Annotated in this window: 432 protein-coding genes and 5 tRNA genes (2 of these 437 only partly in view); 220 read left to right on the top strand and 217 right to left on the bottom strand. The window is 39.6% G+C overall.

The window, feature by feature from the left end; translation table 11 throughout:
• Positions 1-1,717, top strand: partial view of a cytochrome c biogenesis protein gene (locus M3P19_RS10965; protein WP_249657711.1) — the 3' portion only. Its footprint begins 1,385 nt before the window's first position; only the last 1,717 of its 3,102 coding nucleotides appear in the window; its start codon lies off the left edge, out of view; the stop codon is at positions 1,715-1,717.
• Between the two features lie 5 nt (positions 1,718-1,722).
• Here the strand turns inward: M3P19_RS10965 and M3P19_RS10960 are convergent.
• From M3P19_RS10960 to M3P19_RS10950, 3 genes are all read right to left on the bottom strand, one after another.
• Positions 1,723-1,794: transfer RNA gene (locus M3P19_RS10960), tRNA-Arg, on the bottom strand.
• Between the two features lie 48 nt (positions 1,795-1,842).
• The gene (locus M3P19_RS10955) at positions 1,843-2,256 is read right to left on the bottom strand and encodes a DUF6691 family protein (RefSeq protein ID WP_249657710.1); all 414 of its coding nucleotides are present in this window, start codon (positions 2,254-2,256) and stop codon (positions 1,843-1,845) included.
• Positions 2,253-2,810, bottom strand: coding sequence for a YeeE/YedE family protein (locus tag M3P19_RS10950; protein WP_249657709.1), 558 nt, complete (start codon positions 2,808-2,810; stop codon positions 2,253-2,255). Before M3P19_RS10950 ends, M3P19_RS10955 begins: the two co-directional genes overlap by 4 nt.
• Positions 2,811-3,253: 443 nt before the next feature.
• Here M3P19_RS10950 and M3P19_RS10945 point away from each other — a divergent pair, with 443 nt between their 5' ends.
• The 3 genes from M3P19_RS10945 to M3P19_RS10935 are packed head-to-tail and all read left to right on the top strand — an operon-like array spanning position 3,254 to position 5,809.
• Positions 3,254-4,474 (top strand): sulfite oxidase, encoded by a 1,221-nt coding sequence (locus tag M3P19_RS10945; RefSeq protein ID WP_249657708.1) that lies wholly within the window; start codon positions 3,254-3,256, stop codon positions 4,472-4,474.
• On the top strand, positions 4,475-4,924 hold the full coding sequence (locus M3P19_RS10940; protein WP_249657707.1) for a monoheme cytochrome C: 450 nt from the start codon (positions 4,475-4,477) through the stop codon (positions 4,922-4,924).
• Positions 4,925-4,933: 9 nt separating this feature from the next.
• On the top strand, positions 4,934-5,809 hold the full coding sequence (locus M3P19_RS10935) for a sterol desaturase family protein (protein ID WP_249657706.1): 876 nt from the start codon (positions 4,934-4,936) through the stop codon (positions 5,807-5,809).
• A 3-nt stretch (positions 5,810-5,812) separates the two neighbouring features.
• On the opposite strand, the gene M3P19_RS10930 is transcribed toward M3P19_RS10935, so the two are convergent.
• The 12 genes from M3P19_RS10930 to M3P19_RS10875 all read right to left on the bottom strand — a co-directional run bounded on the left by M3P19_RS10930 (position 5,813) and on the right by M3P19_RS10875 (position 19,015).
• The gene (locus tag M3P19_RS10930) at positions 5,813-6,082 is read right to left on the bottom strand and encodes a heavy-metal-associated domain-containing protein (protein ID WP_249657705.1); all 270 of its coding nucleotides are present in this window, start codon (positions 6,080-6,082) and stop codon (positions 5,813-5,815) included.
• A 6-nt stretch (positions 6,083-6,088) separates the two neighbouring features.
• Positions 6,089-6,463 (bottom strand): rhodanese-like domain-containing protein, encoded by a 375-nt coding sequence (locus M3P19_RS10925; protein ID WP_249657704.1) that lies wholly within the window; start codon positions 6,461-6,463, stop codon positions 6,089-6,091.
• 10 nt (positions 6,464-6,473) lie between these two features.
• On the bottom strand, positions 6,474-7,883 hold the full coding sequence (locus M3P19_RS10920) for an MBL fold metallo-hydrolase (protein ID WP_249657703.1): 1,410 nt from the start codon (positions 7,881-7,883) through the stop codon (positions 6,474-6,476).
• A gap of 56 nt (positions 7,884-7,939) precedes the next feature.
• Positions 7,940-9,673: a SulP family inorganic anion transporter gene (locus M3P19_RS10915; protein ID WP_249657702.1), complete on the bottom strand. Its 1,734-nt coding sequence runs from the start codon at positions 9,671-9,673 to the stop codon at positions 7,940-7,942.
• A 64-nt stretch (positions 9,674-9,737) separates the two neighbouring features.
• Positions 9,738-10,367 carry a Crp/Fnr family transcriptional regulator gene (locus tag M3P19_RS10910; RefSeq protein ID WP_249657701.1) on the bottom strand — a complete coding sequence of 210 codons (630 nt, stop codon included), beginning with the start codon at positions 10,365-10,367 and terminating at the stop codon, positions 9,738-9,740.
• Between the two features lie 135 nt (positions 10,368-10,502).
• Positions 10,503-11,591 carry a sulfatase-like hydrolase/transferase gene (locus tag M3P19_RS10905; protein ID WP_249657700.1) on the bottom strand — a complete coding sequence of 363 codons (1,089 nt, stop codon included), beginning with the start codon at positions 11,589-11,591 and terminating at the stop codon, positions 10,503-10,505.
• A gap of 13 nt (positions 11,592-11,604) precedes the next feature.
• The gene (locus tag M3P19_RS10900; RefSeq protein WP_249657699.1) at positions 11,605-12,783 is read right to left on the bottom strand and encodes a Gfo/Idh/MocA family protein; all 1,179 of its coding nucleotides are present in this window, start codon (positions 12,781-12,783) and stop codon (positions 11,605-11,607) included.
• A gap of 13 nt (positions 12,784-12,796) precedes the next feature.
• A complete protein-coding gene (locus tag M3P19_RS10895) occupies positions 12,797-14,125 on the bottom strand; it encodes a Gfo/Idh/MocA family oxidoreductase (protein ID WP_249657698.1) in 1,329 nt (442 codons plus the stop codon).
• Between the two features lie 3 nt (positions 14,126-14,128).
• Positions 14,129-15,511 (bottom strand): 3-keto-disaccharide hydrolase, encoded by a 1,383-nt coding sequence (locus M3P19_RS10890; RefSeq protein WP_249657697.1) that lies wholly within the window; start codon positions 15,509-15,511, stop codon positions 14,129-14,131.
• 7 nt (positions 15,512-15,518) lie between these two features.
• The gene (gene uxaC / locus M3P19_RS10885) at positions 15,519-16,967 is read right to left on the bottom strand and encodes a glucuronate isomerase (protein WP_249657696.1); all 1,449 of its coding nucleotides are present in this window, start codon (positions 16,965-16,967) and stop codon (positions 15,519-15,521) included.
• Positions 16,964-18,151, bottom strand: a complete 1,188-nt coding sequence (gene uxuA / locus M3P19_RS10880; RefSeq protein ID WP_249657695.1) for a mannonate dehydratase — start codon at positions 18,149-18,151, stop codon at positions 16,964-16,966. The genes uxaC and uxuA overlap by 4 nt, the downstream gene beginning before the upstream one ends.
• A gap of 12 nt (positions 18,152-18,163) precedes the next feature.
• Positions 18,164-19,015 (bottom strand): SDR family oxidoreductase, encoded by an 852-nt coding sequence (locus M3P19_RS10875; protein WP_249657694.1) that lies wholly within the window; start codon positions 19,013-19,015, stop codon positions 18,164-18,166.
• An 87-nt stretch (positions 19,016-19,102) separates the two neighbouring features.
• On the opposite strand from M3P19_RS10875, the gene M3P19_RS10870 reads away from it, so the two are divergent.
• Together M3P19_RS10870 and M3P19_RS10865 are read left to right on the top strand one after the other, a co-directional pair.
• Positions 19,103-19,777, top strand: coding sequence for an NUDIX hydrolase (locus M3P19_RS10870; RefSeq protein WP_249657693.1), 675 nt, complete (start codon positions 19,103-19,105; stop codon positions 19,775-19,777).
• 80 nt (positions 19,778-19,857) lie between these two features.
• Positions 19,858-20,070 (top strand): hypothetical protein, encoded by a 213-nt coding sequence (locus M3P19_RS10865; protein WP_249657692.1) that lies wholly within the window; start codon positions 19,858-19,860, stop codon positions 20,068-20,070.
• 45 nt (positions 20,071-20,115) lie between these two features.
• Here the strand turns inward: M3P19_RS10865 and M3P19_RS10860 are convergent, their stop codons facing one another.
• Complete coding sequence (locus M3P19_RS10860; RefSeq protein WP_249657691.1) at positions 20,116-21,363, bottom strand: cation:proton antiporter; 1,248 nt, start codon at positions 21,361-21,363, stop codon at positions 20,116-20,118.
• A 150-nt stretch (positions 21,364-21,513) separates the two neighbouring features.
• On the bottom strand, positions 21,514-22,110 hold the full coding sequence (locus M3P19_RS10855) for a Crp/Fnr family transcriptional regulator (protein WP_249657690.1): 597 nt from the start codon (positions 22,108-22,110) through the stop codon (positions 21,514-21,516).
• Positions 22,111-22,199: 89 nt separating this feature from the next.
• Between M3P19_RS10855 and M3P19_RS10850 the strand changes: the two genes are divergently transcribed.
• Entirely contained in the window at positions 22,200-23,759 is a 1,560-nt protein-coding gene (locus M3P19_RS10850) for an alpha/beta fold hydrolase (protein WP_249657689.1), read from the top strand.
• A gap of 17 nt (positions 23,760-23,776) precedes the next feature.
• Here the strand turns inward: M3P19_RS10850 and M3P19_RS10845 are convergent, their stop codons facing one another.
• The 3 genes from M3P19_RS10845 to M3P19_RS10835 all read right to left on the bottom strand — a co-directional run bounded on the left by M3P19_RS10845 (position 23,777) and on the right by M3P19_RS10835 (position 27,729).
• On the bottom strand, positions 23,777-24,931 hold the full coding sequence (locus M3P19_RS10845) for a serine hydrolase domain-containing protein (RefSeq protein WP_249657688.1): 1,155 nt from the start codon (positions 24,929-24,931) through the stop codon (positions 23,777-23,779).
• Positions 24,932-25,086: 155 nt separating this feature from the next.
• Complete coding sequence (gene ggt, locus M3P19_RS10840) at positions 25,087-26,784, bottom strand: gamma-glutamyltransferase (protein ID WP_249657687.1); 1,698 nt, start codon at positions 26,782-26,784, stop codon at positions 25,087-25,089.
• A 129-nt stretch (positions 26,785-26,913) separates the two neighbouring features.
• Positions 26,914-27,729, bottom strand: coding sequence for a hypothetical protein (locus tag M3P19_RS10835; protein WP_249657686.1), 816 nt, complete (start codon positions 27,727-27,729; stop codon positions 26,914-26,916).
• A gap of 370 nt (positions 27,730-28,099) precedes the next feature.
• On the opposite strand from M3P19_RS10835, the gene M3P19_RS10830 reads away from it, so the two are divergent.
• The 3 genes from M3P19_RS10830 to M3P19_RS10820 all read left to right on the top strand — a co-directional run bounded on the left by M3P19_RS10830 (position 28,100) and on the right by M3P19_RS10820 (position 30,375).
• Positions 28,100-28,657, top strand: coding sequence for a hypothetical protein (locus M3P19_RS10830; protein WP_249657685.1), 558 nt, complete (start codon positions 28,100-28,102; stop codon positions 28,655-28,657).
• A 157-nt stretch (positions 28,658-28,814) separates the two neighbouring features.
• Positions 28,815-29,843, top strand: coding sequence for an amidohydrolase family protein (locus tag M3P19_RS10825; RefSeq protein WP_249657684.1), 1,029 nt, complete (start codon positions 28,815-28,817; stop codon positions 29,841-29,843).
• Between the two features lie 76 nt (positions 29,844-29,919).
• Positions 29,920-30,375: a hypothetical protein gene (locus tag M3P19_RS10820; protein ID WP_249657683.1), complete on the top strand. Its 456-nt coding sequence runs from the start codon at positions 29,920-29,922 to the stop codon at positions 30,373-30,375.
• 62 nt (positions 30,376-30,437) lie between these two features.
• On the opposite strand, the gene M3P19_RS10815 is transcribed toward M3P19_RS10820, so the two are convergent.
• Complete coding sequence (locus M3P19_RS10815) at positions 30,438-30,617, bottom strand: hypothetical protein (RefSeq protein WP_249657682.1); 180 nt, start codon at positions 30,615-30,617, stop codon at positions 30,438-30,440.
• A 66-nt stretch (positions 30,618-30,683) separates the two neighbouring features.
• Between M3P19_RS10815 and M3P19_RS10810 the strand changes: the two genes are divergently transcribed.
• The gene (locus M3P19_RS10810; protein ID WP_249657681.1) at positions 30,684-30,905 is read left to right on the top strand and encodes a helix-turn-helix domain-containing protein; all 222 of its coding nucleotides are present in this window, start codon (positions 30,684-30,686) and stop codon (positions 30,903-30,905) included.
• A gap of 139 nt (positions 30,906-31,044) precedes the next feature.
• Positions 31,045-32,556 carry a S41 family peptidase gene (locus tag M3P19_RS10805; protein ID WP_249657680.1) on the top strand — a complete coding sequence of 504 codons (1,512 nt, stop codon included), beginning with the start codon at positions 31,045-31,047 and terminating at the stop codon, positions 32,554-32,556.
• Between the two features lie 165 nt (positions 32,557-32,721).
• On the opposite strand, the gene M3P19_RS10800 is transcribed toward M3P19_RS10805, so the two are convergent.
• Both M3P19_RS10800 and rseP read right to left on the bottom strand, forming a co-directional pair.
• Positions 32,722-32,795, bottom strand: a tRNA-Asn gene (locus M3P19_RS10800).
• A 63-nt stretch (positions 32,796-32,858) separates the two neighbouring features.
• On the bottom strand, positions 32,859-34,193 hold the full coding sequence (gene rseP, locus M3P19_RS10795) for an RIP metalloprotease RseP (protein WP_249657679.1): 1,335 nt from the start codon (positions 34,191-34,193) through the stop codon (positions 32,859-32,861).
• Positions 34,194-34,345: 152 nt separating this feature from the next.
• Between rseP and M3P19_RS10790 the strand changes: the two genes are divergently transcribed.
• From M3P19_RS10790 to M3P19_RS10750, 9 genes are all read left to right on the top strand, one after another.
• Entirely contained in the window at positions 34,346-35,020 is a 675-nt protein-coding gene (locus tag M3P19_RS10790; protein WP_249657678.1) for an SCO family protein, read from the top strand.
• Positions 35,021-35,108: 88 nt separating this feature from the next.
• Positions 35,109-35,351 carry a FeoA family protein gene (locus M3P19_RS10785; RefSeq protein ID WP_249657677.1) on the top strand — a complete coding sequence of 81 codons (243 nt, stop codon included), beginning with the start codon at positions 35,109-35,111 and terminating at the stop codon, positions 35,349-35,351.
• Positions 35,348-37,561 carry a ferrous iron transport protein B gene (feoB, locus tag M3P19_RS10780; protein WP_249657676.1) on the top strand — a complete coding sequence of 738 codons (2,214 nt, stop codon included), beginning with the start codon at positions 35,348-35,350 and terminating at the stop codon, positions 37,559-37,561. The genes M3P19_RS10785 and feoB overlap by 4 nt, the downstream gene beginning before the upstream one ends.
• Positions 37,561-37,710, top strand: a complete 150-nt coding sequence (locus M3P19_RS10775) for a hypothetical protein (protein WP_249657675.1) — start codon at positions 37,561-37,563, stop codon at positions 37,708-37,710. The genes feoB and M3P19_RS10775 overlap by 1 nt, the downstream gene beginning before the upstream one ends.
• A 117-nt stretch (positions 37,711-37,827) precedes the next feature.
• A complete protein-coding gene (locus M3P19_RS10770; RefSeq protein WP_249657674.1) occupies positions 37,828-38,325 on the top strand; it encodes an RNA polymerase sigma factor in 498 nt (165 codons plus the stop codon).
• 6 nt (positions 38,326-38,331) lie between these two features.
• A complete protein-coding gene (locus tag M3P19_RS10765) occupies positions 38,332-39,123 on the top strand; it encodes a HEAT repeat domain-containing protein (RefSeq protein WP_249657673.1) in 792 nt (263 codons plus the stop codon).
• Between the two features lie 20 nt (positions 39,124-39,143).
• Positions 39,144-39,896 carry a DUF4097 family beta strand repeat-containing protein gene (locus tag M3P19_RS10760; RefSeq protein ID WP_249657672.1) on the top strand — a complete coding sequence of 251 codons (753 nt, stop codon included), beginning with the start codon at positions 39,144-39,146 and terminating at the stop codon, positions 39,894-39,896.
• 29 nt (positions 39,897-39,925) lie between these two features.
• Positions 39,926-40,633 (top strand): DUF4097 family beta strand repeat-containing protein, encoded by a 708-nt coding sequence (locus tag M3P19_RS10755; RefSeq protein ID WP_249657671.1) that lies wholly within the window; start codon positions 39,926-39,928, stop codon positions 40,631-40,633.
• 3 nt (positions 40,634-40,636) lie between these two features.
• Entirely contained in the window at positions 40,637-41,152 is a 516-nt protein-coding gene (locus tag M3P19_RS10750; protein WP_249657670.1) for a nuclear transport factor 2 family protein, read from the top strand.
• A gap of 2 nt (positions 41,153-41,154) precedes the next feature.
• On the opposite strand, the gene M3P19_RS10745 is transcribed toward M3P19_RS10750, so the two are convergent.
• From M3P19_RS10745 to M3P19_RS10730, 4 genes are read right to left on the bottom strand one after another with little or no spacing between them, the layout of a single operon-like run.
• Positions 41,155-41,547 (bottom strand): DUF423 domain-containing protein, encoded by a 393-nt coding sequence (locus M3P19_RS10745; protein WP_249657669.1) that lies wholly within the window; start codon positions 41,545-41,547, stop codon positions 41,155-41,157.
• Between the two features lies 1 nt (position 41,548).
• Positions 41,549-41,956: a DUF2141 domain-containing protein gene (locus M3P19_RS10740; protein ID WP_249657668.1), complete on the bottom strand. Its 408-nt coding sequence runs from the start codon at positions 41,954-41,956 to the stop codon at positions 41,549-41,551.
• A gap of 19 nt (positions 41,957-41,975) precedes the next feature.
• Complete coding sequence (locus M3P19_RS10735; protein WP_249657667.1) at positions 41,976-42,410, bottom strand: hypothetical protein; 435 nt, start codon at positions 42,408-42,410, stop codon at positions 41,976-41,978.
• Complete coding sequence (locus M3P19_RS10730) at positions 42,403-44,442, bottom strand: S9 family peptidase (protein WP_249657666.1); 2,040 nt, start codon at positions 44,440-44,442, stop codon at positions 42,403-42,405. The genes M3P19_RS10735 and M3P19_RS10730 overlap by 8 nt, the downstream gene beginning before the upstream one ends.
• 844 nt (positions 44,443-45,286) lie before the next feature.
• On the opposite strand from M3P19_RS10730, the gene M3P19_RS10725 reads away from it, so the two are divergent.
• The 12 genes from M3P19_RS10725 (at position 45,287) to M3P19_RS10670 (ending at position 54,301) form a co-directional block, all read left to right on the top strand.
• The gene (locus tag M3P19_RS10725) at positions 45,287-45,682 is read left to right on the top strand and encodes a helix-turn-helix domain-containing protein (protein WP_249657665.1); all 396 of its coding nucleotides are present in this window, start codon (positions 45,287-45,289) and stop codon (positions 45,680-45,682) included.
• 227 nt (positions 45,683-45,909) lie between these two features.
• Positions 45,910-46,824 carry a S41 family peptidase gene (locus M3P19_RS10720; protein ID WP_249657664.1) on the top strand — a complete coding sequence of 305 codons (915 nt, stop codon included), beginning with the start codon at positions 45,910-45,912 and terminating at the stop codon, positions 46,822-46,824.
• 179 nt (positions 46,825-47,003) lie between these two features.
• Positions 47,004-47,351, top strand: a complete 348-nt coding sequence (locus M3P19_RS10715; protein ID WP_249657663.1) for a hypothetical protein — start codon at positions 47,004-47,006, stop codon at positions 47,349-47,351.
• 41 nt (positions 47,352-47,392) lie between these two features.
• On the top strand, positions 47,393-48,532 hold the full coding sequence (locus M3P19_RS10710) for a helix-turn-helix domain-containing protein (protein ID WP_249657662.1): 1,140 nt from the start codon (positions 47,393-47,395) through the stop codon (positions 48,530-48,532).
• A gap of 49 nt (positions 48,533-48,581) precedes the next feature.
• Positions 48,582-49,100 (top strand): hypothetical protein, encoded by a 519-nt coding sequence (locus tag M3P19_RS10705; RefSeq protein WP_249657661.1) that lies wholly within the window; start codon positions 48,582-48,584, stop codon positions 49,098-49,100.
• A 94-nt stretch (positions 49,101-49,194) separates the two neighbouring features.
• A complete protein-coding gene (locus M3P19_RS10700) occupies positions 49,195-49,953 on the top strand; it encodes an SDR family NAD(P)-dependent oxidoreductase (RefSeq protein WP_249657660.1) in 759 nt (252 codons plus the stop codon).
• A gap of 1 nt (position 49,954) precedes the next feature.
• A complete protein-coding gene (locus M3P19_RS10695; protein WP_249657659.1) occupies positions 49,955-50,428 on the top strand; it encodes a hypothetical protein in 474 nt (157 codons plus the stop codon).
• Positions 50,429-50,489: 61 nt separating this feature from the next.
• Positions 50,490-51,176, top strand: coding sequence for a DUF4386 domain-containing protein (locus M3P19_RS10690; RefSeq protein WP_249657658.1), 687 nt, complete (start codon positions 50,490-50,492; stop codon positions 51,174-51,176).
• A gap of 62 nt (positions 51,177-51,238) precedes the next feature.
• On the top strand, positions 51,239-52,156 hold the full coding sequence (locus M3P19_RS10685; protein WP_249657657.1) for a helix-turn-helix domain-containing protein: 918 nt from the start codon (positions 51,239-51,241) through the stop codon (positions 52,154-52,156).
• Between the two features lie 77 nt (positions 52,157-52,233).
• Complete coding sequence (locus M3P19_RS10680; protein ID WP_249657656.1) at positions 52,234-52,743, top strand: nuclear transport factor 2 family protein; 510 nt, start codon at positions 52,234-52,236, stop codon at positions 52,741-52,743.
• Complete coding sequence (locus tag M3P19_RS10675) at positions 52,727-53,260, top strand: nuclear transport factor 2 family protein (RefSeq protein ID WP_249657655.1); 534 nt, start codon at positions 52,727-52,729, stop codon at positions 53,258-53,260. The genes M3P19_RS10680 and M3P19_RS10675 overlap by 17 nt, the downstream gene beginning before the upstream one ends.
• A 6-nt stretch (positions 53,261-53,266) precedes the next feature.
• On the top strand, positions 53,267-54,301 hold the full coding sequence (locus tag M3P19_RS10670; protein ID WP_249657654.1) for an alpha/beta hydrolase: 1,035 nt from the start codon (positions 53,267-53,269) through the stop codon (positions 54,299-54,301).
• A gap of 2 nt (positions 54,302-54,303) precedes the next feature.
• Here M3P19_RS10670 and M3P19_RS10665 read toward each other — a convergent pair whose 3' ends face one another.
• Positions 54,304-55,125 (bottom strand): ZIP family metal transporter, encoded by an 822-nt coding sequence (locus M3P19_RS10665; protein ID WP_249657653.1) that lies wholly within the window; start codon positions 55,123-55,125, stop codon positions 54,304-54,306.
• Positions 55,125-55,781, bottom strand: coding sequence for a metal-dependent transcriptional regulator (locus M3P19_RS10660; protein ID WP_249657838.1), 657 nt, complete (start codon positions 55,779-55,781; stop codon positions 55,125-55,127). Before M3P19_RS10660 ends, M3P19_RS10665 begins: the two co-directional genes overlap by 1 nt.
• Before the next feature lie 79 nt (positions 55,782-55,860).
• Between M3P19_RS10660 and M3P19_RS10655 the strand changes: the two genes are divergently transcribed.
• Positions 55,861-58,131: a TonB-dependent receptor gene (locus tag M3P19_RS10655; protein ID WP_417953796.1), complete on the top strand. Its 2,271-nt coding sequence runs from the start codon at positions 55,861-55,863 to the stop codon at positions 58,129-58,131.
• A 1-nt stretch (position 58,132) separates the two neighbouring features.
• Here the strand turns inward: M3P19_RS10655 and M3P19_RS10650 are convergent, their stop codons facing one another.
• Positions 58,133-59,686: an aryl-sulfate sulfotransferase gene (locus M3P19_RS10650; protein ID WP_249657652.1), complete on the bottom strand. Its 1,554-nt coding sequence runs from the start codon at positions 59,684-59,686 to the stop codon at positions 58,133-58,135.
• Between the two features lie 119 nt (positions 59,687-59,805).
• Between M3P19_RS10650 and M3P19_RS10645 the strand changes: the two genes are divergently transcribed.
• Positions 59,806-60,948, top strand: a complete 1,143-nt coding sequence (locus M3P19_RS10645) for a lycopene cyclase family protein (protein WP_249657651.1) — start codon at positions 59,806-59,808, stop codon at positions 60,946-60,948.
• Here M3P19_RS10645 and M3P19_RS10640 read toward each other — a convergent pair.
• On the bottom strand, positions 60,945-61,928 hold the full coding sequence (locus M3P19_RS10640) for a polyprenyl synthetase family protein (protein ID WP_249657650.1): 984 nt from the start codon (positions 61,926-61,928) through the stop codon (positions 60,945-60,947). The genes M3P19_RS10645 and M3P19_RS10640 overlap by 4 nt on opposite strands.
• A gap of 146 nt (positions 61,929-62,074) precedes the next feature.
• Here M3P19_RS10640 and M3P19_RS10635 point away from each other — a divergent pair, with 146 nt between their 5' ends.
• From M3P19_RS10635 to M3P19_RS10610, 6 genes are all read left to right on the top strand, one after another.
• Positions 62,075-62,617 (top strand): RNA polymerase sigma factor, encoded by a 543-nt coding sequence (locus M3P19_RS10635; protein WP_249657649.1) that lies wholly within the window; start codon positions 62,075-62,077, stop codon positions 62,615-62,617.
• Between the two features lie 10 nt (positions 62,618-62,627).
• Complete coding sequence (locus M3P19_RS10630) at positions 62,628-63,050, top strand: hypothetical protein (protein WP_249657648.1); 423 nt, start codon at positions 62,628-62,630, stop codon at positions 63,048-63,050.
• 215 nt (positions 63,051-63,265) lie between these two features.
• Positions 63,266-63,868 (top strand): TetR/AcrR family transcriptional regulator, encoded by a 603-nt coding sequence (locus M3P19_RS10625; RefSeq protein WP_249657647.1) that lies wholly within the window; start codon positions 63,266-63,268, stop codon positions 63,866-63,868.
• 3 nt (positions 63,869-63,871) lie between these two features.
• Positions 63,872-65,206 (top strand): TolC family protein, encoded by a 1,335-nt coding sequence (locus M3P19_RS10620; RefSeq protein ID WP_249657646.1) that lies wholly within the window; start codon positions 63,872-63,874, stop codon positions 65,204-65,206.
• A 20-nt stretch (positions 65,207-65,226) separates the two neighbouring features.
• Positions 65,227-66,414, top strand: coding sequence for an efflux RND transporter periplasmic adaptor subunit (locus M3P19_RS10615; protein ID WP_249657645.1), 1,188 nt, complete (start codon positions 65,227-65,229; stop codon positions 66,412-66,414).
• Between the two features lie 3 nt (positions 66,415-66,417).
• Positions 66,418-69,921 carry an efflux RND transporter permease subunit gene (locus tag M3P19_RS10610; RefSeq protein WP_249657644.1) on the top strand — a complete coding sequence of 1,168 codons (3,504 nt, stop codon included), beginning with the start codon at positions 66,418-66,420 and terminating at the stop codon, positions 69,919-69,921.
• 70 nt (positions 69,922-69,991) lie between these two features.
• Here M3P19_RS10610 and M3P19_RS10605 read toward each other — a convergent pair whose 3' ends face one another.
• On the bottom strand, positions 69,992-70,342 hold the full coding sequence (locus M3P19_RS10605; RefSeq protein ID WP_249657643.1) for a toxin-antitoxin system YwqK family antitoxin: 351 nt from the start codon (positions 70,340-70,342) through the stop codon (positions 69,992-69,994).
• Positions 70,343-70,703: 361 nt separating this feature from the next.
• On the opposite strand from M3P19_RS10605, the gene aspS reads away from it, so the two are divergent.
• The 4 genes from aspS (at position 70,704) to M3P19_RS10585 (ending at position 74,830) form a co-directional block, all read left to right on the top strand.
• Entirely contained in the window at positions 70,704-72,455 is a 1,752-nt protein-coding gene (gene aspS, locus M3P19_RS10600; RefSeq protein WP_249657642.1) for an aspartate--tRNA ligase, read from the top strand.
• A 56-nt stretch (positions 72,456-72,511) separates the two neighbouring features.
• Positions 72,512-74,296 carry a chloride channel protein gene (locus M3P19_RS10595; RefSeq protein WP_249657641.1) on the top strand — a complete coding sequence of 595 codons (1,785 nt, stop codon included), beginning with the start codon at positions 72,512-72,514 and terminating at the stop codon, positions 74,294-74,296.
• On the top strand, positions 74,293-74,556 hold the full coding sequence (locus M3P19_RS10590) for a hypothetical protein (RefSeq protein WP_249657640.1): 264 nt from the start codon (positions 74,293-74,295) through the stop codon (positions 74,554-74,556). The genes M3P19_RS10595 and M3P19_RS10590 overlap by 4 nt, the downstream gene beginning before the upstream one ends.
• A gap of 79 nt (positions 74,557-74,635) precedes the next feature.
• Positions 74,636-74,830 carry a cold-shock protein gene (locus tag M3P19_RS10585; protein ID WP_249657639.1) on the top strand — a complete coding sequence of 65 codons (195 nt, stop codon included), beginning with the start codon at positions 74,636-74,638 and terminating at the stop codon, positions 74,828-74,830.
• Between the two features lie 51 nt (positions 74,831-74,881).
• Here M3P19_RS10585 and M3P19_RS10580 read toward each other — a convergent pair whose 3' ends face one another.
• Complete coding sequence (locus tag M3P19_RS10580; protein WP_249657638.1) at positions 74,882-75,334, bottom strand: nucleoside deaminase; 453 nt, start codon at positions 75,332-75,334, stop codon at positions 74,882-74,884.
• 82 nt (positions 75,335-75,416) lie between these two features.
• On the opposite strand from M3P19_RS10580, the gene M3P19_RS10575 reads away from it, so the two are divergent.
• On the top strand, positions 75,417-77,180 hold the full coding sequence (locus M3P19_RS10575; RefSeq protein WP_249657637.1) for a 1-deoxy-D-xylulose-5-phosphate synthase: 1,764 nt from the start codon (positions 75,417-75,419) through the stop codon (positions 77,178-77,180).
• 8 nt (positions 77,181-77,188) lie between these two features.
• Positions 77,189-78,247 carry a DUF3078 domain-containing protein gene (locus M3P19_RS10570; RefSeq protein WP_249657636.1) on the top strand — a complete coding sequence of 353 codons (1,059 nt, stop codon included), beginning with the start codon at positions 77,189-77,191 and terminating at the stop codon, positions 78,245-78,247.
• Here M3P19_RS10570 and dgt read toward each other — a convergent pair.
• Positions 78,244-79,599, bottom strand: a complete 1,356-nt coding sequence (gene dgt, locus M3P19_RS10565) for a dGTP triphosphohydrolase (RefSeq protein WP_249657635.1) — start codon at positions 79,597-79,599, stop codon at positions 78,244-78,246. The two genes, M3P19_RS10570 and dgt, sit on opposite strands and share 4 nt — an antisense overlap.
• A gap of 150 nt (positions 79,600-79,749) precedes the next feature.
• Here dgt and M3P19_RS10560 point away from each other — a divergent pair, with 150 nt between their 5' ends.
• Genes M3P19_RS10560 through M3P19_RS10550 form a run of 3 tightly spaced genes read left to right on the top strand, consistent with a single transcriptional unit; the run spans position 79,750 to position 83,861 of the window.
• On the top strand, positions 79,750-82,029 hold the full coding sequence (locus M3P19_RS10560) for an inorganic phosphate transporter (RefSeq protein ID WP_249657634.1): 2,280 nt from the start codon (positions 79,750-79,752) through the stop codon (positions 82,027-82,029).
• Between the two features lie 12 nt (positions 82,030-82,041).
• Positions 82,042-82,752 carry a DUF6503 family protein gene (locus M3P19_RS10555; protein ID WP_249657633.1) on the top strand — a complete coding sequence of 237 codons (711 nt, stop codon included), beginning with the start codon at positions 82,042-82,044 and terminating at the stop codon, positions 82,750-82,752.
• Positions 82,752-83,861 (top strand): glycoside hydrolase family 130 protein, encoded by a 1,110-nt coding sequence (locus M3P19_RS10550; RefSeq protein WP_249657632.1) that lies wholly within the window; start codon positions 82,752-82,754, stop codon positions 83,859-83,861. Before M3P19_RS10555 ends, M3P19_RS10550 begins: the two co-directional genes overlap by 1 nt.
• Before the next feature lie 7 nt (positions 83,862-83,868).
• On the opposite strand, the gene nadD is transcribed toward M3P19_RS10550, so the two are convergent.
• The 6 genes from nadD to M3P19_RS10520 all read right to left on the bottom strand — a co-directional run bounded on the left by nadD (position 83,869) and on the right by M3P19_RS10520 (position 88,560).
• On the bottom strand, positions 83,869-84,453 hold the full coding sequence (nadD, locus tag M3P19_RS10545) for a nicotinate (nicotinamide) nucleotide adenylyltransferase (RefSeq protein WP_249657631.1): 585 nt from the start codon (positions 84,451-84,453) through the stop codon (positions 83,869-83,871).
• A 1-nt stretch (position 84,454) separates the two neighbouring features.
• Complete coding sequence (gene gmk / locus M3P19_RS10540) at positions 84,455-85,057, bottom strand: guanylate kinase (protein WP_249657630.1); 603 nt, start codon at positions 85,055-85,057, stop codon at positions 84,455-84,457.
• Entirely contained in the window at positions 85,054-85,911 is an 858-nt protein-coding gene (locus M3P19_RS10535; protein ID WP_249657629.1) for a YicC/YloC family endoribonuclease, read from the bottom strand. Before M3P19_RS10535 ends, gmk begins: the two co-directional genes overlap by 4 nt.
• An 87-nt stretch (positions 85,912-85,998) precedes the next feature.
• On the bottom strand, positions 85,999-86,694 hold the full coding sequence (locus tag M3P19_RS10530; RefSeq protein WP_417953867.1) for a 3-keto-disaccharide hydrolase: 696 nt from the start codon (positions 86,692-86,694) through the stop codon (positions 85,999-86,001).
• A 67-nt stretch (positions 86,695-86,761) separates the two neighbouring features.
• A complete protein-coding gene (locus M3P19_RS10525; RefSeq protein ID WP_249657627.1) occupies positions 86,762-87,511 on the bottom strand; it encodes a 3-keto-disaccharide hydrolase in 750 nt (249 codons plus the stop codon).
• Entirely contained in the window at positions 87,508-88,560 is a 1,053-nt protein-coding gene (locus M3P19_RS10520; RefSeq protein ID WP_249657626.1) for a sugar phosphate isomerase/epimerase family protein, read from the bottom strand. The genes M3P19_RS10525 and M3P19_RS10520 overlap by 4 nt, the downstream gene beginning before the upstream one ends.
• A 245-nt stretch (positions 88,561-88,805) precedes the next feature.
• Here M3P19_RS10520 and M3P19_RS10515 point away from each other — a divergent pair, with 245 nt between their 5' ends.
• The gene (locus tag M3P19_RS10515) at positions 88,806-89,270 is read left to right on the top strand and encodes an ASCH domain-containing protein (RefSeq protein ID WP_249657625.1); all 465 of its coding nucleotides are present in this window, start codon (positions 88,806-88,808) and stop codon (positions 89,268-89,270) included.
• A gap of 44 nt (positions 89,271-89,314) precedes the next feature.
• Here the strand turns inward: M3P19_RS10515 and M3P19_RS10510 are convergent, their stop codons facing one another.
• From M3P19_RS10510 to M3P19_RS10490, 5 genes are all read right to left on the bottom strand, one after another.
• Complete coding sequence (locus tag M3P19_RS10510; protein ID WP_249657624.1) at positions 89,315-90,454, bottom strand: Gfo/Idh/MocA family protein; 1,140 nt, start codon at positions 90,452-90,454, stop codon at positions 89,315-89,317.
• A 20-nt stretch (positions 90,455-90,474) separates the two neighbouring features.
• Positions 90,475-91,641, bottom strand: a complete 1,167-nt coding sequence (locus tag M3P19_RS10505) for an MFS transporter (RefSeq protein WP_249657623.1) — start codon at positions 91,639-91,641, stop codon at positions 90,475-90,477.
• Positions 91,642-91,702: 61 nt separating this feature from the next.
• A complete protein-coding gene (locus tag M3P19_RS10500) occupies positions 91,703-92,932 on the bottom strand; it encodes a nucleoside permease (RefSeq protein WP_249657622.1) in 1,230 nt (409 codons plus the stop codon).
• 12 nt (positions 92,933-92,944) lie between these two features.
• Positions 92,945-93,388 (bottom strand): DinB family protein, encoded by a 444-nt coding sequence (locus tag M3P19_RS10495; protein ID WP_249657621.1) that lies wholly within the window; start codon positions 93,386-93,388, stop codon positions 92,945-92,947.
• A 24-nt stretch (positions 93,389-93,412) separates the two neighbouring features.
• Positions 93,413-94,393 carry a sugar phosphate isomerase/epimerase family protein gene (locus M3P19_RS10490; RefSeq protein ID WP_249657620.1) on the bottom strand — a complete coding sequence of 327 codons (981 nt, stop codon included), beginning with the start codon at positions 94,391-94,393 and terminating at the stop codon, positions 93,413-93,415.
• A gap of 136 nt (positions 94,394-94,529) precedes the next feature.
• Between M3P19_RS10490 and M3P19_RS10485 the strand changes: the two genes are divergently transcribed.
• Positions 94,530-96,248: a GMC oxidoreductase gene (locus M3P19_RS10485; RefSeq protein WP_249657619.1), complete on the top strand. Its 1,719-nt coding sequence runs from the start codon at positions 94,530-94,532 to the stop codon at positions 96,246-96,248.
• Entirely contained in the window at positions 96,248-96,898 is a 651-nt protein-coding gene (locus M3P19_RS10480; protein ID WP_249657618.1) for a gluconate 2-dehydrogenase subunit 3 family protein, read from the top strand. Before M3P19_RS10485 ends, M3P19_RS10480 begins: the two co-directional genes overlap by 1 nt.
• 163 nt (positions 96,899-97,061) lie before the next feature.
• Here M3P19_RS10480 and M3P19_RS10475 read toward each other — a convergent pair whose 3' ends face one another.
• The 3 genes from M3P19_RS10475 to M3P19_RS16905 all read right to left on the bottom strand — a co-directional run bounded on the left by M3P19_RS10475 (position 97,062) and on the right by M3P19_RS16905 (position 101,279).
• On the bottom strand, positions 97,062-99,539 hold the full coding sequence (locus M3P19_RS10475) for a ribonucleoside-diphosphate reductase subunit alpha (RefSeq protein WP_249657617.1): 2,478 nt from the start codon (positions 99,537-99,539) through the stop codon (positions 97,062-97,064).
• A gap of 139 nt (positions 99,540-99,678) precedes the next feature.
• Positions 99,679-100,665, bottom strand: coding sequence for a ribonucleotide-diphosphate reductase subunit beta (locus M3P19_RS10470; protein WP_249657616.1), 987 nt, complete (start codon positions 100,663-100,665; stop codon positions 99,679-99,681).
• 491 nt (positions 100,666-101,156) lie between these two features.
• On the bottom strand, positions 101,157-101,279 hold the full coding sequence (locus M3P19_RS16905; RefSeq protein ID WP_283777931.1) for a hypothetical protein: 123 nt from the start codon (positions 101,277-101,279) through the stop codon (positions 101,157-101,159).
• A 269-nt stretch (positions 101,280-101,548) separates the two neighbouring features.
• On the opposite strand from M3P19_RS16905, the gene M3P19_RS10465 reads away from it, so the two are divergent.
• Positions 101,549-102,283, top strand: a complete 735-nt coding sequence (locus M3P19_RS10465) for a LytR/AlgR family response regulator transcription factor (RefSeq protein ID WP_249657615.1) — start codon at positions 101,549-101,551, stop codon at positions 102,281-102,283.
• Positions 102,284-102,448: 165 nt separating this feature from the next.
• Positions 102,449-104,266 (top strand): tetratricopeptide repeat protein, encoded by a 1,818-nt coding sequence (locus M3P19_RS10460; protein ID WP_249657614.1) that lies wholly within the window; start codon positions 102,449-102,451, stop codon positions 104,264-104,266.
• On the opposite strand, the gene M3P19_RS10455 is transcribed toward M3P19_RS10460, so the two are convergent.
• Positions 104,256-104,828 carry a DUF3109 family protein gene (locus M3P19_RS10455; RefSeq protein WP_249657613.1) on the bottom strand — a complete coding sequence of 191 codons (573 nt, stop codon included), beginning with the start codon at positions 104,826-104,828 and terminating at the stop codon, positions 104,256-104,258. The genes M3P19_RS10460 and M3P19_RS10455 overlap by 11 nt on opposite strands.
• A gap of 117 nt (positions 104,829-104,945) precedes the next feature.
• Here M3P19_RS10455 and M3P19_RS10450 point away from each other — a divergent pair, with 117 nt between their 5' ends.
• Together M3P19_RS10450 and M3P19_RS10445 are read left to right on the top strand one after the other, a co-directional pair.
• A complete protein-coding gene (locus tag M3P19_RS10450; RefSeq protein WP_249657612.1) occupies positions 104,946-105,524 on the top strand; it encodes a MarC family protein in 579 nt (192 codons plus the stop codon).
• Between the two features lie 15 nt (positions 105,525-105,539).
• A complete protein-coding gene (locus tag M3P19_RS10445; protein WP_249657611.1) occupies positions 105,540-105,743 on the top strand; it encodes a hypothetical protein in 204 nt (67 codons plus the stop codon).
• On the opposite strand, the gene M3P19_RS10440 is transcribed toward M3P19_RS10445, so the two are convergent.
• The 4 genes from M3P19_RS10440 to M3P19_RS10425 form a co-directional block, all read right to left on the bottom strand.
• A complete protein-coding gene (locus tag M3P19_RS10440) occupies positions 105,740-107,365 on the bottom strand; it encodes a S41 family peptidase (RefSeq protein WP_249657610.1) in 1,626 nt (541 codons plus the stop codon). The two genes, M3P19_RS10445 and M3P19_RS10440, sit on opposite strands and share 4 nt — an antisense overlap.
• 15 nt (positions 107,366-107,380) lie before the next feature.
• Entirely contained in the window at positions 107,381-107,818 is a 438-nt protein-coding gene (locus M3P19_RS10435; RefSeq protein WP_249657609.1) for a deoxycytidylate deaminase, read from the bottom strand.
• Between the two features lie 71 nt (positions 107,819-107,889).
• A complete protein-coding gene (locus M3P19_RS10430; protein ID WP_249657608.1) occupies positions 107,890-108,474 on the bottom strand; it encodes a HupE/UreJ family protein in 585 nt (194 codons plus the stop codon).
• A 25-nt stretch (positions 108,475-108,499) separates the two neighbouring features.
• Positions 108,500-109,243: a tellurite resistance TerB family protein gene (locus M3P19_RS10425; RefSeq protein WP_249657607.1), complete on the bottom strand. Its 744-nt coding sequence runs from the start codon at positions 109,241-109,243 to the stop codon at positions 108,500-108,502.
• A 123-nt stretch (positions 109,244-109,366) separates the two neighbouring features.
• Between M3P19_RS10425 and M3P19_RS10420 the strand changes: the two genes are divergently transcribed.
• The 5 genes from M3P19_RS10420 (at position 109,367) to M3P19_RS10400 (ending at position 113,430) form a co-directional block, all read left to right on the top strand.
• Positions 109,367-109,777 carry a BrxA/BrxB family bacilliredoxin gene (locus M3P19_RS10420; RefSeq protein WP_249657606.1) on the top strand — a complete coding sequence of 137 codons (411 nt, stop codon included), beginning with the start codon at positions 109,367-109,369 and terminating at the stop codon, positions 109,775-109,777.
• Between the two features lie 61 nt (positions 109,778-109,838).
• On the top strand, positions 109,839-110,555 hold the full coding sequence (locus tag M3P19_RS10415; protein WP_249657605.1) for an SDR family NAD(P)-dependent oxidoreductase: 717 nt from the start codon (positions 109,839-109,841) through the stop codon (positions 110,553-110,555).
• A gap of 2 nt (positions 110,556-110,557) precedes the next feature.
• Positions 110,558-111,298, top strand: a complete 741-nt coding sequence (locus M3P19_RS10410; protein WP_249657604.1) for a lysophospholipid acyltransferase family protein — start codon at positions 110,558-110,560, stop codon at positions 111,296-111,298.
• Complete coding sequence (locus tag M3P19_RS10405; protein ID WP_249657603.1) at positions 111,295-111,951, top strand: HD domain-containing protein; 657 nt, start codon at positions 111,295-111,297, stop codon at positions 111,949-111,951. The genes M3P19_RS10410 and M3P19_RS10405 overlap by 4 nt, the downstream gene beginning before the upstream one ends.
• Positions 111,952-112,005: 54 nt before the next feature.
• Positions 112,006-113,430, top strand: a complete 1,425-nt coding sequence (locus tag M3P19_RS10400; protein WP_249657602.1) for a Gfo/Idh/MocA family protein — start codon at positions 112,006-112,008, stop codon at positions 113,428-113,430.
• 48 nt (positions 113,431-113,478) lie between these two features.
• On the opposite strand, the gene M3P19_RS10395 is transcribed toward M3P19_RS10400, so the two are convergent.
• On the bottom strand, positions 113,479-114,723 hold the full coding sequence (locus M3P19_RS10395; protein ID WP_249657601.1) for an RNA polymerase sigma factor: 1,245 nt from the start codon (positions 114,721-114,723) through the stop codon (positions 113,479-113,481).
• Positions 114,724-114,780: 57 nt separating this feature from the next.
• Positions 114,781-115,134, bottom strand: coding sequence for a YciI family protein (locus tag M3P19_RS10390; RefSeq protein ID WP_249657600.1), 354 nt, complete (start codon positions 115,132-115,134; stop codon positions 114,781-114,783).
• Between the two features lie 158 nt (positions 115,135-115,292).
• Between M3P19_RS10390 and M3P19_RS10385 the strand changes: the two genes are divergently transcribed.
• Positions 115,293-115,943: a hypothetical protein gene (locus M3P19_RS10385; protein ID WP_249657599.1), complete on the top strand. Its 651-nt coding sequence runs from the start codon at positions 115,293-115,295 to the stop codon at positions 115,941-115,943.
• Between the two features lies 1 nt (position 115,944).
• Here M3P19_RS10385 and M3P19_RS10380 read toward each other — a convergent pair whose 3' ends face one another.
• The 7 genes from M3P19_RS10380 to M3P19_RS10350 form a co-directional block, all read right to left on the bottom strand.
• Positions 115,945-117,018, bottom strand: a complete 1,074-nt coding sequence (locus M3P19_RS10380; protein ID WP_249657598.1) for a PA0069 family radical SAM protein — start codon at positions 117,016-117,018, stop codon at positions 115,945-115,947.
• A 94-nt stretch (positions 117,019-117,112) separates the two neighbouring features.
• The gene (locus M3P19_RS10375; protein WP_249657597.1) at positions 117,113-118,663 is read right to left on the bottom strand and encodes a hypothetical protein; all 1,551 of its coding nucleotides are present in this window, start codon (positions 118,661-118,663) and stop codon (positions 117,113-117,115) included.
• Between the two features lie 26 nt (positions 118,664-118,689).
• Positions 118,690-119,472 carry an enoyl-CoA hydratase/isomerase family protein gene (locus tag M3P19_RS10370; protein WP_249657596.1) on the bottom strand — a complete coding sequence of 261 codons (783 nt, stop codon included), beginning with the start codon at positions 119,470-119,472 and terminating at the stop codon, positions 118,690-118,692.
• 27 nt (positions 119,473-119,499) lie between these two features.
• The gene (locus M3P19_RS10365; protein WP_249657836.1) at positions 119,500-120,906 is read right to left on the bottom strand and encodes a HAMP domain-containing sensor histidine kinase; all 1,407 of its coding nucleotides are present in this window, start codon (positions 120,904-120,906) and stop codon (positions 119,500-119,502) included.
• 140 nt (positions 120,907-121,046) lie between these two features.
• Positions 121,047-121,595, bottom strand: a complete 549-nt coding sequence (locus M3P19_RS10360; RefSeq protein WP_249657595.1) for a CopD family protein — start codon at positions 121,593-121,595, stop codon at positions 121,047-121,049.
• Positions 121,596-121,686: 91 nt separating this feature from the next.
• Positions 121,687-124,815: a VPS10 domain-containing protein gene (locus tag M3P19_RS10355; protein ID WP_249657594.1), complete on the bottom strand. Its 3,129-nt coding sequence runs from the start codon at positions 124,813-124,815 to the stop codon at positions 121,687-121,689.
• Between the two features lie 4 nt (positions 124,816-124,819).
• Positions 124,820-127,954 carry a VPS10 domain-containing protein gene (locus tag M3P19_RS10350; RefSeq protein WP_249657593.1) on the bottom strand — a complete coding sequence of 1,045 codons (3,135 nt, stop codon included), beginning with the start codon at positions 127,952-127,954 and terminating at the stop codon, positions 124,820-124,822.
• Positions 127,955-127,984: 30 nt separating this feature from the next.
• Between M3P19_RS10350 and M3P19_RS10345 the strand changes: the two genes are divergently transcribed.
• The 5 genes from M3P19_RS10345 to M3P19_RS10325 all read left to right on the top strand — a co-directional run bounded on the left by M3P19_RS10345 (position 127,985) and on the right by M3P19_RS10325 (position 132,787).
• Positions 127,985-128,959 carry a DUF4328 domain-containing protein gene (locus tag M3P19_RS10345; RefSeq protein WP_249657592.1) on the top strand — a complete coding sequence of 325 codons (975 nt, stop codon included), beginning with the start codon at positions 127,985-127,987 and terminating at the stop codon, positions 128,957-128,959.
• A gap of 124 nt (positions 128,960-129,083) precedes the next feature.
• On the top strand, positions 129,084-130,217 hold the full coding sequence (locus M3P19_RS10340) for an SPFH domain-containing protein (RefSeq protein ID WP_249657591.1): 1,134 nt from the start codon (positions 129,084-129,086) through the stop codon (positions 130,215-130,217).
• A 3-nt stretch (positions 130,218-130,220) separates the two neighbouring features.
• Positions 130,221-131,312 carry a TFIIB-type zinc ribbon-containing protein gene (locus tag M3P19_RS10335; protein WP_249657590.1) on the top strand — a complete coding sequence of 364 codons (1,092 nt, stop codon included), beginning with the start codon at positions 130,221-130,223 and terminating at the stop codon, positions 131,310-131,312.
• A gap of 113 nt (positions 131,313-131,425) precedes the next feature.
• Positions 131,426-132,370 carry an SMP-30/gluconolactonase/LRE family protein gene (locus M3P19_RS10330; protein WP_249657589.1) on the top strand — a complete coding sequence of 315 codons (945 nt, stop codon included), beginning with the start codon at positions 131,426-131,428 and terminating at the stop codon, positions 132,368-132,370.
• 3 nt (positions 132,371-132,373) lie between these two features.
• A complete protein-coding gene (locus M3P19_RS10325; protein ID WP_249657588.1) occupies positions 132,374-132,787 on the top strand; it encodes a hypothetical protein in 414 nt (137 codons plus the stop codon).
• A gap of 7 nt (positions 132,788-132,794) precedes the next feature.
• On the opposite strand, the gene M3P19_RS10320 is transcribed toward M3P19_RS10325, so the two are convergent.
• Positions 132,795-133,829 carry a lactonase family protein gene (locus M3P19_RS10320; protein WP_249657587.1) on the bottom strand — a complete coding sequence of 345 codons (1,035 nt, stop codon included), beginning with the start codon at positions 133,827-133,829 and terminating at the stop codon, positions 132,795-132,797.
• A 151-nt stretch (positions 133,830-133,980) separates the two neighbouring features.
• Between M3P19_RS10320 and M3P19_RS10315 the strand changes: the two genes are divergently transcribed.
• The 3 genes from M3P19_RS10315 to M3P19_RS10305 all read left to right on the top strand — a co-directional run bounded on the left by M3P19_RS10315 (position 133,981) and on the right by M3P19_RS10305 (position 136,683).
• A complete protein-coding gene (locus M3P19_RS10315) occupies positions 133,981-135,000 on the top strand; it encodes an AraC family transcriptional regulator (RefSeq protein WP_249657586.1) in 1,020 nt (339 codons plus the stop codon).
• A gap of 74 nt (positions 135,001-135,074) precedes the next feature.
• A complete protein-coding gene (locus tag M3P19_RS10310; RefSeq protein WP_249657585.1) occupies positions 135,075-136,250 on the top strand; it encodes a PQQ-dependent sugar dehydrogenase in 1,176 nt (391 codons plus the stop codon).
• A gap of 4 nt (positions 136,251-136,254) precedes the next feature.
• Positions 136,255-136,683: a nuclear transport factor 2 family protein gene (locus tag M3P19_RS10305; RefSeq protein WP_249657584.1), complete on the top strand. Its 429-nt coding sequence runs from the start codon at positions 136,255-136,257 to the stop codon at positions 136,681-136,683.
• Positions 136,684-136,689: 6 nt separating this feature from the next.
• Here the strand turns inward: M3P19_RS10305 and M3P19_RS10300 are convergent, their stop codons facing one another.
• Together M3P19_RS10300 and hemH are read right to left on the bottom strand one after the other, a co-directional pair.
• Positions 136,690-138,075, bottom strand: a complete 1,386-nt coding sequence (locus M3P19_RS10300; RefSeq protein WP_249657583.1) for an MATE family efflux transporter — start codon at positions 138,073-138,075, stop codon at positions 136,690-136,692.
• Entirely contained in the window at positions 138,076-139,107 is a 1,032-nt protein-coding gene (gene hemH, locus M3P19_RS10295; RefSeq protein ID WP_249657582.1) for a ferrochelatase, read from the bottom strand.
• A gap of 123 nt (positions 139,108-139,230) precedes the next feature.
• Here hemH and M3P19_RS10290 point away from each other — a divergent pair, with 123 nt between their 5' ends.
• Complete coding sequence (locus M3P19_RS10290; RefSeq protein ID WP_249657581.1) at positions 139,231-140,076, top strand: N-acetylmuramoyl-L-alanine amidase-like domain-containing protein; 846 nt, start codon at positions 139,231-139,233, stop codon at positions 140,074-140,076.
• On the opposite strand, the gene M3P19_RS10285 is transcribed toward M3P19_RS10290, so the two are convergent.
• Both M3P19_RS10285 and M3P19_RS10280 read right to left on the bottom strand, forming a co-directional pair.
• Positions 140,062-140,808: a ThuA domain-containing protein gene (locus tag M3P19_RS10285; protein WP_249657580.1), complete on the bottom strand. Its 747-nt coding sequence runs from the start codon at positions 140,806-140,808 to the stop codon at positions 140,062-140,064. The genes M3P19_RS10290 and M3P19_RS10285 overlap by 15 nt on opposite strands.
• A gap of 9 nt (positions 140,809-140,817) precedes the next feature.
• The gene (locus M3P19_RS10280; protein ID WP_249657579.1) at positions 140,818-141,696 is read right to left on the bottom strand and encodes an AraC family transcriptional regulator; all 879 of its coding nucleotides are present in this window, start codon (positions 141,694-141,696) and stop codon (positions 140,818-140,820) included.
• A 209-nt stretch (positions 141,697-141,905) separates the two neighbouring features.
• Here M3P19_RS10280 and hemA point away from each other — a divergent pair, with 209 nt between their 5' ends.
• From hemA to M3P19_RS10210, 14 genes are read left to right on the top strand one after another with little or no spacing between them, the layout of a single operon-like run.
• Complete coding sequence (gene hemA / locus M3P19_RS10275; protein WP_249657578.1) at positions 141,906-143,162, top strand: glutamyl-tRNA reductase; 1,257 nt, start codon at positions 141,906-141,908, stop codon at positions 143,160-143,162.
• Positions 143,159-144,085, top strand: a complete 927-nt coding sequence (gene hemC / locus M3P19_RS10270; protein ID WP_249657577.1) for a hydroxymethylbilane synthase — start codon at positions 143,159-143,161, stop codon at positions 144,083-144,085. The genes hemA and hemC overlap by 4 nt, the downstream gene beginning before the upstream one ends.
• On the top strand, positions 144,063-144,728 hold the full coding sequence (locus tag M3P19_RS10265; RefSeq protein ID WP_249657576.1) for a uroporphyrinogen-III synthase: 666 nt from the start codon (positions 144,063-144,065) through the stop codon (positions 144,726-144,728). The genes hemC and M3P19_RS10265 overlap by 23 nt, the downstream gene beginning before the upstream one ends.
• Positions 144,721-145,740, top strand: coding sequence for a uroporphyrinogen decarboxylase (hemE, locus tag M3P19_RS10260; protein ID WP_249657575.1), 1,020 nt, complete (start codon positions 144,721-144,723; stop codon positions 145,738-145,740). Before M3P19_RS10265 ends, hemE begins: the two co-directional genes overlap by 8 nt.
• A 16-nt stretch (positions 145,741-145,756) precedes the next feature.
• On the top strand, positions 145,757-146,308 hold the full coding sequence (locus tag M3P19_RS10255) for a GNAT family N-acetyltransferase (protein ID WP_249657574.1): 552 nt from the start codon (positions 145,757-145,759) through the stop codon (positions 146,306-146,308).
• A gap of 12 nt (positions 146,309-146,320) precedes the next feature.
• Entirely contained in the window at positions 146,321-146,815 is a 495-nt protein-coding gene (locus tag M3P19_RS10250) for a DUF6973 domain-containing protein (protein WP_249657573.1), read from the top strand.
• Positions 146,812-147,714: an oxygen-dependent coproporphyrinogen oxidase gene (gene hemF, locus M3P19_RS10245; RefSeq protein ID WP_249657572.1), complete on the top strand. Its 903-nt coding sequence runs from the start codon at positions 146,812-146,814 to the stop codon at positions 147,712-147,714. Before M3P19_RS10250 ends, hemF begins: the two co-directional genes overlap by 4 nt.
• A 16-nt stretch (positions 147,715-147,730) precedes the next feature.
• Positions 147,731-148,519 (top strand): PhzF family phenazine biosynthesis protein, encoded by a 789-nt coding sequence (locus M3P19_RS10240; protein ID WP_249657571.1) that lies wholly within the window; start codon positions 147,731-147,733, stop codon positions 148,517-148,519.
• Positions 148,520-148,534: 15 nt separating this feature from the next.
• A complete protein-coding gene (gene hemB, locus M3P19_RS10235) occupies positions 148,535-149,524 on the top strand; it encodes a porphobilinogen synthase (RefSeq protein WP_249657570.1) in 990 nt (329 codons plus the stop codon).
• A gap of 23 nt (positions 149,525-149,547) precedes the next feature.
• Positions 149,548-150,837 carry a serine hydrolase domain-containing protein gene (locus M3P19_RS10230; protein WP_249657569.1) on the top strand — a complete coding sequence of 430 codons (1,290 nt, stop codon included), beginning with the start codon at positions 149,548-149,550 and terminating at the stop codon, positions 150,835-150,837.
• Positions 150,838-150,888: 51 nt separating this feature from the next.
• Positions 150,889-152,010 (top strand): CNNM domain-containing protein, encoded by a 1,122-nt coding sequence (locus M3P19_RS10225; protein WP_249657568.1) that lies wholly within the window; start codon positions 150,889-150,891, stop codon positions 152,008-152,010.
• On the top strand, positions 152,010-152,480 hold the full coding sequence (locus tag M3P19_RS10220) for a methylated-DNA--[protein]-cysteine S-methyltransferase (RefSeq protein ID WP_249657567.1): 471 nt from the start codon (positions 152,010-152,012) through the stop codon (positions 152,478-152,480). The genes M3P19_RS10225 and M3P19_RS10220 overlap by 1 nt, the downstream gene beginning before the upstream one ends.
• Positions 152,481-152,489: 9 nt before the next feature.
• Positions 152,490-153,203 (top strand): 3'-5' exonuclease, encoded by a 714-nt coding sequence (locus M3P19_RS10215; protein WP_249657566.1) that lies wholly within the window; start codon positions 152,490-152,492, stop codon positions 153,201-153,203.
• A complete protein-coding gene (locus M3P19_RS10210; protein WP_249657565.1) occupies positions 153,200-153,568 on the top strand; it encodes a VOC family protein in 369 nt (122 codons plus the stop codon). The genes M3P19_RS10215 and M3P19_RS10210 overlap by 4 nt, the downstream gene beginning before the upstream one ends.
• Positions 153,569-153,665: 97 nt before the next feature.
• Here the strand turns inward: M3P19_RS10210 and M3P19_RS10205 are convergent, their stop codons facing one another.
• A complete protein-coding gene (locus tag M3P19_RS10205) occupies positions 153,666-155,861 on the bottom strand; it encodes a S8 family serine peptidase (protein ID WP_249657564.1) in 2,196 nt (731 codons plus the stop codon).
• Between the two features lie 157 nt (positions 155,862-156,018).
• Positions 156,019-156,966: an endonuclease/exonuclease/phosphatase family protein gene (locus M3P19_RS10200; protein ID WP_249657563.1), complete on the bottom strand. Its 948-nt coding sequence runs from the start codon at positions 156,964-156,966 to the stop codon at positions 156,019-156,021.
• A 91-nt stretch (positions 156,967-157,057) separates the two neighbouring features.
• Between M3P19_RS10200 and hflX the strand changes: the two genes are divergently transcribed.
• The gene (hflX, locus tag M3P19_RS10195) at positions 157,058-158,269 is read left to right on the top strand and encodes a GTPase HflX (RefSeq protein WP_249657562.1); all 1,212 of its coding nucleotides are present in this window, start codon (positions 157,058-157,060) and stop codon (positions 158,267-158,269) included.
• 272 nt (positions 158,270-158,541) lie between these two features.
• On the opposite strand, the gene M3P19_RS10190 is transcribed toward hflX, so the two are convergent.
• The 11 genes from M3P19_RS10190 to M3P19_RS10140 all read right to left on the bottom strand — a co-directional run bounded on the left by M3P19_RS10190 (position 158,542) and on the right by M3P19_RS10140 (position 168,913).
• Positions 158,542-159,471, bottom strand: coding sequence for a DUF3078 domain-containing protein (locus M3P19_RS10190; RefSeq protein WP_249657561.1), 930 nt, complete (start codon positions 159,469-159,471; stop codon positions 158,542-158,544).
• A 76-nt stretch (positions 159,472-159,547) separates the two neighbouring features.
• The gene (locus M3P19_RS10185) at positions 159,548-160,051 is read right to left on the bottom strand and encodes a DUF2480 family protein (RefSeq protein WP_249657560.1); all 504 of its coding nucleotides are present in this window, start codon (positions 160,049-160,051) and stop codon (positions 159,548-159,550) included.
• A gap of 9 nt (positions 160,052-160,060) precedes the next feature.
• Positions 160,061-160,390, bottom strand: coding sequence for a DUF59 domain-containing protein (locus M3P19_RS10180; RefSeq protein ID WP_249657559.1), 330 nt, complete (start codon positions 160,388-160,390; stop codon positions 160,061-160,063).
• Between the two features lie 6 nt (positions 160,391-160,396).
• A complete protein-coding gene (locus tag M3P19_RS10175) occupies positions 160,397-160,819 on the bottom strand; it encodes a SufE family protein (RefSeq protein ID WP_249657558.1) in 423 nt (140 codons plus the stop codon).
• Positions 160,820-160,891: 72 nt separating this feature from the next.
• Entirely contained in the window at positions 160,892-162,118 is a 1,227-nt protein-coding gene (locus tag M3P19_RS10170; RefSeq protein WP_283777930.1) for an aminotransferase class V-fold PLP-dependent enzyme, read from the bottom strand.
• A 3-nt stretch (positions 162,119-162,121) separates the two neighbouring features.
• On the bottom strand, positions 162,122-163,438 hold the full coding sequence (gene sufD, locus M3P19_RS10165) for a Fe-S cluster assembly protein SufD (RefSeq protein ID WP_249657557.1): 1,317 nt from the start codon (positions 163,436-163,438) through the stop codon (positions 162,122-162,124).
• A gap of 79 nt (positions 163,439-163,517) precedes the next feature.
• Positions 163,518-164,270, bottom strand: a complete 753-nt coding sequence (gene sufC / locus M3P19_RS10160) for a Fe-S cluster assembly ATPase SufC (protein ID WP_249657556.1) — start codon at positions 164,268-164,270, stop codon at positions 163,518-163,520.
• A 64-nt stretch (positions 164,271-164,334) separates the two neighbouring features.
• Positions 164,335-165,780 (bottom strand): Fe-S cluster assembly protein SufB, encoded by a 1,446-nt coding sequence (gene sufB / locus M3P19_RS10155; protein ID WP_249657555.1) that lies wholly within the window; start codon positions 165,778-165,780, stop codon positions 164,335-164,337.
• Between the two features lie 43 nt (positions 165,781-165,823).
• Positions 165,824-166,153 carry a HesB/IscA family protein gene (locus M3P19_RS10150; RefSeq protein ID WP_249657554.1) on the bottom strand — a complete coding sequence of 110 codons (330 nt, stop codon included), beginning with the start codon at positions 166,151-166,153 and terminating at the stop codon, positions 165,824-165,826.
• 115 nt (positions 166,154-166,268) lie between these two features.
• Complete coding sequence (locus M3P19_RS10145; RefSeq protein ID WP_249657553.1) at positions 166,269-167,609, bottom strand: hypothetical protein; 1,341 nt, start codon at positions 167,607-167,609, stop codon at positions 166,269-166,271.
• Between the two features lie 8 nt (positions 167,610-167,617).
• On the bottom strand, positions 167,618-168,913 hold the full coding sequence (locus M3P19_RS10140) for a choice-of-anchor B family protein (RefSeq protein WP_249657552.1): 1,296 nt from the start codon (positions 168,911-168,913) through the stop codon (positions 167,618-167,620).
• 68 nt (positions 168,914-168,981) lie between these two features.
• Between M3P19_RS10140 and thiL the strand changes: the two genes are divergently transcribed.
• Complete coding sequence (thiL, locus tag M3P19_RS10135; protein WP_249657551.1) at positions 168,982-170,031, top strand: thiamine-phosphate kinase; 1,050 nt, start codon at positions 168,982-168,984, stop codon at positions 170,029-170,031.
• A gap of 123 nt (positions 170,032-170,154) precedes the next feature.
• Here the strand turns inward: thiL and M3P19_RS10130 are convergent, their stop codons facing one another.
• Positions 170,155-170,409 (bottom strand): hypothetical protein, encoded by a 255-nt coding sequence (locus M3P19_RS10130; protein WP_249657550.1) that lies wholly within the window; start codon positions 170,407-170,409, stop codon positions 170,155-170,157.
• A gap of 271 nt (positions 170,410-170,680) precedes the next feature.
• Between M3P19_RS10130 and brnQ the strand changes: the two genes are divergently transcribed.
• Complete coding sequence (brnQ, locus tag M3P19_RS10125; protein WP_249657549.1) at positions 170,681-171,943, top strand: branched-chain amino acid transport system II carrier protein; 1,263 nt, start codon at positions 170,681-170,683, stop codon at positions 171,941-171,943.
• 54 nt (positions 171,944-171,997) lie between these two features.
• Here the strand turns inward: brnQ and M3P19_RS10120 are convergent, their stop codons facing one another.
• The 4 genes from M3P19_RS10120 to M3P19_RS10105 all read right to left on the bottom strand — a co-directional run bounded on the left by M3P19_RS10120 (position 171,998) and on the right by M3P19_RS10105 (position 175,190).
• Positions 171,998-172,870, bottom strand: a complete 873-nt coding sequence (locus tag M3P19_RS10120; RefSeq protein ID WP_249657548.1) for a hypothetical protein — start codon at positions 172,868-172,870, stop codon at positions 171,998-172,000.
• 13 nt (positions 172,871-172,883) lie between these two features.
• Entirely contained in the window at positions 172,884-173,585 is a 702-nt protein-coding gene (locus M3P19_RS10115) for a hypothetical protein (protein WP_249657547.1), read from the bottom strand.
• Between the two features lie 134 nt (positions 173,586-173,719).
• Positions 173,720-173,905, bottom strand: coding sequence for a hypothetical protein (locus tag M3P19_RS10110; RefSeq protein WP_249657546.1), 186 nt, complete (start codon positions 173,903-173,905; stop codon positions 173,720-173,722).
• A complete protein-coding gene (locus M3P19_RS10105) occupies positions 173,898-175,190 on the bottom strand; it encodes an aminopeptidase P N-terminal domain-containing protein (RefSeq protein WP_249657834.1) in 1,293 nt (430 codons plus the stop codon). Before M3P19_RS10105 ends, M3P19_RS10110 begins: the two co-directional genes overlap by 8 nt.
• An 87-nt stretch (positions 175,191-175,277) precedes the next feature.
• On the opposite strand from M3P19_RS10105, the gene M3P19_RS10100 reads away from it, so the two are divergent.
• From M3P19_RS10100 to M3P19_RS10090, 3 genes are all read left to right on the top strand, one after another.
• A complete protein-coding gene (locus M3P19_RS10100; protein ID WP_249657545.1) occupies positions 175,278-178,121 on the top strand; it encodes a beta propeller repeat protein in 2,844 nt (947 codons plus the stop codon).
• Positions 178,122-178,511, top strand: coding sequence for a DUF2721 domain-containing protein (locus tag M3P19_RS10095; RefSeq protein ID WP_249657544.1), 390 nt, complete (start codon positions 178,122-178,124; stop codon positions 178,509-178,511).
• A gap of 243 nt (positions 178,512-178,754) precedes the next feature.
• Entirely contained in the window at positions 178,755-179,189 is a 435-nt protein-coding gene (locus M3P19_RS10090; protein WP_249657543.1) for a hypothetical protein, read from the top strand.
• Here M3P19_RS10090 and M3P19_RS10085 read toward each other — a convergent pair.
• Positions 179,183-180,142, bottom strand: coding sequence for a succinylglutamate desuccinylase/aspartoacylase family protein (locus M3P19_RS10085; protein ID WP_249657542.1), 960 nt, complete (start codon positions 180,140-180,142; stop codon positions 179,183-179,185). The genes M3P19_RS10090 and M3P19_RS10085 overlap by 7 nt on opposite strands.
• Positions 180,120-181,010: a RimK family alpha-L-glutamate ligase gene (locus M3P19_RS10080; RefSeq protein ID WP_249657541.1), complete on the bottom strand. Its 891-nt coding sequence runs from the start codon at positions 181,008-181,010 to the stop codon at positions 180,120-180,122. Before M3P19_RS10080 ends, M3P19_RS10085 begins: the two co-directional genes overlap by 23 nt.
• A 195-nt stretch (positions 181,011-181,205) precedes the next feature.
• On the opposite strand from M3P19_RS10080, the gene M3P19_RS10075 reads away from it, so the two are divergent.
• From M3P19_RS10075 to M3P19_RS10065, 3 genes are read left to right on the top strand one after another with little or no spacing between them, the layout of a single operon-like run.
• Positions 181,206-181,874, top strand: a complete 669-nt coding sequence (locus M3P19_RS10075) for a succinate dehydrogenase cytochrome b subunit (protein ID WP_249657540.1) — start codon at positions 181,206-181,208, stop codon at positions 181,872-181,874.
• A 2-nt stretch (positions 181,875-181,876) separates the two neighbouring features.
• Positions 181,877-183,880, top strand: coding sequence for a fumarate reductase/succinate dehydrogenase flavoprotein subunit (locus M3P19_RS10070; protein ID WP_249657539.1), 2,004 nt, complete (start codon positions 181,877-181,879; stop codon positions 183,878-183,880).
• Positions 183,881-183,917: 37 nt separating this feature from the next.
• Positions 183,918-184,664 carry a succinate dehydrogenase/fumarate reductase iron-sulfur subunit gene (locus tag M3P19_RS10065; protein ID WP_249657538.1) on the top strand — a complete coding sequence of 249 codons (747 nt, stop codon included), beginning with the start codon at positions 183,918-183,920 and terminating at the stop codon, positions 184,662-184,664.
• Between the two features lie 94 nt (positions 184,665-184,758).
• Here M3P19_RS10065 and M3P19_RS10060 read toward each other — a convergent pair whose 3' ends face one another.
• Positions 184,759-185,343, bottom strand: a complete 585-nt coding sequence (locus M3P19_RS10060) for a YceI family protein (RefSeq protein ID WP_249657537.1) — start codon at positions 185,341-185,343, stop codon at positions 184,759-184,761.
• Between the two features lie 104 nt (positions 185,344-185,447).
• Between M3P19_RS10060 and M3P19_RS10055 the strand changes: the two genes are divergently transcribed.
• From M3P19_RS10055 to M3P19_RS10045, 3 genes are read left to right on the top strand one after another with little or no spacing between them, the layout of a single operon-like run.
• Positions 185,448-186,329, top strand: a complete 882-nt coding sequence (locus M3P19_RS10055; RefSeq protein ID WP_249657536.1) for a helix-turn-helix domain-containing protein — start codon at positions 185,448-185,450, stop codon at positions 186,327-186,329.
• Positions 186,330-186,337: 8 nt separating this feature from the next.
• Entirely contained in the window at positions 186,338-186,817 is a 480-nt protein-coding gene (locus M3P19_RS10050) for a very short patch repair endonuclease (protein ID WP_249657535.1), read from the top strand.
• Entirely contained in the window at positions 186,810-187,958 is a 1,149-nt protein-coding gene (locus M3P19_RS10045) for a methionine aminotransferase (RefSeq protein ID WP_249657534.1), read from the top strand. Before M3P19_RS10050 ends, M3P19_RS10045 begins: the two co-directional genes overlap by 8 nt.
• On the opposite strand, the gene M3P19_RS10040 is transcribed toward M3P19_RS10045, so the two are convergent.
• Positions 187,959-188,666 carry an XRE family transcriptional regulator gene (locus M3P19_RS10040; protein ID WP_249657533.1) on the bottom strand — a complete coding sequence of 236 codons (708 nt, stop codon included), beginning with the start codon at positions 188,664-188,666 and terminating at the stop codon, positions 187,959-187,961.
• A gap of 144 nt (positions 188,667-188,810) precedes the next feature.
• Here M3P19_RS10040 and M3P19_RS10035 point away from each other — a divergent pair, with 144 nt between their 5' ends.
• Positions 188,811-189,131: a hypothetical protein gene (locus M3P19_RS10035; RefSeq protein WP_249657532.1), complete on the top strand. Its 321-nt coding sequence runs from the start codon at positions 188,811-188,813 to the stop codon at positions 189,129-189,131.
• Here the strand turns inward: M3P19_RS10035 and M3P19_RS10030 are convergent.
• From M3P19_RS10030 to M3P19_RS10000, 7 genes are all read right to left on the bottom strand, one after another.
• Positions 189,120-189,650 (bottom strand): GNAT family N-acetyltransferase, encoded by a 531-nt coding sequence (locus M3P19_RS10030; protein ID WP_249657531.1) that lies wholly within the window; start codon positions 189,648-189,650, stop codon positions 189,120-189,122. The genes M3P19_RS10035 and M3P19_RS10030 overlap by 12 nt on opposite strands.
• A 314-nt stretch (positions 189,651-189,964) precedes the next feature.
• Positions 189,965-190,618 carry a 3-oxoacid CoA-transferase subunit B gene (locus tag M3P19_RS10025; protein ID WP_249657530.1) on the bottom strand — a complete coding sequence of 218 codons (654 nt, stop codon included), beginning with the start codon at positions 190,616-190,618 and terminating at the stop codon, positions 189,965-189,967.
• A gap of 54 nt (positions 190,619-190,672) precedes the next feature.
• Positions 190,673-191,035 (bottom strand): four helix bundle protein, encoded by a 363-nt coding sequence (locus M3P19_RS10020; protein WP_249657529.1) that lies wholly within the window; start codon positions 191,033-191,035, stop codon positions 190,673-190,675.
• Between the two features lie 23 nt (positions 191,036-191,058).
• Positions 191,059-191,760: a CoA transferase subunit A gene (locus M3P19_RS10015; protein ID WP_249657528.1), complete on the bottom strand. Its 702-nt coding sequence runs from the start codon at positions 191,758-191,760 to the stop codon at positions 191,059-191,061.
• Between the two features lie 101 nt (positions 191,761-191,861).
• The gene (locus M3P19_RS10010) at positions 191,862-194,192 is read right to left on the bottom strand and encodes a penicillin-binding protein 1A (RefSeq protein WP_249657527.1); all 2,331 of its coding nucleotides are present in this window, start codon (positions 194,190-194,192) and stop codon (positions 191,862-191,864) included.
• Between the two features lie 3 nt (positions 194,193-194,195).
• Entirely contained in the window at positions 194,196-194,684 is a 489-nt protein-coding gene (locus M3P19_RS10005) for a gliding motility lipoprotein GldH (protein WP_249657526.1), read from the bottom strand.
• Positions 194,674-195,831: a PSP1 domain-containing protein gene (locus tag M3P19_RS10000; protein WP_249657525.1), complete on the bottom strand. Its 1,158-nt coding sequence runs from the start codon at positions 195,829-195,831 to the stop codon at positions 194,674-194,676. Before M3P19_RS10000 ends, M3P19_RS10005 begins: the two co-directional genes overlap by 11 nt.
• A gap of 216 nt (positions 195,832-196,047) precedes the next feature.
• Here M3P19_RS10000 and M3P19_RS09995 point away from each other — a divergent pair, with 216 nt between their 5' ends.
• Positions 196,048-197,409 (top strand): BspA family leucine-rich repeat surface protein, encoded by a 1,362-nt coding sequence (locus M3P19_RS09995; protein WP_249657524.1) that lies wholly within the window; start codon positions 196,048-196,050, stop codon positions 197,407-197,409.
• Between the two features lie 41 nt (positions 197,410-197,450).
• Here the strand turns inward: M3P19_RS09995 and trhO are convergent, their stop codons facing one another.
• Complete coding sequence (trhO, locus tag M3P19_RS09990; RefSeq protein WP_249657523.1) at positions 197,451-198,482, bottom strand: oxygen-dependent tRNA uridine(34) hydroxylase TrhO; 1,032 nt, start codon at positions 198,480-198,482, stop codon at positions 197,451-197,453.
• A gap of 283 nt (positions 198,483-198,765) precedes the next feature.
• On the opposite strand from trhO, the gene recA reads away from it, so the two are divergent.
• The 5 genes from recA to M3P19_RS09965 all read left to right on the top strand — a co-directional run bounded on the left by recA (position 198,766) and on the right by M3P19_RS09965 (position 203,719).
• Positions 198,766-199,773, top strand: a complete 1,008-nt coding sequence (gene recA / locus M3P19_RS09985; RefSeq protein ID WP_249657522.1) for a recombinase RecA — start codon at positions 198,766-198,768, stop codon at positions 199,771-199,773.
• A gap of 85 nt (positions 199,774-199,858) precedes the next feature.
• Entirely contained in the window at positions 199,859-200,296 is a 438-nt protein-coding gene (locus M3P19_RS09980) for a hypothetical protein (protein WP_249657521.1), read from the top strand.
• Between the two features lie 29 nt (positions 200,297-200,325).
• Entirely contained in the window at positions 200,326-200,856 is a 531-nt protein-coding gene (locus tag M3P19_RS09975) for an RNA polymerase sigma factor (RefSeq protein ID WP_249657520.1), read from the top strand.
• On the top strand, positions 200,857-202,380 hold the full coding sequence (locus M3P19_RS09970; protein ID WP_249657519.1) for an outer membrane beta-barrel protein: 1,524 nt from the start codon (positions 200,857-200,859) through the stop codon (positions 202,378-202,380).
• Between the two features lie 181 nt (positions 202,381-202,561).
• Positions 202,562-203,719 (top strand): histidine kinase, encoded by a 1,158-nt coding sequence (locus M3P19_RS09965; protein WP_249657518.1) that lies wholly within the window; start codon positions 202,562-202,564, stop codon positions 203,717-203,719.
• 63 nt (positions 203,720-203,782) lie between these two features.
• Here the strand turns inward: M3P19_RS09965 and M3P19_RS09960 are convergent, their stop codons facing one another.
• Positions 203,783-204,154, bottom strand: a complete 372-nt coding sequence (locus tag M3P19_RS09960; RefSeq protein WP_249657517.1) for a nuclear transport factor 2 family protein — start codon at positions 204,152-204,154, stop codon at positions 203,783-203,785.
• 193 nt (positions 204,155-204,347) lie between these two features.
• Here M3P19_RS09960 and M3P19_RS09955 point away from each other — a divergent pair, with 193 nt between their 5' ends.
• The 10 genes from M3P19_RS09955 to atpG all read left to right on the top strand — a co-directional run bounded on the left by M3P19_RS09955 (position 204,348) and on the right by atpG (position 214,083).
• Positions 204,348-205,361, top strand: a complete 1,014-nt coding sequence (locus tag M3P19_RS09955) for a GlxA family transcriptional regulator (RefSeq protein WP_249657516.1) — start codon at positions 204,348-204,350, stop codon at positions 205,359-205,361.
• A gap of 115 nt (positions 205,362-205,476) precedes the next feature.
• Entirely contained in the window at positions 205,477-208,032 is a 2,556-nt protein-coding gene (gene porW, locus M3P19_RS09950; protein WP_470299681.1) for a type IX secretion system periplasmic lipoprotein PorW/SprE, read from the top strand.
• Positions 208,033-208,038: 6 nt separating this feature from the next.
• Positions 208,039-208,467, top strand: a complete 429-nt coding sequence (locus M3P19_RS09945) for a bactofilin family protein (protein WP_249657515.1) — start codon at positions 208,039-208,041, stop codon at positions 208,465-208,467.
• A complete protein-coding gene (locus tag M3P19_RS09940) occupies positions 208,445-208,681 on the top strand; it encodes an AtpZ/AtpI family protein (protein ID WP_249657514.1) in 237 nt (78 codons plus the stop codon). The genes M3P19_RS09945 and M3P19_RS09940 overlap by 23 nt, the downstream gene beginning before the upstream one ends.
• 493 nt (positions 208,682-209,174) lie before the next feature.
• Positions 209,175-210,257: a F0F1 ATP synthase subunit A gene (gene atpB, locus M3P19_RS09935; RefSeq protein WP_249657513.1), complete on the top strand. Its 1,083-nt coding sequence runs from the start codon at positions 209,175-209,177 to the stop codon at positions 210,255-210,257.
• A 15-nt stretch (positions 210,258-210,272) separates the two neighbouring features.
• On the top strand, positions 210,273-210,494 hold the full coding sequence (gene atpE / locus M3P19_RS09930; RefSeq protein WP_054559962.1) for an ATP synthase F0 subunit C: 222 nt from the start codon (positions 210,273-210,275) through the stop codon (positions 210,492-210,494).
• Positions 210,495-210,585: 91 nt separating this feature from the next.
• A complete protein-coding gene (locus M3P19_RS09925) occupies positions 210,586-211,080 on the top strand; it encodes a F0F1 ATP synthase subunit B (RefSeq protein WP_249657512.1) in 495 nt (164 codons plus the stop codon).
• Between the two features lie 6 nt (positions 211,081-211,086).
• The gene (gene atpH / locus M3P19_RS09920; RefSeq protein WP_249657511.1) at positions 211,087-211,626 is read left to right on the top strand and encodes an ATP synthase F1 subunit delta; all 540 of its coding nucleotides are present in this window, start codon (positions 211,087-211,089) and stop codon (positions 211,624-211,626) included.
• A gap of 2 nt (positions 211,627-211,628) precedes the next feature.
• Positions 211,629-213,209 (top strand): F0F1 ATP synthase subunit alpha, encoded by a 1,581-nt coding sequence (atpA, locus tag M3P19_RS09915; protein ID WP_249657510.1) that lies wholly within the window; start codon positions 211,629-211,631, stop codon positions 213,207-213,209.
• 13 nt (positions 213,210-213,222) lie between these two features.
• On the top strand, positions 213,223-214,083 hold the full coding sequence (gene atpG / locus M3P19_RS09910; RefSeq protein WP_249657509.1) for an ATP synthase F1 subunit gamma: 861 nt from the start codon (positions 213,223-213,225) through the stop codon (positions 214,081-214,083).
• Positions 214,084-214,150: 67 nt separating this feature from the next.
• Here the strand turns inward: atpG and M3P19_RS09905 are convergent, their stop codons facing one another.
• Positions 214,151-215,788, bottom strand: coding sequence for a sulfatase family protein (locus M3P19_RS09905; protein ID WP_249657508.1), 1,638 nt, complete (start codon positions 215,786-215,788; stop codon positions 214,151-214,153).
• A 114-nt stretch (positions 215,789-215,902) separates the two neighbouring features.
• On the opposite strand from M3P19_RS09905, the gene M3P19_RS09900 reads away from it, so the two are divergent.
• The 10 genes from M3P19_RS09900 (at position 215,903) to M3P19_RS09855 (ending at position 224,996) form a co-directional block, all read left to right on the top strand.
• Positions 215,903-217,372 carry a lipopolysaccharide biosynthesis protein gene (locus tag M3P19_RS09900; protein ID WP_249657507.1) on the top strand — a complete coding sequence of 490 codons (1,470 nt, stop codon included), beginning with the start codon at positions 215,903-215,905 and terminating at the stop codon, positions 217,370-217,372.
• Positions 217,362-217,796 (top strand): dUTP diphosphatase, encoded by a 435-nt coding sequence (dut, locus tag M3P19_RS09895; RefSeq protein ID WP_249657506.1) that lies wholly within the window; start codon positions 217,362-217,364, stop codon positions 217,794-217,796. The genes M3P19_RS09900 and dut overlap by 11 nt, the downstream gene beginning before the upstream one ends.
• 3 nt (positions 217,797-217,799) lie before the next feature.
• Positions 217,800-218,753 (top strand): tetratricopeptide repeat protein, encoded by a 954-nt coding sequence (locus tag M3P19_RS09890; RefSeq protein ID WP_249657505.1) that lies wholly within the window; start codon positions 217,800-217,802, stop codon positions 218,751-218,753.
• Positions 218,754-219,770 carry a sugar phosphate nucleotidyltransferase gene (locus M3P19_RS09885; protein ID WP_249657504.1) on the top strand — a complete coding sequence of 339 codons (1,017 nt, stop codon included), beginning with the start codon at positions 218,754-218,756 and terminating at the stop codon, positions 219,768-219,770.
• A gap of 8 nt (positions 219,771-219,778) precedes the next feature.
• Entirely contained in the window at positions 219,779-220,696 is a 918-nt protein-coding gene (locus tag M3P19_RS09880) for a tetratricopeptide repeat protein (RefSeq protein ID WP_249657503.1), read from the top strand.
• Entirely contained in the window at positions 220,696-221,463 is a 768-nt protein-coding gene (gene lolB1 / locus M3P19_RS09875; protein WP_249657502.1) for a lipoprotein insertase outer membrane protein LolB1, read from the top strand. Before M3P19_RS09880 ends, lolB1 begins: the two co-directional genes overlap by 1 nt.
• A 1-nt stretch (position 221,464) precedes the next feature.
• Positions 221,465-222,691 (top strand): murein hydrolase activator EnvC family protein, encoded by a 1,227-nt coding sequence (locus tag M3P19_RS09870; RefSeq protein ID WP_249657501.1) that lies wholly within the window; start codon positions 221,465-221,467, stop codon positions 222,689-222,691.
• Position 222,692: 1 nt separating this feature from the next.
• Complete coding sequence (locus M3P19_RS09865; RefSeq protein WP_249657500.1) at positions 222,693-223,529, top strand: aldo/keto reductase; 837 nt, start codon at positions 222,693-222,695, stop codon at positions 223,527-223,529.
• Positions 223,530-223,669: 140 nt separating this feature from the next.
• Positions 223,670-224,389, top strand: a complete 720-nt coding sequence (locus M3P19_RS09860; protein WP_249657499.1) for a hypothetical protein — start codon at positions 223,670-223,672, stop codon at positions 224,387-224,389.
• A complete protein-coding gene (locus tag M3P19_RS09855; RefSeq protein ID WP_249657498.1) occupies positions 224,373-224,996 on the top strand; it encodes a hypothetical protein in 624 nt (207 codons plus the stop codon). The genes M3P19_RS09860 and M3P19_RS09855 overlap by 17 nt, the downstream gene beginning before the upstream one ends.
• Here the strand turns inward: M3P19_RS09855 and M3P19_RS09850 are convergent.
• Together M3P19_RS09850 and M3P19_RS09845 are read right to left on the bottom strand one after the other, a co-directional pair.
• Positions 224,993-225,508 (bottom strand): acyl-CoA thioesterase, encoded by a 516-nt coding sequence (locus M3P19_RS09850; RefSeq protein ID WP_249657497.1) that lies wholly within the window; start codon positions 225,506-225,508, stop codon positions 224,993-224,995. The two genes, M3P19_RS09855 and M3P19_RS09850, sit on opposite strands and share 4 nt — an antisense overlap.
• A gap of 61 nt (positions 225,509-225,569) precedes the next feature.
• Positions 225,570-226,517 (bottom strand): HU domain-containing protein, encoded by a 948-nt coding sequence (locus tag M3P19_RS09845; protein WP_249657496.1) that lies wholly within the window; start codon positions 226,515-226,517, stop codon positions 225,570-225,572.
• 104 nt (positions 226,518-226,621) lie between these two features.
• Here M3P19_RS09845 and dprA point away from each other — a divergent pair, with 104 nt between their 5' ends.
• Positions 226,622-227,734 (top strand): DNA-processing protein DprA, encoded by a 1,113-nt coding sequence (dprA, locus tag M3P19_RS09840; RefSeq protein WP_249657495.1) that lies wholly within the window; start codon positions 226,622-226,624, stop codon positions 227,732-227,734.
• Here the strand turns inward: dprA and trpS are convergent, their stop codons facing one another.
• Together trpS and M3P19_RS16975 are read right to left on the bottom strand one after the other, a co-directional pair.
• The gene (gene trpS, locus M3P19_RS09835; RefSeq protein WP_249657494.1) at positions 227,735-228,703 is read right to left on the bottom strand and encodes a tryptophan--tRNA ligase; all 969 of its coding nucleotides are present in this window, start codon (positions 228,701-228,703) and stop codon (positions 227,735-227,737) included.
• A gap of 181 nt (positions 228,704-228,884) precedes the next feature.
• A complete protein-coding gene (locus M3P19_RS16975) occupies positions 228,885-229,031 on the bottom strand; it encodes a GlsB/YeaQ/YmgE family stress response membrane protein (protein ID WP_417953743.1) in 147 nt (48 codons plus the stop codon).
• Between the two features lie 57 nt (positions 229,032-229,088).
• Between M3P19_RS16975 and M3P19_RS09825 the strand changes: the two genes are divergently transcribed.
• Positions 229,089-229,829: a lysophospholipid acyltransferase family protein gene (locus M3P19_RS09825; RefSeq protein WP_249657493.1), complete on the top strand. Its 741-nt coding sequence runs from the start codon at positions 229,089-229,091 to the stop codon at positions 229,827-229,829.
• Positions 229,830-229,841: 12 nt separating this feature from the next.
• On the opposite strand, the gene M3P19_RS09820 is transcribed toward M3P19_RS09825, so the two are convergent.
• A complete protein-coding gene (locus M3P19_RS09820; protein ID WP_249657492.1) occupies positions 229,842-230,537 on the bottom strand; it encodes an ABC transporter ATP-binding protein in 696 nt (231 codons plus the stop codon).
• Positions 230,538-230,567: 30 nt separating this feature from the next.
• Positions 230,568-232,037 carry a DUF5687 family protein gene (locus M3P19_RS09815; protein WP_249657491.1) on the bottom strand — a complete coding sequence of 490 codons (1,470 nt, stop codon included), beginning with the start codon at positions 232,035-232,037 and terminating at the stop codon, positions 230,568-230,570.
• Positions 232,038-232,161: 124 nt separating this feature from the next.
• On the opposite strand from M3P19_RS09815, the gene M3P19_RS09810 reads away from it, so the two are divergent.
• Positions 232,162-233,211 (top strand): ferredoxin--NADP reductase, encoded by a 1,050-nt coding sequence (locus M3P19_RS09810; protein WP_249657490.1) that lies wholly within the window; start codon positions 232,162-232,164, stop codon positions 233,209-233,211.
• Between the two features lie 5 nt (positions 233,212-233,216).
• Here the strand turns inward: M3P19_RS09810 and M3P19_RS09805 are convergent, their stop codons facing one another.
• Positions 233,217-233,999, bottom strand: coding sequence for a patatin-like phospholipase family protein (locus tag M3P19_RS09805; RefSeq protein ID WP_249657489.1), 783 nt, complete (start codon positions 233,997-233,999; stop codon positions 233,217-233,219).
• Between the two features lie 310 nt (positions 234,000-234,309).
• Between M3P19_RS09805 and M3P19_RS09800 the strand changes: the two genes are divergently transcribed.
• The 4 genes from M3P19_RS09800 to M3P19_RS09785 all read left to right on the top strand — a co-directional run bounded on the left by M3P19_RS09800 (position 234,310) and on the right by M3P19_RS09785 (position 239,728).
• On the top strand, positions 234,310-235,002 hold the full coding sequence (locus M3P19_RS09800) for a TIGR04282 family arsenosugar biosynthesis glycosyltransferase (protein ID WP_249657488.1): 693 nt from the start codon (positions 234,310-234,312) through the stop codon (positions 235,000-235,002).
• A gap of 97 nt (positions 235,003-235,099) precedes the next feature.
• A complete protein-coding gene (locus M3P19_RS09795; RefSeq protein WP_158776344.1) occupies positions 235,100-235,435 on the top strand; it encodes an arsenosugar biosynthesis-associated peroxidase-like protein in 336 nt (111 codons plus the stop codon).
• 36 nt (positions 235,436-235,471) lie between these two features.
• Positions 235,472-236,560 (top strand): arsenosugar biosynthesis radical SAM (seleno)protein ArsS, encoded by a 1,089-nt coding sequence (gene arsS, locus M3P19_RS09790; protein ID WP_249657487.1) that lies wholly within the window; start codon positions 235,472-235,474, stop codon positions 236,558-236,560.
• A gap of 48 nt (positions 236,561-236,608) precedes the next feature.
• A complete protein-coding gene (locus M3P19_RS09785) occupies positions 236,609-239,728 on the top strand; it encodes a TonB-dependent receptor (protein ID WP_249657486.1) in 3,120 nt (1,039 codons plus the stop codon).
• A gap of 24 nt (positions 239,729-239,752) precedes the next feature.
• Here the strand turns inward: M3P19_RS09785 and M3P19_RS09780 are convergent, their stop codons facing one another.
• The 3 genes from M3P19_RS09780 to M3P19_RS09770 form a co-directional block, all read right to left on the bottom strand.
• On the bottom strand, positions 239,753-240,301 hold the full coding sequence (locus M3P19_RS09780) for a hypothetical protein (protein WP_249657485.1): 549 nt from the start codon (positions 240,299-240,301) through the stop codon (positions 239,753-239,755).
• Positions 240,302-240,502: 201 nt separating this feature from the next.
• Complete coding sequence (locus tag M3P19_RS09775) at positions 240,503-240,979, bottom strand: cupin domain-containing protein (RefSeq protein ID WP_249657484.1); 477 nt, start codon at positions 240,977-240,979, stop codon at positions 240,503-240,505.
• A gap of 124 nt (positions 240,980-241,103) precedes the next feature.
• On the bottom strand, positions 241,104-242,216 hold the full coding sequence (locus tag M3P19_RS09770) for a hypothetical protein (RefSeq protein ID WP_249657483.1): 1,113 nt from the start codon (positions 242,214-242,216) through the stop codon (positions 241,104-241,106).
• A gap of 265 nt (positions 242,217-242,481) precedes the next feature.
• Between M3P19_RS09770 and M3P19_RS09765 the strand changes: the two genes are divergently transcribed.
• On the top strand, positions 242,482-243,099 hold the full coding sequence (locus M3P19_RS09765) for a TetR/AcrR family transcriptional regulator (protein ID WP_249657482.1): 618 nt from the start codon (positions 242,482-242,484) through the stop codon (positions 243,097-243,099).
• Here the strand turns inward: M3P19_RS09765 and M3P19_RS09760 are convergent.
• Genes M3P19_RS09760 through M3P19_RS09750 form a run of 3 tightly spaced genes read right to left on the bottom strand, consistent with a single transcriptional unit; the run spans position 243,096 to position 245,703 of the window.
• On the bottom strand, positions 243,096-244,145 hold the full coding sequence (locus tag M3P19_RS09760; protein ID WP_249657481.1) for a glycosyltransferase family 9 protein: 1,050 nt from the start codon (positions 244,143-244,145) through the stop codon (positions 243,096-243,098). The two genes, M3P19_RS09765 and M3P19_RS09760, sit on opposite strands and share 4 nt — an antisense overlap.
• The gene (locus M3P19_RS09755; RefSeq protein ID WP_249657480.1) at positions 244,129-244,734 is read right to left on the bottom strand and encodes a DUF4254 domain-containing protein; all 606 of its coding nucleotides are present in this window, start codon (positions 244,732-244,734) and stop codon (positions 244,129-244,131) included. The genes M3P19_RS09760 and M3P19_RS09755 overlap by 17 nt, the downstream gene beginning before the upstream one ends.
• 36 nt (positions 244,735-244,770) lie before the next feature.
• Positions 244,771-245,703 carry a DUF6427 family protein gene (locus tag M3P19_RS09750; RefSeq protein ID WP_249657479.1) on the bottom strand — a complete coding sequence of 311 codons (933 nt, stop codon included), beginning with the start codon at positions 245,701-245,703 and terminating at the stop codon, positions 244,771-244,773.
• A gap of 39 nt (positions 245,704-245,742) precedes the next feature.
• On the opposite strand from M3P19_RS09750, the gene M3P19_RS09745 reads away from it, so the two are divergent.
• The gene (locus tag M3P19_RS09745) at positions 245,743-245,964 is read left to right on the top strand and encodes a DUF6341 family protein (RefSeq protein ID WP_249657478.1); all 222 of its coding nucleotides are present in this window, start codon (positions 245,743-245,745) and stop codon (positions 245,962-245,964) included.
• 49 nt (positions 245,965-246,013) lie between these two features.
• On the opposite strand, the gene purD is transcribed toward M3P19_RS09745, so the two are convergent.
• The 25 genes from purD to M3P19_RS09625 all read right to left on the bottom strand — a co-directional run bounded on the left by purD (position 246,014) and on the right by M3P19_RS09625 (position 274,877).
• Positions 246,014-247,285: a phosphoribosylamine--glycine ligase gene (gene purD, locus M3P19_RS09740; protein ID WP_249657477.1), complete on the bottom strand. Its 1,272-nt coding sequence runs from the start codon at positions 247,283-247,285 to the stop codon at positions 246,014-246,016.
• 25 nt (positions 247,286-247,310) lie between these two features.
• Positions 247,311-248,297, bottom strand: a complete 987-nt coding sequence (locus M3P19_RS09735; protein WP_249657476.1) for a UDP-glucuronic acid decarboxylase family protein — start codon at positions 248,295-248,297, stop codon at positions 247,311-247,313.
• A 5-nt stretch (positions 248,298-248,302) separates the two neighbouring features.
• Positions 248,303-249,673, bottom strand: coding sequence for a sugar transferase (locus M3P19_RS09730; RefSeq protein WP_249657475.1), 1,371 nt, complete (start codon positions 249,671-249,673; stop codon positions 248,303-248,305).
• A 24-nt stretch (positions 249,674-249,697) separates the two neighbouring features.
• Positions 249,698-250,441, bottom strand: a complete 744-nt coding sequence (locus M3P19_RS09725) for a glycosyltransferase family 2 protein (protein ID WP_249657474.1) — start codon at positions 250,439-250,441, stop codon at positions 249,698-249,700.
• 43 nt (positions 250,442-250,484) lie between these two features.
• The gene (locus M3P19_RS09720; protein ID WP_249657473.1) at positions 250,485-252,539 is read right to left on the bottom strand and encodes a hypothetical protein; all 2,055 of its coding nucleotides are present in this window, start codon (positions 252,537-252,539) and stop codon (positions 250,485-250,487) included.
• A complete protein-coding gene (locus M3P19_RS09715; protein ID WP_249657472.1) occupies positions 252,540-254,633 on the bottom strand; it encodes a hypothetical protein in 2,094 nt (697 codons plus the stop codon). It lies immediately after the preceding gene.
• Positions 254,630-255,220 carry a PI-PLC domain-containing protein gene (locus M3P19_RS09710; protein ID WP_249657471.1) on the bottom strand — a complete coding sequence of 197 codons (591 nt, stop codon included), beginning with the start codon at positions 255,218-255,220 and terminating at the stop codon, positions 254,630-254,632. The genes M3P19_RS09715 and M3P19_RS09710 overlap by 4 nt, the downstream gene beginning before the upstream one ends.
• A 1-nt stretch (position 255,221) precedes the next feature.
• The gene (locus M3P19_RS09705; protein WP_249657470.1) at positions 255,222-255,923 is read right to left on the bottom strand and encodes a glycosyltransferase family 2 protein; all 702 of its coding nucleotides are present in this window, start codon (positions 255,921-255,923) and stop codon (positions 255,222-255,224) included.
• 11 nt (positions 255,924-255,934) lie between these two features.
• Positions 255,935-256,315: a GtrA family protein gene (locus tag M3P19_RS09700; RefSeq protein WP_249657469.1), complete on the bottom strand. Its 381-nt coding sequence runs from the start codon at positions 256,313-256,315 to the stop codon at positions 255,935-255,937.
• A complete protein-coding gene (locus M3P19_RS09695) occupies positions 256,306-257,955 on the bottom strand; it encodes an NTP transferase domain-containing protein (protein WP_249657468.1) in 1,650 nt (549 codons plus the stop codon). Before M3P19_RS09695 ends, M3P19_RS09700 begins: the two co-directional genes overlap by 10 nt.
• Entirely contained in the window at positions 257,952-259,490 is a 1,539-nt protein-coding gene (locus M3P19_RS09690) for a hypothetical protein (RefSeq protein WP_249657467.1), read from the bottom strand. Before M3P19_RS09690 ends, M3P19_RS09695 begins: the two co-directional genes overlap by 4 nt.
• An 83-nt stretch (positions 259,491-259,573) precedes the next feature.
• Positions 259,574-260,650 carry a class II aldolase/adducin family protein gene (locus M3P19_RS09685; RefSeq protein ID WP_249657466.1) on the bottom strand — a complete coding sequence of 359 codons (1,077 nt, stop codon included), beginning with the start codon at positions 260,648-260,650 and terminating at the stop codon, positions 259,574-259,576.
• A gap of 3 nt (positions 260,651-260,653) precedes the next feature.
• Positions 260,654-261,325 (bottom strand): HAD family hydrolase, encoded by a 672-nt coding sequence (locus M3P19_RS09680; RefSeq protein WP_249657465.1) that lies wholly within the window; start codon positions 261,323-261,325, stop codon positions 260,654-260,656.
• A 65-nt stretch (positions 261,326-261,390) separates the two neighbouring features.
• Entirely contained in the window at positions 261,391-262,374 is a 984-nt protein-coding gene (locus tag M3P19_RS09675; protein ID WP_249657464.1) for a methionyl-tRNA formyltransferase, read from the bottom strand.
• A complete protein-coding gene (locus tag M3P19_RS09670; RefSeq protein WP_249657463.1) occupies positions 262,361-263,077 on the bottom strand; it encodes a polysaccharide deacetylase family protein in 717 nt (238 codons plus the stop codon). The genes M3P19_RS09675 and M3P19_RS09670 overlap by 14 nt, the downstream gene beginning before the upstream one ends.
• 4 nt (positions 263,078-263,081) lie before the next feature.
• Positions 263,082-264,197 (bottom strand): glycosyltransferase family 4 protein, encoded by a 1,116-nt coding sequence (locus M3P19_RS09665; RefSeq protein ID WP_249657462.1) that lies wholly within the window; start codon positions 264,195-264,197, stop codon positions 263,082-263,084.
• An 88-nt stretch (positions 264,198-264,285) separates the two neighbouring features.
• Entirely contained in the window at positions 264,286-265,041 is a 756-nt protein-coding gene (locus tag M3P19_RS09660) for a hypothetical protein (RefSeq protein WP_249657461.1), read from the bottom strand.
• 508 nt (positions 265,042-265,549) lie between these two features.
• Entirely contained in the window at positions 265,550-266,569 is a 1,020-nt protein-coding gene (locus M3P19_RS16970) for an O-antigen ligase family protein (protein ID WP_417953864.1), read from the bottom strand.
• Positions 266,570-266,805: 236 nt separating this feature from the next.
• On the bottom strand, positions 266,806-268,074 hold the full coding sequence (locus M3P19_RS09655) for an oligosaccharide flippase family protein (RefSeq protein ID WP_249657460.1): 1,269 nt from the start codon (positions 268,072-268,074) through the stop codon (positions 266,806-266,808).
• A gap of 42 nt (positions 268,075-268,116) precedes the next feature.
• Positions 268,117-269,058: a Gfo/Idh/MocA family protein gene (locus tag M3P19_RS09650; protein ID WP_249657459.1), complete on the bottom strand. Its 942-nt coding sequence runs from the start codon at positions 269,056-269,058 to the stop codon at positions 268,117-268,119.
• A 22-nt stretch (positions 269,059-269,080) separates the two neighbouring features.
• Positions 269,081-269,659 (bottom strand): acyltransferase, encoded by a 579-nt coding sequence (locus M3P19_RS09645; RefSeq protein ID WP_249657458.1) that lies wholly within the window; start codon positions 269,657-269,659, stop codon positions 269,081-269,083.
• Positions 269,660-269,716: 57 nt separating this feature from the next.
• Positions 269,717-270,769, bottom strand: coding sequence for a hypothetical protein (locus tag M3P19_RS09640; protein ID WP_249657457.1), 1,053 nt, complete (start codon positions 270,767-270,769; stop codon positions 269,717-269,719).
• A 1-nt stretch (position 270,770) separates the two neighbouring features.
• A complete protein-coding gene (locus M3P19_RS09635) occupies positions 270,771-272,456 on the bottom strand; it encodes a DUF6909 family protein (protein WP_249657456.1) in 1,686 nt (561 codons plus the stop codon).
• Between the two features lie 55 nt (positions 272,457-272,511).
• Positions 272,512-274,008 (bottom strand): GH3 auxin-responsive promoter family protein, encoded by a 1,497-nt coding sequence (locus M3P19_RS09630; protein ID WP_249657455.1) that lies wholly within the window; start codon positions 274,006-274,008, stop codon positions 272,512-272,514.
• Positions 274,008-274,877: a M23 family metallopeptidase gene (locus M3P19_RS09625; protein ID WP_249657454.1), complete on the bottom strand. Its 870-nt coding sequence runs from the start codon at positions 274,875-274,877 to the stop codon at positions 274,008-274,010. The genes M3P19_RS09630 and M3P19_RS09625 overlap by 1 nt, the downstream gene beginning before the upstream one ends.
• Before the next feature lie 169 nt (positions 274,878-275,046).
• On the opposite strand from M3P19_RS09625, the gene tatA reads away from it, so the two are divergent.
• The 3 genes from tatA to M3P19_RS09610 all read left to right on the top strand — a co-directional run bounded on the left by tatA (position 275,047) and on the right by M3P19_RS09610 (position 277,960).
• Positions 275,047-275,241, top strand: a complete 195-nt coding sequence (gene tatA, locus M3P19_RS09620; RefSeq protein ID WP_283777929.1) for a twin-arginine translocase TatA/TatE family subunit — start codon at positions 275,047-275,049, stop codon at positions 275,239-275,241.
• Between the two features lie 227 nt (positions 275,242-275,468).
• Complete coding sequence (locus M3P19_RS09615; protein ID WP_249657452.1) at positions 275,469-277,529, top strand: OmpA family protein; 2,061 nt, start codon at positions 275,469-275,471, stop codon at positions 277,527-277,529.
• Between the two features lie 260 nt (positions 277,530-277,789).
• Positions 277,790-277,960: a DUF6747 family protein gene (locus M3P19_RS09610; RefSeq protein WP_249657451.1), complete on the top strand. Its 171-nt coding sequence runs from the start codon at positions 277,790-277,792 to the stop codon at positions 277,958-277,960.
• An 84-nt stretch (positions 277,961-278,044) separates the two neighbouring features.
• On the opposite strand, the gene M3P19_RS09605 is transcribed toward M3P19_RS09610, so the two are convergent.
• The 3 genes from M3P19_RS09605 to M3P19_RS09595 form a co-directional block, all read right to left on the bottom strand.
• Positions 278,045-279,037: a DUF4837 family protein gene (locus tag M3P19_RS09605; protein ID WP_249657450.1), complete on the bottom strand. Its 993-nt coding sequence runs from the start codon at positions 279,035-279,037 to the stop codon at positions 278,045-278,047.
• Between the two features lie 12 nt (positions 279,038-279,049).
• Positions 279,050-280,669, bottom strand: coding sequence for a lytic transglycosylase domain-containing protein (locus tag M3P19_RS09600; protein WP_249657449.1), 1,620 nt, complete (start codon positions 280,667-280,669; stop codon positions 279,050-279,052).
• A gap of 119 nt (positions 280,670-280,788) precedes the next feature.
• Entirely contained in the window at positions 280,789-281,979 is a 1,191-nt protein-coding gene (locus M3P19_RS09595; protein ID WP_249657448.1) for a phosphoglycerate kinase, read from the bottom strand.
• A 132-nt stretch (positions 281,980-282,111) separates the two neighbouring features.
• Here M3P19_RS09595 and M3P19_RS09590 point away from each other — a divergent pair, with 132 nt between their 5' ends.
• From M3P19_RS09590 to M3P19_RS09580, 3 genes are read left to right on the top strand one after another with little or no spacing between them, the layout of a single operon-like run.
• On the top strand, positions 282,112-283,263 hold the full coding sequence (locus M3P19_RS09590; protein WP_249657447.1) for a DNA polymerase III subunit: 1,152 nt from the start codon (positions 282,112-282,114) through the stop codon (positions 283,261-283,263).
• A gap of 10 nt (positions 283,264-283,273) precedes the next feature.
• Positions 283,274-283,669 (top strand): DoxX family protein, encoded by a 396-nt coding sequence (locus M3P19_RS09585; protein WP_249657446.1) that lies wholly within the window; start codon positions 283,274-283,276, stop codon positions 283,667-283,669.
• 20 nt (positions 283,670-283,689) lie between these two features.
• Complete coding sequence (locus M3P19_RS09580; RefSeq protein ID WP_249657445.1) at positions 283,690-285,681, top strand: amidohydrolase family protein; 1,992 nt, start codon at positions 283,690-283,692, stop codon at positions 285,679-285,681.
• A gap of 50 nt (positions 285,682-285,731) precedes the next feature.
• Here M3P19_RS09580 and M3P19_RS09575 read toward each other — a convergent pair whose 3' ends face one another.
• From M3P19_RS09575 to M3P19_RS09555, 5 genes are all read right to left on the bottom strand, one after another.
• Positions 285,732-286,238 (bottom strand): OmpH/Skp family outer membrane protein, encoded by a 507-nt coding sequence (locus tag M3P19_RS09575; protein ID WP_249657444.1) that lies wholly within the window; start codon positions 286,236-286,238, stop codon positions 285,732-285,734.
• A gap of 236 nt (positions 286,239-286,474) precedes the next feature.
• Positions 286,475-287,308 carry a class I SAM-dependent methyltransferase gene (locus M3P19_RS09570; RefSeq protein ID WP_313791622.1) on the bottom strand — a complete coding sequence of 278 codons (834 nt, stop codon included), beginning with the start codon at positions 287,306-287,308 and terminating at the stop codon, positions 286,475-286,477.
• Positions 287,309-287,414: 106 nt separating this feature from the next.
• Positions 287,415-289,283, bottom strand: coding sequence for a tRNA uridine-5-carboxymethylaminomethyl(34) synthesis enzyme MnmG (mnmG, locus tag M3P19_RS09565; protein WP_249657443.1), 1,869 nt, complete (start codon positions 289,281-289,283; stop codon positions 287,415-287,417).
• A 2-nt stretch (positions 289,284-289,285) separates the two neighbouring features.
• On the bottom strand, positions 289,286-289,705 hold the full coding sequence (gene ybeY, locus M3P19_RS09560; RefSeq protein ID WP_249657442.1) for an rRNA maturation RNase YbeY: 420 nt from the start codon (positions 289,703-289,705) through the stop codon (positions 289,286-289,288).
• On the bottom strand, positions 289,698-292,949 hold the full coding sequence (locus M3P19_RS09555) for a DUF4175 family protein (protein ID WP_249657441.1): 3,252 nt from the start codon (positions 292,947-292,949) through the stop codon (positions 289,698-289,700). The genes ybeY and M3P19_RS09555 overlap by 8 nt, the downstream gene beginning before the upstream one ends.
• 316 nt (positions 292,950-293,265) lie before the next feature.
• Here M3P19_RS09555 and gltX point away from each other — a divergent pair, with 316 nt between their 5' ends.
• From gltX to M3P19_RS09540, 3 genes are all read left to right on the top strand, one after another.
• The gene (gene gltX / locus M3P19_RS09550; RefSeq protein ID WP_249657440.1) at positions 293,266-294,768 is read left to right on the top strand and encodes a glutamate--tRNA ligase; all 1,503 of its coding nucleotides are present in this window, start codon (positions 293,266-293,268) and stop codon (positions 294,766-294,768) included.
• A gap of 58 nt (positions 294,769-294,826) precedes the next feature.
• Positions 294,827-296,053, top strand: coding sequence for a hypothetical protein (locus M3P19_RS09545; RefSeq protein ID WP_249657439.1), 1,227 nt, complete (start codon positions 294,827-294,829; stop codon positions 296,051-296,053).
• 99 nt (positions 296,054-296,152) lie between these two features.
• On the top strand, positions 296,153-297,082 hold the full coding sequence (locus tag M3P19_RS09540) for an SPFH domain-containing protein (protein ID WP_249657438.1): 930 nt from the start codon (positions 296,153-296,155) through the stop codon (positions 297,080-297,082).
• A 229-nt stretch (positions 297,083-297,311) separates the two neighbouring features.
• On the opposite strand, the gene M3P19_RS09535 is transcribed toward M3P19_RS09540, so the two are convergent.
• A complete protein-coding gene (locus tag M3P19_RS09535; protein WP_249657437.1) occupies positions 297,312-298,997 on the bottom strand; it encodes a glutamine--tRNA ligase/YqeY domain fusion protein in 1,686 nt (561 codons plus the stop codon).
• Between the two features lie 257 nt (positions 298,998-299,254).
• On the opposite strand from M3P19_RS09535, the gene M3P19_RS09530 reads away from it, so the two are divergent.
• The 6 genes from M3P19_RS09530 (at position 299,255) to M3P19_RS09505 (ending at position 319,436) form a co-directional block, all read left to right on the top strand.
• Positions 299,255-301,516, top strand: coding sequence for a T9SS type B sorting domain-containing protein (locus M3P19_RS09530; protein WP_249657436.1), 2,262 nt, complete (start codon positions 299,255-299,257; stop codon positions 301,514-301,516).
• 5 nt (positions 301,517-301,521) lie between these two features.
• Positions 301,522-303,585: a PorP/SprF family type IX secretion system membrane protein gene (locus tag M3P19_RS09525; RefSeq protein WP_249657435.1), complete on the top strand. Its 2,064-nt coding sequence runs from the start codon at positions 301,522-301,524 to the stop codon at positions 303,583-303,585.
• 1 nt (position 303,586) lies between these two features.
• Positions 303,587-317,944, top strand: coding sequence for a T9SS type B sorting domain-containing protein (locus tag M3P19_RS09520; protein ID WP_249657434.1), 14,358 nt, complete (start codon positions 303,587-303,589; stop codon positions 317,942-317,944).
• A 19-nt stretch (positions 317,945-317,963) separates the two neighbouring features.
• Positions 317,964-318,914 (top strand): PorP/SprF family type IX secretion system membrane protein, encoded by a 951-nt coding sequence (locus M3P19_RS09515; protein ID WP_249657433.1) that lies wholly within the window; start codon positions 317,964-317,966, stop codon positions 318,912-318,914.
• 43 nt (positions 318,915-318,957) lie between these two features.
• Positions 318,958-319,320 carry a dihydroneopterin aldolase gene (gene folB / locus M3P19_RS09510; RefSeq protein ID WP_249657432.1) on the top strand — a complete coding sequence of 121 codons (363 nt, stop codon included), beginning with the start codon at positions 318,958-318,960 and terminating at the stop codon, positions 319,318-319,320.
• Positions 319,321-319,365: 45 nt separating this feature from the next.
• Positions 319,366-319,436 (top strand) — tRNA-Cys (locus M3P19_RS09505).
• Positions 319,437-319,465: 29 nt separating this feature from the next.
• Here the strand turns inward: M3P19_RS09505 and M3P19_RS09500 are convergent.
• From M3P19_RS09500 to rnr, 3 genes are read right to left on the bottom strand one after another with little or no spacing between them, the layout of a single operon-like run.
• The gene (locus M3P19_RS09500; protein ID WP_249657431.1) at positions 319,466-320,125 is read right to left on the bottom strand and encodes a LysE family translocator; all 660 of its coding nucleotides are present in this window, start codon (positions 320,123-320,125) and stop codon (positions 319,466-319,468) included.
• Position 320,126: 1 nt separating this feature from the next.
• Positions 320,127-320,807, bottom strand: a complete 681-nt coding sequence (locus M3P19_RS09495; protein WP_249657430.1) for a head GIN domain-containing protein — start codon at positions 320,805-320,807, stop codon at positions 320,127-320,129.
• Between the two features lie 34 nt (positions 320,808-320,841).
• Positions 320,842-323,031, bottom strand: a complete 2,190-nt coding sequence (gene rnr / locus M3P19_RS09490) for a ribonuclease R (protein ID WP_249657429.1) — start codon at positions 323,029-323,031, stop codon at positions 320,842-320,844.
• Positions 323,032-323,624: 593 nt separating this feature from the next.
• Between rnr and M3P19_RS09485 the strand changes: the two genes are divergently transcribed.
• The 16 genes from M3P19_RS09485 (at position 323,625) to M3P19_RS09410 (ending at position 333,962) form a co-directional block, all read left to right on the top strand.
• Entirely contained in the window at positions 323,625-324,056 is a 432-nt protein-coding gene (locus M3P19_RS09485; RefSeq protein WP_249657428.1) for an RpiB/LacA/LacB family sugar-phosphate isomerase, read from the top strand.
• A gap of 15 nt (positions 324,057-324,071) precedes the next feature.
• Complete coding sequence (locus M3P19_RS09480) at positions 324,072-324,992, top strand: cation diffusion facilitator family transporter (RefSeq protein ID WP_249657427.1); 921 nt, start codon at positions 324,072-324,074, stop codon at positions 324,990-324,992.
• Positions 324,992-325,429 (top strand): GNAT family N-acetyltransferase, encoded by a 438-nt coding sequence (locus M3P19_RS09475; RefSeq protein ID WP_249657426.1) that lies wholly within the window; start codon positions 324,992-324,994, stop codon positions 325,427-325,429. Before M3P19_RS09480 ends, M3P19_RS09475 begins: the two co-directional genes overlap by 1 nt.
• Positions 325,426-326,241, top strand: coding sequence for an AraC family transcriptional regulator (locus M3P19_RS09470; RefSeq protein ID WP_249657425.1), 816 nt, complete (start codon positions 325,426-325,428; stop codon positions 326,239-326,241). Before M3P19_RS09475 ends, M3P19_RS09470 begins: the two co-directional genes overlap by 4 nt.
• Positions 326,242-326,314: 73 nt before the next feature.
• Entirely contained in the window at positions 326,315-326,797 is a 483-nt protein-coding gene (locus M3P19_RS09465; RefSeq protein ID WP_249657424.1) for a VOC family protein, read from the top strand.
• 110 nt (positions 326,798-326,907) lie between these two features.
• Positions 326,908-327,453, top strand: a complete 546-nt coding sequence (locus M3P19_RS09460) for a GNAT family N-acetyltransferase (protein ID WP_283777928.1) — start codon at positions 326,908-326,910, stop codon at positions 327,451-327,453.
• Between the two features lie 494 nt (positions 327,454-327,947).
• The gene (locus tag M3P19_RS09455) at positions 327,948-328,295 is read left to right on the top strand and encodes a hypothetical protein (protein WP_249657423.1); all 348 of its coding nucleotides are present in this window, start codon (positions 327,948-327,950) and stop codon (positions 328,293-328,295) included.
• A 115-nt stretch (positions 328,296-328,410) separates the two neighbouring features.
• On the top strand, positions 328,411-328,935 hold the full coding sequence (locus M3P19_RS09450; RefSeq protein ID WP_249657422.1) for a hypothetical protein: 525 nt from the start codon (positions 328,411-328,413) through the stop codon (positions 328,933-328,935).
• 9 nt (positions 328,936-328,944) lie between these two features.
• Positions 328,945-329,409, top strand: a complete 465-nt coding sequence (locus tag M3P19_RS09445; RefSeq protein WP_249657421.1) for a hypothetical protein — start codon at positions 328,945-328,947, stop codon at positions 329,407-329,409.
• 7 nt (positions 329,410-329,416) lie between these two features.
• Positions 329,417-329,827 (top strand): hypothetical protein, encoded by a 411-nt coding sequence (locus tag M3P19_RS09440; protein ID WP_249657420.1) that lies wholly within the window; start codon positions 329,417-329,419, stop codon positions 329,825-329,827.
• Between the two features lie 68 nt (positions 329,828-329,895).
• Positions 329,896-330,255: a hypothetical protein gene (locus M3P19_RS09435; protein WP_249657419.1), complete on the top strand. Its 360-nt coding sequence runs from the start codon at positions 329,896-329,898 to the stop codon at positions 330,253-330,255.
• A 38-nt stretch (positions 330,256-330,293) separates the two neighbouring features.
• Positions 330,294-331,163: a HEPN domain-containing protein gene (locus tag M3P19_RS09430; RefSeq protein WP_249657418.1), complete on the top strand. Its 870-nt coding sequence runs from the start codon at positions 330,294-330,296 to the stop codon at positions 331,161-331,163.
• Between the two features lies 1 nt (position 331,164).
• On the top strand, positions 331,165-331,662 hold the full coding sequence (locus tag M3P19_RS09425) for an RDD family protein (RefSeq protein WP_313791621.1): 498 nt from the start codon (positions 331,165-331,167) through the stop codon (positions 331,660-331,662).
• A gap of 14 nt (positions 331,663-331,676) precedes the next feature.
• Positions 331,677-332,141 carry an HAD domain-containing protein gene (locus M3P19_RS09420; protein ID WP_249657416.1) on the top strand — a complete coding sequence of 155 codons (465 nt, stop codon included), beginning with the start codon at positions 331,677-331,679 and terminating at the stop codon, positions 332,139-332,141.
• Positions 332,142-332,262: 121 nt separating this feature from the next.
• Positions 332,263-333,240, top strand: coding sequence for a TolB family protein (locus tag M3P19_RS09415; protein WP_249657415.1), 978 nt, complete (start codon positions 332,263-332,265; stop codon positions 333,238-333,240).
• A 29-nt stretch (positions 333,241-333,269) separates the two neighbouring features.
• Positions 333,270-333,962, top strand: a complete 693-nt coding sequence (locus M3P19_RS09410) for a nitroreductase family protein (RefSeq protein ID WP_249657414.1) — start codon at positions 333,270-333,272, stop codon at positions 333,960-333,962.
• Here M3P19_RS09410 and M3P19_RS09405 read toward each other — a convergent pair.
• From M3P19_RS09405 to M3P19_RS09330, 16 genes are all read right to left on the bottom strand, one after another.
• Positions 333,959-334,567 carry a hypothetical protein gene (locus M3P19_RS09405; RefSeq protein ID WP_249657413.1) on the bottom strand — a complete coding sequence of 203 codons (609 nt, stop codon included), beginning with the start codon at positions 334,565-334,567 and terminating at the stop codon, positions 333,959-333,961. The genes M3P19_RS09410 and M3P19_RS09405 overlap by 4 nt on opposite strands.
• Entirely contained in the window at positions 334,557-335,792 is a 1,236-nt protein-coding gene (gene dcm, locus M3P19_RS09400) for a DNA (cytosine-5-)-methyltransferase (protein WP_249657412.1), read from the bottom strand. The genes M3P19_RS09405 and dcm overlap by 11 nt, the downstream gene beginning before the upstream one ends.
• Positions 335,793-335,811: 19 nt before the next feature.
• Complete coding sequence (locus M3P19_RS09395) at positions 335,812-336,339, bottom strand: DinB family protein (RefSeq protein WP_249657411.1); 528 nt, start codon at positions 336,337-336,339, stop codon at positions 335,812-335,814.
• The gene (locus M3P19_RS09390) at positions 336,336-337,739 is read right to left on the bottom strand and encodes a pyridoxal phosphate-dependent decarboxylase family protein (RefSeq protein ID WP_249657410.1); all 1,404 of its coding nucleotides are present in this window, start codon (positions 337,737-337,739) and stop codon (positions 336,336-336,338) included. Before M3P19_RS09390 ends, M3P19_RS09395 begins: the two co-directional genes overlap by 4 nt.
• 41 nt (positions 337,740-337,780) lie before the next feature.
• The gene (locus M3P19_RS09385; protein ID WP_249657409.1) at positions 337,781-338,083 is read right to left on the bottom strand and encodes an ArsR/SmtB family transcription factor; all 303 of its coding nucleotides are present in this window, start codon (positions 338,081-338,083) and stop codon (positions 337,781-337,783) included.
• Positions 338,084-338,136: 53 nt separating this feature from the next.
• Positions 338,137-338,625 (bottom strand): GDYXXLXY domain-containing protein, encoded by a 489-nt coding sequence (locus M3P19_RS09380; protein ID WP_249657408.1) that lies wholly within the window; start codon positions 338,623-338,625, stop codon positions 338,137-338,139.
• Positions 338,618-339,679: a DUF4401 domain-containing protein gene (locus M3P19_RS09375; RefSeq protein WP_249657407.1), complete on the bottom strand. Its 1,062-nt coding sequence runs from the start codon at positions 339,677-339,679 to the stop codon at positions 338,618-338,620. Before M3P19_RS09375 ends, M3P19_RS09380 begins: the two co-directional genes overlap by 8 nt.
• Complete coding sequence (locus M3P19_RS09370) at positions 339,658-340,617, bottom strand: DUF2157 domain-containing protein (protein WP_249657406.1); 960 nt, start codon at positions 340,615-340,617, stop codon at positions 339,658-339,660. Before M3P19_RS09370 ends, M3P19_RS09375 begins: the two co-directional genes overlap by 22 nt.
• A gap of 93 nt (positions 340,618-340,710) precedes the next feature.
• Positions 340,711-341,256 carry a DUF7010 family protein gene (locus M3P19_RS09365; protein ID WP_249657405.1) on the bottom strand — a complete coding sequence of 182 codons (546 nt, stop codon included), beginning with the start codon at positions 341,254-341,256 and terminating at the stop codon, positions 340,711-340,713.
• 92 nt (positions 341,257-341,348) lie between these two features.
• Complete coding sequence (locus M3P19_RS09360; RefSeq protein ID WP_249657404.1) at positions 341,349-341,687, bottom strand: 7(1) septoil knot domain-containing protein; 339 nt, start codon at positions 341,685-341,687, stop codon at positions 341,349-341,351.
• A gap of 39 nt (positions 341,688-341,726) precedes the next feature.
• Positions 341,727-342,908 carry a hypothetical protein gene (locus M3P19_RS09355; protein ID WP_249657403.1) on the bottom strand — a complete coding sequence of 394 codons (1,182 nt, stop codon included), beginning with the start codon at positions 342,906-342,908 and terminating at the stop codon, positions 341,727-341,729.
• 9 nt (positions 342,909-342,917) lie between these two features.
• Entirely contained in the window at positions 342,918-344,543 is a 1,626-nt protein-coding gene (locus tag M3P19_RS09350) for a S41 family peptidase (protein ID WP_249657402.1), read from the bottom strand.
• A complete protein-coding gene (locus M3P19_RS09345; protein ID WP_249657401.1) occupies positions 344,524-344,910 on the bottom strand; it encodes a ribonuclease P protein component in 387 nt (128 codons plus the stop codon). Before M3P19_RS09345 ends, M3P19_RS09350 begins: the two co-directional genes overlap by 20 nt.
• Before the next feature lie 59 nt (positions 344,911-344,969).
• Positions 344,970-346,814, bottom strand: a complete 1,845-nt coding sequence (locus M3P19_RS09340) for a M1 family metallopeptidase (RefSeq protein WP_249657400.1) — start codon at positions 346,812-346,814, stop codon at positions 344,970-344,972.
• A 3-nt stretch (positions 346,815-346,817) separates the two neighbouring features.
• On the bottom strand, positions 346,818-348,467 hold the full coding sequence (locus tag M3P19_RS09335) for a S8 family peptidase (protein ID WP_249657399.1): 1,650 nt from the start codon (positions 348,465-348,467) through the stop codon (positions 346,818-346,820).
• Positions 348,468-348,496: 29 nt separating this feature from the next.
• A complete protein-coding gene (locus M3P19_RS09330) occupies positions 348,497-349,363 on the bottom strand; it encodes an MBL fold metallo-hydrolase (protein ID WP_249657398.1) in 867 nt (288 codons plus the stop codon).
• 256 nt (positions 349,364-349,619) lie between these two features.
• Between M3P19_RS09330 and M3P19_RS09325 the strand changes: the two genes are divergently transcribed.
• Positions 349,620-351,443, top strand: coding sequence for a cation:proton antiporter (locus tag M3P19_RS09325; RefSeq protein ID WP_249657397.1), 1,824 nt, complete (start codon positions 349,620-349,622; stop codon positions 351,441-351,443).
• A gap of 117 nt (positions 351,444-351,560) precedes the next feature.
• Positions 351,561-351,884 (top strand): hypothetical protein, encoded by a 324-nt coding sequence (locus tag M3P19_RS09320; protein ID WP_249657396.1) that lies wholly within the window; start codon positions 351,561-351,563, stop codon positions 351,882-351,884.
• Here the strand turns inward: M3P19_RS09320 and lepA are convergent.
• Complete coding sequence (gene lepA / locus M3P19_RS09315) at positions 351,881-353,677, bottom strand: translation elongation factor 4 (protein WP_249657395.1); 1,797 nt, start codon at positions 353,675-353,677, stop codon at positions 351,881-351,883. The two genes, M3P19_RS09320 and lepA, sit on opposite strands and share 4 nt — an antisense overlap.
• 154 nt (positions 353,678-353,831) lie before the next feature.
• Here lepA and M3P19_RS09310 point away from each other — a divergent pair, with 154 nt between their 5' ends.
• A complete protein-coding gene (locus tag M3P19_RS09310) occupies positions 353,832-356,249 on the top strand; it encodes an outer membrane beta-barrel family protein (RefSeq protein WP_249657394.1) in 2,418 nt (805 codons plus the stop codon).
• A gap of 51 nt (positions 356,250-356,300) precedes the next feature.
• Positions 356,301-357,293 (top strand): tRNA dihydrouridine synthase DusB, encoded by a 993-nt coding sequence (dusB, locus tag M3P19_RS09305; RefSeq protein ID WP_249657393.1) that lies wholly within the window; start codon positions 356,301-356,303, stop codon positions 357,291-357,293.
• Here dusB and M3P19_RS09300 read toward each other — a convergent pair.
• Together M3P19_RS09300 and rbfA are read right to left on the bottom strand one after the other, a co-directional pair.
• The gene (locus M3P19_RS09300; protein ID WP_249657392.1) at positions 357,290-358,498 is read right to left on the bottom strand and encodes an ABC transporter permease; all 1,209 of its coding nucleotides are present in this window, start codon (positions 358,496-358,498) and stop codon (positions 357,290-357,292) included. The genes dusB and M3P19_RS09300 overlap by 4 nt on opposite strands.
• A gap of 2 nt (positions 358,499-358,500) precedes the next feature.
• Positions 358,501-358,893: a 30S ribosome-binding factor RbfA gene (gene rbfA / locus M3P19_RS09295; protein WP_249657391.1), complete on the bottom strand. Its 393-nt coding sequence runs from the start codon at positions 358,891-358,893 to the stop codon at positions 358,501-358,503.
• 103 nt (positions 358,894-358,996) lie between these two features.
• On the opposite strand from rbfA, the gene mce reads away from it, so the two are divergent.
• From mce to M3P19_RS09255, 8 genes are all read left to right on the top strand, one after another.
• Positions 358,997-359,404 (top strand): methylmalonyl-CoA epimerase, encoded by a 408-nt coding sequence (gene mce / locus M3P19_RS09290; RefSeq protein WP_249657390.1) that lies wholly within the window; start codon positions 358,997-358,999, stop codon positions 359,402-359,404.
• A 61-nt stretch (positions 359,405-359,465) separates the two neighbouring features.
• Positions 359,466-359,539, top strand: a tRNA-Ile gene (locus M3P19_RS09285).
• A gap of 108 nt (positions 359,540-359,647) precedes the next feature.
• Complete coding sequence (locus M3P19_RS09280) at positions 359,648-360,727, top strand: helix-turn-helix domain-containing protein (protein ID WP_249657389.1); 1,080 nt, start codon at positions 359,648-359,650, stop codon at positions 360,725-360,727.
• A gap of 83 nt (positions 360,728-360,810) precedes the next feature.
• Positions 360,811-362,892, top strand: a complete 2,082-nt coding sequence (locus M3P19_RS09275) for a penicillin acylase family protein (protein ID WP_249657388.1) — start codon at positions 360,811-360,813, stop codon at positions 362,890-362,892.
• Positions 362,893-363,107: 215 nt separating this feature from the next.
• The gene (locus tag M3P19_RS09270) at positions 363,108-363,959 is read left to right on the top strand and encodes a TolB family protein (protein WP_249657387.1); all 852 of its coding nucleotides are present in this window, start codon (positions 363,108-363,110) and stop codon (positions 363,957-363,959) included.
• A 9-nt stretch (positions 363,960-363,968) separates the two neighbouring features.
• Complete coding sequence (locus tag M3P19_RS09265) at positions 363,969-364,526, top strand: hypothetical protein (protein ID WP_249657386.1); 558 nt, start codon at positions 363,969-363,971, stop codon at positions 364,524-364,526.
• Positions 364,527-364,587: 61 nt separating this feature from the next.
• Positions 364,588-366,408, top strand: coding sequence for a sensor histidine kinase (locus tag M3P19_RS09260; RefSeq protein WP_249657385.1), 1,821 nt, complete (start codon positions 364,588-364,590; stop codon positions 366,406-366,408).
• A complete protein-coding gene (locus M3P19_RS09255; RefSeq protein ID WP_249657384.1) occupies positions 366,408-366,803 on the top strand; it encodes a response regulator in 396 nt (131 codons plus the stop codon). Before M3P19_RS09260 ends, M3P19_RS09255 begins: the two co-directional genes overlap by 1 nt.
• Before the next feature lie 6 nt (positions 366,804-366,809).
• On the opposite strand, the gene M3P19_RS09250 is transcribed toward M3P19_RS09255, so the two are convergent.
• Both M3P19_RS09250 and M3P19_RS09245 read right to left on the bottom strand, forming a co-directional pair.
• Positions 366,810-367,985, bottom strand: a complete 1,176-nt coding sequence (locus tag M3P19_RS09250; RefSeq protein ID WP_249657383.1) for a DUF5009 domain-containing protein — start codon at positions 367,983-367,985, stop codon at positions 366,810-366,812.
• Positions 367,986-368,053: 68 nt separating this feature from the next.
• Entirely contained in the window at positions 368,054-368,740 is a 687-nt protein-coding gene (locus M3P19_RS09245; RefSeq protein ID WP_417953862.1) for a sulfite exporter TauE/SafE family protein, read from the bottom strand.
• A 144-nt stretch (positions 368,741-368,884) separates the two neighbouring features.
• Here M3P19_RS09245 and M3P19_RS09240 point away from each other — a divergent pair, with 144 nt between their 5' ends.
• Positions 368,885-370,696 carry a sodium:solute symporter family protein gene (locus tag M3P19_RS09240; protein WP_249657381.1) on the top strand — a complete coding sequence of 604 codons (1,812 nt, stop codon included), beginning with the start codon at positions 368,885-368,887 and terminating at the stop codon, positions 370,694-370,696.
• 5 nt (positions 370,697-370,701) lie between these two features.
• A complete protein-coding gene (locus M3P19_RS09235; protein ID WP_249657380.1) occupies positions 370,702-371,790 on the top strand; it encodes an acyltransferase family protein in 1,089 nt (362 codons plus the stop codon).
• A gap of 4 nt (positions 371,791-371,794) precedes the next feature.
• On the opposite strand, the gene M3P19_RS09230 is transcribed toward M3P19_RS09235, so the two are convergent.
• Entirely contained in the window at positions 371,795-372,385 is a 591-nt protein-coding gene (locus M3P19_RS09230; protein WP_249657379.1) for a riboflavin synthase, read from the bottom strand.
• Positions 372,386-372,443: 58 nt separating this feature from the next.
• On the opposite strand from M3P19_RS09230, the gene pdxA reads away from it, so the two are divergent.
• The 7 genes from pdxA (at position 372,444) to M3P19_RS09195 (ending at position 378,649) form a co-directional block, all read left to right on the top strand.
• Positions 372,444-373,496, top strand: coding sequence for a 4-hydroxythreonine-4-phosphate dehydrogenase PdxA (pdxA, locus tag M3P19_RS09225; protein WP_249657378.1), 1,053 nt, complete (start codon positions 372,444-372,446; stop codon positions 373,494-373,496).
• A gap of 108 nt (positions 373,497-373,604) precedes the next feature.
• Positions 373,605-374,135 carry a YceD family protein gene (locus tag M3P19_RS09220; RefSeq protein ID WP_249657377.1) on the top strand — a complete coding sequence of 177 codons (531 nt, stop codon included), beginning with the start codon at positions 373,605-373,607 and terminating at the stop codon, positions 374,133-374,135.
• 8 nt (positions 374,136-374,143) lie between these two features.
• Positions 374,144-374,344 carry a 50S ribosomal protein L32 gene (rpmF, locus tag M3P19_RS09215; RefSeq protein WP_138837132.1) on the top strand — a complete coding sequence of 67 codons (201 nt, stop codon included), beginning with the start codon at positions 374,144-374,146 and terminating at the stop codon, positions 374,342-374,344.
• Positions 374,345-374,518: 174 nt separating this feature from the next.
• A complete protein-coding gene (locus M3P19_RS09210; protein ID WP_249657376.1) occupies positions 374,519-375,514 on the top strand; it encodes a beta-ketoacyl-ACP synthase III in 996 nt (331 codons plus the stop codon).
• A 27-nt stretch (positions 375,515-375,541) separates the two neighbouring features.
• The gene (gene accB, locus M3P19_RS09205; protein WP_249657375.1) at positions 375,542-376,039 is read left to right on the top strand and encodes an acetyl-CoA carboxylase biotin carboxyl carrier protein; all 498 of its coding nucleotides are present in this window, start codon (positions 375,542-375,544) and stop codon (positions 376,037-376,039) included.
• Positions 376,040-376,117: 78 nt separating this feature from the next.
• Positions 376,118-377,470 (top strand): acetyl-CoA carboxylase biotin carboxylase subunit, encoded by a 1,353-nt coding sequence (accC, locus tag M3P19_RS09200; RefSeq protein ID WP_249657374.1) that lies wholly within the window; start codon positions 376,118-376,120, stop codon positions 377,468-377,470.
• A gap of 63 nt (positions 377,471-377,533) precedes the next feature.
• On the top strand, positions 377,534-378,649 hold the full coding sequence (locus M3P19_RS09195; RefSeq protein WP_249657373.1) for an NAD(P)/FAD-dependent oxidoreductase: 1,116 nt from the start codon (positions 377,534-377,536) through the stop codon (positions 378,647-378,649).
• On the opposite strand, the gene M3P19_RS09190 is transcribed toward M3P19_RS09195, so the two are convergent.
• From M3P19_RS09190 to M3P19_RS09155, 8 genes are all read right to left on the bottom strand, one after another.
• Positions 378,646-379,308 carry an ABC transporter ATP-binding protein gene (locus M3P19_RS09190; RefSeq protein WP_249657372.1) on the bottom strand — a complete coding sequence of 221 codons (663 nt, stop codon included), beginning with the start codon at positions 379,306-379,308 and terminating at the stop codon, positions 378,646-378,648. The two genes, M3P19_RS09195 and M3P19_RS09190, sit on opposite strands and share 4 nt — an antisense overlap.
• 11 nt (positions 379,309-379,319) lie before the next feature.
• Positions 379,320-381,719 (bottom strand): ABC transporter permease, encoded by a 2,400-nt coding sequence (locus tag M3P19_RS09185; protein ID WP_249657371.1) that lies wholly within the window; start codon positions 381,717-381,719, stop codon positions 379,320-379,322.
• Between the two features lie 20 nt (positions 381,720-381,739).
• The gene (locus M3P19_RS09180) at positions 381,740-384,112 is read right to left on the bottom strand and encodes an FtsX-like permease family protein (protein WP_249657370.1); all 2,373 of its coding nucleotides are present in this window, start codon (positions 384,110-384,112) and stop codon (positions 381,740-381,742) included.
• Positions 384,113-384,131: 19 nt separating this feature from the next.
• Entirely contained in the window at positions 384,132-386,570 is a 2,439-nt protein-coding gene (locus M3P19_RS09175) for an ABC transporter permease (RefSeq protein ID WP_249657369.1), read from the bottom strand.
• Between the two features lie 24 nt (positions 386,571-386,594).
• A complete protein-coding gene (locus tag M3P19_RS09170) occupies positions 386,595-388,979 on the bottom strand; it encodes an ABC transporter permease (protein WP_249657368.1) in 2,385 nt (794 codons plus the stop codon).
• A gap of 45 nt (positions 388,980-389,024) precedes the next feature.
• Positions 389,025-389,720, bottom strand: a complete 696-nt coding sequence (locus M3P19_RS09165) for an ABC transporter ATP-binding protein (RefSeq protein WP_249657367.1) — start codon at positions 389,718-389,720, stop codon at positions 389,025-389,027.
• Between the two features lie 68 nt (positions 389,721-389,788).
• Positions 389,789-391,039: an efflux RND transporter periplasmic adaptor subunit gene (locus tag M3P19_RS09160; RefSeq protein WP_249657366.1), complete on the bottom strand. Its 1,251-nt coding sequence runs from the start codon at positions 391,037-391,039 to the stop codon at positions 389,789-389,791.
• 8 nt (positions 391,040-391,047) lie between these two features.
• Complete coding sequence (locus tag M3P19_RS09155) at positions 391,048-392,391, bottom strand: TolC family protein (protein WP_249657365.1); 1,344 nt, start codon at positions 392,389-392,391, stop codon at positions 391,048-391,050.
• Between the two features lie 202 nt (positions 392,392-392,593).
• On the opposite strand from M3P19_RS09155, the gene M3P19_RS09150 reads away from it, so the two are divergent.
• The 3 genes from M3P19_RS09150 to M3P19_RS09140 are packed head-to-tail and all read left to right on the top strand — an operon-like array spanning position 392,594 to position 395,769.
• The gene (locus tag M3P19_RS09150; protein ID WP_249657364.1) at positions 392,594-393,958 is read left to right on the top strand and encodes a sigma-54-dependent transcriptional regulator; all 1,365 of its coding nucleotides are present in this window, start codon (positions 392,594-392,596) and stop codon (positions 393,956-393,958) included.
• The gene (locus M3P19_RS09145) at positions 393,958-395,307 is read left to right on the top strand and encodes a sensor histidine kinase (protein WP_249657363.1); all 1,350 of its coding nucleotides are present in this window, start codon (positions 393,958-393,960) and stop codon (positions 395,305-395,307) included. The genes M3P19_RS09150 and M3P19_RS09145 overlap by 1 nt, the downstream gene beginning before the upstream one ends.
• 9 nt (positions 395,308-395,316) lie before the next feature.
• A complete protein-coding gene (locus M3P19_RS09140; protein ID WP_249657362.1) occupies positions 395,317-395,769 on the top strand; it encodes a 3-oxoacyl-ACP synthase in 453 nt (150 codons plus the stop codon).
• A gap of 29 nt (positions 395,770-395,798) precedes the next feature.
• Here the strand turns inward: M3P19_RS09140 and M3P19_RS09135 are convergent, their stop codons facing one another.
• The 6 genes from M3P19_RS09135 to M3P19_RS09110 form a co-directional block, all read right to left on the bottom strand.
• Positions 395,799-396,791 (bottom strand): sulfate/molybdate ABC transporter ATP-binding protein, encoded by a 993-nt coding sequence (locus tag M3P19_RS09135; protein WP_249657361.1) that lies wholly within the window; start codon positions 396,789-396,791, stop codon positions 395,799-395,801.
• A gap of 57 nt (positions 396,792-396,848) precedes the next feature.
• A complete protein-coding gene (locus M3P19_RS09130; protein WP_249657360.1) occupies positions 396,849-399,002 on the bottom strand; it encodes a prolyl oligopeptidase family serine peptidase in 2,154 nt (717 codons plus the stop codon).
• 75 nt (positions 399,003-399,077) lie between these two features.
• Entirely contained in the window at positions 399,078-400,091 is a 1,014-nt protein-coding gene (locus M3P19_RS09125; protein ID WP_249657359.1) for an aspartate-semialdehyde dehydrogenase, read from the bottom strand.
• Between the two features lie 188 nt (positions 400,092-400,279).
• On the bottom strand, positions 400,280-400,687 hold the full coding sequence (gene mscL, locus M3P19_RS09120; protein ID WP_249657358.1) for a large-conductance mechanosensitive channel protein MscL: 408 nt from the start codon (positions 400,685-400,687) through the stop codon (positions 400,280-400,282).
• A 77-nt stretch (positions 400,688-400,764) separates the two neighbouring features.
• Positions 400,765-401,874: an alanine racemase gene (gene alr, locus M3P19_RS09115; protein ID WP_249657357.1), complete on the bottom strand. Its 1,110-nt coding sequence runs from the start codon at positions 401,872-401,874 to the stop codon at positions 400,765-400,767.
• Entirely contained in the window at positions 401,867-402,511 is a 645-nt protein-coding gene (locus M3P19_RS09110; RefSeq protein ID WP_249657356.1) for a thymidine kinase, read from the bottom strand. Before M3P19_RS09110 ends, alr begins: the two co-directional genes overlap by 8 nt.
• 159 nt (positions 402,512-402,670) lie before the next feature.
• On the opposite strand from M3P19_RS09110, the gene M3P19_RS09105 reads away from it, so the two are divergent.
• The 8 genes from M3P19_RS09105 to M3P19_RS09070 all read left to right on the top strand — a co-directional run bounded on the left by M3P19_RS09105 (position 402,671) and on the right by M3P19_RS09070 (position 407,502).
• Positions 402,671-403,345 carry a hypothetical protein gene (locus M3P19_RS09105; RefSeq protein WP_249657355.1) on the top strand — a complete coding sequence of 225 codons (675 nt, stop codon included), beginning with the start codon at positions 402,671-402,673 and terminating at the stop codon, positions 403,343-403,345.
• A 57-nt stretch (positions 403,346-403,402) separates the two neighbouring features.
• Positions 403,403-403,759 carry a DoxX family protein gene (locus M3P19_RS09100; RefSeq protein WP_249657354.1) on the top strand — a complete coding sequence of 119 codons (357 nt, stop codon included), beginning with the start codon at positions 403,403-403,405 and terminating at the stop codon, positions 403,757-403,759.
• Positions 403,760-403,768: 9 nt separating this feature from the next.
• Complete coding sequence (rsmI, locus tag M3P19_RS09095; RefSeq protein ID WP_249657353.1) at positions 403,769-404,440, top strand: 16S rRNA (cytidine(1402)-2'-O)-methyltransferase; 672 nt, start codon at positions 403,769-403,771, stop codon at positions 404,438-404,440.
• A 51-nt stretch (positions 404,441-404,491) separates the two neighbouring features.
• On the top strand, positions 404,492-405,529 hold the full coding sequence (locus M3P19_RS09090; protein WP_249657352.1) for a helix-turn-helix domain-containing protein: 1,038 nt from the start codon (positions 404,492-404,494) through the stop codon (positions 405,527-405,529).
• Positions 405,530-405,636: 107 nt separating this feature from the next.
• Positions 405,637-405,987 carry a hypothetical protein gene (locus M3P19_RS09085; RefSeq protein ID WP_249657351.1) on the top strand — a complete coding sequence of 117 codons (351 nt, stop codon included), beginning with the start codon at positions 405,637-405,639 and terminating at the stop codon, positions 405,985-405,987.
• A 9-nt stretch (positions 405,988-405,996) separates the two neighbouring features.
• The gene (locus M3P19_RS09080; RefSeq protein WP_249657350.1) at positions 405,997-406,347 is read left to right on the top strand and encodes an SPW repeat domain-containing protein; all 351 of its coding nucleotides are present in this window, start codon (positions 405,997-405,999) and stop codon (positions 406,345-406,347) included.
• 24 nt (positions 406,348-406,371) lie between these two features.
• A complete protein-coding gene (locus M3P19_RS09075) occupies positions 406,372-406,845 on the top strand; it encodes a YHS domain-containing (seleno)protein (protein ID WP_249657349.1) in 474 nt (157 codons plus the stop codon).
• Between the two features lie 78 nt (positions 406,846-406,923).
• Positions 406,924-407,502, top strand: a complete 579-nt coding sequence (locus M3P19_RS09070) for a uracil-DNA glycosylase family protein (protein ID WP_249657348.1) — start codon at positions 406,924-406,926, stop codon at positions 407,500-407,502.
• Here M3P19_RS09070 and M3P19_RS09065 read toward each other — a convergent pair.
• From M3P19_RS09065 to M3P19_RS09055, 3 genes are all read right to left on the bottom strand, one after another.
• A complete protein-coding gene (locus tag M3P19_RS09065; protein ID WP_249657347.1) occupies positions 407,496-408,080 on the bottom strand; it encodes a Crp/Fnr family transcriptional regulator in 585 nt (194 codons plus the stop codon). The two genes, M3P19_RS09070 and M3P19_RS09065, sit on opposite strands and share 7 nt — an antisense overlap.
• Before the next feature lie 50 nt (positions 408,081-408,130).
• Positions 408,131-408,712, bottom strand: a complete 582-nt coding sequence (locus M3P19_RS09060; protein ID WP_249657346.1) for a DinB family protein — start codon at positions 408,710-408,712, stop codon at positions 408,131-408,133.
• Positions 408,713-408,813: 101 nt separating this feature from the next.
• A complete protein-coding gene (locus M3P19_RS09055; protein ID WP_249657345.1) occupies positions 408,814-409,416 on the bottom strand; it encodes a carboxymuconolactone decarboxylase family protein in 603 nt (200 codons plus the stop codon).
• 55 nt (positions 409,417-409,471) lie between these two features.
• Here M3P19_RS09055 and M3P19_RS09050 point away from each other — a divergent pair, with 55 nt between their 5' ends.
• The 5 genes from M3P19_RS09050 to M3P19_RS09030 all read left to right on the top strand — a co-directional run bounded on the left by M3P19_RS09050 (position 409,472) and on the right by M3P19_RS09030 (position 413,751).
• Positions 409,472-409,894, top strand: coding sequence for an OsmC family protein (locus M3P19_RS09050; RefSeq protein ID WP_249657344.1), 423 nt, complete (start codon positions 409,472-409,474; stop codon positions 409,892-409,894).
• Positions 409,895-410,017: 123 nt separating this feature from the next.
• Entirely contained in the window at positions 410,018-410,371 is a 354-nt protein-coding gene (locus M3P19_RS09045; RefSeq protein WP_249657343.1) for a four helix bundle protein, read from the top strand.
• A 34-nt stretch (positions 410,372-410,405) separates the two neighbouring features.
• A complete protein-coding gene (gene recJ, locus M3P19_RS09040) occupies positions 410,406-412,094 on the top strand; it encodes a single-stranded-DNA-specific exonuclease RecJ (protein WP_249657342.1) in 1,689 nt (562 codons plus the stop codon).
• Positions 412,091-412,477 carry a VOC family protein gene (locus M3P19_RS09035; protein ID WP_249657341.1) on the top strand — a complete coding sequence of 129 codons (387 nt, stop codon included), beginning with the start codon at positions 412,091-412,093 and terminating at the stop codon, positions 412,475-412,477. The genes recJ and M3P19_RS09035 overlap by 4 nt, the downstream gene beginning before the upstream one ends.
• A 2-nt stretch (positions 412,478-412,479) precedes the next feature.
• Positions 412,480-413,751 (top strand): MFS transporter, encoded by a 1,272-nt coding sequence (locus tag M3P19_RS09030; protein WP_249657340.1) that lies wholly within the window; start codon positions 412,480-412,482, stop codon positions 413,749-413,751.
• Positions 413,752-413,770: 19 nt separating this feature from the next.
• Here the strand turns inward: M3P19_RS09030 and M3P19_RS09025 are convergent, their stop codons facing one another.
• The 6 genes from M3P19_RS09025 to M3P19_RS09000 form a co-directional block, all read right to left on the bottom strand.
• Complete coding sequence (locus tag M3P19_RS09025; protein ID WP_249657339.1) at positions 413,771-414,118, bottom strand: cupin domain-containing protein; 348 nt, start codon at positions 414,116-414,118, stop codon at positions 413,771-413,773.
• Complete coding sequence (locus tag M3P19_RS09020; protein ID WP_249657338.1) at positions 414,115-414,882, bottom strand: UDP-2,3-diacylglucosamine diphosphatase; 768 nt, start codon at positions 414,880-414,882, stop codon at positions 414,115-414,117. The genes M3P19_RS09025 and M3P19_RS09020 overlap by 4 nt, the downstream gene beginning before the upstream one ends.
• Before the next feature lie 48 nt (positions 414,883-414,930).
• Positions 414,931-415,359 carry a DUF3592 domain-containing protein gene (locus M3P19_RS09015; protein ID WP_249657337.1) on the bottom strand — a complete coding sequence of 143 codons (429 nt, stop codon included), beginning with the start codon at positions 415,357-415,359 and terminating at the stop codon, positions 414,931-414,933.
• Positions 415,360-415,479: 120 nt separating this feature from the next.
• Positions 415,480-416,247, bottom strand: a complete 768-nt coding sequence (locus M3P19_RS09010) for an enoyl-CoA hydratase/isomerase family protein (protein WP_249657336.1) — start codon at positions 416,245-416,247, stop codon at positions 415,480-415,482.
• A 47-nt stretch (positions 416,248-416,294) separates the two neighbouring features.
• The gene (locus tag M3P19_RS09005) at positions 416,295-417,629 is read right to left on the bottom strand and encodes an MATE family efflux transporter (RefSeq protein ID WP_249657335.1); all 1,335 of its coding nucleotides are present in this window, start codon (positions 417,627-417,629) and stop codon (positions 416,295-416,297) included.
• Positions 417,630-417,641: 12 nt separating this feature from the next.
• Positions 417,642-418,142: a GNAT family N-acetyltransferase gene (locus M3P19_RS09000; RefSeq protein WP_249657334.1), complete on the bottom strand. Its 501-nt coding sequence runs from the start codon at positions 418,140-418,142 to the stop codon at positions 417,642-417,644.
• Between the two features lie 53 nt (positions 418,143-418,195).
• Between M3P19_RS09000 and M3P19_RS08995 the strand changes: the two genes are divergently transcribed.
• The 3 genes from M3P19_RS08995 to M3P19_RS08985 all read left to right on the top strand — a co-directional run bounded on the left by M3P19_RS08995 (position 418,196) and on the right by M3P19_RS08985 (position 420,025).
• Entirely contained in the window at positions 418,196-418,993 is a 798-nt protein-coding gene (locus M3P19_RS08995) for a universal stress protein (RefSeq protein ID WP_249657333.1), read from the top strand.
• A 56-nt stretch (positions 418,994-419,049) separates the two neighbouring features.
• A tRNA-Ala gene (locus M3P19_RS08990) sits at positions 419,050-419,123 on the top strand.
• A 191-nt stretch (positions 419,124-419,314) separates the two neighbouring features.
• The gene (locus M3P19_RS08985) at positions 419,315-420,025 is read left to right on the top strand and encodes an SDR family oxidoreductase (RefSeq protein ID WP_249657332.1); all 711 of its coding nucleotides are present in this window, start codon (positions 419,315-419,317) and stop codon (positions 420,023-420,025) included.
• On the opposite strand, the gene M3P19_RS08980 is transcribed toward M3P19_RS08985, so the two are convergent.
• From M3P19_RS08980 to M3P19_RS08965, 4 genes are all read right to left on the bottom strand, one after another.
• A complete protein-coding gene (locus M3P19_RS08980) occupies positions 420,026-422,752 on the bottom strand; it encodes a PD-(D/E)XK nuclease family protein (protein WP_249657331.1) in 2,727 nt (908 codons plus the stop codon).
• Between the two features lie 64 nt (positions 422,753-422,816).
• The gene (locus M3P19_RS08975) at positions 422,817-424,175 is read right to left on the bottom strand and encodes an OmpA family protein (RefSeq protein WP_249657330.1); all 1,359 of its coding nucleotides are present in this window, start codon (positions 424,173-424,175) and stop codon (positions 422,817-422,819) included.
• 104 nt (positions 424,176-424,279) lie between these two features.
• Positions 424,280-425,482, bottom strand: coding sequence for a glycine C-acetyltransferase (gene kbl / locus M3P19_RS08970; RefSeq protein ID WP_249657329.1), 1,203 nt, complete (start codon positions 425,480-425,482; stop codon positions 424,280-424,282).
• Positions 425,483-425,492: 10 nt separating this feature from the next.
• Positions 425,493-428,603: a UvrD-helicase domain-containing protein gene (locus M3P19_RS08965; RefSeq protein ID WP_249657328.1), complete on the bottom strand. Its 3,111-nt coding sequence runs from the start codon at positions 428,601-428,603 to the stop codon at positions 425,493-425,495.
• Positions 428,604-428,721: 118 nt separating this feature from the next.
• Between M3P19_RS08965 and M3P19_RS08960 the strand changes: the two genes are divergently transcribed.
• From M3P19_RS08960 to M3P19_RS08945, 4 genes are all read left to right on the top strand, one after another.
• Entirely contained in the window at positions 428,722-429,330 is a 609-nt protein-coding gene (locus M3P19_RS08960; RefSeq protein WP_249657327.1) for a superoxide dismutase, read from the top strand.
• 165 nt (positions 429,331-429,495) lie between these two features.
• Entirely contained in the window at positions 429,496-431,049 is a 1,554-nt protein-coding gene (locus M3P19_RS08955; protein ID WP_249657326.1) for an Ig-like domain-containing protein, read from the top strand.
• 174 nt (positions 431,050-431,223) lie between these two features.
• A complete protein-coding gene (locus tag M3P19_RS08950; protein WP_249657325.1) occupies positions 431,224-432,444 on the top strand; it encodes an IPT/TIG domain-containing protein in 1,221 nt (406 codons plus the stop codon).
• Between the two features lie 189 nt (positions 432,445-432,633).
• Positions 432,634-433,023: an IPT/TIG domain-containing protein gene (locus M3P19_RS08945; RefSeq protein ID WP_249657324.1), complete on the top strand. Its 390-nt coding sequence runs from the start codon at positions 432,634-432,636 to the stop codon at positions 433,021-433,023.
• Between the two features lie 790 nt (positions 433,024-433,813).
• Here M3P19_RS08945 and M3P19_RS08940 read toward each other — a convergent pair.
• The 4 genes from M3P19_RS08940 to purN form a co-directional block, all read right to left on the bottom strand.
• Positions 433,814-435,712: an amidophosphoribosyltransferase gene (locus tag M3P19_RS08940; RefSeq protein ID WP_249657323.1), complete on the bottom strand. Its 1,899-nt coding sequence runs from the start codon at positions 435,710-435,712 to the stop codon at positions 433,814-433,816.
• A 46-nt stretch (positions 435,713-435,758) separates the two neighbouring features.
• Positions 435,759-436,685: a PfkB family carbohydrate kinase gene (locus M3P19_RS08935; RefSeq protein ID WP_249657322.1), complete on the bottom strand. Its 927-nt coding sequence runs from the start codon at positions 436,683-436,685 to the stop codon at positions 435,759-435,761.
• Positions 436,686-436,782: 97 nt separating this feature from the next.
• On the bottom strand, positions 436,783-437,418 hold the full coding sequence (locus M3P19_RS08930) for a ribonuclease H1 domain-containing protein (protein WP_249657321.1): 636 nt from the start codon (positions 437,416-437,418) through the stop codon (positions 436,783-436,785).
• A 1-nt stretch (position 437,419) separates the two neighbouring features.
• Positions 437,420-437,980, bottom strand: coding sequence for a phosphoribosylglycinamide formyltransferase (gene purN / locus M3P19_RS08925; RefSeq protein WP_249657320.1), 561 nt, complete (start codon positions 437,978-437,980; stop codon positions 437,420-437,422).
• 162 nt (positions 437,981-438,142) lie between these two features.
• On the opposite strand from purN, the gene M3P19_RS08920 reads away from it, so the two are divergent.
• From M3P19_RS08920 to pyk, 5 genes are all read left to right on the top strand, one after another.
• Entirely contained in the window at positions 438,143-438,376 is a 234-nt protein-coding gene (locus tag M3P19_RS08920) for an acyl carrier protein (RefSeq protein ID WP_009778413.1), read from the top strand.
• A 100-nt stretch (positions 438,377-438,476) separates the two neighbouring features.
• Positions 438,477-439,727 carry a beta-ketoacyl-ACP synthase II gene (gene fabF, locus M3P19_RS08915; protein WP_249657319.1) on the top strand — a complete coding sequence of 417 codons (1,251 nt, stop codon included), beginning with the start codon at positions 438,477-438,479 and terminating at the stop codon, positions 439,725-439,727.
• A gap of 12 nt (positions 439,728-439,739) precedes the next feature.
• Positions 439,740-440,477, top strand: coding sequence for a ribonuclease III (gene rnc, locus M3P19_RS08910; RefSeq protein ID WP_249657318.1), 738 nt, complete (start codon positions 439,740-439,742; stop codon positions 440,475-440,477).
• A gap of 112 nt (positions 440,478-440,589) precedes the next feature.
• Entirely contained in the window at positions 440,590-441,054 is a 465-nt protein-coding gene (locus M3P19_RS08905) for an IPExxxVDY family protein (RefSeq protein ID WP_249657317.1), read from the top strand.
• A gap of 2 nt (positions 441,055-441,056) precedes the next feature.
• Entirely contained in the window at positions 441,057-442,499 is a 1,443-nt protein-coding gene (gene pyk / locus M3P19_RS08900) for a pyruvate kinase (protein WP_249657316.1), read from the top strand.
• Here pyk and M3P19_RS08895 read toward each other — a convergent pair.
• Positions 442,496-443,017, bottom strand: a complete 522-nt coding sequence (locus M3P19_RS08895; RefSeq protein ID WP_249657315.1) for a PAS domain-containing protein — start codon at positions 443,015-443,017, stop codon at positions 442,496-442,498. The genes pyk and M3P19_RS08895 overlap by 4 nt on opposite strands.
• Before the next feature lie 174 nt (positions 443,018-443,191).
• Here M3P19_RS08895 and M3P19_RS08890 point away from each other — a divergent pair, with 174 nt between their 5' ends.
• From M3P19_RS08890 to M3P19_RS08875, 4 genes are all read left to right on the top strand, one after another.
• On the top strand, positions 443,192-444,040 hold the full coding sequence (locus M3P19_RS08890) for a helix-turn-helix domain-containing protein (protein ID WP_249657314.1): 849 nt from the start codon (positions 443,192-443,194) through the stop codon (positions 444,038-444,040).
• A gap of 91 nt (positions 444,041-444,131) precedes the next feature.
• The gene (locus tag M3P19_RS08885) at positions 444,132-444,290 is read left to right on the top strand and encodes a hypothetical protein (protein ID WP_249657313.1); all 159 of its coding nucleotides are present in this window, start codon (positions 444,132-444,134) and stop codon (positions 444,288-444,290) included.
• Positions 444,291-444,321: 31 nt separating this feature from the next.
• Positions 444,322-444,870: a carboxymuconolactone decarboxylase family protein gene (locus M3P19_RS08880; RefSeq protein ID WP_249657312.1), complete on the top strand. Its 549-nt coding sequence runs from the start codon at positions 444,322-444,324 to the stop codon at positions 444,868-444,870.
• Between the two features lie 33 nt (positions 444,871-444,903).
• The gene (locus M3P19_RS08875) at positions 444,904-445,296 is read left to right on the top strand and encodes a plastocyanin/azurin family copper-binding protein (protein WP_249657311.1); all 393 of its coding nucleotides are present in this window, start codon (positions 444,904-444,906) and stop codon (positions 445,294-445,296) included.
• A 46-nt stretch (positions 445,297-445,342) separates the two neighbouring features.
• Here M3P19_RS08875 and M3P19_RS08870 read toward each other — a convergent pair whose 3' ends face one another.
• A complete protein-coding gene (locus tag M3P19_RS08870; protein WP_249657310.1) occupies positions 445,343-445,921 on the bottom strand; it encodes a TetR/AcrR family transcriptional regulator in 579 nt (192 codons plus the stop codon).
• 38 nt (positions 445,922-445,959) lie between these two features.
• Complete coding sequence (gene dinB, locus M3P19_RS08865; protein ID WP_249657309.1) at positions 445,960-447,057, bottom strand: DNA polymerase IV; 1,098 nt, start codon at positions 447,055-447,057, stop codon at positions 445,960-445,962.
• 27 nt (positions 447,058-447,084) lie between these two features.
• Here dinB and M3P19_RS08860 point away from each other — a divergent pair, with 27 nt between their 5' ends.
• Positions 447,085-447,558 (top strand): CYTH domain-containing protein, encoded by a 474-nt coding sequence (locus tag M3P19_RS08860; RefSeq protein ID WP_249657308.1) that lies wholly within the window; start codon positions 447,085-447,087, stop codon positions 447,556-447,558.
• A gap of 14 nt (positions 447,559-447,572) precedes the next feature.
• Entirely contained in the window at positions 447,573-448,226 is a 654-nt protein-coding gene (locus M3P19_RS08855; RefSeq protein ID WP_249657307.1) for a lysoplasmalogenase, read from the top strand.
• A 12-nt stretch (positions 448,227-448,238) separates the two neighbouring features.
• On the opposite strand, the gene M3P19_RS08850 is transcribed toward M3P19_RS08855, so the two are convergent.
• From M3P19_RS08850 to M3P19_RS08795, 12 genes are all read right to left on the bottom strand, one after another.
• Positions 448,239-449,531 (bottom strand): Zn-dependent hydrolase, encoded by a 1,293-nt coding sequence (locus tag M3P19_RS08850; RefSeq protein WP_283777927.1) that lies wholly within the window; start codon positions 449,529-449,531, stop codon positions 448,239-448,241.
• Between the two features lie 104 nt (positions 449,532-449,635).
• Positions 449,636-450,655: a phenylalanine--tRNA ligase subunit alpha gene (pheS, locus tag M3P19_RS08845; RefSeq protein WP_249657305.1), complete on the bottom strand. Its 1,020-nt coding sequence runs from the start codon at positions 450,653-450,655 to the stop codon at positions 449,636-449,638.
• A 139-nt stretch (positions 450,656-450,794) separates the two neighbouring features.
• A complete protein-coding gene (locus tag M3P19_RS08840) occupies positions 450,795-452,648 on the bottom strand; it encodes a SulP family inorganic anion transporter (RefSeq protein WP_417953682.1) in 1,854 nt (617 codons plus the stop codon).
• Positions 452,649-452,757: 109 nt separating this feature from the next.
• The gene (locus tag M3P19_RS08835) at positions 452,758-453,384 is read right to left on the bottom strand and encodes a carbonic anhydrase family protein (protein ID WP_249657303.1); all 627 of its coding nucleotides are present in this window, start codon (positions 453,382-453,384) and stop codon (positions 452,758-452,760) included.
• Between the two features lie 24 nt (positions 453,385-453,408).
• The gene (locus M3P19_RS08830; RefSeq protein ID WP_249657302.1) at positions 453,409-454,224 is read right to left on the bottom strand and encodes a universal stress protein; all 816 of its coding nucleotides are present in this window, start codon (positions 454,222-454,224) and stop codon (positions 453,409-453,411) included.
• A gap of 6 nt (positions 454,225-454,230) precedes the next feature.
• Positions 454,231-455,823 (bottom strand): SulP family inorganic anion transporter, encoded by a 1,593-nt coding sequence (locus M3P19_RS08825; RefSeq protein WP_249657301.1) that lies wholly within the window; start codon positions 455,821-455,823, stop codon positions 454,231-454,233.
• A 78-nt stretch (positions 455,824-455,901) separates the two neighbouring features.
• Entirely contained in the window at positions 455,902-456,210 is a 309-nt protein-coding gene (locus M3P19_RS08820) for a hypothetical protein (RefSeq protein ID WP_249657300.1), read from the bottom strand.
• A 59-nt stretch (positions 456,211-456,269) separates the two neighbouring features.
• Entirely contained in the window at positions 456,270-457,031 is a 762-nt protein-coding gene (locus M3P19_RS08815; RefSeq protein ID WP_249657299.1) for an SH3 domain-containing protein, read from the bottom strand.
• On the bottom strand, positions 457,028-458,815 hold the full coding sequence (locus M3P19_RS08810; RefSeq protein ID WP_249657298.1) for a BatD family protein: 1,788 nt from the start codon (positions 458,813-458,815) through the stop codon (positions 457,028-457,030). Before M3P19_RS08810 ends, M3P19_RS08815 begins: the two co-directional genes overlap by 4 nt.
• Positions 458,815-459,708 (bottom strand): tetratricopeptide repeat protein, encoded by an 894-nt coding sequence (locus M3P19_RS08805; protein ID WP_249657297.1) that lies wholly within the window; start codon positions 459,706-459,708, stop codon positions 458,815-458,817. Before M3P19_RS08805 ends, M3P19_RS08810 begins: the two co-directional genes overlap by 1 nt.
• On the bottom strand, positions 459,689-460,735 hold the full coding sequence (locus M3P19_RS08800) for a VWA domain-containing protein (RefSeq protein ID WP_249657296.1): 1,047 nt from the start codon (positions 460,733-460,735) through the stop codon (positions 459,689-459,691). Before M3P19_RS08800 ends, M3P19_RS08805 begins: the two co-directional genes overlap by 20 nt.
• A 3-nt stretch (positions 460,736-460,738) precedes the next feature.
• Positions 460,739-461,373, bottom strand: partial view of a vWA domain-containing protein gene (locus M3P19_RS08795; RefSeq protein ID WP_249657295.1) — the 3' portion only. 364 nt of this gene lie beyond the right edge of the window; the window shows 635 of its 999 coding nt (coding positions 365-999); its start codon lies off the right edge, out of view; the stop codon is at positions 460,739-460,741.

Raw genomic sequence — 461,373 nt, 5'->3', positions numbered from 1 at the left:
GAAGAAATTGAAAAAGAATGCAGTTTTAGGTATTCTATTTCTTGCATCTTTTTCAGCATACGCGCAAGTAGAAAATCAAAATGAGATAGTTCTGATTGACCAAGGGCATGCTGAGGCATTCGGTCAACTTTTTGTGCAAGACTTGGATGGACGTATAAAACCAATCAACACCCTGGCTTCTGAGTTCTTAAGAAAACTATCGGGCAAGCCCTATTTGATGGTACAGAACCAAAAATGGACCGCAGATCAGGCCTTCCTGGCCATGCACACTGCCCCAAATGATTGGCGTGATTTACCAATTATCAAAATGGACAAGGATAAACTGGCTGAACATTTACCAAAGCTATCAGAGACCAAATCAAAACTGTATGCCTTCGGTGATTTTTTAGATTCTGATGGCAATTATCTATTATCACGTGAAGTGGAATTGGCCAATCAAAAGAAACCAGCGGAACGAAACGAGACGGATAAAGAATTGATCAAAGTAGATGAACGTTTCAACATCCTGTTCAATGTACTTTCTGGAAACTATCTAAAGCTGTTTCCCAATAAAAACGACCCAAACAACACTTGGTTTACACATACGTATCATTTTAATGATTTCCCAACTGAAGATGCACAATTCGCACGAGGTATTATGCCCTTGTATTTTAGTGATATCATCAACCAAAATTATACATCGGCGGCAGAAAAACTATCCTATATCCATGTATATCAGAACACGCTGGCCGAAGCCATTGTACCTTCAGAACAAAAACTGAACGCAGAGCTATGGTACAATAAACTCAATATCAATTTTTGGATGTTTCAGGCCTTCTTTAGTCTTGGCGGAATCCTTTTATTGTTGTCAGTTGTTAAGGTCCTGACCTCCAAAAAATGGATATCCTTGGTTTGGAATCTATTTTTCTTGCTCGTTCTTGTTGCATTCTTAGTATTGAGTGGCAATCTCATTTTAAGATGGTACATAGCTGGACATGCACCTTGGAGTAACGGATATGAAATGCTCGTTTTTGTATCATGGGCCCTCCTCTTTTCCGGTTTGTTGAGTTTTAGGAAATCAATATTTGCATTGCCTTTGGCTACTTTGTTTTCTGGAGCATTACTTTTTGTTTCCTACTTGGATTGGTTGAATCCGGAGATCACCAATTTAATGCCTGTATTGAAATCTTATTGGTTGAAAATACATGTTGCGACCATAGTTAGTAGTTATGCACCACTTGCACTTGGTGCCGTATTGGGTATGATGGCTTTAATACTGTTCCTTTTTAAGAACAAACAAAACCATGTAAAAATTGAAAAGCATATTTTGGAATTGACCTATATGAACGAATTGCTTTTGACAATCGGATTGTTCTTGCTAGCCGTTGGGACTTTTTTGGGTGGGGTTTGGGCCAATGAATCATGGGGACGTTATTGGGCTTGGGACCCAAAGGAAACCTGGGCTTTGATAAGCATCATAGTTTATGCCATTGTACTACACTTAAGATTTGTACCAAAGCTCAATAATTATTTGGTTTTCAATAGTGCAAGTATGTTCGCATTCTGGTCCATTATCATGACTTCTTTTGGAGTCAACTACTATCTTACCGGGCTACACAGTTATGCCACAGGAGATCCTATTCCAATTCCCACATTCATTTATGTACTGGTGGCAATCATGTTGATGCTAAGTATTGGCGTATCACTGAAAAAACATTGGGAAAAAATAGTTGACTAAAAAAGTAGCCCCGGCAAGAATCGAACTTGCATCTAAAGTTTAGGAAACTTCTATTCTATCCATTGAACTACGGGGCCAGATTCCAAAAGTGGATAGCAAAAATATGATTTTTTGTGATTCTCGTGCTAATGCGGCAGCTTGCTTTTTGTAAGTCCATAGCTCAATGCACCAATCAAGGCTCCAAACAATACAATCAATATGGGAATAAATCCTGCACCGGCCAAAGCATACATTGGCCCGGGACAAGCACCTGCCAAAGCCCATCCTAAACCAAACATGAGTCCACCTATTGCATTTGCCTTAAACGTCTTCTTTTTGGGAGCTACGGAAATCTCTTCTCCTGAGATGGATTTTACTTTTCCCCTTTGGATAATTTGCATTAAAAGTATACCCAAGGTAACCGCAGAGCCAATTATCCCATACATGTGAAACGACTCAAATTGGAACATTTCATAAATGCGGAACCAAGATGCCGCTTCGGACTTAATCAGTACGATACCAAAAAAAGTTCCTACAAAAAAGAATGCTATATTTTTCATGAGCCAAAGAGTAAAGGAAAAAAGAAATGAACCATCAATAATCCGCCTGCAAAAAAGCCGATTACGGCAATCAACGAGGGTAATTGCAAACTGCTTAACCCAGAAATGGCATGTCCGGAAGTACAACCACCCGCATATCTAGCTCCAAATCCAACCAAAAAACCGGCAACCAAAAGAAGCAATACTGTAAACGGATCAGACAAACTTGAAGTTGAGAAAAGTTCGGATGGAAGATAGGCCTTTCCTGCGCTGGAGAACCCCAAATCATTTAACATGGAAATGGTCATTTCCGAGATGGCGACTCCTTTGTTATTCGTTAACACATTTGACCCCAAATAGCCTCCAAAAACAACTCCTAAAACCACTAATAAGCTCCAGCTTTTGGATTTTACATTGGTTTTAAAATAATCGGAAATCTTTCCGGCACCACCTATGGTACACATTGTTTCCAAATTGGAGGACATGCCAAAACGCTTGCCCATCAACAATAAGATTGCCATTACCAGAACAATTAATGGTCCTGATACATACCATGGCCATGGTTCATATATCATGATGTATTGGAATTTGAAGAGCGCCTACGCGTCTTATTTTTTCCCGCTGTTCATTAAAGCTAAAACGGAAACTATAAGAACGATGACTACAAGGACAAATAATCCTATCATCCAAATACCGTTTTCCCAAGCAACCAATGGAATTGAAGTAAACATATGTATCTATTTTGGATATTATTGTCAAATGTAACGGAGCCCCTTGTTATATTTTATGATTTATCTCAAGTTACAATTTTTGGCAAGAACATACCCTGGCCACAGAGACCAGGGCATATGACCTATAACCAATCAAAAAACGAAATCATGTTCAAGCATTTGGCGCTTTAAACCTGATTATCATTCAACCTTAGACAAAACTAAATCATGTCAACATCCAAATTGGTAACATGGGTTACATTGGCATGCATTTATTTATACTATTTTTAGTTTTGAATATTTCTGGAATGAAACGACGTGATTTTGCAGCAAGGGTTAGCCTTGGAACGCTAGGAACCATTTTGGGGACACCCATAGTGTATGGTCATTTAATGCCTAAGGATTATGTGCCATTGGCATTACAAAACACCGACCCCTTCAAATTGTTCAACAAGGATAAGGAGATGGTGGTACTGAATGACAAGCCTTGGAATATGGAGGCCCGGGCCCATTTACTGAATGATGCAATCACACCGAACAGATACATGTTCATTCGGAATAATGGGAAAATCCCTGAAAATATAGATGCAGAAAACTGGACTTTGACCTTTGATGGAGAAGCGGTGGCAAATCCTAAAACCTATTCATTAGCTGAACTAAAGAGTAAATTCAAACACTATACCTATCAATTAACGCTTGAGTGTGGTGGCAATGGGCGTAGCGAATTCAATCCCCCCGCAAAAGGAAACCAATGGACTGTTGGTGCGGTATCTTGCGCCAATTGGACCGGTGTACGCCTTAGAGATGTTCTTAATGATTTGGGCATTTCATCAAATGCAGTATATATTGGCTATCATGCAGCTGATACCCATTTGAGTGGTGACCCGACAAAAGAACCAATTTCCAGAGGTGTTCCGCTGACAAAAGCGATGCAAGAGGAAACTTTATTGGCTTTTCAAATGAACGGAAATGACATTCCTTTGGCACATGGTTATCCTTTACGCTTGGTATGTGGTGGATGGCCTGCTTCAGCTTCAGGTAAATGGATCAACAAAATAAGCATTCGTAACAAAGTGCATGATGGGGCTAAAATGGGAGGATCTTCATACCGGGTTCCTTGTGAAACTGTTGCACCAGGTACCGAAGTGGATAAATCAAACATGTGCATAATTGAGTCAATGCCTGTAAAATCATTGATTACTTATCCAAAAAGCGGCGCATTGCTAAAGTTAGGACAACGAATAAACATCAATGGACATGCCTGGGCGGGAGAACTTGAGGTTTCCCGCATGGAGTATTCTTTGGATTTTGGTAGCACGTGGAATGTTTGTGAACTAAAAAAACCTGCAAATAGACTTGCATGGCAGCATTTTAATGCTGCAATTTCCTTCTCAAAAAAGGGCTATTATGAAATTTGGGCTAGAGCCACCGACCAAAATGGTAAAAGCCAACCCATGGTATTACCTGGATGGAATCCAAAAGGATACCTCAATAACGCGTGTCATCGAATTGCTGTAAAGGTGGTATAAATGGAGCAATTTGACCAACAAGTAAAATCACTTACCGGAATACTATTCCTGTTTTTGCTTTTGATCGTGTTTTTCTTTGGTGGATTGTTCTATTTAGCCAATAATCCAGAAACTGCAACATCCATTGTTGAGCAGGAACAAGAATCCGAGGGCACTTATAAAGCCATTGAAAATGGGATTCATTTGGATACAGGTTTTGTTGTGGATGAAGGAATGGAGGCGACGATTCAAAATTGCACCAACTGCCATTCTGCAAAATTAGTTACCCAAAACAGGATGAGCAGGGAAGGTTGGGAAGCGACTATTCGTTGGATGCAGGATACCCAAAACCTTTGGGATTTGGGCAACAATGAAGAACTGATTTTATCCTACTTGGCCAAAAACTATGCGCCAACTGCAAAAGGACGACGACAAAATCTCGACCAAACAGAATGGTACACATTGGAATAACTATTGGATATGGAATTTATTGAAGCATTTGTAAATAGTTTTATAGGTACGGCCCAATGGACCTGGAAATCCATCTTGTTTCAAGTCCCTTGGTACAACAATTACTTTTGGGGGTTGATTCTGATATCAATTGCCGTTTGGTTAATGGAAATCGCTTTTCCATGGCGTAAGGATCAGTCTACTTTTAGGAAGGACTTTTGGTTGGATGGGTTTTATATGTTCTTCAACTTTTTTGTTTTTGCCATTGTAATAAGCGGCGTTTACAAGGTATTGGAATTGTTATTTGGTAAAATTGGGATTACTGCCAAAAGTCTTGCACTAATAGACATTTCCTCTTGGTCTTTAGCACTACAATTGATTGTATTCTTTATTGTACTTGATTTTGTACAGTGGTTCACCCACGTAATGCTGCATCGGTTTCCGGTACTATGGCGATTTCATCAAGTACATCACAGTGTAAAGGAAATGGGATTTGCCGCGCACTTGCGTTATCATTGGATGGAGAACATCCTATATAAACCTCTGAAGACATTTGGAGTTATGCTGCTTGGTGGATTTGAACCAGAGCAGGCGTTTATTGTTCATTTTATTGCTATTGCCATTGGCCATCTTAACCACGCCAATATCAAAATAACTTATGGCCCTTTAAAGTATGTGTTCAACAATCCAGTTATGCATTTATACCACCATTCATACATACTCCCCAAAAATAGTTTTGGAGTGAATTTTGGCATAAGCCTTAGTGTTTGGGATTATCTTTTTAGCACAAACCACATTCCTGAAGATAGTGGCACTATTAGATTGGGATATCCAGGTGACGAGACCATGCCAAAAGGATTTTGGCGACAATTGTTCCATGGATTCAGAAAATCCAAAACGGATTGAAAATCAGCTACCAAACCGTCCTACAGCACAACTAACAAATGATTTTGCCTTGGTCAAAACACCATTTTCTTCATCGTTGATTGGATAGCCGAGTGTTTTTAATTTAGCTATGACCAATGCCATGTCTTGCTCCTCTGAATAACCCAATTCAACTTCAGATAGTTCTGAATCAACTTCAACATGAGTTATTCCTGGCAATTCCAACAAACGTGTTTTGATGGTATGTGCACATCCTCCACATTTTAAATTCTGCACCTGAATTTTTGTTGTCATTTTTTTCTATTTCCCTGATTTGACCCAATCATCGTAACCGCCGGAATAATCATAGATATTCGTGAAACCGTTTTCTTTGAAGATTTGTGCTGCACGATTACTTCGTCCTCCTTTTTTGCAAAATAGATATACCGGTTTCTCTTTGTCCAAATCCAATATCAACTCCGAAAAATTGGCGTCGTTGACATTCAAATTTATGGCTTGTCCTATGCTGCCAGCTGCAAATTCTTGTGGCGTCCGTACATCTATCAATTGCACATCCTTGTCCAAAGCGTTTTCAATCAACGTCTGTTTGTCAATTTTGGTAATTGTGCTTTTCTCTTTGGGTTGACAAGAAAGCATCAACAAACCACAAACTAAGGACAAACAATATTTCAACATCTGAAATCTCCTATTTTAAGGTGGTTGGACATACAAAATCAGTCACTGGAATTCCGGCTTCTTTAATGGCTTTGAAACCTCCCGCGATATCTACTAGATTATGAATCCCCCTGCTTTTAAGGATAGAAGCCGCTATCATACTGCGATATCCTCCAGCACAGTGGATATAAAAAGTTTCATCGGAAGGGAACTCGGCCAAATGATCGTTTAGGAAATCCAAGGGTGTTAAATGCGCATCTTCAACATGTTCCGCTGAAAACTCTGTCTCTTTTCGAACATCGAACACTGGAATCTTCGCCTCAAGTTCCTTTTTAAAGGTATCTGCATTGATACTTTTTACCGTATCCAAATCCTTACCTGCTGCCTTCCAAGCAGCAACACCTCCTTTTAGATACCCAAGAGTACCATCAAACCCAACACGGGATAATCGCGTAATGGTTTCCTCTTCCTTTCCTTCAGGGGTTATAAGTAAGATGGGTTGTTTTACATCTGCAATCAAAGCACCTACCCATGGCGCAAAACTTCCTCCAAGTCCAATGAAGATGGATCTAGGAACATGACCTTCGGCAAAATCTTGTTGATGTCGTACATCCAAGACCACCGCACCCGTATCATTGGCGACAGCTTCAAATGCTTCAGGACTTAAGGCTTGCGTTCCTCTTTCCAGTACCACGTCAATATCTTCGTATCCTTCCTTGTTCATTTTCACGTTCAAGGGGAAGTATTGTGGTGGTGGCAATAGACCATCTGTAACCTCGTTTATAAATTCTTCTCGGGTCATATTGGCCCTTAGGGCATAGTTCATTTTTTTCTGATTCCCCAAAGTATCCACAGTCTCTTTCATCATGTTCTTACCACATGCAGAACCTGCACCGTGTGCCGGATATACAATGATTTCATCAGCTAATGGCATAATTTTATTTCGAAGACTATCAAACAAAGTTCCTGCTAACTCTTCTTGCGTCATATCTGCAGCCTTCTGAGCTAAATCAGGTCGACCTACATCACCTAAGAATAGTGTGTCACCACTAAAAATGGCATGGTCCTCTCCTGCTTCATCTTTTAATAAATAGGTGGTACTTTCCATAGTATGACCAGGGGTGTGCAATACCTCAATGGTAAGTTTTCCGAGCTTAAACTCCTGACCATCTGTTGCGATAATCGCATCAAAGGATGGATTGGCCAATGGCCCATAAACAATAGGCGCTCCAGTTTCTTTGGAAAGGGTTACGTGGCCGCTTACAAAATCCGCGTGAAAATGTGTTTCAAAAATATACTTGATGGTGGCTCCATCTTCCTTTGCCCTTTTGATATAGGGTTCCACCTCACGAAGGGGATCTACAATCGCAACTTCTCCTTCACTTTCAATATAGTAGGCACCTTGCGCCAAGCATCCGGTATATATTTGTTCTATTTTCATCTTTTAAAATTTTAGTCAAAAATACGCTAGTTTTCCCGTTCCCATTGTTACTCATGTTACAAAGGGGTGTTTTTGGACTGGAACGTTAAGCGTTCTTGAATTTTGTCCTGGACTTTATGGTTGGTACAATAGGCAATAGCCTCAGGCATGCGCACAAACATATTCTCTTTTCCAATACTGTGAATCAATCCACTACTGTAAAAGATATCCCGCGCGGGACCTATAGCACCTGTTACCAAAAATTCTATTTCTTTACTCTTTAAATCCTTTACTATTCGCTCCAACATTGCCACCCCGCTGCTATCAATATAATTGATAGGTTCAGCACTCAAAATCACATATTTAAGCTGGGGGCCCTTTGCATCGATGTGATAGTAAAGTTGTTTTTTAAAATAATCTCTATTCCCAAAATAAAGTTGCGCATCAAAACGTATGATCAGTTTATCCTCATCCACTTCAACTTCCTCTGAAAATCGGTCTATATTTTTGAAATAGTCGGTTCCTTTGATTCTCCCTAAAACTGCTATATGGGGGAGGGATGTGCGATAAACCAACAGCAATAGCGAAAACAATACCCCCAATAGAATCCCCTCGATCAAGCCCACAAAAAGTGTTAGGAAAAAAGTAGCTTGAAGTAGAACAAACTCGTCTTTTCTATGCTTCCACAAGGTCAATGGATATTTAAAATCTACCAAACCAAACACCGAAACCATAATAATGGCACCGAGCACTGCAGTTGGTAGGTTATAAAACAATGGCGTTAAAAAGAGTAAGGTTACCGCAATAAACAGTGCCGCAAAAATCAATGACATTCCAGTCTTGGCTCCGGATTGATCGTTAACTGCGGTTCTGGAGAAACTACCAGATACAGGTAAAGATTGAAACAATGACCCTAACAAATTGGACATCCCCAACGCACGAAGTTCCTGGTTGGGCTCAATTTCATATTCCGGATGTTTTTCCTCTATGGTCTTGGCTATGGAAATGGCTTCCATGAACCCATAAAGTGCTACGGTAATGGCAATGGGCATAATTTTACCAATTTCCACAATTTGAAAATCTGGAAGCTGAAAGAAAGGCAATCCTTTGGGTACTTCGCCAACAAGTGGAACACCTTGATCTTCCAGACCAAAAAAGGTAACCGCTACGATTCCCAATAGCACGATCAATAGTGCTACGGGTATTCGTTTGCTCAATTTACCCATAAGCACAATGATTGCAATCGCCAATAGTCCCACAAGCAATGCATAGCCATTAAGTTGGAAAATGCTCTCCCAAATATTTGCCAACAGCACATGAATCTTGCTGGATTGAGGGAATTCCGTTCCCAATATATGTTTTAATTGACCCAACCCGATTAGAATTGCGGCGGCAGAGGTAAAACCACTAATAATGGGTTTAGAGAGGAAATTGACAAAGAATCCCATTCGAAAGATTCCCAACAACAATTGAATTGCGCCGACAATAAAACTCAATAAGAGAACTGCAGCAATATACGCCTCAATCGATATCAAATTCAATGCCCCAATCCCAACCGCAACTAAAAGAGAATCCATGGCTACGGGTCCAACTGCCAATTGTCTGGACGTACCCGTTAGTGCATAGACCAACTGAGGTGCCAAAGCGGCGTAAAGCCCATAAATAGGAGGCAATCCTGCAATCATTGCATAAGCCATTCCCTGAGGCACCAACATTATTCCCAAGGTGATTCCTGCTGATACATCGCTCAGAAGTATGCCACGATTGTATGTCCGAATCCATTTTAAGATGGGAAAATAACGAGCCAACATTGTTTATGGTTTAGTGCAAAAGTAGTTAGTCCATTGCTGAATTTATGTAACCAAGGACACAATCTTATAATTCCAAGAGTTGAATATGGTTTCGATGTAGCTTCAACTTCTTCAGCTTTTCAAGTTTTTTAAGCAAACGGGAAACCACCACTCTAGAGGTATGTAGGTCATGTGCAATTTCTTGATGTGTACTATGAATGCTATTGTCCTTGGTGACCTCTGATTTTTTTCTAAGATATTCCACTAATCGTTGGTCCAACTTCTTGAACGCAATGCTGTCCACTGTATGTAATAACTCGTTTAAACGATTGTGGTAACTTTCAAAAACGTAGCTTCTCCATCCGTTATATTTAGCCATCCACTCCTCCATTTTTTGAACGGGCACCATCACCATTCGTGCATCAGTTTCGGTAATGGCCCGGATTTCACTTTTGGTCTGGCCCATACAACAAGCCATAGTTACAGAGCAAGTTTCGCCTCGCTCTAAATAATACAATAGTAGTTCTTCACCTTCTTCATCGTCACGCAGGATTTTGATGGCTCCAGATAGTAAAAGTGGCATGCTTCGTATATAATTGCCAATTTCCATCAATGTTTCGCCTGCTTTATACTCTTTCAATTGACCCACTTCCCTAATTTCTTCAAGAAGTTGTGGTTCAAAAATGTTTCTGTAAGTTTCGTTAAGTGCGTCCACTACCCTAGTTTAAGGTGTAACATAATGTATATCAATTCCAATGGAATATTATGTCCAATTTAATGAAAAACCCCGCAAAACTATGCGGGGTCCTAACAAACTAACTCAAACTAATTTGACTTCAAATCGAATATTTTAATCGTCCAATTCCAAAGTTGATCCCGTTTCATTTTTAGCATCAAGTTTAAAATCCATCCACTTGGCTATTGTTGGAGCGATTTGGTTTGTAAAAAGTTGTTTTTCCGATGCTATTTCCCCCTTTGGTAAAATATTCTTTCCAAAGACCACTAACCAAACTTGATCTGCGCCTTCAACTTGGGATCCGTGATCTCTCCATGACCTTATTGGTTCAGTTCCTCTTCCATGATCTGTAGTGATAATAAAAACAGTTTCATTTTTATAGTAATCATCAGTCTGTGTAAACTCCCATAGCTCTTTAATGAAATTATCAGTTGTATTTGTTGACTTCAGATAGGCCTGATAATCCCCTTCATGAGCAAAATCATCAGTTTCACCATAAGCTATATAAACAAGGTTTGGGTGATTTTTTTTCATGTATTCCAATGCGTAATGATGCGTGAATGCATCCAATCTGACAGAACTCCAAGGACTCGGAATCTGTTTCTGTAATACATTCAGAAAAAGCTCGCGATCATTTGGCCTTTCCTTGGCCATCTCGAATCCTGCGTTAACTGGAACTTTTGACCTTTCTTCATTTACGATATAGGGAAAAACATCCCAACTTCCGAAAGCCGCGACCTTACCATTTCCTTCAACAAAGTTGTTATAGGATTCAAGTATCGTGGTGTTTGGGTTATTGATTTTATCATTACTGACTATTCTCTTATCATCTGCTTGTCCTGTCAAAATCTCATTGTAACCAGGGTAAGAAAACCACATGGAATTGGTCAGATTCATTTTACTCCCTAAGTTTCGGTTCCCATGAATTTGGCCCATATTAACAACAGTACCCCATAAAAAGGGCATGAGCAACTTACGCCTAACATTTGGGTCATTGTTCCAAAAAAGCTGTTTTAACAGCAATGTGTCATGAACATAATCTTTGTTTGAAATCAAAGCAGGGTCAGCACCAGAGAACATTTCTTGCCACCTTAGGCCATCAAGGGTAATGAGTACTACTTTGGTCTTATTTGGTTGTTGCGCATTGGCAACAACGGCAAAAAAGCAAAACAGCAGTGCAATTGTTTTACTGAATTTTGGCATGATTATCTAGTTTTCAATTAAAATCCCATTCCACTATTCGTTCATCAATCATGGCATCAAGACCCATTTGTACACAAACGGCTGCATTGGCTCCAGTTGTAATATCTGAAGTGGGTTTGGTATTGTTCCTGATGCTATCTCTAAAGTCCATTAAGGCCTGTTTGCTAGGATCCAAATGTTCCACTTCTAGCGGAATCCCCTTTCCTTTTACCCAGTTTACCGTAGCTCCTGAAACACCATCTACTTCACCAAGTTCTTTTTCTTCAGCTCCTTCTGGGTAAAACCAAGCATTGACATAATCTAAAATAATGGTTCCTTTATCACCCATGACCTTGATTTTATAATCGTCCATGGCATTTCCTGTAAGGCAGGTAAATGTAGCCTTCACCCCATTTTCATAGCTGTAGATCAGTTGGACATTATCGAAGGTTTCGCGACCATCTTTCCAATAATCGATTCCGCCAATACCTACCACTTTTTGTGGTGTTGCTTTTAGGACCCAATTCACAAAATCCAACTGGTGCGAACATAACTCCGCAACTAAACCTCCTGAGTATTCACGATACATTCTCCAATTGATCATACGTTCCCATTTTGGGTCTGGTACGGGACGTCTCCAATTTCCATTTCGATTCCATTGACAATCAAAGGCCACTATCTTTCCGATTTTCCCCTGATTGATCAACTCTACCACATGGGTATACAATCGTGAACTGTGATATTGATGACCGGTTTGGAATATGTTTTTGGAAGTTTTGACTTTAGCTACCAATTCCTGAATGCCTTGATATCCTTTGGCCAAGGTTTTCTCACAATAAACATGCTTGGTGGCATCCAAGGCATCTGTGGCAACTTTTGCATGTTCGCTAAAAGGAACCGTGACTAATATTGCATCAACATTTTTATCGTCCAGTAGACTTCTATAATCTGAATAACCTTTGGCTTTGCCCCCTGCTTTTTGTAGACCACTTTCCAAACGGAATGGCAATATGTCGCAGCAGGCGGTAACAGACATGCCTGGAATTTCATTGATGATTGGCGCCAAACCTCCTCCACGATCTCCGGTCCCCACTATGCCAATCCTGACATCGCTGTTCTTATCAAAAACCGTATTCATACCCCACATAGGGCCTGATGCGGACAATGCCGCAGCGGCAATTCCACTTTTTGCTACAAATTCTCTTCGCTTCATTTAGTCTATCATTCTATATTTTAGGCTCCCAACCATTGGCATATTCCCTACCCCAATTTTCCATGGCCTTGGCGTTATTTAGAACTTTTCCTGTTGCCGTGTCTATTTTTAGGGTTTCTCCTGCATCTTGAGCCATATTACCCAAATGACAAAGCATTGTTGATATGCTTGCATCTGCTATTGGTGCATTCATTGCTTTATCTTCCCTAATGGCATCAAAGAAATTACCCACATGGTATACATCCAAACCACCAATACCCTGGGTGTTGGTAGTTGCACTTTGGGATTGTTCAAATTCAAATTTGATAGGATTTCCGCCTAAATCGTAAAGCTTGTAAAAATTACGACTTAACTCAATACTTCCTTTACTACCATAAATAGTAACACCTCTTCCTGGTCTTGAAGGTTTCATAATTCCTCTACTGTGGCCAGTCCAAGTGATGAATTTATCGCCTTCAAATGCATAAGTCACTTCCTGATTATCCACAAATTCCCAATCATCATCGTAGGTATATTTACCTCCAAATGAGGTTACTGTTTCTGGTAAATCTACACCCAATGCCCATCTACAGATATCGATTTCATGGGTTCCATTGTTATGGATTTCACCTGTACCCCAGTTTCGGAACCAGTGCCAGTTATATGGGTGTATATTGTCTTTGTAATTTACACGGGGCGCTGGACCTTGCCATAAATCCCAGTCCAAGGTTTTTGGCACCTCAATACTATTGCCTTTACCAATGGAGCCCCTATTGTTTGAATAAAAGGCTTCACCTTTGTAAACATCCCCGATAATTCCTTCTCGAATCTCCTTGATGGCCATTTGGGAGGTACTCGCAGATCGCTGTTGATTCCCCATTTGGACCTTCTTGTTATATTTCTTTTGTGCTTCAACGAGCAATGTATTTTCATGTGCATTATGACTACATGGCTTTTCTACATACACATGTTTTCCTGCTTCCATGGCCATAATGGACATCGGTGCATGCCAATGTTCAGGTGTCGCAATAAAAACGGCATCAACATCTTTGTCCTCAAGTATCTTTCGAAAATCCTTCTCAACCTTTGGGACATAACCGATATTGTTTTGGCACCATGTATTGTGTTCTTCAATAATCAAGTCATCTACATCACAATTGTACAATATCTTGGCATTGGCAAAAGCATTGATGGCAATAATATGTGCCTTTGCCCTGCTTCGCACCCCAATAACAGCACAATTTATAGTTTCATTTGAACCGAGAATGTTCCTATAACCCATCTTTGGAAAGACAACGCTCCCCATGGTCATTGCAGCTGTTCCTGCAGTTGTTTTTTTAATAAAATCCCTTCTTGTTCCCATGACTTAATCTTCTATTATTGGTTTGATTTTGATATTCTTGAAGCTCACTAAATCGCCATGATCTTGGAGCAGTATATGACCCGCATCTGCTTCACCGAAATCTGGCCACTTTAAATATTTACTTTCACTTACGAGTTTGCGATATGCATCACTTTTACGCTCATATTCCAACACTTTCACCCCATTCAATCGATGTTCAACATGATTGTTCTTGGAAATGATATGTGCCGTATTCCATTCACCAATTGTATTTACTGGTTTATCCAAATCGGCTTGAATCAAATCATATAGGGACGCTAACGTACGACTCCCCTCATGATTCCCTAATTTGGCATCTGGATGCCTTTTGTCATCCAAAATTTGATATTCCAATCCAATGGATGATCCAGGTCCTTTGTTCAAATCGGTATTTACATAATATTTAATACCACTATTGGCTCCTTCGCTGATTTTAAAATCCACTTTAAGTTCAAAATCACCATAAAGTTCAGTGGTAACTATGTCACCACCTGCCGCTGATTCTGCACCCCCTGACGACAGTACCGTTAACACACCGTCTTCCATTTGCCAGCCCTGTTCTGGAAAATCATCCAATCTTGCTCCTCGCCAACCTTTTGTCGTTTCACCGTCCCACAGCATTTGCCAACCGCTTCTACCTTCTTGATAGGTTAATTGGTTTTTTGTGCTAATGGGCTCCAATTCCATTTTTTTGGTATAGGTAGATAAGTCTTCCGTAAGTATTCTCACGTTTTTCCAAATCACTTCTGTTCCTTCCTTTTGTTCCTTGCTAATACCATGCACTTGCAGCGCTATAAATCCCTTTGCTGTTTTGTCGTCAATCAAATAAGCTGCCGGCACACCATTAATCCAAGTTTTTAAGGTATCGCCAATAGCTTCAATTCTGTAATGGTTCCAATCGTTTTGTTTGAAGGCAGCACCTGCTGTTGGATTATCTACCAGCGGATTAAGCCAACCTCTTCGGCTTTCATCGTAAATCCCAGCGCTCCATGCACGTTCTGAAGGGTCAATTTCCACTTGATATCCGTGAACGGCGCCATTCATATAGTAAGGGTAACTATTACTTCTAATCTGTATTCCGGAGTTCATTGAAGGGTCCACCAAATACTCCAGTTCCAAAATAAAATCGGTGTAAAGACTATCCGTTGTTAGAAAAGAGTTTGGCGTGTCATACACCGTTTTACCAACAATTGCCCCGTCACGCACTTCGTACGTTGCGTTACCGCCTTTTTGATGCCATCCTTTTAGCGTTTCGCCATCAAATAGATACACCCAAGGTGTAGTATCCTTTTCCTTTTCTGAACATCCCACGAAAATTAGTCCCATAAGTAATGTTCCCAATAAGATGTTGCATTTTAACTTTGCCATTGTTGATTTAATTTTGGTTGTACTTTAGATTCTCTTGTTTTTTTAAACCTTCTATTTGTTCCGATAAATCGAAATAATCTTTAGCGTTGTTGTAGCAGATATCTTGGATCATTTTACCCACAAACCCTATATCATTTGGTATCAGGCCTTTTTTAATATCATTGCCAAACATATTGCACAGTAATCTCCTGAAATATTCATGGCGTGGGAAGGACAAAAAACTACGGGAGTCTGTTAGCATGCCTACAAAACAGCTCAATAATCCCATATTGGAAAGTGTGTTGATCTGCCTTTCCATGCCATCCAATTGGTCTAGATACCACCATGCTGCCCCAAATTGCACCTTTCCTTTTACCGTTCCATCATTAAAATTGCCTGCCATGGTAGCAAAAACTTCATTCTGGGACGGATTGAGATTGTACAAAATCGTCTTTGCCAATTGTTCACTTTGGTCCAGTTTCCCCAAAAAGCCAGATAAGGTTCGTGCCTGGGTAAATTCCCCAATAGAATCGAATCCTGCATCTGGACCTATATGATCCAGCATACGTTTGTTGTTATTTCGCAATGCCCCTAGATGAAATTGTTGAACCCATCCATGTTTATGGTACTCCTTGCACAATTCCAAAAGGGTGCAAAACTTGAAAAATTGGATTTCTTCAATCGCTAGCTGCTCAGCACCCAAAGCTTTTTTAAATACTTGCTCAACATCAAAAGCATCTTGGTTAAAAAAGTAAAGCTGATCCAATCCGTGATCGGACAATCTACAGCCAACCGTATTAAAAAATACAATTCGCTTGCGTAGGGCATCTATATAATCCTGAAACGATTTAATGGAATGCGTCAGTTCACTTAATCGCTCCAAATACTCCAAAAAGGACTGTCCATTTTCCACAGCCATTGCTTTATCGGGTCGGAAAGCCGGGAGCAATACAATACCGAGTTGCTTTTGTTTGGCCTCTATATGTTCATGTAATGAATCCAAAGGATCATCTGTGGTACATACTACTTGGACATGGCGCTGTTGAAGCAATCCCAATGTGCTATGACTATCTTGTTGAAGCATTGCGGTGGTCTCCTCATAAATGGAATCCGCATTAGATGCGATCAACAAGTCAGGAATATCAAAATACCGTTGCAATTCCAAATGCGTCCAATGGTACAGTGGATTTCGAAGTGTATATGGAACTGTTTTGGCCCAGTTACGGAATTTATCCTTGTCTGATGCCGAACCAGTAATGTATCGTTCATCAATACCAAAGGTTCGCATAGCACGCCATTTGTAATGGTCTTCTGAAAGCCAAACTTCTGTGATATTCTCGAAACGATGATTGTTGTTTATGTGACTTGGAGCTAAGTGATTATGATAATCGATAATGGGCATATGTTTAGCATACCCATGATAGAGTTCATGTGAATAGGAGGTTTCCAACAAAAAGTTATCCGAAATAAAACTCATAATCCCATTGCTTTTTGAATCCCCATCATTAATCCCCTTAATTCTGCCAATCCACGTAGCCTACCGATAGCGGAGTACCCGGGATTGGTTTTTTTTGATAGATCATCCAACATTTGATGCCCATGATCAGGTCGCATTGGCATTCGGTTGTCCGTACGTCCTTCGTCAATTCGTTTTTTACGCTCTGCTAGTAGTGATTTCATCACCTCAAACATGGGTACATCTCCAGTTAAATGATCTGCTTCATAAAAATTGCCCGCTGAATCCCTAGTAGTACTTCTTAAATGAATAAAATTGATTCGATGACCTAAACGTTCGATCATACCTGGTAAATCGTTATCCTCGCGAACGCCAAAAGATCCTGTACAGAAGCAAAGTCCATTGGCGGGACTATTAAATGCCTCCAATAACATTTTTGCATCCGCCTCCGTACTCAATACACGAGGCAAACCAAAGATTGGAAAGGGCGGGTCATCTGGGTGAATAGCCAAGGAAACCCCTGCTTCTTTGGCCACAGATGCTATTGCCTTGACAAAAGCATAAAGATTTTCCCGTAGCTCCCTATCTCCAATTCCTTTATATGTATCCAATACCTCTTGGAATTGTTCAAGGGTATAACCCTCTTCAGCTCCTGGAAGTCCCGCAATAATATTTCGAATCAATTTGGATTTTTGGTCTTCGCTCATTGCATCAAAAGCTTGTTTTGCATTTTGCTTTTGATTTTCAGAATAGGCATATTCTGCTCCAGGCCTTTTTAAAATGAACAATTCAAATGCTGCCAATTCTACCGCATCAAACCGTAATGCCTTGGAACCATCGGGCATCTCATATTCCAAATCTGTGCGTGTCCAGTCCAGAACCGGCATAAAATTGTAACATACCGTATCAATTCCACATTTGCCTAGATTTCGTATACTTTCCTGATAGTTTGTGATGTAACTTTCAAAATTTCCAGTGCGTTTTTTTATGTCTTCATGCACCGGAATACTTTCCACAACGGACCAAGTAAGACCGCCAGTTTCAATTTCTTTCTTTCGTTTTAGGATTTCATCAATGGTCCAAATTTCCCCATTTGGGATATGGTGCAATGCTGATACAATACCGGTGGCACCCGCCATTGCTATATCTGCCAATGTAACCGGGTCATTGGGGCCGTACCATCGCCATGTTTGTTCTAATCCCATTTTATTGTCTCATTATACACCACTGAATGCACTAAATCCGCCATCAATTGGAACGGTAATACCAGTAACAAACTTGGACTGATCACTTGTCAACCACAAGGTTGTTCCCACTAAATCCTCAGGTTCACCAAAACGATTCATGGGGGTATGCTCCAAAATGGTTTCTCCTCTGGACGTAAGGCTACCATCCGATTCAGTGAGCAAGGCTCTATTCTGTTCTGTCAAGAAAAAACCAGGTGCCAATGCGTTGACCCGAATCCCTACTGGTGCAAAATGAACAGCAAGCCATTGGGTAAAATTGCTGACCGCAGCTTTGGCGCCACTATAGGCGGGAATCTTCGTAAGAGGTCTATAGGCATTCATGGAAGAAATATTCAAAATGGAACAGCCTTCCTTACCAACCATATCCTCAGCGAAAACCTGTGTTGGTAACAGCGTACCTATAAAATTCAAGTTGAAAACAAATTGAATCCCTTCTGGATCCAAATTGAAAAATGTCATCAAATCACTTTGGGCATCTTTATCTTCAGCAAAAAAATGCGTTTTAGATGTTGTTCCCTTTGGATGGTTTCCGCCAGCCCCATTGATTAAGATGTCGCAGATCCCTAATTTCTCATGAAGGGTTCTACGCGCTTGCAACAAACTTTCCTTTTCGAGCACATTGGCTTCAATTCCAATTGCAGTTCCTCCTTGATTTGTAATATCAGCAGCAACTTGTTCAGCAGCCTTTAAATTGACATCCAAAATTGCCACTTTCGCTTGTTGCTGACTCAAAAACATTGCTAGCGTACTGCAAAGCACTCCACCACCACCAGTTACAACAACTACTTTATCCGTTAAATCCTTATGGTCTGGGAACTGCATGTGATTAGTTTTATTCTGTGTACTTTTTACACAGATAAATATATGGATTTTTTTTGTAGTTCAAAAATTCTACTTTAGTATCCTACTATGGCCTCACATGAAAAGCTTCAACATATACAGGTAAAACCCGATTCCTTTGAGTGCTCTATCACTGCAGATATAACCGTATTCGGTTATGTGGACAATAAACTAAAAGTGCTGTTATTGGAAAAAACCGTTGGTGATTACCATGATCACTGGATGGTACCAGGAGGTGTCATGGAAGCCCACGAAACTGTTGAAGACTGTGCCGCCAAAGTACTCCATGTATTAACTGGTTTTAAGGATATACATTTTGAACAAGTTAAAACCTACAGCACCTTAAACCGACATCCTTTAAAAAGGGTGATCACCGTTTGTTTTTATGCTCTGGTAAAACCTGAAAACCACCCACTGACCTTGCATAGCGGTGTTCAACGCATTCAATGGTTTGACGTAGATGAACTGCCGGAATTGATGGGTTTTGACCATAAACAACTGGTGAATGACGCATATTTATTCGTTAGAAGCAACCTTAGGGATCGCTTGGTAGTAGGGGAACTTCTTCCCAAGCAATTTACCTTGCCAGAGCTGCAAAACCTTTACGAACACATTTTGAATGTGAAGTTGGATAAACGAAACTTCCGAAAGAAAATGTTCCAAATGGACATTTTACAGAGTACCGGCAAAAAGAAAATCGGTATTAAAGGGGGGCCGCTTTTGTATGAAGTAAAGCAGGATTAATTCTCTCTTGTTGTCCTACTTCCCATTTTTGTGACGTATGCAAAAAAACCTGTGTCCTATAGTTAAAGCTTTACTTTAATATGGAAATACGCAAAGTAAAAAAGTACCGAGTCATAAATCGGTTTAGCATAGGTATGAAAATGTGCGATAAACAAGAGATATTGTACATAGAAGAACCTAGCCCAGAAATGGAGGATGTTCAAAAGGTATTTGGAAAAGACAAAGGCTACCTCAACGATATCTCATCGGAAATGTTTGATGCGCTTAAAAAAGGGTTTATCAAAAAGGTCTAGGACTTTATAGGATTAATTTAATAAATGGCTGAAACCAGCTATTTTTCAGCCTTCTTTTAAACTGAGTTTTTTTATCAGTTTTTCGACGGTGAGTCCCTGCACCAAAATTGAGAAAATTACAATGATGTAGGTAATCACAAGAAACAGGTCCCGTTCCATTGAATCCGTAAGACCTAACGCCAAAGCGATGGAAATTGCCCCACGTAGGCCACCCCAAGTCATTATCAAGGTTGTATTCGGTACAAAATCCAATCTTTTTTGAAAGAGTTTTACAGGGATAATCAATGAAATATATCTGCAAAGTAACGCAATGGGTATTGCCATTAAGCCCGCATAAATATATGTGGAATTCAATTCCAGCACCAACATTTCCATACCTATCAATACAAACAAGATGGTGTTCAAAAGAATGTCTATCAATTCCCAGAATTTATCTACATAACTTTCCGTGAGTTTTGACATCGCTTGTTCGCGCGTTTTGTTCCCACCAATCATTAAACCAGCAACAACCATAGCCAAAGGAGCAGAAATATGCAGATGTGTTGCCACTATGGTTCCGGTCATTACTGTTGCCAAGGTTATTATCACCTCAATGTTGTAATCATCAATACGCTTCATAAAATAGTAGGTCAACCACCCGAGAAAAAGACCCCACAAAATGCCTCCAAATACCTCAACAACAAAAAGCTCCAAAACACTTGATAAGGAAAACCCAGGTTCAGAACCACTGGCCAACCCAAAAATGGTCAAGAATACTACCACACCTACACCATCATTGAAAAGAGACTCGCCAACGATCTTAATTTCAAGTTTTTTAGGAGCGCCAGCTTTTTTTAAGATCCCTAGAACCGCTATTGGATCGGTTGGAGAAATGAGTGCCCCAAATAATAAGCAATAAATGAAATTGACATTCAATCCTAGTAGTTGCAGCAGATAAAACACGGCTGTCCCAACCAAAAAAGTAGAGACCAAAACACCAAAGGTTGCAAAAACCAAAACTGGCCAACGTTGTTCTTTAAGTTTTTGTAGATCTGTATGAAGTGCACCTGCAAAAAGCAGAAAACTCAACATGATATCCAATAAGACCACTTTGAAATCGATTTTGGATATGATGAATCTTTCTGCTTCCAATAGCGTATCATCAAAATAACTTAATGCAAATACTGCGAGTGTAAACAGAATCGTAATCAAGGTAAGCCCTATGGTATTGGGCAATTTGAAAAAACGAAGATTGAGATAACCAAAGACTGCCGATAAAAAAACAAGAATACTGGTAATGACAAAATAGTCCATGCAGAATCTAACTTAAGGTTGGTAATTACTTGCTATGTCAAAGTAAGAAAAAATTAGGTAAGGATAGCCTTTACGAGTAGTAAAGCTGCCATTAAAGTTACCCTTGAAATCCACATTTTTTGAGTTTTTGAAATGTCCAGGGAACTGAGTTTATCGCGTTGATTCTTTCTTGTGGTTACTTTTCCGAATCCTACTCAACGAAACCGGGTCAACTCCAAGATAAGAAGCAATATGTTTTTGCTGAACTCTACGTTCCATTCCCTTATAGGCATATTGAAAATATGCATATAACTCCTTCAAGTTTCCTGTAGCAAGTTTCAATTCCTTGGTAGACTTATGCTGCAATTCTTGCTGCACCACTACCCCTGCAAGTCGCTCTAATTCTTTATTGGCATGCCTTAATTTTGTGAAGTCCTGTTCCGGGAACAAAAGCAACTCACTCGTTTCTAGTACTTCAATTGACACGGTGCTACTGCCATGGACAGACCTAGAAAAGAAAGGTGTAACAAAGTTACCTTCACGATAGAAAGCCGTTGTATATTCTTTTCCTTCTGTTGTGAGCACATAACATCGTAGAAGGCCATTAACTACAAAGACTTCTTTGTTAACTATAGACCCCGCACCAATCAATAATGCGTTCTTATCCATGTGCCGAACTTCAGCCATCTCCTTCAATCTAGACCAAGTATCTTCTGAAATTGGCGATATATCACATAGTAGTTCTTTGTATAAACCTGAATTTTTCATTTTCAACATAAATTAACAACGGTTAATTTTTATTCGATCCAACAACTGTAATATTGAAGTGTCGAAATCCTACCATTTGCAACCAAAACATGCCCATCAAACGTAAAATAAATCGAACCCCATGTTATTCTAGTTCTAAGCTGCTCTTTTGGTTTGGACTCTTTTCTCTTTCAATCATCTTTTCGGTTGAAGGCAATGCGCAAAAATCACTAAAAGTTTCGACTGGCAAAAGTGAAACGGATAGCATCATTGATTTGGAATTTCAATTTCCTGAAAACTGGCAAATTGCCGATAGCCGGAAAATTACTGTTCCATTACGAATTTATAAATCTCCAAATAATAGTATTTTCTCAACGCCAATCTTTTGGCTTTCCGGTGGACCTGGAATGACCAATATGGACTATAAACCCTCCAAAGAATTGCTAGAAAACCATGATGTCTTTCTGGTTGGTTATAGAGGAGTTGATGGCGAAATACAGTTGAACTGTCCTGAAATCAGTAATGCTTTAAGGGGGAACACCAACAATTTGCTTTCTAAAAAATCAGTTCGAAACGTTCAGCATGCTGCAACCATTTGTTCTGAAAGACTTTTAAAAAAAGGAATTGATCTAAACGGTTACACTATTGAACAAACCTTGATGGATATCGACGCTGTTCGTCAGCATTATGGATTCCATACTATAAATCTTCTGAGTGGAAGTTACGGTACCCGATTGGCTCAATTTTATATGAAACAGTATGGCGAACATGTAGAGCACACCATCATGATTGGTGCCAGCCCTCCAGGCCGATTTGTTTGGGAGCCAAAAATAATTGAACAAAAACTAGCAGATTATGATCGCCTTTGTCAAAGCAATCCTTATTGCAGTGCCCAAACTGGCAATTTAAGTGCAACCTTTGATCAGGTCTTAAATAACCTTCCTAAAAGATGGCTGTTTTTTGAAATCGACCCAGGAAAAGTAAAGGTGGCTACTTTTGGTATGTTGTACCATACCCATTCCGCAACTCAAGTAATTGATGCCTATTTGGCTGCGGCAAAGGGGGATTATAGCGGGATTGCCTTATTAAGCATGGCACATGATTATATTATTCCTGAAATGATGAATTGGGGTGATTTTCTTTCCAAAGGGATGATAGACTACGACCCAACTAGAAGCTACCACAATGAATTTAGCACTTCAAAAACTGCCTTAGGCTCTCCTATTTCTGCATTGTTAATGGACATCGGTAAATCTTGGCCAACCGACCAACCAAAGGATACCTACACCGAATTGGACACCCTATATACCAGAATCTTAGTCATCAATGGCGCATTGGATTTCTCCACACCACATCAAGTTGTACAAGAGGAGTTAATGCCATTCTTGAAAAACGGTGAGTTAAAAGTTATTGCGCATAAAGGTCATGTGGCCGATTTACTCTACAAAAAAGAAGTGATTGGATTAATGGCAGATTTTTATGCCGATAAAAATGTGATCAATACAACACTGAACTACCCTGGTCCTAGTTTTGAATTGAGTATGGGGTTTCCAAAACTGATGAAGTTGGGAATCGCACTAATGCTTTTTTTAGTTTTCCTGCTGCTCTTCTTATTGTATCGCTTTGTTTGGAAAAAGAACGTTATTAAAAGACCTCTTAAACGCTCATGAAAGAACAGACGCGCATGCTAATTAAATAGTAGTTCTTCCATTAATGGCAATAGCTCACGAATTAGGTCAGTTCCCCTGGCACCATTTGTAAAAATGACGATTCCGTTTTTGTTAGTCAAACTACCGATAAAATGAGCTCTATAGGAATCATTGGCACCACCATGAGAAAACTGGATTTGATTGTTTTCCTCCTTGATCCGGGGACCCATTCCATAATCACTTGGCTCTACAGGAGTCATCATATCTTTTACCGTAGTTTGAGCAAGGAATTTACTGTTTCCGTCATAGGCTTTCATCAACTCCGCCATCAATTTGGAAAAATCCGCTGGAGTTGTCCATAAACCCGATGCCCCTGCTTCTGGCATAGCTTGATATCCTCTCGGTAATGCTTCTGGCCTTCCGTTTCGATTATGGGCCTTGGCAATATTTCCATAACGTTTAGGCAGCGGATTCTGATAACTACTCCTCTTCATGCCCAACTCTTGAAACAGTAGTTTATGGGCGATGTTGTATTGCGAGCCCTCCATGCAATCCTCAATAACCAATTGCGCAATTGTGGTGCCTCCGCCAGAATACCGAAAACGGTCCCCTACTGGAATATCCACATATACAGGTCTATTTTTCGCAGGAGATTTCCCTTCTAGAATCTGAACTGTTGTGGGTAATTCTTCGCCAGGATAAAAATCAGCGAACCCATGCACGGTCAATCCTGCAGTATGGGACAAAATATGACGCAGTGTTACAGGTTTTTTACGCGTGTACATATTTTCAGGTACTTTCCATGAGGTAAGATATTTGTTCACGTCTTGGTTCACATCAATCAATCCTAGTTCTTGCAGTTTCATGATCAGCACCGCAGTGCCTACCTTACTTACTGACCCAACGGAGAACATGGTTTCGGTATTGACCTTTTCCGATCCACCTTTTTGCAATACCCCGTAACCTTTGGTCCAGTCCAATTCTCCATTTTTTAGAATTGCAAAACTAATGCCCGCTACCCCAAAATCCTCCATTCTTGAATCCAAGCCATAATTGGAAAGCACTTCTTCATATTCGTTTACAACAAACGAATTGGCAATGGTATCCGGTATTACAGCAGTTGTTGACCATGATAAACTACCTAGGATAAAAAAGCCAACAACAAACGAAAGCAGAATTCTATAAGAGTTCATATGCAATGGTATTTTATTCTTTTAAGGAAATAAAAGTGAATTTTGGATTTCAGTCATCAAAAGGAAGAATTATAATTATTCAAGTACATGAAAAGTATAGATTCTTGGTGTTTCAATACCTTATACGCACCTTGGTAAACCTTCAATTTTCTATCCTAATAACCAGCCGCCTGCCCATCCTTGCGACTCTCAGAGGCACCATGATAGACTTTGTTCTCATCGTCCCACAGTATAGCTTGGTAGCCGCCATAAATTCCTCTTGCCGTGCCCATTCTATGGCCTTTGTCCATCAATCCACGAATGGTGGAATACGGAATTCCAGATTCTGTGCGAATCAAGCCCGTATCCTCGGTGGTAGCTCCCATTGGACTTGCTCCACCTGTATGATCCCATCTTGGTGCATCGCCGGCCTCTTGTATGTTCATTCCAAAATCAACCAAATTCATCACAATTTGTGTGTGTCCCATAGGTTGGAAGTCACCCCCCATAACCCCAAAACTTAGGTAAGGTTTACCATCCTTGGTTACGAAGGCCGGAATTATGGTGTGAAAGGGTCGTTTGCGCGGTTCATATGTGTTTGCCTGTCCTCGTTTAAGACTAAAAAGCTCTCCGCGGTCCTGAAGCATAAATCCTAATTTTGGAGGTGCCATACCTGAACCCATTCCACGATAGTTGCTTTGGATCAAAGAAATCATTGTGCCTTCATTGTCTGCAACCGTCATATAAATAGTCTCACCTGCGGAGATTTCACCGGCACTATACGTGCCAGCCCTATCGCCAATTAATGCCCTTCTGTCCTTTGCGTAATTCTCGGAGAGTAATTCGTCTACTGGGACATCAAAAAAGTCCATGTCCGCATAGTATTTTGCGCGATCTTCAAAGGCCAGTTTTTTAGCTTCCGTAAACAAATGAAGATGTTCAGCACTTCCGAATTCAATAGTTGAAAAATCATAGCCTTCCAAAATCTTCAGCATTTGAAGCGCAGCAATTCCCTGACCGTTGGGTGGCAATTCCCAAACATCATAGCCGCGGTAATTGATTGAAACTGGTTCTACCCATTCCGATTTATGTGCTGCAAAATCCTTGGCAGACAGAAAGCCCCCTTGTTCCTTGATGAACTTTCCAACAGTTTTGGCGATATCCCCTTTATAAAAAGCGTCTCTTCCACCTTCTGCGATTTTGCGATAGGTATTGGCCAAATAGGGATTTTTATAGATTTCGCCTTCGTCGGGTAATTTTCCGCCGTTTTGTGCTTTATAGGTATCCTCAATATTGGGGAAACCTTTGGATTCAAAAAATGGTACCGTACGTTGGATGTACCATGCGATAAGCTCAGTAAGCGGAAATCCTTTTTCAGCATAGTCAATGGCCGGAGCAAGGATTTCTGTCATTGGTCTGGAACCAAACTTTTGATGCAATTCAAACCAACCATCTACTGCACCAGGGACACTTACAGGAAGTGGTCCGTGGGATGGAATCTTCGCCATGCCCTGTTCTTGAAAATAGTCCAAAGTCAACTTTTGAGGGGAACGTCCACTGGCATTAAGTCCGTATAACTTTTTGGTCTTGCCATCCCAAACAATGGCAAACAAATCCCCACCTATTCCGCATCCAGTAGGTTCCATAAGACCAAGGGCCGCATTGGCCGCAATGGCAGCATCAATGGCATTCCCTCCATTTTTTAGCATTTCTAAACCTATTTGGGTGGCTAGGGGGTGACTGGTAGCCACCATTCCATTTTGTCCCAATACTACTGATCGTGTGGCAAAAGATTCCCCTGTAATTCGGTCTTGGGCAGTAGTAACCCCTGAGAGCAAGGCGAAGGCAAGAAAGCCCCAAAGTGATTTTTTCATTGTTTTCATCGTGTTTTTTAGGTACAAAAGTTAGTGGTGGTTCGTTTCCGTTGCAAAACAAAAAAGCAGGGGTCTTCTAATATTTAGAAGAAATCCCTGCTCTAATGTATTAAGAATTATACGCCAATATTATTCCGTTAAGCTAACCGTTCTGGTTACTTTGTTAAACGGTCCACTGATCATATTTCCTTCGGCATCTACCAATTCCAAGGTAATGGTAACATCTCCTACGGGCAATCCTTTGATCACATGTGGTGCCCATTCGGTAATCATAAACTCAGTATCGTTGACGGTGGCTTTTACTTTATTTCCATCTTCAGACAAGGATGTGTTCAACACGAAAAAGTCAAGGAGCAGATTTTCGGCATCCTTTCCGGCATATGTTCCTTTTGGACGGCTATATATTAGTGTAGGAGCTTCCATATCAAGTCCTAAAGAATCTGTGGCATTGGCCCCAACTTCCAGTTTTTTGACCACAACGGAGTTTTCGTTTTTCACAGACTCGTGGTAGGAACGACTCAAGAACGCCACCAAATGGTGTACCCCATTGGGGATTTCCTTGGCAAAGGCTGGCTCATAATGCGCTGAGTAGGGCTGGTTGTTCAGAATGAAGTGAATGTGCTGCCCTTTTCCAGAATTTGCCAATTGTTCCGCATTTGGACCTGCCGTTTGAGCTCCAAGTTCATAATCGTTCACGGTAAAGGAAAAATCCACACTGCCCCCATCTGCAATCTGAAGGTTTGATGGTTCTTCCAACTGCAAAACGGCATCCGCGTATGCAGGAGACCCTTCTAGTTTTTCCAATGTGATTTCAGGTGTTTCCGTGGTGGCCTCAACCTCATCCATCTCTTGTTCTGGTTTTTCCTTTGCTTGTTGCTTGCAGGATGCCAACACAAAAAGAAAAGCCAACATATAGGTAAATAATTTAGGTGTATTCATTTTCATTACGATCGTTTTTATTGTTGTTATACTTTGTTCTTGAGTTTATGCGCGTTGTTCAATTTCCAAGCCGGCACCTTACACCCAACCATCAACCGCCACAACTCTTTTGTAACCGACTCAAATTGAATTGCCTCCTTATATGAGGTAACCGCCTTTATTCCTTAAAAATACAACTTATGGAAATCTCCTACCACTTTTCATAAGCAAATCCGTTTTGTAGGATTCCCTTCAATACGTCTATGTGTGAAAATATTACTACGGTCTAGAAGCGGCCAGTACTAAAAAACGAAGGTTTACATCGATATTATTCCAAAATGGGGATATATAGCTGTATTTTACATTCATATAAACAAGTTGTGCGTAATTTGAGAAAATGAGTAATCTAACAGATGAAATAAAAGATATTGAAATCAAAACAGGACAGAATTTTCATTTTGACCTTGATAGAGAGTTTGAACTTATTTCTACAAATTTAGGTTTAAAGGAACAGGAATTTCTCAAAGCGGATTTTGAATTCTTTTTGGACAAAGGAAAATTTCTCGTAATAAACACTTTTGGCGGCGGAATTCTATTTTTAAAAGTACCTGAGCTCATAGAAAAGATAAAAGTTGATTATCGAGCAGACAAAAAAGATTTTAAGGCTTCTGTGATTTTTGAATCGGACATAAGAAAAGCTGAAAACATTAAATACAAACCAGAAATTGGCAAAATAGAATCAACTAACTGGAACACCAAAGCAATTTTTCCGAATTTTTATCAATATGAAAGTAAAATCCAAAAAGCTTTATTGATTATAGTTGGAAAGATTATAAAAAGAATTTGTGAATATGGACGGACAAACTTCGCCTATATGAAAATAGAAAATGAGTTCGAAATCGAATTGCTGATTAATGGACTTATCGAATCTAAACTCAAAGTTGAACTGAATTAAAAACTACGCATGACAATGGCTATAATTCAGCGTGGCAAAAAAACTAATTTGAACACTAAAACAATAAATACGGCCGATTTCTACTGCGGAACGATTCTGCCGAATCATTCCACGCCGAAATCATAGCCGAGACCGTTTGGGCGCAATTTTAATAAAAATGAGATTTACACTACTATTTATTCTTACCGCTATACTTTTTGGATGCAACTCCAAAAAAGAAAAGCAAACGGGATTGGAAAAAATTGAAGCTTACAAAGGTCCAATAATAGACATGCACATCCATGCGGATATTGAGCGTGACTTGCCTCCAATCTCCTTGGGTTTATGTCCACCATTTTCAACGCTGATTGAAAACTTTGATCCGCAAAACAAATTCGAGGATGTTTGGAATGAAAAATTTGCTCATCCTCAATGCGAAAATCCACTAATGTCTCCTAAAAGCTATAATGAATATTTAACGGGAGTAGAAACCCAATTAAAGAATCATAACATAGTTGCAGTAGCAAGTGGGTCAATAACTAACATTTTGGAATGGAAATCCAAATTCCCAAAACAAATCATACCTAGTCTTGAATTTCGGATAAACAGAGATAGTATTACACCTAACCAAATGAAATTACTAATTGAAGAAAATGGAATAATGGTTATTGGTGAAATCTCAAATCAATATGGCGGCATTGCGCCAAATGACCCAAGAATGTTCCCATATTATGAGGTAGCTGAAGAAATGGATATTCCTGTTGCCATTCATCTAGGTAGCGGAATTCCAGGAACACCATATATGGGTTACCCAGATTATGAAGCAAAATTGTCTAACCCATTGCTGTTAGAGGATGTTCTGAAAAAATTTCCAAAACTCCGTGTTTCGGTCATGCACTATGGTGAACCTTTTATTGATGAAATGATTACCATGCTATATCACTACCCTCAATTGTATATTGATATTGGTGGTATTCAGTGGGCATATCCAAAAAACTACTTTTATGAATACCATTTAAAGAAATTGATTTTAGCAGGTTTTGGTAAACGTATAATGTTTGGCTCTGATATGATTATATGGCCAGAGCTTATAGCGCATTCAGTGGATATAATCAATGAAACTCCATTTCTCTCTTATGAGCAGAAGGCCGATATATTTTATAATAATGCTTCAAGGTTTTTAAGGCTGGAAGGAAATACGAATTAAACTGTGCCCATCAATGGCTATAAATAATTGCGTTGCAATAATCATACCCGAGACCGTTGCTGTTTACAATTAACAAATGAACCGAATACTTGATTTTCTTAATGGACTCGATGATTACGAGCTAGCCTTTTTTATAAAATACAAGAAGGACTCATATATGAAAGTGACAAGAAAAATCATTTCGGACTTTCAATTGGAAAAGAACTTTTCGGAAAAAAAAATAGACCGACTCATTTCTGAAAATCCTAAATCAAAACTTACAGACGGAAAGGAAAGGTGTCCTCGTTGTTATTCAGACAAAATTCGCAAAGACAAAGTTGAATGGACAAACACCGGCGGTGGAATTGGAATCGATGATGAGATTGCCACATGGGATGGAGCTGGAGGACGTGCAACTTATAAAAATGAAGTGATTTGTAATGTTTGTGGGTTTTGGCTGGAAGACCCTAATCAGGAAAAACCATTACCGACTTCAAAAAAAATATTGTACGGAATTTGGGATCTAATACTCGGAGTATTCAGAAATATATAATAAATGTAGGAACATTGGCCATAATCCATTGCCCTTATCAAATTAAACCTTAAGCCAGGCCTTTAATTCCGTAATTCCAATATAACTCCTCTTAGCGCAGAAACAACCGACTGTATCTCTTTTCGGTCAAAAGAATCTTCCTCCAAATAGAAAAGCATCTCCACACCTAAATCAAGAATTTTAGCCAATTCTTCAGGAGAGCCGTAGGCATCATCATTTAAATGTATTGTTGTTTTCTTCAACTTGTCATATATGACATTAATTACCGTAAAGATATACCTTTTCTTGACTTGTCAAATATGGCAAGTATGGAAAAAACGGAAATGTTGAAGGCTTTGGGGGAAAACATAAAAAAGATTCGCTTGGAAAAAGGCCTGACCCAAGTTGATTTGGTGGGGAAAATAGAGGCTCGAATTGATACCACTAATATTTCCAGAATTGAAAAGGGCAGAACCAATGCAACCATTCATACGTTATACCGAATAAGTGAGGCTTTAGAAGTGCCCCTTTCCGACATTTGTAAATTGTAATAATCAAACAAAATCTATTGTTCGCAGAGATTCTAAGACGGGAAAAATTGTATTGATTGCTTAAATCAGAAGATAATTCTATTTAAAATTTTGTTCCTTACAAAGCTATCATCAGCTTAGCTATCAAAATCGTCATCAAATGAAAACTAGCACAACAATTTTCAAAATTTTTCGTGCATTATTCTTTTTGTTCATTCTTAGCCTATGCTTTAATTGTTTAGAAAAAGCGGAATCCACATCAAACCAGACATTAAAGTCCACCGGGGGCCCGCTTTATCAAGATTTACTAATCTATAGGCAGCGTATGGAGGCGCTAAATGCCGGAATCTACAGGTATACTTCAAAGGATTCCATGGATATCCTTTTCGAGAAAACGTTGGAACAACTGGATGAAAATATGGATGATAGGGCCTTCTATAGGCTAATAGCAAAACTGAATGATCATATCCATGACGCCCATACATCTATCCGACCAAGTAAAAGAATTAGAGGGGCAGCAATTAACACTAAAAAAATATTTCCGTTCGATATTAGATATGAAGACGATCATCTGTTAATCGAGAAAAACTTCTCGAATGATTCAAGCATAATCATCGGTTCTGAAATAACTTCCATTAACGGTAGAAACATCAAAGAAATTAATAGTGTGATTCTTTTAGGCCATACTACGGATGGGCACATTAAATCCCCTAAATATCATGTCATGAGTGATTTCTTTTGGCTCTACTATCACGAATTAGTTGATTCACTTGAGACCTTTCAGATAACACTTAAGGATAAATTAAGCAATAAATTTAGAGAGGTGAGTGTTGATGGTATTTCTTCAAAAATATTACTCGAAGATTACCAAAAGAATATCAAATACAGGGAGATAAACTTAGAGGTCAACACGGAAAGGAGTTTCGCTATTCTAACAATACCTCACTTTTTAGATCTTGGGTTAATCGAAAAGTTCAGATCTGTTTTTGCTCAACTTAAATTTGAAAAAATAAAAACGTTGATTATTGACATTAGAGACAATCCAGGCGGTTGGGATGAACTTAATCCTGAATTGTTCAAATATTTAATGAAAGAGGAATTTAAGTTTTATAATCATTTCACCTACATAGCAAGAAACAAAGAACATCTAAACCATGTGACCTTTGACACACTGGACTTTTTTTCCGATAAAGAACAAAAAGCTATCGGTAAGGATTCATTAAAGGAACTTTTCAGCAAACGAACACTTTCCGAATCCATTGAGCATTATATAAATACCAATCCGGCACAAGGAATACACAAACCTTACGATAAGCTAGTATTTGAGGGTGATATCTATCTCCTGTTTAATGGTGGCAGTATTTCATCTGGTGCTGAAGTTCCCGCATTCTTTAAAGAACATAATTTAGGGATTTTAGTGGGAGATGAACCCAATGGTGCTGTAGAGGGGGTTACAGCAGGCATCATGGGGGAATTAGTGTTGCCAAACTCCCAAATTAGGGTTATTGTTCCTTTAATTTCATACTATAGCAACGTCAGTCCTCCAAAACAAAAAGGTAGGGGTGCCATGCCAGATTATTACATTAAACAGACACTGGACGATGCAAAAAAAGGAAAGGATACGGCCTTAGAATTTATTTTTAAGCATATCACTGATAAAACACCTAAATAACTTATTTCACTGTATTATGAATTTTCATCACTTGATGAAATGATATTATGCGTTCCAAAACTTTAATGGATTTTGAAGATTTTAAACCCAACCTTTCACCCGTTGGAACAAAACACTTCCAACAAAAAAACCACCCACTTTCGTGGATGGTTTTAAATCGCTTTGCTCCCCCTCTTGGGCTCGAACCAAGGACCCTCTGATTAACAGTCAGATGCTCTAACCAACTGAGCTAAGGAGGAATTTTTTACCTTAAGCGGGTGCAAATATAGCAGTTTCTTTATAACACCCCAAACAATTTCTTCCTAAATAAACCTTTTGATAATATTCCAAATGTCATTACCAAAAATCACCACCATCAATCCCATTAAAATGACAAAACCAACTATTTGACCCCGCTCCAACACTTTCTGGCTTGGCGGTCTTCCGCTGATCATTTCATACAGTAAAAACATCACATGTCCGCCATCCAATGCCGGAATAGGCAAGACATTGATAAAGGCCAACCACACCGAGAACATCGCCATAAAACTCCAGAAAAAGCCCCAATCCCACATGGTAGGCATCATTTCTACAATACCAATGGGTCCTTTTACTTGTTTGTAGCCTTGGATTATAGGGTTAAAGATCAGTTTAAACTGCTTTACCTGTCGTACCAACACATTAATGGTTTCGATAAACCCTCTTGGAATGGCCGATGCAAAGCTGTATTCCTTGGTAATGGAAATCACCTCTTCGGCAATATTACTATCCGGTCTTATCCCAACTGGCAAACTATCCGGCACTTGAACCCTAAGATTCATCTTACGGCCATCGCGTAAAATATCCACGCTCAAGGTTTCCCCTCGATTTGAGCGGATTTGGGTGGTTACTTGATCCCAAAATTGGAGCTGTTGGTCATTGATGCGCTCAAACTTATCCCCTACCTGTATTCCAGCAGATTCTGCATTGGAATCATCTTCTACATGACCAATGACCAGCGATGGGAATCGTGGTACGATAAATTGTCTTCCCCTGCTTTCCAATGCCGCCTTTTTCCCTTCATCACTTAAAGGAACAAGCACTTCATTACCATCACGTAGCACCTTGATTTCGTCTCCAAACAGAATATCCATGGAAAGGTATCGGTCCAACTTCTCAACCTTCTTTCCATCAATTTCCAGAATCTTGTCCCCTGTTTTCAGACCAATTTTTTCACTGACAGGGTCAACATGCAATCCGTGTTCAATTTGGTTTACGGGAATATAGGTTTCGCCATTGTTCATGAACATAAAGGTGTAGATCACCCAAGCCAAAAGAAAATTGACAGTGACACCACCAAGCATGATGATCAAACGTTGCCAAGCCGGTTTGCTTCTAAATTCCCATGGTTGCGGTTCTTCCTTCATTTGGTCTGTATCCATGCTCTCATCGATCATTCCCGCAATCTTAACATACCCGCCTAAAGGCAACCATCCAATACCATATACGGTCTCTCCAATTTTCTTTTTGAAGAGCGAAAACTTTACGTCAAAAAACAAATAGAACTTCTCTACTTTGGTTTTGAACAATTTTGCAGGAATAAAATGTCCTAACTCGTGCAAAATCACCAAAACAGAGATGATCACTATAAACATTACGATCTGAATAAATAGATCCATTAGCTTCTATATCTTTTATTAAGCCAACAAAAGTAAGCTTTTAGGCCTGTTATAAAAAGATGAATCAAATCAATCCCCTTATTTAAGAAAGTTTTAGCAACAAAACCTCGGTTTCATTTGAAGATTATTTATCTCGGATGTAATTTTGTACCATGCTTCAATTTTTCTCTAAGTTCAAGTTTTTTGGCCTCGTTTTACTGGCTTTGTCCGCCGTAATAATTTACCTGTTTTACAACGCCTTGCAACCCAAGAAAACACTCCCCGTGTTTCAACCCAATATGGTGGCCCAGGAACTTGTGGACAGCAGCTTGCACTACACCAAAAAATACCACACCATAGCGGATTTTGCGCTTTTGAACCAAAACGGCGAAACCGTGACCCAGGATACCTATCAAAACAAAATTTATGTGGCTGACTTTTTCTTTACCACCTGCCCTACCATTTGTCCCATAATGACGAAAAACATGGCAGAAATCCAAGGTTCAATACTGGATAAGGAAGATGTGATGCTACTTTCCCATTCCGTCACACCCGTTATTGATTCAGTACCCCAATTAAAAAAATATGCATTGGAAAAAGGCGTGATAGACCAAAAATGGAACTTGGTCACTGGGGATAAAAAACAGATTTATGAGTTGGCCAGAAAATCGTATTTAGCGGTCAAAACCGATGGTGATGGAGGACCGTTTGACATGATCCACACGGAGAATTTCATTTTGGTGGACAAGGAACGACGAATTCGTGGGTTTTATGATGGCACCAATCAAGAGGAAATACAAAAGTTACTGCAGGATTTGGAAGTATTGGAAGCAAGTTATGCCGAGTAAGCTTGAACTTAACGGATACCTTAGAATGCTTGTTCCTTCGTTTTTGCCTATTTTTGTCTCTTAATTAAAATCAATCTAAATAAGTTAGGTGGCTACAGTATTGGATTTACAAGAAGGGCAGCTGGGTGTAATCAAGGAGTTTTCAGACACCGCACTTCCCGTAAAACTTTTAGAATTAGGTTGTTTGCCTGGAAATACTGTGAAATTGGTGCAAATCGCTCCCTTAAAAGACCCTATTTATATTGACGTTAACGGCAGTCATATTGCCATTAGACGTTCCTTGGCTCAACAGATTGAACTTGATATTGACGAAGATTCCACCTCCGTATGAGCGAAAACATCAATGTTGCATTAATAGGCAACCCTAATACCGGAAAAACCTCAGTTTTTAATCAGCTCACTGGTCTAAAGCAAAAAGTTGGGAACTATCCTGGCATTACCGTAGAAAAGAAACAAGGGGTCTGCAAACTTCCAAATGGCACTAAAGCCAATATTCTAGATCTTCCTGGAACCTATAGTTTAAACACCACATCGTTGGATGAAAGCGTAGTGGTGGAGTTGTTGCTCAATAAAAACAACAAGGACTATCCAGATGTGGCGGTTGTGATCAGTGACGTCGAAAATTTAAAACGGAATCTTCTGTTGTTTACACAGATCAAGGATTTAAAAATACCTTCCATTCTGGTCATCAATATGTCGGATAGGATGTCGCGTAAGGGAATTTCCTTGGATGTTTCAGTCTTGGAACAAAAATTGGATACCAAAATCGCCTTGGTAAGTACACGAAAAGGACAAGGTATTGATCAAATCAAATCCCTGATTGCAGATTACCAAAACTTATCCAATACCGGAAATTTGGATACCTCAAGGATTGCTCCGGAGTATTTCAATCAATTGCAAAAGGCTTTTCCAGAGGAGGACTTGTATAAATTATGGTTGGTCATCACCCAGGATGTAAACTTCCTGTCCATTGAAAAAAAGCGTATTCAAGATGCCACCTCTTTTTCCACAAAATCAGAAAACGAATTAAAGAAATTACAGCATCGGGAGACCGTGTTGCGCTACCAATTTATCAATAACGCATTGAAGGAAACCTATAAAGTGGACACGAATGCTGCGACAGGATTCCGTGCCACTTTGGATAAAATCTTAACCCATAAAGTTTTCGGTTATGTTATCTTCTTTGGTATTCTATTATTGATTTTCCAAGCCATTTTTGATTGGAGCAGTTATCCACAGGATTTTATTGACGAACAGTTTGCGGCAGCGGCCGAATGGATGAAAAGTACGCTTCCGGCTGGAGTTTTTACGGATTTATTGGCCGAAGGTATACTCGTTGGTATCGGCGGTATCGTCATTTTTGTACCTCAAATTGCATTTTTGTTCCTGTTCATCTCCCTGTTGGAGGAATCAGGGTATATGAGTCGTGTGGTATTTTTAATGGACCGATTGATGCGTCCTTTTGGCTTGAGCGGTAAAAGTGTGGTCCCTCTTATTTCCGGAACTGCATGCGCCATCCCGGCCGTTATGGCAACGCGAACTATTGAAAGTTGGAAAGAACGCTTGATCACCATTTTAGTTACGCCATTTACCACGTGTTCGGCAAGACTACCAGTTTATCTCATCCTCATCGCATTGGTGATACCAGATGGTTCCTTTTTAGGCATCAGCTATCAAGCCCTTACCTTGATGTTGCTCTATCTGCTCGGGTTTGGAATGGCAATTTTATCAGCATCTGTATTGAACAAGATACTAAAGATCAAAAGTCGCTCTTTGTTTATGATTGAGATGCCCACTTACAGGTTGCCCCTGTTTAAAAATGTGGCGTATACGGTATTGGAAAAGACCAAAAGCTTTGTATTTGGAGCTGGTAAGATCATTTTGGCCATATCGATTATCCTCTGGTTTTTGGGTTCCAATGGAATTTCAGACCAATTTAAAAACGCGGAGGAAATTGTTGGTCAAAGAATTGAAAATGACGGGCTCAGTCCTTACAGTCAAAACTACATCCAAAACAATATAGATGCGTATTTGGCAAGTGATGTAGTCAATGACCAAGATGCGAATGGCGAATCTATTACCCAGCTTCGATTGGAGTTGGCCGAGAGAGCCAAAGCCCAGGAAATTGCCAGTTATAAATTGGAACATTCTTTTATTGGCTATGCGGGAAAAGCAATAGAGCCCATTGTAAAACCGCTGGGATATGATTGGAAGATAGGTATAGCAGTGCTCACTTCTTTCGCTGCTCGTGAAGTATTTGTTGGGACCCTAGCCACCATATATAGCGTAGGTAGCGACGAGGAAGAAACAATTAAAAATAGGATGGCCGCGGAGTTGGATGAAACAGGAAGGAAACCCTTGTTCAATCTTGCTTCTGGTATTTCCTTGATGTTATTCTATGCCTTTGCCATGCAATGTATGAGTACGCTCGCCATTGTAAAACGGGAAACCAACAGCTGGAAATGGCCAATGCTGCAACTGGTCTTCATGAGTGTTTTTGCGTATCTTGTGGCTTTAACGGCATTTCAAATTCTTAATTAATGGATTCCATTCAACACTTACTGGTTTATATCACTGTTGCCATTGCGGTAGGGTATTTGGTATGGAAGTTTTTATTACCAAAATCTTTGGTTTCCAGTAAGAAGGGTAACTCCAAATCCTGTGGACAGGATGGGTGTGGATGTGACTAATCCCAAATTTCTTCTCTTTTTTTTCCATTCGGATGTAACCTTTTTTAAATTCCTGACTATATAGGATAACTAAATTGGCTAAAAACGGCATTGGAAGCGCTTTCAGATGAAATAATCATGCAGAAGGTAACCGAAGGAAATCTCGATTTGCTTAGGATACTTTTTGACCGGCATCACAAACATGTATACAACTATCTGTATAAAATGTGTGGCGATACCATGTTAAGTGAGGACTTGACTCAAGATGTTTTTTACAAGCTGATAAAGTATAGGGAATCCTATAAAGGTGGCGTATTTGTTTCATGGCTGTTTAGCATAGCAAGGAATAACCTAAAAACGCATTTTACCCGTCATCAAAAGTATCATGACCCTATTGAAGTCTTGGCGTATAAAAAGACCGAAGAAATACGAGAAAGGGATGAAGAATATGCCCAATTGCAAAATGCCCTCAACCAGTTAAATGCTCAGGAACGAGAACTGATCATTTTGAATCGATACAACGAAATCCGTTATGAAGAACTGGCGGAAATTGTAAACAGCACTCCCGGAGCTGTAAAAACCAAAGTAAGCCGGGTAATGAAAAAACTTAGGGAAATCTATTTGGAACTCAATTAGAATACCATGAATAAAGAAGTATACAAACAATTTATAGCAGAAATTCCTGATTATCTGGAAGGAAAGTTAAGTCCTGAACGTCGGGTGCAATTTGAACACTGTGTTGATTATTTTCCAGAATGCAAATCGGAATTGGAAGCGTATAAAAAGTTGGTTCATAATCTGAAGAAAGAAAATCCTGTTCCAACAGATAGGTTACGCGCCAATTTTGAAGAAGCACTTAAATTGGAAAAATCAAAAGAGGCTAAAGTGGTTCCACTTGAACCCAAAAGGAATAATTGGGCAACTAACTTTCTAAAAATAGCGGCAAGCGTGGCCTTATTGATCGCTTCTTATCAAACGGGGAGAATCATGCAGATGGAGAAATCGAACCAAGATTTGGCAGGCCTATTGGAGCAGAGTAAACTTGACAAACAAATGGCCATGCTTTCCTTAATGGAAAACCAATCCGCAAGTAAACGCATACAAGGGGTAAGTTTCATTTCGGAATTTCCTAATCCGGATCAAGAGATCATGGCGGCCTTGGCAGAGCGATTGCTTCAAGATGAGAATGATATTGTGCGGTATAACGCCTTTGAGGCCCTAGCAGAATTTACGACTACTGATTTTGTCAAAGAGGTGTTCATCAAAAGCTTGAAAAAAGAAAAAAATCCAAGCATTCAAATCGGTATCATCCAAAGTTTGACAAAAATCCAAGAGAAAAAGGCTATTGGTCCGATGCAACAATTACTGGAACAGGAGGACACACAACCCTTTGTTAAAAACGAAATCGAATTGGCATTGCCAAAAATTATTTAAACATCAAAAAACGTAAAATCATGAAACAATTAGTAATTCTTTTGACAGCAGTAACTTTTGGGTTTGCTACCCACGCCCAAACCAATTATTCAAAGAGTTTAAGTGGTATTGACTGGGTAAAAATTGAATCCAAATCGGATGTTGTCCTAAAAACCCATAGCTCCAACGAGATAATGATCAAGGGCAGCAGAAACCAAAAAATCACCGAAAAATCAAAAGGTTTGAGACTTGTTGGTGAAGGCGGTACTGACAATACTGAAATTGGTTTTTATGTGGTCCAAGATGGTAATTCTTTAATCGTCAAAAACTTGAGGAAATCAGAAGGTGCGGAAATCTACCTTCCGAAAGATCAAAATGTGTCGGTGAAAAGCACATGGAGTGGTGATATAAAAATTGATGGGTTCGCGGGTGAAATTGAAGCAAACGCCGAATTGAACGGTAGCATTAGCATTACCAACATAAATGGCCCTGTCACTGCGCACGCTTTAAACGGAGGAATCGATGTTGTTTTTGGAACAGTCAAACAGGACACTCCTATTTCCATTTACACTACAAATGATGATGTTGACGTGACATTGCCAGCCAACACACCTGCTAACGTGGAATTGAGCACTACCAACGGTGACATTTACACCAATTTCGATATCCAACGTGAAGAAAAGGATGGGCTGAAATCTTGGTCTGGAAGAAAAGTCAAATCCTCAATCAATAACGGAGGGGTCCGGATTTCGCTTAAATCCACCAACGGAAGCATCTATTTAAGAAAAAAGTAGTCCAGTTTATTCATCATCAAAAAAACATCATGAAAAATCTTCTCATTATAGCGGCGTTTGTCCTTGCATTACAGGCAGTTCCTGCCCAAAAAACCATTGAAAAAAATGTAAACTATACCAATCAAGTCATTGATTTGGATGTCAAATTTGCACACAAAATAATTGTGAAGACCTGGAACAAGTCCACAGTTTATTTTAAAGCGGATTTATCCACTGAAGGAGGTAAATATCTGGATCTTTATGAACTTGATGTTAAGGAAGACAGTAACTACATCCATATTGTTTCCGACCCTACGGCCTTGTTCAAAGCCTATAGAGCAGAATGGAAAAACAGCAATAAAAAAAGCAACAACGGCTATTATCATCAGGAATATGAATTCAATTATGTCCTGTATGTACCTACCGATGCAACCTTTAATGTAAGTAGTATTAATGGAAGTTTAACTGCTGATGTAATTGACGGCGATTTTACCGCAGATCTAATTAACGGTGACATTGACATTAAAAAATACAGTGGGAACATGGAGCTAAAAACCATCAATGGGGAAATTGATTTAGTCATGGCAAATTCGCATATGGTAGCAGAAACCATCCATGGAAATATTTATGCTGATGAAAAATTAGATCTAAAAGTAACAGATCGTCATGTGGGTCAAAAGGTGGAAGGAAGCTTCGAAAATGCAGCCTATAAACTGCGCCTTAATACGATCAATGGAAATATGTATTTGAGAAAATAAAAGGTGAATCTAAAAATTGTAATCTTCAGTCTGATATTGGTGGGTTGTCAACCCGATGACCCGACCAATATCAAAAACGTGAATTTTGAGAAGGACCAATCTACCCTTTTTGAAATGATAGCACTTAGGGAAAAGGCAATGCTTGAGGAAAATATAGAATCAATAATGCCTCAATTCACTGAAGATGCCACGTGGATCAATTCCCAAGGTTATCTATTTGAGGGGAAAAAGGAAATGGAAAAGTTTCACCGAATGTTCGCTGAAAATGATTCGCTTGACTATTATTATGAAACTGGAGCGCCTAAAATCCGTTTTTTAGACGAATCGAACGCCCTGGCCTATTATTCATGGAAGATGTTTTGGTTTAAAAAAGAACAACCAACAGATACAACTTACAGGGAAATTGGTTTAATGACATTAAGTGCGCAACGAAAACACGATGGTTGGAAATGGGTTGCCGTTACTAATCAACATACCCCTTGGTTCTACCCAAAAATTGAAGCAGTGCAAGTTGATTGATCCTAGATCAATGGCGCAACAAAAGAATACAATAGCAGCGCCCATCCTAGGGTTAGCAATAACCCACCAATAGGTGTGACCGGTCCTAAGAAGCGCGTTTTTTTACCTTGGGCCGCACTTAAGCACAAACCATAAATGCTAAAGGAAAACAAAAGGGTGCCATAAACGAAACAGTTTACGATATACGTGTCCAATTTTTGATCAAAATTCAAATTGAAAGCCAAAACCAAAAGTACAATTGCATGATACATCTGATAGCGGACACCCACTTCAAAACTTTGCAGTAGATCAGGACTTAATTTCTTTTTCAGTGCATGTGCTCCAAAAGCGCCAAGGATTATGGCCAATAATCCGTAAAATGCACCCATGAACTGAGCAAGTAGTATTGTCTCCATATTAAAAGGTAATGGTCACTTGGGTATCTCCTTCAACCTTAAAGCAACATTCGCGATAACTTGGTGGGCCAAAAGTTTTCATCTTTCCTTTGGAAAAGGCCACTTTCTCTGTTGGTATCCCAAGCCAATTCTTGTCCAATTTATTGTTTCCGTTAGCATCGTGGAAAACCGCAAGTGCGTACTCGCCAGGTGGTAATCCTTCTAATCTAAAATCCACTCCATCTTCACTGGCGGGGAGACTTTGGGACTGCACTACCCCATCAAACTTTAAAAAGGTTTTGTCGGAATCATAAACCGCCACATTCACCTTTCCATGCTCCGAGGGAACATTGTCCACGTGAACTTGAATGTTGTTCTGTGACCATAAAAATACTGGTGAGAACAAAAAGAAAATTAAGCGTACCTTCATATTCAAGATTTGGGGAACATTAATTTGAACTTTCCAAAAGGGATTCCATTTGTGTTTGCAAATTATCATAAAATTCCTTGGTCTCAATGCTATCCTTAAAATTGATATAAAGTTGCAATGAATCATGATGGACCAATTTGATTTTTTGCTGCTCAAGATCGTCTACAAAAAAATGCACATTGGTATTTCTAATGGAATCAATGAAAACCCCTTTTTCCGCGACCATCCAAGAGAAACCGCTGGATCGTTCCAATTCTGGCAGTTTGGCCTCCCATTTTAAACTATCGATTTCGGCTAACGGAATTTTTTGATAATAAATGCCTGAGAGTACTTTAAATTCCTCATTTTCCAGCTTATACCAGTTTTTGTAATGCGCTAAAAATGCAAAAAAGCAAACAATCAAGGTCAGGATTATCAATAGATTCCAAAACCAATGTCGCTTCTTTTTATTCATTTTTATTAGCTGTTCTGTATTTATCGAACCAGGCCACCGTATGCGCTATCTTAGTAATCAAGTTACTTGGTTTACTTGCAATTCCATGGCTTGCTCCTGGAATCTCGACCAATACGGTTTCAATCTTTCTTAGTTTTAAGGCATGGTACAATTGTTTGGCTTCACTTGGAGGTGTCCGTAAATCGTTCATCCCTACCATAACCATTGTTGGAGTCTCAATATTACCAACGAGTGAAATGGGTGAAAATTTCCAATACCCCTCAAAATTTTCCCATGGTTGTCCTGGATATCGATGTTCTGCATAATAGAAATAGTTATCCGCAACCAAGGTTTTACTTATCCAGTTCATCACTGGTTTAGCAACAACGGCAGCTTCAAACCGCTTGTTTTTTCCAATCATCCAAGCGCTCATAATTCCGCCGGCACTCCCGCCAGTAACAAAAAGCTGGTCTTCATGGGCAATGCCCATGCCTATACAATGGTCCACACCATCCATTACATCATCATAGTCTTCACCGGGATAGTTGTTATAAAGTAGGTTCCCAAATTCCTCACCATAACTGGTGCTTCCTCTAGGGTTAGGATAAAATACAATATAACCCGCGGCAGCATACAATTGCATTTCGGCAGAAAATCGGTCCCCATAATTAAGAATGGGTCCACCATGATTTTCCACCATGAAAGGGTATTTTTTAGTTGTATCGTAGTTTGGCGGATATACCACCCACCCTTGAACATCCCGATCATCAACAGATGATTTATACCATACTTCCTCTACTTTTCCAAGATTCCTATAATCCAGCAATGCCTTATTTAGCGCTGTAATCTTTAGTGGTGTTTTGGCCTTTGGTTTTAGCACGGCCAATTCCGCTGGATAATCCGGACGTGATTGGGTGTAGACCAAAGTCCCATTTGTCGAAGCGCTATATGATCCACTGGCATAAGGCCTTCCCAAAGTGGTGCCTCCCACATTATCCGCCAATTTGGAAACCTTCCCTGATAACGATATAAAGCCTATTTTGCTGTTTCCCTTGTCATCATATTGAAAATAGATACCGTCTCCTTTACTGTTCCATTTTATATTGGATGCACCTCTGTCCAAAGCATCAGAAAGTACTTGTTTGTTAGATCCATCCGTGTTCATCACATGGATTTTTCGAACCTGATAGGCTTGTACCTTGTCTTCAAATCCCAAGTAGGCAATACTTTTCCCATCCGGAGAAACAACTGGGTTGTAGTCTGGGCCATTTCTGTCCGTTAGCGCTTCTATTGTACCATCCTTTACAGTCACAGCATATATTTCGCTATTTCGGAAGGTATATTCCCAATCTTCAGTTCTGTTTGCTGAGAAATAAATTTTAGAACCATTGCTGCCCCATGAAAGCGGTCCACGGTGATGCCAATCACCAGAAGTGATTTGTCTTGCGGCACCTCCCGATGCAGGAATCACAAACACATGATTGAATCCAGGTTTGATGTATCCTCGGCCATCCGCTTCATGATAGACTCGATCCGTGATTCTTGGTGCGTCTGCCCATTTTGCCCCTTTAGGCTTGGCAGGAATCTTTGCTATGACCGGAGCTTTTTTAGGAACATTCATTGAGAATGCTATTTCCCTTCCATTGGGAGACCAAGTCAAGGAACTTGGACTGAACGGTAATTGTGTTAATTTGGCAACCTTACCACTTGCTACCCAATACATGTATACTTCCGAACCTTCGGAGGTACTTGCTGAAAAAACAATACGATCTCCAGATGGAGACCATCTTGGACTGCTTTCATTGGTTTCATTGGATGTTAGCTTTTGATGTTCGCTACCATCTAACTTCACCATCCAAAGGTTACCCTTTGACCTATCTTTCATAATATCAAAACCCATTCTTCGATAAACAATCCATTCGCCATTTGGAGAAATTTGGGGGTCTGATGCGTATTGTAAATCGAAAACATCCAAATAGGAGAAATCTTGCTCTTGTGCCGATGTAATTTGAAGGGTTCCTAAGCAGAGGAGGAACAGAAAGAAGTGCTTCATTTGTTTCAAAATTTGTAGCTTTAAAGGTAACGAAAAAGAAGTGGTCTACTGCCGTTCAGTATTTAACTTCCCTTCATTCTCGAAGAAGCTACAAATTAACTCAAGGACTAAATTAATTCAGTAATTAGAATTGAAAACATCCAAAATCACATGATTAATAAGGTAGTTATTAATTTTTCTTTCCATAGATGATTATCCCAATAGTATATTTTCAATATTTATGAGAGAATTATTCTTCTTCATTTCGTTTTTAGGTTCTTTCCATGGAGTTTTATTGGTGATTTATATACTGTTGAATAAAAGAGTCAAGTCTTTATCCCACTACTTTTTTTCACTAGCAATAATTGCTCTAAGTTTAAAAATTACCTCAACTATAGTTTACACTTTTGAGATGAATACAAATCGATTTATTCTTCAATTGGGTTGCATCATAAATTTAGTTGTAGGCCCGAGTGTATATCTATACTTTCAAGATAAGATTGGTGGAAATCGCAAATACTGGCACCTACATTACCTGCCTTTTTTGGTGATGTCACTAGTTAGCTTTAGTTTTTTTCCCTTTAAAAATTACATCGCCTTTTGGAATGACTTCCTAATATTATTCATTTATACTCAATGGTTGGGTTATGTTTTGTGGTCGGGTTATATTTTCTATATATCTTATAAGCAAATAGACAAGGATTTCAAAGCATTCGGCAATCTATTTTATCTCTTTAATTCCCTGATTTTTATTGTTCAATTTATCATTTTTTTTACCGCTAACAATTATATTTTAGGTGGTGTATTTTATACTTTATTATTCTATGTTTTCTTGGGCCTAGTAGCCTTCAAAAAACCAATATTAATGAACGTCCTTTTCGGCAGCAAGATAAAATACCCTCAAAAGAAAATCGGTTTTCAAAAATCCTTATCCGATGCGTCCAAACTGCAAAATTTAATGTCAACAGAGATGCTTTTCAAAAACCCAAACCTAAGATTGATTGAGGTCGCTGAATCAATTGGAGTTACCCCTCATTATCTATCGCAGTTAATTAATGAGACCTATGGAATTAGTTTTTCCCAATTTGTGAACGAATTCAGGGTAAGGGAAGCGGTTAAAATAATTGAGAATAATACGAATTATAGTTTAGAAGGTGTTGGTTATGAGGCTGGTTTCAACTCTAAATCCAATTTCTATCATTACTTTAAAAAAATAATGGGAACAACGCCCAAGGATTTCATTCGAAGAGCCAATGTTTGAGATTTAATTTATTCCAGAATTATAAAACTGGACTTATTCAAACGTCATTTGAGTAATTGTTGGTCAAATCAGAATTAATTTTGGTACAATCAACACAAGGCATTATGTCAAGAAAGGCTTCATTTAATTCCAATTGCTTTTTAATTCTTGTTTTATCACTATTACAATCATGTGATTTTCAAAAAAAATCTGTTACCATAGATAGTTACGATATAATCGTACGTAACATGTCCGACAGCATTGTTGCGCATTATATAGACAAAGAAAAAGCTGAAGTAATCAGCCAAGAACTTCGTAAATGGTATTTGGAAAATAAACACTCTATTAAAACTCGGGATGAATTCATTCAAAAAACCAATGAGCAACTCTACAGTTCCAGCAATGATCTTCACTTAAAGCTATATGAAAATCTTAACGAGGACGATTCAGAATCCGAATATGAAGAAGAAGCTACCAAAATTTATACTTCAAAATCAAATAAATCCAAAGCAATCATTGATTCAGGTGAAAAAATCATTGATTATGATTTAAAATCTGGAATTTCTGATGCCAGAATCTTAGATAACAATATTGGTTATTTGGCTCTATATTGGATTGCAGAGGACCCAGATCAGGATAAGGCCATCATTGATGATGTGATGCTGAAAATGAAAGACACCAAGGCACTAATCATTGATATTGGTGTGAACATTGGCGGAGCTCCATTTGGAGTTCGATATTACTCTGGTTACTTGTTCCAAAACAAAACTCACTTATCTAGTTTTAAAATGCGCAGTAAAAGTCTAATCAATAGAGAACGATGGTCTATTGAAACGGATATTCCATTAGATTCATATTTTGACAAACCTATATATATATTAACTAGTAAGAAAACATTTTCCGCGGCAGAATCCTTTGTTTTTGGTCTAAAAAACAATGATAGAATCACTCAGATTGGTGAAGGAACCGCCGGAGGTGGATTCTTTGGTGGAACCTATGTCGTTTCTGAAGATCCATTACTAGAATTATGGGTTTCCAGAGGTATGACCTATAATCCAAAAAATGGTAACAGTTGGGAAGCTAAAGGTATCCAACCAGATATTCAAATTGATTATTCCGCGGCTTTAGAAAAAGCAATACAAGAAATCAACCAAAAGTACTAGATATTGATTTTGCGTAAAAAGTATGTAAATCCAGGATGTTTAAATTTTCATTCCACATTCAGTGTTAAAGTGCAACCATTACAAATTTTGTAGCTTTAAAGAGAAAAATTTAGTGATCAGTCACTGACCCACAACTCCCAAACCAACTTCCAGGACATTGTGGCAATTCACAATATAAGATGTTTTTATTGAGCTTGAACATTGTGGACACCATGCAATCCTGGCATGATGGGTTTAATTTCGCCGCGCTAGGAGTAGGTCTCTTGGTAGGTGAATATTACATCATCACCAAGGGATTCAGTTTTTTAAAAAAACGAATTGAAGATACGGGAACAGATCTTGGTGCATCATGTTGGGTACGGCCTTTTAATCGAGAACCTATTGTTTTTAAAACGGCCTCTGCAGTTCCGATGGCAGTAAAAAATCAATTGCAAAATCTGCTTAAACGCTACCTGGCTGGATTAGTATTGGCAGGAATTTTATGGATTGTATTTATTGGTATACTTGGTTTTTTATTGTTTAATTAATCCCATTAATGAAATATCTTTAGTTGCATCAAAAGCTACCCATGACCCTGCAATTGACCTTGATACAACTCTTCACCATCTGTGCCGTACTAAACGGCTTTGTATTTAGTGTCTTGATTCTTGATAAGAAAGAAAACCGTTTCGCTAATCGGTTTTTGGCCTTGACCATTATCTGCATGTGTTTAACTTTCACACCCTACATGTTAGATCCCCAAATCTGGCATTCGTACCGTTGGTTAGCTTGGTTACCATTTTCGCTATCGTATTGGATAGGTCCATCCTTCTATTTTTATACACTCACGCTAACAAATTCTGATTGGCGGTTTCGGAAGGTTCATTTATGGCATTTCACACCTATAATTCTAAATTATTTACATAGTGTCTATCACCTGGTATTTCCAGGTAACCATACCCCTTGGTATTGGTTCCATTTTATATCCGAAATCTTTGAGTCCGTCGCTATTTTGTCCATTCTAATCTATATGTTCTATTCCTTTAGATTGATCAGGAATTACCAAAAGATCCTTCTTGACAATGTCTCTAACACCGAGCGCTTGCAGCTAAATTGGTTAAAGCAGATTATACTGGTAATCATGACTTCCTTTGTATTTATTCTCATCTTTTTGGCAATCAGTAGTGGTGCTAGTGGAATGGTTTTTTTTCATCAGTGGAACGAGTATCGTTCTGTAGTCTTGCTATTATATGCTTTGGTTTTGTATTGGTTGAGCATTTTTGGATTCCAGCAGACGCAAACCTTAAAACTACATCGGGATTTATCAACTTCACCTACATCAATAGACCCGCGATCCCAAAATGTCCTGGCCAAATTGATTACAGCTATGGAGGAACAAAAACTTTACCGAAATCCAACTTTAACGTTGAGTGACTTGAGCGAAGTAGTCCAAGAGTCCAATAGGACTATTTCCAGTGTGATAAACAGTCAAACCCAAAAGAATTTTTTTCATTTTGTAAATGAATTTCGAGTAAGGGACATACAAGAAAAACTGGATGACCCAAGGAATAACAATTTAAAGATCATTAGCTTGGCTTACGATTCCGGGTTCAATTCAAAAGCCACTTTTAACCGCATTTTTAAATCATACACGGGAATGACACCGGTAGCGTATAAAGGCAAGATTAATCCTTCAAATCAACAATTGAGACCTAAAAACTTAAATTGAGACTCCTGCCAGCGTTATCCTTTCTATTTTGATTGGAAAACATATCTCAATGCAAAAAACGATTTTACTCAGTCTAGCCTTAATTTATTGTTTAACTAGTTATTCCCAGTCTATTCAAGACCTTGATTTTCTAATTGGAAAATGGAAAATTGTCGAAACCATTTATCCTGGAACCGAAAAAGAATATCAAGAAATTGGGACCCGTACGTGTGGTTATTATTTAAATGGGAGTTTTATCAAATGTGAATCTGAGACTGTGATTCAAAAAAACGGTCATAAACGTTTCTATTCCTATATCATCAACTATGATAAAAAGGAAGGGTGTTTTAGAGCCACTAACTTTGCCCATGATTTCCCATTGCATGGTCAATTCAAATGGTATTTGGACAAGGAAAATCATAGAATTATTGCCATTACACCAAAAAACGTAATTGAAGACCGGTTTTTTAGAGCTACTATTTCGTATTCCGACCCCAATAAACTGGTTTGGGACGGCTGGGCAAGTGTGTTTAAAAAGGACAAGGATTGGCTACAGGTTTTTAATGATGTTGCCACCCGTCTGGAATGAATTAACGAGTACCATGATTTCGATATTAGGAATACCTTGAGGCAACTCAGGTATTCCTTTTTTATATTTACGGGCTAATTGCATAGCCCGTATTATGAATTTTCAGGATAAACATGTGCTTATCACAGGTGCTTCGAGAGGTATTGGAAAGGCTACCGCCATAGCATTTGCAGAAAAAGGTGCAAAGATTGGTCTGAACTTCCGCTCCAATTTGGAAGCCGCAAAAGAAACACTTGCTGAGTTACCCGGCGAGGGCCACCAACTTTTCCAACAGGATATTAGCGAAAAAGAAGGGGCACAGGAGCTTATTACCAAATTTGTGAACCATTATGGCTCCTTGGATATTCTGGTCAACAATGCCGGTATTTCCATATTCCACGATATTGAGGAAGTGGATTTTGAACATTGGACCTCTGCCTGGGAAAACACCTTTAAAACGAATTTGTTTGCCATTTCCAATCTGTGCTATTGGGGCGCGAAGACTATGATGGAATCGGGGGGTGGAAAAATTGTGAATGTCTCCTCTAGAGGTGCATTTAGAGGTGAACCCACTAAACCAGCTTATGGTGCCAGCAAAGCTGCCTTGAATTCCATGAGTCAATCCTTGGCTAAAAAATTGGCCAAGCACAATATTCATATTGGGGTTGTAGCACCAGGATTTACAGAAACCGAAATGGCAGCAGTGACGCTCACCCCTGTTGAGCGTGAGAACTTACTTCGGGAATCCCCGTTTCAGCGTATGGCCCAACCTGAAGAAGTGGCCCACGCGATCATGTTCCTTGCATCGGAAGGCGCTGGGTATTCCTCCGGAACCATAATTGATGTAAACGGCGCATCTTATTTGAGAAGCTAGTATGAAAGCATCTACCATAGCGCAACTTAAAAAAGAACTACAACACCGTTCCTCAGATGAACTGCTGGCGTTATGCCTGCGTTTGGGTAGATTCAAAAAAGAAAACAAGGAGCTTCTCACCTATCTATTGTTTGAGGCCGACCATGAAACAGGTTACATTGAATCGGTAAAAGACGAGGTGGATACCATGTTCGCAGAAATCAATACCAATAGCTTCTTTTACATCAAAAAGAGCATCCGCAAAATTCTAAGGACCATTAAGAAATATGTACGTTATTCTGGCAATAAGGAAACTGAGGTGGAACTGCTTCTTTATTTCTGCCAAAAAATGAAATCTTTCAGGCCATCTTACAAGCAAAATATTGCCATGCGAAATCTCTACGACCGACAAATACTTTTTATCGAAAAGAAGATTTTAGCACTGCACGAAGATTTACAGTACGATTTTGGGGTACTTCTTGATGAATTGAGATAAGTTCAGGCAACCATTTTCATCTTTTGTAGCGTCTACTTCATTATAAACGCAATCAAAACAAATGGACACCACTAAAAAAACTGCCCGCATTGCTGGTTTACTTTACTTTTTAATCGCTATAACCGGCATTTTCAGCCTAATGTACGTCCCTTCTAAACTTCTAGTATGGGACAATCCAGCTACAACAGTCGCAAACTTAAAATCATCAGAGTTTTTATTCCGATTGGAAATTTTAGGTGAAATACTATGTTATCTCATCTATATATTCCTTCCCTTAGTGCTGTTTCAATTGTTCAAAAACATCCATAAAAACATGGCGGTTGTTATGGTCATCCTGGTGTTTATAAGTATTCCGATTTCAATGGGCAGTGTAGTCCATAAACTTGATGTCTTATCGCTTTTGGGTGACAGTTCTTATTTAAACGTCTACAGTCCTGCACAGCTAGAAGCGAAAGTGATGAGTGCTTTTCATTCCTATTTTAAGGGAATACTGGTGGCGCAAATCTTTTGGGGTCTTTGGCTGTTCCCTTTTGGGTATTTGGTTTTCAAATCAGGATTCCTACCCAAAATTTTAGGTCTGTTTTTAATGGTAGGAAGTATTGGGTATTTCTTGGACGCCATTGGGCGAATCCTATGCCCGGACTATAATGAGCTTTGGCTATCTGATTATATTACGATACCAGCAAGTATCGGTGAATTGGGCAGCTGTCTTTGGTTGTTGATATTTGGCGCGAAAACTGTAAAATAGAAATTTGATTACTTGGGTTTTTCTAAGCAAAACGCTATTTTCAAAAGTAATTGGAAATCCAAGTGATTCAAAAATTCACCACATTACAAGACTATTGCTCAGCCATCAATATTCCCAATGCCATTAGGGAAGATTTTGATATTCGTAGTTTTCAAGACAACATGGCCACCGTGGTATCCCAAATGCCGGCGTTCAGACATGAGTTTTATGCCATTGCCCTTAAAATAGAGGGCGGTGGAAAAGCGATTACCGGACAATATGAAAGTTTTTTAGAGGGCGCAACCGTATTTTTCAATTCACCTTTCCAAATAACTTCTTGGGATATTGTTCCAGATTGGGAGGGCTATTATATTATGTTCACCAAGGAATTCTTGGCTAAATCGAGATACTTGCAACGTTTATTGGATGATTTCCCATTTTTAAAAATCGATAAATCCATTCCCTTTCAAATTGATAAAGCAGAGGCTTCCAATCTTCTGCGGTTGTTTAAGGATATAAAAGACGAATATGAAAAGGAATTGGACAGTTTCCCCATTTTAGAGGCCCAAACCTTGCTGTTGTTAAATTATGTAAAACGCTATTTCAATGCAAAAGTAAACTTGGAAGACGCTAAAGAGGCGATTCGGAAAACCGATGTTGCCCTGCTTTCCCGATTCCAAACATTGATTGAAACCCATTTTCAATCTGATTCTGCACCAAATAAAGGGAATACGCACTCCCCTAGTTATTATGCACACCAGCTGGGTATACATCCGAACCATTTGAACACAATTGTTAAAGGAATCACCCAACATACCGCAAAGCAACTTATATTCCGGCACCTGCTTCGACTATCAAAAACTCGGTTACGCCAGACCAATATGAGTGTAAAGGAAATTGCCTACTCCCTGCACTTTGATTCCCCGAACAACTTCAGTAGTTTTTTTAAAAAACAGACGCAAATCACACCAAACTCCTATAGAAACAAAGTGAATCTTTGATTTTTATACTTCTTTCTTTGATTCTATAAATTCTTAGCGCCCAGCTGTATTGACCTTTGTAGTGTTAAACTAAAAACATGAAAAAGTCAATTTTTATACTAATCGCAATTCTTGGTACAACCCTAAATGCACAACAAATGGAAAATGAAAAAGTTCGGGCAGCAGTGTCCAAATTGTTCGTTGCTACTGATCAAAAAGATTGGTCTACTGTAGAAGTACTATTTGCCGAAAAAGTCAACTTGGACTATTCTTCCATGACCGGCAATCCATCAGCGGAACTAACACCTTCCCAAATCACTGCCGGATGGAAAACCGTTTTACCCGGATTTACCTTCACCCATCATCAAACTGGAAATTACTTAAGTGAGGTAAAGGATTACAAAGCTCATGTATTTGTTTATGGTACCGCCACTCATTACCTGGATGATGAGGAAGGAAGTATCTGGACCGTTGTAGGCACATATGACTTCAAACTCATAAAAGTTAATGGCGTATGGAGAATATCTGCAATGACCTTTAATTACAAATACCAAGATGGCAATACCAAATTGGTGCAAAAAGCAGTGGAAAATGTCAAAAATCTTTAAACCCAACGGCCTTTTGATTTTGGTTTTGGCCATAAGTCTTAACGCTTGTCAAACGAAAATGGAACAAAAAACAAATGCAACAGAAATGAACTCAACAATTGCCTTTAAAAACAAGGAAACTGTAAAAGCCTTTTTTGCAGCATTGACCGCCGAGAATGCCGAAACGGTTGCCGGCTTGTTTGCTGAAGACGCTGAACACATCAATCCCTATCACTCGGATGTATTTCCAACAGGTGCTAGTGGCAAAGAAGGAATTAAAAAGTATTGGGAACCTGTGTTCCCAAATTTTGACGGTATGACCTTCGCTATCGAAGAGCTTTATGCCATGGAAGACCCAACATTGGTATATGTGAAGTATACCGGAGAAATCAAACTCAAAGAAGGAACAGGTGTGTATAGGAACAATTACTATTCCATCTTTAAATTCAATAAAGCTGGAGAAATCGTGGAATATGTGGAAATTTTTAACCCTATCGTAGCCGCACGCGGTTTTGGGTTGTTGGACAAAATCAAATAACAGATTATGAAAACTTATATCATGCACCTTATGGCTTTAGCCTGTATGCTAAGCTGTAAAAACGAAAAGAAGGAAAATCCAATTGAGAATACATCAAACCAAATTGAAACAACAAAACAAGTAGTTATGAAAAAAGTGAATTTTAAAAGTGAAGGATTGAATTTGGTTGGGAACATTTTTTATCCTCCCAACTATAAGGAAGGCTCCACCTATCCAACTATTGTGGTCTCTGGAAGTTGGACAACCGTGAAAGAACAAATGGCAGGGTTATATGCCAAGCGTTTAGCTGAAGACGGAATGATAACCTTTGCATTCGATTTTAGAAATTTTGGTGAAAGTGAAGGATTGCCACGAGCTTATGAAAGTCCATCACTTAAAATACTGGACATTAAAAATGCAATTCAATTTTTGAAGTCCCTACCAGAAGTGGATACTAAAAACATTGGTGCTTTTGGTGTTTGCGCAGGCTCTATGTACACCTTTATGATAGCAGCCGAAGATGAAGATATAAAGGCGGTGGCCACAGCAGCATCTTGGTTGCATGATGGTGAGGCTGTAAAATTGTTTTACGGCGGTGAAGAAGGTGTGCAAACTAGAATACAAGCGGCCCAAGCGGCCAAAAAGAAGTTTGTGGAAACTGGTGATATCGATTACATAAAGGCTATTTCAACTACGGACAACACTGCAGCTATGTTCGGGGAATTCGATTATTACTTGAATCCCGAGCGAGGTGCCATTCCAGAATGGAACCAAGATCAATTTGCCGTAGCCTCTTGGGAAGATTGGTTGACCTTAGACCCATTTCCTTCAGCTGTGAAATTGAACAAACCCGTCTTTATGGTTCACAGCGATGGATGTGTTTTACCGGATTATACTAGAAAATTCTTTGAAGCCATCCCGTCCTCTGAAAAGGAACTGATGTGGGTTGATACTGAACTTCCTTCACCAATGCATCAGTTTGCGTTCTACGATCAGGACGATGAAGTAAACTTGGCTGTAAATGCAGTAGGCAACTTTTTCAAACAAAAGTTGGGACAATAACGTTAGCCCAGTCCTACATCAAGAGTCATCATTATGATAAATCCACCGATAAAACCCATTGTGGCGATATCGGTGTATTTGTCTCTTTGGGTTTCAGGAATAACTTCCTCCACTACCACAAAAATCATCGCTCCTGCAGCAAACGAAAGTGCATAGGGTAAAATTGGTTCAAACGTCAGGACTGCCCACGCCCCAAGCACAGCAGCAATGGGTTCCACCATGGCAGATGCCTGCCCATACATAAAACTCTTAAAACGACTTAGTCCTTGTCGTCTTAAAGGCATTGCCACTGCAAAACCTTCTGGAAAATTTTGCAATCCAATTCCCAATGCCAAGGCAACGGCACCTCCAATGCTTGCGCCGTCAAACCCTGCAGCCACCCCACCAAACAAAACACCAACGGCCAAACCTTCAGGAATGTTATGTAGGGTTATGGCCAAAGTCAATAAAGTAGTTCTATGCCATGGTGTTTTTACACCTTCAGCTTCACTTTCCTTAAAATTGATGTGCAGGTGGGGTAAAACCTTGTCCAAGGCAAATATGAATGCCGCTCCCAACAAAAAACCAACTGCTGCTGGAATTACTTTTACAAACCCTTCACCTTCGCTTAATTCAATACCAGGAGCCAATAAACTCCAAAAACTGGCAGCCACCATCACTCCACCTGTAAAGCCTAACATACCGTCTAGCACCGCACGGTTCATGCTTTTAAAGAAAAAGACCAATGCTGCACCGGCCGCAGTCAAACCCCAAGTAAACAATGTTGCATAGAGGGCGGCCATGATAGGGTTAATACTCTCAAAATACTGAATCACTTCTTCCATTAGTCGTGTTTTTTAACGTAAAGATTAGATGCTATTTGATGGGATATATGTAATTCCTGAGTTTCAATTTTAATGTGTAGGGATTGGTCAAAATCTTCTTTTTCCAAAATGGTTATGGTCTTCCCCAATGCAATTCCGTTTTTGTCCAAGAACTTTAAAAACGGAGCCGAGGTGTCCTTTACACCAACACAGACTCCGGAAACGCCTGCGTCCAAATCACTTAGCAATTCCTTGTCCCTTACCATGAATTTCCCATCTTTACTTGGAATCGGATCGCCGTGTGGGTCGTATTTTGGAAAATCGAGCAATTCGTCAATCTTATCAATCAACTTTTCACTTTTGATATGTTCCAATTGTTCAGCCACTTCATGTACCTCATCCCAAGTGAAATCCAATTTTTTGACTAGAAACACTTCCCACAGTCTATGCTTTCTAATGATGGACAAGGCTGTTTTGATTCCAGAATCGGTGAGTGAAACTCCTTGATATCTTTTATAGTGAACCAAACCTTTTTCGGCCAACTTTTTAGCCATATCCGTAACGGAAGAGGGCTTTGTCTCCATTTGTTCCGCTATCGCATTAGTTGCAATGGGTACTGCAGAATGGCCTCCTAAATGGAAAATAGTCTTGATATAATTCTCTTCTGCACGGGTCATCAAAAAAGATTTTTTCAAAATTACATTTTTATTTGTCAAAACCTATTTTTAGATTTGTCTAAATTTTATTTTACTCAAATTGAAAAACAACGGTAAATCATTCGCTGTTAGCGTACTTATATTTATTTTAAGTCAAGGATTGTTCGCGCAAAGTACCCTTACAGGTACAATTACAGAAAATGGTGAACCATTGCCATTCGTCAATGTCCTTTTAAAAGGAACCCAAATCGGTTCTGCAACAGATAGCAATGGCTACTATGAATTAAACAATATAGCACCAGGTGAGTATATACTGCTAACAACATCCATTGGTTACATCTCCAAGAAAACGACCTTCCTAATCGGAAAAAACGAAGTGAAATCACTAGATGTCAACATGGAGATTTCGGCAGAAAACTTGGAGGAAACCGTTGTAACAGGAACGCTAAAGCCAGTAAGTAGACTTGAAAGTGCGGTTCCAGTGGAGGTTTATACCCCAACATTTCTTAAAAAGAACCCAACTCCCAATCTTTTTGAAGCGCTACAAAACGTTAACGGTGTTAGGCCTCAAATAAACTGTAATGTTTGTAATACCGGTGACATCCATATTAATGGCTTGGAGGGCCCCTATACCTTGGTATTAATAGATGGGATGCCTATAGTAAGTGGTCTTGGAACCGTATACGGGCTATCCGGAATTCCTAATTCATTGATTGAGCAAATTGAAATCGTCAAAGGACCTGCCTCTACACTATATGGCAGTGAAGCGGTTGGTGGCTTAATCAATATTATTACCAAACATGCCCCTAATGCCCCAGAGTTTTTTGCTGATGCCTATCTAACAGGTTGGGGTGAATACAATTTAGATGTAGGTTCAAAAATTGAAATGGGAAAGAACACAGATCTACTATTGGGCGTGAACTATTTTAACTTCGATCAGGTAATTGATAACAATGGTGACAATTTCACAGACCTTACACTACAAGATCGGATTTCTGTTTTCCAAAAATGGAATTTTAAACGAAAGGATTCAAAACTATTTTCCATTGCTGGAAGATTTTTCTATGAAGACCGTTGGGGTGGCGAATTACAATGGACTCCAGAGTTTAGAGGTGGAGATGAAATTTATGGTGAAAGTATTTATACGACACGTTGGGAAGTTTTAGGAAAGTACCAATTGCCAATTGACGAAAAGGTAATGCTTGCTGTCTCCTATAACGATCACAGTCAAAATTCAGTTTACGGTGATGTTAGTTATTTAGCGGATCAGCGCATTGGGTTTGGACAATTAACTTGGGACAAAACCATAAACAAGCATGACCTTTTATTTGGAACAGCAGTACGGTATAATTATTACGATGATAATACCCCTGCAACAGCGACTAGAGATGAAGTATGGATTCCCAGTGTTTTTGTTCAAGATGAATACAAATTTGCTGAAAAGCATTCAATTCTAGGAGGAATCCGTTATGATTATGACCAAAGGCATGGAAACATTTTTACCCCACGGGCAGCCTACAAATGGAAAATTTCGGACAATGATATTTTTAGAGTTAATACGGGCACTGGTTTTAGGGTTGTTAACCTATTTACTGAAGATCATGCAGCACTTACAGGTTCAAGAGATGTGATTATTGCAGAGGAACTGAAACCTGAGAGGTCTATAAATGTAAATCTCAATTACCTTAAAAAAATATATGCGGACAATGGCACTTTTGTTGGAATAGATGCCTCCGCTTTTTATACCCATTTCTCCAATGTAATCCTTCCCGATTACGATACTAACCCCAATCAAATCGTTTATGACAACCTCGATGGTAAATCTGTTTCAAAAGGGCTAAGTGCCAATTTGGATTTGGTATTCCCGAATGGTTTGAAGTTTTTAGTAGGCGCCACATGGCAAGACGTTAGCAATACTGAAGATGGCGTTACCCAAAGGCAAATATTGACAGAAAGTATCACGGGTACTTGGAATGTATCCTATACGTTCAGGAATCTTGATTTAACGGTGGACTATACTGGTAATCTGTATGGTCCTATGCGCTTACCTACACTTGGCGAATTGGACCCAAGACAAGAATTTTCACCTACCTGGAGCATCCAAAATATTCAATTCACTTACAAGGGATTAGACAAGTTTGAACTCTACGGTGGCGTGAAGAACCTGTTGGATTGGACCCCAAATCGAGGTAACCCATTTATTATTGCTCGTGCTGATGATCCATTTGATAGAAACGTACAATTCGACCCCCAGGGTAATGTAGTAGCAACCGCAGACAATCCTTATGCTTTAACTTTTGATCCGAGTTATGTGTATGGTCCAAATCAGGGAATAAGAGCATTTTTTGGGATGCGGTATACAGTATTTTAGCCTAATTCGGGTATAAATCCATCCTCAAAACATTGTGAAAGCTAATATTGAAAACGTTATTTGGCGGCCTAATTGTGGCTTCAAACCGAACAGTTTTAGTATTGTAATCTACTTCAATTACTTTTCCTGCAGCACTTCCTTGATCTGCCGAAGATCCAGGAGTAAATAGGATAGAGTTGTTGTCGGCAACATAACTTACCTTAGAGACAATCCTGGCATACGCTTCTTGTCCACGGTCCTTACCATAGGTCCATACTTGTTTAATGGTTTTATTCACCTCATCAATCTCATACTCCACTGCTCTACTATAAGGGCCAAAATTGGAGTAATTCCGATTATCGCCATTGTCAAATACCATTAAATTCCCGTTTGGCAAAAGTATGGGGGAATGTTGATACCAAGACCATTCAAAATCGGGATGGTTGGTATTGCCCAACAATACATCGGCATCGGTGATTTCCGAATCATCGGCATCAAGTGGTGTCAATAAGAATTGTGTAAGATCCTGCCCGCTGCCAGAGGTGCCCCAATCTTTGTGCGGGGCCAAAATATAGCTTACTTCATTAGTGCTATTTAGTTTCACTATACCTTGTGTTCTTCCTGATACGATAATCTGCTCGTCATTGGAACTATACTCAATAGAGTTGGCATGAAACCAATCAAATTCCAGATTAGCTAAGTCGGTGGGCCATGCTCTTCTGGTATTGTCCAAGGATTCATTCAAATCCCAAATGGTAATAAACTGACCTGTTTGCCGGTCTACTTCAACAATTACATCTTCCACAGTACTAAATGATGTATCGGTTACGGTGACCAGAAAATTCCCGTCAGGTTTTTCAATTACGTGATGGTGAAAATCATAATTCTGCAAGCTCCAAGATTGCTCCACCCTCCCTAGCATGTCAATTTCATACAATCTTCTTGTTGAAGCATCCCCAAAGAGCAAGTTTCCGTTTTTCAAACGGGTCATGCCATTATCGTAGAATAGATTTGAGAGTTGTGGATGAATCGAGAAATTCAAGTACCATCGAATCTCACCATATTGGTCGAAGATAAATGGTCGTTGCGGTCTAAAATTCTCAACGAAACCAAAATAGTTGACAAAATTGAATTCAAGATTAGTTGAATTGGAAGGCGTATCAATGGTAATCTGCGGCATATCTGCTATTAGCGGCCCTGTCTGGATTTCCAAAGTTTGAGTTTCCAAATTGGTACCAGAAGGACCAAGTAATCGGACAAGTACCGTATTTAGATGATCTGGATAGAGGCCAAGAACATCTAGTTCAAATTCGGTTCCTGTCCCGATAAATCTTTTTGTTAAGTTAGAGCTGGCCCCGTTTTTTCCTGTAATTTCAATTTCTACTTGTACACTGCTGTTAGTTTCAAGATTAATCACCGCGGTAAGCGGTGCATAACCAGAAGGGTTCAATGTAAACCCGAGTTCTTCAATCAATTCAGAATCAATTGGGGGATCAGCAACAATGGGATCTTCACTAGAACAGGCATACATGATTAGAGCAAAGCAAATGAGAAGCAAAAGGTTGGATGATTTCATAGTAATTTTTGCGCTTTTAACCTCAAGTTAGTGATTTTCACGACTTCACCACTGTTGGTTTTAGACAATTACACGAAATACCTTGATTATGTTCGAGTTCTTAATTCGTATTTTTGATCATGCCCAAATACGACTATATCATAATTGGTGCAGGTGCTGCCGGAATGCTATTGGCCGATGCTTTATCCAATGACACTTTCTTCGACAATAAGCGCATTTTACTAATAGACAAAAGCAGTAAATCTTCAAATGACCGTACGTGGTGCTTTTGGGAAAAAGGTAATGGTGAATTCGACAAACTGTTGCACAAATCGTGGCAAAAAATTCATTTTGCAGGAAAGGATATCAATACAAAGGCTTCCATTTCACCATATGCCTACAAAATGCTTCAGGGCATTGACTTTTATCAACATTACAGCGCCAAGATAAATGGTAAACCCAATGTTGAATGGATCAATGATGAAGTATTGGGAATGGATGAAACAGATGCTCATGTTGTTGTTCGGACAAATACCAACAGCTATGAAGCCGGTCAAGTTTTTAGTAGTTTATGGGATGTTAATTTGATCCAGTCTCAAAACAAATATCCACTACTGCAACAACATTTTCTTGGTTGGTTCATTAAAACTGAAAACGATGTTTTTGATGAAGATTGTGCCACATTTATGGATTTTTCAATCCCTCAAAAAGGGAATACCCGTTTTATGTACATACTCCCATTTTCAAAAAATGAAGCCTTACTTGAGTACACCTTGTTTTCAAGTGATCTTTTGGAAAAAGAGGACTATGAAAATGGAATCAAGTCCTATATCGAATCCCGATTTGGTTCGATTAACTATACAATCACCGAGGTGGAACAAGGTACTATTCCTATGAGTTGCTATCCTTTTCAACAACACAACACGCAAAGGATTTTCCATATTGGGATTGCAGGTGGTTGGGCTAAACCAAGTACAGGCTTTACCTTTTATAATACCTATAAGCAGACACAACGAATGCTTCAACACATAAAACAGGATAAGCCGTTATCACGTATCAATACCAAGGGTAAATTCTGGTTTTATGATTTGTTACTGTTGGACATTCTCAAAACCAATAATCATTTGGGAAGTGCGATTTTTGAAGCGATGTTCAAGAAAAGAAATGCCACTCTGATATTAAAATTCTTAGATAATGAGACAACATTTTGGGAAGATTTAAAAATCATTAGTGCCTGCCCCAAAATACCCTTTCTAAAAGCCTTAATGAGACGAATGTTTTAGACTGTCCTACGCATTAAGTTTTCGCCAAACTCTTTTAGGAGGGCTTTGTTTTCATCTGGGATATTCAATCCTTCTAAAGTGGAAAATGCCTTATTGGTATAGTTTTCAATTTCCTTTTTAGTGGCTTCCACCGCACCACTTTCCATAAAAATGGCCTTGACCGTATCTACTTTAGCCATTGCATCATCCGGTTGTATGGAATACAAATGCATCAGGCCTTCACGATCATCACTGGGTGCAAATTCCATCGCTTTTAAAAAGAGAAAGGTCTTTTTATTTTCCATGATATCCCCTCCAACCTGTTTCCCAAAAGTTTTAGGATCCCCAAAGGCATCCAAGTAGTCATCTTGTAACTGAAATGCTATGCCCAAGTTTCTACCAAACTCGTAAATGGAGTTGGCGTCTTCTGTTTTTGCCCCGGCAACTATTGCGCCCATTTGCATAGCGGCCGCTACTAATACTGCTGTCTTGTATTCTATCATTTTCAGGTATTCTGGAATTGTGACATCGTCCCTGGTCTCAAAATCCACATCATATTGCTGCCCTTCACAAACCTCAATGGCTGTTTTGCTGAAAAGTTTCGTCAACGCTTTATAGGTTTCTGCTGGATAGTTTTCAAAACATTGGTAAGCGTAAATCAACATGGCGTCCCCTGAAAGAATGCCGGTATTAACGTCCCACTTTTCATGAACGGTTGCATTCCCCCTACGCAAAGGTGCATCGTCCATAATATCATCATGCACCAATGAAAAATTATGAAACACCTCAATGGCCAAAGCGGCATCTAATGCATTTTCAACCTTTCCACCAAATAATTCAGCAGTCATCAAGGTAAGTACAGGGCGCATTCTTTTACCTCCCAGCCCCAATATGTAACTTATAGGTTCATAAAGATTACGGGGTTCTTTGGAAATGGGTTTTTGCTCTAAATGGGCAAGAAATTTCGTGCGGTAACGCTCAATGGCTTTTGAATTGATCATGGATCAAAAATACAGTCTATTTGGACAGCATCCCAATCCTTAAAAACAACCTTTCAGCAAGATTTGAAAAAAAACTACTGAAAAAACGCAATAGATTTGAATGTGTTCGTCTTTACTTATGAAGACCACTAACAGGCTTTTTAGAAATGGCTGCCGATAAGGACAACTACAACCGATTATCAACTTTTTTCAATGAAGAATACCATTCATTGAGAGGGTATGTACAGTCTAGAATTGACGATACATCGGAACGGGACGCCGAGGATATTGTCCAAGATGTGGCACTTCGTCTGTTTTCTAAAGCGGTGGATTATTCCCCAATAAACAACATTGGTGGTTTTGTATACAGTTCTATTCGAAATAGAATAATAGATCTCATGAGAACAAAAAAGGACACGGTGAATGAAGATGGGGATTTTGAGACCCAATGGGCAGAATTTGCAGAACTATTTTACAGTGAAGCAAGTAACAACTACCCAGAAAATCTGCAAGAGGCCTTGAAACAAGGAATAAAGACCTTGAAACCGGTCTATCAAGATATCATCATTGCTGTCGATTTTGAAGGTTACACCTACAAAGAGATAGCATTGGATACTGGAATATCAATTGGCACCTTAATGTCTAGACGACATCGGGCCATGTCCTTATTATCAAATTATTTAGAAACTATAAAAAATTCAACATTATAAAATAAAGCATATGGAACCTAAAGAAAGATATTACGAAAGAAAGGTGGAAAAATATGTGAAAAAGGGGTTTAAGATTTTCTTCGCCTTCATCATATTTTGTGTTTTGGTACTGCTGGCAGGTTATGTCTTCATGCACCTATGGAACTGGTTGATGCCAGAAATATTTGGACTCATCACAATTGGTTATTGGCAAGCCCTAGGATTGATCTTATTAGCCAAATTTATCTTCGGTTTTGGAAATCATTCCTCAAAAGGGTCCAAACACAGGTCTAAAAAACGTCATAAGGGAGAACGGTATTGCAGAACCAAATCAGGATACTCCAAATGGCACCACTACGATCAGTTTTGGAACGAAGAAGGAGAGGCTGCTTACAATGCCTACGTAGAACGCATTAAAAACGAAAAATCAAATGACCCCGAGAAAGAAAACTAAAGCTGCCCAAAAAATAGAACGATTCAAAGAGCGGACACTCATTTGGAGATCCAGTCCCAAGGCAACACCAAATCCCAATATTGCCCTTGCCGCCCGTCAATTCAACATTGATTAGCGCAAAAACTAACATGCGGTTAATCATTAGTTAAAAAAATGTAAAACCTAGGAAACTTTTTTTGTTTTAAAAGTTTCCTAGGTTATTTTTGTCGCCCATTATGAGAGAAAAAATTCTTTACAAGGCCACTGATATGTTCTTAACCTTTGGTTTTAAGAGCGTTACCATGGATGATCTGGCCAACGAAATGGGCATTTCCAAAAAGACCATTTACTCCCATTTTGAAAACAAGACCAAGTTGGTGGAAGAATCCACTATGCATATGTTCTGGTTTATTTCAAATGGTATCGACGAAATTATAGCCCTTTCCAAAAATCCTATCGAGGAACTTTACGAGATAAAGAAGTTTGTGATGTTGCACTTAAAAAATGAGAAATCGTCACCGCAATATCAGCTTCAGAAGTATTACCCTCACATACATGAAACCCTCAAGAAAAAGAATTTTGAGGTAATGCAAGAATGCGTTGTGGAAAATGTTAAGCGAGGGATGGAAATGGGAATTTATAGGGAAAACCTCAATGTGGGATTTATTGCCAGAATCTATTTTTCTGGAGTACACAGTATCAAGGATCAAGGTCTGTTCCCATTACAATTATTCTCGATCACGGAATTAATGGACGATTATTTGGAATACCACCTTAGAGGAATTACCACAGTCAAAGGAAGAGAAATATTAAACTCAATCATCAACTCAAATAAATAATTAATGCGAACATTCATTATCAGTTTATTCTTAATGCTAACGTGGATAGGCCAGGCCCAGGAAACCCAAGCGTATAGTTTTACTCTGGACGAAGCCATTGCACATGCCTTGGAGCACAATTACAGTGCAATCAATGCAAATAGGGATATTATCGATGCCCAAAAACAAAAGTGGGAAACCATAGCCGATGGTCTACCACAGATTTCAGGAGCCATCAGCTATCAAAATCAATTGAAACAGCCTGTTAACCAGATTCCAGCAGAATTTTTTGGTGGTGAGCCTGGTACTTTTATTGAAGTTGTCTTTGGACAACCCCAATCCGCAACAGCAACTGCCACATTGACCCAGCAAATTTTTGATGGATCTTACATTGTAGGTGTCCAGGCTACGAAGGCTTTTTTAAGTTACAGTCAAAACAACAAGGAAAAAACGGAATTGGATATCCGTAAATCCGTGGTTGAAGCCTATGGCAATGTACTCGTTGCCCAGGAAAGTGTATTGATCTCTGAAAACAACAAAGGTACCTTGGAAAAGAACCTTTACGAGACCCAAAAAATCTTTGACAATGGTTTGGGTGATGAGGAAAGTGTAGATCAATTGAAAATAACACTTTCTTCTGTAGACAATCAGTTAAAAAACGCAAAGCGTTTGGAGAAAATCACATTGCAGATGCTCAATATCATGTTGGGATTACCCATTGAAACCCCAACGACCTTAACCGAAGACTTGGATGATCTGACGCAAAAGCAAATTGATTTTGGTCTTTTGGATTCGCCATTCAATATTGAAAACAATGTGGACTATAAACTGGCCATAAACTTGGAAGAGCAACGCTTTTTTGAACACAAATTGGCAAAAAGTAGAGCACTGCCAACCTTAAACGCCTTTGTAAATTATGGAGGTTCATCCTTTAGTGAAAGTTTCAATTTTTTAAGTAGCGGACAGGAGTGGTTCGGTTCTTCCATTCTTGGATTTGACCTTAGCATACCAATCTTCAGTTCCTTGAAAAGGTCTGCAGGAACACAAAGGGCAAAAATTGCCTTAGAAAAGGCCAAAACCCAACTAACAGAGGCAGAACAACAAATACAATTGCAGCTTGAAAGCGCAAAAAGTGATTACATCCTTGCAATCGAAGAATATGGAACTTCAAAAGAAAACCTTGGTTTGGCAGAACGTATTGAAAACAAAAACCAAGTAAAGTACTCTGAAGGGTTGGCCACTAGTTTCGAATTAAGACAAGCCCAAACCCAATTGTATTCCACCCAGCAAGAATACCTGCAATCCATGGTGGATGTCATCAATAAAAAGACAGAATTAGAAACAATCTTGAACAATTAAACGCATAAACTCAATCAATCATGAAAAAGTTATCATATATCGTTCTTTCAGCTGTAATCCTTGCTTCCTGTGGTGGTGGTGAAAATTCAGTGGAAAGCGTGCTTTCCGGAAAAAATCTGGAGGCCATTCGAGCAAAACGAACAGAAATTTCTAGTCAACAAAAAACGCTGGATGCGCAAATCCAACAATTGGATTCAGCGATAAAGGCTTTGGACGACAATGCCAAATTACCTTTGGTGACCACCATCAAGGCTAAAACAGAAAAGTTTGTGCATTATTTGGAGCTTCAAGGTGATGTAATGACCAAGCAGAATGTTTTGGTATATCCTGAAATGTCTGGTACGCTTCAAAAAGTTTACGTCAAAGAAGGTCAAAAGGTCTCTAAAGGTCAATTATTGGCTTCCATTGATGACGGGGGACTTTCCAGCCAATTGGCACAAATGGAAACTCAAGCAGCGTTGGCAAAAACCACCTTTGAACGCCAAAAGAGACTGTGGGAACAAAATATTGGTTCAGAAATCCAGTACCTACAAGCAAAAACCACTTATGAAGCACAGGAAAGTGCAGTTAAGCAAATGCGTAGTCAAGTTGCAAAATCATCAATACGTGCACCTTTTTCAGGAATTATAGACGACGTAATCCAAGATCAAGGAACTGTTGTGAATCCTGTGGCAGGAATTGCTGTATTCAGAATTGTGAACCTATCCAATATGTATGTTGAGGTGGAGGTTCCTGAAAGTCATTTGCCTAATGTAACACCTGGAAAAGATGTGGAAATCTATTTCCCAGTTTTAGGTGAAACCGTGAAATCCCAGGTGCGTCAAACCGGCAATTTCATTAACCCAGGTAACCGTGCATTTACTATTGAAATTCCTGTTTCCAACCAAAATGGAACTATAAAACCCAATCTTACTGCGGTTACCAAAATCAATGATTACACAAGCGATGAAGCCATTTTGATTCCACAAAGTGTAGTATCTGAGAATGCTGCCGGTGAACAATACGTTTACTTGGTTGAACATGATGCTTCCGAAGATGAAGGAACAGCCAAACGTATGATTATCGAAACCGGTAAGACCCAAGGGGATTATGTTGAAGTTCTTAGCGGGTTGGAACCTGGTAACGACATTATCGTAGAAGGTGCAAGAAGTGTTCGTAATGAACAATTGGTAAAAGTTCTTGACGAAGTGAAAACCGCTAACAACTAAAACATGGAAAAAGCAAAAAAGAACGCAAACAAGGAGTTTCGACTCTCATCATGGGCCATTGACAATCCGTCAGTGATATACGTGATGATCGCGATTTTCTTGTTCATTGGTATATCATCCTATTTTTCCATGCCAAGGGAAGAATTCCCTGAAGCCGTGGAAACCAAGATTTACGTGAGCACCATTTATCCCGGAAACACTGCCGAGGATATGGAGCGATTGATCACCGACCCTTTAGAAGAACGTCTTAAAAATGTCAGCAACTTTGTTGAAATGACCTCTACCTCCCAGGAAGATTACTCCATGGTGGTAGTGGAATTTGATGAAGACATTTCAGTAGAAGCTGCAAAACAGGAAGTTAAAGATGAAGTGGATGGGGAGAAGGCCAGCGAGGATTGGCCTGTTTTCAACGATGCCAAGGTAGAACCCACAGTTTTCGACCTTAATCTCGCTGAATCTTTCCCAATTCTGAATGTCAATATCACCGGGGATTATCCCGTTGAAAAATTGAAGGAGTACGCGGAATCCTTGGAAGATGAGATAGAGAATCTTGAGGAAATCAAACAAGTAGACATTCGAGGCGCGCAGGACAAAGAAGTGGAAGTTGCGGTTGACATCAATAAAATGATGGCGGCCAAGGTCAATTTCGATGATGTGATCAATACCATTAAGAATGGAAATATGACCATGTCCGCGGGGAACTTGATTACAAGCGGACAGCGTAGGACCATTCGGATTACGGGGGAAATTGAAAAGCCTTCAGAATTATATGATTTTGTGGTGAAATCGGAAAATGGCGCGGTTTACTTGAAAGATATTGCCCAAGTCACGTTTTCTGAAGAAGACAAAACCACCTACGCCCGCGAAATGGGTGAGAGTGTGGTTATGCTGGATATCAAAAAGCGCTCAGGGAAAAACGAAGTTCAGGCCACTGAAAAGATTAGAGCCATAGTTGCAGCAGCGCAGAAGGATTATTTACCTGAAGATCTGGAAATCACTTTTGCCAATGATAGTAGTAGCAGTACTTTAAATCAGGTAGATGACCTAGTGAACAATATCATATTTGGTATCATCCTAGTGGTAACCGTATTGATGTTCTTCCTTGGGTTTAGAAATGCCCTTTTCGTCGGATTTGCAATTCCGATGTCCATGTTCATGTCCTTCATGATTCTTTCCGCATTAGGTTACACCATGAATACCATGATCTTGTTTGGTCTTATCATGGGTCTAGGTATGTTGGTGGATAATGGTGTTGTGGTTGTAGAAAATGTCTATCGACTTATGGAGCAAGAGGGTATGTCCCGAAAAGAAGCAACCAAAAAAGGTATTGGAGAAATTGCGATCCCGATTATTATTTCAACAGCTACTACGGTTGCAGCTTTCGTTCCACTAGGAATGTGGCCAGGAATAATGGGTGAATTCATGATTTACTTCCCCATAACCCTATCCGTAGTATTGGGATCTTCTTTGTTCGTAGCCATCTTTATGAACTCCATGTTGGTTTCGCAATTTATGGAGTTGGGTGAAAAATTCATTAGTAGAAAACAACTCATTCGATTAAGCATATTACTAGGTGGATTTGGCCTCTTTATAATTGTTGTAGGTGGGCCAATCAGAGGATTGGGTACATTGATGATTGTAGTTGCAGTAATGTTCTGGATCTACAAATACTTTTTAAAACCATTGTCAACACGATTCCAAAAAAACAGCTTGGTACGTCTGGAAAACTGGTATGAAAGACGTCTTAACCATGCATTACGAGGGAGAAATGTATACCTGTATTTTGGTGTTACTATTTTTCTATTGATCGCTGCATTTATGGCTTTCGGGGTTTCAGTAGGTAGCCAACGAACTAAATTGGAATTCTTCCCAGACAATACCCCTAAGGAAATCTATGTCTATATCGAATACCCACAAGGTACCGATATTGAAAAGACCAATAGACTTACCAAAGCCATTGAGGAAAAGGTCTATGCTATTATTGACGAAGAACAATACTTCAAGGATAGTGGTGAAAACTTCTTGGTTGACACCGGAGTTTCCCAAGTAGGTAGAGGAGCAGAAAATCCATTTACAGAAGGAGGGTCTTCTGCAGAAATGCCACACCGAGGTAAAATCACCTTGTCCATGCAGGAATTCAAATTCCGTGAAGGGTGGGATTCTGAAGAATTACGATTGAGGATCCAAAATGCATTGGCCGATGTTTATCCTGGGGTTATCATATCTGTTGAAAAGGATGCAGTTGGTCCTCCGGCAGGATATCCGGTAAATATTGAATTGATAGGTAAAAACTACGATACCTTGATCAGTGTTGCGGAGCGGATGAAAAATTACATCAACTCCAAAAGTGTTGATGGTATGGAAGGCTTAAAGGTTGATGTAAACAAAAGTAGCCCTGGTATGCAAGTGACAGTTGATCGCCAAAAAGCAGGTGAACTTGGAGTATCCGTTGGACAAGTAGGACAGCAACTGCGAAGATCCTTATTTGGAGATAAAGCCGGGGTGTTTAAAAAAGACGGTGAAGATTACGACATCAATGTCCGTTTCAATCAGGATTTACGCTATAACACCAGTGCACTCTTCAATCAAAATATGATTTTTAGGGATCCAGCCACTGGACAAATCAAGGAAATTCCAATCTCTGCGGTTGCCTCACGTAAGAACACTTCTTCATTCAACGCTATCAAGCACATTAATGGGGAACGCGTGGTAACAGTATACTCTGGATTAAAACCAGGTGGTAATGCCAACATTATTGTGGACCAGATCAAGAAAGAAATGGAAAACTTTAAAGGTATGCCTCAAGGAGTTAAAGTTGACTATACTGGGGAATTGGAGGAACAATCCAAACAGCAAGCATTTTTGATGGGTGCATTTTTTGCAGGATTAGGCTTGATCATGTTGATTTTGGTATTCCAATTCGGGGGTATCTCAAAACCGGCAATTATTATGATGGCGATATTCCTGAGCTTTATTGGTGTGTTTGGTGGATTAGTAGCAACAGGATGGCCTTTTGTGATCATGATGACCATGATGGGTATTATTTCCTTGGCAGGTATTGTAGTGAATAACGGTGTTGTACTGTTGGACTACACGCAAATCTTGATTGACCGCAAGAAAGTAGCCTTAGGAATTTCCGATGAAGAATTACTGACGCGTGACGAAGTTACTGAAGCCATAATCAAAGGAGGTAAAGCAAGGCTACGACCCGTTATTTTGACGGCGATAACCACGGTATTGGGATTAATACCTTTGGCAACTGGCTTAAACATCAATTTTGTGTCCTTGTTTGGACGATTTGACCCACAAGTCTATGTTGGTGGGGACAACGTAATATTCTGGGGGCCTTTGGCCTGGACGGTAATTTTTGGATTGATTGTGGCTACCTTCTTGACCCTAATCATTGTACCGGTGTTGTTTAACATCGTATACCGTATAAAGATTAGAATTAGAGGACGAAGAAAACCTTCACAAGAAAGCAAACCGCAATTAGATAGGGCAGCATAGCCAAATCGATTTTATGGTATAAAAAAAGCCCCGGCAATGCCGGGGCTTACTATTTAAACACACTATTGGATTATTTGTCCACGGAAACAACTTCCGATTGATTCCAATTTTTTACATTGACCATTCTGTTGGCCACAAAATCAACCTCTTTTAAAATTTCATCTTCCCAAAAAAACCACTTCCCTGATTTTTTACCTTCAACATATTTACCAGAGGCAATTTTCTTTCCATCAGTATTATACATAAACCACTGTCCATGTAATTCATTATTTAGGAAATATCCTGTTTGGGCTATCTCTCCGTTTTCGTGAAAATATGTAGCTTTTACTACTTTCCCCACTTTTTCAAAAGTCGGTTCTGTAGCTTGCGCATTTATTGAAACCGAAAACATCACTGCCAAGAATAATATTGCTGTCTTCATATATATGGGTTTTTTATTATAGAGTTTTGCCTTAATAACGATATAAAGTTACCATTATTTTACTTTTAATACATAATTATCTAACTTTTTATTTACATTAATTTTACATTAAACTTGTATTCTTTTGATTATATGTGTTTTACATTTTTACACATGCATCATTAAATCGATAAAACGCTTCGATAAACTGCATCAACCGAATGTATATTTTAGGTTATGTGATGTTTTTCTAAATGTAAACAACCTTAAAAAACAGCGCTCAAACAAATAAACTATTCCTAGTCAATTGAATTAGAAAATCCATATATCTGACAATAAATCGTGACATTACCATTAAATTTGCCCCGCTATAAGAAAAGTCATGTATAGAAGTACTACTTGTGGGGCTTTACGAGCTTCCAATATCGATTCAGAGGTTATTTTAAGTGGATGGGTCCAAAAGGTTCGCGATAAGGGATTTGTTGTTTGGGTAGATCTTAGAGATCGTTACGGGATTACCCAATTGGTATTGGATCAAGACCGTACGGCAAAGGATCTCCTAGAAAAAGCAAAGGAATTAGGCCGCGAAACGGTTATCCAAGTAAAAGGGCAAGTTATTGAAAGGGCTTCCAAAAATGCCAACATTCCAACTGGCGACATTGAAGTTCTGGTACATGAACTTCACATATTGAATGAATCCATATTACCTCCATTTACCATTGAAGATGAAACCGATGGCGGTGAAGATTTACGGATGAAGTATCGGTATTTGGACATTCGAAGAAATCCAGTTAAAGACAACCTGATCTTTAGGCATAAAGTGACCATGGAAGTCCGAAAATATTTATCGGACCAAGGTTTTATTGAAGTTGAAACACCATACCTGATAAAATCCACTCCAGAAGGTGCTAGGGATTTTTTAGTGCCTAGTAGAATGAACGAAGGTCAATTTTACGCACTTCCACAATCCCCCCAGACTTTTAAGCAATTGCTTATGGTTGGCGGCATGGACAAGTACTTTCAAATTGTAAAGTGTTTTAGGGATGAGGACTTAAGAGCGGATAGACAGCCAGAATTTACGCAGATAGATTGCGAAATGGCATTCGTGGAACAAGAAGATATCTTGAATGCCTTTGAAGGTTTAACCAAACATCTTTTAAAAGAAATCCACGGCTTGGAAACTGGTGATTTTCCGCGTATCACATTTGATGAAGCCATGAGGCGATTTGGTAACGATAAACCGGATATTCGTTTTGGAATGGAGTTTGGGGAATTGAATACCGTGGCACAACATAAAGAATTCAATGTATTCAACACCGCAGAATTGGTGGCAGGCATTGCCGTACCTGGAGGTGCATCATACACCAGAAAGGAAATCGATAAACTTATAGACTGGGTTAAGCGTCCACAAGTGGGTGCCAAGGGAATGGTCTATGTAAAATGCAACGATGATGGGTCATTTAAATCTTCTGTAGACAAGTTTTATGACCAAGACGATTTATCTAAATGGGCGGAAGTTACCGGTGCCAAGGCTGGTGATTTGATCTGTGTTCTTTCCGGCAATACCAATGAAACGCGATCTCAGCTGAGCGCATTGCGGATGGAACTGGCTGAGCGACTTGGGTTAAGAAAACCAGATGAGTTTGCGCCACTATGGGTCATTGACTTTCCATTATTGGAATTGGATGAAGAAACTGGTATATACCATGCCATGCACCATCCTTTTACATCACCAAAACCTGGTCAATTGCAATTGTTGGAAACAGAACCAGGTAATGTAAAGGCAAATGCTTACGATTTAGTCCTCAATGGAAACGAAATTGGAGGTGGTTCTATTCGAATCCATGACAAGGATATACAGGCCACAATGTTCAAGCATCTTGGTTTTACGCCGGAAGAGGCCAAAGCCCAGTTCGGATTTTTAATGGATGCGTTCCAATATGGCGCACCCCCACATGGCGGAATCGCTTTTGGGCTAGATCGATTGGTTTCCATACTTGGTGGCCAGGAAACCATTAGGGATTTTATTGCTTTCCCTAAGAACAATAGCGGTAGGGATGTGATGATAGATGCTCCGGCAAACATTGATGATGATCAATTAAAAGAACTCCATCTAAAACTGGACTTGGAATAACATGAATCCCGCCTTTGAGCGGGATTTTTTAATACTTTTAAGTGTAGAACACTCCCATGCCCGGTAAAAAGAAAAATCTACTCACCCGATTTCTTAAGTGGCGATATAAGAATATCTCCAACAAGACCTTTGTCCAAATTATGAGTGTCATCGTCGGGTTTTTGGCAGGGTTGGCCGCAGTGACACTTAAAAACATCACCTATTTTATTCAAGCTGTTTTAGAAGGAGGGATTGTGATCTCTCAAAATCAACTTTATTTTATTTTACCGGTTTTTGGCTTGACCTTGGTGTATCTATATGTAAAGTTCGTACATAAAAGGCCGATACAGCATGCGGTTTCCTCCATAATTTTTGCCTTATCAAAAAAGGGTGGTCTATTAAGCGTTAAAAACATATACACCCCTTTAATAGCAGCGCCATTGACCGTAGGATTTGGGGGTTCCGTTGGATTATTGGGACCAGCAGTTAAATCGGGTTCCGCTATAAGTTCCAATTTAAGTCGACTGTTTCATTTAGAGCCCAAAACAAGATCACTTTTAGTAGCATGTGCTTCTGCAGGGGCCATCTCTTCAATTTTCCAATCGCCCATTGCGGCAATAATTTTTGCCGTTGAAGTGTTTACCTTGGATTTGACCATGTTATCCATGTTGCCGTTATTATTGGCATCCATCTCTGGTGTACTTACCTCCTACTTCTTTTTGGGCAATGAAGTCTTGTTCAGTTTTTCACTTTCCGAAGGCTTTGAACTCAAGGATACACTATTCTATATTTTACTTGGCATTGGAACTGCTTTCGCATCAATCTATTTCACCAAAATGTATTTTGCTATTTTGGATTTTTTCAAACGCTTTAGAAGTCCCAAATACAAATTATTAGTAGGGGGAATCGCTATAGGAATCATGTTATATGCAATTCCACCGCTTTATGGTGAAGGGTTTAGTTTTATCAATAACCTATTGGAGGGCAAGCATCTGGATGCCTTAGGGAATACACCTTTCGACAATTACACCCATAACATCTGGGTGGTAATAGCCTTGCTTTTCGGCATTACAATTTTTAAGGCTATTGCCATGACAGCCACTTTTGCTGCCGGTGGTGCAGGCGGAATCTTTATTCCAACCATGGTAATGGGGAGTGCACTAGGTAACGTTGTTGCCAAGGTGATAAATAACCTAGGGTTTGGGTTTGAAGTATCCGAAAGCAATTTTACATTAATTGGGATGGCGGGGCTTATTGCCGGAGTTATCCATGCCCCATTGACCGCTATATTCCTGATTGCAGAAATCACAGGGGGCTATCAGTTGTTTGTACCACTTATGATAACGGCATCCATATCATTTTTAATTACAAAAAATGCATTGGACTATACCATTTACACCAAGGAATTAGCCAAGATTGGGGCATTGCTCACGCATAACAAAGATCAAATGGTTTTAGGATTGATGGAAATGGAGGATGTGATCGAAACCAATTTTAAGTCTGTGCAACCAGAGATGACATTAGGCGAAATGCTGCACCAATCTGTGTCTAAATCCACACGGAACATTTTTCCCGTATTAAATGAGAACCAGAAACTTATGGGTATCATCGTGCTGGACGATATACGTGAATTTATGTTTGACAATGAGCTTTACGGAACTTTGTTTGTGAAAAACTTGATGCACGCTCCGCCCGAACATATCTTTTATGACACCGACAATATGAAGCAGGTCATGCAGAAATTTCAGGACAGTGGTGCGTGGAATCTTCCAGTAATCAAAGAAGGGAAATATGTAGGGTTTATATCAAAATCCAAATTACTGACCGCATATCGCAGGAAGCTAATCAATTACACCCGATGAAATTGAAGTTCAAACATTTAATCGTAATGGTGGTAATGGCCTCTATTGGCTCCATCATTTATGGATTCAATATTAAAGAAGAAAACCTATCCAAAGCCAATAAATATATTGGGGCGGGAACGGCAGGTTTGTTCCTCTTGGCTATGCCCTTATTCCTTTATAAAGAGAGCAAAGGTAAAAACATGAAAGATTACATGCTTACCAAGGAGAATATTAAAAAGATGCAGGATAAGGAAGGGGAAAATGCTGGAAATCAATAATTTTCTTAAGATTTAAACCTGATTTCACCAGACTAGAAATAAAATAAACTACTTTAGTACTTTAACAATACATAATTAAATGACTGGCACAGTAAAATTTTTCAATGGATCTAAAGGTTATGGGTTCATAACAAACGACGAAACAGGAAAAGACATTTTTGTTCATGTTACAGCATTGAACGGAGTGGAACTGAACGAAGGTGACAAAGTAGAATACGAAGAAGAAGAAGGAAGAAAAGGAATGGTTGCTGCACAAGTGCAGGTAATCAGCTAATAATATTTTATTTTGAAAGTACAGAACCCTGATGTTTTACATCGGGGTTTTTTAATTTAAGTTCCTTCGTTGGATAAAGAAGCGTTTCAACATTTCTGAAGATTCGTTTTCCAATATACCACCAACAACATCCGTTTTTGGGTGTAAATGCCCTCCCATAACTTTATACCCTCTTTCCAAATCAGGAGCACCATACACTACTTTCGAAATTTGGCTCCAATACAAAGCCCCTGCACACATTTGACAAGGTTCTAGGGTCACATAAAGAGTGCAGCCGTGTAAATATTTCCCTCCTAAAAAATTAGATGCCGCAGTTATGGCCTGCATTTCTGCGTGGGCGGTTACATCATTTAGACGTTCTGTTAGATTGTGTGCCCTTCCAATAATCCGATTTTCAACCACGACAATGGCACCAACAGGAACTTCACCATTTTCAAAAGCAATTTCCGCCTCCTGAAGCGCTTTCTTCATGAAATATGTATCGTCAAATGGATTATCTACCATTACCAAAGGGAATTTTCATTAAGAAGGCTAATCTACACATAAATCATATTTGAGAATATGGGTATTTTTGTTTTTTAATTTCTTGAAAGCACTTTTAACACATATCAACTCTCCAAAAGACCTTAAAAAACTATCACTTGAGCAACTCAATTTGGTAGCCAAGGAACTTAGGGATTTTATCATTGATATTGTAGCCACAAAAGAGGGACACCTCGGTGCAAGTCTTGGCGTTGTGGAACTTACAATTGCATTACATTATGTTTTTGATACCCCTGAAGATAAATTGATTTGGGATGTGGGTCATCAAGCCTACGGACATAAAATACTGACCGGCAGAAAGGAAATTTTTGAAACCAATAGGCAAAAAGATGGTATTAGTGGTTTCCCAAAACGCAGTGAAAGTGAATACGACGATTTTGGAACCGGCCATAGTTCTACCGCTATCTCTGCCATTCTTGGTATGGCCATGGCTTCAAAACTTCAAGGTGAAGCCTCCAAACAACACATTGCCGTAGTTGGTGACGCCTCCATTGCAAGTGGAATGGCCTTTGAAGGATTGAACCATCTAGGAGTTTCCGATGTGAATGCCTTAATCATCTTAAATGACAATGCTATTGGCATAGATCCATCAGTGGGCGCATTAAAAAAGTACCTGACCAATGTTAAAGCAGGTACGGCTAAAGATGAAAATATTTTTGAATGTCTAAACCTCAACTATTCCGGACCGTTGGACGGGCATGATCTAACTGCCCTGATAGCTGAGTTAGAACGTCTCAAAGCTTTAGAAGGCCCAAAGCTTCTGCATGTCATCACTACAAAAGGCAAAGGTTTGAAAAAAGCCGAAGAGGATCAAGTGGTTTACCATGCACCTGGAAAATTTGACAAACACACAGGAGAACGTTTACAAAAACAACAACAAAACCTTCCGCCAAAATACCAAGATGTTTTTGGACATACATTGGTAGAACTTGCCTTGGAAAACGAAAAAATAATTGGAATTACTCCTGCAATGCCTACAGGAAGTTCTCTAAAATTCATGATGGAAGCAATTCCAGAACGCGCTTTTGATGTTGGCATAGCGGAGCAGCATGCGGTTACCTTGGCAGCTGGAATGGCCTCTCAAGGATTGATTCCTTTCTGTACTATTTATTCTACTTTCCTTCAAAGGGCCTATGACCAGGTCATCCATGATGTAGCCTTGCAGAATTTGCCAGTAATTTTCTGCTTGGACAGGGCTGGTCTTGTAGGTCAAGATGGTCCAACCCATCATGGCGTTTTTGATATGGCCTACCTCCGGTGTATCCCTAACCTTAAGGTATTTGCTCCAATGGACGAAATGGAGCTCCGGAACATTATGTATACCGCACAACAAGGTATTTCAAGCCCACTTGCCATACGATATCCTCGAGGCAGGGGACATAACGTACAGTGGAGAAATGAATTCCAACCTATTGAAATTGGCAAAGGACGCTGTCTTAAAAAAGGTTCGCGAATTGCAGTATTGACGATTGGACATATGGGAAATTTGGTCCCATCAATCTTAGAAAAAGTGGAATCCACGGAAGAAATTGGGCATTATGATATGCGATTTGTGAAACCGTTGGATGAACCGCTTCTACATGAAATTTTTGGCACCTATGATCAAATAGTAACGTTGGAAGATGGATGCGAAACAGGTGGATTCGGATCTGCCATCTTGGAATTTGCCAACAGAGAAAAATTCAACAAAGCTGTTAAGATTTTTGCGATACCTGATAACTTTGTTGATCATGGAACAATAGCTGAAACACATGCCATGGCTGGTATAGATTTTGATGCTATTCTTTCTTTTATTAAATCAACCTAAAAACCAAAATGCGACCAACCTTAATTCTCGTCTTTTTCATCTTATTTTCTCTTTCATTGCAGGCGCAAGTCAACAGATTGCCGTCATTTGAACGCGATAGTGTGGAGGAGCAATTCCAAGTCATCAAAATAAAGGATGTCAAACTTAAATATCTGACTCGTGCTGCCAAGTTAACAGATCCGCGAACACCATTGAACAGGGTAAAACCCTTATTGAAGAAATTCAAAAAGTTTGTTCCTCAGTCTTTTTGGACCAAAACCAACGAACTTGGAATGAACATCAATGAAGTAGCCTTTGTGAATTGGAATGCTGGTGGTGACAATTCTATTTCTGCACTTGCTAACGCCCGATTTACAAGAAATTACAAATTCCGATACCTCACATGGAACAACGATTTAAGATTACGTTATGGTCTTAATGCACAAGAAGGAAGACAACTAAGAAAAACAGATGATCAAATCAGGATTTCATCAACTTTTGGTTTTAGAAAAGATACGATAACCAATTGGTACTATTCGGTGAAGGCAAATTTCAATACTCAGTTTTCCAATGGTTTTAAATATCCAGACAGGGAAACTCCGATTTCAAGATTTATGTCCCCGGGTTATCTCTTTTTAGGGGCAGGAACCTCATACATCCCAGATGGCAAGAAGTTTAATCTCTACATTTCGCCAGTTACTCAAAAGGCAACTTTTGTTTTGGATGAGGCGTTATCCAATCAAGGTGCTTTTGGTGTAGATGCAGGGGAGCATTTATTTATGGAACTTGGATTTTTAGTAACCAATACTTGGGAAAAGGAAATCTTGAAAAATGTTCTGATGAATCATCGATTAAGTCTTTACACGGACTATTTGTTGAGTTTTGGAAATGTGGATGTGGATTGGGAATTGAACTTCAATCTAAAGGTCAACAAATACATCAAAACAAACATTGGAACACATTTGATTTATGACGATGACATTAAGTTTGACGAGGTGGTAGCAGAAGACGGTACCATCATTGATCCTGGCATAGCCAAAATTCAATTCAAACAATTGCTGGGCGTGGGACTCTCTTACGCGTTCTAAAACTCCCTACCCGTAAGTTTATTATGAAGATGCACAGCAGCACTATCTGATAAGCTAGCGACATAACAACTGGTATCCAACAAGATCTTATATAAAGAGCCTGAAGTGTTTCTATAATTTTCGGGTAAACTCTTTAAAAGTAGCCTGTCATAATTGGTGCTAAGCCCATTTTTAATATTTAATAAGGCGGATGTGTATATGTCTAGAATGTCAGATATAATGCGGTAGCCCGCTAATTCTTTATCTATGACTTCCTGTGATTGGTATACCTTTTCCACACTCAGCTTAATGATATCATCTATTTGTGCCTGGTATTTTCCTTTGTCCAAAAGCGCACAGTCAAATTTTCCAGTAAGTATCGCTTCCGAATTTACATCGAACACTTCAACGGCATCCTTGATCAACGTATTTATGGCCAAAGCCCGCAAATAACTTAGACGGTCACTGGAACTTTGAATGGCATTGTATTTTTTGGTATTGATATTTTCCTTCACAAGATTGATCAAGTATTCCAAGGCATATTCTTCGGGAATCAACCCAAGATTTATTCCATCTTCAAAGTCAATGATGGTATAACAAATATCATCAGCAGCTTCAACTAAATAGGTCAATGGATGGCGGAAATATCCTTCTGGATTGTTCTCATTTGACAACAGCCCAATTTCATTAACAACATCCTTAAATACCTCCTGTTCTGATTGAAAATATCCAAATTTTTTGTCTGCAATATGTTTTGAAGGTCGCTTTGGCAAAGATGCTTTTGGGTATTTCATAAAAGTTCCCAGCGTTGCATAGCTTAAACGCAAACCACCCGGCACACCATCTTTGGATTCTGTCAATAACTTAAACCCATTTGCATTTCCTTCAAAATCAACCAAGTCTTGATATTGCTCTGGCGTTAGATCAGCTTTGTGTTTTTTTCCCGGCCCTTGAGCAAAGAAATTGCCAATGGACTTTTCTCCACTATGACCAAACGGAGGGTTGCCAATATCATGGGCCAAAGCTGCAGCGGCCACTATGGCCCCAAAATCATTGAATTTATACCCATGGACTTCCTCTAAATAGGGATGTTTCTCCAATATGCGTTGCCCAGCAATCCTTCCTAAGCTTCTCCCCACAACAGAAACTTCCAAACTATGTGTAAGCCTCGTATGTACAAAGGACTTTTTAGATCCAACACTAATAGGCATTGGCACCACTTGGGTTTTATCCTGAAGACTTCTAAAAGCAGAGGAGAATATAATGCGGTCAAAATCAACTTCAAATCCCAGTCGTGTTTCGTCTTGTTCTTTACGCAATCTCTTATGCGTATCCCCGAATCTTTTTAGAGAAAGTAGGCGTTCCCAATCCATAGGTTTTGTTGTTTGTGACGAAGATATGTCAAAAGATAAATCCATTAAGGCAATTCTATAGATAATTGGAAGTTAACTCGCCATATTTGGTAACACTTTGTTAACTTCATTCCGAAATTATAATGGCATTTTTGCCATATTTCTTTAATAATGGGGGAGAATATCTACATTTTCATGGTTGTTGCCCTAGGAATTTTGGCAATAACCGATTTAGTAGTTGGTGTGAGTAATGATGCAGTGAATTTCTTGAACTCTGCCATTGGCTCCAAAGCCATTTCTTTTAGAACTATCATGATCATTGCAAGTATTGGCATCGCTTTTGGAGCAATGTCATCCAGTGGTATGATGGAAGTTGCACGAAAAGGTATTTTCAATCCGGGAGAATTCGTATTTGAAGAAATCATGTTCATTTTCATGGCCGTCATGATAACGGATATACTCTTGCTCGATTTCTTCAACACATTGGGTATGCCCACCTCCACAACAGTGTCTATTGTCTTTGAACTTTTAGGTGCCTCCGTTGCAATTTCATTGATTAAAATCATTGATTTGGACGGCGGTTTTTCCGATTTGGCCAATTACATCAATACCGATAAAGCAGCGGAGATAATTTTTGGGATTCTTTTATCGGTTTTCATTGCCTTTACTATTGGGGCCATTGTTCAATTCATATCCAGGTTATTGATATCATTTGATTATAAGGATAAATCCAAATGGGTTGAATCCATCTTTGGTGGTCTGGCCATAACGGCAATTATTTACTTCATTCTGGTAAAGGGCTTGAAGAGTGCTGCGCTTTTCGATGATTCGGTTTCCGAATTCGTTGCTACCCAACCGGAATTGTTCATTCTGGCCAACATAGTGGTTTGGACTTTGTTGTCTTGGGTTACCGCTAATTTTCTTAAATGGAATATTTATAGAGGGGTCATCGCCTTTGGAACCTTTGCACTGGCAATGGCTTTTGCAGGAAATGATCTGGTGAATTTTATTGGTGTCCCTATTGCCGCCTTACAATCATTTCAAGATTGGCATGCGTCAGGCGTTGCGGCTTCCGAATTCAACATGAACGGTCTCTCAGCAGCTGTACAAACACCAACATTATTGCTATTACTATCTGGCGGTATCATGGTCATCACCTTATGGTTCTCCTCCAAAGCCAAAAGTGTAGTAAAAACAAGTGTGGATTTATCAAGACAGGATGAAGGTGATGAACGATTTCAACCTAATTATCTATCCAGACAAATTGTAAAACTGAGCATCGCTACGTTTGAAAATTTATCAAAAGTAATCCCACCTTCTTTACAAAAAAGAGTGGATAAGCAATTTATAATCCCCTACACTTACGTTCCAAAAAGCAAAGTACAGGACATGCCAGCTTTTGATATGGTTCGTGCGTCCGTGAACCTTATGGTTGCTTCGGTTTTGATTTCCATTGCTACCTCAATGAAATTGCCGCTATCCACTACATATGTCACGTTTATGGTTGCCATGGGTACATCATTGGCGGATCGTGCGTGGGGCGCTGAGAGTGCCGTATACAGGGTTGCCGGGGTATTGAATGTAATTGGCGGATGGTTCTTCACAGCCCTGAGTGCTTTTGCGGCAGCGGCAATTATCGCTTATTTCTTGCATCTAGGCAAATTCATAGCTCTAGTGTTATTATTGGCCGCAGCGGCAGTTATTTTGCTTCGGAATTATATGTCGCACAATAAAAAGACCAAGGAAATTAAGGCAGAGGATAGTTTAAGAAGAGCCGAAAGTAGTTCCATCCAAGGTGTTATTGAAGAAAGTGCAGATAATATTGGGAATATGATCAAAAGGAGTAATCGAATTTACACCAACTCCATCAATGGTCTTGCCCGACATGATATCGAGACGCTCAAAAAGAATCGCAAAGGGGTAAATAAACTCTCTAAGGAAATTGAAGACCTTCAAAACAATATCTTTTATTTCATCAAGAATTTGGATGAATCCAGTGTTGGTGGAGCGAGTAATTTTTACATCAGTCTTCTCGGACATCTCCAAGATCTTTCACAATCCTTGGAATATGTATCGACCTTGGGATACAAACACGTTCATAACAATCACAAAAAACTGAAGTACACCCAGATTAAGGAATTAAAGGAATTGGATGCTTCTCTGGAGCGATTGTTTTCGGACACCCAGAATATATTCCAGTCCCGAACTTTTGAAAAAATCGGGGGTATTCTGACCAGTAAGGATGAGATGTTTGATTTGGTTTCCGATAAGATTGAAAAGCAAGTTGCACGAACACGTACAGAGGAGTCCAGTCCAAAAAACACTACCTTGTACTTCTCTTTACTTTCAGAAAGTAAAGATCTTATTAAATCAACAATGAAGCTTTTAGAGCTTTATTACGCAGAACATGATAGCAGCGTTGAACCTGCTAGAGTTCAAAAACCAAATTAAAACCAATTGCATATGCGTTATTTTATTCTGCTGCTACTTGTGCTATGCAGCAAGCCTGTTCTTTCCCAAGAATTAACGGCAACTGAAGTGTTGGATAAGTCTATTGAATTCCACGACCCCAATGGCCAATGGAAACAATTCAACGGATCATTCGAAATCATTATGGAAACACCCAACTCCAGTGATCGCTTAAGTACAATTGAATTAAATATTCCAAAAGAACAATTTATACTTGCGGTATCAAAAGATGATACTAACTACGCCTATTCCTTTGATAAACAGAATTGCACCATAACTTTAAATGGAAGCAGTGAGATATCGGATAAAGACAAAGAAGAGCTTCGTTTAAATTGTGATCGTGGTCTTATGATGCGTAATTATTATACCTATCTATACGGGTTACCCATGAAAATGAAAGATCCCGGCGCCCATTTAGATCCTAAAGTAGACAAAAAGACTTTTAAAGGGAAAGAATATCTTGTATTAAAAATTACCTATGATGAAAATGTAGGTAAAGACGTTTGGTACTTCTATTTTGACCCTGCCACATATGCCATGGAAGTTTATCAATTTTATCATGATGAACAAAAGGGTGATGGTGAGTATATTCTGTTGGAAGGCTTGGAAGGGATTCATGGCGTAAAAATGCCTAAAACGCGGGCTTGGTATTATAACAAGGATGATAAATACTTGGGTACGGATGTTTTGAAAGCCTCTCGATAATGAAGGTCAAAAGAATTCCATTTGTGGTATTGATTTTTGCCTGTCTGCAATCATCAGCTCAAGAAATGGAGAAATCGTGGATGTTAGGTCCTTTTCTTCGTCCGGAGAATGCCCAGCCCATCATCCAGAAAAACTTGGAATCTTCCTTTATTGACCCAATTTCTGGCGACAAGGTTTATTGGGAGTCTATGGCAGCTTTTAATCCTGCAGCTATTGTAAAAGAAAACAAAATCCATGTTTTATATCGAGCTGAGGAACACTTAGGTGAAAAGGAAATCGGGGGGCATACTTCAAGAATTGGTTTGGCCACCTCAAAAGATGGTTTGCACTATAACTCAGTAAAGGAACCGATATTCTATCCTAAAAAAGATAATCAGCAGCGAAATGAATGGCCCGGTGGCACTGAGGATCCAAGAATCGTTGAAACTAAAGAAGGATTGTATGTGCTCACTTATACCCAATGGAATCGTAAAGTTCCAAGATTGGCAGTAGCCACTTCCCAAAACCTTTCCGATTGGACCAAACACGGACCAGCGTTTGCAAAACACAAAAACGGTAAGTATTTGGATTTGGAGACCAAATCAGGTGCTATTATCACCGAATTAAAGGATGGAAAGTTGGTTGCCGCTAAAATCAATGGTACATACTGGATGTATTACGGTGTTCCACATGTCTGGCTTGCGCACTCTAAAAACTTGATTGATTGGACCCCTCTTGAAAACTACGAAGGCCACTTAACTCCTGTTTTAAGTCCACGACCAGGTTATTTTGATTCATGGCTTGTTGAGGCCGGCCCACCACCCTTACTTACTAAAAATGGGATTGTGGTATTGTATAATGCTGGAAACTCACAAAACATTGGTGTAAAAGAATTAGGTAATAGAGTTTATACCGGAGGCCAAGCTTTGTTTGATTCCAAAGAACCCTGGAAACTATTAGATCGTTGCAGCACACCATTTATTAAACCAGAATTGCCATTTGAAAAATCAGGGCAATATAAAGATGGGACTACTTTTTTAGAGGGATTGGTCTTCTTTGAAGGAAAATGGCATCTGTATTATGGAACAGCGGATAGTATGGTTGGTGTTGCCATCAGTAAGAATCCGTGACTTCGCTTTAGCGATAAAAATTCATCTCATCCATATATTTCCATACCGCATCAGGGAGTAATGGCCTTACATTTTTACCCTGTTTAATCGCCTTTCGTATAAAGGTTGAAGATATTTCCATTATCGGGGCATCTATCCGTTCAATTTTTGGGTGCTCCATAAATTGATGTTCAACGACCCCTTGTGAAATTCTAGGATAGCAATAGATAGAATGATTCTCTAATATGGTTTCATAGTTTTTCCATTTATGAAAGCTCTTCAAGTTGTCCTCTCCCATTATCAAAGCAAATTCATGATCCTTGCCAAACTGCTCTTCTAAATGCACTAGCGTATTTACCGTGTAATTGGGTTGCGGTAAATCAAACTCAATCTTGCTTGGTTTCAATTTTGGATAAAACTGTACGGCTTCAAAAACCATCTGATATCTATGGTTGTTGTCTAAAAGCGATTGCTTCGTTTTAAAAGGGCTTTGCGGGGTAATAACAAACCAAACCTCATCAAGTTCAGAAAACTCCACCATATGGTTTGCTATGGCCAAATGACCAATATGTATAGGGTTAAAGGTTCCGAAGTAGAGACCTACCTGTTTCATGTTAAGATTCCTCTTCTATATTTGCTCCTTTTGCGCCAACAAATTCAGCGACCAATTGATGGGCTTCTTCTAAAGCTACATCCAAATCATAATTTTTGATCACGTTATCAAATTGTGGTGCGGTCGCCAATTCTACAGATGCTTTTGCAACGCGCATATTGATTTTGTCATCGCTTTCCGTGCTGCGTTTTTTGAGCCTGATTTTAAGTTCATCAACACTTGGTGGCTTCACAAATACCGCCAATGTCTTTTCTGGAAACTTCTTTTTTATTCTGAGGCCACCAACCACATCGATATCAAAGATGACATTCTTCCCTTCTGCCCATAGACGTTCGATTTCGCTGTTCAAAGTCCCATAAAAATTGTCCCGGTAAACCTCTTCCCATTCCAAAAAGTCGCCGTCTTTTATATGCTGTTTGAAGTCCGAAGTGGACATGAAGTAATAATTGATTCCATCTTTCTCCTCTCCGCGTTGCGGTCTTGAAGTTGCAGAAACAGAAAAGGCCAAATTAAGTTCTGGCTGTTTCAAAAGATGTCTTACAATTGTAGTTTTACCACTACCAGATGGGGCAGAAAATATAATGAGCTTACCTCCTTTTTTCATAATACGTTCAGCATTTGCTCCTTTATCTTTTCCAACTCATCCTTCATCTGTACCACCAATTGTTGCATTGGTGCATAATTGGCTTTCGAGCCAATCGTATTGATCTCCCTACCTATTTCCTGAGCAATGAAACCAAGCTTTTTCCCATTGGAATCTTTGGACATCAGTGTGGTTTCGAAATACTTCAAATGATTGTCCAAACGTACCTTTTCCTCGGTGATATCGTACTTTTCCAAATAGTAAATCAGCTCTTGTTCAAATCTATTGGCATCAACGTCAACCTTAAGCTCTGCAACAGCACGCTCCAATCGTTCACGTACGGTATTCAGTCGCTCTGGGTCCATATCCCTAACCTCTTGAAGCAAGACATTCAAGGCCTTTAATCGAGACAGAAAATCCTGCTCTAGTACTTTTCCTTCTTCACTACGGAATTTGGAAATTTCGCTAAGCGCCTGTTTCAATGCGGTGAGTATGGCATTATATTCCTCCGCATCAATATCATTTTTATCTGTTTTCAGCGTATCCGGCATTCTTAGTGCAAGTTCCATCAGTTTCAAATCATCACCTCCTGCAATGTTTGAAAGTTGTTGCATGTACTTTTTTACAACGCCTTGGTTTACCTCTGCGCTAGATTCTTCTCCTGTAATTTCTACATAAAGACTCAAATCCACCTTGCCACGAACCAACACATCTGCAATCATTTTTCTGAGCTCCAATTCCTTTTCGCGATAAGCTTGAGGAATCCTGGCATTGATATCCAGGTTTTTACTGTTTAGGGATTTGATTTCAATGGTTATTTTTTTGGAAGGCAGTTGTATAACATGCTTCCCAAAACCGGTCATGGATTGAATCATACGGAATGATTAAATTTTGGCAAAGGTAATTAAATTAGGATAGGAGCCATGCTATAGCAAGGCGTTGAGGCTTAGGGAAGCCAGCAATCAATCCAACTCCCTCACCCAAATATTTCGGTAACTGACCCTACTATTATCCCTGTGATCCTGCAAAATCAATGGAGCCTTTCCATGAGGTACATAGGTTGGCCATCCTATATATTCCGAAGGACCCTCTATTTCAAAATGATCCTGAATCAAAACACCATTATGCAGTACTGTAATAGTGGCTGGTTTTACAATGTTACCCCCTTTACTGAATTCCGGCGCATGGAATATGATATCATAAACATTCCATTCACCGCTGGGCACAGAGGCCATGGCCAAAGGCACTGATTGTTTGTATATAGACCCTACTTGCCCATTGACATACGTATCATTGTCATTGTTATCTAAAACCTGGACTTCGTACAAGCCCTGCAGGAACACACCGCTGTTGGCCCTGTTTTGCCCATCTCGCTGTACTTCAGCTGGAGAACGCCATTCTATATGCAGTTGAACGCTACCAAAGTTTTTCTTGGTTTGTATGTTTCCTGTTTTATCCTTCACCGTCATACTTCCGTCTCCGTTTAAGTGCCACTGTACAGCAGTACTGTCAGTAGCGCTTATCCATTGATCAAAATTGGACCCATCAAAAAGAACAATGGCATCACTTGGTGCTGCCCCATTTATACCCGGGGTAACTTTTGGCGGTACAGGTTCATAAAATTCCGTTGCTTTAGGATCTGTTGGCTCCTCTTGCATTTGGCCATAAAAAGTTGTCGCTGAAAACAAAATCGCCAGCAGTACTAGTTTAGAGGGTTGGGACATGCTATAATTCTTTTATCTTAATGTTTCTGTAAGCAACAATATCTCCATGATCTTGAAGCCCAATTTTTCCAGTTTTAAAAACCCCAAAACCTTCCCAATCGGCAAATTTGGAATCTGCAACCATTGCATCCCAAGCCTCTCCGTGTACTGGGAATTCAACAATTTTTGAGCCATTTAAAATAACATGACCGGCGTTGGATTCATGGTCAATTTGAATTTCCACCATATTCCATTCCCCAGCAGGTTTAACTGCCTTTGTTGAAGGTGCGATCATATCGTAAAGCGCTCCAGCTTGATGGGTGGTGCCATTTTTAGCATCAGGATGTCCGTCATCATCCAATACTTGGATTTCTGGACCTGTTTGATACGGTTGTCCGAATTTTTCTTCCTCACTGATTCCCCAAAAAATCCCGCTATTGCCTCCTTCGGAAATTTTCCATTCCAAAGAGAGTACAAAATTGGTATAATCTTTATCAGTGACAATATTATAACTAGCACCTTCTGGTCTGTCGCTAGGTGGATAGAATACCATAGCTCCATCTTCCAATTTCCATGGCTCAGTTACGCCTTCTGCATTGTAGAAATGCCAGCCATCAAATGAATTTCCGTCAAATAAGGTGGTCCATTCATCAGCAACTTGTTCCTGTGTGTCTTCTGCACTGACTTCCTGCGTTTCAGTTGCGGCTTCTTTGGCCTTTTCCTTGCATGAAAATGCAAGCAATAGAACCATAATGATTCCTATTTTTTTCATAATCCCAATATTCTTTTAAGTTTCTCTTTATCCGTTGCTGCACCGGCAAAATCATCAAATGTTTTGGTAGTGGCTTCAATTATATGGTCTTGAATGAACTTAGCGCCTTCTCGTGCACCTTGTTCCGGACTTTTAATACAACACTCCCATTCCATTACGGCCCACACATCACATCCATATTGCGTTAATTTTGAGAATATGGTTTTAAAATCTATTTGACCATCTCCTAAAGAACGGTATCTGCCTGCGCGATCTCCCCAATCATTAAATCCACCAAAAGCACCTTTTTTTCCTGTTGGGTTGAATTCTGAATCCTTTACGTGGAACGACTTTATGAATTCATGGTAATGATCAATGTATGTGATATAATCAAGTTGTTGCAAAACAAAGTGACTTGGGTCGTAGAGGATGTTAACTCGTTTGTGATTGCCCGTCGCTTCCAGGAAGCGTTCAAAAGTATCTCCGTCATGAAGATCTTCCCCAGGATGGATTTCATAACAGACATCAACTCCTTCTTCATCAAAATGATTCAAAATGGGCATCCATCTTTTGGCTAGTTCTTCAAAACCCATTTCTACCAGACCTGGTGGTCGTTGCGGCCATGGGTGCCAAGTGTGCCAAAGTAGCGCCCCAGAAAAGGTTGCATGAGCGGAAATACCCAATCGTCTGCTTGCGGTTGCCGCTTTTTTAACGGTTTCCACCGCCCATTCGGTTCGGGCTTTTGGGTTGTTTTTTACAGAATCGGGTGCAAAATTATCGAACATGATATCGTATGCAGGATGAACCGCCACCAATTGTCCTTGTAAATGTGTGGAGAGCTCGGTTATTTCCAATCCATAGGAATTGATTTTCCCTTTTAACTCATCACAGTAATCCTGGCTTTCCGCTGCCTTGTCCAAATCGATTAAAAACGATTCCCAGGTAGGTATTTGGATACCTTTGTATCCTAGGTCAGATGCCCATTTGCACATGCCATCCAAAGTGTTGAACGGTGGCTGACTATCCACAAATTGCGCTAGAAATACGGCTGGACCCTTAATTGTTTTCATGCTCAATGCTATATTAAGTTTTAGTTGTTCGTTAAAATTGTATGATTTATCCTCTATATTTAAGAAATAACCGAGGATGTTTTTATCTTCCGTACGGAAAGTTATAAATATAGGGATAAGCCCTCAATTAAAATAGAACATTTATTAGTGAAAATGTGGGAATTGAACGGTTGATGCACACACCGAATCCGTTAACAAATCAACTTCCACATTGTATAACCATTTAATTTTCTAAAATACCTACTATGGAAAATGCTTCTGCCCGCAATTTATGGGGCGATTTTTTGGACGCACATTTGGAATTCGCCTCTGAAGATGCACCAAAGGTGATTCATTTCTGCGATAATGAAAAAGATGCGGATACCTGTGCTGATTTAGTGTGCAAGGATATTAAACGCGCCACATCTCACTCCTTGTTAGGAATGCAGTACCGTCAGGAAACCCTACCTAAAATCGGTGATTTTTCAGTGGTTACGGATTGGGCTGGAAAAGCTAAATGTGTAATACGGACCACTTCCGTAAAATTAGTACCCTATTTTGCCATTCACGCTGAGCACGCAAGGTTGGAAGGCGAAGGAGACAAAAGCCTAGAACATTGGCAAAAATCACATTGGGATTATTATACAAGAGAGTTGTCCGAATTCAATAGGACGCCAAGGGAAAGCATGATAGTGGTCTTCGAACGTTTTGAAAAAGTGTATCAAAGATAATGGCCGCCAATAGCGGCCATCTATAATTCCTGTTGATTTTTTAGCTACGAATCAAGCTCCACCCAAACATTGCCTTGTTTGTGTGATGCAACGGTACTTTCGATAAAATTCATCCCTCGAACGCCGTCTTGCATCGTTGGGAATTCACCATCGTTATAGTCCTCTCCACGAATAGCCCGGGCAGCACCCAAATAAATATTCGCCATAGAATCAAAAATACCTTCAGGATGTCCAGCTGGTATTTTCGAGGCTTTTAGTGACAATTCAGAGTTATATGCATGTCCTGGTTTATAGACCTGCAACGGCTCGGTATCACTCATTTTGTAGAGGAAATTTGGCTTTTCCTGCTCCCATCTGAACGCCCCTTTTTCACCGTAGATTGCAATTGCCAGTCCATTTTCTTCGCCCGTAGCAACTTGACTAGCTCTTACTACTCCTTTCACATGTTTATCCATACGAATCAATACCGTACCATCAACGTCCATTTGATTATCATCATACAGATAATTGAAATCACATAAGACAGATTTTATCTTCAATCCTGTAGTGTACTCGATTAAATTGGAAGCATGGACTCCTATATCCCCAATACAAGAACTGATTCCAGCTTTTGTTGGGTCTAAACGCCAAACCGTTGAGCGTTTTTCCTTGTCGTGGATTACGGTGTTGATCCATCCTTGATAGTATCTAGCATCTACTTTGTGGATATTACCCAGAGCTCCCGCTTTGATCATTTCGCGCATTTGACGTACCATGGGATAACCCGTGTAAGTGTGCGTCAAAGCAAAGACTTTTCCAGATTTCTGATGTACTTCTTGTAGGGTTTTTGCTTCCTCGTAATCCATGGTCATTGGTTTTTCGCAAATCACATGAAACCCATTTTCCAAGAGCTTTTTCGCCATTGGATAATGCAGGAAGTTAGGTGTAAGTACAGAGCATACTTGAATACGCTCATCCTCTGGCAATTTCAGCTCCTCTTCCACCAATGTGTCAAAGTCCTTATAAATTCTGTTCGTGGGAACGTCAATTTCTTTCGCAAAGTCCAAACTCTGCTCATGGTCAGGATTAAAAACCGCTCCTACAATTTCATAATTGTCATTGATAAAGGAGGCTACCCTATGAAGCACACCAATCAATGAATCTCCACCACCACCGATAATACCTAATCTAATTTTCTTTGGCATCTATTTATGTTTTTAACTGCTTATGTATTTGATGTTCTTTTTTTCATGTAAATATAGAGGCCTATGAATGCCGCTATCAAAATTGCTGGTAAGATTGACATTGTTCGTAATGCTTCCATGGCATTGGCATCATCCATTAATTTTCCCATGAGCGGCAAAACTACAGAAACAGACAACATTCCTGCACCACCCATTATTGATAATCCCAATGCTCCAGTTTCAGGGAGATATTCTGCAACAAAACCAAGCATTGTTGGCCAGAAAAAAGTAACTCCTACAGCGAAAACAGCAGCCGCCGCAAATGTCATTCCACCGCTGGTGATTGTCAATAACCAAAGCCCTATAAAGGTGAAAATTGCCGAAAACAAGAGCATCCCCGCTGGTTGTAATTTATGAATTACCTGACCTGCAAATGCCCTGCCTAAAGCCATAATCCCATTAATGAATGCAAGCACCAACAAAGGTACAGCCACTGATTCCTTTAGCAATGACTCTATACGTTGGGTCGTTCCCAATTCTGACGCAGCTGTTAAAAACATGCACAAAACCATAAAAATGAATAGTGGCTTGCCTAGACTTGCTATCATTTTCTTGTTACTTACGCCCATTTGAACACGCTCAGTAACCGGAAAGTTCTGACCCCTAAACATTAATCCGTAAATAACCAGTGGAATAAATAAAACACCGACCATTATCTGCCAGCTAAGCCCCATAACGTCCATAACGAGCCAGCCTATGAGTGAGCCAATGACAATTCCGCCTGGAAACCAAACATGGAACCGATTGAGCATTTTTGTTTTATTTTTTGAATACATGGAAGCAATCATTGGATTGAGGGCCGCCTCGACCATACCGTTGCCTATTCCAACAAATAAAGTCGCCAAGAATAATGACGTTTGATCTTTTGCCAAAATAGTCCATGTAATTCCGATGGCATGTGTAACAAATGCCATCCATGTTATCTTTTTTATTCCAAGGGAATCAACTAAGGGCCCTCCAATAATCATTGCAATTGTAAATCCCCAAAATGCAGGTGTAAAAGCCCATCCTATTTGCTCCAAGGTAAGACCAACACCTTCAGGACCAAAAACTGTTTCCAATCTTGCTCTTATGGCAAAGGTCATTGAAGTGACCAAAAGTGCCACACAAGAAGCCAAAAACAGCCTATTCTTATTTATATTTTCCATGTTCAGTTAATATTGGTTAATTAAGGTTTATTAGATACTTCTTCCTTCTTAAATTGGTTAATTAAGGTTTATAAGATACTTCTTCCTTCTTAAAAAAGAGGGTAAATAAGAGTAAGACAACAAATGCGAATACAGCAGGGATTATCCAAACATTTTCCCAGTCATGTAGGTTTTCAGAAATCAAATACATTTCCGCAACTTTTCCTGCTATCCAGAACCCGATCAGCATTCCCACTCCATAAGTAGCAAGAGTGATTAACCCCTGCGCCGCACTTTTGTATTTCTCCCCCGCTTTGGTATCTGTATATATTTGACCGGATACAAAAAAGAAATCATAGCATATCCCATGAAGCGCGATACCGATGATAAGCATGAATGCCAATTCTCCGGCATCACCATAAGCAAACAAAAGATATCTTATAGTCCAAGCCAACATGCCCGCCATGATGGTCTTTTTAAAGCCAAACTTTTTAAAGAAAAAGGGTAACAAGAGCATGAACAATACTTCAGAAGCTTGTCCCAAAGTCATTTTTCCGGTTGGATTGGATAATCCGATTTCCGCCAAAAATGGATTCGCATTTTGATAATAGAAGGCTAGTGGAATGCAGATTAGAATCGAGGATATAAAGAAAATTAAAAAATTCTTGTCTTTTAAAAGCTTTAGGGCATCCAACCCCAACATGCTGTAGAGTGTGACTTTTTCACCTTTTTGAACTCTTGGAGGGGTTTTTGGCAGTGTAAAACTAAATACCCCCAAAAGAGCGGAAGCACAGGCAACCATCAGGAAAGTGTACTTCAACATACCCGATTGAATTCCTTCTGGAGAATCCCATAGAAACACGTAACTGATAACCAACCCAGCTACGATCCAACCTATGGTACCAAATACTCGTATAAACGAAAACTCCTTGGAGGGATCTGTCATTTGGTTGAAGGAAATGGAATTGACCAAAGCCAAAGTTGGCATGTATAAAATCATATAACCCAATACATAAGGATAGAAAACGGAAAAATCCGTGGTATGGAACATAAGGTATAGCAACACAGCACCTAACAAATGCAGGATTCCTAAAATCCGTTCTGCGTTGAAATATCTATCTGCTATCAAACCGATTATGAATGGAGCAATGATCGCCCCCCAGGATTGAGTGGAAAACGCTATGGCAATCTCACCATCGGTTGCACTAAGGTTATTGCCCAAGAATGTGCCCAAGGTCACAAACCATCCACCCCAAATAAAGAATTCCAAAAACATCATGAACGAAAGCTGAAACCTTGTCACGTTCTTCATAACTGCACTTAATTATCTTTTGTAGAATATATAATCCAACGCTTCGGGTTCAATTCCATTTGTTCTAAAATCCGTAAGTATCTGACCTCGATGATGTGTAGAATGGTTGACAATATGGAATAGGATATCCTTAAGGTCATTCGCATACGTTCTTCCCTCGCTGTTTTCGTAATCTATCCGTTTTGTAAAATCATCGGCATTGGTTATGATTTCAAATGTTGCACGTTGATTTTCATAATGGATATCACCCCACTTGTCCTTTTGATGTATTTGCCAAACCTGGTACTCTGAAGGTTTTCCCAATATTCTTTGATTCCAAATATGATGTGCATTCAAAATATGACTAAATAGTTTTGTGCTATGCTCCGGAAATTCTTCCAGTGCATCACATTGCGCTATCAGCTTTTTGTTGCAATAAAAATTGTAGTCAAAGAGTTGGTGTAAAAATCCCTTCATATGTCCGAGGTTGTGGTTCGACTACTACAAAACTTTTAGCAATAGGTTTTTAGTTGCCAAAATCCCTTCTTCTTCACTCAAATCACTTCCTTCATATTCAACACCAATAAAACCGGTGTATCCTGCGTCCTTAACAATCTGCATCATTCGAGCGTAGTCCGAGTGTATTTCATTTCCATTTTCATCAAAATCATGAGACTTGGCACTTACAGCTTTGGCATAGGGCATGATTTCCTCCATACCTTTATATCTGTCGTACCACTCTAGGCATTCTGGCCATTCTCCCCATGTAATACAGAAATTGCCAAAATCAGGTAGCGTACCACAGTTATCCATGTTCACTTCTTTAAACACATTGGCCAACATAGCTCCATTTGAAGATAAGCCACCATGATTTTCTACCAATATATTTATGTTCTTATCCTTGGCATAGGTAGATAGTTTGGTCAATCCATCTATGGAGGCAGCTGTCCATTCTTCCGGCTCTGAGCTCCCGCTAAGATTTACCCTTATGGAATGACAACCTAGTGCTGCTGCTGCATCCACCCATTTATAATGGTTTTCCACTGCTGCGTTACGTTCTGCTTCATCGGTAGTGGCCAAATCTCCCTGTCCATCAATCATGATGATCAAGTTTTCCAATCCATGCTTTTTGCTTTCAGCTAAACTTTTATCCACAAAATTCTTCATGGCTTCCTCGGAAAAATTATCCTTTTCCAATTCTGGATAGTAAAGACCACTAACATATTCCAATCCTTCAAAGCCCCATGCTTTAGCTTTTTCGGCAAAAGTGTATGGGTCTACCCCACCTTCCCTGATCATTTTATGCATAGACCACTGGGCAAGGGAAATTTTAAAATTTGAAGTTTCAGTTTCCACCACTTCTTCTGTAGTTTCAGTTTCGGTATTTTCTTCTTTTTTGTTTTGCTTACAAGAATAGTTGAGTGAAAGTCCAAAAACCACACCTGCAAGAACACCATATCGGATAAAACTTTTTCGAATCATAAATGTTGATTAACTAAAATTAAATGGAATATAAAAACTACAACGTTATAGTAGCGAATTCTCAATAAACATAGGGTTTAAATGTAGAAAATTAATTTAATAATTAATACATTTAGCAAATAAACAATCCCAATAAATGAGCAAATTTTATTACAACGAAGAGCAGGAATCCTATGATGCCATCGTAGTAGGTACGGGTATTAGTGGTGGTTGGGCTGCTAAAGAATTGTGCGAAAACGGACTTAAGACGCTTGTCTTGGAACGTGGAAGAATGGTTAAGCACAGGGAAGACTATCCAACGGCCTTAATGGACACTTGGGATTTTCCTAACAATGGGCAACCTACCCGAGAAGATATTGCCCGACAAGAAAAGCAAAACAGAACAGGGTATACGGTAAGGACACCCTCAAAACACTGGTTTGTGGATGACATCCAACACCCTTATAACGAAATCAAACGTTTTGATTGGATGCGTGGTTATCATGTTGGTGGTCGCTCTATAATGTGGGGCCGACATAGTTACCGCTGGAGTGATCTTGATTTTATGGCCAATAAAAATGATGGGGTTGCGGTTGATTGGCCTGTACGCTACAAGGACATTGCTCCTTGGTACGATAAAGTTGAAAGCTACATTGGGGTTGCTGGTGAAAAGTTAGGACTGTCCCAACTACCGGACGGACAGTTTGAACCAATGATGGAGTTGAATTGTGTGGAACAACATGTGCGGGAAAAGGTATCCGAACATTTTGATGGTAGAGTTATTACCGCGGGAAGGGTAGCACATATTAATAGTGATAAAAAGTTTGAAGGTGACGGCAGAACACGCTGCCAATATAGAAACCGCTGTATTAGAGGATGTCCTTTTGGTGCATATTTCAGTAGTGTATCGTCTACATTGCCTGCCGCGGAAAGAACTGGAAACATGACTTTGCGTCCTGATTCCATAGTGCATGAAGTCATCTATGACCCGGATACCAAAAAAGCAACGGGGGTTAAAGTGATAGACCGAGTTACCAAGGAAGAATTTGAATTTAAGGCCAAGGTAATATTCCTTTGCGCCTCAGCAATAGCATCAACATCCATTCTAATGCAATCCAAATCCGATAGATTTGAAAATGGATTAGGTAATGATTCTGACCAATTGGGTAGAAATATTATGGATCACCATTTAAATGTTGGTGCTGGTGGTAAGTTTGATGGTTTCGAAGACAAATACTACAAGGGAAGAAAACCAAATGGAATTTACATCCCAAGATTTAGAAACCTCAACGGAAATTCTAAGTCGAATAACTTCATTAGAGGTTATGGTTACCAAGGAGGTGCCAGTAGAGGAAATTGGGAAGATATTATTTCTGAGGTATCACATGGTAAGGATCTTAAAGATGCCATATTAAAGCCGGGTGGTTGGACATTTGGAATGGGTGGATTTGGAGAAGTTCTTCCTTACGAAGATAATCGCATGACCTTAGACTATGACAAACTTGATGAGTGGGGACTACCTACAGTCACATTTGATGCAGAGCTTAAGGAAAATGAACTGAAAATGCGCGTTGATATGCAGCAACAAGCTGTTGAAATGTTGGAAAAATCAGGATTGCGCGATGTGCAACCTTTTGACAATCCCGGCGCTTTAGGTTTGGGAATCCATGAAATGGGTACTGCTAGAATGGGTAGGGACCGAAAAACATCTGTTTTGAACGGATTCAACCAAGTTCATGATTGTAAAAACGTCTATGTAACGGATGGAGCTTTTATGACCTCAGCAAGCTGTGTGAATCCATCATTGACCTACATGGCCTTTACTGCAAGGGCTGCCAATCATGCCGCACAAGAACTTAAAAAAGGAAATATCTGATGGAAAGAAGAGTAGCACTTAAAAATATGGGGATGGTTTTCGGCTATGCCGTTGCCGCACCAACCGTGTTAAGTTTAGTTCAAAGTTGCAAGGGCAAAAAAGTGTTGGATTGGACCCCTGAATTCTTCACTAAGGAAGAAGGGGGTGTGGTACACACCATATTGGATATAATTCTTCCAAAAACGGATACGCCTTCGGCTACAGATGTAAACGTTCATGTATTCCTTGACAAGTTTGCCAATGAAGTTATGCCAGTTGAAGAACAGGAATTTCTAAAAATGTGTATGGGCAAATTCACGGACAAGGTATTGGCCGATTCACAGAAGGAGACCTTGAACGATTTGGATGCAGAAGATGTGGAACCTGTTTTAGCGGTTTATTTGAAGAAACAGACGGATGAAGTCGAAGAACTTCACGCGGAAGCCATTGAGGCTTATAGAGAAGCCATGGAAACCAATGGAAGTGCCGTACTGGATGATGAGGTAGCCTGCTTTAACTTTGCCAATTCTATGCGAGGTTCAGCAATTTGGGCTTACAAAACAAGTGAATTTGTAGCTGAAGAAGTTTTAGCTTATTTACCAATACCAGGGCAATACGTAGCCTGTGACGATGTAGATACCTTGACACAAGGAAGAGCATGGTCGCTATAGGATTAGCTTATATTAATTAATAAAAAAGCCGCTTAAAGCGGCTTTTTTTGGGTTTGAATTTTACAATTCAATGGAAAACACCTCGGAAGTTGTTCGTGTGGGGTGAACTATCCGAGGCATCTAATCAATAAACACTATCACATACTGTTAAGTCCAGTATTACTTATGATCCACACATTAGGCAATCATCATCTGCCTCACCTTCTTTGGCACGTGCAATCAATTCCTTCATCTCTTCAGGTGTCATGGGCGCTACATCAACTTCCTGCTGTTCTACAGGAGTGGCTTGTACTTGTATCCTCTCAGCGACTTTTGGAGCAGCTGCCAACACCTCCGCCTCTGCTGCAACACTCACAGGAACTTCCTTTTTCTTGGTGTTGTCCAACGTAAACTTAATGGCATCTACTGCAGCTTTGGTCCTTAAATAGTACATTCCTGTTTTAAGTCCACTTTTCCATGCATAAAAATGCATAGAAGTTAATTTGGAGTAATTGGCATTTTCCATAAACAAGTTCAGGGATTGACTTTGATCAATGAAATAACCACGTTGCCTACTCATATCAATGATGTCCTTCATACTAAGTTCCCATACTGTTTTGTACAGCTCCTTAATGTCCTCTGGAATTACGTCGATATGTTGAATGGATCCATTGGCACGCATCAATTCCTGTTTCAAACCTTCGTTCCACAGACCTAATTTTACCAAATCCTCCAACAAGTGCTTGTTCACTACAATGAATTCGCCAGAAAGTACTCTTCGGGTATAAATGTTGGATGTATAGGGTTCAAAGCACTCATTGTTCCCTAAAATCTGTGATGTTGAAGCTGTTGGCATTGGAGCCACTAAAAGTGAGTTTCTAACCCCATGCTTCTTAACATCCTTTCGCAATTTGCTCCAATCCCATCTTCCGGAAAGTTCTTCGTCTTTTATCCCCCAAAGGTTATGTTGGAATTCCCCATTAGCTATTGGAGATCCTTCATAACTTGAGTACGTACCATCCACTTTTGCTTCTTCCATTGAGGCGGAAACCGCAGCAAAATACAAGGTCTCAAATATCTCCTGATTCAATTTTTTTGCCTCATCACTTGTGAAAGGCAATCGAAGCATGATAAAAGTGTCTGCCAAGCCTTGAACACCCAAACCAACCGGCCTATGCCTCATATTTGAGTTCTCGGCCTCTTTGACAGGATAATAATTTCTATCAATGACCTTGTTCAGGTTCTTGGTCACCCGCTTGGTTACTTTGAATAGCTCCTTGTGGTCAAACTCGCCGTTTTTAACAAACATTGGTAACGCAATAGACGCTAGATTACATACTGCGACTTCATCGGGTGAGGTATATTCCAAAATCTCAGTACAAAGATTGGATGAACGGATAGTTCCCAAATTTTTCTGGTTACTTTTTCTGTTCGCAGCATCTTTATAGAGCATGTAAGGTGTTCCTGTCTCTATCTGGGATTCCAATATTTTTTCCCATAGGTCACGAGCTTTGATCGTCTTTCTGCCCTTACCTTCAGCTTCATATCGTGCATAGAGGGTTTCAAACTCCTCGCTATGGGTGTTGAATAAGTCTGGACATTCATTTGGACACATTAGGGTCCATTCGGCATCCGCTTCTACTCTTTTCATGAATAAATCTGGTATCCACATGGCGTAAAACAAATCCCTAGCACGCATTTCTTCTTTCCCATGGTTCTTTTTAAGATCAAGGAAATCAAAAATATCCGCATGCCATGGCTCAACGTAGATAGCAAAACTCCCTTTTCGCTTGCCACCTCCTTGGTCTACATATCTTGCTGTATCATTAAATACCCGCAACATTGGTACAATACCATTGGATGTACCGTTAGTCCCTGCGATGTAGGAACCAGTGGCTCTAACATTGTGAATAGATAGGCCTATTCCTCCGGCCGATTGGGAAATTTTTGCTGTCTGTTTAAGCGTATCGTAGATGCCATCAATACTATCGTCCTTCATGGCCAGAAGGAAACATGAGGACATTTGTGGTTTGGGCGTACCTGAATTAAATAGCGTTGGTGTGGCATGCGTAAAGTACTTTTTAGACATTAACTCATAAGTCTCCACAGCAGCGTCCAAATCATTCAAATGGATTCCAACCGCAACACGCATCAACATATGTTGTGGCCTTTCAGCAATCTTACCATTGATTTTCAACAGGTAGGAACGCTCCAAAGTCTTGAATCCAAAATAATCATACCCAAAGTCACGGTTATAGATTATGGTCGAATCCAGCTTTTCGGAATTTTCCGAAATCACCTTGAAAACCTCATCAGAAAGCAATGGCGCTTTCTTTCCGGTTCTCGGATTGACGTATTCATATAAATCCTTCATGGTCTCTGAGAAGGACTTTTTGGTATTCTTATGTAAGTTGGAAACGGAAATTCGTGCTGCCAACTTTGCATAATCTGGATGTGTTGTGGTCATGGTTGCAGCAATTTCTGCTGCCAGATTATCAAGTTCTGATGTAGTTACCCCATCATATAACCCTTCAATCACCCTCATGGCCACCTTCACTGGGTCTACCAGGTTGTTTAGGCCATAGCAAAGTTTTCTAACACGGGCCGTAATCTTATCGAACATCATCGGCTCCTTTCTTCCATCTCTTTTTACTACATACATGTGTTTCTAAATATTTTAAGTGATACGATAGTTTTTAGTTCCAAGCATAACCCGTCATGAGGGTATTCTACATGGGGTGTTCGGTTGAGTTCACAAAAAAGGCCTCTGGGGCAAGAGGCTATATATAAAGTTGGTTCAATTAAAAGTCGGCGTCAAAGCTGATTTTTTGGGAATCAGCGTCTTTATCCTTGTTCAGCACTCCAGCTTTTTGGTATTCCGATACACGTTTTTCAAAGAAGTTTGTTTTTCCTTGAAGGGAAATCATGTCCATGAAATCAAATGGATTGGTGGCATTATATACTTTTTCGCATTCGAGTTCCACCAATAAACGATCTGTTACAAACTCCAAATATTGTGTCATCAATTTGGCGTTCATACCTATAAGACTTACTGGCAAGGATTCCGTGATGAATTCACGCTCAATATTCAAGGCATCAACAATAATTTCCTTAATGCGCTCTTTTGGTACTTTGTTGATCAAATGTTTGTTGTGTAGATGAACAGCATAATCACAATGCATCCCCTCATCTCTGGAAATCAGCTCATTTGAGAACGTTAAGCCAGGCATCAACCCTCTTTTCTTCAACCAGAAAATTGAGCAAAATGCACCGGAAAAGAAAATACCTTCCACTGCTGCAAATGCAATCAAACGCTCTGCAAAACTTGGAGAGTCAATCCATTTTAGTGCCCAATCCGCTTTCTTTTTGATGGCAGGAAAATTCTCAATGGCCTTAAACAACACATTTTTCTCTTTTTCATCCTTGACATAAGTGTCGATTAACAAGGAGTAGGTCTCCGAGTGGATGTTTTCCATCATTATCTGAAAACCATAGAAAAATTTTGCCTCTGAATATTGAACTTCATTCACAAAATTCTCAGCCAGATTTTCGTTCACTATACCATCAGAAGCTGCAAAAAAGGCCAAGATATGCTTTATGAAATAGCGCTCATCTTCACTGAGTTTATTATTCCAATCTGTTAAATCTTGGTGCAAATCTATCTCTTCCGCAGTCCAAAAACAGGCTTCACATTTTTTATACCATTCCCATAAATCATGATGCTTTATGGGAAAAATGACGAATCGGTCTTTGTTTTCTTGAAGAATAGGTTCTATGGCGGTAGACATATAGTGTGCGTTAAAAATTATAAAATGGAATGGATTTTCCCTGCGAATAGGGCTAACAAAGATTCAAAAATGCGCCCAATTTTTAAAGTGTGATTTATGAATTGAGGGGCAAAGTTTTTAACACAACATGTTGAAATCTAGCTTGGCAAGTGATGTTCCTTGACTTTTGGTAGTTTATAAAATTGTCATATTTGGTGTTAGGTTTGGACCAATAAAAAAAGACCAAAAAGTATAAGTTGAATATACTTTTTGGTCTTATTCATATGGAAATTACGCTAAGACTGTCGTTTTATGATTCATTACCAAAAGTACGGCCATTCCCCGTTGCATCTTCGGAAAGTTCATTTTAGGTAGTTCCCCCGAAACCCAAAACCAAACCGATACCTAAGAATACGCGGGGGTATTTTTTGCAAGCAGTTTCTATGATCAAGAGGTTGGTTGCCCTGGCCGCACATTTTTTAGTAATGTATAAGAACTTATCAGGAACGTTACTAGCGCCGGTCAGCCACTTCCGTCCATTCCGATTGAATCTTTAAATCTTTACCCTCCTCCAATACAGAAGCGCATATTAAAGCAATAATCAAAAGCACAAATAACAAAAAGCACTTTCTCATTGGATTCAGTTTATTGGTTATCTTAATTAGACCCTACCAAAGTATAAAACATAAGCTCCATCTAGATGGTCGTATGTATAATCGGTTGTCTTTTATGTATAAATGGTTGATCGTTTTTCGCTCCTTTTTTGATGAATTTAGCTGATATATAGTGCTTTTTTCAGTCTACAGCCATATTATGCCAGTTATACGCACTATAGACCCATTAGCACATAAATACAGTCCCTTCTTAAGAATAATCCTAAATTTGAATTATATCAAAATGGAGCATGTTAGAAGCAGTTATTGTTGATGACGAAGTCAAAGCACTACAAAGTCTTAGTTGGGAATTGACCAATCTCAGTGATGAGGTGGATATCATTGCGTCTTTTACAGATGCACATGAAGCACTTGATTATTTGGAGCGGAACACTCCGGATTGTTTATTTCTTGACATTGAAATGCCTGCAATGGATGGGTTCCAGTTCATTAAAAACCTAAAAAACAAAAACTTCCCGGTAGTTATAACCACTGCTTACAACCAATATGCGTTAAAGGCGTTAAAGAACGAGGCGATTGATTATCTGTTGAAGCCCATTGATACCGATGACCTTGAAGTGACTATAGCCAAAATCAAAAAATTCAATGCCAAAAATCTGACGGCTGAAAAACTGGAAAAAATACTCTTGAATTTCAACTCGGAATCACAGAGTAAAAAAATCACCATTAATACGGATGGGAAATTGCTCTTCCTTAATAGCGATGATATCCTTTATGCAGAATCCGATGGAAACTACAGCACCATTTTTCTAAGCGATGGCCAAAAGATATTGCTCACTAAAAAGCTAAAAGAAGTAAATACCATCTTGCCTGAAACCAGTTTTTTCAGAATCCATAATTCCTATATCATCAATCTGAACAAAATAAAAGAATTCTTAAAAACCGACGGCTATGTTGTTCTGGAATCCAACCATAAGATACCAGTTTCACGACAGAAGAAATCCGACTTTCTGGATATGCTGTAACCCCCTTTAACACTCGTGCCTATTCCACAACCAATAAAAACCTCCCCCATTTATATATACAGAAGAGTGCTCCTCTTTTGTGGGGTTTTCGTTTGGTTTTTTCAATTCGGTTATGGACAAGAAATTCCTGAATCTTTCAAGGAAAAAGCGGAGCGTGTTGTTAAAATGCGCCCGAAAACATACTTAGTCCTGAACACGGAACTAAAATCAGAAACTGGAGACACTTTACTACTTCGCTATTTTGCCAACCTCAGCAAAGAAGCTGGTTATCTGGAAGGAGAATCCTATGCATTGGATCAAATTGGTGCCAAATACAGAAACTACTCTAAATTCAAAGAATCCGCCGATTTACATAAGGAAGCTCTAGCTCTTGCAGAGCAAGCCAATAATATTGAATTAAGGGTTAGATGTTTGAATATGCTTGGTGTAGTTTATAGACGAGCGGACGCCATAAAAACGGCATTGGATTATAATCAGCAGTCACTGGAATTGGCAGAAACAGTTGAAAATCCTTCACATCACATTAAAAGAAGTATCAATGTTTCTTTGAACAGTATTGGCAATCTTTATCAGAGCTTGGAGCAGTATGATTTAGCCATAGTTCAGTTTACAAGGGCCTTGAAATTGGAAGAAGAACTGGGCAATAAACTGGGCTTGGCCATTAACCATCAAAATATTGGGGAATGTTTGGAGTTAAAGGGTGATTTAGAAGGTGCCCTGGAAAATTACAGGAAGTCCTTGGCCTTCAATGAAGATATCAATTCCACATACGGAAGAATCATTTGCAAAAACAGCTTGGCTCAAATTTATCTAAAACAAGATATGCCTTATGCTGCTTTAGTGCTTTTAGAGCCTTTGCATGAACAATCCAAGACCATTGGTGACTTCTTTGTCACCTCCACCATCTTCATCAATACCGGATGGGCACATACCGAGTTGGGCAATTTTGATAAAGCTGAGGAATTCATTGAGGAAGGATTGGAAATGGCTCGTACCCATAACATGCCAAGTAGTGTTCTTTATGCCTATCAAAAGCGTTCAGAATTTGAAGAGGCCAGAGGAAATTTTAAGGATGCGTATGAGTATTATAAACGCGCTGACGAATACAATAAACAAATTTCCAGCGCTACCAACTTCCGCTACATGAATGATGTAATCGTCAAATACGAAGCGGACAAAAAGAGCAATCAAATTTCAGTTTTGGCCAAAGAAAACGAGATTGTACGCCTGCGACTTCGTAAAAACCAAACCACATTATTGGTAAGTGCTTTGATTGTTGGTCTGATCTCCTCTATACTTTACATCTTATATCGTCAATATCAAAGTAAGAATGAGAAACGGGTGTTGACACTGGAGCAAAATATGCTTCGTAGTCAAATGAACCCTCATTTCCTGTTCAATTCATTGAATTCCATCAAACTGTACATTATTAACAACGAGCAGAAAAATGCGGTTCACTATCTAAATAAATTCTCCAAGTTGATAAGAAGGATTTTAGAAGCCTCATCGCTCAAAGAAATTACATTGGCGGAAGAACTGGAAACCGTGGAACTTTACATGAACATCGAAAACATAAGATTCTCCAACGAAATCAATTTTGCGATTCATGTAGATGACAAATTAAACCCAGACACCATCAAAATACCATCGTTGGCGTTGCAACCATTTTTGGAGAATTCGCTCTGGCACGGGCTATCGCCAAAAGAAGGAGAAAAAATGATAGACCTGAACATCAAAAAGAAAAATGATGGCCATGTTACCATTGAAATTGTGGATAATGGTGTAGGTAGAGGAGCAGCCCAAGCCAATAAGGAAAACCGTGTATTAAAAAGAAAATCGGTCGGAATTCGCATCACAAAGGAACGCTTTGCCAATTTCTCCAAGGACTACCAAAACAGTTTTGATGTAGATATTGTAGACTTGTTTGATAATAACGGGAATCCGACTGGCACAAAGGTTATTTTGGACATTCCTACGATTTAGCATTTTCCGCTGCCACTTCCTCAAGTTCTTTATACCACGCTTCACCGAACTTTCGTATCAATGCCTCTTTCACGAACTTATAAATCGGAACATTCAGTTCTTCACCTAAAGCACATGCCGGGTCACAAATTTCCCATCTGTGGTAGTTAACTGCTGTAAACTCTGAATACTCACGTGTTCTCACAGGATATAAATGGCATGAAACTGGTTTTTTCCAGTCAATTGCACCATCAAGGTAAGCCGCCTCTATTCCACATTTGGTAATGCCCTTTTCATCAAAAACCACATAGGCACATTCGCTTTTGTTCACTAGGGGCGTTTCCCATTCACCATCTTCACCCTTTACAAATGCGCCTTGTTCCAATATAGCATCAACACCTTCCTTTCTTAAATACGGTCTTACTTTTTGAAAGATGTCCACTAATATACCCGTCTCATTCTCCTCAAGGGGAGCACCATATTCACCGTCTACACAGCAAGCTCCCTTGCACGCATTTAAATTGCAAACAAAATCATTGTCCAAAATCTCTTCGGAAACTATGGTTTTATCGATTTGAAACATTGCTGCCCGTCTTTTTACGCAAATTTAATTGAAAACAGAAAATTGACGATTTCCGAATCCAAATCAAATCCAAGAGCTTTGTTTTCATCGTACATTTGCGGACTAAAACATTAAGCTATGAACTTCAGTGTAAAAGAAATAATCACTGCGAGCATGGTGCTATTTGCGGTGATAGATATTTTGGGAAGTATTCCCATAATTCTTTCGTTACGTAAAAAGGTAGGACATATTCAATCAGAAAAAGCGTCGCTAGTTGCCGTGGTCATAATGATTGCGTTTCTTTTTGTTGGGGAAAGCATCCTGAAACTCATTGGGATTGATGTAAATTCCTTTGCCGTGGCCGGTGCATTTGTCATTTTCTTTTTGGCCCTCGAGATGGTATTGGGTATAAGCTTGTTCAAGGATGATGAAGCTGAAACGGCTTCCGTAGTGCCTATTGCTTTTCCGTTGATTGCCGGTGCCGGAACACTCACTTCCATACTGGCTTTGAGAGCAGAATATCATGTGGAGAACATCATAGTGGCCATTTTTGTAAATATTATCTTTGTATATATCGTGCTTAAATCGAGTGCCAGAATAGAGCGTTTGCTAAGTAAAAATGGCCTTAATGTAATACGGAAAATCTTTGGAGTGATATTGCTTGCCATTGCAGTCAAGCTCTTCGCTACCAACGTCAATCAATTATTCTTGAACTAGAACGAATCTTCTTTGATGAACAAAACTTTTATAATCATATTGATCTTACTGGCGATGGGTTTAATAGCCTTCAATCTTACCTTGGTGGATTTCAACAATCCATTTCAAGGCGATAGCACCATTGCACTTATTGGGATAGTTGCATCGCTTTGCGCTATTGTATTGGTCTTGATTTTTGCGGCAAGTAAAAAAATCGATAAAAAAATCAAGGAAGACTAATTTCTGTTTTGAACGGTCTCCATAATGGATTTATTGAAAATGTCCTGATCCAATTCCTTTACTTTTTCCAACATTGTATCGTGCTCTCCTTTTATTTGGGCAGATAGATTGGGAGAGAACAATTGTTCCGCGATATTGGCTTTTAGGTAATCCTTTATTTTATCTTCCTGGGCATAGAAATCCAGTTTTATCTTTCTATTCAACACAAACTGGATGAATTCATCAAAGAGAATATCGTCAACCCTGAAGTCATCCAAAAATTCATTTTTAGAAAGATAGGAGTATCGCCCTCTATCTTTTTCTAAATGTTCGAAGATGAATCGGGAAAAGAACTCGGCACTGTCCAAGCTCTCAACGGCCTCTTCTTCATTATCACCAATAGGCACGAATACATCTGGAATAATTCCGCCACCACCGTAGACCACCTTTCCTTTTGGGGTAACAAACTTTAAGGAATCTGCCACTTTAATACTATCAACGGAAGTTAATTCCCCATTGTGATAGCGTTCCATGAACGTTTGGTAATAATCCTTATGTCCTTTTTTATACGATCGCTGAATAGACCTTCCAGTTGGCGTGTAGTACCGGGAAACCGTCAAGCGAACAGCAGAACCATCACCAAGATCCATTTCACGTTGCACCAATCCTTTGCCAAATGAGCGCCTACCCACAATGGTACCAATATCATTATCCTGCAAAGCACCTGCAATAATTTCGCTGGCAGACGCGGAGCGTTCATTGATCAATACATATACAGGTTTGTCCTCAAACTCTCCCTTTTTTGTTGCAAATGCCTTCTTAACCCGTCCTTTTTTGTTTTTGGTAAACAAGATTAACTTGTCATCTTCCAAGAATTCATCTGCCAACTTTTCGGCAATACCCAAATAGCCCCCTGGGTTATCACGCAAATCCAAAACTAGTTTCTCAGCTCCGCGCAATTTTAACTTTCTAAGTGCATCCTTGAACTCATTAAAAGTCGACTCCGCAAACCGATTGATTTTGATGTAGCCCATATCCCGTGTGAGCATGTAATACGAATCAACACTCCTTATTGGAACACGATCACGAGTCACTGTTACATCGAGCATCTCATCGTCTTGTTTTCGGTAAACCTTAAGATCCACTTTGGTCCCTATTTTGCCCTTAAGGGTAGAGACGATTTCATTATTGGGGATACTTTTTCCAAATAAGGTATCCTGTCCAGCAATCAGGATGCGATCCCCTGGCTTGATACCACTTTTATGGCTTGGTCCATTCTTTATGGTTCTTATAACAGTGATAGAATCTCTATACATATAAAAGCTCACACCAATGCCCACAAAATCACCTTTCATGTTCTCGGATACCTCCTCCATCTCGCTTCTAGGGATATAGACGGAATGGGGATCTAATTTGCCCAAGATATTATTGACGGTTACATCCACAATGCTATCCGTATCAATCTCGTCTACGTATTCGTAGTCGATGTAATCGATTAATCGATTTAGCTTATCCTTTTTGGAATTTGTGCTGAATAGCTTTTCGGGTGTGTCATTGAAATGAAGTTTGCCTCCTATGAAGATTCCAATAGCCAAAACAAAGGCCAGTAGGGTTGGCAGAATATATTGATAGTTCTTTTTCATAGCTGAATGGTGGGGTTAGACCATTTCTTCCAATATGGGTAGATGATGGACTTCAACGCCTGCGCGTTCTAAAAATTTAAGTCCAGAATCATCTTTGTATGCGGTTTTATACACCACACGTTTTATACCTGCTTGATGAATCAACTTACTGCACTCCCTGCAAGGAGATAAGGTGATATACAAGGTTGCACCTTCGCAAGATTGGGTTGATGAAGCTACCTTTAAAATGGCATTCGCTTCTGCATGTAGCACATACCATTTAGTGTAACCTTCTTCATCTTCGCAAAAATTCTCAAAACCAGTTGGCGTACCATTATAGCCATCTGAAATAATCATGCGATCTTTAACAATTATGGCCCCAACTTGTTTTCTTTTACAATAGGACAGTTTGCCCCATTCCTGAGCCATCCTTAAATAAGCCTTATCGTACTTTTCTTGTTTGCTTACCGTCATATCATCAATACTTAAATATACCTGCTTTACAAGTCACGTACAATTATATTCTATTAATTTTAACGAAGGCCCTATTGGGGAAACGTAGCGATTAGCAAGGGTATTGTAATGATAATGACCAAAATGGATGCAATTCCGATGAACAGCTTTCTTTTTACGTTTAACACGTCCAAAATGAAATAGGCCAAGGCCAAAATAATCAGGATGATGGCGACTTGGGAAAACTCTATTCCGGTTGCAAAGCCCAACAACGGCATCACTTTATCATCCTCTTCTGCCATTAACATCTTAAAATAATTGGAAAATCCAAATCCATGTACCAATCCGAAAAAGGCCGTGGCTATACTATGTACATACTTTCCCACGGATAGTTCTTTTCCAAAGACATAGGTAAGGTTAAAAAGTGCCGTTAACAAAATAGTAACGGGAATCAGAAATTCAATTAATCCCACATCCACCGTCATTACTTCAAAGGCAGACAGGGCAAGAGAGGTACAATGGGTTATCGTAAAAATCGTAGCTAATATCACTACATGCTTCCATTGTTTGAAGGTGAAAGGGATGGCTAGAGCCGATAAAAACAAAATATGGTCATACGCGCCTAAATCCAAAACGTGATTGAAACCCAATTGAATATAAAACCAAAAATCCTGCATTGTTAAAAAGTTTATTGATTGATGATTAGCTCATGCCACGCTCCTTTTGGATTGTTTCATAAGCTTTTTGTACTTCCTTGAATTTTTCCTCTGCTCCTTTTTTGATCGCTTCATTTTCCATTACTACCCGATCTGGATGGTATTTCTTAGCCATTTTGCGATAGGCTTTCTTAACCTCATCATCCGTAGCGGATTTTTCAATCTCCAAGATCTTGTAGGCATTGTCAGCGGACTTAATGAACATCGCCATAATACTTTCAAAATCATAGGGGCCTACCCGCAAATATTGAGCAATTTCCCTGAGTTTACTTACTTCCGCTTTGCTGACCTGACCATCAGCCTGAGCAATTCCAAACAAAAAGTGTAACAATTGAAGACGGACCTCATACCGTGTTCGTTGCGCCAAATACGTACAAATCCGTTCGGTGGAAATCTCTCTCTTCTTAATAACATCGTTGAACGTCTTAAAAATAGTATTGGCCTTTTCTTTGCCGTAGGTGCTCAAAAAATATTGACGCACATAGTCTAATTCCCGCTGACTTACTTGACCATCTGCTTTAATCACAATGGAACAAAGGGACAGCAGGTTCAATTCAAAATCAGCTGGCGAAACAGATTGTCTTGTGAAGTCTGAAAACACACTTCCACCTCCGCCTTTAGAACCTGAACCCCCAAGACTATCCAAAAAGCTCCCCAAAACGAAACCTACAATTGCTCCGGCAAGTCCTCTTATAATAAATCCAATGAAGGCTGCGGCCCACTTGATCATGCGTAAAATTTTAGAGCCCAAATATAGCCTTTTGGCTTGGAACAAAACCGCTTAGGGCTGTTAAGCCTTCGGTAAAAAATGCGACAAAAGCCGTATCTTTGAACCTTTAATAAAAATTAGACTATGTATCCAGAAGAATTGGTAAAACCTATGAGAGCCGACCTGGCCACCGCTGGGTTCGAGGAATTATATACAAGTGAAGCCGTTGAAAATGCATTGCAACAAGAAGGAACTACCTTGGTTGTGGTAAATTCAGTTTGCGGATGTGCAGCGGCCAATGCAAGACCAGGGGCTAAGCTCAGTCTTCAAAACAGCAAAACACCTGACCATTTAGTTACTGTTTTTGCTGGTGTTGATACTGATGCGGTCAATACGGCAAGAAACCGCATGGTTCCTTTTCCACCATCATCGCCAAGTATGGCCTTATTCAAAAACGGGGAATTGGTACACATGATTGAGAGACATCATATTGAAGGCAGACCTGCCGAGTTAATTGCAGAGAACCTTATGGAGGCATACAACGATCATTGCTAAAAGGTTTTAAACCACAAATTTTGAAAGCCACCCTTTAGGGTGGTTTTTTATTTTTGTATCCATGGGTAAAAAAGCCATAGTAGTCGGCGCGTCCTCGGGAATTGGAAAAGCAATCGCGTTAGGTCTCTTAAAAAAAGGATATACTGTTGGGGTCACAGGAAGGAGATCCGAGCTGTTACAAGCGATTGAAAAATCCAATCCAGGATACATCTATAGTTCCTGTTTTGATTGTACGGATTCAAATGCAACAAATCATCTGGACATGCTGATCGAGCAGCTTGGTGGCCTGGACCTTTTCATACTCTCGGCAGGCACGGGTGAACTAAACCCTGATTTAGCGCCACATCTTGAAACAGACACCAATACACTCAACGTTACCGCATTTACCAAAATGGTACTTTGGGCCTACAAAAAGTTTGAGACGCAAGGTAGCGGACATCTTGTAGGTATTACTTCTATTGCCGGAATGCGTGGCAGTGCTATTGCCCCATCCTATAACGCTTCCAAGGCATATCAAATCAACTATTTGGAAGGATTGCGCCAAAAGGCCCAAAAACAAAAACACAGGATCTCGATCACAGATGTAAGGCCAGGGTTTGTAGACACGAACATGGCAAAGGGAGAAGGTCAGTTTTGGGTGGCTCAGCCCGATAAGGCTGCAGCTCAGATCTTAAAAGCTATTATGGCTAAAAAAGACAAGGTCTATATCACAAAAAGATGGAGAATCATCGGGATTATTCTGAAGATTTTACCAACTTGGCTCTATAAAAAAATGTAGGCATGATTAAGCTTTTGTCTTACCCACTTACAATACTATATTTTTTGGCATTCGGATTAACTTTGGTGATTTTTCATCCCGTTCAATGGTTTTGCCTTAATGTATTAGGCTACAATGCCCATAAAAAAAGTGTTAGCCTCTTAAACTGGTTTATTTTGCGCTGCTCCAATATTATCGGCACACGGTATGCCTTTTTCAATTCGCAAAACCTGCCTGCCGACAGACCTCTTATTATCGTGACCAATCATCAAAGCATGTATGACATTCCACCTATTATCTGGTACATGCGAAAACACCACCCAAAGTTTGTAAGCAAAATTGAACTTGGAAAAGGAATACCCAGCGTTTCCTATAATTTAAGGCATGGAGGTTCCGCCTTGATCAATCGCAAAGACCCTAAGCAATCTATTGAAGCATTGGAAAAATTAGGCGCTTATATTGAAAAGTACAATAGGAGTGCTGTTATATTCCCCGAAGGTACTCGTAGTAGAACAGGAGAACCTAAACCTTTTAGAACAACGGGACTCAAAGTATTAATGAAAAATGCACCGTCGGCATTGATTGTCCCGATTAGCATCAACAATTCTTGGAAAATGCTCCGTTATGGTCAATTTCCAATGGGGCTAGGTACTTTTATAAAGTTCAATGTGCATCCACCATTTGAAAATTCTGGTGATCCAGATACATTGATTAAAAAGGTAGAACAACAAATATCCAACGGAATCTTAGTCAAACCGCAATGACCGAAAACCTCATTCAAGAAACCATAGCATTTGTCAAATCGGCGTTGAAGAACGCTGAAGGAGGTCACGATTGGTTCCATACCGAACGGGTATATAAAACGGCTAAACTCATATCTGAAAAGGAAGAAGTAAATACCCTTGTGGTACAATTGGCTGCCTTACTTCATGATATTGCCGATCCAAAGTTTCATGACGGGGATGAAGAGATTGGGCCAAAGACAGCACATGATTTTCTAGTTTCCAAAAACTTTGATCCTGTGCATACAGCACATGTGGTATCAATTATAAAATATATGTCATTCAAGAATAGCTTGGAAAAAAAATCAAATGGCTTCAACTCTTTGGAACTACAAGTTGTTCAAGATGCGGATCGTTTGGATGCTATCGGTGCCATTGGCATTGCCCGAACTTTCAATTATGGTGGATTTAAAAACCGGGAACTATTTAACCCGTCAATCTCACCAAAATTGAATATGTCCAAGAAGGAATACAAGAAATCAAATGCACCTACCATCAATCATTTTTACGAGAAACTTCTATTGCTCAAAGATCAAATGAACACGCAAACTGGCAAGAAATTAGCCAACCAAAGACACCAGTTCATGTTAGATTATCTTGATCAGTTTTATGCCGAATGGAATGGTGAATTATAACAGCATTCTATCACTGTTTTTTGTATCTTCAAAGCTTCACTAAATCAATCCAGAATGCAAAGAAGAAAGTTCCTAAAAAACGCGGCAGCGGCATCCGCTGCTTTTTCAATTGTTCCCAGTCATGTGTTGGGTAAAAATCATGTTGCTCCAAGTGATACTCTTTATGTTGGCGCCTTTGGTGTTGGAGGTAGAGGTCATGGCGTAATCCAAGGGTTAGCCAATACCGGTAAGGTAAAATTTGTCTCATTTTGTGATGTTGATGATCGCAGAGCACAGGGCACTTATGAACAATTTCCAGATGTAAAGCGTTACAAGGACTTTAGGAAAGTATACGACAAGCATTTAAAGGATATTGATGCAGTAATGGTGGCCACTCCTGACCATACCCATGCAACCATTGCACTTCCTTTTATGCGTGAAAAAAAACATGCTTACGTAGAAAAACCGCTAACCCACAACATACACGAGGCTAGATTGATGACCAAGGTCGCTGCTGAAAACGGTATAGTGACCCAAATGGGAAATCAAGGAGCGTCAAGTGATGATAGCCGAATTGCAAGGGAATGGGTGGAATCCGGTATTATTGGAAAAATACATACCATAGAGTGCTGGACAAACCGACCTGTATGGCCACAGGGCGTGCCAGTACCCGTTGAAAAACAACGTGTTCCTAAAGGTTTGGATTGGGATCTTTGGTTAGGGCCAGCTGCTATGCGTGATTACAATGAGGCATATCTTCCATTTAAATGGAGAGGTTGGTGGGATTTTGGAACAGGTGCTTTAGGCGATATGGGCTGCCACATTATGGAGACTCCGTTCAGTGTGCTCGATTTAGGTTATCCAACTGAAGCAGAAGCCAGTTGTACCACAGTTTGGGTGGGTGATTTCATAGAAGCGGATTACAGTCCATCTTGCCCTCCGTCTTCCAAAATCCATCTGAAATTTGAACATGATTTCCATGGTGATATTGCCTTGAATTGGTATGATGGCGGACTAATGCCAGACCTTCCGGATGAATTGAAAGATGGGGAACAATTTGGTGATGGAAGTGGCGGAACCGTTATGTATGGTGACAAAGGAATTTTGGTATGTGACACCTATTCCAGAAATGCTCGATTGCTCCCTTCTGACATGATGGATCTATTTAAAGCCCCTGAGGCAAAGTACCCTAGAGTACCAGATAGTATGAACGGACATATTGCAAATTTTGTGAATGGCTGTATCAATGGTGATTCCACTTCATCTGATTTTGCGAAGGCAGGACCTTTAACGGAAACTGTACTGATGGGTAATCTAGCCGTAAAAGCCTACCAATACAAAGTATTGCAAGAAGGTAAAAAGCCGGGTGATTGGGCGCCTTATGATTATCCTGGTAGACGTAAGTTGCTATGGGATGGCGAAAACATGAAAATCACAAACTACGATAAAGCCAATGAGTGGGTAAGTCGTGCATATAGAAAGGGTTGGGAATTGACATAAACCTATTCAGAACAAGTATTAAAAGGCAGGCTTTGAAGTCTGCCTTTTTTATTTGAGCTTGCTTTGGAGGTGTCTTTTTACCAATTCATTTTCGGACAATTGGATAGCTTTCCCTAGTGTTTCTTTGAAGTTATCCTGACCTAACTCCTTTTCCAATTCAGCTTTTATCGCAAAGAAAAGACCGGTATTTTCAAAATCTGTTTTGTTCCTCAATTTCATCAGCTCATTCAAAGCTTCCTTGGCTCCATTGATCTTAGCATAAGGAACTATTCGATTTAAGGCTACCATAGGCGAATATTGCTGTCTCAATTGAACATCGTATAAATAAAGAATACTTTTCCAGTCTGTTTCATTAAAGTTTTTAGCTGAACTGTGATAATACGAGCGAGCAGCCTCCAAATGATATATTGAAGGCACTTTGTCCAATGTGCCTGCTCCTTCCAAATGTTGAACTCCTATTTGTATCAACTCCTGATTGTACCTGGAACGATCCTGAAATTCCAAGGTGACCATGTCACCGGCATCATCCAATCTGGCATCGAATCGGGACGCGTGGAAACACATTAATGCAATCAATGCATCCAAATTAGGGTGCTTGCAATATTTATTTTCCTGCAACAACAACGCCAATCTCAGTGCTTCATAACAAATATCCCTTTTTAATATCTGGGAGCCCGTGGTCGCTGCATAGCCTTCCGTGAACAGTAAATAGATTACCTGTAAAACCTTGAATAGCCTAGATTGCAAACCCATCTGCACAGGAATTTGCAACAATTGAACCTCTTCCCTGAACTTCTTTTTAGCCCTTGTAAAGGATTTTGCAACAGCTTCTTCCTTTTTCATCAGCGCTTCTGCCAATTCCATGTTGCTAAACCCGCCGATAAGTTTAAGGCTCAATACAATTTGATGTTCTTGTGTTAAGCTTGGATGACAGCAAGCAAATATCATTTTCAATTGACTATCTGAAATGCTATTGTCCAAATTTGCTGTGGAAACCGTGCCCTGTTGCCCCGAATCCGGTAAATCTTCGTCAGCCGCAAAATTCAGTTTCTTGTCTTTTCGGATTTTATCGAGAAGTGCATTATTGGCTACACGGTACAGCCAAGCAGTAGGATTATCTGGAATGGATTTATACCCCCAAATCTGCATAGCCTTTAAAAAAGTGTCTTGGGTGGCATCTTCAATTTGTTCAACATACGAAATGCCAAACTTGTTGGTCAATAGCGCTACAACTCTACCGTATTCATTACGGAAAAGATGTTCTACGGTATGGTTAAGTTGGTTTTGGCTCATGGGTAAACTAAAATAGCCCGACTTTCCATCGGACTATTTTTATTCAATACATTGTTTTTAATGGGTGTCCATGGTCATGATTTCCCTAACCTCAACATAAGCTCCATCATAATCGAAAATGGGACAACCTTTTGATAATTCTACCGCCTCATCCATGTCCTTGGCCGAAACAATAAGATAACCCCCAACGACTTCAGCGCCTTCAGCGTGTGGGCCATTAGTAACTAGTTGCCCTTTATTGTGTACTACTCTGCCCTCATCACCTAATGGTAGTCCATCCAGTAATTGACCTTTTTCTTTTAATCCACCCATCCATTCGCCCCAAACTTCCATATGGGCTTGCTTTTCTTCTTGCGAAAGCTTTTTGAAATTCTCGTCACCTCCTCTAAATAAATACATGAAATTGCTCATCTGATTTAGTTTTTATCCCTTTAACAAGGATTGATTTTTATTCGTTTTCAGTACTAAGACGATGACGTCTTCCAAAATTGGACATCCTTTATAAAAATATTTAAAAATAGCTTTAAACTACAATTTCCTATGGCATATTAATTGATACATGGCATATCATGAAATCAACCTTTGCCACTCTTTTATTCGGTTTTTCAATAACTACATATTCTCAAGTTCAATTTCCAGAAGCCTATTTGGAATTTGGTGGTTACTTTGAAGAACAATTGGATGTAAGTTCCTATTACGATATTTCCATTGGCGTAGAGCCTTTTGCCTATAAGTTCATCGCTCCTGATGTAGAAATTTCCTATTACTTTGGAAGTGATCAAGATGAGGATTGGGATTTTGATGAATCTGGTGAGATTAGCTTCCGTTCTTATCTCAATCGAAATTTTGATGCTTGGGTGTGGGGAATTGGCCCAAAACTATTTCTTGAAGATGATTTCTCTAGGATCGTATTGATTCCAAAATATCACTTTGGAACTCAAAAGGCCACCGGTGACTATGTGGATAGTAATCAATTGGAATTGCGTCAAGCGTTCAAGTCTAAATTCAACTATTGGTCTGTATCTCTTGGTTATGAATTCCTAGGTGTAGACACCGTTGGAAAGCTTGGGATTTATCTTACCTATAGCGGATTTAATGCTGGAAAATCGCTAAATCAAATTGACTATAGCGAATTTGGATATGGGCGTGGTAGATATAATACCAAGGCTATTGGTGTAGGTGTTCGGTTGTCAACTGGGTTTAAAAAACGAAGGCTATAATTCAGAAGAGTTTCATTTGCCCGTCCTTGTATTGCGCGTGTAGCGTAGTATTTAGTTTAGGAAACATCTTGTCCTTAAAATATTTCTGCTTGGCCAAACGTGCCAAATCATTGATTTGTTTTGCGATCTTGCCTTCCCCACTGGTTCGAATACCAAACCTACTATCATTAAACGTCCCGCCGTGGCAATCTTGAATTTGTTTCAAGACCTTATCGGCCTTGTCGGGCATTCGTTGTTTGATCCAGTCTGAAAAGATCTGACCAATAGCTCCATTCAATCGCACCACAGTATGTCCGAAAGACAATGCACCATGATCCGATACGGTTTCGGCCAATTGTAGTATTTCGTGGCTATTTATCCCTGGAATGATGGGTGCCAGCATTGCATTAACAGGAATACCTTGATCACTTAACTTTTTAATGGTTTGCAATCTCTTTTTTGTTGTGGTGGTTCTAGGCTCCAATTTTCTTCGGGTACGTTCCGATAAGGAGGTAACTGAAATGTTTACCCCAATCAATTGATGGGCACCCAATTCAGTTAAAATATCCAAATCGCGTAGAATCAGTGCATTTTTGGTAATGATGCCCACCGGATGCCTATATTTTAAAAAGACCTCTAAGCATTTTCTGGTAATACGAAAGGTTTTCTCAGCAGGTTGATAGCAATCGGTGTTTCCTGATAGCACAATGGTAGCGGCTTTCCATCTTTTGCTACTGATTTTTTGCTCCAATAGCTGTGGCGCATCTTTCTTAACCAAAATCTTTTGCTCAAAGTCAATCCCTGCGCTATATCCCCAGAATTCATGGGTATTTCTTGCATAACAATAAATACAACCATGTTCGCATCCTTGGTAGGGATTCATGGAATACGCCATGCCAACATCCGGACTATTGACCTTATTGACTATGGTTTTAGGAAATATGGGGATGTATTCGGTTTTCAAGCTATGTGCTTGTTCCCCCTCAAGATTACAGAATTCAAGAAAATCATCTCGTGTTTCATGACTATACTGTAAAAAGCGATTGCGCGGATTTTTTTGGGCACCACGACCGGAAAGTAGGTTTTTGGAGTTCATTTAATGGATTTAATCCAAATTTATGGATTATATCCTTTTTAGGGTCATGAAAACCAAGCGTTCTTTTAAAATGAAATAGGGGTTCTAATAATTTCTATAAAAATGAAACCTTGACAAGCTGTTTTTTACTCCCTCGTTTGGCATAGAACAACATATTGCTATCTTCTATATCCTTTAGCGGTTTGGACACCATTAGGGGCAATCTTGCTTCCTGATTGTCTATGATCTTTTCATAATCCATAACCCCATTTTCATCCAAGGAAATCAAAAAAACATTTCTGTTCCTACTTAGTCCTTGTTTAAAAATCAAGCGTTCATTATTGATCAATTGTGGATTTTCAGAAGCGGTGCAGATAAAGAAGTAGGTCTTACCATTCTTGCAATAGGAGCTGTAAGAGGCATAAGCACCGTCGCCTTGGGTAACTTCTGCTTTATTAATGTTACGTGCCCAAGCTAATTCTCCATTTTTGCTAAGCTTAGCACTTACGATATCGTTATGGTGAAAACGTTCTAAGCGCACGCGTTGTCCTGCCCCTGTAACTTCCATTCCCGTGGTCACGAAGTACTCTTCGGCATTAAAGAAAATCTCTTGATCTTCTGTTATCTCAACTCCCTTAAAAACAAGGTTTTTGATAACTTTGTCCTCTTCGCGACCAAACTTGTCCTCCATGAATTGTTGCGAAAATGGATTGTATCGCTGCGATTTGATATTTAAGGAAATTGGGTCAAGGTCAAAATAGGCGATTCCGTTATATCTATTGTCCTTTCTGTCTGCATAAAATCCTGTACAGACCAGTCTGTCATTGAAAACAATGGGGTACAATGCTTCAGGGTATTTGCCTACGTCCACAAAGGATTGCGTTTGACTACCATTTACTGAGACCTTTATCAACTCATATTGGAATTTTCGCTCATCTACGCGGAAACGTTTCTTCTTAAAATAGGCCTTGCTAACAATATATGCAGTGGATAGATCACTACTTACGGTCATGTTCTCAAATGCGTAATTCTTCTCCTCGATTTCATGAGAAAAGTCATGTTCAAATCTTTTATTCAAGCTGGTATCGAACAGGTGAATGATATGTTTATTGCTTTTTCCCTTTTTATGATGGGTACTAATAACAAAGCCTGTTTTTTCTTGGTTGAATAGTATGGATGTAGAAAATCCACTGGAAAAATTACGATTATAGTAATTCTTGTCCACCGGGTTTCTTACCTCTTCCGAAGCAATGGACAACAATTTTTCGGTAGTAAAGTTGAATGTGGTTATTGGGCTCCTGTGCACCCAGTATTCGTATTGGGCCCTGTCATAGTTATAGTTCAGGAATAGCAAATTTAGTTGCCCATTTTGAAGGAAGCCATCCACGAAGTCCAATCCCCTTAATTTATAGTTGAATTCCGAAACCAGTTCCAAATTGCTGTTGTATTGCTCTATCAGATAGCCCTTTGGCTTAAGGATGAGACCCTGGTAATAGGCTCTAACCAAAATATATCCTCCAGAACCATCTTCTGAGATGGTCAATAAATTGGAATAGCGATAACGGTCATTGAATTTTTCGCCAAAATCATAGGAAACTGGCATTTTCTCTTGAGCAGTGCCCAATAAGGATGTGAGCAAAAAACAAGTAAGTAGGATGCGTTTCATCATAGTCTGGTTGGGGTTAACCTTGGCTATGAACCGGGGAAATTGGCTTTACGTTTTTCCAAAAAGGCAGTAGTTCCTTCTTTAAAATCCGCTGTGCCAAAACAAGTACCGAAGGCATCTATCTCCACGGCATAACCATTTTCATCATACTTAAAACCAGCATTTACCGCTTTTATTGCATATTTTATGGCTATTGGGGAGTTATTCGATATCCTGCTCGCAATTTTAAGACATAGGGGTATTAATTCATCTTGAGGCACTACGTGATTGACCAATCCCCAATCCAGTGCTTTGGCTGCATCAGTCATGCCTGCGGTCATAATCAATTCCATGGCCCTGCCTTTACCGATCAAGCTTGGAAGGCGTTGGGTGCCTCCATATCCAGGAATTACGCCCAAGGATACTTCAGGCAATCCCATTTTGGCATTTTCGCTGGCTACACGGAAATGGCAACTCATGGCCAATTCCAGTCCGCCACCCAAGGCGAATCCATTGACTGCAGCAATCACAGGTGTTGTAAGGTTTTCGACAAAATCAAATAAGCGTTCTTGACCTTCAGCAGCTAATTGACGTCCTTGATCTTCGGAAAAATGTGCAAATTCGGATATATCCGCACCCGCAACAAAAGCTTTCTCCCCACTACCCGTTATGATAATCACTTTGGTATTTGCGTCTTCTTCCAACTCTTTAAAAGCCGTATGTAGCTCCAAAATGGTCCTTTTATTGAGTGCATTCAACTTTTTAGGCCTGTTGATGGTTATGGTGGCGATATTGTTTTCTTCCTCGATATAAATGTTTTCGTATTCCATGTGTAATGTGTGCTACTGATTTTATTGTTATTCTTTTGGAAAGCGCACGGTAAATACGGTGCCCTTGCCATGTTGAGAGGTGAAGTCAATGGTTCCGTTGTAATTTTCAACGATATTCTTCACCATCCCAAGACCAAGACCCATACCACTTGATTTGGTTGTGAATTTTGGTTCAAAAATTTTATCCTTATGATCATCTGCAATGCCTACTCCATTATCAGCGACTGCAATTTTTACTTGATTACCTTCTGAAGCTACCGTGACCAATATACGTGGAGATTCTACTTCCGGAACGGCTTGTATTGCATTTTTTATCAAATTGGTGACGACACGGATCAGTTGCGTACGGTCCAATTTGGCTATTATTGATTTCTCATCGGAAATAAAATGGATATACTCTTCATGAAAAATCTCCATGGCCAATTTCACAATTTTAACCACATTCAAGGTTTCATTCTGTTGGGCAGGCATATTGGCAAAATTGGAAAATGCTGATGCTATATTGCTTAGTGCATCTATCTGTTGGATCACGGTTTTGGAAAATTCCTGGATTTTCTGTTCTGCCTTTGGGTCATTTGGATCAAACTTTCGCTCAAAACTTTGAATGGTAAGTCGCAAAGGAGTCAATGGGTTTTTGATTTCGTGGGCTACTTGTTTGGCCATTTCACGCCATGCCTGTTCGCGTTCACTGCGGGCCAATTTTGCCGCACTTTCCTCCAATTCATCAATCATTCCATTGTATGATTCAATCAGGTTCCCTATTTCATCCGTAGGGTTGTCTATATAAATTTTCTCGTTGCGCTGCGTTAATCTTGTACGCTCCATTTTGTCTGAAATGGTTTGCAATGATCTCGTAATATATTTAGAAACCACATAAGCCAATAGTATGGCAGAAAGCAACATCAGTAAGTAAACTCCGCCAAGTCTAAACAAGAATTCCCGAAGTTCCATGTTACTAAACGAGTTGTCTTCAAAATAGGGAAGATTTACTATACCAATTGGTTTAAATTGTAGGTCGTTTATAAAGGTATATGAGGCTTGATAATTATCCCCAGCAGCCCTTTTCTTTTCAACGTAACGTTGCTCCGGATGCATTTTCAGATTATTCAAAACCTCAGCATCCAAACAATTTGAAATGGAATCTGCTTCAAAGGCAGGTCGAGAACTTTTAATAAGACCTCCTTCCAAATCATAAATATTAAAAGTCACGTTTTGGACATCGGCAATTTTATAAATCTCATCCTTGAAAATGTTTTCCAGGTTTTCAGTTGTAATGGGATAGGTGGTTTCCCTAAAAACATAGCCAATGCTCTGAAGAATCTGCTCTTCTTTACGTTCCAGTCTGTTTTCGTGATAATCTTTACTCTGCTCCCGATATTGATAAATGGTTACGCCTGCAATCAAGACGGAGGCAATCAACACCAAAAGAATCATGGTGAAGAAAATTCTAAATCGAAGCGAGAGTTTTTTGAACAATCCGTTGCGGTTTGGGAATAAAGTTAGCAATTATCACACCAAATTATTATCGCGCTAACTTCAAATAAACAGACCAATGAAAATTTATATTGATTAATCTATGCATTCGGGTTTTTATCCCTTATTCGCTTGTATAAACGAATGCCCAGCATTAGCAGGATGGCTAACACTACAATTCCTACCGTGCCGTAAATCCAATTGAATGCATTTTTAAGGATCACCAAAAAAACCACAGCAAATAATATTATAGTCGCAACCTCATTCCAAATACGCATAAACCGAGAGGTATATTTTACCTCATCGCGCTGTAATTGTTTAAAAATCTGATGACATTTTAAGTGGTAGCCTATCAAAAAAGCCACAAATAATAGTTTTATGTGCATCCATGGTTGACTTAACCATTGGGGCATAAGAATTAAAAGCCATACAGCAAAAAGTGTACAAAGAATACCTGAAGGCCATGTTATTATGTACCACAATCGTTTTGACATCAACTTCAATTGATCAGCAAGAATCTCCCGATCCGGTGAAGGCTTTTGCCAAGCTTCTATATGGTAAATAAAAAGACGGGGAATATAGAATAGCCCCGCAAACCATGTTACCACAAAAATGAGGTGCAAGGATTTTATGTAGTTGTAATATTCCAACCGTTTAAGAGTTCTATTTTATATTTTGAGGTAAAGGTAAAAAGTAAGGCAATAAACACCATACTTTTTACCTTAACTCTTGTTGGATTCCCTATATACGGATTGCACCTATTCCGTTACTCCATAATTTCGCGTTGAAATCTGGAATATCAGAATTTATAAAGGATTCCGCTTTTTGTTTTAGACCCACCCATTGGGCGTCAAGTTCAGCTTTTCTATCCTTTGAAGATTGATTTACCCTTGGAATACCGCTATTGGATTGATTGATCAGAAAGAGATACTCTGCGGTAAATTTATTTGGGAAGTTCTCTACATCATCATAGGCTTGTGACTTACGTTGCACCATTTCTTCATCCCATTCCTTAAGCTTATCCGCCAAGGCTTGTCCTTCAGTTTTCAACGCACCATCGGGCATATCCTTAATTAAAGCTCTAATTGCACCTTGCACTTTAAACAGGCTATTCACCTTATTGTGCATGTCAGTTACTTTTGCCTCCATATCAGACATGAATGCATCATGTTCATCAAACTGAGCTTGAGACACATCCGTATTTGGAACACGTACGACTTTTGCTGGTGTTGAAACTGTTTCATCCCCAACTTTTAAACGTAAGGTATAATCCCCAGGAGGTACCTTATGACCGGTAAAACCGGCCTCGATGTACACATTTGGTATGCCAGGCATTATAGGATGTTTTAAATCCCAAACAAAACGATTGAGTCCCTTTTCATTACCCAAAACCGGAGCTGGTGGTGGACCACCGCCATTATGTGGTATGTAATTCTTATCGGGCTCAGAACTTAGACTTCGAATCAGCTGACCTTGAGCATCCAAAATCTCTAATTTCAATTCCGTGCTATCCAATTTGTTCGGCAAATGGTAATACAAAACCATCCCATTAGCAGGGTTTACCCCTTCAAACGGTTGTGTTCCTTTGAAATTTTTGTTATTCCCATTTAATGGACTCCACCAAGATCCATTTACTGTAGTTTCAGGCTTAAACAATTGGACGTTATTTCTATCTTTTTTGTATTGGGATAACACTCCAATATCATCCAAAATCCAAAACGACCGCCCTGAAGTTGCAACGATCAAATCCCCTTGATGGACTTTTAAATCAAGGATTGGGGTATTCGGTAAATTAAGCTGAAGTGGCTCCCAAGAAATACCATCATTCCAAGAAATGTAAATGCCTTTTTCCGTGCCGGCATACAAGAGTCCCTTTTTTGTATTATCCTCTCTAACCACTCGAGTGAAGGCACCATATGGAATTCCAGCACTGATGTTTTTCCACGATTTACCGTAGTCTGTGCTTTTATAAATTGCCGGCGTATAATTGTTGAACTTGTATCTTGTGGTTGCAATATAAACGGTTCCTGGGTCATGTGGTGATACATCAATAGCGTTCACCAGACATTCCTGTAATCCTTTTGGCGTAACGTTTTCCCAAGTTTCACCATTGTTTCTTGTTACGTGCACCAAACCATCATCACTGCCAGTATAAAAAACCCCTTTTTCATGAGGTGACTCAATCATATAAGCCAAGGTTCCATAATTTTCAGCCCCTACAGCTTCATTGGTATATGGTCCACCTCCATTCCCTTGTTTGTCATCTTGATTGCGGGTAAGATCAGGGGAAATCTCTTCCCAAGTCAATCCATTATCACGAGTACGCAAAACCAATTGGGCGCCATGGTAAAATATTCCTGGTTCATGTTTGGACCAAATAATCGGCGCATTCCAATTATAGAGGTACTTCATATCCCTAGCCTTTCTACCTAAGTATTGAATGGGAGCAGCCATAATTTTTGTTCCCATCTTGCTTTCCATATCCAGCAGCTCAATGGTACCTAGGTAACTACCTCCCATCACGTACCGAGGATTGTCTGGGTCGAAAGCCAAAAACGCACTTTCACCACCGGCAGAGTAATGCCAATCTTCTCTACTGATACTCCACCTTCCTACCGAAAGACTGGCAATTTTAACGGAGGTATTATCCTGTTGGCCAGCATAAATATTATAAGGGAACTGATTGTCCACGTTAATCCGATAAAACTGTGCAGTTGGCATGATATCCTGAGTGGACCAAGATGCGCCATAATTAAAGCTGATTGCTGCACCGCCATCATTGGCAATGACCATATTCTTGGAATTACTTGGATTTATCCAAAGATCATGGTAGTCTCCATGGGTACCGGTAATTTGAGACCAAGATTTACCCCCGTCCTCCGATCGGAAAGCACTGGCGCTAAGCACATAAACTGTGTTTTCATCATTGGGGTCCGGGAATACTTCAATATAATACCATGCACGTTGTACCAAACGATTATCTCCGCTGACCATGCTCCAGTTCTTTCCTGCATCATTAGAGACAAACAAACCTCCTTTATCCGCATTGGAGTCACTTTCAATCAACGCATACACTTTGTTTGAGTTTGCCGGACTGACCGCTATGGCCATTTTCCCTTTTCCCTCCGGCAAACCTTGGGTAAGTTCAGTCCAAGTATCACCACCATCCGTGGATTTGTATAGTCCGCTACCTTCACCACCACTAATTACCTTGTGTGGTTTACGCTGATGTTCCCACATGGCAGCATATAACACTAAAGGATTTTGAGCATCCATTGAAAGTTCAGCAGCACCAGTAAGGTCGTTCACAAATAAAATGTTCTCCCACGATTTACCCCCATCCTTAGAACGGTATAGACCGCGTTCCTTATTTGGACCAAACAATGCACCTTGGGCAGCAACATAAACCAAATCAGGATTTGTTGGATGAATTATGATTCGAGATATGTGTTGGGTGGCCTCTAAACCTAATTTGACCCATGTTTTACCGGCATCATTGGATTTATAGACCCCATCACCATAAGAGGTCATTACACCACGTGGAGCATGTTCTCCCATACCAACATAAACGATATTAGGATTTGATGCGGATACCGCTACAGCGCCAACTGACCCCAGTTCAAAGAATCCATCGGAAATATTGTTCCAATGCTGGCCTGCATCGGAGGTTTTCCATAATCCGCCACCGGTTGTTCCCATATAATACGTCAATGGATCTCCGATGACCCCACTAGCCGTTACCGAACGACCGCCACGGTATGGGCCTATATTGCGGTATTTCAAAGGTTGGAAATACTCATTTGCTGTTTGGGCAAAAGTGCAGACCCCCATTAAAAGGGTCACTAAATAGCTTAGCTTTTTCAAATTCATGGCTTTAGTCTTCTATCGATAAATAATTTAATCCCAATGCATTAAACTCAGCATTGAATTCCTTCATTTCTTTATCCACTAAAGCGTCAAAGGCGTTGAGCTCCTTGTTGATCTTTGAGGTTAGTTCATTTTGAACTGCGATATCTTGTTCCGTTGGAGGAAAATCATCTATGGAAACCAAGCTATTCAGATGTCCCAATTTGTTCGTTAATCGGATTGGGAAATTCAATGGGTCCTGATTGCTTCGGTTTTTGGTTTGATACAATGCCTTTTCGATATTCCCGAAATTCTCCTTCAGTTTATTGGCTTTTTCCACCAAATCCTTAGTAGCTTCATCATCCTTGTATTGCGCAGTAAATGCATCTAACTTTTCACTTATTTTTCGAATCTTCTTAATGGATTTATGCGCCTTGTCCACAGTAGTATTGATATCCGTAATGAAATCATATTGCTTTTGCATATCCGCAACACTAACTTCTGCTCGCGGATCAGGAAGAATATTGAAATTCTGCGATTGTACCTCGCCATTAACATTCAAATGGACCTTATAAGAGCCCGGAACAGCTTTGGCACCACTTAAATTAGCCCACCATAATATCATACCCTTCAACCGTTCTGCACCTTTACCTCGGGTATCCCAAACATGGGTATTGCCGCCTTTTTTCACGTTGAGTTTCTTGTCTTCTTTTTTGGCATAAGTGCTATAAGAAGCCAAGGTATCTCCACTCATGGTCGTATACGTCAATGAAATGCTGTCTTTTTCAGCCTTGTTCTTAACATAAAAATGTGTCACTACACCATTTGGATGATTCTGACCTTCGGTTTTTGATGGTTCACTTGTCGCGGAGCCTTTGGTCCTATAACTATCTTTAGGTTGATATAAAATGGCATTTGCCGACTTCTTGGAAGCATCAAGTTGATGCAAAACCGTTAAGTCATCCAATATCCAAATACTTCTACCTTGTGTGGCGACAATCAAATTATTGTCTTTGATGGTCATATCAGTGATAGGTACAATAGGGAGATTCAATTGAAATTGCTCCCATTTTTGTCCATCGTTAAACGAAACATACATTCCTGTTTCCGTACCAGCGTAGAGTAGGCCCTTTCTTTTAGGGTCTTCACGCAGGGCACGGGTAAAATGTTCATTGTTTATACCGTTCGTTATTTTTGTCCATGTTTGCCCATAATCCGTGGTTTTATACAAATAGGGTTGAAAATCCCCGAGTTTGTATCTGGTAGCAGCAACATAGCAAGTGCCTTCGTAAAAATTGGAGGGTTCTATACTGTTAATCATACTCCATTCCGGCATATTTGGAGGTGTAACATTTTCCCATGTAGATCCCCCATCCTTGGTCACATGAATCAATCCATCATCACTTCCTACCCATAATAAACCTTCCTTAAGTGGACTTTCATTGGCCGCAAAAATGGTACAGTAATATTCTACCCCTGTGTTATCTTGGGTAATTGGTCCCCCGCTACTGACAAGTTTATCGGGGTCATTTCTTGTAAGATCATCACTTAGTAACTCCCAGCTTTGACCTTCGTTCGTGCTCAGGTGTACATGATTTGAGAACGTATATAATTTCTTAGGATCATGCTTGCTGAAAATTATAGGGAAGTTCCACTGGAAACGATATTTCATTCCCTCGGCACCATATCCCATAGGATTATCAGGCCAAACATTAATTCCTCTTACCGTGTTGTTCTTATGATTCACGCGGGTTAAAAAACCACCATAACTACCACCATAAACGATATCATTATCGTTTGGATCTACTGCAATGTGGGCAGATTCACCTCCAGCAGTAGGCTCCCAGTCATCTTCACCAATGGAACCATCATCACTTCTATGGTTGATACGAATTGTGGAATTGTCTTGTTGTGCCACATAGATTCGATATGGAAATGCGTTATCAGTAGTGACTCTATAAAATTGTGCTGTTGGCTGATTGTAATAGGTACTCCAAGTTTCACCTCCATCATAACTCACTTGAGCTCCTCCATCATCACCAATTATCATGCGTTTGGAATTCTCTGGTGAGATCCACAGGTCATGATGATCTCCATGTGGTGCATTGAATGTATTAAAGCTCTTACCACCGTCAGTGGATTTATGATACCTGACATTCATAACATATACGGAATTCACATCTTCAGTATCTGCATAGACTCGTGTATAATACCAAGCGCGCTGGCGCAGTTTTCGTTCAGCATTGATCAAGGTCCATTTCTTACCACCATCTTCAGATCGGTATAAGCCTCCTTTTTCCTTGTTTTCAACAATTGCCCATACACGATCACTGTTTTGTGGAGATACCGTGACGCCAATAATTCCCAAAGTGTCTTTCGGAAAACCTTCATTCTTGGAAATTTCCTTCCAAGTTTCACCGCTATCCGTACTCTTCCATAATGCAGATCCATCACCACCACTACTTAAACTATAGGGTGTTCTTTTTGCTCTCCATGTAGATGCGTACAAAATTCTGGGGTTATTTGGATCTAGGGTCAAGTCAACAGCGCCTGATTGATCGTTGACATATAAAACCTGACGCCAAGATTTTCCCCCGTCAGTACTTTTGTAAACCCCTCTCTCCTTTGTCGGTTTATAAATGTTTCCGAGTACGGCAGCGTATATCGTATTATGGTCCGTTGGATGTATTCGGATTCTAGGAACATGTCTACTTTTTTCCAATCCTGCCTGTTCCCATGTTTTACCGGCGTCTTCCGTTTTCCAAATACCATAGCCGCTGGACACATTTCCGCGCAGTGTTTTTTCGCCACCGCCTACATAAATTACGTTTGGATCACTCTGTGACACCTCAACCGCTCCAATACTCCCACCAAAGTAACCATCGGAAATATTCTCCCAAGACCTACCGCCATCAGTCGTTTTCCAAACACCACCTCCTGTGGCGCCAAAATAAAATAGATTGGGTTCTCCCGGCACCCCTGTAACTGCGGCAGAACGACCACCTCTAAAAGGGCCTACAAGTCGATATTCCATACTCGAGTAAAGTGCTTCTGGATACTCAGGACCTGATGGTGTTGATTTTCTTCTTTGGGAATGTAACGTTGTCGCAAATAGACAAAAAACCAGCATGGAAAGGCCGGCTTTGGAAAGCATTTGTTTCATTTTCTTTGATGTTGAATTAGTCGTTCTTAAATGTATGGAAAATCAGAGAATCCATGGTTCGATTTTAACATTCATTCATCGATAAATTCTTGGGCGTTGTATAAAAAGGACTACATTGGGAGTAAAATCAATCCTAAATTACTTCAACCTTACCAAATGACCCGAGATGAACAACTGGTGTTCTGTAAAAAATGCAAGCACCGTCACCTTGATTTTAACCGTGGAATCTTATGCAAAATAACAGGAAAGGAGGCCGATTTTGAAACCGAATGTCCCTACTATGTTCTAGATCCAGAAAGTAAAAGTATTCCGATCATCAAAACCCCTATTAAACCAAATATGCAACGCGCCAAATGGGCCGAATACTTAATTTGGAGTTTGCTTATACTTGGATTTTTCTCTTTTTACTCTTCTTATTTACAATATGATCTTTTATTGAAATTTCAGGAAGGTTTTCCTGTATCTGATCGCCAATTGGAAATGAATGATTTGAGAGAAGGAACTATAGGTGTTGTCAATATTTTGTTATACGTTATTTCCGTAATCACATTTATCATGTGGTTCCGAAGATCCTACTACAATTTGCGTAGCAGATCGGCAAATCCAACTTATGACGAAGGTTGGGCAGCTGGAGCTTGGTTCGTACCGATACTAAATCTTTTCAGACCGTACCAAATCATGGAAGAACTGGATGATAAAATGTCTTACTTGATTAAACAAAGAACCGGTGAAGAAATGAAATCCAACAAAGCCTTGATCGGTACTTGGTGGGCTTTATGGATCATCGGGGGAATGATTGGCAAATACATAACTAAATCAAGTTTAAGAGCTGAAACCTTGGAAGAATTGATGTCAAGCACATCTGCCGACATGATTGGTATACTTTTCGATATTCCGTTGTCACTATTGGCCATTTTCGTTATTCGTTCTGTATCCAAAAAAGAAGCCTACCTCACTGAATTGGAAGCTAAAAAAACGGAAGTAACAGCCCTTTCAGAAGAATAATAATCCTGTTTCAACATCTGTTTTTAAACCTTCAATGAAACATTTTCCTTGTTTTGTATACGAATAGATTGTGAAAAGGTTTTCCTTTTCATAGTTTTAAAAGACAAATAACAAACACTGAACCATGGATATTTTTAGCAAAATCAAGGAAAAACTCTCCCACGAGTTTATTGATATTATTGAGTGGCTGGATTACACCGATGACACCATTGCACACCGTTTTGAACGTTACCAAAATGAAATTAAGAATGGAGCCAAACTCATTGTTCGAGAAGGTCAAACAGCAGTCTTTGTAAACGAGGGCCAATTGGCTGATGTATTTGAACCGGGCACCTATGATCTGACTACAAAAAACCTTCCTATTCTTGCCACATTGAAAGGGTGGAAATATGGCTTCAATTCTCCGTTTAAAGCAGAGGTGTATTTTGTGAACACCCATTTGTTCACCGATGAGAAATGGGGTACCAAAAGTCCAATCACCTTAAGCGATGACCGTTTTGGCTTAGTTGAGATTAGGGCATTTGGCACCTATGCCTTTAAAATTGCTGATGCCGGTAAATTTATCATTGACATTGTTGGTACCGACAATAATTTCACAAATTTCGAAATCAATGAACACCTAAAAAGTCTTATCGCAACACGATTTACGGATACGGTTGGTGAAGCAAATCTACCCATTGAACTGTATGCTGCAAATACATCAGAGCTATCAGAGACTTGTCAAGAAGTAATGCAACCTGAGTTTCTCACCGTTGGTATTTCCTTGGAGAAATTCTATATCGAGAATGTTTCGATGCCTGAAGATCTCAAGAAAGAGATTTTTGAATACAGTCGCATCGATAAATTGGATTTAGATAAACTTACCAAATTCAAAACTGCTAAAGCTATTGAGGCCGCTGCCCAAAATGAAGGTGGTACCGCAGGTGCTGGAATGGGGATGGGAATGGGATTTGTCTTGGCCCAACAAATGGGCGGAATGATGGGAGCTACATCACAGACGAACGTTCAGGGTACCCAACAAATGGGCGCAGTGCCTCCACCAATGCCTGTTTCTGTCCAATATTTTTATGCAGTGAATGGAAGCCAACAAGGTCCAGTTAGTTTTGAGCAATTACAATCCCTTTTTGCCAACAGGACCATTAATAGAGACAGTCTTGTTTGGAAACAAGGAATGGCAAATTGGTCTGCTTTAAAAGATGTTGAAGAGCTTAAATCATTCTTAGGCGGCAATACGCCTCCTCCTCTACCTAATAATTAATCTTTGGAGCCATCAATCCAAAAAACTGAGCTTAAAAAACCTTGTTCAAACTGCGGAGCTGAGCTTAAATACAAACCTGGGACCACAAATATTAGTTGTGAATACTGTGGTCATGAGGAGCTAATTGAAGTCAGTGAAACCGGTTTTGAAGAGCTGGAACTATATCCGTATTTGAAGGAAATGGGTGCGCAGAGGCACAGCGAGGAGATTTCCATGTTGCATTGCAAGAATTGTGGCGCAAATCAACATGTGGAGGAAAATTATAAATCCCTGCATTGCGTCTACTGCAGTTCTCCATTGGTTATTGAGGATGCGTATAAAGAAGAGTGGATTCTTCCGGGTGCTGTCCTTCCTTTTCAAATTGAAAAAAAACAATCTTTTTTAATCTTCCAGAAATGGGTAAATAAATTATGGTGGGCACCGAATAAACTAAAAAAGGCATCTCTAGATCCCCAATTTACCAAAGGACTTTATTTACCGTATTGGACGTTTGACGCTCAATTGGATGCCAAATACACTGGACAAAGAGGTATCTATTATTACGAAACCAAAAAAGTGCGCAATGCCCAAGGCAAGGTTGTTACCAAAACTGTGCGGAAAACAAGATGGTATCCTGCTTCGGGCCGCGTTTCGGGTTTTGTAGATGATACAATTATCAAAGCCTCGAACCAACGTACTGGAAGAATACCAAATAAAATTGCGCGTTGGGATTTGAAAAAACTACAGCCATTCCATAATAACTTCTTAGCAGGATTTGTCACTGAAAAATATACCATTCCATTGAGCGAAGGGCACTTACGCTCTAAAGATGTTGCAAAGGACATTGCCAAGCGTTGGTGTAGGCGCGATATTGGTGGGGATACACAACGAATATCAAGTATGGATATGCGATTGACAGATGAAACATTCAAGCATATTTTGTTGCCTGTTTATGTCAGTGCATATCGTTACAAGGGAAAGGAATACAATTTCTTTATCAATGGTGAAAATGGACAAATTTCTGGATCACGCCCATACAGTTTCTGGAAAATTTTCTTCGCCGTTATCTTCGGATCGTTGCTAATAGGTGGAATCGTATTACTGGCGCAGAACTAAAAACACTTCCGTGATTTTTCGTATTTCTGAGCCACTTCAGCTTTAACAATACTTTGTATTGCGACTGTTCAAATTTTCACTAAACTTGATAACACACTCAATCAGAAAACTTTATGAGAACACTTGCACTTTTGTTGCTCTTGATTCCATTGAAAAATCTTGGCCAGAACAATGTACAAATCGTAACGCTACCCTTCGAATCCAACCTTATTCCTGAAGGTATTGCAGTTGATTCGGATAATGAAAGAATATTCATAAATAGCATAAAACACAGTAAGATTGTCCAAAGTGATTTTGAAGGGCGAGACCATTCCAATTTTATTCAACCGGGCGAATTTGGGTATTTGCAAGGTTTTGGAATGACCATAGCAAAGGATACCCTTTATGCATTGGGTAATATGCTACCCAAATCAACAAATCGGTCCATCTTATTACTCCTAGACAAAAACACTGGAAAACACATTCGCTCATACACTTTAAAAGATGCTGGCTTTGTATACCTCAACGATATAGCCATTAGTCATATGGGGGATATCTATATCACGGACTCTGAGAGCAGCGATATTTATACAATAGATGCTAAAACAAATCAATTACGTGTATTTGTTTCGCTCGAAGATTTGAAGCACTCCAACGGAATTGCAATTTCTGAGGATGGTACTTATCTCTATTTTGCCTCCTATACCACAGGCATACGTGTTTTACATATTCCCAGTAAGAGCTTGGTCAATCAACCTAATAATTATAAGGGTATTGATGGGCTGAAATTCCATAACAAGACACTAATTGGAATTGTAAACGGTAGACGTGATTTTACACTTAATGGCATCTATCAATACCAATTGAGTCCAGATTTGAATGAAATTACGCAAGCGGAAAAATTTGCCTCATTTGAAAACGAAGCCGACCTACCGACTACTTTTGATATCCTCAATGATCGTATGTATTATGTTTCTGATTCCCAACTGAGAAACCTAGATCAAGAAACCAATTCAATCATGGACGCTTCCAAGTTAAAATCGTATCAATTGGTTATCCGGTCTTTAAAAAACAACTGAAAAATGCAAATATCCAGGAAACTACTTCCCTTACTTATCATCATGATTTTGTTGTTCCCTTTAAATGCACAAGTGGAAAATCAAGTGAAATCCAAAAGTTATTGCACGGAAATCGGTCGGTTCGATTTGCTTTTTGATTCAGATGAAATTGCTGGGTCCTATCTACTGAAACACAAAAATGCCTTGGGTGGTATTTGGGGAAAATTAGAGGGGCATATCATGACCGGCAGATGGATTGATGCAGATGGACAAGGTGATATCATTCTAACTTTCAATGACGATTATAGCTTTTTTGCTGCGGATTACCGCGCAGATGACGAACCAGAAAAATGGTATAAAAATACCTGGCATGGTGCCTTAAGGCCCGATGACAAAGCAGTGTTTACAAGAGAAGGCCAAACGTATACTTGCGAATAGCTAAAGTTTAATCTTCCAAAAACTCCAAACAAACAGGTCTGGGAAATTTCAGTTCGTGCGAGAAGACCAAAGTGCCATTTACTTTATCCCTGTTAAATACAGTGATATTGTTGCTACGTTGATTCGCCACTAAAAGAAAATCTCCGCTTGGGTCTATACTAAAATTTCGAGGCCAGTCACCCTCTACTGAAGTTCGTCCAACCGTTTCCAATTTGCCTGTTTCAGCATCAACAGACATAACCACGATTGTATTTTCACCTCTATTGGATCCATATAAAAATTTTCCGTCTGCGGATAAATGGATGTCCGCACAAAAACTCTCCCCTTTAAAATTATTGTCCAGCGTGCTTAGCAACTGTATTTCCTGATATTCAGAATTTGAGTCTTTTTGAAACACCGTGATAGTGGAATTCAGTTCATTGATTACATATAGAATTCCAGTATTCCCAAAGGCAAAATGCCTTGGGCCTGCACCATCAGGAAGATTCAAAGAGGCTTGTTTAGCTGGAACATAATCTTCCCCCTCTCGGTCGTAAACTTTTAGGGCGTCCAATCCTAAATCGGAAACATAAAGCTTTTGCCCAACAAATTCCCCCATATGTGCATGCGATTTTTTTACCGTATCCAGTACTTTGTGATCAATAAATTGGACTTGGGAAGACAACGAGCCATCATCTTTTAGTTTATGAATGGAGATACTTCCTCCTGAATAATTTGAAGCTACTGCATAACCATCATTGGATAATGAAACATGACATGGATGTGCACCTCCCGTACCCATACTATTCAATTGTTCCAACATGCCATTTTGTAGCCGAAACGCACTTATTCCTCCACCCAAACTATCAAAATCCGCAGTTTCTTGAATGGCATACAAATTCTTTTTGTCACCTGAGATTTTTAAATAGGAAGGATTGGGCAATGCGGCCACTAAAGTCTGCTCTGAAAATTGCCCATTCGCAGCATCAAAGGTGAACCGATAAATGCCTTCGCTATCACCATTGGTATAGGTGCCAACAAACAAATTATAGGTTTTCTTCATTTCTTTTTTTTCGGTACAAGCCGTTCCCAAAACAAGGAGAACGATTATTGGTAGGAGGTTAAATCGCATTTGAATCTTAGAGTTTTCATAAAAATAAAAACTAAAAATGGATTGATAATTTTCTTTTTGTTGGACTTGCTATTTTTGAACCATGCATCAGGATGTTCTTTTATTGGTCTTAAGTTGCTTGGGGATAGCACAAGCGCTATTCCTGGTGACCTATCTTACCACCAAAATGAAAGGCAATGACCATTCAAATCTATTTTTGGCCTTAATCATTCTTGGTCTTACCATTCGAATTGGAAAATCGATTCTGAATGTCTATTTGGATTTAGAACCTTGGCAACGGAACCTTGGCATTTCGGGCATTTTACTTACCGGGCCATTTGTGCGATTTTATAGTTTAACACTATTCCATTCCAAAACGAAGCTTAACAAACAAGAATATTTGCATTTGATTCCATTTGCAACTTTTGCCCTATGCAGTTACTGGATTCCGAATGATGCACGCCCTATTAGCGTTGTGATTTATCTTTTGGTGTTTCTGCATCTGGCCATTTATTTAATAGTTGCATTAACCATTTACCGCAATTCACGTAAAGAGGTTCACCCACAAAAAGCTTCATGGTTTAGGAATTTGTGGTTGGGCATAGCGTTAATGTGGTTGTTCTATATGGGGAATTTGGCACGCGTCATCCCATTTTATATCAGTGGAGCCGTTTTCTTTTCATTCCTAATCTATGTTTTTTCCTTCTTGTTTCTTCAAAAGCATGCTTTTCGGTTGGGCAAATACAATAGCTCAACATTAGATGAATCTAGCGCCGCGATTTTGGTTAATCGCATTAAAGGCCTTATGCAAAAAGAAGAACTATTCACCAACCCAAATTTAACATTGGATGGCATGGCGACACTTTTGGATACTACACCACGAAAATTGTCTCAAGCCATTAATGCCGTTGAACATCGAAACTTTTCTGAATTCATAAATAGCTTCCGAATTGAAAAAGCAAAACAAATGCTTACAAACCCTGAACATCATGGGAGTAAAATTGCCAGTATTGCCTATGATTGTGGCTTTGGAAATGTGACTTCGTTCAATCTAGCATTTAAGGCCTACACACATATGACTCCATCTGCATATCGAAAACATATGCAATCCCAATTGACATGAAATCGTTTTAAGAATCATGATTTTTAAAGAATTTCCGAAAGGATATGCGCTCATTTGCACTAAACATTTCGCAAATGAAAAAACTTCTTCCATTTCTGCTCCTTTTATTTATTGGATGCTCAAACAATAGGCAAGGAAAAGATGAAGGACAGCACAAAATTATACCGGATAAGAAAGTCGTTCTAGAAGGACTCAACCACCCTTGGAGTATTGCATTCTTAACTGAAACAGATGCATTGATTTCTGAAAAAGATGGGGATTTAATCCGCGTTGATTTGAATTCAAAATCCAGACAAATCCTAAAAGGATTTCCTGATGACCTAACGGATAGTATACGTGCAATTCATTTTGGCGATAACTCCGGAATCTTTGAAGTTTTGGTAGATCCGGAATTTGAAAAAAATTCCTGGATTTACTTTAGTTACGCAGCAAAAAAGGAAGGACAAGGGACTACCACCAAAGTGGTAAGGGCAAAGTTGGCCAAGGATTCATTGTATGATCATCAAACACTATTAGAGGCTGCACCCTTCACCAAAGAGTATTTCCATTATGGCGGAGGAATGGTATTTGGTGGTGATGGTAAATTGTATATCACTATTGGAGAACGACTTTTTTGGGAAAGGGATGAACCTGAAATTCCAATTGCTCAAGATGTAACCGATAAGCGAGGGAAAATTTATCGTCTTAATCCTGATGGAAGCGTACCGGATGATAATCCCGATTTTGGACACAAGGCTGTTCCTGGCGTTTACGCCATGGGTATCAGGGCTGCACAAGGTATTACGGTTCAACCTGAGACCAACAAAATCTGGTTTAGTGAACATGGAACCATACAAGGTGATGAAATAAATCTCCTAAAAGCAGGCGCCAACTATGGATGGCCCAACGTGACCTCTGGCAGGCTTAGAAGCTCAGATTATACTCCCCCAAAATTAGAAGGTGTTTCCTTTACCGCTCCAATCTGGTTTTGGCCACATACAGTGGCTCCTACCGGTCTTACATTTTATACTGGAGATGAGTTCCCCCATTGGAAAAACGATTTGATAGTCCCGGGTCTTTCACGTGGTAGTTTATGGCGTTTTCATATCTCAGAAGACACCATTAAAAGTGTGGAGGAATTGTTTATTGATGACCGAATACGAATTCGTAAAGCGCGTCAAAGTCCAGACGGAAAATTATACCTCCTAACGGACGAAGACAATGGAAAACTAATCCAAATAATCCCCAAAAACATTAAATCTCAATTATAGAACCATGAAAAAAATGATTAGTACTACTTTACTGCTCGCATTTACTTTTTCAGCGATAGGACAAACTACAGAAGAAGATGCAATTCGTGTAACCCTTGAAGCCTACCTTAACGGATCATCACATAGTGATATGGAACAAATTACTTCCGCCTTTTACCCAGAAGCGGATTTGTTTCTATCAAAAAAGGATCAGGAATTGTGGATACTTAGTCCGCAAGAGTATGCGGAACTCTTCAAAAACAGGGAAAAGGGAAAATTCAATGGTCGTGTTGGTAAAATCTTGGCTATAGATCATCAAAACACTATTGCAACGGCCAAAGCTTCCATTGAAATTCCTTCAAGGAATATGACTTTTATTGATTTGTTCCTCCTTAAAAAACTGAATGGCGAATGGAAGATTATCAGCAAGGCTGCGACCTTGATGGATCAATAAAACAGATTAAAGAGCGGGATTCAATTTGGTTTTTATTTCCTGTCGCAGATAGAATCCGGTAACAATCGTTGCCAGTACATCTGCAATGGGAAATGAAAGCCATACCCCTAACTCTCCCAAAATGGATGGTAAGATCAATATCAACGGAATAAAGAAAAACCCTTGTCTTGTAAGCGTCAACAACAAAGCTGGAATGGCTTTTCCAACGGCTTGAAAATAAGCTGCCCCTATCAGTTGTAAGGCGATAATGGGTGACGCGGCAAACACCATGCGCATAGCATTTGGTGCATGTTCCATAACAAATGCATTAGTTGCCAATTCTTCTGCTGGCAAATTATCTTTATTACTCAAAAACAGTCCTGTTATGGCATCCGGGAAGACCATCAGGCCAACAAACACCAATGTTGCCACAAGCGATGCATATTTAATTGCCGTGTAAATCGACTGCTTCACTCGCTCATATTTTGCTGCTCCATAATTGAATCCTGCAATGGGCAAAAACCCTTGAGTAACCCCGAACACTGGAAAAAAGGCAAACATCAGCATTCTTCCAATTATGGCATAGACTGCCACCATTGCTTCGCCTCCCAAATTGAACAGTATGTTGTTCATCAAAAGATAAGTTACACTGGTTACCGCCTGTCTGGATAAGGTTACGAAACCTAGTGACCCAATTTCGGAAAGTATTGGCATGCTAAACACAAAGTGCGACAGTCCAATCTTCAACTCGGAATTTCTGGATAGAAAAAAGTACAAGATGTAGCCAAAACAAAGTAAATATCCAGCCGTCGTAGCCCATGCGGCACCATGCATGCCCCAATCAAAAACATAGATGAAAAGGTAGTCTAAAAACAAGTTTCCCACGGAAGGAATGATCATGGCGATCATGGCAAATTTTGGCTTGCCTTCTGCCCGGATAACCGTGTTTCCCATCATGCACAAGGCAAGGAATGGCACCCCATATAAAACGATCGTGTAATAAATCTTGGCCATAGGGAATATACTTCCCTTTCCTCCAAATGCCGGTATCAAGAAATCAATAAAATAAAGCCCTAATACCACCATCCCCACGGTAAGTAGCAGCGTAAGGGCAATTTGATTTCCAAATGTTTTTAGTGCCTTTTGTTTATCCCCTGAACCCAATGCCCTTGAAATAATGCTTGAACCTCCAATTCCGATGGCCATACCCAGTGCCGCGATAAAAAATGAGACAGGAAGCACCACATTGATAGCGGCAATGGCAATAGAGCCAATCCAATTTCCAACAAAGATGGAATCCACCAAAACATTAAGGGACATCACCAATATTCCAATGGAAGCCGGCACCGCTTGTTTAATAAGCAGTTTGCCAATTGGCTCCGTACCTAATTGATCAGCGGAGACCTTGGCCATCTACACAGGTAAGCTTTCGTTTTCTTCCCAAGTATTCACCCATTTTGCCATCAAGGCAACCCAATCGTCGTTATCGTTTAAACAAGGAATATGTTTGTAAGCCTTACCGCCAGCCTCTTCAAACTGTTCTTGGCCCTCCATTGCTATTTCCTCCAAAGTTTCTAAGCAGTCACTAACAAATGCTGGCGTAATCACCACAAGATTGGATTTACCATCTTTGGCCAGTCGTTCAAACTCTTTATCAGTAAAAGGTTGCAACCAAGGATCACTTCCTAACCTTGATTGGAAAGAGGAACTTGTTTTTTCTGGGTCAAGTCCCAGCTCTTTTTTCACTAAAGCGGTGGTATCCAAACATTGATGTCTATAGCAGGTATGGTGTGCAACGGAATTAGTGGAACAACACTTATCATTGAGTTGACAGTGAAATTTAGTAGGGTCCGATTTTCGAATATGGCGTTCTGGAATGCCGTGATAAGAAAAAAGGATATGGTCATAATCAAAACCTTCCAATCCTTTTGATATACTATCGGATAGGACTTTAATATAATCTGGATTCTTATAAAAGGCTGGTAAAGTGGTCAGTTGCATATCCGGAAAATGTTCTGCCTGAACTTCCATTGCTTTAACCACAACGGTTTCATATGATGACATTGCATAATGTGGGTAAAGGGGTACCAACAAAATCTCATCCACTCCCTTTTGCTTTAATTCCTGAATAGCACTTTTGATACTCATGGAACCGTAGCGCATCCCTAAAGCAACTGGCATTTTGGTCGCTTTCTGTAATTTCTTTTGGAATCGTTCGGATATTACAATCAAGGGAGAACCTTCCTCCCACCAAATCTTTGAATAGGCTTCAGCGGATTTCTTCGGTCTCGTATTGAGAATAATTCCTCGTACGATAATATTTCGCAACCATTTTGGGGTGTCAATGACACGTTCATCCATTAAAAATTCGTCCAAATAGGGTTTGACATCCTTTGCGGTAGGACTATCAGGTGATCCCAAATTCACCAGTAAAACTCCTTTCATAGCGGTATAGTGGTTTCAAAAGCTCGGTAAAAATACTATTTGAAGCTGATTATAGGATTGAAGATCTTAATTTGTTTCCTATTACTCTATAGATAATCTTAATTTTGATGGAAATCCCATCTCATGAAACACACAATTTCAATTTTGTTGCTCTTATTCTTGGTTCAATTTTCCTTAGGACAAGTTAAGTACACGGCTAAGGATTCGCTTGTATTTTTGGAGAAGGCAAAATTGATATCCACAATTGAAGCCGGATCCAACAGCGAACTAATTCAACAGTTGGGAGCCAGTTTCTTGGATACACCTTATGTTGAGAAAACTTTGGAAATAGGTGACACTGAACAATTGGTGGTTAACCTTCAAGGCTTGGATTGTACTACCTATGTTGAAAATGTAATGGCATTTGGATTACTTCATAAAAACCGCCAGAACAATTTTGAGGCATTCACTGAAAATTTAGAGACCATTCGGTATAGAAACGGAAAGCTAAATGGCTATCCATCTCGTTTACACTATTTTACTGACTGGATTCGGAATAATGAGGGCAAAGGTCTGGTAAGAGATGTCACTTCAGAATTGGGTGGAAGTGAATTGGCCAAGCCTATTGATTTTATGGGCACACATAGGCCACTTTATCCGTTTTTGGTTGATGACAAAAATTACAATGCAATACTTCAGGTTGAGGAAAGCCTTGCCCAACACGCACTTTGTATTTTGCCTCAGGAAAAGATTGAAGCCAATGAAGATTTAATTCAAACAGGAGATATTATCGCCTTGGCTACTTCAATCAAAGGCTTGGATGTAACCCACACCGGATTTGCAGTTCGGAAAAATGGAAGAATACATTTAATGCATGCTTCCATACAAGGATCGGTACGGATAACTGAAGTACCACTAGTGGACTATCTCAAAAAAATAAAAAGCAATATTGGAATAATTGTAGCGAGACCTACCCTACTTTCTCCCTAAGCACCACTCAATTGCACCTAAGAGATGTTGTTTAAAATCAGGGTCATCATATGCCTCTTTTGTGTGACCTAAGCCCGTATAGAATGAACGGCCACCGCCATATTCGTGATACCATGCAATTGGATGGTTGTCGCCATTTGTACCACCGTCATAAGAGGATTCATCCAATTTCATCAACACGTTTACGTCCGGATTAATATCCATAAAATTATACCACTCGTCAAAATGAATCCATTTTTCTTTTAGGTGTGCCGTAGCCGGGTGATTACGATCAACTACATCTATTGTAGCTTTCTGTTGTTGTGGATGATTCTCAAAATATGCACCAACCAATTTTCCGTACCATGGCCAATCATATTCGGTGTCGGAAGCCGCATGGATTCCCAAATAACTTCCCCCTTTTGCCATGTACGCTTTGAAAACTTCTTGCTCTTGGTCGTTCAAAACATCCATGGTTGTATTTAAAAACACAATCAATTTGTAATTCTCAAGATTCGCGCGATTAAAATCCGCCGACGTCTCCGTTTGCAAGGCGATAAAATGATTTTCCCTTCCAAGTTGCCGTAGTGTTTCCATTCCCTTTTCAATGGCCTTATGACGATAGCCACTGGTTTTGCTGAATACCAAAATAAAATCAGGTAAGATCACTTGCTCATCTGAATCCGGATTTTCTTGGGCATTTGAAAAGAAGACCATACTTATGGCCAGAAGGAAAAGTTTGGTGGATTTCATGACTGGATTTTAAGAGCTTGAAGTTAAATATTTTTTGGGTGTAGTGCCATATTTCTTTTTAAATGAAGCTATAAAATGACTAGCTGTACTGTAACCGACTTTTAGGCCCACTTCATTTACATTATGACTCCCCGTTTCCAACATTTTTCGGGCATATTCCATTTTATAGTCAAATAGGAAACCATAGACCGAATCCCCATAAATCTGCTTAAAGCCCTCTTTTAGTTTTTTCAGACTTAACCCAATTTCTTTGGAGAGTTCTGCAAGTGTTGGTGGCTCAGCCATTCTGGAAATCATAATTTCCTTGGCCATCTTTATGCGCCTTACATTGTCTTCATCTGCTAAAAAGGGGCATTGCTCCAAATCGGCATCCTGTGTTTTGTTAAAATATAGGGACATTAACTCATAGACCTTGGCACGTACATACAACTCCTTAATGGATGGATGTAAATTATAATTTATCAACTGACTCAGGACAACCGCCATTGCCGGTGATACCATTTCTTGGGAATAGTACTTCTTTTCTTTATTGTCATCACTTAAAAAAGGGATGTAATTGGCCTCGCTTGAAAACAAAGAGTGAAATTTTCTGATGGTCATGATAACGGAAACCAACCAGGAATTTGGATGCAAATGAAGGTTTAATGGTAAATCTTTTTGGGTATTGTACAGCAGAAGTGAATTTTCCTCAGAAACCTCCAAATGGTAATTACCTTGATTGAAATTGAATTTCCCCCCACCTTTTAAACAAAAATGAAACTGTATAAATGAACTATCAATATCGCGTTCAACATGCTGTGTTTCATCTGTATCATTCTGAATTTTAAGCACATAAAAGCCTTCTTCAATCAATATTTCCTGATATGAACCTTTGGCGACATTTTTCATTTAAATTTCCTCTTTATTTTGGTATTTCACATAATTTAGAATTACTCTAAATAGCATGCTAATTAATCAAAAATACCAATAAAATAAGGTATTTGGAAGTTTTGTCGCTAAAAGACCCTTTATTTGACAGTGATGTGACACTTATTGTTCCGCTAGCGTTATTTTTTAAAATATAGGGAGGTTACTTTTGTGAGCGATTTTAGTCCTTTATGAGGAATTACCATATCTCAAGACATAATTCATTCTATGCGATTGGCCTTAGCTATAAAAAAGCTGATGCGGAAGTCCGGGGGAAATTCAGTTTGGATGTCCCTGCTATAGATCGTATTATGGCAGATGCCAAAACGCAAGGGATAGATGGCCTCCTCGCAATCTCCACTTGCAATCGAACTGAGTTATATGGTTTTGCCCAGCATCCTTTCCAATTGATCAAGCTCCTTTGCGACCAAACGCTAGGTAGTGTGGAAGAATTTCAGGAGGTAGCTTATGTACTCAAGAATCATGATGCAATTTCCCATATGTTTAAGGTTGGCACTGGATTGGACAGTCAAATCCTTGGGGATTTTGAAATTATCAGCCAAATCAAACAAGGGTTTTACCGCGCTAAAAAGGACGGTATGGCCAACCCTTTTATTGAAAGGTTATGCAATTCAGTAATCCAGGCCAGTAAACGAATCAAAAATGAAACAGAGTTGTCTTCCGGAGCAACTTCTGTTGCTTTTGCTTCCGTGAAATATATCCTAAAGCATTTCCCGGATATCAGTGAAAAAAACATCCTGCTTTTTGGTACTGGAAAAATTGGCAGAAACACCTGCGAAAATTTGGTAAAGCATTCTGACAATTCACATATTACCTTAATCAATCGTACCCGTGAAAAAGCTGAAGAAATTGCCGGAAAGTTTCATTTGACGGTAAAAGATTACGGGGATTTACAGACCGAAATCCGTAAGGCGGATATTTTAGTGGTAGCCACGGGAGCACAATTGCCCACGGTATCCAAAGCATTGATTTATGCGAAAAAACCTTTGTTGATATTGGACCTTTCGGTACCCAAGAACGTTTCTGACGATGTATTGGAATTGGACAATGTTTCATTGGTGCATCTAGACCAGCTTTCCCAAATTACCGATGAAACCCTAAACAAAAGGAAAACATTTGTGCCCAAGGCGGAAGCAATTAATGAAGAGGTGAAAAAGGATTTTCTAAAATGGTTGGAAACACGAAAATTTGCACCTGTGATAAACGCCTTAAAGGATAAATTAAATACCATGAAGGCCGAGGAAATAGATTTTCAATCGAAAAAGATTACCGATTTCAATGAAGATCAGGCCGAAATTATTTCTGGCAGGATAATTCAAAAAATAACAAAGCAATTTGCCAACCACCTAAAAAGTTCAGGCGTAGACACTCAAGATAGTCTAGAACTCATTCAAAAAGTTTTTAAGCTAGAAATCGATTCAGAATGAAGAAAATCATCCGAATCGGAACACGCGATAGCGAATTGGCGTTATGGCAGGCCAATACAGTTCAGGAAAAACTGGAAAGTTTAGGGTTCGACACCATTTTAGTTCCCATAAAGTCCACTGGGGACCAGGTTTTGGACAAACCGCTTTATGAACTAGGGATTACAGGAATTTTTACCAAGACCTTGGATATTGCAATGTTAAAAGGTCAGATTGATATTGCTGTACATTCCATGAAGGATGTTCCTACGCTTTTACCAAAAGGAATTGTACAAGCAGCTGTTTTGGAACGCGAAGTTACCCAGGATATTTTGGTGCACAAGGGCTTGGATTTTCTTGAAAACGAAGGCAATGTCACCATAGCAACAGGCAGTTTAAGACGTAAAGCCCAATGGTTGAATAAATTTCCACATCACAATGTGGTTGATTTGCGCGGAAATGTAAATACGCGACTTTTAAAACTCATAGAAAATGACTGGCAAGGCGCAATTTTTGCCAAAGCAGGACTAAAACGCATCAAATTACTGCCAAAAGATGTCATGGATTTGGATTGGATGGTTCCTGCACCTGCACAAGGAGCAATGATGGTTGTTGCCATGGAAAATGATGCGCATTGTTTAGAAGCCTTGTCGCAACTTAACCATAAAGAAACTGAAGTGGCTACCGCAATTGAACGAGACTTCCTAAGAACTTTGGAGGGAGGCTGTACGGCACCAATTGGAGCTTTGGCGGAAATCAACACAGAACAAGTCCATTTTAAAGGTGTTTTGTATTCTTTGGATGGTAAGGAAAAGATTGAGATTGAACGTCAAATAAAGTTGAATCAAACGCAAGATTTTGGCAGCACATGTGCCAAGGAAATTCTTGCCAATGGCGGGGTAAAACTTATGGATCTGATCAGGAATGAAAACAGTACTCTCCACTAAGGTATTAAGTCCCGCGCAAAAGGAACTTTTTCTCAATTCGGGTATTGGTTTGGTGAGCTACGCAGCGCTGGAAATCGAATATTTGCCCGTCAAGATACCTCAAGATTTTACCCAATTGATTTTCACGAGTAAAAATGGGGTGATAGGATTCTTGGAATCAGTGGACAAGGCTGATATCAAAAAATATACGTGTTTTTGTGTTGGCAGTAAGACAAAACACTATTTGCAAGAAAATGGTCTAGTTGTTGGAAAAACAGCCGAAAATGCCCTAGAATTGGCCAATTATCTTTCAAATCATCATGAAAATGAGTCTTTTTTGTTTTTCTCCGGAAATATGAGAAGACCAGATTTACCAGAAGTTTTATTAAATAATAACGTTCGGTATAAAGAAATCACAACCTATCAATCACATTTAAAACCAAAAAAGTTTGTTAGGTTATTTGACGGCATTCTGTTTTTTAGTCCAAGTGGTATAAAAAGTTATATGCACGCAAATAACCTAGGTGATAGCGTTATATTTTGCATTGGGAATACTACAGCTGAAGAAGCCAAAAAACACACAAATAACATAATAGTAGCGAATCGTCCAACTGTGGAAAACGTACTAGTTCAAGCCATAAAATATTTTAAAGAACATGATTAAGAACGATTTATTTTTAAGAGCCTTAAAAGGAGAAACTGTAAATCGCCCTCCAGTCTGGATGATGCGTCAAGCAGGAAGGTATCTTCCCGAATTCATGGAACTCCGGAAAAAATATGATTTCTTCACGCGGTGTCAAACTCCAGAACTAGCATCGGAAATCACGGTACAACCCATTCGACGCTACGGAATGGATGCAGCCATTCTGTTCAGTGACATTTTGGTCATTCCCCAAGCCATGGATATTGAAGTGGAAATGAAACCTAATTTTGGGCCTTACCTACCAAACCCCATTCGTACAGCAAAAGATTTGGACAAGGTTATTGTTCCCGATGTGCATGAGACATTAGGTTATGTCTTTGATGCCATTAAAATGACCAAGGAAAAATTGAATGATGAAATTCCACTAATTGGTTTCGCTGGTTCCCCATGGACTATTCTTTGTTATTGCGTGGAAGGTCAAGGCAGTAAAAGTTTTGATAAAGCTAGAGGCCTTTGTTTTACACAACCCAAACTGGCGCATTCACTTTTGCAAAAAATCACGGATACCACGATTAACTATTTAAAGGAGAAAGTTAAAGCTGGAGTAAATGCGGTTCAAGTATTTGATTCTTGGGGAGGAATGTTATCTCCAGTAGATTACCAAGAATTTTCATGGCCTTATATCCAACAAATTGTAGATGCACTTAAGGACGAAGCACCTGTAATTGTTTTTGGAAAAGGGTGCTGGTTTGCATTGCGTGAAATGGCTAATTCCGGGGCTTCTGCAGTGGGTGTTGATTGGACTTGTTCTGCTCAAAATGCTCGATACCTTACCGGAGGTGCTATTACGCTTCAAGGCAATTTTGATCCTGCGCGATTATTGTCCCCTCCAGAGAAAATCAAGGATATGGTAACCCAAATGATTAGGGATTTTGGAAAAGACAAGTACATAGTAAACCTAGGCCATGGAATTCTTCCTAACATTCCCGTAGAGAATGCCCAAGCGTTTATTGAAGCAGTAAAATCATATTAAGAATAATACGATTGCCTTGGAAACTGACATTACATTTGGCAACTATAGCATAAGTCCCATCCAAGTAAAAGATGCTTGGCGGTTATGTGATTTTGTTGTGTCAAACGAGTCACGTTTAAAAGAGTACTTTCCAATAACCCTAAGAGAGAATAGTACGCCAACAGTTTCCGAATTGTTTGTTCACAATAAAAGTAAATCCTTTATATCGGGAGAAGAATATATATTCACCATTAAGGAAAACACGAACAGGACAATTATAGGATTGATTTTCGTCAAAGAACTAAGAAAATCTACTAAGAAAGCAGAGGTGGCCTATTGTATAAGTTACCGATTTGAAGGTCAAGGTATCATGAGCCAAGCCGTTAAAGAAATTTGTAATTGGACCTTTGAAACACATGATTTTGATATCCTCGAAATTATTGCGCATGAATCCAATCATGCCAGTATTCGGGTAGCAGAAAAAAATGGGTTTATTTGGAAGAAAACCCTAGAAAAGGAACATACGACTGGAAGCGGTACCATTTTGGATATGCAACTTTACGAATTGGAAAATAACAAATCAGCATAACCAGTATTTTGAATGGGAATGCTACGAACATTATCGCGGGTTGGAATTAAAAATATCGGGAGACTATTGGTCCTATGTCTAAAAAATCCACTTTTCGTTATTCCAACAATTAAGGCAACTCGGCATTGTATTTCAGTTGCAACAGACCTTTATGGTGATGCGCATCATAAAAATGTTCCTGCCAATGGCTTCAGACATGCATATTGGAACTATACGATTGCCTTAAATTGTTATCGAGTGCGCAAAAAAGAAGCTAAAGCTGTGGATTGGACTACAGAAGTTACTAATTGGCATGAAGAGGCCTTCCCAAATGAACCCTTGGCCAAAAAAATGGATTTACACAACAATTCATTGGGTCGGAATGTATTTAAAAAATATAAAGACAACACCCAAGATGAGGTAAAGCGCATCTTGATAGAAATGGTCAAGGAATCCGTTTTTATCGACGATAATTCCAACCTCCAAAATCTTGAAAACAAACTAGTCCATATAATCCAAACCAAATGAAAGAACAATTCTACAATTACATCCAAGTACTGCAGGATACCATCACGAGCAAGTTGGAGGAAATTGATGGCAAAGCCAAATTTGAAGAAGATCTATGGAAAAGACCTGAAGGTGGGGGTGGCCGAACTCGTGTCATCCAAAATGGGAATGTCTTTGAAAAAGGTGGCGTAAATATTTCTGCAGTACATGGCGAACTTCCCAAGAGTATGCAAAACTATTTTGGTGTGGAAGATGCTGACTTTTTTGCCTGCGGGTTAAGTCTTGTACTGCATCCAAAAAGCCCAATGGTGCCTACCGTGCATGCCAATTGGCGATATTTTGAAATGTACGACAAAACAGGTGCCATTGTGGATCAATGGTTTGGTGGAGGCCAGGACCTAACGCCCTATTATTTATTTGAAGAGGACGCAATTCATTTTCATACCGTTTGCAAAACTGCCTGCGACAAACATAATCCAGAGTTTTACCCAAACTATAAGCAAAAATGTGATGACTATTTTTGGAATAGCCACCGAAATGAAGCTCGAGGTATTGGCGGCTTGTTCTTTGATTATTGTAAAAAAACAGATGCGACGAATATGAAAGATTGGTATGCTTTCGTCTCTGAAGTAGGAGACAGCTTCCTTGACGCTTATATACCAATCGTTTTAAAAAGAAGAGTGCTTGAATATTCCCAAAACCAAAGGGATTGGCAGGAAATAAGACGTGGACGTTATGTGGAATTCAACCTTGTTCATGACAAAGGGACCTTATTTGGATTGAAAACCAATGGCAGAATAGAAAGCATACTCATGAGCTTACCGCCACATGTGCAATGGCGTTATGATCATACCCCCGAGGCAGGAAGTCCAGAGGAAAAACTCATTAAGGTACTCAAAAGCCCCAAATCCTGGGTTTAATGATTAGTTTTATACTATGAAACTGACCTTATACCAAATAGACGCTTTTACTGATCACGTTTTTGGAGGAAACCCAGCAGCCGTTTGTATTTTGGATTCGTGGATGGACTCGCAATTAATGCAAAAAATTGCCGAAGAAAACAATCTTGCAGAGACCGCATTTGTGGTTCAAAAAAACAATGTATTTGAACTACGATGGTTTACCCCGGAAACTGAAGTGGATTTATGTGGACATGCCACCTTGGCCACAGCCTATGTACTTTTTAATTATCACGGCGTTCCAGATGACCTTATCAATTTCCATTCCCCGCGTAGTGGGGCCCTTGCTGTTGAACGTCATCCAAATGGAATGATGACATTGGATTTTCCCGCAGATCAAACCGCATCTTTACGCGGAATAACAGAAATAAACAATGCCATTGGCCTCACACCGATAAAAACCATTAAAGGAAAAACGGATTATCTGCTGATCTATAACTCTCAGGACGAGATTGAAGCCATTAAACCAAATTTCCATCTTTTAGATCAATTGGATTGTCGCGGTGTAATTGTTTCTGCACCAGGAAAAGAAGTGGATTTTGTATCCAGATTCTTTGCGCCCCAATGCGGAATTCCAGAGGACCCTGTTACCGGTTCAGCGCATACATCCATGACGCCTTACTGGTCCAAAGTTCTGGGTAAAACCAAACTTACTGCCAAACAGTTGTCCAAACGTGGTGGCGACCTCATTTGTGAAGACTTAGGAGATCGCATTAAAATTTCTGGGAAGGCAGTACCCTATTTAGTTGGAGAAATAAATGTTTAGCATAAACCCAAATACATGTATCCATTAATTCGAAATAGAAGACTACGAACCACTGAAGCCATAAGGAGATTGGTTCGTGAAACCATTGTGACGCCAGATGATTTTTTGGTACCACTCTTTGTAGTTGAAGGGAAAGGGGTCAAGGAAGAAATTCCATCCATGCCCAATTACTATCGCATGAGTTTGGATTATCTGGAAAAAGAAATCAAGGAATTATGGAATATGGGATTGTGCGCCGTATTGCTTTTTGTAAAAGTTGATGACAAACTCAAGGACAATAAAGGAACCGAAGCATTAAATCCAGATGGTTTGATGCAAAGGGCCATAAAAACCGTAAAGTCGGCATGCCCTGACATGTTGGTGATGACCGATGTTGCATTGGACCCGTTCTCATCCTATGGCCATGACGGAATTGTAGCCGAAGGACAAATTCTTAATGATGAAACAGCTGAGGTTCTCGCAGAAATGAGCGTCTCCCATGCTCAGGCAGGTGCGGATTTTGTTGCCCCTAGCGATATGATGGATGGTAGAATCCTGACCATTCGCGAAGCCCTCGAAGACGAAGGATATCAGCAAACAGGTATTATGAGTTATTCGGCAAAGTATGCCAGTGGGTTTTATGGACCATTCAGGGATGCTTTGGATTCAGCTCCAGTGGATATTGAAAATGTTCCTAAGGATAAGAAAACCTATCAAATGGATCCTGCAAACCGATTTGAAGCCATTCGGGAAACGCAAATGGACGTGGATGAAGGTGCTGATATTGTAATGGTGAAGCCCGGTCTACCCTATTTGGATATTGTCCGTGAAATCAAAAATGAAGTTGATGTCCCAGTTGCCGTTTATCAAGTCTCTGGTGAATATGCAATGCTCAAAGCTGCGGCGGAAAAAGGATGGTTAGACCATGACACGGTTATGATGGAACAACTTCTAGCTATTAAACGTGCTGGAGCGAACATCATCGCTAGTTATTTTGCAAAGGATTTTGTCCGGATACATTCCTAACTTCACATATGCAACTACCAACCATGAAAAATCTTGTCCTTCTAGTCGCATTGCTAACAAGTCAAATTGGGCTTTGTCAGTCAAAAATGGAAGCTGAAAATCAGGCTTCTCCGCAACAAGGTAAAACCCTGATGGAATCCAAAGTAGATTCAGTGATGCAACTCGGAATTCATGAAAAAGCATTTCCAGGAGCACAAGTATTGGTAGCTAAAAACAATGAGATCGTATTCCATAAGACATACGGATTCCATACCTATGACAGTATTCAAGCTGTAGCTAAAAATGACATCTATGATTTAGCTTCTGTTACTAAAATTCTTGGGCCATTACCTGCTCTGATGAAGCTTGTTGATGAAGGAAAATTGAATTTGGATGCTCCTTTCAGCACCTATTGGACGTCATGGCGCAACGTAAAGGACAAAAAAGATTTGACGCTTCGTGAAATCCTAAGTCATCAAGCAGGCCTGATACCTTATATCATATTCCTGGATAAAGTGACCAAACAAGGTAAACCGAAACGGAAATACCTCCGTAATGAAAGCTCAAATCACTTTACCAAGCAGGTCTATGACAGTCTTTTTATTAGTGACAGGTACCAAAAGAAAATGTACCGAATTATTAAGCGATCCAAGGTTTCCGATGTTAAAAAATATCGGTATTCTGGATTAAGTTTTCTAATCTATCCAGAATTAATCACCCGATTAACAGGAATGGATTATGAAACTTATCTTCAAAAAACCTTTTACACTCCTTTGAACTGCCAAACATTAGGGTTTAATCCTCAAACCAAGGGTTATCCCAATAAAATTGTTCCAACGGAAATTGACACCTTATTCCGCAAAACTCTGGTGCGAAATTGGGTTCATGACGAAAATGCGGCCTTAATGGGAGGAGTCTCAGGAAATGCAGGCTTGTTTGGTAGCGCGGATGATTTGGCCAAGATGCTACTGTTTTATCAGAATATGGGTCAAACCATGGACGGGAATCAACTAATTTCCCGAAAAACCGTAGCGGAATTTACCAAAATACAATATCCAGAAAATGAAAATCGAAGAGGTTTAGGTTTTGACAAGCCCCTAATTGGCAATGATACCTTGGCGCTTGAAGATGCATATCCATCGCCTAAAACCAGTGCTAAAAGCTTTGGACATGCTGGATTTACAGGCACTTTTGTATGGGCTGACCCGGAAAACCAATTGGTATTTATTTTTCTTTCCAATCGTGTTCATCCCTATCGCACACACCGCAAACTTTACGAGTTAAACATTAGAACTTCGCTTCAAGATATTTTTTATGATGCTCTTGTTGATTGAGCCGTTCCAATTCATTCCTATTAATTACCTTAGTAGCAACAGTTAAGACCTATGGGATTACTCCTCTTTTACGCCTTTGTTTCTATATTTTTTTCTTTTTTGTGTTCAATTCTAGAAGCTGTACTTCTGAGTATTACACCAACATTTGTCAATCTCAAAAAACAGGAAGGCAAGGAATATGCAGCGCAGTTGGAAGAGTTGAAAAAAGATGTGGACAAACCGCTGATTGCCATCTTGACCCTTAATACCATAGCACATACAGTTGGCGCTATTTTAGTAGGTGTAGAGGCAAAAGTGGCCTACGCCAACTTGTACGGTAGCACCCCAAGAAAGTTGTTTGGATTTGAATTTACCGAAGATTTAATGGTGGGCGTTGTTTCCACAATAATGACCATCTTGATTCTTGTTGCATCTGAAATTATCCCGAAAACCATTGGCGCAACGTATTGGAAACGCCTTGCCAATTTTACAGCCAAATCACTCCGTATCATGGTATTCTTGTTGAAATGGACAGGATTATTATGGTTATTGCAACTTTTCACCAAGTTAATAGGCAAAAAAGGACACCATGGAAGTGTTCTGAGCAGGGAAGATTTTACCGCCATGACAGATATTGCCCATGAAGAAGGCGTCTTTCAGGAATCGGAATCAAAAGTGATTAAAAACCTACTTAAGTTCGATGAAATTCTAGCCAAGGATGTCATGACGCCTAGGACGGTGATGAAGGTTGCCTCCGAGGATACTACCATCAAGGAGTTTTTTGAAGCGAATAGACCATTGCGCTTTTCTAGAATACCATTATATAAAGATAGAATGGACAATATAACCGGTTTCTTTCTTAAAGATGAATTATTGGAAGCTATCATCAATAAAAAAGGAAACGAAAAACTTTCTATTATCAAGCGGGAGTTGTTAGTGACCAATCGAAATAAACCAATCCCAGAGCTTTTCGAAAAATTTGTGGAACAAAAAGAGCACATTTCCCTTGTGGTTGACGAGTATGGATCCGTAAGTGGTTTGGTATCCCAAGAAGATGTGATAGAAACTTTACTTGGATTGGAAATTATGGACGAAAGTGACAACGTGGAAGACCTTCAAGTCTTGGCTAGACGCAATTGGGAGGCTAGAGCCAAGCGTTTAGGAATTATTGAAGATTCAAATGAAGTAAACTAATGGAAGTTGCTTATTTACAGACACCTATTGGAATTTCCGAATTTAAAGGTGATGTAAATGGACTTGTTTCTGCACGAGTTTTGGATTACGATGTACCAATAGGTATAATTCCTGAAGTTTTAGAAGATGCCATTTACCAATTCAGGGAATATTTTGAAGGGACACGCAAAAGTTTTAACTTAAAACTAAATCCTGAAGGAACCGATTTCCAGAAAAAGGTATGGGATTTACTGCAAGAGATCCCCTACGGAAAAACAATTTCGTATCTTGAGCTTTCAAAGCGTTTAGGCGACCCCAAAGCCATACGGGCAGTAGCAGCTGCCAACGGCAAAAACCCACTCTGGATTGTAATCCCATGTCATAGGGTCATTGGCAGCAATGGTGACCTAACAGGATATGCTGGTGGATTACATCGCAAAAAATGGCTTTTGGAACATGAGGGTCCTGTAAAGCAGATGACCCTTTTTTAATACAACACCATGCTTTATAAACTTAACCTGGAACATGTCCTTTTTTTGGACATTGAAACCGCTCCCCAACATCCCGATTTCGCAAACTTGGATGCGACTGTACAAGAATTATGGACACAAAAGACACAATACCAAAGAAAAGATGAATTTACGCCAGAAGAATTTTACGAGCGTGCAGGCATTTGGGCCGAATTTGGCAAAATTGTCTGTATTTCGGTGGGATACTTCGTTTTAAAAGGAGATACACGAAACTTTAGAGTCACTTCTTTTTATGGCACTGAAGAGGAACTTTTAAAATCCTTTAAATCTTTATTACTCGAACATTTCAATCAGACCAAACACCTGCTATGTGCGCATAACGGTAAGGAATTTGATTTTCCCTACATAGCACGCAGAATGATTATCAACGGAATTAATTTACCTTATAAACTTGATTTGTTTGGCAAAAAACCCTGGGAAGTGCCTCATTTAGATACTATGGAATTATGGAAATTTGGCGATTACAAACATTTTACCTCACTTAAACTTCTGGCTCAGGTACTAGGTGTGCCTTCTCCAAAGGAAGATATGGATGGCAGTATGGTAAGAGACGTCTTTTATCTGGAAAAAGACATTGATCGGATTGTGTCCTATTGCGAATTAGATGTGATTACCACCGCCCAAGTGTTGCTTAGACTACGAAATGAAGTATTGTTAACCGATAGCGAAATCAAACACATATGAATGTGAAAACCGAATTTCTAAACACCGTTCCTGTGATGCCATCGCAAAATATTGAACGGGATATTGCGTGGTACCAACAACAGATGGGATTTGCTGTAACCTCTTATGATAAAATGTACGCATGTTTGGCAAGAGAAAACTTGGAAATCCATTTACAATGGCATGCTGATACTAAAGAAGATCCATTGTTAGGTGGTTCGGTAATTAAACTATTTGTGCAAAACATCGAGCCTATTTTTGAGGAATTTGTGGCAAGAGGTACGGTCAGCAAAAGTAAGCTGCGCCTTAAAACTCCTTGGAACACCAATGAATTTGGGTTTTACGATCTAAATAAGAACGCCATATTTATTGTTGAAGATGCGTAACAAAAAATCCAATACGCTGCGCAGAACTAGTTGGGTAGCGTTATCAGAAGATACGACATCCGATTTTTGTGGCATAGAATAAAACATTTGTTAGCAGTTAACTTTTATAAAACTTAGTGCTTTTAATGCCCGCATGATCTTGCACTACCAAAACATATAATCCAGAAGAAAGACAGCTTACATCAATTGGGCCTCGGGCATTTCCTTTTTTGATAATATTCCCTGAGGTGGTTACCACTGAATACACGGCATCTTCGGAAAGTTTCGCGTCTACGGTAATGCGATCAACTGCAGGGTTCGGGTAAATTGAAATTTCAAAGGTTTCACCATGTGCCAATACTTCATATTCCAAAACCGTTGATTCTTCAGCTTTAAATTCAAATTGAATCGTGTCCGAAAATTCCGAAACTGCTTGTTCTGTACAAATCGCCCTTATTCTGACCTCGTAAATTTGACCCAAGGATAAATCAGCTATTGATACTTCATTATTCCATGTCAGTTGGCTCGTCCACTCAGCCTCATTAAACGCCTTATACTGCAATTCATATAACGTTTCATCTGTGCTATCCCAGTTTACTTTTACTCCATTTGTATCAGCAGCTACCATATCCAATCCCTTAGGAATTTCAACACTGCAGTTAGAAGCTTTTACGCCAGACAATATCAATGAAAAATCTTGATAGCCGTTCGTCAATGCACCCTTGTGGGAAATTGTGATTTCATAGCTGCCTTCTGCATTCGGTATTTCAATGCGTTCATAAGGATCTACACGATTATCTCCTTGAATAGCTGCATCTGATGCCCGAACTGGATTTAGCTTCCACGGAAAATAGGTGGTTCCATTTTGTGTGATTCGGATATCCAAATCGTTCGTCAAAGCCGCTGTACCATCATTCAATTCGCCACGGTTGATGGCTGTTCCCTCAGGATCCGTCCATGAAATGGAAGCATACAAAGTCTCTCCCGGCAATGCATCTATTGTCAAAGTAAAGGTTTCCTGATCTGCAAGTTGTTCTTCCGCTATCAAACTGCTGTAATCTCGTTCTTGAAGGAGTTCTGCTGCTGATTTGGCATTCATAACACCCCATCCCATTTTGTAATCTGGGCCTTTCTCTGCAACATCATCGGCGGTATGCAAAGCCAATCCCTTTAAGGTGGCCGCCTTCATAAAGTTCCCGTAAAGTTCGTCATGATATTGTTGAAGCAACAGTAAGGACCCCGTAACGCCTGGGGCAGCCATAGATGTGCCAAAAGATGATTGATAGCTCTTATCATGATCAGAAGAAGTTGATAAAATGGACGAGCCATCTCCAGCCAAATCGGGCTTGATTCTTCCGTCATCCACGGGCCCTAGGCTACTATACGCAGCAACTTCTGCTTTCTTCAGTTCGCCTTTCTTACCAATTTCGGTATAGGCCCCGGCCACGGTAAGTCCGTTTTTGGAGGTGGAAAATCCCAATAATAAATCAAAGCCATCAGGAGTTTTGCCATAAATAGGACTTTCATTATCCATGGATTGCTGCGAATTGCCCGCGGCAGTTACCATCAAATAATAGGGTGCATTGTACATGATCTTATCCCAATCTTGTGAGACTCGGATATACGCCCCAAAATACCAATCCGGAACACGATCCGATTTAATTCCGTAAGAATGATTGCTTAACAACAAACCGTTGGCCGCTGCTTCAGCAACTTCAATTTTATCCCGTGTCCAGTTATGTGTTATCGCGTTAGCAGCATAGGCTACGCCTTGTGCTTGGGCTTTTATCCCTGTTGAGACCAGGTTTCCGGTAACCAAGGTGCCATGAGCATCTATTTCATCGGAGCCATCTCCATTTTTCACCCTATCTCCAAACTCTTGATGCGTTGTAAGGGCAACACCTGCATCCCAAACACCAACGGTCATGCCATCACCATCCAATCCCAGATCCAAAAGTCCATTGGTATAAAGTGTGTGCGCCCTTGAAGTTTGCTCGGAAGGGTCATTGAATGTAGTGTAAAACAATGGCGTTCCATCGGTACCCAGATCATTAAGTGAGACAACTGTACCGTCTTTTTCCTTTGTGGCATATTTCCAGTTCTTGGAAACCAAAAGATTCTTTATGTTGGATTGTTTGTTTTTGTGTTCTTGCTTAAGCTGTACAATGAATTCTGAAAGTGTGACTGAATTTGTACTGGAACGAATAATTGCCTTCTGGCCTTCGGTTTGACCGTAGGTGAAAATCACGTTCAATAGGAAGAAAATTGCGGAAGAAAAAAGTCCTGTTGCCCAAGTAGGTTTTTTGCAGTCCATAGATTTATATAAGTAGGATTTGGACTACAAACATAGTAGAGGACACAAAAATATCGATGTAAATACCTTTTATTTCGATGAACTACACGGCTTTTTAATTTAGTGTGTTGTGAAAGTCTAAAAAGCTGTGGTGTAGTACTTTTCTCTCTTTTGAATATTACCTATTCTCCCTTAAAACAATGTAGACCGGAAAATGGTCGCTATAACCGCCTAGGTATTTTTTACCCACAAAAGTCCGAAAGGGGTTGCCTTTGTATTTCCCCTTCCATTCTTTTAAGAACTTAGGAGCAAAGATTTTTGCCTTTTTAAAGCTATGGGTACCCTTCTCAAAATTTAAAAAGCTATGCGAGATGATAATCTGATCGAATAAACTCCATTGTCCTTTGTAATTGGCACTTCCTGATTTTGGTGACAATAACTGCTGCATAGGATTTACAAATTGTTCTGAAGCCATAATTCTTTGGATACTTTCGGAATTTGGATCATCATTAAAGTCCCCCATAACAATACAATTAGGGTTCTCTTCTGGTAAGGTTTCAATTTTTGCCAAAACGGTTTCCGCAGCTTTTATTCTTTTATGTTTGGTTTCATCTGATCCATCCCTTCGCGAAGGCCAATGATTAACAAACACATGTATTTCTTCTTGGTGCAACTTACCATGTACATATAGAATATCCCTAGTATAATCGCGGTCACCATTGCCATTGGTCAACATTAGCGGTATGGTCTCGGCATCCAATACTTCAAAATGGGATTTATGGTAAATCAAGGCCGTATCTATACCCCTTTCATCTGGCGATTCAAAATGTACATAGTCATAGTTTACTTCCTCAAGTGATTTCGTATGGAGAATACTGTCCAATGCCAATTCATTTTCCACTTCTGCAACTCCAACCAGCACGGGTACTTCGGAGCTATATTCACCACCGATTAAGGAAATGGTTCGAGCAAGTTTCTTGGATTTTTTCCGAAACCGTGATTCACTCCATTCTTTTCTACCTGATGGTGTAAAATCATCATCCAATGTGTGTGGGTCATCATGCGTATCAAAAAAGTTTTCCAAATTATAGAATGCGATGACAAAGTTGTTTTCCTTATGCTTCAAAATATGCGACTTAAATAGGAGGAGTATTCTATTATACAAAGTACAAAACAGCTTTCAAAACATTGATTAGATTTGCACTTTAATTGATTTCATGCTAGAGAAAAAGACCATAGATTACGAAAAGGCGGTGTTGATAGGAGTCGTAAACAAGGAACAGAACGAAACCAAGGTTAAAGAATATCTTGACGAGCTGGAATTCTTGACCTATACAGCTGGTGGAGAAGTCACTAAACGATTTACACAGCGTATAGACATGCCCAACCCCAAGACTTATATTGGAAGTGGTAAAATGGAAGAAGTACAACAGTATGTAAAGGAACATCAAATTGGTTCCGTAATCTTTGATGATGAACTCTCCCCAGCCCAACAAAACAATATTGAGAAAATCTTGAAATGCAAGATCCTTGATCGAACAAGTTTGATCTTGGACATCTTTGCACAACGTGCTAAGACAAGTTATGCGCGGACCCAAGTTGAGTTGGCCCAATATGAATACTTACTCCCACGGTTAACAGGTTTATGGACCCACTTGGAAAGACAACGAGGTGGTATAGGAATGCGTGGTCCTGGGGAAACTGAAATTGAAACAGATAGACGTATCGTTCGAGATCGAATTGCCTTGCTCAAAAAGAAACTTACCAAGATTGACCGACAAATGGAAACCCAACGTGGAAACAGAGGAGCATTGGTTCGGGTAGCCTTGGTAGGTTATACCAATGTAGGCAAATCAACCTTGATGAACGTGATTAGCAAGAGTGATGTGTTTGCCGAGAACAAATTGTTTGCGACATTGGATACTACTGTGCGTAAAGTGGTGATTGGCAACCTTCCATTCTTATTAAGTGACACCGTCGGCTTCATTAGAAAACTGCCTACACAACTAGTAGAAAGTTTCAAAAGCACCTTGGATGAGGTACGGGAAGCAGATCTATTGCTGCATGTTGTTGACATATCCCATCCAAATTTTGAAGAACATATTGATTCTGTCTATAAAATCTTGGATGAAATAAAAAGTGCCGATAAAAAAACCATTATGGTCTTTAATAAAATAGATCAATACCAGGCCGAACATTTGGATGAAGATGATTTGGTTACCGAACGGACCAGTGCACATTTCACCATTGAAGAATGGAAAAAAACCTGGTACAGTAGGATAGGAGATCGCGCATTGTTCATCTCAGCTTTGAACAAGGAAAACCTAGATGAATTCCGCAAACGAGTCTACAACGAGGTACGGGACATCCATGTGACCAGATTCCCATATAACAACTTTTTGTACCCAGAACATCTAGATCAATACTAATTTTACACTAGATGATTTGCACACTTCTTCGACGAAGTGTAACGGGGTATATTTTCCACCACAACTTTTTAGTTGTTCACAACAAAAGTTTAGGGACAAACCACAGAAAAATTACTTTCATAATGTTTTTAAGTGTTAGTGTTACAACTGGGTCTACCATAAACCTAACCTACTTAGACCTTGGCTTAAAAACACCCCAATTTTGTAAAATAACCCCATAGAAAAGCCCTCAATTGTGAGGGCTTTTTTGTTTATTAAATTAGTCTCTTAACTTAGAACGAATAGCTCAGCCCTAATGTCCAATAGGTCTGCAGTTCATTGTCTATGGAATCGAATGTAGCTGTTGGATCTGGTGTTGGCGCATTGTTAACAAGGTAATTCAGGGTTTCCTGCTTGTTGCTGCGCAATCCAAAATCAAAACCAACTCCAATCATTTTCCATAAGGTATAGGCAAAAGAGTTCGTCCATGTCCAATTACTTAAATCCCCACTTTTATAACTCTGAAAAGTTGAGAAATTGGTTTTAAAACTAACAGCGCCAATCTTTTTGGTATAGTCGGCCACGATTTTTGCTCCCAAGGATGAATCAAAAATGGCATCAGCATCGCTAAACACAAAATTATAATTCAAGGGATGTATGACCACTACCAAATCAGCAACTGGTGTCCAGGTAGCACCGACACCTAAATCCAAGTAACCAGGATCATTAAAATTACTAAGAAGGGTAGTTCGGTACTCTCCCATTCCTGAAATCGCAAATTTGTCGGTCAGCTTTCTTCCATAAAGTGATGAGATATTGAACACATCCGTGGATTCTCTAAAGCCATCGTCATCTGTAGCATCGTCCTTATCATCCAATTTTACCCAATTGAGATTTACATTGACTGCATTTCGCCAAAAGAACTTTTCTTCTTGTTGGTTTGCAAAAGCGTTAACGGTAAAACCAATGGTTCCAGAATTGTTATTAGGAATTCCTTGGGCAAACCAGTTGTTGAAGCCGGACAAAGAACCCCCTATGGTGCCAAATGCCCCAATCTTCCAACCGGGCAATGCATCCAATTGAGCTTGCAGCGCATCTACCCGACCCTGGATGGCAGCAATGGAGTCTTTCTTTGGGCCCATCTCCGCCTTTATTTCATCAGCAGTTTGGGCATGTAAAAAAGTCATAGCAAAAACAGCAATTGCTGTAATGGTTTTTTTCATAGTTGTATGGAGTTTAATGCTTAGACCCACAAAATTAGGAAATGTCACTTGGATCCAATAAAATTTGCGTAAGAAACTACCTTCTTTTATAAAGTGGAACGGCAGAACATGCCTCACCATACATTACACTTTTCGCCACCTTTTGGATAAGACCCATGGCCATGATGTAAGCATTTTCAGGAACTGGCTTATTGGAACAACCTTTAATAATAATTGGTTTGTCTTCAAAAGGGCTCAAATCCAGTTGAGAAAGTTGATTTTGGTACAATGCAGTCTCCAATGTTTCCAGATTTCCTGCAACTACTCTTTTGGCATATGGAGCAAGCTTGGAACCCACCAACATAAATGCCCAACCCGGCACTATGGCATCAGTGGAACAAGTCATTGCAACATAAGCGTCTTGATATTGCGACCAATCCACTTCGTCTAGTTGCGTTCTAAATTCTTTTTCTCGAAGAATAATCCCCTCGAATAACCAGTCCTTAATATCAACCACGGCTCTTTGGCCTTCTTGGTACAAATCCTCGAGGTCAAATGTTATTAGTTTGCTCTCCGCTACACGGTTTCTAATTTCAGACATCTTTCAAGATTACAAAAACCCAAGCTCCAATTTCGCTTCCTCGCTCATTAACTCCTGAGTCCATGGCGGATCAAAGGTAATTTCCACCTCCACGTCATTAAGAACATCCAAGGATTTTACTTTTTCCTCTACTTCCACAGGCAGGGTTTCTGCAACCGGACAATTAGGCGTGGTCAATGTCATCAATATCTTTACGTCATATTCCTCATTCACAAAAACATCATATATCAGTCCCAATTCGTAAATATCCACTGGTATTTCTGGATCATATATAGTTTTGAGCACACCTACGATTTTCTCGCCTAACTCTTGTGTATCTATGATGGTATCTTCACTCATTTTCTCCTAATTTAACTGCGTTTGATAAGCCACTGCATACAGTTTTATCTGCTTGACCATACTTACCAGACCATTGGCCCTTGTTGGAGACAAATGTTCCTTCAAGCCTATTTCATCAATAAATTCTGTATTGGCATCAATGATATCCTGTGGTTTTTGATTGCTAAAAGCCCTTATCAGAATAGCAATGATTCCCTTAGTAATTATTGCATCACTATCCGCTGTAAAAACCAATTTATCTTCATCCAATTCAGCATGTACCCATACCTTGCTCTGACAGCCCTTAATGATATTGTCATCCGTTTTATATTGCTCTTCTATCAATGGTAGGGACTTGCCAAGTTCTATCATGTATTCATAGCGTTGCATCCAATCATCAAACATGGAAAACTCATCAACAATCTCGTCTTGAATCTCTGTTATGGTCATCTCTAAATTTTGTTCAAAAATACGATTAGGAAGCGCTCCCGTCAAACCTTTAAGATAAAGATAACGTGTTGACTAAGCTAACATTTGCTTGGCTTTCTTTACGCCTTCAACAAGAACATCTATTTCCTCCTCAGTGTTGTAAAAGCTAAAACTAGCCCTTACCGTTCCAGGTATTTTATAGAAGTCCATAATGGGTTGGGCGCAATGATGACCCGTACGTACTGCTATTCCCAATTTGTCTAGAATGGTCCCAATATCATAAGGATGAATTCCTTCAATATTGAAAGATATCACAGAGGTTTTATTATCTGCCGTGCCATAAATCTTCAAGCCTTCAATAGCCAACAATTGTTCTGTTGCATAGGATATCAGGTTGTCTTCATAATTTGCAATGGCTTCCATTCCAATTTCATTCAAGTAATCCAAGGCAGTTCCAAATGCTATTCCTCCGCATATGTTTGGCGTTCCGGCTTCAAATTTATGTGGAAGGTCGGCGTAAGTGGTTTTTTCAAAAGTCACTTCAGCAATCATTTCCCCTCCTCCTTGATAGGGTGGCAATTTTGTCAACCATTCTTCTTTTCCGTACAAGATGCCTACGCCCGTGGGTCCACACATTTTGTGTGCCGAGACTGTATAAAAATCCACATCCAATTCTTGCAGATCCGCTTTCATATGCGGCGCAGCTTGTGCACCATCTATCAAAACTGCAGCGCCTACAGCATGAGCCGCTGAAATGATTTCTTCAATTGGGTTAATAGTACCTAAAGCATTGGATACATGATTGCAAAAGACCATTCTGGTCTGTTCGGACAATAAAGCCCTAAAAGCATCCATCTCCAGCTCACCTTTGTGGTCCATAGGTATCACCTTCAAAACAGCTCCTGTACGTTCACAAAGCATTTGCCAGGGAACTATATTTGAATGGTGCTCCATTGCCGACACCAGTATCTCGTCACCTTCCTTCAATAATGAGGTAAAACCATTTGCGACTAAATTAATACTATGCGTAGTGCCCGAAGTAAATATAACCTCATGGGATTTGGCAATATTAAAGTGCTTTTGAATTTTCTCGCGCGCAATTTCATAAGCATCTGTGGCTTCTTGCGATAGCGTGTGTACCCCACGATGGATATTTGCATTGTAACCGTGATAATAGCTAACAATACTATCTATTACTTGTTGAGGTGTTTGTGAAGTTGCGGCGTTGTCCAAATAAACCAATGGTCTGCCATTGACTTCCCTTGAAAGTATGGGAAAATCCTTCCGAATTTTCTGTATGTCCAATTTGGTTTGAATCATAGCCTAAAGGTCAAATCCAACTCGGACACCCAACGTATTGGCAATAATCTTATTGATGCGCTTTTTAAGCTCTGGAATACGAACACTTTCCAACACATTGTTTGCAAATGCATACATCAACAAAGCCGTAGCCTCTTTTTTAGGGATACCACGAGACTGAAGATAGAATAAGGCATCTTCATCCAATTGCCCAATAGTGCATCCATGAGAACACTTCACATCATCCGCGAAGATTTCCAATTGTGGCTTTGTATTGATGGTGGCCTTATCACTTAAAAGGATGTTATTGTTCTGCTGAAATGCGTTGGTCTTTTGGGCAATCTGATCAACAATGATCTTTCCATTGAATACCCCTGTTGATTTATCGCCAAAGATTCCTTTATAATCTTGATGACTTTCGCAATTTGGTTGGGCATGATGTACCAAGGTATGGTGATCTACGTGTTGCTTGTCGCCTAATATCGTAATTCCTTTGAGGACCGAATCCATGTGTTCGCCATTCTGATAAAAATTCAGGTTATTGCGAATCAGCTTCCCGCCAAACGAAAAGGTATGTACACGTACCACGCTATTGTCTTTTTGCGCGATATATGTGTTATCCACCAAAGAGGCCGTTTTAGCATCATTTTGAACTTTGTAATAGTCCACATTGGCGTCCTTGGCTGCAAAAATTTCCGTGACACAATTGGTAAACACTTCGTTTTCCGTCAAACTTTGATGGCGCTCAATTATTTGAACTTCAGCATTCTCCTCCGCAATGATCAAATTTCTTGGTTGAAGCATCAGTGCCGCCTCATTACCTGTAGAAAAATGAACAATTTGAATTGGCTTTTTAGGAACCTTTCCTTTTGGTATATAGATGTAAGCACCTTCTCTGCTAAAGGCTGTATTCAAGGTGGTCAAGGATTCATCTCTGGAGGCTACTTGATTGAAATAAACATCGATAACTTGCTTGTACTGCGGTTTGGTCAAAGCCGCACTTAATAAGCAAACATCCACTCCATCATGCGTGGTTTCTGAAAGATAAGAACTGTAAACCCCATCGATGAACACAATTTTATAGGTGTCTATTTCATGCAGGAAATACTTCTTTACGTTTTTATATTCTAAGGTGTTCTCCTGTTTTGGAAAGATGCTGAAATCCACTTTTTGAAGACTGTTCAAGGATGTGTATTTCCATGCCTCCTCCTTTTTTGTTGGAAAGCCCTTGACCTCAAAATTCTTGATTGCCTCTGAACGAACTTCGTGGACGGGATTATCCAAATCCACATTGTTTTCAAAAGCTATGAATGAAGAAAGTAGTTTATCTTTTAAATCCATTTTTCATTGTTCAGTTATCAGCTTCCAGTTGTCAGTTGCCAGTTTCCTGAGAACCGATGTTCGAAATCTGAAATCTTTTTTATACTACCGTCTCTTGTTTTATCCAGTCGTATCCTTTGTCTTCTAATTCCAAAGCCAATTCCTTGGTGCCCGATTTAACAATTTTACCATCGTGAAGTACATGTACAAAATCTGGAACGATATACTCCAATAATCTTTGGTAGTGCGTGATAACAATAATGGCATTGTCCTTACTTCTTAGCTTATTGACACCATTGGCAACAATTCGCAAGGCATCAATATCCAAGCCTGAATCGGTCTCATCCAAAATGGCCAATTTGGGTTCCATCATCGCCATCTGGAAAATTTCATTTCGCTTTTTCTCCCCTCCTGAAAAACCTTCATTAAGTGAACGGGACAAAAACTTGCGGTCAATTTCCAACATTTCGGATTTCTCACGAATCAATTTCAACATTTGATTGGCAGGCATATCATCCAAACCTCTAGCTTTTCTGGATTCGTTGATTGCCGTTTTCATGAAGTTGGTCACTGAAACTCCTGGTATTTCAACTGGGTATTGAAATGAAAGGAAAATACCTTTATGTGCACGCTCTTCAGGTGCCAATTCTTCCAAATCCTCACCGTTCAAGGAAATTGAACCTTTTTCTACCTCAAATTCTTCTTTCCCAGCAATTACAGATGCTAATGTGCTTTTTCCAGAACCATTTGGACCCATAATTGCATGAACCTCCCCTGGTTTAACCTCAAGGTTGATGCCCTTAAGGATATCCTTTTCTTCTACGCTAGCGTGTAAATTCTTTATTTCTAACATTGCTTATGCTTGAATCTTCTATTTTAAACTAATGATCAAATAACATTAAACGGGTGGTGGCGAATTAACCTACTGACCCTTCTAAACTGATTTCCAATAATTTTTGCGCCTCCACAGCAAATTCCATGGGGAGTTTGTTCAATACTTCCTTACTAAAGCCATTCACTATCAATGCAATGGCCTTTTCCGTATCAATCCCTCTTTGGTTACAGTAAAAAATCTGGTCTTCACCAATTTTACTTGTAGTTGCCTCGTGCTCTATTTGAGCCGTTTTGTTTTTAGCTTCTATGTATGGAAATGTGTGTGCTCCACATTTGTTGCCCATCAACAAGGAATCGCACTGGGAAAAGTTACGAGCATTCTCTGCCCTACTATTCACTTGAACCAATCCTCTATAACTGTTTTGGGACTGTCCTGCGGAGATACCTTTGGAAATAATTGTACTCTTGGTATTCTTCCCAAGGTGAATCATTTTGGTACCGGTATCCGCTTGCTGGAAATTGTTGGTCACAGCAATAGAATAGAATTCCCCAATGGAATTATCTCCTTTTAAAACACAGGAAGGATACTTCCACGTAACCGCTGAACCTGTTTCTACTTGCGTCCAGGAAATTTTTGCATTGGTTTCGCAGAGTCCTCTTTTCGTTACAAAGTTGAAAACACCACCTTTACCGTCTTTATCGCCCGGGAACCAGTTTTGGACCGTGGAGTATTTTATTTCCGCATCATCTAATGCGATTAGTTCCACTACTGCAGCATGCAATTGGTTTTCATCTCTGGATGGAGCCGTGCAACCTTCAAGGTAGCTCACATAACTGCCTTCATCCGCAATTACAAGGGTTCTTTCAAATTGTCCTGTACCTGCTTGGTTAATCCTGAAATATGTGGACAATTCCATTGGACATCTCACTCCTTTTGGGATATAGCAGAAAGACCCATCAGAGAATACAGCGGAATTTAAGGCTGCATAGAAATTGTCTTTTCTTGGTACTACGGTGCCAATGTACTTTTTGACCAATTCTGGATGCTCTTGGATAGCTTCTGAAATAGAACAAAATATAATCCCCTTTTCGGCCAGGGTCTTTTTGAAGGTGGTTGCCACAGAAACGGAATCCATAACGATATCCACTGCTACACCAGCCAGTTTTTTCTGTTCATCCAATGAGATTCCCAAGCGTTTGAAGGTATCCAACAACTCAGGATCAACCTCATCCAAACTATTGTACTTCGGTTTCTTATTAGGAGCTGAATAATAGGAAATATCCTGAAAATTGGGTTTGTCGTAATTAACGTTAGCCCATTCTGGTTCTTCCATTTCCTTCCAAACACGAAATGCTTCCAATCGCCATTCCGTCATCCATTCCGGTTCCTGTTTCTTTTGGGAAATAGCAATGACAATATCCTCACTTAGTCCCTTGGGAAACGTATCAGATTCTATATCGGTATAGAAACCATATTCGTATTCTTTGGTTTCCAGTTCCTTTTTTAATTCTTCTTCAGTGTAAGCCATACTTTCAATTCATCTTCACCATACGGTGAATCATGTTCATCGATTAAAGTGAAAAACTTTCACCGCACCCACAGGTACGCTGCGCATTTGGGTTGTTAAAAACAAAACCCTTTCCATTTAGTCCGCCTGAATATTCCAAAGTGGTGCCGACTAGGTACAAAAAACTCTTTTTGTCCACGATGATTCGCACAGCATTGTCCTCAAAAACCTTATCAGTTTCTGAAGCGGTCCTATCAAAATTCAGTTCATATGATAGCCCACTACAACCGCCACTTTTCACACCAACGCGAACAAAATCAGTAGTGGCATCAAAACCTTCCTCGGTCATAAGATTTACCACTTTTTGTTTTGCTGATTCTGAAACTTTGATCATTCTACTTGGATTTATTCTAAATAGCCCACAAATATAGGTGTTTAGTAGGGTTTTATCACATTTACTAACATTATAATAACGAATAATCCGATAGGGGTTATCTATGGAACGTGGCCTATTTGATTTTAATAACCACCAAATCTGAAGATCCTTTTGAAGAAAGGCCTTGAAATTCATCACTGGCAGTTTCACCTACCACTAATAAATGACCATTTTGATCTTCCAATACATCAAAGCCAAAATCAATGCCCGCACCACCAAAAACCTGCTGGTATTCTATGGTTCCTTCGCCGTTGGTTTTTAGAATCCAAAGGTCATTCTCCCCAAAATTCTCTACCAAATCACCATCACCACTTTTTGAATTCCCTGCAATAACAATTCCGTTGTCCAAGGTCGTCTTTAAGCTATGTCCCGAATCAAAAGCGGTACCGCCGAAATTCTTTTGCCATTGCAGATTCCCATCATCGCTTAATTTGATCAACCATAAATCAGATTCCCCATTGTTTTGTTGAACATCGGAATCACTACTAAACGTATTGCCGGTCACAACGTATCCGCCGTCTGCCGTTTTGGCAATGTCATAGGCTTTATCAATTCCAGTTCCTCCAAATGATTTTTGCCAAACTAAATCCCCAGTGGAACTCACTTTTACTACCCAATAATCATAACTTCCCTTGGGGTCTGTAATGTCAAAATCGTTACTTTCTGATGATCCTGCCATTACGAATCCTCCGTCATCTGCTTGTACTACCCCATAAGATCTGTCATTGTTTGTGCCGCCAAAATACCTGCGCCATTCAAGATTGCCATCTGCATCCAATCGTGTGCCCCAAAATTCCCCAACACCATGTCTGGTCAAATAGCTTCCTTTACCTTCGTTGCCCGCACCACCTGATGAGGTTACATCCAAAAAGCCAGCAAAGAAAAATCCACCATCGGTAGTTTCTACCACATCGTAAGAGTGGTCGTGGCCTGAAAACCCGAAACTCTTTTCCCATAAAATACCACCCGTGGAATCCAATCGTAATATCCAATTGTCATGAAAACCTTCATTATTGCTTCCATCTCCATCATCGCTCATGGCATAGCCAACTATGGCATAACCCCCATCACTCAACTGAATTATGGATTGTCCTCGGTCGTCCTTGGAACCTCCATAGGTATTGCTCCATTGTAAATTCCCCTCTGAATCCAATTTTAGGAGCCAGTAATCATTAACCATGGTAGTCTTCCCAACTAAATCTCCGTCCACACTATTACTGAATCCCAAAACAGCATATCCCCCATCTTGGGTTTGAATGATGGATTGAGCCGTGTCTTCACCAGAACCTCCAAACGTCCTTATCCAATCCACTTCGCCTGTAAAATCTACAGTTGTTGGAGGATTGACCGTGGCATCATCAGTATTACAAGAGTAAAGTGCCAGTAAAACCAGCAGTCCAAAAATCTTTTTCATAGCTTAAATTAATTTGATTTTTGAATTACAAATAATCCCGAATTGGTATCGCTAACTATTATTTTTCCGCTTTCAAAGTAAGGATAGACACTCCATACCCCATCAAAACCGGGTGCATTGTTGGCAGGCAAGGTATCGAAAAATGCAATTTCCGAGATGTTCTCGTTGGCAATATCAGAGATATCCAAAACCCGCACCCCTGCCGAATAATTGGCCAAGAAAAACTCATTGCCAAGCACATATCCATTGTGGTCAATGGCAGTCGTAGGTCCTAGGTAAGTCGTATGCAAAACCGGGGCGTCCAAATCCGTGAAATCAAAAATCAATGTCCGAGAATTGAATCCAAAATTGATCTCATCCAATTCATCACCCAAAATAAAATAGCGGTGATCTTCAGTAAACCAACCTTGATGCGTATATCCGATGTTGCTATAGCCAATTGATGCGATTTCCGACGGATTTGATTTATCCGTAATGTCTATAATGGTAATTTCGTTTTCATTGGATCCAATGAAAATTTCACTGCCGGTATAGTCTGCGTCGGGACCACTATAGGTCACTACTTGAGCATCATGTGTATACCCCTTCGCTCCAAATCCTCCAACTCCTGATGGATTGGTCGGACTTTGCACGCTTATAAAATGAACACCACCTCCAAAAGCATCATTACGCGCTGTTCCCACGGGATAAGCAAATCCCATTTCTTCATTGATCACAATGTTATGCGCATTTCCGATTCCCGTATATACTGCATCAGCATCAAAAACTTGCGGTGGATTTTGAACATTGCTCAATCGGGAAAGGTCAAAAACTTGCATACCATGTCCTGTTGCTTCAGATACCACAAAGGCATGATTAGCGTAAACTTTCACATCTCGCCAAATACTGGATACAGTCTCCGTAAGCATCTTCCCTAAATAAACGGGATTATCCGTATCTGTAATGTCGATAAATGCTGTACCATTATCCAGGCCAAGAATTGCGTATTCGTTCCCAGTAGCTATATCTGTCCATCCCCAAATATCATTGGCAGAAGTAGCATTGAATGCTTGAAGGTTCATTTGCACCAGAAGGTCATATCCGTTACACGGGTATATTGATGCCATTCCGCCTTCACATGGTTCCAGACCGGTCACCGTTGCACTTCCGTTTCCAATATCAGGTGGATCAGTCCCAGGGTTTCCTCCATTTCCTGGATTGCCCCCATTACCGGGATTTGGATTTGGAGCAGGGTCCGTTCCATTATCGCTGGTACACGAAAAGATAAAGAATGCTAATAGCATGAAGATGAGGTGTCTTCCCATTTCAAAAGCAATTTTAAGTTCCTTTTTTAAAGATACCATTTTATAATTATCCTCATTACTTTTGCCGAATGTTAGAAGATAAAAACCAACAGCGAACTTCGCTTGAAAATCTTGGGGAATTTGGACTCATCAATCATTTGACCAAACACTTTGAAATACAACACACATCTACGCTAAAAGGAATTGGGGATGATGCTGCTGTCTTGAATTTTAAGGATAAGAACGCCGTAGTCTCCACGGATTTATTGGTTGAAGGTGTGCATTTTGACCTTAGTTATATGCCCTTAAAGCATTTAGGCTATAAATCTGTGATGGTCAACTTATCAGACATATATGCCATGAATGCCATTGCCACACAAATTACCGTTTCCATTGCTATATCCAATAGGTTTCCATTAGAGGCCCTTGAAGAATTTTATGCAGGAGTGGCGCAGGCGTGCAATGTGTATAATGTAGATTTAATAGGTGGGGACACAACCTCCAGTACCAAAGGAATGTTAATCAGCATTACCGCTATTGGAATGGCTAAAACTGAAAAGCTTGTTTATCGCTCCGGGGCAAAAGAAAACGACCTTTTAGTGGTTAGTGGTGACCTTGGTGGCGCCTATTTGGGCTTGCAGGTTTTAGAGCGCGAAAAGGAAGTGTTTAAAGTTAATCCCAATAATCAACCTGACTTAGAACCCTACTCTTATATTGTTGAGCGGCAATTGAAACCAGAGGCAAGAATGGACATTGTTGAGCTGCTTGAAAAATTGGAAGTCAAGCCAACTTCCATGATCGATATCAGTGATGGACTTTCCTCGGAAATTCTTCATTTGTGTGCCAATAGCGAGGTAGGCTGCAATTTGTTTGAAGATAAAATTCCTTTGGATCCTACGGTCATCTCCACTTCAGAAGAATTCAAAATGGATTCCACAACCATTGCCTTAAGTGGTGGCGAGGATTATGAGTTATTGTTTACCATTGACCAAACTGATTTTCCAAAAATAAAGGCCAATCCCAATCTAACAGTAATTGGTCATATTGCTGCTAAAGAAGAAGGCACGCATTTGGTTACCAGGGCAAATACTAAAATTGCGCTTACAGCCCAGGGATGGAATTCATTTAATGAGGAATAAAAAAATCCCGAAAATTAGCACACTGCTGATCAAAAGGTCTTGGGGCACATAACGATTTGAACGAAGCGCTTTAGCTATCTCCGGGATAAAATCTTTACAACGATGAATACTTAACCGAACAGGTTAAGCTACTTGAGGAACTTGTCTTCCTCTTCGCTTTCTATACATATCGGAAAGGGTACTGTTAATGTCCTGCATTTCCGGGGTAAGCTCGGAAAGCTTGCCGCTTGCATCTGTAGTGACTTGCTTTTGGCAGTGAATGCATTTGTACTCCTTAATATGTTGTGTTACTTTTTTGGAAACCACATAGTGATGTCCAAATAAGTTGCAGAAAAAAGAAGAGAATTTGTTGCCATGGTGGTTCGGGGAAGTCTTCATAAGCTTGGTGTTGTTTGGGGCAGGCATTTATTCGATTTGGGGTCGATCAATGCGTAGATATATTGCTGTAATTTTATGTTATACGTTCGTGTTTGGTAATTAGATCTATTTTAGCAACGGATGTTGATAACTTTTTATTTTGCAAAGCAATTCCAAAAAGCTGTTTTTCGATGAAATGCATGAACATCGTCCAAATATTGCATTCTACCGATGAGTTGCGTTTCGAAATATAATTATTTGAATTATTTTAACAAAAAATTATTAACACTTTATGAACAAAAAAACGGTGGCCATCACGGCCTTTGCCCTTTTCTCACTTTTTTTTGGCGCAGGTAATTTGATCTTACCCCCGCAATTGGGATTTAAATCAGGAGAATGGTGGTGGTTGGTTACAGTTGGTTTTTGTTTATCGGCTGTTTTTATACCTATCCTTGGAATCCTGGCCCATGCCAGATTACAGGGGACCATGTTCGACTTTGCAAAGAAAGTTTCTCCTAGCTTCAGCCTGATCTATTGTTATATCGTATATGCCATTTCCATCGCTCTTCCTTCACCAAGGACTGCTTCTGTAACACATGAGATGGCTATCCAACCCATTTGGGATTCTTCCTCTTTGTTTACCAGCATCTTATACTTTGGTTTGGTTTACGTCTTTGTGGTCAATCGTTCCAAGATATTGGATGTTATTGGAAAGTTTTTGACACCGGGTATTTTGATCGTTCTCGCCTTGATCATGGGTGTCGCTTTTTTTGAATTGGAGTTCAATTTTGGTGCCTCCCAATTCCCTAACCCATTTACACATGGAATCCTAGAAGGGTATCAAACCTTTGATGCCATTGGAGCCGTAGTTGTAGGAGGAGTGATCATCATTTCAATCAATCTGAAAAGTGATGGCATGGCATATGCCGAAAAGAGAAACCTTATTGCCAGAGCGGGTTGGTTTGCCGGTTTGGGGTTGTTTTTGGTATATACTGGTTTGATCATTACAGGAGCTTTGTTCGGGGATTCCTTTGATCCTGAGATTTCGCGAACGGCATTACTTAGCGGTATAAGTCAGAAAACTTGGGGCAACACTGCCGCTTTGCTCTTGAGTATTTTGGTAAGCTTGGCCTGTTTCACAACCGCAGTAGGTATTGTAACCGGTACTGCAGATTTTATAAAAGGGCGGTTCAACAATTCTCAACAAGCCTATATTATTACGACCATTATTGCTTGCATTCTCGGCGTACTGATGGGGCAATTCAATGTCGGGTACATCATAGCTGTCGCCCTACCTGCTTTAATGTTTATTTATCCCATTACCATAGTATTGATCGTGCTGAATGTGCTACCCGAAAAGTGGGCTTCTCCCAAAGTTTTTAAATGGGTCGTCGTTGCTACGGTTTTATTTAGTATCCCGGATTTTATAGGCAGTATTGGTTGGGGTGAATCCATTGTTCCAATTACCCAATACATCCCATTAAGCCAATTTCATATGGGTTGGGTAATCCCTGCAATGGTGGTTTTTGGAGTGGCGAATTTGGTGAGGGATTAGAAGAGAATAGACTTGTTTTTTAAGTCTTTGATCATGCCAAAGCATGGAGTCATGTTAACTTTCACTATTATGGAGTTTTTTTATTTCATAATCAAATCTTAACACTTTCATATTCCATAATGTTAAGGTTTGTGTGGCGCTTATTCTATTCTTTAAGCTTCTTACTACTAGGGTGTCTTTAAATGACTTTATGAATTTAGCCCATAATTGCCCTTTGGAATCTTTTAATAAAAAATAGAAACCGCTATCACCAATTTTTTTTCCTTCTGAACTAAGTATCAGTTCTCCTCTTGTTCCAACTTTTGGAGTTAAAATAACCGTGGCATTCCCGTTTGGTAGTGGAAACATTGCCTTAATACAAGTAATCCCCGATGGCATAAGGCAAGTGTCATAAACCCCAGAATAAACAACTTGACCCGTAGATTTAAATGCTCGAAACCAAATTGTCCTTATTACTTCGTTCGTTTTAGAATCGAGTAATTGTATTATTTCGTTTGTCAATCCAGAGGCACTCTTAACATTTCTAATTGGAACATTTAGTTGTTCTATTCTTTGACTAAATATAAGCTTTACTAAAAGACCAAATCCTTTAAAAATCGGATTCCATTTCACCTTAAATTGGAGATCATAATTAGACGTATTCTGATAAAAGTCAATGACTTCCTTAGACAACCTATTCGATTCATTTTTAGGTAGACATAATTGTTCAATGGATTGAATCAATCCCTTGTTTTTGGTTTGATTATCAATAATCAAATGTTCTTTTTCAGCTAATTGTTTTATAAATTTTAATCCTATACCATTTTTCTCGCCAAAAGGTCCAAGAAGCCATTTGTGCTTTGTTTTATCAATTTTATTTCCAAAAAGAATGACCCATTGCTGTGTCATCCAATCTTGTATACTTTGATTTTTCTTTGCGATTCCCATTTTTATGGAATTCTTAAATACCGGGAATAAAGTTTGACTTTCCCTTCCATTCGCCAAACTCTGATAGAGGCTTAAATCTAAGTGTTGTAAACTCGAAATGAAAATCTTTTCTTTCTCTTTCGTTCATAGCATTGGCATGTCGTCTTGGTTTTTCAACCGTTGTATGGCCATGAACCATATCTGTCATTTCTTTTTCTGTTTTCCAAATTGAAAAAGTTGAGACCGTAGTAGGAAATTTTATAGATGCCAATGAAAGAGTAGTTCCAGGATGATCTCTAACTAGTTTTTCTGCAGGCCTTCCCCATTGGATAAACCTAGGTATTGCCAATGGTTTCATTCTTGCAATTGTAACAGCTACTACTGGAGAATTTGGACTTTTTAATTTGTCGATTTGGTTTGATATTTTGAATCCGTGGAACTTTCCCCATATTCTAGTAAAGACCAAACGAACATGCCACCCTTCTGCAAGTACTCTTCCAAAACTGTCTTGTTCCATATAGTTTTTAAGAGCCATTTCATTTTCCCATTGCATAAAAACGGCAACTTGTCCAATTAAAACCCTAGATGGAGAAAAGATAGGAGAACCTAGGGTCATCGCTGTCATATATTCACAGTGAATAAGTCCTTTCGTTTTGTCAGAAATTGGATTCGAGAATATTTTTTTTATTGAATCAAAGATGGACAGTTCAACTAAATGATAAGAGAATATATTCACTTTTACGGGATTGTTACTTCACTGTTATTCTTCAAATTTCTTACCTCCTTTGTAAAATGAATCATCATTAAATGATTTAGAACCAATGATTAAGAAAATTTGACCTATGTTATCTGGTGTAGTTTAAGGAAAGCTTAAGACCCCCGCTTCTTTTTATTGTAGTGATAAATCGCGTAAGCTATACCAACCAAAATCACAAAAGGAAGGTACGACCCAATAACAACACCAATTTCATAGGCACTGTCCGGCGCTTCTTCCATTTTCTTTTCAATGTCAACCTGCCACGTAAGTATCGTTGCTATTAATTGTAAACTATGCATTCATCAACGTTTCTATTTCCTCGGCTTCAATTGGTATGTTTTGCATCAAATTAAAAGGCTCCCCTTTTTCTTGGATCACTACGTCATCCTCCAAACGGATCCCAAATCCTTCTGCTGGGATATAAATTCCCGGTTCCACCGTAAAGACCATATTGGCGGTCATTGGCGTTTTTAACTCCCCGTAATCATGGGTGTCCAAACCAATATGATGGCTTGTGCCATGCATAAAGTACTTTTTGTATGCAGGCCAGTTTTGATCTTCGTTTTGCACATCCGCTTTATCCAATAATCCTAATCCTAACAATTCAGAAGTCATTAGTTTACCAACCTCTTTATGGTATTCCGCCCAAATAGTTCCGGGCACCAACATATTTGTGGCATCGTTTTTCACGCGAAGTACAGCATCGTAGACTTCTCGCTGGCGCTTGGTGTATTTTCCATTTACTGGTATGGTTCGGGTAAGGTCACTTGAGTAGTTGGCATATTCCGCGGCAACATCCATCAAAATCAAATCGCCGTCCTTGATTTGTTGGTTGTTTTCTATATAATGAAGTACATTGGCATTGTTACCTGCAGCAATTATCGGCGTGTAGGCAAAGCCTTTAGATCTATTGCTGACAAATTCATGCAAGAGTTCCGCTTCCATTTCGTATTCCCAAACTCCGGGCTTGGTAAAGCTCAGTAACCTTCTAAAACCTTTTTCGGTAATGTTGCAGGCTTCCTGCATCAATGCAATTTCTTCTGGTTCTTTAACCCCTCTTATCTGTTGCAAAATAGGATTGCTCTTGGCCCAACTATGGGCCGGGAAGTCCTTTTTGCACTTTTCAATAAAGCGATCTTCCCTAGTCTGTGTAACCACCGCCTGACGGTAATGCTCATTTGTGTTAAAATAAATCGTATCCGCTTCCGTCATTAAGTCAAAAAACACCTTGTCAAAATCTGTCAACCAATACACTGTTTCTACTCCGGAAACGGCAGTGGCCTGGGCCTTCGTCAATTTAGCTCCTTCCCAAATGGCGATATGCTCGTTGGTCTCACGCACAAACAAAATCTCCCGGTGCTTTTTATCCGAAGCTTCAGGAAACAACAACAGGATGGTTTCCTCTTGATCAGCTCCGCTTAGGTAAAAGATATCACGGTGTTGCTCAAACTTCATGGTACTATCCGCACTTATGGGGTAGATATCATTGGAGTTGAAAACCGCAAGGCTCTTTGGTTTCATTTGAGCCATGAATTTTTTACGGTTTTTGATAAAAAGCTGGTTGCTGATCGGATGGTATTTCATGTGAAAAAATCTATTTGTCCAAATGTAGGTAATTGCGATACCCAAGACAAATTCATACCTTCCCAAATGAAATAAAACACCTCCTACATGAAACATTTCCAATGGTTTGCTTTGCTCTTATTTTTTCAATTGGGTATGGCCCAACAAAATGCCACTTCTGCTGAAAAAGTTATGACTTCCTTGGCCCAGAAAGCTCAATTGGCCAAAACCTCATCGGTTAAAAATATCCCACTAAAAAATATTGGCCCCTCTGTAATGAGCGGTAGGGTTGTGGACTTGGATGTCAACCCAAATGACCCAACCGAATTTTATGTGGCCTACGCCTCAGGAGGCTTATGGCACACCACCACCAATGGCATTTCCTTTGATCCAGTTCTTGACAATTCAGATACACAAAATATTGGGGATATTGCCGTAGAATGGAATAGCAATACCATCTGGGTAGGTACCGGGGAAAACAATTCATCACGTTCTTCCTACGCTGGTATTGGTATCCTCAAATCTACCGACGGTGGTAAAACTTGGGCCAATATGGGACTGCATGATTCGCATCATATTGGCAGGATCATCGTAAACCCAAACAACCCAAACGAAGTGGTTGTTGGTGTCACTGGTCATTTGTATTCTCCAAATACAGAAAGGGGCGTTTTCAAAACTACTGATGGTGGCCAAACTTGGACGCATAGTTTGTTTGTTGATGAAAATACGGGAATCATAGATCTTGCCTGTTCGCCCAATAATTTCAACATACAATATGCTGCGGCATGGGAAAAAGACAGAAAGGCTTGGAATTTTTCGGGCAATGGTGCGCATTCAGGAATCTATAAAAGTGTTGATGGTGGATCAAGTTGGTCCTTGGTCACTAATGAGGGTTCAGGTTTCCCAACTGGTGATGGTGTTGGACGGATTGGACTCGCGGTTTTTGATGACAATACGGTCTATGCTGTACACGATAGTCAATTCCGAAGGGAGAAAAAAAAGGAAGCGCAAAAAGATGAATTGACCAAAGAGGATTTTAGATCTATGGACAGCGAGACTTTCTTGGCATTGGATGATAAAAAGTTAAACGACTTTTTAAAGACGAACGGTTTCCAGGAAAAATACAAGGCTGAAAACGTAAAACAAATGGTGCGGAGTGGAAGTGTTGCTCCTGTGGATTTGACCAAGTATTTGGAAAATGCCAATTCGTTGCTTTTCGATACGCCTGTAGTTGGTGCCGAAGTGTACCGTAGTGATGATGCCGGTGGAAATTGGAAAAAGATGAACTCGGATTACATCGATGATTTGTTCTATAGTTATGGGTACTACTTTGCCCAGATTAGGGTGGACCCAAGTGCTAAAGACCGTATTTATCTGGCAGGCGTACCCCTGGTAAAATCAGAAGATGGAGGAGATACATTTACATCAATAGGAAAGGAAAACGTTCATGTAGATCATCATGCGCTATGGATAAATCCAAACAGGCCTGGTCATTTGATCAATGGAAATGATGGCGGGGTCAACATCTCTTATGATGATGGTGAAAACTGGATGAAGAACAACTCCCCAAAAGTAGGGCAGTTCTATGCAATCAACATTGATCATGAAACCCCTTATAATGTTTATGGCGGATTACAAGACAACGGTGTTTGGAAAGGGGCACACGACAATAAAGAAAATAAGGCTTGGGAACAAAACGGAATCAACCCATGGCAAATGATCTTGGGTGGAGATGGGATGCAAGTTCAAATCGACAACAGAAATTCCGATATCGTCTATACCGGATTCCAGTTTGGCAATTACTTTCGTTTGGATTTGAGTACCAAGACCAGTCAGTACATTCAACCAAAACACGAACTGGGTGAATCTCCCTATCGTTTTAATTGGCAAACCCCCATCTTACTATCAGAACATAATCAGGACATCCTGTATCTAGGTGGTAATAAATTACACCGATCCCTAAATCAGGGCGATGATTGGGAAACGATTTCCGAAGATCTTACTTCCGGAGGGAAAACAGGGAATGTTGCTTATGGAACGATTACCACCATCTCGGAATCTCCATTTAAATTCGGATTAATCTATGTTGGAACGGATGATGGCTTGATCCATGTCTCTAAAAACGGAGGTGGCAGCTGGGAGCAAATTTCCAATTCCTTATCACAAAATCAATGGGTAAGCGAAGTGGCTGCCTCAAAACATAAAAAAGAACGTATTTATGCTACCCTAAATGGTTATCGATGGGACGACTTTACTCCTTTTATATATGTAAGTGATGATTACGGAAAAAGCTGGAAGCAAATTTCCAACGGAATACCAGACGCACCCGTTAATGCTTTTGTTGAAGACCCAGAAAATGAGAACCTTTTATTTGTCGGAACGGATAATGGACTCTATGTAAGTTTCAATCGTGGTGAAGACTGGGAACTATTTCAAAATGGAATGCCAAATGTTGCCATCCATGATTTAGTGATTCAGTCTGAAGCAAAACATCTTTTGGTCGGCACCCACGGCAGAAGTATTTACAAAGGTGATGTTTCTGTATTACAGCAAATGACCCCTGAGTTATGGAACAAAAAATTGGCGCTCTTCAAAGTGGAGAACATCAAACATTCCAAAAATTGGGGGAATCCAACATATGGGTGGGTTGAACCTAACACTCCGGGCTTGGACCTGACATTTTATGCTTCTCAATCTGGAACGGTCAATGCATCGGTAAGCACTGCTGACGGTGTTGAGGTAAGCGCCATTCAAATGGAAGCCGATAAAGGCTTGAACATATTATCTTATGACCTTGCATTTTCCAAAAAAGGGAAAAGCAATTTTCTGAAAAAAAATAAAATGAAATTGGAAGCTGCCAAAAATGGAAAAACCTATTTGCCAAAAGGAAGTTACAAGGTGACCTTATCCGGCAATGGCACTTCTGAGGAGATTGAATTCAAAATTGAATAAATGCAACTTACCTTAAGCATCCCGGCGCTATTATTCCCGGCAATTTCATTGACCATGTTGGCGTATAATGCACGCTATTTGGCCATTGCCGCTCTCATACGCCAACTTCATAAGCAATACTTACAGGAAGATTCTCAGCCCGTAAAAAAACAAATTGAACAACTACGTAAGCGTTTAGGTATAATCAAAAACATGCAGGCCTCTGCCATTGTTAGCTTTTTGCTCTCCGCGATCACGATGTTTTTAATTTATGTTGAAATGAATGTGTGGGCCAATATCATCTTTGGCATTAGCTTGATATTTTTAATGGTATCCTTATTGCTATCATTGATCGAAGTTCAGTTATCTACAAAAGCCTTGGGTATTCAACTGAGCAATATGGAAGAATAATATTGGGAAGTACTACAATTGAAGGAAAAATAAGGCCAACGTAGTACGCCTATTACTAACAACATTTAAGATTAGTTACGCTAAAAGTTATGGTTTTTTCGGATTCAGCTGAAAAAGTTGAAAAATCCGTAAAAAGCGCGCTATTATTGACCAAAACCGTGATAACTCACACAATAATCCTTAAATTTACCGTCCTCAAAAAGCTAATTTAATCCAGAATAAAATTCTCAACACCAACGAATCATGCGTAGTGTCAGGGAAATAGATTTTTTTAAAAACATCAGGGAAATACGTGAATACGAGTTTGGGGTATTCTATTTCTTTGATGGTCTTGTCATTTCCGAAATTAAGGAAGATGTGGTTTTTAACTGGAACATGGCACAAAAAACAATAGACGCCGCCTACGAAATCATTGGGCGGGAAAAACCCATTGCCTACATTTCCAACCGGATAAACAATTACTCCGTTGTACCCACGGATTGGTTAAAATTCTTCACCAACCGGCATCAATTGGAGTTGTATTCGGTTGTTGCCTACTCCAAAAGCGGCTTGGCAAGTCTTATTCTGGAGCGTATGTTTTTCAAAAACAATATCCGTCAGTTTTCCGATTTGGAAAGCGCCATAAAATGGAGTTTAACCAAATTGGAATCCAAGGAAAATTTACTTCAAAGTCAATAACCGAGGTGAAATAATGCATCTCCCTGATTGACTACGGCCTGATGGTTTATACAAAAAACAAAACCGTCAAATGGAGCTTTGATTTTTTTGGTCTTCTTAGCAAAGGTGTCCGTAACCATTCCCAAAATCTGGTCTTTTGTAATAACTGTCCCATTCTCAACCTCTGGAATAAACATGCCCGCCCTGGAAGCACGGACCCATCTTGTTCCTTCCAAATGAATGGATTGATGTTTCCTTTTATTGGTTTTAACGGCCCGCATTCCTAATTGGACCAAAACATTCTGTATCCCTTTTAATCCCTCATCAATGCTATTTTCGTCAAATCGCATACTTTCTCCAGCTTCAAACACTATTGTTGGTATCTCCAACTTGAATGCAGTTTTACGAAATGATCCAGCAATCAATCGTGACGAAAAATACAGGGGCGCATTGAATGCTTCAGCCAAAAACTTACTGCGATCATCATCTAAGGTGTAACGTACTTGGGGGAAATTATGGCGCAACCCGCCACCGGTGTGCAAGTCGATTGCGTAATCTACTTGTGGTAAAATTTCCGAGGTATAATTGTAAGCAATCCTACTGGCCAGCGATCCTGTTTTTCTTCCTGGAAAACTTCGGTTGACATCCTTTCCATCGGGAACATCCCTTGAAAAATGTATGAACCCAAATACGTTAAGAATGGGAACAACGATCACCGCGCCTTTCTTTACCTGAAACAACTTTTCCTGAAGTCCTCTTCTCAAAGTCTCCACCCCGTTGATTTCGTCGCCATGCAATCCAGCTTGAACCAATAAAGTAGGGCCGGGTTTTTTTCCATTGAACACATGCACGGGAATGTCTATTAACGTTCCCGTTGGCAATCTTGCAATATTGATCTGTACCAACTTGCTTTCTCCCGGAGCAATTTCCGCTCCGTTGATTGTCAAGGTTTTATTTTCTCCTTCTGAGTGCATTCTTTTCAACAAAATCAATAATATGTTTGGCAACATTCACTCCAGTTGCTGCCTCAATTCCTTGTAGTCCTGGCGAAGCATTCACCTCCAAAAGAACCGGTCCTTTTTTTGAACGCATCAAATCCACGCCAGCCACTCCCAAGCCCAAATATTTAGTTGCGTTCAATGCAATGAATTGTTCCTTTGCCGTGGGCTTGATAGCAGTGGTATCTGCACCCCTGTGGACATTAGATCTAAAATCATCCAAATCACTGGTGCGTTTCATGCTTGCAACTACCTTGTTGCCCACCACAATAATTCGAATGTCCTCTCCATTTGCTTCTGAAATATACCGTTGAAGCAGAATACTGGTATCCATTTTATACAACGTGTCTATGATGGATTTTGCCGACTTTTTGGTTTCGGCCAATATTACCCCCATACCGTGCGTACCCTCTTGCAGTTTTATGATTACAGGAGGTCCCCCCAACAATTTTATCTGTTCTTCAATATTATCCGGATTTATGGAAAAAACCGTTTCTGGAATAGGAATCCCTTTCCTGGACATGATCTGTAGTGTCCTTACCTTGTTTCGTGCTCGTGTGATGCCCAAGGATCGTGCTGTACTGAACACATTGTTCATCTCAAACTGTTTGACGATGGCAGCTCCATGCCGTGTCACTTTGGCTCCAATGCGAGGTATGATTGCATCAAACTCGTCAATAACATTTTCTTCATCCAAAAAAATCTGTGGTTTGCCATCGCCAAGTTTAACCGAACATCTTGTGTGGTCAATGAGCTCCACATAATGTCCTGCGTTCTGGGCTTCCTCAAGAATCCTGCGAGTGGAATGTACGTTAAGACTAACAGAAAGTATCGCAATATCCATAAGCTTATTTCTGATGCAATTCAGTGGTAATATCGGTTAAAATTCCCATTTGTTGGAAAAATAAAGTAATTAAATCCTTAAGAATGAGAAGGATTGATAGCTTGGGTATAATGGGTCTAAATAAGACCTTAATGGCTGTTGAAAGCTTGTTAAAAACTCAATCGTGCCGTAAATTTGTTGTCTAAACCAACGCTAATGAGTGGATTGATAAAATCTTCGATTGCCCGCAAAGTAGTGATGGCACTTTCGGGTTTGTTTCTGGTAATTTTCTTAATACTACACGTTACCATCAATTTTGCATCGGTGATTTCTCCCGATTTTTTTAACGAAGCTTCGCACTTTATGGGGTACAATCCTTTGGTACAATACCTCATGCAGCCTATCCTGATCATTGGGGTAATTGTGCATTTTGTAATGGGATTCGCTTTGGAACTCAAAAACAAACAGGCGCGTGGCATCAGCTATGTGAAGTATAATGGAGGAGCTGCTGCACCTTGGGTTTCGCGCAATATGATCTATTCTGGTTTGGCAATACTTGCCTTTTTAGGATTGCACTTTTATGACTTCTGGGTACATGAAATGACGTACAAATACATTGAAATGAATCCGGAAAATCCAACGCGGTACTACGCGGAAACGGTAGAGAAGTTCGCTCCTTTCTGGCGGACCATTATTTATGTAATCTCATTTGTTCTTTTAAGTTTGCATTTATGGCATGGATTCGCTTCTTCATTTCAATCCATGGGAGTCAACAATAAATACACTCCAGCCATAAAGTCGTTTACTAAAATATTTGCCGTGGTGGTTCCGTTGGCTTTTGTTTTCATAGCCCTTTACCATCATCTTAACCCAATAACACATTAATTATGGGCATATTGGATTCTAAAATTCCATCCGGTCCTTTGGCCGATAAATGGACCAAACATAAGAATGAAATCAATCTAGTAAACCCAGCCAACAAGCGTAACATTGATGTAATTGTTGTAGGTACTGGATTAGCAGGTGGTGCTGCTGCCGCTACCTTGGCAGAGTTGGGCTATAATGTAAAGACATTTTGCTATCAGGATTCTCCACGAAGAGCGCACTCAATTGCCGCTCAAGGAGGAATAAATGCAGCCAAAAATTATCAAGGAGATGGTGATAGTTTCTACCGTCTTTTCTATGATACCATCAAAGGTGGTGACTACCGTTCCCGTGAAGGCAACGTTTATCGTCTGGCTGAAGAATCCGCGAATATCATTGATCAATGCGTAGCACAAGGAGTGCCTTTTGCTCGGGAATATGGTGGGCTTTTGGACAACCGCTCATTTGGAGGTGTATTAGTATCACGTACGTTCTATGCCAAAGGGCAAACTGGACAGCAATTATTGCTGGGAGCGTATGCAGCAATGAACAGACAAATCAACCGAGGAAAAATTCAATCCTATAACCGTCATGAAATGATGGATTTGGTATTGGTTGACGGTAAAGCTCGTGGTATCATTGCCCGTGATTTAGTTTCGGGAGAAATTCAAAGACACAGTGCTCATGCCGTGGTATTGGCCACTGGGGGGTATGGAAATGTTTTCTTCCTTTCAACCAATGCAATGGGCAGTAACGTAATGGCCGCATGGCGAGCACATAAAAAAGGAGCGTTTTTTGCCAATCCTTGCTATACACAAATTCACCCTACCTGTATTCCAGTTTCCGGAGAACATCAATCCAAATTGACTTTGATGTCAGAGTCTTTGAGAAATGATGGTAGAATTTGGGTGCCAAAACGTATGGAAGATGCAGTAGCTATTCGCGAAGGCAAGCTAAAGCCAACACAATTGGCGGAGGAAGACCGAGACTACTATTTGGAGCGCAGATACCCGGCTTTTGGAAACTTGGTGCCTAGGGATGTTGCTTCCAGAGCTGCAAAAGAACGTTGTGATGCCGGTTTTGGTGTTAATAAAACTGGTGAGGCGGTCTATCTCGATTTTGCAGCGGCAATTGAACGCTATGGTAGAGAGAAAGCACTTACTTCAGGACTCAAGGATCCAAGTAAGGAAACCGTTACTAAATTAGGCGAAGAAGTCATTGAAGCCAAGTATGGTAACCTCTTCCAGATGTACGAGAAAATCGTTGATGAGAATCCGTACAAGACGCCTATGATGATTTATCCTGCGGTTCACTATACCATGGGTGGAGTTTGGGTGGATTATAACCTTCAGACCACAATACCTGGATGCTACTGCGCAGGTGAAGCCAATTTTAGTGATCACGGGGCTAACCGATTGGGTGCCTCTGCTTTGATGCAAGGTTTGGCCGATGGCTATTTTGTACTTCCATACACTATTGGGGATTACTTGGCCGATGATATTCGAACTGGAGCAATCCCTACAGATTCTCCCGAGTTTGAAGCAGCGGAAAACGAAGTGCGTAGCCGACTGGAAAAATTAATGTCAGGAACAGGAATCCATTCGGTGGATTACTATCATAAAAAACTGGGCAAGATCATGTGGAATAAATGTGGTATGTCCAGAAACGCCAAAGAGCTCGAAGAAGCCATCAAGGAAATTGCCGAACTGCGCAAAGATTTCTGGGAGAATGTAAAGATTCCAGGAGCTGCAGATTCCAAAAACCAAGAACTTGAAAAAGCAGGGCGTGTTGCCGATTTCTTGGAATTGGGAGAATTGTTCGCTAAAGATGCCTTGCACAGAAACGAATCTTGTGGAGGTCACTTCCGTGAAGAATACCAAACCGAAGAAGGTGAAGCCTTAAGGGATGACAAGAACTTCAAATATGTAGCGGCATGGGAATACAAAGGTGAACCCAAAGATGCTGTATTGCATAAAGAAGAATTGGTTTACGAGAATATTGAGCTTAAAACAAGAAGTTATAAATAGTTTGTGATATCATTCACGAGCACATAATAGCGAATACATGAAGCTAACACTAAAAATCTGGAGACAAAAGGACGCTGCATCAAAGGGTCAAATTGTGGATTACATCCTCGATGGTGTGGAAGGCGATATGTCCTTTTTGGAAATGTTGGATATCCTAAATGAGGAATTGGTTTCCAAGGGCGAAGAACCAGTGGAGTTCGATCATGATTGTAGAGAAGGTATCTGTGGTACATGTTCCCTGCAAATCAATGGAGAACCACATGGCCCGGACAGATTGATCACAACTTGCCAATTGCATATGCGCAAATTCAAGGATGGGGATACTATTGTCATTGAGCCGTTTAGAGCAAAGGCATTTCCAGTGATAAAAGATTTGATCGTAGATCGCAGTGCTTTTGATCGTATCCAACAAGCAGGTGGTTACATCTCTGTAAACACTTCTGGAAATACGGTTGATGCAAATGCCATTCCGATTCGGAAAGAAGATGCTGATAAGGCGATGGATGCTGCAACTTGTATTGGATGTGGCGCCTGTGTGGCAGCTTGTAAAAATGCAAGTGCTATGTTGTTCACTTCCGCTAAAGTTTCACAGTTTGCCTTATTACCTCAGGGTCAAGTAGAGGCCGCGGAACGTGTGGAGAATATGGTTCGCCAAATGGACTTGGAAGGTTTCGGGAATTGTACAAATACCGGAGCTTGTGAAATTGAATGTCCAAAAGGAATTTCCTTGGAGAATATTGCCCGTATGAACCGAGAATATCTATCCGCTTCGATTAAAGGATAAAATTCCAATACATAAAGACCAAAACCCAAACTTCAGTAAAAGTTTGGGTTTTTTGTTTATAAAAATGTGAGGAAACGCAAGCGAACAAGCGTTGTTAGCATCCCGGTTTGGTTACCAGAACCACTTCAAATCCTATGGCATCCGAAATGATATTTTCTTTAACGCTATCAATCAATCCTTTGGATTCATATTGAATACCCCAACGGGTTCTATCAATAACAAACTTTGATTTAAATACCTGGGTTTTGTTTGATTCTTCAATAGTCATCCTAAAATTTATGGGATGGGTAATCCCTTTTATGGTCAGCAATGCTTCGGCACTTATTTCCTTGAAATCAACGTAAAAGACCTGGGTGATTTTCAACTTGGCAATCGGATGATTTTTCACATCAAAGAAATCCTCATTCTTTAAATGTGAAACCAGCATTTCGTTGTATTTACCATCTGTATTGACAATAGACTTCATATCTACCACAAAATGCCCTCCCATTATGTTATCTCCCGTCCATAAAAATGTCCCATTAGAAAATTTTACGGTTCCATAATGCTCATTGAACTGGAATAATTTAGATCCAGTCCATTTGATAACACTCTTTTCTGTATCAATATTTATGGTACCTTGTCCATACATAAAGGTATTAAACCCAATACTTACTGCTAATAAGATGATTTTTTTCATTGTTTCGTTTTGGACAAAACTATGTTTGGGGATGCCTCAGGTGGTGAAGAAAATGTAAATGAAATGCAAAAAATTGCAAATATTGACAACAAGGTATTAGGAAAATGAAAGTAATCGTCTACGTATACAGCTTCCTGGTTTTAGGGGTATTTTCCTATTTGGTTGTCAATACGATGACCAGACCTCCAGAGAAAAATTTATCCAGTTTAATAAAAGTTGCACTAAGAAATACAGGGAATTCACTTCTCTTGCAACATAAAGACTCCACATCTTTGGTTATGCCAGTTACTGCATTGGAGTCAGATCAATTTGAATTGACTTTTCAATCAGAACTGCCTATTATTCCGGACAGTCTGGTTGCGTCCCTAGCCAATAATTTTCAAATTCTTAATCTCCCTAACAACTATCTTGTAGAGGTGGTTAATTGCGACACCAAGGAAATATCCTATAGTTATGTCCAATCCGTTGATGAAGAACAAAATCTAATTCATTGTAGAGGCAGGAATCTTCCCAAGAACTGCTATACCATTAATGTTCAGTTCCCTAGTATTTCAAATCAACGGGAATCTACTATGGGTTTTACCTGGTATGCCGTTTTTTTTATTGCCTCCATTGGTGCGGGACTGCTGTTTTGGAACAAGAAGAAAGAAGCTAATGCTTCCTTCTTACCACATTCGTACTCGGCCATAGGCAGCTACGAATTTTACAAGGACCAAAATATGCTGGTCAGAAATGGCGTCTCGTTCAGGCTTACTTCCAAAGAAGCTGAACTGATCAAAATATTCAGCGATCATTTAAACCAAGTTGTTACTCGGGATGTGCTACTTAATGAGGTTTGGGAGAGCAAAGGTGTATTTGTTGGGCGCAGCTTGGATACCTTTATTTCCAAAATCAGAAAGAAATTCCAGGATGATGACCAAGTCAATCTGCTGAATGTACATGGAATTGGCTATAAACTTGAAATCACTAAAAAATTTCGGAACTAATAGCAATCATGTCCAGTAAATACCAAAAAGAGCGTATACAAGTCCCTCGTTTCAACGAAGCCTCTGGTTTTTATACCACACCTGAGCGCTCTAAGATAATGGGCAAAATCCGTGGTAGGAACACCAAGCCAGAATTACGGTTTCGGAAGGCCTTATGGGCCGCAGGCTATCGTTATCGTGTTGATTATAAAAAGTTGATCGGCAGGCCCGATATCCTTCTTAAAAAATACAAGACCGCAATTTTTATTGATGGTGAGTTCTGGCACGGGCAAAACTGGCCAGAACGCAAACAAAAAATCAAAAGCAATCGTGAGTTTTGGATAGCCAAAATTGAACGGAATATGCAACGGGATGAAGAGGTAAATCACGAATTGAAAGCAATGGGCTATACCGTTTTTCGGTTTTGGGAAAGTGAGGTTAAAAAGGACTTGGACCGCTGCCTTCAAAAAGTGTTGGACAAATTAAAGGAACAATCAATTCATGGATAATATCATTTCCAAATTACCCAATGTAGGTACCACAATTTTTACTACAATTGGCCAATTGGCCCTGCAACATAATGCAGTTAATCTTTCGCAAGGTTTCCCAAACTTTCCTCCAGACCCTGCATTACTTCATTTGGTGGATGAAGCACTTCAACTGGATTACAACCAATATGCTCCCATGCAGGGTTCTAAAGCACTCCGTGAAACCCTATCTGAAAAAACGGAACAACTCTATGGTAAATATTACCATCCTGATACCGAGATAACCATTACCTCTGGGGCAACACAAGCTATATTTACCACCATTGCAGCTTTTGTCAATCCTGGGGACGAGGTCATCATTCTACGTCCGGCCTATGATTGTTATGAACCAGCAATTGAGCTTTTTGGCGGTAAAGTAGTCCCTGTTGATTTGGTGGGCAAGGATTTTGAAGTGGACTGGGAAGCCCTTAAATCAGCCGTTGGCGCTAACACGCGAATGCTTATCATCAACAATCCGCATAACCCTACGGGTAAACTATGGGCTGAAGCTGATATGCAAAAGTTTCAAGAAATACTATCTGGAACCAATGTGATCTTGCTAAGTGATGAAGTCTATGAGCATATTGTATTTGATGGAAAACCGCATCTTAGTGTATCAAAATATCTAGATTTGGCCTCTAGAAGTTTCATTACATCTTCATTTGGAAAAACATTTCACATCACAGGTTGGAAAATTGGCTACGTGGTAGCGCCAAAAGAACTTATGAAAGAATTCCACAAGGTGCATCAGTATAATGTGTTTTCTGTTTTTAGACCAGCCCAATATGCCTTGAACCAATATTTGAAAAACCATGACCACTATTTAGAACTAGGGTCCTTTTATCAGCAGAAGCGAGACTATTTTCTGGAAGCAATAAAAACCTCAAAGTTCACAGTTAAACCATCAGGTGGTACTTATTTTCAACTTTTGGGTTATGACCAAATCAGTGAAGAAAATGATATGGAGCTTGCCCTACGATTGATTAAGGAATATCAATTGGCCAGCATCCCGATTTCCGTTTTCTGCGGACCAAGTTACAATCAACGATACCTTCGTTTCTGTTTTGGTAAAACCGAAGAGGTATTGGACAAAGCAGCGGAAATCCTTATTCGGATCCAATAGCTACAATTGCTTTTTCACAATACTGAATAGCTGCAAAACATCCGAAAATGGGAGGTCAAAATCCTGATATTCTGGGGATGTATTCAGGTTCCCACATTTAAAGGTTTCTTGTTCCGGATGGTATCCCCGTATCTGTTTGCAGATAACACGGTCTTTACAAACTAGAATATAGGGCTTGTCCAAAAGTTCATAATCTTCGTTCCAAAACTCCTTTTTATCCAACTCAACGCCTAGCACAATAGATTTATTTGGAACAGAATCAATGCTTCCATCAAACATGGAATCTCCAGAAATCTCAAAAGCCATATGCAGTTCTTCCCCCATGGCATCCAACACAAAGCCGGTTTGAAAAGCATTTTGCGATGGCACACCTGCCTTTACACGATGAATATACTCTTGGTGGTCCTCCATCAAAACCAAGGAAGTCATTGCCAAAATCTTGCCCCTATCCAAAGGGTAGAAGACGCTTCCGTGTTTTGTGAAGGGTTTCTTCTTGCCGTAATTGTCTTTGGGATCATGGAACTCATGGATGTAAAGTTCCGGAATGGTCATATCAAAAAACTCGGCAATCTTCTTTAAGTTCTTCATGGGAATGTTTGCCTCCTTGCGCTCGTAAAGTTGTATTGTTCTTAGGCTTACTCCTATTTTATTGGCAAATTCCGTTTGATTTATCCCTATTTTTTTCCTTAACTCTTTTATTATGCGCATAAAATCATTATCTTGTGTAATATTTTTACGCTACAAGTCATTGCTGCGTAGTCATCATCCTCACCTTTGTAATTCACTTACGATCAAATATAGAAAAAGCGAATTACTTCCATTTTCAGTATTTTAATCCTTCAATTCTATTCGATGGGACATCTCAAATCTATCTACCTACAAGGCATCAAAAAGGACATTTTCAATGAATCAGAGTTTGGAAAACCTATAAGCGATGATTTATCAGCAACACTAAGAAGAAACATTACCAAAGATTATATGGCTGATATTGCCACCCAAACTGGTATTAGTTTTTCTACCATCCGGGATGTTGTTTATAGAACCAATAGCCTTACTGCTGGCAATTCTGTGGCAATTGGCCTATTGGTAAAAACTGCTTTCGAAAATTCACTTGCTCGTAAAAGGCAAAATGATAGGGACATTGTGTTTCTGGAACGGATTTTAAAGTTCTAAGCGCAGCAACCAATCTGTTTGTTTATCCTTGCCAATAAAGTAAGGGTGCGTTCCAAACTTTGTGAATCCATTGTCCAGGTAAAATTTAATGGCCCTTGGGTTATGTTCCCATACCCCCAACCATAAATAATCCAGGGCATTTTTTTTGGCCAAGACAATAACTTGATCTAGTATCCATGCGCCAATACCTTTCCCTTGGTTACCCCCTAATACATAAATGCGTTCCAACTCCATGGAATTTTCATCTTTGATATCGCTTTGAGACTTACCAATATTTACTTTAAAATAGCCAACAAGTTCCGTTGAATCATACACAAAATAAAAGGACGTTCCATCCGAGTTTATTTCGTTTAGCAACTGCGTTTCGTTAAAAGCAGTTTCGATGTAGTTCTTAAAATCATCTGGGTCATTCTGTGCCTCAAATGCTGCAATAAACGTATCCCGCGAAATATGCGTCAATAAAGACGCATCGGATGTTGTACATTTTTGAATTGACAAATGCGTTGTTAGAGGTTTCATAAGCCTAAAAATAGGGATAAAAAAAAGAGCCTAACTTGGTGTTGGCCCTTCGATTTTTTGGTGGTAATTAATTGATTTAAAGCATGAAAAGCTTTTTAATCAACAACATAATTCCAGTAAAAAAATCGTTTCTGTAAACTTGTACATTGTCCTCAACTGAGGAGCGGGTTAATTTGGGTGCCATGGTGTTGATTTTAATGGAGTTAATTTGGGAAAAATATTCTACAAATCCAAAATACCTCTTAAGTTTTATGAAATAAAAAAAATGTTGTGAAAATCATGCTGTTTGTGGTGAACAAACTTAACCACAACACCTACAAAACCATCTCTGGCACGTTATCATCAACTAGTAATTTACCCTCTGTGGCATTAACAATTTCTTCTACGGAAACACCAGGAGCTCGTTCCACTAATTTAAAACCTTCTGGGGTTACTTCCAGAACGGCCAAATTGGTGACAATTTTCTTTACGCAACCGACCCCTGTTAACGGTAAGGTACAGGCTTTTAGTAATTTGGATTTTCCAGCTTTGTTGGTGTGCATCATGGCAACAATAATATTCTCTGCGGAAGCAACCAAATCCATAGCTCCTCCCATTCCTTTTACCATCTTTCCCGGAATCTTCCAATTGGCAATATCACCGTTTTCCGCAACCTCCATTGCGCCTAATATGGTCAAGTCAACATGCTGACCACGAATCATACTGAAACTTAATGCAGAATCAAAAAAAGAAGCTCCGGGCAATGTGGTTATTGTTTGCTTACCAGCATTGATAATATCTGCATCTTCTTCACCTTCAAATGGAAAGGGGCCCATGCCCAATACCCCATTTTCGGATTGAAATTCAACACTGATATCCTCTCGTACAAAATTGGCCACCAAAGTCGGTATCCCTATACCCAGGTTAACATAATAGCCATCTTTTACTTCTTTAGCGATTCTTTGCGCTATTCCGTTTTTATCCAACATTTTTAATTCCTAATTGATTAATTACTAATGAAGCAACGCATTCGTACATTACTCTTAGCTGTTGTTTAATTTCTTTTTACTTGTACTTACTATTTTACCCAAAATAAGGCTCAGTTCACTTGATGTACTTATCAATTCTTCATTGCAAGGGTAGGATTTTGACTTTTCACACAATTCCAGCCAGTATTTGGTTTCTTCCAATTCTTTGGCTGCGATTTTTAATTTATGGACAAAATCAGCCATGCTTTCGGCATTCTGTGCTTCTCTGATATTTGCCCCTACACTTGTACCCGCTTTAAGTAATTGTCTTGCAACTACGAATTTTTTATTTCCTTCCAACTCCTCACAAAACTCAATTACCAATAAAGCCAGCTCTGTTGATTTAGTCACAACTACGTTTTCCCTCACCTCCATCATTCAAACATTAGTTTATTTGCACATTATGATTTAATTCGAACGGTTCGCTGTTCAATTCGTTTTTCATACTGCTTTCCTTGGAAAATTCGTTGCACAAAAATTCCTGGAATATGAATTTCATTGGGGTCCAAAGTCCCGGCGGGCACCAATTCTTCAACCTCAGCCACGGTGATTTTTGCCGCACCACACATACAGGGATTAAAATTTCTAGCCGTTCCTTTAAATATTAAATTTCCAGCTTCATCACCTTTCCATGCTTTTACAAACGCGAAATCGGCCTTGTAGGCAGGTTCGAGAACATACATCTTACCATCAAATTCTCGGGTTTCTTTTCCTTCGGCAACTTCGGTTCCGTAACCTGCGGGTGTAAAAAAGGCTGGAAAGCCGGCTTGGGCGGCTCTGCATTTTTCAGCCAAAGTACCTTGGGGCGTTAACTCAACTTCCAGTTCCCCGCTGAGCATCTGTCGCTCAAACTCATCGTTTTCGCCCACATAAGAAGAAATCATCTTTTTTATTTGATGCTTCTGCAATAAAAGTCCCAGACCAAAATCGTCTACACCGGCATTGTTGGATATACATGTAATGTCACGGATACCCAATTCCACCAACTGTCCAATAGCGTTTTCCGGAATACCGCAAAGGCCAAATCCTCCAAGCATAAAAGTCATTCCGTCTGCTACACCTTCCAAGGCATCCTGTACATTTGAAACTGTTTTTTTGATCATTTCCAATAGTTTTTCTGAACGTTTGAAATTACGACTAAAATAAAAAAGCCCCAAGAAACAATGCTGCTTCTTGGGGCCGAATTTATTCATTTACCATAGGACTAAAATCCGATATCTTCATCAAGATCGTCCTCGGTATCGATTTCTTCTTTAAGTTCTTTCAAAATCTTGGTACAATCCACATTTATCGTCATTTCTTCGGGTTCCTCAAAAGCTTCAATTGAGACACCCAATTCCTCGTTTTCATAATTCTTCTTCATATAAAGGGCCCAAATTGGCAAGGCCATTGAAGCACCTTGACCATAAAGTAGACTTTGGAAATGCGCGGCTCTATCTTCACCACCAACCCAAACTCCTGTAACCAAATTGGGCACCATTCCCATAAACCACCCATCGCTTTGGTTTTGAGTAGTCCCGGTTTTACCGGCTATTGGATTTGTCAACTCATAAGGATACCCTGTAATGATGTCTTTATAGACGGATTGCTCCTTGGCAAAGGTGTGTCGTAGTCTTGTTCCTGAACCCCCTTGGGTTACCCCTTCCATTAAATTTACCATGGCGTAAGCTACATCCTTACTTAATACGTCTTTGGTTTCAGGGACATATTCGTAAAGGACCGTCCCGTTTTTATCTTCAATCCTAGTGATCATAACTGGTTTCACATACACCCCTTGATTGGCAAAGGTTCCGTATGCACCGACCATATCATACACGTTAAAATCATGCGTGCCCAAAGCAATAGAAGGGACCACGGGAATGTCTCTGTCAAGACCCATGCTGTTAGCGATATTCACCACGGAAGCTGGTCCTACTTTATCTATAAGTTGTGCGGTAACGGTGTTTACGGAATTGGCCAAGGCATTTTTAAGTGTCAGGTTTTTCCCTGAGTACTTCCCGTCTGAATTCTTCGGACACCATGCTTCCATGTTCCCATGCTTTAAGGGCTCAATGCAATATTGATTGTCCGGCAGTGAATCGCACGGTGAATAACGCAATTGATCAATGGCCGCTGCATATACAAATGGCTTAAACGTAGACCCTGCTTGACGGGCGCCCTGGTAAACATTATCATACTGAAAATGTTTATAATCCACACCTCCTACCCAAGCTTTAACGTGACCGGTTTGTGGTTCCATGGACATCATTGCGGTACGCAAAAATGTTTTGTAATAACGAATGGAATCCAAAGGTGTCATTATGGTATCCTTTTCAAAAGAGTCACTGTTCCAATCAAAAACGGTCATTTCCGTTGCTACATGGAACGACTTTCGGATGGAGTCCTCGTTTATTCCTTCCCTGGACATACTTCGCCATCTTACGGAACGTCTCATGGCACTGCGCATAATGGTGTCAATTGCTCCACGTGTTAAATCCACAAATGGTGCAGTAGGATTTCTTTTAGGCGTATTCTGATGAAAGAATTCTGCCTGTAGATTCTTCATGTGCATCTCCACGGCCTCTTCAGCATTCTTTTGCATACGGGAATCTATGGTCGTAAATACTTTTAAACCGTCTAGGTAGATGTTGTATTTTTCGCCATCGGGTTTTGGATTATCGCGCACCCATCTGTTCAACCAACGTTGGGCATGCATCCTAAAATAGGTGGCCAATCCTTCGCGGTGTGATTCCGGGCTGAAATTGATATCCATTTCCAGATTCTGAAGGGAGTCCTTTTCTTCTTGGGTGATGTATTCGTATTTGGCCATTTGCGCCAATACCACGTTTCGTCGTCCTTTTACCAATTCAGGCCTCCTGATAGGGTTATAATATGAGGAGTTTTTTAGCATCCCAACCAAAACTGCTGATTCTTCAGTACGAAGGTCTATAGGTTCCTTGCCAAAATAAATCCGCGAAGCGGAACGGATACCATCGGCATTGTTTAGAAAATCATATATATTTAAGTACATCGCTATGATTTCTTCCTTAGTATACTGTCTTTCCAAACGTATGGCCAAAACCCATTCCATCACCTTCTGAATCAACGCCTTGGATTTCTCTTCCTTTTCCCTTGCTCCAATGAAGAGCTGCCTTGCCAGTTGTTGTGAAATTGTGCTAGCCCCTCCCTTTCTGCCTAAATAAGCGAAAGCCCTAATGGTTCCCCGTGCATCTATCCCAGCGTGTTTAAAATACCTAGCATCTTCAGTGGCAACAAGTGCATCCACTAGGTTACTTGGCAGGTCGCTAAAAGCTACAGGAGTTCGATTATCATTCAAATAGAACTTTCCAAGGGTTTTCCCGTCAGAAGAAATGATTTCGGTGGCTAAGTTGGTCTCAGGATTTTCCAGATGCTCATATTCGGGCATGGGTCCAAACAATCCCCAAGATGCCAATAAGAATATAAGAATTGCTGAAAGGACTCCAGCTCCGAAAAGAATCCAAAACCATTTGATGAAAGGAAGGAAGCTCTTTTGCTTGTGCTTAGCTTTTGCCATTGTTTATTGGGTGCTTTTTTCAATTTCCAATCCTACGTCCGTGATTCCATCGAGGATAAACAATCCATCTACTTCACCATTTTTACGCATGGCATGGGAAACACTTAACTTATATACGCCAGAATCTGGAAAAACGATGTTTTCCTTATACCAAAGTTTGCTTTCCTTGATACTTCCCATACCTTTTCCCAACCATTCTCCGGTGGGTTTCGCCATTCTATATTCCAAGGTGTCGCGTTGCGTGTTCCCATCAGGAAACTCCAACTCGGTAATCAGGAAGAGGTTACTAAACGGAAAGGTGTTGTCATTTCTGACACTGATGAACATATTGTGTTGTTGAATGGAATCCAGTTCCAAAAACTCAAAATGCAATGTTTCATCCATTTCCCATTTCCCATTTGACAACGCCTCATATTCTGAAAAGACCAAACCGCTGTTGCATGAAATCAAACTCATGCATAAAACCAAGATCAGGTAAAATTTATTGTGCATTGGAAGATGCTTTTGGGCGATTTTTTCTTCTTTTCTTGTTTCGTTTCTTTTTCTTGGGACGATCAAATCGGGTTAGACTGTCTTGGCCAACTACATTCTCAAAGGCCATTTTTTCCTCGCTAACATTATCTTGTGCGTAATCTTCAAGGTTATCTATTTTTTGCCCTTTTTTATTCAGCGCAATAATTTCCAAGACATTGTCTTTGTCCAAGGCATGCCAAGTGGCTGGGTCATCCCTGTAAGAAAACCAAAGTGTTTTTTTGAATATATCGGCCTTTTGGCAAAATGCCACTCCTTTTTTTGTTTGAAGTTTACTGTCTTGGGATGGAAAATCCTTTAAGGCCTCCAAGTACATATCCAGTTCGTAATTGAGACAACATTTGAGTTTGCCACATTGCCCTGCCAATTTCTGGGGATTCAATGCCAATTGCTGATAGCGTGCCGATGCCGTACTAACGGACCTAAAATCCGTTAGCCAAGTGGAACAACAAAGTTCACGACCGCAGGAACCAATACCCCCTAAACGTTGAGCCTCTTGTCGGTAACCGATTTGACGCATCTCTATTCGGATGCCAAAGGCTTTGGCCATATCCTTGATCAACTGTCTAAAATCAACCCGCTCTTCTGCTGTGTAATAAAATGTGGCTTTGGAACCATCGCCTTGAAACTCAACATCGCTGAGTTTCATCTGAAGTTTTAGCGAAATGGCTATTTCGCGAGAACGTTTCTGTACTTCGGCTTCTTTATCACGACTTTTTTGCCAAATGTCAATATCACGTTGAGAAGCTTTCCTGTAGATTTTGGGAAGTGTATTGTCATCTGCAGCGACCTTTTTGCGCTTCATCTGTACCTTAACCAATTCGCCAACCAAAGTAACAATGCCAACATCATGACCTGATTTGGCTTGGGTAGCCACAACATCCCCAATAGCCAAAGGAACGTTGTCTACGTTTCTAAAGAATTCTTTTCTACTGTTCTTGAATCGGACCTCAACACAGTCAAATGGTTTTTGACCGTTGGGTAGCGACATATTGGAAAGCCAGTCAAAGACTGTAAGCTTGTTACAACCATCTGTGCCACAAGTACCATTGTTCTTGCAACCCCGCGGTTGTCCATCCTTGCCGGTTGAACAACTGCTACATCCCATATATAATATCTTGATTTAGAGCCTAAAAACACAAGGCGCTAAAAAAGGTTCATAAATAATCTTGAGGTAAAGATAGCATAATTTGAGGCAGAAGCGAAATGGTTGTCGTCAACCCAAAACGGACATCCATCAAACCAGATGGTGTATTGGTAAAATGGCATGACTAATATCAATTTAATTCTGGCACATTTGGGTTTAATCGTAAAAACCCAAATTATGAAATTGAAATTCCTATTTGTTTTAAGTGTTCTGGTTTTTGCCTTGCATTCCTGCAGCAAGGATGAACCAAAAGTTGAAGAAAATCCTCCAACAATTACCGGTCATAGCGAAAGTGGAGCCATCGGAGCTATGCTTACCATTGACGGCACCAATTTTGGCACCACGATATCGGGAAACACCGTAACATTGAGTGGTGTTGCAGTGACCCTTAATGCTGCTACTGCCACCAAACTAACAGGCACTGTTCCTTCTGGAGCATCCACTGGAAAAATAAGTGTATCCACCGTGAACGGCTCCGCTACAAGCGCTAATGATTTTGTGGTGACCATAGAGGAAACCAATCAACCACCGCAGATTGAAGATCAAGGTTCTGCAGCAAGCGAACTTTCAACAAGCGAAAAAATATTGCATGATGTAGAAGCAGAAGATCCAGAAGGCAGCTCACTGGCATTTGAAATTACAGTAAATGACAACAACCTTTTCGTAATTAATGAACTTGGTGAAATTCGTTTGGCCGAAGGGAAGAACCTAGACTTTGAAACCCAAAAATCACATCAAATTACTGTTACTGTGAGTGATGGAATTAATACTGCAGCAGCGTTTGTTACAATAACCGTGAACAATGAAATTGAATCCCTATTTGAAGATCCAGATGCCTTTATCTTGACTTTTGAGACTACACAAGCCGATGAAGAGATTCAAGTGGGCACAAATGAATATGTTTCTTATGATTACACTATTAATTGGGGTGATGGAACTATAGAAAACATAACCTATAGTACACCGCCAAAACACACCTATTCTAGCATAGGTATGCATACCATAGCGATAAAGGGAGATTTATTCCCAAGAATTATAATGCAAAATAATCCATCTGAAGATAAACTCATTGGTATAGATCAGTGGGGAAATAACAGTTGGAACGGTATGAGGGTTGCATTTGCCGAATGCGAAAATTTATCATACATACCGGATGACATCCCAAATTTGGAGAATGTCACCGATACTGCTCGTATGTTTGATGGTGCTGAAAAAGTGAATGGAGCCGTAAGCTCGTGGGATATGAGCAATGTTACCAACATGAACCTCATGTTTAATGGCGCAAACCTATTTAATCAGGATTTGGGCAATTGGAATGTTACGAGTGTTACAACCATGGTTGGCATGCTTGATAATTCCGGGCTTTCTGAAGTAAATTATGAAAGCACCTTAATTGGCTGGGCAAGTCAAGGTGTCAATGAAGATGTATCCGTTGGTGCCCTAGGCTTATCGTATTGTTCGTCGGAATCTATAACCGCACGGCAAAATCTAATCGATATTGGATGGCTATTTACAGGAGACGAAGAATGTCCACAATAATCAACTAAAAAGAGCCCATTTGAAAATGGGCTCTTTTTTTATCATTTTTTATACTTCAACACCTCTGAACGGCCTTTCTTGAAAATCTTATTGCTTACCGTTTTTCCCTTCCGTAATCGTTTTTGTTCTTCAAAAGGTAAGGCATGTACCTCTTGGCATTCCGTAGAACAACAATCATCCATGGCCTTGGCGCACTCCTCACATTGGATAAACAACAAATGACAGGCCTCATTGGCGCAATTCACGTGAGTGTCACAGGGTTTCCCGCATTGGTGGCAATTGGAAATGATATCATTTGAAATCCGCTCGCCGCGTCGATGGTCAAAGACAAAATTCTTCCCTAAAAATTTGTTTTCTAATCCTTCTGCATTCACCTGGCGCGTATATTCAATAATACCACCTTCTAATTGGTATACATTTTTAAAACCTTTGTGTTTATAGTATGCACTTGCCTTTTCACAACGGATACCTCCGGTACAGTACATGACCAATTTCTTGTCTTCCTTATGCGCTGTAAGGTCGCTTTCTATTATGTCCAAAGAATCCCTAAATGTATCCACATCAGGCGTAACCGCATTTTTAAAATGACCAATCTCACTTTCATAATGGTTGCGCATGTCCACTAAAACGGTATCAGGATCTTCAATTAGTTCGTTGAATTTTTCGGCACCAACATGTATTCCTTTATCGGTTACATCAAAACTTTTATCGTCCAAACCATCGGCAACAATTTTCTTGCGCACTTTTACTTTAAGTTTCAAGAAAGATTTATTGTCCTGTTCCACGGCAATATTCAAACGTACATTCTCCAAAAATGTAACGCTGTCCAAATGATTTTTAAAATCCTGAAAGTTTTCCGCTGGAACCGAAAGTTGTGCATTTACCCCTTCATAGGCGACATAGATCCTGCCAAGAACATCCATATCGTTCCAAGCCAAGAAAAGGTGATTACGTAAAATGTGTGGATTGCCAATATGTGCATATTTATAGAAAGAGATGGTCAACCGATCTTTACCGGCTTCCTCAATAAGTTTCTCCCTTTCCTTTGCACTTAAAGTATTGTACAGTTGCATGCTATACCAATTTTTAAGTTAAAGAATCTGTGGTAAAAAGTTTGGCAAAGGTAATGGCTTCGGGCTAAAAAAGAAAAAGGGCTTCTTAAAAAGAAACCCTCCCAACCGATTAATCCTTTTTCATAGGGCAATTTTCCCTTTTGCCATAAGGCAACGAACCCTTCATGGTCCGCTATGATAATACGAGTTAGTATAGCTTAGATACAGTTGTTCAAAAAGGTTGCGTGAGTCTATTGTTGTATGCAAAAAGAAATGGTATTTTAGCTTCCCTAACATAGAAAATATGAGCAGCGAGAAAGATGCAAAATTGAAAGCCCTAAAGTTGACCTTGGACAAACTGGACAAAACCTATGGTAAAGGTGCTGTCATGAAATTGGGGGATAGTGTAGTTGAAGATGTAGAAGTTATCCCATCCGGATCATTGGGCTTGGATATTGCCTTGGGCGTTGGAGGTTACCCTAGAGGAAGAGTCATTGAAATCTATGGTCCTGAATCTTCAGGAAAAACAACTTTAACGCTCCATGCCATTGCCGAAGCGCAAAAAAATGGTGGCATTGCAGCTTTTATTGATGCTGAACACGCTTTTGATCGTTTCTATGCCCAAAAATTAGGTGTGGATATCGACAATCTTATTATTTCACAACCCGATCACGGAGAGCAGGCACTGGAAATTGCCGATAATCTAATCCGTTCCGGCGCCATTGACATTGTCATTATCGATTCCGTTGCAGCACTTACACCAAAAAGTGAAATAGAAGGTGAAATGGGAGATTCCAAAATGGGCTTACATGCACGATTGATGTCCCAAGCTTTGCGGAAATTGACTTCTACGATAAGCAAAACCAATTGCACCGTGGTTTTCATTAACCAATTGCGGGAAAAAATTGGCGTAATGTTCGGTAATCCAGAGACCACAACAGGGGGTAATGCCCTTAAGTTTTATGCTTCTGTGCGCTTGGACATCAGACGATCCACACAAATAAAGGATTCCGATGGTACCGTACAAGGAAACAAAACCCGCGTGAAAGTGGTGAAGAACAAAGTTGCTCCTCCTTTTAAAACAGCGGAATTTGATATCATGTATGGCGAAGGTGTCTCCAAAGTTGGCGAAATTCTTGATTTAGGTGTAGCCTATGAAATTGTGAAGAAAAGCGGTTCTTGGTTTAGCTACGGGGATACTAAACTTGGTCAAGGTAGGGATGCCGTAAAGGCCCTGTTAATAGACAATCCAGAGCTTTCCGAAGAACTTGAAGCAAAAATTAAGGAAGCCATTGCGGTGGTAACCGCCTAATACATTCCCAAAATTATTATTTTAGGTTGCAAATCCTACGCAACCCTTGAGATTGCTGTACATCTAGGAAGAAAAAGGAATTCTTATGATGAAAAAGGCAATATTGCTGTTCATGCTAATTAGTTCAGCACTACTGTTCAATGGTTGTAGTTTGGATGACGGTCAGAACTTCCATTTTACCACCTTGTCTGTGGTAGATGCAAATTTACCTGAGTTCTTTGAACTCAATGAAACCTATAGTATTGAGGTCACCTATGAACGACCTAATGACTGTACGTTTTTTGAAGGGTTTGATGTAACGCAGACTGCACAAACAGACAGGGATGTTGTAGTAATAGGGTCTGTATTGACAGAAGATACGGCTTGTGCTCAGGTAATACAGGAAGTAACGGCTACGTTTGAATTTGTGGTACTATATTCTGGTGAATACAATTTCAGATTTTATGCTGGTCAGAGTGCTTCTGACAATAGTTCTGAATTTTTGGAATTTACAGTGCCTGTAGTAGAGGTGCCAACTAATTAAATACTATCTAATCCAAAATTAACCAACGTTTGGATATTGAAGAGCTGATAAATAATTGCAAAAAAGGCAAGAGGCAGGCGCAAGCTGAATTATACCGGAAATATTCCGGTATTCTTTTCGGAATGTGCCTCAAGTATTCTCGGAACCGTACGGAAGCCGAGGATAATCTGCATGACAGCTTTATGACCATTTTCAACAAAATTGATCAATATAAATTCAATGGTTCATTTGAAGGTTGGATAAAACGCATCACGGTTAACACCGTTTTGCAGAAATATAGAAAAGAACAATATCTGGATGTAGTTTCCGAAAATGTTGGGGAACAAATCGAAGTGGACACGGAGGGCTTGGACGTAAGCCTGTCTACCTTGTTGGGCTACATTCAAGAGTTACCAAACAAATATAGGTTGACCTTCAACCTATACGTTTTGGATGGATATAGCCATAAAGAAATCAGTGAGATGTTAGGGACATCCACCGGCACTTCCAAGTCCAACTTGGCGCGTGCAAAAATGATTTTGAGGCAAAAAATTGAAAAAGAAAACATAAACATTGCTTAGATGGGGAAAAGGAATTTAGAGCAATTGTTCAAAGAAAAGTTAGGGGACTTTAAGGAGTTACCGGACGATCAGGTCTGGAAATCCATTGAAAGTTCTTTGGACAAGCAGAAGCAAAAGAAAAGGGTAATACCCATTTGGTGGAGACTAGGAGGGGTTGCAGCAGCATTGGCAATCCTATTGTATGTCATTAACCCTTTTGGCGGTAACGCCGAACAAGACAATAATTCGGTAGTGGATACCGAAGATGTGGTAACCCCTAAAACACCACAAGCTTCGGATAACATTCCATTGCCAAAAGGAGAAAGTCAAGATGCTGTAGTTGGCCTTGACCAAACGGAGGAAGAAAAACAAGTTCCACAAAATGCGGTGGCCGACGTTGCAACGGAAAATGCGAATACCATTAATAGTGGTCTGACAGAAAGTTCAAGTCAACAAAACGATAAACGTCAGCAGGCCAATCAAAAAGCGCAGCTTACAAATCAAGGGTTGAGCAATTCGAATGATTATTCGGCCGTTGCGCTAAATGATAGCGAAACTTCCAAGGATCAAAAAGAGGATGCTGTAGGTCAAACTCCAACAGAAATTGATGGCAGTAATTTATCGATTTTAGATTCAAAGGAACAAAACGCAGTAGCACAGTCTGATGAGCGTTTCAACCAAAATGTGGATGATCTTAAAAATACCAGCGACACCGATAAAGCTGTAGCGCAAGTAGAAGAGGAAGTCACTGAAGAAAATGAAAAGCAATCCATTTTTGATGCCATTGCCGAACAGGAAGAGGAAGTTGTAGCACAAAACTCCAGCAACAAATGGTCTGTTGGTCCTTCTGTTGCGCCTATCTACTTTAATGCCTCTGGTGAAGGTTCTCCGGTTCATTCCAATTTTGCGGCCAATTCAAAATCTGGAAATCTGGATTTGAGCTACGGTCTTACAGTTGCATATGAAGTAGGCAAAAAACTTACGGTTCGTTCGGGGATACATAGGGTCAACTTCGGATACGATACAAATGATGTTGTATTTTCAAATTCCCTTAATGGTAGCGTAAATCAGATTGACAATATTGATTATAGCAGCACTTCTAGAAATGTAGTTGTGGAAAGTAGAAAAACCAGTTCCTTAAATGATGCTTCTGCAGAATTTGCGGCCGAGTCCAGTGCAGTTTTAGAGGGCAAGATGGTGCAACAAATAGGGTATTTGGAAGTACCTGTGGAGTTGAATTATAGTCTTATTGATAAAAAATTCGGTGTTAACTTGATTGGTGGGATAAGTTCGCTTTTCCTCGTAGACAATTCCGTTTTATTGGAGTCTGAAGGATTGGTCACAGAAATGGGCGAAGCGAACAACGTAAATTCCCTAAACTTCAGTACCAATGTAGGATTAGGTTTCAACTATCAGTTCTCACCCAAAGTACAATTGAATTTAGAACCTGTTTTCAAATACCAGTTAAACACTTTTTCAGAAACTGCCGGGTCGTTTAGACCTTTCTCTGTTGGTGTTTATAGTGGATTCAGTTTTAAATTCTAAAACAAAGTTGGTTAGGAAGGTTGCTCCATTACGCAATCATTAAGCACCCCGCATCCTAGTGGGGTGTTTTTTTGCATATACTTTGCTAAAGTGCAGGTTTTCAGCAGTAAACTTCATATTGCCCAAACCAATGGCTTCAAAAAAAATTACTATTTTGAAGGCCCCATAAAAACCTACTGCCTTGAATAACGATCAATTTGAAGACATCCTAATCTACTTTTCCAAATCACTACTTGGAAAGGAAAATGAAGAGGAAATTCTATGGGACCTTGCCAAAAATTGTATTGCCAAACTTGGGTTTGTTGATTGCGTTGTCTATTTGTTGGATGACGAATTGGAAGTGCTCGTACAAAAAGCGGCCTATGGCCCCAAAAACCCAAAAGATTACAGTTTACATAATCCAGTAGCTATTCCCTTGGGAACAGGAATTACCGGAACTGTTGCAGAATCACGGGTAGCGGAAATCATTCCGGATACTTCTTTGGACAACAGGTATATTGTAGATGACGATCAACGTCTTTCCGAAATCTGTGTGCCTATTTACCATGAAGACGTGGTTTATGGAGTAATAGATTGTGAACATCCTGAAAGAGATTTCTTCACAAAGCAACATCTGAAAATGTTAGCTGCAATTGCCTCCATTGCCGCCATCAAAATGAAAAATGTACGCTCGCAAAAAGCATTGCGTGATGAACAGGCAAACCTATTGGCGATAAAAGAGGAAATGATGAATCTGAAATTGCAAGCCTTGAATTCGCAATTAAATCCTCACTTTGTATTCAATGCGCTTAATTCTATACAATATTATGTTACTGCGGAGGATAAAAAATCCGCTTTGGAGTACTTATCAACCTTCAGTAAGCTTGTTCGTTTTAATTTAAGTCATCTCGGGACAGAGGTTGTTTTGTTGGAGGACGAACTCAAAATGTTACAATGGTACCTCAAACTTCAAAAAATGAGGTACGATGAGCATTTGGAGTATCACATCAACGTGAATGACCCAGTGGGTATTTGGGATGCTATGATTCCCGCTACCTTGGTACAAACCTTAATGGACAATATTATAGAATATGCGATGTCCAGTCCAAACCATAAAGAGGTGCTTGATATTGACATTACAATTCAAAAAGAATATGTGGTTTTGGAAATCAGTTATGGAGACAAGGAGATGAGTTACTTGGCAGATACAAATCCCCAATATTCCGAACGCAACACGCGATTTTTAGATCAGATTCGGCTACTGAACACACACCAGGGCTATACAATTACCAAGGAAGAATATTTTGAGCCTTCTAAAAAAGGAGGGGTGGTAGTACTAACATTGCCAATTGTTGGTTAGGACAAGCGTTATGAACAAAGTTGGGAAAATAACCACATTTCCCAACCTTGCATTAATCTTAATTTATCCCCCCATCACTGAAGGGTCATAAAAGAACTGGGACTTGGTGATCTTTCCGTTTTCAACTTGGTACATGCAAAACTCCTCCATGTTAATACGGCCTCCTTGTTTAAAGGTAACATCGCTGGTCATTGGAACCACAAAATGATTTCCCACTACCATGGGATCACCTACCGTGCCGCCATGTGCTTCTTCAATATTACTGGCCCATTGGGCATATCCTTGAATAATATTATCCAATCCTTCTGTGCGCTCATTGGGCACTCCTGGCATTTCAACGCTTACTGCGTTGGGCGCATACAAGCCATAAGCTTCTTCGTACTTGCCTTCCCTGCAAAGGCCAACTAGTTTGTCTGCGACTTCCTGTGTTGTCATTTTACTATGGTTTTATGATTAATAAATAAACTCCAAATAATACAGTTTGTATACTGCTATGGCGCTAGGTTTTAACACCTGCTTTCCAAAACTACAAAAGAGGTCAATGGACAACTAAGGTCAAATAAGACACTTTAAAGGGTTGAATGTGCCAAGGATTCGAATTACATTTATCTTCCAAAAACAACTGATTATGAAACATGTAAGCATTTTGGTTCCAAAAGGGAATGCCATTTTAAGTAACATTGTTGGTCCGTTTAAGGTTTTGATGGCCGCTAATCAGTTCTTGAAAAAAAGTGGTGTTCGTGAGGATGACTTTTTTGACATCCATTTGGTTGGATTGGATTTGGATTATACGCTTTACGAGGGGTTGTTCAGTATCCATTGTGATCGAACGATCAACGACATTAAAAAAACAGATTTGATTCTCATTCCGGCCATTCGACCGGATAAATTGGAGGAAGATCTAGATGATAACAAGGATTTTATCCCTTGGATACTACACCAAAGAAACATCAACAAGACCGAGGTTGCAAGTATGTGCATGGGTGCTTTCTTATTGGCTCAAACCGGATTGGTCGATGGCAAGCAATGCGCTACGCATTGGGCCGGGATGGAAATTTTCAGAAAAATGTTTCCGCAAGTAATCTTGGTCCCAAACAAAATTGTTACGGAAGAAAATGGAATCTACACCAGTGGTGGTGCCTTTTCATTTTTGAATTTAATGGTACACCTAATTGAAAAATATTGTGGTAGACCCACCGCTATATACCTTTCCAAATTTTTTGAAATTGACTTGGATCGTGAAAACCAAAACCAATTTGCCATTTTTCAAGGTCAAAAAGACCACGAAGATGCGGCAATCCAAAAAGCACAAGTATATATTGAGAGTAACGTCAAGAAAAAAATATCGGTAGAGCAGTTGGCCAAAATGTATGCCATTAGCAGCAGGAACTTTGTTCGAAGATTCAAAAAAGCTACACAAAATACGCCTTTGGAATACATTCAAAGGGTAAAAATAGAGGCTGCAAAAAGAAGCTTGGAATCCACACAACAGAACATTAATGAAGTCATGTATCAAGTCGGATATGCGGACCAAAAAGCATTCCGTACGGTCTTTAAAAAATACGTTGGTCTATCGCCGGTGGCATATAAAACAAAATACAATAGAAATCGTTCCAATTTTGAACGTTTGAGCGCTTGGTGATTGTCTACATATTAACGATTGGACCCGCTCTATGAAAAAAACTTGCACTTTACCGATCAGCCTTATAATAATCTGGCCGTTTTTCAGTTAAGGATAGATACGAGTATCCATAATTTTGAAGCTTCAAAAAACACTTTTATTGGCCCTGATCTTTGGTGGACTATTGCTTTCTTCTTGCTCCACCAAAAAAGACAAGTTCATAAATAGGAATTGGCACGCCTTGAATACCAAGTACAATACCTTGTATAATGGCAATATTGCCTTTGAGCAAGGTAGGCAGGAATTACATGCCAATTATAGGGATGACTATTGGGAAGTCCTTCCCATTGAGCGTTTGGAAGTTACGGATGAGGTGAAACTGGATTCCGAAGACAACAATCCCAATTTCATCATCGCAGAAGAAAAAGCCACCAAGGCCATCCAAAAGCACAGCATGGATATCAAGGATGAGGAGCGCAATCCACAAACGGATGAAGCCTTCCTGTTGCTTGGTAAAGCACGGTATTTTGATCAACGCTACATTCCAGCTTTGGAATCCTTCAATTACATCCTAAGGAAATATGTGGAGAGCGACAAGCTCAACGAAGCCACTATTTGGCGGGAAAAAACCAATATGCGATTGGACAATCCAGAGTTGGCCATCAAAAACCTGAGAAGGATGTTCAAGTTTGAGCAATTGAAAGATCAGGAATATGCTGATGCCAATGCCGTTCTTGCACAATGTTTCATAAACCTAAAAGCTCCAGATACAGCAATCCAAAAATTAAAGATCGCCCAAGCATACACGAAAAAAAATCCAGAAAAAGGACGGTATCTTTTTATCATTGGCCAATTGTACAATCAGTTGGGTCATAAGGACAGTGCCAATTATGCATTTGACAAAGTCATAGCGCTAAACAGACGTTCCCCGCGTGTATACATGATCAATGCGCATCTAAAGAAAATTCAAAACACGGAAATAACAGAAACGAATAAAGAAGGATTGTTCGAATACCTAACGGATTTGGAAGAGAACCGTGAAAACCGACCTTTTTTAGATAAGATCTATCGACAATTGGCACAATACCATATGGCCACACAATCTGATAGTCTTGCGCTGGTTTATTACAACAAATCCCTAAGGGCGAATACTGGGGAACGAAAATTGAGTGCCCTCAACTATAGAAATTTAGCGGATTACTATTTTGATCTGGACGAATACAAAACTGCCGGCGCTTACTATGATAGCACCTTGACGAATCTCACTGTGAATACCAAAGACCACAGACGCGTCCAAAAAATCCTGGACAATCTAGAGGATGTCATAACGTATGAGGACATCGTACAGAATGCAGATAGTGTTATCACCTTATATGAAATGCCAGAAGCAGAGCGTACTGCCTATTTTGAAGCGCTTATTGCTGAATTGAAACGCAAAGATGAAGCAGCAGCAGAAAAAGAACAGGAACGAGCCAATGCTGGTTTTGCCACTTTTGCAGAATCCCAAGGAGGAAAGGAAAACAAGGGTAAATTCTATTTTTACAACATCACTAGCTTAGGTTACGGGAAAAATGATTTTAGGACAAGATGGGGTGAAAGGGCTTTGGAAGATGATTGGCGCTGGAGCAATAAAAGTAGAGCACTCCCATCTGAGGCAACAGGCCAGCTTGTTGATGCCAATAATTCTGCTGATACTCCATTAACAGAAGAGCAAAAATATTCCCTGGACTATTACCTTGAACAAATCCCGACTGATGTTACTGTAATTGACAGTCTTCGCGGCGAAAGGAATTTCGCGAACTATCAACTTGGATTGATCTATAAAGAAAAGTTCAAGGAGAACCTTTTAGCAGCAGGAAAATTGGAACGCGTACTTGCCGAAAATCCAGAAGAGCGCTTGATTTTGCCTTCCAAATACAATTTGTTCAAGATTTACGAAGAAACCGGGAGTGCACTGGCAGACCGTATGAAACAAGATATTATTCGAAACCATTCGGATACCCGGTATGCTGAGATTCTCTTAAATCCACAGGCGGTATTAGAGGGCAACACGGATAGTCCAGATGCTAGGTATGCCGCTTTGTACAAGTCTTATGAGCAGCAACATTATCTACAGGTAATCACACAAAGTCAAGATTACATCAACAAATTCACCGGAGATCCTATTGTGCCAAAATTTGAAATGCTGAAGGCCAATGCAATTGGCAGGCTTCAAGGGTTTGAACCTTTTAAGGAAGCCTTGAACTACGTAGCACTCACCTACCCCAATAATCCCGAAGGCAAAAAGGCTGAGCAAATGGTGGCAGAGCAATTACCCAAACTGGCTGCCAAGGAATTTTCTCCGGAAACAGGTTCAGTAGGCAAAGGAAATTGGAAAGTAGTATTCCCATTCAAAATCAAGGACAATAAAAAAGCACTTGATCTAAAAAAACGGCTGGAAGAATCCATAAAGGAATTACGTTACAAGAGTTTGGTGTCCATAGATATCTACAACTTGGAGGATGAGTTTGTAGTGGTACATGGATTCAAGTCAAAAGATTTTGCCCTGGGCTACGCGGAACTCTTAAAAAACAATAGGGACTACCGTATCAAAGATGAGAATTTTGTAGTTTTATCCAACAATTATAAAATCATTCAAGTACATAAAAACTTAGAAGCGTACAAAGCGCAAATTTTAACCCCAAAACCCTAGAAAACGATGTTTTCAGACAACAAAAAACCTAGAACTATGAACGAGTTTGGAGGACAACCTAACAGAATTGAAAAGAACACCAAAATTAAGGGTGATATTACTTCAGAGGCCGATTTTAGAATCGATGGTAAACTTGAAGGGAACGTAAAGACATCCGGTAAGGTTGTTATTGGAAAAGACGGCTACATTAACGGTAAGGTAGAATGCGTAAACGCCGATATTGAAGGAAAATTCAATGGCGAATTAATGGTGAAGGATCTTCTTTCTTTAAAATCTTCCGCTACAATTGAAGGAACTGTGCAGGTTTCCAAGTTGGCAGTAGAACCAGGAGCTACGTTCAATGCAGCTTGTACCATGGGCAAAGGTGCTGCTCCAGCCGCATCTACGCATAAATTGCAGGCAACCAAAACAAATGAACCAGCAAAAGTCTCCTAAAAAAAAGAATAGGTCACTTAATAACTATGCCAAATTTTCGGGTATTGCAATTCAAATGATTGCAATAATTGGCGGCGGTACATATTTAGGAGTATTTTTGGATGAAAAATTTCCTAACAAGCATTCTTTATACACTGTTATTTGTTCTTTATTTGCGGTTGTAATTTCCATTTACTTTGTGATAAAACAAATTATAAGGATTTCAAACCGTTGATTCCTATGAATGAGTCCTTTAGAAAGCGACAATTGCTTTTTACGATACAATTGGGTTTTGTAGCTATAATACTTTACCTATTACACAATTACCTTCTAAACGCACTACTGCCTTCAAAAGAATTTATCATACCCTTATGGAATGTCTATGTTTTTCATGGAATTTCTGTTCTGGTTGTGTATTCTATCATTAATTTTCGTTTTTCAAATGGAAAATCACAGGTTTTCAATCCTTTTATTCTATTAATGGTTTTGAAAATGGTTTTGGTTGTGATTTTTTTACTTCCTTTAATCCTATCTAAATCCAATGAAAAAATTGGAGATGTGATTAATTTTTTTGTTCCTTATTTTATCTTTTTAGCATTTGAAGTTTACAGTATTAATCAGTTTTTAACGCAGAAATAATCAGTGTTATAATTGTTTGTCAGTTAATATAATGTAATGTACATTTGCACCGAATTTTTGAGAGCGGTGTTTTCTAAACTGACCAACGGATGCGAATAGGTAATTTAAGTGCATTTATTTTAGGGATATTAATGATAATCCCACTATCCGGATTTGCCAAGGATAATGAAGTTGTTGAATCGGACAAGAAGTTTGATCCAAATGAAATGATCATGCATCACGTGAAGGATGCACATGAATTTCATATCATTGACATCGATAATGAATCTATTTCCATTCCGTTGCCCATAATTCTTTGGACGGATAGCGGTCTAACCACTTTCATGTCAAGCGAATTCCACCATGATGACAATGGCACTGTTGTTGTTGAGAAAAATGGCGGGAAATTCGTGAAGCTTCATGAGAAAATTTACCAATTAAACGAAGGCGCTACAGCTGTAGAATTTGATGATAAGCACCATCCGGTGAATGCATCCAAGCCATTGGACATATCAATTACCAGAAACGTGTTTATGATGTGGGTTTCAGTGTTGGTACTAATCTTGATTTTTACCGCTGCGGCTCGTGTATACAAAAGATCCGAGGACAAAGTGCCAACTGGAATTGCGGGTTTTATTGAACCTTTGGTTGTTTTTGTGCGTGATGAGATAGCCAAACCAATGATTGGGGAGAAAAAATACAAAAGGTATATGCCATATTTGTTGACTATTTTCTTTTTCATTTGGATTAACAACATTTTTGGTCTTATACCTATTTTAAACGGGGCTAACCTAAGTGGTAATATTGCATTTACTTGCACCTTGGCCGTGTTTACCTTTATCATAACAACGTTTAGCGGTAATAAGAACTATTGGAAACACATCTTTTGGATGCCAGGTGTGCCGGTTCCAATGAAGATATTTTTAATGCCAATTGAATTGATCGGGATTTTTACAAAACCGATTTCCCTTATGATTCGTTTGTTCGCCAACATTACGGCAGGACACATTATTATTCTGGCTTTAATGTCTTTAATTTTCATTTTTGAAACAGTGGCAGTTGCTCCAATTTCTGTATTGTTCTCTTTATTCATTACAGTAATTGAGATTGTAGTAACAGCTATTCAAGCATATATATTTACAATATTGTCAGCCCTCTATTTTGGAATGGCAACAGAAGAAGAACATCATTAATTTAAATTTTGTAGTATGACTATTTATGGAATCGCAGCTATTGGTGCTGGTTTAGCAGCTATCGGAGCTGGTGTTGGTATTGGTAACATCGGTGGTAGAGCTATGGAAGCAATGGCTCGTCAGCCAGAAATGCACGGAAAGATTCAATCTTCTGCGCTTATTCTTGCTGCCTTCGTTGAAGCGGTAGCGTTATTCGGTGTGGTTGTTGCTTTATTGCAAGCAGCTCCAGCAGCCTAGTAATTAAGATACAGGAGTAACGGTTGGTTACTTCTGTATCTACTTTTTATTATAGCAAGTACAGAGTTTGAATTTATTAATATACTAAGAAATGGATTTAGTAAACCCAGGTTTTGGATTAGTCTTTTGGACGGCAATTACTTTTTTAATCCTTTTAGGGATTTTAAGAAAATTTGCATGGAAACCCATATTAGGAGCAGTAAGTGAAAGAGAAGAGTCTATTAAAAACGCTTTACAATCTGCCGAGGATGCCAAAAAGGATATGCAAAATCTTCAAGCAGATAATGAGCGAATTTTAAAGGAAGCTAGAGCAGAACGTGATGCTATGCTTAAAGAGGCTCGTGAATTGAAAGAGGGTATCATTTCTGAGGCCAAAGAACAAGCTAAGTCGGAAGGCGATAAAATGATCAAGCAGGCTCAGGCTACTATCGAAAGCGAAAAGAAAGCCGCAGTAGCCGATATCAAGAAACAAGTAGCCAATCTTTCCATTGATATTGCTGAAAAAGTGATCAAAGAAGAATTGTCCGATAAGAAGAAGCAAGAAAAGCTTGTTCAGGATATGTTGGGTGACATCGAATTGAACTAAGAAAAGATGAACGAAAGTAGGGCAGCAGCACGTTACGCCAAAGCAACCTTGGATTTCGCTATCGAAAAGAAAGCGGCAGATGCCGTTGAAAAAGATATGCGAAGTATTGCCGCTACAATAAATGATAGTAGCGAACTTCAAAACCTATTGGGAAGTCCGGTAATCAAAAGTGCGGCAAAAAAAGGTGTACTAAGCAAGATTTTCAAGGAATCCAATCAGATCACTTTGGGGTTGATAAACACCTTGACGGACAATAAAAGAATAAGCCTACTTCAGGAAGTAGCCTACAAGTATGTCATCTTGCATGAGCAATTGAAAGGTGAGGATGTAGCCTATGTGACCACTGCAGTTCCATTAACTGCTGCAATGGAGAAAAAGGTATTGGCCCAAATCGCTAAAATTACAGGCAACAAGGTTACCTTGGAAAATAGGATAGATGAGAGCATCATCGGTGGATTTGTACTTCGCGTGGGCGATTTGCAATATGATGCTAGTGTTGCCAACAAATTGAACGGATTAAAAAGAGAATTTACAAATAGTCTATAAAAATGGCAGGAGTAAAAGCCGCTGAGGTATCAGCAATTTTGAAAGAACAATTAGCAGGTTTTGAAGCTACCGCTTCCTTGGATGAGGTAGGTACCGTATTACAAGTGGGTGATGGTATTGCCCGTGTGTATGGTCTTTCCAATGCTCAGTATGGTGAGCTTGTGGAATTTGACGGCGGTATGGAGGGTATCGTTTTGAACTTGGAAGAAGATAATGTTGGTGTTGTATTGCTAGGTCCATCCAAAGAAGTTATGGAAGGTGCTACGGTAAAAAGAACTCAGCGTATCGCATCAATCAATGTTGGTGAGGGAATTGTTGGTCGTGTTGTTGATACACTAGGTAATCCCATTGATGGAAAAGGACCTATTGCTGGTGACACTTATGAAATGCCATTGGAACGTAAAGCTCCTGGGGTGATCTACCGTCAACCAGTAAACGAGCCATTACAGACAGGTATTAAAGCGGTGGATGCCATGATTCCGATTGGACGTGGTCAGCGTGAGTTGGTAATTGGTGACCGTCAGACAGGTAAAACAACTGTTTGTATTGATACCATTTTGAACCAAAAAGAATTCTTTGATGCAGGTGAACCAGTTTACTGTATCTACGTTGCAGTAGGTCAAAAGGCATCAACTGTTGCTGCAATTGCAAAGACATTGGAAGATAAAGGAGCTTTGGCTTATACAACAATCGTTGCGGCCAACGCGTCTTACCCTGCTCCTATGCAGGTATATGCACCGTTTGCAGGAGCTGCGATTGGTGAATACTTTAGAGATACGGGTCGTCCAGCATTGATCATCTATGATGATCTATCAAAACAAGCGGTAGCATACCGTGAGGTTTCCCTTCTTTTGAGAAGACCTCCAGGTCGTGAGGCTTATCCTGGTGACGTATTCTATCTTCACTCAAGATTGTTGGAGCGTGCTGCAAAAGTTATTGCGGATGATGATATCGCAAAAAACATGAACGATTTACCGGAATCACTTAAGCCAATGGTAAAAGGTGGTGGATCTTTGACTGCATTGCCAATTATTGAAACACAGGCTGGTGACGTTTCCGCATATATCCCAACCAACGTAATTTCGATTACCGATGGTCAGATCTTCTTGGAGCAAGACTTGTTCAACCAAGGTGTACGTCCTGCGATCAACGTGGGTATCTCTGTATCTCGTGTTGGTGGTTCTGCACAAATCAAATCCATGAAGAAAGTAGCGGGTACCTTGAAACTGGATCAAGCACAGTTCCGTGAATTGGAAGCTTTTGCGAAGTTCGGATCAGACTTGGATGCTGCAACCTTGAACGTAATTGAAAAAGGTCGTAGAAACGTTGAGATCTTGAAACAAGCGCAAAACGATCCATTTACCGTTGAAGATCAGGTAGCCATCATCTTTGCAGGTTCCAAAAACTTGTTGAGAGATGTTCCTGTTGAGAAAGTAAAAGAGTTTGAAAGAGATTTTATCGAGTTCTTGAATGCCAAGCACAGAGGTGTATTGGATACATTGAAGGCCGGAAAATTGACTGATGATGTAACTGAGACATTGACTTCAGTTTGTAAAGATCTTTCAGGAAAATATAGAGCTTAAGCCCAATAGATAAATGGCGAATCTAAAGGAAATACGAAATAGGATAGCCTCGGTATCTTCAACCATGCAGATTACCAGTGCCATGAAAATGGTATCTGCTGCAAAGTTGAAAAAAGCCCAGGATGCCATTACAGCGATGCGTCCGTACGCAAATAAGCTTACCGAATTGTTGCAAAGTCTTAGTGCAAGCTTGGATGGTGATGCCGGAAGCAAATTTGCCGATAACCGTGCGGTTAACAAGGTGTTGGTCGTAGCCATTACCTCAAACCGTGGATTGTGTGGTGCCTTTAATTCCAACATCATTAAACAATCCAATGTTCTTTTGGATGAAACCTATGCTGGTAAGCAAGTGGATTTTATTGCCATTGGAAAAAAAGGGAACGACATCCTTGGCAAAAGAGGAAATGTTATTGCCAACCACAGCACTGTTTTTGATGATTTGACTTTCGATAATGTCGCATCCATTGCCCAAGATTTAATGGATCACTTTACGGAAGGGAATTATGATAGAATTGAGTTGGTCTACAATAAATTCAAAAATGCTGCCACGCAAATTGTGATGACAGAACAATTCTTGCCGCTTGTGCCAATTGAGGGCGATAATAGCAATGCGGCAGATTATATTTTTGAACCTTCCAAGCCAGAAATCGTGGAGCAATTGATTCCAAAATCGTTGAAAACACAGTTGTATAAGGCAGTACGTGATTCTTTCGCCAGTGAACATGGAGCACGTATGACGGCAATGCACAAAGCAACCGATAATGCTACGGAGCTTAGGGATCAGTTAAAGTTGACCTATAATAAAGCAAGACAAGCTGCAATTACCAATGAAATCTTGGAAATTGTAGGTGGTGCGGAAGCCCTCAACAATTAAGATTATTGAATACATATCAAAAAAGCCGCTTCTAATGAAGCGGCTTTTTTATTTACGGTAATATGCCTTAATGTTTTAACCCCATACGTTCATTATGTAGGTCAATATAATGTTGATTCAGTTCATCTGAATCTCCATATTGACTTCGTAGTGCCTCCAGCTTGCCCTTCAACTGTACTACTACATCAGCATATTTTGGGTCTTCAAATACATTATGAAGCTCCTGAGGATCATTTTGGCGATCATATAATTCCCATACATCAACATCATAATAGAAATGGGCTAATTTAAATTCCTTGGTTACAATACCATAATGACGCATCACTTGATGTTCAGCTGGGTATTCATAATAATGATAATACACCGCATCTCGTGTCCAGTCCCCATGCTTTCCCGTTAAAAGTGGCATTAAACTTTCTCCTTGCATATCATCGGGAACATCAATTTGTGCTGCTTCCAAAAATGTTTGGGCAAAATCTAAGTTCTGTACCATCTCGGCATTAGTGATTCCAGCTTGAATTTTATTTGGCCAACGAATCAACAATGGGGTTTTGAACGATTCATCATAAATAAAACGCTTATCAAACCATCCATGCTCCCCTAAATAAAAACCTTGGTCTGAGGTGTAAACCACCAAAGTGTTTTCTGCCAATTTACTGGTGTCCAAATAATCCAGCACACGCCCCACATTGTCATCTACTGACGAGATACATCCTAAATAATCCTGCATATAGCGTTGATACTTCCAAATCATTTTTTCTTCATCTGACATTGAAGGCCAACGCTTTTTAAAATCATTGCCTATAGAATCCAACAACGGTTTATATAGCGCTTTTTGCTCATCTGTCATTCGATCTACGATATTGTTGAATGCTTGTACCAAATCAGGCACTTCAGGTAATACTTCTCCCATTTGCTTGATGGTTTCTGGCCACACCTTGGTATCATAACTATATTTCATGTGCGTCAGCAAATTCATTTCAGCTCTTTTTGCGGCCGGACCGCGATTACTGTAGTCATCAAACAAGCTTTCTGGAAGTGGGAGTTCCTTTCCGTAAAACTCCCGGAATTTTTCAGGAGTTGGCCACCATGGTCTATGAGGCGCTTTATGCAAGTACATCAACATAAAGGGTTTTTCTGGGTTTCGTTTCTCCTCTAACCAATTCAAGGTCATATCAGTAATGATGTCCGTAGCATATCCAACAATTGTGGTGTCCCCATTTTTAGTGATGAAATCAGGATTTATATAGTTTCCTTGACCAGGAAGAATCATAAACTCATCTACGCCTTTTGGGTTATTCCCAAAGTGCAGTTTGCCAAACATCGCAGTTTCATATCCAGCCTTTTGAAACAACTGAGGAAAGGTGACCTGCGTAGTATCAAATGGCATTAGATTGTCTACTTTACCATTTATGTGTGTATGCTTGCCAGTAAGAATTGTAGCCCGTGAAGGCGCACAAATTGAATTTGTAACAGAAGCATTTGTGAACACTATACCCTCCTTTCCAATCCGATCAATATTTGGCGTTTGTATTAGATGATCACTATAGGCACTAATTGCCTGATAGGCGTGATCATCTGACATAATGAACAGGATATTGGGACGGTCACTAGGTGAAGGCTTTAGATTATCCTTCTTGTCAATGCAAGAAGAAAAAATAACCAAAATGAAAAAGAGGAATGTTGTTTTTAAATAGGAGTACATAGGTTGAATATCTTGTTTGCCAAAAGTTACAAATTGTTGCACAAAAGCAATAACTAATGGGTTTTATGTAACTTGTACTCGCCTTAGTGATGATATTATAACAAGGAGCTTCCATTGAACCCTCTTAAACGGCTATTTAAACAGACTTTTATTTACGGATTGGCAACAGTTTTGCCAAGGGTGCTCTCTTTCTTTTTGCTTCCATTATACACCTCTGTTTTCGAGAATGCTTCTGGCTATGGGCAATACATTAATATCTATGCTTGGATTGCCATATTCAACGTTTTTTTGGCCTACGGAATGGAAACGGCTTTTTTCCGCTTCTACCACAAGACAGAGCAGAAACAAAAGGTAATCTCAACCTCGCTCGTTTCTTTAATGAGCACATCCTTACTGTTCTTGATATTCGCACTACTGGTGAAGCAAAATTTTGCCGATTTCACAAACATCAATCCTGACTACATTGAATTTACCACCTATATTTTGGTGCTCGATGCATTGGTCATAATTCCATTTGCGCTATTACGGGCATTGGAAAAACCAATGAAATATGCTGTCCTCAAAACCATTAATGTGGCAGTAAATCTCGGATTCAATGTCTTTTTCTTATTGATTTTACCCGGACTTGCAACCCAGTCTCCAGATGGACTTTTCGCTGGAATCTATACCCCCGGATGGGAAATCCAGTACATTTTTATTTCCAATATAATTGCAAGTGCGCTTACATTAGTCTTACTGATTCCCACGTATATCAAGGCTAACTATACCTTCTCATTCAAGCTGTGGAAAGAAATGATGAAGTATGCGGGCCCAGTAATGATAGCTGGTGTCGCTTTCACCATCAATGAGGTTTTCGATAAAATTCTACTCACGGAACTCCTTCCTCCGGACACCGCGGCATCAGAAGTGGGCAAGTACGGAGCATGTTACAAGCTTGCATTGTTCATGACCTTGTTCGGAACGGCATTCAGAATGGGGGTTGAACCATTTTTCTTTAGTCACGCCAATTCGGAGAAACCACAACGTACCTATGCCCAAATCACCAATTATTTTGTTATTCTAGGTAGCGTGATATTATTGACGGTAGTGGTGTTCTTAGAACCTTTAGGCAAACTCTTTATCCGAAATTCCACCTATTGGGAGGCATTGGAAGTAGTTCCGATTATCTTATTCGCCAGCTTTTGTCTGGGCATTTATCATAATCTTTCGGTTTGGTATAAGGTAACAGATCAGACCAAATTTGGAGCCTATATCTCATCCATTGGAGCCCTCATTACCTTGATCATCAATGTAGCTTTTATTGATAAAATTGGGTATATGGCGTCAGCCTTGGCTACACTGGCGGCCTATGGTTGTATGATGTTACTCTCTTACTATTTTGGAAGAAAATACTACCCCGTCCCATATAATATGCGGAAGATTATTTTTTATTTATCGGTTTCGTTGGTTTTCGCCAGTCTAGCTTTTTATGCTTTTAACCGAAATTTAATAGCTGGCGGGCTCTTACTTTTCCTATTTTTGATGTTAGTATATAAAATGGAGGGCGAAAAGCTAAAAGCGATATTTCTGCAGCGTGAAAGTTAAGATCATCAACAAATCCGAACATCCCTTACCACATTATGAAACTTTGGCTTCGGCCGGAATGGATCTAAGGGCAAACATTAAAGAACCAATCACATTAAAATCCCTTGAAAGAACCATAGTTCCTACTGGAATTTATTTGGAATTACCTGTAGGCTATGAAGCACAAGTTAGACCACGAAGTGGGTTGGCGGCTAAAAAAGGTATTTCTGTTTTAAATGCTCCTGGTACCGTGGACGCCGATTACCGCGGTGAGGTCGGAGTGATATTGGTCAACCTTTCCTGCGAAGATTTTACCATAGAAAATGGGGAAAGAGTTGCCCAAATGGTCATAGCCAAACATGAACGTGTGGATTGGGAAGAGGTGGAAGTGTTGACTGAAACAGAAAGAGGTACAGGGGGATTCGGAAGTACAGGAAAAACATAAATTATGAGATTTGGATTATTTCAGCTTTTATGCTTCATTACAGTAAATTCTGTGGTTTCTCAAACTACCGAGATAGAAAAAGTCTCGGATGAAGCCTGCAATTGCATATCCAACATTAAAACTACCATACAAGAAACTACTAAATTTGAAAGGATCAAAGAATGTATCTCTGCATCTATCCTATCGGAACAACTTCAAAATTCTCTTTTAAATTCCCTGGAAAAGACTACGAATACATTAGCTTCTTATTCTGCGGAAAATTTACCTGATTCTTTACAAATTGAAGAGGGCGACATTGTTATCAACGCCGACAAAAACTATAAAGAAATAGAGGAGCATCTATTAAGAAGTTGCGAACCAATGCAAATCTTACTTAGTTCACGAGACTTAAAGAGCGAAAACTCCGTATCAAATAGAAAAAGGGCTCAAGTTTTATATGATAAGGGGCAGCTTTTTTTTGAAAAAGGTCAATTTGAAAATGCAATTCGAGAATATAGAAAGGCATTGAAAGTTGATGAGAATTTTGCGTTTGCTTGGGACATGCTAGGCTACAGCTATAGAAAACTGGGTGAATATGACGAAGCGATTAAGTATTATCGAAAATCATTGGAAATTGACCCTAAAGGGAAAATGCCCTTAATAAATATTGCCTATGCCTCTGAATTCAACAAAGATTACCCCGGTGCCATAAAAGCCATGGATAATTATATAAATGTTTATCCAAATGACGCGGAAGGTTACTACGGTCGCGGAAGACTTTACCATTTAACCAAAGACTATAAAAATGGGCTAAATGATATGTTCAAAGCATACTTGATGTATAAAGAAGCTAACTCTCCTTATGCACAAGATGCCGAACACAGTATGGGACTATTTTATAGGGACATGCAAAAGGAGGGCAAAATAGAATTATTCAATAAAATTGCGAAAAAACATAATATAGAAATCAACGATTGAATGAAAATAATTGTACCAATGGCGGGACGAGGTTCCCGATTAAGACCACATACACTCACCGTACCCAAACCCTTGATACCAGTTGCAGGTAAACCTATTGTCCACAGACTGGTTAGCGATATTGCAAAGGTGTTGGGTGAACAAATTGAAGAGGTCGCCTTTATTTTGGGTGATCCTGCCTTTTTTGGAGACGATGTCGTACAAAGTTTGATGGATTTGGCTCAAGATTTGGGTGCAAAAGGATCAATTTACAGACAAGACCAACCCTTAGGCACAGGGCATGCCATTATGAGCGCCAAAGAATCCTTAAGTGGTCCTGCCGTTATTGCATACGCTGATACTTTGATACGAGCAGAATTTGACCTGGATAAAAATGCGGATAGTGTTATTTGGGTGAAGCAGGTGGAACATCCGGAAGCTTTTGGTGTAGTGAATCTTAATTCCGATAACGAAATTGTTGAATTGGTAGAAAAACCAACGGAATTTGTATCGGATTTAGCTGTTATTGGCATCTATTATTTCAAGGATGTTGGTGTGCTGAAAAACGAGCTTCAATATGTTTTGGATAATCAGATAATTAATGGTGGTGAATACCAAATCAATGACGGCATCAAACGTATGATGGAAAAAGGCATGAAGTTTGTGCCTGGAAAAGTAGATGAATGGATGGACTGCGGAAACAAAAACGTTACCGTGGAAACCAATCAACGTATGCTTGGATTTTTGGAAAATGATGGGGAAAACTTGATTTCCGATTCGGTTCAACAAGAGAATGCAAACATTATCGAACCCTGTTTTATTGGCGATAATGTGATTATAAAAAATGCCACAGTTGGCCCATATGTGTCTGTCGGAGCAGACACTGTTGTGGAAAATTGTACTATCAAAAACAGTTTGATTCAATCCAATAGTAAAATTTCCAATGCAAACCTGGATAATGCCATGATTGGGAACCATGTGGTTTTTGATGGTAATTTTGAATCCATCAGCATCGGCGATTATTCCGTTTTGGTTTAGATTGACAAATGAAAACTCGGCTTAACATAATAGGGTTGACAACACTGTTTTTAGTAACGGCACAACCTTTGTTTGCTCAGGAGGAAGAAAGCGCCGAGTTGTTTTTGGAGGCCTATACTGATGAATTCGAGGAAAAGTTCTTTGAAGCGCTGAAGCAAAAGAGCATTCAGAACTATGACCGTGCCATTAATCTCTTCTTTGCTTGCAAAGAGTTGGACCCTTTAAACGACGTCATAGACTATCAGTTGGCCAAAACCTATTATCTGGACAAACAATATGTCCAAGCACAGGAATATGCGATAGAAGCGCTGAATTCAAACCCTGAAGACTTTTGGTATTTGGAAAACCTCGTTACTATTTTAGAAGGTCAAAATAGACCTATTGAAAGCATTAATGATCGTATTCCAAAAGATAATTCACTTCTGAAGCAAAATCTAGCGTTGGTCTTTTTCAAAAAGTCCAAGTATTCTGAGGCTATGGCTGTTCTTGAGTCCATGGAGCATTCCCGTTTTGTTGAAGACCTTAGCTCTAAAATCAAGGATTCAATGCAACTAGCATCCAAGAGGACTAACACACCAACCAAAAGGCAGAATACCGTTCAGAATACCGACCCCCTTTCCAGCATAAAATCCGAAATGGAGGACGCGATGGGGAAAAGTGACTATACATTGTTGGAAGAACTGGCCTCAAACGCTCTGGAAACCTATCCCTTACAGGCTTATTTCCATTTTGCCTATGGCAATGCCTTAAACGGAAAAGGTGATACAGGAAAATCCATAGAAGTCCTGGAAGGTGCTTTGGACTACCTTTTTGATGATGATGTCCTGGCCAATCGAATCTATAAAGAACTAGCTGAAGCTTATAAAACTATTGGTAATACTGCCAAGGCCAATGAATACCTGAACAAAATAAAACCTGGATTGTGATGATGAAGAAGTATATCCTTATTCCTTGTTTGGCACTATTCGCACTTTCCGCATGTAAATCAACAAAGAGCATTGCAGTAGGTGAGGTAGACTCGAGATTGTCTGCTAAAAAGATTATTGACAATCATTATGCGAATCAACTTGATTTTAAAACCCTAAGTGGCCGTGTAAAAATTGATTATTCCAATGGTAAGGAAGAACAAGGCGTTACGGTTAGCTTCCGAATGGAAAAGGACAATGTTATTTGGATAAGCGCACCGCTAGGAATGGTCAAAGCGCATATTACGCCAGAAAAAGTTTCATTCTATAACAAACTCCAGAACGAATATTTTGATGGTGATTTTAGTTATCTGAGTGATCTTCTTGGTACCGAATTGGATTTTGAAAAGGTCCAGAATCTGCTTTTGGGTGATGCAGTACTTGATTTAAGAGAAGAAAAATATGCATCTACAATAAATGGTGCCAATTATCAGTTAAAACCTAAGAAAGCTGGGGAGTTCTTCAAGATATTGTTCCAATTGGAGCCTGCTAACTTTAAGATTGAATCCCAGGAAATTGCCCAACCGGAGGAAAATAGATGGCTGATTGCCAAATATACCTATCAGGATATTTCTGGTAAGATTGTACCCAATGAAATCCAGATTGTAGCATTGGAGAATAACGAGAACACTACAATCGACCTAAGTTTTAGAAGTTTAGAATTGAACAAGCCCTTGAATTTTCCTTATAAAATTCCAAAAGGGTTTGATGAAATTATATTAAAGTAATATGTTCAATAAGTATCCCTATTTTATTTACTTATTGATTTTTACATTCTTCCTAGGTGCACCTACACAGGCCCAAACAAGCGAGCAAAAGGCCTTGGAGGCCAAACGAGAACGGTTGCAACAGGAGATAAAGGAAATCAACAGGCTTCTCTTTGCGGAAAAAAAAGAAAAAGGCGATGTCTTAGATCAAATGGAAGCTCTGGACAAACGTATCAATGTCCGGCAAGAACTTATTCGGGTCACTAATCAGCAATCCAACCTCCTTAATCGGCAAATCAACGTAAACATTAGGACCATTAGTAAACTACGGGACGATCTAAAAATCCTAAAGGATGATTATGCCCAGCTTATACGAAAGTCCTATCAGAATAAAACGCAGAACAATCGATTGATGTTCCTACTTTCTGCCGATAACTTTTTCCAAGCATTCAAAAGGCTTCAATACATGGAGCAATATGCAAAGCATCGCAAAAAGCAAGGGGACGCGATTCAGGAAAAAACCAATAAGTTGGCGCAATTGAATCAAGCCTTGGTAGTGCAGCGAAAGGCCAAGGAACAGCTACTTGCGGAAAACAAAAAAGCCAAAGCAGGCTTGTTTGAGGAAATACAAACACAAAAAGACCTACTCACAAGCATACGTCAAAACGAAAGTAGGTACACTGCGGCCATCACACAAAAACAAAAAGAAGCACGGAAGATTGACCGGGAAATTGATCGTCTGATCAAAAATGCCATTGCCAGTACAAATAGGAAAGCGGGGTCTTCAGGTTCACGTAGCAAATTTGTATTAACACCAGAAGCCAAATTATTGGCATCCAGTTTTTCAGCAAATAAAGGAAAATTGATTTGGCCCGTTGAAAAAGGAATTAAGAGTCAAGGTTATGGCGTATACGCTGACCGTTTTTATCCTGGCATCAAACATCGGAACAACGGTGTAACTATTGCCACTGACAAAGGAAGTAAAGCTAGGGCCATTTTTGAAGGAGAGGTTATTGCAATTATGTCAGTCCCCGGAGGTAGTCGCGGTGTTTCCATAAAGCACGGTAACTACATCAGCACGTATTACAATTTGACCAATCTTTACGTTAAAAAAGGGGACAAAGTAGCTGCTAAGGCTATTCTAGGCGATGTTTATACCAATCGGTTTGATGGTTCGACCAAGCTTAAATTCTATTTATATCAGGATACTAACCGTTTAAATCCGGAAGACTGGATATACCAACTTTGAGATGAAAAAAATAACAGATTTACAGGGTACATTTGAATTGCACAATGGTGTGCAGATGCCTTATTTTGGGTTAGGTGTTTACCTTTCAAAAGATGGTTCGGAAGTTTCCAACGCCGTAAAGGTAGCCTTGGAACACGGGTATAGACATGTGGACACCGCCTCCATATATAACAATGAAAAAGGTGTTGGACAAGGAATCAGGGAAAGTCAGATTCCAAGAGAAGCTGTGTTTGTGGTGAGTAAAGTTTGGAATTCCGATCAAGGTTACGATTCCACCTTAAAAGCTTTTGATGCCAGTCTTGAACGATTGGAAATGGATTATTTGGATCTATATCTTATCCATTGGCCAAAAGGTGATGTATCAAAAGATACCTGGAAAGCCTTAGAACGATTGTATAAGGAGAAAAGGGTACGTGCAATTGGTGTGAGTAATTTTCTAAAGCAGCAATTGGAAGACCTGCTTCCTACCGTTGAAATTGTGCCCATGGTAAACCAAATGGAGTTTCATCCTTACTTGGTTCAACAGGATCTAGTGGACTATTGCCAACAGCATAAAATCCAATATGAGGCTTGGTCTCCAATGATGCAAGGAAATATCTTCGATTTGGACATCTTAAAGGAACTGGCCTCGAAGTATCAGAAGACCGTAGCTCAAATTGTACTGCGCTGGGACCTACAAAAAGGAGTGGTGACCATTCCTAAATCCTCTAAAAAGGAGCGTATCATAGCCAATGCAAACCTTTTTGATTTTGAATTGAATCATAAAGATATGGCTAGATTGGATGCACTGGACCGCGGTCAACGTTTTGGCCCCGATCCTGATAATTTTGATTTTTAAATTTTCGCACCCTACTTCTCAATCCATTAATATTGGTTAATACCCTTCATTGATCAATTCAAAACGGTCATTTATCAAATAACAGCATAGAATTTCAATCCATTATTGGAGATTGCATACTACATCCCTAATCTTAATTTATGTATCGATTCTTGTGGTTGGTTGTTAGTATGCTTTTCCTCTTTAGTTGCGAGCTTTATTACGACGATAACACCCGTTTATTGTTCAAAGGAAATCTAAGCGCATCATTTGGAACAGAAACAGCGGCACTACCAATTGTTGCTTTTGCCTCCGGCGAATTCATTTCTCCATTACTGTTTTTTGCAATATCACCATATGAAGATGTAGATGTCATCGGTATGTCCAACATAGAAGTAAATGGGTCTTTTGCCGTCACAACAATTTCACCTTCCAACGAGCAAAAACTATTTCTAGTCATAAATGAGTCAAATAATCCGGAATACAACGCCAACTTTCCAACGCAATTTATTGAAGGAGTAGAAAAGTTGACTTTGAAGAATTCAACCTATGAAATCCCATCTTTATCCCTTAATAAAATTGCAACTTCAGAAATTCTTATTGCACGGAAAAACAACTTAACCGACACCTTATTTCTTGGCTTGAAGTATAACTCTAAGTTCAAGGAAATTTTAATTGAAGAAGATAATTCTGTTACAACGGCTTATTTAAGTAACAAATCATACGAGGTTTTTCCCAACGAAAATGAGTTTAGGATAACTTTTGATCACATCCAAAATGAGCCAATACTGATCGAGTATCAACTGAGATACAACGGTATTACAGAGCAGGGCGAAAAGGAGGTTGTAATTACAAATAACAATTATGACTTCCAGTTTTAAAGCCACATACTTATTGCCCTTCTTTTCATTATGTTTTGGACATTATTTATGGGCACAACAAATGGACAAAGCCGAAACAGTCACGCCTTATATTGGCGAAATCGGGATTTCATATGCTATGCCTTCTGCAATAGGCAATAACTTCTTACGTCAGGGTTATTCATTGAAATCTGGCCATGTATTATTGATAAACGTCAATTTTAATAACCGTTGGTACGCCGGAGTTCGTTACGGCCACACGGATTCAGAAGTTGATAATTTAAGTGTAATAGGACAAATAGATGTTACTAAACTAACCCATTTTCATGCCACTGTTGGTTCTACTTTTAATTTGCGGGTTCCAAGGCTAAACTTGAAATCTGGATTGGGTGTGGGCTATGGTATCTATCGCCATAAACATATGCTTACTAAATTCAAAGATGATGCCGTTTCGCTTAATTTAACAACGTCACTTACGTATAAAATTGGTAAATCTTTGGGTGTCTTTATAAACACTGATGCACTATACGATATAATGAATATTGAAGTTGCCCCGGAGCAAAAAGAACGCTTCAACAACACGTTTTTATTTGTCCCCTCATTTGGATTTAAGGTCTTTACATATTAATCTCCCAGAAACAGCGCCTTTAGTTCTGTAGCATCTGAAGGCTTCATTTTCCCGGCCAATACCAAACTTAATTGCTTTCTACGTAGTGCTGCATCAAAACGGTCTTTTTCCAATTCCGTTTCTGGTTGTAATGGTGGTACTTCTGTTGGGATTCCGGTATCATCGACAGCCACAAAAGTGTAAATGGCCTCATTGGCTTTGGTTCGTTCACCTGTAAAGCGATCTTCCATCCAAACATCAATAAATATTTCCATAGAAGTCTTAAATGCCCTGGAAACTGAAGCTTCAACGGTAACAACACTCCCTAGCGGTACAGAACGATTGAATGCCACATGATTTACGGAAGCGGTAACGGTAATTCTCCTACTATGCCTCCTTGCTGCAATACTGGCAGCCCGATCCATTCGGGCCAATAATTCTCCGCCAAAAAGATTATTCAATGGATTGGTTTCACTTGGTAAAACCATGTCGGTCATTACAGTTCTTGATTCACTGGGCTTTTTTGCGCGCATAGCTTTAAATTTTGCGCAAAGATATTGAAGTGGATTGTGCTTTTAAAGAAATGAAAGTGGATTATCGCTCAGAAAGCATCCAGGCATCTGGGGAATCTGTTTTCTTTACTTCATGTAAGAAGGAAAGCGCCTCCTTAGGGTCTTCAAAACTATCATAGGCAACCTGATGCAAACCAAATTTGTTCAACCCTAAGTAAAAGGCATTGTATCCCTTTAGTTTCAATTGACCAACCTTTTTCTCCGCATTCTCTTCCACACGAAAGGCACCAGCAATGATATGGTGTTTGCCTATCTTTTTCTTATTTATCGCAATTTCAAGAGCTGGAAGTTCAAACGGTGCACTATCGAAAAAAGTAGCTGCCTGTATATGTTGCTCAACTTGTTTTCTGGCATTCTCTTGAGCAACACTATGGCTTTCTTTTTGATATTGATCAAAAGTTCTAAATGACGTGGTGCCAACAGAAACAGCCAACAATACGATGGCCGCATATTTTAACCAAGGTCTAAAAGGGCTTTCTGTTCTTTTTTCAGGGGTAATGATAAACGGAATACGTTCTTCCATTTCTTCCACCTCTTCTTTCAACACTTCCCGCTGAATAGGTGTGGCTGCAAACGCCGCCAGTCCAAAGGAAGATGTTAAATAATTGGTTTTGTTTTCTGGAAGGAATTGGATTTTCCGTTCATTGTTCAACCACAATTTACCTATCCCGAATAACTCAATTCGTTCGCCATCACCTAGGCGTTTGTTCCAATTCTCAGCAACTTGCTCAACTTCCTGTAATAATTCTTCATACCCCAAATTCTTCTCCTTGGCAATGTGGGATACAAGAAGTCCATCATTCTTGGAGAGTTGGGCGTTAAATGAAATTGCCTTGGTTGGAGGAAGTAAGGTTTTGTTGGTTTTATCCAATTCTGCAGATTTTCCATGCGCCAAAAAAGCACCAAATCCAGGCACAACTACACAATTGTAACTGAACAACAGTTTTTCTATGTACGCATCTATCCGCATGGTCACAAATATTGAAAAAAAAGTCAGAGCACGAAATATGCTTCATAACTTTTTATTAACATTTGAAAATCTGTATTTTGTGGACAACTTAACCTACTTAATAAATGACTGAGGATGAAATTCTTGCGGCGCTTCGTCTGCAAGCCGTTCCCAATATTGGGGATTTGACCGCAAAAAAACTCATAGCCCATTGTGGCAGTCCATCTGCAGTTTTTTCGGATAAAATCCAACACCTTCTTAAAATCGATGGAATTGGCAAAATCACCCTACAAGGTTTACAAAGTCCATGCTATGCAGAAGAAGCTGAGACCGAATATAGGTTTATTACGTCTGAAAAAATCGGGTATTCCTATTTTACCGATTCTGAATATCCTGAGTTTTTAAAACACTGTATAGATGGCCCGATCTTATTGTTCCATCGGGGCAATATTGATTTAAAAAAACGAAAAATCATCAGTGTAGTGGGCACTCGAAACATTTCGAGTTACGGGATGGCCTTTTGCGAATCCTTTATTGCTGAAATAGCTCCCATGAACCCAATCATCGTAAGTGGTTTTGCATATGGAGTGGATATCACGATTCAAAAAAAGGCAATGGATTATGGTTTACAGACCATAGGGTGCCTGGCACATGGTTTAAACCAAATTTATCCTAAAACACATAGGCGCTATCAAAATAAAGTTGAAGCCAATGGGGGTTTTATGACCGAATTCTGGAGTACCTCTCAACCGGACCGTGAGAATTTCTTAAAACGAAACCGAATAATTGCAGGAATGAGCGAAGCAACTTTAGTAATTGAGTCCGCAGAAAAAGGAGGTAGTCTGGTGACTGCAGATTTAGCGTATGGGTACAACAGAGAGGTTTTTGCAGTGCCCGGTAGGGTTTCTGACAAGCAAAGTAAAGGTTGCAATGATCTCATTAAATCACATAAAGCTCAATTACTGACCTCAGCAGCCGAGCTGGTTTATTTGTTGGGTTGGGAGTTAGAGGCTAAAGGAAAAACCATTCCTTCACAACAGCACTTATTTGCGACAATTGAATTGGATAAAAACGAACGTTTGATACTCGACCATCTGCGCAATGAAGGCAAGCAATTGTTGGATCATATTGCACGTGGATGCCAGCTGCCTATCGCTTTGGTTTCTTCCAGTTTACTGTCTTTGGAACTAAAGGGTGTTGTACGCCCACTTCCTGGGAAAATTTTTGAAGCGATATAATTAGTACCCCACCTTTTCTCTAACGCGTTCCAAAACACCATTGGCAACCTTAGCGGCTTTTTCTGCACCAATGGCCAAAGCCTCATCCACCTCATCCAAATGGTTCATGTAGTAATCAAATTTTTCACGTGGTTCTTCAAATTTCTCCATAATAACCTCAAACAATGCCTGTTTTGCATGCCCATAACCGTAATTGCCAGCAAGATAGTTGGCACTCATTTCTTCTATCTGTTCAGGTTGGGCCAGGATTTTATAAAGTGCAAACACGTTATCATTGGTGGGGTCCTTTGGGTCCTCCATAGGTGTACTATCTGTTACAATCCCCATGATTTGTTTGCGAAGCTTTTTATCCGGTTGAAATAGGTTGATGATATTCCCCTTGCTCTTGCTCATTTTTGCACCATCCGTTCCGGGTATATACATCGTCTCTTTTTGCAGAATAATTTCTGGCATAACAAAGGTTTCACCAAACTGATTATGGAATCGTGATGCAACATCCCTTGTCATCTCTAGATGCTGTTGTTGGTCCTTGCCAACGGGCACATAATGAGCGTCATAAAGCAAGATGTCGGCCGCCATCAACATGGGGTACATAAACAAGCCTGAGTTGACATCTTCCAAACGATCCGCCTTGTCTTTAAATGAATGAGCCAAAGTCAAACGTTGGTAAGGAAAGAAACAATTGAGATACCAGGCCAACTCAGTAACCTGCGGCACATCACTTTGTCTATAAAAAACACTTTTATCAATATCTAGACCAAATGCTAGCCAGGTAGCAGCCGTAGCATAGGTATTGTTCCGCAATTCCTCTCCGTTTTTGATTTGGGTCAAAGAATGCATATCCGCGATAAATAAGAAGGATTCATTTTTTGGGTCAGATGCCATTTGGATGGCAGGCATAATCGCTCCCAAAATGTTTCCTAAATGCGGTGTTCCTGTACTTTGAATTCCAGTCAATATTCTGGCCATAGCTCAATTTTGAGCCGTAAAAGTAACAATCCAATAGGGATTAAAAAAGCAAGAATGAATTGGTATTCCTAAAAGAAGTTAAAACCCTATTTTTTGAAAAGGCCCGCGACAAATAGAATAACTATTGCACCAATGACACCAGTAACCAAATCCCCCACAATTCCAGAACCGATTTGAATGCCTAAAGTACAAAAAGCCAATTGCCTACAGCACCACCTACAATACCCAAAATAATGTTGATCAATGCCCCAAATCCACCACCTTTCATAATTTTTCCTGCCAACCAACCGGCCGCGGCTCCAATCAAAATTGCATATAAGATTCCCATAATCAAGTTTTTAAGGTCATTTCCTTAAAGATATTCAAAAATTCTACTTTTGCGACCATGATCCAATTGATCAAGAACTTAGGGCATATCCTTTACCGCATATGGTTTTATGTGCTAGTAGCGGTTTTGATAATTCTTTTCCTGCCCTTTTTGCTACTTACCACATTAAGCGAAAGAACATACAAGCAATTTTTCTGGCTAGCTCGAAATTGTTGGGCGTGGCCCATCCTAATTGGTATGGGTTGTATCCCTAAAATTGAAAGGGAGCAGCAAATGCAAAAAGGGGTAAGCTATATGTTGGTGTCCAATCACACCAGCATGTTGGATATCATGTTGATGTTGGTCGTCAGTAAAAATCCATTTGTGTTTGTTGGTAAAAAGGAGTTGGTAAAAATCCCTCTATTTGGATTTTTTTATAAGCGGGTATGCATCATGGTAGATCGGGAAAGTATTAAAAGTAGAACCGGTGTTTATCTGAGGGCACAACGAAGGTTGGATCAAGGATTGAGTATATGTATTTTTCCGGAAGGTGGTGTTCCTGACGAATCCATTGTGTTGGATGAATTTAAGGATGGTGCGTTCAAAATGGCCATAGCGCATAAAATTCCAATAGTTCCCATCGTCTTTTATGATAATAAGAAACGTTTCTCATTTACCTTTTTGAGCGGTAGTCCGGGGCGGGTGCGTGCCAAGGTGCATCCCTTTTTCGAAACCGGTATTCTTGGGGAGGAGGATAAATCCACACTACGCGAAGAAGTACGTGACCTAATGCTCAACGAACTCAATGAAATCCCATAAGCACGAGTACTTTTATCCTGCAAAAAAAGTTTCCAATTCTTTAAGCGTTTCCTGAGATGTCTGGATGTCTTTTACAATCTCACCTTTATTCAAAACAACAATACGCTCACATACCTCGGTAACATGCAATAAATCATGACTTGACACCAATACGGTAACCCCTTCCTTTGCAGCCAAGTCCTTGATGATCGCTTTCAAACGGATTTGCGTGGTTGGATCAAGGTTCGCAAAAGGTTCGTCCAAAATCACCACTTCAGGATTACCGATAAAGGAAGCTACAATTCCCGCTTTCTTCTGGTTCCCCTTCGATAAATCTCTTAGATACTTACGTTGGCTCAAAATTTCGCCGTGGAAGAAATCATCAAAATTGGACAATAACTTGTCCACATCGGCTTTGTTTCTTCCTCTCAAATCCCCGATGAAATAAAAATATTCCTCAGGAGTCAAGTAGCCAATTAAAAAAGATTCATCAATAAAGGACGAAGTAATTGGTTTCCAATCCTCACTTGTATTAACCTGAAACCCATTGTTCTCGATATGTCCAGAGGTAGGTTGTATCAAATCCAATAGCAGGCTAAAAAAGGTGGTTTTACCAGCCCCATTATTTCCCACAAGCCCAAAGCTTTGGCCTTTTGGAATTTCAAGATGGTCTATATTCAAAACCAACTGTGATCCATATTTTTTTGTAAGGTTATGTGTGGTTATCATAGTCTTAGATTGAAATCAATGTATGTTTTACTAATTGTTTTTTTCCTTAAACCCGGCAATCATTCCATATTTCTTTTTGCGATACTGTTCCGTTATTCTATCCAATAATGGATTCTTAAGTGCAAAACCAATTACCCCAAGCAACGAAAGTGCAATTAATGCTACTTCCAATGAAACGAAATAACTCAGAAGGGAAAACAGTATAATGGGAAGGCCTAAAACGGGCAACATGATCAAGAATTGATTCGCACTGGTGCCCTGCATGTTCCCAAATGGACTTTTATCCAATTCAATGCGTTTTTTGTTGAATGATCCAAAATACAGAATGACGGGAATGTTAACACCCAAATTATAGATAGCGCTTGCAAAATTGATGGCCAGAGCCTTCCATCCAAAATATACATAGGGGATGGTTAGCATGAACATTACGATCACACTAACGGAAATCAAACTTGCCTTGGACTCTAGATACTTTCGTAATGGAATGTTCTGGGACATTATCATACTATAATACGAACTATCCCACGCTGGTATAAATTGGCCAAAATTGCTAAGGAATATCCCAGTCATGAATATGCCTAAAAATGCTAACATCGGCATTGAATTGGCATACATTTCTTGGGTATAGAATATCAATCCATAGAATACAAAGAGCAAGGAAATAAATACTTGCGCCTTGGTTCGTTTGTTCCTCCATATCAATCTCAAATCCAATTGAAGAAATGGTCCCATGTCGCCAAAACGTCTGGTCCATGCTAGTTCTGAGGTTTTGGCTTCTTTTGATTTTGTTTTGAGCGAAGCATCCAAGAAAATTTGCCGTTTCAAAAACCTGTAGTTCAAATAATAAGCTATAAGGGCTATCGCAATAGGAATAATCGCAGTAATTGGGTATTGGTATAAGCCATGGAAAATGGGTCCAAAAAACTCCCTTACCTCAAGCACACCAAAGTAATCCAATCCATATAATGTCAATATTAAGCCGCCAATTATGCCCAAGGCCTTGTCGCTTTTATTGACAATAAAATTCACATAGTTAATACTGAGCACAATACCGAAAATTCCCAAAAGCCAGATTAAAACATTCAAGATTGGATAGTCATGCGCAATCAAAACAATAGCAAACGGAACAAATAGGAAGGGTGCAATTAAATTATAACCAGAGAGTCCTGATCTACCCAAGATATAATGTGCAATCGAACTTTTCTTTATGGGCAAATTTAGCAAGGGTTTGATGTCCATTACGGGTAATTTTTGCATGAAATACCGAAAGAACAACTCAACTAAGACCCAATACACCAAGAATTGGCTCAACATCCACATGGGGTTTTCTGATGGAAATAATTTTCGTAGTCCGAAGTACAATCCAATTCCTGCTCCTACTAAAAATACAAGCATATATATGCCGAAAAATAGCATCAGTATTTTCAAGGCCAATCCCTTTCCAAATGAAGACGACCTAAAAAATGATTTCCATTGAAGGTTTATAAATCGATTGAACATGGTTGGGTTTTTTACGATTGGTTAGTACAACAAATATCCAATTTGTTACAATTAAGGATTCTTTTTGATTCAAAATCCTTCGAAAATAGCCTGATTCCTTAGTTTTGCACAAAAATTGAACTACATGAGTGATTTCCATGCACTAAAAATAGCTGCCGTTGACAAATTAACCCCAAATGCCGTGGCACTTAGTTTTGAAATTCCGGCCAATTTAACCGAAACTTTTTCTTTTACCGCTGGACAATATATTACCCTAAAACATACCATTAATGGCGAAGAAGTCCGCAGAGCTTATTCTATCTCTTCCGCACCTTCCTCTAACCAACTAACCGTAGGAATAAAAAAAGTACCTAATGGTACATTTTCTGTTTTTGCCAACGAAAACCTTGGCTCCGGCGATGTATTGGAAGTCATGCCACCAGAAGGTCGATTTATTTTTGAGAATACTTCAGAGCCTCAAAACATTGCCGCCTTTGCAGCGGGTAGTGGAATCACACCAATACTGAGTATTGCTCAATCCGTACTGGAAAACAACCCTAACAATACTTTTGTCTTGGTTTTTGGTAACCAAAGTCCTGAAGAAACGATGTATTATGGGGCACTTGAGGATTTAGTCAATAAATATTCCGAGAGGTTTTTTATCCAATATGTGTTTAGTCGTGCGCAAGCTGAAAATGCATTGTTTGGCCGAATTGAATCGTCTACCGTGAATTTTGTAGTGAAAAATAAATACAAGGAAACCGATTTTGACAAATATTATCTCTGCGGTCCGGAGGAGATGATTCAAACGGTTTCCGATACGTTGACCAATAATGGCGTTTCAGCGGAAAAGGTGTTATTCGAATTGTTCACGGCCTCCAATACCAAAGATGAAATGGCTGATGCACTTGACGGACAGACCCATGTTGAGGTGTTGGTGGATGACGAGACGTTTTCCTTTGCCATGGACCAAAAAAGCTTGGTGCTAGATGCTGTCCTTAAGGAAAAAATCGATGCGCCATATTCTTGTCAAGGTGGTGTTTGCAGCAGTTGCATTGCTAGAATTACAGAAGGAAAGGCTGAAATGGTGAAGAATCAAATCTTAACTGATGGAGAGGTGGCCGATGGATTGATTTTGACCTGTCAAGCACATCCTACTACGCCAACATTGAAAATTGACTACGATGATGTCTAGGTCCATTATGTAACCATTTCCTCGTCCAAGGCTTTGCTCCCGTGAGCATATCCAATAGCAAATGCCTTTTCAATTCCTTTTTTATCTAGAACACCGATGCCTTCAAGTTCCTTTGGTTCAATATGTACGTCACATTCCAAGAGCTTGCGGTGGCTTGAGGCGTAAATCATTAGGCCAGTCACTCTCCCTGCCAATAGAATAGAATTACGGATGGCTTTTTTGTTGACTTCGCCTGCAATTGAGACATTGCTGCCAATAATGAAATCGGCCTTGTCATCCACATATTCTTTTGGGAAATTGTTCATTACACCGCCATCAGAATAGAGCACCTTATTAATTTCAACAGGACTGAATACGGGAGGAAGTGCTGCAGATGCCAGTAACGGCCTTATCAATTCTCCTTCGGAAAAGACTTTTTCATCACCCTTAAGTAAATCTGTGGCTACAACGAACAGCTGTTTTTCCAAGGATTCAAAGGAGTTTTCTGGAAAATACCCTTTAAATAATTTGAAATAGCGTTCAGTATCGATAAATCCTGGTTTGTTAATGGCAAAAAAATCATACTTGAACAAGGGGGTTTCTCGAAAAAATCCAAGCATGTCCTCAATAGAATTACCATTAGCGTATAACGCGCCAACCAATGCACCAACGCTAGAACCCGCAACATAATTTGCCTTAATGTCCCGCTCCTGCATTGCCTTTAGCAATCCAATATGTGCCATCCCTCGGATACCCCCTCCAGAAAGCACGAGTCCTATGTTAGTTGTATCAATTTTGGAGCTTGCCATAGTTTTAGGGCTATTTGCTGCATAAAATTAGGATTTGAGGATGAATTTAGCCTACAAATCCATACAATTAAATACGATCTTTACCGACCTGCTGGTCTGTTTTTACTTCAAAAAATAGTCAATTCTTCATCTTGTCGAATATCTTTAGATTTTAATCCGGAACTATTTGAACATGAAAAACACTTCCACAAACTGATGGGTCTGTTTGTTAAATTTCGAAAAAGTTGCTGGTTTTTGTAATTCGAAATGCCCAACGCCGACCTAAAATGGTATTACTTATTGTCGTAAGTTTATAGGAATTGCAATTCGTTTGAAGAATCGAAGTCAACATAATACGGCCATACTCCTTTTTGCCAATTCAGCTAGCTATGAATGGCAATGGAAGAAAACCATCCCAAAAAAAGAGCTATTTGAAGCGTTGACTGTTCATACGCTTTCTGTAATCGAGGCCTCCGGAATGCCCTATTTTCACCTCACTGAAAAAGAACAATTCGGGGATTCTTTTGCAGAACGATTTAGTAATGCAATACAATGGACATTTAAACAAGGCTTTGATCAGGTTATCACCATAGGTAACGATAGTCCAAATTTAACGGTTGGTCATTTGCTTCAGGCCGCATCCAATATTAGCCAGAACTCAACAGTAATTGGTCCATCTTCAGATGGCGGCATTTATCTTTTAGGTATACACAAGTCTAATTTTGACTCGGTAACCTTTAAAAAGCTTCCTTGGCAACATGTTTCCCTTTTAAAGGCAACAGAAGAACGTTTTTCACAATCTATGTGTTCCATTTTTAAGTTGGACGCCTTACAAGATGTGGACAGCTTGTCTGATCTAAAGCAATTTTATCGCGCCCTAAAGGGTTCAGCTCTTTTTTGGAGGCAATTGATTTCCAAACTCCTCCAGCGTACAGGGCATTTCAATGCATTTACTGCCTGGCTATACGATTCAGGTCATTATTCACTTTATCATAACAAGGGCTCTCCCCTTAGTTTTGCTTAATTCGATTTTATCTGGACCATCTAGGTCCAATTAATTCAATTTGTTCGTTGCCAAATCTATTGGTAACGTCATAATCAACCCTAAAAGCAGAACAGAAATGGCAAACTCATATTACGACCCAGCGGACTTAAGAAAATTTGGTAAAATCACTGAATGGAGTGAAGAACTGGGTACAAAGTTTTTTGATTATTACGGCAAAGTGTTTGAAGAAGGCGCATTAAGTGCACGCGAAAAATCTTTGATTGCCTTGGCCGTGGCCCATGTGGTCAAATGTCCGTATTGTATAGATGCTTATACCAAAGATGGCTTGCAACGCGGCATAACCAAAGAAGAAATGATGGAGGCCGTGCACGCTGGAGCCGCCATTGAGAGTGGAGCCACCTTGGTACATGGTGTCCAAATGATGAATAAATACAACAAACTTTCCATGTAAATACCTTTTGGTATTTAATGGGCCAACGCGTTTAAAATGGAACAAAGTATATTGCCTCAAATGAAAAAGGCCGCCAAAAAATCCCTAAAGGCAAGGGATGGCGAACTCGCATCTATCAATAGACAATTGGATATCTTAAATGGAGGGATCTTTGCTGACGGAGAACTCCCCTATTTTAAGGACAAAATTGCAGAAATTGGACATTTTCCTTTGCGACCACAAAAATTGGAGATTCTTCAAATCAATGTGGGGTATATGTGTAACCAGGTCTGTGAACACTGTCATGTGGATGCGGGGCCTGACCGAAAGGAAATCATGACCAAGGAAACCATGGAACAATGCCTGGAGGTAATTCGGAATACCGGTGCCCATACCTTGGATTTGACAGGGGGAGCACCTGAGATGAACCCAAATTTCAAATGGTTTGTAGAAGAAGCCGCCAAAGCTGGCATCCAAGATTTTATTGTGCGTTCCAACCTTACCATTATCAGAGCGAACAAAAAATACTATGATCTCCCAGAATTCTTCAAAAAACACAATGTACATGTTGTATCCTCCATGCCGCATTACACAAGAGGCAAGACGGACAAACAACGTGGTGATGGTGTTTTTGATAAATCCATAAAGGCACTACAAGAACTAAATGCCGTTGGATATGGAATACCAGACAGTAGTTTGCGATTGGATTTGGTCTACAATCCTTCTGGTGCATTTTTACCAGGCGATCAGGCCGCAATGGAAAGGGATTTCAAAAAAGCACTCGATGAAGATTTCGGAATACAGTTCCATAATCTCTTTGCCATCACCAATCTGCCCATTTCCAGGTTCTTGGATTATTTGATCGCTTCGGATAACTATGAGGATTATATGTATGCGCTTGTAGATGCGTACAATCCAGCAGCAGTAGAAAATGTAATGTGTACCAATACCATTTCGGTAAGCTGGGATGGTTGGTTGTACGATTGCGATTTCAATCAAATGTTGGACCTCAAAGTAGCCAACAAAATCAAGCACATAAAGGATTACAACGAAGATTTGTTAAACGACAGAAACATCGTGATTTCACAACATTGTTATGGTTGCACTGCAGGAGCAGGTAGCAGCTGTCAAGGTACAGTAGCGTAAACTAAATCAACCCACCAAATTACGCGTAATACTTAGGCAACACTTTTTATGAAAAATAGCATATTGCTAGCAGCCCTGCTATGGGCCGCTATTTCCTATACACAAGAAACCACCGGAAAATTGGAAGGTAAAATAATGACTCCTGATGGAGCTCCTTTGGAATTCGCAAACATTGTAGTTACGGATTCCGAAACCAATTTTAAATTTGGTGCCGTTTCCCAAGAATCAGGGTATTATTCGGTATTGAACATCCCGCCTGGAAACGCCTACACCATAATGGTTAGCTTTTTGGGATACCAATCGGTATCTTTAAAGGCTGTCAGCATTAATCTTAGTGAAATCACCCATCAGGATTTTATATTGAATGAACAGGGAGAGACATTGGATGAAGTAGTGGTCATCGCCAGTGAGAATGCTCCTTCAGAATTTGAACAAACCATAAATTCTGAAGCTTTAAAGAATACACCGACCATTACACGAAGTATTCAAGATCTTACTCGTAACCTTCCAGAGGCCAATCTTAATTCCTTTGCTGGGGCCAGCAATCGTTTTAACAACCTCAACATTGATGGTGTTGCAAACAATGATGTCATTGGGTTTCAAGAACCATCCAGTGGTGCGGCAGGTTCTTCTGCCAATGGTAGTCCCGGGAGTTTGGCACGCACCCAACCCATAGGATTTGGGGCCATCAAACAATTATCCGTTAAAACCACTCCTTTTGATGTGAGTATAGGAAACTTCTCTGGCGCCAATTTGGATGTGGTGACCAAGAACGGAACCAATGCTGGAGAAACTGAAGTCTATGCCTATGGCAATAATCAAGCTTTGGTGGGCAGATATGCTGATGGTACGGAACAAAATGTGCAGTCCTTTTACGATTTTCAAGTTGGGTTTTCCAAAGGGGGTGCCATAAAAAAGGATAAACTCTTCTATTTTGTGAACTTTGAACAAGCCACCTCCAACAATCCGGTCTTAAATGCTCCTGGTAGTTCCAGTTCCAATATTTCCGTGGAGACCATCAACCAAATAGTGGACAAATTACAAACGGACTACAATTATGACCCTGGTACTTTCACTGATGCTGCGCTCAAAACCAACAGCACCAAACTCTTTCTTCGCTTCGATTTCAATATCTCGGACCGGACAAAATTGACTTTACGCAACAATTACGTGAACAGTTTTGCAGACAACTTGGAATGGAATGAGTCCATTTTCAATTTTGGAAATCAAGGGTTTAGACATAATAGTGTGGCCAACAGTTTTACAGCAGAATTGAAATCTAATTTTAAAAACTCCAGTTCCAACCTATTGAGTATTGGTTACAATTATGGCAAAGAAGGACGTGATTTTGATGGCGAAGTTTTTCCGCATTTGCAGATTTCTGACGCATCCAACCGAATTTTTGCTGGAACCTATCGGGAAGCCTCTGTGTACAATACCAAGTTGAACACCCTTCAAATCTCAGATAAGTTCACCCTGTTTAAAAACAAACATACTTTCACCTTTGGTGGTTTGGCACAATACAATGATATCGATTATGGTTTTTTATCAGCTTGGAATGGACGTTGGGAGTATAGTTCTGTTGATAATTTCTTGAACGACCGACCCTCACGAATTCGTGGGGTGTATCGCTTGAACGATAACAACTTTGACTTTGTACAAAGTACCCCATCGGCCACCGTTGATATTTTGGTTGCAGGCCTTTACGCCCAAGATCGTTTTCGCTTTTCGGATAGACTTTCGTTGAATTTTGGACTTCGATTGGATTCCCAATTTTTATTGAATGATATTCCATTAAGCGATGAGGTTACCAGAACCCCAGAGTTCAGTCAGTTCAGCAATAAAATCCGAACAGCGCCACACATTAACCCCAGATTTGGTTTTGAATACGCCTTTGACGAGGACAGAACCCTAAAACTGCATGGTGGCACCGGGCTTTTCACAGGAAGACTACCTTATCTGTGGTTTGCTTATGCTGAATATATTTCTGGCACCCAATATTTTAATGTGGACGTGCGGCCCGATGGTGTTCAGACCATAGTAAACGATGTTTCCGATTTGGCGGGAGATTCGCCCATTGCGGAAATTAATTTGGTGGACAACGATTTTGAATTGCCGCGCGATTGGAAAAGCAATATTGGCCTGAATGTTCAATTGCCCAACAATTACGATTTGACTTTTGATGCCTCCTACACCAAAGTCCTAAAGGGCATTTTCTTTCAATCCATAAACCGAAGGGATAACCAAGGTACTTTTGATGGCGCTGATAACCGTTCCTATTTTTTGGAGACCGGAGATGCCATCAAAATCAATCCAAATTTCACCAATGTGTTTTTGTTGACGAACTCAGACAATGGCTTCCGCTACAACTTGACCTTGGGGCTATCCAAATCCGCATTTAATTACAATGGATACGTTGGGTATACTTTTGGACGTAGCAAGGACATTTCCAGCACAGTGCGAAGCTCCCCGGCAGCCAATTACGAGTGGAACCAATCCATAACCCCAAATGCACCAAGCTTGTCGGCTTCCAATTTTGATTTGCGACATCGGTTTGTGAGCACCCACACCTACGGTTTTGATTTAGGGAAGACAGGGAAATTGGAATTTTCAGCACTTTACAATGGTACTTCTGGCAGCCCGTTTTCTTTTGTATATCAAGGCGATGTCAATCGGGATGGATCTTCTAGAAATGACCTTATCTATATTCCAAGAGATGCTTCGGAAATCAACCTTATCCCTATTGAAGATGGTAATGGAAATATCACGCAAACCGCGGCCCAACAATGGGAACGTTTGAACGCTTTTATTGAAGGCAATGATTATTTGCGCAGCAATCGCGGCGGGTATGCTGAACGGAATGAATCCAAAACACCCTGGAACCACCGTTTGGATGCCAAATTGGCCTATAACCTGAATTTAAAGGGGAGCAAGCAACTCCGTTTTTCAATGGACATCTTTAATGTGTTCAACCTGATCAACAGGGATTGGGGCCGATTGGTATTTGTGCCCAATGTGGTGAACTCCAATTTCAGTTTACTGCGGCTCCGAGGCATTGAAAACAATCAGCCACAATTTCAATACAGCAATACGGATGCTACCCCTTGGGTGGTAGATAACCAAAACTCGCGCTGGCGTATGCAATTTGGGGCCAGTTATCGGTTTTAATACATGCAAGGCGGGTAAGGCAAGTCAACGACTTTTTTTGTAGCGTTCCAGTGCGTTTTTGAGCGCTTGGGCCCCTTCACCATTCATGCCCATTGCGGAATCTGTCCCCTCTTGGTCACAGAATTTTTGAAAGGCCATAAACTGGGTCCTGTTAAAACGTACCGTTTCTGAATGCCCCGGTAAAGTGTCGATGATGGACTTAAGGATTTTATCCCCTTTAAACACATAGCTGATGCTAAATGTTCTTGGTTTTCTTTGGAGAATCTCGTCCATAAAATGATAAATACTTTCTACAGTGTTGACGGTATCTTTGGACGCCTTTATGGACAAAAGCGTGGACTTGGAGTTCAACACTTTGCGCCACGCCATAAAATCTTTGAGTTGTTGTAGATTTTCCACTTCAGTAGATCCATCAATGAATTCTTCCTTATAGTTTGGGTCCAAGAATACTGATGCTTTTTCAAAATTGTACCTATTGGATTCCAACAAATAATTTGACACGATTTCCTCGGCTTTATTGGTTTGGTTTGCCGAGAATAAGACAACAAGAAATAAGATTATGTAGCTTTTCATAAGGTCATGGGTTGAGGGTTGAATGTATTTACTGCCATCTCATTTTCTTTGCGAATATAAATTAGTACATAAATATATTTAAGAGTTGTAAACCCAAAACAAAATGCTCCTTTCCATTTTGGGAAAGGTGTCCACTTTAGTGGACGGAAAGGGTTAAACCCATTTTTAAATTTCTGATCCTATTATACCAGCACTGTGATTTTATTTTTTAATCAAGCTTTCGGCAACTTTGTTGTAATATTCCCTTGTTAAAACTTCAGTCCAAATTGTGGGTTTATCCCCGCCGTATAAAGCCAAGTATGTGACGTTACTATTCTTAGTTGAAGAATGCCAATGTTCTATATCAGATTGGCATTTTATTATGTCTCCTTCTTTTAAAACTATTGCCCTTTTTCCTCTTTCTTGATAATAGGCTTCCCCTTCTATAATAATCAATACCTGAGGAGAACTATGCTTGTGCCAATCAAGCGTTGAGTTGGCTTTAAAAGTTGCTTTGGTTATGCTATAGCCTAAATCCGCATCATCATGTATAATTGCATTAAGCCACGCTTCACCTAAATAATGGGTGTTTGGTGCTTTGGTACCCTCCGTTTGGTAGGATGAGATGGCGTATTCAGAATTTTGGGCCTTTATTATTAAATGTCCTAAAACTAAAAGGCAGTAAATTAAATTTCTCATCTAAGGCAAAATTTGAATTTAAATGGACGTATTTCCGTTTTCACGGCATAAAAGAAATGTTTGCCAAGTTCCAACTTGGAGCTGTCATGGATAACAAGTTCGGAAAATTTGGTTACAACTGCTATCAAAATTGATTGGACCAGGTTAAAAAAGCAGCCCTTTCATTACCGTTTTCATCTAAAAGTCCTGTGTCTCGCCATAATTGCCCCAAATCCTTGACTTCCTCAGGAAACGTTTCCCAAAGGGCATCAAAATCCCGGTGTGCCCACCAACTGATAAACTCATAATCATGGTTTGTGGCATTTTCTAAAAGGGTTTCCAAGTAGGCGTTTTGCCCTTCCTCGTTTCCGTTAATGGACACGCCTAAATTGGGAATCACCAAGTTTTCTGCAATATGCCCTGTTTCCACAAAGGCAATTGGCCGGTTGGTGTTGTTGTGTAAAAAGTCGAATACTTCTTGAAATTGGCTTTTTGTCCCAAGATTTTTTAGAAAGGGATAAAAACTGATGGCCACAAACTCATTCTGGTTGATATGGTTAAATAGGTCTTGAATGTGTGCCTCGGGGTTGGAGGTGTCGGGCTGGAATAGATTGTGCAATGAGATGGACTCCGAAATCTTTACACCCGGATGGGATTGCTCGATACGGGTTTTCACTTCTGTAATCAAGCTTTTATAAGCTTCCCATTTTTCGGGTGCATTCAAACTGAGTTCATTTACTTCAATCGCAATGACCAAATAATCAGGTTCAAAGGCGTCAACCAAATAATCGATGTGCTTAAAGTAGGCATTTTCAATATCCGCATCATCCAAGTCGGTATATGAAGGAGCGTTCCCGTCAAAATCCAAAGCAAGTTCATCTCGATTTAAATTGAACAGGCCAACAGAGAGCAAAAGTGTCAGGCCAGCAATCTTGCGTTGCACCTTTCCTGCAATCTCATTTGTAAAGGCTAATGGAAGGGGGCCATCATTAATCCAAGCGTTCCAAGGAATGCTATTATCAATATGTTCGGTATAGATGTCTCCATGGTTGCCCAAAAATGCATAGGTGGTATTGACATCTTCAGGATTAGGTCCAAAACTCCAGGTGGTAAAACCCATTTTAAAGTTTCGTTCGGGTGCTATCTCCGGAGTTGTTTCATCATTGGAACAACTACTGAAAAGGAGAACTGTTAGAAAAACAACAAAGTGACTTCTCATGCTGAATATCTTGGTCTTATCTAGAACGAAATAAATCATGATTAATGATGCGCGGTTTGTTTACAATAGCCAAAGCATAGAATTTGCTTGTTATTGATCAAAACCTTACCCGGCCAAATGTCTTTTATCCCAAAAAAGAATCCCTTAAACCGACCGGGGGGTCGGTCTGTAATTTTGCAATGGGTCAATTTCTGCTTTTCACCGAATTTTCTGACAGCTACATCCCCATTTCTTTTGGCTAGGTGAATTGGTTGGGAACTTTGTAACAGACTTTATAGTCTAATTAACCCAAAACCCAAATCTTATGGACAGGAACTTAAAAAAACGGGAAACCATGCACCGTTTATGTGCAAAAGGCCTGGAAATCTTCCACGAAAAAGGCTATTACAACACCAGTTTAGATGATATCCTTAAAGAACTATCCCTTTCCAAGGGTGCGTTTTACCATCATTTTAAATCTAAGGAGGATTACTTTATAAGTATTGTACAAAATCTGGTAGTACAGAAAGTATACGCGTTACTTGTTGAGCCCTTGAACACCCATGAAAACCCATTACCTATTATTATTGATAGTTTGGAAAAAGCCCTGGAGCCAGTTAAGCACAATGAAATGGTCTATGGTTTTATGTTGAATGACTTTTTGATGGAATTCAACAAGCGAAACTCAGAAATCAGCACCTATTTGAAGGATATCATCAAAGTATGGGAAGTGAATTTAGTTTCCGTGCTTAAAAAAGGAAAAGTAGATGGCCATATTGCCCGTCATGTGGACTGTGAAGGCGTTGCCAGCTACATTATTGCTTCTTATTTGGGAATGCGAACCTTAATGTCTGATAATTCCAATCCACAATTGAAGTACAACTACATTCAACAACTAAAACAATACTTTGGTTCATTAGAAGCTCGATATGCCGATGCCTAAGCTCCGAGTACATTTAGAATCTTTGCTTCTACTGCGCTCGGGTCTATGGTCGTCATGGCTGCCTCATAGCCCTCTGGCATTTTGTTTCCATAAATTGATGTTGGAATCAATGGAAATACATTCCTATCTGCCAATAAAGCGTTTTCTGCAGGTTGATTATAGGGGTAAAAGCCTGCAAATGGGTGAGTTACACCCCATAATGTAACGACCGGTATTCCGAAGTTGGTTGCCAAATGCGCATTACCACTGTCCATGGAAACCATTATATCTAAATTGGAAATCAATTCCAATTCCTGTGAAAAATTCAATTTGCCCGCCATATTCAATACCTGATCATATTTTCCAGAAATTTCTTCCAGCTGCTCAACTTCTTTGGTACCGCCGCCAAAAAGCAATATTTTATACTTTTCGGTATTGTTTAGAGTGTTGATTACCGTTTCCATTAGTGAAATGGGGTACATTTTGCCTTCGTGCGCTGCAAAAGGGGCAATTCCAATCCATTTTTTGCCATCCTGTTGTACCAATTCCAAAACGTGATCAGATAGTTGCTTTCGCTGCAGAGGTGCTGCATCTCCTAACTTGACTGGATAACCAAGCTGGGCAAAAACCTCAGCATACCTTTGATGGGTAGATTTCAGTTGTTGGAAAACTTTAGCTTTTGCACTGGTCAGTGCTTTTTTCTCCTTCCTTCCTTTGTCCAGTTGTTCGCAATTGACGCCGCTCAATCCAAAATACTTGCACAGTACCTTGCTGCGCAACACATTGTGCAAATCCGCAACTGCACTGAAGCCGTTCGGTTTAAGTTCTTTATACAGGCGCCAAAGGCCCATCATTCCCTTATGCCTTTTTTTAACATCGGCAACGTAAACGGTCACACGGTCCAAATCAGAGAAAATTGGAACAAACAGCTTCTTTGTAAGCACTGTTAGGTGTATCTCTGGATAATCTGCAAGGACTTGTTTAAGAACGGGAATGGTCATGGCTACATCTCCCATTGCTGATAGCCGAATAACCAAAATGTGGGCTTTTTTAGCCTTTTTGCCCACGGAGTACTGGGTTTAGTTCATCGTCATTGTACATTTTCATCTGTTTGTAGACTTTCATGTACTTGTTCCCGGATTCAATGTCTGACAACAATTGATCTATGGCTGTGGAAAGGTCCACTTTTTGCTCTTTTAAAACCGCCAATTTGGCTTCACATTTGGCAATATGTTCTGAAGACGCGTCTTTACGATCCACCTCATCTTGCATATGATAGATTTTGAGTGCCAAAATGGACAATCGGTCGATGGCCCAAGCGGGGCTTTCGGTATTAATCGAGGCGTTGTCGTTTACTGCAACACTTTTGAATTTATCCAGAAAATAACTGTCAATGTATTCCACCAAATCAGTTCTGTCCTGATTGCTGGCATCAATCTTACGCTTTAGGTCCAATGCCGCTATCGGGTCAATTTCCGGGTCGCGGATGATATCTTCATAATGCCATTGTACGGTGTCTATCCAATTCTTCCGATAGAGTAAATGTTCAACTTTATCCTTAGGGAAGGGATTTTCGAAGGGTTGATAAACATCATCCTTGATGTGGTAAGTAGCTATACTCTGATTAAAAATCTTAAAGGCCAGTTCGCTGAACATGTGAATAAACTTTGGGCAAAGATATTGCTTTATGGCTTATTGGCTAATACGGGTCAAGAAAAGAAGAAGTGGCGCGATTATGGCCGCCACTACCAATAATTCCCGTATTCTGGTTTTTTTGATGGTCTCCAGGTAATTGGTAATAAAGACGGCGGCTGGAAAAAATGCAATCAAAATGGTTGCGGCTCCTTCTTTGCACAAAAAACTCAAGGCCGCACCCAACAAAAAGGTGAGAAAGAGAATGCGGAGTGGAATCAATTTCCCGCCTCCTTTTCTTCTAACTTTTAAAAACACCAAGGACAGGATTATGCCAACAATTGAAATGAATATAACATTGCCTAGAATAGATTTCTGTGTAAAAAACCCATTTTCCAAGAAGCCAAAAGCAAAACGATAATGGTCTGCGAAAAAAGAAGTGTCGCCAGTTAATCGGAGTACGCCAAAAGTCAAGATAAAAACGGAGAGGATGGCCACAAAGGGAACCATCCAATTTTTGGCTACGTTTCTTTCATAGACATTGATTACCAAAAAAACCAAGATTAAAAAGATTAAGGCCCAGTCGTAAAACAAACTTGCCACGCATACTAAAAAAGTGGCATCAAATATCTTATGCTTTACATTTTTGATGGATTTGATAGTGAGCAATCTCCAAACGGCCAAAAAGATGAACAAGGCGCAATAAATGGCGTTTTTGTCCAATAATACACTATCAAAGACTATAATAAACAAAACAAAAAACAGCATGGCAAATGAACTGAATTCAGTTACTTTTTCTGTTCGCACTACCTCGTTGATCACAAAAACCATAAGCAATAATGCCGCTAACGCCAACAATTCCAATGAAATAGGAATTTGTTGGATGTTGTGCCCAAAATTGAGCAACAAGGACAAAGCGTAAAAAAGAACCAAAAAGCCCGTTAAGACGATGTAATTTATTGGTTTAGTTTTACTGAAAAAGCTTGAAATCATCTTAGGTTTTACTACTTTTGCAAAGTAAATATAGCCAACATGAGCAAGTTTTTTTACGGCATTGAAGACTTATTTGTAAACTACCTATTCGCCCCTTACGATATGTTCCGTTTTATGGAAAACTGGTGGGGTTCCAATTCCATCAACTGGATTTTTACCTTAATCGGTTTTGTGGCCATGGTATATTGGATGAAGGAATTGAAGATTTTCAATGACAATGGTGAAGAAGATAAAAGCATTTCTTCACATTCTTATCTATAGGCAGCTACCCGCCTTCCTCAAAACAATTGCTATTACTTTTGGATTTGATCTATAGATCGAACCCAAGGTCTTTTCTGTAATACATTCCATCGAACTCAAGAAGTTCCATGTTACGATAAGAAGTTTTAAGCGCACTCTGGAAATCATTTCCAAATGAAGTAACAGCGATAACCCTTCCGCCATTGGTGACTACTTTGCCATCGTTTACTTTGGTGCCTGCATGAAAAACAATGGAATCTTGAACCTTATCGATTCCTGATATCTCTTTTCCTTTTTCATAAGCTTCTGGATAGCCTCCTGAAACTGCCATTACTGTCGTGGCGGTCCGCCCATCAATTTCCAAATTGATTTGGTCCAATGTTCCTTTGGCCATGGCATCCAGCACATCCACTAAATCCGAGGTAATTCTAGGGATTACAACTTCGGTCTCAGGATCACCCATTCGCACATTGTACTCAATCACTTTTGGGTCATCTCCAACTTTGATCAAACCGATAAAAATAAAACCAACATAGGGTAGATTATCCTTTTTAAGGCCTTCTACGGTAGGTTTAACAATGCGGTCCTCTATCTTTTGCATGAAGGTGGAATCTGCAAAAGGAACAGGGGAGATAGCTCCCATGCCGCCGGTATTCAACCCGGTATCTCCTTCACCGATTCGTTTGTAGTCTTTTGCTGTGGGTAATACTTTGTAATTGTTACCGTCTGTAAGCACAAAACAGCTCAGTTCTATCCCATCCAAGAATTCTTCGATAACCACAGTGGCACTTGCAGCACCAAATTTTGAATCCAACAACATGGATTCCAGTTCTTTCTTGGCTTCATCAAGATCATCCAAAATAAGTACGCCCTTACCAGCCGCCAAACCGTCTGCTTTTAAAACATATGGTGGCTGTAGCGTTTCCAAAAACTGATAACCTTTGGTTAATGTTTCTGCCGTAAAGCTCTCATAGGCTGCCGTTGGAATGTTATGCCTCATCATAAATTCCTTGGCAAACTCCTTGCTGCCCTCCAATTCCGCTGCAGCTTTCTGTGGCCCTATAACACTTACATGTGCCAGCTCGGCATCCGACAAGAAAAAGTCATGCACTCCTCGTACCAATGGGTCTTCTGGCCCCACAACTACCAAGTCAATCTCATTGTCCAAAACCACTTTCTTGATTTCTTCAAAATCATTCACGCCAACAGCGATGTTGTTGGCAATTGAAGCCGTTCCCGCATTACCAGGAGCTACAAAAAGATTTTTACATTTGGTGCTTTGGGAAATCTTATAGGCGATGGCGTGCTCGCGCCCACCTGATCCGAGGACAAGGATGTTCATGGTGAAATTTTTGGCAAAAATAAGGTTACTTTTTATTTCTATCCGAAAAATCCCTGTGTTCTGTTTTCTCTAATTCTTCTCTTGATAATGTTTTGAAGTAGTCAAAAGTTTTTCGCATACCTTCTGCTCTACCAACTTTTGGTTCCCAACCTAGAATTTCTTTAGCTTTTGAAATGTCCGGCTGCCTTTGCATTGGGTCATCTTTAGGTAAAGGTTTGTAAATGATCTTTTGATCGGTACCCGTAAGCTTTATGATTTCCTCCGCAAAATCCTTGATGGTGATTTCATGTGGGTTCCCAATGTTCATGGGTAGGGTATAGTCGCTCATAAGCAATCTATAGATGCCTTCTATTTCATCTTCAACAAAACAGAATGAACGTGTTTGTGAACCATCTCCAAATACCGTCAAATCCTCACCTCTCAAAGCTTGACCCATAAAAGCCGGAATTACACGACCATCATTCAGTCGCATCCTGGGGCCATAGGTATTGAATATTCGAACAATTCTAGTATCCAGTCCATGAAAACGGTGGTAGGCCATCGTAATGGATTCTTGAAAGCGCTTGGCTTCATCATATACTCCACGCGGACCAATGGTATTTACATTCCCATAGTACTCTTCAGTCTGTGGGTGCACCAATGGATCTCCATAGATTTCCGATGTACTTGCAATCATAAACCTAGCATTCTTTTCTTTGGCCAATCCCAAAAGATTATGGGTTCCCAACGCACCTACTTTTAAAGTTTGGATTGGGATTTTCAAATAATCGATTGGGCTAGCTGGAGAGGCAAAATGTAAAATGTTATCTACTTTTCCAGGTACATGTACGAACTTGGTTACGTCGTGATGATGGAATTCGAATCGGTCTAAATGAAAGAGGTGCTCTAAATTCTTAAGGTCTCCTGTAATAAGATTGTCCATGGCAACTACATGGTGACCTTCTGCAATGAAACGATCACAAAGGTGTGATCCCAAAAAGCCCGCCGCGCCGGTGATTAGTGTTTTTTTCATAGTAATTAAATTCCTCTTGAGAATAAAACGGTGGTTATGGTTTTGAATATGATTCTTAAATCAAGTGTTATGGACTTGTTTTTAATATAGTATAAGTCATATTCTAATTTTCTTATCGAGTCTTGCAAATCTTCTCCATATTTATATTTCACCTGCGCCCAGCCTGTTATTCCGGGTTTGTATAAATGTCTAATACTATAAAACGGTGTGATTTCATCCAATTGATCTACAAAGATTCTTCTTTCTGGTCTTGGTCCAATAAATGTCATGTTACCTTCTATTACTGACAATATTTGAGGCAATTCATCCACCCTGAATACGCGAAGGATTTTTCCAAATGGTGTAACCCTATTGTCATTTTTGGTTGCCATTTTTGCGCCTTCTGATTCAGCATTGACTATCATGGACCTGAACTTATAAACTTTAAATTCCTTTCCATATTGCCCTACGCGCAATTGGGAATAAAAAAGTGGACCCCTGTTCAGGAAAATGTTGAAGAACCAAACCACTGGACAGGCTAGGAAGAAAATTACTCCTACTAAACAGGAAAGCAGAAAATTGACCAAGTAGCTAAATATTACTTGCAAGTATCTAATCTTCCTGTTTTTTAGTTGCAACAACTCGTAGAAACTATGATAATGTGAACGAATAGGCATGGCCTCATAAACACTCTCGTAAAACGAAGTATAGGATACTACTTCTTTCCCTTTCAAAATTGAATCAAGAAGCAAAGCTTCCAGTTCTTTGGAAATATCGTTGTAGTCCCTAATATTCAATATCCAGGTGTCTACTTTCTCTAAAGCTTCTTTAAAGGTTTTTTTATCTAATACTGAATTTTCATCTGCTATGGAAAACGTAAGCTTTACTTTGTAAAAAGTATTGGTGCTCTCACCATTTATATAGTTGATATTGTCTCGCAACTTATCTTCATTAGTGCCGTCATAGACGTACAGGACTTTTTTTACAGTTGGCAATATGCTAAACAAGTTAGTGAAGAGAAAGCGCCACAACCATATTTCTATTGGTGTCAGTAAAAGAAAAGACAAAAGGGGTATTCTCCAAAAACTGACATCGTAGGTCAATACTGTAAAAAGAAACACTAAAAAAACAAAAATGCTTGTAATGTATACGGATTGTGAAAAAACATATCTTTTTCTCGCTGCCCTTTCCAAATTGTAAAAATCCAATATGTATGATAAAATGAGGTATGTGGAAATCCCAAAAGCAAAAACAAATACTTTTAGATTAAAAGAAATATATTCTTCATCTATGGCATGGTTTATCAATAGATTCAGTGAAGCAATGATAATCAATAGGTCCCCAAGCAATAGTATGAACTTCCTTTCTACGGAATTTAAAATTGATGGTCTTGCCATAGAAGTTATTGAATATGTCGGAAATCAAAAATAACTCTTCAATTTCAGAAAAATAGCCGAAACCAAATAAAAAGAGGACTTAACAAAGGATAAGTTTTCCAATTCACGATAAACACGCCATTCGTATTTAATCAAATCCATTTTATTGGAAGAAATTGATTGATTGCCTGTTCGATAGCTCGCAAGGACTTTCTCCAATCCATAAGCATCTGATTTTTTTAGTAGTTTCAACCATAGCGCAAAATCCTGTCGCTTCCTGATATTCGGCATATATTGCTTGCCAAAAAAATCAATGTCATAGACTGCTGTTAAACAGCCAATAGGATTTTTGTATAATGCCCGCTTATACGTTATCTGTGATGGTGTCTTTATCGTCTTGTTTATTTTATTTCCAGATTCATTAACTAATTGATATGCGGTAAATGAAAAAGGACACCCTTTTTCCTCCATAAACTTTATTTGCAATTCTAATTTTTTGGGATGCCATAAATCATCGCTATCCAAAAAGGCAATATACTTTCCAGAAGCATTCTCTATTGCTTTATTTCTTGCTACTCCTGCACCACTATTTTGATTTAGACAATAATACTTAATCCTATCATCCTCTTTTTTATGTGATTGTATAATAACGGCACTATTATCGGTAGAGCAATCGTCTACAAATATTTGCTCCCAATTTGAATAGGTTTGTGCCCTTACCGAATCAATATTTTGTTTCAAATATTTTTCGGAATTATAGACTGGTGTTATGATGGAAACTAATTTCATTTAGTTGCCTTGCTTGTGTGCTAATGGTTTGGTATGCAAATGGTTAGTTTTGACCAATAATTACATTCTCAATGCTAAATTCTTTACTTTTTGTACAGCCACGAAATATTCCAAATGAAAATTTTTCATATTTCATTAGTGTTGGGTTGAAATCCTGATATACAAATAAAGAACTCCCATAATGAAACGAGTTGTTTTCAGTAATAGTAAAATCCCAACCTTCGAATCCATATTGAACCCTTTCCGCTGGTAGTTTACTGACATCAGGTTTATGGGCTTTCCCATGGAAATAGAAACGACAACCATCCCAGTCCATTAATTTGGTGTCCAAATAATCCAGTTTTAAGTAAATTTTATTCCCATCAACGATATTTATTTCTTGTAACACCAAATCTTCCCTAATGGATATAGAGTCCTTCAAAAGAGGCGTGATCTGTCTTGAATTCAATTCTTCTGAAAGCTTTTTGAACATTAAGTTCTTTTCAGCATCATTGTAAAAAACAAAATGCTCGCCAAACTGGAAATTAGTATTGAATATGGCTGGTAATAAATAAGTTGTGAGTTGCTTGTTATTACCCTTTTCTGAAATCACAACAACGTCAGGGGTTTTAAACTGGCCTATGGAATTCACTTTGAAACTATTGAAATTCTTGCCGTTGGTTGGGATAGTTGTTTCCATGGTTTGAAATGTGGGAAATTCATATTGAAACGCCGCTGAATCATAATCAATACTAATCAACCTTTTATTTTGCTTATTCGGAATTTGTTCTATTATTCGTGAAATGTTACTTCTCTCACTAGGAAACACTTTCTTGAAGTAATTTTTTGAATATCCTAAAATTGGAAGAAATATCATTAATGCAACCAAAACATAAGAATAAATCGCCGTTGTCTTCGGATTTGGTTTATTGTTCTTATTTATCCTATGAATAACCCTATCCGTCATTACGCCATAAACAATTACCAAGGGAGTTAGAAAAGGTAATATATTCCTATCAATATAAACTTGCTGTTTTACTATAAATCCAATCGATAATAAAACTATGGCAATAAAGAAAAACCAATGAAGAAAAGCTTTCTTAGGTGTAAATTTTAGTCCAAAATATAAAAGTATTGGCAACGCATAAACCAAGCCTCCAAGAGAATAAAAAACTTCACCTGTAATTCTTTTAAGATTGTATAGCTTGAAGTTTTCTATTACAACTCCCTTGTTGCCTGTTGCATATTGCCAGAAGTTTGAGAAGTAATCGTGTACGATATTATTAAAAACCTCCTTACTATGAAATAGGTGCCAATTAATCAAACAAAAGAATGCAATGGAGGAAAAAATCAATAAAATAGTTGTTCTTAATTTCATTTCCAAGTTAGTCTCCTTAGAGATTATTAAGGCAATAAGCAGGATTATTACAAACAAAGCTGAAAATTTGAGGGAAATGGTCAATGCAAATAGGAATGACGCTAAAATCATCCAAAACCAACTTATTTGTTTTTTATCTGCAAAAAATAGATAAAGCCAAGTCAATACGTTCATCATTACCATAAGTAATGGTTCAATATAAAATAGGCTTCTTTCCTCTAGAGATAATAGATTTATTCCTATCAAAATACTGACCATGAACATTCCCACGATTAGATTTTTTTTCCAAAGCAGATACAAAACAGGAACAAGAGAAAGAAACAAAAGTATGATTGCTTGCAACTTCAGATAATAATGAAAATACCTTAGGTTAGGGTCTTCCATATTGGTCTTCAAACTGGAGCCTGATAGCTTATAATTCTTAATGAAATAGTTGTGGCCAGGATATTTCCAACCATCCACGTAAATATTTCCGCCCATATGGCCTATCATACCAACCATTGCTCCAGGATAAAACATATAGGTGAACAATCTTGGCCCATTGAGCGCCCTGTGCACGGTTTTATCAGGGGTCATATTAGGGTGTATGGTAGAAATGGTGAAGTACTCATCTACGGTATAGTCATGCATGTGGTTTTTGTTATAATTGACTTGCAGCACAACAATTGATAAAAAAGCGAGGCCAACGCCAATCAAAAACAGCTTGTATTTTTCGAAAAAATTTAAGACTTCTTGCTTCATTTAGTTTCCGTGTTTCACATTATACACTATACAATAAATCAAAAACAACTGTAGAAATCCATTAAGCCCATTAACAAATTTTGCGGCTTCAACAAATTCATCATAATCTCCTATAAAAGCGTCAACTGCATTTTTGATATCATCACTGGTAATGTGACCTTTTGCGTCAATAACTTGATTATGCGTTGCATATTCATGGTTAATCTCAATAGAACTAATGGGTGATAAGTGCTCTAATAATTCATTTACATCCACGTTGTTTTCGATTTCAATTCTCAAAGCCAAATCAACATCAACACCATTTCCTATGGAGGCAATCTCATTTAAAGTGTAAAAAGTGACTTTGATATCTGAAAATGAAGCCTGCGACCTAATATACTTGTTACTGTCAGCCTCTCTTAATTGAAGTTGTTTTATTACCTTTTCCTTTGTGTAGTCTCGCTTTAATACATCTCTACTAATTTTCCAGTGGAGTCTTAGATCTTCTTCAGGTTCTACAAATACTTTTAAATCGAACAAATCACGTTTGGCTGAAATATAAAAAGGATGTAATCCTTCAAAAACCAATATTTTATTTGAGTAAACTTTTCGTTGATCGGTAAATTTACCGGATCCATGATCATAAAATCTGCGTCTTATGTTTTTCCCGTTTTTTAAGCTTTTTAAGTGTCTTATGTCTGTATACAAATGATTGGCTTTAGGAGATAAATGCGTAATCTCATCCCATTTATCATGGCCCCGTTCCCACCGATGCATGTCATCTCCTCTTATAATTGTCATATTCTCCGAACCAAACAAGTTGGTCAACAACTCCGTCAGGGTTGATTTGCCGACACCTGAATCCCCGCCTATTCCAATCAAAAATGGCTTGTTTTTAATTTTCTTTTCTAAATTCCTCTTAATTCCCCATTTATAGATCCAATAAACGTTTAACAACAGACATGTTTGCAGAAATGTAAGTGCAAGTCCTTGGATTAAATTAACTGTCCCTGAGTCAAACACCTCGAGTTTCTTGTAAATGGTAAAGTCATTTTGGGAATATAAAAACGCACTAAAAAAATCTGAATCCTCTATTAATGCGAAATATGCCAGAAATGCCCCTTGTAAGACTAGAATTGGCAAAAAAGAGAACTTGTTTTCTCTGATTGCGAAGTACACAAAAAACGGCAATATCCAAAAATACCATCCAGGTTGTGGAGGAATGAAAATCAGCAATATTGCAAATGAAAAACCAATGAATATTAACAACAAGTCATTGCTGATTCTCTTAAATCGTGAAGCCGTAGCCAATAAAATAAGATAAATAGAAGGGATAATATAAAACCTTAGTTCGCCAAGCATTGGAATGACGGCATTCCAAATTTTGGATTGTTCGCTATTCCCATAAACCATATTTATAAATTGTTTACTCTCCGTAAATGGAACGTTAACAATTAAGAAAGTTAATATCAACACTAAACAGGGAACAAGAAACTTGGTAACCTTCTTCTCATTGTTATTTTTATAAATGTAAAGCAAGAAAAATGGAATAACCAATAGAAGATTGGTTTTCGCGGCCACACCCAGACCGAGAAAAACTGAAGATTTAACTCTTTCCTTATTGAATAATAAATAGGCTGATACAAAAAGAAACAATATTGGAACGGCATCAAGCTGACCATGAATGTAAGAGATATAAATCAACACTGGTGAGAGCCAATAGTACTTCAAAAGTTTCACCGATTGGTTTTTTAGTAACCTATTGAGGATTATCAATATTCCGATATCTGAAAGTAACAGTGGTATTCTAATGAAGAACGGAGAAATATTGGAGGCAAACCCTCCTAAAAATCCTAAGAAATACAACATCATTGGAGGGTACGGAAACGCATCATTATCTCCTATTTCCTGAAAATAAACGTATGGACTATCGAAACCTGAATCAAAAAAATAAACAACAAAAGGTATGAATGAGTTTTTTAGAAACTCACCTGCAAAAAAGAAGGATAAGACAATTTTTAACGTCAGTCCTATCCAGAATAGCCTACAATTTAAAAACCCTAGCCGCTTAATCCCCTGTTTGTCTGTTAATGAAAATAACGTGGTATGCTTCATTGCCATCTAGAAATATTGTATTGCTTAGTGCAAATTGCATCGAAAACGATGTTTTCATTTTTAAGATAATCCTTGTAGTCCTCGATTTCTCCATCACGGCCTTGCAATTCCGGTGAAACCAAGCATAAATAATAACCAAGGCGCTTAAATTCCGTGAACACTTTTTTATTTATTGGCAACTTGTTGAAACAATCGACCCAAACCCACCTAACTTTTCTTTCCATTTTTCGAATTGTATCCAATCCTTCAAATTCAGAGAACCGAATTGCAATATTTGATTCTCCGCTTTCTGATAGATAATGTACCATAGGAAACGATGAGTCAAGAAAAAAATATTTGGGAATAGCATATTTCTTAATAAGCTCCAAAACCTTAATTTCAATACGCTCACTTTTAATGTTCAAGATTAAGGTGCCGTGTTTATAGTGTTTAAGATAATCTTCAAAATTTTCACCTAGGATAAATGGGTCATGGGCTATGTAAATGGAACCGTCAAGGTTGTCCCTAAGGTCGACCTCTACGCCATATTCAGCAGGTAATTTTTTTAGTTCTGCAACCGAATTAATTCGATGGGCGATATATTCCATATTACTTTAAACTCTTTTTTAGTTTCACGCTAAAATCCAGTGTTCTTTTAATAAACTTCTTTTTAGCTACAAAACCAGTATTCCAACTAGAAGTTCCATGCAGTCTTTCTGGAAACAGGACATCAAACCGTATTACATTCAATTTCTGTTTTTTAGCTAAATACAGTGCAAATAGGTCAAGTGCAAAATCGTTCGGTGGGTTCTCCCAGTTTTGAAAAAATTTGTGGTGAAAAATATTTGGTTGGGCATTGATATCATGTAATTTTTGCCCCATATACAGCGTTTCAAACAAGCTCATTCCAGAGGTAAAAACTTGATCAAAAAATGGTCTTCCCTTGCGGTCGCCCTTCACATATATTTTATCATTTTCATTGTTGTTTTCAATGATTTCCAATGCCTTTATTACATCATTTGGGTCTGTTTGCATGTCTGCGTGCGTCCATCCAATAAAAGTTCCGGTGCAACTTCGAAGTCCAGCAAGAATTCCATGTCCATAGCCTTTGTTAACAGGGATATTTACCATTCTTGCAAACGAAAATTTAGGAATCAATTCGGCAAAAACGCTTGATGAATTATCAGTCGAGCCATTATTAACCAAAACAGTTTCTATATCATCTCTATGAATTACCTCCGCAAACCTGGACAAAATTAAGGGTATGTTCTTCTCCTCATTAAAACACGGAATCACTATGGACAATTTCATAATTAATTTTTCTATTTCTTAAACACCCAAAATTTTTGCCCCAAAAAATTTAATATAGTACTGGCGGCGGTTGCACAAAGGAAACCAAACAGAACATTCCCTATTGTAGCTAAAACAAATTTATTAACAAATACATTTATTGCTAATGTCATCCCATAAAGAAAAAAGAACCGAAACATTTGACTGCCAGAAAATTCCTTTGCCTCAAAAGTCCAAAATTTATTCAGTAAATACGCAACGACACTTCCTGATAAAAAAGATAATCCCTTCGACAAATTATGGCCTAAGTAATTATTGGCCATATAATACACTCCAAAATCAACCACAACCGCAATAACCCCGGAAAAAACAAACTTACTCAGCTGACGTTGAGTGATTGAATCTATCGCCATTCTTGATTAAATTCTTGGTATTCCTCTTTCAGATTCAAAATAGATGAGATTTTCATTGTTGGGTCCTTTTCCAATCTATATGGATGCCAATCCACTTTGTGAAAAAAACTTTGCCAATACTTAAAAGTTCTATAATCATTGGGTGTTCCCCATCCTAAATAATGGTCTATCTGAAAAACCTTTACATTTAGACCCATATCAACTAACTCATTTACACAACTGTCCACATAAAACTCTCCATTAACCCTAATATCTTTTTCATACATCCTTTTTAATGCGTCCAAGAAGTATTTGGCTTTTCTAAAGTAAAATGTACCAACAATGGCGTGATCGTTTCTTGGAGATCCGCTAATTTGTTTTTTAACGCTTACCCCGGTAACATTTTCTAGACCATCTACTTTTAACCAACCATACATTTCTGGGTTTTGCTCACTACTGGGGTGGTTCTTAAAGGACCAGATAATTGCGTCAATCTGTTTATCATCAAGTAATTCTGAATATCTTTCTTTATTATAAATCATCCCATTATCACAAGCAGCAATTAATAATGGTTGTTGGTTGTCTTCATTTGCCAATCCTAATTCGCATGTGCAGGCTTGACCTTCAGTTGTACCAGATATGGGCAGAATTTTTGCTTTAGGATAAACTTGTTTTATGGATTTCTCTAATGGATAGGATTTTAAATGGTCTTCCAAACAAACAAATATATTGCTATTGGAACTCGGTAGATACTCTGATGCTTGAATAATCATGGGCTTACCGGATACCGAAATCAATGGTTTAGGATCCTTATAGCCTTCCATTGTAAACCTACTTCCTTTTCCTGCAAGAGGGATTAAATTTACTCCACTTTGTTCATGAGGTTGTTTATCTACTTTGAACTCTAAAATAGCTTTAAAATAATTTGAAAAGCCATTGTATTCTTCAACATCTTGAGGTGTTCCCCATTGTAACATGTGTTGTACGTCGTAAATTGAAACGTTAAATCCATCATTCACAAGTAAATTATAGATTAAACTAACATAGTATTCGCCATTTAAATTGATGTCCTTGTCCATCAATTCCTTAAAATATTTCTTTACATAGCTCCCCTTTTTGAAATAGTACGTGCCTATGGATGCAAATTCTTCCATCCTATTATCCGTAAAGGGTTCTTTTTCCTTTATCTCCAGCATCCATTGTTTATCATCTCTCATGAACGCATAATTGGTAGTACCTAGCATATGAGGATGAAATCCTTTGTATGCGGGGACGGCACCATCTGCATTCCTTGTTCGGGTGTGATCTAAAAAATCATGATAGTCCCAGTAACATGAAAAATCACAATAGTTGACAATAACCTCTTCATCATCTAAGATGTATTCATTCATTAAATGAACTGCATAGACAGGTCCTTTTTTGTGTGGGGGGATTTCAGTTACAATTGAATCAGGTGAGATTCCTTTTAGAATATCCCTCATGTTTGTTTCCCTTAAATGCTGACTATTGCATATAAATATAAAATTATGTTCGCCAGGGAACATACCAACAACATGTTCAATAATTGGTTTACCATCAATCTCAATTAATGGTTTTGGTGTAGAGTAACCTGCTTTAACGAAACGGTTACCCATGCCAGACATAGGAATAATTATCTTCATGGTTGTTTTAATGAGCTGAGTTTGTAGATTTGATTCTTATGATTTTCCCAAACCGGTTTACTATTTCCAAATTGACTTGAGTATTTTTTTTCTATCACGATATAATCGAGTTTATATTTTCCAGCAATTTTGACAAAATCTTTTGGTTTTAGTTTTCTGTAATATTTTGACCCATAATCTCCATTTTGGTATGATCCATACATTAGACGGCGTCTGTCACCATATTCTAGGATATCTTCTTCAGAAAATGGAAATTCATCACCAATAAATACAGCCCTCAGCCCTACAAGCCTAATATCCGTATTCATCTTTGCTGAATAAGTGGTAAAAACAGAATTATTGTCAGTGGATTTAACGAATTCGTAGAATGACCATTGTCTTCTGCGCCTCTCTTCAATCGGATCATCAATAAAGATAATTCCCACAAAGACTAAAGTAAAAATTATAAATGTGAAATTACGTTTACCCAAACTTGGATAAGTACTTTGTTTTTTTTCGTTTATAAACAAAGAAATTGTTATGCTCCAAATGATTAATAGCATCCAATAGCCAAATGTTGTAAATCTAGAAACCCCAAGGTAGGCGAACAGTTTGACAGGTAAAACATCAATGAAAACATATTGGCAAAAAATTGCCATTACATAAAAAATCCAGGCAACTAAAGATACTAGCCACACATTTTTGTTTTTTTTATAGATTCCAATTAAGATAGGTGCTAAAAATAAAATATTCATCCAAGTAAAAATCACCCGCCAATCTCCTTTTAAGTTATTGAAATCTGGCACACTATAATGCCATGGGTGTCTTTCTTTAACGTATATATCTATGAACTCTTTGGTGGATAAGACCGTTTCTCCAGCGAACAAAAACTTCACCATGAAAACCGATATTATTCCAGTGAAAAAAATTATCTGGATCTCTTTAAGATGCTTCTTGAAATCTGGCAGCAGGAAAACAATATAAAATGCCATTGTATAAAGGCCCATTGCAGGATGAAAAAAACAACTTAGAATAAATAATGGTATGTAAGCAATTGGTCTATATTGTTTTTCCTTTAAGAAAATCGCAAGAAACCCGAATACAATAGAAATGTTATATGCGTGCAAATATGGGTTATAACTTGACCACGACCCTACAGAAAAATAATAACGATACTCTTTAAGAAAGACCATCAAAACAAGACATGGTAAAATAAATAGTAGCATTCTTCTTAGTTTATCTGGTTCAATAAACTTGCCGGCGATAACTACTATTACCTTATAATATAAAATTGGCGCAATAATTTGAAAGCAAAGTTTAAGAACATATAAAACTTTGTACCAAGAAATTCCAGAGAATTTTACAATAGTTACAAGAAAATACCCATAAACCCACCGAGGGTTCTTAATTACAGTCGAATTGGTGAAAAAATCTTCGGCTAAAAATTCAGGGTTGAAAAACCTCTCCAGGAATGGCATCATATCCTGTTCTCCCCAAGTGAAGGCAGTGGGTTGAATCATGAATCCCAAAAAACCAAAAAATGCAACTATTGCCAAAATAGAGTAATTATTTGTCAAACCTACCCTGTTAGTCATATTCTATTGATTCCAATGAGTTTGTTCCCTAATGCTATCTTAATTCACAATTTTTGACGATATTTTTCTGCTTCCCAATTTCCTAAATACTTAATTTCTTCAACTTCTAAAAATTGCAAGTCCTGTCCAAGTTTAGATTCAATTATCAAGTTGTTTTTCAGTACATCTTCAATCATTTTGGCCTTTTTTAGGTCTGCGGCTAAAATATATATCAAATCATTGTATATCAAAACCTTAGGAGCTTCTTGGTATTTGGTGTAATAACCATTAAACTCCTCTTTCGATAAATTGGTAATTGTCAAAATACAATACCCACAAAACACATAACCATCAGGGGAAAACGGCCTCTGATTTCTAGATTGATTTAAATGACTAAGCGATTTGTAAATGGTTTGGTCTTCAGACAAGTATGCAATAATATCTTTTTGAAAAATTTCATTGTATATCTGAGCAATTTTTGTGGTGTTTCGAAATCTGGAGAAGTCAATACTGTTTGCTTTTTCAGCCGCCAAAATGACTTCTTCATTGAGTATTACAATATCCTCATAACGATCTGAACTAATAATTAAGCCATGGTTTTGGAGAAAAATAATGTTTGGTAAATGCCCGTTTTCTGCTTTGTAGTCATCCATTAGATTTTTTAACTCAACCGCCAATTCTATGCCTGGTGTTTCATATCTTACACACAATGCAGAAGGAAATATTTCACCAATCACTCTTTCCCAATCCATACGCGATGTAAGCATATTTACAGCAATTGAATGAACATGTAGCGTATACTTATAGAGTAATGCGTGTAGATAGGTTTCAATTGAAGGTCTAGGACCTACTTCCGTTTTAGTCTTTTGTAGTTGAATTGAAGCCATTGTATCCTTTTCTCTTTTATCCTTAATCTCCAAGATTTCAGGGTTTTCTAAAATAGATAAAACACCTTGGGTGTCAACGATTGAATAGCCATTCTCTAAAGTAAGTTCAGAAAGCAAATATCCAGATGCCTTGATAAACATTTTATCACCTTCTTTTACCGAAGTGTTCCCTCCACCTGCTTGGACCAAATCAAATCTTTGACCGGCATATTTTGACATGGCGATAAGTTTAGACAAAGCATTATCAGTGTTCATGATTTAAATTTCTTTAAAGTTGTAAACCATTCTTATCCCAGGTTTTTCAATTCGCGATTGTCTATCATTGTTAATCCAAATACTATCAATGCCCATGGCATTTGCGCCTAAAATATCCTTACTCCAACTGTCGCCTATCATAAGCGCTTCCATTGTATTGCACTCCAATTTTTGCAAAGCTCTTGTAAACATATAGGGATGAGGTTTTTCGATACCCACTTCCTCACTTGTTACAAGGTAGTCCACGTAATTGCTTAATCCTAATTTCTCGATTTTACGATATTGAATATGTGCCGTTAAATCAGTTAATATACATGATTTGCCTCCTTGTAGTCGATGATTTTCCAAATAATCCAATACCCCATCAAAAAGTGTAATTTGTTCAAGAAATGTATCCCAATAGATATTGTAAAAGTGCATGGCGTGTTGTAGACTGCTTATACCATTTAGTTCTAACATTTTTTGGAAGTACAACAACCTGTTATGTGATGCCGCTTTAGCGGGTAATTCATAATGAGTTTTCATTCTGGCGAATTCAAAATCGCCTTTTGCTTTATCCAGCTGTATACCAAACATTGAAACAATTGAATCCATTACCTTGTTGTAGGCTAATTGGTGTGGTATATCATAACCATATAGCGTATTGTCTAGGTCTAAAATAAGTGAGTTGGCCATAATTAGGCTGTTTAGTAAATAATTATAAAGCGAATTACAATTTCCTCTAGTGTTAGAATAATGGCTTAAACATCATGGAACCCGAATTTGTTTCGTTCGAACTTACTGGTTAAGCCAACACTTCTGAAAACATCTCCAACCATTACTGCCTTCTCCGACAGATAATCATGAACAAGTAGTAGGCCACCAAAAGCATTGACAAGAAACTTGCCGTTATCAAACTTTTCAACAACTTTACCTGCTACTTCATACTCATAACCAAAATCCTGAAAATCAAATATCGAAGCTCTATATATAACAACCTTACAATTATTAATAAATGAATATGCCCCATTAAATGGTTTTGTCACGGCCCTTATCAAGCGTTCAATATTGTAGATGTCATCATCCCAATCAATTAAACTGTCTTCCTCTGTCCGCTTTGGATAATAAGTGGGTGTTAGATTTGGTTGTTTCGTCAATTCAATCGCACCGTTCGCCAAGGCCGCAATGTTTTTTGCAATAAGGTATTTCATAGCAAGTGTGTTCTTGAAATGCATGGTTTCTCCTGTATCCGATTCAGAAATTTGGAACTTGAAAGTGTCTAAAATATCCCCGTCATCTGCACCAGCATCATATTTAAATAAATTTGTGTAGAAAACCTTTCTTCCTTCAATTATTGACCAGTTCATAGGTGACCTACCGCGACCTTTAGGTAAATTCATAGGACTTCCGTGCATGCCAAAAACACCTATGGAGAATGTATCCAAAACATCAGAGGGAACCAGTCTTTGCCAACCTACGACAAAACCAATTGAAAATTTCTTGTCTTCAAAATAGGCAAGATCATCATCCGATTTTAAACTGTATTTTTGACTTACAAAGAAGTCAATTTCATTCTCTTTGCAGTAACCACTCAAATTGCAATAATCAGCTACTTTTTGAGATTTACCCTTATCCGGGTCTATTGTAATCAAAGTTACTTTGTAATTCAATCCTATTAAGTAGCTTAAAAGAAATTTTGTTGTGGATTTACAGCCAAAAATTGCAACTTGATTAATTGAGCTCATTTCTTATTTCATTGAATGGTTTGCAATTGAACGCATAGTGTTTTTTTAACTGTTCCTTTTTCTTAGTATAAAAATCTTTTAGAATCTCATGATTGGTTTGGCCTTCAAAAATCCACCAGATTGGATGTATAAGAATATGCAATGTTTTGCCGTTTTTGAACTCGTCGGTATTGAACGGATGACCGTATCTAAAGGTACCACCAGAATCAGCAACATATTTGATTTGTCTAAAGTACTTGTCCATATAAGTATGCTCACAATTGCAAATTGGTTTATCGTAATTTTGAAAATACTCATTTGGCCGATGTAATGATACGATATCTACTTCTGTATTGAACATTGTTTCAAAACATTGCTTTTCTAATTCAAATCCTTGAACAAAATCATCATAAATAGTTGGGTCAAAATGAATGGTGATTTTATGTCCAAGCTCTTTGATTTCCTTAATAGCCTTAAGGTTGTCTTTGTCAAAAGGGTTGTAACTACTATTAGTCATCAAAAAAAAGTAGGTGGCTTTCACACCCAACTTATTTTCGATTCTTGCAGTCTGCAATGCGGCATCTGTATCAAAATCTATATCATGTCTTAATATTACTTGGTGACTTTCACTTGACAATTCATTAAAAAACACGAACTCATAATCTTTACTTATAAGTTCTTCAAGGAACATTGTAAAATCACCTAAATCTTCGTTTTTATACATTGACCTAGTTTCTTAGTTTATTGTAAAATGACAGTAATGCTTTTTCCTCATTGGCCCAATTGAACTTTTCTAAGACTGCTTTTCTTCCTCGTTTGCCCATTTCCTCTGCTAGACCTCTATTTTCAACTAATTTTTTGATTGCGACGCTAATTTCTTTAGGATTCATTGGGTCAACAAATAATGCGCAGTTTTCCTTTTGGACCAATTCACGCCAATAGGGATAATCGGAAGCGATCACCGCAATTCCCGATAACATATATTCAAACATTTTTACAGGGATGCATTCTAAATAACTTGGTGTTGGCTCCAATAGTACTAACCCAGCAACAGATTTTTGTAACATTTCCTTCACTTGATCCCTATTTAGAAACCCTAACTCCTCTACATTCTTCCAACCTTCACTTGCAATTGCCATTTCCCTGAGTTTCGCATTTTCAAAACGCCCTCCTAATAGAAATTTAGAACCTGTTTCATACTGCATAGCATTTACCATGTTAAGTATCCCTCTAACTTTTGATATTGCCCCTACATAACAAACATAATTTCCTTTATCATCTTGATTCGTGTTGTTTTCAACAAATTCTGATATTAACGGGAAATTTCTAACCTCCACCACGTTGTGGTTGTTCCTTAAAAACCGATCCAACAAGGTAGGTGTAACGGTGACAATTCCAGAAATTTTATTAACTATATAATCCTCATATATCTCTAGTAAGCGAGATAATGGTTTTCTAATTAGTTTTGGAATATATGCTTTATCCAGAACCTGCCTCGGCAAATCCTCATGGGCATCGTAAATAACAATACTGTTTGTCTTGACTAAGTTTGGAGCAATCCTTAGTAGTTCTGGATCATGAAAATGGTAGATGTCAGCTCCTAATTCCAGAGCTTTTTTGAGTAAGATTTTATGGAAACGGAAAAAACGCTTGATCCTCCCTGATGGTTTTCCAATATCCAAGATTCTAACACCATCCTTTACTTCTTCACCCTTACCGTCCGCTACAATTAAGACAACCTCGTATCCTTGCTTTGCCAATCCACGACATTCTTTAACAAAAATTCGGGTGTCGTATCTAACATGCACCGTTGTAAGATGACAAACTTTTATTTTGTTGTTCAAACTTTGGTGTGATTTTTATTACGATCAAAGATACGATCAAAGATTAAAATAGAGCTCAATATGAAAAAGCAAAAATCCATTCTGCTCATTAAACATTGTATTCATCACCTTCTTGCTTTTTCTTTTTTAAAAGAAAGATTGACACAATTAATAATGCAATGCCCCCATGCGTTAAGAGAACTGTGAAAAGTGAAGAGCTAATGAACGAAAAGATTACTAAAACCATAATGCCAAAATATTTGGATGGAATATTAAGATTGTTCAAAATCATGAAATAAATAGATATTATCACAATATTTATGGCAACGCCTAATGTTCCAAAATTCATTACCCCATCTGAAACCAATCCATTATTGGCAGACATATCTGGTCTATTGAAATAGATTTCACCGATTAAATTTGTATGCCTAACATCATATGGGTACTCGACGAAACTCTTTAAAATGGACTCAGACCAATAAATTGGTTTGTTAATAAAAAAATCGACATAACAAATATCCAATAGAGTAGGAATAAAATGGACTCTTCGAAACGTTAGAATCCAAGGATAGTCTATTGCTATAAGTGCAAGGATCAAACACGCTATTAAAAAACCGGCAGAGAATTTTACCATTAGCTTCACTGATTGCAAATAACTGAACCTATAAAACACAAGAACAATCAAAAGACCTGCATAAACAGTCTTATGTGCGCCAAAAAGGTAAAAGAGAATTAAATACCCCACTCCCAAAAGAGTCCACAATAATTTCCTTAATTCTAAAGACAAAACAATAATTAATGGAATGGCAATTTTTGTATAAATGGAATAAGTATAACCAAAATATGGGTTGGTTAATTCCTTCATTATCGACCTGGTATCATAAATCTCTATTAATAGTAGGTTCTTAAGATTCAAATGAGGCCCATAAACCCATAAATATGGTAACACTCCAATTGTAGTGATTATTAGCAGCAGATATAGGGATTGCTCTTTATTCAGAACAGGAACTTTGTCGAAATCAATTTTTACTTTCGAGAAAATGAAAAGTGATAAAAACAACAATTGATGATAGACTAAAATTCTTATTGGATATATGTTTCCTGAAGTATATGCTATTAACGATGGTATTGTCAGAATTGCAAAGATTATTGACAATACAATAAATATTAGTTTTCTCTTGTCTAAGGCGGATAGCAACCTAAGATTAGTAAAAAATAAACAACATGCAACTAATGCCCTCGTCCATGAAAACCCAAAGTCCAATTGCTGGATTTCTCCGATATATGTCCAATAAAAATAGTGCTTGATCTTAAAATGATAAAGAATCATCATTAAGAAAAAATAGAGAACAAAATAAAAATTTGTGTCTGCTTTAAACTTCATTGTTGCTCGCTCCAATCTTGGGCCAAGTTATAATTAAACAAAACACGAAGGAAAAGAAGGAAATTCCTGAAAACCGATTGAAAATACCTTCAAACATGGAATTTATCAAGAAAACTGTGGTAATACAAAGCAAAAGGCTAGATGAAGCGCTTTTTTTAAATAATGTCACAAATACTACAACAAGAATTATTATAGAAAGCACCCCATTTTCCAACCAAGATTGAAGCCAAAGGTTATGAGCATTGTACTCTTCTTTAAGCGGAAAAATATATTTTTTTTTCCGATATCTTTCATTCAAATGGGTTTGTACATTGGAGAATCCATATCCTAAAATTGGTTTTTCCTTAATCAAGGAAAGAGCCGCGTCCCAACTTAACAATCGAGTGGCAAAACCATATCGAGCATTCTTTTGCAAGCCAATATTTGTTTCCGCTACTGTTTTTACACTTTCTCTTACCCTTGGGTTAATCAGGGCAAATAATGTAAAAAACAATAACAATCCAACCAACCCAATCCATTTGTTGAATAGTTTAAGTTTCCGGGAAAAAATCCAAAATCCTAAAATCACAGGAATACAAAGAAAACTTGCCTTGTTTGAAACCAAAAAAAGTATAAAAGTCAATATTAGAATAAAATTGACTCTCAACTGTTTAGCAAACAAACTTGGTCTAAATAACAAGATGGAAATTCCTATCGTTAAGTATAACGCAAAATATACTGTCTGATGAAAAATTGAAAAGTGTTTGCCAAAGAATCGATTACCCCCGTATAATATGGATTCAAGAAATCCTTTCCCTTGCAAAATATTTGGTTGAAAGATTAGGTTATTTTTTTCAATTAAAAATGACTGTAAAGAGGCGTTCAAAATCAAACAGATACTTGCGGCAAGCAGTCCAAGAACAAAAAACTTGTAAACCCTTTCCCTTTGAATTGAATTGTAGGAATGAAGAAAAAACAGAATTGGGAATACAATTAGCGATAATTTATGCTCTAAAAACCTAAATCCCATATGATCTGATGAAATAAAGCCTGTTGAATAACTTATGTAAAATGCCGGTAATAACAGAAGTAAAATGTTATTGGTTCGATTAAAAGGTATAAGGGCAATTAGGGAAAAGACAAGCCAAACAATTATTCCAATGTTGACTAATATTTGAGGAAACGGTATTAGGAATGCATAGAGAAGCGCTCCATAATAATATCCGTTCTGTCGTATTCTTTCCAATTTGAAGTTTTACTTATAGTTTAAATTGTTGTTTTAAACTCTTGAAGTGTCCGGAGCTGAATAATCAAATACGTTGAATATAAAATAATCTCATGTATTACATAGATTATCAATAAATCAATAATTGATGATTGCAAAATAGAGGCACAATAAAACAATGTGCCAAAGGTGCTAACAAAATATAAAACTTGCCATTTTGCAGCCGTTTTGAGTTTATTTGTCACATTAAAAATAGAAGATAAAGGACTCACTACCAGTTTAACAGTGAAGCTAAAAGCTAATATTGAGGCAAATTCTCCCGATCGCTCCCATTTAGCACCAAAAACGAATCCAAACAAACTTTCTCCAAAAAAATATAGAATCAAACAGATAGGAATCCCCAAAATAAACAATGCTGCAGCAGATTTTCTAAAAAACAGTTGAAGGGCTTTTATTCTTCCCTCCGTAATCATTGAGGCTGTTTTTTGATAAAATACATCCTTAAATGATGCTCCTATTAAAGTTAAGGGAGCGCTTAGTGCCATAAATGTCAATCCATAAAACCCTAAATCCTCTTGAGAGTAATACTTTGTAAGTATTAAAACCAATGCTTGCAAAGTAATCGTATTCAGCAAAGATGGCCATATTCCAAATTTGGGATAATCAATATAACTCTTAGCAGTACCCTTTAAATCTTTTACCGCAAACCAATTGAATTTACTGTCAGTTTTACTCTTTAGAAAAATCCATGAAATAATTGTTCCAGAAATTTTTGCAATCACCAATCCAAATTCCAATGACTTAGATATGCCAATGCCTATAGCGGTTAAAATATATCCCAAAGCTTGGACCACCTTTGCCAACGCATTGTTTTTAAACCTTTTATAGCGTATAGACATGTTGATGTAAGCACTCCATGTACCAAAAAAAAGAATGTATATTGGTACATATTTCAATACGTCTTCAAGGTTCTCGGGGAAAAAATTACTCACCAAAGGCAAAATTGCAGCAGTTAGTATGGCGTGGACTATGGAAAGATAAACACTAAGAACGAAAACCTTTTTTGCATCATCATTGTTTTTAGGTAATACTATTGCCAAATGGTATTTACCCCCTACGGCAACAGCAAAAATACTGGCAATAGCAAAGAAAGATGTATAAAGTGCGAAATCCTCTTCAGAATAAATTCTAGTAAGTATTGGAGTCGCTAGAAATGGTAAAGCTTGTGCTATCCCTGTTCCCAAAATTTGCGTAGAAACATTTTTGGAAAATTCAGATTTAACAAGCTTTGACCAAATTTTTACAAACAATCCAGCTGTAGTTTTAGCATTAACTTCGTATGTATTTGCTATTTATCGATTCAAAAAAGAATGATATTCTCCCTTTAGACCTTCTGGTCTCGCATTTCTGATATCATGTACAATTTCTATTGCAGTACGAGCTGCACTTAATCCATATCCATATCCATCTAATATGTCTTTATAGACCAAGGTATGTAAGTCTGTAAAACCTCCGCTAAATTCTAGTTCCTCACCATCAATTGTTATGGATCTGAATGTCGTTTGTCCTTTCTTCTTGACTTCGGATGGCAAGTATTCCGAATTTATGGATAAAAACCATCTTACCCTCGCATTCTCAAATTCCAAATAACCGGCTGCACGATCCTTTTCGTGGACATGTACAATATTGTCTTGTACATCCCCAAATATCCAAGATAACATATCATAGAAATGGACTCCAATATTTGTAGCTATTCCCCCTGATTTGCTAATGTCCCCTTTCCACGAAGTTTGATACCAATTACCCCTAGAAGTGAGATATGTAAGGTCAACTTCAAATTTCTTGTCCTTAAGTGAATTTGCGACCTTGTTTCTAAGTTGTATAATGCTTGGATGGACCCTTAATTGAAGAATATTGTAAATCTTTTTGCCCGTTTTTTCTTCTACCCTTTGAAGCTTATCAATATTCCAAGGATTAAGTACAAGGGGTTTTTCGCAAATAGCATCCGCGCCACTTCTTAGGGCAAAGCGAATGTGGGCATCGTGCAAATAATTTGGAGAACAAATACTTACATAATCCAAAAACAAATCCTTCTCATATTTCAGCTTTTCTATGTGTCTATCGAAACGCTCAAATTCAACGAAGAAATCTGCATGCGGAAAATGAGAATCAATGATTCCCACACTATCGGCTTTGTCATATGCGGCCAACAAGTTATTTCCGGTGTCCTTGATGGCCTTCATATGTCTTGGAGCAATATATCCGGCTGCTCCAATTAGTGCAAAATTTCTCATTAGTATTGAATGTTCAGGGTTATTATTGTATTCTTGATACTTTATTATCCGTTAATTGATACTTTTGATTGCTTTCAGGACAAGTGGCAATGTTGTTTTCGGTAAAATCTAACTTATGCCCATATTCACTTACCCAACCAACCTGCTTTGCAGGATTGCCCACAACAAGTGCGTAGGGCATAACTTCTTTTGTAACGACTGCTCCGGCCCCAATTAACGCATATTGGCCAATATTATTTCCGCATATTATGGTAGCATTTGCCCCAATTGATGCCCCTTTCCTCACTATGGTTTCTAGGTAACTCCCCCTGCGAATTACTGCGCTTCTTGGATTTATAATATTTGTAAACACCATGCTGGGGCCTAAAAAAACATCATCTTCACAGATTACACCTGTATAAATAGAGACGTTATTTTGCACTTTTACATTATTCCCCAAAATCACATTCGGTGATACCACTACGTTTTGGCCAATATTACACTCTGCTCCAATGATACAGCCTGTCATAATATGGGAAAAGTGCCAAATTTTGGTGTCATCACCAATTTCACAATCAACATCAATGACCGCTGAAGAATGGCTATAATAATTGCTTGACATAACTGTTAATCGGTTTACCTATAGCAAATGGTATAGATTAAATTTCTTACTATTAATCTATGTTTGTGCATTGTAGTTTTTGAGATAACGGTTTAGTTGAACCAATAAAAGAAATAATACCACCAACGAAAGCATAAATATTGGCATAATAATCTTATAACTACTAAGTAGCCCTCTCTGTTTCACACCTCTTGTTGGGAAATCACTTATCACATTGATAATTTCAGACTTATTGGCTCTGTCTTCATTCAATTCAACTAGGCGTTCTTTCAATATTTCCCTTTCTTGGACCAGTGCCAGCTCTTTGTTTTGGGATTCGCCGTTTTCAGCTAAGTTAATACTGGTCCCTTGCATTGGCTTATCGGCTTGTTTAATCAATACCGTTCTATAGAGGCTTTGCAAGGAATCTATTTCCAATAATTGCTGATGATAGATTTTTTCTTGTAAGTCTAAGTTTTCGTCATTAATCTTTTTCTGAAGATTAAAATAATCGTTCACAGCTATTGACCCCACAATGGCAGGTTGCAATTTCTTTGCAACAGTATTGTCTGTGCTCACAACCGAAATTCTGTGAAATCGGGCATCCAACGAATTGAAATTTTCTAAATAGTTGTTGAAGTCAATAGTTTTAATGGTGGTAGTGTCAAGGTTTTTGATGAAATCATCGAATAGTTCGATTTTTTGATTCTCATCAGAATAAGAGTCGGCGAAAATCTCTTTAATACTTCCTGCTTCATGCTCTGTAATATTCAATGCAGTGGCTAGTGTTGTAGAGTCCTGAGCTTTTGCCAAATCGTTGTAAAACTCAATATTATTATACAATTGCTGAACACTATTGAAGTTGGGTTCAACAACCATCCTAGAGATGTACTTTGGAGGTAATGTTTTGTCCAAGAAATATCCAACAGCTCCACCAACTATTACCGCTATTGCCAATACAAGAAAGTATCTTTGGATAAATAGCAACAGCAGAATTATCAAATTGAAGATTCCCCTAAATATGCTCCCTATAAAATCAAAAAAGCGCTCAAAAGCACGACCAATTGCATTGAACAATTGACCCAAATCTATCTCATCCGAGGTGTTGTTGTTTTGTGGTTGCTCTGCCATGTTATGCGTTGAATATTTGTTTTAAAATCCTATCCGTGATTAAGTATGTGGGCTTAACACCTGTTGTTCCCAATCCGCCAGAAGCTAAGGTGCTTCCGGTTTCAAGAGGGTTGTCCGAGGCATAATATGCATACCGAACTTTTACATCTTTGTTAATGCTCTTTCTAACTTTTGACGCAGATTGAATCGCCTTTTGATAATGAACTCCTTCCATTTCCAATCCGATAACATTCCATGTGGATTCATGAAAGAACTTTAAGATGTCTTTGTTCTGCAATGAAGTTCCCAAAACGGTTACCATTGCTCCTTCAAGTACCAATAGTCCATGACCTTCAAAATCCTCAGCACACAGCTCGTTGTCAAATGGATAATTGTCTGCTGTACCTTCAAAAATATGAGCCGTTGGTATCATGAGATCTCCTTTTCCTCCTTCCAATATGCCCGCTTTCCCCATAATGGATATGGAATCTACGTTCATGAACTGCTTTTGGTCTTTGAGGTCGAGTGGTTTCAGCAGTTCATCAATGGTTTCGTAGGCTTGCTCGCCAAAGGCATAATCCATCACAAAAATGACGGGTTTTTCCTCTTCCTTGATGCCTTCTGGAAAATCATAACAACAAGTTTCCGCTCCAAATTTGGCCGTATCAAAAATCTGGACGTCTATATTGGCCCCAGATTGGTCATCAATAAAAATCATCCCGTTTTTCTCTGCAATCTTCTGAACTTTGGCTCTAAGTTCTTTGTTTTCAGAGGAACTCAATGCTTCGTAAATGTCCAAAGCGCCATGCTCAGGCAAATCTTTCGCCAAGGTTTTTTGTGCAAAAAGGGAATTCATAACGCTGTGCATGTTTGCACTGATGATATGAATTGGGCGATCCATCAAATTGTTTTTGGAAAGGGTCTTTTTTATCATATGTGCCCATCTTTCTCCATGAATATGATGTCCAAGGCCTTCGCGAAGTAATGGGCTAAAGGTAATAGTGCGTTTTAGTCCAGTGGTTTCTTCTTCAATGGCCAATTTACCAAGCCAATACACTACATCCAGAAAGCGATCAGGGTTTTCTTTTGTGCCCAACTTTTCTTGAATCTCAACGACTTCTTCAAAAGTCCTTCCTAAAATATTTGCGGTATGGATCATGGCTATCTCCCGTTCAGCCTCTTCCTTTTCTTGGTTGTTGATGAATTCCGACAACTTATCCCAATCCCGGATAGTCTCGGTTCCATCTACAAGAACCCGACTACAAATTTTTCCTGACTCAATGAACAAAAAGGTGAGGTGCGTCAAGATGTCGTAAATATCACTGCGCCCTCTGGTTATCTCAATGTTCATTTGTTCCTCATCTATTCGATAACAATTTCTGCGACGTTTTGGAGGAATAATGGCAGTAAGGTGGGATTTGGAAAACCCTTCATCTGAAGTTAAGTTGATATATCGGCATTCCTCTATGCCTTCAGGAAGTCTTTCCAAAACATAAATCAATCCATTAAGTTCTGCCTTATCTTCGGCAACCGACCCATATATTTCTGGTCTTAAAGAAAGTAATGCGGTTCGCAATGCATTACCGGATACACCAGAAGGTTTGTAGAATCCTCGGTTGAGGAGGTGGCGCATGGTAATGTAAAGACGCTCAATGGCATTTGTGGACTCCTGGGCTCGTGTGGCCTGCTGTACTTTGGTGGTCATCATACTTTAGCGACAAAAATACATGAATTCCTACGAAAGCAAGATGTTTATTTAGAATCTATCCAAGAAAAGGCGTAAGGCCATCTGCAAGTTTTCGGTCATTGGACAATCGTTGTACCTTATTTTGACCTCCAAGTTTGCCAATTGATTTCATATAGGCTTGGAATCCTCCTGGTTTTACATTGGATATTTTCAACGGTTGAAGTATGTTGCCGTCAATCAAATCCAAATAATAACTGTTTTGGGATTTCATGCTTTCTTCCATTAGTCCGATAAAATCACTGGCACTTGTAGGTGTTTGTTCAAACTCTATGAGCCATTCGTGATACGGTAATTCTCCATCTGGTGGATTCGTTTGCGGGGCTACGGTAAATTCATTGACAACAGCATCTGTTTTTGAAACCGCGATTTTAAGTGCTTCTTCAACTTCCTTGGCAATAACATGTTCGCCAAAGGCGGAAATAAAATGTTTAATACGTCCAGAAACTATAACACGATAGGGTTTTACAGAAACAAACCGGACGGTATCTCCCAGGTTGTAGCCCCATAACCCCGCGTTTGTTGATATCACCATTGCATAGTCAACATTCATTTCCACTTCGGCGATTGTCAGTCTTTTCCGGTTCTCATCAAAAAATTCGTCGGCTTTGATAAATTCATAAAAAATGCCTGAATTTAAGAGAAGCAACATTCCATTGGTCTGTTGTAAATCCTGATATGCAAAGAATCCCTCGCTTGCAGGGAACAATTCAATACTGTCCACGCTACGGCCCATCAAATCTTCAAATTTTGCACGATAAGGTTCGTAGTTCACCCCACCATAGATGAAAAGTTGAAAGTTTTCGAAAAGCTCTCCAACTTTTTTACCGGTTTTCGCATTTAGTTTTTCAAAATACATCTGAACCCAAGAAGGAATTCCGGCAATAACCGTCATATCCTCATGTTCCGTTTCTTCAATGATCTTGTCAACCTTTGTTTCCCAATCTTCAATACAATTGGTTTCCCAACTTGGTAACCTGTTTTTTTGAAGGTAATTGGGCACATAATGCGCCGAAATGCCCGAAAGCCTACCTAATTTAATGCCGCCTTTATCTTCGAGCTCCGGGCTACCTTGTAAAAAAATCATTCTGCCATCCACAAATTCAGCATTGCCTGTCTCATGAATGTAACTTAGAATGGCGTTCCGTGAAGCTTCCACTTGATACTTAATGGATTCTTTGGTAATGGGGATATACTTTGCACCAGATGTGGTGCCAGATGTTTTTGCGAAGTAAATTGGCTTTCCAGGCCATAAAACATCCTTGTTTCCATCAATGATTTGATGCACATAGGGTTTTAATTCCTCATAGTCCCGAACAGGTACTTTTTCAATAAAATCCTGGTGATTCTTTATTTCTGAAAATCCATGGTCTTGTCCAAATTGGGTGTTTTTTGCCCTTTGAATCAATTCTTGGAACACCTTCTCTTGGGCATGAACCGGATTATTGACCCAAGAGCTCGTTTTTTTGGCAATGCTTTTAGCAAACAGTTTGGCTGCGAAAGATTTTAAGGACATTAGTTAAAGTCAATAAAATTTAACGGATTCACTGGTTTCCCTTTTTTCCAGAGTTCAAAGTGAAGATGAGGCCCCGTAGTAAGTTCGCCGGTATTTCCAATAGTAGCAATCACTTCTCCTGCTCGCACTAAATCGCCTTGGGATTTGCTCAAAGATCCGTTGTGCTTATAAACCGAAGTCAAATCGTCCCGGTGTTTAATTATTATGACATAACCCGTTTCTGCGGTCCACTCTGAAAACAATACTGTTCCTTCAGCAATAGACTTAATGGGACTGTCTTTGGGTGCAACAACATCTACGGCGTAATGTTTGTTTTCTGGATCAAATCCTTGGGAAACTGTTCCTGTAATCGGCGCAAACAACAATGCGCCTACATTAGCAACATTTCGTTCAAAGAGATTGTACTTGTCTTCCAAATCTACTTCTTCACGCAGCAACAAATCTTCCCGTATTGGCGTCAAATCAATGGTTGAAGGGTCAAGTTGGTACTTTTCAAAAAGCGAATCCCTGTTTACCTCGTTGTTTTCAACATCGCCTCGCAAAACCAAGCGAACGTTATCTAAATACCTGTTGGTATAATTAAGAACGGTCACCAACGAATCCGTTTTATAGGTCAATTCCGTGGCTTGTCTTTTTAATCTTGTAGAAGAATAGCCTGGTATATATTCACGCAGTGGTGTAAAAGCTATGATCAATGTGGTAAGTCCAATTAGCACTATGGTGAACAAGGTTCCGGAGATAAAAACATTCAACCGACTAAGCTTAAAGGAAATTTTTTCCTCAAAAGTGCTTTCATTCAAGATGACCAGTCTGTACTTGTGAAGCAGCTTTTTCTTTATTTCCTTTCTTTTCTTCTTGTCCTTTGCCATGATGGACAAAGATAAACTTAGATTTTTATATAGATGTTAAGCTTTTTAAAAAGCCGCTTCTGGAAAAAATGGACGCTATTACAATGCCGAATAGCTAATTTTCGTTAATGTGACAGGGCCTTAAGGTTCTTTTTAGTAATTTTACGATTCATTTAAAGGCATTGCTATTATGATTGCTCAAACTATTTTTCTTGGTATGCTCGGCCCTTGGCAAATTGTACTGATTGTTCTTGTGGTTCTTTTGCTCTTTGGAGGTAAAAAGATTCCAGAATTAATGCGAGGACTTGGAAGCGGAATCAAGGAGTTCAAAGATGCATCCAAAGAAGATGAAAAATTGGAAAGCGGAAAAGAAACTGACGCTTAATTCCATTCTATAAGGCAGATAATTCTTACGTTCAAAACCCCTGTATTCATGGGGTTTTGTCGATGAAAAACAACATATTTGCCGCATTCATGCCATAATTCCCCCCATTCACAACAAAAAATTATTCACGCTAGCGCCATAATTTATTTTAGCGTTTGATATACTCCGTATTGGCTCAAGCCGCCTTAGGAGTGCGAAGCCTGATGATTTTTTCAGAAGGAGGGAATATGAAGAAACTGATTATTTATTCAATAGCGCTGCTGTCCATTGGGCTTCATGCCCAAACTGTGACCTTTTCTCAGTTTGAGGATGGTGAGTTATATCGCGAAGTTGAAGAAACACGCAGTTCCTATTCCGTCCAAACTGCACTCTTAAAACAACTTGAAGGCCTTAGTAATAAAGCCTTGACCCGATTTGTTAGAAAAAAGGGCATTACAGAAAAACTCATAAAACAAGCCGATGAATACTTTGAAAAGATGTGGTATGCAGAGGCGGCAAGGGTTTACGACATAGTCCTTGAGAAAAGTGAAGCTGAGCATACCTTCGACTTATTATCCAAAGCCGGTGATTCCCACTACTATTCGGGCAACATGGAAAAGGCCTATAAGTGGTATCATGAACTTTATGAGACTTACAAGGAGAAAATTACCGAAGAGAAATTCTTTAAATATGCACATGCCTTAAAAGGTACTGGCAGATACAGAAGGGCAGCAAAGTTAACCAAACTGTTCAGGCAAAAAAGAAACGAGCCGTTGAACGAGTTGGGCGGCACAACTACAACTTGGAGCAAAGCACGCCTGGTAGAAGTGAAGAATTTGGCCATTAATACCAAATACTCCGAGTTTTCCCCGATGTTCCACAAAGATTCAGATGTGGTATTCGCTTCTTCTTTGGACTCTTCCTTCCTTACTACAAGAAGATATCGGTGGAACAATCAACCATTTTTGGACTTGTATGTAGCAAAAGCGGACGAGGAAAACGCTGATTTATCAAAGGTTAAAAAGTTCTCCAGCAAAATTAACACCAAGTATCACGAAGCTTCGGTTTCCTTTTCTCCAGATCAAAAAACCATCTATTTTACCAGAAACAATTATGGTAAAAAGCTAAAAAGAGGTAAAAACGGAGTAAATCATTTAAAAATATACCAATCAAGATTGGTGGATGGCGAATGGACCAAAGCTGTTGAACTACCCTTTAATAGTGAAGATTATTCCACAGGACATCCTTCCGTGAGCCCAGACGGCAAAAAGCTTTATTTTGTTTCCGATCGCCCAGGAGGGTTTGGAGGTACTGATGTTTATGTGGTGGACATTTTAGACCGAGGGACATTCTCTGAACCTAAAAACCTAGGTAGGACTGTAAACACCAGTAAAAAGGAAATGTTCCCGTACATCACTAAAAATGCTTTATACTTTTCTTCAGATAGGACTATGGGGCTAGGTGGTTTGGATATTTATAAGTCCGATCATGCAGATGGCGTATTCAGTGTCGGAATCAATATGGGAGAGCCCATTAATAGTAATAGGGATGATTTCTCCTATATTATTGATGAAGGTGAAGAGAAAGGCTACTTTGCCTCCAATAGAAAAGGCGGAAAAGGTGACGATGATATCTATTCCTTTAAGAGTATACTAAATCTAAATGCCATTTCGGGCAATGTCTTGGATGAGGTATCGGGTGAGCCTATTCCAGATGCAGAAGTATTGCTGTTTGATAAAGACGCCATTCAAATTGGCCAAATCAATACTGAGCCTGATGGTAGTTTTATCTTTAAAAACTTGGCTCCTGTGTCAAAATATGTACTTAAAACTGTGAAAAAGGGATATTTTGATAGTTCGGCAGCTATCAACACCAAAGAAAATGAAGATGTTTCCGTATTACTTCCTATTAAACAATTGAAAGAAATCATTGCAGAAGATAAAGGAGTCTTAAAATTAGAAGTGGAAACCATCTATTTTGATTTTGATAGATTCAATATTAAACCACAAGCTGCTCAAGAACTGGACAAACTAGTAGCCGTCATGACGGAATATCCAGAAATGGTGATCAAAATTGAATCGCACACCGATGCCATTGGATCTAAAGCTTATAATAAGTACTTGTCGGATAAGCGCGCCAAATCTACAAGGGATTATATCATAGCACATGGAATAGACCCCGGAAGAATACAAAGCGCTATAGGTTACGGTGAGGAACAACCGCTCAACAATTGTTCCGACAATACACGCTGTAGCAAAGCCAAACACCGCGAAAACCGCCGTTCAGAGTTCATTATAGTTAAAATGTAACTACATAATCAACAAATAAGAGAGCCCCTTTATAGGGGCTTTTTTTTGTTTCACCATAAAATGTGCATTTCACCGATACCGTCTATCGATAAAGGAAAATAAACCCCCGTGTATTTTATCGATGAAAGCTAGGCCTTCATAGGAAAGTACGGCTCTTTAAGTGCATTTAACAAATTTTTGATGCCGTTTATCCCATTGTTTTCGGATAAGATCACAACCGTCCAATCTTTGCTTTGTCTTTAAATCTTAAAACTTTACTTATGAAAAAACTAGTACTTATTAAAGAAATTTACATGGATGGATTCAGAAACTTGGGTCATATTCTATTGGAAAAATATTTTAAAGCCTTTTCCTGGTTTTGTTTTGTGATGTTCTTTATCGTGCTTTACGCTTTTGTATATAGAATTGCAACCGGATTTGCTTTTGATTAAAAACTACTTTTAAGCATTTAGAGAACAAAAAAGCCCAGCATGCTCTGGTGCAGACTGGGCTTTTCTGTTTAGCTTCTCTAACTATTATTCTGTTTTAGCCTTGATCTCTACAGTCTTTAGAATAGCTTCAAGTTCAAACATATAGTCGCGTTTTTCCTCATTTGGTGCGAATGTGAATCCTTCTAGTACCATTTTTCTATTGTTCTCCTTGTCATTGATGATATAAGTAACAAAAGGACCCGCCATGGGGTATCCTTCAATTTCCCAAGTTCCCCTTGCTTCAGCAGCCTTTTTTCCGCCTAACTGTGCAGGAAATACGTAGGGTGAAAATGCCTTCTCCGTAATCATATAGGTTCCATCATTTGGCCCTGGTATATACTTTTTACCAATGGAGTCCCTCATTTTTACAATATCCTGAACAAAGGTGGTGTCAACAGAAAACGTATCCCAAGGCATTTCATAGGCCAATATGTTCATTGTACCTTTTGGTATCTGTATGTCCATCCAAACAAAATTATCCTCATGTTTTCCTACAGTATATAGCGAAGGAACCTTTAGGCTGATGCCAAATTCATCTTCAAAAACCGTTTCCTTGCTTAATGACCGTTTAAACCTTCTTTGTGCTTCTGCGATTTCCACTTTTCTGAATGCCGCAATGGCCATACCCGCGATGGAATCCAAATTGTTCGCCATATCGTTATAGGTTTCTCCCGTGACCACAGCCACTCTTTGTGGCTTTGCATAAACATCACTTTTAATGTGGGCGCTGGATACAGAATCCTGTTCTACAAATAGTACTGATCTAGAATATGCAGTGGCCCCTTTGAATACTTGAGGCGGTATTTGAGTAATCGTAAACTTGGGTTCGGCCCTTGGTAGTCCTAAAATTGGAGCGGCAAAATGCTCTCGTATTTTATCTCCAACCCCACCTTTCCATAACTCCGTGTCCATCACGACCATCAATGAATTGATTCCACCTGTGGATGGCGGTAAAAAGCGTTCTTTAGGTCCAGAATCCTTGCATGACATTATCACCATGAGTCCCATGGTAAATAATAGTGTTCCAAATTTTTTCATATCGAGTTAAATTTACGAAGAACAATCGCACAATTTCAGTTTTGTGCCGGGTTTAAGATTGTTCCCGCGAAGACCGTTCCATTCTCGCAAATTTTCTATGGAAACTCCTGGATACTTTCTTGAAATTGTCCATAATGAATCCCCTTCTTGAACCGTATGGACTTTGTTTGCGCCAGCCACTCCTGAAGACGAATTGCTGGACCCTTTAGATTTGGCAGCGGTTTGCTTCGGTATATAAGGTTTTCTTGGATAGATGGTTAACCGTTGGCCAATACGTAAATTGTTGCTTCGCAACCCATTCCACCTTTTAATTTGACTCACCCCTACACCATAGCGCTCTGCAATTTTACCTAAGTAATCACCGCTACGCACACGATACCTAATCTGGTTCTGGGTTTCCATAAATTTTGGCAATGGTTTTTCCAAAGAATCCATTTCCTTTTTGACATAGGCATAAATTGCCTCCTCATTGCTAACGAACTTCCCGATTTTGGTTACAGGTAAACGCAACGCATAATTCTTGTCCTTTACTTTAGGTATGATGTTCAATTTGTAGGAAGGATTCAACATTTCAAGTTCTTCCGTACTTATGTCCACCAATTTGGAGATTTGATCAAAAGTGATCAATTGTTTTACGTGAACCGTGTCTGTTTCAAAATAAGGTCTTTCGGCTTTTTTATAGGTCAAACCATGTTCCTCTGCATACTCAAATATGTACATGGTGGCCAAAAACGCAGGGAGATATCCTGCTGTTTCACGTGGAAGATTTCTTCGTATGTTCCAATAATTGGTATATCCTCCTGAACGACGAATGGCCTTGTTTACGTTCCCTGGACCAGAGTTATATGCAGCTAATGCTAAGTCCCAATCGTCAAATATGTCGTAAAGTTTAGCAAGATACTTACTTGCAGCTTTCGTAGCCAGAATTGGATCGTGGCGTTCATCAACATAGCTACTAACATCAAGACCATACATTTTACCTGTGCTATACATAAACTGCCAAAGACCCTTTGCGCCTACCCTGGAGCGAGCTTTAGGGTTCAATGCGGATTCAATGATGGCCAAGTATTTGATTTCCAAAGGAATATCGTTGTTGTCCAGTTCCTGCTCAAACAATGGAAAGTAAAATTGACTTGCCGTGATCATACGCTGCATTAAATCTCTTTTACGGACCAAAAAGGATTTAATCACGGATTCCAATGAGGGGTTGTAGGAAATATTGAATGGCGTCTTTTCATTCATTAATGCCAATCTTGCTTTTAGCGTGTCTGTTGGCAAATCCACCATTTCTACAACCTCATCATTCTGATTGATGATTTCCAGCTCCAATTCACTGAACAATTGCGCGCTCTGATACAATTCACGCAACCACAAACTATCATATTTTCGTGCGGTTTCTTGGTCCTGTAGGGCAAATGTCTTTTGCCCATTTGTGTCAATGACTTTAAATCCGTCCAAGGTTTCTTGGTCGACCTTCAAATCCAAGTTTGCCGGTTCTGCAGTTTGATTTGTGTTGGATACTGTGGTAGTCTTCGTCTGATTTTCGCCCTCAGGAATTGCCTCCTGAGCCTTAACTACAGGAGCTGAGAAAAGTAGTGCTGCCAGTACAGCCTTTCGAATAATTTGGTTCATGCTGGATTGGGTTTGATTTTTGGGGCAAACGAAAATGGGGCTTTTTTTGGAAAAATTAAAGTTTTCCGCGCAAAACCTAACAAGTTTAGGATTTCTCCTATTAATTCATAACGTGGGTGTTATCCCAATATTGCAGCTATTCCAGGAAGTGTTCGACCCTCAAGACTTTCCAACATTGCACCTCCTCCGGTAGACACATAACTTACTTTATCTTGGAATCCAAACTGTTTGACTGCAGCCACGGAATCGCCTCCACCTACTAATGAAAATGCTCCATTTTTAGTGGCTTCATCAATGGCCTTACCCACGGCTATAGTCCCTTTGGCAAAGTTTTCCATTTCAAATACACCAACAGGACCATTCCATAAAATTGTTTTTGAGTCGAGAATAACCTGTTTAAAATTTTCCAAGGTTTGTGGCCCGGCATCCAAGCCCTGCCAACCATCGGGTATTTTGTTGACATCTAAAAATTGAGTGTTGGCTCCATTGTCAAAAGCATCTGCAGCCAATACATCAACAGGCAAATGAATGGCTACTCCTTTTTCCTGTGCTTGTTTCATAATGTCCAACGCCAATTCCATTTTATCGTCCTCGCAAATAGAGTCACCTACGCTGCCCCCTTGTGCCTTAACAAAAGTATAGGTCATCCCACCTCCAATTATCAAGTTGTCCACCTTGTCCAAGATGTTCTCAATAATGGTGATTTTTGAGGATACTTTTGCCCCACCAAGAATCGCTGTTACCGGTTTCTCCCCTGTTTGCATGACCATCTCAATGGATTGTATTTCTTTGGCCAATAGGTAGCCAAAGCACTTGTTTTCCGGAAAATAATTAGCAACTATGGTTGTAGATGCGTGTGCTCTATGTGCTGTTCCAAAAGCGTCATTGACGTAGATATCGCCATTTTTTGCGAGCTGCTCAGCAAACCCAGCATCCCCTTTTGTTTCTTCATCGTAAAAACGAAGGTTCTCCAAAAGCAATACTTCGCCATCCTGCAATTCTGCAATTGCAGCGTTAACGCTATCCCCAACACAATCATTCACAAATTTTACTTGAACACCAATAATTTCAGAGACCTTATCAACAATATGTGCTAGTGACATATCTGGATTGACTTGACCTTTTGGTCTTCCCAAATGACTCATCAAAACTGCAGCACCACCATCTTCCAGTACTTTAAGAATAGAAGGTTTTGCTGCTTCAATACGGCTGGTATCCGTAACCTGAAATTCACTGTTCAATGGCACATTGAAATCAACACGGATCAAGGCTTTTTTGTTTTCGAAATTATAATTGTCTATGGTCTTCATTTCATTTGGTTTAAACGCTGGTCAAAAGTAAAAATTTCCATGCTTCTTAAAGGATGGCATTGGTCATATTTTTAAACTTCCAACAAAAAAGGACGTAAAATGCCAAGAACCTAAAAAATGTATCTTTGACTTATGCTGTTCAAAGATGTTTTAGGCTTAGAGCATATTAAGAAACACTTGATGGCCACTGCCCATTCTGGGCGTGTGGCTCACGCTCAACTTTTTGTGGGCCCTGAAGGTTGTGGCACTTTACCCATGGCCATTGCATATGCGCAATATTTGCTTTGCGGTAATTCAGGTGATGATAATGAAAGTGACAATTTAGCCTGCAATGCTAAATGCAATTCCTTGACACATTCGGACCTTCATTTTGCATTTCCAGTTTCCAATTCTGATAAGGTTAAATCGCATGCAGTGAGTGACCACTATTTGGAGGATTGGCGACAATTTGTTCAAGAACAACCTTATGGAAACCTATTTGATTGGTATCGACATATTGGTATAGAAAAAAAACAAGGTCAAATTGGCGTTGATGAAGCTCAGGATGTGGTAAAAAAGCTGTCGCTGAAATCATATGAGGGAGGTTACAAAGTACTACTGATTTGGATGGCAGAAAAGATGAACATTTCAGCAGCCAACAAGTTGCTCAAACTTATTGAAGAACCTCCGGAAAAAACTGTTTTGATTCTTATGGCGGAAGATGAAGAACAAATCATCAATACGATAAGATCAAGGTGCCAAATCCTTCACTTACCTCCTCTAGCCGAGGATACCATTGTAAACGCTTTGCTCAACAAGGGCGCTACAGAAACTGAGGCCAATTCCATTGCACAAGAAGCAAACGGCAATTTCAACAAGGCGTTAGATCTACTGAACAAAGATTCTGAAGATCTTGTATTTGAGCGCTGGTTTGTACAATGGGTGAGAAGTGCTTTTAAAGCAAAAGGAAACAAGGCCGCTATACAAGAGCTGATCATGTGGAGCGACCAAGTGGCAAAAACAGGCCGAGAAGTTCAAAAGCAGTTTTTAAATTATTGTTTGGCAACAATGCGTCAGGCTTTATTGCTGAATTACAATGCTGATGAATTGGTGTTCATGAAAATCCATCTGGAAGGTTTTGATCTTAAAAAGTTTGCGCCATTTGTGCACGAAAATAATATCTTACCTATTGTAGAGGAGTTGGAACAGGCCATCTACCACGTGGAACGAAATGGCAATTCTAAAATCATCTTTACAGACTTATCAATTAAACTGACCCGCTTACTGCACACCAAAGCGGCCTAAAACCAATATTATGGAACACTTTACTTCAAATGCGGCACAGATTTTATTGCTCGCAAGCCTCGCTATTATTTTCTTACAAAGCGGATTTGACAAAATTTTGGATTGGAAAGGAAATCTCTCTTGGTTAAGAGGGCATTTTGCCAAAACTCCTTTTAAAGGTATGGTTCCCTTATTATTGGGTGTGGTCCTTTTTGCTGAAGTATTAACTGGTGCACTATGCACAATTGGTTGTTTTGAGTTGCTTTATTTGGGCGAAAGCACCTATGCTTTCTGTGGGGCGTCTACTGCTGGATTGACACTATTGTTGTTGCTTACCGGTCAACGAATTGCCAAAGATTACGAGGGCGCAAAAACCATTGTAATCCACCTGATCATGACTACTTTTTTACTTTATCTGCTTAATTAATGAATCAATCCAATAGAATCATGAGAACCGTTTTAGCATTGCTTGTTTTTGTTTTTTTTGTGTCCTGCACAAACACCAATAACAATACGAACTACGAATCCAGGGATTATCAAGTCTTTATGCGCGACAACTTGGCGGGCACACATTCCAGTGCTATGGATGAAGAGGGGAACTATATTTATGAGTTTGAGTTCAATGATCGCGGAAGAGGACCAGAGCTTAAGGAAAAAATACAATTAGATGTCAATGGAAACCTATCGACAATTGAAATCTCTGGCGTCAACTACTTAAAAGATTCTGTTTCTGAAACTTTTAGTTTTTCCAATGGTTTGGCAAAATGGAATAACAATTCGGAAGCTGGAGAAAAAACAACAGATGGTTCTCCATTTTATTCAAGCATCAACGGCACTTTAGGCGATAATGAATTACTGATTCGGCGAATGTTAGCCTCGGAACACCAAAGCATCACCTTACTTCCTAGCGGCTCCGCCCGTATTTCGAGTATTGAGGAAATCACAGTGGATTCGATACCGTTACGCCTTGTTGAAATCACTGGTTTTGGATTCACTCCCTTCTATCAATGGATAGATTCTAATGACCGGATATTCGCTACAGTTTCTTCATGGGTAAGTATAATCCAAGAGGAAAATGTATCGCTGTTACCTGATTTATTGGAATACCAAGACAAAAAGGAAGATGCTTTCTTTGCCTCGTTGGCAACTGAATTAACCGAGGAGCCTGCGGGTAAACTTATCATAAACAATGTAAGTTTATTTGATTCCAACAAGGGCATTCTTGTGCCTCATCAAACCGTAACCATTAATGGTAACCAAATTGAATCCGTTGTTTCAACAACAACTAATATTGATGAGAACGCCCAAATTATTGATGGTTCTGGCAAAACCTTGCTGCCTGGTCTATTTGACAACCATTGTCATGTACAGAAAGAGGACGGTATTCTTCATTTGGCAGCCGGTGTTACATCCGTCAGAGACATGGCGAATTCAATGGAGCTTCTGGAAATGAAAAAGCAATTTGATGAAAACAGCAATGTTGGACCACGGGTAGTCACATTATCAGGGTTTATTGATCAAAAGGGTCCTTTTGCTGGTCCGGGTTTGACAATTTCCAATGTTGCAGAAGGTGAAGAAGCTATCCAAAACTACAAGGACCATGGATATCAACAAATCAAATTATATAGTTCCATTGACCCGTCTTGGGTAAAACCATTGGCAAAAAAAACACATGATCTAGGCATGAAAGTCAGTGGACATATTCCAGCTCATATGTTGGCAGAGCAAGCTATCAAAGATGGATTTGATGAAATCCAACACGTTAATATGGTCGCTCTCAATTTTCTTTCAGACACCATTGACACCCGCACCCCTTTGCGTTTTTCTGCAGTGGCAGAACACACCCACGCGTTGGACATCAAGAGTGAAACTTTTCAAGAATTTGTTGCACTATTAAAGGACAAGGATATAGAACTGGACCCAACGGTCTCAATCTTTGAAGGCATGTTTACCAGTAAACCCGGAGAGCCAGACCCTCAGTTTGCGGCCATATTAGATCGTTTGCCAATTCAGGTTCAACGAGGGTTTTACTCGGTAGGCCTACCTATTCCTTCCGATAAGGAACAACAGTATAAAGATTCGTTCGAGAAGTTGCTAGAAATTATTCAAGAGCTTCATAATCAAGGTGTTACAATATTGCCTGGCACTGATGCCCTTCCAGGATTCGCGCTTCATAAAGAGTTAGAAAACTATGTTAGAGCTGGAATTCCAGCTAATGAAGTGCTCCAATTAGCTACGATTACTTCCGCCCAAGTTACCAAGATGGACCATCAATTAGGAAGTATCGAAAAGGGGAAATTGGCTGATATGATTCTTGTGGATGGCGATCCATTAGAGGACATAAGTACAATCAGAAAGGTTGCTCTTACCATTAAAGATGGAAGAATTTACCATCCAAAAAATTTGTATGCTGCTTTGGGTATTGGACATTATGAATAAAAATGGTCCATTCGCGTGAATGGACCATTTCAATAATTTAGTGGGTTATCCTAGTTACTATACTTATCATTTAGGATTTTCACAATAGCGCTTGTTACGTTTTGTGGATCATCTCCATATAAAACAGCTCCGCCTTTACCACCGGTTAGGATGTAGGTAAATCCATTGGCTTTTCCATAGGCTTCAACTTCGCTGCCTACCTTACTTACCAATGAATCCATATCTACTTGGCTATCGGCTTGCAACTTTTGTTCTTCCTGTTGCAATTGCTGCCCCATAAATTGCCCACGTTGTTGAATCAATGCATATTCTTCCTGTGCGCTTTTTTGGGACATCTTCTGTGATTTTGTCTGAAATGCTTGCAACTCCAATTGAAAAGCTTGGGAAATACTATCCCTTTTTTTGTTCAAGGCGTCAACCTTTGTCTTGTATCTTGCTTCTATGTCTATCTTCTCCTGATAGTCATCCAATAGCTTTACATAATCTACGTACCCGATTTTATTTTGCTGGCAGGCCGAAGCAACTAAGACCAAAGCAAAAAGCATTAATTTTTTCATCTTTCTCTTTTAAGGATGCGCAAAAATAAAAAAGCTTTTCAAATGCCACAGTAAAACTATTGTCAAGAGAAAACCAATTTACCCTAACTATAAGGTCTTCTTATGTAAAATTATTATGGCAATTGATTTTGATTATAAAACTAACCACTATTAGAGCTCGTCACAAGGCTCTATTCCAAATGGACATATATATTAAGCGGGGCGAAGATTAATGCGCTTAAATGGTGTTTAACGGCCTAATTGGTGTTTTTTAGATAGTAAATGATAGAAGAATGTTCTTTCGTGAAGATTGCTTTAATGTTAGACCACATTCCAATCCAAAACGCATTGAAAAAATAAAGGTGATTACCTTTATACTTTTCAGAAAGCAACGAAACATAAAACGCGTCATAACGCATTGGCTTTGTACCTACCACCTTCATTTGATGCTTGGCAAATATCTTTTCAATGGAAGTCCTGGAAAAGTGCCACAAATGTCTAGGCACATCATAAGCCGCCCAAAATTCTTTATAATAGGCTGCATCATAAGAGCGATGATTAGGAACGGCAACCACCAAAAGACCATCCTTGTCCAGTACCTGTTTGATCCCGCTTATCTGTTCATCCAAATTTGGCAAATGTTCAAGCACATGCCAAAGTGTGATTACGCCAAAACCTTTTTCTTTAAGTTCTTCTAAGTTCGAAACAAGGGTAACTCCTTTATTTTCAGCTTTTTGTCTTGCAGCTGCGTTGGGTTCAATACCTAAAACTTTATAGTCGCGTGCTTCTGCGGCCTTTAGAAAATCGCCTGTTCCCGCGCCAAAATCGAGCAATGATTTATCCTTAACACCTTGTTTATCAATGCTTTGAATTTTGTTTTTTAGATTTCTTCTTTTCACAAATTGATAAAGACGGTCTATTAATGTCGCCCGGGAATCTGTATGGGAAATATATTTATCACTTTGATAGTAACGAGCAAGGTTTTCTGGCTGAGGCTTTGTAATCAACATCTCTCGATCCGTATCGTAATACAAATCAAAGTCCTCCTTAGTTACGGAGTAGTCCTTTGTGCTAACCTTAAGCTCCATCATTTAATCATGTTGATTGATTGGCGAATATATTCCGATAAACTTTAACCGACACATTAACCTCTAAAAAATCAAATGGTATATTTTGTTCCACGTGGAACATTCTAATCTATCTTCCAAGAAAAACTAAAAGAACACTAATATCTGAAGGAGATACACCGCTAATCCTAGAAGCTTGTGAAATAGTTACGGGTTTTATCTCTTCAAGCTTCTCTCTTGCCTCATAAGAAAGAGATTTTAGTTTAGAATAATCAAAATTTTCAGGGATTTTAATATTCTCTAGTCTTTGTAGTTTATCTGCGTTTAATTTCTCCTTAGCTATATACCCGGAATACTTAACCTGAATTTCTGCTTGTTCTAATATTTCCGAATCCAAATTGTTTTCAGAAACAAAATTAGAAACAGAATCCAATTGAAGCATATGATCCATAGTCATCTTGGGTCTTGAAAAAACCTTAAACAGTTTATCTCCTTGTTTGACCGTAGCCGAATTGACTGACTCTAAAATTGGATTTATTTCATCAGGTACAAAACTGGTCTTTCTGAAAAATTCAATAAAAGCATTGGACTTGGCTTCTTTCTCTTCCATAACCTGAAGCCTTTCCGGTTTTGCCAATCCTATTTCATAACTTCTAGGTGTTAATCGAAGATCCGCATTATCCTGTCTGAGTAATGTGCGGTATTCCGCTCTGGAAGTAAACATACGATATGGTTCCTCCGTCCCCTTGGTAATTAGATCGTCAATTAAGACTCCTATATAAGCTTCGTCTCTATTTAATATAAAAGGCTCTTTATCGCTAATCTTTAAATGTGCATTAATTCCCGCCATCAAACCTTGTGAAGCTGCTTCTTCATAGCCTGTTGTTCCATTAATCTGTCCGGCAAAATATAAATTGTCAACAAGCTTTGTTTCCAGCGTATGTTTTAATTGTGTAGGAGGGAAATAATCATATTCAATCGCATAGCCTGGTCGGAAGAATTTGACATATTCAAATCCTTTTACCGATTTTAGGGCATTGTATTGTATGTCTTCGGGCAGGGATGTTGAAAAGCCATTAACATATACCTCTACCGTATTCCACCCTTCCGGCTCTACAAATATTTGGTGAGAATCCTTATCCGCAAATCGGTTTATTTTATCCTCAATGGAAGGGCAATATCTTGGCCCAATACTTTTAATTCTTCCATTAAACATTGGAGAACGATCAAATCCTTCACGAAGTAAATCATGGACCAAAGCACTTGTGTGCGTCATATGACAATCCCGCTGCTCCGTTAATTTTGGCGTGTCCAAATATGAAAACTTTTCTGGAACTGCATCACCCGGTTGAATAATCATTTTAGAATAATCAAGAGATCTACCATCTACTCTAGGTGGCGTTCCTGTTTTCATACGGCCACTATCAAAACCAATATCCACCAATTGCTCTGTTATCCCGGTAGCCGCTTTTTCCCCTGCTCTACCTCCACCAAATTGCTTTTCGCCAATATGTATTAAGCCATTTAGAAAAGTTCCATTTGTAAGCACAACGGCTTTAGAGCGTATATCTATTCCCAGCGATGTTCGTACACCAACAACCTTGTTGTTCTCTACCAAAAGACCTGAAACCATTTCTTGATAAAAATCAGCATTAGGCGTGTTCTCCAAGGCCATCCTCCACTCTTCAGCAAAACGCATTCGGTCATTCTGGGCTCTAGGGCTCCACATTGCTGGACCCTTTGATTTATTCAGCATTTTAAATTGAATGGCAGACTTATCAGTTACTATACCGCTATATCCGCCCAATGCATCTATCTCCCGTACAATCTGACCCTTTGCAATACCTCCCATAGCAGGATTACAAGACATTTGTCCTATTGTTTGAAGATTCATAGTCACCAACAAAGTTTTAGAACCCATATTGGCTGCAGCAGCCGTTGCCTCAGCTCCAGCATGTCCTCCACCAACTACTATAACATCATATTCCTTCTCAAACATACCTATGGTTCCACGTGGAACATTTTGATCTTTTCTTCTTCTTTAGCTCTCATTACTTTAACGTCATCTTCATCCTTATCCTTATAACCCATCAAGTGCAACACTCCGTGGGACATGACCCGTAATAACTCGTTTAGAAATCCAGTTTTAAACGTATTGGAGTTTTCCCTTACTCGGTCTATAGAAATAAAAACATCTCCAGAAATCACCTTGTTAGAAGTATAGTCAAATGTGATAATGTCGGTATAGGTGTCGTGGTTTAAATACTCTTGATTTATTTTTAGCAACTCTTCATCTGAGCAGAAAATAAAATCAATGTCCCCCTGTTCATATTTTTCTGAACTGATAACCCTACTTAACCAATCTTTTAACTTGGAAATATTGTTTAATTGAAACTCCGTTTTGAAGTTAAATTCAATCATTATTGAAATAGTCCTTTACCTTGTCCAAATAATTTTTGCGCAAAGGTAGTACTTGTCTATTTAATATCTCAACCTCCCGTCCTTCCCTATCAAACAGACTAGGTCGTGTAGTTATAGGATTAGTGAAATTACTTGAATTCGTGTTACTTTCACGTTCCTCTTTTTTACCCTGTTTAAGACTTGCGTTTTTTAGTTTCAATAACTCATGTTGGATGTTGTTAACCTTGCTTTGAGTCCTTTGTGTAATCCCGTTCTCCAACAAATCGTTTTCAAAATCTTCCATCTGTCTAATTAGCTTTTTAGCCAAGTCCCTATCCGACTTCTGAATAAAATCCTCTAATTGTTGCTCTAAAAGATTTCGAAGGTTTTGTTGCTCTTTATATATTTCATAAATCTCTTCTAGACCCATTTCTTGTCCTTGTGCACCGCTGTTACCTCCTTGTCCATCATTGCCATTGGGTCCGTTTTGCTCTTGTTCACCACCACCGTTTGGATCACCCTTTCCAGGACTTTTACCCTCAGAACCTTGCTCTCCTTCCCCTTCATTGCCCTCTTGTTCTCCTTCCTTACCATCACCCTTTTGCTGGCCCTGGTTAGAACCATTCATTTTTTGCTGCAAGCTTTGTTGCCCTTCAATAATGTCTGGCAGCTGAAAATCCTGACCTTGACCACCTCCTTGACCTGGCTTCATATTTTGTTGCATATTATCAAGAATATCCGCTAAAAAATCTGCTAGTGTATTTGTTGAATTAACAACATATTGTTGATACGATGCACCCTGAAACAACTGGTTCTCGGCAATACTTTCAAGCGATTTATCGATATTATAGTAAACCTCTGTGATTTGTTCATTGACAAATTCTGAAAGTTCCGCCCGTCGCAATGATAAAGAAAACAAACTATCATCTACATGCTCAAATAATCTTCTTAGTTCTTTCTGATCCCTAACCCTTGTAGACACCATTCCAACATCAGCATCTATATTCTGAACCTGGTCAAACAACGCCTCTTGCTTGAAAGAAAAAGTAATCAAATTATCCAATATTTGTCGAAGCATTTCTGCGTCCTCAGTTATGGAAGAACCGCCTCCGCTAGAAGAATTTTGCTGTAACTTATCGCCCATCTTTTCCATTTTGTCTGCTGCTGATTTCTGCTTTCTCCTGGCACCTTTCTCCATTTCCTTATCTTCTTCCGAAGATGAGTTGCCGGCGTCCTTGTATTGATTAATGTCTTCCAAAGCGCCTTTTTGATCTTCCTTTACAGCCTCCTGCTCTTTTTCGGTTATACCTATTTGCATAGGTTTTTGTAAAGCTTGACTATCCCTTTTTAGCTCATCAATTGTTTTGGATAACTTTGAGAACTCTTCATTTAGCTCCTTCTGTGCTTTGCCATCACTGTTTTTATCCAATTCATTCTCTGCTAGCTTCCTTTGTTTTTGACTAAGCTCTTCTAGTTCACCCGCAATCTGTTTCATTTTTTCCGTAACATAATAACGTTTGGTAAGCTCCAGTATCTGCTCTAAGCTCCTTTCATTTGAGCTCTGCTTTTTAGAAAGTTCTTCCAGCTTGGCTTTTAAATCTTCCTTATCAATTTTATCTGCCAGTTTATCCAACTCATCAAGCAACTCTCTATTTTTTCTTGCTGTTAACTCCTGTCGTTCCAGCCGTTCTTGAAGCATTATATTAAATTTATCTCTATCCTCTCCATTCTTTAATCGTTCCTTTAGGCTTTCGCTGAACTTTTCAAACAGTTTTTCTTGTTTTTTTTGATTCTGTATAACTTCTTTCAATTTATTCTTTTGCTCAAAACTTGTATTCTTCGTCTGACTTTCCTGTTTTGTAATCTTGTCTAATTCTTCATTCTGCTTCGTATATCTTTCTATACCTTTGTCTAACTCATCAATTAACCTTTCGTTTTGCTCTATCTCTTTGTCTTTCAACTCTTTATCATCATAAAGTACAGTAGTAAAAACTTTTGATTTAGACAACTTTCCTCCTCTTATACCATCATTATCAATAACCTCGAAGTGAATCTCATACTTTTCACCCTCGGTTACATTTAACCCTGAAGGAAAGGTGTAATAAAATTGATGAAAGTTCTTCTTAGGTTGATCAAGAACAATTCTTTGGGTATCTTCCTCACTCCCAACTAAATTACATACAACTGCAACCTCTCTCAAGCCATAATCATCATTTCCTAAACCAGAAAAGTAAAATTCATTGGTCACCAGAGAATCAACCTCCATATTTACATCTATTGTTGGAAACCCATCAGGTATCACCTCTACACTATATGATAAACGTTCAAAATCCTTAAGCTCTTCATTTGAAGAAGCTATTTGATAATTGAAATCCTTTAAAGCCTTAATACTATGTGTAAAATAACCCTCCTTTACTTTGAAGTCTACTATAGTATCAAAAGCACTGATCTTTATTCTCTCAACGTTCTTCCCACTAATTCTCCAATGAACACGGGTGCCTTCAGGTACTACTGCGTTACCCGTTCCAACCACTTCCCCATCCAGAATACCCAAATAGTCAGGATAGTTAAATTCCAAGCGGAAATTCTCTATGATTGGTGTGCGTATAGTTCTTGCGTCATACTCCCTAGATTTCCAACCATTTGCTTCAAAGTAAAATGTACTTCCCTCCGTCGATGGTTGCATCGCAAACCCGAATAAACCATCAGAACGCTGCATTACTAATTCCTTTCCATCTAAAATCACATTAACATTTTCAGGAACACTTTCGCCGTTTAGGGCAAGCTTTAAATCCAAAACTCTATCCTCTAATACCGTTAAACTATCATTTAGAAGCAAAAACTGAAATGGTGCGGGTTGTTCAAAGGCGACGTCATAGTTAACCACTCTTGAATGCGAACCAAACAAGGAATCCAATTTCCCATAAAGACTATATATGCCTAGAATTAACAATGGTATAATCAAAAACCTAGTTGTTTTCCATCCATCTTTAAAATGCACTGCCTTGTAAAAAGGTATGGGTTTTAAAGTATTGGATCGCTGTTCAATACTCGCCGCCAATAATTCAGTCTGATCTGCATTGCCGGTTAAATCCAGTAAATTTTCTAACCTATCCCCAACTTCTGGAAAGAAATTTGAAATCAATCTTGCGGCTTCCTTATTGGAAATTCCCTTGATCCAACCTAAAACATACCCTAACGGAATCAAGACATACTTAATCAACAAGAATAACTCGGTGATCACAAATAAGAACAGAAGGGCCATTCTTAATTTAGTATTAAGCCATAAAAAATATTCTACAGTTACTACAGCCAACCAAAACAACAAGCCTAATGAGATAAAAAGCAAGATTCCTTTTAAAAGACGTAGTTTATAAAACCGTAAAACAAAATTTTCTAGCTTTTGTACTATAAAATTATAAGTATCCAACAATCAAGAATTTATATCCAAGATACCTGATATGGTATTAGGTTACAGAGAATTTTTTGTTAAAACCGACCAAAACCAATGTATTCCAAACTATAGACCTCTTTTACACTACCTCAACTAAGATTATCTTTGCACCCAAATTAAGAATGTCATGTCCAAAAAAGTACGGGTTCGATTTGCGCCTAGTCCTACAGGTCCACTTCACATAGGAGGTGTGCGTACTGCACTATTCAATTATCTATTTGCAAAGAAACATGGAGGAGACTTTATTCTTCGAATAGAGGATACAGACCAAAATAGGTATGTTGCAGGTGCAGAAGAGTATATAAAAGAAGCACTTAACTGGTGTGGCATTCCTTATGATGAAGGCCCAGACAAAGAGGGTGAAGTTGGACCCTATCGTCAAAGTGAACGTAAGCAGCTCTACCAACACTATGTGAATCAACTAATTGATTCAGGAAATGCCTATTACGCCTTTGACACTCCCGAGGTTTTGGATGGTCATCGAAAAGACCACGAAGCAAAAGGAAAAACATTTATCTACAATTGGCATAATCGGTTAAAGTTGTCCAACTCCTTGTCACATACAAAATCAGAAGTGGAAGAAAAATTGGCGGCTGGTATAGACTACGTGATACGATTTAAATCTCCTCAGGACCAAACCTTAGTGCTCACGGATTTGATTCGCGGAGAAATTAAAATCGATTCCAACATTTTGGATGATAAAATACTATTTAAAAGCGATGGTATGCCTACTTATCATTTGGCCAATATTGTTGATGATCATTTAATGGGAATCACGCATGTTATACGTGGCGAAGAGTGGTTGCCTTCTTTGGCATTGCATAAACTTCTGTATGACGCATTTTCATGGGAACCACCTCACTTTGCACATCTTCCGCTTATCATGAAGCCTGTTGGCAAAGGCAAATTAAGTAAGCGCGATGGAGAAAAAGGTGGATTCCCTGTATTTCCATTATCCTGGAATGAATCAATTGGTTATCGAGATGCTGGATATTTTCCAGAAGCCGTAATTAATTTTTTAGCCTTATTGGGATGGAATCCTGGCACTGAACAAGAGCTTTTTTCCCTTGATGATCTAATAAACCAATTTGACCTTACTAGGGTAAATAAATCAGGTGCGCGGTTCGATCCTGAAAAAACAAAATGGTACAATCATCAATACCTACAATCCAAAAGCAATGAAGAACTGGCATCTCTTTTTATGCCTGCTCTATTAAATAGGCCCATTAAATCACCAAGTCTTGAGTATGTAACAACTGTTGTCTCATTAATTAAGGAAAGGGCAAACTTTGTAAGCGACTTTTGGAATTTGGCTGATTACTTTTTTCAGTCACCGGAGAATTATGATGAAAAGGCGGTTAAAAAACAATGGAAGGATGACACAGCACAAATCATGTCTGATGTTCTTTCAATTTTGAATACCCAAACGAACTTTGCTTCATCAGAATTAGAGGATGCCGTAAAAACTTGGATAACAGACAACGAACTGGGTTTTGGAAAAGTAATGGGTCCACTTCGGCTATTATTAGTTGGAGCACTAAAAGGTCCACACCTGTTTGATATTCTTGAAATGATTGGTAAGGAAGAGGCCGTTACTAGAATACAAAATGGTATCCAAAAGTTATCCTAAAAGGCGGCTAAAATAATTTGCTAAATTTATGAGGTAAACCAAACAGTCTAACAACCTCATGCCTAAGAACATACCAAGTGTATTGGTAGCGTTTATCTTGTTCTTGTGTTTTGGATCCCAACATCTTGCCGCACAACAGAACGCTAAAAACGAGTTTCAACTAAAAAATGGTATTTCTAAACCGAATACCTTAGCCACCCACCCTTTTGGGTTGTTGTTTAATCGATTATCCCATAACTTTAAATGGGAGAGCCCTAAAACCAAAACGCTAAACCTTCAAATTAATAGTGGTAATATTTGGGGACAACCCGTGACCGTTTACGTCCCGAGTCTACAAGAAGATAGAGAACGACTAGCGGACGTAATCTTCTATAGTAGAATATTTGAATTTGATGAGGACAACTCACCTTCCGACTCATACTTTTTCCAGTATGATGGAGTACTTAAAGATATTCGGATCAATTACACCCAACCTATTGGCACTAAAAGTGAATTAAACATCGGGCTTCGTTCATTCCTTCTAACTAAAGGTAAGCTTCCATTCACAGGGCTTACAGGTGATCAATTTATAGAATGGTTTCATTCCAACATTGCAGGTGGTGAAGATCCATTTGGAAGAAGGCAATTAGGAATGGATAGTGCCTATATAAACTATCTTGATAGAAACGGGAATGTAATGGAAATCAATGCTGGTGATTTTGTATTCTCAGGAATAGAATCTTCCTACATCTACTATCCAGAGTGTTTTTTACAATCCAACATTTCGCTAAATTTTGGAACGCATTTGGGCATAAACACAAGCACCTATAATCAATCCCTGGATCTTGGTGTGTCCATTGCCGGTGTAAAAAACTTCAGTCCAGATACTCCCAACCAACTTCAATTAGGGCTTGGGATAAACTTTCTGAGAAGAGGTTTGGTAGAATTTCAAGACAATCAACCTGATCTAGGAACAAGCAACTATTTTGGCAGCTTTGAGGGACATTTGGAGTATAGTATACAGACCAATAAAGGTGGTGTACATTCATTTGGGCTGAATTATAGAATTCAATCCAGCTATAATTCAACTAAAGAAGAAGACTACTATGTGCCTTCTAATCCAGAACGGATAGCTAGGTGGCACGAGGCTGCGCGACATTTGTACAAGTTTCCGAGTTACTGGTCCGCAATTTATACCTTCTCAAAAAAGACAGAATTCTCAATTTATCTACAACAAGACATGCTTGTTAACAATACGCCAGATATCCAAACTGGAGTCCGATTATTGGTACCCCTCAAACTTTAATTACAATCCATAAAGTGATGTAACAAATACACAAATTAACAGACTTATCATATAAAACGGTTTTGTACCTTAAAGACCTAATCTTAAAACCATTAATCTATGAGTAACTTTTTTGTATATCCACTACTTGCTATTCTCGGCTTCCTTTTCCTGCTTTCCCTGATTTTCATTGTAAAGCAACAAACCGCCGTTCTAATTGAAACCTTCGGAAAATTTACAAGCGTAAGACATTCCGGCATCCAATTTAAAATTCCATTTATCCAAAGAATTGCTGGGAGGCTTAGTCTCAAGATTCAACAATTGGATGTTATTGTAGAAACCAAAACATTAGATGACGTATTCGTAAAACTAAAAGTCTCTGTGCAATATGTGGTTATTCGTGAGAAGGTATATGAGGCCTTTTACAAATTGGAATATCCACACGATCAAATTACCTCTTACGTTTTTGATGTGGTCCGTGCCGAAGTTCCAAAAATGAAATTGGACGATGTCTTTGTGAAAAAAGATGACATTGCAATTGCGGTTAAATCAGAACTCCAGGATGCTATGTTGGAATATGGATACGATATTATCAAAACCCTGGTCACAGATATTGATCCAGATGCTCAAGTTAAAGAAGCAATGAATCGAATTAACGCTTCTGAACGTGAAAAAATTGCTGCCCAGTTTGAAGGTGATGCTGCACGTATTCTCATTGTGGAAAAAGCAAAAGCCGAAGCTGAAAGTAAGCGTCTTCAAGGGCAGGGTATTGCAGATCAGCGAAGAGAAATTGCACGAGGTCTTGAAGAATCCGTTGAAGTTCTTAACAAAGTTGGCATTAACTCTCAAGAAGCTTCTGCTTTAATTGTGGTTACGCAGCATTATGACACTTTACAATCCATTGGCGAAGAAACCAATACGAATTTAATATTGCTTCCAAATTCTCCACAAGCTGGAAGTGATATGCTAAATAATATGGTAGCTTCATTTACCGCCAGTAATATGATTGGCGAGCAAATGAAAAAAGCTAAACCTAAAAAAGAAGAATAGACCAATTCTTACTTTTCTTACAGTAAAAACCCGATAGCAGTTTTGCTATCGGGTTTCTTTTTTGGTTTAATCCGAAATTCTTCAAATAAACAGGCGTAATCGAACTTTTGGGTTCTAAAGATGCTAGTGGGTTCTAGGATTTTAAAACGTCCTCAAACAGTCGATATGGGAGTCGTCTTTTATAAGTATAGACAATGACTTGATGGCGCATAAATAGTTTTTCTTTATATCACTTTTTTTGCTCCAATTTGGCCCAAGTATCTCTCAATGTAACCGTACGATTGAAAATTAGATTTTCACTGTCCGAGTCGGAATCAACATTAAAATATCCCAACCTCTGGAATTGAAACCTGTCTCCAATTTTTGCATCCTTCAAACTAGGTTCTAGATAGCCTTTCACTTTCTTAAAGGAGTCAGGGTTAACAAAATCCATGAAATCTTTATCCTTATGCCCATCTGGTGTGGCATCCGAAAACAAACGATCGTATAATCGAATTTCTGTCTCAATTGCGTGTGGGATGGAAACCCAATGAAGCGTTCCTTTTACTTTTCGAAGGCTTTCTTCAGTTCCACTTCCACTTTTACTTTTTGGGTCATAAGTGCACTGAACTTCAACTACATTTCCATTCTCGTCTTTGGTACAGCTTTCCGCCTTAATAATATATCCATTCTTAAGTCGCACCTCACCGCCCAGCTTTAAACGGAAAAACTTACGGTTTGCTTCCTCTCTGAAGTCTTCTTTTTCTATATAAAGTTCCCGTGAAAATGGTACTTGTCTACTACCTGCCTCTGCATCTTCTGGATTATTCTCTGCGTCCAACCACTCTTCAGTTCCTTCAGGGAAATTGGTGATCACAAGTTTTAATGGATTTAAAACTGCCATTACCCTAGGAGCAATTCTATTTAAATGTTCTCTAACATGAAACTCCAATAAGGAAACATCCACAACGTTCTCTCGCTTTGCAATTCCAATGGTGTCGGCAAAGTTTCGAATAGACTCGGGTGTATACCCTCTTCTTCTTAATCCAGAAATGGTAGGCATACGTGGATCATCCCATCCTGAAACAACATCATTCTCCACTAATTGCAGCAATTTCCGTTTGCTTACCACAGTATGACTAAGGTTTCTACGTGCAAATTCGCGTTGTTTAGGGCGAAGCTTTTTAGAATCTACCAATTGGTCTAAAAACCAGTCATACAATTCCCGATGTGGTAAAAACTCTAATGTACACAGGGAGTGCGATACTTGTTCAATATAATCACTTTCACCATGTGTCCAGTCATACATAGGGTAAATACACCAATCGGTATTTGTTCTATGGTGTGGCTTATGAAGGATTCGGTACATAATAGGGTCGCGCATCAACATGTTTGAAGAAGACATATCAATCTTTGCCCTAAGTACGTGTTCTCCCTCCTTGAATTCCCCGTTCTTCATCCCTTCGAACAAACGAAGGTTTTCCGCAACATCCCGGTTTCTATATGGGCTTCCGGTTCCAGGTTCAGTCGGTGTGCCCTTCTGATCTGCGATCTCTTCAGACGATTGGCTGTCAACATACGCCTTCCCTTGTTTAATCAGGGCTACCGCCCACTCATAAAGTTGCCCAAAATAATCTGAGGCATAGCATTCGGTATCCCATTGATAACCAAGCCATTCAACATCTGCCTTTATTGCTTCTACGTATTCTTTTTCCTCTTTTGCTGGATTTGTATCGTCAAATCTTAAGTTCACTGGTGAATCATAACGCAGACCCAGGCCAAAATTCAAACAAATAGAACTGGCATGACCAATATGGAGGTAGCCATTTGGCTCAGGAGGAAATCTAAATCGAAGGCTTTTTTTGTCATATCCCGCCTTCAAATCATCCTCGATTATATGCTCTATAAAATTCAGTGATCGCTCTTCTTCAGACATATGATAAAATTGAGGCGCAAATGTACTAAAATGCAGGGTTTATAGCTATTACAAACGGTTTAGTGTATACAAAGAAAGCTATTTCACAACACTTTTACCGATGCCTACAACAATATCTTTCCGTTCGACGAAAATAAAATCATATTTGTTATTAGAACATTATATGAAATAGTGGGTGTTAAAACCACCCTCCAAACAAAACAACATTAAGGGGCACAACTCAGGCGGTATTGCCATAACCCTTTAAACTAACGCTGATGAGGAAAACTACTTCATATAATGCCATTTTTGCTATGGTGATTGCATTGACATTTTTCAGTGTAAACTCACTATCAGCACAAGTGCTTAACAAACCTGTTGCAGCGGACAACCCAAATCTTGCAGGTAACTCTGCTTGGACGGCCGCATGCGCTTCCGACACGTTTAACGAGTATTTCGTGAATTTCACGTGGAATCCGCCTTTGGTAGATTCCGATAACGAATTTGTTTTGGAGCTATCCGATGCAAATGGAAATTTTGGTGCTCCAACAGAACTAGCCCGTGTCGATGACAAAAACACCACATTTGACTTCGAATTTGAATTCGCTGTCCCAAATGATGTACGTGGTGAAAACTACAGAATGCGGGTGCGAAGTACAAGTCCTGCAAAAACAAGCCCGCCATCAGATCCATATCCAATGCACTATGTAGACTACAGCTCAGCGCTATTGATAAGTGAAGACGGTAGCGGTGATATTCCTTCAGGTGGAACCATAACATTATGTGGTGGTGGCGATATTACACTTGAGCCACACAACATTCCAAACGCCAATACATACATCTATAATTGGTACCGCAGTGGAACGTTATTGCCAGAAAAAGGACATAGTATTACTGTTTCAACTCCAGGTATGTATTATGTGGAATTGGATTACGGTTCAATTTGTACGGGATCAGCAAACACCTTGTCCAATACCATAGAATTGTCAACCGGAACTAGTTCTGGAATTGCAATTAATGGCTCTGACGATTTTGGTCTTTGTATTGGGGATACGCACCAATTGGAGGCAAACATAAGTGGACTTGGACTAACATACACTTGGTTTAAAGACGGTGCTATAGTTGCCGGGCCAACTCTCGAACAAAACACATTGAATATAAATACCGCTTCAGCTGGGTTTGAAGGCACCTATGAAGTTGAAGTAGACGGACCATCTGCGTGCGTGGAACGTTCTGCTTCCGTGACCATTAGAAACCTGGGAGATTTTGAAGTTACACGGGTGAATGATGCCAACATTGTATTGTTGCCATCACAAACCGCAACTTTAACCGCCACTACAAATGCATTGACCCCTTCTTACCAATGGTATAAAGACGGGTCACCAATCACCGATGCAACAAACGCTACCTTAGATATTACCGAAATAGGAGATTACTTTGTTAGAGTAACTGAAAATGGCGGAGGATGCGCATCATCTCCCGTAGATTCTGAAACAACGGCTGTTGAGGCTCCAGATTCTTTTGAATTTGTTGTGGAATATGTAGGAAGTTATACTTCTTGTCAAACATCCGATGTTACACTTAGTCTTTTAAGAATAAATGCCGTAAGTGGCTCAGGTGCACGTACCAACGTAACTTCGGTTTTGGAGAGCTCGTTCAGTTACCAATGGACACATGATGGTAGTACGATATCCGGAGAAACATCCAAGACCATAACCATTAACGATTTTGAAGACAATGGAGATTATGCCTTAACAGGCGTGGTCGACAGTTTCAATGCCTCATCCAATAGTTTGGAGGTAACCATGGCAGCTGGCACCAATCTTACCGTGTCATCAACTGGTCTTGTGCTTTGTGAGGGTGCAGACCCAATTGTGTTGTCCAGTTCTGAAAGCCTAACAGATGAAACATTTGAGTGGGTAAAAGATGGTTCGGTGATTGACACCAGTTCCGAAACGATTACTGCCACCGAAGTAGGTGATTTCCAGTTGCGTATTCTAACCGATGATTGCCCAATTGTCTCGAATACCATTACCGTACAAGCCTTTGATGAATCCTTATTAAGCATTGATCAACCAGATGAGTTGATTATTGTTGAAGGAGAAACGGGTACTGTAACCGCCAGTGGCGCAGAATCGTACCAGTGGTTCGATGCCGAAAACAATCTATTAGGGTCTCTAGATTCCTATGGATTCCAAACCGAAGGTGAATATCTGTTGGTGGCAAGTTTTGGCAATTGTACAGTAAATAGAGTAATCACTATCACTTATAGGGATTTGTTCGCCATACCAAATGTTATAACAGCAAATGGTGATGGAATCAATGATCTATGGGTGTTGCCAAACACATATTCCAGACAGGATGATGTGTTGGTCACCATATATGACGATAGAGGAAAAGAAGTTTTCAGTCAAACCAATTACGAAAACAATTGGCCTCAATCCGTTACCCAATTCAACAAACTGAACATGATATTTTATTACAGGATTACCCAAGATGGGAAAAGCCTGAAACAAGGAACCATAACAGTCATTAGATAAAGCGAATGCGCACCAACAAACCTCTACTAATACTAACCGTTTTACTGCTTTTTCTTTCTGGTGTACGCGCCCAGGAAGAAACGCCATTTGTGGTATACGATGTGCCGTCCCAGAATCTCTTGAAATTCAATAGATTCTTAATAAACCCAACCTTTTCAACGGTTAGGGAGGACAAGTCTTACATCAATTTATTTCATAGAAACCAATCGGTATCTTTTGATGATAATAATCAGGTATACTTCCTAAGTTACAGCGGACGTGTTAGCGATAGAAGCGGTGTTGGGGTTAGTCTCTTTACCAACAGAGAAGGACTTTTCAACAATTTTGGTATTCAGACCAATTATGCCTACGGCATTCGTTTAAGCCCAAAAAGCAACTTTACCTTTGGTGCGAACATTTCATACTACCAAAGCTCCTTTAATCAAGATAGGGCCAATGCCTTGGACAATGATCCCTTCCTGAATACATTGGAGAGTAGTTCTTTAGTCTTGTTTCAGCCAGGTTTCAACATTTCTTATGGAAATTTTGATTTTGGAGCCTACGCGGAAAATCTGTTTGACTATAATCTAAAAACTAGCGAGTCCGTAACGGAGTTCAACGAAAAAACCTATTCCGGACACCTTCAGTACACCCATAAATTCAAAAACGCGGCAGGTATTTTAGAAGAGGGTAGATTAATGCCCTTAGCTCGCGTACGTAAAACCGGTGAAGAAGATCTGACCCTAGGGGGTAATCTTATTCTTGACCTTCCAAGGTTAGGGTGGATTCAAGCTGGTTATGATGACTTTTATGGAGCTTCAGCGGGTCTTGGTTTCAACTTGAATAAAAACCTATCTATTGGTTATACGGTAGAAAAGGGACTCTCCAACAATTTTGAAAACTTCGGTGTAAGCCACGAGGTTTCCTTGGCCTATTCCTTCACTCCAAACCTAACAGAAAACAGGGTTTTACTTGATGATGAATTGGAATTGGCCGAAAACGAAGAAGTTCCTGAGGAAACATTGAGCCTAACAGAAAAGGACTTGGAAATTGCACGTCTTAAAGACAAATTGGCTGAAAATGATGCCATTTTAGACGAATTGCTTTTGCGCCAGGATTCACTGGAAATGACGCGCTCCAAGGATTTGGAACGACGTTTTGAGACCGTTATGAAAATGGTTCGACGTGAAACCAGAGGGGAAATGCCTGAATTGGAAGAAAAAGCCAAAGAGGTGTATTTCGCAAACATGGACAGTATGGATATTATTGCCAAGCGTCCTGTGCAACCCCTGGCAAATCATGGATTGACCAATACTACCGCTTCCAAAAAAGTAATTCAATTAAGCGAAAATTCTTCAGCGAAAACCGTGACAAGAAATGCGGTGGCCAGAATGGATAAAACAACCCGAGTAGCAACTCGCAAGAACCTACGATTCAGACCTTTCAACATCCCAAATGTGGAAAGTGGTCATTATCTGATTGCGAATGTGTTTAGAAATCCGACTAATGCAGATGCCTTCGTTGCAGACCTACAAGGTCAAAACTTCAACGCAGATTCCTTTGTAAATCCTAAAAACGGACTCATTTACGTGTACCTGGAAGGCTATAGCAATAAAAGGGAAGCTGTTGATGCATACCATAGTCAGCTTAACGGTTCATATCATGGTGATGCTTGGGTGATGAATGTAAATGGTACCGATGCGGTAAGCAGTTTGAATCATTTGAACAATACCGCTTCAAATTCAAAATATGACGACAACACATTGACGAAAAACGTAGCCAATACCAGTGCCGCCAAATCCGGAAATGTGTCATTCAAAACATACAACATCAGTGGTTTAGGCTCAGGATTTTACATCATAGCCAATGTATTCGAAAAAGCTTCCAACGCTAATCGTTTCGTAAAACAATTGAATGCGCAGGGCTTGAATGCTAGTTATTTCATAAACCCAGAAAACAACTTAAGGTATGTCTATCTCAAAAAACATGAGAACTGGACCAATGCCCTTACCTCATACTATTCTAAACTAAATGCCTCGTATGATGACGAAATGTGGATCATGCGAATCAAACCAAACTCCCACAGTTAAAATGACCAATCGAATTTATAAGGTACTCCTAAGTGTCATCTGTTTTATCGGCTTGGGCTACTCCATTCAGGCCCAAGAGGTTCCGTTTACACCTAGATTGGATGATAGCGGGAATACCTATTTGAATATAAAGGGTGATTATACCTTCCTGTCCAATAGTGTGATGAATAGTGTATCCAACGGGCATGATGTAAACACACCTTATAATGGAAATGGTAGTAACAACAGTCTGCATGTGGAGTATGTAGATATTGATTCTGACCCAACCACATTTAACTCGAGTAGTTCCACACTTTCATTACCCTCTTGTTCACAAATTTATTGGGCTGGTCTTTATTGGGCCGGTAATTACGATGTAGAAAGAGATGGTGATCATAGAAGTAGGTATGTAAGTGGGTACACGGATGACCCCAACCATTACGACGTAACAGAGGTAAAACTAAGAGTTCCCGGGAGTGCAACTTATATAGACCTTCAAGCTGATACGGCTCCAGACCCTGTGGGCGAGGAAGATGATATTATCGTAAACGGATATAATATTCTTCCTAATGACCCTTATGTGTGCTACAAAAACGTAACCAATATTCTTCAAGGATTGGCAGATCCAACCGGAGACTATTTTGTTGCCAATGTTAGGGGTACAAGAGGTGCTACAACCTATGGTTGTGCCGGTTGGACCTTGGTTGTGATATATGAGAACCCAACATTGCCGGGTAGATACATCTCTGTATTCGATGGGTACGAAGGTGTTACTACGCAATCAGGGAACAGAACAGCAGATATTAACGTTAATGGATTTAATACTATTCCCGTTGGTCCAGTAAACGCAAGAATTGGTGTTAGTACCTTGGAAGGTGAAACTTCACTTTCTGGAGATACATTTGGTATTGTTTCCAACAGTAGCTCTACTTTCACAGATATTTCCAACGCAGCAAATCCAAATAACAACTTTTTTAACTCAACAATTTCCGAAGATGGGGCCAATGTCACCTCTAGAAATGTGAGTAGTACAAACGCCATTGGATTTGATTCCGATGTCTTTGATTTGAACAACCCCGGAAATAGTATTATTGATAATGGTGATACCGATGCCACTCTTCGATTGGGCACAAATGGTGACTGGTTTGCCTCTTTTTTGGTGACATTCGCCGTGGAAATCATTGAACCTACAATTGTTCTGGAAAAGAAAGTTGAGGACATTGGCGGTAATGATATAACAGGCGCGGGTGTAAATCTAGGTCAATACCTGGATTATGTATTGTCATTTGTAAATACGGGAAATGATGATGCCACAAACTATACAATTCGAGATGTGCTCCCTGCCAACGTTGATTTGGACACAGCAACTATTACCATGCCTGCTGGTGTAACTTACACCTACGACGCAGCAACAAGGGAGGTGGTGTTCAATATCCCAGACAATCTTGTAGAAGAAGGAGATCCTGTTTCCGAAATACGAATGCGCGTTCAGGTTGCAGAAAACTGTTTTGATTTTGTAGACGCTTGTACGGACATCATTGAGAACCTTGCCTATTCAACCTATGAGGGTGTCATTAATTCCAATCAGATAAGTGATGACCCCAGTGTATCGGATTTTGATGATTGTGGATTTACCACGCCCGGGGCAACTAACTTTCTATTAGATGACCTTTCCGCATGTAATTTTACAAGAACTGTTGAGCTTTGTGGTTCCGACGTCCTATTGGATGCCGGTGACAACTTTGATGCTTACATCTGGTATCTTGACCAAAATGGTGATAACCTAATTGATGCTGGGGATACCGTGCTAAATGATGGTGACTCTGATGGCGACCCTAGTACATTCTTGGTAGATGCACCAGGAACCTATATGGTAGACAAGCAAGTTGCTGACCCTTGTAAGGACTTTACCGAAATCATAATCGTTGAGCTTTTTGCGGCAGGCTCCGGACTTACAAATCCGATTACGGCCTTAATCAACGACACTTCAAATTCCGTTGATGGCCAAATTGTTGTATGTCCTAACGATGGTAGTGAGTTGCCTGAGGTATTCTTGTGTGGTCTCAATGACACAGAATTGATACAGGTAAACATTCCTGATGCAGATAGCATAGAGTGGGAGCAGTTAGACGAAGCGTCTTGTGCCGCCTCGATTGCGGGCTGTGCAAACACTGATAACTCATGTACTTGGAATAACGTAGGTAACGGTAACGATTTCTTGGCTTCTGCCCCGGGCGAATATCGCTTGGTTGTAAATTATCAAAATGGATGTTTTAGAAGGTTCAACTTCAACATCTACCAAAATCCACTAGATCCACAATATACGTCCAGTGATATTATTTGTAATACTGACGGTAATATTACAGTAACCAACATGCCTGTTGATTACGAGTTCCGATTAATAGACCAAACCACTGGGACGGTTTTAGTTGGATACAATCCTAACCCAAGTTTTGACATAACCACAAATGGCGCTTATACCGTTGAGATGAGGCAGCAAGGCGTAACCGATGGTTGTGTGTTTGTTTTGGACAACATCGGTATCCTTGATAGGGACTTCCAGGTTGACGTTACTACAAGAGATACAGACTGTAACGGTTTAGGGGAGATTGCGATCTCGGTTCTTAATGTAGAGGCGCAATATTATTATGAAATTTCACAAGGCGGAACTGTCGTGGACACCCATGGTCCATCTGCTGACAACAATTACACCTTCCAAAACCTTAATGACGGAGTTTATGACGTTGATGTTACTACAGATGATGGTTGTGTTTACAATGAACAAGTAACAATTAACGATGTAACGGACTTAGCAGTAACAGCAATTACCACAAAGAACATAGACTGTACTGACGGTATCATAACTGTAACTGGTTCTGGCGGTTTCCCAAATCCAGATTATGCCTACGCCATTTGGAGTTATAATGGAACAGATTTATACGCAAGTGTAGGTGATATCCCTGGAGGAGCTTTCCAATTCACAAGTGATTTCAACTTCACCAATGGAGAAGAAGGTGACTATGAATTTGTTGTTGTAGATGGTAATAACTGTTCATTCATCTCTAATAGTGTTTCTATTGTCGTAGCGCCTTCGATAGTCTATACAACTGCAGCTACAGATGAAACTTGTTTTGGCATTGCAGACGGAACATTTGCCGTAAACGTTACCAATTCCAACGGGTATAGTTTGTCCTATACGTTAACATATCCAGACACTTCTACAGCGAATAATGCCTCGGGCTTGTTTACAGGATTGCCTCAAGGGGCTTATTCATTGACCATTACACAAACACAAGGTGCGGTATCTTGTGATTTTATAGAGACTTTCAATATTGGAGGGCCTACCAGCGGTGTTGCCGGAGATGCAGTTTTGATACAAGATTATACCTGTTTACAAGATGGAATAATAGAAGTTCAAAATGTAGCTGGTGGTACGGCCCCATACGAATACAGTATAGATGGCGTCAACTTTGTTAGTGGCGCAGGAGCTGAAACCTTCTCAAATTTGACAAACGGTTCTTTTGATATTACTATCCGTGATGCGAACAACTGTACGTTTACAACCAACGCAATAACTTTTGACCCCCTAAATCCCCCCACGGACTTAACCTTTTCTGCTAGCACACCTGTTTGTCCAGCATTAACTTCCGATGTAACCGTAACAGCTGTTAACGGCAATGCTCCATTTGTGTTTGAAATTACGGCGCCAGCACCAGTTGCTGCCACATCCATTACCGGAGCATCAGCAGATTTTGATGCGCTTGCCCCGGGGACTTACACCTTCCGGGTTACGGATAATAAAGGTTGTGTTTATGACGAATCATTTACAATCAATCCGGTCTCACAAATTTCTGTTGTTGGAAACCTAGTAAGTAATATTACTTGCTTTACGGACACGGATGGCGAAATTGACTTCATTGTTAGTGACTTCAATACAGATTACGATTATTCGGTGACAGGACCAGCCAATTTCAATGGTAATGCTCAAACAACTGGCACTATTTCCTTAACGGGCCTTGATGATGGAACCTATACGATTGTAGTTACAGATAATTTAACAAACTGTACCGCTACAACGGATGTTACCGTAAATGCTCCTTCAGCAGCATTGACCCTGAATGCATCTGAAGTACAACCAACCTGTATCGCTGATGGAAGTGTAACCTTAACTTCAACAGGAGGTTGGGGAGGCAATTCCTTTACTTTGACAAATCCAGACACTACGGTTTTTGGGACCAATAGTACCGGTGCCTTTACGGGCTTGGTACAATCAGGTTCGTATACAGCAACTGTAACAGATGTTAACGGATGTGTCGTCACAACAAACTTTACTTTAAATGCGGCAGTTCCTCCGGCTTTAGCAATTGTGCCTAACAGCGCCTGCTACGACGATGCTGTTGGGCTAACCCTTACAGCAAACGTTACCTCGGGCGGTGACGGAAACTTTGAATACAGTCTTAACGGCGGAGCTTTTGGAACAAACAATGTTTTCGCGGGACTCACCTCAGGCACCTATACCATCGATGTAAGAGATGGTAACAGTTGTACAGATAGTGCATCCATAACTGTTAATCCAGAGCTTACCGTTCTTGCTTCTGCGCCCAACATCACGACGTGTGGAACAGACACTGATGTGTTGATTACAGCTGCAGGTGGCGACAATAATTACGTCTATGCCATTGTAGCTGATGGAGTTGCGCCTACCCCTGGTGATTTCGGAGCAGCAAATCCAATTACCATCACAGGTGCAGGTGACTATGATGTTTATGTGCGTGATAATAATGGCGGGGCTGGATATTGTGAGGCTAACTACGATTTGTCCATAGCTCAAGATGCTCCTCTAGGTCTAGTTATATCAGACACAGGAATCCTTTGTAGTGGAGAAGCGCAAGCAACAATTTCGATAACTGCATCAGGTGGAGAAGCGCCATACGAATACAGTATTAACAACGGTGCAACTTACCAGCCCTCAAACACTTTTGTAAACCAATTGGCGGGCAGTTATAATATTAGGGTTAGAGACGCCAACAATTGTGATATAACCCAGATTTATAATATTTCAGAACCATTGACCCTTTCTGCATCAGCGGCTGTAACACAACTTGCTGAATGTAACCCTGGTATTGGTGCAGAAGTTCGAATCACCAATGCCCTTGGTGGTACGGCTCCATATGAGTATAGCTTTGATGGAGGTTCTAACTATGCGGCCACTTCCATTGGGTACTTGTTACCTGGTTCCCATACGGTATATATCCGTGATGCGAATAATTGTACCTTCCCAATGAATGTAATCGTTGATCCTGAGCCAACGCCTCCTGGAGTTACTACGGCCATAGACTACGAATGCGACGGCGAAGGAACAGTAACGGTTACTCCTGATAGCGCCACCTTTGATTACACTTACGAAATTGATGGAAATCCAAATACGCCAGCAACGTCAAATGTTTTCAATGACGTTACCGTAGGTTCCCATACAATTACGGTTAACTATACAAGCAATGTACCTCCAAGCCCAAGTGTTTTGTTACTTGAAAACTTTGGAGCTGGTCCAAATACCTCAATTACCGAAGTTGACCCGAACTACTGCTACGAGCCTTTGGATGGCTCTGGAATTGGTTGTAATACTTCCCCAAATTCTTTATCAAATGGGGAATACACGGTAACCCAAGTATTAACCAATCCATGGAGCGGATGGAGACCTCCAAACGACCACACCGGAAACCCGAATGGTCGCTTTCTAGCAATTGACCTGGGAACCGTTGTTGGATTAGACGGGATTATTTACGCCAAAAGAAATATTGAAATCATTCCAAATCGAGATTTAACCATTTCAATGGAGCTATACAATATGGTTAGGGACACTCATGGTGGAACTCAAAATGACCCAAATGTTCGAATTGAATTGGTTGATCCATTCGGCACCGTTATCGATTTCATTGCTACTGGTAATATTCCAAGAAACACAAACGCTGACGATTGGCATAACTACTCCGTGGATTTGAACCCAGGAGCGAACACCAACATTGATGTGGTAATAAGAACCAACATCAACACCAATCATGGGAATGACCTAGCTATTGATGATATTCAGGCATTCCAAACTCCTGAAGTTTGTGCTGGTACTTTAACCGTAGATGTAAATATTGAAGCTGGTAATGCCTTTGAAGCAAGTATAACATCGTTTAATGATATTAGCTGTAATGCTGGAAATGATGGAAGCATTTCTTTTGAAGTAGAAAACTTTGATGCGGTCAATGGATTTGAGTACCAAGTAAATGGAGGTGGGTACTCTGCACCACAGACCGCTAGTCCAATTACAATTCCAGCTTTAGCTGCTGGTAATTATACGATTGAGGTAAGGGATGTGTTGGACAATTCATGTATTGTAACACTGAACCAAGCCCTATCCGAACCTACTCCAGTTGCCACAACAGCTAGTACAACATCGGTGATGACATGTACAAATGGCGGCGCAACAATTACTGCTTCGGCATCTGGTGGAACACCAAATTACGAGTTCCAACTTGAAGATGGTGTTGGTGGAATCATTGCTGGTTTTGACTATGCAACCAACGGTAACAATTCAGTGTTTACTGGTTTGGCGCCAGGAGATTACATCGTTAGGGCCAGAGATACAAATCTTTGTGAAGATCCTATCGACGCGGCAATTACCATAGTGGCGCCGACTACATTGACATTTACCACCACCCCTACCGCATGTTACAGTGGGGCTAATGATGGAACCATACAGGTGGATGTAACTGCCGGAAATGGTGACTATCAATTCAGTATTGCAGGAGGACCTTGGATTACTCCAACCCCTGCCTCTGCTACAACACACACGTTCTCCAACCTCGCTGCAGGAACATATACAATTGATGTTAGAGATGGTTTTGGCTGTGCCGGAGTGCAACAATCCGTTACTATTAATGATCAATTGCTGGGCGCGGCTGTATTGACACAAGATTTGACCTGTTTGGTTAACGCCTCAGTCACAATAAACACTTCAGGAGGTTCCGGAACATATTCGTATGAGTGGTCAAATGATGGTGGAACCAACTACTTCAGTACAAATTTTGTGGCCAACGTGTTCACCACTGCCACTGATGGAACTTACCAATTTAGGGTAACTGATACCACCGCTCCAACGTCATGTACGATTGTTACAAACGCTGTTGTTGTTACGCCTGCGGACACGCCTGTAATTACCTCTGTGGTGCCCACAGATGTGGTGTGTAATGGAAATACGGATGGTTCACTTGCTGTAACCATCGATACCACAATTGGTGTCGGTCCATATGTAATAGAGGTCATCGAAACTACCGGTCCTACCAACTACGGAACACAAACAACAAACTTGCCAGCTGGTAACTATGAGGTAAGGATTACAGATGCAAAAGGATGTGTTTCTGCGCCTACCGCTGTTTCCATAGCGGAACCTGCGGTAATCGCGCCAAATACAGTTAGCACCAATTTACAATGTACCCCTTCCGGAACAGAATTAGGAACTATAACTGTTGACGCTTCTGGTGGAACGGCAGCATATATTTACAATGTATACAATGCGGACTTTAGTGTTTCCATGTCTTATGACACCTCAACTGGAACCAATGATCACACTTTCACAGGACTTGATTTTGGTGACTACACGCTTAGCGTTACAGATGCAAATGGGTGTCAGGATTTAAGCACAGTAACCATTACGACTGGTCCTGATGTTTTGATTGCAACCCAAGGAACAGCAGGATGTACTCCTGGTAGTGGTGAAATGTTGGTTGAAGCTCAAGCTTCAAATGGAACACTTGGTGTTGGTACTTTCTATTTTGCAATATTTCCAGCGCCCGCGTTCAATGCTTTAGACCCTGCATGGTTCCCAGAGGATCCATCTCCACCTGCACCAGCCAATTCACATTTGTTTACAGGATTGACGCCAGGTGTAACCTATACGTTTATCGTACATGATTCCGATACAAATTGTGAATATGTACAGGAAGCAACTGTACCTGTTTCCTCTACTTCAGCATTGGCGGCAACTATTGACGCAACAACCAATATTACGTGTACTGGTGCAGCAGATGGTATTGTGGATTTTACAGTTTCTGGCTATGGCGGTTCAGATGTATCCTATGAAATTTTTGCTGCGGTAACCAACACAACTACTGGAATTACTGGAACTATTTCAGGTGTTGTTGGTGGGCCAGAGACAGACACAGCAACAGGGTTGGCCCCTGGTGAATTCTATATTCTTTTTACGGAAACCAACGGGCCGAATACGGGTTGTGTAATGGCTTCTCCTCCATTTGTAATAGAACAAGCGCCTATTCCATTAGACGTTTCCGCTACCTCAACCAATGATATTGAATGCGCGGATACAGGTACAATAAGTGCAAGTGCTCAATTCGGAGCTGGTACCTATGAGTACCAACTAGAGCTACAAACAGCTGCTGCTCCTACTGCTGCAACATGGACAGGTACTAACACCAATGGTCTTTTCTCTGCCTTGGCTAACGATGATTATACGGTTTATGTAAAAGATGCGAATGACTGTATAGACCATTTTGATATAACGGTTGGGTTGGATCCTAGACCTGAAGTAAGTTTGGCTGTTGTCGACGAATGTGTTGCCGAAGGTACCTTTGAAGTACTTGTAACTTTGACGACTCCGGGTAGTTCACCATATCAGTTAAGCGTTAATGGTGGGCCCTATCAAAATATTACGTTTAACGGTTCCAATCAATATACCGTTTCCAACTTGAGCTCAGGACTTGGTCAAACCATTTCCGTAAGGGCCGTGGATGGTTGTGCAGATACCGATCCGTTCAACATTCACCCTCCGTTGCAATTTAATGCCACTTTAGCCACGCTGTTGGATTGCCAAACAGCACCTAACAACAATGCTGAAATTGCAATAGATGTAACCGCGGGTTCAGGTTCTTATGATTATGAAATAGATGGTCCAGGTGCAGTAGATCAGGCAAGAACTGCAATGGGAGGTAGCTCTTTGGTGTGGTCTGACGCTAGTGTGGCCGGTTCCTATACGGTAACGGTTTACGATACTTCCACTTCGGTTCCAAACTGTCTTGGTTCGATTATCGTTGATGTTCCAGCCTTGGTTACCCCAACATTTAATATTGATTCATTTACCGACGTTACCTGTAACGGAGATGATAATGGAACAATTGATGTTTCGGCTGTGGACAATGGGATTGGACCATTCACCTTTGAAATCATTTCAGGTCCTGGTAGTGGAGCAGCTTTCCCAATTGCACCTACCTCAAACACAACAACTACCGCCTCCTTTAGCGGACTTGAAGGCGCGGTTGCCGGTATAACGTACACTATTGAGATTACCGCTGCCAACGGATGTACATTTACACAAACCCAGGTTATTTCTGAGCCTGATGTAATTGCGAATGTCAACACTTCAGTAGTTGAATTTGGATGTGCTACAGGAAACAACATGGACAATGCAACAATCACAATTAATGCAGCGTCCATAACTGGAGGCAGTGGAAACTACGTAATCTATGAATTCATCAATGACCAAGGTACGTTGCCTACAGGTGATGATGTTGTAGTACAATCTGGTGCCAACAATATATACACGGAAACAAATACTACGGGGGGTAGTTATATCATCAATGTTTACGATGACAACGGTTGTCTGGGCACAACAAATGAAACCATCAATGCCTTTGATGAATTACTTTCTACAAGTGTTTCAATTGATGCTGCCGCAACTTGTGTTGTCGGTGAAGAAATCACAATTACTGCCACTGGTAGTATAACAAATTCAACTACTACGCCGGCAAACTATGAGTTTAGGTTATTGCCTGCTGGAGCGTTCCAACCTTCAGGTAGCTTCACAGGGTTGACGGTTGGTGTTCATAATTTTGAGGTAAGAAATACAATTACCGGTTGTATCATAGGAGCAACACATACTGTTGTTGACCCAGAAATCTTGGATTTAGTAGTATCCAACACAAGCGATGTTACTTGCTTTGGTGACACTGATGGCACGGTGGAATTGGATCTGCAAGATGCCGCAACACTGACCTATGCCAGTGCAACCACCTATACATTGTATTACGATGTTAACAACACTCCTGGAAATCTTGCTGACGATACGGTCACTGCGGGAGGTGATGCAGATGGAAACTTTACAATTACTGGGCTAGCTGCAGGTAATTACTATATTGAAGTAACCGACACCAACCCTCCTGGTTCTGCTTGCGTTTATGCGGAAGCTTTTGCAATCCTTGGGCCAAATGTGGGTATTTCTGCCAACACTCAGGTTACAGCGGTTACTTGTGCATTAAATGATGGTGTAATTGAGGTAATCAATCCAGCTGGCGGATGGGGAGGCTACACTTACTTTGTGGACTTGGCTTCCAACCCAGCCCCAACATTCCCTGCAAGTTATCAAGCAGCTCCACAATTTACCGGACTTGCTGGCGGTGCAGGAGCGGGAACTGATTATCAAGTTTGGGTAGCTGATACCAATGGATGTGAATTCCAGTTGCCAAACGTAAATCTTGTTGACCCAACCGCAATTACAGCTACACTGCAAATCAATCAAGAAAATTGTACTGCGCTACAGGGTGAAATTGAAGTTGTTGGTACTGCTGGTGGTCAAGGAATCAATTATAGCTATCAACTAGTAAGAAACAGTGTTGATGTTGGTTCACCCAAAACAGGAACTGTATTCTCTGGCTTAGGTGCCGGCTCTTATGAGGTTAGAATAACAGATCAATGGTCATGTTCAACTACAATTGGTCCTGTTGTCTTGCTTGACGAGATGGTCGCAACCGCCGCGGTGGTAAAACCAATAGATTGTACTGTTGATCCAGGCGGACATATTACCATTACTGTAAATGGAGGTTCTGTTAACCTAACTTATGATGTTTTGTTCCCTGATGCAGTAACTACAGCAAGCAACGCAACAGGTGTGTTTACAGGTTTAACGCAGGCGGGAACTTATACATTCACTGTTACAGACGGGGATACTGTTACGCCATGTACTGTTGTGGTTACCCAGGACTTGGATGCTCCTGTGGTTCCAGTAATTGACAATGTTGCAATGGACCCGGTTAGTTGTAATGGTGGTTCTGATGGTATTCTGACTGTGGAATTAAATCCGGCGTCTGCTGTTAACCCTATTTACAATTTTGAACTATATGAGATGTCCAACCTTGTAGTTCCTTATAGGGCTGCACAGGCAAGTAATGTCTTTGATAATCTTCCACAAGGGGATTATAGAGTAAGGGTAATTTCCTCTAGATCTTGTGATGCGTTCTTTGATCAAACAGTAACTGAGCCAACGGCACTAAATGTTTCTGCTTTGGCCACGGCATTTGTTTGTAATACCAGCAATGCGGTAAATACTTCAACCATTACTGTCACGGCTGCTGGAGGCACGGGGCCATACTTGTATAGTATTGATAATGTGAACTTCCAAGCTTCAAATACTTTCGAAGTGGTTGATACAGGAGTTGTACAAAACATCACCGCCTTTGTTACCGATGCAAACTCATGCGCACAAACAGCTGTGGTTGCACCGATTCAACCAATCAATGTATTCACTGTGGCTGTAACACAGAACACTGCAATAAGTTGTGCGAATCCGGAAGAAGTATTGGTAACCGTTACAGATGATGGTAATCCTGGAAACACATATACCTACGAATTGTTGCCTGTGGGTAATCCGTTGGGAAGCCTTACCAGTAATCCAACGAATGTGACGGCCACATTTGAGCTTACCCAACCTGGAAGTTATACCATAAGGGTAACAGACAATACAACAGGTTGTTTTGTGGACGCGACACCTTACGATATCGCTCCTTATGATTTGATTGATGTGGTGGCGACACCAACCGCACCAGCAATTTGTTTTGGTGATAGCAATGGTGCTATGGAAATCAATGTTACAGGATACACCGGTACTTACGATTACGAAGTGTTTAATGGGGATGGAACTACTACGGGTGTGACTGGTTCTGCAAACACCACCACTAATCCGTTGAGTATCCCTGGATTCTCAGGTGGAAACTATTTTGTACGTGTAACACAAACAGCAAATCCACTTTGTGTTGAAGATTCCAACACCATTACAATTGCATCACCAGACATGGCTTTGGCTGCAACTCCTATAGAAGTAGCCAATGTTACCTGTGCAGACAACCTAGGGGAAATTGAAGTTTCACCAACAGGTGGTTTTGCTCCTTATGATATTCAATTGACGAATACAACTACGTCCCAAGTGTACAACATTTCCAATGTGGTAAGTTTTGTTTTCCAAGGGCTGTCCGCAGGATTATTCGATGTTGAAATTACGGATAACGCGGGTTGTACAATCAATGAACCTATTACCTTAACTGCGCCAACACCAATTACAGCAGATATTGACGCAACACCTACAAATTTGGTTTGCTATGGTGATACCAATGCAACGGTTACGGCAATCAACGTATTGAACGGAAGAGGTGTTTATCAATATGTGTTGAATGTGTACGATTCAGCTGGAACTACAATTATCAACAGTTCTGGTGCACAATCCAACCCAGCGTTCAACAACTTAGGTGCTGGAACCTATAGTATTACAGTTTCCGATGGATGGAGCTGTGACATGGAAACGGTTCAGGTAACTATTTCCGAACCTGTTGAGGTAATGGCAAACCTGATTCAATTGTCGCCATTGACATGTACTACCCAGGGACAAATTGAACTTTCCGCCGCTGGTGGTACAGGACCATACCAGTATAGTACTGATGGTGTATTGTATACGAACATGGCGGGTGGCAATACCCATACCTTCACGGTTCCTGATGGCGCTTACCAGTATTTTGTAAGAGATGCTTTTGGTTGTGAGGCCATGATATCCAACCAGGTAACAGTTGACCCAATTGTGCCATTGGACGTATTAATTGATGCTAGTGCTGCAACGGTTAATTGTACAGGAGAGGCTTCTGCAATCATCCTGGCAAATGCTGTAGGTGGATTAGGCAACTATTCTTATGAACTGTTCAGTGACCCAGGATTGACAAGTTCAGTGGCTGGTCCTCAGAATACAGGTGACTTTAGAAACTTAATCGCTGGAACCTATTATGTGCATGTTACAAGTATGGACTGTCAGGCTACAAGTATTCCTATCGATATAATTGACCCTGCGCCATTACAAATTGATAGACAAGAGTCTACCGACGTTACTTGTTCTGGATTGGAAGATGGTACGATAACCGTGGAAGTTTCCGGAGGAACAGGAGATATCTTCTATGCCATAACACCTAACTTAGATCAGTTTGATACCGTTGGAACCTTTACGGATTTGGCTCCAGGTATTTACGATGTAATTGCTCAGGATAGAAATGGATGTTTTGAAACCTTCCAATTCGAAATTGAACAACCAACTCCTATTCAGGCTCAAGCCATCAATGTTATGCATGAGGTTTGTTTCAATAGTGCCGATGGAGAATTTGAGTTGGATATTACTGGTGGAACCGCTCCATATTTCACAAGTTTGAATTCCAATGCCGATGCTGACTTTGTTCAAGATCAGGTATTGTTCCAAAACTTGCCAGCTAGTACACATGTGGTATTTGTACGTGATGCCCAAGGTTGTGAGACCAATGTAATCGTAGAGATTAATCCAGGTGTGAACTTAGCCGCAGAAGTAACTCCAGTTTACGAGTGTGATGGTAACCTGCCAACGAACAGATTGGATATTGTATTTGAGGATACCACTGTACTTGCAGATGTAATGTACGCCTTGGATTCAGCAGATCCAAATGATTTACAGTTAACAGCCGATTTTATAAACATAGCTCCTGGTGATCATTTCTTGACCATTGCACATTCAAATGGATGTATCAACACTGTTGATTTCAGCATCACAGGATTTGAACCTTTGACATTGTTGTTGGAAAATAACAACATCAATGAAATTACTGCGGTTGCCGGTGGAGGATTGGAAGATTACACCTTCATTTTTGATGGTGTTGATAACGGTACAGACAATACCTATATCATTAACAGAACTGATACGTATGAAGTAACCGTTATTGACCAAAACGGCTGTGAAGTAACCATGGAAATATTTATGGAATTCATAGATATTGAAGTTCCTGATTTCTTTACTCCTGATGGTGACGGACTTAACGATCGCTGGTTACCAGACAATTTAGAAGCCTTCCCGAACGTACTAATGATCATTTTTGATCGTTATGGTAGAGAGCTCTATCGTATGGGATATGGCGATGCCGGATGGAGCGGAATCTACAATAATAGTGAGCTTCCAACCGGTGATTACTGGTACATCATCAAACTTCAAGGTGAGAATGATGATCGCGAACTAGTTGGACATTTTACCCTATATCGACAGTGATAGTTTAACCTACAGCATCATGTTAAAAAAACACATAGCCCCAATCCTCGTATTTCTAATCACCTTTGGTGGTGCTGCCCAGGAATTGACCATTCCGCAGCTATCGCAATATATTGCGGACAATCCTTTTCTGATGTCCCCAACCTATGCAGGTATAGGTGATCACATTAAAGTGCGATTAAATGGTCTAACGCAATGGGTGGGTATTGAGGATGCCCCGGATACCCAGACTTTGGCTGCAGATGCCAGAATTGGAAACAGATCTGGTCTGGGAATGTTGATGTACAACGATAGCAACGGAGAAACCAAACAAAGAGGTGCAAGGGTTTCTTTTGCACACCATCTTACTTTAGATAGATATGAAGATATCTTTTTATCATTCGGAATTTCATACAACTTCAACCAGTTTAGGATAGATGTAGAGAATTTCACCGACTTTAACGGGCAACGGCCAACTGATGATAAGTCAACGACCAATCACAATTTTGACGTGGGAATGCTTTACCGTTATAAAAAGTTCTTCGTGAGTGTGAATGCATCCAATATCCTGAATAAGAATTTGGAGCAATTCAATCCTGTTTTTGAACCTAACACACTAAGAAACTATTATGCCTATGCGGGGTATAGTATTTCCAAAAGCAAAAACAGCAAACTGGAAGTTGAACCTTCAGTATTTTACCAGTATTTTGAAAGTGATGGTCGATCAGTTACTGATTTGAACGCAAAGTTCAGGTTCCATGATTTTGAGGATTATTACTATGTTGGTTTGACCTATAGATTCCTGAATGATCAGCTGGGTACGCCATTATACATAGCACCAATTGCAGGTCTTAAAAAATCGAATTTTTATTTCGGTTATTCCTATCAAATAATCACCAATGAAATACTTGGCTACAGTACCGGTACTCATGTTGTAACCGTGGGTATGGACCTTTTCCAAGGTATCAGTAACTGTAGGTGTATGTATTAATTAGCTTGTTTGACCTATTTTTGTCGCACCAAAACAAAATGGTGTGGGAAAAATCAAGCTTAAAAACATCCGAGTTCATTCCAATCATGGATGTTTAAAGGAAGAAATGCTTATTGGAAGTGACTATCGTGTGGACCTGGAAGTTTATGCCAATTTGTCCCAACCTGCACAATCCGACAAGCTGGATGAAACAGTGGATTACGTTCACCTCAACAATATTGTAAAAGAAGAAATGGCGATACGCTCCAATTTATTGGAACATGTTGCCAAGCGTATTATAGATCGGGTTTTCCTAGAACTTCCAGCAGTGGAAAATGCTGAAATCGAAGTAGCGAAAATCAATCCTCCAATTGGTGGCGATGTACAAAGTGTTGCTGTTGTTTTAAAGGCTGAAAGACCCAACTAAAGGTTTGGGTAAGCTAAAAAAAGTAGTACATTTGCAGCCTAAATTGGCATCGTGGCCGAGTGGCTAGGCACAGCTCTGCAAAAGCTTGTACAGCGGTTCGAATCCGCTCGATGCCTCATCAAACCCGACATTAAGTCGGGTTTTTTTATTCGCTGATACGTTCTATTCCCTCTTTGATATCAAATTTTTCCTTAGGTAAAAATCCTTTGATGATCAAAACGATTCCGCAAACAATAATAACCAATCCTAAAACCTTCTTGATTAGAACGATACGCTCTTGGGTCAAATATCCTTTCAGTTGCTTTGCCAGTAGAATTTTCACTAAATCCGTAGCAAAATACACGATGATCATTGTACTGAAAAATACCATTATACGATTAGGATCATTATCCAGACTAGGACCAACAATTACAATCAATCCCAACCAAAATGCCAACACGCCTATATTGATAAAGTTGAGTAGAAATCCTTTAACCATCAAACCCATATAATTCCCTTTTGAAGCTTTTAATTTTTCTTTCTTAGATGCCTTTTTCACAAAAATGACAATACCATAGACCAGTAAAATCATTCCACCAAAGACAAACAAACCTGGTTGATTACTGAGATTTTCCAAAAGTTGAAAACTACTGAAATAAGCAATCAATAAGAAAACGATATCTGCAACGATTACCCCAAAATCAAAACTTACACCCGCCCTAAACCCCTTTGTGGCGCTTGTCTCCAAAAGCACAAAAAAAACCGGGCCAATCATAAAGGCCAATAAAAATCCTAAAGGTATAGCTGCCTGAATATCTTCCAACATATCAATCCATCCGAATTATTTTTCCGCCAAAAACAGTTTTTTCATCCATTTTTAAGGGGTCACCATAAACCAATACTTCCCCACCTGCCTTTACATTGGCTTTTACATAATCTGTTGCATAAATTTCTGCATTTCCACCAGCATTTACGCTAACTGTTGTAAACTTTGTTTTAAACTCCCTTCCTTCATAGGTACCACCAGTGTTGATGATCACATCTTGGTTTTCGGCAAAACCTTTTACTTCAATTTCACCTCCAGTGATAGCTTTGAGCAACAATTGTTCTGTTTGACAATTGATTTTAAGTTCACCGCCTTCTTGTGCCCGTAAATCCAAAACCTGTTGTTCAAAGACATCCTTTGAAGCGATTCTAGCATCTTCATTAACATCAATTACAACAAGCTCATCAGTATAATATAGGTCGATAAAGGTTCGGTACCCACTGAAAATCTTATCGATTTCCATACGTAATTTCAACACACCCCGATTATTGACAATGGCTACTTTATCAACATGAGCGCCTTTAATAATGGCTTTGTTTTCGTCTGACTTGATCAAATTGATGGATAAGCCATCAAATCCTTTAACCTCTGTAAAACCATTCAATGTTTTGGTCAAGGTTTCCTCTTGACCGTATCCCATCTGAAATACAAAACACAATAGCACTAATTTTAAAGTCTTCATCTTCAAAAAAAATATGCTTTTTATCTAACAATAGTTATTCCAAATTTCTTTTTCCCAACAAGGAAAAATCCAAGTGTCTTTTAATTAAATCCGTAGCCTTCACCATCACATATACCTCATCACCAAGTTGGTACGTTCGCTTGGTACGCTCTCCTACAATGGCAAAGTTACGTTCATCATAAATATAATAGTCATCCTTTATATCCCGGATGCGCACCATGCCTTCGCATTTGTTTTCAATGATTTCAACATAAATACCCCATTCCGTGACTCCGGAAATAACACCCAAGAACTTTTGGTCATTATGGTCTTCCATGAATTTTATCTGCATGTATTTGATAGAATCCCGTTCTGCGCTGGCCGCCAATAATTCCATATCTGAGGAATGCTTGCATTTGTCTTCATACAAGGTATCTTTTGGTGGTTTTCCTCCATCAAGATAATGTTGTAACAAACGATGTACCATTACATCTGGATATCTTCTAATAGGCGAAGTAAAATGAGTGTAGTATTCAAAGCCTAATCCATAGTGTCCTATGTTATCCGTGGTATAAATGGCCTTGCTCATACTCCGGATGGTCAATGTATCCACAAGATTTTGCTCTTTCTTCCCTTTTACATCCTTCAGAAGCTGGTTTAAAGAGCTGTTTAAGCTCTTTTTATCCCTTAGGTTAATACTATGTCCAAATCTGGAAATAACCCCATTTAAGGCCATTAATTTCTCTTCATCCGGTTCATCATGGATTCGATAGACAAACGTCTTTTTTTGTTTCCCAATAAACTCAGCAACTTTTCTATTGGCCAATAACATAAACTCCTCAATCAGCTTATTTGCATCTTTTGATTCCTTGAAATAAACACCTTCAGGTTCGTTCTTGGCATTCAGATTGAAACGGACTTCAATCTTATCAAAGGAAATAGCTCCTTCATCCATACGTTTTTTACGCATGATCTTAGCCAATTTATCGTAAGTCAAAATTGCTTCAACTATCTCATCTGAAACAACATAAGCATCCTTACGAATTGAAATTGCCTTTGGTATTTCAGCGGACTTGGTCTCAATAATTTGTTGTGCTTCTTCATACGCAAACCGCTCATTGGAGTTGATTGCCGTACGCCCAAACCATTGGTTGATAAGCTTGGCATTTTCATCCATTTCAAAAATGGCCGAAAATGTATATTTCTCTTCATTTGGCCTTAAAGAACATGCTAAATTGGAAAGTACTTCGGGCAACATAGGTACCACCCTATCCACTAAATAAACGGAAGTGGCACGTTCATAGGCCACATCTTCCAAAATGGTATCTGGTTGCACATAATGCGATACATCTGCAATATGCACCCCAATTTCATAATTACCATTCTCCAATTTTTGAAAGGACAAGGCATCATCAAAATCCTTGGCATCTTTAGGGTCAATTGTAAAGGTGAGGACATCCCTCATATCCCTTCGCTTGGCAATTTCCGATTCTTGGATGCTGGTATCCAAGGTCTTGGCATATTGTTCTACCTCATAAGGAAATTCATATGGCAAGCCATACTCTGCCAAAATGGAATGTATCTCTGTATTGTGTTCTCCAGGTTTTCCCAGTATTTCCACTACCTCTCCATAAGGTGAATCGGCATCATTTGGCCAATCACCCAATTTTACCAATACCTTGTCCCCATCCTTGGCTTTTTTTAATTTTTCCAATGGAATAAAAATATCGGTGTACATCTTCGGGTCGGTAGGTCGAACAAACGCAAAAGTCTTCTGCTTGTCCACAATTCCCACATAAGAGGATTTTCTTCGCTCCAGTACTTTCGCGATTTCCCCTTCCGGTTTTTTACCATTTCTTCTTGGTCTTAGAAAAACTTCAACCGTATCTCCATGAAAAGCCTTGTTTAATTTATTGTAGGGAACAAATACATCATCATCAAATTCTTCGGTTATGATATACGCATTGCCACTTGTAGTTAAATCTACCTTTCCAGTATAGTAAGTATGAAGTGAAGGTTTCTTCTTGAACTTTCCGCGCTCTACTTCCAATATCCGTTCCGTTGCTTTTAGCTGCCCTAAACGTTTGATCAGTGCATTCCTGTCTCGTGTATCAGATATTCCAAGTTTTGAAGCTATCTGTTTGTAATTGAAGCTCTTGTTAGGTTCTTTTTCTAGAACTGTAAAAATGCCTTTGGTTATTTCATTCTTCCGCTGACTACTTGCTCTTTTCTTCTTTTTTGACATTAACAGTTTAATTTTTTGAAAATTACGAATTATAATCCTTGACTATAGTAAGAAGATATACGAAACCAATTCACAAGCAGATTTATCAACAATACTTATTATTCTCTTTTTTCTTTCTTTTTTAAAATTTATTAAAATGATGATGATGATAGGGTGTTGAAATGTGGAATAAATTTTTGACAATAAACTTGCGATGAACACAATCTATTTTTTGTTCACAAAATATACCAGCAAAATAAATGTAGAAATCAGCACATTAGAAATCTTATAAACGACATTTGATAAGTATTGTTAACATGAATTTATTGAAAACTAGAATTTAATTTAATGTTAATTAGTCTGAAAATTTGTGGGCTTTACGTTGATTAAATTTTAATGAATTCACTTGTTGAATATGAAATATTCTCTGTAATGCTATTTTATTTTCAATATTCAAAATTTACTTTAACGAAGTTTTCTACGAAAGATCAACAATTGGCCCATTTTCTCAATTGGTTGATTTTTAAATGAATGGAAAATGATAATGATTTTTATCAACAGACCAACTTCAAAAGAATTGTACCTTTGCGTACACCCAAACCAAAATACGTACTATGAAGATAGCTATAGGAAATGACCATGCCGGTACCGACTATAAACTGGCAATTATAGGCTTGTTGAAATCCAAAGGATTTGAAGTGGTAAATTATGGTACCGATGGTACTGATAGTGTAGACTATCCGGATTTTGTCCATCCCGTTGCCAACGATGTGGAAGCTGGTAATGTAGATCTCGGTATTGTAATCTGCGGAAGTGGAAACGGTGCTAGTATGACCATCAACAAACATCAGAATGTGCGAGGGGCACTTTGTTGGAGCAAGGAAATCACAGCATTGGCCAGAGAACACAATGATGCTAATATCCTAAGTCTTCCAGCACGTTTTATTGCTTTGCCACAAGCGCTGGAAATGGTGGAAACTTTTCTTAATACGGAATTTGAAGGTGGTAGACACGAACGACGTATCGAAAAAATTCCTTGCCGATAGGGAAATTCATTACCTATGGGGCACCACCATCACCATCATGGACATTCGCATTCCCATAATGATTTAAAAGGGAGAAATCTTCTCATCTCCATTGCGCTTAATATTGTCATCACGGTTTCCCAGGTGGTTGGCGGCATTATTTCAGGCAGTCTTGCCCTATTATCAGATGCATTGCACAATTTCAGTGATGTATTATCCTTGATCATAAGTTATGTGGCCACACTGTTGGGCCAAAAAAAGGCCTCAAAAAACAGGACATTTGGTTATAAACGGGCAGAAATACTTGCCGCCTTTATAAATGCTGCCACTTTAATGGTGGTGGCGGCCATTTTAATGATTGAAGCTGTGGAACGCTTTCTTGAGCCTCAAGAAATTGAATCCGATCTTGTGATTTGGTTGTCCTTGATTGCCATTTTAGGCAATGGTTTTAGTGTATTGTTGTTGAAAAAGGATTCCGCTGACAACATGAACATGAAATCAGCGTATCTTCATTTACTAACGGACATGATGGCTTCCGTAGCGGTTTTAATAGGTGGTGTATTGATGAAATATTACCAAATATTCTGGGTAGATGCTGTTTTGACCATGGCCATAGCACTGTATTTGGTGTATATGGGGTATGATTTACTCAAAGAATCCACCAAGGTGCTGATGCTTTTTACCCCAAGCACCATTGAAATAAAGGAAATAGTGGAATCTATTTGTGCCTTGGACCCAGTGAAGAATGTACACCATGTACATATTTGGCAATTGAATGAAGATGAGATCCATTTGGAGGCCCATATTGATTTTATAGAGGATATTCGATTGTCTGAATTTGATAAAATATTGGCTAATATTGAAGAACATGTCTACCATAAACATGGAATCAACCATGTGAACATCCAACCGGAATTTGATAAATGTGATTCCAAAAGTGTAATAGTGCAGGACTAATGGAAATACAGATTAAGACATTTGAACAATTATCAACAACAGAGCTCTACCAGCTGTTGGAATTGCGATCTGCCGTTTTTGTGGTGGAACAGGAATGCGTCTATCAAGATTTGGACGGAAAAGACCAAAAAGCCATTCATGTTTTAGGAATAAAAAACGAAAAACTGGTGGCTTACACCCGCATGTTCGGTCCTGGGGATTATTTTGAAAATTCAAGTATTGGCAGGGTAGTGGTTGCTGAGGACCAACGGCAATTTGGTTATGGAAAGGTGATCATGGAAGCTTCCCTGAAAGATTTGGAACGAAGGTTTCCTGAAACTCCAATTGAACTATCCGCACAAACCTATCTTTTAAAATTCTACAATAGTTTAGGATTTACAGAATTTGGCGAAGAATATTTAGAGGACGGTATTCCACATATTCGAATGAAAAAATGAACTACCAGACCTTTCAACCCCATCCCGATTTAGCAGCGTTGATCAGCTGCTATTGGACCTTGGAAGTACCGGCTACAGACCAGCCAGAAAAGCAACGTATAGTTCCAGATGGCAAAATTGAAATGGCTTTTGTGTTGGGGGATGATATCAAACGCTATACCTCGGAACAAGCATATATTTTACAACCCCGCGCCTTTGTTCTGGGCCAGACACTGGAACCCTTTTATGTTGAACCCACAGGGCAGGTCACTAGTTTTTCTGTTAGTTTTTACCCGTATGGTTTTTCCAATTTTGCAACAACACCCATAAAATCGCTTGCAAACAAAGAAACCCCCATTGCCCACATCTTTGGCGATACAATAGCGCACAACCTGGAACATCAAATTATTACGGCCAAGGATACCCAGGAACGCATCGGAATAGTTGAGAAATTTCTAATGGAACGCCTTCACCAATCGGACACAGTGGATGCCATTGTGACAAATACGGTTGCGGCATTAATGGCAACCAATGGAAATACATCCATAAGCAACATATTAAAAAAAGAACCCTCCAAAAGACGGCAATTGGAACGGAAGTTTGCAGCGCAAGTAGGAATCAGTCCCAAACAATTGGGCAAGGTCATCCGTTTGCAAAGCGCGTTGAAAATGTTGCTGAACCAAGAAGGGGAGAACCTAACCCATATTGCCTACGAAAGCAATTATTACGACCAGGCCCATTTCATAAAGGACTTTAAGGAGTTTACCGGAATAAGCCCAAAGGAATTCTTAGGACATAAGAACATGGAACTATCCGCAGCCTTTTATAAATAAAAACCGGTGTCGCATTCTTACAATTTTGTAGAGAGAACCTAATCTAGTTTTAACCATCAAATTAACCCGCAACATGAAAACAATAAAATCGGCTCTATTTGCTTTTCTGCTTTTAGGAATAGGCATGGCCTGTAACCCAAAAGAAAAACCACAACCCGTTAACACTGAAACACCAAAAACGACCACCATGAAAAGCTATATTTCCATTTTTGAAATTCCAGCTACGGACATTGACCGTGCCATTGATTTTTACCAAACAATTTTGGACATCGAGATTGAAAAACTGGAATTCCCAGGCATGGAAATGGGCCTGCTGCCTTATGAAGAACAAATGGTTACCGGGGTGATTGTAAAAGGGGAAGGTAATGAACCATCGGCCACGGGAATTACCATTTATTTAGATGGCGGAAACGATTTGCAGGCTGCTTTGGACAAAGTAACTCCAAAAGGTGGTCAGATACTTATGCCCAAAACGCCACACGCTGACGAAAGTGGCTTTTTCGCACTCTTTTTAGATTCGGAAGGCAACAAGATGGGGCTGAATTCCCCAAATTGATAGGGAATAACCTAAACACGTGGTTTGCATGTTCGATTTACACTAAAAAACCCGCTTAAAATCAATGATGTAACTTTAGTTGGTAATTAGACCATCAATCAAAGAACATCATGGACATAGAACTACAATCGGAAAGACTGTTGATCAGTCCAGTTTCCTTGGATGATTTGACGCACATCCACGAACTACATTCCCTGCCCGAAACAGATGAGTTCAACACCCTGGGCATTCCTAAGAATTTGGAAGAAACGAGGGAAATTCTGTCTGGTTGGATTGAAAAAAACAACTCGGGACAGCACACGAATTTTGCCTTCAAAATTGAGTTGGCGGAGGGCAAGGACTTTGTAGGCCTTATTGCGCTGAATCTGGGTATGCCCAAGTTTAAAATTGCCGAAGTCTGGTATAAACTGCACTCCAGATTCTGGGGCAACGGGTATGCCACTGAAAGCCTTAACCAAATTTTAAAGTTTGGGTTTGGCGAATTAGGGCTTCACCGTATTGAAGCAGGCTGTGCCGTGGACAATTTGGGTAGCATCCGTGTATTGGAAAAAGCAGGCATGACCCGGGAAGGCAGAAAGCGAAAAGTGCTACCACTAAAAAGCGGCTGGTCCGATAATTTTCATTACGCGATTTTGGAATCTGATTTTGTAAGTTAAGTTTATAATTAAACTTTCTTGAACACCCAATAATAATTACCGGGTACAATATTAATTATTAGTAATAGTTGTAAAGACGAATTATCCTGTTATTATGTATAAAAGACCTGTGCTGATAATTGCAATTCTATTAACACTATTATTGGAATTGATATTAATGATACTAGTCTACAATAAGGTGGGAGCAGAAAGATTACCAACTCAAATAGTTAGATTGATAATTCAATTGTTTTTAATTATTTGGGTGTTGGGAGGCAAATCAAATACAGGCCTGTATTTGTTAACGGCCTACCATATTCTTATTGGTCTCTTTGGAATATATTCAACTGAAATCAGCGGAATAATTGGACAAGCGCTCATAGCATTTCATCTTTTAATAGGAGTAATTATCTACTTTCATGATTGGATTGAGAGCAGATTACAGGGTAGGAAGCATTAAGAAAAACCAACAGAATTAAAAAGCGTTTATTTTAGAGAGATAAAGGTTAAGGGCCATGAAAAAAATAGAAGTCAATAGTATCCCATTGATTATTTCCATCTTATTGATTGCCGTTTCAATAGTAATAATGATGACCTCCAACTATATTTTAAGCCGAGAACATTATATTGGAATGGGCTGTATAGTTATTGCTTTAGTACTTTACATTATACATAGAAAATCTTATTCTTATTTCTTTCTAGCAACACTGTTTATTGGGTTAATAGGGTATTTGGATATTTATATTACATCTTATAAGATTGGTATTGCCGGCGTAGGCATTAACCCTATTTTTTTAGGTCTATTGTTCCTGCTTTTGGTTTTGGACAAAGAACTAAAAGACAAAATAATGCCAAACAATTAAGGCTTATACCACCCTAATTTAGCTTTCACTCATTCAAACACCCGGTTCCCTCGTTTTTGATTTTATAAATTTCGTTGAACAGGTACTTTTGGTTTGAACAATTAGCCAAGCCATTTTGAAGGACCTCATATATCTATCTTTTCTTTTAATTTCCAGCATTGCTTTTTCACAAGACAAACTACAAGGATATTATGCAGATAGCAGAGAAAAGGCAGACTTGGTTTTTAACAAGATCATTCTAAATCAGGTTAATCAGAATTGCCCTTACGTATTATTTTCGTCAGGTAACATATCTTATCTAATTATTCTAGATAGAGGAACCCATTATACAATAGTTCGTGCTGATCTTGATCAGATTGATAAAGTTGAAATCAAGAAAGTAAAAAATGAAACCAAACCAAACGAATTGCTTGCTACGGCGTTTGACTTTTCAATATATAAGAAGGAATTTATCTCTTTTCATTCGGAGTTTTATAAGGAAGGTTATGAAATTGCCAGTGGAAACCCTACTTATTTTGTTGCTAAGGATATGAATAGGGAAAGGTATGGCGAGAGTGTTTTGTCATTTTTTGTTTCTCCTAACCCCATTGACAAAAAAGTTTACCGATATCTGGCTGCGACACTTCTAAATCTGAATTAAGCACATACCATGAGACAAATTTTGCTTTTATTCTTGCTGTCTACTTCTTTTTCTTTTGGTCAATCTGATGATTTTAGTTCTTTTTTTCAACCAAAAGAAACTGACTCCCTATATATAAAAGCACTGGAAAAGTACATTGAACAATTAAAGGAAACTGAGTCAAAAACCGTTTATGTTGAGTATGAGGATTACCTAATGAGAATACCTAAAACCATCAGGGGCTTTGAAATCAAAAAATTAGGTTTTGCAAATCAAAAGGAGCATTTTAGGAAAAATAAAAATCATTTGATTTTGGTTAAAGTTTCTCCATTGACCATTGAAAACGGTCTTTTCCACATTACATTGACTCCCTATGCTGCCAAAAGGAAAGGAAAGAAAAAGATGGAGTTGGTTTACAGTCATTTTCACCAAACCTATTTTAGGTTTGAGAAAGAAAGATTAATTGTGATAAAAACAGAGCGGGGTGGTATTTAAAATTAACATGAAACAAACAATGCTGCTTTTGTCTCTAATTTCTTTTTCAGGTTTTGGTCAAAAACAAGTGTTTGGATGCTACACAAACTATTCTGAAAAGAACAACATGTTCGTTACTAAAATTCAATTGAATGAGGACGGGACGTTCATTTATGAATTTGTCGGTGATTTGGCCCACAATTGGGGCGATGGCATTTATCAAATAGACACTGATCAAGTGGTGATGTTGAAATTTGGCGAATCAGACCTGGATTCAATCCAGAGGATAGCGCAGTCTCTTTCATCTGGAAAAGAGATCTTTGGCACAAAGTTCTATGCATTTAAAGAGGGGAATCTATATCCTTTGAAAAAGGACGGAACCTTAATCAAAAGAGCTCGTTTGGTGAAAAAAGAATATTGCCGTTTCAGAAACGAATAATCCACAACCCAAATAATTCCTTACTTTGGTTTTGCCAAACGCCCAAAAGCAGAAACACTTATAATTAAATGCACAACTTTGAAGTGGAATATAGAATTCTTGGTGAATCAGAAGGAGGCAGAAGGAATTTGCCATCACCAGGAATAAAATGGGATTTCAGCTATGAACATCCGTCACACACAGCAGATGATTTATTTATGATTTGGCCCCAATTTTTAGATAAAAATGGAAAAGTCATTTCAAAATCCATAGCCCAGGTTCCGCAATCAGGAAGTGCAAGAATGTGGGTTGTGAGCGATGACATGAAAAAATATCACAAAGACAAAATTTATGTGGGAATGAAAGCTTATGGTATGGAGGGACCAAGGATTGTTGCCCATTACTTGGTTACCAAAATAGTGGATTTTGCACAGAACACCAGTGAATAAAACAATCCTCCATCCCAAAAATTCCTTACTTTTCCCTTGTGAATCATCTCCCCAAATCCAAACAAGAAGAACTAGAACTGCTTACCCAGCAGCTGTCCCCTATTAAAGAAGTGGAAATGGTGATCCTTTTTGGAAGCCACGCCCGCGGCAATTGGGTAGAGGACAAATATGTAGAAAAAGGCATCACCTACGAATACCGTAGCGATTTTGATATTCTAGTGGCACTCACCCACGAAGACCTCAAACAAAAATTCCGGATAGAAGGGAAGATAAAACAAGAATTGGTAGATACCGGAAAGGTGACCACACCCGTAAGCCTAATTTTCCATGGCATAAAACAACTCAATGCCTCCCTGACCCAGGGCAACTACTTTTTTAAGGACATTAAAGAAGAGGGGATTGTGTTGTACGATTCCGAAAAATTCAAACTGGCTACCCCTAAAAAACTAACACCGGAGCAGTACCGCCAAAAGGCCCAAGACCATTTTGACCAGTGGTTTGAGAGTGCAAAAGGGTTTTTAGACCTATTTGAATATTGCTTAAACAAACCAGATTTCCATTTGGCAGCATTTAATCTTCACCAAGCCACGGAGCGCTTTTACACCACCATTTTATTGGTGTTTACAGACTACCGTCCCAAAGACCACAATCTGGAAAACCTGGGCATAAAAGCAGAAATGTGCGATGCCCGTTTTGCCGTGTTCCCAAAAACAACGGATGAAGAAAAACACCGTTTTGAGCTCCTAAAACGCGCCTATATAGACGCCCGTTATAAAATGGACGAATACCAGATCACCAAAACGGAGTTGCAGATTTTAGCAGCGCAGGTAAATAAACTCAAGCAGCTAACGGAGGAGATTTGTGGGGGGAAGATAGGGGAGATAGCTAAAGATTCAGAGGAGAAATAGGATGCCAGAACAGAAGAATTCGGAAAGAGGAATAATTGTCAATGAAATTTTAAGCATTAGAAACCTAAGAATTAGGCGCCTAATGCTGATTTTTTTAGATTACTTTTTATTTGGGTTATTTTTCGCCCCAATATTCATTTTGGTTGAAATAGTTTTTGCCGATTCAAATCCGAAATTAGAATCTAAAATTGCTGATGGACTTTTGGTATTGTTCATATTCTTCTATTTAAACAAAGATTTGTTGAGGGGAAAAAGTCTTGGCAAGAGATTTTTTGGATATCAGGTTGTGGATTTAAAGTCTGGAAACGCAGCCAGCGGCCTTCAATGTTTTTTTAGGAATCTAACCATAGGATTTCTCTGGCCAGTTGAAGTAGTTTGTGCTGTTATTAACCCAAAAAGAAGAATTGGGGATTTTTTGGCCAAAACGGAGTTGTTGGATTCGGAACAGGAGAGTTTGGTGTCGGCTTGGCGTGAACTGATGAACAAATTCGGAAGATAATATGTTGGTTCAATATGGGAAAAACTAAACTTTTAATATTGGACTTAGACGGGGTTTTGATAACAAACCCACCATGGAAAGCAGACCGAATTCACGCGGATGGTTATTCTGAATTTAATCACTCTTGTGTTGAAAACTTGAACCGACTACTGTCACTCACTGAATTTGAAATTTGGCTGAGTTCTACAAGAAGAACAAAAATGACGTTGGCGGAATTCAACTTAATTTTTAAGAACCGAGGAATACAAACTAGAATCTCTGGATTTTTACCGGAATACCCAGATTGTAAAAACCGGAAGGAGGAAATAGTAAGATTTATATCGGAGGTTAAGCCAAATGAATTTCTGATAATAGACGATGATAAATCATTAAATGGGTTGGAAGACAGGATTAAAAACAGGTTAGTTTCAACCGAATTAACAAAAGGATTCAATTCGGAGAAATTAGAAGAGGCTATAAAACTGCTGGAAATTCGATAATAGCTTCAGCTTTCCCAACAAAAGGTTAAACCGCTAGCGGGGGTTAACCAAAGGTTCTATCTTGATTCGGTTAAATCGGATAGGCGCATTGGCGTTCAATCCACCACCATCAAATCAAGAAATGAAAACAAGCAAATTCCACTGCGCCACTTTTGCGCTGGCCATGGTTGTTATGGGCTGTAACACCAAAAAAGAACAACCAAAAAACACAGAACCAACCGTAAAAGAGACCTCTTATTCCTGGCAAAATGCACCGGGCACAACGCCTAAAGTTTTTATGCCCGGCATTGTTTCCACAGATGCCTTTGAGTTCGCCATCACCTTTAGTCCAGAAATGGACGAGATGTTCTTTACACGACGCAAAAAGGATGCAGATAACGAGATTTTCCACATGAAATTTGAGGAAGGCAAATGGCAAGCTCCAGAATTGGCCTTTTTTAAACCGGAAATTGGATGGGATTTTGAACCGCATATAAGTCCAAAAGGGGACATGCTCTATTTTGGCAGTTTGCGACCCCTACCAGATTCCACAGAATCTTCAGGGTTAAACCAATGGAAGAGTAAAAAAACACCAACCGGCTGGGGCCAACCAGAACCGCTGACAGCGCCGTTCAGTGACCGCTTTGTAATGTTCCTTACCGCTTCAGATGAAGGCAATTTGTATTTCACCTCACGGGAAGAAGGCGCGGAACGTGGGGACGGCGGCATCTATAAATCCGCAAACGAAGCAGGAACATACAGCACCATAGAACGATTGGCTCCTAACGTCAATATTGATGGCAAATGGAAAGCACACCCATACATTGCGCCGGATGAAAGTTATATCATTTTTGATGCGGAACAGGACGAAGGTTTTGGGGACAGTGACCTTTTTATCAGCTTTAAACAGAATGGGCAATGGACCAAGGCCATCAACATGGGTCCGCAAGTAAATACCGAGAAAACCGAAATGTGTCCCAGTGTCTCTCCAGACGGCAATTATTTGTTTTTTCACCGAGGTCGTTATATAGAGGATGAAGAAGAAAGTGGAGACATTATGTGGATTGATTTTGGATTGTTGAAGAAAGACCTATTGGGTCAAACAGTTGTTGTAAATTGAGGATTTAATAGCGATAAAATCCGATTAACATGACAACTCCGGACCACATCACACGCAATGGGTATACACATGTGATTTATGAAGCGGATAGCTTTTCTGCCAACGAATCCGTGGAGCGCAGCAAGGCATTTCATGAATGGTTGGATACACGTCGTTCTGTACGGGAATATTCCAATCAAGAAGTCCCCAAGGAAATCATAGATAATTTAATTAAAAGTGCATCTACCGCACCATCAGGGGCGCATAAACAGCCGTGGACATTTTGCGCGGTATCCAATCCGGCCTTAAAATCGGAAATACGAAAGGCCGCCGAAGCTGAAGAAAAGGAAAGCTACGAACACCGCATGAGTGAACGTTGGAAAAAGGATTTGGAACCGTTGGGAACGGACATGTACAAACCTTTTCTGGAAGTAGCGCCCTGGTTGATCATTGCGTTTAAAAAAGTCTACGAATTTGATGAGCAGGGGAACAAACACAATAATTACTACGTAAATGAGTCCATAGGCATTGCCTGTGGCATGCTAATATCAGCCATTCACAATGCAGGTTTGGTTACATTGACCCACACTCCCAGCCCAATGAATTTTTTGACCAAAATACTGGACAGGCCCAGTAATGAACGTGCATTTTTGTTGCTTCCGGTGGGTTATCCAAAATCTCCGGCCTATGTCCCGGACATCCATCGAAAGTCCTTGGAAGAAGTTGCAGTGTATTATGATTAAACAAGCCTTTTTCCAAGCTTCATCCGTATCAGCAGCTCTAGTTTTAAGATAAGATTTACCGGTTTTTCGGATTTGTTTTTTCTGGAGAAGTAAAGGTAACCTTCCGTATACGGGTTTAGTCGTTCTAACTCCATTTTCCCATGATAATGGGGTTGCGATAGCGCTAAGCTCTTCAGTTTTTTAACGGACAACCCTCTGGAATCTAGGAATGCTATTAGTTTTTTCCGATTGACAAAAGTGATGTTACAAGCGGTAAAAGTATCCACTTCATCCGCATAAATTCCAGTAACCAAAGCATAGAAATCCGTGGTTTTGTTCGCATCCAACAACCACCCGGTTTTTTGTTCGCCATGTTTCTCGTAATACAGCTCAAAAGCAAAAGTTGGGAGATTTTCGTTGAGGTAATCCAACTGGGCTTTTTCGTCTATTAGCATTATTTGCCCGGTTCTTTTGTGTTTGAGCACCAAATCCACCCCATTCAATTGATCTTCCAAAATAGTGGAGCGCTTAAACGTGTAGTGTTTTAAGTGTTTTTGATAACATTGATCCAAATAATTGGAAAGGAGGCGTTCTTTGTTTAGATCGGATTTAAAATTACTTTTCAAGTTCCTTTATTTTCCGGAACAGGGCTTCGCCAATTCCCCTGACCACACCAATAACCAACGCATTGCCCATAAAAAAGGCACGTTTGGTATCAGAAATACCCGCAAGTTGGGTGTGATTGTCCGGAAACATGTTCAACCGTTCCAATTCAACTGGGGAGAGCCTGCGCAACCCCTTTCGTGTTTGTACCACATGTTTAAACCGTGAAGGGGACTTGCCGCCCTCTCCGGTAATTATGGTTCTGGAAGGTTGATCAAGGGCATCAGGAAAAACCATACTGCCCTCGCTGTAATTATATTCAAAACCAGCTTTGGTTCTGCGAATCTCTTTTTTGGCACCCTTTAAATAGGTCCACTTTGGCAACTCCTCTTCAGGAATGAACAGGCTTTCATCTGCACTTCCGTTTTCTAGGATGTCGGACAAGGTGGTTGCCGGCATTGTCTGGGAAGCCTTGGTTTTTAAGGTGCTTACTTTTCCATTAATGCAACTACCGGTGTTTAGAAAGGGTGAAAGCCCACCTGTTTTGTTGAAACTTTCGGAAATGGAAACCAAATCATCAGAAAGCTCAAACGAACATAACGCGCCTTTTTCCTTGAAAACGGGAAAAGCTTGGGCAATGGTTCCCTCTGATGTCATCCATGCCTCGGGAGATGATTTGGCCATTGCTTTGTAGGCAGAAGAGGATTTGTGATAACCCAGAAAAAAAACGCGCCTTCGGCGCTGAGGCATGCCATATTCCGCTGCGTTTATCACGCGCCATTCCACGGCATAGCCCAATTCATCCAGGCTCTTCAACATGACCGCAAAATCCCTGCCCCGTTGGGTGGAGGGAGATTTCAACAAGCGGTCCACATTTTCAAAAAACAGATACTTGGGAGGGGTCTTTTTTTCCGAAATAATACGGTGAATGGACCACCAGAGCACCCCTTTTTTCCCAATAAGGCCCTTTGAGTTTTTTAGAGTGGTGGCCACGGAGTAATCCTGGCAGGGAAATCCACCGACCAAGATATCATGGTCAGGAATGGCAGAGGTAGGTACTTCCTCAATGTTTTGATTGGAATGGTTTTCAGCACCAAATCGAGCTTCATAAACAAGGGATGCATGCTGCATTTTGGTAGACGGTTCCCATTGATTGCTCCAAACCACACGGTAATTCCCAGTGTCTTCCAACCCCAATCTAAAACCTCCTACACCGGCAAAAAGCTCGCATACCTTTAATTGCTGCATGCTTCAAAAATAGGATTTTCTACAAGTCCTTTAAGAGTCTGATGTAATTTTTCCAAGGACCAACGTCGTTGGCATAGTGTTTTACCATAACCCGGCTAAGTTGATTGATGTGTGCCAAATCGTGTATAGTCCATGTGGATAATAATTGTGCGAGCGTAACCGCTCCCAGTTCAGGATGAACTCCTTTTTTGTTGAGGTCTTCATCCGTTAGTTTCCAGGCCTTAAGTTGCTGTAGCGATTCTTGACGAAGCCGTGTAAATTCCTCCAATAGCTCATTGGTGCTTTTCCCTTTTGAAAGGGTTTCTTGCGCAAAACGGTCAAAGGGTTTAAAGGTTTTATCCTCATTGTCTCCTAAAATGATTTTGGCCCTAGGAATCCAATCGGTCCGTTCACCATGGATTAAATGACCAATGATGTCATATGCACTCCATGTTTTAGGTCCTTCATTAATCGTGGCCCATTCGCAATCGAGATCTTGAAATAAGGCCCTGAATACGGCAGGTGTTCGCTCTAGGATTTTGATGGATTTGTTCAATTCAAAATTCATGACAGTTGTTTTTTTGATGTTAACAAAGCTTGTTGAAATGAAGCCACTGCACGGGAAATATCTTCCTCGGTGGTGGCCCAGGAGCAAATACTGATTCGTATTGCTTTTTTTCCTTCCCACTGCGAACCTCCAGCCCAACATTCCCTGCTTTCTTGCACATTGAACAAGGTAGTCTGCGTAAGCTCATCTGTGTCGCACCGCAGTAAAACTTGATTAAAGACAACATCGTTCAATACTTGGAACCCTTCAATTTTTGAAATTTCATTTTTAAACTGGACAGCTCGTTTATGGAAGGTCTCAACCATTTCATTGACCCCCTCTTTCCCCAAATACTTTAATGCTGCCCAAAGTTCTATGATTCGAGCCCTACGCGACATTTCAGGCGTATAAAACATACCGTCTCGCTCCTCACCTTTGATGATGTAGCTTCCGGTCATGTGTAAGGCCGACTTCAGCGCTTCTGGGTATTTACAGAGCACGACTCCGCTATCGTAGGGCGTGTTGAGTGTTTTGTGGGCGTCCACAGCCCAGGAATGGGCATGTTGAATGCCTTTGGTGAGATAGGATAGGTTTTGTGTGGCCTGTGCCCAAAGACCAAAGGCACCATCAACATGGATCCAAGCGCCTTTTTCGGCAGCTTCTCTACCTATTTTTTCAAATTCATCAAAAGATCCAGTATTAACATTGCCTGCCTGAAGAATTAAGATACAGGAAGCATCCAATTCTGGGATTTGCGATGTGAGGATTCGACCTTGTTCATCAGTTTCCACCCACTCAATGTTCTTATACCCAAACCCCAACAACGATATGGCTTTTAATACGGTGGAATGTGCTTGTTTTCCAGTTACAATTCGGAGTTTCGGACTACCATTCAATCCATTTTCGTTAACATTCCACCCCATTTTATCCAATTGATGATAGCGTCCTGCTGCCAAACCGCATAAATTGGCCAAGGATGTACCACTTACAAAACCCGCTACTGTTGATTCCGGTAAACCAAATAAGTCACGAAGCCATTTTTCCACGACACTTTCCAGTTTACTACCAATAGGCGACAGTACTTGCATTGCTGGTGCTTGATCCCAGACTGTGGATAGGGATTTGGTTGCCAAGGTAATGGGGAGTGCACTTCCTGTGACAAATCCAAAATAACGACCACCCAAGGTTGCAACAGTGGCTGGTGCACCATGGCGTTGTAACAATTCCAACACCTGGGTAGAATCTCCTTTTTTATGTGGTAAATTCTCTTCAAAAAGTTGTAATTCTTCGAGCGCTGTGGTAGTGGGAAAGACATTCCTTTCAAAGATCTCAGCAATATAGTCTTTGGCGTACTCATGTGCTTTGGATAAATCTGATTGGGATTGCAACTCAGCGAACATTTGTTTTTGGAGGCCACTCATATCTAAATATTGATAATTATCGATTTTATAAACTAAAAAAATTATAGCTCTTTGGCTATTTCCTTTAAGTAGGAATTGATATTTTCCTCATTTCGCTGGAAATAGGTCCATTTTCCAATCCGTGTAGGTGTAATCAACCCTACATTTTGAAGTTGGGAGAGGTAATTTGAAATTGTAGACTGTGATAATCCCGATTTTTCGAAGATATGCTGTCCGCAAACCCCAAAGTTAAAATGGCCCAGTTCTTTATGTGGAGGAAACTCCTGCTCCGGATTCTTCAACCATCGTAAAATCTCCATCCGGGTTTTGTTGGAAAGTACTTTGTGCACTTCAATTAGGTCCATACTTCAAATATAGTAAATATCGAGATATGTCGATATCAAAATCAATAAAGCCGTTATTCTATCAGTTTCAAATCTTCATCATACAAACCAACCAACAGACTATTTCCATTACCATCAACCTTAACCCCTCCGTATTTGGCTGCTTCATATTTTTCGCCTTCACCTTCTTGAAAGAAGTAAGATTCTGCTCCAATATTAATATTGTTCCAAGCCTTTTTGTGATAATTGATCAAGAGCTCTCCAGCATTGATTGGCACTTTATTTTCTTGAATCCTGAACGATTTAACTGTGCCGTCTTCATGAATTGAAATCACACAATACCCATTTTTGGTAATGCTGTCGTAATCAATCTCGTTGGAAATACCATAGCGCAATCGCATATAATCACCCTGGATTAGAGAGCGTGGATCAATGGGAGCCAATTCCAATAAAATCAAAGTGCCATCTTCAAGCAAACGTTCTTTTTTGATAACAGAATTACCCAAAAGCATAGCGACCAATATTAGGTTCACAAGTATCAAGATCTTTTGGATTTTACTCATTTTTACTGGTTTTAAGAAGTAGGAAATAGCAGCATAAAAGCACAAGTCCGGAACTCATCAGGATAATGGATTTGGTCAATAGGGTAAAAGTAAGATCGTAATAGTATTGAGAAACAAAATAGATCAGTGCAATAATACCAATCCCTAGCCCGGTTTTGTAATTCACTTTAAAACTCAAAAGTATGATTAGAATGGCCCCACAAATTGAGGGCGCAAATAAAGTAGGGAGCAGCACCAACAAAGTGAGTAGATAAATCAACACTTTGCTATTAGTTCGCACAACAGCCATCAATTTTAGGATATCGTAAACAAGGTAGACATTTGCTATAAGTATGGATAAGGAAGAAAGCCAAATCCAATTTTCATCCACGGGAATCAACCCTCTTTTCCCAAGGGCAATCAGCCCCATCAAAAAAGAGAATATTAGCCCAATACGCAATGGGCCATAAACACTTGAGGTTTTGTTACCTGATGTGAAAAAAAGCGCTTCTGTGCGAAAGCATATCAACAAGGAAAAAGCATAAAACGCAATAAAAAGATGGATAAGTTCATAACGGTCATTAGCAATAATAAGAATCATCAAACAAACGGCTATTGCCATTATTGATATAAACAAAAGCATGAAGTTCCGTACAATAAAAAGGCTGCAAATTGCCACAATCAACACCGAAATCGTCACAACATTTTCGTCTATATCCCAACTTAAAAACGCAGCAATTACCAGGGCTATACCAATGAGATAAATGGATATGCTAAAGGTATCCGTTATTAAATTGTCATATAACCGATTTAAAGCAAGGGAACTGGCAATAAAAATTACGCCAAGAACCAACATGCTAATCTCTGAATCATATATCCCGAAAAAAGTCAATGAGGCCATAAAGGCCAACGAGGCCAATATGCCACCAACAACGGAGAGAATCTTAATGGACAAGCTGGACTTTTCCGAACCATTTGCGGCCATTGCTGCCTCCAACGCCTTTTTATCAAGGTTGAGGTCATTGCCATCCTGGATTTTGCCCAATAAGTGTTTTAATCTAGTCTTCGGCTCCATCGTTTATGTAGTTTAACGAGCAGCAGTATTAAAGCCGTAATACTCGCAATTATGAATAAGCTGATAAAAAAGAACATTCCCGCACTTTCAGAAATTTTAATTAATAGCGCAGTAACCATAATAATGCCGCTAAAGCCAACAATTGATAGGTAAAAGGGTTTTTGTCTTAAAAGCCCGTGCCAAACCGAAGCTGTATAGAGTATTGCGCCAGTCAATAGCAATAGATAAAAGGCAGCTTCCGGAGGATCATATAATCCTGCGCAAACGCCCATTGTGGCATAAGTTATAGCGGCCAATGCCAGAAGGTAATTAAACCATTGTGGCATTTTAAGGGCTGGTATCCACTTTGAGCCCAGCATAAAAAGTAGTAAAAACAAGCTATTGATCCAAAACAGTAAAGTGAACAAAAACACGACAGACCAATCGTGGGCCACTTGTTCTGAGTATAGGATTATAGTGATGTTCACCAAGGTGATAAAAACCGTCCAGAGTGCGGCAAAATTTACAATTGCAACCCATATTACGATAAATAACGTCCAATTTAAAAAGAGGTCGTAAGCGTTAGCCCCAGTCTGATAAATTTGTCCAAAAACGGCCAAAAACACACCAACCAAGAGCGCTCCGGCTGTTAGGAGCACTTTGTTTAAAACGGGGTTCATTTTGATGAAAGAACCGGCCAAAACAGTAACAAGGATTAGACTCCCAACTAATCCGAGCTTGAAAAACTTATGCATGGAGTCCCAATTATAGGCGAAGAAAAATATTATGCCCGCTACGGTAAATGCAACCCCAGTTCCCAGTAAAAACAATTTTAAAAACCGAATCCAAGAGTTGGAATCGTTGTAGATGTTTTTATTCAATACCTGAGAAACAGCAGTAGAACTCCAATTACTGAACTTGGCAATGAGCCTTATTTCTTCCCTACGGATTTCTTCCATAGTCAGTAATATACTAAAAACGGATGATCCATGGACCTCTAAATTGGCGGTCTGGTATTCTCGATTTAGGAATGAAAATCTATATAGGTTAATTTATTTCTGCCTATTGTGTAAGATCAGCAAGGTGATGATATAGATTAATACAATGCCAAAGGGAATAGCCGTAAACCGATGTTCTGGAAGGGCGTACCATAAGCCCAAAACAAGGACTGTTCTACTTACCGCATGGAATATTCCAACCCAGTGTTTGATAATCCAAGAAAAAGGAATCCACATGCCCCCAAGTAATATTCCAACAGTCAATGGCAAGGATGTATAGTCTACCAAAAAGAAAGGAATTGCTATGGCATATACCATTACAGCTTGACCTACAGTATAAAAAAATAGGGTGTCAAATTCATTTTTCTGCTTGTTTTTAGCCATAAAATTTTCGCCTGTATATCGGGATATGAACATGGCCAAATAAACAATAGAGCCCGTACCAATGAACAACACCCAAACCGTAGTCTTCACAGGTAGGAACAAGGCAGCGATACCTACAAGCGCCCATATTAAGGCTCCTGACAAAGGTGTTGCCAAGAATTTTCCATTAGAAAAATCGGCGCGTTGATTCTCTAAAGAGGGTTGATTGGTTTCCATAATGCAATAAAAATTAGTTTGGTATTCCAATTATGAAATTACCACATTCATTGAATACAATGTCGCTTTACAAAACCAAAACTTAAAGCGCGTCAAGGAATAAGTAGATGATATTTGGATTTATTTCTCCATTTTGCCTGGTAATCCCGGTCTACAAAGTGTATTATCAAATCTGCTTGATAGTCATGATCAGTAAAAAAAACCGTTACATCTGCCTGGTAATCGGCATCTGTAAAAAACCATAGGCCCTCATTGCCTTTGGCCTGATAGTCTGCAGCTACCTTGTGTACCAGTAAATCAGCTTTATAATCAAGATCGGCCACAAATACCTTGATGTCTGCTTGGTAGCCCCGTTCTACGGCAAATATCTTTTGTGCTTGCATTCGGGATAGGGAAAATAAAGTTAGCGTAAAAAAAAGCGTGGATTTCATTGCTTTCAGTTTTGAACAACCGAGCTAAAATCATGCCAATCAACTTGGATTAAGCAAATCAAGAAGGGTGTCAATCCAATTGGACTGTGCATCCGATTGATCATGAATCAAAGCATTCTTTCTGGAAAAGACACGAACGAATAAATCAAAACGGATACGATAAATCATTTTTTTTAGCTCTCGTTCGTCTTTTCCTTTCGATTTATCCAGCTTTTCCAATTCTTTTTTCCACCAATTCCAATTGGTCTTTTCTGGGTTGGCTAAATCCTTTAGTAGTTGTGTGTCAAATTTGGATACCCATTTCCGTTCTTGTTCCAACGCATTATCCAATGCCTCCAGTTTTAGCTTCAAGGGCTTTGATTTTACTAAGGCCTTATACTGTTGTGATAAGCTGTCCAATTGAAACATGCCTTTATAATCCTTTATAATCCGTTCCAATTGTTCTGCTTCGTATAACAGCTGTTTATTCGTTCTGAACTGTGAAAGCAATTCATAATCCCGCTGGTACGCTTTCAGTAGCTCCTCTTTTGGAAGCGGCGATTGCGTTTTAAGCTTTTGTAGATGTAACCAATCAAAAGCGCGCAGCATTTGCGTTTCGGGTGGCCAACGATGTTCCCCATCAAAGGTGATTAGTGTATTATTGTATTTGATGAGGTTTAAGTAGGATTTGTTCTCTACCATTTCCCTATAATTCATATCTCGATCACCACATAAGCCCACATATGCATAACCTTGTGCAGAAGGTTGGTGCTCATTAAGACCTGAAAACCCTGCACCACAACCAACCACACCCGCAAATTTGTCTGTGATTGATGCTACGGCCGCCGCCAATCGCGATCCACCGGAGAGCCCCGCAGCATAAATTTCGCCATCTATAATGGAAAAATTAGCGAATACATGGCCGAACAAGTTGTTGGCGATGGCAAAATTCCGATCATATGGTGCATTTCTTGAATTGTTGGAACAAACAACGATGTGCCCATATTTTTCGGCGCTAGAGATAAATGGCCCCACACCAATTGCGCCTCTTGCGGCGGGTTCAAAAACAAAAATTATGGAACTTGACTTTTCTGTGGAATAGGTAGTAGGCAGATAGAGCGCAAAATATTCATTGGGAGAATCCTTTACTGGAATGGAATCAATTACTTTTCCAATTTCCAATTGATTTTGCCCTTGCATTGGAAGGACAAAAATGCAGAGCACCCATAAAAAAGAACGCATCCTCATGATTTAGTTGAGAATCGCATTATACTTTGATGAATCATTGAGCAAAACGGTTGCAGATTGAATTGCTTCATCTTCTTGCAAGTAATACTGATACAACCCTTCTCTATAAAAATACCGTTTAATGATCTCATCTTCCAAGTTCTTTTGAATCTCTCGTTTATAGGTGTCCAAAGCGGCTATTTTACCCTTGTTCATTGCGAGTAGTAAATCTTTGTATTTCTCTTGCACCTCAGCACCCAAAAGATGCTCTTCGGAATTCATGGTTTGTTCAAGTAAGGTTTCGGACTCAGATTGAAAAGAGAAATCCTGGCTTTTTGCATATTGCTTGAATGCTTGAAAGTCGGAATCTTCAAAGGCAAACTCAGGTACTGAACCAAAATCACGATCGTAATAGAAGTCCGTGGCAAAATCAAAAATGATGTTATGCTGGTTTAGTGCATCTATTAAACTATTGGTTTTTATTGAAGCGATTTCCACATCGGGCATAACCCCACCGCCATCCTGGACCTTACGGCCATTTCTTGTGGTAAATTCTTTAAAATTTGTATTTCTTACCGCGTTTCCTTCTTCGTCCCTATTCCAATAATCCAAGGATTGAATACATCTTCCGGAAGGGGTATAGTAACGGGAAATAGTGACTTTTAATTGGGTTCCATAGGTTAATTTCAATGGACGTTGAACCAGTCCTTTGCCAAAACTCCGGGCACCCATGATGACAGCACGATCCAGGTCCTGTAATCCGCCTGAAACAATTTCGCTTGCCGAAGCACTATGGCCATCGACCAAAATCACCAATGGAATATCCAAATCTTCAGGCTGATTTTTGGTTTTATATTCTTGATTGAACTTTTTAACCTTGGATTTTGTGGTAACGATCAATTCGCCTTTAGGTACAAAAAGGTTGGTTACATTGATAGCTTCTGACAATAAACCTCCAGGATTACCCCGTAGATCAAGTACCAATCGTTCGGCACCTTTTCCTTTTAAATCCTGTAGGGCGGATTTGGTTTGCCCGGAAGCTTTTCTGTTGAATCTAGATAGGACGATATACCCTGTTTTGTCATCGATCATTTCATAAAAAGGCACAGCATCTACTTCAACGCCTTCTCTTTTTAAGGTTGCGGTTTTGGTCTCACCTTGTCTCACAAATGTGACATCTACGGATGTGTTATTGGCCCCTTTGAGCAGTTCTCGGGCATTGTCATCAAAATCAGACACCTTAATATCACCTATTTTGATGATTTCATCTCCTGCTTTTAGGCCCGCATTATCTGCTGGATAACCTTTATAGGGTTCAACAATAAGCAGCTTGCTTTCATAGGAACGCACTAGAGCACCAATTCCCGAGTATTCACCCGCATTGTTGATTTTATAGGCTTCAACATCCTGTTCATTTAAAAACCGGGTATATGGATCGAGCTCCTCCAACATATTTTTTATGGCCGAATCCATTAATTCGGCAGGGTTGGTCTCATCCACATAATTCATGTTAAGCTCCTTGAACAATGTGGTGAAGATTTCGATTTGCTTTGCAATCTCAAAAAAGTCACTTTTAAATCCGGAGGTAGTTACAAGAAGGGTAACTGCCAAAACAGGAATCCAAATACGTTTATTGTTCGGTTTTTTCATGGGATTCTTTTTTTATGAAAGCCTGCAATAGCTGAATTACGGCATTGTCCACTTCATTTGCACTTGGCATCTTATTGCCAAGGTATAAAAATAGAAACGCAAAGTTTCCCTCAACATTGTTAAAAAGCAAGGACTTGTTGCGTCTGTAAGACTCGCGTAATAATCGCTTGATTCGATTTCGTTTTATCGCGCTCTTGAACTTTTTTTTAGGGGCTACAACAGCCACCTTAAAATTGACGTGTTCAAATTCGCAATTGGCATATAGTAATTTTACAGGGAAGGCATTAATGGACTTACCCGCTGTAAAAAGTTGCTCAAAAAGTATTTTACTCTTGAGCTTCTCGTTTTTGCCAAGCGTAGCTTTCATAAAAAATGGTATCCCTAAACGGACAATTCTTCTACCTAAAGGTAGATATCAATTGGTTTTTAGGGCTGATAAACATTGTTTTCGCCATCCACATCTGCCATTAATTGCGAAGGATCAATAACCATGGCTTGGATACTTTCCATTGGCTTATCAATGATCAGTTCATACGTAGGATGCGCCCATCCCCAATCTTTGACCACTGTTCTTGGAAGGCTTGGATATGGGTTTTCTTTTTCCCCCCGCATTAGTTGCAACGGAATATAAAAGGTTTCTTGAGACCCGTCTTTATTGGCGACCAAAATATCTAGCGGCATAGGCATATCGCCGATGCGTTCCAAGGTGATTTTGGTTTTGTTGCCTACAGCCTCAACATTTTTGAACCCGTAGTCAATGGTATTTGTTGTTTGTGTCCAATCTACCAAATACCAATCCAATTCCATTCCGGAGAATTTTTCAGCGGTACGTTTTATATCATTGGGTACAGGATGCTTGAATTTGAAATCATCAAAGTACTTTCGGATGGTTTCCATAAGCTTGTCCTGACCGATAACATAGCCCAATTGTGATAGAAAGATTGCACCCTTGCTGTAGGCCGCGATACCATAAGCAAAATTGGTAGCATATCGGTCTGCATGTGTAGCTTGTGGTTTTTCAAGACCAGAATTCACCAAAGCATAATAACCTTTATAAGAACCTTCAAATGGATTTTCTTTTCCTTGCTCCATGATTTCGTTCATACATAAACTACTGATAAAGGTTGTAAATCCTTCATCCATCCATTCATGCTTAGACTCATTTGTGGCAAGCACATGTTGAAACCAAGAATGCGCCATTTCATGAACCATTACGCCCACAAGGCTTTCAAATGAACGATTTCCAGTAATCAAGGTGCTCATGGCGTATTCCATTCCACCATCACCGCCATGTACCACAGAGTACTGCTCATAAGGATATTTGCCAATATTTTTACTGAAAAAACGCATGGCATCTGCCGTTTTTGGCTGTAGCTTTTTCCAGTTATCAATGATTTCCGGATCATTTTTATAATAGAAATGTAATGTGGGTCCATCTTCCATTTTTAGAATATCATGGACATACTCTGGATCTGCACCCCACATGAAATCGTGCACTTGCGGTGCTTTAAAATGCCAAGTCAAAGTTTTGCCTTTGGTTTTTACTTTGGTTCCAGGTGTTTCATAACCGTGCCCTACTTCCTGAGGGTTTTGGAGATACCCCGTACCGCCCACAACATAGTCTTTATCCAAAGTCAACTTAACATCATAGTTGCCCCATACACCGTGAAATTCTCTCGCAATGTATGGGTTGGCATGCCAACCTTCAAAATCGTATTCGGATAATTTAGGATACCATTGACTCATTGAAAGCGCAACACCTTCCTTGCTATTTCTTCCAGATCTTCTTATCTGTAAAGGTACTTGACCCGCGAATTGCATATCCAATGTGGTTTTCCCACCAGAAGGAATAGGATTGGCCAAATCAACCACCAAAATGGTACCTTCCTCATTGAATGTGACAGGATTTCCATCTTGTGTAAGGGTTTTTACGTGCAAATAGCCCATTTGCTCTTCGGACAAAGCCGCTATCCTACTTTTACCTTCCTCCATCATTCTTCCATCAGGATCTTTGATGCTTTGTAGGCGCGCATCCATCTGACTTCCGGGCTGAAAAGCATTAAAGAAAAGATGGTAATACACGCGGTCTAAGACGTCAGGGGAGTTGTTGGTATAGATCAATTTTTGAGTGCCAGTATACTGGTAGGTCTCAACATCCATGGTAACATCCATGGTGTAATCTACTTCTTGCTGCCAATAAGAGGTGTTTTGGGCAGACAGGGATAAAATTCCGCTAAAAACCGAAATTATAAGTACTTGGATTTTCTTCATTTTCTATTTTGTATTGGCGGTTAACGTTGCTTTTCCTTTGGAAATATTTGCAGCCAAAAGGAGCGCATTATAGGCATTAACCATTTTTCCTGATTTGGAAATTTTATCGAATGTTGAAGCATTGGCAGCATCTCCAGGAACAACTATTGAAGCTTTGGAGCTTAATCCGGATTGAATAAGGACTTGTTTTACCTGCGCAGCTGTCAGTTTTGGATAATAAGAACGAATTAATGCCGCTACGCCAGCAACGGCTGGGGCGGCCATGGAGGTACCACCCATAAAATCATATTTATTGTTTGGTAGTGTGGAGTAGATTTCAGCTCCAGGTGCAAAAACATCAACGTTTTGTTTGCCATAATTTGAGAATGTGGCCACCATTTTGGAACCATAGCTACTTGCCAGTGCTCCAACTGTAATCAGATTGTCAGCAATTTCCATGGAACCAAATTTATGATCGTTAGGATAATTAGCATTTTCCGGGTTGTCTAAATCATGCCCATCATTTCCTGCCGCATGGACAATCAATACATCCTTTGATGCCGCATATTTTATAGCATCATAGACCCACTGCGCATTCGGCGAATATGATTTTCCAAAGCTACAGTTGATGATTTTCGCGCCGTTATCAACAGCATAGCGAATCGCCATGGCAATATCCTTATCGTATTCATCCCCATTAGGTACGGCCCTAAGACTCATGAGTTGAACATTCTTGGCAACACCGTTTACCCCTTTCCCGTTGTTTCTTTCGGCAGCGATAATACCGGCAACATGGGTGCCATGGCTTTCAGTATCAACGCGGTTTTTTGGATTACCATTTCCATAGGACTTATCGGAAAAATTATAGGGATCATCACCAACAGTCTGTCGACCATTAAAATCCTTATTAAGATTGTAATTAACCTGATCTGTGAAGTAGGTAATTCCTTCATTGAGTTCTTCCAATACTTCAGGAATGGTTTCACCGTAGGTGAACATCTGAGTCAAGACAGCAATATTTTGCTTCATTTCCTCCGATTTTGGCTCAATGGAAAGTAGTTCTTTTTTGGAATAATTACTCTTCCCCAATTCCTTTTTTACGGCATCATCTGCATATTTTACTACTTGTACAATTTGCTCGTATTGCTGCTTGTTTTGAAGGGCTTTTGGGTATTCTTCATCCAGTTTTAAACGTGCTTTTGCCCTTACAGAAGCATCACCGATACCCAATCGAAGCATTCTTACGTACTCCAATTGCTCGTTGTAGGCTTCACCCAAGAAGTTATAGCCGTGGATATCATCTACATAACCATTACCGTCATCATCACGACCATTATTGGGACGTTCGCCCTTATTGGTCCAAAGTACACCATCCAAGTCCTCATGTTCAATATCAATACCTGAATCCACAACCGCAACAATGACGGTCTTCCCACTTTTGTTTTTTATGATTTCGCGATACGCCTTTTCCACACTCATTCCAGGAATTGTATCCGCAATAAGGTCTGCATGGCCCCAAGTCTGTTTTTGGGATTCCGAGAGTTCGGAAACTTTCAGTGGGACGGTATCAATGTTTTCAACTGGGGTAGAAACCAGAGTAGTAGCACCGCATCCCATCAGGAATATGGTAGCAGAAGCTAGCGTGAAAGAAATTTTGAAATAACTGCGATTCATAAATTGAGATTTTTTTCTAATGTAAAACTTTAGTGCGAATTGAATACCTCGTCAAAAGTAAAGGTCTGGTCCAATCGCACTCCTTTTTCTGTCTTTTTTAGAGTGCAGAGCTGATTATGTGCATCGTGTTCAAAGAAAAGAAGGTAGTCTTTTTCAGCTACGGTTTCTACGAAACTGGATTTTTCTCCCAATGTAAGCAGTGGCCGGGTATCATAACCCATGACGTAGGGCAAGGGAATATGTCCGACCGTTGGAATCAAATCAGCAGTAAATACAACTGTTTTTCCTTTATAGTTGATATGCGGCAACATCTGTTTTTCTGTATGGCCATCTGCAAACAAGACTCCAAAACCTACTTCAGAGGTGTTTTGAAAAGCACCCCCAATACGATCAATAAAATAAAGATGACCACTTTCTTCCATTGGAAGCAGATTCTCCTTCAAAAATGATGCTTTCTCTCTTGCATTGGGATTGGTGGCCCATTGCCAATGTTCTGCATTGGACCAGAATTTCGCATTTTTAAATGCCGGTTCGTACCCGGTTTTGTCCTTGTTCCATTGGATACTACCACCACAATGGTCAAAGTGCAGATGGGTCAAAAAGACATCCGTTATATCATCACGATGGAACCCCAAAGCCGCCAAGGATTTATCCAAACTATGATTGCCCCATCTGTAGTAGTAGCTAAAAAATTTTTCGGACTGTTTGTTGCCCAAACCATTATCAATCAATATAAGCCTTTTACCCTCTTCAATTAGTAAGCAGCGAGCGGCTAAATCAATCATATTGTTGTTATCCGCAGGATTGGTCCTGGTCCAAATGGACTTGGGCACAACACCAAACATTGCGCCGCCATCCAATTTAAAATTTCCTGTCTCAATGGGATATATTGTCATTCAGAAAAGCAAATGACGTGCAAAATAAGAAAAGCGCCCCTTAATTGATTATAAAACATAGGTTTATTAGCCCTATTTTAACAAAAATCGGACACTGGCCAATTGAATCCTTAACCTTAGGCTACTTGCTGTTAGAACTGCCGTTGATTTTTATCGCACACTGTGATATAACCATCCTTGAAACAAAGATCTGTACAAGTTTAAAAGAATGACCGCTTTCTAAAAGAAAAGCGTTATTTTTCAAAAAAACTATTTCATGCTCGAACTTGCTGGCATAATCATCTTAGGAATCATTGCGCAATGGGTAGCTTGGCGCTTTAAGCTTCCAGCAATTTTACCATTGATTCTTATTGGATTATTGGTAGGGCCGATTGCCACATTGTATACTGAGGATGGCAGTAAATTGATTGAGCCTATTTGGAATGGGGAGAAGGGCCTATTTCCTGGAGATGGCCTTTATTATTTTGTCTCGCTGGCAATCAGCGTTATACTTTTTGAAGGTGGACTGACCTTGAAACGGGCTGAAATCAAGAATGTTGGGCCGGTAATCACCAAATTGATTACGGTAGGAACGGTTGTTACCTTTTTTGGTGCAGGGGTTGCCGCTCATTATATTTTTGGGCTAACATGGCAGATATCCTTCCTGTTTTCTGCTTTGATAATCGTTACGGGGCCTACGGTAATTACACCCATTCTTAGAAATATTCCCTTAAAAAAAGATATTTCTGCAATTCTTAAATGGGAAGGGATATTAATTGACCCAATTGGCGCTTTGGTTGCCGTATTGGTATTTGAGTTTATCAGTGTGGGTGAAGGACAGGCTTTTACCAAAACCGCCTTGGTTGAGTTTGGAAAGATTCTGCTTTTCGGCACCACTTTTGGCTTCACCTTTGCGCATGCACTTGGTTTTGCCATTAAAAAGAACCTGGTACCCCATTATCTTTTGAACGTGGTATCACTTTCAGTTGTTCTTTTAGTATTTGTGGAATCGGATTTGTTTGCCCATGAATCGGGCCTATTGGCCGTTGTGGTTATGGGAATGGTATTGGGGAATATGAATCTTCCGAACATCAAGGAGTTGTTGTATTTCAAAGAGTCATTAAGTGTTTTGCTGATATCAATCTTATTTATTCTCCTTGCGGCCAATATCAATATTAGTGATATGCAGTTGATTTTCAACTGGAACACCGCAATCTTGTTTGCTGTGGTTGTTTTTGTGATACGTCCTCTTGGGGTATTCCTAAGTTCTATGGGCTCCGACTTAAAATTGAATGAGAAATTGTTCATTGGTTGGGTGGGACCCCGTGGTATTGTGGCTGCTGGTATTGCTTCGCTCTTTGGTTCCAAATTATTATTGAAAGGCGAACCAGGGGCCGAATATATTACACCTTTGGTTTTTATGATTGTATTGGGTACGGTTTTGTTGAATGCAACCACCGCCCGTTTTGTTGCCAAGATCGTTGGCGTGTTCTTGACCAAATCTGAAGGAGTATTGATTATTGGTGCTTCCAAGTTATCACGGGTTATAGCCAACTATCTCAAAAACAACAACAGGCATGTGGTACTAATTGACAATAACCAAAGTAATATTGAGAAAGCACAACGTTTGGGGCTGGAAGCCATGACAGCAAACATATTTTCTGACACGCTTACAGATAATATTGAATTGAATGATATGGGCTTTTTGTTGGCATTAACGGGAAATTCAGATATTAATGAGTTTGCTATTAAGAAATTTGAAAAGCAATTCGGGGAAAATGGCGCTTTTAGATTGGTCAACCCTGATGAAATGAATAACCCGGACAACAAACCCAAGCAAGGGTTGTTCTCGCATACGGATGATTTTATCAAACTTATGGAGGTGGTCCGTAAGTATCCTGCCATACAAGAAATTGCACTTAAAGACAAGGCACATTACGATCAGCTAATTGACCTTATTAATGAGGACAGCGACATAATTCCGGTCTTCACAAAGGCTCCAGGAGGGAATATTGACATAATTCCGGCCGACAGCAAAGATTTTACCCCATCCCAAGAAGGCTATAAATTGGTCTATATGGGCAAGACACTCAGCGCTTAATTTTTCTTTCTTTAGAAGCCACATTTTTCCATCCATCAATTGAAATAGGGCATTCGTCAATTCACGATAGGACATGAAATGTCTGTTCATAATTTGGGCAATCCAAAGCTATGTGCAATGCAAAATTTCAATCAATTATTGTTTGTTTGGGTCATTATCATTTGTGTAGGCTGCTCTATCGATGCCATTAGAACGAACCAGTTATTGGAAGAGGAAGCGCAACTACCAGAGGTTATAAAAACGTCTGAATGTTACTCTTGTGTGGCTAAAGATGGGAAGCAATTGGAGCTCTGTGATTTTCAAAATGGAACGTATGAGCTAAGCCATGGAAATGACATATATTCCCTGACCACTGAAGATTTAGAAGGAAACACAGCCAAAAAATTTGTCGAAATTGGATGTCAGTTGGATGTGCTGGATTTTGACAGCAAAACCAATTAATCATTCAGCTTAAGAACCGCCATAAATGCTTGTTGTGGAATCTCCACGTTTCCAACCTGACGCATTCGTTTCTTCCCTTTTTTCTGCTTTTCCAACAATTTTCGCTTACGCGAAATATCACCACCATAACATTTGGCCGTTACATCTTTACGCAAAGCTTTAATGGTCTCCCTGGAAATAATTTTCGAACCAATTGCGGCTTGAATTGGAATGTCAAACTGCTGTCTTGGAATAAGTTCCTTCAGTTTTTCACACATCTTTTTTCCAATGGTATGGGAATTATCAAAATGGACCAATGCGGATAAAGCGTCCACTGGCTGAGCATTTAAAAGGATATCGACACGGACCAATTTGGAGGTTCGCATACCTATTGGGGTATAATCGAAAGAGGCATAACCTTTTGAAACGGTTTTCAATCGGTCGTAAAAATCAAAAACGATTTCCGCCAAAGGCATATCGAAAGTAAGTTCTACGCGCTCCGTGGTTAAATAGGTCTGATTGGTTATTTGTCCCCTCTTATCAATACACAAAGACATCACGTTACCCACAAAATCCGATTTAGTGATAATGGTTGCCTTGATATAGGGTTCTTCCACGCGATCCAGGGTAGAGGGGTCAGGAAGGTCAGATGGATTGTTTACGATGACCACCTTTTCCTTTTCTTTTGTGGTAAAGGCGTGATAGCTAACGTTAGGCACCGTGGTAATCACCGTCATATTGAACTCACGTTCCAAGCGTTCTTGGATGATTTCCATGTGAAGCATTCCCAAGAACCCACATCGGAACCCAAAACCTAGAGCGGCACTACTTTCCGGAGTAAAAACAAGAGAAGCATCATTCAGCTGCAATTTCTCCATGGAGGAACGCAGTTCTTCAAAATCTTCCGTGTCAACTGGATAAATACCTGCAAATACCATGGGTTTCACATCTTCAAAACCTTCAATGGCATTTTGGGTGGGCGAACTGGCATCTGTTATCGTGTCCCCAACTTTGACTTCGCGAGCATCTTTTATTCCTGTAATCAAGTATCCTACGTCTCCAGAAGAGATTACGGGCTTAGGATGTTGGGTAAGTTTTAGGGTCCCTATTTCATCAGCGAAATAATCCTTGTTGGTAGCGACGAATTTGATTTTTTGGCCTTTTCTGATTTCACCATTGATAACCCTAAAATAGGTTTCTACACCTCTGAACGGATTATACACGGAATCAAAAACCAAGGCTTGCAATGGCTCCTTAGGGTTCCCTTCGGGAGCTGGAATACGCTCTATAATTGCTGTCAATATGTCTTCAATACCTATTCCGGTTTTTGCACTTGCTGGAATTACTTCTTCTGGAGCACAACCCAATAGATCCACAATATCATCGGTGACTTCTTCTGGATTGGCGCTTGGTAAATCCACCTTGTTGAGCACAGGTATGATTTCCAAATCGTTTTCCAAGGCCAAATAAAGGTTCGAAATGGTTTGGGCCTGGATGCTTTGCGCTGCATCTACGACCAATAGTGCGCCCTCACAAGCCGCAATTGACCGTGATACTTCATATGAAAAGTCCACGTGTCCGGGAGTATCAATCAAATTTAGGACATAGGTCTCACCTTCATGGACATATTCCATTTGAATGGCGTGACTTTTAATGGTAATACCACGTTCCCGTTCCAAATCCATATTGTCCAATAGTTGATCCTGTTTTTCACGATCTGTAACAGAACCCGTAAAGTCCAATAAACGATCCGCCAAGGTACTTTTACCGTGGTCTATATGCGCAATGATGCAAAAATTTCTAATCTTCTCCATATCAACAACTGCCTGTAAAATCTGGGGCGTTAAAGCATCTGCAAATATAGCTCTTTTAGCTACCTAGCTCATTCTTTTTTATAAATATGACGATCTCTTCCAACCGGACGCTCTAAAATATTTTCTTAGATTTGATATCCAACCCCAAGACTAAATGAGACACTTTGCCACTATTGTTTTATTGGCGCTATTGACCTTTACAGGCTTGTATGGACAAACCTTTAAGATTACCGGAAAGGTTGTAGATCAACAAAATAATACCATCCCATTTGCCAATATTCTTTTATTGCAGGCTATGGATTCCACATTTGTTATGGGAACCTCAGCGGATGAACTTGGGCAGTTTTTGTTAGACGATGTTGAAGCGGACCTATATCTTTTGCAGGCCAGCTATGTTGGTCGCGGTTCTGAACCGCGAGCATTGGATATTTTGGGAGATGTTTCATTGGGCGCATTGATAATTCCTTTAGAAGCCAATAATTTGGATGAAGTAGTGGTTACGGCACGAAGACCAACAGTCCAAAGACTACCAGACAGACTGGTCTTTTCAGTTGAAAACACCGTTATATCGCAGGGGAGTTCGTGGGACATTTTAAGAAACACCCCCGGTGTCATTGTCAACCAATCAGATTTACAGATCAAAGGGCAGAACGCCACGGTTTATCTTAATGATCGCAAGGTCCAGCTATCAGGACAAGAAGTGCAGGATTTATTGGAGGGCTTATCAGGAACCAATATCAAATCGGTTGAAGTTATTGCTAATCCTCCGGCGCGGTATGATGCTGAAGGCGGTCCCATTCTGAATATTGTCACGTCAAAAAACATAGTACCTGGGTATAAAGGAAGCTTCAATGGCAGTTATACACAGGCGGTTTTTGCAAAATATAGTTTTGGAACAAGTCATTATTTTAAAACGGACAAGCTCAGTTTATTCGCGAATTATTCCATCAATCCCGAAAAGGAGATTCGCAAAACGGACAAAGGGGTCAACTTTATGGATGACACCAATTCCATTTTTTCGCGATGGAGCAGTGATTATAATCAGGTTGTTGAATCACAAGCTCAAAATGCTAGCGTCATACTTGACTATGACTTGGATGATCGAAATAGCATCAATTTCACTTCCAATATGCTTTTTAATCCCAATGTGAATCGTGGAACAAGATTGGACGCAGAAATAAGGAATTCCCAGTTCCAGCTGGACTCCACGTTTGTCACCCAGAATGATGAAGTCTTGGACAATACCAATCTTGCCTTTGACCTTTCATATGTGCACAAGTTGAAAAAGCCGGGAGCTCGACTTTCAATGAATGGGCATTATACGAATTTCAGTTCTGAATCTTTTCAAGACCTTAATTCCAACTATTTTGATGGAGCTGGAAATTTTATACGAAACTTTGGATTTGATACGGATTCCAGGCAGGATATTAAAATTTTCACAGGACAAATGGATTATGCCACAACCTTGGGAAACACTTCGTTTGAATCCGGGTTGAAAGTATCTTCAATAGACTCAGAAAGCGCTATTGTATTTAATAATTTTACCGGTTCTGATGATACGATTACACCCGCTTTGTCCGATGAATATGCTTATGATGAAAAGGTCTACGCGGGGTATATGAGCTTGGTTAAAAACTGGGACAAATGGTCTATGAAATTAGGCGTTCGGGGCGAACTTACAGACGCCGTGGGAAACTCATTGACCTTAAATGAGACCATAGAACAGAACTTTTTTGAATTGTTTCCTTCTGTTTATTTACTCTATTCTCCTTCGGACAAGCATAGCTTTGCTTTTGATTATGGGCGGAATGTACAACGGCCACGTTACAATGATTTAAATCCCTTCCGACGGTTTTTCAATGAAAATGATTTTGTAGAAGGGAACCCTAGATTAATGCCGAGTTTTGGTAACAATTTCAATTTCAACTATACCATCAATAGCGAGTTTTTCATCGATTTCTATTATCGTGATAATGGGATGAACATTGCTGGCTTGGTGTTCCAAGATAACGAGAATCAAACCTTGGTGGACCTGCAACAGAATGTATTGGAAAGTAAGTCGTACGGCTTGGATTTCACGGTAAGTAAAAGCGTGATGCCCTTCTGGTTTTTATATGCGTATACTTCCCTTTTCCATGAAGAAGAGACGTTTTTGGCTGTAGAAAGCAACAATATACCCTATACGGCAGAGGTTGACGGAGTTTACGGCTATTTAGCCAATTACCTTACCTTATCTGGTGACGGTTCGCTGACCGGTGAGGTGACCATGACCTATTTCAATAAGTTTTTATTTGGCTCCTATATTTCAGACGATCAGCTGAACCTTACTCTTGGACTTCGCAAATCGCTTTGGGATAATCGAGCAGTTGTTTCAATTGCGGCTGAGGATTTATTGGAGCGTTATAACCCAACCTATACGTCGCGTTATTTAAATCAAGACAACCATTATCGCCTTAGAAAAGAGACACAATTTATACGTGTTGGCTTTACCTATAATTTTGGAAACTTCAAGCTTCAGGACAATGAACGTGCCATCGAGAAAAAGGAACGTGATCGTCTCGAAGAAGAGTAAAGCATCGATTTTCGGTTATTTTGTATTTTTGCAGACCAAAAATTGAAGGATTTGCCAAATATTGGAAACATACAACTTCCTGAATTCCCGCTACTTCTAGCTCCAATGGAGGATGTAAGTGACCCGCCTTTTCGTGCATTGTGCAAAGAACAAGGCGCAGATGTGGTATATACCGAGTTCATTTCGTCTGAAGGACTTATTCGAGATGCGGCCAAAAGTGTGATCAAATTGGACATCTATGAAAAAGAGCGTCCTGTGGGCATCCAGATTTTTGGGGCGGAATTGGATTCTATGCTACAGGCAATTGATATTGTGGAAAAATCCAACCCAGATATCATTGACATTAACTTTGGATGTCCTGTTAAGAAAGTAGTGAGTAAAAATGCAGGGGCCGGCATATTGCGGGATATCCCGTTAATGGTAAAATTAACGGAGGAAATCGTAAAAAGAACCCATTTGCCGGTTACTGTTAAGACCAGATTAGGCTGGGATAGCGAAACCATAAAAATTGTGGAAGTAGCAGAAAGACTTCAAGATGTTGGCATCAAAGCTATTTCCATACACGGAAGAACTCGTGTTCAGATGTACAAAGGCAATGCCGACTGGAAACCAATAGCAGCTGTTAAAAACAACCAGAGAATGCATATTCCGGTTTTTGGCAATGGAGACGTTGACACCCCGGAGGCAGCGGTGCGAATGCGTGATGACTTTGGACTTGATGGTGCTATGATAGGACGAGCAAGTATTGGGAATCCTTGGTTCTTCAAACAGGTAAAACACTACTTTGAAACAGGAACACATTTAGCGCCTCCAACGATGGAAGAAAGGGTGGATGCCGCAAGGAAGCACCTACAAATGTCCATTGATTGGAAGGGGGAAAAACTTGGTGTTTTTGAAACGCGTAGACATTATACCAATTACTTTAAGGGGATTCCCCACTTTAAGGAATACCGCATGAAAATGGTCACAAGTGACGAATCCGCAGATGTTTTTGCGGCCTTTGATGAGGTCTTGGAAAAATTTGGTGATTTTCAGTTTGTTTAGGCGGTTACCAGTCTTTTATTGATTCTGCTGCTGGCAATTTTCGAGGAGATAAACCCAAGAACCACAATTGTTGCCAATACTACCAAGACATTCATGATGTTAAATTCTACTGGGTATGCCAAGGAAGGGGTAATCTTGAGCCAACCAAATGCCAATTGTGAGCCAATTAGGAGTGAGCCAATAAGCACTCCAATTAATCCACCGAGAGCGGTAACCAATAAACCTTGGGTAAAATATATCCGTCGTAATTCGGGAATGGTAGCACCAAGGCTAAACAAGGTTTTGGAATTTTGTTGCTTATCCAAAATCATCATGATTATAGCACCAACCACATTGAACAATGCGATAATCAACACCAATGTAAAAATCAAATAGGTCGCCAAATTCTCTGTATTCAACATACGATAAAGGGTACTGTTCTGTTCTTGCCGATTCAACACCAATACCTTATCACCTAAAACATCTCGAATTTGGTTTTGCACATCAATTGAGGGAACCTGTCCATCCAGTTTAAAATTCACGCCAGATATTTGTGTGCTGTCCTTTTCCAGTAAGGACTGTACCAAGGGTAATTGTGCAAACACATATTTTTTGTCCAGATTTTCTTCAACAGCATAAACGCCACTCACATAAATTGGAATTTGATTGTACGGTTTGGCGGTTAAACCTTGAGGTGTTATCGACCCTTTTCCTGCTTTGGGCACCAACAAAGTCATCGGGTTTTGATAATTGTCCAGCGGCACGCCTAGCAAGTTATAGATGCCAATCCCAACAACACCATTATATTCCATGACGCCCCAATTGCCAAAATATAAGGTGCTATCTACCCCGGTGACACTTCTGTAATTTCCATCAATTCCTTTGATATAAGCAATACAGCTTTTTTCTCGAAACGTAAGGTATGCTCGCTCTTCCAATTCTTTGGAATAATTGGCCAGGCCATCTATTTTCTTCAGTTCCATTTCCTCTTCAGGAGTAATGGAAAAATGTTTCCCAATAGCTGGTAAGGCTTTTAAATCAGGGTCAAAAGTATTGGTGAATGAAAGGCTGAATGTTTTTAGTCCAGCAAAGGCGGAAAGCACCACAAATAGTGCCGCAGACCCAATCACAATGACCAAAAAGGTGATAAAATTGATAATGTTTACCGCATTCTGACTGCTTTTGGAGCGCAAATAACGTTTAGCGATATAAAGCGGAAAATTCAAAATCAGGACTTCTTACGTTTGGCTAATAAATCCCTGTTTTCAATAGGGTTTTCTTCACCCTTTAATGACTTTTCTATCTTATCGATATACTCCAAGGAATCATCGTGGTAAAAGCTAAGTTCCGGAACCCTACGCAACTGGTTTTTGGTGCGTTGTGCCAATGCATGCTTGATCAACGATTGGTTGGAATTGATACCGTCCAGTAATTCTTTTGCTTTGTTATTCGGGAATACACTGATGTAAACCTTTGCAATGGATAAATCCGTAGTGATATAAACTTTTGAAACGGAAATCAAGGTACCTTTCAATCCTCCATCAGTAGCCGCCCTTTGCAAGATATCAGCAATATCCTTTTGTATGATTCCTGCAATTTTTTTCTGCCTTTGTGTTTCCATAAGTGCAAAATAACGGAATAAATGACGAACCTCATGAGATGAAAGGATTACTGTGCGTAATTTTGAACTATTACATAAGTGTTTTTAGTTAAATAATTGATTTATGGATAAAATTGAACATATAGGAATTGCCGTTAATAGCATAGCCGATTCCAATGCCCTGTTTACCAAATTAATGGGCGTGGAACCCTATAAAATGGAAGAGGTGGAATCGGAAGGTGTTCGCACATCTTTTTTTAAATCGGGACCAAATAAGGTGGAATTGCTTGAGGCTACCAATCCTGATAGCCCAATTGCCAAGTATTTGGCAAAGAAGGGAGAGGGGATCCATCATATAGCCTTTGCCGTTGAAGACATTGTCTCAGAATTGGCAAGATTAAAGGAAGAAGGCTTTAAAATATTGAATGAAGTTCCAAAAAAAGGCGCGGACAATAAGTTGGTTGCTTTTTTGCATCCGAAAGGGACAAACGGGGTATTAGTAGAGCTATGCCAAGAAATAAAAGGGGTTTAGCAGCGTTAAAACCTTGCGGTAAAGCAAAATAAATGCTAATATTGCATCCGCAATTTTTGCGGGTCCTATAGCTCAGTTGGTTAGAGCACCTGACTCATAATCAGGGGGTCCCTGGTTCGAGCCCAGGTGGGACCACTTAAAACCCTTGGTCGTTTTCTGCCAAGGGTTTTCTTTTTGTTCGGATTATAAATGACAACATGGATATTTAATATCTTGCCATAACCGGAAAACAATTCTTTCCAATTGGATTTTAAAAGCATCATCCATATTATAATCGTATGGCAATCCTTGTTTTTAGGTATTGTATTTCTTACGCCTAGATATGCCAAATACAAAAGGAATTTTTATCTATCTCTTTTGTTATTGACGCTTTGTGCTCATTTTATCTATAACATCCTTTTAGGACTGAATATTTGGGTGGAAGTGTTAGTACCGTTCAGTTGTTGCTATGGGTTTTTATATGGCCCTCTTTCATTATTTTATGTGCGTTCCCACTTGGTAAAAGATGCCCATCAAAAAACAATATACTGGCTGCATTACCTACCTTTTGGTATTGTTGTTGTTGGCGGACTTTTAGGGGTTATCAGCTGTAATCCACAGCTTTCATTGCTATTGTTATTGACCATGTTTGGGTATAGTATTGCCAATTTGTGGGAAATCTATAAGTACCAGCAAACCATTAAGAACATCACAACCCAAATGGTGATTCCTGAATTGAAATGGTTGAAAATTTTAACGCTCCTGATGCTTGTCATCATTGTATTGAATGTGTTCAGTACTACTAATCCGATTTTAGTGGTTGGCGGCAAAATAATTGCTTTGGAAACCGTAGTCCAAATCGGAATTTTTGCTTTGGTAAACTTGATTGCGTTTCAAGGTCTAAAGAACCCGCATTTTTTTAGACAGATAACCCAAGACGAAAAGAATCTAACCACAGAAATCTTCAATTCAAAAAAAGACAGCAAAAGCACAATTGGAATTGACCATGAAAAACTTGAGGCGCTGGAAATTTATATGAATGCTGAAAAACCGTATTTAGAACCAGACCTAACCATACAATCCTTGGCGGGTAAACTTCAAATACATCCCAAGACACTTTCACAAATCATTAATCAGCACTTTCAGGTAAATTTCTCAGAGTACATTAATACTGCACGGCTAGAGGAAGTTAAAAAACTCCTTGCCAATAATTCAGATTCCGGGATGACTGTAATGGAGATCATGTATGATTGTGGTTTTAACTCCCGTTCAGTCTTCAATGGGTATTTCAAAAAGAAGACAGGAATGACCCCGTCCCAGTACATTTCCAATTTAAAGGAATAAAAAATGTGTTCGGATTCTTGAATCCGAACGTCTTCCCGCCACCTCCGTTTTACATTTGATCTCAAACATCAAAAAACGGAAACATGTATTGCTTTAAACAATTCAAAATTAAAAAGTTACGGAAGGAGCTTATCGTCCTTTTAGTCAGCTTTGCAGTAACTACTGCTTCATTGGGCCAAGAGTCAAAAATTCAATGGGATACCTGGGGTGTACCCCATATTTCAGCCAATAATCTAAACCAGACGTATTATGCCTTTGGTTGGGCGCAGATGAAGGCGCATGCCAATTTGATTTTACGCATGTATGGAAAATCTCGTGGTCGTTCATCTGAATACTGGGGAGGTCAGGAACACTTACAATCGGATAAAAATGTCTGGAGTTTGGAAATTCCCACCCGAGCTCAAGAATGGTACAACGTCCAATCAAATCAAACCAAAGGCATATTGGAACACTTTATAAGAGGCATGAATGATTATGCCAAGAAAAATCCAGAGGCCATAAATCCAGAAAACAGGCCAGTGCTTCCAGTGGTCAATACCGACCCACTTGGGCATCTGCAGTTATCTTATCATGTAATGGTGGGCGCGTTTGCATTAAACCAGCAAGCTGGAGCCTGGAGAAACGCAGGTTCAAACGCATGGGCATTGGCACCTAAAAAGACAAGTACGGGGAACACCATGCTTTTGATACAACCGCATCCACCTTGGTTTGATGCTTTTAAATTCTTTGAAGCACATTTGAAATCAGGAGATTTAAATCTTTATGGCATAGCACAAGTAGGTTCCCCAACAATCGCGATGGGGTTTAATGAACAATTAGGGTGGGGCCTTACCTTTAATCAAGCGGATACTTTTGACTTAATTGAATTGGAATTGGACGGAGACAAGTACAAATCTGCAAATGGATCGTGGAAAGCACTTGAAGTAACTTCAAGGTCACTAAAAACTAAATCGGAAAAAGGAGTTTCCGAGGTAGAAGTGTTCACCAAAAAAAGTGAGTTTGGATACATAATAACAGAAAAGGGGAATAAAGGACTTGCATTACGATTGTCAGGGTTAGATAGGCCATTTATGATGGAACAATTTTTTGAAATGGGCACAGCCAAGAATTCGGGCGATTTCTTGGAAGCACTTGGCAAACTTCAACTACCCTTGCAGAATATTGTATATGGTGATAAGGAAGGCACAATAGGATATGTGTACAACGGTATTATTCCAAAACGGGAATATGGTGATCATGCGGAATGGTCTCAAATTTTACCCGCATCCAAAGAGGGTGCTCTGGTGGAGGAATACCACACATTTGAAGAACTACCAAAACTGATAAACCCGGAATCAGGATTTGTGGCCAATTCCAACAATTCGCCTTGGACCAGTACTTTTCCAATCGCATTGAAGGAGGAAGATTATCCAAAGTATTTTGCGTATCCAACCTTTGATTTGCGCAGCAGACGCTCCCTTAGAATGTTGCTCGAAAAAGACAAGCACAGTTTTGAGGATTTATTGGAATCTCAAGGCTCTACCTATGCTGAGCTGGCGGATTTAGTATTGGACAAACTAGTAGAATATGCCGAAACACAGACAGATGATATGGTAAAGAAGGCGGGCGAAACTCTAAGTAATTGGGATAGAAAACTTGACGCCGACAGCCAGGGGGCCGTACTCTTCATTAATTGGTATTTTGGCTCAAGAAGGAATGCAATTTTTGAAACACCTTTTGAATACTCAAATGTTTTAGATGCCCCATCGGGATTAACACAAGAAGCCAAGGCACAACTTAAAATGGCAGCACAGAAAACCATCGAGCAGCATGGTAAATTGGATGTGTCGGTGGGCGAGGTGTACAAAATTCAATCAGGGAATACCATGCTCAATGGAGCATTGGGGCTAAATGAGGTTGGGAGTTTTTCCGCAGGGTTTTATAGACCTGGACCAAACAATCAATGGGTTTTACTGGGAGGCACAACTTTTTCAACAGTAGTTGAGTTTGCTCAGAAAGTGAAAGCAAAAGGTTTATTGAGCTATGGCAACTTTACACAACCAAGCAGGTATAAAGCTGAGGATTCAATGCAGCTAACGATTGATAGGGAACTACGGGACGTATATTTTTATAAAGAGGAAATTGATGAAAATACAGTTGAGACTGAGCAATTGAAATCACCATAAGTGTGAGAATGACATATATTTTAATTAAAAGAGCACCATGGGTTTTACCCGTGGTGTTTTTTGCTTTTTTATAAAGCCAACCCGTATTCCAATAAAATTGAACAGAGGGAAGGCAGCGAAACTTTTAACGTAATATTAAAAGTTGGGCTGGTCTTAGTTGCATATCTTGATGCGCAACAATTCCTTTGGAAACACCATCAAAAACTAATAGTCAAATGATTAAAACTACGTTCTTGGCGCTTGCCTTGTGCTGCGCTATGCCAACTATTGCCCAAGACTTCAATACCACAATTACCAGCTGGTCTGCAGATGGAAGCAAGATTTTGGTAACCTCAAATCGCAATGGAAAATCCCAAATTTTCGAATTACGTGCTGATGGTTCTCATGAAAAGCAACTCACAATAACAGAAGCTTCAAATTGGTGGGCTACCTACTCACCGGACAATTCAAAAATTGCTTTTTATTCCTATAGAGATGGGGATGCGGAAATCTACGTTATGAATGCGGATGGATCACATCCCACAAGATTGACTTTCAATAAAAGTTTTGATTACTACCCCACTTGGTCGCCAGATGGAGACCAGATTGCCTTTTATACGGGTAGGGATGGAAATGAAGAAATCTATGTGATGAATGTGGATGGTTCTGGCATGCGGAATTTGTCCAATAATAACGCCAAAGACCAAGACCCAAGATGGTCACCGGATGGAAAACACATCGCATTCCAGAGCGACAGGACAGGGAAGTGGCAAATTCATTTGTTGGAAATAAAAACGGGGGAAGTTACCAACCTATCCAATAATGAATTTATTGATGAATTACCAAGTTGGTCCGCAGATGGTTCCCAGATCATTTTTCATTCCAACAGAGAAGGTAAGGGTCGGATTTATTCCGTGGACATTGATGGCAAGAACGAAAAGGTGCTTACAAGTCCAGAACGGGATAATTTTATTTCGATTATGGCCCCTGATGGGAAATCCATAATATATACATCGAATCGCAATGGACCACTGGAGATTTATAGGTACTATTTGCAGGAGAATAGAGAAGTCAATTTGGTTAACTAACTGCTCATAATGAAGGGCTTAGCAAGAGGCACTTTGATTGCCATGGTGTTGGTATTTGTAGGATTTAATGCAGTAGCGCAGTCTGATTCTATTTATGGGTATGCGGACCCATCTATCAAAGAGTTGGCACAATTTGAATACTATCGAGGTAAATGGAAAACCGAGATGGAAATGGTTCAAGACGACGGAACGTTTGAAAAAATTGATTTTACAGCAGAGGTCATTGGTCGGTTTTTGGATGACCATAGGACTTTTCATATTCAGTTTAAAGGATCCAATGGGTTTTTCTCTACAGACATCCGTTCTTTTGATGCCACCGAAAGAAAATGGAAAACACTTTTTTTGAATGCCAAAGCCCAACGCTGGCAGCATTTCAATTCTGAAATGGTCAATGGGAAAATGACCGCTTTGATTTTGGGAGGATATAGTGGCAAGGAAGATTTTGACATCAAGTTAGTAGACCACCCTGTTTCTGAAGACAACTACCTCAGGGAAGTATATCATTCATATGACGAGATGCAGAACTGGAAATTGGTATACAAAATCAATGTGGTTAGGGAGAAATAAGCGGATTAGCAATAATAAGAAAATTCTTACGTTCAAAATATGAAGATTTGACTTGGACGTAATGAAGGGCACAAAAGAAGCTATCGATACCATTCTACAACTCCCATTCCCAATTGTTTTGGTTAACAAGGAAATGGAGATTCAAAAACATTCCAACGGGTTTTATTCGTTTTTTGGATTGGATACTTCGGACACTTACCCCAAAAAGCTCGAAACAGTAATTGGAGAATTACCAAAATCCCTGAAGAAAATAAGGGACGGCAAAACTCACCAAAAGAAGCAAATCAGTGAATTTATTACCCATATCACTAGAAAAAATGAGCTGAAATGGTTCAAGTTGGTATTGAACATTGTAGAAGACTCATCAGGATATTACATCTATTTTGACGATGTAACCCAAAAGAAAATTGCACTTGACCTTTCGCAAAGAGCTGAAAGAACCGCGAGGATCGGTAGCTGGGAAGTAGATTTGGTGAACAACACTATTTTTTGGTCAGAGATGACCAAGGAAATACATGAGGTGCCCAAAGATTTTAGTCCCGATTTGGAAACCGGAATCAATTTTTACAAGGAAGGGGAGCATCGAGATAAGATCGTTGAAGTAGTTTCTGAAGCCATTGAAAATGGCACTCCGTACGATGTAGAACTGATTATCGTAACTGCAAAGGGGAATGAAAAATGGGTTCGCGCCATTGGTGAGGCAGATTTGGTTAATGGAAAAGTAACTCGACTTTTTGGGGTTTTCAAGGACATCGACAAATCAAAAAAAGAAAGCCAGGAAATACAAATTTTAACGCACCGAATGAAGGTCGCTGTGGAAAGTTCCAATATTGGTATTTGGGATTATGACATTATAAAGAACAACCTGGTTTGGGATGAAAACATGTACTCACTCTATGATGTAAACAAGGAAAATTTCATTGGTGAGGTTGCTGCATGGGAACAAACAATACACCCAAATGATAAGGAGCGCAGTTTAAAGGCAGTGGAGTTGGCAGTGCAGGGCAAAAAGGAATTTAACACCGAGTTCCGAATTATTACAGGAAATGGAGCCATTAAATATATTCATGGTCAGGGCATAGTTTTTCGTGATAAAGAAGGCAACCCGTTGCGAATGATTGGGGCTAATATGGATGTTACCCGCATAAAGAGAGCGGACAATAGGCTAAGACAATTATTGAACACCACGGAAAAACAGAACAAAAGTCTTTTGAATTTTGCCCACATCGTTTCACATAACCTAAGATCGCATTCAAGTAATCTTTCAATGCTAACGGGAATGCTCTTGGATAAAACAGACCCAGCCAAGCAGGAACGATTTATTGAAATGATTCGAACTTCATCCGAAAGACTGGATGAAACCGTGGTACAATTGAACGAGGTTATTAAAATACAAACCAACCAAGATCAAAAAATGAACTGGGTCTCCATTGAGGAAACCCTAGAAAGTGTGTTTGAGAGCATCAATGCCCTTATTGGTGAAATTGTTCCCAAAATAGAGTTAAAAATCCCCAAAGGATTAAAGGTTTTTGCCATACAACCCTATTTGACCAGTATCTTTCTTAACCTGTTGACCAACAGTTTAAAGTATCGTAGTCCCAATAAAAAACTTAAGCTTGTTATAAAGGCCGAAAAACACCAAAATACCATTAAGATTTCCTTTCAAGACAATGGTAGGGGAATCAACCTTGAAAGACATGGGCATACGTTGTTCGGTATGTACAAAACGTTTCACGGGAATCCAGATGCGAAAGGCGTAGGTCTTTTTATTACCAAAAACCAAATGGATGCCATGAACGCGGAAATTTCGGTAGAGAGTGAAGAAGGCAAAGGAGCGAAATTCACCTTAACATTCACTAATCATAAAAACCTGAACAATTAATGAACCCTTCCGTTTTTGTAGTAGATGATGACTTTGTTTTTAGGGAGGTTGCCGAGGTGCTAATAAAAAGCACGGGCCTAACAGACAACATTACGCATTTTGAAAATGGACTTCAGGTGTATCAAGAACTTATTCATCGTGCACAAATGCCCGAAAACCTTCCAGATTTGGTGCTGTTGGATATTAACATGCCTGTTATGAATGGCTGGGAGTTATTGGAAGAACTAAAAAAAGGCCCTACCGCAATAAGATCCAATGTCCAGATTCATATTCTTACATCCTCAATCGCCCCAGAAGATTTAAATCTATCCAAACACTATAGCTTCATAAATGGGTATATTACCAAACCACTGACCAAAGCTGATCTTGAAAACTTAGCACAAGGGTTGGTATAGGCAAACTTAAATTTTAAGGGCAATATTGCGTTTTTCCAAATAGCCAACAAAGAGAATTAGCAATAAGGAAAACACCAACGACCGTATTATTCCAATGATCCCTTCTGATAGAAATCCAGACCAATTGAACCCAGTCAATATAAATATTGGATAGACGAAATAAGGCATTAAATAGCAAGTCAAGGTGCTTGTTCCTGCTGGTTTAATCAGGGCGGCCCATTTAGTAACTTGAAAAACATCAACCAACAAATACATTATGACATAGCTGAGTAGTCCAATCCCAATACAGATAGCGCTCCAGGAAGGTGTAGCGTATATTTTGGAAATAGGAAATGCTGGGCGCACAAGAAAACCATAAATGATAAACAACACCCCAATTAAAGAAATCAAGCCAAGGAATCTGTTGAGGTTCTCACCTTTCGCTTTGAACCTTAGATAAAGCATTGTACAAAGAACACCCGCCATGACCAACACGTGGTTGGAAGCACTAATTACCAACTTAAAGCTTGGCAAACTTTTGAAAAATCCTCCTTCTTGTACATTCATGAACAATAGGAAAACAAAAAGTAGGATCATTGCCCAAAATCGAGTTCTTAATACCAAATAAAATAAGCTATTCAATAAATAGGCCCAACCAATCAAGCCAAGGATGCCCCACCAATGAGGTTTCATCCATACCACTTCTTCCGCAGAACCGCCTTTGTAAACCCATGCTAGAACAATTAAAAGTAGAATGCCAGCAGCTTTCAAAACTTTCCCCAAAGTTTCGCTGATTTTGGGATTTCGTTTGTAATTCATCCATACCAAGAAAATAGCCGTGGCCATAAGAATTTCCCAAACACTTTTATTCATGATCATTTCTTGATCATAGATAGATTCAAAGTTGACCATATACACACCCATGACCAACAACGCCAAAGTTCTAACAAGAATATGTCCGGTAATCTGTAAAGACGTTTCCTTTTTTTTGAAACGGACATTAATGGCCAATGGAATAGATAATCCAACAATAAAAAGAAACAGTGGAAAAATGATATCTGAAAAGCCCATGCCGTCAACATCTGCAGCAGTATGTTTCAACCACTCTGGGACCCCGGTCAAAGACCATAAGTCATTCACAAAAATCATTAGGAACATGGTTAACGCTCTTAATATGTCGATGGTTTGAATACGATTTCCCATAGGGCAAGTTTGTACTGTGGTGGTTTGCCTCAGAAGTTAATGGATTTGCCTCAATTTTGCATAGAATATTATCTAAGTAACATGGCAAAGGCTCCAACCGCAGTAACAAACAAGATAAACCGTTTGTAATTGGTGTCGTTAATGAGCTTAACAATGGCAACGCCAGAAAACAATCCCAAGAAAATAGCTGGAAGCAACTTAAGATTGATCAATAATGAATCCCAAGTAATTGTTTTCCAAATAAATACATGAAATGGAAGTTTCACAAGATTGGTGATAAAAAACAACCATGCAGCGGTGCCCACAAATTCGTTTTTTGGCAACCTCATGGCCAAAAAGAAAATGTTGGTAAATGCACCTGCAAGATTGCCTATCATAGTGCAAATTCCCGCCATAATACCAATTGGCCCTGCAAATAACCAATGCGTGGGTACTGAACTGGATTTACGCTTATCCCACCAAATCAAAAGGCCCAAACTGATAAAGATTATAGTCACCATGCCCCATTTGAATTCCTTTTCAGGTAAGTCCTTCCCCACATACGCACCAATCAAGATTCCGGCCAGCATCCAAGGTAAAAACCGAAAGATGTATTTCCATTGGGTATGCCTATTGTAGTAAATGACTGCAAAAATATCACCGACAATAAGAAGTGGAATAATCAATCCTGTTGATTGTCGAGCACCAAAGGCCAAAGCCAGTAGCGTAACATTGAAGGTGGCTAACCCCTTTAATCCTGCTTTTGAAGTACCCATCAAAAAAGTAGCGGTAAATGCAAGTGCCCAGGCCATTAACGAAGGCTCCAATGTTGTCGATAGGTTCAAATCAGGTGTTTAGCGAACAAAGGGCAAAGGTATCCCAAAAAATCATACATTAGTATTTGACCAAACCGGACCTTTATGGAATTAAGCACGCTTGACTATAGCTTTATCATAGTTTTCTTCACAACTGTTTTAGGGATAGGAATTTACGTCTCTAAAAAATCAGGAAAAAGTTCATCAGAGTATTTCTTATCAGGAAGAACCATGCCGTGGTGGCTACTTGGTCTTTCCATGGTGGCAACTACCTTTTCTACGGACACACCAAACCTGGTGACTGACCTGGTTAGAACCAATGGTGTTTCTGGAAACTGGGGCTGGTGGTGTTTTCTTTTGACAGGAATGTTGACGGTGTTTGTTTATGCCAAACTCTGGAGAAAATCAAATGTAAACACGGATCTTGAATTCTATGAATTAAGATACGGAGGGAAGGCTGCAAGTTTTTTACGGAAATTCCGGGCGGTTTACCTTGGGGTAATGTTTAATGTGATTACCATGGCTTCCGTAACATTGGCAGCCATCAAGATTGGTGGTGTAATGTTGGGATTGGAACCTTGGGAAACGGTTGTAGCGGCTGGTTTGATTACTGTGATTTTCAGTGCTTTGGGCGGTTTCAAGGGTGTTGTTTACAGCGATTTCCTATTGTTTTTCGTTGCAATGGCAGGAGCAATTGGTGCGGCAATTTACTTGGTGAATATCCCCGAAGTTGGCGGCCTCCAAGCAGTTCTGGAGAATGAAAATGTCAAGGACAAACTGAGCATTTTACCAGATTTCAGCGACACAAAGGCGCTAATTACTGTGTTGGTAATACCATTGGCAGTGCAATGGTGGAGTTCTTGGTACCCTGGAGGTGAACCAGGTGGTGGTGGTTATATAGCGCAGCGTATGTTAGCGGCCAAAAATGAGAATCATGCAATTGGCGCTACCTTTTTCTTTAATATCATGCATTATGCACTACGACCCTGGCCATGGATTTTAGTTGCTTTGGCTTCTTTGGTGGTCTATCCAGATGTAGCAAGTATACAAGAGGCATTCCCTAATGTGGCAGAAAGCAAACTAGGGCAAGATTTAGCGTATTCCGCAATGTTGACTAAACTCCCAAGTGGTTTACTTGGAGTGGTGTTGGCTTCACTTGTAGCCGCTTACATGAGTACAATTTCAACGCAATTGAATTGGGGTTCTTCCTATATAGTCTTTGATTTCTACAAACAACAGATTAATCCTAATGCTACTGAAAAACAAATGGTAAGGGTAGGTCGTTTGTCCACCGTTGTTTTGATGGTATTGAGTGCGTTTCTGGCATTAGCACTTCAAAACGCAATGGGGGTGTTTAATCTACTGTTATCTTTTGGCGCAGGTACCGGGCTGATATTTATTCTAAGATGGTTTTGGTGGCGTATCAATGCGTGGAGCGAAATCACTGCTATGTTTTCATCTGGAATCTTAGCTATTTTAATGGAAACCACGGCATTAAAAGAAATACTATTTCACCCAGAAACGGGAGTGTTTCCAGAATGGGGGGAATTACCCTTCATCATGCTGGTCACTTCAATTATTTGGTTGACAGCGACCTTTGTAACCCAGCCAGAAACAAAGGATGTATTGAGAAGTTTCTATAAAAAAATCCAACCTGGAGGACCTGGATGGGCCAAAGTGGTGGAAGAAGCTGAAGCTGAAAATGTGCAAATTAAAGATAACAATGAAAAATGGTCGGTTCCAGCTGGACTTACTGCAATGATATTGGGGGTAATCTTAATATATTCGGTAATGTTCGCCACTGGGTATTGGATTTATGGCGAGACAAATTTAGCGTTGATTTTGACCGTTGTGGTTTTAGTATCGGCAGCATTGTTGATTCGCGCATGGAACAAACTAAAAGACAACTTATTGTAATAGCCATGAAAGATAGGATTGTAGCAGTAGACATTTTTAGAGGGTTGACTATTGTTCTTATGATTTTGGTCAACACCCCGGGAACTTGGTCCAATGTTTATGCTCCTTTGTTGCATGCAAAATGGCATGGTTACACTCCTACAGATTTGGTGTTCCCTTTTTTCCTGTTCATTGTGGGGACGTCCATTGTTTTTGCATATAAGAATAAGCAGGCGAATTCAGGTACATATAAGAAAATTACGGTTCGCAGTTTGAAACTTATTGGACTTGGACTATTTCTTGGCGCCTTTACCATTAGCTTTCCATTTATTAAGGAGTTTGCAGCTATTCGATTTCCAGGTGTTTTACAGCGAATAGGAGTAGTTTTCTTTTTTGCCGCGATTCTATTCTTGAATTTGGATTGGAAAAAGCTTGTGGGCCTGGCCTTGGTTCTGTTGGTAGGATACTGGGCCATGATGACACTTATTCCGGTAGAGGGTGTGACATCAACCTTGGAACGCGCTCCAAACAATTTCGCCAACTATTTGGACGTAAAAATCTTTGGCAGTCACAATTACAAACCAGATTATGACCCGGAAGGTTTGCTTAGTACAATTCCGTCCATAGTGAGTGCTTTGATGGGTATTTTCACAGGACTTGTTCTTGCCTCCAAAAGAGACGACAAAATAAAATCAATGCTACTCATGGGTGCCGGATTAGTGGTTTTGGGTCACATTTGGGACTTGGTATTCCCGATTAACAAAGCATTGTGGACAAGTAGCTTTGTTTTGGTAACTGCAGGGTGGGCAAATTTGGTTCTTGCATTAATTTACTACATCACGGATGTTAAAAAGATTCAATTTGGAAGCATATTCAGATATGCCGGAGCAAATGCCATTACCGTCTATTTCCTTTCCAGTTTTATAACTAAGCTTTTCTATTCCATAAAAGTGGATGGTGAAATGTCTGTACACGGCTGGCTATTCAACACCATTTACGTACACGATTTTATGTCGATGAAGTTATCCTCGATGCTCTATGGATTATCAGTAGCAGGATTTTATTGCTTGTTGGCGTATATTATGTACAAGCGAAAGCTATTTATAAAGGTGTAGTGACTTAATCACGAAGCGCTAACAAGCGTGACACATACTTGCCAATTACATCAAATTCCAAATTCACCTTCGTTCCTATTGTATAGGAATGGAATCCCGTATGCTCATAGGTATAAGGTATAATTGCTACGCTAAACCCATTCTTTTTTGAATCCACCACCGTTAAACTTACACCGTCAATAGTAATGGAGCCTTTTTCTATAGTCACATTGTTCAATTTGGAGTCATACTCAAAGCTGAAAATCCAACTCCCATCTTTTTCTTCATTTGACACACATATTGCAGTCTGGTCTACATGCCCTTGAACAATGTGACCATCTAACCGCGCGCCTAAAACCATAGCACGCTCCAAATTCACTAAATGTCCGTTGGTTAAATTCCCCAAATTGGTTTTTTCCAATGTTTCTTCAATAGCCGTAACCGTATAAACATCTCCTTCAATTGAGACCACTGTCAAGCACACCCCATTGTGCGCCACGCTCTGATCAATTTTCAATTCTGAGGTAATATTGGAGTCAATTGAAATATGTAAGTTCCCTCCTTCATTTTCCAACTTTTTTACTGTTCCCAAAGTCTCAATTATTCCTGTAAACATGTGTCTTTTTTATTGAGTAATTTTGTAGTGTAAAAGTAGCTATAACGCCATAGATTTTATGAAGGAAACAGGAAAAATAAAGCTAGGGATATCCATTGGGGATTTAAATGGGATAGGCTGTGAGGTTGCATTAAAGACGTTTTTGGATTCCAGGATGATGGATTTTTGTACCCCAGTGATCTTTGCTTCGAATAAATCTATCTCTCAACAGAAGGTGGAATTGGGACTGAATATCAATTTCAATGGCGTAAAGGATGCTTCTCAGGCGGTTGAAGGTAAAATCAATATTGTGAATGCGTGGCGGGAAACGCCAAAATTGGAATTTGGACAGGCAACAGAAGAAGCCGGGAAGTTTGCCATAAAATCACTCCGAGCAGCTGTACAGGCGTTAAAGCAAAATAAGATAGATGCATTGGTCACAGCGCCAATCAACAAAAACAACATTCAAGCTGAGGATTTCAAATTCCCAGGACATACGGATTACCTAGCCCAAGAGTTAAAAGGCGAGAGTTTGATGTTCATGGTTGCAAATAGCCTGCGGGTCGGTCTTTTAACCGATCATATCGCGGTAAAAGATGTGGCAGAGGCAATTACTCCAAAATTAGTGCGAGATAAAGTACTGACCATGGTTAATTCGCTTAAGATGGATTTTGGTATTCGACGACCTAAAATAGCCTTGTTAGGTATTAATCCGCATAGCGGTGACAATGGTACCATTGGCGAGGAGGATGACAAAATTTTGAAACCCACGGTCAAAGAATTATTTGACCAAGGGACATTGGTTTATGGTCCGTATTCTGCTGACAGCTTTTTTGGTTCTGGGTCGCACGAGAATTTTGACGCGATACTAGCAGCATATCATGATCAAGGCTTGATTCCATTCAAAACACTTTCCTTTGGCAAAGGGGTGAATTATACTGCAGGATTGGATAAAGTCAGAACTTCTCCAGATCATGGTACTGCCTATGAAATTGCTGGAAAAGGTGAAGCGGATGAGAGTTCTTTTAAGGAAGCTGTTTTTACGGCAATTCAAGTTTTGAGAAACCGAAACGAGTATATGGAACTCAATAAAAATCCATTGCAAAAACAGAAAACAAAAAAGGCGAGTTAAAATTTATCCAATTGGGTCAGAAATATGCCCATAGAATTGTAGATTTATAAATAAGTAGTATCTTTGCCCCCGCCTTTATGGGCTGGTACACAAACCTTAAGTGTATAAATGATGAAGCTAAAGGAGTTTTTTATTCCTTTTTCAGGACTGAAGTTAGGAAAGCACACGTTTGAGTACAAAATTGACAATTCGTTCTTTGAATCTTTTGAATACCAAGAATTTAACGGTGCATCAATAGCGCTTACCGCCCTATTGGACAAAATGAACAATATGATGGAGTTGGAGTTATCCGCTTCGGGTACCGTAAACGTGGATTGTGATGTCACAGGTGAGGCTTTTGACCTACCTTTTGAATCTGATTTGCACCTGGTTATCAAGTTTGGTGAGGAATACAATGATGAAAACGATGAGATTTTGATCATTCCACATGGAGAATACCGTATTAACATTGCTCAATATGTTTATGAGATGTTGGTATTGGCCGTTCCACCAAAACGTGTACACCCGGGAGTAGAAGATGGCACATTGAAATCGGAAATCTTGGAAAAACTGGAAGAACTCCAGCCAAAAGAAGTAAAAGAATCAGAAAATATAGATCCCAGATGGGACGATTTAAAGAAGTTATTAACGGATAAATAGGTTATACAATGGCACATCCTAAAAGAAAAATTTCGAAAACCAGAAGGGATAAAAGAAGAACCCATTATAAGGCCACTGCACCTACAATTGCTAAGGATTCTGTAACAGGAGAAATGCACTTGTATCACAGAGCACACTGGCATGAAGGTAAACTTTATTACCGCGGTCAGGTTTTGATTGACAAGACAGAAGAAGAGACTGCAGCTTAATGGCTAACGGTCTTCAATAAAAATTCAACTCCCGTTGTTGTACAGCGGGAGTTTTTTTATGGACCTTGGTTAAATTCAAAAAAACGCCTTTTTAGCCCATAAGTCATAGAAAATGACTAATTTTCACAGCTTTTGGGTCAAATTTGAACGTTTTTGACAAAAAAAGACACTAATATGAAAAAAACAACAGCAGCCATCACAGCTGTGGGAGGTTATGTTCCCGATTTTGTTTTGTCCAATAAAGTATTGGAAACCATGGTAGATACCAACGATGAGTGGATAACTACCAGAACGGGAATCAAAGAACGTAGAATCTTAAAGGAGGAAAACCAAGGAACTTCCTTTTTGGCGATCAAGGCAGCACAAGATCTTTTGAATAAAAGTGGTGTAGATCCTAAAGAAATCGATTTTGTATTGTTGGCAACTGCAACACCTGATATGCCGGTAGCGGCAACTGCAGCTTTTGTAGCTTCGGAGATTGGAGCAACCAATGCATTTTCTTACGATCTTCAGGCAGCTTGTTCAAGTTTTCTATATGGAATGTCAACCGCTTCCAGCTACATCGAATCAGGCCGCTATAAAAAAGTGTTGTTGATTGGTGCTGATAAAATGTCATCCATAATTGATTACACGGACAGGACAACCTGTATCATTTTTGGAGATGGCGCAGGCGCAGTGTTATTTGAACCAAATGAAGAAGGATTAGGCTTTCAGGATGAATATTTGCGAACCGATGGAATAGGTCGTCAATTCCTGAAAATTGAAGCTGGTGGTTCTATTTTACCTGCTTCTGAAGAAACAATTAAAAACAAACAGCATTACGTATACCAAGACGGTAAATCCGTGTTCAAATTTGCAGTATCCAATATGGCGGATGTATCCGGCTTGATTATGGACCGAAATGGATTGACCCATGAGGATGTAAGTTGGTTGGTCCCACATCAGGCCAATAAACGAATCATAGATGCCACCGCAAATAGAATGGGTCTTGACAAGGACAAGGTAATGATGAACATACATAGATACGGTAATACCACTTCCGCAACACTTCCATTGTTGCTTCATGATTATGAGAAGCAACTTAAAAAGGGAGATAACATCATTTTTGCAGCTTTTGGTGGAGGCTTTACCTGGGGATCCATTTACTTGAAATGGGCATATAATTCATAAATCGCACAACTAACTAAATCATATTCGATGGACATTAAGGAAATTCAAAGTTTAATCAAGTTTGTGGCCAAGTCAGGCGCCAGCGAGGTAAAGCTGGAGATGGAAGATGTAAAGATCACCATCCGCACGGGAAGTACTTCTTCCTCACCTGAAACTACCATTGTTCAGCAAATACCTATGGCGCAGGCACCTGCTATGCCTGTGGCTCCTGCACCTGCAGTAGCTCCTGAAGCTCCTGCACCTGCGGCAAGTACGCCAGAACCAGCCGCTGATGATGAATCCAAGTACATTACGATCAAGTCACCTATCATAGGCACCTTCTACAGAAAACCTTCTCCAGATAAACCACCATTTGTTGAGGTGGGCGCAAGTATCAGCCAAGGAGATGTGCTTTGTGTTATTGAAGCAATGAAATTGTTCAATGATATTGAGTCAGAGGTTTCTGGAAAGATTGTAAAGGTATTGGTAGAGGATTCCTCGCCTGTAGAATTTGATCAGCCGCTTTTCTTGGTTGACCCTTCCTAACCAAAATTCATCAGTAACTGTCTGATCCCGTTTTTTGGATAAGGCAAAGTTTACTATGGATTTATAACGCACAAGGTTATGTTTAAAAAAGTACTTATTGCAAATAGGGGAGAAATCGCCCTTCGAATTATTCGAACTTGCAAGGAAATGGGAATCAAAACTGTTGCGGTATATTCCAAAGCAGACGAAGAAAGCTTACATGTACGTTTTGCGGATGAAGCGGTATGTATTGGCCCTGCTCCTAGCCACGAATCCTACTTGAAGATACCAAACATTATAGCTGCGGCAGAAATAACCAATGCAGATGCTATACATCCAGGCTATGGATTCTTATCCGAAAATTCCAAATTCTCTAAAATTTGTGCAGAGCACGAAATCAAGTTCATAGGAGCTTCCGGTGCGCAAATTGACCAAATGGGAGATAAGGCCACCGCTAAGGAAACCATGAAAAAAGCCGGTGTTCCAACAATTCCTGGTTCAGAAGGATTACTTAAGGATGTTGCAGACGCCAAGAAGGTTGCCAAAAAAATGGGTTACCCCGTAATGATCAAGGCAACTGCTGGTGGAGGTGGAAAGGGAATGCGTGCTATTTGGTCCGAGGACGAAATGGAAAGCAATTTTGAAAGTGCCGTACAGGAAGCCACTGCTGCATTTGGTAATGGGGGTATGTACATGGAAAAGTTGATTGAAGAACCACGCCATATTGAAATTCAAGTTGTAGGGGATCAATTTGGTAAAGCTTGTCACCTTTCTGAAAGAGATTGTTCGGTACAACGGAGACACCAAAAATTGACTGAGGAGACACCTTCGCCGTTTATGACGGATTCCTTGAGAGAGGAAATGGGTAAAGCTGCAGTTAAAGCCGCAGAATTCATTAAATATGAAGGTGCAGGTACAGTGGAGTTTTTGGTGGACAAACACCGTAATTTCTACTTTATGGAAATGAACACCCGTATTCAGGTGGAGCATCCAATAACGGAACAAGTTGTAGATTATGATTTGATCCGTGAGCAGATTTTGGTTGCAGGGGGTGTCCCGATTTCAGGTAAAAACTACTATCCAAAATTACACTCCATAGAATGCCGTATCAATGCAGAGGATCCGTATAATGATTTTAGGCCATCACCTGGAAAAATCACCACATTGCATACACCAGGAGGGCACGGAATCCGATTGGACACTCACGTGTATAGTGGATACATGATTCCACCAAACTATGATTCCATGATTGCTAAGTTGATTACTACCGCCCAAACCAGGGAAGAGGCAATCAATAAAATGCGAAGAGCATTGGATGAATTTGTTATTGAAGGGGTAAAGACTACAATTCCCTTTCACAGACAGCTTATGGAGCATCCTGATTATTTGGCGGGTAATTATACCACTAAATTTATGGAGGATTTTGAAATGGATCCTAAATATCAAGATTAAAATTAACCCCGATGTAAGTCGGGGTTTTTTGTTGCTTCCTCTTAGCAGTGTTACCTTACAGCCATGAATTTAAGTTATTGGGAGTACAAAACTTGGTTTAGTAATGTTGATTTTACCATTGTTGGTAGCGGCATTGTAGGATTAAATTGTGCCCTTGAATTACGAGAGAAGCACCCCAAAAGCAAAATTTTGGTGCTGGAAAAGGGAGCACTTCCGCAAGGTGCAAGTACCAAAAATGCAGGCTTTGCGTGTTTTGGGAGTATCTCTGAAGTCATATCCGATTTGTCTACGCACTCGGAGCAAGAGGTTTTTGAATTGGTCCAAAAGAGATTCCAAGGGATACAATTGCTTAGGCAAAGATTGGGGGATAAAAACATCGGTTTCAAGCAATTGGGTGGACACGAACTCTTTTTTGAAAACAGGAATCTGTTCGCTAATTGTAAGGTCCAATTAAAGGAAGTAAATGCCCTATTGGAACCTGTTTTTGCGGAAAAACCTTTTGAGCTAACACCAAATGTATTTGGGTTTGATAAGGTAAATCAAAATTACATTACCCATAAATTTGAAGGGCAACTGGATACCGGCAAAATGATGAACACCTTGGTTCAAAAATGTCAAAAAAATGGCATCCATATATTGAATGGAATCACCGTGTCCAATCTTGAAGATAATGGCAATTTAGTGACAGTGCAGAGCCCTAATCTTGAGTTTAAAAGCAATAAAGTTTGTGTGGCCACCAATGGCTTTGCATCAACCCTGCTTTCTTCCGAAGAAGTACAACCAGCGAGAGCCCAAGTTCTCATTACGGAACCTATTGCCAACTTAAAAATCAAGGGAACTTTTCATTTGGATGAAGGCTACTATTATTTTAGGAACATAGACAATAGAATTTTATTTGGCGGCGGCAGAAATTTGGACTTTGAAACTGAAGAAACCATGGATTTTGGGCAAACAAAAATTGTTCAGGACCAATTGGAAAAACTGCTAAAGCAGGTAATACTTCCCCACCAAAAAGTACAAATAGCACAACGTTGGAGTGGGATCATGGGAGTTGGCCTTCAAAAATCACCCATAGTCAAACAAGTATCCAACAATATCTCCTGTGGCGTTCGTCTGGGAGGAATGGGTGTTGCCTTGGGATCATTGGTGGGGAAGGAGTTGGCAGAATTCCACAGCTAAATCATTCTGCCGTCCAAAAGATTTATAATCCGCTTGCCATAAGCCGCATTTTTTTCAGAATGAGTTACTTGTATTATGGTCACCCCCTCCTCATTTAGTTGTTTGAACAATTCCATGATTTCCTCCCCTTGTTTAGAATTTAGGTTTCCTGTTGGCTCGTCGGCCAACAGTAATTTAGGACTGGAAATAAGCGCGCGGGCAATACCTACCAATTGCTGTTGCCCGCCACTTAATTGAGCAGGGAAAAGATCCTTTTTCCCCACAATATTGAATCGATCAAGCATATCCGCTACCATGGCTTTTCGCTCGGCACCTTTAAGTTTTTTATACAGTAGGGGCATTTCCAGATTCTCCTGTACCGTAAGATCATCCAATAAATGGTACTGCTGAAACACAAACCCTATGTATTCCTTGTAAAGTTTTGCCCTATGCTTTTCCTTCAGTTGGTGTACGGATTCATCCAAAAAGTCATAGGACCCTTCATCAAATCCATCAAGCATTCCAATAACATTCAAAAATGTGGATTTTCCAGAACCCGAAGGACCCATGATGGAAATGAACTCGCCTTCTTTAACTTTAAGGTTGATATCCTTTAGCAAGAAAATTCGTTGTCCTCCGGAGTTTACCCATTTGAAAATATTTTGAAGCTGTAGTAACATGTTTATTGTAATTACTCGGTTCGTAAACTTTTAATTGGATTTGATCGTGCCGCTTTAATGGCCTGGAAACTTACCGTAAGCATTGTAATCCCCAGGGCGCCTAGCATGGCTAATGCAAAGATCCACCACTTTAGAATTACACGATACGGGTATTCTTGGAGCCAACCATTCATTACATAATAAGCAATCGGCACAGCGATAAAGCAGGAAATGATCACAAGTTTCAAGAAATCCTTGGACAGCATATTCCAAACGTTGAACACCGTAGCGCCTAATACTTTCCGAACACCAATTTCCTTGGTTCGCTGTTCGGCTACGAAGGAGGTCAGTCCAAACAAGCCGAGGCAACTAATTAAAATAGCTAATGCGGTGAATACACCGGACAAGGTTCCGACACGCTCTTCTGCTGCAAACTTTTCAGCATATTCTGCATCTACAAAATCATATTGAAAAGGAATTTCAGGGAAGTGCTCTTTGAACACACGTTCGATAATTGCAATATTTTGTCCTGCGCTTTGATTTGGATTCAAACGCATATTGTAGTAACTGAAATTATCGAAACGATCAAAGACATACATTGCCTGTTTAACAGGCTCATAGGGGGATTGTGCAATCATGTCCTCAACCACTCCAATTATTTTTAAAGGTGGATTTGGATCTTCAGTATCATCATCCATTAACAGCATACCCACTGGATTTTCCACGCCCAAGTATTTTTTCGCTGTCTGGTTGATAAGCACTGCTGTGGAGTCTGAGGCGAACTCTCTGGAAAAATCCCTTCCTTCAACAATCTTAAGGTTAAGCGATTTTGCATATTCTGGCGATACTTCTGTCCAAGCCAAATCTTCTTGAAATCCTTCTGGTTTTCCTTCCCAATTAAAACCACTTCTGTTGGACCAAATTCGTGTTGTAGGACTGCTTGAAGTGGACATTTCAACAATAGCTCCAGAGTTAAGGAATTCGGATCGCATTAAATCAGTTTTGCCGGAAAAGTCTTGACTAAAGGTTGGCACTTGGATCAAGCCTTCCTTATCATAACCTACGGGGCGGTTTTTTGCATAGTTGATTTGTTGCATTACAATCACGGTTCCGATGATAAAAGCTACAGAAACGGTGAACTGTACAACAACAAGGATCTTTCTGGGCAAACCAGAATATTTCCCGGACTGAAATGTTCCCTTCAACACATCTACAGGCTTGAAAGAGGATAAATACAAAGCTGGATAGCTGCCCGCCAAGAGCGAGGTGAACAAAACAAACCCTAACGAAATCAACCAAAATTTGCCGGAACTCCATGGAAATTCGATTTCCTTTCGGGCCAATTCGTTAAAGCCAGATAATGTAAGAACCACAATAAACACAGCCATTAGAAAAGCGAACAATACCACCAAAAAAGACTCACTTAAAAACTGGTTGATCAATTGGTTCCTTTGCGACCCTATGGATTTTCTGATCCCAACTTCCTTCGCTCTCTTTTCCGACCTGGCAGTACTCAGATTCATAAAATTGATACAGGCAAGCAAAAGCACAAAAATCCCAATTACGCCAAACAACCAAACATATTTGATACGGCCACCCACTTGTTTACCATTTTCAAAATTGCTGCGGAGATACCAGTCCTCCATGGGCAATAAAAACAGCTGGGGATTGAATTCAGCAGTGTCCTCATTTAAATCTTTCTTTACATTACGAATCGTGTTTGTGACTTGCTCCATGCCGACATTGTCTGCCAACAGCACAAACATTTGAAAGGAGTTGTTGCCCCAATTGTCTTCCGCATTCTTAACCCATTGGTTATTATTTACATAATTGTCCCAAGGAATCAGGTAATCCGTGTCCTTAAACGAATTGCTATAGGGCAAATCCTTATAAACTGCCGTTACCATCAGGTCGTATTGATTACTAGCTGTAACTACTTTACCAATTGGTTCTTCTTGACCAAATAGGGCTTTTGCTGTAGACTCAGACAGCATGATGGAATTGATTTCCCTTAAACCATCCTTTTCTCCTTTTAAGATTTCCAATTCCAAGTAATCAGAAGCCTCTCGTTGCATGTAATTACCGGGTCTTGAAATACTATTTTCGCCATATTTTAGATATAGGTCATTGGTCCAAGAGGACATGATCAAGTATTCAAAATTGTCCATATAGCCATCGCGCAGGGCTTTTTCCAGTGGTCTTGGCATGGCCGGTCCAGTACCTATATTCCCATTAAATGTTTGCGATTGGAACAATTGGGCCATTCGGTGTCGCTGGGAGAAATAACTATTGTATGTAAGTTCATCAAGCAGCCAGAGACCAATGATTAGGGTAACGGCCATACCTAAGGCGAGCCCTCCAACATTAATCACTGTATAGGCCTTATTCTTGATGAGGTTCCTCCAGGCGATTTTTAAATAATTCTTGATCATGATTTTCGTTTTTTGATGGTTTATTCTGTCCGAAGACTGTTTACGGGATTAGCCGTTGCCGATTTAATAGCTTGGAATCCAATGGTCGCTAAGGCAACTAAAAGGGTAAGTGCTCCCGCGAGCACAAATGCCCACATGGGTATGTTGATTCTGTAGGCAAAATTACCTAGCCAAATATTCATGAAATAATAGGAGATTGGCCCAGATAACAGGATTGCTAATGTGATTAATTTGAAAAAGTCTTTGGACACCAAAACGGTAATGTTCTGCACGCTTGCCCCCAAAACTTTTCGAATACCAATTTCCTTTGTTCGCTCTTTAGCCATAAATGCTGCAAGTCCAAATAAGCCAAGACAAGAAAGCAAAATTGAAATAATGGCAAAATATTTGGCCAAGGTGCCTGTAAGGATTTCTGCACTATAACTTGCGGCATATTCCTGATCCAGAAAATCATAATGCAATGGGTTATCGGGGAGCACATTATCAAATACGGCTTGCACAGATGCCAATGCTGTTTTGGTTTGTGTGCCATCCAGTTTTATGAACATTTCGCCAGCGTCATTTGGATCTAGCATAAAAATGGTTGGTTGAATAGGCTCATATAGTGATCGATTGTGAAAATCTTTGGTAACACCAATAATACGGCGCTGATTGCCCCAAAATTGAATAGTCTTTCCTATAGGGTCTTCACCTAGGTCCATCAAGGATGCAGCTGTTTCATTTATAACCAAATTTAATGTGTCCTGCGAGCCTTCGGCGTAATAGGACCCTTTAGTAATGGGAATTTCAAATGTTTCAGGAAAGTCATGGGCAGTCCATAAAAGTGCAAATTCGATATTTTCCTGTTCTTGGGTTTTACCTGACCAACTTACTCCACTGCTTGATGCAGGCGTGCTTAAGGGAGAAGGCCCCACAAGTGTTACGCCTTCAATACCCTCAGCATTGATAAGTTCATTGCGAAGGGCTTCATATTTTTGGGTCAAGGCCTCATCTTGGTGAATAGAAATCAAATGGTTTTTGGCAATCCCTAGATCTTTCTGATTGACGTATTCTATTTGTTTCTGGATGATCAGTGCCGAGATAATCAATAACAAAGCCAGTGAAAATTGTAAGACCACAAGACCCTTACGAAAAGAAATAGTGCCTTTTTGCTCTTTGCTAGTTCCCTTTAAAGCAGTTACGGGTTTAAAGGAAGAGATTACAAAAGAGGGGTATGCTCCGGATAAAAAGGTGGTTAGCGCAAATACACCGAAAAGTGTGAGCCATAGATACGGGGTGTTAAAATCCATGCTCAAACTTTTGTTGGTAAGGGTATTTACATATGGAAGCAAAGTTATTGTCAGTAATATCCCTAAGATGAACGCTGTTGCGGTTATCATGGAAGTCTCCATAAAAAATTGGCCTATCAACGTGTTCCTTCTCGCCCCTATGGCCTTTCTTACCCCAATTTCACCAGCTCTTTTAGCTGCTTGAGCGGTGGATAGATTTATAAAGTTGATACAAGAGATGACCAATAGGAATATCGCAGCTAATGTGAATATGCGAACATATTCAATTCGGCCACCAGATACTTCAGCTTGCTCATCAAATTGGTTGTAGAGATAGTTGTCGGAAAACTTTTGAAACAACACACCTTCCTTAAACTCACCGGTAATATTTTCGTGGAATAGGTTTTGTACCTTCTGGTTTAGGGCTTCTAAATTGGTGCCTTCTCGCAAAACAAATGCCCCTTGCATACCGTTGTTTCCCCATTCCAACATCCAATCGTTTTCACTTAAGTGTCTTTGGAATCCGTAATAAAAATCATTCTGGATAGAGGACTGCACCGGGAAATCCTCGTAGACTGCTGCTACGGCAAAATCTCCATTGTCGTAAATATGCACAGGACTACCTAAAGCTTTTGTTGGCCATTCTTCTCCCCAAAAACGTTTGGCCAAACGTTCAGATATAGCCAGAGCCTCTGGTTTTTTATCTAAATCTTCAATGTTTCCTAACAGCACTGGAACGGAAAAATTTTGAAAAAAAGCGGTATTTGTAAACGCCCCTGGAGCTCTATAATCGGTGTTTTCCAGTCTGAGATTGTCTTCAAATGTGGCGCCTATAGTTACGTAATCCTCAATTTCTGGGAATTGTGCTTTGGATTCATTCAACAAGGGATAGGAGATTCCAGCGTAAACATCTAGAACACCTTCTTCCAAAGGAATGGTTCGTTTTACCAAATAGAGTTGATCATCTTTCTCATGGTATTTATTCATGGCGTATTCATCAAATACCCACAATAACATTAGAAGTGATACCGCGATGGAAATGGACAAACCAATGGCATTGATGGCAAAGTAGACTTTGTTTTTCAACAAATTTCTCCAGGCGGTTTTTATATAATTTTTGAACATGATGGTGTTTTTGGCTGTGTTATTCGGTGCGTAAACTTTTAACTGGGTTTACAATAGCGGCCTTTATACTTTGATAACTCACGGTCAAGAGTGAAATAACGACCGCCACAATGGCCGCCAATACCAACACCCACCATTTTACTTCAATGCGATAAGAGAAATCTTCGAGCCATTTGTTCATGGCGTACCATCCAATAGGCAGTGAAATCAATATGGCAATACCCACTAGTTTCAGAAAATCGGCAGATAGCCTAAAAGTAATTTGCCCAACAGTTGCCCCCAGTACTTTCCGAACCCCTATCTCCTTGGTCCGTTTTTCGGCATTGAAGGCTGCCAGTCCAAATAAACCTAGACATGCGATTAAAATGGACAAGGTTGTGAAAATAAAGAAGATACTGCCAAGACGCTGTTCCGATCTATAGGTGTCGTTAAATGAATCTTCCATAAAGTAATAATCGAAAGGCTGTCCAGGGGCCATTTGACTCCAAATATTTTCAACGTCTGCAATGGCTACTTGAAATTCTGAAGTATGCAACTTGACGGCCATGGATTCAGCATATAGATCTCCTAAGCGCATGCATAGTGCCTCAATATCATTCCTAAACGGCGAAAAATGAAAATCCTTAACCACCCCAATTACGGTTAACATTTCAGGGTCTTCCTCACCAAAATCAGGCGTATACCTTTTACCGATTACTTCTTCGGGGGACAATCCCATAGTAGCAATAGCAGATTCATTCACTATGATACTTGTGGAGTCATTTAGGAATCTACGATCAAAACCTCGACCGGCTATTAACTCAAAATCCATTGTGCCCACATAATCATGATCAACACGCCATACTTGCATACTTATTGCACGTTCTTGGTCTGTTAGGCCATCTTCTGGGGCAAAAGTACTATCGCCTCGAGCGGATGGAGTAGGTAAAAAACTGCTTATCGTTGCATTTTCAACATAACTCAGTTTTTTGACTTCTTCTTTAAATGGACCCGATTTATCACCAAGAGTGTATACGTCATTTACAATGAGCACTTGGTCTTTTGAAAAACCAAGGTCCTTATTTTGGATATATTTCAATTGCTGATAGACTACCAATGTGCCGATAATCAGAAAAACAGATATGGCAAATTGGAAAATAACCAACCCATTGCGCACCTTACTGCCACCAAGACTGTTGCTATTTGATCCCTTAAGTACTTTTACGGGAATAAATTTGGACATAAAGAAGGCAGGGTAACTTCCTGAAAATAGCCCAAGAACCAATCCAGCTGCCAACAGAATAATCCAAAATAAAGGATTTGAATAGGGCATGGAGATATCTTTGTCGGCCAAATCGTTGAAAAATGGAAGCGCCAATATGGCAAGGAAAATCGCCAGTAACAATGCGCCAAATGATACCAGCCCAGATTCAACCAAAAATTGTCGGATAAGATCAATTTTATTGGAGCCCAAAGTTTTTCTCACACCAACTTCCTTTGCTCTTTTTAAGGAATGGGCAGTGGAAAGATTCATGAAGTTTACACAAGCCAAGACCAAAAGAAAGACCGCAATAAAACTTAGAATGTATATGCTTTGAATATTGTTGTTGGGACTAATTTCAGCCGCCCGATCCGATTTTAAGTGGATGTCTGTCAAGGGCATACTGGTGTAAATCAAGTGATTGCCAGAAGCAATGAATTGTTCTTCAGTTATTCCAGGCATGTATTGCTGTATGCCGGGGATCACATATTTACCCAAGAACCCTTTTAATGGTTCCTGCATGGCATCCACATTAGCGCTTGGGATAACTTTGAAAAAGGTTTGGTAATTGTTGCTGCCCCAATTTACGATACGAGAATCTTCAAAACCTGACATGGCCATAAATACGGTGTGGTCCCTTAAAAATGAATTTTTTGGCATGTCCTCAACAACACCGGTTACGGTAAATGTTTGGGTGTTGTTCAGTTCAAAAGTCTTACCTACGGCTTCTTGAATACCATAGTGTTTTTCTGCAGCCGTTTTGGTCAGCAACATGGTGTTTGGTTCCTTTAAGGCGGAATTAATATCTCCGGCCAAAAGTCGGATTCCGAACATTTTAAGAAATGTGGAATCAACAAAAGTGGATTGTTGCTCCTTGACATTGATTTCAGTTCCGGTTGTTTTTAGCAATACACTCCCACCCGTTCTAAATCGAGTAGTCAATTCGACTTCGGAGAAATCGTTTTCCAAGGCTTCTGCCAATGGCGCATTTACCACTGCGAACCTACGATCCTCCCCTCCAAATTTCACGTCTACATTAACACGATGAATACGATCTGCATCTGCAAACATGGTATCAAAGCTCAATTCATCATGAATATATAATGTGATCAATAGACATCCAGCTATGCCGATGGCCAACCCAAATACGTTGAGAAAAGTAAAAAAGGGCTGCTTTTTTAGGCTTCTCCAGGCAATTTTTATGTGATTTTTAAACATGACTAATCGTTTTTTGATGAGATTTTATTCGGTTCTTAAGCTTTTAATTGGGTTGGTAATTGCTGCTTTGATCGTTTGGTAGCTTATGGTGATCAAAGTGATGGTCATGATGGATAAAATGGCCACTGCAAATATCCACCAGTGTATTTCTGTTCTATAGGTGTAGCCCTGAAGCCACTGCTCCATTAAATACCAGGATATCGGAGTAGCGAAAACACCGGCAATTAGGATCAATTTGAAGAAATCGGCAGTAAACAAAGCCAATATATTGGCGACACCGCTTCCAAGGACTTTTCGGATGCCAATTTCCTTAGTACGTTGGCCTACGTAAAACAAGATCAACCCATAAATCCCTAAACAACCGATTAAGATTGCCAAAGCCGAAAAGATTTTTGATAACGACAAGTAGCGTTGCTCTTCCTCGTATTGTTCTTCAACACGATCGTCCAAGAAATTGTATTCGTAGATATAATCTTTAAAAGTGTCTTTCCAAGTTCCTTTGATTTGTGTTAAGGTGGTTGAAATGTTCTGTGTGTTGATCTTTAATGCAATTTCATCATACCATTGTGGGTTCTGCGCCATAAAAATGGGACTTATCTCTTGTGTGAAATCACCGTCATGAAAATCCTTTACCACCCCAACAATAGATGCTTTTACATATCCGCCGTTGGCTTCAAACTTTTTTCCCAATAGTTCTTCCGGATTATTGACCCCAATCTTTTTCCCAAACTTTTCGTTAACTAAAACCTCTGTAATGGAATCGGCTTTGAAATAATTACGCCCGGCAACAAGCTCCAAATCAAAGGTGTTTAGGTAGTTTAAATCTGCAAGTTTAACCTGCATACTAAATTCTTCGTATTCGGGTCTGTTGTGGTACTTTACTCCCGTTCCCCATCGGTTTTCAGAACCGCCTGGACTACTTAGGCACGCGGTAACATCTTCCACACCTGATATGTAATCTAATCTATTTGTCAATGATTCGAGTTGTACCGCTTCCAATTCTTTGGGGATTTTAACCATGACAATGGATTCCTTATCAAACCCCAAATCCGTATTAATGGCATAGTCTATCTGTCTTGAAATCACCAAAGTGGCTGCAATCAATATGATGGAAATAGCAAACTGTGCAACCACCAATACTTTGCGAGTGGATGAGCCGCCGGTATCATTGTGGTTGAGCTTTCCTTTTAATGCCAATACCGGCACAATTCGAGACATTAGTATACCGGGATAGCTTCCAGAAAGAAAGGAGATTAGAATCAATAACAGGGCTACAAAACCAAAGAATTGTACGGAAAGTAAACTTTCCATGTACAATTCCGTTTGGAAAAGTGAATTGAAGGAAGGCAGCATTAGTGAAGCGAATATGACCCCAATGCCCAATGCAAAAACACTTATCACAAAAGTTTCGGAAAGGAATTGCCAAAACAGGTGATTTTTAAAACTCCCCAGAACTTTACGTATGCCAATTTCCTTAGACCGGTAAAAGGCTTGCGCCGTGGAAATGTTGATGAAATTGATGCATCCAATACTTATCAGGAACAATCCAATAATACCAAATGCCCAAAGCAATGTTGGGTCTACGCCACCATATAGGGGATTAAAATGAACATCTGCCAATGGTTGCAATTGATATTCATGTCTGTTTTTACTCGTACTTCTATGCTTTTTTGGAAGTTCTAGCAAAGCGGTTTCAATAGCATCGACGTCTTGATTAGGTTTAAGCAACGCAAAACACTCCAGACTGGTGGTCATTCCTGTCCAGACTTCTGTGCCAGCAAAATCATCTAGTTTTTTCAGGGTCTCGAAAGAAATGATCAGACCTTCTTCAAGCATAGTGGCCCTAGGAAAATTTTCCAACACCCCAATTACTTCTATGGTTTCCATATTGTCCAAGCGCATTGTTTGTCCTAATGGATTTGAATTACCGAACAATTTTTGAGCCATATCCACTGTCACATAAGCGGTGTTAGGTTCTTCTAAACTACGAGTGCTTATATGTTCTTTTAGGGGATAATTGAAGATCTCAAAGAAGTCGGCTTCAGCGAACAACATATCCTCTTTTACCTGAATTTTTTGTTGGTTGAGTTCAAAATCCAATTGGGTGTTTTCCCAAATGGCGAGTTTGGCAACCTTCTCGGCATAGTTGTAATTCTGCCGAAACTCATTGGCAAATGCGGGAGGAACAGTCGCTTCATAATCAATATTGTCCCTATGTTCCTCCGTTACAAAACGATAAATCCGATCTGAATTCTCATGAAAATTATCGTAAGAAAGATGATGGCTTAAGAACAGATAGATTAGAATACTGCTACCAAACCCAATGGCCAATCCCAAAATATTGATTGCGGTGAAAATCTTACGTTTCATAAGATTTCTCCAAGCTATTTTCAAATAGTTCTTAAACATGGTTCTCGTTTTAGATTGTTTGATGATTGATTGAATAAACTCCTCCTAAGCCATTGCGCCCATGGGTTTGTTCTGACTCTGGGTCACGATTTGTCCATCAAATAGGTTGATTACCCTATGTGCATAATGGGAATCACGATCAGAGTGGGTTACCATTACAATTGTAGTTCCTTCTTGATTGAGTTCGGTAAGTAGGTTCATGACCTCAATACCATTTTTGGAATCCAAGTTTCCTGTTGGCTCATCCGCTAAAATTAATTTTGGATTGGTAACCACAGCTCTTGCAATAGCAACCCGTTGCTGTTGTCCACCGGATAGTTGTTGTGGAAAGTGCTTCTCTCTATGGGCAATCTTCATGCGTTCCAAAACGGTTTTTACTTTTTCCCTGCGCTCAGCCTTGCTCATTTTTAGGTAGATCAACGGCAATTCCACATTTTCGTAAACAGTAAGCTCGTCAATTAGGTTAAAGCTCTGGAATACAAAACCAAGATTTCCTTTTCTAAGTTGAGTACGTTGGCTTTCTTTTAGGCCACCAACTTGGTGTCCTGCAAATTGGTAGCTGCCTTCAGATGGATTGTCCAACATCCCAATAATATTAAGTAATGTGGATTTACCACATCCAGATGGGCCCATGATGGCGACAAACTCACCCTCGGCTACGTTAAGGTTTACCCCATTTAGTGCCAGTGTTTCCACTTCCTCAGTTCTAAAACTTTTTTTAAGGTTTTCTATTTGTATCATTTTTTGATTGTTATCTGTTTTACCAATTAGTTTAAAGACATCCTCTTAATACTGGATGTTACATATATTTATTTTAATACGATTCGTTCCGCTGTTCCAAATGTGTCATAATTACTGGTAATGACCTGATCTCCCGGTTGAAGGCCATCCAGCACCTCAAAATATCTGGAGTTTTGTTTTCCTATTCGGATATTCCGTTTTAACGCTTCACTGCCGTTGTTGTTTACAACAAATACCCACTGTCCTCCGGTACTTTGAAAGAAACCACCTTTTGGTAGCAAGAGGGCATCGCTGGAAGCACCTAGTTGCAATCTTATGTTGTAGCTCTGACCCGCTCTGATGGTTTCTGGTTTTTCTCCAGTAAACACCAAATCCACATTAAAACGACCATTTCTTACTTCTGGATAGACTTTTCGAATGCGAAGCCCATACTCATTTCCATTTCTTTCCATGCTGGCCAGTAGCTCTCTTTTAACCCGATCAATATAATGTTCGTCAATTTCAGCTTCAATTTTGAAATCTGTCAGCACGTTTACTTGACCAATACGTTCACCTTGCGCAATGTTTTGCCCAATTTCAGCATCCAAGAATCCTAATTGTCCATCAGCGGGAGCGCGAACATTCAAGTGGTCCAAACGTTCATAAACCATGCTAAGGGTTTGCCTCATCCGTTGTAAATCACCGTCCAGACTGGTCAAGGAAGTTTTTCTTAATTCGTCATCCTGTTCAGTCTGAAGTTTCACAATATCGTATTGCCTTTGGGACAGCTCATAGTTTTCCTTGGAGAGCAGATAAGTTTCCTTGGAAATAAGTTCATCTTGAAAAAGCGCCTCATTTTGTTCATAGTTACGTTTCAAACGTTGAAGATCATATTCCGCCGTGGCAAGGTTTCTTCGGCCTTCTACTTGTCTTGAATCAAAAGTCAATTTGGTGGAGCGCAAGTCATTTTGTTTTAAGGCCAGGTTACTTTCGCTTGCTAAAATCTGTTCGTAAAGGGACATGTTTTCCAATTTAAGGATGATGTCTCCTTTTTTGACCATGGTGCCTTCTTCGATTAATTTTTCTGAAACACGGCCACCTTCATAAGCGTCCATATAGATGGTAGCAATTGGCGCCACATTACCATTTATGGTAATATAATCGTCAAATTTACCTTCACTGATTTGCGCAATGGTTAATCGGTCCCGCTCTGTTCTATAGGTAGAAACGGAGGTGGAAAAAAGCAATTTCCATAGTACAAACAAAAGCAACAGACCTAAAGCAATGTAACCGTAATGTTTTGGTCGTAGTCCTTTTTTCTTTTCAAGTTGTATATCCATTTTTCTTTTTAATTGATGTTAAATACTGGTAGTCCGTTGTAAAAATCTATAGTGCTTTTGTTTACTTTCAAACGGAGACCAACCTGCAAGTTTTCGTTTTGTGCCACCCCAAACAGGTTTTTGGCTTGGAATAAATCTATGGCATTGATTAATCCTTTTTCATAGCGTTTTTGTGCAATGGAGAATGCCAGTTCCTGGGATTGTACCCTTTTATTGCTTTGCTCATATTCTGCTATTAGGGCATTTTGGGTTTGTACCAATTGTTGGATCAACTGGAACAATTCCTGTTCCTGGATTTTCAAATTGTTTTTCGCCTGTTGATAAGCGATTTTCTGTTGTTTAAGCCTGGATCGGTTTGCCCATCCATTACTAATTGGTATGCTTAGTTCCGCCCCAATGAACTTGGAGGTGTTGTCTTTTAATTGTGTCCGGAACGGGATTAAGTTACCATCGCTGTCCACATTGGTTTCAAAATACGAAGTACCTATTCCCGCAACTAAGGAAAGTGAGGGAAAAAGGAAGCCTCGTGTGGATTGTAATTGTTTTTTGGCTGCCAGCATACGGTATTCTTGGGATTTGACCAAGGGCATAAAACCTCGAGCAGTACTATACAATGAATCCACTGTGATTTGTTCTGTTAAATTAGGACCTGCTATTGACGCCACTGCAGATTGCAAGCGAAGATCTTCATCCTCTTCATAGTTCATCTCCTGAATCAACACCAATTTTGCATTGGCAAGCAAGTTCTGGTTTTGTGTGACCAATAACTTATCACCTAAAAGATTCGATTCTGCTTCGTACAAATCAGCACCTGCCATCAATCCAAGTTCCACTTGTTTATTTACCAAATCATAATTGGATTGTGAAATTTCTTGCTGCTCCAAAGAGTTAGCAACTAAGCCTTCAAAAAACTTAATGTCGTAATAGGCCTGCATAACTCTAAAAGCCAAAAGGAATTTCTGTTGCTGAACATCTTCCTGTGTGGCTTTATAGATAAATTTTGATGCTTTAATGGCGTTCAATTTTTGAAATCCTTGGAACACACCCAAATTAGCGCCCATCGAATAGTTGTTTCTGAAGAATTCAGTGTTCACAAAATCGTTGGTGTTTGGATCTTCAGAACGTCCAAATTGAATACGATAATCGGCAAATCCATTTACACTGGGCAATAAATCCCGAACGGACTGTCTGTAACTTTCTTTGCTGGAATCTTTGGTGTAAGATGTATTCAATACCTGAAGATTATGTTCAATTGCATAAGCTACACATTCATCCAAAGACCAAGTTTTTTGACTAAAACTTATACTGGAGACCAGAATTGTTAGTACTGTTAAATATGTTTTCAAGTTCATTTTTTAATTGCTGTGCCAAAATGATTGCTATTCCTGTGCCAAAACCATAAAGCCTTGATAAACAATTAGATATATTGTATGATTCACTTCATCGCCCATTGAGGTGTAAAATATTTGTACAAAAGATGTCCAATATTTTTACACTCATTCGCATTTTCCCAACTCAAATTGTAGTTTTAGCGCCAAGCAGAACTAAATTTTCATGGTCGAAGCCAAAATCTTAGTCATTGATGACAATAAAAGTGTCTTAAGCGCACTGGATATTCTTTTGCAGTTTGAATACAAAAGTGTCGAAACACTATTTAATCCCAATCAGATATCTTCTTATCCTAACATGCAGCAAGTAGACATTGTACTATTAGACATGAATTTTTCTGCCGGCGTAAATACAGGAAATGAAGGTTTGTTTTGGTTGAATGAGATAAAGAAGAAATCGCCCAATACCTCAGTGATCATGATGACAGCATATGGTGCTGTTGACTTGGCCGTTAAAGCATTAAAACAAGGCGCTTCCGATTTTATTTTAAAACCATGGAACAATGAACGCTTGCTCACAACGGTTAAGTCCGCCTATGAGTTAAGGAAATCAAAACTTGAAATCCATGAGCTTAAACAAAAGGAGAATAAACTGAAGCAGGTAATCAATGAGGACAAGAATTTTATCATTGGAAACTCCAAGGCACTGACCGCTGTGCTTAATTTGGTGCGTAAGGTTGCTAAAACCGATGTGAATGTTTTGATTACTGGAGAAAATGGTACAGGAAAAGAACTCATTGCACGAGAGTTACACCGGTTGTCAGCTAGAAAAGAAGAGCTCTTTATTGGGGTTGATATGGGCTCAATTGCCGAAAATCTATTTGAAAGCGAATTATTTGGACATACCAAGGGATCATTTACAGACGCTAAAGAAGACCGCGCTGGAAAATTTGAAGCAGCACATAAAGGCACCTTGTTTCTTGATGAAATGGGTAACCTTTCCTTGCAAATGCAAGCAAAACTCTTATCAGCCATACAAAACAAATCGGTGGTTCGGGTTGGTTCAAATAAATCAATTGATGTGGATATCCGTTTGATCAGCGCTACGAATTGCAATCTGGAACAAATGGTTGCGGACGGTTTGTTCAGAGAGGATTTGCTTTATCGTATCAATACCATAAATATTGAGGTGCCCCCGCTCCGTGAACGTGATGGTGATATTTTGGTATTGGCAGAATTCTTTTTAAAGAAATTTGCCGCTAAATACGACAAGCCAGGCCTTCGAATGAATAATCTTTCTCAGGAAAAGCTTATGGATTATTCATGGCCGGGGAACGTTAGGGAACTACAGCATACCATAGAACGTGCCGTAATTCTTTCAGAAGGAAATGTTTTGAAACCTACAGATTTTCTTTTGCACACTAAAGCATCAACTATTTTTGACAATAACCCTTCCACCCTTGATGAAATGGAGCAGCAGATGATTACTAAAGCACTAGAGGAGCACGATGGTAATCATAGCGCTGCTGCCGAACAGTTGGGAATTTCCAGACAGACGCTTTATAACAAACTCAAGAAAAAGAACAGCTGATGGCCAGTCGTAATTTTTATATTCAACTCATATTCAGTGTACTGGTGATTACGCTAACTGCGCTGTTATTGGCATGGGCCATAGTGCAAGACTGGTACTTTACTTCGGGATTGGCATTGATTCTTTTAGTGACACAGGTCTACGGATTGATACGGTTCATCAACAGGACAAACCGTAAAATCGCTTATTTTTTTGATGCCATCCGAAATGAGGATTTTACGTTGCGGTTTCCGGAACGGGTGACCATAAAATCCTTCAAAGAACTGAATAAAAGTTTAAATAGGGTAAATGGACTGATTCAAGAAGTACATCTTCAACTACAAATAAGAGAACAATACTACCAAGAGATTTTAAAGCAAGCGAGTATAGGGATCATGACCTTCAACGAGAAAGGACATATCCTGTTTTCCAATCCAACCTTGGAAAGGTTGCTGAACTATACACCACTAAACCATATAAAACAATTGGCCCAAGTGGATCAAGAGCTTTATGAGGTGATTGAAGCATTTAAACCTTTTGACAGAAGGTTGTTCCAATTAAGTAATGAAAGGGAACAATACCAATTAGCCTTGAAATCCACCCCATTGGTTTTAGATGGACAATCCCTCCTACTGGTTGTAGTGCAGGATATCAAAGCAGAACTGGATGAAAAGGAAACGGAATCATGGGTGCGATTGATTCGAGTTCTCACGCACGAAATCATGAACACCATTACACCTATTGCATCTATATCGGATTCCATCAGTAAATACTATCGAAAAGGTGGCGAGATGGTGGATTTGCAAGATTTGGAGCAAGCGCAAATTGAAAACACTTTGAAAGGCCTGGAGGTAATCAAGGATCAAGGTAGCGATCTTATGGATTTTGTACAATCGTATCGAAGTCTGCTCAGTGTTCCAGAACCAAATAAGTCATTGGTGAAGGGAAAAGATTTGTTTGATAAAATATCGATTTTGATGTCTTCGCGTGTAGAAAACACAAATGCGGAATTCACCATGAAATGTAATCCGGAGGATTTGGAATTTTTCATTGATGAAAAACAGCTTTCACAAGTGTTGATCAATCTTTGCAAAAATGCCTTACAAGCTGTTAGGGAACAAGAGCATGGAAAGGTGCAATTGATTGCTGGCCTAGATCGGGAAGGAACCAAATTCATTGAAGTAAGGGATAACGGACCAGGAATTCCAGCTGAATTAATGGATGAGATTTTTGTCCCCTTCTTTACAACGAAGACCGAAGGCACAGGGATTGGTTTAAGCCTATCAAAACGTGTAATGCAATTGCATGGCGGGAGTTTAACCGTTTTATCCGTTCCAAATCAACACACTATTTTCCGTCTGGCCTTTTAACAATTTTGAATGGAACTCAAAGAAATCTTACTTGACTTTTGTTGGATACATGTCAATATTAAAAAAGACTTGCTGTCCAAACGCAGTATTTCGCTTCAAGAATCCTTGAATTCTGAAACCAAAAGCAGCGCTGGGGACAAACATGAAACAGGTAGGGCCATGGTGCAATTGGAACAAGAGAAATTGGGACAACAACAAGTGGTTTTGGACCAAATGCAACGGGTACTTCAGCAGATTAATATAGAAAGCCAAAATCAAAAAGTAGGATTGGGAAATCTGGTAAAGACTACCCTAGGGACATATTTTATTGCTATTGGTGCAGGGGTTTTTAAAATGGAAAACGGGGAAATGGTGTATTGCATTTCTGCCAATAGCCCAATTGCACAATTGGTAATGGGAAAGATGCCTGGAGCTTCCTATGTCTTTCGCGGTAATACACATAAGATTCTAAAAATAACTTGAAAATATCTCGTTTAAATAGATTTTGCCTGCTATTCTGAACCACCCATTGCCTGCAGTCTGTTATTGATGGTTTCCAAGGAAATATTTAGAAATACGGTATCTCCGGCTTTTAGTTTTTTTGTAGCATTGAAAAACAACACGGTGCCTTCTATTTTTTTGCACTCTACTAAGTAATGACTGCCTTTGAAGTAGGCTTTATTAACTGTTACTTCCAGTCCAGATTTATTCGAGATTTGAAACTCATGTGGATAAATGAGAACGGATCTATCTATTTCCGCATAGGATTTGAGTAAGCGTATGGGCACTTCATTTACCCTGCCAAATAAGGAAGCCACGTAATAATTAGGTGGATTTTGATACAGGGTTTTGGTTTTATCCAAAGCAATTGCTGAGCCATTTTGAAGTACCATAGTATGATCCGCGTAAGGGAGCACATCATCCGTATCATGACTTGCAGTTATTATGGTGATTTCCTTTTGCCTTAGATAGGAAAACAATTTAGTGCGGAGGGTATTGCGTTTAAAATTATCTATATGTCCAAAAGGCTCGTCCAATAGTAGTAACTCTGGTTCTTGGGCGAGAACACGTGCTAGTGCTACGCGCTGTTGTTGACCTCCACTAAGGTTTTTAACCTTCACATTGGCAAAGGCCTCCAGCTCAATCAAATTAAGCAACTCTTGAATACGTTCAGCATGCGATTCTTGTTCAAAAACCGAAAGGTGTTGCGCAATATTTTCGGAAACGGTGGTATAAGGCATTAGATCAAAATCCTGGGAGAGGTATTTCATATAAGATTCACCCGGGACCAAATTATAATTGGGTCCCAATGCTACCTTGTCTCCCCACTGGATAGAACTATTCTCAACATGTAAAATGCCATAAATGATCTTTAGCAAGGTACTCTTACCTGAGCCACTCTCGCCCATTAACGCCAAATGTTGCCCTTTGTCCAATTGAAAGTTAATGTCTTCCAAAATGGGCTTTTTCTGGTAACTAAAAGAACTTATTTGAACGTTGAGCATGAGGTTAATAAATTAATCCGCTTCTTTAGAAACGGATTAATGCCCGATTACGGTATTTTAATCTTTAAATTCTTTGAGAACAGCTTGGTTGGGTAACTGATCGTAGCCCATGTTAAACAAGGTGAAGCCAAAAATATCAGCATACTGCTCAATCGTTTTACTTACAGGTGTGCCTGCACCATGTCCTGCGTTGGTCTCAATCCGAATCAACGTTGGCTGCGGTCCATTTTGTTTGTCTTGAAGTTCTGCCGCAAATTTAAAGCTATGTGCTGGTACCACACGATCATCATGGTCGCCTGTTGTGACCAAAGTTGCAGGAAAGGACGTCCCTTCCTTAATATTATGTAACGGAGAATAATTCTTCAAATAGTGGAACATTTCCTCGCTTTCTTCTGAAGTTCCGTAATCATACGCCCAGCCTGCTCCAGCGGTAAACGTGTGGTAGCGTAACATGTCCAATACGCCAACGGCGGGTAGTGCTACTTGCATTAAATCTGGACGCTGGGTCATGGTCGCCCCAACTAATAAACCACCATTTGACCCACCACGAATTGCCAGGTATTCTTTTGAGGTATATTTTGCTTCTATTAAGTATTCGGCAGCAGCAATGAAATCATCGAATACATTTTGTTTTTGCTGCTTGGTCCCTGCAATATGCCATTTTTTCCCATATTCGCCTCCACCTCTAAGATTAGGTACGGCATAAACACCACCTTGTTCCATCCATATGGCATTTGTAATACTGAAATAAGGAGTAAGACTTATATTGAATCCGCCATAACCATAAAGTATTGTTGGGTTCTTCCCGTTCAATTCCAACCCTTTTTTATAGGTGATGATCATAGGCACTTTGGTGCCATCTTTTGAGTTGTAGAACACCTGTTTGGATTCGTAATCATTAGGGTTGAAATCGATTTCTGGTTCCCAATATTGCTGATAGTCCCCGGTTTCAACATTGTATTTGTAGGAAGAACTGGGTGTATTGTAATTGGTGAATGAAAAGTAAAACTCTGCGTCTTCTTTCTTGCCGCCAAAGCCATTCGCGCTTCCAACTCCTGGAAGATTAACTTCCCGTATCATATTGCCTTCATAATCGTATTGCAGTACTTTGGAAATGGCATCTACCATATATTCTGCAAAAAAGTAGCCGCCACCTGTACCTGCTGTCAGCACATGCTCTGTTTCTGGAATTACATCGTTCCAATTATCCGCTCCAGGATTTGAGGCGTCAACAGTAACCACTTTTTTGTTCGCCGCATTTCTATTGGTCACCAAATACAGTTTTGGGCCATCATTATCAATAACGTAAGTATCTGAATCGGTATCGTCCAAAATTGTCACCAACGGACTACTTTCAGAACGTAAATCTTTTAAATAGAGTTTGTTTCCTGATGTTGAGGTAGAGGCAGAAATAAAGAGATAGTTTCCGTCTTCAGAAACATAGCCGCCAACATAACGATGTTTTTGCTCAGGTGTTCCACCAAAGATAACTTGGTCATCAGTTTGTGCAGTACCTAATTTATGGTAGTATAATTTATGTTGGTCGGTTTTGGCAGAAAGTTCACTGCCTTGCGGCTTATCATAACTGGAATAGAAAAAACCGTCGTTCCCATTCCAAGAAATTCCGCTGAATTTGATATCCACTAAAGTGTCCTCAACTATTTCACGATTAGCCGTATTTATTACAACTCCTTTTCGCCAATCGCTACCCCCTTCCGAAATTAGATATGCTGCTTTGGACCCATCTTTGGTAAAACTTAAAGACATCAACGAAGTAGTGCCATCTTCAGAAAATTTATTTGGGTCTAAAAAAACCTCTTCCTCACCGGACTCCTTTTTTCGGTATACCACATATTGATTTTGAAGACCGTTGTTTTTGTAGAAATAGGTGTAATCCCCTTCTTTAAATGGAGACCCAACTTTCTCGTAGTTCCAAAGCTTTTCCAAGCGGTTTTTAAGATCTTCCCTAAAGGGAATTTTATCCAAATACCCAAAAGTGGCAGCATTTTGTTCCTTTACCCAAGCTTCCGTTTCTGGACTCCTATCATCTTCAAGCCATCTAAATGGATCTTGAACTTCAGTTCCAAAGTAGGTATCTACGGTATCAACTTTTTTAGTGGTAGGATAGGTCACTACTATAGGTTCTCTTTGAAGTGCATTTTGACAAGCGGCCATTACAATAACAACGGTTAACAGACAGATTTTTTTCATTTTTATCAGATTGATGATGATAAAAATAAGCAAATCTGTAGTGCTAATAAAAAGCTTGCCTTTATGCTATGATTATTAGGAAACGGCCTCCGAAGTATTGGGAACCAGATTATTGGCAACCAAATATTCCGCAATTTGAACCGCATTGGTTGCAGCGCCTTTTCTGAGGTTATCCGAAACTATCCACATATTCAACGTATTGCGCTGTGTTTCATCCCTTCTTAGCCTTCCCACAAAAACATCGTCCTTATCATGGGCGTAGATGGGCATGGGATAAGAATTGGTTTCAGGGTTGTCCTGGACTACTATACCTGGAGTCTTGCTTAACAATTTTCTGATGTCAGCAAGGTCGAAATCTTCATGGAACTCAACGTTCACAGATTCAGAATGCCCCCCAGCAGTAGGGATTCTAACTGCAGTTGCTGTTACGGAAAAAGTTCTATCATCAAGAATTTTCTGTGGCTCACGTGCCAACTTCATCTCTTCTTTGGTATAGCCATTTTCCATAAAAACGTCACAGTGCGGTAGTGCGTTTCTACTTATAGGATATGGATAGGCCATTTCGCCCTCAACACCATTGATTTCATTCTCCAGTTGTTGGACGGCTTTTACACCTGTGCCGGATACAGATTGGTAGGTAGAAACCACCACACGTTTCATTTTGTATTTCTTATGTAAAGGATTCAATGCCATTACCATTTGAATGGTAGAGCAATTGGGGTTAGCTATGATTTTATCGGTGGCAGTTAGTTCATTGGCGTTGATTTCGGGAACCACAAGTTTTTTGGATGGATCCATTCGCCAAGCCGAGGAATTGTCTATTACGGCTGTACCTACTTCGGCAAATTTTGGGGCCCATTCCAAAGATGTTCCACCACCAGCTGAAAAGATTGCAATTTCTGGCCGTGCTTTAACTGCATCTTCCAGCCCAATTACGGTGTGCTCCTGGCCTTTGTAACTCAGCGTTTTTCCAACGGAACGTTCCGAAGCCACTAAAAGTAATTCCGATATAGGAAAATCACGTTCAGCCAAAACTTTCAGCATTACCTCTCCCACCATACCAGTGGCACCTACTACTGCTACTTTCATTTGTATTGAATTTGAACGAACAAATTTAGGACAGAATAAGTTCTAAACAAGTGTAAACAGTCCAACTAAATAATAAATAACAAAATGTTATAAATAAAACAACCGCCAAGTTTTTTGCGAATCAACTTGACGGCTTTAAGATTACAACAGTGGTGTAGCGGTCACCGGTATTGCCGGTAAACGTTTTATTATTTTTTCAAGGCATCACGAATTTCAGCCAGCAATTCTTCTGCAGTTGGACCTTTTGGTGCTTCTGGAGCAGGTTCTTCTTTCTTTTTCATCTTGTTCACAGCTTTTACAATCATGAACATTACAAAAGCAACAATGACAAAGTCGATGACATTGGTCAAAAACTCACCCCAAAGTATGGCCACCTCACCTACTTTTTCACCTGCATCGTTCATGGTCCCTTCCTTGATTATGTATTTGACATCTTTGAAATCAGCATTGAACAGCAACCCAATAAGTGGGGAGACAATTCCTCCGGTAAACGAAGCAACAACTTTGTTGAATGCGGCACCCATGACGAAACCAACCGCGATATCCACGAGGTTCCCTTTCATGGCGAAATCCTTAAACTCCTTTAAAAATCCCATGTTTATAGTTATTTATTTTGGTTAATACGTATACAATGTAACCAAAAAAGGCCTTGGAAACAATTGACAGTCCTTTTTCAAGGATCAATAAGGACCCTTTTTACCCTTGATGAAATTGCGGTAAGAATTTCATAAGAAATTGTTTTGGCGCTAGCAGCAAATTGTTCTGCGGAACTGGAAGCCCCAAAAACCAGGACTTCATCACCTTCTTTGCATTCGATACCTGTGACATCCACCATGATCATGTCCATGCAAACATTCCCAATGATCGGCGCTGGTTTTCCATTGATGCTAACAGAGCCCTTCATGTTTCCATATTGTCTCCCAATCCCGTCAGCGTGACCTATAGGTAAAGTAGCCGTGGTTTTATATCCATCGGAAGTAAAAGCCCGGTTATAACCCACGCTTTCATTCGGTTCTATTTTATGTAGTTGTGAGACTACGGTTTTTAAGTTGGCCACTGGTTTTAATTGTGCATCAATGGCAGCACTATTTCCATAACCATATAGACCGATGCCGCTGCGGACCATTTCAAATTGCGCCTCAGGATAATTCAAAATTCCAGAAGTGTTGAGCATATGCCTGAATGGTTTGTAACCCAACAATTGATCCAGTGACTTTGCAATTTTGGTAAAGCACTCAATTTGGTTTAGACTAAAAGCTTTTTCCTTTGAATCCTCTGAGGCTGCAAGATGGGAAAATATGGAAACGATTTTAATAGCCGTTTTGCCTTCCAAATGTTGCATGATGTACTCCACATCGTTTTCCCAAAACCCCAAACGATTTAATCCCGTGTTGAACTTTATATGGACCGGGTAATCGGTTGTTTGTAATCTTTCCGCAGTTTCCAGAAATCGCTTCAATATTCTTGGGGAATACATACTGGGCTCCAAATGATAATAAATCAACAATTCAAAATTCATTGGCTGTGGATGCAAAACAAGAATCGGGGTTTTAATTCCAGACTCACGCAGTAGAACACCTTCTTTGACGTAGGCAACTGCGAGATAATCGGTGCCAAGGGATTCCAATTTTTTTGCGACTGCCACCATATCACTGCCATAAGCAAACGCTTTTACAACACCTAAAAACTTTGTGGAATCAGAAATTTTGGATTTTAAATACCTGTAATTGTGTTCAAGTGCAGATAGGTCAATCTCCAGTGTAGTTTCGCCAATATTAGCCATTGGCAGTTTTCTTTTTATTGGTGACTTCTTCCCCCTCAACATCCATTTGACTTACCTTTTCTTTTAACATGGCTTTGTAGAATGCTGCCCTGCTCAAAGGTTCATATTCTCCGGTTTCTCCCAAAAGAACCAGGTTTTCGTCATTGCTTTTTCTAAAACTGTAGTTGGCCAAATTACCTGTTCTTGTGCATACTGCATGAACCTTGGTGACATATTCTGCAGTAGCCATAAGGGCGGGCATGGGGCCAAATGGGTTTCCTTTGAAATCCATGTCCAATCCTGCAACAACCACACGAATTCCTCGGTTGGCCAGGTCGTTGCATACAGTGACAATCTCATCATCAAAAAATTGGGCTTCATCAATCCCTACCACATCGCAATCATCGGCCAATAATCTAATGTTTGCAGCGGCAGGTACAGGAGTTGACCTAATCTCATTGGCATCGTGCGAAACTACCATGTCTTCATGATAGCGAGTGTCCACAATGGGTTTAAAGATTTCTACTTTTTGCTTTGCAAACTGCGCTCGTCTTAAACGTCGGATGAGTTCTTCTGTTTTTCCAGAAAACATGGAACCACAGATGACTTCTATCCATCCGAATTGTTCTTTAGGGTTTACCGTGTTTTCAAGAAACATACTGTACTTTTAAACGAAATTGGGAAGTTTTTTCGTTTTATTCAAGGAAACATAAAACTACTTATTAAAAGAAGCGTTACGATAAGTGTCAAAATTTAACCTTTTGTTCGTAATATCGTACGTGAATTCAGATTAAATTTATAGTAAAGATTAGTAGCGATGATAAGGAAATTAAGGGAAGATTTGATCAAATTGTCTACGGACATTATCACTTCACGGGAAGATAAGGAACTCACAGAACTTTACGATCAGGCCAAGGAACTCTATGAAAAATTGGCTGTACTTCGTTTTATTGATGAAAAATTGAGTGACATTGAAGTGGATGTTTCCAAAAACGTAATTGCTACTCGATTTGAAAAAATGGCGAATGCCGTGCTAAGTGGGAATATCTCCGTTCCTGAAAGCAACCCGCATGAAGAGGACATTATTATCCCGGGAATGGAAACCATAAAAGGTATGGTATCCGAAATGCCCACAGATACCGCTGTTGAACATGTTTTTACTGAATTTGTAGCTAAACAGGAACCCATTAAGAACGAAAAAGAGATCTTAACCGCGAGTGATAGTTCAGTTAAAGCAGGTAAATCCCTAAACGACACTTTTGTGAAGGAATATCAGGTTGGTCTCAATGACAAGCTGGCCTTTGTAAAACACTTGTTCAACAATAACACAGAAGATTACCAACGGGTACTTTCCCAGTTAAACACCATAGACACAGAAGAACGATCTATTTCCTTTATTACTAATATGGTGAAGCCAGAATACAACAATTGGGAGGGTAAAGAGGATTACGAATCTCGTTTCATGGCTTTGATTGAACGAAGGTTCGCCTAATTCCAGAACCAAATTCTTTTTATACTTTTAGGAAGAACAATCCTAAAGTAACTTCAAATGAAACTTAGATCGATTGCATTTTGGCTTTCAACTAGCCTGCTAACACTCATGATGTGTTTTTCTGTCTACAATTACTTCTTTAACAACGAAGCCATTGTAGGATTTTTCCAAAATATGGGTTATCCTGTGTATCTCATTTATCCTCTTGCCATTGCCAAAATATTAGGTTTGGTGGCGATTTGGGGCAACTTTTCAAAGTGGTTGAAAGAATGGGCCTATGCAGGGTTCTTTTTCAATACGGTATTAGCCTTTTTTGCACATTATATGATCAGTGATGGCCAACATATGGGAGCTGCTCTTGCTTGCGTTTTTGTGTTGACTTCGTATTTTACCGGTAAAACGGTAAGACCTTAATCTAAATTTATGGGAAAGTTGTTCTTGGTGCCCACACCAATTGGCAATTTGGAGGATATGACCTTAAGGGCAATCAAAGTGCTAAAGGAGGTGGATTTAGTCTTGGCTGAAGATACCCGTACAAGCGGAAAACTCCTTAAACATTTTGAGATTGAAACGCCTTTGCAGAGCCACCATATGCACAATGAGCACAAGCAGCTGGAATCCCTAGTTCAGAAACTGAAAGGAGAGGTGCGAATGGCCCTAATATCCGATGCTGGCACACCGGCCATTTCCGACCCTGGATTTTTACTTACACGGGCATGTGTAACAGAAGGTATTGAAGTGGAGTGCTTACCTGGAGCCACTGCTTTTGTCCCTGCCTTGGTAAACAGTGGTTTACCAAATGATCGATTTACTTTTGAAGGTTTTCTTCCCGTAAAGAAAGGACGGCAAACACGTTTGCTGCAACTGGCAGAAGAAAAAAGAACCATGGTTTTTTATGAATCACCCCATAAATTGTTGAAGACCCTAACGCATTTTGGCGAGTATTTTGGAATGGATCGTGAAGCATCGGTTTCTAGAGAGTTGACCAAGATGTATGAAGAAACAGTTCGTGGTTCGCTATCTGAACTTTTGGATTACTTCAATAAAAAAGCACCCAAAGGCGAGTTTGTAATTGTAGTGGCCGGTAAAAAATAACGAAAGGCATACCTGTATTTTACGACCAATACGGTACAACGATCAGCCAAGATGGTCCAAAAACTTATTCCAGAATTAAATAAAGTATACTTCATAAACCAGTATACCCTCTTCCATATTCTATCTGGTTCAGGAAGTATCCAGGTAGACTTCAGAAATTATGATAACTGGAAGGACAAGGCTATTTATTTAGAAAAAGGCCAGTATATAAAGTTTCTTTCCAATGACTTTGTGGTGCGTTCCATTGAATTCCCTTCCAAGGAATTATTCTATGATCAAGATGTAAGGGTACTTTTTAAACATTTAATTTCACTAGGGTATATAAATTTTAGTGAATGCGATGAATGTGAGCGCTACATAGCTGATTCTATTTTTGGTTCCAATACGCGTCAAATCATAGATGTTTCTTTAAAGCAATGGTATTGGCAAAATCCATTTAATGCCAGCAAAGATGAGTATCAGGTAATATTTGACGTAAAGGAGTTGATAGATAAGGAATACCATAACAACCTCACCAACAAGGATTTTGAAGTATTGATCCAGGATAATGGCTTTAATGCGCAAGCTTTGGTGAAAAATAAATTAGGGATTACCATTAAAACGCTTTTCAACAAGAAGAAGCTGATGGAGAGTCAAAAAGAGGTCGCTTTTTCCGATAAGAGTCTTAAGGAAGTGTCATACGATATGGGGTTCAAGGACCCAGCGTACTTTAATCGTGTGTTTAAACACAATACAGGATATTCCCCCTCTGAGTTTCGCAACAATTTTGATTATGATCGAAATGATCCATTTGTTGAGGATTTATTATTCCTGCTCAAAGAACATCACGACACACAAAGATCATTGGCTTTTTACGCCGATAAAATGAATGTTTCCGTAAAAACACTTTCCAAGAAAACAAGGGCTAAAATGAACAAGTCTGTGGGGATGTTAGTGCGGAATGAGATTATTAAGACCTCAAAGAATTTACTTATGGCTGGTGAACCTATTAAGCAGGTATCGCTGCAACTGGGCTTTGAAGAACCCAATCATTTCTCTACTTTTTTCCGCCATCACACTGGTAAGACTCCTTCAGAATTTCTTTCCTAAAAAGTACAAGAACAGTATCCTTTTTTGTAGCAATATCCAATGTATCTAGTTGGAAATTTGCCCTGTAATTACAACTGAAATTTTATTCAATACTAAAAACAAGGCATATGGATATTAGAACCCTAGCTACAGAAATGGACAACGTAGTTGCACAAGGTGCAATCGTTGAGGCCGTTGAGAAGTACTTTGCCGATGACGCAAATACTTCCGATTACAACAAGGTAACTACCACAGGCAAGGCCCAGATGGTAGAGAAAATGAAAGGTTTTGCAGATGCGATTGCCAAAGTAAATGGCATCCAATTGCACAGGACCATTGTGGACGGAAATGTCTCCGCTTCAGAATTTACATTTGATTTTTTGATGAAGGATGACAGTACAATTTACTGGCATGAAATCATTCGCAGAATTTGGAATGAGGAAGGGCAGGTAATTCAAGAGGAATACTTTAACGCCTAATCATTTACCATGAAACTTAGGTTTATCACACCAACTTTACATGGGGTGGCGGATTATACCGCAGGATTAGGACTTATGGTGGCTCCGTTTCTTTTGGGACTGGGAGCTTCCTCTGAATGGGCAGTATGGTTTTCGGTATGTACAGGGGTAGCCGTTTTTGCGGCTAGTTTGCTTACCGATTACAAACTAAGCGCCTATAGATTGATTCCGTTTCAAGGACACTTGGCCATAGATCTTTTAGTGGCCGTGACCTTTATGATACTTCCTTTTGCACTGGGATTCTCCGGTTTGGATGCAGCCTATTATTGGTTCAATGCCACGGTGGTTTTCCTGGTTGTATCATTAAGTGCAAGTAAATAAAGTAAAACAATTAAAACATTAGAAATGAATTTTTTAAAACAAGTAACACTAGTATTCGCATTGGTTTTCGCCATGCAAACAAGCTTTGGACAAGATAAAAAGGCAAATAACATTGATAACAGTAACATTGCCCTTCAAGGGTATAGTCCGGTCTCCTATTTGGATTTGGGGATTGCACAAAAGGGACTTAAAGAGCACAAATCCGAGCACAACAAGGTGGTTTATTACTTCACCAGTGCTGAGCAAAAAAAGAAGTTCGACAAAAACCCAAGCAAATACATGCCTCAGTATGGAGGGTACTGCGCCTTTGGAGTATATGCAGGAGCGAAATTCCGACCAGATCCCAATAAATTCATTGTAAAGGATGGAAAATATTTCCTATACCTCTATAACATTGAATTGGATGCACAACAATTGTGGTTGGCAGAAAACAACCATAACAAATTGGTGAGCACGGCAAACGAAAACTGGAAGAAATTGAAAAGTACTTACAACTAGTTTTTTGTGATGTGTTGATTTGGAAACACCTTGGCAATTGGGCTAGGGTGTTTCGCTTTTTATTAAATTCCAATCCAAATGAAAGCCTTACTACAGAAAATAAGAAAATGTGAAATCTGTAAAGAACATTTACCGCTAGGACCAAGACCCATTATTGCTGCGGAGTCAAAAGCAAAAATCCTGATAATTGGACATGCGCCCGGCACCAAGGTTCATGCATCGGGAATTCCATGGGATGATCAAAGCGGTAAGCAACTTCGGAAATGGATGGGGGTGTCTGAAGACTTGTTTTATGATGAAACATTCATTGCGCAAATGCCAATGGGATTTTGTTATCCTGGTAAAGGAAAATCTGGAGATTTACCGCCGAGACCCGAATGTGCTCCCCAGTGGCATCAACAAGTGTTAGATCAATTGGTAAATCTTGAAATGGTACTGCTTATTGGGCAACATTCCCAGCGTTTTTATCTAAAAGACAGATTGTATAAAAGTCTAACTGAGACGGTAGCGCATTTTGATGAATATTTACCACAACACTTTGTAATGCCGCACCCTTCGCCAAGAAACCGTTTTTGGCTTCGGAAAAATCCTTGGTTTGAGGAAGAGGTAATTCCGGTTTTACAGCAAAAAATAGAACAGTTGGCAGCAACTCAGTAAGATATATTGGAGCGCAAACGACTAAAAGTTTCAGGTTTCATATTGAGGTAGCTTGCCAAGTATTTCTGAGGAATTACCTTCAAAGCTTCCGGGCAACGTTGCATAAATGTTAGGTATCGTTGTTCCGCTGATAACGTCAAGATTTCGACCTCACGATGTAATCGACCAAAGAGAATGTTCTTAAAAAATTCATGACCCCATACATAAAACCCAGGATAATTTTCAAATAGCCACTGATAATCTGTCAAGGATATGGCCAACAATTTGGAAGGTTTCAAGGCCTCCAAAAAACTATGCGAAGGTTCTTGGTTGATAAAGGAGTCAAAAACACCTGAAGGGCTGCCTACGTAGGAAAATCCCAAGACCACTTTTTCGCCTTTTTCATTTAAGATGTAGATGGCTTGTACACCCTCCAAAACAAAATAGAAATAGCGTTCTATACTCCCGGCCTCGGTAATGAAGTCGTATTGCTTGAATTCTTTTTCTACCCAAAGCGACTTGAAATGGGCAATATCGATAGCGCTGAAATCGACATGGGAAAAGAAAGCTTTTAAACGTGTAAAATTGGCATCATCCATATGAAAAGGAATTCCCTTTAAATTTAAAAAGAACCCTTATCATGAAAAAGTTATTGGTGAATTCCTGATAAAATACCTTCAATTTGAACCATGTGTCTTTCAATGTGACAGATTAAAAACTCATAGCATTCTGGTAGATAAAATAGTACAATTGGGCCAATGGCTGAGGTAATTTTTGTTTTTTTCAATTCCTTGTTACGACTTTCAAGTATGCAGGTTTTTAAATGTTGATGTAGTTTATTGAAATCCTCAAAGACTTTATTTGCATCGCCTTGGTCCAATTGGGATAGATCCAAAAGCGGCTCAAACCTTTTCAGTGTTTTCAATTTCCATTTTACAACCCCATTTTTTGGTCGTTGCGCTTCAATAACTATTTTTTGCCAAACCCGCGCTTTAAATTCGGAAGGATCATTTTCTGTATCGGGTAGGTTTTGGAGCGCTGCTTCCAGTTTGTTGTAATACAACAAGTAGGATTTATTGAGGTGCTCAATTACCTCTAACACAGACCATGATTTAGGATCTAATGGAGTTGTTAACTGGGTAAAAGGCAAGTTTTGCAGTTCCTGCACTTTTAAAAAAACACCATTTAGCCGTTGGATTTGGTTTTCTGGAGTAATATAGAGTTTGGCCATGACTGTTCGTAATTTTGATTTATACAAAGATCAGTCTTGCCTTGTCAATAAATGTTGATGCAAATCAAGAAATTAGCGATACGAATATGTGGTATTAAGAATTAGTATTGGGAACCATCATGTTTTCCTTTTTCCCATCCGATGTTGCCCAAATAGGTTTCCGCACTTTCCACCGCACCATCTTCAATGGAAGTCCCCATAGAATCGTTCCAACGGTTGAGGTAACCAAATAGAGAAATCACACCTAACATTTCTACGATTTCACCTTCGTTCCAGTGTTCGTACAATCGTTTTTTTATGTCGGCATTTACCGTGTTTGGTACTTGTGAGGCAGCTAAGGAAAAATCCAAAGCAGCACGTTCTGCATCGGAAAATGCAGGATGGGAACGGTATTCCCAAATATTGTCCAACTGCTCTTGTTCCGCTCCATAGCGCTCGGCAGCGCGAATAGCGTGTGCTTGACAATATCTGCAGCCAGTGGCGTTACTGCTTACCCAGGCAATCATACGTTTTAAGGCCGAAGTCACCCTGCCCTCATTGGCCATCACAGCCTTATTAAGATTAATGAATGCTTTTGATATTGCAGGTCTGTGTTGCATGGTCAGAACCGAATTAGGGCAAAAACCAAGGGTTTCATTAAAAAATTCCGCAAGCTGTTTTGTTTCTTTATCGTGATTGGGGTCTAGGGGTTTTACTAAGGCCATGAATGCTGATTTTAATCGTATTTTTGATAGTTACAAGAAACAAAAAATTGACAGCATGACAAATCATATTAGCACCAAATGGTTGGGCGGGATGGCTTTTGAGAGTAATAACCCATCTGGATTGAATTTAAAGATTGACGCAAGCCCCGATGATGGTGGGAACGGGGAGGGGTTTAGACCCAAAGCCTTAATGCTATCTGCATTGGCAGGTTGTTCCGGTCTGGATATTGCTTCATTGATTAAAAAAATGAAATTGGAAGTGGATGAATTCCACATCGAAACCATAGCGAATTTAACGGATGAGCACCCCAAGTATTATGACGCTGTAGTAATTGAATATCATTTTCATGGCTCCAATCTTAACGAAACGAAACTGCAAAAAACCATAGATCTTTCGGTAGAAAAGTATTGCGGAGTAATGGAAATGTTCCGCAGGTTTGCCGAGTTGGAAATCAAACCGGTATTTCATCATACCTAAGTTCAAGTTCAAGGATTAAGTTCATTTACTAAGTTCAAATATTGAGCTGGACTACTTCATTCAAGTTCTAGGATTTTCTTAGTTTTAAAGAATTATCGACCTCAAAATCAAAATTAATGGACTATGGGCCATAAGAAATTTGACTTGGAGGAACGGTTTGTACATCTAGCTGCAAACATTGCACTTTTTTGCAAGGAATTACCTTCGGATTTTACTGGACAATATTATGGTAATCAATTGCTTCGTTCTGGAGGCAGTGCAGCATTGAATTTTGGTGAAGTTCAAAGAGCTTATTCCGTAAAAGACTATTGCCACAAAGCCTCATTGGTTTTAAAAGAATTAAAAGAGTCAAGAGTCAACCTCAAAATATTGAATAAGATATGTTATGGCTCCGAAAAAAACAGAAGCAAACTATTGGATGAGATAGAGCAACTTATCAAAATAATAGCTGCTATAATTCGGAGTAAAACACGCTGAGCTTAAACTTAATTTTTGAATTTGATCTTAAAACATGCGTTGGATAATAAAACCAGTCCCTTCACAAAACGAAATTGATGAACTAGCACGAGTATTGAAGGTGGATTCGTTGGTAGCCCAATTATTGTTGCAAAGAGGGATTACCACATACGAAGAGGCTAAAAAATTCTTTAGACCACAGTTTTCCGATTTACACGATCCTTTCTTGATGCAAGATATGGATCGGGCTGTATCACGGATTGAAAAAGCAATAACTACAGGGGAACATATTCTGGTGTATGGTGATTACGATGTGGATGGGACTACTGCGGTTGCTTTGATGGCCTCCTATTTAAGAGAAAGATATCCTCATGTAGCCACCTATATTCCCGATCGTTATAACGAAGGATATGGCATATCCAAACAAGGGATTGATTTTGCCGCAGATAATGATGTTACATTGATAATAGCGTTGGATTGCGGAATAAAAGCGTTGGAACAGGTGGACTATGCCCACCAAAAAGGTATTGACTTTGTAATCTGCGATCACCATAGACCGGGAGAGACCCTACCCAAGGCAGTTGCGGTATTGGATCCCAAACGGGAAGATTGTAATTACCCTTATCAAGAACTATGTGGTTGTGGTGTAGGATTCAAGCTCATTCAGGCGCTGGAAATTAATAGTGGTGGCAGTGTTGATGGTCTCATTCCATATTTGGATTTGGTGGCAACGGCTATTGCTGCGGATATTGTACCGATAACGGGTGAAAATCGTGTGCTCGCGTATTACGGATTAGAAGTAATTAATTCTCAACCGCGAATAGGATTCAAGGCGATTATAGACCAAATAAAAAAGAAGGCTTTGTCCATCACTGATGTGGTGTTCATAATTGCGCCAAGGATCAACGCTGCGGGTAGAATGAAACACGGACAGCATGCAGTGAATTTGTTGATGGAGACCAATCTGGAAGCAGCTAAGAAGTTTGCCAGTGAGATCGAGACCTATAACGCTGACCGAAAAAACCTGGATCGGGAAATAACTGAAGAAGCCTTGGTTCAAATCAAGGAAAATGATGAACAGCAAAACTTCACATCGGTGGTCTATAATGAAAATTGGCATAAAGGTGTGATCGGAATCGTGGCTTCAAGATTGATAGAAACCTACTATCGCCCAACACTTGTTTTTACGAATAGTGGCGACAAAATGGCGGCTTCGGCAAGATCAGTCAAAGGATTTGATGTATACAATGCTCTTGACGCCTGCTCCGAATATTTAGAACAGTTTGGGGGACACAAATATGCTGCAGGATTAACCTTGGATAAGGCGCAATACCATAAGTTCAAAGTAGCTTTTGAAAAAACGGTATCAGAAACCATTGATCCCAATTTATTGACACCGGAAATTACCGTTGATGCCCAAATTGACTTTCATCAGATCAATCCTAAATTAATGCGGATTTTAAAACAATTTGCGCCCTTTGGACCTGGAAATATGTCGCCCGTTTTTATGGCGTCAAGACTGCGGGATACGGGCTATGGAAAAGGTGTGGGTGAAGAAGAAAAGCACTTAAAATTGACAGTCTTGCAAGATGGAAATCAAAGGTTTGGTGCTATCGGGTTCAATTTAGCACCAAAATGGCCTGCTATTAAATCCAAGAGTCACTTTGACGCAGTATTTTCATTGGACGAGAATGAATGGAACGGTAGAATAGAATTGCAATTTAAACTTAAGGATATCCGATGAAAATAGAACACTTGGCCATATGGGTGAAGGATTTGGAAAAAACGTGCAACTATTATGAGTTTTTTTTTAATGCAAAGCGAGGGGAAGCGTATTACAATCCGAATAAAAACTTCCGCTCATATTTTTTGAGTTTTGATAAGGGTGCTCGTTTGGAATTGATGCACAATCCAGAGGTTTTGCAACTAGTGAACCCTGCTAAAGAACGAATTGGATTGGTTCATTTTGCAATTTCAGTTGGCTCCAGGGAAAAAGTTAATGCCATAACGGAGCAATTACGCAATGCGGGGTATAAGATTGTTGGTGAACCCCGAACAACCGGCGATGGTTATTATGAAAGTGTAACTTTGGATCCAGAAGGCAACCGAATAGAGATTACTGTATAACCATGACCAATAACGCGATAGACCCCTACGCGGCACTTAGATTCCCAGAATTCAACACTTTTTTGGTAGTTCGTTTTGCCATGGTGTTTGCATGGTCTACGCAGTTTATTGTGATTGAATGGCAGGTGTATTCCATGACCAAAGATCCTTTGTCATTGGGGATTATTGGTTTGATGGAAATTATCCCAGCGGTAAGTATGGCATTGTTTGCGGGTCACATTGTAGATCAATCTGAGAAAAGGAATCTGTTGATTAAATGTATTATTGGATTTTCGATGATCAGTTTGGGGCTTTTCTGCGTTAGTGATCCCCGTTTGGAAAATTCCTTGTCGTCTAGCACCATTTTATGGATTATTTATGCGTTGGTTTTTTGTGGTGGGTTGGTCAGAGCATTTATTGGGCCAACTGTATTTTCTCTAATCGCGTTGATTGTACCTAAAAAAATCTACCCTAATGCCGCTACTTGGAGCAGTTCCACATGGCAAGTAGCATCCGTTTTAGGGCCGGCATTGGCCGGATTCAGTATCAGTTGGATTGGCGTACATTGGTCTATGTGCGTGATATTTGGATTTTCCATATTGGCTTTGATTTTCCTTTTGAAAATAGCTCGAAAACCTATTGTGAACCCTAAAATAGGGGAACCAATTATTCAAAGTTTAAAAGACGGTTTGCGATTTGTATTCAATAGCAAAGCCATATTTGGCGCATTGACCTTGGATATGGTGGCCGTACTGTTCGGTGGTGCGGTGGCCCTATTACCAATTTATGCCCAAGATATATTGCATGTTGGGTCTGAGGGTTTTGGCATTTTAAGGGCTGCACCAGCAGTAGGGGCTTCAATTACTATGTTGGGCTCTACCAGATTCCCATTACATAAAAATGCAGGAAAGAAATTGTTGTGGGTGGTTTTTGCCTTTGGCGTGTGTATCATCGTTTTTGGGGTATCCAAAATCTTTTGGCTATCGGTGATCGCATTGTTTGTAAGTGGTGCCGTTGATGGAGTCTCAATGATTATCCGACAAACCATCCTTCAATTGAAGACACCAGACCATATGCGAGGAAGGGTAGCTTCCGTAAATTCAATATTTGTGGGATCTTCAAATGAGTTGGGGGCCTTTGAAAGTGGATTGGCTGCAAAAATTCTGGGAACGGTAACTGCAGTGGTTTTTGGGGGTTGTATGACCGTATTTACTGCTGGTACCACTGCTTTGATTTCACCTAGCTTTCGAAATTTGGATTTGACCAAGGATGTGGAAGAACATAGTAAGGAATAGGTTCGAAAGATGTTTGGCTTCAATGGAAGGGAGCTTCTATTCTATCTCCTCGGATATTTGGTTGTGATATCACCACAAATTTCAAATCGCTTTTACCATTATTAAATATGCAGTGTTTGGTCCTAGGAGGGATGTGTATTCCCGAACCTGAAGGAACTTCAATTATCTCTTCTTCAATTTTAAAAGTGGCGATACCTGACTTGATTTCAAAATATTGCTGGGCAAACTGATGGTAATGTTCTTTTTCGGCCGTATTGGGAGGCATTAGCTCCTCGATTACGCTTAACTCAGGTGTGTACACCAAAAACCAGCCACTACAATTATCGCCCCAACGATAATGTTCGCTATTGTTCTTATTGCGAATCATTCACCCAGTTTTTCAAGAGCAAGTTTTTCACCATCAAAAACAGCGTAGGTGAAATAGGAAATCCAATCGCCTAAATTGGTATAAACTGACTTTTCATTGAGTTGGATTTCCATTGGAAGATGTCGATGTCCAAAAATAAAATGATCGTAATGTTGCGTTTCCAATTTTCGCTTTGCGTACAAAACCAACCATTCTTTGTCTTCTCCTAAAAATTTGGCATCAGCATCTCCAGAAATTATTTTGTTGTTTACGGATAAATGCTGCCCCAAGCGAACACCAAGGTCTGGGTGCAACCATTTGAACAACCATTTGGCAAAGGGATTGGTAAAAACCTTTTTCATGCGCTTAAACCCTTTGTCATCAGGGCCTAACCCATCTCCGTGACCTATAAAAAAAGAAGTGTCATTGATTAAAAACTGCTGAGGTTTATGGTAGACTGGAATGTTCAACTCTTCTTCGAAATAGCCATTCATCCATAGATCATGGTTACCCACAAAGTAGGTAATCTGGATTCCGCGGTCCGATAATTCAGCGAGTTTCCCCAAGGTTCTAGTAAATCCTTTTGGGACAACGGTTCTATATTCAAACCAAAAATCAAAAAGATCACCCATCAAAAAGATAGCACCAGCATCTTCCTTAATGGAATCCAACCACGCCACAAACTTTTTTTCACGCGGTAAACTGTCCTTATTGGTTGGCGCACCCAAGTGATTGTCGCTGGCAAAGTAGACTTTCTTTCCTTTCTGTAATGTCAGGTTCTTCATTTGAGGTTAAAGATAACCATTAAGCTTGCATGGCAATACCATTCAATTTTATCGATAGGTATACAAAAGATAGCTTCCTCCGATAACAAGCAAGGGTGAAGCAATCATCATAAGGATTACACTAAAGCGGTAAAGTCCCCAGAATGTAACCGTTTTTACATTGGAGGAATCCTTACGGTCATAAATGATCTTTACCTTATCACCAACAGCATAGGCTGGAGGACTTGAACTGACTGGGCTTTTGTATGTCTGCAAGGTATTACTGCGATCTTTGAATTCGAATACCGGGGTGTAGGTATTTCCGTCGCTATCATAGTTGGTCAACAAATCACGGACTACCGCAGTTGTCCGAATGCCTTCCATTAGCAATGTTTTGGTTTTTTGGTATTGTTGGGCTGAAAAATAGGCCAATACCAAACCAAGAAAAAACAGTCCGCCATAAAGAACTACCCACATTGTATACTTTTTGGAAGCCATTAGGCTATCTTTTGAATCTTCTTCTATTGCGCATTCTTGTAACAATATAGACTACAATGACCAATAGTGCCAAAATGGGAAATACGAGGTCGCTGTTTAAATATGAAAGTATGTCCATTTTTATTTTTTAAATTTTTCCAAAGCTTCTTTTGTATTTGGCGATAATGCCAATTTACCAGATGCTTCTGCTCGTTCCAAAAGGAGATCGTCCCAATGGGATGTTCCTTCCCAGAGTACTTTTTTCATTTTTTCCAAGGCTTCGGGATTGTAGGTTGCCAACTTATTTACATGGAACTCCAATTCTTTATCCATTTCCGCAATGGAATCAAAAACCCTAGAAAACAATCCTTTTTCTTTTGCCCAATAGGCATTTTTCCAATCTGTTGGTGCAAATGACAATTCTGCAAGTCCAGATTTACCGATTTTCCGCTCTACGGCTGGAGCAATGACCAACGGAGCTATTCCAATAGTGATTTCCGATAACTTAATTGAGGCGCTTTCCGTTGCATAAACATAATCGCAGGCAGCGGCCAATCCTACACCTCCGCCTACTGCTTTGCCTTGAACCCGGCCGAAAATGGGTTTGGCACTCTTGCGCATTGCATTGATTACATTGGCAAAGCCGCTAAAGAAAGCTCTTCCTTCATCTAAATTTGATATGGCCACCAGCTCATCAAAGGAAGCTCCTGCACAAAATGCCCTTTCTCCTTCAGACTTAAGAACTAGTAAGGAAACTTCTTCTTTTGCGGATAATTTATCGATTTCTGCGGCCAACCTAGCCAAAAGTTCAGATACAAATGAATTACTGGCTGGATGACCAAATTCCACCCAGGCGATACGGTTTTCGATTTTGGTATAAAGACTTCCGTTGGTTCTTGTTGTGGACATTTCAAATTCTAATTACGCCAAGTTAAAGGTTAGCTTGGATGACTAAATTAAGTGTTTTGGAGCAAGGGTCGGAACTTTCTTCTAAATTTCCAGACCAAGGCCAATCCACGAATGAGCATCCATACAACAAAGGCGATCCAAATCGCATAAAAACCCCAACCCAATAGTTTACCGATGTATAAAGCGGGTACGAATCCTAGAAACGTCGCGGACAATAGGACATTGCGCAAATATTTCATCTCGCCCAATCCTTTAAAGAGGCCATCAAACACAAATGCCAAAGTGTTCATGGGCAATCCTAAAATCACTATAAAGAAAATGCTGTAGAAGGTTTGCAATACAATTTGATCATTGGAAAAGAGATGACCAATGGAATTGTAAAATACAAACCCAAGGGACATTAAAACTAGACTTACAACCATCCCGTAGGTGATTATTTTTCGTGCTAACTTCCATAGACCATCGTAATCCTTAGCGCCTAAAAGTTTACCTCCCATACTGTTTCCGGCGGCCCCATATCCGTCAATAAAAAATGCCGCGAACAACCATAGGTTTATGGCAATGGTATGTGCTCCAATAAATCGATCTCCCAAAGAAGTGGCCTCACGAACGGCGATAATCAATGCCGCATTCAATGCAATTGCCCTAACAAAAAGATTAAGACTCATGAATATCAATCGCTTTAATTCCTTATTTAAGGGAAATATCAATTTAAGGCTGATATCGGTTTTCTTGAGGAGCAATATAAACACCAAAAGGGCCATAACCGCTTGTGAAATAAGACTTGCCCAAGCAGCACCGTCCAAATACATGGCAGGAATAAATCCATCAATACCATATACAAAAGCAAAATCCAAAATAATATTCAGGGCGGCACCTATTATTGCAATGACCATGGGGTAGAAGGTGTTTTGCAATCCCCTGAAAATTCCAAAAATGGCAAAAGTGAACAGTGTCAATGGAAAACCCCAAACCCTAATGGAGTAATAGGAAATACAATACTCCAAAATTTTACCTGAGGCCTCAAATAGGGAAAAAATCTCTTCAATTATGAAAATGGTGGATACCAGAACCACGATACTTAAAAGTATATTGAAGAAAATTGCTTGGGCAGGAAGATTCTTCACTTCTTCTAGCTTTCCTGCACCTAAGTATTGTGAGATAATCGCTGAAATCGAGCTTCGGGTTTGGCCCAGTACCCAAATCAGCATGGATAGGAACGAACCTACAATGCCGGCAGCTGCCAAAGACTCCAGGCCATCTACAGGAATGTTGCCTACAATAGCGGTATCTGTGATGGACAGAATAGGTTCTGCTATTCCCGAAATGGTTGCGGGAATGGCGAGTTGGTTAATGGATTTTAAATTGATTTCCGTTGCCAAAGTCAGTGCAAGTTACAGCACTAATTCGTAACAATGAAAAGGATGTGAACTTTGTTTTGGAAAGAAAATATCGCCCAGTTTTTTGTAGCCGCGTTGTTCATAGAAATGCTGATTTCGCTTGTTCTGGGAAAAGGTATCCAATCTAACGGATTGGATATTATTCTTTCTTGCGAAATTCTCTCCAAAATCCATTAATTTTTGAGCATAACCCTTCCCTTGCAGTTCAGGATCTATACTAAGTCGATGGATGTAAATATTGTTTTCGTTTTTGGTCAACCATTGGATGGGGATGTATTCTTCATCCATAAATGTGGACACTACCACGGTACCCATCACCTTACCATCTAGTTCTAATACGTAAAGCTCATTTCTTTTGACATCGTTTTGAAAAGCTTCGCGAGAGGGGTAGTGTTCATTCCATTGGTATATACCCATTTGCTCCATTTTTTGCGCACATCTTCGAGTAATGTGAAGGATATCTTCAATATCTGTTATCTTTCCGGGTCTTATCATGGATTCGTTTCAATTAAATTGTAAATTTAAGCTATAATCATAACCACCAACCTATGAACAATATACTTGTACCCATTGGAACTTCACCTAATTCTTCGGACACCTTGCAATATGCGATTGACTTTGCCGCGAATTTTGGGGCTCAAGTGTTCGTCATGGATGTTTTCCAGGTTATGTCTGCTGCGGGTAGTTTGGCCAATGTTGAGCAGAAAGTTGCGCAAAGTAGTAAAGAGCGGCTTAAGGAAATCATTGATACTATTAATTCCAATGGCGTTGAAATAAAAATTGCCACCTACAATGGCGACATTTTGGATGGGTTAAAAAGTATCAATAAAGAGTTTGGGATTGATCTTATTATCATGGCTCCACGTAGCAATGATATTCAGGATGAACTCTATCTGGGTAATACTTCAGGTAGGATAATAAAGCAAACCAATATTCCAGCTTTATTGGTGCCAAAGGGCACTTCGTTTAAACCGATTGCAAATATTATGACGGCTTTTGGTTCCGGAATTTTAAAACGGAGCAGGGTGCTAAATCCGTTGGTTGCGATCAAAGATAAATTCAGGTCCAGTATTACGTTACTCTTGGTAAAGCGACCTGGCTATTCAGAAGATGATCTTCAAATAAATACGGCTATGTTGGACTTAAGTCAACAAGTTAACATTACGGAACAGGCCACTACCTATTTGGGAGTATTGGAGTATTTTCAGAAAGAAGAGCCGGACCTTTTGTGCGTCTTCCGAAGAAAACGTGGTTTCTTTAAGAAACTATGGGAAAAAAACACCATTCCAAAGTCCGAGTTTTTCGTTCCTATTCCGGTATTGGTGTTGAGTGTTAAAAAAGAATAACGGAAGCCGAATCCGATTTTGAAACTTTCTTAAAAAGTCTTTCCTTTGCCCTCCGCGGGGGATTAGCTCAGTTGGCTAGAGCGCTTGCCTGGCAGGCAAGAGGCCACCGGTTCGAATCCGGTATTCTCCACATCATATTAAGACCCTCACTTTTGTGGGGGTTTTTATTTACTTCTAATTTGTCAAAAAATGATTCTTTTGGTTGCACGAAAGAAGCATGTATGGGGTCAAATTATAAAACCACTTTTTTGAATAGTTAAGTTTTTAACTAGGATTACAACCTAAATTTAGAAACGGCCAATATTAAAACGGATTATCAGAATGGATTTAGAAGGTAAAGTAGCTTATATTACAGGTGGAACAAAAGGTATTGGATTGGGCATAGCCCAATGTTTGTTGAAAGAGGGCATGAAAGTAGCTGTCAGTGGAAGAAGTCAAGACGGAGTAGACAATGCCATCTCAATTTTGGAACCATTGGGTGATATTTTAGGAATTGTTGCGAATGTTGTTGAGTTGCAAAGTGAACATAATGCAGCAGCGACTATATTAAAGCAATGGTGTCAATTGGATTTAGTAGTTGCCAATGCTGGTGTCGGTCATTTTGCACCTATTTATGAGTTGGAGCCTGAAAAGTGGCAACAAATGATTGATACGAATTTAACAGGAGCCTTTAATACCCTAAGGGCTAGTTTTGAAGGATTGAAAGCATCAAAAGGTTATTATATGACCATCGCTAGCCTTGCCGGCACCAATTTCTTTGCGCAAGGAGCGGGATACAACGCAACTAAATTTGGAGTTGTGGGTTTTACCCAAGCAGCTATGCTCGACTTAAGAAAACATGATATAAAAGTTACTACCATAATGCCAGGTTCTGTAGCCACCTATTTTAACGATAATGTTCCAAGTGATAAAGATGCATGGAAAATACAAGCTGAGGACATTGGAAAGCTTGTTGTGGATTTGATGCACATGCATCCAAGAACGTTACCTAGCAAAATAGAGGTGAGACCAACACGGCCAGATTTGAAATAATCACTCCAAGTTTTCGATAAAGGGGATATTAGGGTTACAAATTTCAGAGATTAGTTGAAAAAGTGATGCTTCAAAGTTAGATAAGGATTCATCCGTTATGACAGGACTGTTGAAGGAAAACTGAAGGAAACCCTTGTTTAAATTTTTAAAGGTATAGATGCCAGCTATCATAGTTGAGACCCCTGTATTTTTATAGTATAGATAGCTGTAGCATAGCAATTGAAATGCTTTACTCTTATCATAGCTCTCCGTTAATTCATTCCAATCCTTTAGCTTTACATTAATGGGTTCAACACGCCCAGTTTTATAATCCACTATTCTTAGCGACCCATCTACCAAATCAACCCTATCAAGAGTACCTTTAAGTTTAATGGGGTAATCCAATTCCGGAATTTGAAGTTCGGTTTCAAATTTTTGCTCCAGAGCTATGATTTTGATGGTATGCTTTTGCAACTGCGCCAACTCCAACTCCAAAAACTTAAGGATATAGTTGAGAACAACGTTATAAACTAAAAGGTATCTACCCTTTTCTAGGTTTACTCCGGGCAGTATTTTAGCAAAGACATTCGCTATGGTTTCTGCTGCATTGCCCACTAAAGCCTTATTAATTGCTGGGGTCAGTTCTGTTTCAATATAGGGCTTGTAAAGCACTTCAAGGCTGTCGTGGATAATGGTCCCAAATGTATTCGCGGCAATACTTTCTTCTACTTCTTCAACATCATAGATCTTTAAAACACTCTTTTTATAGAATTCAATGGGGTTGCGTATATAGTTGGTTAAAGATGTTGGGGAAAAGCCATTGGCGGCGAACACCTGCAAATCCACCTTCATTTTTTTGTCCTTATCAATTGTTAAGGGCGAGTTGGGTTGTACCTCTACTTTGGGAGCTGCAATGGTATGCCTAACATTGTCTTTAAGGTTTGGGTCTGTCAATAACTGTGAAATCAATCTACTTCGTTCACCGCCTTCCAGGACATCGGGCTCCGTATTGTAAATAAGATGTACGTTTTTTGCCCGCTGGATCAATCGATAAAAGTGATAGGTATATATTGCATCTTTCTCTTTATAGGTGGGCAGACCAAACTCTCTTTTTACATCGAAAGGCAAGAAGGAATTATTGGATTTGCCTGATGGTAGGATGCCTTCGTTGACAGAGGTTATAATTACGGTTTCAAAGTCAAGGTTCCTACTTTCCAACATACCCATGATTTGCAAGCCGGAGAGTGGCTCTCCAACAAAATCAAGTGTTTCAATAGAAGCCAATTGCTTGAAAAACCCTTTGATTGATTTAAGATTGGAAATAAAATCCACAATCAATAATTGCTGCTGCAATTGATTGAACAATTTGAAAAAGCGGTAAAGGTGTTCCAATAGTAACGGCTCTTCCTTTTTGACATAGCTATCCTTTAGATACAAAATCAAGTCTAAGGAGGTTTGCACCCACTGTTTAGGGGTTAATTGCGTTTCAGGAAATAGTAACTGAAGTAATGGGGAGTTTTTGGAATAAGGTTCAAGAACAGTGCTATTGATATAAATGAGGTTGTGCGTTTTAATTTGTGTGGTTATTTCAGAAACAGAAGCAACAGCTTCAGCTGTGGACAAAACCTGGGTTAAGGGACTTGAAAAAAGGGAAAGGACATCTTCATAAAACCAACCTCTTTCTACTTTGGCGATGTGCATATCTAGATAAGACATGAAAAAAGCATAAGTAATAGTAGTGTTAAGGGGCAGACCCATAGTGATGTTCACCTTGGAAATATAATCAGGTATTGCTTGAAGTACCGGATTTAGCAAGGACTCATCTGCCAACACTAGGGCGGTATTTTGAAGCCCATTATCAGCACTTTCATTCAGTTGTGAAAGCAAACCTCCAACCACTTGTGCTTGATTGATGCTTTTAGGAACTCCGGTTATTTCTATGTTTTTCGTTTGCAGAAAGTTGTTCTGAATGCCTAAAAGGGAATTTTTCTCGTAATAGGACCAGAATTTCTTATAATCTCGGATAAAAAGTCCAGCATCATGTATGGTGTTTTCCAAAAAATAACTGTCAATATCCCAATACACTTGGTTGATTGGGTTTTCCAAAAAACGCTGAATGATTTTAATCTCAGCACTGTTTAAGGCATTGAATCCGATAAAAACAATAGGGTGGTCGTTTTCAGTTTTTGAATCAGCAGCTATTTTTTGAGCCGCGGTACGATATATCAATCCCTGATAGCCAAGACCTTTTGACAGTAGGTTTTCGGTAAAGGCTTGATATATAGGCAGGAGATTGTTCCAAAGTTGCAGATAATTTTGAATCAGTTCAGTTTTGTTCTGCTGTAAAGACCAATGGTTAAGTTCTTTAATTGCGGACAAGTAACCCAGAATTTCCTTTTGGGGGATTAAATAACGGTCTATTTCATTAAAGTCCTGAAGTAAGGTTTGTCCCCATTTTAAAAACGTATCAAAATCGTCATGCGCTTTAATATTGGTTTGTTTGTAAGCTTCGTAAAGCAGAAATAACAAGTCTAGATTGGATACTACAGCAAGTTCTGAAAGTTCTAGTACAAATTCTTCAATAGCCAGAATGGGAGGGCAGAATACTCCTTGTTCCAAACTGTTTGTTATGTACTTTTTAAGGAAGGTACCAGAGCGTTTGCTAGGGAGTACATAGGTACAATTGTTAATGGCAACATCTTTCTGTTTGAGGTCTTGAAGCACATATTCTAGAAAGGCTTGTTGCATACACTAAAATAAAAAAGGCCCTGCATTTGCAGGGCCTTTTCTCAAGGAAATTTAATTCCTTTTATTATTTGATCAAGTTGATTTCAACTCGTCTGTTTTGAGTTCTACCAGCTCTAGTGTTGTTAGTAGCGATTGGCTTGTCTTCACCGTACCCGATAGCAGTAAGTCTGTCAGCGCCGATTCCTTTGTCAATCAAGAAATCACGTACAGAGTTAGCTCTCTTCTCAGATAGAGACTGATTCAATTTAGCACTACCTACACTATCAGTGTGACCTTCAACTGTAAACTTAGCAGTTGGGTACTCGTTCAAGATTTGGATAATGTCAACCATTACTGAAGTAGACTCAGCTTTGATAGAAGACTTACCAGTATCGAACAAGATAGTTCTAGCGTAATCGTTCAATTGCTTTTGAACTTCTTCAGTTACTTCTGGGCAACCGTTGTTTGCAACAGTACCAGCTACGTCAGGACACTGATCGTCTTTGTCAAGAACGCTATCACCGTCTCTGTCTGGCCAAGGGCATCCATTGTTTTCAGCAGGACCAGCTTCGTTAACACACTGATCATCTTTGTCAGCAACACCGTCACCGTCAGCATCAGGACATCCAGCTAGTGCAGCAAGACCAGCTTCATTTGGACAAGCATCATCTTTATCAGCGATTCCGTCGCCGTCAGCATCAGGACAACCGTTCATTTCTTTAGATCCAGCTTCGTTAGGGCAGCTATCTTTACTGTCTTCGATTCCGTCACCATCAGCATCAGGACAACCGTTGAATGCTTCTAGACCAGCAACTTCTGGACAAGCATCGTCTTTGTCATAGATACCATCACCATCAGTGTCAGTACCACCAAATTTGATGCTAAGACCTGCCATGTGTTGGAAGTGTCTTACTAGGAAATCCTCGAATGCATGCTTGTATTGTGTTTGAAGGGTAAGACCAATGTTCTCAGAGAACCAAACGTTTACACCGATACCTCCGTTAACTGTACCAGCACCAACTTCATCAATCCAAGTATAACCACCACCGATTTCGGCGAAAGGATCGATTGTAGTATTCTTTAGGAAGTTGTACTTAATGGTACCGTCGATAGCATAGTGTGAAAGGTCATCAACAGGTTGGTCACCGTTCATTTCTATTCTGTTCAAAGAACCTCTTGCACCTACAGAGAAACCATCTCCTACGTATTTGCTAACAGCTACATAAGAAACAGAAGGCAAGATATTCCAGTGATCAGATACATTAAAATACTCATCAAACAAAGTAGTACTTGAGAAAGGATTGCTCTCATCATTGGTTGGATAAGTATCAATGGCGTTGATACCGAAACTGATCTGCCATGGATTATTCTCGTCTTGCGCTTGTACGTTGTTAAAACCCACAAAGACAAGGGCAACAACCAATAATTTGCTAAGATGTTTCATGCTCAAAATTTTAAGTTTAAGTGTTTATCAGCAGCAAATGTAAGTTGTTAAGACTTATTAACAAAATCAAATTTTCTTTTTTTTTGGTGCATTACATAGAACATTTAATGCGTTTCAACGATTTTTAGGGCTTTTCCAACTTCAATAAATGCGGCAATGGCTTTATTCAGATGATGCTTCTCATGTGCTGCGGATAATTGAACCCGTATCCTCGCTTTCCCTTTGGGTACAACCGGATAGAAGAATCCTATTACATATATACCCTGTTCAAGTAACATATCCGCCATTTGTTGCGACAATTTGGCGTCATAAAGCATAACAGGGACTATTGCGGAGTCGCCATCTATAATGTCAAATCCTGCTTTTTTCATGCCATCCTTGAAATATTCGGTATTCTCCTGGAGCTTATCGCGTAGCGTGGTGTCTTTATCCAACATGTCAAATACCTTGATGGATGCCCCTACAATAGCCGGGGCTAATGAATTGGAGAATAGATAGGGTCTAGAACGTTGTCGAAGCATCTCTATGATTTCTTTCTTACCGGTAGTATAACCCCCCATGGCACCACCAAGTGCCTTACCTAGGGTTCCCGTAATAATGTCAATGCGGTCCATTACACCTTTTTCTTCCAGGGTACCTCTGCCGGTTTCTCCAATAAAACCTGCGGAATGACATTCGTCAATCATCACGAGGGCATCATATTTATCTGCTAAATCACATATTTTATCCAAAGGAGCCAATAGCCCATCCATTGAGAAAACACCATCGGTAACAATGATTCTGAATCTTGCCCCATCTTCATGACTTTGCTTCAATTGCATTTCAAGTTCCTCCATGTTATTGTTGGCATAGCGATAGCGTTTGGCTTTGCACAAACGAACGCCGTCAATAATGGAGGCATGATTCAAGGAATCTGATATGATGGCATCCTCTGCCGTCAATAGCGGTTCAAACACCCCGCCATTCGCATCAAAAGCCGCAGCATATAATATGGTATCCTCAGTGCCATAGAAGTCAGCAATCTTTTGCTCTAGTTCTTTGTGGATATCCTGGGTTCCACATATGAATCGGACTGAAGACATTCCAAAACCATGGGAGTCCAAGGTATCCTTAGCGGCTTGGATCACATCTGGGTGGGATGAAAGACCCAAATAGTTATTGGCGCAAAAGTTGATTACTTCTTCCCCCGTAGATATTTTAATGACCGCATCCTGTGGTGATGTAATAATGCGTTCCTTTTTATATAATCCTGCTTCTTTGATTTCTTCAAGCTCGTTTGCCAAGTGATTTTTAATTTTTCCGTACATAGTAATTCGTTTAAAGGAAAAGAGGTGTTATTTGATTGTCAATATATATAATAATAATGTGTTCAATAGTATATCCCATATCTTTTAAGGCGTCGGCATATGAAACGATCTGTTCCTTATGACTTGGTGCTTTTTTACCGGTTTTATAATCGATAACAGACGCTTTGTTATTTCTGAGCATAATCCGGTCTGGTCGAAGAATTTTTCCTGATGTCAATAAAAGTTCCTGTTCATTTCTAACTTCATTTGATGTGGAATAAAATGAGCTAAGTTGTGGATGACCCACAATCTCCTTCATTTTCTGGGCCACAAATGGAGCGGATTCAATAGGAAGTTCGCCGGTTGATGTGATTTCATTGATCACTTTGGGCACATCTTCTTTTGTACCCACCTTGCTCATGGCAAAATGAATCAGATTGCCCATCTCCACGGATTCCCTTCTACTGTCATCCCAAAGTTGAACTGACCGCGTAGAAATCTCGAATGATGTCCCTTTTTCACTCCTATTCTTAAATTGAATTGATTTGGTATGGGACGGCAATTTATCAGCTTCCAGTTGATTTGGCAATGATCCTATTACATAATTACCTGTTTCAATTTCTGGGATAGCGGCATCTTGTACATAGTATTGAAGCAAGTCCGAATAGGAATTACATTGTTCTAAATTGGCTATTGGTTTAGACCGTTCAGATATTACGTAAAGTGCTTTTTCTGCGCGAGTCATCGCAACATATAACACATTCAGTGCATCCAGTTCGGTTTTCCCTAATTCTTCAACATAAGTTTGAGCGGCAACAGCATTGTACTCCATCATCTCTTTCTTATAGTTGACCAATAAATGTGGGAGCTCCAAAGTTGCTTCCTTTGCCGTTGCGGCCACCCAAGCTTTCTTTTGTTTTCTGGGGTCGTTTATCATGGCATTGGCAAACGGAAATAGTACCACCGGAAACTCCAACCCTTTCGACTTATGTATGGTCATGATTTTAACCGCCTCCATTTGCTCAGGGGCTGTAATGGACAACTTATCTTTTTTACGTTCCCAATGTTTCAAAAAGGAATTAATTCCAGGTCCCTCTTTCTGTTCCATTTCCAGAGCTTCGTCCAAAAGAAAAATCAAGTAAGCTGGTGATTCATTCACCAAATCAAATTTGGTTATCGCATGATCTAAAATGGTTAATGTAGTCTCGGATTTAAGTAGGGCCACGTTAAAATCATATCGATTGAAAAGAAGATCGTCAAGATTATCCTTATGCGAAGCGATGAACGAATGCCGATATTCTTGACCGGAGGACAGAAACAACAAAAGCTGAAATACTGCTTCTTGATGACTTGGATTATCCAAATACTGCAATAATGCGATTAGAAATACAACAACCGGATCATTCTTTAGCAGTAAGGATTCGGATGAAACTACGGGCACCTGATTTTCCGAAAGATAGTTGGCCAGAAGTGTTCCATGATCATTTTTGCGGACGAGTATGCAGATATCACCGTAATCAAAGTTGTGGTTTTTGACCTCTCGAATCCTCTCCAGCGTCTGAGCACAATAGGCCATATCTTTATTGGGACTATTGGAATCCAGAAAGCTTATATGAACCAAGCCGCCCTTTTTGTGGTTGGTTTTTTGAACACTTTCTGTAAAAAGTTGTTGGTATGCTCCTTGTTTGAAATAGGGGGAAATCGTTCCGAAAAAGTGATTGTTGAAATCTATGATCTGACTATGGCTGCGCCAGTTGGTTTCCAACGCAAACAGTTCTGGTGCTACGGAAAACGGATTGGATTTTAGATTGATAAGGTTCAGCAACTGTTCAGCTTTTCCACCGCGCCAACGATATATGGCTTGTTTTACATCGCCTACCAGAAACAAAGACCCTTGTTCATTAGTATCATTCATACTTTCCAATGCATTACTAATTAGGGGAACTAGATTTTCCCACTGTAATTTCGATGTGTCCTGGAATTCATCGATAAAATAATGACGATATTTTTCTCCCATTCGCTCATAAATAAAGGGAGCCGGTTGGTTTTTTACCTCTTTGGAAAGTAAGGAGTTTAAGGCCGATATGGGGATTACTTCCTTGTCTAGTTCTATTTGCTTCAATTCCTTACCGATTTCGTTCAAAAGGCTGAGCGGAACAATGTTGCCGTAGCAGTTTTTCAGGTAATTTCGTTGAAAGAGTAATCGCTTTATGGCGTTATAGTGCTCAAGAATTTGAGCACATAAAATTGTTGAATCCCGTTTGTCACTTGCTTTAAGTATTTTTCCATTTACTAGCGCTTCCTCCAATTTGTTGGCATATAATACTTTGGTCTCAAATGTTTGACCTAGAATTTTGTTGAAGTGATTGGGCAAGGTTTTTCTAGGAAAATCATCCGGTTCAAATCCTTGGTCGTGTATTTCTTGGAGTACAGTTTCGGAAATGGTCTGTGCTGCTACTTCCAGCTTTTTGATTTGATCTAAAATCTTCTTTTGTATTTCTTTGAAGTCAGCAATTTCTTTTCCCGTAAGTTTTTCCAAGTTTTCAGCGTGATCTTCCTGGAAAAGCAGTTTCCCTATTTCAACCAAATCCCTAGAGATATCCCAACTTTTATCTTCAGCAATTTTTTCCAATGAAAATGCAATGAGAGCATTGGTAAGCGCTTCCTCTTTTCCTGCACGCTCCAATACCCTTCCCACAGCCTCCTGTAATAACAACTCAGTATCCAATTCCACTTCAAAATTTTGCGACAGTTGCAAGTCCCGTGCAAATGTTTTGATGATTTTATGGTTGAATTTGTCAATAGTGGAAATCTCAAAAAAAGAGTAGTTGTGCAGAATACGTTGAAGCAAGCTTCTGGACCGTTGCTGTAATTGCTGGGGACTTATCCCAAGTGCCCTACACAATTCTTTAAATAGTGGACTTCTGTTTTCAGGATTTTCCTGACCAAATTGGTAGAGGCTATCCAGTATACGGGATTTCATCTCACCCACCGCTTTGTTGGTAAAAGTTAGGGCCAAAACCTGCCTAAATTTTGTAGGGGAGCCGTCTTTTAATAGCAGGTACAGATATTCTTTGGTCAAGGAATAGGTTTTCCCAGAACCAGCAGAAGCATTGTATATTTTAAACGCGGCGGTATCCAAAACAAATTTCCTGCAAATTACGGATTAGCGGTCTGAACTTAAGCTTGTGGAAGATGAAATATATATCATAAAGCCGTATTTTTACAGGAATCATTAAAAACTTAAAAACAATACAATTATGGCTTTTGATTTACCAAAATTAGCTTACGCATACGATGCCTTGGAGCCACATATAGATGCCAGGACCATGGAGATTCATCATACCAAACACCACAATGGCTACACCACTAAATTAAATGGTGCTATTGCTGGTACAGATATGGAAGGCAAGAGTATTGAAGACATACTCTCCAGTTTGGACATGTCCAATGGAGCAGTGCGGAATAACGGAGGCGGTTTTTACAACCACTGTCTGTTTTGGGAAGTAATGTCTCCTGATGGCGGCGGTACACCAAGTGGCGAACTGGCTTCTGCAATTGATGAAGCTTTTGGATCTTTTGATGCTTTTAAAGAACAATTCAGTGCTGCGGCAGGAACACGCTTCGGTTCTGGATGGGCTTGGTTATGTGTCCATAAAGGTGGAAAAGTAGAAGTATGTTCCACACCTAACCAGGACAATCCCCTGATGCCGGAAGTAGGTTGTAGTGGGCATCCAATTTTAGGTTTGGATGTTTGGGAGCATGCCTATTATTTGAATTATCAAAATCGCAGACCTGATTATGTTGCTGCATTTTTCAATGTGATCAATTGGGACAAAGTATCGGAGTACTACGCTGCCAACAAGTAAGGAGCACCATTAAATACAAATTAAAAGCCCGCATTTGCGGGCTTTTTTAGTTTAAGGTCCATCCAAATACTTCATCCATCAACTCAAAACAGGTATCCGTGAATTGAGCTTGTCTTAAATGACTTATCTCCTTTTTCTTTAGGGTTTAACCATAAAAATTAAACCATGAAAAGAATTGCATATTTAGGTCTTGTACTACTATGTTTTGGATTCCTGGTCCACTCCTGTGGAAAGGATGATACCCCAGACACACCAGATCCTGGCTCAAATCCAGATCCCGTAACAGCAATAGAATTAGACAAGACAAGCTTGCAAATGTATCCGTTTGCATTTTATAAGGAGTCCTTGGCAGTGACCACGGATATTGGTAGTGCTGCAGTAACATGGACTAGCAGTAATACTGCGGTGGCAACGGTAAATAGCAGTGGTGAGGTTACACCTTTGTCCATAGGGACTGCAACCATTACTGCAACAGTGGATGAGGCAATAGCAACTTGTTCCGTAAGTGTTTTAGACGGGCCTGTAAACACACTGACCTTGGATAATACAGCACTAGAATTAAGCACCAATGATACGGCTTCTCTTAACTTGACGATAGATGCGGATGTAGATCAAACCAGTAGCCCAGTTTGGGCTTCTGATGATGAAGCCGTGGCAACTGTAGATCAAACCGGACTGATTACCGCTAGCGGCAGCGGAACGGCTACAATATCCGTTACGGTAGACAATAAAACCGTTGCGGCAACTATTACCGTTAACCCTAATGTTTACGTTGTAGGCCAGACGAATGACGAAGCCACATTATGGGTCAATGGTAATTCTACTAAGTTAACGGTGCCAGATGGATCCACCACTTCTTATGCAAATGATATATATGTTACAGCATCAGGAAGTCAATATATAGTAGGAAGCATATATGACGGCAGCAAGTATCAAGCGGCTATTTGGATAGATGGCATTCCTAAAATTTTGAATCAAGTTGGTTTTCATCATGGTAACGCTCATTCCGTTACAGTATTCGAATCCAATTACTATGTTGCCGGCTATAGATGGTCCGGAGGATTCAATGAAGGAATTATTTGGGATGGAATCAATGAACATTTGGTAGAATCGGAAGAAATTAATCAAAAGCTGTATTCAATTGCAGCAAATGAAAATGGAATATATGCGGTGGGATATGAATACAATAGCCAACCAAGTATACACAAGGCAAAACTCTGGGAATTAAATGGGTCAAGTACGGTTTTAGATGAAAACGATATGGGTGCCGAAGCTAACGGAATGTTTATAACCAAAAATGATGATATATATGTGGCAGGTAGAATCCTTGAAGGTGGCAATGTCAAAGCCCGAAGATGGATGGTAAATGGCCCAACATCGGATTTAGATACGGCTAGTGATACCTCGGCCAAAGATATCTTTGTTGATGATGGGGTCGTTTACACTATAGGTACAACAAATGAGAATGGAAAATATGCCACCAAACTTTGGGTGCATGAGGAAGAATTTAATTTAAGTAATAATAATAGCATTAACTTTTATGCCAGCGACCTTAAAGTGGATAAAAGTGATAAAAAGGTATATGTAACGGGATCTCAAGCATCAGAAGGCCCCAATTGGGCAGCAAGATTGTGGATTAAGAATGGTGAATCTATTTTTGAACAGGACTTGTCCAACGGTTATGAAACTTCACGAGCAAATGCTGTTTTCATTAAATAAAGTTGGTGTCAATTAAAAATAGAAGCCCGCATTTGCGGGCTTTTTTAGTTTTTGGGAATAGTTCAGTCAACCCAAAACCGGCATTTGTCAACCCAAAACAGGCATCCGTGAATTGGGGTGGTAATTAATACGTACTTACCAATTTCTTTGTGTTTTAACCTTAAAAATTAGATCATGAAAAAAATTGTTTATGTAAGTATTGTATTAGTTGCAACTGGCCTTTTCGCCTTGTCTTGTAGCAAAGATGATGACCAGTCCGTACCAGATGAAAGCACTACACTCTGCATCAAAAGCTTTAGTCCATCCAGCGGGGATCATGGAGCTACCGTTGAAATTACGGGAAAGAACTTTGCGTCCACTGCTGCTGGCAATAAGGTGACCTTTAACGGGCAAACTGCCACAATAGATGCCGCTACTACAACCCTATTGACCGTTACCGTGCCAGAGGGTGCCACAACGGGAAAAATTGAAGTTGAAGTAGATGGAGAAGAAGCTTCGAGCTCAACCAATTTTAGTGTGGTTGACCGTAAACCAACTATCTCCTTGACCCCTGATAATGATTATAAAACAAATAGGTTTGAGGTAGGGGAATCTGTATTTATGATACTAAGTATGGAGGTGCCTGAAGGACTTGAAAGCTTTGATTTAGTCAAATCCGTAGATGGTGAAACTGCCGCTTCAGTGTTTTCAGAGGAAATCAAAGCCGCTATAGCAGCACAAACAGAGGGGGATGTTGAGTATGCTATTCCTGTAGATGACGCTGTTGGCAGTGTTGTGGTATTGACCTTTCAGGTCAAAGATACTGATGATGAAGAATTCACTACTGTTACATATGAATTTCAGGTAGTGGCACAAGGCCAAGGGGGTAGCGGTGGAAAATATCCCTTATTGAATGTTTATAACAATCTGGAAACACCAATTACACTAGGTAGTCAAGGGAATTTTGAAATTGGCAATTTGTTTAAGTCTAGCAATGGAGATGTATATACCAATGGACAAGCCGAAGAACTATCGAGTGATGATCGTATAACGATAGATATGGCATTTGGTGTCCTTGGATTAGATGGTACTGCAGGCGACCAGTTTCCCAATTTGATTTCACCGCATTTACTAGCAGGAAAGGAATTTGCAGATCCCTTCGGGAATCAAGCCCCTGAAACCACATTTAGAGCAGAAGAGGAAATGAATTTTGCTTCTATTACTTCAACTGATGTTGATCAAATCATTGACCATTCTACTGGAACAGTATTGGATAATATTGCAATTACAAAAGATGGAATCTACAGCTTTGTGAATGGGGCTGGCGTAAAGGGATATATACAGGTTATTAGTGTAACGGGCGAAGGTAATAACCGCACTACAGAGATAAAAGTATTATCTCAAATTTTGCCATAAGAATTATCAATTATCTCGTTACAAAAAAGTGCTGCCTTGGTAGCACTTTTTTATTGGATTTAAGTGGAGTTACTGAAGCACAATCAATTGAAATCGCCTATTTGTCAATTCAAAACAGGCATCCGTGAATTGGCGTATAAATAGCATTAGTAAAGCCTGTTCCTTTGTTCATGATAAAGCGAACAAGTCATGGTTAAGCCGCCCAATACGAACTTCTTATTGTTATTGCTAGTTGCTGCATTTGCTTGTAACAAGGATGATGTGGACACCTTTGATGGAACGGTAACTACAATCTCCAGTGTGCAACCAACAACGGGTCCAATAGGTGAAATTGTGGTCTTGGAAGGAAAGGGTTTTGGTGACTTTTTGGAGGACAACACCATTCAGTTTAATGGCAAGAAAGCAGAAATAATTACCGCTAGCACCACCCGGTTGGTGGTAACGGTTCCGTCAGGGGCTACAACGGGTCCAATAACACTAACTGTAAACGGAATTAAAGTTAGCAGTGCGACGAATTTTAAGGTGATTTCTGAAAATCTAAAACTGTCTGCTGACAACCAAAAAGATGACCAGAATTGAGTAAATAGAAAAGGGCGAGGAAGCCCTCACCCTTTTCGTCCCAAATCTTACCATAAACTTAACCTACTTATGCTATGGCGAAACTAAATTACTGGTATTGTGAGAAATAACAAAAGTTTTTGAGGAATTTTTTGATTTTCGGTTAAAAAGCTGAGAATGTTTTAGAAGCGGAATTTCGGTAAATCATTGGGACTCAAATATAAAGAAGGCGGAGCACGCTCCGCCTTCTTTCCCCAAATCTTACCATGAACTTAACCTACTTATGCTATGGTCCTCCAAAAGTAATGCAGAGGCATGGTTTAAATGAAAGCTTTTAGACGAAACTCCTGTAATTTGGGTGAACGACAAGTATTGTAATGGGAACGTACGGGAAACAAGGAAAAGGACTACGCAATGGTTGTGGATACCCCAAAAATAAAGCGACCGAAGATTACTCCGGTCGCTTTCCCCAAATCTTACCATGAACTTAACCTACTTATGCTATGGTCCTCCAAATGTAAGGCAGACCAACTCGCTTTGAAGAAGCTTTTAGATAAACGCCCAGTTGCTTAGCTGAAATACAGTATTGAGATGTTTTTTCGATTGAATTGCAGGTTGGGGAAGAAACGGTAAAATAAAAAAGGTGGAATAGCTTCCACCTTTTTTGCCCCAAATCTTACCATGAACTTAACCTACTTATGCTATGGCAATACTAAAGTAGGTTTGTGGGCTGCCCAGAGGGCATAAATCCGACCATCTGCATATTTCATCGATGAAACGCACTGTAAAATCGACTAAATACGGGTTTTCCTTAATAAGCTCTTTGGTTCTTCCCTTCGTAAAAATTGATAAACGCCCGGTTTACTACCCGGTTACCTCCTGGGGTTGGGTAATCTCCAGTAAAATACCAATCCCCTAAATTTTTGGGACAAGCCTGATGTAAGCCTTCAATACTTTGGTAAATAATATCAACCTCTGCCTTGATTCCTTTTGGACTTAGTATTTCAGCAATTTTCTTTGAAATTTGATCAGCGGTAAATGGCGCATAGAATTCCTTCACGTAATTGACCACTTCCTTATCCTTGGAATCTTTTTGTGCCAAACACTTTTCATAGATCTCTTTAATTTTGGAAGTAGTGCCATGATCTTCATGTAAAGCTTGAGCAGCTTTAAACGCCACAAAGTCTTCCAACTTTGCCATATCTATTCCATAACAGTCAGGGTATCTGATTTGTGGAGCGGATGAAACAACTACAATTTTTTTAGGGGATAGACGGTCCAATATTTTAAGGATACTTTTCTTCAAGGTGGTACCTCTAACAATACTGTCATCTATGATTACCAGATTATCACCTTTCTTTACCGAACCATAAGAGATATCATAAACGTGGGCAACTAAATCGTCACGACTACTGTCTTGGGTGATAAAGGTTCTGAGCTTTGCATCTTTTATGGCCACCTTTTCAATCCTTGGTCGCACATCTAAGATTTTATTCAGTTTCTCCGCGGTGATGTTGGTTCCAAGTTCGAGAATCTGTTCTTCTTTTCTTTTATTCAAATAGTTCTGAGCTTCTTTCACCATTCCAAAAAATGAAGTTTCCGCAGTATTTGGAATATAGGAGAAAACAGTATTCACCAAGTCATTATTAATGGACTTGAGTATTTGAGGAAATACCAATTTACCAAGCATCTTTCTTTCTTGGTAAATTTCTTTATCACTCCCTCTGGAAAAGTATATACGTTCAAATGAACATGCTTTCCGTTCAGTTGGTTCCAATATTTCTTCAGAGTGGACTGTACCTTTCTTTTTGATAATCACCGCATGACCAGGATCCAATTCCTTCACCTCGTCATAACCAACATTAAACACAGTTTGTATCACAGGTCTTTCAGATGCTACAACAACAACTTCGTCATCCTGATAGTAGTAGGCGGGCCTAATACCAGCGGGATCACGAACCACAAATGCATCACCGTGCCCAAGTAGACCTCCCATGGTATACCCGCCATCCCAGTTTTTGGAAGCTTTTCGTAAAATTTTTGCAACATTCAATCGCTCAGCGATTAGTGGTGAAGCCTCCCTTTTGTTATACCCTTCCTTCTTGATTTGTTTATAGAGCTTGGCGACGGCATCGTCCAGAAAATGACCTATTTTTTCCATGACGGTAACGGTATCCGCCATTTCCTTGGGATGCTGACCTAATTCCACCAAGTTCCCAAAAAGCTCATTAACATTGGTGAGATTAAAATTACCAGCTACGATAAGATTACGATGCATCCAGTTGTTCTGGCGTAAGAAGGGGTGAACACTTTCGATACTGTTTTTACCAAAGGTGCCATATCTTACGTGACCCATTAAGAGTTCACCTATATAAGGTATGTTCTTTTTTTGGAGTGCAACATCATTTTCATATTCGGGATTCTGCTCCAGTGCGGTATTGATCCTTTCATTAATTTGGGCAAAGATATCCTGTATGGGTTGCTGCTGTGCAGAACGCACCCTGCTCATATAACGCTCCCCGGGATTCATGTCCATTTTGATACTTGCAAAGCCAGCACCATCTTGTCCGCGATTGTGCTGTTTTTCCATCATGAGGTACATCTTATTTACCCCATAAAATGCTGTACCGTATTTTTCCTTGTAGTATTCTAGCGGTTTAAGCAAACGGATCATTGATATTCCGCATTCGTGCTTAATGGCATCACTCATAAAAAAATCAAATAAAAAAAGCCCCGAAATTCTTCAGGGCGATAATTTATGTTAACTCTATATTGAATTGCGTCAATTCCTTAAATTGCATAAGACGCGCTCTCACTTCTTCCTTTTTCAAATTCAGCATGCGCTCCGTGCCAAAACGTTCAACACAAAACGAAGCCAAATTAGATCCATGGATAATGGCATTTTTTAAACTTTCAAATGATATGTTTTGAGCTTCTGTTAGATGTCCTGCAAAACCACCCGCGAACGTATCACCTGCACCTGTTGGGTCAAAAACTTCTTTTAATGGTAAGGCCGGAGCAAAGAAAACGTGTTCGTTATGGAATAATAGGGCTCCATGCTCTCCTTTCTTAATGACCACATATTTGGGTCCCATTTCATGGATTTTTGCTGCGGCTTTTACCAAGGAATACTCATTGGTCAATTGCCTAGCTTCTTCATCATTGATTGTAATGACATCAATTTTTGAAATCATTTCCATCAATTCATCCAATGTATGGTTCATCCAATAATTCATGGTATCCGCAATGATCAATTTTGGTCGTTGCTCCATCTGATCTATTACACCTAGTTGAATGTTTGGATGAAGATTGCCCAACATGACCACGTCGGCATCTTTAAAATTGTTGGGAACAATTGGGTTGAAATCTGCCATGGTGTTCAATTCAGTCACCAAGGTGTCACGGGAATTCAAGTCATTATGATATTTCCCCTTCCAATAAAAGGTTTTACCCCCCTGAACAACTTCAATACCTGAAATATCAATGTTGCGTTCGGTAAATAAGTCAAGGTATTCCTGCGGGAAGTCATCTCCTACTACGGAAACAACCGCAGATTCCAAATTAAACTGGGACGCCGCTAAACCAATAAAGGTACCGGCTCCACCTAAAATTTTGTCACTCTTCCCAAATGGCGTTTCAATATCATCGAAAGCCACGCTGCCTACAATCAGCAATTTGCCCATTTGCTAAAATTTGCTGCAAATATACGGTTAGATATTCCATTTACCAGCACTTGGCATTTAATTAAGAAAATGCCGTGAAATTGAATGGTTAACTCCCTTATTTTCTTCCAAAATCAGCAGGAATTTCCCCCCATGCTTTTGTCTCCCATTTTACGATAGGTGTGTTGAACCTGTTTTTTTTGAGCCAATTTTCCGCACGTTCTATAAGCTCAAAAAGTTGAGCGTTCTTTGCGTTCTTTTGTAGTTTGGTACCGCACTTTTTCTTCCGTACCCAACCTATGGCTATGCGGGAATCCGAATAAATGATGCGATTACTGTTGCGTTCTTTTAAAAAGGCCAAGCCATGTACCAATGCCAAGAATTCTCCAATGTTATTGGTTCCTTGTTCAAAAGGCCCTTGTTTAAACAAGCGTTTTTTGGATTTAGTGTCAACACCTTGGTATTCCATTTTACCTGGATTTCCGCTAGATGCTGCATCCACTGAAATAGAGTTGTAATTGGGCTCACCAATGCGTAGCAATTCTTCTGGCGAAAGTTCCTTTTCTTTTTGTCCCTTTCCCTTATAATCAGCGTAGTTTCCGTTAAATGCTTTTTTGGCTAGATCAAATTTTGCAAAAGACTTGTACTGCGCACCCTTAAAACCTTCAATTTGTGCTTTGCAATCGTCCCAGGACTCATAGATTCCAGGTCGTTTTCCTTTCCAAACCACATAGAATTTTTGCTTCTTGGCCATTCTAGATCAGTAGTTTTTCAATTTCCTTCGGAAAATGCTCATATTCCAACTGATGTACTTTTTGTGCAATACTTTCAGCAGTATCTAATGGGTCGATTGCCGTTGATACCTGAAATATGATGGCACCTTCATCATAATTCTCATTTACATAATGAATTGTTATGCCACTTTCCGATTCGTTGTTTTCCCTTACTGCTTCATGGACTTTGCTTCCATACATACCCCTGCCACCGTATTTGGGTAACAAAGCAGGATGGATATTGATGATTTTATTTGGAAACTTTACCACAAGCTCAGTTGGAATTTTCCATAAAAACCCTGCAAGTATGATAAGGTCTGGATTGAAACCGTCCAATAGGGTAAGGAATTTTGGACTGCTGTAAAGGGATTTGTTGAAATAAACTGCAGGAACATCCAATCGGGCACAACGGTCCAAAACTTTGGCATTCTGCTTGTTGGTTAGCACTGCAGCTATTTCCACATTGCTGTTACCAGAAAAATAATTTATAATATTTTCAGCGTTGGAACCACTTCCAGAAGCTAAAATAACAAGTCGTTTCATATTCAAATTCTAGGACTAATTCCCCTTGTATTATCCGATAGCTAATGTACAGTACTAGAGCGTAAGATGTTTAATTTGAGGTACATTTTATCGACAAATAGTGTATTTAATCCAAAGTTTTATATTTTTGCCCCGATTAAAATTTTTAAAACCGATATAATTATGTCAGACATTGCATCAAGAGTAAAGGCTATCATCGTTGATAAACTAGGTGTAGATGAGAATGAAGTAGTAGCGGAAGCTAGCTTTACTAACGATTTGGGCGCAGATTCCTTGGACACTGTTGAGCTTATCATGGAGTTTGAAAAAGAATTTGACATTCAAATCCCAGATGACCAAGCAGAAAACATTGCAACTGTTGGTCAAGCCATTAGCTATATAGAAGAAGCGAAGTAATTTTATGATATTTTACTAAAGATTTTAAATTATCCATGTGATGATCATCACATGGATAATTTTTTTATAATTTAGGTTCATAAGGGTAAAACATAGTTCAATGCAGTTAAAGCGAGTTGTAGTTACTGGAATGGGTGCACTAACACCTATAGGTAACAATTTAGAGGCTTATTGGGAGGGACTTAAAACTGGGAAAAGCGGTTGCGCTCCCATCACGTATTTTGATACGGACAAGTTCAAAACCAAGTTTGCTTGCGAACTTAAAGGATATAATCCTCAAGATTATTTTGATAGGAAGGAAGCCAGGAAATTGGACAGGTTTGCCCAATATGCTTTGGTATCTTCTGATGAAGCCATTGCTGATTCTGGAATTGACCTGGACGCCGTTGACAAATTTAGAGTTGGCGTTGTTTGGGGAGCCGGTATTGGTGGATTGGAAACTTTCCAAAACGAAGTGATAGGGTATGCTGGAGGTGATGGTACGCCAAGATTCAATCCGTTCTTTATACCTAAAATGATTGCAGATATTGCACCAGGGAACATCTCTATAAAGCATGGCTTTATGGGTCCCAACTATACTACGGTATCTGCTTGTGCCTCCTCAGCGAATGCCATGATCGATGCACTTAATTACATTCGACTAGGGCATTGTGACGTTATTGTAACAGGAGGAAGTGAAGCAGCTGTAACGATTGCAGGTATGGGCGGCTTCAACGCTATGCACGCGCTTTCTACGCGAAATGATAGTCCTGAATCAGCGTCAAGGCCTTTTGATGCAACGCGGGACGGTTTTGTTCTGGGAGAAGGAGCAGGAGCCTTGATTCTGGAAGAATACGAGCATGCCAAAGCACGTGGCGCCAAAATCTATGCCGAGGTATTAGGTGGTGGATTGTCAAGTGACGCACACCATATGACAGCACCGCATCCAGAAGGAATTGGTGTTGTACGGGTAATGGAAAACTGCTTGCAAAATGCAGGATTAAAACCTGAAGACGTAGATGCCATCAACACACATGGAACATCAACACCTCTAGGTGACGTTGCTGAGTTGAAAGCCATTTCCAAGGTATTTGGGGCACATGCGCCAAACATCAATATCAACTCAACCAAATCCATGACGGGGCATTTGCTTGGTGCCGCTGGTGCCATTGAAGCTATTGCTTCTATCTTGGCAATGGAACATAGTTTAGTACCACCAACAATCAATCACAGTGTTGTGGATGAAAACATTGACCCTACTTTGAACCTTACATTGAACAAGGCTCAAAAGCGAGATGTAAATGTAGCAATGAGCAATACTTTTGGTTTTGGCGGACACAATGCCTGTGTATTGTTCAAAAAAATAGGGTAGTTTTGTAGTATAATGAAATTTACCTCCAAAATATTCAATTCCCATCCAAAACCGGATGGGGATTTTTTTTTGGGCATCAAATCAATTCTTGGGTTTAAACCCAAGCACATTGACATTTATAAAAAAGCTTTTCTGCACCGTTCCGTAAATAGAAGGGACAAGGACGGCAACCCAATGAATTATGAACGACTTGAGTTTTTGGGAGATGCCATGCTGGGGACTATTATTTCAAAACATTTATACAATCAAGTGCCCGGTGGGGATGAAGGTTATTTGACCAAAATGCGTTCAAAGATTGTAAGTAGAAAGCACTTGAACGAATTAGGTAAAGATCTTAAACTGCTCCATTATGTGGAGAGTAGAATTCCTAAGACCCATTTTGGTGAAAACATCCATGGCAATGTATTTGAGGCACTTGTGGGGGCCATTTATCTGGATAGAGGATATACCTATTGTGAAAAGTTTATCAATCAAAGGGTAATAATGCCCTATGTGGATATAGAACAATTGGAAGGAAAGGTAATCAGTTACAAGAGTTTACTCATTGAATGGTGCCAAAAACAGAAGAAGACCTTCCATTACGATGTTTATGAAGACACCGGCAACGATGAACTAAAGCATTTTGCCGTAAAACTCACCATTAACGAACGGGTAATGGCAAAAGCCAGGGCCACTTCAAAAAAGAAGGCGGAAGAAAAAGCTTCGAAAAGAGCCTATTTTGCACTTCAAAGCCGAATAGAAAATAGCTGACTTTAAATTACCGTAAACTCAAACGTTTTCGTAGTGTAAAATCTCTGTTTGTTCCCATTAATCTAGGCCAAATAAGGGAATTAGAAGTATATTTACAGTTCGCGTTAGACACATGTTGACAACACATAAGATATCTGAGGATTTTTATGATGACAATTTTCAGCTCATTGCAATTCATAGTGGGCTGGAAGATTTTGCCATGGGATATGCCATCAATGATGTCTGTGGTTTACACCTGCAAAGAAGGAATAGTGATTTGCAGGTAAATCAGGATTTGACTTTTTCAGTTTTTGACTGGGATGATGAATTAAGCGATACTTATTGGACATTGATTTCCAATAAGTGTGCAGTAGAGGAAACAGTTCCCTCAGATGGATTGTTTCAAAACCGTACTGCTTTAAGAACAGATTACCTGGTTAAAGAACGCAAGGAAGTTGATTATTTATTGAAAGTGGACGGGGTAGATGGCCCTACTCTGGTTCAACAAATCAAATCAATCAATACCATATCCAAAGTGGTAACAGCTTATCCCTTGGAAACCCAAACTTTAAAATCAAGAAGAAATTTAATCTTTTAACAATGCCAGCCGTTAAAAAAACAAAAATAGTAGCCACGTTAGGCCCAGCAACAAGCAAGAAGGAAGTGCTAAAGGAAATGATGGAAGCTGGGGTGGATGTTTTCCGTATTAATTTCTCTCACGCGTCCCATGACGACGTGGCGGAGCGAATTCGATTGATACGAGAACTAAATGACGAACTTGAAACCAATACTGCGATTCTTGCGGATTTGCAAGGACCAAAATTACGTGTTGGTGTTATGGGTGGGGAGGCCGTGGTTGCGCCCGGTGACGAGATTACTTTTGCAACTGGAGAGCCTTTTGAAGGCAGTGCAAGCAGGGTATATATGAATTACCAGAATTTCCCAAAAGATGTAAAACCCGGTGAGCGTGTGCTCTTGGATGATGGGAAACTGATTTTTGAAGTAAAATCCACCAATGGCGAAAATGAAGTAAAAGCCGAGGTAATTCAAGGTGGACCATTGAAATCCAAAAAAGGAGTGAATCTACCTAATACGGATATTTCATTACCGGCTTTGACTGAAAAAGATATCAAGGATGCAGAATTTGCAATCAGCCAGGATGTAGATTGGATTGCATTATCTTTTGTACGACATAGTCAGGATTTAATGGATCTTCAAAGCCTGATCAACAAGAATTCGGAACATAAAATTCCAATTATAGCCAAGATTGAGAAACCGGAAGCGGTGGATAACATAGACAAAATTGTGGCTTATTGTGATGGACTTATGGTCGCACGGGGTGATTTAGGAGTAGAGGTTCCAGCTCATGAAGTACCGCTAATTCAAAAACAGTTGGTGCTAAGAGCCAAGAAAGCACGTATACCAGTAATCATCGCAACCCAGATGATGGAAACCATGATAACAAGTCTTACGCCAACGAGGGCAGAGGTGAATGACGTGGCCAACTCGGTAATGGATGGAGCTGACGCTGTGATGTTGTCTGGTGAAACATCAGTAGGGAATTACCCTGTACAGGTGATTGAGAAAATGGCAAGTATCCTTGTTAGTGTTGAAGGGTCTAATCTAATTTCCGTTCCGCAGACACCACCACACATTCGCACCAAACGATATATTACAAAATCAGTTTGTTATCATGCGGCGATAATGGCCAACGAGATTGAAGCAAAAGCGATTTCAACACTTACCAATAGTGGTTATACTGCTTTTCAAATTTCTGCTTGGCGACCAAGTGCGCACATACTCGTATTTACATCAAACAAAAGGATTCTGACCCAATTGAATCTACTTTGGGGGGTTAAGGCCTTCTTTTATGATAGGTATGTTTCCACAGATGAAACCATTGAGGACGTGAACCAAATAGCATGTAAAAAAGGATATCTTGATGTAGGGGATATGCTCATCAGTCTTGCAGCCATGCCAATTAAGGACAAGGGAATGGTAAATACGCTAAGGGTTACAGAGATAGAAAGCTGTAGTTTCTAGGCGACCTCTCTTTCAAACGCAATAAAATTCACAAGTTTCCCCTTTCTGTCAAAGATTGGGGTGCTTTTGATATGGCACTCATAGGTAGTACCATTTTTTCTATAGTTGGTTAGAATTACTTCAAAAGGTTGTCTGTTCTTAATGGCATTGGAAACGGTTTGTGTTGTTGTTCTGCAGGTACTTTTTCCTTGGAACATTTTCGGACTTTTACCAATAACCTCATGCGGTAAGTAGCCATTCATTTCGACCATGTTTTGAGTTGCATAAACAATTTTCAATTGGGCATCTGTTACCACTATGATGTGTTGCTTATCCAAAATTTCCTCATCAAAATTATTGATGTCCTGCCATTTTAAATCTGTGGCTAGAGATGTCAATCCTTTGATATCCAATAGATTCATGGATAACTTATCAAAGAATTTTGCATATACGTCCATGGACTGTAACGGGTATCCCTGTATGTTCTGTCCCCCATAAAATTTATGGGCCGCATCGTCATAAGATTCCATCTTTTTCATATTCAATACTATAAAAAGGAAAATTCACGCTAAAATTTATGGGCAACATTAACATTGTTGTTTAATATTTTATGCCTTTTAAGCTGCGAAAATTCCTGTAAGTATCAACAAAAGAAATGGACTAAATACTGGAAAACCGCAGAAATTTGGCAATAAAAGAAGGGGAAAAGACCTATGAAATTTGAATTTAAGGATCCAAATTTAGGATCAATTCTTGGATTTACGGAGAACATAAAAGAAGATAATCTTAGGTTTTCTTCTACTGCAAATACCATTAAATTCCTCTGGAACAGAAATACAGAAGCCACTACTTTGATTGTGGATGATTTAGAATTGGTACTGCAACCAAATCAATTGGTGACGGTTACCTATTTGCAACATGTTTCATTTGCCAAAACCGATTTGCCTTTGGCGGCAGTACTTTTCAATCGGGAGTTTTATTGCATTTCCGATCATGATAGTGAGGTCTCTTGTAACGGCATCTTATTTTTTGGAACACAGGACCTCCCCATAGTTACCATTCCTGAAGATCAGCTGAAAAAGTTCAATTTATGGTTTGATGTATTTGTTGAAGAATTTTCTACACCAGATAACATACAAGGAGACATGCTTCAAATGTTGTTGAAGCGCCTTATCATTATGACTACTAGACTGGCAAAAGAGCAGTTAATAGTTAAGTCCCTTAATAATGACCAAATTGATGTTATTCGAAAATTCAACTACTTGGTTGATTTGCATTATAAATCCAAAAGAAAGGTGAGCGACTACGCTGAAATGTTGTTTAAATCACCCAAGACACTTTCCAACTTATTTTCAATCTACAATCAGAAACCGCCACAACAAATAATTTTGGACCGGCTGGCGTTGGAAGCAAAAAGACTGATTCACTTTACCGGAAAGCAAAATCAGGAAATCGCGTTTGAATTAGGGTTTAATGACCCTGCACATTTTAGTCGTTTTTTTAAGAAAATGACACAGATGACCCCCTCAGAATACCGAGAAAACGCTTTAGAAATGGCCTAAGGGAAATTTAGGCAAGTCATCGGGAAATTCCTGCTAACACTCCCTTTGTCTTTCGCTACATCTTTGCACTGTAATTAAAAACAAGATAAAGATGAAAGCAAACGAAAAATCACTTTTCAATCTCATTGAGATTTTTAGAGCGGTTAACAAACCGGCACCTCAACCCATCATATCTGAATCACATTGTGACCAAAAACACCATCATGATTTCTATTGTGATGCCGAGAAACCCTTTGTAAAGAATTTTTAATCCATATAACAACAAAATAAAAATTAGAACTATGAGCACATTTAATGTACCTAAAAGAGAAGAAGTTAGTGAAGCTAACCAAGCTATATTCGATAATTTGGAAAAAGCAGTAGGTTTTGTTCCCAACCTTTTTGCAACCTACGCACATTCTGAAAATGCATTGGCCAATTACTTGAACCTTTCTAACGCAAAGACCTCTTTGAAAACTAAGGAAAAAGAAGTAGTAAATCTTGCCGTAAGTGAAGTAAACGGTTGTCTTTACTGTTTGTCCGCGCACACAGCAATTAGTAAAATGAATGGTTTTACAGATAATCAGATATTGGAATTGCGTTCAGGAAGAGCATCTTTTGACAATAAGTTGGATGCTTTGGCAAGATTGGCGAAAAACATCACTGAAAATAGAGGAACTACCGATGCATCTGTAGTTGAGAACTTCTTTTCAGCAGGATGGACAAAGGAAAACTTGATTGACACCATTGTTTTGGTAGGTGACAAGACCATTTCCAATTACATCAACAATACTACGGATATCCCTGTTGATTTTCCTGTAGCTCAACCACTTCAAACAGTAGAAGCTTAATATTTATAAACCCAATTATTTAAATCGATACAGATGAAAAACACAATTGCAATTTTAGTTATGACCATTGGCTTGGTATTTTCTGCCAACGCCCAAGACAAGATGATGAAAGATGCTGCGGTAAAGACTTTGGCACTTGAACAAACTGCTGGTGAGTTTACCCAAAAGCAGATTACAGTGTCTGAAGGCACCTATGTTTTTGATATTTCAAACAATGGTGTAGGTCATGATGTAGGTTTCGTTTTGGTGAAAAAAGGAAAAGACATTAGCAAACCTGAAAATCACATTCAGACTGCATATGTAACCAAACCTGTTAAAACAGGAGCATCTCAAACATCCAAACCTACTAAATTGGAAAAAGGGGAGTATGTATATTTCTGTCCTTTGAACCCAACATCAACCGATAACATTTTGACGGTGAAGTAATGTTATGATGTTTGGAACTAAAAGCCTCTTCAATTTGAAGGGGCTTTTAGTTTATCTCCGCATTTTCAAACAAGTTGCTGGCCATGTTTTTTGCCATGTAGATCGGCCAATCGTTTTTAAAGAGATGGCTCTCAGTGGCTGCACTTTCATACAATAAGTATAATCCACCAGAATACTTTTCTATTTCCGCTTTCGAGACATTATTGACATTTTCCGCAACTACTTCGCCTAGGTAAAGCAAAAGTTCCTTTTTCTGCTTTTGAATTGTGCTGCTGATTTTTTTCTGCTTTGGAGAAAGCTCACCAAAGGTTTTTAAACCCCAACACCCGTGAAAATTCTCTTCACGATACTGATCACGTAAATAATCAAATATGGCTGTCAATTGATTTTTACCGTTCTTACGTCTGGATACAAATGGCCTTAGGGATGCTAGCAAGGCATCATGACGCTGTTGTAAGTAGGCAATACAGATATCTTCCTTGGATTTAAAATGACTGTACAACGTGGCTTTTGCAATATTGCATTTTTCCACTATTTCGTTAATGCCAGTGGCGTTGTAGCCATTTACATAAAATAGATTGCCAGCAGTGGTTATAATATGTTCGTGTAATTCAGGACGTTGCACTACTACAAATTAAACAAGAAATGATTAGTCGAACAATACTAAAACTCAATTTTTAGCTGAACCGAAACGCTTTCTTTCTCTGCCGCTTTTTTCTTTTCAGTGTTTAAATTGGCCAATGAGATACCCAATAAGCGGACAGAATCCTGCAATTCAGATTGATACAATAGCTCCTTTGCGGTTTCCAAGATCAGTTCCTTATTAGATATAAAATAGGGAATGGTCTTACTCCGGGTCTGCAAGGTAAAATCGCTATATTTTATTTTTAAGGTGATGGTCTTACCCGCAATTTTGGATTTTTGCAGCCTGCGTTCCAGCTCTCCGGCAATACTGTCCAATTTTTCCAACATAAAAACTTCGCTACTTAAGTTCTCACTAAAGGTTCGCTCGGCACCAACTGATTTGGGAATACGATGAGGTTTAACTTCACTAGTATGAATTCCTCGAACAACGTGATAGTAGTAACTGCCACTTTTGCCAAAATGTTGATCTAGAAACTCAAGGGGTTTTTTCTTAAGGTCGAGTCCGGTGAAAATACCAAGTTTGTACATCTTTTCTGCCGTAACTTTTCCAACGCCATAGAACTTGCGAATGTCCAATGCTTCCAAAAAAGGAATGACTTCTTCAGGGTTTACTGTTTTTTGGCCATTGGGTTTGTTGTAATCACTTGCAACCTTGGCTATGAATTTATTAATGGAGATTCCAGCTGAGGCGGTCAATCCGGTTTTATCCAATATCTTTTTACGAATTTCTTTGGCAATAAGTGTTGCAGAAGGATTCCCTTTTTTGTTCTGCGTAACATCCAAATAGGCTTCATCCAGGGATAGCGGTTCTACCAAGTCCGTATATTCAAAGAAAATATCCCGTACTTGATTTGAAACCTCTTTATAACGATCAAAACGAGGACGGACAAAAATAAGGTCAGGGCAGTTTTTCTTTGCGATGTAACCTGCCATTGCACTTCGGACTCCAAATTTACGGGCTTCATAACTAGCTGCAGACACCACCCCTCGTTTGGAACCACCACCGACTGCAATTGGTTTTCCTTTTAAATCTGGGTTATCGTATTGTTCCACCGATGCATAAAAGGCATCCATGTCCACATGTATGATTTTTCGCTTTGGAAAATCCAACTCCATACCCAAATTTAGGGTATATTTAGATTGATGGAACACTTGGAAATAGAACGTAAATTTTTAGTGAAATCGAATGCGTTCAAAGTAGATTCAACTTTGGATATTAAAATAATTCAAGGGTTCCTGAATACCCACCCTGAGCGAACGGTCCGAGTTCGACTTAAAGGTGAAGAAGCATTTTTGACCGTAAAAGGAATAGGGAATGATTCTGGAACCACAAGATTTGAATGGGAAACCCAAATCACTCCGTCAGAAGCCATAAATCTTATAGATTTATGTGAGCCAGGAATCTTGGAAAAAGTAAGGTATCATGTTCCAGTTGGTAAACATGTTTATGAAGTGGATGAATTTTTACGGGAAAACAAGGGTTTAATTGTTGCTGAAATTGAACTTCAGCATGAAGATGAGGTATTTGAAAAACCGGATTGGTTGGGCAAAGAAGTTACAGGCGATGTGAAATATTATAATTCTCAATTAAGTAAGAACCCGTATTCAAATTGGTAAGGAACAAATCCAGGTTGAAGGCAGTATTGAATGTGCTGGCAGTGATATGCGCAGTAACTGCCATATGCATGGATTTTTTTGGGCAGGAACAACTTTATGCAATCCTTAAGCCATTGACTACAATTAGTATCATGATGGTTTTGTTCATAAAAGGGCCTCCTAATCTGTTCAGATTCAAATTACTACTGGTTTTGGCATTTCTTTTCTGTTTGATTGGGGATATTTTTCTTCTTAATGATAATTACTTTGTTTTTGGATTGGGGTCTTTTTTAATTGGTCATTTGTGCTTCGCCTCCGGATTTATTCAACTAGAAGGATTTCAGACGAATCGTTGGATATTCTTATTGCTAGTAAGTATTGGCGTAGGCCTATTCCTGTGGTTAAGAAATGATTTAGGAGCTTTAACTGGTCCAGTTGCTTTGTATGTTTTAGTAATTGTATTTATGGCATGGCAAGGTGCAAGCTTATATTTTAAAAGGAAACAGTCTTCATATGCCTTAATTGGAATAGCTGTACTGTTGTTTATGTTCTCAGATACCGTGATTGCAATAAATAAGTTCAAAACAGCCTTCGAATTTGCCGGTGCGGTTATTTTAACTACCTATTGGTTAAGTATTGCACTGATTGCCAATGCAACATATATTATATTGGACGGGTATAAGAAGTGAGCACTTACTTGATTACATTTTCTTATCCAAGGATAGGATGGTTTGCAATAGTACATTAGCCCCATTGGCCATATCTACCGCAGCGGTAAACTCTTTTGGTGAGTGACTAATACCACCTTTGCTAGGAACAAAAATCATCCCCGTTGGAGCTATCCATGCCATGTCTTGTGCGTCATGACCAGCTCCACTCGGCATATATTTATGCGAAAGTCCAAGAGAAGTGGACGCAATTTCAATTTCCTTTTGAACTGTGCTGTCTGTCAGCGCAGGGGCTGCTGTGGTATCCAAAGGTCTAAAGCTGATTTTTACATTGCTCTCCTTAGCAATAATCTCACCACGTGCTTTTATGGCTTGATACACTTTTTCAATCACTTCAGCGGAAAGGTCTCGTATTTCCAGACTGGCTACCACTTTACCAGGAATAACATTTGGTGCTCCGGGTTGGGCTTTAATTCTTCCAACGGTTCCCACTTGTGCTCCTTCAAAACTATTGGTGATCTCATTTACGGCCACAATAAATTTAGCGGCTGCTAATAGTGCGTCTTGACGAGAATTCATAGGAGTAGTGCCGGCATGATTGGCAAATCCAGTAAACTCAACATCCCACCATTTTAATCCCACTATACCTTCAACAATACCGATATCCAGATTTTCTTTTTCTAATATGGCACCTTGCTCAATATGTAATTCCAAAAAGGCGGCCATAGCGCCTTTTTTTCGCTGAACTTCTGCTATTCTGGTCGTGTCGCCACCTAACCGCATGATGCCTTCGCCCATAGAATAGCCTGTCGAGTTAACAACATCCAAAGCTGCTTTTCCTAAATGACCGGACATAGCACGACTACCCATTACCCCACCTTCTTCATTAGAGAACACGATCACTTCTAAGGGGTGACGTGTTGTTAACTTATTTTCATTTAAGGTTTCGATGACCTCCAAAGCCGCCATTATGCCAACGCAGCCATCATAATTACCACCATTTGGCACGCGATCTATGTGTGAACCAAAGGAAATGGGTTTTAATTCTGAATTGCTCCCTTTGCGCAAACCTATAATATTACCAGCAAAATCAATGGAAACATCCAGTCCTTGTTTAGTCAAGGTTTCCATAACCCATTTCCGGGCTTCAATGTCAGCATCACTGAAAGCTACCCGTTCGGTTTCTCCATTTTCCTGAAGTCCAAACTTTGCCAATTCAAAGATTCGATTTTCTAGTCTTTCCTGATTTACTTTAATAGCATTGGTTTGACTAATGCCAAGAAATGATATTAAAAACAAAAAGCAACTGATATATTTAGCAATCATATGGTAATTCTAGAGTGTTAGCCGTTATTAAATATAGTTAGAAAAGAGTAACCATATATCTATAAGTGACTGGAATCGAATACCAATGCCAGAAATCGGGAATCCTAAATAGAAGACTTGAATTGCTCTAAAAAGCGAATGTCGTTTTCACTAAGCAAACGGATATCGGAAATTTGATGGAGCAGCAATGCGATTCTGTCAATGCCCATTCCAAATGCGAAACCAGAGTATACTTCAGGGTCAATATTACAGTTTTGCAATACATTGGGGTCAACCATTCCGCAACCCATAATTTCCAACCAACCTGTGCCTTTGGTCATTCTATAGTCGGTTTCAGTTTCCAGCCCCCAATACACATCAACCTCTGCACTGGGCTCCGTAAATGGAAAGTATGATGGGCGTAATCTGATTTTTGATTTCCCAAACATCTCAGAAGTGAAATATTGCAAAGTTTGTTTCAAATCTGCAAAAGATACATTCTTGTCCACATACAGCCCTTCCACTTGATGGAAAAAGCAATGCGACCTAGCGGAGATAGCTTCATTACGATATACTCTTCCAGGGGAAATGGTTCGAATAGGCGGTTGGTTATTTTCCATGTAACGAACCTGTACGCTGGACGTGTGTGTACGCAAAAGAATATCAGGGTCTGTTTGAATAAAAAAGGTGTCCTGCATGTCCCTTGCTGGATGGTATTCAGGAAGGTTCAATGCCGTGAAATTGTGCCAATCGTCCTCAATTTCTGGCCCTTCAGAAACATTGAACCCGATACGGGAAAATATATCGATGATTTGATTCTTGACGATGGATATGGGATGCCTTGCCCCAAGTTCTATGGGTTCTCCCGGACGGGTTAAATCTCCATATTTACCGGTTGTTTCAGCTTGATTTTCCAATGCGGCTTTTAGGGCATTTACCTTATCCGTTGCATCGGTTTTTAACTGATTGATAACCTGCCCAAATTCTTTTTTCTGATCATTTGGCACATTCTTGAACTCAGCAAAGAAAGAGTTCAAAAGGCCCTTTTTGCCCAAATATTTAATTCGGAACGCTTCAATCTCATCTTTGGAGGTAGAAGTGAAATTCGCTACTTCATTTAGATGCTCCTTTATTGTATCAATCATGTCTGTTGGCGCTATTGGGCGACAAATTTAGCAAATTGTCTTTGAATATGAGGGCTAGGAGCCAATGATCTACAATCAGAGAAAAATAATAATGTGAATAGGAATTCTCAAAAAAGAAATACAACTGTGCTTTTAAATGCTAGTCGGTATCTTCAACATTGTCCTTGATCCAATCGAGACAGTCATCAAAATCTTCAAAAATACTCTCCCATGGAATCAAATCAGGAATTATGTCGATGCGTTCCATCATGTATTTTGGTTGCTCCAGGATTCCGACGAACATTACATTGATGTCCTTTTTCTTAAGGTCTTGAAGCACGTCTTCCATGGCGTACAAACCGGATTGGTCCATATACTGCATTCGGTCCAAACGAATTACCACATGACTTGCCGTATCCGGTATTTGTTCAGCCAGTTGTAGAAATTCATTCGTTGACCCAAAAAACAACGGCCCTTTAATGTGCTTAATGAATACTTCCTCTTTTAAGATTTTTGGGAATTCTTTTTCGTCTTCCCAAGCTTCTTCCTTTAAAGGTTTTACATCAGAACGAATAGCGGTAAGATCGCCAATTTTCTTCATGAACATCAAGGAGGCGATGACCAATCCAATCCCCACGGCGTAAACTAAATTCCATATAGAAGACAATACCATGACAACCAACATGATTATAACTTCAGAACTTAGCTTTAGTGGTCCAATTTTAATGTCTTTTGGCAGGTGTGGGATTGCCTTTAAACCTTTGTAATCCATAACGCCAATGCCTACGGTAACCAAGATGCCCGCCAACACCGCGGCAGGAATTTGTGAAGCTACCGGGCCAAGTGCCAATAGAATTACCAAAAGTAAAATTCCTGCGATCATGCCCGAAAGCCGGGTCTTACCTCCTGAATTTATGTTGACCACTGTTCTGATCGTTGCACCTGCACCTGGGATTCCTCCAAATATTGCGGCAATACTATTCCCAATACCTTGCCCCACCAATTCCTTATTAGGTTTGTGTTTGGTCTGCGTCATATTGTCGGCCACAACAGAGGTTAAAAGGGAGTCTATTGCGCCAAGTAGCGATAAGGTCAATGCTGTAAATATGAATGGTGTTAGTTCTGATAGTTTAAACTCCGTGAAAATACCAAGCTGCGGTAAGGGCAACCCTTCAGGAATTTTTTCAATTGGACGATAGGGCAAATCAAAACCATAAGCAATACCGGATACCACGATTAATGACACCAAAGTGCTTGGAATGGCAGTAGTAATTCGTTTGAATCCGTAAATGATGAAAATAGTGGCCAACGCAAGTGCCAATTCAAGCCAATTTATGTGCTGCAGGGCCCTGCCTAGGACTCTAAAAGTTCCCAAAACACCAGAAGCTTTATTGGCCGCCAATGTTTTAGCTTCTTTGAGCATATCCGCCTCCGTGATTTGCTCGGCTCTTTTTATCGTTTCCTCAAAGTCTTCCAGGACCAATATACCCTCTCCGGCTTCTTCCTTAAGGATGTTTTCTAATATCTCTTCTTCAGCTGCCGCTTTGAACTCTGCAACATAGGCTTCATCTTCTTTTGGATAATAGCCGACCGCTGGCAATATTTGAGTTACGAGAATAATTACCCCAATGGCGGTCATAAATCCCGATACCACAGGATAGGGGATGTACTTGATATATTTCCCCAATCCAATCAATCCCAAACCAATCTGCAAAATACCGGAAAGCAAGAATACGCCTAGAATTATGGGCAGTGCTTTGTTCACATCGCCATCATGGACTGCAAGAATGCTGGCAATAACGACCATACTAACCGCAGTCATTGGTGCGGTTGGACCAGATATTTGGGTACTGGTACCCCCAAATAATGCGGCAAAAAAGCTGATGAAAATTGCGCCGTATAGTCCAGCACTTGGTCCTAAACCAGAGCTAACACCGAAAGCCAAGGCTAATGGAAGGGCGACAATTCCAGCAGTGATACCTCCAAAAAGGTCACCTCTTAAATGCTTAAACATAGCCGACAATTGATAGTTGTTATCGCAGGTTAAGATAGCAATTTTTGAAACCTAAAAAAGGCCAATGAAATGTTAACATTGGCCTTTAAATTCTATTATTTGAAATGAGTTACATATAACTCACCACTCCATTGTTGATGTCATACATCCCACCAACGATAAGGATTTCTCCATTGTCCTCCATTTCTTTTAATACCGGACTTTGGGTTCTAATGTTATCCATTGTTAAGCGTACATTGGTTTCCGCCACATTATTTACAAAATCGATATTGGCAGAGGTACGGGCAGATGCATCGGATGGTTCTGCCACTGCATTAACAGCAGGCTTGATTTTACTCAAAAGTTCAGTAAGATTACCCATTTTGGCATCGTCACAAGCACCTTTTACTGCCCCACAGGCGGTATGGCCCAAAACCACAATGATCTTGGTGCCCGCCAACTTACAAGCAAATTCCATGCTGCCCAATATATCCTCATTCACGATGTTTCCGGCAACCCTAGCGCTAAAGATATCACCAACACCTTGATCAAATATCAGTTCTGCGGATACTCTTGAATCTATACAACTAAGTATAGTGGCAAAAGGATATTGTCCAGAGGATGTTTGTGCTACTTGTTCCAGTAAATCACGATCTGCTGGGCTTTTATCCACAAAGCGTTTGTTTCCCTCTTTTAATAGTTCAAGTGCATTCTGAGGTGAAATAGCGGCTTGTGTTTCTTTAGTATGTGCTTTCATATTACTTCTATTATTCTTTTTAAGTTATAGCGTTGTTGTACTTTGTGCCTTTCGGTTTCCAGCCAAAAGAAATGGCACATTAAATTTACCAATTACATTTTTTACGTTGATGTTGGCTTTTGCTGCATCTGCAAAATCCACAAACAACAGGTCTACATTGGTTCGAGACAAATAGGCAGACATATTGTTGATTACATTATCCTGGGGTTGAAAAGTATATTCAACCATACCTTTCTTCAACTGTCCATCCGTGGAAGCTGTATTTTCACCAGTAGCTATCTTGAAGGATTTGAGTGGTTTGGTGGTCCACTTCATCAACTTGTCCATCAATTCTATTTTCATGGAATCAGGATTGCCGTTGATTACAGCTAAGGATAAATCCTTATTTGCATTCATGCTATGTTCGTGGGAAGCAATCATTACCAATCCTTCAAATTTGGACATGATATGTTTGACAATCCCATCACCCAAAAAGTTGAATCTGGAGGATTTTCGTTGTCCCAAGACAATAATATCTGGATGATAGGCCTCAATCTTTTTGTTGATGAGTTCCTTTATGTTGCCAACTTTAAAAGACGTATCAATTTTGACACCATACGCCTCTTGGATAGGTCGTACGAGCTGCTGTATGTGTTTTTTTGTTGAGGTGTACGTATCGTTTATGGACCTTACAGCCGATAATTGGTTGTCTTGTTTTACTACACCCAATGGCTGTTTTACATGCAACATTGCAATATCACCACCAATCATATTGGCCAAATTGGCGGTATTTTTTAAAATGGTTTCAGTCGTTTTCCGCAAATCGGAAAGAACTAGTATTTTATATTTTCCATTTTCCATGTTGTTTTACTTTAAAACAGGATTCACTTTTGGTCGATTTCTAAAGAATTCGATATAACTGGCAGGATTTTCTTCAATACCTCGTTCGGACACCAGTTGAATGTCTATGTTTCGCTGTTTTGCTTTAAAAGCAAAATCTTCCAGGATTTCGATGATATCGTTGTCCAAGTAGCGTGTATTCAGAACATTAAGTTCTAAATAAGTGTCGTTTGGAAGACTATCCAATTCTTTAAGGATGGCTCCTTTGTTAAAGAACGTCACTTCCTCGGCAAGTGTCATTTTAATTTTATGCTTGCCATTACTTTTATCTTCAATATGCAAGAAATGTGAATTTTGGTAGCTCTTAAGTAGAATTACAACAATACCTACCAGTAAACCAAGGCCAATACCAACTAACAAATCTGTAAACACGATACCAACTACGGTTACAACGAATGGAACAAACTGTTTCCATCCAAGGGTATACATTTTCTTGAATAATGCAGGTTTCGCAAGTTTATATCCAACGATGAACAGAATCGCAGCCAAGACAGATAGCGGAATCATATTCAACAACTTTGGAATTAGGATAACTGAAATCAAAAGGAAAAAACCATGAATGATTGCAGAGGCCTTAGTTCTTCCTCCAGATTGAATGTTTGCGGAACTTCTTACAATTACTTGGGTTACAGGTAAACCACCTACCAAGCCAGAAACGGTATTACCAACACCCTGTGCAAACAATTCCTTGTTGGTTGGGGTTGTTCTCTTCAAAGGATCCAATTTGTCGGTTGCCTCAACACATAAAAGTGTCTCCAAACTAGCTACTAATGCAATCGTAAATGCGGTGATCCAGATTTCGGTATTGGTAATTACGGCAAAGTTTGGAAAACTTAAGAGGTTGCTAGCAGTTTCCAAGCTCTCAGGAATAGGTACACTTACCAAAAACTCAGAGCCTATTCCCCAGTAAGCGTCATCTTTTGTAACCGCATAATAGATTATTCCTAACACTACGGCCACCAAGGGCCCTTGTATAAGCTGAAAAATTTTACCTTTTTTAGTTAATACTTTATCCCATAGGATTAAAATAGCCAAGGATACAATGGCAATTAAGGTTGCTCCAGGGCTAATGGATTTTAGAGCATTGAAAATTCCACTAAACGTGTTTTCACCGTCCATTTGAATAAATGCAAAATCACCTTCTGGACTGTCGTTGTAGCCAAAGAAATGTGGTATTTGTTTAAGAATGATGATGATACCAATACCGGTCAACATTCCTTTGATCACAGATGATGGAAAGTAATATGCGATTACACCAGCTTTTAAAATACTGAACAATATTTGGATAAGACCACCAAGTACAACAGCAACTAAAAAATTCTCGAAACCTCCTAAAGAGCCTATAGCTGTTAATACAATTGCTGCCAAACCAGCAGCTGGCCCACTAACACCAATGTGGGAACCACTAAGGGCACCTACTATGATACCACCAATTATGCCAGCAATAAGCCCGGAAAATAATGGGGCTCCACTGGCTAATGCAATACCTAAACATAATGGTAAGGCAACAAAAAATACTACGATACTTGCAGGCAAGTCACTTTTAATATGCTTGAACATGATAATGAAAAGTTGATGCCTCCTTAATTGTTTTTAGGTTGGAGGCGGTTTAAAATTGATGTTAAAAAGGGCTGGATATTAAACCATCTGTTCGGGAGGTGGAAGAAAAATCTCGGAAGTCGCATCCAAAAGGATGAACGATTGTTCGAGTACTTCGGCTCTACTATTTTGATCGATGATATTTTGGGCTAAAGAACACGGGTTTAAATACATATCCTTTTCACCCATCTTCTTTTCAGATTCTTGATCGTTGTTCTTTTCTTCCTCAGAGGAATCCATAAGTATGGCAATTGGAGAATCATTGTCAACCAATTGTATAACGGAAGGTGCCAATATGGAAAATATTAGCAGAAAACCAATTAAGGGATGTGCAATGGTCTTCAACAAAATTCTAACTCTTTAAAACAAAAATAAAATTAACAAGTATCTTTTTTGTTAAATAAATTTTAAAAATCCTTCAACAATTTAATATTCTCTGCTTCTATCCAGCCTGTCTGCCCATCGGCAATGCTGATCTTTTTCCAATTGTTTAACTTTTCCAGAACGTTCACTTTGGTTCCTTCATGCAAAGTAAAGACAATTTCACTGGAATTGTTTGGTTCGGAATTAATGTTTACTTCCTTGCTAAAAACAATGGCCGGGTTGTCGTTTTTAAACTCTTGATATTGAAGATAAGAAAACAAAACGCATATAAATCCAAGTAAAATACTCGTCATACTGCAAATAAAGGCTATCCTCTTTTGGGAGGCCAATCGCAAAAAGAAATAGGCCAAGTAAGCCAGAACAAATAGAAGCATAAATGCAACTGCAAGATAGGCCCATTGATCAAATGAGAAAAAGTTGACCATTCCCTCATAAATTTGGGCTATTTCCGTTTTCGGCATTTCTTCTACGGCATCCAATCGCATGTTTTGAGCATACCCTAAGTTGTTTCGGATTTCCTTGTCATTGGGTTTTAACAGCAAGGCTTTTTCGTAATTCAGTATGCTTGGGCCAATTGCATTTAGTTTGTAATGGCAATTTCCCAGATTGAAGTATAATTCCGCTGAATGCTGTCCATTTGCCAAGATTTTTTCATAATTAGCAATAGCCCTTTCGTATTCACCTTTATTGTAGAATTCTGTGGCCTGATTAAATAGGGCTGCGTTTTGGGCAGTACCCAAGAAGGCTGAAAATACAATTACTATGGTCAAAATCAGTTTTCTCATAGCTGCTTGTCTAATTTGGAAATCACTTCACTGGCCTTTTCATAATCATGTTGCATCTGTACATCTGAGAATGGGCTATAACGGGCCATTTCGCAATTTTTCAATAAACTGATAAAACCTTCTACGTCATCGGAGGAAACACTTTTATCGTTCAATATATTGGTGATTTTCTCCTTGCTGAATTCTGAAGTTTCAATCTTCAATTTTGCTTTTAAGTAATTGTGAAGCCCTTTTTCCAATGCAACATAGAAGGCTTCTTTGTTACCTAGTTCTTTTTTTGCGGTAGAAAGGTATTTTCTTGCCAATCTGTTGGCCTGCTTTATTTTGTTGCCCACAACATCACTTGCAATTGCCTCTCGTTTTTTAAAGGAGAAAACAGCAATCGGAATAAGCAATAACGGACCAAATAGCATTAAGAAAAACTTGGAAGAACCAAAGAAATACTTGGCCCCTATCTTATTCAGGTTGGGACTTAACTTAATGAAATGAAATTGTTTTCCTGTAGGCACAACCACCTGTCTATTGTTTGTGGCAGCTACAGTATTTTCCTCAGAACCGAGAGGTCCTTCAAGCACTTCAATGTTTATTTCATCTGAATTGAGCGTAACATACTTTGCCGTTTTGGGATTGAAATAACTAAATGATATACTTGGTATTGGATATTTTCCTCGGTAATTGGGGACAATAGTGTAATTGTTGGCCACTTTACCTTCCATTCCTGTACTAATGGTTCGTACTTTTTCATCAAATTCAGGCTCATAAACCTCTAATGCACTTGGCAATTCTGGTTCAGGGAGTTGAAAGAGTTTTAGATTTCCTTTGCCGGACACTTCAACCCTAGCTTGTAATGATTCCGACGCATTCAGTTCCTTTTTACTTGTGGTTACGCTGAAATCGAAATCCCCAACGGCTCCACCAAAATTCGCTGGTTTTCCAGCAACTGGTAACACTTTTACATTTAAAGTTCTGCTGCCTGCAGATACTGTTTTTGTTGTTTGCGTATAGATTCTACCGCCGAAGAAATCCCTTCTATTGGTTGGTACATCCACATAAATTTCCAGGGCTAATGGTTCAATGTCCAATTTGCCTGATTTTTGAGGATATAAAACCACTTTTTTAAGCACCACTGATAAATAGGGCTTACCGTTGTAGGTAGTATTCTTTGGTTTGGGTTTGGATACGTCAATTTCTTGGCTCCAAAAGTTGTTATAAGTTGGATTGTCCAATGACCTGTAGTTCGTTACCCTAATGGAATGGCCAACATATAGCTTATAGACTACGGTCACTGCTTCGTTTAGAAAAGGACTTGCATCTGAAACCTCTGCTACCAAGTGAAGACTCTCGTCTGCAACATCGTCAACGGTTCTTTGATCACTAGGTTTGTCTACTGCAGCCGTTACTTCAATGGTTTTGGGCAGTGTTTTGTAGGTTTCACCTTCAATCTCAATAGTGGCTTGTTTGATTGTAAATCTACCTCTTGCCGTTGGTACCAATATGTAAGAGTAGGTTTTGGAAAAACTGCGCTTTCCGTTAACCCAAGAAGAGCTGATAGATTGCGAAGGTCCCATGGCAACATTGAAGCCATCAAATTGCGGTGGCACAAAATTATCGCCATCCTTATTCATGGTGAATTCAACGCGAAGGCGTTCATTTACACCTAACTTCTCCTTGCTCAAAATCATCTTAAACGAAACTTCTTCAGCAGTTTCCTGAGCATGTAACGTGCTCCCAAAAAGGAAAGGGATACAGGCAAAAAACAGTAATATGTGGTTCCTGCTTTTCATTACCAATCCTTCTCGTTTTTAATTTTTTTTCCTTTCACTTTTTTGGCCTCCATTTTCTCCTGCACTTTTTTCTCTTCATTTTGCATGGCCTCTAGCAAATTCTGGATCTGCTGTTTGGAGAGTTGGTTAGGACGAGGTTGTTGTTGTTTTTCTTCAGGCTCATCACCTTCATCAGGTTTTTGTTCCTGTTCTTTCTTTTCTTCGCCGTCACCTTCTTTGTTTTCTTCAGTTTCATTTTGACCATTCTTACCATCATCACCCTCATCTTTGTTCTCATTCTCGTCCTGCTCGCCTTCTTGATCCTTGTTGTTTTCGCCCTCGTTGTTCTGGTCTTGGTTTTTATCCTTTTGATTGTCTTGATCTTGTTGATCCTTATTATCGTCGTTCTGGTCGTTGTTTTGTTCCTCTTGTTCTTTTTCCAACATTTTCTTGGCCAGCGCTAGATTATATCGGGTTTCCTCGTCTGTTGGATTGTTCCGCAAGGCTTCCTTGTATGCTTCAACAGCTTTTTGGTATTCCTTGTTTTTCATGAACACGTTGCCCATATTATGGAACGCCTTGTGTTTATTAGGCTTTTCCTTGGATTTTTCACCCGCCTGTTTAAACCTACCAAAGGCTTCACTATAACTTTCCCGATTGTAATACGCAGTACCTAGATTGAATGGGGCCACGGTATTGTCCTCACTTTTGGAAATCGCCTTGCGGTATTCACCCTCTGCAGTGATAAAATCATTTGTGGTCAATTCCATATTGGCTTCCCAAGTCAAGTTGGTGGAAGCTTGAAGTGCTTTTTCTGCGACTTTGGCTTCCTCCGTTTCTTCCTGGCCATATCCCCAGGTTATTAGAAGTGACATGACCAATAACAAACTCGTCTTATGCATCATCATGTTCATTAAAAAGATTTAATTTCTTCAACCATCGTGTCTTCCTGTCCAATAGGAAAATGTCCAAAAATAAAAAGAAAAGCCCTATGCCCAAGAACCATTGAAATTGGTCCTTATATTCAGCAAATTGCTTGGCTTCAAATTCCTTCTTATCCATTTGGTTCAATTGCTCCTTAATGTATTCCACAGCATTTTCCGTGTTGGAACCATCAATATATTGTCCATTACCTTCTTCTGCAATTTCAGCCAATACGGCTTCGTTGAGTTTCGTGATTACTACTTCGCCTTGATTGTCTTTTTTCAATCCCTCAACAATGCCGTTTCTTTTTAAGGGAATTGGTGCACCTTTGGGTTTTCCCACACCAATTGTATAGATGCGGATACCATTTTGAATAGCTTTATCCACAGCCTCAATGGTTGAACTTTCGGAATGATCTTCTCCGTCAGAAACAATGAACAACACCCTGTTGGTCTGTTCGGCATCATTGTAGTAAGTGCTGGCCAAATCAATTGCGGCGTTGATTGCAGTACCTTGCGATGAAAGCATATTGGTGTTCATGCTCTGTAAGAACATTTTCGCCGCACTATAATCTGTGGTTATTGGCAATTGAGGGTAGGCTTGTCCCGCATATGCAATAATCCCAATTCGGTCACTTGCCAATTGATTGATGATTTCGGATACCAAACGCTTGGATTTTTCCAGTCGGTTGGGGGCAATATCCTCTGCAAGCATACTTTTGGAGACATCCACTGCGAATACAATATCCACACCTTCGCGCTTAACGGTTTCCAACTTGGTACCGATTTTTGGGTTTACCAACCCAAGAATAAGAAAGCTCAACCCCAATAGAAGAAAAATCAATTTGAGTGCCGATTTAAAGCTAGACCGATTCGGCGCCAACTTTCGCAGCAAAGAAGCTTCTGCAAATTGCTTCTGAGTCTTTCGCTTCCAAACTTGAAGGAAAAAGAAGGCCACAACCATTACAGGAATAATGGCCAATAGATAGAAATATGCTTTTTCGTCAAGCTGAATCATTGCTTAAATAAAACTTTTAAATACGGAATTACGTAATACCCACTCCAATAACAACAAAATTCCCGCCAAGAAAATCAAGGAGCGGTATTTTTCATCGTAGTTGTAATATTTGAATTCCTCAATTTCGGTTTTTTCCAACTTGTTGATCTCGTCATAGATTTCTTCAAGTTTTTCATTATCTGTGGCACGGAAGTATTTACCACCCGTGACCTTGGCGATGTCTTTTAATAAAGCTTCATCAATTTCCACCTGACGCATACCATATCTGAATGTTCCATCAGGGTTGTATGCCACCGGTGAAAGTGCATTCCCATTGGTCCCCAATCCTATAGTATAGGTCTTAATGCCAAATTCAATAGCCAAATCTGCGGCAGTTTTTGGTTCAATAAATCCTGAATTGTTGACTCCATCAGTTAATAGGATGATAACTTTACTTGTTGCCTTACTTTCTTTTAATCGATTTACGGAAGTTGCTAAGCCCATGCCAATTGCTGTTCCATCTTCCAAATCACCATAACTTATTTCACGCAGTGCATTTAAAACGATGGATTTGTCGCTGGTAATCGGCGTTTTGGTGTAGCTCTCTCCAGCATATCCTACCAGACCAATACGGTCATTGGGGCGTTTTTTTATGAATT

It is taken from the genome of Flagellimonas spongiicola, assembly GCF_023502425.1.
GTDB classification, from domain to species: Bacteria; Bacteroidota; Bacteroidia; order Flavobacteriales; family Flavobacteriaceae; genus Flagellimonas; species Flagellimonas spongiicola.
Note: the sequence above shows the minus strand (reverse complement) of the source record. Positions and strands in the feature narration are given on the sequence as shown.

What these genes read in the sequence shown, in the direction of transcription:
- rnr (WP_249657429.1), bottom strand. Translation starts at nt 323,031, where the DNA reads ATGTCAAAAAAGAAGAAAAGAGCAAGTAGTCAGCGGAAGAATGAAATA.
- M3P19_RS10065 (WP_249657538.1), top strand. Translation starts at nt 183,918, where the DNA reads ATGAAGCTAACACTAAAAATCTGGAGACAAAAGGACGCTGCATCAAAG.
- M3P19_RS09440 (WP_249657420.1), top strand. Translation starts at nt 329,417, where the DNA reads ATGAAACAAACAATGCTGCTTTTGTCTCTAATTTCTTTTTCAGGTTTT.
- M3P19_RS09600 (WP_249657449.1), bottom strand. Translation starts at nt 280,669, where the DNA reads ATGAACCAAATTATTCGAAAGGCTGTACTGGCAGCACTACTTTTCTCA.
- M3P19_RS09680 (WP_249657465.1), bottom strand. Translation starts at nt 261,325, where the DNA reads ATGGCCAACTCACTTATTTTAGACCTAGACAATACGCTATATGGTTAT.
- arsS (WP_249657487.1), top strand. Translation starts at nt 235,472, where the DNA reads ATGGAACAAAGTATATTGCCTCAAATGAAAAAGGCCGCCAAAAAATCC.
- M3P19_RS09795 (WP_158776344.1), top strand. Translation starts at nt 235,100, where the DNA reads ATGGCAAACTCATATTACGACCCAGCGGACTTAAGAAAATTTGGTAAA.
- M3P19_RS08905 (WP_249657317.1), top strand. Translation starts at nt 440,590, where the DNA reads ATGTTGACAACACATAAGATATCTGAGGATTTTTATGATGACAATTTT.
- M3P19_RS09545 (WP_249657439.1), top strand. Translation starts at nt 294,827, where the DNA reads ATGCCTAAGAACATACCAAGTGTATTGGTAGCGTTTATCTTGTTCTTG.
- M3P19_RS10345 (WP_249657592.1), top strand. Translation starts at nt 127,985, where the DNA reads ATGTATGGAAAATCAGAGAATCCATGGTTCGATTTTAACATTCATTCA.
- M3P19_RS09495 (WP_249657430.1), bottom strand. Translation starts at nt 320,807, where the DNA reads ATGAAGACTTTAAAATTAGTGCTATTGTGTTTTGTATTTCAGATGGGA.
- M3P19_RS10675 (WP_249657655.1), top strand. Translation starts at nt 52,727, where the DNA reads ATGTCAAAAATCTTTAAACCCAACGGCCTTTTGATTTTGGTTTTGGCC.
- M3P19_RS10770 (WP_249657674.1), top strand. Translation starts at nt 37,828, where the DNA reads ATGCAGAAGGTAACCGAAGGAAATCTCGATTTGCTTAGGATACTTTTT.
- M3P19_RS09240 (WP_249657381.1), top strand. Translation starts at nt 368,885, where the DNA reads ATGGAATTAAGCACGCTTGACTATAGCTTTATCATAGTTTTCTTCACA.
- M3P19_RS10870 (WP_249657693.1), top strand. Translation starts at nt 19,103, where the DNA reads ATGGCCTCACATGAAAAGCTTCAACATATACAGGTAAAACCCGATTCC.
- M3P19_RS09365 (WP_249657405.1), bottom strand. Translation starts at nt 341,256, where the DNA reads ATGGAAACCAATCAACCCTCTTTAGAGAATCAACGCGCCGATTTTTCT.
- M3P19_RS09085 (WP_249657351.1), top strand. Translation starts at nt 405,637, where the DNA reads ATGGATATTAGAACCCTAGCTACAGAAATGGACAACGTAGTTGCACAA.
- M3P19_RS08850 (WP_283777927.1), bottom strand. Translation starts at nt 449,531, where the DNA reads ATGATTGCTAAATATATCAGTTGCTTTTTGTTTTTAATATCATTTCTT.
- M3P19_RS10310 (WP_249657585.1), top strand. Translation starts at nt 135,075, where the DNA reads ATGAAAAAACTTCTTCCATTTCTGCTCCTTTTATTTATTGGATGCTCA.
- M3P19_RS10055 (WP_249657536.1), top strand. Translation starts at nt 185,448, where the DNA reads ATGAAAGTAATCGTCTACGTATACAGCTTCCTGGTTTTAGGGGTATTT.
- mnmG (WP_249657443.1), bottom strand. Translation starts at nt 289,283, where the DNA reads ATGTTTGAGAAGGAATATGATGTTATAGTAGTTGGTGGAGGACATGCT.
- M3P19_RS08835 (WP_249657303.1), bottom strand. Translation starts at nt 453,384, where the DNA reads ATGAAAGCACATACTAAAGAAACACAAGCCGCTATTTCACCTCAGAAT.
- M3P19_RS09145 (WP_249657363.1), top strand. Translation starts at nt 393,958, where the DNA reads ATGGCCAGTCGTAATTTTTATATTCAACTCATATTCAGTGTACTGGTG.
- M3P19_RS10220 (WP_249657567.1), top strand. Translation starts at nt 152,010, where the DNA reads ATGGAAGTTGCTTATTTACAGACACCTATTGGAATTTCCGAATTTAAA.
- M3P19_RS10150 (WP_249657554.1), bottom strand. Translation starts at nt 166,153, where the DNA reads ATGATCAAAGTTTCAGAATCAGCAAAACAAAAAGTGGTAAATCTTATG.
- M3P19_RS10030 (WP_249657531.1), bottom strand. Translation starts at nt 189,650, where the DNA reads ATGAAACCTCTAACAACGCATTTGTCAATTCAAAAATGTACAACATCC.
- M3P19_RS10250 (WP_249657573.1), top strand. Translation starts at nt 146,321, where the DNA reads ATGGGAATGCTACGAACATTATCGCGGGTTGGAATTAAAAATATCGGG.
- kbl (WP_249657329.1), bottom strand. Translation starts at nt 425,482, where the DNA reads ATGTACGGAAAAATTAAAAATCACTTGGCAAACGAGCTTGAAGAAATC.
- M3P19_RS09025 (WP_249657339.1), bottom strand. Translation starts at nt 414,118, where the DNA reads ATGATTCGCAATAAGAACAATAGCGAACATTATCGTTGGGGCGATAAT.
- M3P19_RS09080 (WP_249657350.1), top strand. Translation starts at nt 405,997, where the DNA reads ATGAAACTTAGGTTTATCACACCAACTTTACATGGGGTGGCGGATTAT.
- M3P19_RS09700 (WP_249657469.1), bottom strand. Translation starts at nt 256,315, where the DNA reads ATGGCGATAGATTCAATCACTCAACGTCAGCTGAGTAAGTTTGTTTTT.
- dcm (WP_249657412.1), bottom strand. Translation starts at nt 335,792, where the DNA reads ATGCAGCAATTAAAGGTATGCGAGCTTTTTGCCGGTGTAGGAGGTTTT.
- atpH (WP_249657511.1), top strand. Translation starts at nt 211,087, where the DNA reads ATGAACGAAAGTAGGGCAGCAGCACGTTACGCCAAAGCAACCTTGGAT.
- M3P19_RS09625 (WP_249657454.1), bottom strand. Translation starts at nt 274,877, where the DNA reads ATGGCAAAGGACAAGAAGAAAAGAAAGGAAATAAAGAAAAAGCTGCTT.
- M3P19_RS10330 (WP_249657589.1), top strand. Translation starts at nt 131,426, where the DNA reads ATGAGAACACTTGCACTTTTGTTGCTCTTGATTCCATTGAAAAATCTT.
- M3P19_RS09745 (WP_249657478.1), top strand. Translation starts at nt 245,743, where the DNA reads ATGAGCAAGTTTTTTTACGGCATTGAAGACTTATTTGTAAACTACCTA.
- M3P19_RS09585 (WP_249657446.1), top strand. Translation starts at nt 283,274, where the DNA reads ATGGAACACTTTACTTCAAATGCGGCACAGATTTTATTGCTCGCAAGC.
- M3P19_RS09615 (WP_249657452.1), top strand. Translation starts at nt 275,469, where the DNA reads ATGAAGAAACTGATTATTTATTCAATAGCGCTGCTGTCCATTGGGCTT.
- M3P19_RS10325 (WP_249657588.1), top strand. Translation starts at nt 132,374, where the DNA reads ATGCAAATATCCAGGAAACTACTTCCCTTACTTATCATCATGATTTTG.
- M3P19_RS09395 (WP_249657411.1), bottom strand. Translation starts at nt 336,339, where the DNA reads ATGAATTTTGAATTGAACAAATCCATCAAAATCCTAGAGCGAACACCT.
- M3P19_RS09310 (WP_249657394.1), top strand. Translation starts at nt 353,832, where the DNA reads ATGAGACACTTTGCCACTATTGTTTTATTGGCGCTATTGACCTTTACA.
- M3P19_RS10895 (WP_249657698.1), bottom strand. Translation starts at nt 14,125, where the DNA reads ATGGGAACAAGAAGGGATTTTATTAAAAAAACAACTGCAGGAACAGCT.
- M3P19_RS09460 (WP_283777928.1), top strand. Translation starts at nt 326,908, where the DNA reads ATGGACATAGAACTACAATCGGAAAGACTGTTGATCAGTCCAGTTTCC.
- alr (WP_249657357.1), bottom strand. Translation starts at nt 401,874, where the DNA reads ATGGCTAATATTGGCGAAACTACACTGGAGATTGACCTATCTGCACTT.
- hflX (WP_249657562.1), top strand. Translation starts at nt 157,058, where the DNA reads ATGCTAGAGAAAAAGACCATAGATTACGAAAAGGCGGTGTTGATAGGA.
- M3P19_RS10720 (WP_249657664.1), top strand. Translation starts at nt 45,910, where the DNA reads ATGTCCGACAGCATTGTTGCGCATTATATAGACAAAGAAAAAGCTGAA.
- M3P19_RS09475 (WP_249657426.1), top strand. Translation starts at nt 324,992, where the DNA reads ATGGAAATACAGATTAAGACATTTGAACAATTATCAACAACAGAGCTC.
- M3P19_RS09275 (WP_249657388.1), top strand. Translation starts at nt 360,811, where the DNA reads ATGTATTGCTTTAAACAATTCAAAATTAAAAAGTTACGGAAGGAGCTT.
- M3P19_RS09645 (WP_249657458.1), bottom strand. Translation starts at nt 269,659, where the DNA reads ATGTCAAGCAATTATTATAGCCATTCTTCAGCGGTCATTGATGTTGAT.
- M3P19_RS10755 (WP_249657671.1), top strand. Translation starts at nt 39,926, where the DNA reads ATGAAAAATCTTCTCATTATAGCGGCGTTTGTCCTTGCATTACAGGCA.
- M3P19_RS09865 (WP_249657500.1), top strand. Translation starts at nt 222,693, where the DNA reads ATGAAAAAAATAACAGATTTACAGGGTACATTTGAATTGCACAATGGT.
- mscL (WP_249657358.1), bottom strand. Translation starts at nt 400,687, where the DNA reads ATGGGATTTTTAAAGGAGTTTAAGGATTTCGCCATGAAAGGGAACCTC.
- M3P19_RS10705 (WP_249657661.1), top strand. Translation starts at nt 48,582, where the DNA reads ATGCAAAAAACGATTTTACTCAGTCTAGCCTTAATTTATTGTTTAACT.
- M3P19_RS08975 (WP_249657330.1), bottom strand. Translation starts at nt 424,175, where the DNA reads ATGAAACATCTTAGCAAATTATTGGTTGTTGCCCTTGTCTTTGTGGGT.
- M3P19_RS10205 (WP_249657564.1), bottom strand. Translation starts at nt 155,861, where the DNA reads ATGGACTGCAAAAAACCTACTTGGGCAACAGGACTTTTTTCTTCCGCA.
- M3P19_RS10185 (WP_249657560.1), bottom strand. Translation starts at nt 160,051, where the DNA reads ATGTCTGAAATTAGAAACCGTGTAGCGGAGAGCAAACTAATAACATTT.
- M3P19_RS10485 (WP_249657619.1), top strand. Translation starts at nt 94,530, where the DNA reads ATGAGCAAATTTTATTACAACGAAGAGCAGGAATCCTATGATGCCATC.
- mce (WP_249657390.1), top strand. Translation starts at nt 358,997, where the DNA reads ATGGATAAAATTGAACATATAGGAATTGCCGTTAATAGCATAGCCGAT.
- M3P19_RS10580 (WP_249657638.1), bottom strand. Translation starts at nt 75,334, where the DNA reads ATGGTAGATAATCCATTTGACGATACATATTTCATGAAGAAAGCGCTT.
- M3P19_RS08955 (WP_249657326.1), top strand. Translation starts at nt 429,496, where the DNA reads ATGAAAAGAATTGCATATTTAGGTCTTGTACTACTATGTTTTGGATTC.
- M3P19_RS10630 (WP_249657648.1), top strand. Translation starts at nt 62,628, where the DNA reads ATGGAACCTAAAGAAAGATATTACGAAAGAAAGGTGGAAAAATATGTG.
- M3P19_RS10035 (WP_249657532.1), top strand. Translation starts at nt 188,811, where the DNA reads ATGGGACATCTCAAATCTATCTACCTACAAGGCATCAAAAAGGACATT.
- M3P19_RS09515 (WP_249657433.1), top strand. Translation starts at nt 317,964, where the DNA reads ATGTTAAAAAAACACATAGCCCCAATCCTCGTATTTCTAATCACCTTT.
- M3P19_RS09045 (WP_249657343.1), top strand. Translation starts at nt 410,018, where the DNA reads ATGGGCCATAAGAAATTTGACTTGGAGGAACGGTTTGTACATCTAGCT.
- sufB (WP_249657555.1), bottom strand. Translation starts at nt 165,780, where the DNA reads ATGGCTTACACTGAAGAAGAATTAAAAAAGGAACTGGAAACCAAAGAA.
- M3P19_RS09470 (WP_249657425.1), top strand. Translation starts at nt 325,426, where the DNA reads ATGAACTACCAGACCTTTCAACCCCATCCCGATTTAGCAGCGTTGATC.
- M3P19_RS09815 (WP_249657491.1), bottom strand. Translation starts at nt 232,037, where the DNA reads ATGTTCAATCGATTTATAAACCTTCAATGGAAATCATTTTTTAGGTCG.
- hemC (WP_249657577.1), top strand. Translation starts at nt 143,159, where the DNA reads ATGAAGAAAATCATCCGAATCGGAACACGCGATAGCGAATTGGCGTTA.
- M3P19_RS10900 (WP_249657699.1), bottom strand. Translation starts at nt 12,783, where the DNA reads ATGAAGCGAAGAGAATTTGTAGCAAAAAGTGGAATTGCCGCTGCGGCA.
- M3P19_RS09155 (WP_249657365.1), bottom strand. Translation starts at nt 392,391, where the DNA reads ATGAACTTGAAAACATATTTAACAGTACTAACAATTCTGGTCTCCAGT.
- M3P19_RS08860 (WP_249657308.1), top strand. Translation starts at nt 447,085, where the DNA reads ATGGAACACTTGGAAATAGAACGTAAATTTTTAGTGAAATCGAATGCG.
- M3P19_RS09090 (WP_249657352.1), top strand. Translation starts at nt 404,492, where the DNA reads ATGGTCCAAAAACTTATTCCAGAATTAAATAAAGTATACTTCATAAAC.
- M3P19_RS10370 (WP_249657596.1), bottom strand. Translation starts at nt 119,472, where the DNA reads ATGGAATACGAAAACATTTATATCGAGGAAGAAAACAATATCGCCACC.
- M3P19_RS10905 (WP_249657700.1), bottom strand. Translation starts at nt 11,591, where the DNA reads ATGCCAAAATTCAGTAAAACAATTGCACTGCTGTTTTGCTTTTTTGCC.
- M3P19_RS09390 (WP_249657410.1), bottom strand. Translation starts at nt 337,739, where the DNA reads ATGAGTGGCCTCCAAAAACAAATGTTCGCTGAGTTGCAATCCCAATCA.
- M3P19_RS09435 (WP_249657419.1), top strand. Translation starts at nt 329,896, where the DNA reads ATGCACAACTTTGAAGTGGAATATAGAATTCTTGGTGAATCAGAAGGA.
- gmk (WP_249657630.1), bottom strand. Translation starts at nt 85,057, where the DNA reads ATGAAAAAAGGAGGTAAGCTCATTATATTTTCTGCCCCATCTGGTAGT.
- M3P19_RS09420 (WP_249657416.1), top strand. Translation starts at nt 331,677, where the DNA reads ATGGGAAAAACTAAACTTTTAATATTGGACTTAGACGGGGTTTTGATA.
- M3P19_RS09570 (WP_313791622.1), bottom strand. Translation starts at nt 287,308, where the DNA reads ATGATGGAGCTTAAGGTTAGCACAAAGGACTACTCCGTAACTAAGGAG.
- M3P19_RS09425 (WP_313791621.1), top strand. Translation starts at nt 331,165, where the DNA reads ATGCCAGAACAGAAGAATTCGGAAAGAGGAATAATTGTCAATGAAATT.
- M3P19_RS09380 (WP_249657408.1), bottom strand. Translation starts at nt 338,625, where the DNA reads ATGAGTAAAATCCAAAAGATCTTGATACTTGTGAACCTAATATTGGTC.
- M3P19_RS08995 (WP_249657333.1), top strand. Translation starts at nt 418,196, where the DNA reads ATGAACAATATACTTGTACCCATTGGAACTTCACCTAATTCTTCGGAC.
- M3P19_RS10190 (WP_249657561.1), bottom strand. Translation starts at nt 159,471, where the DNA reads ATGAAAAAAACCATTACAGCAATTGCTGTTTTTGCTATGACTTTTTTA.
- M3P19_RS09705 (WP_249657470.1), bottom strand. Translation starts at nt 255,923, where the DNA reads ATGAAATTGTCCATAGTGATTCCGTGTTTTAATGAGGAGAAGAACATA.
- M3P19_RS10605 (WP_249657643.1), bottom strand. Translation starts at nt 70,342, where the DNA reads ATGAAGACAGCAATATTATTCTTGGCAGTGATGTTTTCGGTTTCAATA.
- lolB1 (WP_249657502.1), top strand. Translation starts at nt 220,696, where the DNA reads ATGATGAAGAAGTATATCCTTATTCCTTGTTTGGCACTATTCGCACTT.
- M3P19_RS09905 (WP_249657508.1), bottom strand. Translation starts at nt 215,788, where the DNA reads ATGTACTCCTATTTAAAAACAACATTCCTCTTTTTCATTTTGGTTATT.
- M3P19_RS09735 (WP_249657476.1), bottom strand. Translation starts at nt 248,297, where the DNA reads ATGAAAAAAACACTAATCACCGGCGCGGCGGGCTTTTTGGGATCACAC.
- M3P19_RS09250 (WP_249657383.1), bottom strand. Translation starts at nt 367,985, where the DNA reads ATGGGAAATCGTATTCAAACCATCGACATATTAAGAGCGTTAACCATG.
- M3P19_RS10100 (WP_249657545.1), top strand. Translation starts at nt 175,278, where the DNA reads ATGAAACATTTCCAATGGTTTGCTTTGCTCTTATTTTTTCAATTGGGT.
- atpB (WP_249657513.1), top strand. Translation starts at nt 209,175, where the DNA reads ATGCGAATAGGTAATTTAAGTGCATTTATTTTAGGGATATTAATGATA.
- M3P19_RS09595 (WP_249657448.1), bottom strand. Translation starts at nt 281,979, where the DNA reads ATGAAGACCATAGACAATTATAATTTCGAAAACAAAAAAGCCTTGATC.
- M3P19_RS09675 (WP_249657464.1), bottom strand. Translation starts at nt 262,374, where the DNA reads ATGAGCTCAATTAATCAAGTTGCAATTTTTGGCTGTAAATCCACAACA.
- M3P19_RS10390 (WP_249657600.1), bottom strand. Translation starts at nt 115,134, where the DNA reads ATGAGCAATTTCATGTATTTATTTAGAGGAGGTGACGAGAATTTCAAA.
- M3P19_RS10070 (WP_249657539.1), top strand. Translation starts at nt 181,877, where the DNA reads ATGGGCATATTGGATTCTAAAATTCCATCCGGTCCTTTGGCCGATAAA.
- M3P19_RS09070 (WP_249657348.1), top strand. Translation starts at nt 406,924, where the DNA reads ATGAAAGCCTTACTACAGAAAATAAGAAAATGTGAAATCTGTAAAGAA.
- M3P19_RS10395 (WP_249657601.1), bottom strand. Translation starts at nt 114,723, where the DNA reads ATGAGCCAAAACCAACTTAACCATACCGTAGAACATCTTTTCCGTAAT.
- M3P19_RS10745 (WP_249657669.1), bottom strand. Translation starts at nt 41,547, where the DNA reads ATGGAGACAATACTACTTGCTCAGTTCATGGGTGCATTTTACGGATTA.
- M3P19_RS10820 (WP_249657683.1), top strand. Translation starts at nt 29,920, where the DNA reads ATGAACCGAATACTTGATTTTCTTAATGGACTCGATGATTACGAGCTA.
- M3P19_RS09150 (WP_249657364.1), top strand. Translation starts at nt 392,594, where the DNA reads ATGGTCGAAGCCAAAATCTTAGTCATTGATGACAATAAAAGTGTCTTA.
- feoB (WP_249657676.1), top strand. Translation starts at nt 35,348, where the DNA reads ATGAGCGAAAACATCAATGTTGCATTAATAGGCAACCCTAATACCGGA.
- M3P19_RS09650 (WP_249657459.1), bottom strand. Translation starts at nt 269,058, where the DNA reads ATGAGAAATTTTGCACTAATTGGAGCAGCCGGATATATTGCTCCAAGA.
- M3P19_RS10340 (WP_249657591.1), top strand. Translation starts at nt 129,084, where the DNA reads ATGGATATTTTTAGCAAAATCAAGGAAAAACTCTCCCACGAGTTTATT.
- M3P19_RS09335 (WP_249657399.1), bottom strand. Translation starts at nt 348,467, where the DNA reads ATGAATCGCAGTTATTTCAAAATTTCTTTCACGCTAGCTTCTGCTACC.
- aspS (WP_249657642.1), top strand. Translation starts at nt 70,704, where the DNA reads ATGTATAGAAGTACTACTTGTGGGGCTTTACGAGCTTCCAATATCGAT.
- dinB (WP_249657309.1), bottom strand. Translation starts at nt 447,057, where the DNA reads ATGGAGTTGGATTTTCCAAAGCGAAAAATCATACATGTGGACATGGAT.
- M3P19_RS09820 (WP_249657492.1), bottom strand. Translation starts at nt 230,537, where the DNA reads ATGATAACCACACATAACCTTACAAAAAAATATGGATCACAGTTGGTT.
- M3P19_RS09345 (WP_249657401.1), bottom strand. Translation starts at nt 344,910, where the DNA reads ATGAAAGCTACGCTTGGCAAAAACGAGAAGCTCAAGAGTAAAATACTT.
- M3P19_RS09265 (WP_249657386.1), top strand. Translation starts at nt 363,969, where the DNA reads ATGAAGGGCTTAGCAAGAGGCACTTTGATTGCCATGGTGTTGGTATTT.
- M3P19_RS10495 (WP_249657621.1), bottom strand. Translation starts at nt 93,388, where the DNA reads ATGAAGGGATTTTTACACCAACTCTTTGACTACAATTTTTATTGCAAC.
- rbfA (WP_249657391.1), bottom strand. Translation starts at nt 358,893, where the DNA reads ATGGAAACACAAAGGCAGAAAAAAATTGCAGGAATCATACAAAAGGAT.
- M3P19_RS08840 (WP_417953682.1), bottom strand. Translation starts at nt 452,648, where the DNA reads ATGTTTAAGCATTTAAGAGGTGACCTTTTTGGAGGTATCACTGCTGGA.
- fabF (WP_249657319.1), top strand. Translation starts at nt 438,477, where the DNA reads ATGCAGTTAAAGCGAGTTGTAGTTACTGGAATGGGTGCACTAACACCT.
- M3P19_RS08825 (WP_249657301.1), bottom strand. Translation starts at nt 455,823, where the DNA reads ATGTTCAAGCATATTAAAAGTGACTTGCCTGCAAGTATCGTAGTATTT.
- hemF (WP_249657572.1), top strand. Translation starts at nt 146,812, where the DNA reads ATGAAAGAACAATTCTACAATTACATCCAAGTACTGCAGGATACCATC.
- M3P19_RS09360 (WP_249657404.1), bottom strand. Translation starts at nt 341,687, where the DNA reads ATGAAATCCACGCTTTTTTTTACGCTAACTTTATTTTCCCTATCCCGA.
- M3P19_RS09210 (WP_249657376.1), top strand. Translation starts at nt 374,519, where the DNA reads ATGAAAAAAACAACAGCAGCCATCACAGCTGTGGGAGGTTATGTTCCC.
- tatA (WP_283777929.1), top strand. Translation starts at nt 275,047, where the DNA reads ATGATTGCTCAAACTATTTTTCTTGGTATGCTCGGCCCTTGGCAAATT.
- M3P19_RS10775 (WP_249657675.1), top strand. Translation starts at nt 37,561, where the DNA reads ATGGATTCCATTCAACACTTACTGGTTTATATCACTGTTGCCATTGCG.
- M3P19_RS10375 (WP_249657597.1), bottom strand. Translation starts at nt 118,663, where the DNA reads ATGAAACGCATCCTACTTACTTGTTTTTTGCTCACATCCTTATTGGGC.
- M3P19_RS10915 (WP_249657702.1), bottom strand. Translation starts at nt 9,673, where the DNA reads ATGTTGGCTCGTTATTTTCCCATCTTAAAATGGATTCGGACATACAAT.
- M3P19_RS10015 (WP_249657528.1), bottom strand. Translation starts at nt 191,760, where the DNA reads ATGATCAAAAAAACAGTTTCAAATGTACAGGATGCCTTGGAAGGTGTA.
- hemA (WP_249657578.1), top strand. Translation starts at nt 141,906, where the DNA reads ATGAGGAATTACCATATCTCAAGACATAATTCATTCTATGCGATTGGC.
- M3P19_RS08960 (WP_249657327.1), top strand. Translation starts at nt 428,722, where the DNA reads ATGGCTTTTGATTTACCAAAATTAGCTTACGCATACGATGCCTTGGAG.
- M3P19_RS09845 (WP_249657496.1), bottom strand. Translation starts at nt 226,517, where the DNA reads ATGCGGATAGATGCGTACATAGAAAAACTGTTGTTCAGTTACAATTGT.
- M3P19_RS08830 (WP_249657302.1), bottom strand. Translation starts at nt 454,224, where the DNA reads ATGGAAAATGGAAAATATAAAATACTAGTTCTTTCCGATTTGCGGAAA.
- M3P19_RS10230 (WP_249657569.1), top strand. Translation starts at nt 149,548, where the DNA reads ATGAAAAATCTTGTCCTTCTAGTCGCATTGCTAACAAGTCAAATTGGG.
- M3P19_RS09055 (WP_249657345.1), bottom strand. Translation starts at nt 409,416, where the DNA reads ATGGCCTTAGTAAAACCCCTAGACCCCAATCACGATAAAGAAACAAAA.
- M3P19_RS08880 (WP_249657312.1), top strand. Translation starts at nt 444,322, where the DNA reads ATGAGCACATTTAATGTACCTAAAAGAGAAGAAGTTAGTGAAGCTAAC.
- brnQ (WP_249657549.1), top strand. Translation starts at nt 170,681, where the DNA reads ATGAACAAAAAAACGGTGGCCATCACGGCCTTTGCCCTTTTCTCACTT.
- M3P19_RS09945 (WP_249657515.1), top strand. Translation starts at nt 208,039, where the DNA reads ATGTTTTCAGACAACAAAAAACCTAGAACTATGAACGAGTTTGGAGGA.
- M3P19_RS09140 (WP_249657362.1), top strand. Translation starts at nt 395,317, where the DNA reads ATGGAACTCAAAGAAATCTTACTTGACTTTTGTTGGATACATGTCAAT.
- M3P19_RS10665 (WP_249657653.1), bottom strand. Translation starts at nt 55,125, where the DNA reads ATGGAAGAAGTGATTCAGTATTTTGAGAGTATTAACCCTATCATGGCC.
- M3P19_RS09125 (WP_249657359.1), bottom strand. Translation starts at nt 400,091, where the DNA reads ATGAAAGTAGCAGTAGTAGGTGCCACTGGTATGGTGGGAGAGGTAATG.
- M3P19_RS10635 (WP_249657649.1), top strand. Translation starts at nt 62,075, where the DNA reads ATGGCTGCCGATAAGGACAACTACAACCGATTATCAACTTTTTTCAAT.
- hemH (WP_249657582.1), bottom strand. Translation starts at nt 139,107, where the DNA reads ATGAAAGGAGTTTTACTGGTGAATTTGGGATCACCTGATAGTCCTACC.
- M3P19_RS10830 (WP_249657685.1), top strand. Translation starts at nt 28,100, where the DNA reads ATGAGTAATCTAACAGATGAAATAAAAGATATTGAAATCAAAACAGGA.
- atpE (WP_054559962.1), top strand. Translation starts at nt 210,273, where the DNA reads ATGACTATTTATGGAATCGCAGCTATTGGTGCTGGTTTAGCAGCTATC.
- M3P19_RS09130 (WP_249657360.1), bottom strand. Translation starts at nt 399,002, where the DNA reads ATGAAAAAAATCTGTCTGTTAACCGTTGTTATTGTAATGGCCGCTTGT.
- M3P19_RS10455 (WP_249657613.1), bottom strand. Translation starts at nt 104,828, where the DNA reads ATGTTTCAAATCGATAAAACCATAGTTTCCGAAGAGATTTTGGACAAT.
- M3P19_RS09685 (WP_249657466.1), bottom strand. Translation starts at nt 260,650, where the DNA reads ATGAACACTGATAATGCTTTGTCTAAACTTATCGCCATGTCAAAATAT.
- M3P19_RS10505 (WP_249657623.1), bottom strand. Translation starts at nt 91,641, where the DNA reads ATGGAAAATATAAATAAGAATAGGCTGTTTTTGGCTTCTTGTGTGGCA.
- M3P19_RS09880 (WP_249657503.1), top strand. Translation starts at nt 219,779, where the DNA reads ATGAAAACTCGGCTTAACATAATAGGGTTGACAACACTGTTTTTAGTA.
- M3P19_RS10700 (WP_249657660.1), top strand. Translation starts at nt 49,195, where the DNA reads ATGAATTTTCAGGATAAACATGTGCTTATCACAGGTGCTTCGAGAGGT.
- M3P19_RS09100 (WP_249657354.1), top strand. Translation starts at nt 403,403, where the DNA reads ATGAAACTTAGATCGATTGCATTTTGGCTTTCAACTAGCCTGCTAACA.
- trhO (WP_249657523.1), bottom strand. Translation starts at nt 198,482, where the DNA reads ATGCAACTGTACAATACTTTAAGTGCAAAGGAAAGGGAGAAACTTATT.
- M3P19_RS10920 (WP_249657703.1), bottom strand. Translation starts at nt 7,883, where the DNA reads ATGAAAATAGAACAAATATATACCGGATGCTTGGCGCAAGGTGCCTAC.
- ggt (WP_249657687.1), bottom strand. Translation starts at nt 26,784, where the DNA reads ATGAAAAAATCACTTTGGGGCTTTCTTGCCTTCGCCTTGCTCTCAGGG.
- M3P19_RS09970 (WP_249657519.1), top strand. Translation starts at nt 200,857, where the DNA reads ATGGGGAAAAGGAATTTAGAGCAATTGTTCAAAGAAAAGTTAGGGGAC.
- M3P19_RS09235 (WP_249657380.1), top strand. Translation starts at nt 370,702, where the DNA reads ATGAAAGATAGGATTGTAGCAGTAGACATTTTTAGAGGGTTGACTATT.
- M3P19_RS10410 (WP_249657604.1), top strand. Translation starts at nt 110,558, where the DNA reads ATGATTAAGCTTTTGTCTTACCCACTTACAATACTATATTTTTTGGCA.
- M3P19_RS10440 (WP_249657610.1), bottom strand. Translation starts at nt 107,365, where the DNA reads ATGAAAAAGAACTATCAATATATTCTGCCAACCCTACTGGCCTTTGTT.
- M3P19_RS10845 (WP_249657688.1), bottom strand. Translation starts at nt 24,931, where the DNA reads ATGAACTCTTATAGAATTCTGCTTTCGTTTGTTGTTGGCTTTTTTATC.
- accC (WP_249657374.1), top strand. Translation starts at nt 376,118, where the DNA reads ATGTTTAAAAAAGTACTTATTGCAAATAGGGGAGAAATCGCCCTTCGA.
- M3P19_RS10145 (WP_249657553.1), bottom strand. Translation starts at nt 167,609, where the DNA reads ATGAAAAAGATTTTTGGACTGCTGGTTTTACTGGCACTTTACTCTTGT.
- M3P19_RS10945 (WP_249657708.1), top strand. Translation starts at nt 3,254, where the DNA reads ATGAAACGACGTGATTTTGCAGCAAGGGTTAGCCTTGGAACGCTAGGA.
- uxaC (WP_249657696.1), bottom strand. Translation starts at nt 16,967, where the DNA reads ATGAGTTTTATTTCGGATAACTTTTTGTTGGAAACCTCCTATTCACAT.
- atpG (WP_249657509.1), top strand. Translation starts at nt 213,223, where the DNA reads ATGGCGAATCTAAAGGAAATACGAAATAGGATAGCCTCGGTATCTTCA.
- M3P19_RS10950 (WP_249657709.1), bottom strand. Translation starts at nt 2,810, where the DNA reads ATGATATATGAACCATGGCCATGGTATGTATCAGGACCATTAATTGTT.
- M3P19_RS09995 (WP_249657524.1), top strand. Translation starts at nt 196,048, where the DNA reads ATGAAATTGAAATTCCTATTTGTTTTAAGTGTTCTGGTTTTTGCCTTG.
- M3P19_RS10940 (WP_249657707.1), top strand. Translation starts at nt 4,475, where the DNA reads ATGGAGCAATTTGACCAACAAGTAAAATCACTTACCGGAATACTATTC.
- M3P19_RS10315 (WP_249657586.1), top strand. Translation starts at nt 133,981, where the DNA reads ATGCATCAGGATGTTCTTTTATTGGTCTTAAGTTGCTTGGGGATAGCA.
- M3P19_RS10520 (WP_249657626.1), bottom strand. Translation starts at nt 88,560, where the DNA reads ATGAAAACAATTAAGGGTCCAGCCGTATTTCTAGCGCAATTTGTGGAT.
- M3P19_RS08950 (WP_249657325.1), top strand. Translation starts at nt 431,224, where the DNA reads ATGAAAAAAATTGTTTATGTAAGTATTGTATTAGTTGCAACTGGCCTT.
- M3P19_RS10760 (WP_249657672.1), top strand. Translation starts at nt 39,144, where the DNA reads ATGAAACAATTAGTAATTCTTTTGACAGCAGTAACTTTTGGGTTTGCT.
- M3P19_RS09720 (WP_249657473.1), bottom strand. Translation starts at nt 252,539, where the DNA reads ATGAAGCAAGAAGTCTTAAATTTTTTCGAAAAATACAAGCTGTTTTTG.
- rpmF (WP_138837132.1), top strand. Translation starts at nt 374,144, where the DNA reads ATGGCACATCCTAAAAGAAAAATTTCGAAAACCAGAAGGGATAAAAGA.
- M3P19_RS09110 (WP_249657356.1), bottom strand. Translation starts at nt 402,511, where the DNA reads ATGTTTCTTGAAAACACGGTAAACCCTAAAGAACAATTCGGATGGATA.
- rseP (WP_249657679.1), bottom strand. Translation starts at nt 34,193, where the DNA reads ATGGATCTATTTATTCAGATCGTAATGTTTATAGTGATCATCTCTGTT.
- M3P19_RS09525 (WP_249657435.1), top strand. Translation starts at nt 301,522, where the DNA reads ATGCGCACCAACAAACCTCTACTAATACTAACCGTTTTACTGCTTTTT.
- M3P19_RS10140 (WP_249657552.1), bottom strand. Translation starts at nt 168,913, where the DNA reads ATGGGAAGACACCTCATCTTCATGCTATTAGCATTCTTTATCTTTTCG.
- M3P19_RS10110 (WP_249657546.1), bottom strand. Translation starts at nt 173,905, where the DNA reads ATGCATAGTTTACAATTAATAGCAACGATACTTACGTGGCAGGTTGAC.
- M3P19_RS09580 (WP_249657445.1), top strand. Translation starts at nt 283,690, where the DNA reads ATGAGAACCGTTTTAGCATTGCTTGTTTTTGTTTTTTTTGTGTCCTGC.
- M3P19_RS10890 (WP_249657697.1), bottom strand. Translation starts at nt 15,511, where the DNA reads ATGGCAAAGTTAAAATGCAACATCTTATTGGGAACATTACTTATGGGA.
- M3P19_RS10625 (WP_249657647.1), top strand. Translation starts at nt 63,266, where the DNA reads ATGAGAGAAAAAATTCTTTACAAGGCCACTGATATGTTCTTAACCTTT.
- M3P19_RS10355 (WP_249657594.1), bottom strand. Translation starts at nt 124,815, where the DNA reads ATGAATTTGAAAAAGCTAAGCTATTTAGTGACCCTTTTAATGGGGGTC.
- M3P19_RS10790 (WP_249657678.1), top strand. Translation starts at nt 34,346, where the DNA reads ATGCTTCAATTTTTCTCTAAGTTCAAGTTTTTTGGCCTCGTTTTACTG.
- M3P19_RS10130 (WP_249657550.1), bottom strand. Translation starts at nt 170,409, where the DNA reads ATGAAGACTTCCCCGAACCACCATGGCAACAAATTCTCTTCTTTTTTC.
- M3P19_RS09160 (WP_249657366.1), bottom strand. Translation starts at nt 391,039, where the DNA reads ATGGATATACAACTTGAAAAGAAAAAAGGACTACGACCAAAACATTAC.
- M3P19_RS10040 (WP_249657533.1), bottom strand. Translation starts at nt 188,666, where the DNA reads ATGCGCATAATAAAAGAGTTAAGGAAAAAAATAGGGATAAATCAAACG.
- M3P19_RS08810 (WP_249657298.1), bottom strand. Translation starts at nt 458,815, where the DNA reads ATGAAAAGCAGGAACCACATATTACTGTTTTTTGCCTGTATCCCTTTC.
- M3P19_RS10320 (WP_249657587.1), bottom strand. Translation starts at nt 133,829, where the DNA reads ATGAAGAAAACCTATAATTTGTTTGTTGGCACCTATACCAATGGTGAT.
- M3P19_RS09770 (WP_249657483.1), bottom strand. Translation starts at nt 242,216, where the DNA reads ATGATTTATTTCGTTCTAGATAAGACCAAGATATTCAGCATGAGAAGT.
- M3P19_RS10475 (WP_249657617.1), bottom strand. Translation starts at nt 99,539, where the DNA reads ATGTATGTAGTAAAAAGAGATGGAAGAAAGGAGCCGATGATGTTCGAT.
- M3P19_RS10385 (WP_249657599.1), top strand. Translation starts at nt 115,293, where the DNA reads ATGAAATCAACCTTTGCCACTCTTTTATTCGGTTTTTCAATAACTACA.
- M3P19_RS10430 (WP_249657608.1), bottom strand. Translation starts at nt 108,474, where the DNA reads ATGCAGGATTTTTGGTTTTATATTCAATTGGGTTTCAATCACGTTTTG.
- M3P19_RS10710 (WP_249657662.1), top strand. Translation starts at nt 47,393, where the DNA reads ATGACCCTGCAATTGACCTTGATACAACTCTTCACCATCTGTGCCGTA.
- M3P19_RS10550 (WP_249657632.1), top strand. Translation starts at nt 82,752, where the DNA reads ATGAAGGTCAAAAGAATTCCATTTGTGGTATTGATTTTTGCCTGTCTG.
- M3P19_RS08875 (WP_249657311.1), top strand. Translation starts at nt 444,904, where the DNA reads ATGAAAAACACAATTGCAATTTTAGTTATGACCATTGGCTTGGTATTT.
- M3P19_RS09670 (WP_249657463.1), bottom strand. Translation starts at nt 263,077, where the DNA reads ATGTATAAAAACGAAGATTTAGGTGATTTTACAATGTTCCTTGAAGAA.
- M3P19_RS10850 (WP_249657689.1), top strand. Translation starts at nt 22,200, where the DNA reads ATGCCCATCAAACGTAAAATAAATCGAACCCCATGTTATTCTAGTTCT.
- M3P19_RS09635 (WP_249657456.1), bottom strand. Translation starts at nt 272,456, where the DNA reads ATGATGACCACCAAAGTACAGCAGGCCACACGAGCCCAGGAGTCCACA.
- M3P19_RS10765 (WP_249657673.1), top strand. Translation starts at nt 38,332, where the DNA reads ATGAATAAAGAAGTATACAAACAATTTATAGCAGAAATTCCTGATTAT.
- M3P19_RS09185 (WP_249657371.1), bottom strand. Translation starts at nt 381,719, where the DNA reads ATGATCAAGAATTATTTAAAAATCGCCTGGAGGAACCTCATCAAGAAT.
- recJ (WP_249657342.1), top strand. Translation starts at nt 410,406, where the DNA reads ATGCGTTGGATAATAAAACCAGTCCCTTCACAAAACGAAATTGATGAA.
- M3P19_RS09640 (WP_249657457.1), bottom strand. Translation starts at nt 270,769, where the DNA reads ATGGCAGAGCAACCACAAAACAACAACACCTCGGATGAGATAGATTTG.
- M3P19_RS10080 (WP_249657541.1), bottom strand. Translation starts at nt 181,010, where the DNA reads ATGGATATTGCGATACTTTCTGTTAGTCTTAACGTACATTCCACTCGC.
- M3P19_RS09340 (WP_249657400.1), bottom strand. Translation starts at nt 346,814, where the DNA reads ATGAAGAAAATCCAAGTACTTATAATTTCGGTTTTTAGCGGAATTTTA.
- M3P19_RS09260 (WP_249657385.1), top strand. Translation starts at nt 364,588, where the DNA reads ATGAAGGGCACAAAAGAAGCTATCGATACCATTCTACAACTCCCATTC.
- M3P19_RS10585 (WP_249657639.1), top strand. Translation starts at nt 74,636, where the DNA reads ATGACTGGCACAGTAAAATTTTTCAATGGATCTAAAGGTTATGGGTTC.
- M3P19_RS10105 (WP_249657834.1), bottom strand. Translation starts at nt 175,190, where the DNA reads ATGAAATACCATCCGATCAGCAACCAGCTTTTTATCAAAAACCGTAAA.
- M3P19_RS09050 (WP_249657344.1), top strand. Translation starts at nt 409,472, where the DNA reads ATGACAAATCATATTAGCACCAAATGGTTGGGCGGGATGGCTTTTGAG.
- M3P19_RS09375 (WP_249657407.1), bottom strand. Translation starts at nt 339,679, where the DNA reads ATGGAGCCGAAGACTAGATTAAAACACTTATTGGGCAAAATCCAGGAT.
- M3P19_RS10005 (WP_249657526.1), bottom strand. Translation starts at nt 194,684, where the DNA reads ATGCACAATAAATTTTACCTGATCTTGGTTTTATGCATGAGTTTGATT.
- M3P19_RS10225 (WP_249657568.1), top strand. Translation starts at nt 150,889, where the DNA reads ATGGGATTACTCCTCTTTTACGCCTTTGTTTCTATATTTTTTTCTTTT.
- M3P19_RS09605 (WP_249657450.1), bottom strand. Translation starts at nt 279,037, where the DNA reads ATGAAAAAATTTGGAACACTATTATTTACCATGGGACTCATGGTGATA.
- M3P19_RS09065 (WP_249657347.1), bottom strand. Translation starts at nt 408,080, where the DNA reads ATGGATGATGCCAATTTTACACGTTTAAAAGCTTTCTTTTCCCATGTC.
- M3P19_RS10000 (WP_249657525.1), bottom strand. Translation starts at nt 195,831, where the DNA reads ATGGGATGTAGCAGTTGTTCAACCGGCAAGGATGGACAACCGCGGGGT.
- sufD (WP_249657557.1), bottom strand. Translation starts at nt 163,438, where the DNA reads ATGGATTTAAAAGATAAACTACTTTCTTCATTCATAGCTTTTGAAAAC.
- dprA (WP_249657495.1), top strand. Translation starts at nt 226,622, where the DNA reads ATGACTGAGGATGAAATTCTTGCGGCGCTTCGTCTGCAAGCCGTTCCC.
- M3P19_RS10930 (WP_249657705.1), bottom strand. Translation starts at nt 6,082, where the DNA reads ATGACAACAAAAATTCAGGTGCAGAATTTAAAATGTGGAGGATGTGCA.
- M3P19_RS09890 (WP_249657505.1), top strand. Translation starts at nt 217,800, where the DNA reads ATGAGATTTGGATTATTTCAGCTTTTATGCTTCATTACAGTAAATTCT.
- M3P19_RS10060 (WP_249657537.1), bottom strand. Translation starts at nt 185,343, where the DNA reads ATGAAAAAAATCATCTTATTAGCAGTAAGTATTGGGTTTAATACCTTT.
- M3P19_RS08890 (WP_249657314.1), top strand. Translation starts at nt 443,192, where the DNA reads ATGAAATTTGAATTTAAGGATCCAAATTTAGGATCAATTCTTGGATTT.
- M3P19_RS09410 (WP_249657414.1), top strand. Translation starts at nt 333,270, where the DNA reads ATGACAACTCCGGACCACATCACACGCAATGGGTATACACATGTGATT.
- ybeY (WP_249657442.1), bottom strand. Translation starts at nt 289,705, where the DNA reads ATGATTGAATTTAACTTCAAAACGGAGTTTCAATTAAACAATATTTCC.
- atpA (WP_249657510.1), top strand. Translation starts at nt 211,629, where the DNA reads ATGGCAGGAGTAAAAGCCGCTGAGGTATCAGCAATTTTGAAAGAACAA.
- M3P19_RS09020 (WP_249657338.1), bottom strand. Translation starts at nt 414,882, where the DNA reads ATGAAGAACCTGACATTACAGAAAGGAAAGAAAGTCTACTTTGCCAGC.
- M3P19_RS10695 (WP_249657659.1), top strand. Translation starts at nt 49,955, where the DNA reads ATGAAAGCATCTACCATAGCGCAACTTAAAAAAGAACTACAACACCGT.
- M3P19_RS09035 (WP_249657341.1), top strand. Translation starts at nt 412,091, where the DNA reads ATGAAAATAGAACACTTGGCCATATGGGTGAAGGATTTGGAAAAAACG.
- M3P19_RS09540 (WP_249657438.1), top strand. Translation starts at nt 296,153, where the DNA reads ATGAGTAACTTTTTTGTATATCCACTACTTGCTATTCTCGGCTTCCTT.
- M3P19_RS09195 (WP_249657373.1), top strand. Translation starts at nt 377,534, where the DNA reads ATGAATTTAAGTTATTGGGAGTACAAAACTTGGTTTAGTAATGTTGAT.
- M3P19_RS10825 (WP_249657684.1), top strand. Translation starts at nt 28,815, where the DNA reads ATGAGATTTACACTACTATTTATTCTTACCGCTATACTTTTTGGATGC.
- M3P19_RS09175 (WP_249657369.1), bottom strand. Translation starts at nt 386,570, where the DNA reads ATGTTTAAAAATCACATAAAAATTGCCTGGAGAAGCCTAAAAAAGCAG.
- M3P19_RS10400 (WP_249657602.1), top strand. Translation starts at nt 112,006, where the DNA reads ATGCAAAGAAGAAAGTTCCTAAAAAACGCGGCAGCGGCATCCGCTGCT.
- rsmI (WP_249657353.1), top strand. Translation starts at nt 403,769, where the DNA reads ATGGGAAAGTTGTTCTTGGTGCCCACACCAATTGGCAATTTGGAGGAT.
- M3P19_RS08800 (WP_249657296.1), bottom strand. Translation starts at nt 460,735, where the DNA reads ATGATTCAGCTTGACGAAAAAGCATATTTCTATCTATTGGCCATTATT.
- M3P19_RS10515 (WP_249657625.1), top strand. Translation starts at nt 88,806, where the DNA reads ATGGAAAATGCTTCTGCCCGCAATTTATGGGGCGATTTTTTGGACGCA.
- M3P19_RS10660 (WP_249657838.1), bottom strand. Translation starts at nt 55,781, where the DNA reads ATGACCCGTGCAGAAGAGAATTATATCAAGACTATTTTCCATTTAGGA.
- M3P19_RS09385 (WP_249657409.1), bottom strand. Translation starts at nt 338,083, where the DNA reads ATGGACCTAATTGAAGTGCACAAAGTACTTTCCAACAAAACCCGGATG.
- M3P19_RS10500 (WP_249657622.1), bottom strand. Translation starts at nt 92,932, where the DNA reads ATGAAGAACGTGACAAGGTTTCAGCTTTCGTTCATGATGTTTTTGGAA.
- M3P19_RS10305 (WP_249657584.1), top strand. Translation starts at nt 136,255, where the DNA reads ATGAAAAAAATGATTAGTACTACTTTACTGCTCGCATTTACTTTTTCA.
- purD (WP_249657477.1), bottom strand. Translation starts at nt 247,285, where the DNA reads ATGAACATCCTTGTCCTCGGATCAGGTGGGCGCGAGCACGCCATCGCC.
- M3P19_RS10480 (WP_249657618.1), top strand. Translation starts at nt 96,248, where the DNA reads ATGGAAAGAAGAGTAGCACTTAAAAATATGGGGATGGTTTTCGGCTAT.
- M3P19_RS10085 (WP_249657542.1), bottom strand. Translation starts at nt 180,142, where the DNA reads ATGCACTCAGAAGGAGAAAATAAAACCTTGACAATCAACGGAGCGGAA.
- M3P19_RS09710 (WP_249657471.1), bottom strand. Translation starts at nt 255,220, where the DNA reads ATGGAATATATCGCCCATCGAATTAATTCGGTTGCAGAACTAAAAAAA.
- M3P19_RS10010 (WP_249657527.1), bottom strand. Translation starts at nt 194,192, where the DNA reads ATGGCAAAAGCTAAGCACAAGCAAAAGAGCTTCCTTCCTTTCATCAAA.
- M3P19_RS10855 (WP_249657690.1), bottom strand. Translation starts at nt 22,110, where the DNA reads ATGAAAAATTCAGGTTTATACAAAGAACTACTATGTGATATATCGCCA.
- M3P19_RS10510 (WP_249657624.1), bottom strand. Translation starts at nt 90,454, where the DNA reads ATGCCAAAGAAAATTAGATTAGGTATTATCGGTGGTGGTGGAGATTCA.
- pdxA (WP_249657378.1), top strand. Translation starts at nt 372,444, where the DNA reads ATGAAGGAAACAGGAAAAATAAAGCTAGGGATATCCATTGGGGATTTA.
- pyk (WP_249657316.1), top strand. Translation starts at nt 441,057, where the DNA reads ATGCCAGCCGTTAAAAAAACAAAAATAGTAGCCACGTTAGGCCCAGCA.
- M3P19_RS09775 (WP_249657484.1), bottom strand. Translation starts at nt 240,979, where the DNA reads ATGAGAAATTTAATTTACTGCCTTTTAGTTTTAGGACATTTAATAATA.
- pheS (WP_249657305.1), bottom strand. Translation starts at nt 450,655, where the DNA reads ATGATTGATACAATAAAGGAGCATCTAAATGAAGTAGCGAATTTCACT.
- M3P19_RS10640 (WP_249657650.1), bottom strand. Translation starts at nt 61,928, where the DNA reads ATGATCAATTCAAAAGCCATTGAGCGTTACCGCACGAAATTTCTTGCC.
- M3P19_RS10045 (WP_249657534.1), top strand. Translation starts at nt 186,810, where the DNA reads ATGGATAATATCATTTCCAAATTACCCAATGTAGGTACCACAATTTTT.
- M3P19_RS09855 (WP_249657498.1), top strand. Translation starts at nt 224,373, where the DNA reads ATGACTTCCAGTTTTAAAGCCACATACTTATTGCCCTTCTTTTCATTA.
- M3P19_RS08930 (WP_249657321.1), bottom strand. Translation starts at nt 437,418, where the DNA reads ATGGCCAAGAAGCAAAAATTCTATGTGGTTTGGAAAGGAAAACGACCT.
- M3P19_RS10735 (WP_249657667.1), bottom strand. Translation starts at nt 42,410, where the DNA reads ATGAATAAAAAGAAGCGACATTGGTTTTGGAATCTATTGATAATCCTG.
- M3P19_RS09010 (WP_249657336.1), bottom strand. Translation starts at nt 416,247, where the DNA reads ATGTCCACAACAAGAACCAACGGAAGTCTTTATACCAAAATCGAAAAC.
- sufC (WP_249657556.1), bottom strand. Translation starts at nt 164,270, where the DNA reads ATGTTAGAAATAAAGAATTTACACGCTAGCGTAGAAGAAAAGGATATC.
- M3P19_RS09940 (WP_249657514.1), top strand. Translation starts at nt 208,445, where the DNA reads ATGAACCAGCAAAAGTCTCCTAAAAAAAAGAATAGGTCACTTAATAAC.
- M3P19_RS09810 (WP_249657490.1), top strand. Translation starts at nt 232,162, where the DNA reads ATGAGTGATTTCCATGCACTAAAAATAGCTGCCGTTGACAAATTAACC.
- M3P19_RS09455 (WP_249657423.1), top strand. Translation starts at nt 327,948, where the DNA reads ATGAAAAAAATAGAAGTCAATAGTATCCCATTGATTATTTCCATCTTA.
- M3P19_RS10610 (WP_249657644.1), top strand. Translation starts at nt 66,418, where the DNA reads ATGGAAAAAGCAAAAAAGAACGCAAACAAGGAGTTTCGACTCTCATCA.
- M3P19_RS09960 (WP_249657517.1), bottom strand. Translation starts at nt 204,154, where the DNA reads ATGACAACACAGGAAGTCGCAGACAAACTAGTTGGCCTTTGCAGGGAA.
- gltX (WP_249657440.1), top strand. Translation starts at nt 293,266, where the DNA reads ATGTCCAAAAAAGTACGGGTTCGATTTGCGCCTAGTCCTACAGGTCCA.
- hemB (WP_249657570.1), top strand. Translation starts at nt 148,535, where the DNA reads ATGTATCCATTAATTCGAAATAGAAGACTACGAACCACTGAAGCCATA.
- M3P19_RS10835 (WP_249657686.1), bottom strand. Translation starts at nt 27,729, where the DNA reads ATGAAAATGAATACACCTAAATTATTTACCTATATGTTGGCTTTTCTT.
- M3P19_RS09330 (WP_249657398.1), bottom strand. Translation starts at nt 349,363, where the DNA reads ATGACAATATATCCCATTGAGACAGGAAATTTTAAATTGGATGGCGGC.
- M3P19_RS09415 (WP_249657415.1), top strand. Translation starts at nt 332,263, where the DNA reads ATGAAAACAAGCAAATTCCACTGCGCCACTTTTGCGCTGGCCATGGTT.
- M3P19_RS09355 (WP_249657403.1), bottom strand. Translation starts at nt 342,908, where the DNA reads ATGCGTTCTTTTTTATGGGTGCTCTGCATTTTTGTCCTTCCAATGCAA.
- M3P19_RS10450 (WP_249657612.1), top strand. Translation starts at nt 104,946, where the DNA reads ATGAACTTCAGTGTAAAAGAAATAATCACTGCGAGCATGGTGCTATTT.
- M3P19_RS10590 (WP_249657640.1), top strand. Translation starts at nt 74,293, where the DNA reads ATGAAATTGAAGTTCAAACATTTAATCGTAATGGTGGTAATGGCCTCT.
- M3P19_RS10095 (WP_249657544.1), top strand. Translation starts at nt 178,122, where the DNA reads ATGCAACTTACCTTAAGCATCCCGGCGCTATTATTCCCGGCAATTTCA.
- M3P19_RS10120 (WP_249657548.1), bottom strand. Translation starts at nt 172,870, where the DNA reads ATGGGAATCGCAAAGAAAAATCAAAGTATACAAGATTGGATGACACAG.
- M3P19_RS10715 (WP_249657663.1), top strand. Translation starts at nt 47,004, where the DNA reads ATGTTTTTATTGAGCTTGAACATTGTGGACACCATGCAATCCTGGCAT.
- M3P19_RS10465 (WP_249657615.1), top strand. Translation starts at nt 101,549, where the DNA reads ATGTTAGAAGCAGTTATTGTTGATGACGAAGTCAAAGCACTACAAAGT.
- M3P19_RS09480 (WP_249657427.1), top strand. Translation starts at nt 324,072, where the DNA reads ATGGGGCACCACCATCACCATCATGGACATTCGCATTCCCATAATGAT.
- M3P19_RS10490 (WP_249657620.1), bottom strand. Translation starts at nt 94,393, where the DNA reads ATGATTCGAAAAAGTTTTATCCGATATGGTGTTCTTGCAGGTGTGGTT.
- M3P19_RS09755 (WP_249657480.1), bottom strand. Translation starts at nt 244,734, where the DNA reads ATGTTCAGCGAACTGGCCTTTAAGATTTTTAATCAGAGTATAGCTACT.
- M3P19_RS10405 (WP_249657603.1), top strand. Translation starts at nt 111,295, where the DNA reads ATGACCGAAAACCTCATTCAAGAAACCATAGCATTTGTCAAATCGGCG.
- M3P19_RS09105 (WP_249657355.1), top strand. Translation starts at nt 402,671, where the DNA reads ATGATAAGGAAATTAAGGGAAGATTTGATCAAATTGTCTACGGACATT.
- M3P19_RS09750 (WP_249657479.1), bottom strand. Translation starts at nt 245,703, where the DNA reads ATGATTTCAAGCTTTTTCAGTAAAACTAAACCAATAAATTACATCGTC.
- M3P19_RS09135 (WP_249657361.1), bottom strand. Translation starts at nt 396,791, where the DNA reads ATGCTCAACGTTCAAATAAGTTCTTTTAGTTACCAGAAAAAGCCCATT.
- M3P19_RS09000 (WP_249657334.1), bottom strand. Translation starts at nt 418,142, where the DNA reads ATGATAAGACCCGGAAAGATAACAGATATTGAAGATATCCTTCACATT.
- M3P19_RS09500 (WP_249657431.1), bottom strand. Translation starts at nt 320,125, where the DNA reads ATGTTGGAAGATATTCAGGCAGCTATACCTTTAGGATTTTTATTGGCC.
- M3P19_RS08940 (WP_249657323.1), bottom strand. Translation starts at nt 435,712, where the DNA reads ATGAGTGATGCCATTAAGCACGAATGCGGAATATCAATGATCCGTTTG.
- M3P19_RS09575 (WP_249657444.1), bottom strand. Translation starts at nt 286,238, where the DNA reads ATGAAAAAATTAATGCTTTTTGCTTTGGTCTTAGTTGCTTCGGCCTGC.
- M3P19_RS09350 (WP_249657402.1), bottom strand. Translation starts at nt 344,543, where the DNA reads ATGAAAAAACCGAACAATAAACGTATTTGGATTCCTGTTTTGGCAGTT.
- thiL (WP_249657551.1), top strand. Translation starts at nt 168,982, where the DNA reads ATGTTAGAAGATAAAAACCAACAGCGAACTTCGCTTGAAAATCTTGGG.
- M3P19_RS08920 (WP_009778413.1), top strand. Translation starts at nt 438,143, where the DNA reads ATGTCAGACATTGCATCAAGAGTAAAGGCTATCATCGTTGATAAACTA.
- M3P19_RS10445 (WP_249657611.1), top strand. Translation starts at nt 105,540, where the DNA reads ATGAACAAAACTTTTATAATCATATTGATCTTACTGGCGATGGGTTTA.
- M3P19_RS09190 (WP_249657372.1), bottom strand. Translation starts at nt 379,308, where the DNA reads ATGTTACTACAGCTTCAAAATATTTTCAAATGGGTAAACTCCGGAGGA.
- M3P19_RS10620 (WP_249657646.1), top strand. Translation starts at nt 63,872, where the DNA reads ATGCGAACATTCATTATCAGTTTATTCTTAATGCTAACGTGGATAGGC.
- trpS (WP_249657494.1), bottom strand. Translation starts at nt 228,703, where the DNA reads ATGGCCAGAATATTGACTGGAATTCAAAGTACAGGAACACCGCATTTA.
- M3P19_RS10420 (WP_249657606.1), top strand. Translation starts at nt 109,367, where the DNA reads ATGTATCCAGAAGAATTGGTAAAACCTATGAGAGCCGACCTGGCCACC.
- M3P19_RS10280 (WP_249657579.1), bottom strand. Translation starts at nt 141,696, where the DNA reads ATGAAAAATGTCGCCAAAGGTTCATATCAGGAAATATTGATTGAAGAA.
- M3P19_RS09885 (WP_249657504.1), top strand. Translation starts at nt 218,754, where the DNA reads ATGAAAATAATTGTACCAATGGCGGGACGAGGTTCCCGATTAAGACCA.
- M3P19_RS08945 (WP_249657324.1), top strand. Translation starts at nt 432,634, where the DNA reads ATGGTTAAGCCGCCCAATACGAACTTCTTATTGTTATTGCTAGTTGCT.
- M3P19_RS09170 (WP_249657368.1), bottom strand. Translation starts at nt 388,979, where the DNA reads ATGTTTAAGAACTATTTGAAAATAGCTTGGAGAAATCTTATGAAACGT.
- M3P19_RS09660 (WP_249657461.1), bottom strand. Translation starts at nt 265,041, where the DNA reads ATGAAGGAATTAACCAACCCATATTTTGGTTATACTTATTCCATTTAT.
- M3P19_RS10075 (WP_249657540.1), top strand. Translation starts at nt 181,206, where the DNA reads ATGAGTGGATTGATAAAATCTTCGATTGCCCGCAAAGTAGTGATGGCA.
- M3P19_RS09075 (WP_249657349.1), top strand. Translation starts at nt 406,372, where the DNA reads ATGAATTTTTTAAAACAAGTAACACTAGTATTCGCATTGGTTTTCGCC.
- M3P19_RS08805 (WP_249657297.1), bottom strand. Translation starts at nt 459,708, where the DNA reads ATGAACATGATGATGCATAAGACGAGTTTGTTATTGGTCATGTCACTT.
- purN (WP_249657320.1), bottom strand. Translation starts at nt 437,980, where the DNA reads ATGAAACGACTTGTTATTTTAGCTTCTGGAAGTGGTTCCAACGCTGAA.
- accB (WP_249657375.1), top strand. Translation starts at nt 375,542, where the DNA reads ATGGACATTAAGGAAATTCAAAGTTTAATCAAGTTTGTGGCCAAGTCA.
- M3P19_RS09765 (WP_249657482.1), top strand. Translation starts at nt 242,482, where the DNA reads ATGGACAGGAACTTAAAAAAACGGGAAACCATGCACCGTTTATGTGCA.
- M3P19_RS08980 (WP_249657331.1), bottom strand. Translation starts at nt 422,752, where the DNA reads ATGCAACAAGCCTTTCTAGAATATGTGCTTCAAGACCTCAAACAGAAA.
- uxuA (WP_249657695.1), bottom strand. Translation starts at nt 18,151, where the DNA reads ATGGGATTAGAACAAACATGGCGATGGTACGGCCCCAATGACCCGGTT.
- M3P19_RS08885 (WP_249657313.1), top strand. Translation starts at nt 444,132, where the DNA reads ATGAAAGCAAACGAAAAATCACTTTTCAATCTCATTGAGATTTTTAGA.
- M3P19_RS10180 (WP_249657559.1), bottom strand. Translation starts at nt 160,390, where the DNA reads ATGAGTGAAGATACCATCATAGATACACAAGAGTTAGGCGAGAAAATC.
- M3P19_RS16905 (WP_283777931.1), bottom strand. Translation starts at nt 101,279, where the DNA reads ATGAGAAAGTGCTTTTTGTTATTTGTGCTTTTGATTATTGCTTTAATA.
- M3P19_RS09060 (WP_249657346.1), bottom strand. Translation starts at nt 408,712, where the DNA reads ATGGCCAAACTCTATATTACTCCAGAAAACCAAATCCAACGGCTAAAT.
- M3P19_RS10025 (WP_249657530.1), bottom strand. Translation starts at nt 190,618, where the DNA reads ATGTTGGATAAAAACGGAATAGCGCAAAGAATCGCTAAAGAAGTAAAA.
- M3P19_RS09015 (WP_249657337.1), bottom strand. Translation starts at nt 415,359, where the DNA reads ATGGCTTCCAAAAAGTATACAATGTGGGTAGTTCTTTATGGCGGACTG.
- M3P19_RS09325 (WP_249657397.1), top strand. Translation starts at nt 349,620, where the DNA reads ATGCTCGAACTTGCTGGCATAATCATCTTAGGAATCATTGCGCAATGG.
- M3P19_RS10290 (WP_249657581.1), top strand. Translation starts at nt 139,231, where the DNA reads ATGAAACACACAATTTCAATTTTGTTGCTCTTATTCTTGGTTCAATTT.
- M3P19_RS10365 (WP_249657836.1), bottom strand. Translation starts at nt 120,906, where the DNA reads ATGATTCTTTTGGTGTTGATTGCCTCCGTCTTGATTGCAGGCGTAACC.
- M3P19_RS09715 (WP_249657472.1), bottom strand. Translation starts at nt 254,633, where the DNA reads ATGAAGCATACCACGTTATTTTCATTAACAGACAAACAGGGGATTAAG.
- M3P19_RS08985 (WP_249657332.1), top strand. Translation starts at nt 419,315, where the DNA reads ATGGATTTAGAAGGTAAAGTAGCTTATATTACAGGTGGAACAAAAGGT.
- M3P19_RS09245 (WP_417953862.1), bottom strand. Translation starts at nt 368,740, where the DNA reads ATGGGTACTTCAAAAGCAGGATTAAAGGGGTTAGCCACCTTCAATGTT.
- M3P19_RS09730 (WP_249657475.1), bottom strand. Translation starts at nt 249,673, where the DNA reads ATGGCAAGACCATCAATTTTAAATTCCGTAGAAAGGAAGTTCATACTA.
- M3P19_RS10935 (WP_249657706.1), top strand. Translation starts at nt 4,934, where the DNA reads ATGGAATTTATTGAAGCATTTGTAAATAGTTTTATAGGTACGGCCCAA.
- M3P19_RS09805 (WP_249657489.1), bottom strand. Translation starts at nt 233,999, where the DNA reads ATGGCAAGCTCCAAAATTGATACAACTAACATAGGACTCGTGCTTTCT.
- M3P19_RS10645 (WP_249657651.1), top strand. Translation starts at nt 59,806, where the DNA reads ATGCCCAAATACGACTATATCATAATTGGTGCAGGTGCTGCCGGAATG.
- M3P19_RS09630 (WP_249657455.1), bottom strand. Translation starts at nt 274,008, where the DNA reads ATGTCCTTAAAATCTTTCGCAGCCAAACTGTTTGCTAAAAGCATTGCC.
- M3P19_RS10560 (WP_249657634.1), top strand. Translation starts at nt 79,750, where the DNA reads ATGGGGGAGAATATCTACATTTTCATGGTTGTTGCCCTAGGAATTTTG.
- M3P19_RS10570 (WP_249657636.1), top strand. Translation starts at nt 77,189, where the DNA reads ATGCGACCAACCTTAATTCTCGTCTTTTTCATCTTATTTTCTCTTTCA.
- M3P19_RS09870 (WP_249657501.1), top strand. Translation starts at nt 221,465, where the DNA reads ATGTTCAATAAGTATCCCTATTTTATTTACTTATTGATTTTTACATTC.
- M3P19_RS10740 (WP_249657668.1), bottom strand. Translation starts at nt 41,956, where the DNA reads ATGAAGGTACGCTTAATTTTCTTTTTGTTCTCACCAGTATTTTTATGG.
- M3P19_RS10425 (WP_249657607.1), bottom strand. Translation starts at nt 109,243, where the DNA reads ATGATCAAGTGGGCCGCAGCCTTCATTGGATTTATTATAAGAGGACTT.
- M3P19_RS09535 (WP_249657437.1), bottom strand. Translation starts at nt 298,997, where the DNA reads ATGTCTGAAGAAGAGCGATCACTGAATTTTATAGAGCATATAATCGAG.
- M3P19_RS10865 (WP_249657692.1), top strand. Translation starts at nt 19,858, where the DNA reads ATGGAAATACGCAAAGTAAAAAAGTACCGAGTCATAAATCGGTTTAGC.
- M3P19_RS09695 (WP_249657468.1), bottom strand. Translation starts at nt 257,955, where the DNA reads ATGAAGATAATTATTCCTATGTCTGGCATGGGTAACCGTTTCGTTAAA.
- M3P19_RS10525 (WP_249657627.1), bottom strand. Translation starts at nt 87,511, where the DNA reads ATGAAAAAAATAGGAATCATTATGGTTCTATTGCTTGCATTTTCATGC.
- M3P19_RS09850 (WP_249657497.1), bottom strand. Translation starts at nt 225,508, where the DNA reads ATGCGCGCAAAAAAGCCCAGTGAATCAAGAACTGTAATGACCGACATG.
- M3P19_RS09530 (WP_249657436.1), top strand. Translation starts at nt 299,255, where the DNA reads ATGAGGAAAACTACTTCATATAATGCCATTTTTGCTATGGTGATTGCA.
- M3P19_RS10595 (WP_249657641.1), top strand. Translation starts at nt 72,512, where the DNA reads ATGCCCGGTAAAAAGAAAAATCTACTCACCCGATTTCTTAAGTGGCGA.
- M3P19_RS10090 (WP_249657543.1), top strand. Translation starts at nt 178,755, where the DNA reads ATGCGTAGTGTCAGGGAAATAGATTTTTTTAAAAACATCAGGGAAATA.
- M3P19_RS09255 (WP_249657384.1), top strand. Translation starts at nt 366,408, where the DNA reads ATGAACCCTTCCGTTTTTGTAGTAGATGATGACTTTGTTTTTAGGGAG.
- M3P19_RS10175 (WP_249657558.1), bottom strand. Translation starts at nt 160,819, where the DNA reads ATGACCATAACAGAGATTCAAGACGAGATTGTTGATGAGTTTTCCATG.
- M3P19_RS09860 (WP_249657499.1), top strand. Translation starts at nt 223,670, where the DNA reads ATGTATCGATTCTTGTGGTTGGTTGTTAGTATGCTTTTCCTCTTTAGT.
- M3P19_RS09590 (WP_249657447.1), top strand. Translation starts at nt 282,112, where the DNA reads ATGCTGTTCAAAGATGTTTTAGGCTTAGAGCATATTAAGAAACACTTG.
- M3P19_RS08895 (WP_249657315.1), bottom strand. Translation starts at nt 443,017, where the DNA reads ATGAAAAAGATGGAATCTTATGACGATGCGGCCCATAAATTTTATGGG.
- M3P19_RS09180 (WP_249657370.1), bottom strand. Translation starts at nt 384,112, where the DNA reads ATGTTCAAAAATTATATAAAAACCGCCTGGAGAAATTTGTTGAAAAAC.
- M3P19_RS09955 (WP_249657516.1), top strand. Translation starts at nt 204,348, where the DNA reads ATGAAACATGTAAGCATTTTGGTTCCAAAAGGGAATGCCATTTTAAGT.
- M3P19_RS09520 (WP_249657434.1), top strand. Translation starts at nt 303,587, where the DNA reads ATGACCAATCGAATTTATAAGGTACTCCTAAGTGTCATCTGTTTTATC.
- dgt (WP_249657635.1), bottom strand. Translation starts at nt 79,599, where the DNA reads ATGGATTGGGAACGCCTACTTTCTCTAAAAAGATTCGGGGATACGCAT.
- M3P19_RS09445 (WP_249657421.1), top strand. Translation starts at nt 328,945, where the DNA reads ATGAGACAAATTTTGCTTTTATTCTTGCTGTCTACTTCTTTTTCTTTT.
- M3P19_RS10350 (WP_249657593.1), bottom strand. Translation starts at nt 127,954, where the DNA reads ATGAAACAAATGCTTTCCAAAGCCGGCCTTTCCATGCTGGTTTTTTGT.
- M3P19_RS09610 (WP_249657451.1), top strand. Translation starts at nt 277,790, where the DNA reads ATGAAAAAACTAGTACTTATTAAAGAAATTTACATGGATGGATTCAGA.
- M3P19_RS10925 (WP_249657704.1), bottom strand. Translation starts at nt 6,463, where the DNA reads ATGTTGAAATATTGTTTGTCCTTAGTTTGTGGTTTGTTGATGCTTTCT.
- M3P19_RS10435 (WP_249657609.1), bottom strand. Translation starts at nt 107,818, where the DNA reads ATGACGGTAAGCAAACAAGAAAAGTACGATAAGGCTTATTTAAGGATG.
- M3P19_RS10535 (WP_249657629.1), bottom strand. Translation starts at nt 85,911, where the DNA reads ATGATTCAATCCATGACCGGTTTTGGGAAGCATGTTATACAACTGCCT.
- lepA (WP_249657395.1), bottom strand. Translation starts at nt 353,677, where the DNA reads ATGGAGAAGATTAGAAATTTTTGCATCATTGCGCATATAGACCACGGT.
- M3P19_RS09320 (WP_249657396.1), top strand. Translation starts at nt 351,561, where the DNA reads ATGCAAAATTTCAATCAATTATTGTTTGTTTGGGTCATTATCATTTGT.
- M3P19_RS09980 (WP_249657521.1), top strand. Translation starts at nt 199,859, where the DNA reads ATGATGAAAAAGGCAATATTGCTGTTCATGCTAATTAGTTCAGCACTA.
- M3P19_RS09825 (WP_249657493.1), top strand. Translation starts at nt 229,089, where the DNA reads ATGATCCAATTGATCAAGAACTTAGGGCATATCCTTTACCGCATATGG.
- M3P19_RS10285 (WP_249657580.1), bottom strand. Translation starts at nt 140,808, where the DNA reads ATGAAATCCACCAAACTTTTCCTTCTGGCCATAAGTATGGTCTTCTTT.
- M3P19_RS10875 (WP_249657694.1), bottom strand. Translation starts at nt 19,015, where the DNA reads ATGCAGTTCCCAGACCATAAGGATTTAACGGATAAAGTAGTTGTTGTA.
- M3P19_RS09780 (WP_249657485.1), bottom strand. Translation starts at nt 240,301, where the DNA reads ATGAAAAGCTACATAATCTTATTTCTTGTTGTCTTATTCTCGGCAAAC.
- nadD (WP_249657631.1), bottom strand. Translation starts at nt 84,453, where the DNA reads ATGAAACAGGTAGGTCTCTACTTCGGAACCTTTAACCCTATACATATT.
- M3P19_RS10955 (WP_249657710.1), bottom strand. Translation starts at nt 2,256, where the DNA reads ATGAAAAATATAGCATTCTTTTTTGTAGGAACTTTTTTTGGTATCGTA.
- M3P19_RS16970 (WP_417953864.1), bottom strand. Translation starts at nt 266,569, where the DNA reads ATGGGATTTAGGTTTTTAGAGCATAAATTATCGCTAATTGTATTCCCA.
- M3P19_RS10670 (WP_249657654.1), top strand. Translation starts at nt 53,267, where the DNA reads ATGAAAACTTATATCATGCACCTTATGGCTTTAGCCTGTATGCTAAGC.
- M3P19_RS10265 (WP_249657576.1), top strand. Translation starts at nt 144,063, where the DNA reads ATGAAAACAGTACTCTCCACTAAGGTATTAAGTCCCGCGCAAAAGGAA.
- rnc (WP_249657318.1), top strand. Translation starts at nt 439,740, where the DNA reads ATGAAATTTACCTCCAAAATATTCAATTCCCATCCAAAACCGGATGGG.
- M3P19_RS10170 (WP_283777930.1), bottom strand. Translation starts at nt 162,118, where the DNA reads ATGATTCAAACCAAATTGGACATACAGAAAATTCGGAAGGATTTTCCC.
- M3P19_RS10680 (WP_249657656.1), top strand. Translation starts at nt 52,234, where the DNA reads ATGAAAAAGTCAATTTTTATACTAATCGCAATTCTTGGTACAACCCTA.
- M3P19_RS09465 (WP_249657424.1), top strand. Translation starts at nt 326,315, where the DNA reads ATGAAAACAATAAAATCGGCTCTATTTGCTTTTCTGCTTTTAGGAATA.
- M3P19_RS09485 (WP_249657428.1), top strand. Translation starts at nt 323,625, where the DNA reads ATGAAGATAGCTATAGGAAATGACCATGCCGGTACCGACTATAAACTG.
- M3P19_RS10050 (WP_249657535.1), top strand. Translation starts at nt 186,338, where the DNA reads ATGTCCAGTAAATACCAAAAAGAGCGTATACAAGTCCCTCGTTTCAAC.
- M3P19_RS08815 (WP_249657299.1), bottom strand. Translation starts at nt 457,031, where the DNA reads ATGAGAAAACTGATTTTGACCATAGTAATTGTATTTTCAGCCTTCTTG.
- M3P19_RS10650 (WP_249657652.1), bottom strand. Translation starts at nt 59,686, where the DNA reads ATGAAATCATCCAACCTTTTGCTTCTCATTTGCTTTGCTCTAATCATG.
- M3P19_RS10555 (WP_249657633.1), top strand. Translation starts at nt 82,042, where the DNA reads ATGCGTTATTTTATTCTGCTGCTACTTGTGCTATGCAGCAAGCCTGTT.
- M3P19_RS09220 (WP_249657377.1), top strand. Translation starts at nt 373,605, where the DNA reads ATGATGAAGCTAAAGGAGTTTTTTATTCCTTTTTCAGGACTGAAGTTA.
- M3P19_RS10215 (WP_249657566.1), top strand. Translation starts at nt 152,490, where the DNA reads ATGCTTTATAAACTTAACCTGGAACATGTCCTTTTTTTGGACATTGAA.
- recA (WP_249657522.1), top strand. Translation starts at nt 198,766, where the DNA reads ATGAGCAGCGAGAAAGATGCAAAATTGAAAGCCCTAAAGTTGACCTTG.
- M3P19_RS09555 (WP_249657441.1), bottom strand. Translation starts at nt 292,949, where the DNA reads ATGGCCCTTCTGTTCTTATTTGTGATCACCGAGTTATTCTTGTTGATT.
- M3P19_RS16975 (WP_417953743.1), bottom strand. Translation starts at nt 229,031, where the DNA reads ATGGGAATCTTATATGCAATTTTGATTGGAGCCGCGGCCGGTTGGTTG.
- M3P19_RS09230 (WP_249657379.1), bottom strand. Translation starts at nt 372,385, where the DNA reads ATGTTTACAGGAATAATTGAGACTTTGGGAACAGTAAAAAAGTTGGAA.
- M3P19_RS10380 (WP_249657598.1), bottom strand. Translation starts at nt 117,018, where the DNA reads ATGAACTCCAAAAACCTACTTTCCGGTCGTGGTGCCCAAAAAAATCCG.
- M3P19_RS10300 (WP_249657583.1), bottom strand. Translation starts at nt 138,075, where the DNA reads ATGGCCAAGGTCTCCGCTGATCAATTAGGTACGGAGCCAATTGGCAAA.
- M3P19_RS10690 (WP_249657658.1), top strand. Translation starts at nt 50,490, where the DNA reads ATGGACACCACTAAAAAAACTGCCCGCATTGCTGGTTTACTTTACTTT.
- M3P19_RS10415 (WP_249657605.1), top strand. Translation starts at nt 109,839, where the DNA reads ATGGGTAAAAAAGCCATAGTAGTCGGCGCGTCCTCGGGAATTGGAAAA.
- M3P19_RS08935 (WP_249657322.1), bottom strand. Translation starts at nt 436,685, where the DNA reads ATGGGCAAATTGCTGATTGTAGGCAGCGTGGCTTTCGATGATATTGAA.
- M3P19_RS09165 (WP_249657367.1), bottom strand. Translation starts at nt 389,720, where the DNA reads ATGATACAAATAGAAAACCTTAAAAAAAGTTTTAGAACTGAGGAAGTG.
- M3P19_RS09370 (WP_249657406.1), bottom strand. Translation starts at nt 340,617, where the DNA reads ATGGAAGAAATCCGTAGGGAAGAAATAAGGCTCATTGCCAAGTTCAGT.
- M3P19_RS10240 (WP_249657571.1), top strand. Translation starts at nt 147,731, where the DNA reads ATGAAACTGACCTTATACCAAATAGACGCTTTTACTGATCACGTTTTT.
- M3P19_RS10730 (WP_249657666.1), bottom strand. Translation starts at nt 44,442, where the DNA reads ATGAAGCACTTCTTTCTGTTCCTCCTCTGCTTAGGAACCCTTCAAATT.
- M3P19_RS10020 (WP_249657529.1), bottom strand. Translation starts at nt 191,035, where the DNA reads ATGATGGAGGTGAGGGAAAACGTAGTTGTGACTAAATCAACAGAGCTG.
- M3P19_RS10860 (WP_249657691.1), bottom strand. Translation starts at nt 21,363, where the DNA reads ATGGACTATTTTGTCATTACCAGTATTCTTGTTTTTTTATCGGCAGTC.
- M3P19_RS10210 (WP_249657565.1), top strand. Translation starts at nt 153,200, where the DNA reads ATGAATGTGAAAACCGAATTTCTAAACACCGTTCCTGTGATGCCATCG.
- M3P19_RS10460 (WP_249657614.1), top strand. Translation starts at nt 102,449, where the DNA reads ATGCGCCCGAAAACATACTTAGTCCTGAACACGGAACTAAAATCAGAA.
- M3P19_RS10615 (WP_249657645.1), top strand. Translation starts at nt 65,227, where the DNA reads ATGAAAAAGTTATCATATATCGTTCTTTCAGCTGTAATCCTTGCTTCC.
- M3P19_RS10530 (WP_417953867.1), bottom strand. Translation starts at nt 86,694, where the DNA reads ATGCAAGAGGAGCCAACAGATCCTAAAGCAACGGAATTTTATGAACCT.
- M3P19_RS09725 (WP_249657474.1), bottom strand. Translation starts at nt 250,441, where the DNA reads ATGAAATTAGTTTCCATCATAACACCAGTCTATAATTCCGAAAAATAT.
- M3P19_RS09925 (WP_249657512.1), top strand. Translation starts at nt 210,586, where the DNA reads ATGGATTTAGTAAACCCAGGTTTTGGATTAGTCTTTTGGACGGCAATT.
- M3P19_RS10810 (WP_249657681.1), top strand. Translation starts at nt 30,684, where the DNA reads ATGGAAAAAACGGAAATGTTGAAGGCTTTGGGGGAAAACATAAAAAAG.
- M3P19_RS10470 (WP_249657616.1), bottom strand. Translation starts at nt 100,665, where the DNA reads ATGTCTACCGCCATAGAACCTATTCTTCAAGAAAACAAAGACCGATTC.
- M3P19_RS09030 (WP_249657340.1), top strand. Translation starts at nt 412,480, where the DNA reads ATGACCAATAACGCGATAGACCCCTACGCGGCACTTAGATTCCCAGAA.
- hemE (WP_249657575.1), top strand. Translation starts at nt 144,721, where the DNA reads ATGATTAAGAACGATTTATTTTTAAGAGCCTTAAAAGGAGAAACTGTA.
- M3P19_RS09785 (WP_249657486.1), top strand. Translation starts at nt 236,609, where the DNA reads ATGAAAAATAGCATATTGCTAGCAGCCCTGCTATGGGCCGCTATTTCC.
- M3P19_RS10725 (WP_249657665.1), top strand. Translation starts at nt 45,287, where the DNA reads ATGAACGTCCTTTTCGGCAGCAAGATAAAATACCCTCAAAAGAAAATC.
- M3P19_RS09270 (WP_249657387.1), top strand. Translation starts at nt 363,108, where the DNA reads ATGATTAAAACTACGTTCTTGGCGCTTGCCTTGTGCTGCGCTATGCCA.
- M3P19_RS10805 (WP_249657680.1), top strand. Translation starts at nt 31,045, where the DNA reads ATGAAAACTAGCACAACAATTTTCAAAATTTTTCGTGCATTATTCTTT.